This window comes from Bradyrhizobium sp. Bra78, from assembly GCF_024519855.1.
GTDB classification, from domain to species: domain Bacteria; phylum Pseudomonadota; class Alphaproteobacteria; order Rhizobiales; family Xanthobacteraceae; genus Bradyrhizobium; species Bradyrhizobium japonicum_G.
In genome coordinates, this window is the sequence record NZ_JALJRE010000006.1 from 1 (window position 1) to 410461 (window position 410461).

Annotated in this window: 380 protein-coding genes, 1 tRNA gene, 2 other RNA genes and 2 pseudogenes; 207 read left to right on the plus strand and 178 right to left on the minus strand. The window is 64.8% G+C overall.

What is annotated here, in order from left to right:
* The 4 genes from OC450_RS15105 to OC450_RS15120 all read left to right on the plus strand — a co-directional run.
* A partial coding sequence (locus OC450_RS15105) for a UDP-glucose dehydrogenase family protein (RefSeq protein WP_262048207.1) occupies positions 1-818 on the plus strand: 818 nt, incomplete at its 5' end.
* A 142-nt stretch (positions 819-960) separates the two neighbouring features.
* Positions 961-3435 (plus strand): ATP-dependent helicase HrpB, encoded by a 2475-nt coding sequence (hrpB, locus tag OC450_RS15110; protein WP_262048307.1) that lies wholly within the window; start codon positions 961-963, stop codon positions 3433-3435.
* 128 nt (positions 3436-3563) lie between these two features.
* Positions 3564-4076: a TIGR02281 family clan AA aspartic protease gene (locus OC450_RS15115; protein ID WP_211381881.1), complete on the plus strand. Its 513-nt coding sequence runs from the start codon at positions 3564-3566 to the stop codon at positions 4074-4076.
* Between the two features lie 188 nt (positions 4077-4264).
* A complete protein-coding gene (locus OC450_RS15120; protein WP_211381882.1) occupies positions 4265-5764 on the plus strand; it encodes a phosphomannomutase/phosphoglucomutase in 1500 nt (499 codons plus the stop codon).
* A 14-nt stretch (positions 5765-5778) separates the two neighbouring features.
* On the opposite strand, the gene OC450_RS15125 is transcribed toward OC450_RS15120, so the two are convergent.
* The 3 genes from OC450_RS15125 to OC450_RS15135 all read right to left on the minus strand — a co-directional run bounded on the left by OC450_RS15125 (position 5779) and on the right by OC450_RS15135 (position 7249).
* On the minus strand, positions 5779-6618 hold the full coding sequence (locus OC450_RS15125; RefSeq protein WP_262048208.1) for a sterol desaturase family protein: 840 nt from the start codon (positions 6616-6618) through the stop codon (positions 5779-5781).
* A 9-nt stretch (positions 6619-6627) separates the two neighbouring features.
* Positions 6628-6951: a cysteine rich repeat-containing protein gene (locus tag OC450_RS15130; RefSeq protein WP_211381884.1), complete on the minus strand. Its 324-nt coding sequence runs from the start codon at positions 6949-6951 to the stop codon at positions 6628-6630.
* A gap of 76 nt (positions 6952-7027) precedes the next feature.
* The gene (locus OC450_RS15135) at positions 7028-7249 is read right to left on the minus strand and encodes a hypothetical protein (RefSeq protein WP_211381885.1); all 222 of its coding nucleotides are present in this window, start codon (positions 7247-7249) and stop codon (positions 7028-7030) included.
* Positions 7250-7436: 187 nt separating this feature from the next.
* Here OC450_RS15135 and OC450_RS15140 point away from each other — a divergent pair, with 187 nt between their 5' ends.
* Positions 7437-8159 (plus strand): response regulator, encoded by a 723-nt coding sequence (locus OC450_RS15140; RefSeq protein ID WP_256805557.1) that lies wholly within the window; start codon positions 7437-7439, stop codon positions 8157-8159.
* On the plus strand, positions 8159-9508 hold the full coding sequence (locus OC450_RS15145; protein ID WP_256805558.1) for a sensor histidine kinase: 1350 nt from the start codon (positions 8159-8161) through the stop codon (positions 9506-9508). Before OC450_RS15140 ends, OC450_RS15145 begins: the two co-directional genes overlap by 1 nt.
* Positions 9509-9511: 3 nt before the next feature.
* Here OC450_RS15145 and OC450_RS15150 read toward each other — a convergent pair whose 3' ends face one another.
* The 9 genes from OC450_RS15150 to OC450_RS15190 all read right to left on the minus strand — a co-directional run bounded on the left by OC450_RS15150 (position 9512) and on the right by OC450_RS15190 (position 16933).
* A complete protein-coding gene (locus tag OC450_RS15150) occupies positions 9512-10021 on the minus strand; it encodes an Lrp/AsnC family transcriptional regulator (RefSeq protein WP_166068044.1) in 510 nt (169 codons plus the stop codon).
* 70 nt (positions 10022-10091) lie between these two features.
* Positions 10092-11042, minus strand: coding sequence for a sugar kinase (locus OC450_RS15155; RefSeq protein WP_262048209.1), 951 nt, complete (start codon positions 11040-11042; stop codon positions 10092-10094).
* Between the two features lie 8 nt (positions 11043-11050).
* Entirely contained in the window at positions 11051-11989 is a 939-nt protein-coding gene (nudC, locus tag OC450_RS15160; RefSeq protein WP_256805560.1) for an NAD(+) diphosphatase, read from the minus strand.
* Positions 11990-11999: 10 nt separating this feature from the next.
* Positions 12000-12419, minus strand: a complete 420-nt coding sequence (locus tag OC450_RS15165) for an HIT domain-containing protein (protein ID WP_211381890.1) — start codon at positions 12417-12419, stop codon at positions 12000-12002.
* Positions 12420-12571: 152 nt separating this feature from the next.
* Positions 12572-13699, minus strand: a complete 1128-nt coding sequence (locus OC450_RS15170) for a muconate cycloisomerase family protein (RefSeq protein ID WP_262048210.1) — start codon at positions 13697-13699, stop codon at positions 12572-12574.
* A complete protein-coding gene (locus tag OC450_RS15175) occupies positions 13696-14451 on the minus strand; it encodes an SDR family NAD(P)-dependent oxidoreductase (RefSeq protein WP_262048211.1) in 756 nt (251 codons plus the stop codon). The genes OC450_RS15170 and OC450_RS15175 overlap by 4 nt, the downstream gene beginning before the upstream one ends.
* Positions 14451-15245, minus strand: a complete 795-nt coding sequence (locus tag OC450_RS15180; RefSeq protein ID WP_262048212.1) for an amino acid ABC transporter ATP-binding protein — start codon at positions 15243-15245, stop codon at positions 14451-14453. Before OC450_RS15180 ends, OC450_RS15175 begins: the two co-directional genes overlap by 1 nt.
* A complete protein-coding gene (locus OC450_RS15185) occupies positions 15242-15904 on the minus strand; it encodes an amino acid ABC transporter permease (protein WP_211381894.1) in 663 nt (220 codons plus the stop codon). Before OC450_RS15185 ends, OC450_RS15180 begins: the two co-directional genes overlap by 4 nt.
* Before the next feature lie 174 nt (positions 15905-16078).
* Entirely contained in the window at positions 16079-16933 is an 855-nt protein-coding gene (locus tag OC450_RS15190) for a transporter substrate-binding domain-containing protein (protein WP_211381895.1), read from the minus strand.
* A gap of 182 nt (positions 16934-17115) precedes the next feature.
* Here OC450_RS15190 and ffs point away from each other — a divergent pair.
* The 5 genes from ffs (at position 17116) to OC450_RS15215 (ending at position 20535) form a co-directional block, all read left to right on the plus strand.
* An RNA gene (gene ffs, locus OC450_RS15195) (signal recognition particle sRNA small type) lies at positions 17116-17212 on the plus strand.
* Between the two features lie 94 nt (positions 17213-17306).
* Positions 17307-19121: a DNA polymerase III subunit gamma/tau gene (locus tag OC450_RS15200; protein WP_262048213.1), complete on the plus strand. Its 1815-nt coding sequence runs from the start codon at positions 17307-17309 to the stop codon at positions 19119-19121.
* 24 nt (positions 19122-19145) lie between these two features.
* Complete coding sequence (locus OC450_RS15205; protein ID WP_211381897.1) at positions 19146-19466, plus strand: YbaB/EbfC family nucleoid-associated protein; 321 nt, start codon at positions 19146-19148, stop codon at positions 19464-19466.
* Position 19467: 1 nt separating this feature from the next.
* Positions 19468-20070, plus strand: a complete 603-nt coding sequence (gene recR / locus OC450_RS15210; protein WP_211381898.1) for a recombination mediator RecR — start codon at positions 19468-19470, stop codon at positions 20068-20070.
* 27 nt (positions 20071-20097) lie between these two features.
* Positions 20098-20535 (plus strand): hypothetical protein, encoded by a 438-nt coding sequence (locus OC450_RS15215; RefSeq protein ID WP_211381899.1) that lies wholly within the window; start codon positions 20098-20100, stop codon positions 20533-20535.
* A 65-nt stretch (positions 20536-20600) separates the two neighbouring features.
* Here the strand turns inward: OC450_RS15215 and OC450_RS15220 are convergent, their stop codons facing one another.
* Positions 20601-21965 carry an AmpG family muropeptide MFS transporter gene (locus tag OC450_RS15220; RefSeq protein ID WP_262048214.1) on the minus strand — a complete coding sequence of 455 codons (1365 nt, stop codon included), beginning with the start codon at positions 21963-21965 and terminating at the stop codon, positions 20601-20603.
* 74 nt (positions 21966-22039) lie between these two features.
* Positions 22040-23239, minus strand: a complete 1200-nt coding sequence (locus OC450_RS15225; protein ID WP_262048215.1) for a DNA recombination protein RmuC — start codon at positions 23237-23239, stop codon at positions 22040-22042.
* A 171-nt stretch (positions 23240-23410) separates the two neighbouring features.
* Here OC450_RS15225 and def point away from each other — a divergent pair, with 171 nt between their 5' ends.
* From def to truA, 3 genes are all read left to right on the plus strand, one after another.
* On the plus strand, positions 23411-23935 hold the full coding sequence (def, locus tag OC450_RS15230) for a peptide deformylase (RefSeq protein ID WP_211381902.1): 525 nt from the start codon (positions 23411-23413) through the stop codon (positions 23933-23935).
* A gap of 204 nt (positions 23936-24139) precedes the next feature.
* Positions 24140-25075, plus strand: a complete 936-nt coding sequence (gene fmt, locus OC450_RS15235; RefSeq protein ID WP_211381903.1) for a methionyl-tRNA formyltransferase — start codon at positions 24140-24142, stop codon at positions 25073-25075.
* Positions 25075-25812: a tRNA pseudouridine(38-40) synthase TruA gene (gene truA, locus OC450_RS15240; protein WP_211381904.1), complete on the plus strand. Its 738-nt coding sequence runs from the start codon at positions 25075-25077 to the stop codon at positions 25810-25812. Before fmt ends, truA begins: the two co-directional genes overlap by 1 nt.
* Positions 25813-25855: 43 nt before the next feature.
* Here the strand turns inward: truA and OC450_RS15245 are convergent, their stop codons facing one another.
* The 4 genes from OC450_RS15245 to OC450_RS15260 all read right to left on the minus strand — a co-directional run bounded on the left by OC450_RS15245 (position 25856) and on the right by OC450_RS15260 (position 30685).
* Positions 25856-26917: an MBL fold metallo-hydrolase gene (locus tag OC450_RS15245; protein WP_262048216.1), complete on the minus strand. Its 1062-nt coding sequence runs from the start codon at positions 26915-26917 to the stop codon at positions 25856-25858.
* Positions 26918-27099: 182 nt separating this feature from the next.
* A complete protein-coding gene (locus tag OC450_RS15250; protein ID WP_262048217.1) occupies positions 27100-29253 on the minus strand; it encodes a methyl-accepting chemotaxis protein in 2154 nt (717 codons plus the stop codon).
* A gap of 162 nt (positions 29254-29415) precedes the next feature.
* Positions 29416-30141 carry an outer membrane protein gene (locus OC450_RS15255; protein ID WP_211381907.1) on the minus strand — a complete coding sequence of 242 codons (726 nt, stop codon included), beginning with the start codon at positions 30139-30141 and terminating at the stop codon, positions 29416-29418.
* Between the two features lie 223 nt (positions 30142-30364).
* Positions 30365-30685 carry a hypothetical protein gene (locus tag OC450_RS15260; RefSeq protein ID WP_211381908.1) on the minus strand — a complete coding sequence of 107 codons (321 nt, stop codon included), beginning with the start codon at positions 30683-30685 and terminating at the stop codon, positions 30365-30367.
* Between the two features lie 122 nt (positions 30686-30807).
* Here OC450_RS15260 and OC450_RS15265 point away from each other — a divergent pair, with 122 nt between their 5' ends.
* Together OC450_RS15265 and OC450_RS15270 are read left to right on the plus strand one after the other, a co-directional pair.
* Positions 30808-31149, plus strand: coding sequence for a hypothetical protein (locus OC450_RS15265; RefSeq protein WP_262048218.1), 342 nt, complete (start codon positions 30808-30810; stop codon positions 31147-31149).
* Positions 31150-31271: 122 nt separating this feature from the next.
* Positions 31272-31556, plus strand: coding sequence for a hypothetical protein (locus OC450_RS15270; protein ID WP_262048219.1), 285 nt, complete (start codon positions 31272-31274; stop codon positions 31554-31556).
* 29 nt (positions 31557-31585) lie between these two features.
* On the opposite strand, the gene OC450_RS15275 is transcribed toward OC450_RS15270, so the two are convergent.
* From OC450_RS15275 to OC450_RS15305, 7 genes are all read right to left on the minus strand, one after another.
* The gene (locus OC450_RS15275; protein WP_262048220.1) at positions 31586-32527 is read right to left on the minus strand and encodes an AEC family transporter; all 942 of its coding nucleotides are present in this window, start codon (positions 32525-32527) and stop codon (positions 31586-31588) included.
* Positions 32528-32616: 89 nt separating this feature from the next.
* Complete coding sequence (locus OC450_RS15280) at positions 32617-32826, minus strand: hypothetical protein (protein WP_211381912.1); 210 nt, start codon at positions 32824-32826, stop codon at positions 32617-32619.
* On the minus strand, positions 32823-32987 hold the full coding sequence (locus OC450_RS15285) for a hypothetical protein (RefSeq protein WP_262048221.1): 165 nt from the start codon (positions 32985-32987) through the stop codon (positions 32823-32825). Before OC450_RS15285 ends, OC450_RS15280 begins: the two co-directional genes overlap by 4 nt.
* 175 nt (positions 32988-33162) lie before the next feature.
* On the minus strand, positions 33163-34782 hold the full coding sequence (locus tag OC450_RS15290) for an ABC transporter ATP-binding protein (RefSeq protein ID WP_262048222.1): 1620 nt from the start codon (positions 34780-34782) through the stop codon (positions 33163-33165).
* Between the two features lie 2 nt (positions 34783-34784).
* On the minus strand, positions 34785-35624 hold the full coding sequence (locus tag OC450_RS15295; protein ID WP_262048223.1) for an ABC transporter permease: 840 nt from the start codon (positions 35622-35624) through the stop codon (positions 34785-34787).
* Positions 35621-36592 (minus strand): ABC transporter permease, encoded by a 972-nt coding sequence (locus OC450_RS15300; protein WP_211381916.1) that lies wholly within the window; start codon positions 36590-36592, stop codon positions 35621-35623. Before OC450_RS15300 ends, OC450_RS15295 begins: the two co-directional genes overlap by 4 nt.
* A gap of 202 nt (positions 36593-36794) precedes the next feature.
* Positions 36795-38345, minus strand: coding sequence for an ABC transporter substrate-binding protein (locus OC450_RS15305; RefSeq protein WP_211381917.1), 1551 nt, complete (start codon positions 38343-38345; stop codon positions 36795-36797).
* 215 nt (positions 38346-38560) lie between these two features.
* Here OC450_RS15305 and OC450_RS15310 point away from each other — a divergent pair, with 215 nt between their 5' ends.
* The 3 genes from OC450_RS15310 (at position 38561) to OC450_RS15320 (ending at position 40718) form a co-directional block, all read left to right on the plus strand.
* Positions 38561-39199, plus strand: a complete 639-nt coding sequence (locus OC450_RS15310) for a TetR/AcrR family transcriptional regulator (RefSeq protein ID WP_211381918.1) — start codon at positions 38561-38563, stop codon at positions 39197-39199.
* Positions 39200-39453: 254 nt separating this feature from the next.
* Positions 39454-40116: a DUF3313 domain-containing protein gene (locus OC450_RS15315; protein WP_211381919.1), complete on the plus strand. Its 663-nt coding sequence runs from the start codon at positions 39454-39456 to the stop codon at positions 40114-40116.
* A gap of 32 nt (positions 40117-40148) precedes the next feature.
* Positions 40149-40718 carry a DUF2147 domain-containing protein gene (locus tag OC450_RS15320; protein ID WP_211381920.1) on the plus strand — a complete coding sequence of 190 codons (570 nt, stop codon included), beginning with the start codon at positions 40149-40151 and terminating at the stop codon, positions 40716-40718.
* Positions 40719-40721: 3 nt separating this feature from the next.
* Here the strand turns inward: OC450_RS15320 and OC450_RS15325 are convergent, their stop codons facing one another.
* The gene (locus OC450_RS15325) at positions 40722-41033 is read right to left on the minus strand and encodes a hypothetical protein (RefSeq protein WP_256805567.1); all 312 of its coding nucleotides are present in this window, start codon (positions 41031-41033) and stop codon (positions 40722-40724) included.
* A 181-nt stretch (positions 41034-41214) separates the two neighbouring features.
* Here OC450_RS15325 and irr point away from each other — a divergent pair, with 181 nt between their 5' ends.
* Positions 41215-41697, plus strand: coding sequence for a Fur family transcriptional regulator Irr (gene irr / locus OC450_RS15330; RefSeq protein WP_256805568.1), 483 nt, complete (start codon positions 41215-41217; stop codon positions 41695-41697).
* 18 nt (positions 41698-41715) lie between these two features.
* On the opposite strand, the gene OC450_RS15335 is transcribed toward irr, so the two are convergent.
* Positions 41716-43266: a winged helix-turn-helix domain-containing tetratricopeptide repeat protein gene (locus OC450_RS15335; protein ID WP_211381922.1), complete on the minus strand. Its 1551-nt coding sequence runs from the start codon at positions 43264-43266 to the stop codon at positions 41716-41718.
* Positions 43267-43399: 133 nt separating this feature from the next.
* Here OC450_RS15335 and mddA point away from each other — a divergent pair, with 133 nt between their 5' ends.
* Complete coding sequence (mddA, locus tag OC450_RS15340; protein WP_211381923.1) at positions 43400-44188, plus strand: methanethiol S-methyltransferase; 789 nt, start codon at positions 43400-43402, stop codon at positions 44186-44188.
* 206 nt (positions 44189-44394) lie between these two features.
* Complete coding sequence (locus OC450_RS15345) at positions 44395-44817, plus strand: GFA family protein (protein ID WP_211381924.1); 423 nt, start codon at positions 44395-44397, stop codon at positions 44815-44817.
* Positions 44818-44872: 55 nt separating this feature from the next.
* Here the strand turns inward: OC450_RS15345 and OC450_RS15350 are convergent, their stop codons facing one another.
* On the minus strand, positions 44873-46426 hold the full coding sequence (locus OC450_RS15350; protein ID WP_211381925.1) for a winged helix-turn-helix domain-containing tetratricopeptide repeat protein: 1554 nt from the start codon (positions 46424-46426) through the stop codon (positions 44873-44875).
* 404 nt (positions 46427-46830) lie between these two features.
* Between OC450_RS15350 and pcaB the strand changes: the two genes are divergently transcribed.
* Positions 46831-48192, plus strand: a complete 1362-nt coding sequence (pcaB, locus tag OC450_RS15355) for a 3-carboxy-cis,cis-muconate cycloisomerase (protein ID WP_211381926.1) — start codon at positions 46831-46833, stop codon at positions 48190-48192.
* A gap of 112 nt (positions 48193-48304) precedes the next feature.
* A complete protein-coding gene (locus tag OC450_RS15360; protein ID WP_211381927.1) occupies positions 48305-49561 on the plus strand; it encodes an aminopeptidase in 1257 nt (418 codons plus the stop codon).
* A gap of 9 nt (positions 49562-49570) precedes the next feature.
* On the opposite strand, the gene OC450_RS15365 is transcribed toward OC450_RS15360, so the two are convergent.
* Positions 49571-50125, minus strand: coding sequence for a hypothetical protein (locus OC450_RS15365; protein ID WP_211381928.1), 555 nt, complete (start codon positions 50123-50125; stop codon positions 49571-49573).
* Between the two features lie 237 nt (positions 50126-50362).
* Between OC450_RS15365 and OC450_RS15370 the strand changes: the two genes are divergently transcribed.
* Positions 50363-50818 (plus strand): cupin domain-containing protein, encoded by a 456-nt coding sequence (locus tag OC450_RS15370; protein ID WP_211381929.1) that lies wholly within the window; start codon positions 50363-50365, stop codon positions 50816-50818.
* A 70-nt stretch (positions 50819-50888) separates the two neighbouring features.
* On the opposite strand, the gene OC450_RS15375 is transcribed toward OC450_RS15370, so the two are convergent.
* The 6 genes from OC450_RS15375 to OC450_RS15400 form a co-directional block, all read right to left on the minus strand.
* Complete coding sequence (locus OC450_RS15375) at positions 50889-51941, minus strand: amidohydrolase family protein (RefSeq protein WP_211381930.1); 1053 nt, start codon at positions 51939-51941, stop codon at positions 50889-50891.
* Between the two features lie 114 nt (positions 51942-52055).
* Positions 52056-52577: a hypothetical protein gene (locus tag OC450_RS15380; protein ID WP_211381931.1), complete on the minus strand. Its 522-nt coding sequence runs from the start codon at positions 52575-52577 to the stop codon at positions 52056-52058.
* Positions 52578-52642: 65 nt separating this feature from the next.
* The gene (locus OC450_RS15385; RefSeq protein ID WP_211381932.1) at positions 52643-53455 is read right to left on the minus strand and encodes an MBL fold metallo-hydrolase; all 813 of its coding nucleotides are present in this window, start codon (positions 53453-53455) and stop codon (positions 52643-52645) included.
* A gap of 70 nt (positions 53456-53525) precedes the next feature.
* The gene (locus OC450_RS15390) at positions 53526-53885 is read right to left on the minus strand and encodes a type II toxin-antitoxin system VapC family toxin (protein ID WP_262048224.1); all 360 of its coding nucleotides are present in this window, start codon (positions 53883-53885) and stop codon (positions 53526-53528) included.
* Between the two features lie 43 nt (positions 53886-53928).
* A complete protein-coding gene (locus tag OC450_RS15395) occupies positions 53929-55455 on the minus strand; it encodes a permease (protein WP_262048225.1) in 1527 nt (508 codons plus the stop codon).
* Positions 55452-56201: an ABC transporter ATP-binding protein gene (locus OC450_RS15400; RefSeq protein ID WP_211381934.1), complete on the minus strand. Its 750-nt coding sequence runs from the start codon at positions 56199-56201 to the stop codon at positions 55452-55454. Before OC450_RS15400 ends, OC450_RS15395 begins: the two co-directional genes overlap by 4 nt.
* A gap of 263 nt (positions 56202-56464) precedes the next feature.
* Between OC450_RS15400 and OC450_RS15405 the strand changes: the two genes are divergently transcribed.
* The 6 genes from OC450_RS15405 to OC450_RS15430 all read left to right on the plus strand — a co-directional run bounded on the left by OC450_RS15405 (position 56465) and on the right by OC450_RS15430 (position 63319).
* Positions 56465-57340: a branched-chain amino acid ABC transporter permease gene (locus OC450_RS15405; RefSeq protein ID WP_211381935.1), complete on the plus strand. Its 876-nt coding sequence runs from the start codon at positions 56465-56467 to the stop codon at positions 57338-57340.
* 5 nt (positions 57341-57345) lie between these two features.
* Entirely contained in the window at positions 57346-58497 is a 1152-nt protein-coding gene (locus tag OC450_RS15410) for a branched-chain amino acid ABC transporter permease (RefSeq protein ID WP_256805577.1), read from the plus strand.
* Positions 58494-59252 (plus strand): ABC transporter ATP-binding protein, encoded by a 759-nt coding sequence (locus OC450_RS15415; RefSeq protein ID WP_262048226.1) that lies wholly within the window; start codon positions 58494-58496, stop codon positions 59250-59252. The genes OC450_RS15410 and OC450_RS15415 overlap by 4 nt, the downstream gene beginning before the upstream one ends.
* Positions 59253-59256: 4 nt before the next feature.
* Positions 59257-60045 (plus strand): ABC transporter ATP-binding protein, encoded by a 789-nt coding sequence (locus OC450_RS15420; protein ID WP_211382420.1) that lies wholly within the window; start codon positions 59257-59259, stop codon positions 60043-60045.
* 94 nt (positions 60046-60139) lie between these two features.
* Entirely contained in the window at positions 60140-61978 is a 1839-nt protein-coding gene (locus OC450_RS15425; RefSeq protein WP_211381938.1) for an AMP-dependent synthetase/ligase, read from the plus strand.
* Positions 61979-62119: 141 nt separating this feature from the next.
* Positions 62120-63319, plus strand: a complete 1200-nt coding sequence (locus OC450_RS15430) for an ABC transporter substrate-binding protein (protein ID WP_262048227.1) — start codon at positions 62120-62122, stop codon at positions 63317-63319.
* A 171-nt stretch (positions 63320-63490) separates the two neighbouring features.
* On the opposite strand, the gene OC450_RS15435 is transcribed toward OC450_RS15430, so the two are convergent.
* The gene (locus OC450_RS15435) at positions 63491-64615 is read right to left on the minus strand and encodes a hypothetical protein (protein WP_315986393.1); all 1125 of its coding nucleotides are present in this window, start codon (positions 64613-64615) and stop codon (positions 63491-63493) included.
* Between the two features lie 130 nt (positions 64616-64745).
* Complete coding sequence (locus tag OC450_RS15440) at positions 64746-65477, minus strand: transglutaminase-like cysteine peptidase (RefSeq protein ID WP_211381940.1); 732 nt, start codon at positions 65475-65477, stop codon at positions 64746-64748.
* Positions 65478-66105: 628 nt separating this feature from the next.
* Between OC450_RS15440 and OC450_RS15445 the strand changes: the two genes are divergently transcribed.
* Entirely contained in the window at positions 66106-74262 is an 8157-nt protein-coding gene (locus tag OC450_RS15445; protein ID WP_410050514.1) for a FecR domain-containing protein, read from the plus strand.
* A gap of 124 nt (positions 74263-74386) precedes the next feature.
* Positions 74387-76618: a CHASE2 domain-containing protein gene (locus OC450_RS15450; protein ID WP_262048230.1), complete on the plus strand. Its 2232-nt coding sequence runs from the start codon at positions 74387-74389 to the stop codon at positions 76616-76618.
* A gap of 177 nt (positions 76619-76795) precedes the next feature.
* Here the strand turns inward: OC450_RS15450 and OC450_RS15455 are convergent, their stop codons facing one another.
* The gene (locus OC450_RS15455) at positions 76796-78391 is read right to left on the minus strand and encodes an ABC transporter substrate-binding protein (protein WP_256805580.1); all 1596 of its coding nucleotides are present in this window, start codon (positions 78389-78391) and stop codon (positions 76796-76798) included.
* A gap of 213 nt (positions 78392-78604) precedes the next feature.
* On the opposite strand from OC450_RS15455, the gene OC450_RS15460 reads away from it, so the two are divergent.
* The 12 genes from OC450_RS15460 to OC450_RS15515 all read left to right on the plus strand — a co-directional run bounded on the left by OC450_RS15460 (position 78605) and on the right by OC450_RS15515 (position 91799).
* Entirely contained in the window at positions 78605-80260 is a 1656-nt protein-coding gene (locus tag OC450_RS15460) for an ABC transporter substrate-binding protein (RefSeq protein WP_262048231.1), read from the plus strand.
* 190 nt (positions 80261-80450) lie between these two features.
* On the plus strand, positions 80451-81404 hold the full coding sequence (locus OC450_RS15465) for an ABC transporter permease (RefSeq protein WP_211381944.1): 954 nt from the start codon (positions 80451-80453) through the stop codon (positions 81402-81404).
* 210 nt (positions 81405-81614) lie between these two features.
* Positions 81615-82517 (plus strand): ABC transporter permease, encoded by a 903-nt coding sequence (locus tag OC450_RS15470; RefSeq protein ID WP_211381945.1) that lies wholly within the window; start codon positions 81615-81617, stop codon positions 82515-82517.
* Between the two features lie 2 nt (positions 82518-82519).
* The gene (locus tag OC450_RS15475) at positions 82520-83581 is read left to right on the plus strand and encodes an ABC transporter ATP-binding protein (RefSeq protein ID WP_256805582.1); all 1062 of its coding nucleotides are present in this window, start codon (positions 82520-82522) and stop codon (positions 83579-83581) included.
* Positions 83578-83775 carry a hypothetical protein gene (locus tag OC450_RS15480; RefSeq protein ID WP_018321359.1) on the plus strand — a complete coding sequence of 66 codons (198 nt, stop codon included), beginning with the start codon at positions 83578-83580 and terminating at the stop codon, positions 83773-83775. The genes OC450_RS15475 and OC450_RS15480 overlap by 4 nt, the downstream gene beginning before the upstream one ends.
* Positions 83772-85187, plus strand: a complete 1416-nt coding sequence (locus OC450_RS15485; RefSeq protein WP_262048232.1) for an amidase — start codon at positions 83772-83774, stop codon at positions 85185-85187. Before OC450_RS15480 ends, OC450_RS15485 begins: the two co-directional genes overlap by 4 nt.
* Positions 85184-86161, plus strand: coding sequence for an ABC transporter ATP-binding protein (locus tag OC450_RS15490; protein WP_262048233.1), 978 nt, complete (start codon positions 85184-85186; stop codon positions 86159-86161). Before OC450_RS15485 ends, OC450_RS15490 begins: the two co-directional genes overlap by 4 nt.
* A gap of 94 nt (positions 86162-86255) precedes the next feature.
* Complete coding sequence (locus OC450_RS15495) at positions 86256-86525, plus strand: GlsB/YeaQ/YmgE family stress response membrane protein (RefSeq protein WP_256805584.1); 270 nt, start codon at positions 86256-86258, stop codon at positions 86523-86525.
* A 263-nt stretch (positions 86526-86788) separates the two neighbouring features.
* Entirely contained in the window at positions 86789-88534 is a 1746-nt protein-coding gene (locus tag OC450_RS15500) for a type I secretion system permease/ATPase (RefSeq protein WP_211381950.1), read from the plus strand.
* On the plus strand, positions 88531-89865 hold the full coding sequence (locus tag OC450_RS15505; RefSeq protein WP_211381951.1) for an HlyD family type I secretion periplasmic adaptor subunit: 1335 nt from the start codon (positions 88531-88533) through the stop codon (positions 89863-89865). Before OC450_RS15500 ends, OC450_RS15505 begins: the two co-directional genes overlap by 4 nt.
* Before the next feature lie 111 nt (positions 89866-89976).
* The gene (locus OC450_RS15510; protein ID WP_211381952.1) at positions 89977-91446 is read left to right on the plus strand and encodes an AMP nucleosidase; all 1470 of its coding nucleotides are present in this window, start codon (positions 89977-89979) and stop codon (positions 91444-91446) included.
* 77 nt (positions 91447-91523) lie between these two features.
* Entirely contained in the window at positions 91524-91799 is a 276-nt protein-coding gene (locus OC450_RS15515; RefSeq protein WP_211381953.1) for a DUF1488 family protein, read from the plus strand.
* 10 nt (positions 91800-91809) lie between these two features.
* Here the strand turns inward: OC450_RS15515 and OC450_RS15520 are convergent, their stop codons facing one another.
* Together OC450_RS15520 and OC450_RS15525 are read right to left on the minus strand one after the other, a co-directional pair.
* Positions 91810-92898 carry a Zn-dependent alcohol dehydrogenase gene (locus tag OC450_RS15520; RefSeq protein ID WP_262048234.1) on the minus strand — a complete coding sequence of 363 codons (1089 nt, stop codon included), beginning with the start codon at positions 92896-92898 and terminating at the stop codon, positions 91810-91812.
* Positions 92899-92943: 45 nt separating this feature from the next.
* A complete protein-coding gene (locus OC450_RS15525) occupies positions 92944-94728 on the minus strand; it encodes an acyl-CoA dehydrogenase family protein (RefSeq protein ID WP_262048235.1) in 1785 nt (594 codons plus the stop codon).
* 222 nt (positions 94729-94950) lie between these two features.
* Between OC450_RS15525 and OC450_RS15530 the strand changes: the two genes are divergently transcribed.
* Both OC450_RS15530 and OC450_RS15535 read left to right on the plus strand, forming a co-directional pair.
* A complete protein-coding gene (locus OC450_RS15530; RefSeq protein WP_262048236.1) occupies positions 94951-95652 on the plus strand; it encodes an SDR family NAD(P)-dependent oxidoreductase in 702 nt (233 codons plus the stop codon).
* 115 nt (positions 95653-95767) lie between these two features.
* Positions 95768-96598 (plus strand): enoyl-CoA hydratase, encoded by an 831-nt coding sequence (locus tag OC450_RS15535; RefSeq protein ID WP_211381957.1) that lies wholly within the window; start codon positions 95768-95770, stop codon positions 96596-96598.
* A 63-nt stretch (positions 96599-96661) separates the two neighbouring features.
* On the opposite strand, the gene OC450_RS15540 is transcribed toward OC450_RS15535, so the two are convergent.
* Both OC450_RS15540 and OC450_RS15545 read right to left on the minus strand, forming a co-directional pair.
* On the minus strand, positions 96662-97285 hold the full coding sequence (locus tag OC450_RS15540) for a GNAT family N-acetyltransferase (RefSeq protein WP_256805585.1): 624 nt from the start codon (positions 97283-97285) through the stop codon (positions 96662-96664).
* A gap of 80 nt (positions 97286-97365) precedes the next feature.
* Positions 97366-97569: a DUF1127 domain-containing protein gene (locus tag OC450_RS15545; protein WP_211381959.1), complete on the minus strand. Its 204-nt coding sequence runs from the start codon at positions 97567-97569 to the stop codon at positions 97366-97368.
* Between the two features lie 110 nt (positions 97570-97679).
* Between OC450_RS15545 and OC450_RS15550 the strand changes: the two genes are divergently transcribed.
* Both OC450_RS15550 and OC450_RS15555 read left to right on the plus strand, forming a co-directional pair.
* Complete coding sequence (locus OC450_RS15550; RefSeq protein ID WP_211381960.1) at positions 97680-98579, plus strand: transcriptional regulator GcvA; 900 nt, start codon at positions 97680-97682, stop codon at positions 98577-98579.
* Positions 98580-98722: 143 nt separating this feature from the next.
* On the plus strand, positions 98723-100048 hold the full coding sequence (locus OC450_RS15555; RefSeq protein ID WP_211381961.1) for an MFS transporter: 1326 nt from the start codon (positions 98723-98725) through the stop codon (positions 100046-100048).
* 66 nt (positions 100049-100114) lie between these two features.
* Here the strand turns inward: OC450_RS15555 and OC450_RS15560 are convergent, their stop codons facing one another.
* The 3 genes from OC450_RS15560 to OC450_RS15570 are packed head-to-tail and all read right to left on the minus strand — an operon-like array spanning position 100115 to position 102734.
* Entirely contained in the window at positions 100115-100528 is a 414-nt protein-coding gene (locus OC450_RS15560) for a Rieske (2Fe-2S) protein (protein WP_256805587.1), read from the minus strand.
* 13 nt (positions 100529-100541) lie between these two features.
* Positions 100542-101651 (minus strand): amidohydrolase family protein, encoded by a 1110-nt coding sequence (locus OC450_RS15565; protein WP_262048237.1) that lies wholly within the window; start codon positions 101649-101651, stop codon positions 100542-100544.
* 24 nt (positions 101652-101675) lie between these two features.
* A complete protein-coding gene (locus OC450_RS15570; RefSeq protein ID WP_211381964.1) occupies positions 101676-102734 on the minus strand; it encodes an amidohydrolase family protein in 1059 nt (352 codons plus the stop codon).
* 168 nt (positions 102735-102902) lie between these two features.
* On the opposite strand from OC450_RS15570, the gene OC450_RS15575 reads away from it, so the two are divergent.
* Positions 102903-103385 carry a CinA family protein gene (locus OC450_RS15575; RefSeq protein ID WP_211381965.1) on the plus strand — a complete coding sequence of 161 codons (483 nt, stop codon included), beginning with the start codon at positions 102903-102905 and terminating at the stop codon, positions 103383-103385.
* A 67-nt stretch (positions 103386-103452) separates the two neighbouring features.
* Here the strand turns inward: OC450_RS15575 and OC450_RS15580 are convergent, their stop codons facing one another.
* The 8 genes from OC450_RS15580 to OC450_RS15615 form a co-directional block, all read right to left on the minus strand.
* On the minus strand, positions 103453-104925 hold the full coding sequence (locus OC450_RS15580; protein WP_262048238.1) for an amidase: 1473 nt from the start codon (positions 104923-104925) through the stop codon (positions 103453-103455).
* Positions 104926-105015: 90 nt separating this feature from the next.
* Positions 105016-105546: a cytochrome b gene (locus OC450_RS15585; protein ID WP_211381967.1), complete on the minus strand. Its 531-nt coding sequence runs from the start codon at positions 105544-105546 to the stop codon at positions 105016-105018.
* 217 nt (positions 105547-105763) lie between these two features.
* A complete protein-coding gene (gene mbfA, locus OC450_RS15590) occupies positions 105764-106735 on the minus strand; it encodes an iron exporter MbfA (RefSeq protein ID WP_211381968.1) in 972 nt (323 codons plus the stop codon).
* Between the two features lie 67 nt (positions 106736-106802).
* Entirely contained in the window at positions 106803-107951 is a 1149-nt protein-coding gene (locus OC450_RS15595; protein ID WP_315986392.1) for an alpha/beta hydrolase, read from the minus strand.
* 134 nt (positions 107952-108085) lie between these two features.
* The gene (locus tag OC450_RS15600) at positions 108086-108955 is read right to left on the minus strand and encodes an MBL fold metallo-hydrolase (RefSeq protein ID WP_262048239.1); all 870 of its coding nucleotides are present in this window, start codon (positions 108953-108955) and stop codon (positions 108086-108088) included.
* A gap of 105 nt (positions 108956-109060) precedes the next feature.
* Entirely contained in the window at positions 109061-109672 is a 612-nt protein-coding gene (locus tag OC450_RS15605) for a glutathione S-transferase family protein (RefSeq protein WP_211381971.1), read from the minus strand.
* A gap of 143 nt (positions 109673-109815) precedes the next feature.
* On the minus strand, positions 109816-110658 hold the full coding sequence (locus OC450_RS15610) for a fumarylacetoacetate hydrolase family protein (RefSeq protein WP_211381972.1): 843 nt from the start codon (positions 110656-110658) through the stop codon (positions 109816-109818).
* A gap of 197 nt (positions 110659-110855) precedes the next feature.
* On the minus strand, positions 110856-111707 hold the full coding sequence (locus OC450_RS15615; RefSeq protein WP_262048240.1) for an MBL fold metallo-hydrolase: 852 nt from the start codon (positions 111705-111707) through the stop codon (positions 110856-110858).
* A gap of 133 nt (positions 111708-111840) precedes the next feature.
* On the opposite strand from OC450_RS15615, the gene OC450_RS15620 reads away from it, so the two are divergent.
* Positions 111841-112272, plus strand: coding sequence for a DUF3775 domain-containing protein (locus tag OC450_RS15620; protein WP_211381974.1), 432 nt, complete (start codon positions 111841-111843; stop codon positions 112270-112272).
* A gap of 3 nt (positions 112273-112275) precedes the next feature.
* Here the strand turns inward: OC450_RS15620 and OC450_RS15625 are convergent, their stop codons facing one another.
* The 3 genes from OC450_RS15625 to OC450_RS15635 all read right to left on the minus strand — a co-directional run bounded on the left by OC450_RS15625 (position 112276) and on the right by OC450_RS15635 (position 114828).
* Positions 112276-113265 carry an NADPH:quinone reductase gene (locus tag OC450_RS15625; RefSeq protein WP_262048241.1) on the minus strand — a complete coding sequence of 330 codons (990 nt, stop codon included), beginning with the start codon at positions 113263-113265 and terminating at the stop codon, positions 112276-112278.
* Between the two features lie 84 nt (positions 113266-113349).
* On the minus strand, positions 113350-114132 hold the full coding sequence (locus tag OC450_RS15630) for an SDR family oxidoreductase (protein WP_211381976.1): 783 nt from the start codon (positions 114130-114132) through the stop codon (positions 113350-113352).
* A gap of 183 nt (positions 114133-114315) precedes the next feature.
* Positions 114316-114828: a CvpA family protein gene (locus tag OC450_RS15635; RefSeq protein WP_211381977.1), complete on the minus strand. Its 513-nt coding sequence runs from the start codon at positions 114826-114828 to the stop codon at positions 114316-114318.
* Positions 114829-114946: 118 nt separating this feature from the next.
* Here OC450_RS15635 and OC450_RS15640 point away from each other — a divergent pair, with 118 nt between their 5' ends.
* The gene (locus OC450_RS15640) at positions 114947-115708 is read left to right on the plus strand and encodes an SDR family oxidoreductase (RefSeq protein ID WP_262048242.1); all 762 of its coding nucleotides are present in this window, start codon (positions 114947-114949) and stop codon (positions 115706-115708) included.
* A 159-nt stretch (positions 115709-115867) separates the two neighbouring features.
* Here OC450_RS15640 and OC450_RS15645 read toward each other — a convergent pair whose 3' ends face one another.
* A complete protein-coding gene (locus tag OC450_RS15645) occupies positions 115868-117460 on the minus strand; it encodes a GMC family oxidoreductase (protein ID WP_211381979.1) in 1593 nt (530 codons plus the stop codon).
* Positions 117461-117578: 118 nt separating this feature from the next.
* Positions 117579-119048 carry a coniferyl aldehyde dehydrogenase gene (locus OC450_RS15650; protein ID WP_211381980.1) on the minus strand — a complete coding sequence of 490 codons (1470 nt, stop codon included), beginning with the start codon at positions 119046-119048 and terminating at the stop codon, positions 117579-117581.
* A gap of 313 nt (positions 119049-119361) precedes the next feature.
* Between OC450_RS15650 and OC450_RS15655 the strand changes: the two genes are divergently transcribed.
* The 3 genes from OC450_RS15655 (at position 119362) to OC450_RS15665 (ending at position 121718) form a co-directional block, all read left to right on the plus strand.
* Positions 119362-119438: transfer RNA gene (locus OC450_RS15655), tRNA-Met, on the plus strand.
* A 225-nt stretch (positions 119439-119663) separates the two neighbouring features.
* On the plus strand, positions 119664-120632 hold the full coding sequence (locus OC450_RS15660; protein WP_211381981.1) for an FkbM family methyltransferase: 969 nt from the start codon (positions 119664-119666) through the stop codon (positions 120630-120632).
* A 225-nt stretch (positions 120633-120857) separates the two neighbouring features.
* Positions 120858-121718, plus strand: coding sequence for a L,D-transpeptidase (locus OC450_RS15665; RefSeq protein ID WP_256805596.1), 861 nt, complete (start codon positions 120858-120860; stop codon positions 121716-121718).
* 334 nt (positions 121719-122052) lie between these two features.
* On the opposite strand, the gene OC450_RS15670 is transcribed toward OC450_RS15665, so the two are convergent.
* Positions 122053-122544: a hypothetical protein gene (locus tag OC450_RS15670; RefSeq protein ID WP_211381983.1), complete on the minus strand. Its 492-nt coding sequence runs from the start codon at positions 122542-122544 to the stop codon at positions 122053-122055.
* Between the two features lie 290 nt (positions 122545-122834).
* Here OC450_RS15670 and OC450_RS15675 point away from each other — a divergent pair, with 290 nt between their 5' ends.
* The 3 genes from OC450_RS15675 (at position 122835) to OC450_RS15685 (ending at position 127924) form a co-directional block, all read left to right on the plus strand.
* Complete coding sequence (locus tag OC450_RS15675) at positions 122835-125888, plus strand: ATP-binding protein (protein ID WP_262048309.1); 3054 nt, start codon at positions 122835-122837, stop codon at positions 125886-125888.
* A 297-nt stretch (positions 125889-126185) separates the two neighbouring features.
* The gene (locus tag OC450_RS15680; protein WP_262048243.1) at positions 126186-127403 is read left to right on the plus strand and encodes an OpgC domain-containing protein; all 1218 of its coding nucleotides are present in this window, start codon (positions 126186-126188) and stop codon (positions 127401-127403) included.
* 32 nt (positions 127404-127435) lie between these two features.
* Positions 127436-127924, plus strand: a complete 489-nt coding sequence (locus OC450_RS15685) for a DUF2059 domain-containing protein (RefSeq protein WP_262048244.1) — start codon at positions 127436-127438, stop codon at positions 127922-127924.
* A 9-nt stretch (positions 127925-127933) separates the two neighbouring features.
* Here OC450_RS15685 and OC450_RS15690 read toward each other — a convergent pair whose 3' ends face one another.
* From OC450_RS15690 to OC450_RS15720, 7 genes are all read right to left on the minus strand, one after another.
* Complete coding sequence (locus OC450_RS15690) at positions 127934-129430, minus strand: sugar ABC transporter ATP-binding protein (RefSeq protein WP_211381986.1); 1497 nt, start codon at positions 129428-129430, stop codon at positions 127934-127936.
* Entirely contained in the window at positions 129427-130524 is a 1098-nt protein-coding gene (locus OC450_RS15695) for a hypothetical protein (protein ID WP_211381987.1), read from the minus strand. The genes OC450_RS15690 and OC450_RS15695 overlap by 4 nt, the downstream gene beginning before the upstream one ends.
* Positions 130521-132644 (minus strand): ABC transporter permease, encoded by a 2124-nt coding sequence (locus OC450_RS15700; RefSeq protein WP_262048245.1) that lies wholly within the window; start codon positions 132642-132644, stop codon positions 130521-130523. Before OC450_RS15700 ends, OC450_RS15695 begins: the two co-directional genes overlap by 4 nt.
* Before the next feature lie 77 nt (positions 132645-132721).
* Positions 132722-133738 carry a sugar ABC transporter substrate-binding protein gene (locus tag OC450_RS15705; RefSeq protein WP_256805599.1) on the minus strand — a complete coding sequence of 339 codons (1017 nt, stop codon included), beginning with the start codon at positions 133736-133738 and terminating at the stop codon, positions 132722-132724.
* A 40-nt stretch (positions 133739-133778) separates the two neighbouring features.
* Complete coding sequence (locus tag OC450_RS15710) at positions 133779-134750, minus strand: ABC transporter permease (RefSeq protein WP_211381990.1); 972 nt, start codon at positions 134748-134750, stop codon at positions 133779-133781.
* Between the two features lie 19 nt (positions 134751-134769).
* Positions 134770-135522: a TetR/AcrR family transcriptional regulator gene (locus tag OC450_RS15715; protein WP_211381991.1), complete on the minus strand. Its 753-nt coding sequence runs from the start codon at positions 135520-135522 to the stop codon at positions 134770-134772.
* Between the two features lie 290 nt (positions 135523-135812).
* Entirely contained in the window at positions 135813-136535 is a 723-nt protein-coding gene (locus tag OC450_RS15720) for an ABC transporter substrate-binding protein (RefSeq protein ID WP_262048310.1), read from the minus strand.
* A 151-nt stretch (positions 136536-136686) separates the two neighbouring features.
* On the opposite strand from OC450_RS15720, the gene OC450_RS15725 reads away from it, so the two are divergent.
* Both OC450_RS15725 and OC450_RS15730 read left to right on the plus strand, forming a co-directional pair.
* The gene (locus OC450_RS15725; protein ID WP_211381992.1) at positions 136687-138300 is read left to right on the plus strand and encodes an acyl-CoA synthetase; all 1614 of its coding nucleotides are present in this window, start codon (positions 136687-136689) and stop codon (positions 138298-138300) included.
* A gap of 15 nt (positions 138301-138315) precedes the next feature.
* The gene (locus tag OC450_RS15730; RefSeq protein WP_211381993.1) at positions 138316-139323 is read left to right on the plus strand and encodes a zinc-dependent alcohol dehydrogenase family protein; all 1008 of its coding nucleotides are present in this window, start codon (positions 138316-138318) and stop codon (positions 139321-139323) included.
* A gap of 17 nt (positions 139324-139340) precedes the next feature.
* Here the strand turns inward: OC450_RS15730 and OC450_RS34330 are convergent.
* A pseudogene (locus tag OC450_RS34330) lies at positions 139341-139880 on the minus strand (MFS transporter).
* Positions 139881-140023: 143 nt separating this feature from the next.
* On the opposite strand from OC450_RS34330, the gene OC450_RS15740 reads away from it, so the two are divergent.
* The 4 genes from OC450_RS15740 (at position 140024) to OC450_RS15755 (ending at position 144485) form a co-directional block, all read left to right on the plus strand.
* Positions 140024-140827 carry an MBL fold metallo-hydrolase gene (locus tag OC450_RS15740; RefSeq protein WP_262048246.1) on the plus strand — a complete coding sequence of 268 codons (804 nt, stop codon included), beginning with the start codon at positions 140024-140026 and terminating at the stop codon, positions 140825-140827.
* Positions 140828-140979: 152 nt separating this feature from the next.
* Complete coding sequence (locus tag OC450_RS15745; RefSeq protein ID WP_211381995.1) at positions 140980-141996, plus strand: alpha/beta fold hydrolase; 1017 nt, start codon at positions 140980-140982, stop codon at positions 141994-141996.
* A gap of 13 nt (positions 141997-142009) precedes the next feature.
* Positions 142010-142957 (plus strand): fatty acid desaturase, encoded by a 948-nt coding sequence (locus OC450_RS15750; RefSeq protein WP_262048247.1) that lies wholly within the window; start codon positions 142010-142012, stop codon positions 142955-142957.
* A gap of 274 nt (positions 142958-143231) precedes the next feature.
* Positions 143232-144485 (plus strand): EAL domain-containing protein, encoded by a 1254-nt coding sequence (locus OC450_RS15755; protein WP_211381997.1) that lies wholly within the window; start codon positions 143232-143234, stop codon positions 144483-144485.
* Positions 144486-144541: 56 nt separating this feature from the next.
* Here the strand turns inward: OC450_RS15755 and OC450_RS15760 are convergent, their stop codons facing one another.
* Both OC450_RS15760 and OC450_RS15765 read right to left on the minus strand, forming a co-directional pair.
* Positions 144542-144775, minus strand: coding sequence for a hypothetical protein (locus OC450_RS15760; protein WP_211381998.1), 234 nt, complete (start codon positions 144773-144775; stop codon positions 144542-144544).
* A 138-nt stretch (positions 144776-144913) separates the two neighbouring features.
* A complete protein-coding gene (locus OC450_RS15765; protein WP_256805605.1) occupies positions 144914-145894 on the minus strand; it encodes a helix-turn-helix transcriptional regulator in 981 nt (326 codons plus the stop codon).
* 99 nt (positions 145895-145993) lie between these two features.
* Between OC450_RS15765 and OC450_RS15770 the strand changes: the two genes are divergently transcribed.
* Positions 145994-146638, plus strand: coding sequence for a glutathione S-transferase family protein (locus OC450_RS15770; RefSeq protein ID WP_211382424.1), 645 nt, complete (start codon positions 145994-145996; stop codon positions 146636-146638).
* Positions 146639-146654: 16 nt separating this feature from the next.
* Positions 146655-147089, plus strand: a complete 435-nt coding sequence (locus tag OC450_RS15775) for a DUF6157 family protein (RefSeq protein ID WP_211382000.1) — start codon at positions 146655-146657, stop codon at positions 147087-147089.
* Here OC450_RS15775 and OC450_RS15780 read toward each other — a convergent pair whose 3' ends face one another.
* The 4 genes from OC450_RS15780 to OC450_RS15795 form a co-directional block, all read right to left on the minus strand.
* The gene (locus OC450_RS15780; protein WP_256805606.1) at positions 147090-147875 is read right to left on the minus strand and encodes an enoyl-CoA hydratase/isomerase family protein; all 786 of its coding nucleotides are present in this window, start codon (positions 147873-147875) and stop codon (positions 147090-147092) included.
* A gap of 12 nt (positions 147876-147887) precedes the next feature.
* The gene (locus OC450_RS15785) at positions 147888-148997 is read right to left on the minus strand and encodes a cyclic nucleotide-gated ion channel (protein WP_211382002.1); all 1110 of its coding nucleotides are present in this window, start codon (positions 148995-148997) and stop codon (positions 147888-147890) included.
* A 102-nt stretch (positions 148998-149099) separates the two neighbouring features.
* The gene (locus OC450_RS15790) at positions 149100-149318 is read right to left on the minus strand and encodes a hypothetical protein (protein ID WP_211382003.1); all 219 of its coding nucleotides are present in this window, start codon (positions 149316-149318) and stop codon (positions 149100-149102) included.
* Between the two features lie 122 nt (positions 149319-149440).
* Positions 149441-150874, minus strand: coding sequence for a TAXI family TRAP transporter solute-binding subunit (locus OC450_RS15795; RefSeq protein WP_262048248.1), 1434 nt, complete (start codon positions 150872-150874; stop codon positions 149441-149443).
* 403 nt (positions 150875-151277) lie between these two features.
* Between OC450_RS15795 and OC450_RS15800 the strand changes: the two genes are divergently transcribed.
* Positions 151278-151625, plus strand: coding sequence for a DUF3307 domain-containing protein (locus OC450_RS15800; RefSeq protein ID WP_211382425.1), 348 nt, complete (start codon positions 151278-151280; stop codon positions 151623-151625).
* A 275-nt stretch (positions 151626-151900) separates the two neighbouring features.
* Positions 151901-152299 (plus strand): hypothetical protein, encoded by a 399-nt coding sequence (locus tag OC450_RS15805; RefSeq protein WP_256805608.1) that lies wholly within the window; start codon positions 151901-151903, stop codon positions 152297-152299.
* On the opposite strand, the gene OC450_RS15810 is transcribed toward OC450_RS15805, so the two are convergent.
* Together OC450_RS15810 and OC450_RS15815 are read right to left on the minus strand one after the other, a co-directional pair.
* Positions 152296-152619, minus strand: coding sequence for a YkgJ family cysteine cluster protein (locus tag OC450_RS15810; protein WP_211382426.1), 324 nt, complete (start codon positions 152617-152619; stop codon positions 152296-152298). The genes OC450_RS15805 and OC450_RS15810 overlap by 4 nt on opposite strands.
* 5 nt (positions 152620-152624) lie before the next feature.
* Positions 152625-153323, minus strand: coding sequence for a helix-turn-helix transcriptional regulator (locus OC450_RS15815; protein WP_211382006.1), 699 nt, complete (start codon positions 153321-153323; stop codon positions 152625-152627).
* A 113-nt stretch (positions 153324-153436) separates the two neighbouring features.
* Between OC450_RS15815 and OC450_RS15820 the strand changes: the two genes are divergently transcribed.
* Together OC450_RS15820 and OC450_RS15825 are read left to right on the plus strand one after the other, a co-directional pair.
* Complete coding sequence (locus OC450_RS15820) at positions 153437-153727, plus strand: hypothetical protein (RefSeq protein WP_211382007.1); 291 nt, start codon at positions 153437-153439, stop codon at positions 153725-153727.
* 35 nt (positions 153728-153762) lie between these two features.
* Positions 153763-154491 (plus strand): glutathione S-transferase family protein, encoded by a 729-nt coding sequence (locus OC450_RS15825; RefSeq protein ID WP_262048249.1) that lies wholly within the window; start codon positions 153763-153765, stop codon positions 154489-154491.
* Positions 154492-154804: 313 nt separating this feature from the next.
* Here the strand turns inward: OC450_RS15825 and OC450_RS15830 are convergent, their stop codons facing one another.
* The 11 genes from OC450_RS15830 to OC450_RS15880 form a co-directional block, all read right to left on the minus strand.
* Positions 154805-155956, minus strand: coding sequence for an ABC transporter substrate-binding protein (locus OC450_RS15830; RefSeq protein WP_211382009.1), 1152 nt, complete (start codon positions 155954-155956; stop codon positions 154805-154807).
* Positions 155957-156046: 90 nt separating this feature from the next.
* On the minus strand, positions 156047-156466 hold the full coding sequence (locus OC450_RS15835; protein WP_211382010.1) for an acyl-CoA thioesterase: 420 nt from the start codon (positions 156464-156466) through the stop codon (positions 156047-156049).
* A gap of 10 nt (positions 156467-156476) precedes the next feature.
* On the minus strand, positions 156477-157238 hold the full coding sequence (locus OC450_RS15840) for an SDR family NAD(P)-dependent oxidoreductase (protein WP_262048250.1): 762 nt from the start codon (positions 157236-157238) through the stop codon (positions 156477-156479).
* Between the two features lie 24 nt (positions 157239-157262).
* Complete coding sequence (locus tag OC450_RS15845; RefSeq protein WP_211382012.1) at positions 157263-159146, minus strand: feruloyl-CoA synthase; 1884 nt, start codon at positions 159144-159146, stop codon at positions 157263-157265.
* On the minus strand, positions 159143-159952 hold the full coding sequence (locus OC450_RS15850) for a crotonase/enoyl-CoA hydratase family protein (RefSeq protein WP_211382013.1): 810 nt from the start codon (positions 159950-159952) through the stop codon (positions 159143-159145). The genes OC450_RS15845 and OC450_RS15850 overlap by 4 nt, the downstream gene beginning before the upstream one ends.
* A gap of 128 nt (positions 159953-160080) precedes the next feature.
* Complete coding sequence (locus OC450_RS15855) at positions 160081-160479, minus strand: type II toxin-antitoxin system HicB family antitoxin (RefSeq protein ID WP_211382014.1); 399 nt, start codon at positions 160477-160479, stop codon at positions 160081-160083.
* A 5-nt stretch (positions 160480-160484) separates the two neighbouring features.
* Positions 160485-160673: a type II toxin-antitoxin system HicA family toxin gene (locus OC450_RS15860; RefSeq protein ID WP_211382015.1), complete on the minus strand. Its 189-nt coding sequence runs from the start codon at positions 160671-160673 to the stop codon at positions 160485-160487.
* 44 nt (positions 160674-160717) lie between these two features.
* The gene (locus tag OC450_RS15865) at positions 160718-161179 is read right to left on the minus strand and encodes a DUF3237 domain-containing protein (RefSeq protein ID WP_211382016.1); all 462 of its coding nucleotides are present in this window, start codon (positions 161177-161179) and stop codon (positions 160718-160720) included.
* A 12-nt stretch (positions 161180-161191) separates the two neighbouring features.
* Positions 161192-162511, minus strand: coding sequence for a TRAP transporter large permease (locus OC450_RS15870; RefSeq protein WP_211382017.1), 1320 nt, complete (start codon positions 162509-162511; stop codon positions 161192-161194).
* A 2-nt stretch (positions 162512-162513) separates the two neighbouring features.
* Entirely contained in the window at positions 162514-163023 is a 510-nt protein-coding gene (locus OC450_RS15875) for a TRAP transporter small permease (RefSeq protein WP_211382018.1), read from the minus strand.
* Between the two features lie 210 nt (positions 163024-163233).
* Positions 163234-164250, minus strand: a complete 1017-nt coding sequence (locus tag OC450_RS15880) for a TRAP transporter substrate-binding protein (protein ID WP_211382019.1) — start codon at positions 164248-164250, stop codon at positions 163234-163236.
* A gap of 262 nt (positions 164251-164512) precedes the next feature.
* Between OC450_RS15880 and pobA the strand changes: the two genes are divergently transcribed.
* Positions 164513-165682, plus strand: a complete 1170-nt coding sequence (gene pobA / locus OC450_RS15885; protein WP_262048251.1) for a 4-hydroxybenzoate 3-monooxygenase — start codon at positions 164513-164515, stop codon at positions 165680-165682.
* Positions 165683-165926: 244 nt separating this feature from the next.
* Positions 165927-166346 carry a PaaI family thioesterase gene (locus tag OC450_RS15890; RefSeq protein ID WP_262048252.1) on the plus strand — a complete coding sequence of 140 codons (420 nt, stop codon included), beginning with the start codon at positions 165927-165929 and terminating at the stop codon, positions 166344-166346.
* Between the two features lie 2 nt (positions 166347-166348).
* Here the strand turns inward: OC450_RS15890 and OC450_RS15895 are convergent, their stop codons facing one another.
* On the minus strand, positions 166349-167233 hold the full coding sequence (locus OC450_RS15895; protein WP_256805616.1) for a LysR family transcriptional regulator: 885 nt from the start codon (positions 167231-167233) through the stop codon (positions 166349-166351).
* A 122-nt stretch (positions 167234-167355) separates the two neighbouring features.
* Here OC450_RS15895 and OC450_RS15900 point away from each other — a divergent pair, with 122 nt between their 5' ends.
* A complete protein-coding gene (locus OC450_RS15900; RefSeq protein WP_262048311.1) occupies positions 167356-167991 on the plus strand; it encodes a pyridoxamine 5'-phosphate oxidase family protein in 636 nt (211 codons plus the stop codon).
* A gap of 177 nt (positions 167992-168168) precedes the next feature.
* Here OC450_RS15900 and OC450_RS15905 read toward each other — a convergent pair whose 3' ends face one another.
* Genes OC450_RS15905 through OC450_RS15915 form a run of 3 tightly spaced genes read right to left on the minus strand, consistent with a single transcriptional unit; the run spans position 168169 to position 171714 of the window.
* Positions 168169-168900 carry an ABC transporter ATP-binding protein gene (locus tag OC450_RS15905; protein ID WP_211382024.1) on the minus strand — a complete coding sequence of 244 codons (732 nt, stop codon included), beginning with the start codon at positions 168898-168900 and terminating at the stop codon, positions 168169-168171.
* A complete protein-coding gene (locus OC450_RS15910; protein ID WP_211382025.1) occupies positions 168897-170666 on the minus strand; it encodes an ABC transporter permease subunit in 1770 nt (589 codons plus the stop codon). The genes OC450_RS15905 and OC450_RS15910 overlap by 4 nt, the downstream gene beginning before the upstream one ends.
* A gap of 7 nt (positions 170667-170673) precedes the next feature.
* The gene (locus tag OC450_RS15915) at positions 170674-171714 is read right to left on the minus strand and encodes a branched-chain amino acid ABC transporter permease (protein ID WP_211382026.1); all 1041 of its coding nucleotides are present in this window, start codon (positions 171712-171714) and stop codon (positions 170674-170676) included.
* 177 nt (positions 171715-171891) lie between these two features.
* Here OC450_RS15915 and OC450_RS15920 point away from each other — a divergent pair, with 177 nt between their 5' ends.
* Entirely contained in the window at positions 171892-172437 is a 546-nt protein-coding gene (locus OC450_RS15920; RefSeq protein WP_262048253.1) for a MarR family winged helix-turn-helix transcriptional regulator, read from the plus strand.
* Positions 172438-172532: 95 nt separating this feature from the next.
* Here the strand turns inward: OC450_RS15920 and OC450_RS15925 are convergent, their stop codons facing one another.
* The 9 genes from OC450_RS15925 to OC450_RS15965 all read right to left on the minus strand — a co-directional run bounded on the left by OC450_RS15925 (position 172533) and on the right by OC450_RS15965 (position 182444).
* Positions 172533-173816 (minus strand): glycerate kinase, encoded by a 1284-nt coding sequence (locus OC450_RS15925; protein ID WP_262048254.1) that lies wholly within the window; start codon positions 173814-173816, stop codon positions 172533-172535.
* A gap of 188 nt (positions 173817-174004) precedes the next feature.
* Positions 174005-175234 (minus strand): ABC transporter substrate-binding protein, encoded by a 1230-nt coding sequence (locus OC450_RS15930; protein ID WP_211382029.1) that lies wholly within the window; start codon positions 175232-175234, stop codon positions 174005-174007.
* 238 nt (positions 175235-175472) lie between these two features.
* Positions 175473-176705 (minus strand): ABC transporter substrate-binding protein, encoded by a 1233-nt coding sequence (locus OC450_RS15935; RefSeq protein ID WP_211382030.1) that lies wholly within the window; start codon positions 176703-176705, stop codon positions 175473-175475.
* 120 nt (positions 176706-176825) lie between these two features.
* Positions 176826-178061, minus strand: a complete 1236-nt coding sequence (locus OC450_RS15940) for an ABC transporter substrate-binding protein (protein WP_211382031.1) — start codon at positions 178059-178061, stop codon at positions 176826-176828.
* A gap of 32 nt (positions 178062-178093) precedes the next feature.
* On the minus strand, positions 178094-179110 hold the full coding sequence (locus tag OC450_RS15945) for a branched-chain amino acid ABC transporter permease (protein WP_256805619.1): 1017 nt from the start codon (positions 179108-179110) through the stop codon (positions 178094-178096).
* A gap of 2 nt (positions 179111-179112) precedes the next feature.
* Positions 179113-179991, minus strand: coding sequence for a branched-chain amino acid ABC transporter permease (locus OC450_RS15950; RefSeq protein WP_211382033.1), 879 nt, complete (start codon positions 179989-179991; stop codon positions 179113-179115).
* Positions 179992-180003: 12 nt separating this feature from the next.
* Positions 180004-180717 (minus strand): ABC transporter ATP-binding protein, encoded by a 714-nt coding sequence (locus tag OC450_RS15955; protein WP_008135694.1) that lies wholly within the window; start codon positions 180715-180717, stop codon positions 180004-180006.
* Positions 180714-181511 carry an ABC transporter ATP-binding protein gene (locus OC450_RS15960; protein ID WP_211382034.1) on the minus strand — a complete coding sequence of 266 codons (798 nt, stop codon included), beginning with the start codon at positions 181509-181511 and terminating at the stop codon, positions 180714-180716. Before OC450_RS15960 ends, OC450_RS15955 begins: the two co-directional genes overlap by 4 nt.
* A gap of 66 nt (positions 181512-181577) precedes the next feature.
* A complete protein-coding gene (locus OC450_RS15965; protein ID WP_211382427.1) occupies positions 181578-182444 on the minus strand; it encodes an IclR family transcriptional regulator in 867 nt (288 codons plus the stop codon).
* Between the two features lie 128 nt (positions 182445-182572).
* Here OC450_RS15965 and OC450_RS15970 point away from each other — a divergent pair, with 128 nt between their 5' ends.
* From OC450_RS15970 to OC450_RS16015, 10 genes are all read left to right on the plus strand, one after another.
* A complete protein-coding gene (locus tag OC450_RS15970) occupies positions 182573-184669 on the plus strand; it encodes a 3-hydroxyacyl-CoA dehydrogenase NAD-binding domain-containing protein (protein WP_211382035.1) in 2097 nt (698 codons plus the stop codon).
* A gap of 158 nt (positions 184670-184827) precedes the next feature.
* Positions 184828-186510: a dicarboxylate--CoA ligase PimA gene (pimA, locus tag OC450_RS15975; RefSeq protein ID WP_256805621.1), complete on the plus strand. Its 1683-nt coding sequence runs from the start codon at positions 184828-184830 to the stop codon at positions 186508-186510.
* A complete protein-coding gene (locus OC450_RS15980; protein WP_211382037.1) occupies positions 186507-187694 on the plus strand; it encodes an acetyl-CoA C-acyltransferase in 1188 nt (395 codons plus the stop codon). The genes pimA and OC450_RS15980 overlap by 4 nt, the downstream gene beginning before the upstream one ends.
* A gap of 16 nt (positions 187695-187710) precedes the next feature.
* Entirely contained in the window at positions 187711-188901 is a 1191-nt protein-coding gene (pimC, locus tag OC450_RS15985) for a pimeloyl-CoA dehydrogenase large subunit (protein WP_211382038.1), read from the plus strand.
* Positions 188902-189078: 177 nt separating this feature from the next.
* Complete coding sequence (pimD, locus tag OC450_RS15990; RefSeq protein WP_256805622.1) at positions 189079-190221, plus strand: pimeloyl-CoA dehydrogenase small subunit; 1143 nt, start codon at positions 189079-189081, stop codon at positions 190219-190221.
* A gap of 126 nt (positions 190222-190347) precedes the next feature.
* Entirely contained in the window at positions 190348-191121 is a 774-nt protein-coding gene (locus OC450_RS15995; protein WP_256805623.1) for an SDR family NAD(P)-dependent oxidoreductase, read from the plus strand.
* A gap of 107 nt (positions 191122-191228) precedes the next feature.
* Entirely contained in the window at positions 191229-191522 is a 294-nt protein-coding gene (locus tag OC450_RS16000) for an endonuclease domain-containing protein (RefSeq protein ID WP_256805624.1), read from the plus strand.
* Entirely contained in the window at positions 191440-191622 is a 183-nt protein-coding gene (locus tag OC450_RS16005) for a DUF559 domain-containing protein (RefSeq protein WP_256805625.1), read from the plus strand. Before OC450_RS16000 ends, OC450_RS16005 begins: the two co-directional genes overlap by 83 nt.
* Positions 191623-191916: 294 nt before the next feature.
* Positions 191917-193422 (plus strand): glycerol kinase GlpK, encoded by a 1506-nt coding sequence (gene glpK / locus OC450_RS16010; RefSeq protein WP_256805626.1) that lies wholly within the window; start codon positions 191917-191919, stop codon positions 193420-193422.
* A 177-nt stretch (positions 193423-193599) separates the two neighbouring features.
* Positions 193600-194193, plus strand: coding sequence for a GNAT family N-acetyltransferase (locus OC450_RS16015; protein WP_262048312.1), 594 nt, complete (start codon positions 193600-193602; stop codon positions 194191-194193).
* 222 nt (positions 194194-194415) lie between these two features.
* Here the strand turns inward: OC450_RS16015 and OC450_RS16020 are convergent, their stop codons facing one another.
* Positions 194416-194829 carry a DUF6636 domain-containing protein gene (locus OC450_RS16020; protein WP_256805627.1) on the minus strand — a complete coding sequence of 138 codons (414 nt, stop codon included), beginning with the start codon at positions 194827-194829 and terminating at the stop codon, positions 194416-194418.
* A gap of 163 nt (positions 194830-194992) precedes the next feature.
* Between OC450_RS16020 and OC450_RS16025 the strand changes: the two genes are divergently transcribed.
* Positions 194993-195622, plus strand: coding sequence for a glutathione S-transferase family protein (locus OC450_RS16025; protein ID WP_256805628.1), 630 nt, complete (start codon positions 194993-194995; stop codon positions 195620-195622).
* A gap of 16 nt (positions 195623-195638) precedes the next feature.
* Here OC450_RS16025 and OC450_RS16030 read toward each other — a convergent pair whose 3' ends face one another.
* The 4 genes from OC450_RS16030 to metF form a co-directional block, all read right to left on the minus strand.
* Positions 195639-196646 (minus strand): DUF3592 domain-containing protein, encoded by a 1008-nt coding sequence (locus tag OC450_RS16030; protein WP_256805629.1) that lies wholly within the window; start codon positions 196644-196646, stop codon positions 195639-195641.
* Between the two features lie 88 nt (positions 196647-196734).
* A complete protein-coding gene (locus tag OC450_RS16035; protein ID WP_256805630.1) occupies positions 196735-197502 on the minus strand; it encodes a hypothetical protein in 768 nt (255 codons plus the stop codon).
* A 474-nt stretch (positions 197503-197976) separates the two neighbouring features.
* On the minus strand, positions 197977-201828 hold the full coding sequence (gene metH / locus OC450_RS16040; protein ID WP_262048255.1) for a methionine synthase: 3852 nt from the start codon (positions 201826-201828) through the stop codon (positions 197977-197979).
* 6 nt (positions 201829-201834) lie between these two features.
* A complete protein-coding gene (metF, locus tag OC450_RS16045; protein ID WP_211382047.1) occupies positions 201835-202755 on the minus strand; it encodes a methylenetetrahydrofolate reductase [NAD(P)H] in 921 nt (306 codons plus the stop codon).
* 379 nt (positions 202756-203134) lie between these two features.
* Here metF and OC450_RS16050 point away from each other — a divergent pair, with 379 nt between their 5' ends.
* Positions 203135-204148: an LLM class flavin-dependent oxidoreductase gene (locus tag OC450_RS16050; protein WP_211382048.1), complete on the plus strand. Its 1014-nt coding sequence runs from the start codon at positions 203135-203137 to the stop codon at positions 204146-204148.
* Between the two features lie 107 nt (positions 204149-204255).
* Here the strand turns inward: OC450_RS16050 and OC450_RS16055 are convergent, their stop codons facing one another.
* Together OC450_RS16055 and OC450_RS16060 are read right to left on the minus strand one after the other, a co-directional pair.
* The gene (locus OC450_RS16055) at positions 204256-205116 is read right to left on the minus strand and encodes a prephenate dehydratase (protein WP_211382049.1); all 861 of its coding nucleotides are present in this window, start codon (positions 205114-205116) and stop codon (positions 204256-204258) included.
* Between the two features lie 21 nt (positions 205117-205137).
* Positions 205138-205878 carry a 3-deoxy-manno-octulosonate cytidylyltransferase gene (locus OC450_RS16060; protein ID WP_211382050.1) on the minus strand — a complete coding sequence of 247 codons (741 nt, stop codon included), beginning with the start codon at positions 205876-205878 and terminating at the stop codon, positions 205138-205140.
* Positions 205879-206096: 218 nt separating this feature from the next.
* Here OC450_RS16060 and OC450_RS16065 point away from each other — a divergent pair, with 218 nt between their 5' ends.
* From OC450_RS16065 to OC450_RS16090, 6 genes are all read left to right on the plus strand, one after another.
* Complete coding sequence (locus OC450_RS16065) at positions 206097-206651, plus strand: c-type cytochrome (RefSeq protein ID WP_211382051.1); 555 nt, start codon at positions 206097-206099, stop codon at positions 206649-206651.
* 210 nt (positions 206652-206861) lie between these two features.
* Entirely contained in the window at positions 206862-208751 is a 1890-nt protein-coding gene (locus tag OC450_RS16070; protein ID WP_262048256.1) for an extracellular solute-binding protein, read from the plus strand.
* A 14-nt stretch (positions 208752-208765) separates the two neighbouring features.
* Positions 208766-210652 (plus strand): extracellular solute-binding protein, encoded by a 1887-nt coding sequence (locus tag OC450_RS16075; protein WP_262048257.1) that lies wholly within the window; start codon positions 208766-208768, stop codon positions 210650-210652.
* A 2-nt stretch (positions 210653-210654) separates the two neighbouring features.
* Positions 210655-211764, plus strand: a complete 1110-nt coding sequence (locus tag OC450_RS16080; protein ID WP_256805636.1) for a microcin C ABC transporter permease YejB — start codon at positions 210655-210657, stop codon at positions 211762-211764.
* Positions 211764-212942, plus strand: a complete 1179-nt coding sequence (locus OC450_RS16085) for an ABC transporter permease (RefSeq protein ID WP_211382055.1) — start codon at positions 211764-211766, stop codon at positions 212940-212942. Before OC450_RS16080 ends, OC450_RS16085 begins: the two co-directional genes overlap by 1 nt.
* Before the next feature lie 4 nt (positions 212943-212946).
* On the plus strand, positions 212947-214584 hold the full coding sequence (locus OC450_RS16090; protein WP_211382056.1) for an ABC transporter ATP-binding protein: 1638 nt from the start codon (positions 212947-212949) through the stop codon (positions 214582-214584).
* 369 nt (positions 214585-214953) lie between these two features.
* Here the strand turns inward: OC450_RS16090 and OC450_RS16095 are convergent, their stop codons facing one another.
* Complete coding sequence (locus OC450_RS16095; RefSeq protein WP_262048258.1) at positions 214954-215808, minus strand: C40 family peptidase; 855 nt, start codon at positions 215806-215808, stop codon at positions 214954-214956.
* Positions 215801-217174 carry a leucyl aminopeptidase family protein gene (locus tag OC450_RS16100; protein WP_262048259.1) on the minus strand — a complete coding sequence of 458 codons (1374 nt, stop codon included), beginning with the start codon at positions 217172-217174 and terminating at the stop codon, positions 215801-215803. The genes OC450_RS16095 and OC450_RS16100 overlap by 8 nt, the downstream gene beginning before the upstream one ends.
* A 201-nt stretch (positions 217175-217375) precedes the next feature.
* Between OC450_RS16100 and OC450_RS16105 the strand changes: the two genes are divergently transcribed.
* Positions 217376-217579, plus strand: coding sequence for a hypothetical protein (locus tag OC450_RS16105; RefSeq protein ID WP_211382059.1), 204 nt, complete (start codon positions 217376-217378; stop codon positions 217577-217579).
* A 228-nt stretch (positions 217580-217807) separates the two neighbouring features.
* The gene (locus OC450_RS16110) at positions 217808-218620 is read left to right on the plus strand and encodes a tetratricopeptide repeat protein (RefSeq protein WP_211382060.1); all 813 of its coding nucleotides are present in this window, start codon (positions 217808-217810) and stop codon (positions 218618-218620) included.
* 63 nt (positions 218621-218683) lie between these two features.
* Here the strand turns inward: OC450_RS16110 and OC450_RS16115 are convergent, their stop codons facing one another.
* From OC450_RS16115 to OC450_RS16160, 10 genes are all read right to left on the minus strand, one after another.
* Positions 218684-219658 carry a type II secretion system F family protein gene (locus tag OC450_RS16115; protein WP_211382061.1) on the minus strand — a complete coding sequence of 325 codons (975 nt, stop codon included), beginning with the start codon at positions 219656-219658 and terminating at the stop codon, positions 218684-218686.
* A 9-nt stretch (positions 219659-219667) separates the two neighbouring features.
* Positions 219668-220645 (minus strand): type II secretion system F family protein, encoded by a 978-nt coding sequence (locus OC450_RS16120; RefSeq protein WP_211382062.1) that lies wholly within the window; start codon positions 220643-220645, stop codon positions 219668-219670.
* A 16-nt stretch (positions 220646-220661) separates the two neighbouring features.
* Positions 220662-222125 carry a CpaF family protein gene (locus OC450_RS16125; RefSeq protein WP_211382063.1) on the minus strand — a complete coding sequence of 488 codons (1464 nt, stop codon included), beginning with the start codon at positions 222123-222125 and terminating at the stop codon, positions 220662-220664.
* A 20-nt stretch (positions 222126-222145) separates the two neighbouring features.
* Complete coding sequence (locus tag OC450_RS16130; RefSeq protein ID WP_211382064.1) at positions 222146-223414, minus strand: CpaE family protein; 1269 nt, start codon at positions 223412-223414, stop codon at positions 222146-222148.
* Entirely contained in the window at positions 223411-224145 is a 735-nt protein-coding gene (locus OC450_RS16135) for a CpaD family pilus assembly protein (protein WP_211382065.1), read from the minus strand. The genes OC450_RS16130 and OC450_RS16135 overlap by 4 nt, the downstream gene beginning before the upstream one ends.
* A 20-nt stretch (positions 224146-224165) precedes the next feature.
* Positions 224166-225641 (minus strand): type II and III secretion system protein family protein, encoded by a 1476-nt coding sequence (locus OC450_RS16140; protein WP_256805641.1) that lies wholly within the window; start codon positions 225639-225641, stop codon positions 224166-224168.
* An 11-nt stretch (positions 225642-225652) separates the two neighbouring features.
* Positions 225653-226453 (minus strand): Flp pilus assembly protein CpaB, encoded by an 801-nt coding sequence (gene cpaB, locus OC450_RS16145; protein WP_262048260.1) that lies wholly within the window; start codon positions 226451-226453, stop codon positions 225653-225655.
* 128 nt (positions 226454-226581) lie between these two features.
* Positions 226582-227106: a prepilin peptidase gene (locus OC450_RS16150; protein ID WP_211382068.1), complete on the minus strand. Its 525-nt coding sequence runs from the start codon at positions 227104-227106 to the stop codon at positions 226582-226584.
* A gap of 121 nt (positions 227107-227227) precedes the next feature.
* On the minus strand, positions 227228-227374 hold the full coding sequence (locus OC450_RS16155; RefSeq protein WP_211382069.1) for a hypothetical protein: 147 nt from the start codon (positions 227372-227374) through the stop codon (positions 227228-227230).
* Between the two features lie 69 nt (positions 227375-227443).
* Positions 227444-227608, minus strand: coding sequence for a Flp family type IVb pilin (locus OC450_RS16160; protein WP_027544253.1), 165 nt, complete (start codon positions 227606-227608; stop codon positions 227444-227446).
* 263 nt (positions 227609-227871) lie between these two features.
* Here OC450_RS16160 and OC450_RS16165 point away from each other — a divergent pair, with 263 nt between their 5' ends.
* On the plus strand, positions 227872-228699 hold the full coding sequence (locus tag OC450_RS16165) for a sterol desaturase family protein (RefSeq protein WP_256805642.1): 828 nt from the start codon (positions 227872-227874) through the stop codon (positions 228697-228699).
* 154 nt (positions 228700-228853) lie between these two features.
* Positions 228854-229345: a pilus assembly protein N-terminal domain-containing protein gene (locus OC450_RS16170; protein ID WP_211382071.1), complete on the plus strand. Its 492-nt coding sequence runs from the start codon at positions 228854-228856 to the stop codon at positions 229343-229345.
* Positions 229346-229486: 141 nt separating this feature from the next.
* On the opposite strand, the gene OC450_RS16175 is transcribed toward OC450_RS16170, so the two are convergent.
* From OC450_RS16175 to OC450_RS16185, 3 genes are all read right to left on the minus strand, one after another.
* Complete coding sequence (locus OC450_RS16175) at positions 229487-229699, minus strand: cold-shock protein (protein ID WP_007599788.1); 213 nt, start codon at positions 229697-229699, stop codon at positions 229487-229489.
* 269 nt (positions 229700-229968) lie between these two features.
* Positions 229969-230256 carry a translation initiation factor IF-1 gene (gene infA, locus OC450_RS16180; RefSeq protein ID WP_008131890.1) on the minus strand — a complete coding sequence of 96 codons (288 nt, stop codon included), beginning with the start codon at positions 230254-230256 and terminating at the stop codon, positions 229969-229971.
* Between the two features lie 23 nt (positions 230257-230279).
* The gene (locus tag OC450_RS16185; protein WP_211382072.1) at positions 230280-231818 is read right to left on the minus strand and encodes a DEAD/DEAH box helicase; all 1539 of its coding nucleotides are present in this window, start codon (positions 231816-231818) and stop codon (positions 230280-230282) included.
* Positions 231819-232339: 521 nt separating this feature from the next.
* Here OC450_RS16185 and urtA point away from each other — a divergent pair.
* The 16 genes from urtA (at position 232340) to OC450_RS16265 (ending at position 246952) form a co-directional block, all read left to right on the plus strand.
* Positions 232340-233662, plus strand: coding sequence for an urea ABC transporter substrate-binding protein (gene urtA / locus OC450_RS16190; protein WP_211382073.1), 1323 nt, complete (start codon positions 232340-232342; stop codon positions 233660-233662).
* Positions 233663-233746: 84 nt separating this feature from the next.
* Positions 233747-235354, plus strand: a complete 1608-nt coding sequence (gene urtB, locus OC450_RS16195) for an urea ABC transporter permease subunit UrtB (protein WP_262048261.1) — start codon at positions 233747-233749, stop codon at positions 235352-235354.
* Positions 235351-236523 carry an urea ABC transporter permease subunit UrtC gene (gene urtC / locus OC450_RS16200; RefSeq protein WP_211382075.1) on the plus strand — a complete coding sequence of 391 codons (1173 nt, stop codon included), beginning with the start codon at positions 235351-235353 and terminating at the stop codon, positions 236521-236523. The genes urtB and urtC overlap by 4 nt, the downstream gene beginning before the upstream one ends.
* A gap of 6 nt (positions 236524-236529) precedes the next feature.
* A complete protein-coding gene (urtD, locus tag OC450_RS16205; RefSeq protein ID WP_211382076.1) occupies positions 236530-237291 on the plus strand; it encodes an urea ABC transporter ATP-binding protein UrtD in 762 nt (253 codons plus the stop codon).
* Positions 237292-237294: 3 nt separating this feature from the next.
* The gene (urtE, locus tag OC450_RS16210; protein ID WP_211382077.1) at positions 237295-237990 is read left to right on the plus strand and encodes an urea ABC transporter ATP-binding subunit UrtE; all 696 of its coding nucleotides are present in this window, start codon (positions 237295-237297) and stop codon (positions 237988-237990) included.
* 32 nt (positions 237991-238022) lie between these two features.
* The gene (locus OC450_RS16215) at positions 238023-238853 is read left to right on the plus strand and encodes an urease accessory protein UreD (protein ID WP_262048262.1); all 831 of its coding nucleotides are present in this window, start codon (positions 238023-238025) and stop codon (positions 238851-238853) included.
* A gap of 24 nt (positions 238854-238877) precedes the next feature.
* Complete coding sequence (locus OC450_RS16220) at positions 238878-239180, plus strand: urease subunit gamma (RefSeq protein WP_007605424.1); 303 nt, start codon at positions 238878-238880, stop codon at positions 239178-239180.
* A 10-nt stretch (positions 239181-239190) separates the two neighbouring features.
* Positions 239191-239496: an urease subunit beta gene (locus OC450_RS16225; protein WP_211382079.1), complete on the plus strand. Its 306-nt coding sequence runs from the start codon at positions 239191-239193 to the stop codon at positions 239494-239496.
* A 92-nt stretch (positions 239497-239588) separates the two neighbouring features.
* Positions 239589-240065, plus strand: coding sequence for an endonuclease domain-containing protein (locus OC450_RS16230; RefSeq protein ID WP_249128826.1), 477 nt, complete (start codon positions 239589-239591; stop codon positions 240063-240065).
* A gap of 196 nt (positions 240066-240261) precedes the next feature.
* On the plus strand, positions 240262-240801 hold the full coding sequence (locus OC450_RS16235; RefSeq protein ID WP_262048263.1) for an HD domain-containing protein: 540 nt from the start codon (positions 240262-240264) through the stop codon (positions 240799-240801).
* A 37-nt stretch (positions 240802-240838) separates the two neighbouring features.
* Positions 240839-242554, plus strand: coding sequence for an urease subunit alpha (gene ureC / locus OC450_RS16240; RefSeq protein ID WP_262048264.1), 1716 nt, complete (start codon positions 240839-240841; stop codon positions 242552-242554).
* A 129-nt stretch (positions 242555-242683) separates the two neighbouring features.
* Positions 242684-242983 carry a putative quinol monooxygenase gene (locus OC450_RS16245; RefSeq protein WP_211382083.1) on the plus strand — a complete coding sequence of 100 codons (300 nt, stop codon included), beginning with the start codon at positions 242684-242686 and terminating at the stop codon, positions 242981-242983.
* 14 nt (positions 242984-242997) lie between these two features.
* On the plus strand, positions 242998-243618 hold the full coding sequence (gene ureE, locus OC450_RS16250) for an urease accessory protein UreE (protein ID WP_211382084.1): 621 nt from the start codon (positions 242998-243000) through the stop codon (positions 243616-243618).
* Positions 243599-244327 (plus strand): urease accessory protein UreF, encoded by a 729-nt coding sequence (locus tag OC450_RS16255; RefSeq protein ID WP_211382429.1) that lies wholly within the window; start codon positions 243599-243601, stop codon positions 244325-244327. Before ureE ends, OC450_RS16255 begins: the two co-directional genes overlap by 20 nt.
* Positions 244328-244366: 39 nt before the next feature.
* Complete coding sequence (gene ureG, locus OC450_RS16260; protein ID WP_211382085.1) at positions 244367-244990, plus strand: urease accessory protein UreG; 624 nt, start codon at positions 244367-244369, stop codon at positions 244988-244990.
* A gap of 300 nt (positions 244991-245290) precedes the next feature.
* Entirely contained in the window at positions 245291-246952 is a 1662-nt protein-coding gene (locus tag OC450_RS16265; protein WP_211382086.1) for an HWE histidine kinase domain-containing protein, read from the plus strand.
* Here the strand turns inward: OC450_RS16265 and OC450_RS16270 are convergent.
* The 5 genes from OC450_RS16270 to OC450_RS16290 form a co-directional block, all read right to left on the minus strand.
* Positions 246949-247557, minus strand: coding sequence for a TetR/AcrR family transcriptional regulator (locus OC450_RS16270; protein WP_211382430.1), 609 nt, complete (start codon positions 247555-247557; stop codon positions 246949-246951). The two genes, OC450_RS16265 and OC450_RS16270, sit on opposite strands and share 4 nt — an antisense overlap.
* 85 nt (positions 247558-247642) lie before the next feature.
* Positions 247643-248785, minus strand: a complete 1143-nt coding sequence (locus tag OC450_RS16275; RefSeq protein ID WP_211382087.1) for an OpgC domain-containing protein — start codon at positions 248783-248785, stop codon at positions 247643-247645.
* 186 nt (positions 248786-248971) lie between these two features.
* A complete protein-coding gene (locus OC450_RS16280) occupies positions 248972-249427 on the minus strand; it encodes a hypothetical protein (protein WP_211382088.1) in 456 nt (151 codons plus the stop codon).
* Positions 249428-249518: 91 nt separating this feature from the next.
* A complete protein-coding gene (locus OC450_RS16285; protein ID WP_211382089.1) occupies positions 249519-249890 on the minus strand; it encodes a YqjD family protein in 372 nt (123 codons plus the stop codon).
* Between the two features lie 78 nt (positions 249891-249968).
* Positions 249969-251081 (minus strand): AI-2E family transporter, encoded by a 1113-nt coding sequence (locus OC450_RS16290; protein WP_262048265.1) that lies wholly within the window; start codon positions 251079-251081, stop codon positions 249969-249971.
* A gap of 207 nt (positions 251082-251288) precedes the next feature.
* On the opposite strand from OC450_RS16290, the gene OC450_RS16295 reads away from it, so the two are divergent.
* Together OC450_RS16295 and OC450_RS16300 are read left to right on the plus strand one after the other, a co-directional pair.
* Positions 251289-252110, plus strand: a complete 822-nt coding sequence (locus OC450_RS16295; protein ID WP_262048266.1) for a L,D-transpeptidase — start codon at positions 251289-251291, stop codon at positions 252108-252110.
* A 17-nt stretch (positions 252111-252127) separates the two neighbouring features.
* Positions 252128-252781: a DUF2865 domain-containing protein gene (locus OC450_RS16300; protein WP_262048267.1), complete on the plus strand. Its 654-nt coding sequence runs from the start codon at positions 252128-252130 to the stop codon at positions 252779-252781.
* A gap of 164 nt (positions 252782-252945) precedes the next feature.
* On the opposite strand, the gene OC450_RS16305 is transcribed toward OC450_RS16300, so the two are convergent.
* On the minus strand, positions 252946-255039 hold the full coding sequence (locus OC450_RS16305) for a methyl-accepting chemotaxis protein (RefSeq protein ID WP_262048268.1): 2094 nt from the start codon (positions 255037-255039) through the stop codon (positions 252946-252948).
* Positions 255040-255309: 270 nt separating this feature from the next.
* Between OC450_RS16305 and OC450_RS16310 the strand changes: the two genes are divergently transcribed.
* A complete protein-coding gene (locus tag OC450_RS16310; RefSeq protein ID WP_007599832.1) occupies positions 255310-255465 on the plus strand; it encodes a Thivi_2564 family membrane protein in 156 nt (51 codons plus the stop codon).
* A 70-nt stretch (positions 255466-255535) separates the two neighbouring features.
* Here OC450_RS16310 and OC450_RS16315 read toward each other — a convergent pair whose 3' ends face one another.
* From OC450_RS16315 to cysD, 3 genes are all read right to left on the minus strand, one after another.
* On the minus strand, positions 255536-257701 hold the full coding sequence (locus OC450_RS16315) for a malate synthase G (RefSeq protein ID WP_211382094.1): 2166 nt from the start codon (positions 257699-257701) through the stop codon (positions 255536-255538).
* Positions 257702-258214: 513 nt separating this feature from the next.
* Positions 258215-260131, minus strand: a complete 1917-nt coding sequence (cysC, locus tag OC450_RS16320; protein ID WP_211382095.1) for an adenylyl-sulfate kinase — start codon at positions 260129-260131, stop codon at positions 258215-258217.
* 19 nt (positions 260132-260150) lie between these two features.
* Positions 260151-260945, minus strand: coding sequence for a sulfate adenylyltransferase subunit CysD (gene cysD / locus OC450_RS16325; protein WP_211382096.1), 795 nt, complete (start codon positions 260943-260945; stop codon positions 260151-260153).
* 245 nt (positions 260946-261190) lie between these two features.
* Between cysD and cysG the strand changes: the two genes are divergently transcribed.
* The 9 genes and pseudogenes from cysG (at position 261191) to OC450_RS16370 (ending at position 268886) form a co-directional block, all read left to right on the plus strand.
* Positions 261191-262627: a siroheme synthase CysG gene (cysG, locus tag OC450_RS16330; RefSeq protein WP_262048269.1), complete on the plus strand. Its 1437-nt coding sequence runs from the start codon at positions 261191-261193 to the stop codon at positions 262625-262627.
* Positions 262624-262941 (plus strand): DUF2849 domain-containing protein, encoded by a 318-nt coding sequence (locus tag OC450_RS16335; RefSeq protein WP_211382098.1) that lies wholly within the window; start codon positions 262624-262626, stop codon positions 262939-262941. Before cysG ends, OC450_RS16335 begins: the two co-directional genes overlap by 4 nt.
* Before the next feature lie 11 nt (positions 262942-262952).
* The gene (locus OC450_RS16340; protein ID WP_256805652.1) at positions 262953-264608 is read left to right on the plus strand and encodes a nitrite/sulfite reductase; all 1656 of its coding nucleotides are present in this window, start codon (positions 262953-262955) and stop codon (positions 264606-264608) included.
* A complete protein-coding gene (locus OC450_RS16345; protein WP_211382100.1) occupies positions 264595-265110 on the plus strand; it encodes a DUF934 domain-containing protein in 516 nt (171 codons plus the stop codon). Before OC450_RS16340 ends, OC450_RS16345 begins: the two co-directional genes overlap by 14 nt.
* Positions 265107-265838 (plus strand): phosphoadenylyl-sulfate reductase, encoded by a 732-nt coding sequence (locus OC450_RS16350; protein ID WP_256805653.1) that lies wholly within the window; start codon positions 265107-265109, stop codon positions 265836-265838. The genes OC450_RS16345 and OC450_RS16350 overlap by 4 nt, the downstream gene beginning before the upstream one ends.
* Positions 265839-266015: 177 nt before the next feature.
* Positions 266016-266248 (plus strand): annotated as a pseudogene (locus OC450_RS34440) (hypothetical protein); the annotation flags it as partial.
* A 90-nt stretch (positions 266249-266338) separates the two neighbouring features.
* Complete coding sequence (locus tag OC450_RS16360; protein ID WP_211382102.1) at positions 266339-266842, plus strand: CAP domain-containing protein; 504 nt, start codon at positions 266339-266341, stop codon at positions 266840-266842.
* 78 nt (positions 266843-266920) lie between these two features.
* Complete coding sequence (locus OC450_RS16365; protein ID WP_211382103.1) at positions 266921-268096, plus strand: DUF3734 domain-containing protein; 1176 nt, start codon at positions 266921-266923, stop codon at positions 268094-268096.
* Between the two features lies 1 nt (position 268097).
* Positions 268098-268886 carry a 3-hydroxybutyrate dehydrogenase gene (locus OC450_RS16370; protein ID WP_211382104.1) on the plus strand — a complete coding sequence of 263 codons (789 nt, stop codon included), beginning with the start codon at positions 268098-268100 and terminating at the stop codon, positions 268884-268886.
* Positions 268887-268943: 57 nt separating this feature from the next.
* Here the strand turns inward: OC450_RS16370 and OC450_RS16375 are convergent, their stop codons facing one another.
* The 3 genes from OC450_RS16375 to OC450_RS16385 all read right to left on the minus strand — a co-directional run bounded on the left by OC450_RS16375 (position 268944) and on the right by OC450_RS16385 (position 272301).
* Positions 268944-269768 carry a sulfite exporter TauE/SafE family protein gene (locus OC450_RS16375; RefSeq protein WP_211382105.1) on the minus strand — a complete coding sequence of 275 codons (825 nt, stop codon included), beginning with the start codon at positions 269766-269768 and terminating at the stop codon, positions 268944-268946.
* A gap of 197 nt (positions 269769-269965) precedes the next feature.
* Positions 269966-271333, minus strand: coding sequence for an oligosaccharide flippase family protein (locus tag OC450_RS16380; RefSeq protein ID WP_372702953.1), 1368 nt, complete (start codon positions 271331-271333; stop codon positions 269966-269968).
* Positions 271334-271461: 128 nt separating this feature from the next.
* Positions 271462-272301, minus strand: coding sequence for a protein-disulfide reductase DsbD domain-containing protein (locus OC450_RS16385; RefSeq protein ID WP_211382107.1), 840 nt, complete (start codon positions 272299-272301; stop codon positions 271462-271464).
* A 142-nt stretch (positions 272302-272443) separates the two neighbouring features.
* Here OC450_RS16385 and OC450_RS16390 point away from each other — a divergent pair, with 142 nt between their 5' ends.
* Positions 272444-273088 (plus strand): YqgE/AlgH family protein, encoded by a 645-nt coding sequence (locus OC450_RS16390; protein ID WP_256805654.1) that lies wholly within the window; start codon positions 272444-272446, stop codon positions 273086-273088.
* Between the two features lie 189 nt (positions 273089-273277).
* Here the strand turns inward: OC450_RS16390 and OC450_RS16395 are convergent, their stop codons facing one another.
* Together OC450_RS16395 and OC450_RS16400 are read right to left on the minus strand one after the other, a co-directional pair.
* Positions 273278-274165: a TauD/TfdA dioxygenase family protein gene (locus OC450_RS16395; protein ID WP_262048270.1), complete on the minus strand. Its 888-nt coding sequence runs from the start codon at positions 274163-274165 to the stop codon at positions 273278-273280.
* A gap of 98 nt (positions 274166-274263) precedes the next feature.
* Positions 274264-275043, minus strand: coding sequence for an SDR family NAD(P)-dependent oxidoreductase (locus OC450_RS16400; RefSeq protein WP_211382112.1), 780 nt, complete (start codon positions 275041-275043; stop codon positions 274264-274266).
* 112 nt (positions 275044-275155) lie between these two features.
* Here OC450_RS16400 and OC450_RS16405 point away from each other — a divergent pair, with 112 nt between their 5' ends.
* Both OC450_RS16405 and OC450_RS16410 read left to right on the plus strand, forming a co-directional pair.
* Positions 275156-275893: an SDR family NAD(P)-dependent oxidoreductase gene (locus OC450_RS16405; protein WP_262048271.1), complete on the plus strand. Its 738-nt coding sequence runs from the start codon at positions 275156-275158 to the stop codon at positions 275891-275893.
* A gap of 100 nt (positions 275894-275993) precedes the next feature.
* Positions 275994-276368 carry a CsbD family protein gene (locus OC450_RS16410; RefSeq protein ID WP_211382115.1) on the plus strand — a complete coding sequence of 125 codons (375 nt, stop codon included), beginning with the start codon at positions 275994-275996 and terminating at the stop codon, positions 276366-276368.
* Positions 276369-276532: 164 nt separating this feature from the next.
* Here OC450_RS16410 and OC450_RS16415 read toward each other — a convergent pair whose 3' ends face one another.
* Both OC450_RS16415 and OC450_RS16420 read right to left on the minus strand, forming a co-directional pair.
* On the minus strand, positions 276533-278218 hold the full coding sequence (locus tag OC450_RS16415) for an SGNH family hydrolase (protein WP_262048272.1): 1686 nt from the start codon (positions 278216-278218) through the stop codon (positions 276533-276535).
* A 169-nt stretch (positions 278219-278387) separates the two neighbouring features.
* Positions 278388-279767, minus strand: coding sequence for a lytic murein transglycosylase (locus tag OC450_RS16420; protein ID WP_211382117.1), 1380 nt, complete (start codon positions 279765-279767; stop codon positions 278388-278390).
* Between the two features lie 195 nt (positions 279768-279962).
* Between OC450_RS16420 and OC450_RS16425 the strand changes: the two genes are divergently transcribed.
* Positions 279963-280838, plus strand: coding sequence for a UTP--glucose-1-phosphate uridylyltransferase (locus OC450_RS16425; protein ID WP_211382118.1), 876 nt, complete (start codon positions 279963-279965; stop codon positions 280836-280838).
* Between the two features lie 78 nt (positions 280839-280916).
* Here the strand turns inward: OC450_RS16425 and OC450_RS16430 are convergent, their stop codons facing one another.
* Complete coding sequence (locus tag OC450_RS16430; protein ID WP_211382119.1) at positions 280917-282413, minus strand: diguanylate cyclase; 1497 nt, start codon at positions 282411-282413, stop codon at positions 280917-280919.
* A 141-nt stretch (positions 282414-282554) separates the two neighbouring features.
* Here OC450_RS16430 and OC450_RS16435 point away from each other — a divergent pair, with 141 nt between their 5' ends.
* Positions 282555-282818 carry a hypothetical protein gene (locus OC450_RS16435; RefSeq protein ID WP_211382120.1) on the plus strand — a complete coding sequence of 88 codons (264 nt, stop codon included), beginning with the start codon at positions 282555-282557 and terminating at the stop codon, positions 282816-282818.
* 177 nt (positions 282819-282995) lie between these two features.
* On the opposite strand, the gene OC450_RS16440 is transcribed toward OC450_RS16435, so the two are convergent.
* Positions 282996-285872, minus strand: coding sequence for an EAL domain-containing protein (locus OC450_RS16440; protein ID WP_211382121.1), 2877 nt, complete (start codon positions 285870-285872; stop codon positions 282996-282998).
* Between the two features lie 152 nt (positions 285873-286024).
* Complete coding sequence (locus OC450_RS16445; protein ID WP_211382122.1) at positions 286025-287023, minus strand: NAD(P)H-quinone oxidoreductase; 999 nt, start codon at positions 287021-287023, stop codon at positions 286025-286027.
* A 111-nt stretch (positions 287024-287134) separates the two neighbouring features.
* Between OC450_RS16445 and OC450_RS16450 the strand changes: the two genes are divergently transcribed.
* Both OC450_RS16450 and OC450_RS16455 read left to right on the plus strand, forming a co-directional pair.
* Positions 287135-287326 (plus strand): DUF1192 domain-containing protein, encoded by a 192-nt coding sequence (locus OC450_RS16450; protein ID WP_211382123.1) that lies wholly within the window; start codon positions 287135-287137, stop codon positions 287324-287326.
* 566 nt (positions 287327-287892) lie between these two features.
* Positions 287893-288402, plus strand: a complete 510-nt coding sequence (locus OC450_RS16455; RefSeq protein ID WP_211382124.1) for a DUF1465 family protein — start codon at positions 287893-287895, stop codon at positions 288400-288402.
* Positions 288403-288564: 162 nt separating this feature from the next.
* Here the strand turns inward: OC450_RS16455 and rpmE are convergent, their stop codons facing one another.
* Positions 288565-288792, minus strand: coding sequence for a 50S ribosomal protein L31 (rpmE, locus tag OC450_RS16460; RefSeq protein WP_027530154.1), 228 nt, complete (start codon positions 288790-288792; stop codon positions 288565-288567).
* 206 nt (positions 288793-288998) lie between these two features.
* Between rpmE and OC450_RS16465 the strand changes: the two genes are divergently transcribed.
* Positions 288999-290825 carry an ABC transporter ATP-binding protein/permease gene (locus OC450_RS16465; protein ID WP_211382125.1) on the plus strand — a complete coding sequence of 609 codons (1827 nt, stop codon included), beginning with the start codon at positions 288999-289001 and terminating at the stop codon, positions 290823-290825.
* Positions 290826-290942: 117 nt separating this feature from the next.
* Here the strand turns inward: OC450_RS16465 and OC450_RS16470 are convergent, their stop codons facing one another.
* The 4 genes from OC450_RS16470 to OC450_RS16485 form a co-directional block, all read right to left on the minus strand.
* Positions 290943-291167, minus strand: a complete 225-nt coding sequence (locus OC450_RS16470; protein WP_262048273.1) for a hypothetical protein — start codon at positions 291165-291167, stop codon at positions 290943-290945.
* Between the two features lie 70 nt (positions 291168-291237).
* Positions 291238-291684: a GNAT family N-acetyltransferase gene (locus OC450_RS16475; protein WP_262048274.1), complete on the minus strand. Its 447-nt coding sequence runs from the start codon at positions 291682-291684 to the stop codon at positions 291238-291240.
* Positions 291684-292712 (minus strand): peptidoglycan -binding protein, encoded by a 1029-nt coding sequence (locus OC450_RS16480; RefSeq protein ID WP_262048275.1) that lies wholly within the window; start codon positions 292710-292712, stop codon positions 291684-291686. Before OC450_RS16480 ends, OC450_RS16475 begins: the two co-directional genes overlap by 1 nt.
* Before the next feature lie 4 nt (positions 292713-292716).
* On the minus strand, positions 292717-293739 hold the full coding sequence (locus tag OC450_RS16485; protein WP_211382129.1) for a flagellar motor protein MotA: 1023 nt from the start codon (positions 293737-293739) through the stop codon (positions 292717-292719).
* A gap of 210 nt (positions 293740-293949) precedes the next feature.
* Here OC450_RS16485 and OC450_RS16490 point away from each other — a divergent pair, with 210 nt between their 5' ends.
* From OC450_RS16490 to OC450_RS16505, 4 genes are all read left to right on the plus strand, one after another.
* The gene (locus tag OC450_RS16490) at positions 293950-294969 is read left to right on the plus strand and encodes an SAM-dependent methyltransferase (RefSeq protein WP_211382130.1); all 1020 of its coding nucleotides are present in this window, start codon (positions 293950-293952) and stop codon (positions 294967-294969) included.
* 229 nt (positions 294970-295198) lie between these two features.
* Positions 295199-296392 (plus strand): efflux RND transporter periplasmic adaptor subunit, encoded by a 1194-nt coding sequence (locus OC450_RS16495; RefSeq protein WP_211382131.1) that lies wholly within the window; start codon positions 295199-295201, stop codon positions 296390-296392.
* A 6-nt stretch (positions 296393-296398) separates the two neighbouring features.
* Positions 296399-299557, plus strand: coding sequence for an efflux RND transporter permease subunit (locus OC450_RS16500; protein WP_256805665.1), 3159 nt, complete (start codon positions 296399-296401; stop codon positions 299555-299557).
* Positions 299558-299753: 196 nt separating this feature from the next.
* Positions 299754-300881, plus strand: a complete 1128-nt coding sequence (locus OC450_RS16505; protein WP_256805667.1) for an AAA family ATPase — start codon at positions 299754-299756, stop codon at positions 300879-300881.
* A 32-nt stretch (positions 300882-300913) separates the two neighbouring features.
* On the opposite strand, the gene OC450_RS16510 is transcribed toward OC450_RS16505, so the two are convergent.
* From OC450_RS16510 to tkt, 8 genes are all read right to left on the minus strand, one after another.
* Positions 300914-301699 carry an inositol monophosphatase family protein gene (locus OC450_RS16510; protein ID WP_211382134.1) on the minus strand — a complete coding sequence of 262 codons (786 nt, stop codon included), beginning with the start codon at positions 301697-301699 and terminating at the stop codon, positions 300914-300916.
* 84 nt (positions 301700-301783) lie between these two features.
* Positions 301784-302860 (minus strand): tetratricopeptide repeat protein, encoded by a 1077-nt coding sequence (locus OC450_RS16515; protein ID WP_211382135.1) that lies wholly within the window; start codon positions 302858-302860, stop codon positions 301784-301786.
* 8 nt (positions 302861-302868) lie between these two features.
* Positions 302869-303558, minus strand: a complete 690-nt coding sequence (locus OC450_RS16520; RefSeq protein ID WP_211382136.1) for a thiamine phosphate synthase — start codon at positions 303556-303558, stop codon at positions 302869-302871.
* Between the two features lie 3 nt (positions 303559-303561).
* Positions 303562-304602, minus strand: a complete 1041-nt coding sequence (locus OC450_RS16525) for a class I fructose-bisphosphate aldolase (protein ID WP_262048276.1) — start codon at positions 304600-304602, stop codon at positions 303562-303564.
* Positions 304603-304897: 295 nt separating this feature from the next.
* Positions 304898-305965 carry a class II fructose-bisphosphate aldolase gene (gene fba / locus OC450_RS16530; protein ID WP_211382138.1) on the minus strand — a complete coding sequence of 356 codons (1068 nt, stop codon included), beginning with the start codon at positions 305963-305965 and terminating at the stop codon, positions 304898-304900.
* 68 nt (positions 305966-306033) lie between these two features.
* Positions 306034-307230, minus strand: a complete 1197-nt coding sequence (locus OC450_RS16535) for a phosphoglycerate kinase (protein WP_211382139.1) — start codon at positions 307228-307230, stop codon at positions 306034-306036.
* A gap of 152 nt (positions 307231-307382) precedes the next feature.
* Positions 307383-308390, minus strand: coding sequence for a type I glyceraldehyde-3-phosphate dehydrogenase (gap, locus tag OC450_RS16540; protein ID WP_211382140.1), 1008 nt, complete (start codon positions 308388-308390; stop codon positions 307383-307385).
* 156 nt (positions 308391-308546) lie between these two features.
* On the minus strand, positions 308547-310532 hold the full coding sequence (gene tkt, locus OC450_RS16545) for a transketolase (RefSeq protein WP_262048277.1): 1986 nt from the start codon (positions 310530-310532) through the stop codon (positions 308547-308549).
* A 388-nt stretch (positions 310533-310920) separates the two neighbouring features.
* On the opposite strand from tkt, the gene OC450_RS16550 reads away from it, so the two are divergent.
* The 5 genes from OC450_RS16550 (at position 310921) to OC450_RS16570 (ending at position 313606) form a co-directional block, all read left to right on the plus strand.
* Positions 310921-311241: a DUF4164 domain-containing protein gene (locus tag OC450_RS16550; protein ID WP_026232773.1), complete on the plus strand. Its 321-nt coding sequence runs from the start codon at positions 310921-310923 to the stop codon at positions 311239-311241.
* Positions 311238-311621 carry a cell division protein ZapA gene (locus OC450_RS16555; protein ID WP_211382142.1) on the plus strand — a complete coding sequence of 128 codons (384 nt, stop codon included), beginning with the start codon at positions 311238-311240 and terminating at the stop codon, positions 311619-311621. The genes OC450_RS16550 and OC450_RS16555 overlap by 4 nt, the downstream gene beginning before the upstream one ends.
* A 239-nt stretch (positions 311622-311860) precedes the next feature.
* Positions 311861-312022, plus strand: a non-coding RNA gene (gene ssrS, locus OC450_RS16560) — 6S RNA.
* Between the two features lie 188 nt (positions 312023-312210).
* Positions 312211-312804 carry a 5-formyltetrahydrofolate cyclo-ligase gene (locus OC450_RS16565; protein ID WP_211382143.1) on the plus strand — a complete coding sequence of 198 codons (594 nt, stop codon included), beginning with the start codon at positions 312211-312213 and terminating at the stop codon, positions 312802-312804.
* On the plus strand, positions 312782-313606 hold the full coding sequence (locus OC450_RS16570) for a TIGR00282 family metallophosphoesterase (protein WP_211382144.1): 825 nt from the start codon (positions 312782-312784) through the stop codon (positions 313604-313606). Before OC450_RS16565 ends, OC450_RS16570 begins: the two co-directional genes overlap by 23 nt.
* Positions 313607-313805: 199 nt before the next feature.
* Here OC450_RS16570 and OC450_RS16575 read toward each other — a convergent pair whose 3' ends face one another.
* The 5 genes from OC450_RS16575 to OC450_RS16595 all read right to left on the minus strand — a co-directional run bounded on the left by OC450_RS16575 (position 313806) and on the right by OC450_RS16595 (position 321853).
* Entirely contained in the window at positions 313806-315149 is a 1344-nt protein-coding gene (locus OC450_RS16575; RefSeq protein ID WP_211382145.1) for a c-type cytochrome, read from the minus strand.
* Positions 315146-317314 (minus strand): xanthine dehydrogenase family protein molybdopterin-binding subunit, encoded by a 2169-nt coding sequence (locus OC450_RS16580; protein WP_211382146.1) that lies wholly within the window; start codon positions 317312-317314, stop codon positions 315146-315148. The genes OC450_RS16575 and OC450_RS16580 overlap by 4 nt, the downstream gene beginning before the upstream one ends.
* Before the next feature lie 8 nt (positions 317315-317322).
* The gene (locus tag OC450_RS16585; protein ID WP_211382147.1) at positions 317323-317787 is read right to left on the minus strand and encodes a (2Fe-2S)-binding protein; all 465 of its coding nucleotides are present in this window, start codon (positions 317785-317787) and stop codon (positions 317323-317325) included.
* A gap of 702 nt (positions 317788-318489) precedes the next feature.
* On the minus strand, positions 318490-319914 hold the full coding sequence (locus tag OC450_RS16590; protein WP_211382149.1) for a methyl-accepting chemotaxis protein: 1425 nt from the start codon (positions 319912-319914) through the stop codon (positions 318490-318492).
* Between the two features lie 190 nt (positions 319915-320104).
* Entirely contained in the window at positions 320105-321853 is a 1749-nt protein-coding gene (locus OC450_RS16595) for a methyl-accepting chemotaxis protein (protein ID WP_262048278.1), read from the minus strand.
* Positions 321854-322059: 206 nt separating this feature from the next.
* Here OC450_RS16595 and OC450_RS16600 point away from each other — a divergent pair, with 206 nt between their 5' ends.
* The 7 genes from OC450_RS16600 (at position 322060) to OC450_RS16630 (ending at position 327275) form a co-directional block, all read left to right on the plus strand.
* Positions 322060-322806, plus strand: coding sequence for a YebC/PmpR family DNA-binding transcriptional regulator (locus tag OC450_RS16600; protein WP_211382151.1), 747 nt, complete (start codon positions 322060-322062; stop codon positions 322804-322806).
* A 141-nt stretch (positions 322807-322947) separates the two neighbouring features.
* Entirely contained in the window at positions 322948-323475 is a 528-nt protein-coding gene (gene ruvC / locus OC450_RS16605; RefSeq protein ID WP_211382152.1) for a crossover junction endodeoxyribonuclease RuvC, read from the plus strand.
* A complete protein-coding gene (ruvA, locus tag OC450_RS16610) occupies positions 323472-324089 on the plus strand; it encodes a Holliday junction branch migration protein RuvA (RefSeq protein ID WP_262048279.1) in 618 nt (205 codons plus the stop codon). The genes ruvC and ruvA overlap by 4 nt, the downstream gene beginning before the upstream one ends.
* A 20-nt stretch (positions 324090-324109) precedes the next feature.
* Positions 324110-325144 (plus strand): Holliday junction branch migration DNA helicase RuvB, encoded by a 1035-nt coding sequence (ruvB, locus tag OC450_RS16615; protein WP_211382431.1) that lies wholly within the window; start codon positions 324110-324112, stop codon positions 325142-325144.
* Positions 325145-325292: 148 nt separating this feature from the next.
* Positions 325293-326210 (plus strand): metallophosphoesterase, encoded by a 918-nt coding sequence (locus tag OC450_RS16620; protein ID WP_211382154.1) that lies wholly within the window; start codon positions 325293-325295, stop codon positions 326208-326210.
* A gap of 113 nt (positions 326211-326323) precedes the next feature.
* Positions 326324-326728: a tol-pal system-associated acyl-CoA thioesterase gene (ybgC, locus tag OC450_RS16625; protein WP_249128908.1), complete on the plus strand. Its 405-nt coding sequence runs from the start codon at positions 326324-326326 to the stop codon at positions 326726-326728.
* Between the two features lie 79 nt (positions 326729-326807).
* Positions 326808-327275, plus strand: a complete 468-nt coding sequence (locus OC450_RS16630; protein WP_211382156.1) for a DUF1348 family protein — start codon at positions 326808-326810, stop codon at positions 327273-327275.
* 236 nt (positions 327276-327511) lie between these two features.
* Here OC450_RS16630 and OC450_RS16635 read toward each other — a convergent pair whose 3' ends face one another.
* Together OC450_RS16635 and OC450_RS16640 are read right to left on the minus strand one after the other, a co-directional pair.
* Positions 327512-328228 carry a type 1 glutamine amidotransferase gene (locus OC450_RS16635; protein ID WP_211382157.1) on the minus strand — a complete coding sequence of 239 codons (717 nt, stop codon included), beginning with the start codon at positions 328226-328228 and terminating at the stop codon, positions 327512-327514.
* A gap of 29 nt (positions 328229-328257) precedes the next feature.
* Positions 328258-329184, minus strand: a complete 927-nt coding sequence (locus OC450_RS16640) for a LysR family transcriptional regulator (RefSeq protein WP_262048280.1) — start codon at positions 329182-329184, stop codon at positions 328258-328260.
* A gap of 151 nt (positions 329185-329335) precedes the next feature.
* Here OC450_RS16640 and OC450_RS16645 point away from each other — a divergent pair, with 151 nt between their 5' ends.
* Genes OC450_RS16645 through OC450_RS16685 form a run of 9 tightly spaced genes read left to right on the plus strand, consistent with a single transcriptional unit; the run spans position 329336 to position 338139 of the window.
* On the plus strand, positions 329336-330292 hold the full coding sequence (locus tag OC450_RS16645) for an N-carbamoyl-D-amino-acid hydrolase (protein ID WP_262048281.1): 957 nt from the start codon (positions 329336-329338) through the stop codon (positions 330290-330292).
* Positions 330293-330341: 49 nt separating this feature from the next.
* Positions 330342-331169: an ABC transporter substrate-binding protein gene (locus tag OC450_RS16650; RefSeq protein WP_211382160.1), complete on the plus strand. Its 828-nt coding sequence runs from the start codon at positions 330342-330344 to the stop codon at positions 331167-331169.
* Complete coding sequence (locus OC450_RS16655) at positions 331166-332023, plus strand: amino acid ABC transporter permease (RefSeq protein WP_211382161.1); 858 nt, start codon at positions 331166-331168, stop codon at positions 332021-332023. Before OC450_RS16650 ends, OC450_RS16655 begins: the two co-directional genes overlap by 4 nt.
* Complete coding sequence (locus tag OC450_RS16660) at positions 332020-332784, plus strand: amino acid ABC transporter ATP-binding protein (protein ID WP_211382162.1); 765 nt, start codon at positions 332020-332022, stop codon at positions 332782-332784. The genes OC450_RS16655 and OC450_RS16660 overlap by 4 nt, the downstream gene beginning before the upstream one ends.
* A gap of 16 nt (positions 332785-332800) precedes the next feature.
* Entirely contained in the window at positions 332801-333616 is an 816-nt protein-coding gene (locus tag OC450_RS16665) for an ABC transporter substrate-binding protein (protein ID WP_262048282.1), read from the plus strand.
* Positions 333603-334487 (plus strand): polysaccharide deacetylase family protein, encoded by an 885-nt coding sequence (locus OC450_RS16670; RefSeq protein WP_256805671.1) that lies wholly within the window; start codon positions 333603-333605, stop codon positions 334485-334487. Before OC450_RS16665 ends, OC450_RS16670 begins: the two co-directional genes overlap by 14 nt.
* A gap of 8 nt (positions 334488-334495) precedes the next feature.
* Entirely contained in the window at positions 334496-335152 is a 657-nt protein-coding gene (locus OC450_RS16675; RefSeq protein ID WP_262048283.1) for an aspartate/glutamate racemase family protein, read from the plus strand.
* Positions 335153-335185: 33 nt separating this feature from the next.
* Positions 335186-336769: an ABC transporter substrate-binding protein gene (locus tag OC450_RS16680; protein WP_211382166.1), complete on the plus strand. Its 1584-nt coding sequence runs from the start codon at positions 335186-335188 to the stop codon at positions 336767-336769.
* Positions 336766-338139, plus strand: a complete 1374-nt coding sequence (locus tag OC450_RS16685) for an amidohydrolase family protein (RefSeq protein ID WP_262048284.1) — start codon at positions 336766-336768, stop codon at positions 338137-338139. The genes OC450_RS16680 and OC450_RS16685 overlap by 4 nt, the downstream gene beginning before the upstream one ends.
* Here OC450_RS16685 and OC450_RS16690 read toward each other — a convergent pair.
* Positions 338129-339043: a LysR substrate-binding domain-containing protein gene (locus OC450_RS16690; RefSeq protein ID WP_211382168.1), complete on the minus strand. Its 915-nt coding sequence runs from the start codon at positions 339041-339043 to the stop codon at positions 338129-338131. The genes OC450_RS16685 and OC450_RS16690 overlap by 11 nt on opposite strands.
* 275 nt (positions 339044-339318) lie before the next feature.
* Between OC450_RS16690 and OC450_RS16695 the strand changes: the two genes are divergently transcribed.
* The 10 genes from OC450_RS16695 to OC450_RS16740 all read left to right on the plus strand — a co-directional run bounded on the left by OC450_RS16695 (position 339319) and on the right by OC450_RS16740 (position 349218).
* Positions 339319-340353, plus strand: a complete 1035-nt coding sequence (locus tag OC450_RS16695; protein WP_211382169.1) for an ABC transporter substrate-binding protein — start codon at positions 339319-339321, stop codon at positions 340351-340353.
* Positions 340354-340380: 27 nt separating this feature from the next.
* The gene (locus OC450_RS16700) at positions 340381-341421 is read left to right on the plus strand and encodes an ABC transporter ATP-binding protein (protein ID WP_211382170.1); all 1041 of its coding nucleotides are present in this window, start codon (positions 340381-340383) and stop codon (positions 341419-341421) included.
* A complete protein-coding gene (locus tag OC450_RS16705; protein WP_262048285.1) occupies positions 341418-342293 on the plus strand; it encodes an ABC transporter permease in 876 nt (291 codons plus the stop codon). The genes OC450_RS16700 and OC450_RS16705 overlap by 4 nt, the downstream gene beginning before the upstream one ends.
* Positions 342290-343096 (plus strand): ABC transporter permease, encoded by an 807-nt coding sequence (locus tag OC450_RS16710; protein WP_211382172.1) that lies wholly within the window; start codon positions 342290-342292, stop codon positions 343094-343096. The genes OC450_RS16705 and OC450_RS16710 overlap by 4 nt, the downstream gene beginning before the upstream one ends.
* 8 nt (positions 343097-343104) lie before the next feature.
* Positions 343105-344241, plus strand: coding sequence for an NAD(P)/FAD-dependent oxidoreductase (locus OC450_RS16715; RefSeq protein WP_211382173.1), 1137 nt, complete (start codon positions 343105-343107; stop codon positions 344239-344241).
* A gap of 28 nt (positions 344242-344269) precedes the next feature.
* A complete protein-coding gene (locus OC450_RS16720) occupies positions 344270-344566 on the plus strand; it encodes a (2Fe-2S)-binding protein (RefSeq protein WP_211382174.1) in 297 nt (98 codons plus the stop codon).
* Positions 344563-345981, plus strand: coding sequence for an NAD(P)/FAD-dependent oxidoreductase (locus OC450_RS16725; RefSeq protein WP_262048286.1), 1419 nt, complete (start codon positions 344563-344565; stop codon positions 345979-345981). The genes OC450_RS16720 and OC450_RS16725 overlap by 4 nt, the downstream gene beginning before the upstream one ends.
* The gene (locus tag OC450_RS16730) at positions 345978-347099 is read left to right on the plus strand and encodes an NAD(P)/FAD-dependent oxidoreductase (protein WP_256805674.1); all 1122 of its coding nucleotides are present in this window, start codon (positions 345978-345980) and stop codon (positions 347097-347099) included. The genes OC450_RS16725 and OC450_RS16730 overlap by 4 nt, the downstream gene beginning before the upstream one ends.
* A 20-nt stretch (positions 347100-347119) precedes the next feature.
* The gene (locus OC450_RS16735; RefSeq protein ID WP_262048287.1) at positions 347120-347467 is read left to right on the plus strand and encodes a RidA family protein; all 348 of its coding nucleotides are present in this window, start codon (positions 347120-347122) and stop codon (positions 347465-347467) included.
* 161 nt (positions 347468-347628) lie between these two features.
* Complete coding sequence (locus OC450_RS16740) at positions 347629-349218, plus strand: ABC-F family ATP-binding cassette domain-containing protein (protein WP_262048288.1); 1590 nt, start codon at positions 347629-347631, stop codon at positions 349216-349218.
* Between the two features lie 229 nt (positions 349219-349447).
* On the opposite strand, the gene OC450_RS16745 is transcribed toward OC450_RS16740, so the two are convergent.
* Entirely contained in the window at positions 349448-350776 is a 1329-nt protein-coding gene (locus tag OC450_RS16745) for a dicarboxylate/amino acid:cation symporter (protein WP_262048289.1), read from the minus strand.
* A gap of 124 nt (positions 350777-350900) precedes the next feature.
* Here OC450_RS16745 and OC450_RS16750 point away from each other — a divergent pair, with 124 nt between their 5' ends.
* The gene (locus OC450_RS16750; protein ID WP_211382179.1) at positions 350901-352220 is read left to right on the plus strand and encodes a solute carrier family 23 protein; all 1320 of its coding nucleotides are present in this window, start codon (positions 350901-350903) and stop codon (positions 352218-352220) included.
* A gap of 72 nt (positions 352221-352292) precedes the next feature.
* Positions 352293-353129, plus strand: coding sequence for an SDR family oxidoreductase (locus tag OC450_RS16755; RefSeq protein WP_262048290.1), 837 nt, complete (start codon positions 352293-352295; stop codon positions 353127-353129).
* Positions 353130-353136: 7 nt separating this feature from the next.
* On the opposite strand, the gene OC450_RS16760 is transcribed toward OC450_RS16755, so the two are convergent.
* A complete protein-coding gene (locus OC450_RS16760) occupies positions 353137-354069 on the minus strand; it encodes an adhesin (protein WP_262048291.1) in 933 nt (310 codons plus the stop codon).
* A 447-nt stretch (positions 354070-354516) separates the two neighbouring features.
* Here OC450_RS16760 and OC450_RS16765 point away from each other — a divergent pair, with 447 nt between their 5' ends.
* The 8 genes from OC450_RS16765 (at position 354517) to OC450_RS16800 (ending at position 364076) form a co-directional block, all read left to right on the plus strand.
* Positions 354517-355677, plus strand: a complete 1161-nt coding sequence (locus tag OC450_RS16765; protein ID WP_256805676.1) for a YadA-like family protein — start codon at positions 354517-354519, stop codon at positions 355675-355677.
* A gap of 16 nt (positions 355678-355693) precedes the next feature.
* A complete protein-coding gene (locus OC450_RS16770) occupies positions 355694-356320 on the plus strand; it encodes a hypothetical protein (RefSeq protein ID WP_211382183.1) in 627 nt (208 codons plus the stop codon).
* An 84-nt stretch (positions 356321-356404) separates the two neighbouring features.
* On the plus strand, positions 356405-357211 hold the full coding sequence (locus OC450_RS16775) for an NAD-dependent protein deacetylase (RefSeq protein ID WP_262048292.1): 807 nt from the start codon (positions 356405-356407) through the stop codon (positions 357209-357211).
* 140 nt (positions 357212-357351) lie between these two features.
* Positions 357352-359436, plus strand: a complete 2085-nt coding sequence (locus OC450_RS16780) for a hydantoinase/oxoprolinase family protein (protein ID WP_211382185.1) — start codon at positions 357352-357354, stop codon at positions 359434-359436.
* A gap of 2 nt (positions 359437-359438) precedes the next feature.
* Positions 359439-361097: a hydantoinase B/oxoprolinase family protein gene (locus OC450_RS16785; RefSeq protein WP_262048293.1), complete on the plus strand. Its 1659-nt coding sequence runs from the start codon at positions 359439-359441 to the stop codon at positions 361095-361097.
* Positions 361098-361137: 40 nt separating this feature from the next.
* Positions 361138-362136 (plus strand): TRAP transporter substrate-binding protein, encoded by a 999-nt coding sequence (locus OC450_RS16790; protein ID WP_211382187.1) that lies wholly within the window; start codon positions 361138-361140, stop codon positions 362134-362136.
* Positions 362137-362146: 10 nt separating this feature from the next.
* Positions 362147-362740, plus strand: coding sequence for a TRAP transporter small permease subunit (locus tag OC450_RS16795; RefSeq protein WP_211382188.1), 594 nt, complete (start codon positions 362147-362149; stop codon positions 362738-362740).
* 31 nt (positions 362741-362771) lie between these two features.
* Positions 362772-364076, plus strand: a complete 1305-nt coding sequence (locus OC450_RS16800) for a TRAP transporter large permease (protein WP_211382189.1) — start codon at positions 362772-362774, stop codon at positions 364074-364076.
* 47 nt (positions 364077-364123) lie between these two features.
* Here OC450_RS16800 and OC450_RS16805 read toward each other — a convergent pair whose 3' ends face one another.
* Complete coding sequence (locus tag OC450_RS16805; RefSeq protein ID WP_211382190.1) at positions 364124-364768, minus strand: glutathione binding-like protein; 645 nt, start codon at positions 364766-364768, stop codon at positions 364124-364126.
* 115 nt (positions 364769-364883) lie between these two features.
* Between OC450_RS16805 and OC450_RS16810 the strand changes: the two genes are divergently transcribed.
* A complete protein-coding gene (locus OC450_RS16810) occupies positions 364884-365528 on the plus strand; it encodes a TetR/AcrR family transcriptional regulator (RefSeq protein ID WP_262048294.1) in 645 nt (214 codons plus the stop codon).
* A 40-nt stretch (positions 365529-365568) separates the two neighbouring features.
* Here the strand turns inward: OC450_RS16810 and OC450_RS16815 are convergent, their stop codons facing one another.
* Together OC450_RS16815 and OC450_RS16820 are read right to left on the minus strand one after the other, a co-directional pair.
* Positions 365569-367536, minus strand: coding sequence for a methyl-accepting chemotaxis protein (locus OC450_RS16815; RefSeq protein ID WP_211382192.1), 1968 nt, complete (start codon positions 367534-367536; stop codon positions 365569-365571).
* Between the two features lie 133 nt (positions 367537-367669).
* Complete coding sequence (locus tag OC450_RS16820; RefSeq protein WP_211382193.1) at positions 367670-368635, minus strand: 2-hydroxyacid dehydrogenase; 966 nt, start codon at positions 368633-368635, stop codon at positions 367670-367672.
* A 144-nt stretch (positions 368636-368779) separates the two neighbouring features.
* Here OC450_RS16820 and OC450_RS16825 point away from each other — a divergent pair, with 144 nt between their 5' ends.
* From OC450_RS16825 to OC450_RS16840, 4 genes are all read left to right on the plus strand, one after another.
* Complete coding sequence (locus OC450_RS16825) at positions 368780-369148, plus strand: YciI family protein (RefSeq protein ID WP_211382194.1); 369 nt, start codon at positions 368780-368782, stop codon at positions 369146-369148.
* Positions 369145-370446 carry an RNA polymerase sigma factor gene (locus tag OC450_RS16830; protein WP_211382195.1) on the plus strand — a complete coding sequence of 434 codons (1302 nt, stop codon included), beginning with the start codon at positions 369145-369147 and terminating at the stop codon, positions 370444-370446. Before OC450_RS16825 ends, OC450_RS16830 begins: the two co-directional genes overlap by 4 nt.
* A 176-nt stretch (positions 370447-370622) precedes the next feature.
* A complete protein-coding gene (locus OC450_RS16835; RefSeq protein WP_211382196.1) occupies positions 370623-371159 on the plus strand; it encodes an SRPBCC family protein in 537 nt (178 codons plus the stop codon).
* Between the two features lie 41 nt (positions 371160-371200).
* Positions 371201-371614: a VOC family protein gene (locus tag OC450_RS16840; RefSeq protein WP_211382197.1), complete on the plus strand. Its 414-nt coding sequence runs from the start codon at positions 371201-371203 to the stop codon at positions 371612-371614.
* A 99-nt stretch (positions 371615-371713) separates the two neighbouring features.
* Here OC450_RS16840 and OC450_RS16845 read toward each other — a convergent pair whose 3' ends face one another.
* The 5 genes from OC450_RS16845 to OC450_RS16865 all read right to left on the minus strand — a co-directional run bounded on the left by OC450_RS16845 (position 371714) and on the right by OC450_RS16865 (position 376230).
* On the minus strand, positions 371714-372067 hold the full coding sequence (locus OC450_RS16845) for a hypothetical protein (protein WP_262048295.1): 354 nt from the start codon (positions 372065-372067) through the stop codon (positions 371714-371716).
* Between the two features lie 416 nt (positions 372068-372483).
* Positions 372484-372873 (minus strand): hypothetical protein, encoded by a 390-nt coding sequence (locus OC450_RS16850; RefSeq protein WP_249128830.1) that lies wholly within the window; start codon positions 372871-372873, stop codon positions 372484-372486.
* Between the two features lie 242 nt (positions 372874-373115).
* Positions 373116-373553, minus strand: a complete 438-nt coding sequence (locus OC450_RS16855; RefSeq protein WP_211382198.1) for a hypothetical protein — start codon at positions 373551-373553, stop codon at positions 373116-373118.
* A gap of 34 nt (positions 373554-373587) precedes the next feature.
* Complete coding sequence (locus OC450_RS16860; RefSeq protein ID WP_262048296.1) at positions 373588-374376, minus strand: SDR family NAD(P)-dependent oxidoreductase; 789 nt, start codon at positions 374374-374376, stop codon at positions 373588-373590.
* A gap of 189 nt (positions 374377-374565) precedes the next feature.
* The gene (locus OC450_RS16865) at positions 374566-376230 is read right to left on the minus strand and encodes a PAS domain-containing protein (protein ID WP_262048297.1); all 1665 of its coding nucleotides are present in this window, start codon (positions 376228-376230) and stop codon (positions 374566-374568) included.
* Positions 376231-376558: 328 nt separating this feature from the next.
* Here OC450_RS16865 and OC450_RS16870 point away from each other — a divergent pair, with 328 nt between their 5' ends.
* The 6 genes from OC450_RS16870 to OC450_RS16895 all read left to right on the plus strand — a co-directional run bounded on the left by OC450_RS16870 (position 376559) and on the right by OC450_RS16895 (position 379893).
* Positions 376559-376921, plus strand: a complete 363-nt coding sequence (locus tag OC450_RS16870; RefSeq protein ID WP_262048298.1) for a nuclear transport factor 2 family protein — start codon at positions 376559-376561, stop codon at positions 376919-376921.
* A gap of 167 nt (positions 376922-377088) precedes the next feature.
* Positions 377089-377493, plus strand: a complete 405-nt coding sequence (locus tag OC450_RS16875; RefSeq protein WP_262048299.1) for a YciI family protein — start codon at positions 377089-377091, stop codon at positions 377491-377493.
* Between the two features lie 58 nt (positions 377494-377551).
* On the plus strand, positions 377552-377914 hold the full coding sequence (locus OC450_RS16880) for a hypothetical protein (protein WP_211382203.1): 363 nt from the start codon (positions 377552-377554) through the stop codon (positions 377912-377914).
* A gap of 94 nt (positions 377915-378008) precedes the next feature.
* On the plus strand, positions 378009-378749 hold the full coding sequence (locus OC450_RS16885; protein WP_211382204.1) for a TetR/AcrR family transcriptional regulator: 741 nt from the start codon (positions 378009-378011) through the stop codon (positions 378747-378749).
* A 121-nt stretch (positions 378750-378870) separates the two neighbouring features.
* The gene (locus OC450_RS16890; protein WP_211382205.1) at positions 378871-379362 is read left to right on the plus strand and encodes a DUF2852 domain-containing protein; all 492 of its coding nucleotides are present in this window, start codon (positions 378871-378873) and stop codon (positions 379360-379362) included.
* Between the two features lie 273 nt (positions 379363-379635).
* Positions 379636-379893, plus strand: coding sequence for a hypothetical protein (locus OC450_RS16895; protein WP_211382206.1), 258 nt, complete (start codon positions 379636-379638; stop codon positions 379891-379893).
* A gap of 101 nt (positions 379894-379994) precedes the next feature.
* On the opposite strand, the gene OC450_RS16900 is transcribed toward OC450_RS16895, so the two are convergent.
* On the minus strand, positions 379995-381158 hold the full coding sequence (locus OC450_RS16900; RefSeq protein WP_262048300.1) for an acyl-CoA desaturase: 1164 nt from the start codon (positions 381156-381158) through the stop codon (positions 379995-379997).
* Between the two features lie 329 nt (positions 381159-381487).
* Between OC450_RS16900 and OC450_RS16905 the strand changes: the two genes are divergently transcribed.
* The 11 genes from OC450_RS16905 (at position 381488) to ftsH (ending at position 395024) form a co-directional block, all read left to right on the plus strand.
* Entirely contained in the window at positions 381488-382255 is a 768-nt protein-coding gene (locus tag OC450_RS16905) for a serine O-acetyltransferase (protein WP_262048301.1), read from the plus strand.
* Between the two features lie 301 nt (positions 382256-382556).
* Positions 382557-383273, plus strand: a complete 717-nt coding sequence (tolQ, locus tag OC450_RS16910) for a protein TolQ (RefSeq protein WP_018641591.1) — start codon at positions 382557-382559, stop codon at positions 383271-383273.
* Between the two features lie 43 nt (positions 383274-383316).
* The gene (tolR, locus tag OC450_RS16915; protein ID WP_211382209.1) at positions 383317-383766 is read left to right on the plus strand and encodes a protein TolR; all 450 of its coding nucleotides are present in this window, start codon (positions 383317-383319) and stop codon (positions 383764-383766) included.
* 3 nt (positions 383767-383769) lie between these two features.
* Complete coding sequence (locus OC450_RS16920) at positions 383770-384726, plus strand: protein TolA (RefSeq protein ID WP_211382210.1); 957 nt, start codon at positions 383770-383772, stop codon at positions 384724-384726.
* 41 nt (positions 384727-384767) lie between these two features.
* Positions 384768-386117, plus strand: a complete 1350-nt coding sequence (gene tolB, locus OC450_RS16925; protein ID WP_211382433.1) for a Tol-Pal system beta propeller repeat protein TolB — start codon at positions 384768-384770, stop codon at positions 386115-386117.
* A gap of 239 nt (positions 386118-386356) precedes the next feature.
* Entirely contained in the window at positions 386357-388687 is a 2331-nt protein-coding gene (locus tag OC450_RS16930) for a putative bifunctional diguanylate cyclase/phosphodiesterase (protein WP_211382211.1), read from the plus strand.
* Between the two features lie 191 nt (positions 388688-388878).
* Positions 388879-389616: an N-acyl amino acid synthase FeeM domain-containing protein gene (locus OC450_RS16935; protein WP_211382212.1), complete on the plus strand. Its 738-nt coding sequence runs from the start codon at positions 388879-388881 to the stop codon at positions 389614-389616.
* 293 nt (positions 389617-389909) lie between these two features.
* Positions 389910-390398, plus strand: a complete 489-nt coding sequence (pal, locus tag OC450_RS16940; protein ID WP_211382213.1) for a peptidoglycan-associated lipoprotein Pal — start codon at positions 389910-389912, stop codon at positions 390396-390398.
* 207 nt (positions 390399-390605) lie between these two features.
* Positions 390606-391655, plus strand: a complete 1050-nt coding sequence (ybgF, locus tag OC450_RS16945; protein WP_211382214.1) for a tol-pal system protein YbgF — start codon at positions 390606-390608, stop codon at positions 391653-391655.
* Between the two features lie 82 nt (positions 391656-391737).
* Entirely contained in the window at positions 391738-392811 is a 1074-nt protein-coding gene (gene tilS / locus OC450_RS16950) for a tRNA lysidine(34) synthetase TilS (RefSeq protein ID WP_256805687.1), read from the plus strand.
* A gap of 290 nt (positions 392812-393101) precedes the next feature.
* Positions 393102-395024, plus strand: coding sequence for an ATP-dependent zinc metalloprotease FtsH (ftsH, locus tag OC450_RS16955; RefSeq protein ID WP_211382216.1), 1923 nt, complete (start codon positions 393102-393104; stop codon positions 395022-395024).
* A 313-nt stretch (positions 395025-395337) separates the two neighbouring features.
* On the opposite strand, the gene OC450_RS16960 is transcribed toward ftsH, so the two are convergent.
* Positions 395338-396444 (minus strand): hypothetical protein, encoded by a 1107-nt coding sequence (locus tag OC450_RS16960; RefSeq protein ID WP_262048302.1) that lies wholly within the window; start codon positions 396442-396444, stop codon positions 395338-395340.
* A gap of 530 nt (positions 396445-396974) precedes the next feature.
* Positions 396975-398039: a transporter gene (locus tag OC450_RS16965; protein ID WP_262048303.1), complete on the minus strand. Its 1065-nt coding sequence runs from the start codon at positions 398037-398039 to the stop codon at positions 396975-396977.
* A gap of 267 nt (positions 398040-398306) precedes the next feature.
* Between OC450_RS16965 and OC450_RS16970 the strand changes: the two genes are divergently transcribed.
* Both OC450_RS16970 and OC450_RS16975 read left to right on the plus strand, forming a co-directional pair.
* Positions 398307-399332 carry a methyltransferase gene (locus OC450_RS16970; protein WP_211382219.1) on the plus strand — a complete coding sequence of 342 codons (1026 nt, stop codon included), beginning with the start codon at positions 398307-398309 and terminating at the stop codon, positions 399330-399332.
* Between the two features lie 503 nt (positions 399333-399835).
* On the plus strand, positions 399836-400129 hold the full coding sequence (locus OC450_RS16975; RefSeq protein WP_262048304.1) for a 1-deoxy-D-xylulose-5-phosphate synthase: 294 nt from the start codon (positions 399836-399838) through the stop codon (positions 400127-400129).
* A gap of 113 nt (positions 400130-400242) precedes the next feature.
* On the opposite strand, the gene OC450_RS16980 is transcribed toward OC450_RS16975, so the two are convergent.
* On the minus strand, positions 400243-401733 hold the full coding sequence (locus tag OC450_RS16980) for a hypothetical protein (protein WP_262048305.1): 1491 nt from the start codon (positions 401731-401733) through the stop codon (positions 400243-400245).
* 314 nt (positions 401734-402047) lie between these two features.
* On the opposite strand from OC450_RS16980, the gene OC450_RS16985 reads away from it, so the two are divergent.
* Positions 402048-402212, plus strand: coding sequence for a Flp family type IVb pilin (locus tag OC450_RS16985; protein ID WP_063201121.1), 165 nt, complete (start codon positions 402048-402050; stop codon positions 402210-402212).
* Positions 402213-402477: 265 nt separating this feature from the next.
* Here the strand turns inward: OC450_RS16985 and OC450_RS16990 are convergent, their stop codons facing one another.
* Positions 402478-403971, minus strand: coding sequence for a hypothetical protein (locus tag OC450_RS16990; protein WP_211382222.1), 1494 nt, complete (start codon positions 403969-403971; stop codon positions 402478-402480).
* 289 nt (positions 403972-404260) lie between these two features.
* Between OC450_RS16990 and OC450_RS16995 the strand changes: the two genes are divergently transcribed.
* Entirely contained in the window at positions 404261-404941 is a 681-nt protein-coding gene (locus tag OC450_RS16995; protein ID WP_211382223.1) for a TetR/AcrR family transcriptional regulator, read from the plus strand.
* Positions 404942-405092: 151 nt separating this feature from the next.
* Here the strand turns inward: OC450_RS16995 and pyk are convergent, their stop codons facing one another.
* Both pyk and OC450_RS17005 read right to left on the minus strand, forming a co-directional pair.
* A complete protein-coding gene (pyk, locus tag OC450_RS17000; protein ID WP_211382224.1) occupies positions 405093-406529 on the minus strand; it encodes a pyruvate kinase in 1437 nt (478 codons plus the stop codon).
* Entirely contained in the window at positions 406526-407113 is a 588-nt protein-coding gene (locus tag OC450_RS17005; RefSeq protein WP_211382225.1) for a DUF1036 domain-containing protein, read from the minus strand. The genes pyk and OC450_RS17005 overlap by 4 nt, the downstream gene beginning before the upstream one ends.
* Positions 407114-407295: 182 nt before the next feature.
* Here OC450_RS17005 and OC450_RS17010 point away from each other — a divergent pair, with 182 nt between their 5' ends.
* The 4 genes from OC450_RS17010 to OC450_RS17025 all read left to right on the plus strand — a co-directional run bounded on the left by OC450_RS17010 (position 407296) and on the right by OC450_RS17025 (position 410409).
* The gene (locus OC450_RS17010; protein ID WP_211382226.1) at positions 407296-407598 is read left to right on the plus strand and encodes a DUF1244 domain-containing protein; all 303 of its coding nucleotides are present in this window, start codon (positions 407296-407298) and stop codon (positions 407596-407598) included.
* Between the two features lie 188 nt (positions 407599-407786).
* A complete protein-coding gene (locus OC450_RS17015) occupies positions 407787-408059 on the plus strand; it encodes a DUF2312 domain-containing protein (RefSeq protein WP_200295726.1) in 273 nt (90 codons plus the stop codon).
* Between the two features lie 116 nt (positions 408060-408175).
* On the plus strand, positions 408176-409993 hold the full coding sequence (locus OC450_RS17020; RefSeq protein WP_262048306.1) for an adenylate/guanylate cyclase domain-containing protein: 1818 nt from the start codon (positions 408176-408178) through the stop codon (positions 409991-409993).
* Complete coding sequence (locus tag OC450_RS17025) at positions 409990-410409, plus strand: DUF1801 domain-containing protein (RefSeq protein WP_211382228.1); 420 nt, start codon at positions 409990-409992, stop codon at positions 410407-410409. Before OC450_RS17020 ends, OC450_RS17025 begins: the two co-directional genes overlap by 4 nt.
* Positions 410410-410461 lie beyond the last annotated feature (52 nt).

Here is a 410461-nt window from a genome sequence, read left to right on the forward strand (position 1 = left end):
GCGTCGTCGTCGGCACCTCCGACGAGCGCGGCCGCAAGGTGATGGGCGACATCTATCGCCCGCTGTCGTTGAACCAGGCACCGCTGATGTTCACGGAGCGCCGCACCGCCGAGATGATCAAATACGCCGCGAACGCGTTCCTCGCGACCAAGATCACCTTCATCAACGAGATCGCGGATCTGTCGGAAAAGGTCGGCGCCAACGTGCAGGAAGTCGCGCGCGGCATTGGCCTCGACAACCGCATCGGCACAAAATTCCTGCATGCGGGTCCCGGCTTCGGCGGCTCGTGCTTCCCGAAGGACACCAAGGCGCTGATCAAGATCGCGCAGGACTACGACGTGAGCTTGCGCATCGTCGAATCCGTGCTGGCCGTCAACGAGAACCGCAAGCGGGCGATGGCGCGGAAAGTGAGCCAGGCGCTCGGCGGTAGCTTGCGCGGCAAGACCATCGCCGTGCTCGGGCTCACCTTCAAGCCCGACACCGACGACATGCGCGACGCGCCGTCGATCCCGCTCGTGACCGGCCTGATCGACATGGGCGCGAAGGTCAGGGCGTTCGACCCCGTTGGCATGGAGCAGGCCAAGGGTGAACTTCCCGCCATCACCTATTGCGACGACGCCTATTCCTGCGCGGAAGGCGCCGATGCTGTCGTCGTCGTCACCGAATGGGTGCAGTTCCGCGGGCTCGATCTCGACCGGCTGAAGAGCGTCATGGCTCAACCCGTCGTCGTCGACCTCCGCAATATTTTCCGCCCCGAAGACATGCGTGCCGCCGGCTTCACCTACGAGAGTGTCGGCCGCCCCTCCGCGCAGGGTTGATCGCGACATATGATTGTCATACCCCGCGAAGGCGGGGTATCCAGTAATCCCGATCTTCGCAATGATTGGGACCTCAGTTTACTGGATCACCCGTCCCGGCACGCAATCGCGCGCAAGGCGGGTGATGACGGGACCCAAATACTTGCCCCGCAGCTTCGACACGCCCCTCCCGATCGATGCCGTGCTCGACGATTTGTCGCGCACCCTTGATCAGCATAATGCCGCCGTGCTGGTGGCGCCGCCGGGCGCCGGCAAGACCACGCGCGTGCCGCTGGCGCTGCTCGATGCGCCCTGGGCCAGGGGCAAGAAGATCATCGTGCTGGAGCCGCGCCGCATCGCCGCGCGCGCCAGCGCCGACCGCATGGCCAAGTCGCTCGGCGAGCGCACTGGAGAGACCGTCGGCTATCGCGTCCGCTTCGGCTCGAAAATCTCGCGCGCAACCCGCATCGAGGTGGTAACCGAAGGCATCTTCACCCGCCAGATCCTCGACGATCCCGAACTCTCCGGCATCGCCGCGATCCTGTTCGACGAATTCCATGAGCGCTCGCTCGATGCCGATATAGGTCTCGCGCTGGCGCGCGACGCGCAACTCGGCCTGCGCGAAGATCTGCGTATCCTCGTGATGTCGGCCACGCTGGACGGCGCCCGTGTCGCCAAGCTGCTGGGCGATGCACCCGTCGTCGAGAGCGAGGGCCGCGCCTTTCCGGTCGAGACGCGCTATCTCGGCCGCAAAGCGGATGCTCCGATCGAGCGGCAGATGGCGGATGCGATCGCGTCTGCACTGCGCGCCGATGGCGGCTCGGCGCTGGCGTTCCTGCCGGGCGCCGCCGAAATCCGCCGCACCCAGAATCTCCTCGCCGAGCGCGTGCAGGATGCCAGCATCGAGATCGTGCCGCTGTTCGGCGCGCTCGATGCCGCCGTGCAGGACCGCGCGATCTCGCCGGCGCCCAAGGGCACGCGCAAGGTGGTGCTGGCGACCTCGATCGCGGAGACGTCGCTGACGATCGAAGGCGTGCGCATCGTGGTCGATTCCGGCCTTGCCCGCGTGCCGCGCTATGAACCGGATATCGGACTGACGCGGCTCGAGACCGTGCGCGTCTCGCGCGCGGCGGCGGATCAACGCCGCGGCCGCGCCGGCCGTACCGAGCCTGGCGTCTGCTACCGGCTCTGGGACGAGCCGCAGACGGCGTCGCTTGCCCACTACACCCAACCGGAAATCCTCAGCGCCGACCTGTCCTCGCTGGTGCTCGATCTCGCGCAATGGGGCGTCGCCGATCCCGCGGCGCTGTCGTTCCTCGATCCGCCGCCCGCGACGGCCTGGAAGGAAGCCAAGAGCCTTTTGACTGAGCTCAACGCCCTCGATGGCGACGGCCGCATCACCGCGGAAGGCAAGAGCCTGCGCGCATTGGCCCTGCCGCCGCGGCTGGCGCGCATGATCGTGGATTCGCATCGCGCCGGCGAGGGCGAAGCCGCAGCCGAGATCGCGGCCATCATCACCGAGCGCGGGCTCGGCGGCGACAGCGTCGATCTCGAGCACCGCCGCGATCAGTTCCGCCGCGATCGTTCGCCGCGGGCAGCGAGCGCGCGCGACCTGGCGCGGCGTTGGGCCTCGCAGGTGGCGGCGTCGGAGAAGGCGGGGCAGCAGGATGATCTCTCCACCGGCCTGATGCTCGCCTACGCCTTCCCGGATCGCGTCGCGCGCAACCGCGGCAATGGCAGTTTCGTGCTCGCCAACGGCCGCGGCGCTGCCGTGGAGCAGACCTCATCGCTCGCCCGCGCGCCGTACGTCGCAATTGGCGAAATGACCGGAACGGCCGCGAGCGGACGCATCCTGCTCGCCGCGCAAATCAACCAGGACGAGATCGAGCGGCATTTCGCTGAGCATATCGAGAGCGTGGACGAAATCTCGTTCGATCGCGGCGCGATGGCACTGCGCGCGCGGCGCAAGCGCGCGCTGCACGCGATCACGCTGTCGGAGGCGACACTTGCCGTGTCGCCCTCGGAGGATACCGCGCGCATCTTCGCAGATGGGCTGATCGCCGCGGGCCTCGACCGGCTGCCCTGGTCGAAGGCAGCGAAACAATGGCGCGACCGCGTGATGTTCCTGCGCAAGGCGGAAGGCGCGAGCTGGCCCGATCTCTCCGACGACGGGTTGATCGCGCGGCAAAATGATTGGCTGGTGCCGGCGCTCTACGACAAGATCGCGCTGAAGGACATCTCCGCCGGCGATCTCTCCGACGCGCTGATGGCGCTGCTGCCTTGGGACATGCGCGCGCGGCTCGACCGCGAGGCGCCGACGCATTTCGAGGCGCCGACCGGGAGCGTGCTCGCGATCGACTACGAGGCCGAGCAGGGGCCCACCATCGCGGTCCGGCTCCAGGAGTTGTTCGGCCTCAACACCCATCCCTCGATTGCGGCGGGCAAGGTGCCGCTGGTGCTGGAATTGCTGTCGCCGGCGCAGCGCCCGGTGCAGGTGACCCGCGATCTCCCCGGCTTCTGGCGCGGCAGTTACGCGGCCGTACGCTCCGACCTGCGCGGCCGCTATCCGCGCCATCCCTGGCCGGAGGATCCCGCGAGCGCGCTGCCGACCCGGCGCGTGAAACCGCGCGGGACGTGAGGTTCGCGAAGGCGCATTAACCGTTCGCTCATCCTTTTCGTCAAAATGACACGGGCTTGGCCGTGGCTAAGCTCGCCGGCAGGCGTGTCGCGTGGTGAAATCGAGCTTTCGGGCTCGGAAGTGGTGTGATGCGTAACATAATGATCCTCGCGGCGATCATGATCGGCCTCGGCACCTTCATGGCGCAGATGGCGGACAAGATGAGCTCCGCGTCCGCCACCTCGGTGCCGCGCACGACGGTTGCGGTCGCGGCGAATGCGCCGACAGGCGGCCGCAGCCTGGCCATTTCCCGCGATGGCCGTGGCCACTTCCAGGCCGAGGGCCGGATCGAGGGCCAGCGGATCGGCTTCATGGTCGACACCGGTGCCTCCGTGGTGGCGCTGAACGAGACCTCGGCAGCGCGCTTCGGTCTGCGCCCCTCGCGCAGCGAGTACAACGCCACCGTCTCCACCGCCAACGGCACCATCAAGGCCGCCCGCACCCGCATCGCCATGCTCGACGTCGGAGGCCTCATCGTGCGTGACGTCGACGCCATGGTGTTGCCGGACGAGGCGCTGTCCGAAAACCTGCTCGGCCTCTCCTTCCTGTCCCGCCTCAAGCGCTTTGAGTACGCCAACGGCCAGATGGTGCTGGAGCAGTAACGATCTCCCAAAGGCCGCTGAGCCCGTATATTTCAAGAAACGTCTCTATTTCGACTGCTCACGGTCGGATTTTGTCCGTTACCAAACTGCCGCAATTATAAGCCATAAGCTGCCATTCCCGCCTTCCGCTGCGGCCTGGCATTCGCTAAGGCTGCATCAATTCCCGCCATTTTCGCGAGACCGTCTCAATGTTCCCCAAGCCGAAATCCGTATTGCTGCCCAACACCTACGCCTTCGAATCCGAGCCCATGGTGAAGGCGACCGGTTTTCGCGAGTACGACGCGCGCTGGCTGTTTCAAAAGGAAATCAACCTGATGGGAATCCAGGCGCTCGGCATGGGGCTGGGCGCGCTGATTGCGGAACTCGGGGTCAAACAGGAGATCGTCACCGGCCATGATTTCCGCGGCTATTCGGCATCGATCAAATACGCGCTGATCTCCGGCCTGATGGCGGCGGGCTGCAAGGTGCACGACATTGGCCTCGCGGTCACGCCGATGGCGTATTTCGCGCAGTTCGACCTCGACGTGCCCTGCTGCGCCATGGTCACGGCCTCGCACAACGACAATGGCTGGACCGGCGTGAAGATGGGCGCCAACCGTCCGCTGACGTTCGGTCCGGACGAGATGACGCGGCTCAAGGAGATCGTGCTCAATGCCGATTTCAAGAACAAGGCCGGCGGCTCCTACCAGTTCCACGAGAACTATCCGGCGCGCTACATCGCCGATCTCACAACCCGTCCGAAGCTGACGCGCAAGCTCAAGGTGGTCGCGGCCTGCGGCAACGGCACTGCCGGGGCGTTCGCGCCGCAGGTGCTGGAAGCGATCGGCTGCGAGGTGATCCCGCTCGACACCGAGCTCGACTATACCTTCCCGAAATACAACCCCAATCCCGAAGACATGGAGATGCTGCACGCGATCCGTGACGCGGTGCTGCAGCACAAGGCCGATGTCGGTCTCGGCTTCGACGGTGACGGCGACCGCTGCGGCGTCGTCGACAACACCGGCGAGGAGATCTTCGCCGACAAGGTCGGCGTGATGCTGGCGCGCGACATGTCCGCGATCCACAAGGACGCGCATTTCATCGTCGACGTGAAGTCGACCGGCCTGTTCATCACCGATCCGGTGCTGCAGAAGCAGGGCGCGAAGACCACCTATTGGAAGACCGGCCATTCCTACATGAAGCGCCGCACTCACGAGGCGGGCGCGCTCGCGGGCTTCGAGAAGTCCGGCCACTTCTTCTTCAACAAGCCGTATGGCCGCGGCTATGACGACGGCCTGGTCTCTGCGATCGCGATCTGCGACATGCTCGACCGCGCGCCCGGCAAATCGATGGCCGATCTCAAGGACGCACTGCCGAAGACCTGGTCGTCGCCGACCATGTCGCCGCATTGCGCCGACGAGGTCAAATACGGTGTCATCGACCAGGTCGTGAAGCACTTCGAGGGCTTGCAGGCCAAGGGTGCCAAGATCGGCGGCCAGGCGATCCGCGACCTCGTCACCGTCAACGGCGTCCGCGTCACGGTCGAGGACGGAAGCTGGGGCCTGGTGCGGGCCTCCTCCAACAAGCCGGAGCTCGTGGTGGTGGTCGAGAGCCCGGTCTCCGAGCAACGCATGCACGACATGTTCGAGATGGTGAACAGCGTGCTGCGTACGCATCCCGAAGTCGGCGAGTACAATCAGAAGATCTGAGCGCCTGCGAGCGCTCAGATCCCCGGTGGGCCGAACAGGGCGCGGAGCTTCGCCCCTGGTCCGCGGGCCTTCCAGGCGTCGTCCAGCATCGCGATCCATTCGCCGAGCGCGATCCGGACCGGATTGAAGGACGGCGTGCCGCCGACCAGGCCGAAGCGGAGCGGCTGGTCCGACGGCCGCTCGGCAAATGTTCCGAACAGACGGTCGAACACGATCAGGATACCCCCGTAGTTCCGGTCGAGACACGGCTCGTTGCAGGCATGATGCACGCGATGATGGCTCGGCGTGTTGAGCAGCCATTCGAGCGCGCCGAGCCTTGGCGCGAATTCGCTGTGGATGAAGAACTGGTAGAACAGGTTGATCCCCAGCATTGCGATGATCGCGAGGGGATGAAAGCCGATCAGCGCCAGCGGCAGGAAGAAGAGGAAGTTGCCGGAAATGTTGCCGGTCCAGCCGAGCCGGATCGCCGCCGTCAGGTTCAGCCGTGTCGTCGAGTGATGCACCGCATGCGTCGCCCACATCCAGCGAATGCGATGCGAGGCGCGGTGCTGCCAATAGTAGAGAAACTCGCTGCCGATGAACAATCCGGCGAGCGCGGGCGGGCCGGCTTGAGCGAAGTCGAACAGGCGGTGCTCGTAGAGGAAGGCAAACGGTACGGCGAGAATGCCGGCTTCCACGGCGCGCAGCAGGTTCTGTCCCAGCGCAACGCCAAATGACGCGACGCTTTCGCGCCAGTCGTGGGTCTCGCGATGCGCGAGCCGGCCGATGCCGTATTCAAGCAGCATCAGGCCGATCGCCGTTGCCAGGATCACGCGCCTGAGCGTTGGATCGAGCAGGAGTGAAGCGTAGCCCACGGCATCCTCCTATTTCGGCGCCACGCCGGCGCTGACGGCGCTGTCCCGGAGCGCCTGTGCGCGTGGCATCGCCTGAGCGCAGGACGCCGCGAGCTGGCCGGCATGGGATTGCAGGCAGGCGAGGATGCGTCCGCCACCCGGCGTGACGTCGCTGCACAGGCGGTCATAGTCGGCGCGGCAGGCCTGCATGACGGCCCTAGCTTCGCTGCGCATTTGCGGCGTGATCTGCGTCTGCAGCTGGCTCTGGGCGAACGCAGAAGTCGAGGCCGCGACACCGAGGGCGACGATGATCGCGGCCTGCGGGACTGCAAGGAGACGGAAAGCCGATGGCATTGTGTTCATCCTTTCTGATCTGGTGGGATTGGCCGCCGCCGCGTGGGGCGGACGCGGCGACGGCCCGGCCCGCGACTCAGCGCGAGACCGTGCCGGTGCGGGTGTAGGTGTTGCCGGCCGGGCCGGTGCGGGTGACGTTGCGCGAGCAGCTTCCGTTGGCGCAGCTTCCCGTCGCAGTGACACTCGACGTGCCGCGGGGACCGCTCGACGTCGCCGACCGCGTCCAGGCATTGGCGTCCGCCGCTGTCGCGACCGAAAGCGCGCCGATGACGAGGGTGGAGAAAATTAGTTTGGTCATGGTCGTCGTCTCCTTGACGTGTGAGGGCTGCCGTGAGCGGGAGCCATGCAAGGAGACTGAGCATGCTGCGTCAGCGCCGCGTGGCCCGGGCGAAACGTTTGTTATGGCTTTGTCCGGCGTGTGTAACGTTGTGTAACAATGGTGCCCGCAGCCTTGCGCGGGCCGCGCGGTAAGCCAGAATGCGGCGATGAACGCGCATCCGGCCACGATCCTCATGGTGGAGGACGATCCCGAGATCAGCCGCCTCGTCGCCGATTTCATGCGGCGCGAGGGGTTCGAGGTTGCTTGCGTCGGCGACAGCAAGGCCATGGACGCGATGCTTCAGCGCCTACGCCCAGATCTCGTGATCCTCGACTTGATGCTCCCCGGCGAGGACGGTCTGTCGATCTGCCGCAGGCTGCGTGCCGACGACCAGATTCCGATCCTGATGCTGACGGCCAAGAGCGAGGAGATCGACCGTGTGGTCGGCCTCGAGATGGGGGCGGACGACTATCTCGCAAAGCCGTTCGGGCCGCGCGAATTGCTGGCGCGGATTCGCGCCATCCTTCGTCGTTCCAACGGCACGGCGGCAAAACCCCTGATCCGCCGCTTTGCGTTCGACCGCTTCGTGGTCGATCTCGATGCACGCAGCGTCGAGATGATCGAGACGGACGCCGCGGCCCCGCAGCTGACCAGTGCGGAATTCGACCTGCTCGGCTGTTTCGTGCAGCGTCCGCGCCGCGTGCTCACTCGCGATCAGATCCTCGACTGGACTCGCGGACGCTCGGCGGAGCCGTTCGATCGTACCGTGGACATGCTGATCTCGCGGCTGCGCAAGAAGCTCGACGGCGCAAGTCCGGGCTCCAATCTGATCACGACGGTACGCAACGGCGGCTATCTGTTCACTGCCACCGTCAAGCAGGTGTCGTGATGCTGCGCGTGACGCTCGCCGCGCGGCTCGCCCTGATCGGACTGATCGGATTTTCGGTGGTGGTCACGGTCGTGGTGGCGATTTTCTACCGGACCACGGTCCACGAGAACGAGCTGACACGGCCCTCGCCAGCGCGACTCGATGCGCTCGCGACGCTCGTCGAGCGCGCCACCTCCGATACGCGGCAGGCCGTGCTCGACGCGGTGTCGTCTCCGCAATTCATGGTGCGGATCGTGCCGTCGGCCGTGCCGGTCAGCGGCGAGACGCCGCCACAGCAACAACAATTGCGCGAGACCTATGCGGCCGGCCTTGCGGGCCGTCCGGTCGAGATTGTGTCGCCGCCCGATCGTCGCATGAGCCGGGTGTTTCCGCGGATCGCGCGGCTGATGGCCAATGCGATCGAGTTCCGTATCGGCCTGCGCAGCGGCGAGATGCTGATCATCGATGCCTATACCCGTCTGCCGGTCACACCGCTCGGGTTGCCCGTCGGCTTCGGCGCGGGCCTGTTCGGATCGATTGTGGCACTGCTGGCGCTGCTCGTGATGCAGCGCGAGACGCGGCCGCTGGCGCAACTCGCCGCGGCGGTCGATCGCGTCGACCTGTCGACCGATCCACCGCCGCTTCCGGACGCAAAGCGCAGCGCGCCGGAGATCCGTGCCGTTATTGCCGCGTTCAACCGCTTGCAAGGTCGGCTCGCTGAAATGCTGCGCGCGCGCATGACACTGGTTGGCGGCATCGCCCACGATGTCAGGACGTTCGCAACAAGATTGCGGTTGCGGGTCGAGCATATTCCCGATGATGCCGAGCGCCAGCGGGCGGTTGCCGATATCGACGACATGATCCGCCTGCTCGACGACGCGCTGCTGTCGACGCGTGCGGGCGCCGGAGGTCTGTCACAGGAGATGATCGAGCTTGCCGCCTTGATTGCTGCGGAAGTGCACGACCGGCGTGTCCACGGCGCAGCGGTCGATCTGGTCTCGGACGAGCGCGCGCAGACGAGCGTCGTGCTCGGCGACCGGCTGGCGCTGCGGCGGATCTTTGCCAATGTCGTCAACAACGCGCTCGCCTACGGCCGTGTCGCGCACGTGCGGACGGCCTTGAAGGATGGGGCGATTGTGGTGTCGATCGACGACGAGGGGCCGGGTATCCCCGCCAGCGAGCGACAGACCGTGCTGGAGCCGTTCCATCGGCTGGAGAAGTCGCGCAACCGCGCGACCGGCGGCGCCGGGCTTGGTCTGGCCGTGGTACGCAGCCTGGTCGAGGCCCATGGCGGAACCATCGAGATCGGCGCGGCCCCGGGCGGGGGCACGCGCGTCAACGTCACGCTGCCGGTGTTTCAACCGGCGTGAGTGTCAGGCGGCGACCACTGCCGGGATCGGCAGCGCGGTGACCGACTTGATCTTTTCCATCGCAAAGCGCGAGGTGACGTTCTTCAGCGGCACGGCGCTGATCAGCTTCTTGTAGAACACGTCATAGGCCTGCATGTCCGCGACCACGACGCGCAGCATGTAGTCGACGTCGCCGGCCATGCGGTAGAACTCCATCACCTCGGGCATCGCGCTGACGGCCTCGGCGAACTTCTTGAGCCAGGCGTCGGAATGATCGGAGCTCTCGACCGAGACGAACACGGAGATGCCGAGCCCGATCTTGTTCTGGTCGACCAGCGCCACCCGCTTCAGGATGACGCCGTCGGCCTCCAGGCGCTGGATCCGCTTCCAGCAGGGGGTCGAGGACAGGCCGACGCGATCGCCGATCTCGGCGACGGACAGGGAGGCATCGTCCTGGAGCACCATCAGAATCTTGCGGTCGATGGCGTCGAGGCGGCGGCTGGTCTCGGGGAGCTGGACAGCAAGATCAGTCATTTGAAGAACTTTGTTCCATTTTGACGGCTGCTTTTCCTCATATAGAGAAAATTCTTCTATATCAAGTCTATTATCTCGGTGGTCCCAGGGGCTTGCGTTCGGAAAGCGGTTGCAAAAGTCCTTCAACTTCAGTGCGTTGCGGGGCGGCCAGACCGCCGCCATGGCGGGTGCATTTCAGCGCCGCCGCTGCCGCGGCGAATCGCAGCGCCTCCCGCGTGTCGCCGCCTTCGGCAAGGCGAAGCGTGAAGGCGCCATGGAAGACGTCGCCAGCGCCGAGCGTGTCGATGGCCTCGACCGGAAAGGCCGTCGTCTCTTCGAACTCACCCGCCTCGTTCAGCCAGATCGTGCCGCGCGGGCCGCGCGTGGCGGCCAGGAAGGCCGGCGTCAGCCCGGCCAGGCGCTTCAAGGCCTTGCCGTCGTCGGCGACGCCGGCAGTCTCCCGCACCTGTTCGCTGGCGAACAGCAGATGCGAGGCCGCCCTGAGCAGGTCGTCAGTCCGTGTCATCGCTCGGTCGACGCCGACGATGACCGGAATGCCGCGCCGTCGCGCCTCGTTGCAGAGGGAGGTCGCGAACGCGGCGCAGCGGCTTTCGACCAGAACCGCCGTGCAGTCGGTCAGCAGTACGTCGGCGTCAGGCAGCTTCACGCTCCACAGACCGGGATCGCGAAAGATGGTGAGCGTTCGCTCGCCGGAAGGGTCAATCAAGATTGCCGAGACCGGCGTCGTCAACCGCGGCATGCGCACGATATGCGCGGTTTCGATACCTTCGGCGGCCATCCTTTCGAGAATGAAGCTGCTCGACGTCTCGCCGGGATCGCCCATCGGCCCGGTGAACGTGACACGTCCACCAAGCCGGGCGATTGCGATCGCGGCATTGAGGGCATTGCCGCCGCAGATCTCCGCGAGATGGGTCGCATTCGCCTTGCTGCCACGCGCGGGCACGGCTTCGACACGAAAGGTGAGGTCGCGCACGGGAATGCCGATGCAGAGGATGCGCGGCGCGGTCTCAGGTGGCGCCATCGGCGGTCTCAGCTCTTGTCGTGCACCCATCGGCCAAGCAAATGATGGGCGATGGCGAACGGATGCGGGCCGGCGAGTCCGTCAGGATGCGTCCGTTTCAGCATCAGGGCGGCCTCCTCGCGCGTGAACCAGCGCGCATCCTCCAGTTCGGAATGATCGACGATGACATCCTCGTTCAGCGCCCGCGCGCTGCAACCGATCATCAGCGACGACGGATAGGGCCAGGGCTGGGTCATGTAATACTGCACGTCGGTGCAGCGGATCCCGGATTCCTCGAGGATTTCCCGGCGCACCGCGTCCTCGATGGTCTCGGCGGCTTCGACGAAGCCGGCAAGGCAGGAATACATGCCGGGCGGAAACTGCTTCTGACGGCCGAGCAGGCATTTGTCGCCGGAGGAAACGTGCATGATCACGACCGGATCGGTGCGTGGAAAATGCTCGGCCTTGCAGCTCGGACATTCGCGCTTCCAGCCGCCTTCCTTCATCGCGCTGCGGGTGCCGCAATTGGCGCAATAGCCGTGGCGCTGGTGCCAGCTCACCATCGACTTCGCCATTGCGATCGCCGAGAGCTCATCGGGCGGAATCGCGCCCTGCATCGCCATGCCGCGCAGCTCGGTGACGGTGTAATCGTCGCGGCCGATCAGCTTCTCGGCGGCGGCCTGCGACAGGCCCATCCCGAACATCGCGGCGCCGTCGCGCAGCCCCAGGAAGACCGTGCCGGGATTGGCGCCGCATTTCAGCGCCTCGTCGATCGACAGCAGCGCGCGCGCGCCTTCGCCCTCGCGCTTCACCAGCAGCGAGTCTCGGTAGACGACGTAGGCGCGCGAGGAGGGCTTCTGCTCCATCGCGAACAGCTTTTCATCGTCGCGGCGCAGATGCGCGGCGCGGTCGAGGATGTTGGTGACGAAGGCCGGCTGTCCCAGCGGAAACGAGTCGAATGCTGACATTCTTGTTCTTTCAACCCAACCAGATCTTGCGGCGAAGCGCGCTGATGAAATTCTGCACCTCGGTGGCGTCATGCGCCAAGGGCTGCATTACACCCCAGACCGGTCGCGGCCAGGCGGCGTCACTGGTGCGGCGCGCGATGATGTGGACGTGAAGCTGCGGCACGAGGTTGCCGAGCGCTGCGATGTTGAGCTTGTCGCATTTGGTGATCTCCTTCAGCGCGCGCGAGACGCGGGAGATCTCCGTCATCAACTGCGCCTGCTGCACCTCGTCGAGATCGATGATCTCGACAGCGTCCGCGCGCCGCGGCACCAGCAGCAGCCAGGGATAATGCGCGTCCTTGATGACCAGCACCTTCGACAGCGGCAAGTCGCCGATGTCGATGGTGTCCTCTTTCAGGCGGGAGTGGAGCGACCAGGCGGGATCGGACATATGGGTTTCCAGCTTGCCCGACGCGATCGGGCTTGTTTGGCCCGACCATACGATACCGAGTTTGATTGGGGAAGGATGAGGCTCCGCAGGGGCCGCATGCACCGTTGTCGTCCTGGCCTTCGACGGGACGACAGCGAATTCGTGGCGGCCTTTTACGCCTCCGCCAGCACCCGTGCATTGGCACGGATCGAGGCCTCGCTGACGCGGATGCCGAGGCCGGGGCCGTCGGGCACCACGACGTGGCCGCCGCGATTGGCGACGCGCTCTTCCAGCACGTCCTCCGTGAGCACGTGATGCGGCATGTAGAATTCGCAGCCCAGCGAGATGCCGGGCGTTGCCGCAATCAGCTGCGTGCCGGCGGCGAGCCCAATGCCGCCCTCCCACAGCGTGCCGCCATAGCCGGGCAGGCCGGCAATGTCCGCGATGGCCATGATCGCCTGCGCCTCGAACAGGCCGCCGGCCTTCATCAGCTTGATCGAGACGGCATCGGCCGCCTCCCGGCGCACCACCTCCATCATGTCGCGGCGATCAAAACAGCTTTCGTCGGCAAGCACGGGTGTTTCCAGCGCGGCGGCGAGCTGTGCCATGACATCGAGATATTTGCGCGGCACCGGCTGCTCGATGAAGGTCGGCGCGAATTCTTCGACATCTCGCAAAATCCTGATGGCACCGAACGGCGCGAGCGCCTGGTTGTAGTCGACGCGAAGATCGACCTTGTCGCCGAACTCCGTTCGGATCGCCTCGAGATGGTCGAGATCCTCGCGATGCGGCTTCACGCCGGTCTTGACCTTGTAGATGACATTGCCATCCGGAACCATTTTTCTCATCCGCTCCAGATCGGCAGCGAAATCGGGATCGGCGATCGAGAACGACAGCGGGATCGTGTCACGCACGCGGCCGCCGAGCAGGTCGGCAACTGAAAGTCCGGACGACTTGCCGACGATGTCGAGCAGCGCCATCTCGATCGCGACCTTGGCCTCGGCATGCCCGACCAGCGCGCGGTCGAGTTCGGCCAGCAGCGCGCGGATACGGCGCACGGGTTTGCCGAGCACGATCGGGCGCAAATAAATGTCGAGCGCGGAGAACGCGGCTTCCGGTGTTCCCGTGAACACCTCCCACGGCGCCGCTTCGCCCCAGCCGATCACGCCGTCGCTGGCCGTGAGCTCGATCAGCACGCGCTTTACCGTGCCCTTGACGTTGCCGACGCCCTGGAGGCGCGCCATCTTGATCGGGCTCTCGATCAGGAACAGCCTGAGACGTGCGACGGTTACTTCTGTCATGTCAGGCCTCCATTGACGTGCCAGACTTGGCCGGTGACGTAGGATGCTTTTGGCGATGCGAGGAAGGCGATGATTTCGGCCACCTCGTCCGGCCGCCCGCGGCGGCGCATCGGGATCAGCGCCTCGGTCGCTGCGATCTGTTCGGGCGACAGCCGGCTCTCGCTCGGCTTGTCCTTGACGATGAGACCCGGCGCGACCGCGTTGACGGAGATACCCTCACTCGCGAGCTCGACCGCGGTCAAGCGCACCAGAGCTTCAAGCGCGGAGCGGCTCGCGGCCGTCGCCGCGAAAGGCGCGAATTCGGGGCGGATCGCATGTGCCACGAAGGATGACACCGCCACGATCCGCGCGTCACGCCCTGCACGCAGCAACGGCAGCGCGGCGTCGACCAACCGCGTGAATGCCAGTGCGGATTCGTCCATCGCCTGGCGGAACTGATCCGCGGACGTGCCGATCGCACTGCCGCGACGGGCGTGGCCGCCGACCAGAATCAATCCATCAAGCCGGCCGAAGGCCGTTTGCGCGGCGGCGATGGCATCAGTCGCCGCGGCCTCTTCGGCGAGATCGCCGAGGCATTTTGCCACCACAGCGCCTAGCGCTTCGGCCTCCGCCGCAGTGGCGTCGAGTCCCTCTGCGTTCGAGCGCGTGTGCAGCAGCAGCGCGGTGCCGGGTGCCGCCAGCAGCTTTGCGGTGGCGCGGCCGATGCCGCTGGCGGCACCGGTGACGAGATAGGCGCGATCGATGTTGGGCATCACGGTGTTGCGTTCGCCGGCGGCAATGCGCCGGTGCGGTGGAAATGGCTGAGGAACGCCCGCGTTGCGGCTTCCTGCGGATTGTCGATCACCTGCCGCGCCGGGCCTTCCTCGACCACGACGCCGTCGCGCATGAAGATGAGGCGGTCGGCGACCTCGCGGGCGAAGGCGATCTCGTGGGTCACGATCACCATGGTCATGCCCTCCGACGCCAGCTGCTGGATGACAGCGAGCACTTCGCCGACGAGCTCAGGGTCGAGTGCCGAGGTGGCTTCGTCGAACAGCATCACGTCCGGCTCCATCGCCAGCGCCCGCGCGATCGCGACGCGCTGCTTCTGGCCGCCGGAGAGCGTCGCCGGATACTGGTCGGCCTTTTCCGCAAGCCCGACCTTGGCGAGCTGCGCACGTGCGAGCCTATCGGCATCCGCCCTGGTCATGCGCCGCACCGTGACCGGCCCTTCCATCACGTTCTGGAGCGTCGTCATGTGCGGGAACAGGTTGAAATGCTGGAACACCATGCCGGTGGTGGCGCGGAATTTTGCCAGCGTCTTCACGTCGGGCAGCTTCGTGCCGTCACCGAATGCAAAGAGCTTGTCGCCGACGCGGACGCTGCCGCCGTCGGGCGCGACCAGCAGATTGATGCAGCGGAGCAGCGTCGATTTGCCCGAGCCGGAGGGGCCGATCAGCGCCACGACGCCGCCCTTGGCGACGTCGAGATTGATGTTCTTCAAGACCTCGTTGCTGCCGAAGCTCTTGCGCAAGCCGCGGATCTCGATCTTTGACGTCTCGCTCATTCGCTGACCGCCAGTCGCTTCTCGCCTCGCCGGACGAGGATGGTCAGGGGAATCAGGATCGCCGCATAGGCGACGGCGACCGCGGTGTAGGTTTCCAGAGGCCGGTAGCTGTCATGGGCGGCGACTTGGCTCTGGTAGACGAGGTCAGGCACCGCCAGCACCGAAACCAGCGAGGTGTTCTTGAACTGGATGATCGACTGGTTCATCAGGGCCGGAATCATCCGCTTGATCGCCTGCGGCAGCACGATGCGCCGCATGCTTTGGCCAGGGGTCATGCCGAGCGCGGCGCCGGCCTCCGACTGGCCGCGGTCGATCGAGATGATGCCGCCGCGGATGATCTCCGAATAGAACGAACCGCCATAGAGCGAGAGCGCCAGCGCCGAAGCCGTGATCGGCGTCATCTCGACGCCGGCGAGGATCGGCAGCGCGTAGTAGAACCAGATCAGCTGCACCAGGATGGGCGTGCAGCGGAATGCCTCGATGAAGGTGAGCGCGAGCATGCGCACCGCCTTGAAGCGCGACAGGCTGCCGAACGCCCCGAACAGGCCGAAGACGACCCCGAGTATGACGATGACCACGGTGAAGCCGACGGTGACGCCGAGCCCGTTGAGAAAGAGCCAGCGATAGCTCCAGAGGATGCCGAAGTCCCACTGATACATGTGTTCTTTCTTGCTTCACCTCTCCCGCTTGCGGGAGAGGTCGCATCGCATCGAAGATGCGGTGCGGGTGAGGGCTCTCTTCCCACAGGGGTTCTCGATTGCGGAGACACCCTCACCCCGCCCCTCTCCCGCAAGCGGGAGAGGGGCGGAACGAGCAAGCCCTGATCTCATCACTTACAATGAAACGCCTGGCGGAATGTCCGCCTCGGTCACGCCCACGAGCTCCATGTTGGTGATGATCGCATTGCGAATGAAGCCGAGGCCCTTGTTGAAGTCGATCCAGGTATTGACGTAATCGCGCCAGGTCTTGTCGGTCTCGCGGCGGAAGCCGGCGTTCGACGTGGTGGCGAAGATCGGCGTCGGCAGCACGAACTGGCCGAGCGAGGGGTTCTTCTTCAGCACGGTCAGCGACAGCATGGTGATCAGGCACTGCGCGTCGACGCGCCCGGTCTGCAGAGCTGCGGTGGCGTCGTCCGCGGTCTTCAGCCGCGAGATCTGCGCTTTCGGCGTCAGGCGGCTGACGACCTGGTCGTGCGAGGAGCCCTGGTCGACGGCGATCTTGACGTCGGGCGAGTTCAGCTCGGCCCAGCTCTTCGGCTTGAAGTCCTTCTTGCAGAGGATGCCGAAGGCGTTGTTGAAGACCGGCACCGAGAAGTCGATCACCAGCGCGCGTTTCGGGGTCGGGTTCAGGCCGAAGAAGATGTCGATCTTGTTGGACTGCAGGTCCAGCACCGAATTGCCCCAAGTGGTCTCGGTGATCTCGAGCTCGGCCTCCATGTCGTCGGCGAGCCCCTTGGCGATGTCGATGTAGAAACCCTTCCACTGGCCGCTGGCGAGATCCTTCATGTAATAGGGCGCGCCGCCGCCGACGGCGCCGATTCGCATCTTCTTGGTGCGGCGGATGCGGGCGAAGGTCGATTCGTTGGGATCGGCCGCCTGGGCAACGGCAGGCGACGCCAGCGCGCCCGCGGTCACCGCGCCAATGGCGCCAAGCCCGACAATCGATGCAACATCACGACGTGTAACCATTGGGATCAATCGCTTTTCTGGTTGGATGGGGTTCCGGCTGCGTTCATACCAAGGCAGCCTTGGCAGCGAAAGCACAGCCTGTCGGCTGGGCAGATCATGAATTGCCCGGATGCTGGGCAGGCCCCGGCCATGCGGGCGATACCCGCTTGCTTTCCAGCTCTTTTGGCCCCAAATAGGCACCGGGAGATTGGCGGTGGACGAGCCACTCGCCAACCGGGTCAGGTCCGGAAGGAAGCAGCCCTAACGAGGTCCGGATCGGGTCGCTCGTCAGTCTCCTACCTGTTTTTCCGAGCGAATTGCGCCGGCGGGTTTCCCGCCAGCGTGCTCCTTTCCGCAAACGCCGGCCGAAAGACATTTCATTGCGGATCGACCGATGACCGACGCTGGCGCCCCTCCCAATTCCGATAGCGCCGGCCAGGCTGGAACGCCCTACCGGGTCCTGGCGCGCAAATACCGCCCTTCGAGCTTTGACGATCTGATCGGCCAGGAGGCCGTGGTCCGGACGGTCTCGAATGCATTCGAGACCGGCCGCATTCCGCAGGCCTGGATTCTCACCGGCGTCCGCGGCGTCGGCAAGACCACCACTGCGCGCATCCTGGCCCGTGCACTCAACTACGAGATGCCGGATGGTTCGGTGAAGGGCCCGACCATCCACATGCCGACGCTAGGGGTGCATTGCCAGGCAATCATGGAAAGCCGGCACATGGACGTGCTGGAGATGGACGCGGCCTCGCACACCGGTGTCGACGACGTCCGCCAGATCAATGACAGCGTGCGCTACGCGCCGGCCAGCGCCCGCTACAAGGTCTACATCATCGACGAAGTCCACATGCTGTCGACGGCGGCGTTCAACGCCTTCCTGAAGACGCTGGAGGAACCGCCGGAGCATGCCAAGTTCGTGTTCGCCACGACCGAGATCCGCAAGGTTCCGGTCACCGTGCTGTCGCGCTGCCAGCGCTTTGATCTCCGCCGTGTCGAGGCCGACGTGCTGATGAAGCACCTCGCCAGCATTGCCGCGAAGGAAAACGTCGAGATCGAACCCGAGGCGCTCGGCATCATCGCGCGTGCGGCTGAAGGGTCGGTGCGCGATTCGCTGTCGCTGCTCGACCAGGCGATTGCGCATGCGGCCGGCGCCGTGAAGGCCGATGCGGTCAGGCAGATGCTGGGGCTTGCCGACCGCACCCGCGTCATCGACCTCTTCGATTCGCTGGCGCGCGGCGACATCGCGAGCGCCTTCAAGGAGTTCCGCGACCAGTACGACGTCGGGGCCGATCCCATCGTCGTGCTTTCGGACCTCGCCGAATTCGTCAACTTCGTCACCCGCGTGAAGATCGTGCCTGCGACTGCCGACAACGTCGCCTATGGCGAGACCGAGCGCGTGCGTGCGCGGGATTTCGCGTCGAAGATCTCGATGCGCGTGCTGTCGCGGATGTGGCAGATGCTGCTCAAGGGAATCACCGAGGTGCAGGCCGCGACGCGCCCCGCCGCGGCTGCCGAGATGGTGCTGGTGCGCATCGCCTATGTCGCCGACCTGCCGACGCCGGACGAAGCGATCAGGATGCTGGAGCAGAACGATGGCGGCTCGCCAGTCGTAAGCGGCGGCAGCGCCGCGCGCAGCGCGCCCGCCGCGCCGGTGGCCTCTGCGCCGCCTGTTCGCATGCCGACATCGTCGCCGTCCTCGTTCGGCGGTGGCGCCCGCCCACAGATGGCCGCGCCCGCGGCCGACCCGCAGGCCGCGGCACCGGCGCTGCGCATTGCGAGCTTCACCCAGCTCGTCGCGCTCGCCGGGCAGAAGCGTGACCTCATGACCAAGGGCGCGCTCGAAGGCGACATGCGTCTCGTCCGTTTCGAGGAGGGCCGGCTGGAAGTCGCGCTCGAGCCCAACGCCTCCAAGACCATGATCTCCGAGCTCGCGCGAAAATTCGAGCTGTGGACCGGCCGCCGCTGGACTGTGATCGTCTCCAACGAGCAGGGCCAGCCGACGCTGCGCTCGGTGAACCAGGCTGCGAAGCAGGAACATGCGCGCACCGCCGAGGCCGATCCGCGCGTACGGGAGGTGCTGTCGCGTTTCCCCGGAGCCAAGGTCGTCGAGGTCCGAAAGCTTGCGCCCGAGACCCCGGAATCCAATATAAACGCCGACTATGGCAGCGACGATCCGCCGGACGGTTCCGACGGCGACGATCTCTAGAGCCAGTTTCGAGGACAATCACCCATGGCTGATTTTCTAGGCATGATGAAGCAGGCGGCGCAGCTGCAATCCAAGATGCAGGAGATGCAGGACCAGCTTGCCAACGTCGAGGTCGAGGGCATCTCCGGCGGCGGTCTCGTCGCAGTGCGCATGACCGCGAAGATGGACGTCAAAGGCGTCAAGATCGATCCCTCGCTGATGAAGCCGGAAGAGAGCGAGGTTCTGGAAGACCTGCTCGTTACCGCCCTTGGCGATGCGCGCCGGAAGGCCGAGACTGCGATGCAGGAGAAGATGCAGTCGCTGACCGGCGGGCTCGGCCTGCCGCCGGGGCTGTTCGGCCAGTAATATGGGCGCGGTTGCAGGTCCTGAAATCGAGCGGCTGGTCCAGCTCCTGGCACGGCTGCCTGGCCTCGGTCCGCGCTCTGCGCGGCGCGCGGCGCTGCATCTGATCAAGAAGCGCGAGGCGCTGATGATGCCGCTGTCCTCGGCCATGCAGGTCGCGCTGGACAAGGTTCAAGTCTGCAAGACCTGCGGCAACATCGACACGCAAAATCCCTGCACCGTCTGCACCGACCCGAAGCGCGATCCTGCAATCATCGTCGTCGTCGCCGACGTGGCCGATCTCTGGGCGCTGGAGCGGGCAAATGCGACTCAAGGGCGCTACCATGTGCTGGGCGCGACATTGTCGCCGCTCGACGGGGTCGGTCCGCAAGACCTCACCATCGACGCGCTGGTCGCGCGCGCACATGACGCGCAGGTGCATGAGGTCATTCTCGCCCTCAATGCCACCGTCGACGGCCAGACCACGGCGCATTACATCACCGACCTGCTTCAGGACGCCAACGTGAAGGTGACGCGGCTCGCCCATGGCGTGCCGGTCGGCGGCGAGCTTGATTATCTCGATGAAGGTACGCTATCGGCTGCGATGCGGCAGCGCACCCTGTTCTAGCCATCCAGCCTTGACGGAACGGACGACATGACGAAACTTTTCGCCACACGATTGGCTTTGGTCGCGATGATGACGATGCTGGTGACGCCGGCCGTCTCCGCGCAGCAGGGCGACGAGGCGCCGCCGCCGTCCAAGCCCGGCAAGCCGATCAACACCGGCGATGTGCTGTCGGGCGAGTTGAATGCGATGAAAGTGCGCGACGTCAAGAACGCCGGCAAGCGGATTGCGATGTACCAGATCACCTCCGAGCCACGCCGCCTTCCAGCGCCGAACGGGCTTTGCAATCTCGAGACCGGGCCCGAGACCTTCCAGCTCGTTCCCAGCGGTAACGCGCAGGCCGCGCAGCTGAAGACGTTCGCCGGCAAGGAGATCTCGGTCAAGGTCGACGAGGTCGCCTGCGCCAACGATCCCGGCCAGATGAGCGAGGCCGTGATCACGAAGTGGAGCCTGATCAAGAAGCAGTAGGAGCGCGCGCTCCGCTCTCTGGATTGCTTCGCTTCGCTCGCAATGACGAAGGTGGAAGCGTCGACCTACACCCGCACCGGCCCCAGCGCCTCGAAATGCCCGCGTTTCTGCAGCCAGGCGAGCAGCACCAGGCTCGGGATCGCCACCAGCACGCAGATCATGAAGAACAGCGGCCAGCCCGTCGTGTCCGCCACGAAGCCGGCGCCTGATGAAAGATAGGTCCGCCCGACCGCCGCAAGCGCGGTGAGCAGCGCGTATTGTGTCGCAGTGTGCAGCGGGTTCTGGCACAGCGCCGAAAGGTAGGCGACGAAGATCACGGTGCCGATGGCGCTGGTGAAATTTTCGCAGGTGATGGCGAAAGCGAGCGCCCATTGACTGGTGCCGACGAATGCGAGCCAGGAGAACGAGAGGTTGGCGAGCGCCTGCACCACGCCGCCGATCCAGAGGCTGGTCGAAAGCGAATAGCGCCGCGCAACGAAGCCGCCGGCAAAGCCGCCGATCAGTGTTGCGGCGAGGCCAACGCCCTTCACGATCGCCGCATAGTCGTTTCGGGAGAAGCCGAGGTCGATCACGAACGGCGCCGTCATGGTGCCGGAGAAGGCGTCGGTAAATTTGAACAGCACGACGAAGGCGAGCGCGGCGAGTGCGTCCTTGCGCGTCAGGAATTCCGAGAAGGCGCCGGTCGCGGCGTGCAGCACGCGCACGAAGGCGGTCTCGGCCTTTGTCGCAGCTTCCGCCCGCACCGATTGCCCGGGCTCGTTTGCGACGAGCGCTGTGATCGTCCCGATCAGCACCATCGTCGCCATCACCACATAGCCCCACATCCAGGCCGACGTGCGGGCAATGCCGGTGCTCTCGAAGCCCGAGACGATAAACAGCGCGCCCGCGGTCGAGACCAGCATGCCGATGCGATAGGCCGCGACATATGATGCCATGCCGGCGGCCTGCTCGCTCTCCGGGAGGCTTTCGACGCGGAAGGCGTCGACCACGATGTCCTGCGTTGACGACATCGTCGCGACCAGCAGCGCGCCCAGCGCGACGTAGAACGGCGAGCTTGCGGGGTCGGTGAGCGCCAGCAGCAGGATCGCGATGATCAGCAGCAGTTGCGAGAACACCAGCCAGCCGCGCCGCCGCCCGAAAGCGCGGGTGAACAGCGGCACGTGCACCGCATCCACCAGCGGCGCCCACAGGAATTTCAGCGTGTAGGGCGTGCCGACCAGCGCAAATAGCCCGATGGTCTTGAGATCGACCCCGGCCTCCCGCATCCACACCAGGAGCGTCGATCCTGACAGCGCCAGCGGCAGCCCGGAGGAGAAGCCGAGGAACAGCACGATCAGCACCCGCGGTTGCAGGTAAACGGCAAGGCTGTCGCGCCAGGAGGTGGCGGGGGCGTCGGTGCCGGCGGGCGAGGTCGCGTCGGGTGCGGTCATGGGGTGGTGTTAGCAGATTCTGGGGGCGCTGCCTCTTTCCCTCGCCCCGTTCTTGCGGGGGAGAGGGAAGTGCCTCACTCCCCCGCCTGGAGCTTCCTCGGGAACAGCTCCGGAGCACCTGTCGCCACCAGGTGCGGGCCTTCGGGCGCATCGGTCTTGCTGAAATCGAGCTCCTCGATTCTTCCTGCGCGCTTCTCGATCTTGTCGGCGGAGATCAGCACCTGGCGGACGTCCTCGTTGGCGTCGGCAAAGTGCTTCTGCAGTTTCAGCACGCGGTCGCGCAGGCGGCCGAGGTCGTCGCCGAGCTTGATCACTTCGGTGCGGATCTGGTCGGCCGCGTCGCGCATGCGCGCGTCCTTCATGATCTGCTGCATCACCTGGATCGCCAGCATCAGCAGCGAGGGCGACACCAGCACCACGCGGGCGCGGTAGGCCTTCTGGATCACGTCGTCGAAACCGTCGTGGATCTCGGCATAGACCGATTCCGACGGCACGAACATCAGCGCCATCTCCTGGGTCTCGCCGGTGACGAGGTATTTTTCCGCGATGTCGCTGACATGCTTCATCACGTCGCTGCGCAGCCGCTGCGTCGCGATCCGCTTCTCCTCGTCGGTGCGGGCGTCGTGCAGCGCGGTCATCGCTTCCAGCGGGAATTTCGCATCGATGCAGAGCGGGCGCTGGTCGGGCAGGAACACAACGCAGTCGGGCCGCTTGCCGGTCGAAAGTGTGAACTGGAATTCGTAGGCACCCTTCGGCAGACCGTCCTGGACGATCGCCTCCATCCGCGCTTGTCCGAAGGCGCCGCGCGACTGCTTGTTGGCGAGCACATCGCGCAAGGTCGTCACCTGCGTGGTGAGGTCGGTGAGGTTCTTGTGGGCGCTGTCGATGATGCCGAGCCGCTCGTGCAGCGCGCGCAGGCTCTCCATGGTGTTGCGGGTAGAGTGCTCCATGGACTGGCCGACGCGGTGGGTCACCGAATCCAGCCGCTCGTTGACCGCGCGCGCCATCTCGGCCTGGCGGCCGGCCAGCGCCTGGGTCATGGCATCGACCCGGCCCGAGGACTCGCTCTGGGCGTGCAGCATCTGGCTGATGCGCTCCTCGAGCTCGTCGGCCCGGATGGCATTCGCCATCGCGAGTTCCGCGCCGCGCCGCCCTGACCTCGCGATCACGACCGCAATCATCACCAGCAGGATGAGGACCAGGACGCCGAAGCCGATCAGCGCATCGATGGTGCGCACCGGCCAGTCGCCGAGCATGAAAATGGTCTCGTTCATGCCTGTCCTTCTAGCCGATTCGCCTGACGACACGAACGAATAGCGAACATTTATGGTTAACTACTCCCTAATTTTCATGGTTAACGAAACCTGAAGTTTTATGGTTAGCGGATCGTTAACGGAGTTCCCGGCCGGATTGACCGCATCCGGTGCGCAGCTTAAATCGCGGCCATGGCCCTCAGAGAAATCATCATCCTGCCCGACAAGCAGCTGCGTCTGGTCTCCAAGCCGATCGAGAAGGTCACGCCGGAGATCCGCAAGCTTGCCGACGACATGTTCGAAACCATGTACGACGCGCCCGGCATCGGCCTGGCGGCGATCCAGATCGCGCGGCCGCTGCGGCTCATCACCATGGATCTGGCCAAGCCGGACCAGGACGGCGAGACCAAGCCGGAGCCGCGCGTCTTCATCAATCCCGAGATCATCGCCTCCTCCGAGGATCTGTCGGTCTACGAGGAAGGCTGCCTATCGATCCCCGAATATTACGAGGAGGTCGAGCGGCCTGCCAAGGTGCGCGTGCGCTTCACCGATCTCGACGGCAAGGTGCACGAAGAGGACGCCGAAGGCCTCTACGCCACCTGCATCCAGCACGAGATCGACCATCTCAACGGCGTGCTGTTCGTCGACTATCTGTCGAAGCTCAAGCGCGACCGCGTGATCAAGAAGTTCGAGAAGGCCGCCAAGCGGGCGGAGTGAGCGATTAGTAGCCAGGCACTCCACTCTGCTCCCTCCCCCCTTGCGGGGGAGGGCAGGGGAGGGGGTAGACCAGCAAAAGGTGCTCCCGATCTGCGGAGTGCAAACAACAAGGCGCCCGCGCTCAAACCGAGAGAGCGCGTCGTGTGGCACCCCCCTCCCTAGCCCTCCCCCGCAAGGGGGGAGGGAACGTATCGAGTTCTTGTCATGCCCCTCCGTCTGATCTTCATGGGCACGCCCGATTTCTCCGTGCCGACGCTGCTCGAGCTCGTCGCGCATGGTCACGAGATTGCGGCGGTCTATACGCGCGCGCCGAAGCCGGGCGGACGGCGCGGCCTGCAATTGCAGCCGACCCCCGTCGAGGAAGCCGCGCGAAAACTCGGCGTTCCCGTGCTGACGCCGAAGACGTTGAAGACGCCCGAAGCGCTGGAACAGTTCCGCGCCTTTGACGCCGACGCGGCCGTCGTCGTCGCCTACGGCATGATCCTGCCGCAGGTCATCCTCGATGCGCCAAAGCTCGGCTGCTACAATCTGCACGCCTCGCTGCTGCCGCGCTGGCGTGGCGCAGCTCCCATCAACCGCGCGATCATGGCGGGCGATGCCGAGAGCGGTGTCATGGTGATGAAGATGGATGTCGGCCTCGACACCGGCGACGTCGCCATGGCCGAACGGCTGGCGATCACCGACACCATGACCGCAGCCGATTTGCACGACCGTCTGTCCCGGCTTGGCGCCGATCTGATGGTGCGCGCGATGGCTGCGCTCGCCCGCGGCGGACTTCAGCTCCGGAAGCAGAGCGAGGACGGCGTGACCTATGCCGCCAAGATCGACAAGGCCGAGGCGCGGATCGACTGGACGAAGCCGGCGCGCGAGGTGCTGCGCCACATCCACGGCCTGTCGCCGTTCCCCGGCGCCTGGGCCGAGCTGGCCGGGCTGAGCGAAAATGTGCGCGTAAAAATCCTGCGGTGTGAACTCGCGAAGGGTTTTGGCGCGCCGGGAGCGGTGCTCGACGACCAACTGACGATCGCCTGCGGCGAGGGCGCCATACGCGTCCTCGAGCTCCAGCGCGAAGGCAAGGCGCGCATGCAGGCCGTGGACTTCTTGCGCGGTGTGCCTCTGAAGCCGCCGATGCGGCTGGCTTGATGCCCCGCTACAAGCTCACCATCGAATATGACGGCGCGCCGTTTTTCGGCTGGCAGGTGCAGGAGACGCTGCCGTCGGTGCAAGGCGCGCTGGAGGCCGCCGTGAAGGCGATGACCGGCGCGGATCTGCGCGTCCACGGTGCGGGCCGCACCGATGCCGGCGTGCATGCGCGCGGCCAGGTTGCCCATGTCGACATCGAGAAGCAGTTTCCGCCGGGCCGTTTTCGCGACGGGCTGAACGCGCATCTGCGGCCGCATCCGATCGCGGTGCTAGAGGCCGAGATCGTGCCTGATACATTCGAGGCCCGCTTCTCGGCGGTGAAGCGCCACTACCGCTACCGCATCGTTAACACCCGCGCCAATCTCGCGCTCGATATCGGCCACGCCTGGCGCGTGCCGCGCCGGCTCGACGCCGACGCGATGCACGCAGCGGCACAACACCTGCTTGGCAAGCACGATTTCACGACGTTCCGCGACACCGAGTGTCAGGCGAAGTCGCCGGAGAAGACGCTCGACCAGCTCGACGTGATGCGCGACGGCCGCGAGGTCACCGTCGTCACCTCGGCGCGCTCTTTCCTGCACAGCCAGGTGCGCTCGATGGTCGGCTCGCTGATGTGGGTCGGCGAAGGCCGCTGGACCGCGGACGATCTCTCGGCCGCGCTTGCCGCCCGCAACCGCGCCGCCTGCGGCATCGTCGCCCCTCCGGAGGGGCTGTATCTGATGAAGGTGGACTACTGACGCCTGGTCCCTCCCTGCAGGGAGGGAGAAACGAAGCCAGAGCTCAAGTCGTCCTGAACTGGAGCACGCCGTCCTTGGTTTCGGCCGTCAACCGGCCTTCGACGATCATGTAGTTGACGTGGGCGACGAGCTCGCCGGCGGCAAAACCCATCTGGTGCTCGTCCAGCACGTGCTTGTTGAATACGACTGGCACCAGGGCCCGCGAGGTCTGCGGCACCTCGCGGCAGGCTTCCGCGATCAGGCGGCAACGCTCCTCGTGGTGATCGGCGAGCTGCTTGATGCGGGTCTTCAGTCCGTAGAACGGCACGCCGTGGCCCGGCAGCACCAGCACGTCATAGGGCAGCGTCGTGGTGAGGCTGGCGAGCGAGGCCAGATATTCGCCGAGCGAGTTCTGGTCGGGCTCGACCGCCCACACGCTGACGTTCGGCGAGATCTTGCTCAGCACCTGGTCTGCCGAGAGGAACAGCTTGTCGTCGGCGCAATACAGCATCACCTGGTCGAGCGCGTGACCGCCGCCGGTGATCACCTTGAAGCGGCGCGTGCCAATCACGACGTCGTCGCCATGCGAGATGCGGCGATAGGACGGCGGCAGCACCGAGACGCGCTTGAGATAATCCTGGCCCCGGCCGAGCAGTTTTTCGGTGAGCGACTCGTCCATGCCGTGGCGGCGGAAGAACAAGCGCTGCGCCTCCTGCCGTTCCTCTGTGCCGCGGTTCTGGTGATAGACCGATTGCAGATACTCGACCTGCGACATCACCAGCGGGCAGCTGAACCGCTCGACGATCCACCCCGCCAGCCCGACATGATCGGGATGGGAATGGGTCACGATCAGGCGCGTGATGTTGACGCCCTTCAGCGGTCCGTCGAACAGCCTGGTCCAGGCCTCGATTGTCTCTTCATTGCCGAAGCCGGTATCGACGATGGCATAGCCGTCGCCGTCGGCGAGCAGGTAGATGTTCACATGGTTGAGGCGGAACGGCAGCTTCAGCCGCGCCCACAACACGCCCGGCTTCACCTCGACGACCCGCTCCGGGCCGGGATGTTGTTCCCAGGGGTAGCGCAGGGCCTCGGCGAAGGACTGCACAATGTCGCTCTTTGAGTTCATGCTACCGACTTAAACCCACTGGCTGCGGCGCGCCAGCCGAAAAAGGACGCGAGCTGGCCGCCGCATGGCGGTCATGCCGGACGGGTTTTTCCGCAGCCCGGATGGAGCGCAGCGCAACCCGGGCCTTTCTCGCCTGCGGCACTATCTCGGACTGCGCTCCGTCCGGGCCAGGGGACGGCTGCTTACGCGGCCCGCATATTGTTGAGGAACGCGTCGATCTCTCCGCGCAGCATGTCGGCTTCGCGGCGGAGCGCGTCGGAGGCGCCAAGCACTTCGCTCGCCGCTGCGCCGGCTTCCGCCGAGGCGGTGGAGACGCCGACGATGTTGCTGGAAACCTCGCTGGTGCCGCCGGCCGCATGCTGGATGTTGCGGGCGATCTCGCGGGTCGCCGCGCCCTGTTCCTCGACCGCGGCCGCGATCGTGGTGGTGACGTTGTTGATCTCGCCGATGATCCGGCCGATGCCCTGGATGGCACCGACTGCCGAGGTGGTGACCTGCTGCATGCTGGCGATCTGGGCGCGGATTTCCTCCGTTGCCTTGGCGGTCTGGCTCGCCAGGCTCTTCACCTCGGAGGCGACCACCGCGAAGCCACGGCCGGCCTCGCCCGCGCGCGCCGCCTCGATGGTGGCGTTGAGCGCCAGCAGATTGGTCTGCGAGGCGATGGTCTGGATCAGGTCGACCACGACGCTGATGCGGCTGGCGCTGTCAGCGAGGCTCTGCACCGTGGCGTCGGTGGCGCCTGCCTCGTCGACCGCCTTTCTGGCGATCGCGGACGAGGTGACGACCTGCTTGCTGATCTCCTCGATCGAGGACGAGAGCTGCTCGGTGCCGGATGACACGGTCTGCACGTTGACCGACGTTTCCTCCGCGGCGGAAGCGACCGCGTTCACCAGCGCATTGGACTGGTCGGCGGTGTTCGACATGCTCTGTGCGGTCGTCTGCATCGAGTTGGCCGACTGCGCGAGATTGTCCAGCGCGGAGCGCACCGTGCCTTCGAATTCGGCGATCTTCGCCTCCATGCGTGCGGCACGCTCGGCCTTGGCGACGCGGTCCTTGTCCTGCTCGCTCGCGAGCGCGCGGGCCTCGATCATGCTGTCGCGGAACACGGTCAGCGTGTCGGTCATCGCGCCGATCTCGTCATTGTGCCTGGCGCGCGCGATCTCGGTGTCGAGATCGCCGGCCGAGAGTGACTGCATGGCGCGCTGCAGGCCGGTGATCCGGCGCAGGATGTTGCGTCCGACATAGAGCCAGACGAACAGGGCCGAGCCGACCAGCATGAGTGCGCCGAGGGCCAGCATCGCGGTCGTCGCCAGCGCGATCTCCTGCCGCGCCTGGAAGGTCGAAGCGTTGGTCTCCTTCTGCACGCCGTCGACGAGCTGCTGCACGCTGATGCCGAGGCCGACATTGAGCTTGCGGGTCTCGTCCAGGATGGTCTGGCCGTAGTCGATGGCGTCGAGCTCCTTCTGGCGGATCTTGAACACGCCCGTCTTGCCCTCGCCGAATCCGAACAGCTTTTGCACGGCGTCGCGCACCGCCTGCATCGAGGTCATGTTCGGCAGGTCCTCGAGGTTCGACTTGACGCGGTCGCGCGTCGCCTTGAACTCCTTCTCGATCGCCTCCAGCGTGTCGCTGTTGTTTGCCGAAAGCGCCGCCATCATGTCGGCGGCCATCAGATTGCCGTTGGTGGAGATCGTCGCGACCTGAGCGACGGTGCGGGCGGCCTCGGTGGCGTCATCGGCGGAAACTTCGGCTGCGCCGAGGATCGCGTTCAGGCGCGTCTGTGCGTCCAGCATCGCAGGACCGGCCGCGCCGACGAAGGTGAGCTGTGCCTTACGCAGCGCTTCATATTGCTTGTCATGCTGCGCGCCGGTATCGAGCCGCTCGCGCGCGGCCGACACCAGGCTCTGGGTCGCTTCGTCGATGCTCTTTGCGGTGTCGCGCAGCGCGGTCGCGATCTGCTTGTCGGCGCCGAGCTCGATGATCTCGCCGAGCTTAGCCATGGCGAGCTGCTGGATATTCTTTACGCTCTTGGTGCGCTCGTTCAGCGCCTCGTCCGAGGGCGATGCCAGCAGGCCCGGCCCCTGCGCCGCGAGCGTTGCGCTTTGCGATGCGAGTTGAAGGCTCGCGGAGAGGCGCGGAATGTCGCGCCCGCTCAGATCCATCATGGTGCTGCCGAGATGGTTGAACACGAAGCCGGCGCCGGCCGCGATCACGAGGCCCATGCCTGCGATCACCGCGAAGGCCGTGAACAGGCTGCCGCGCACGCCCCATTTCGGCATCTTGAAGCGAGGCCGGAAGCGGCTCACGAAACGGCCAGCACTGATACGGATCGCCATCGAAATTCCCCCACGCTCTTGCTTCTGTGTGGCCGGCAGTATCGGCAGCGCCGGTTAAAAAATCGCAATTGGGGCAATTGCTTGGGTTCGTTCCGCACAGCGAAAAAAGAAGGGCCGGCAAACGCTGCCGGCCCCTCATCACGATAAGGTCTTGATAACCGTTCAGTAGCGCGCGGCGACCGGGCCGGCCCAATTGAAGCGGTAGTTGACGCCCGCCTTGATGGTGTGGTCGTCGGTGGTGAAGTTGCCGGTGCCCGCCAGCGGGCCTGCGGTGAAGTGCGCGTCGCCGAAATTATAGTACTGGTACTCGGCCTTGGCCGACCAGTTCGGGGCGAACATGTACTCGAGGCCGGCACCGACGGTGTAACCGTTGCGGTGATCGCCATCGATGATGAAGCCGGTCGGCACGCCGCCGACCGTCACCTTCTCGTTGTTGTCCGAATAGGCGTAGCCGCCCTTCACGTAGAGCAGGCCAGGACCCCAGGTGTAGCCGACCCGGCCGGTGATCGAGCCGAGGCCGCGCTGGTCGTTGGTGTAGGCGACGCCGCCCGGAAACACCGCGCCGACGCTGCCGGAGAGCCAGGAATACTGGCCTTCGACGCCGACCACGAAGTTCGGGTTGAACTGCCAGTCCGCACCGGCCTGCAGGCCGCCGAGGAAACGGCCATTGCCGTTGTTGCCGGTGGAGAGGCCGCTGAAATTGTTGTCGCTGGAGAACGCGCCACCGACATGCGCACCGAGGTAGAAACCGGTCCAGTTGTAGATCGGCGCGGCATAAGCCGGCGCGGGCGCCTTGTAGTAATTGCGGTTACCGAGATCGGCGCCGACGGCCGGCGCGGCAGCGCCCACCACGAGCAGCGCAACGGTCGCAAACAGAATCTTCTTCATAGTCCAAACTCCAACACTTAGGTCCCCGGCAGGCGCGCTTTCCGCGCCGTCGTTGGTTTTGCAGATAGCTCGCTTTTGACGAAAATGCTGTCACATGCATGGCACAGCGACAGCCAACCTAACTTATTGGGCTGTAAATGATTTTTGTGCTTAATGTCGGCTTAAGAAATGCTGAAGGAAGGCTTAACTTCGTGCCCCGCAGGTAACTTGTGCGCGCCTCTTGTTAACCAAGGCGCCGACGCGCCTCATCGCGCATCTGTTCGCGAAAAGCCGCGCGCTTTGCGGGCCGGTCTTCCTCGCGTACGTCGTGACGATCGAAGATGTCGAACTTCTCCAGGATCGGATAGCGCTCGCTCGCCATCGCGAGCACGCGCAGCACCTTGGTCGCCGACGGCGTCGGGCCGCTCACCTCCCAGCGCCTGATGGTGTCGGCGCCGCCCTTCTCCGGCAATCCGCACAGCCTGGCCATGTCGACCGCGGTGAGCTTGCGCTCGAGGGCGTCGGAGAGGTCGGCGCGGAGTTGCTTCAGTTCGGGGCCGGTCATGCTGCTTGCGTCCAGGGAAGTCACTGAAGGCAATGCACTAGCGCTGATTCGGGTCGATCCGAAGACAGGCGTGATCATGATAGTGTGTCCCCGCCGGTCGAGCGTCAGCGAGGGGAAATGGCATGCCTGTTTTCAAGCTGCCCCTGTCGGGGGATGTCGTCCAGTCGATCTATCCATCGTTTTTCAGTCCTGCCGGCGGCCAGTTCGGCCTCGTCAACATCACGGTCGGGCAATCCTCGGCGCCCGATGTCGAGAAGGACGTGCTGTCGGACGTCGCCGGCTACGGCAAGCAGATCGGGCAAATCGCCGATGCGCTGCTGGCCGTGATCGAGCACCTGGAGGCGAGGCCAGATCAAGCGTTCGCTGACGACAAGGCGATCGCCGCATTCAAGGAACTCATGCATTCGGTCGCGACCGTGAAGGAGCGGCATGGCCGCCATGCCTGCCGGCCGAAGCGGCGGTAAACGCGGTGCGACCATGCTCCGGCACATTTGCGTTCGCACGGAGTTATGATCCTGTGCCCATGGAAATTGCCCGAGGAATGAGCACATGGCACGGGGGGCCGCTAGCAACCGAGGGATCAACCATGACAAGCCTCAAATTCGCCATTGCCGCGCTCATGACGGCCGGGCTGCTCGCCGCGCCGTTTGCGGCTGAAGCGAAGAAGGCCCGATCGAGCCGACATCACAGCACGAGCGTCGTGGCTCCGACCTATCGCGGCGCCGGCGCGCCGGCGGTGCGGCCGGGGGCGTCCTACGGGGCGTCCGGACAGACGGTCGGCACGGTCACAGCGCCGTCGGTCGGAACGTACAATTGGCCGTCGGTCGGCGTGACCAATTCGGTCCCGACCTGGAGCAACACCACGAGATAGAGAACACCTCTGGTGCGAGCCGATGCCGGTCAGCGCGGGCCGGTCGCGAGACCGGAGAGCAAATAGAGCGCGACCAGCAATGTCGCGACCGACAGCATCGTCGTGACCGAGACCGTAGCCGCAACCAGTTTCTCCTCGACCTTGTGCTCGTGTGCGAGCACGTAGACGGTCTTGGCCGTAGGCACCGCCGCGCACACGACCGCGGCGACCGTGTAGAGAGGGCTGAGGGCCAGGACCACACAGAGGCCGTAGACGATCGTTGGCATGATCACCAGTTTCACCGCCGCGAGCGCGAACGATGCCTTCAGGCTCGACCGCAGGCCCTCCAGGGACAGGCCTAGTCCGATCGCAAACAGCGCGCAGGGCGTGAGCGCCGCGGCAATCATGTTCAGGTAGGCCGCGACCGGTGCCGGAATCGCCAAGCCCGTGATCGCCCAAGCGAGACCAATCAGCGTCGACAGGACCATCGGATTGAGCAGGATCTGCTTCACCAGTCCGGCGGAGGACGCGGATGTCCCCCGCGCATCGCGCCTTTCCATCAGGATGACTGTGATCGGAAACATCACTGCCGCCACGAACACCGTCGCGACCGCCGCAGGCAGGACCGCAGGCTGGCCGTAGATCGCATGCAGGATCGGCAGTGCGACGAACCCGGTATTGGTCATTGCCGCCGCCATGCCATGGATGGTGCTGCTGGCGAGATCGTGGTTGCCGCCGGCGCGGACGGTCACGAAGACGAGCGCGAAGCAGATCAGGGAGCCGCCGCCGAAGGCGAGCAGGAAACGCCATTCCAGCAGATGGCGTGCCGGCTCCTGCGCGATCGTGACGATCAGCAGCGCCGGCATCGCCACGTTGTAGGCAAAATGCACCAGGGCATCGGCAAGCGAGCGGGAGAGATAGCCGAGCTCGCCGGCGAGCCACCCGGTGACGATGATCGCGAACACGGGAAGAACGAGGCTGGCGACCTCCATCCGGCATCCCCCTTAGCCAGTCAGCTCGATGCCATCCTAGCTGGGAGATGCGCCGTCGTCACGGTTCAACCGGATCGCAGCCTATGACTTCAGGCGCCCCTGCGGGCCTGTTGGCCGATCACGCAGCGCCATCCGGCGAGGCGCTCGGCCGGATGCTGGTTCATCCATTCGGCGAGCTGCGGCGCACCCATCAGGCACGATTGCATCGAAACGTCGGCGAAGTCGGACGTGGTGACGGTTAGCTCATGACAGTTCGCCGGAGAGGCGAGATTGCAGAGCACGGCGATGATCTTGATCACGCGAGGTTGCCTCCGTCGCCGCGACGCGCGGTAGCTCCGCCCGACTGCTCGCTCGCCGGATCAGCAGGCGGGAAGATGCTGTCGTAGATCGCGCGCGCTTCTCGAATGAGGCGCTCTCGCTCGCGCTCGGATTTCGAGACAAACAGAATGACTTCGCCCATATTCGCTCCAAACGTTGAACGGCACCATTAGATGATGAATGTCATGCCAAGCATGTAGGATGCCGCTCGCGGCTTTGAAGCCGGAGCAGCGCTGTTGAAGCAATAACAAGCGCGTGACCGCCCCGTTCCTGCGGAAAATCGGCCGAATATCGGGTGCCCGGTAGAACCGGTTACCTCACGCTGCCGGCGCCCGTTCCTTCCGCCCGGGCACGGCCGCCAGCAATTCGCGGGTGTAGGGGTGCTCCGGAGATGCGAACAGCTGTGCGGTCGGCTTCAGCTCGACGATGGCGCCGCGCTGCATCACCGCGATGCGGTCGCAGATCTGGGCGGCGACACGCAGATCGTGGGTGATGAAGAGCATCGAGAGTCCGAGGCGCGCCTTGAGGTCTTCGAGCAGTTTCAGCACTTGCGCCTGCACGGATACGTCGAGCGCGGAGACGGCTTCGTCCGCGACGATGATCTCGGGCTCGAGTGCAAGTGCGCGCGCAATGCCGATACGCTGGCGCTGGCCGCCGGAGAATTCATGCGGATAGCGCTCGAGCGCGCCCGCGTCCAGGCCGACCATCTTCAGGAGATCGCGTGCGCGGTCGAACGCCACCTTCTGACCGGTGCCGGCGGCGATCGGGCCGTCGGCAATGATGTGGCCAACCTTGCGGCGCGGATTGAGCGAGGCAAACGGGTCCTGAAAGATCATCTGGATACGATGGCGCTCCGCACGCAGCGCCTTGCCCGAGAGCGAGGTAAGATCGGTCTCGCCGATCCGCACCGTGCCGCGATCGGCCTCGATCAGCCGCATCACCAGGCGCGCTACCGACGATTTGCCCGAGCCGGATTCGCCGACGAGGCCAAGCGTCTCGCCCTTGAGGATGTTGAAGTTGACCTGGCGCGCCGCATCGACGCGGCGGTCCTCGCGAAACCAGCCGCCCGAGGTGACGTAGGTCTTGTCCAGCCCGATCACCTCGACGGCCCTGGCTTGATCGTCGAGCGGCTGGCGTGCCGGCGGATCCATCGTCGGCACGGCGGCGAGCAACGCCTTGGTGTAGTCGTGCTGCGGCTCGTTGAAGACGGTCGCGGCGGGGCCTTCTTCCACGACCTTGCCATGCCTGAGCACCACGACCTGGTCGGCGATGTCGGCGACCACGCCGAAATCATGGGTGATGAACATCACCGCCATGTTGCGGTTGCGCTGGAGGTTGCGGATCAATTTGAGGATCTGCGCCTGCGTGGTGACGTCGAGCGCGGTCGTCGGCTCGTCCGCGACCAGCACCGCCGGTTCGAGCGCCAGCGCCATGGCGATCATGGCGCGCTGGCGCTGGCCGCCGGAGAGCTGATGCGGATAGGCGCGCACGATGCGCTCGGGGTCGGGAAGGCCGACCTCGCGCGCCAGCGAGAGCGCTCTTGCGCGCCGCTCCGCAGGCGTCAGCAGGCCGTGGGCCTCGAACATCTCCGCCATCTGGTCGCCGATCCGCATCAGGGGATTGAGCGCGGTCATCGGCTCCTGAAAGATCATGGCGAGCCTGCGGCCCCGCAGATCGCGCCAGCCGTCGTCATTGAGCTTGAGCAGGTCGCGGCCTTCGAACTGGATCTCGCCGGAGGCGACGTCGACCGTGTCCGGCAGGAGACCCATCAGCGCATGCGCACACATGGATTTGCCGGAGCCGGATTCGCCGACGACGCAGACGATCTTGCCGGGCCGCAAATCGAGCGAGATGCCGTCGACGGCGAAGTCTCGCTCGGCGCCCTTGGGCAGCGCGATGCGCAGGTTCTTGATGGAGACGGCGGGCGGGGCGGTCATCGTCAGCGTCCCTCCCGCGACAGGCGCGGGTTGAGCGCGTCGTTGAGGCCTTCGCCGATCAAATTGAGGCCGAGCACCGAGATCAGGATGGCGATGCCCGGAAACACCGTGATCCACCAGGCCTGGCGGATTACGGTGCGGCCGGCACCGACCATGTAGCCCCAGGAGATCAGATTGGGATCGCCGAGGCCGAGGAACGACAGCGAGGATTCCAGCAGGATCGCGGTCGCCACCATCAGCGACGCCAGCACGATTACCGGCGACAGCGCGTTGGGCAGGATCTCGCGCAGGATGATCCAGGCGTTGCTCTGGCCGGTGACCACGGCGGCCTGGACGTATTCGCGCGTGCGCAGCGACAGCACCTCGCCGCGCACGAGGCGGGCAACCGGCGGCCAGCTCACCACGGCGATCGAGGCCACGATCGAATAGATCGAGGGCTGCAGGATGGCGACCAGCACGATCGCGAGCGCGAAACTCGGAATGGTCTGGAAAAACTCGGTGAAGCGCATCAGGGCGTCGTCGACCTTGCCGCCGAAATAGCCGGCCATGGCGCCGATCGGCACGCCCACGACCAGCGCCACCAGGGTGGAGACCAGGCCCACCAGCAGTGAAACGCGTGCGCCAAAGATCACGCCGGCGAACACGTCGCGGCCGAGCGCATCGGTACCGAGCGGTACGGTCGAGAGCGTGAACGGCGGCAGGAACGGCCGCTGCACCATGCGCCAGGGCGAGTTCGGGAACAGCATCGGTCCGAACACCGCGACTCCGATCGCGAGCAGCAGGATGACGAGCCCGATGACGCCGCTCGGGCTCTTCAGCATCGATTTCCAGAACTGTTTCATGAGGTGAATTCGATGCGCGGGTCGACCAGGCGATAGACCAGGTCGGTGATGAGGTTGAAGGTCAGGACCATGGCGGAGCAGATCACGAACACACCGAGCAGCAGATTGTAGTCCCGCTGCAGCAGTGCGTCGTACATCAGGCGTCCGATGCCGGGCCAGGCGAACACGGTCTCCGTAATGACGGCGCCGCCGATCAGCGTGCCGGAATGGACGCCGGCGAGCGTCACGACCGGCAGCAGCGCGTTGCGCAGCACATGGCGGCGCTGGATCACGGCATCGGAAAGGCCCTTCGCGCGCGCGGTCTTGACGAAGTCGAGCCGTTTCACCTCCAGCATCGAGGCTCGCGTCATGCGGGTGTAGGTCGCCATGAAGAACAGGCCGAGCGTCATCGCCGGCATGATCAGATGTTTGGCGACGTCGACCACATGGCCAAGGCCGGAGAAATTGGCGCCGACCGTCTCGTAGCCGAAGCTGGGCAGCCAATCCATGGTGACCGAGAACAGCAGGATGCCCATCAGCGCCACCCAGAAGATAGGCATGGCGTAGAAGACCAGCGCGAAGATCGTGATCGCGGTGTCGAGCCAGGTCCCGGCAAAGCGCGCCGCGAAGGTGCCGAACAGGATGCCGAGCACCAGCGAGATCGCGAAGGCCGTCAGCGTGAGCAGGAGCGTCGCCGGCAACCGCTCCAGGATCAGCTTCGACACCGGCGCCTGCTGGCGGAAGGAGAAGCCGAGGTCGAGTGTCACGATGCCCTTGACGTAGATGAAGAGCTGCTCGGGTACAGGCTTGTCGAGGCCGAACTTCTCCCTGAGCTGCTGGACGAAGATCTGGTCGCTGGCCCCGGCCTCGCCCGCCATCACGACGGCGGGGTCGCCGGGCGCAAGCCGGATCAGGAAGAAATTGAGAACGACGATCGCGAGCAGGACGATCACGCCCTTCACGACACGCTGAGCGACGAAGGAGAGCATAATTAGATGGCGATCAGATCAGGTTGAACGCAGCCGCAATCGCGGTGCGCTCCCTCCCCCGCTGGCGGGAGAGGGCAGGGGAGAGGGTATTTCCGCAGAGAGGACGCCGAGTGGAGAGAGCTCTCTCCCGCCGCGCTCTGCGAGCGCGTCGACCTCCCCCGCATGCGAGGGAGGTGAAGCAAGCGTGCGGCGCGAATCATCGCTACTTGTCGAGCCATGCGTCCTTGAAACCGTCATTGACGCCGATGCCGGTGGTGATCAGGTTCTTGACCTTGCAGCGCATGATGGTTGGGAATTGCAATTCGAGCATCCAGGCCACCGGCACGTCCTCGACCAGGATCTTCTGCGCCTTCTCGTAGATCTCCTCGCGCTTGGAATCCGAGGTCGCGACGGCGCCATCGGCGAACAGCTTGTCGATCTCCGGGTTGGAGTAGCCCTCGACATTGTTGAACACCTGGCCCTTGGCGATGGCGCTGGAGACGTAGTTGCGCCCGACACCGAGGGCTGGATCGCCGTACTGGTAGAGATATGTGAAGGCGATGTCGTAGTCCCAGTCGCCGATCTTCTGGTTGCCGCCGGCAACGTCGGTGGCGATCGTCTCGATGTTCATGCCGACGTCCTGGAGGTTCTGCTTCACGGCTTCACCCCAGCGCTGCCAGGTCTCGCCATAGGCGAGCGGCAGCAGGCGGATCTTCTCGCCCTTGTAGCCGGCCTCCTTCAGCAGCGCCTTGGCCTTGGCCGGATCGTACGGATATTTCGGCACGTCGGCGGTGTAGTACTTGATGCTCGAGGCGGACGGGCCGGTCGCGACCTTGCCGAGCCCGTTCCAGATCACGTCCTTGGCGAAATCCCGGTCGATCGCATACATGATCGCCTGCCGCACCCGCTTGTCGGCGAGCGGGCCCTGGCGGTTGTTGAGCCACAGCCAGGCCAGCGGCGAGAAGAACTCCCAGCCGGCGCCGGTGACGCAAGTGTCCTTCAGCTTGGACAGCCGCGGCACGTCGAAGTTCTCGACCGAGCCGCCGGGCAGCACGTCGACCTTGCCGGTCTCGTAGGCCACCGAGCGCGCCGCAGCGTCGGGGATGATCTGCCAGTAGATCTCGTCGATATAGGGCTTGCCCTTTTCGTAATAGTTCGGGTTCTTGACCAGGCGAATGAACGAGCCCTTCTGCCATTCCTTGAACATGAAGGGACCGGTGCCCACCGGCGCGTTGTTGTAAGGGTTGGTCTTCCAGTCGGTGCCTTCATACAGATGCTTGGGCACCATCGGCATCGAGCCGACCTCGAAGATGCCGAGGAACGGGCCGAACGGCTGCTTCAGTGTGAACACCACCGTGTAATCGTCGGGCGCTTCGATCTTGTCGACCTGCGCGAGGTTGTTGCGGGCACGCGCATGCGTTTGCTTCAGCATCTCGACCGAGAACAGCACGTCGGCGGCGGTGAAGGGCTTGCCGTCATGCCAGGTCACGCCCTTCCTGAGCTTGAATGTGTAGGTTTTCGCGTCCTCGCTGACGCTCCAGCTCTCGGCGAGCTCCGGCTGCGGTTCGAGCTTCGGGCTGTAGCGAAGCAGGCCTTCGAAGATGTTGCCCGCCACCATCTGCACCGGGCCGTTCTGGACCATCGCCAGCATCAGGCCGGGCGGCTCGGGCTGGATCACGGCGTTGATCACACCCCCCGTTTTTGGCTCTTGCGCCAGCGCCGAGGCCGTGAGGCCGCAAGCCAGGAGAAGACCAAGCAACACTCGTTTTGGCATGTCGTATCTTTCTCAAACGAGGCCGGCCGCAAGCGCTTCGCACGTTGTGGCGCGCAAAGCTACGGCCGGCCCATCCCAGTCCCCATCCGAGATCGAGGCTCACATAGTCCCGTTCGGCGCCGCAAGATGAAAGTCTCGACAGTGTTCGCACAAAAAATGTACAGCGCGTCCTGTTTTCACTTGATTCATTCTCCTGTCACGGAGACAAGTCCGCCATGGACAATGCCACGCGCTCCGAACGGTCCCGCAACGCTGCGCTCGATGCGGCGACCAGGATCATTGCGCGCGACGGGCCCGGCCGGCTGACGCTCGATGCCATCGCGCGCGAGAGCGGTCTGAGCAAGGGCGGCGTCATGCACCAGTTCCGCACCAAGGAGGCCGTGCTCAAGGCGCTCCTGGAGCGGCAGATGGATCATTTCGAGGAGTTCTCGCTCCGTTATATGGCGAAGGTCAGTGGGACCTCGGCCAATCCCCACCTGGCGACGCAGCTTGCCACCGTACGCGAAGCGGCCACGTCGCCGAATTCCGCAGCGCTGGCGCTTGTTGCGGCCATGGTCGAAAATCCCGGTCTGATGGTGCTGCCGCGCGAGCGTGAGTTGAAGCGGGTGGAGGCGATCAAGGCGGAGGCCGCCGATCCCGAGCTCGCGCTGTTGCGCTGGGCCGCGGCGCGGGGACTGTTGTTGAGCTCGCTGTTCGGCATGTCGCCGCTTGGCAAGGACGAGCACCAGCGGCTGTTCGCGCGCCTGCTCGATGACGATCAGTGGCGTCCTCTCGAAAAGGCGGCGAAGGTCCGCACGGCCAAGTCCGGCGCAGCGCCGGCGGCAAAGGCCGCAACCCCGCGCAAGCGCGCCTGATACATCGTTAACGAATTCCGACCGGCGCCTGCCCAAAACCGCGCCTGCGGCCAAAGGTGCCAGACCGTCATTTTCGCACTTTACAAACCAACTGGTCGGTTTTATAAGCGGAAACACTGAGACGGCCCAAGGCTTCTGAAATGGCCCCGGACGATGCCTTGGGCCGGCAATGGTGAGCGCCGCAGCCGCGTCTGGTCCCAAAACGCGGCTGCGGTCCCCATAGCCCTTGCTGAAAGCCGCTAGAGGAGTCTGGAATGGATCGCTCGATCGCCCTGCGCGGTCCGGGAATGCTGGTGCTTTGCGCGGCCGCGGCCGGCTGCGCCTCGGTCGCGCCCGTGCCCTATTCGGAGATGGCGTCCTCGGCCTACATGGCCCCGGACAAATCGGACGCCTCCGGCCGCGTGCCCTACCGCTATTCCACCCAGGTGGACTGGCGCGCGTACCATAAGGTGATCCTCGATCCCGTCGTGGTCTACCGCGGCAAGGATCACCAGTTCGGCGACATGTCCGACAAGGACAAGGCGACGCTCGCCGCCTACATGCAGAATTCATTCGCCGAGCGGCTGCGCGGCCGTTTCGCGTTGGTGCGCGAGCGCGGACCGAACACGCTGCGGATCAGGCTGACGCTCACCGGCGCCGTCACCAACACGCCGGTGCTCGGCACGCTCTCACGCTTCGACCTCGCCGGCGCCGTCTACAACGGCGTGCAGGCCGCGCGCGACGGTGAGGGGACGATGACCGGCTCGGTCGTCTACGGCGTCGAGATCTTCGACGCCACGACCTCGCGCCTGCTCTCGGCCTACGTCACCAAGCAATACCCGGGCGCCTACGACATCAAGGCTACGGCCGGCTCGCTCGCCGCCGCCACCGCCGGCCTCGACAAGGGCGCCGACGCGCTGATGGCGCAACTCAACTGACGCCGCAATCCACCCAACGAAAGGTGCTGCCGATGAACTTCTTGCTTCGCTTCGTGCTGCGCGTCGCGATCACCGTCGTGATGATGATCATCGGCGGCCGCGCCGGCGCTGCCGCGCCCACTGATCCAAGCGGCACCTGGCTGGTCGAGGACGGCCGCGCCCGCATTCGGCTCGAACGCTGCGGTCCGTCGCGCGAGCGCATCTGCGGCTTCATCGTCTGGATGAAGGAGCCGGCCGACAAGCGCGGCCAGCCTTATCGCGACAAGGAAAACCCTGATGCAGACAAGCGCGCCCGCGCGCTGCTCGGCCACCAGCTCATCATGGGCCTGCAGGCGACGGCAGAGGGGCGGTTTGCCGGCGACATCTACAATGCCGAGGACGGCAAGTTCTACTCGGTCTCGCTGTGGCGCGAATCCCCCGACCGCCTCAAGCTCAAGGGATGCCTGATCAAGTTCCTGTGCCAGACCCAGACCTGGCAGCAGACTCTCGACGTCCAGCCCGGCCAGCTGGTCGGCCTGACCGGCGATCTCAACGGCCCCCGCGCCGACAAGGAATGGGCGCAAGTGCCGGCACCGAAGCCGGTACAGGCGAAGGGGAAGTAGTCTTCACGACGATCGCAGCGCCCGCCGCAACTCATCGAGGGCGTCTGCGAGTTGCTCGCGGTGCGCGATGTCATCCTTGGGGAGGGCAGCGACGCTGCCTGCGAGCTCGCGCAGGATGCTGGCGAGCAGGCCGAAGTTGATGTGCAGATGCACCGACTTGCGTTCGTCGGCCGCGCCCGGATGTTGCAGCACCAGCGCGACGCCGCTCCCGTCGAGCCGTGCCTCGAACCGCGATGAGTGCTCGAAGGTGCCGACATAGAACTTGTCGGGATATTCGAGCGCGATCTCTGCCTTGTCGGGAACCGGACGGGACATGTGAACCTCATCGATGCCTCTCATTTTGGCCGGGAATAAACCGGGCCGCCTTGCGATAGGTCAGAGGCGTCCGCTTCCGGATTTGATCCGGATCAAAGCCAAGTCGCCGTTTCTGCGATCGAGTGGCAACTGGCCGGACGCCGCGTTGCGTGCCCTGGTTCTTTCAGCCGTGAGACGATCGATGGATATGCAGGCCACGACTATCCCTGCGGGCGACGACAGCGGCCCGGACGTCGTCGCGCCGGAGCCGGATGAGGGCGTGCAGCGCTGCCTGCAATTGCTGGGCGATGCCGGTCTGCGCCCGACGCGCCAGCGCCTGGCGCTCGGCCAATTGCTGTTCCTGCGCGGCCACCGGCACGTCACCGCCGAGGGACTCCATGAAGAGGCGATGGCGGCGAACGCGTACCTGTCGCTCGCGACCGTCTACAACACGCTGAACCAGTTCACCGAAGCCGGCCTGTTGCGCCGGATCGCCGCCGACGGCATCAAGTCGTTCTTCGACACCGATACGTCCGTGCACCCGCACTTCTACCTCGAAGGCGAGGATCTGCTGGTCGACGTCGCCGACGGTCTGACCTTCACCAAGCTGCCCGAGGCGCTTCCCGGCCACGAGATCGCGCGGCTCGACGTCATCGTCCATCTGCGCCGGAAGCGCGCGACGTAGGGGCGGCAGGACGATGTTCTAGCGTAATCCGGCCCGCCGGAATCCCTCCAGATAGTGCTCCCGATCGGCCTCATTGGCCCACGGCAATTGCGTCGCGATCCAATGCAGCGAAATGCCCGGCTGGGTACGGCGGAGCTCGTCCAGCGCCGTCTCCGCAAGCATCCCGTCGCCGGTCATGCCGGCTGAAACCGCGAGCACGCGGTAAGCGCCGGTGAGATCGCCGCGGTGGCGGATCGCCTCGCGCGCGAGCGTGATGGCTTCGTCATAGCGCCGCTCGGTGAAGCGCGCGTAGCCGGCAATGCCGTAGTAGATCGCCAGCGACGGATCGCGCGGTGAGAGCCGGATCGCTCTTTGTGCTGCGTCGAACGATTCGCTTGATCGCCCGGCGTAGGACAGCGCCAGGGCGTAATAGCCCTGCGCCAGCGAGAAATTCGGGTTGAGCGCGAGCGCCTGCTCGAACTCGGATAACGCGTCGGAAAGCCTGCGCGTCGAGAAAAAGACGCTGCCGAGCGCGGCATGCGCCCAGGCATCCTCGTGGTCGCAGCGCACCGCGGCGAGCGCGGCAGCCTCTGCGATCGGCACCGTCGTGGCAAGCTCCGCCCAGCCGAGATGTACGCCGAACATGTGGCTTGCCGCGAGCACCGAGAGCGCCTGGCCGTAGTTCGAGTCGATGGCAATGGCGCGTTCGAGCAAGGTCTGTGCGGCCGCGTGATCCTGTCGCGTCACCCGCCAGTAATGCGACAGGGCGCGCATCAACAGGTCCCAGGCGTCAAGGCTTGCGGGAGGCTTACGGTCGGCGCGAAAATTCTCCGCCGCATGGATCTGCGGCTCGATCGCCGCGACGATCGCGTTGGTGATGTCGTCCTGCACGGCGAAGACGTCGCCGAGCTCGCGGTCGTAGCGTTCGGCCCAGAGATGACTGCCGGTGGTGGCGTCGTTGAGCTGTGCGGTGATGCGCACGCGATTGTCCGCCTTGCGCACGCTGCCTTCGACGATGTAACGGACGCCGAGCTCCTCGGCGATCTGCCTGATATGGACCGAGCGTCCCTTGTAGGTGAAGGACGAGTTGCGGGCGATCACCATGAACCAGCGTTGCTTCGATAGCGCCGTGAGAATGTCCTCGCTGATCCCGTCGCCGAAATATTCCTGCGCGGGATCGCCGCTCATGTTCTCGAAAGCGAGCACCGCGATCGCCGGCCGGTCGGTCACGACCCGTGAGGGAGCAGGGCCGGGTTCCTCTGGCGCAAGAGTTGTTGCCCCATCTTCCCGGGCTTCGCCGACGAAACGGAAGCCCTTGCGCGGAATGGTCTTGATCAGCCGCTGCGTTGCGCCGTCGTCGCCAAGCGCCTTGCGCGCGGCGTTGATCCGGCTGTTCAGCGCGGAGTCCGAGACGATGCGGTCGCTCCAGATCTCGCTGATCAGGTCATCCTTGCTGACCACACGGGCACGCTGCGCGACGAGGTAGAGCAGGAGATCGAACACCTGCGGCTGGAGGGGCACGGGGGTGCCGCCGCAGGTCAGCTCCCGCAGATCGCCGTCGAGCACGTTGTTTTCAAAGAGAAATCGCACGTTTCTGTCGTCTCAAGCAAAAATCAAAGTCGTCTCAGGCGAAAATCAACCATCCGCGAAAGCATGGGGACCTCCGAACCGGCATGGTGAGAAGACCAAATAGTGCCGATGCCTCGGCACAACGGAGCGTTCTATGACCCAATTTGAACATCAGGTTTATTCCATCGGCCCGGAGGTTGCGGGCTCACGCATTTTCAAGTTCATCGCCTTTCTATACGGAATTGCGGCATATCTCGTGTTTTTCGTCACTATTCTCTACGCCATCGGCTTCGTCATGGGGCTGGTGGTGCCGAAGACCATCGACACCGGAACCGACACGCCGACGGCCGAGGCCGTCATCATCAACCTGCTGCTGATGGCATTGTTTGCCGTTCAGCACAGCGTGATGGCGCGCCGGCAGTTCAAGGCGTGGTGGACGCAATTCGTCCCCAAGCCGGTCGAGCGCAGCACTTATGTGCTGTTTGCGAGCCTGTCATTGCTGCTCCTGTTCTGGCAATGGCGTCCGCTGCCATCGGTCATATGGGATGTCGGAAATCCGGATCTTGCCGTGACGGTGGTCACGCTGTCCTTCGCGGGCTGGATCCTGGTGTTCACCTCGACGTTCATCATCAATCACTTCGAGCTGTTCGGATTGCACCAGGTCACCAATCATCTCGTCGGCAAGGAGGAGACGCCGCCACGCTTCAAGACGCCGCTGCTCTACAAGTTCGTCCGCCATCCGATTTATCTCGGTTTCATCGTCGCGTTCTGGGCGGCGCCGGTCATGACCGCAGGCCATCTGCTGTTCGCGGCCGTGACCACGCTCTACATCTTCGTCGGCATCGCGCTGGAGGAGCATGACCTCGTCGATCTCTTCGGCGACGAGTACCGGCAGTACAAACAACGGGTGTCGATGCTTATTCCCTGGCGCAGATCGATATAGCGCTCGCGTCGTTCCGTCGCGTCCGCCGAAAGGAGGATGCGCGGCGGAACGATGACGCGTAACGGACCTTGCCGGACTGCAGTCTTCACGTCCATCGGGGTGATTCCCCCCTCATCCCGACGCCTCTCCCCGCATCCGCTTTGCCGAGTTATCGGCGGACAGGAGCGGGGAGAGGAATTCAACCCTTCATCAACGGAGACGACCCAATGAAACATGTCGGAAATTGCTTCTGTGGCGCGGTCACGATCGAGGTCACGGGTGCGCCGGAGGCGATGGGCTATTGCCATTGCCGTTCCTGCCGCTCGTGGTCGGGCGGCCCGGTTAACGCATTCAGCCTTTGGAAGCCCGAGGCCGTGCGCATCACCGAAGGCGCTCAGAACGTCGAGACGTTTGCCAAGACGCCGCTCAGCCAGCGCAAATATTGCCGGAAGTGCGGCGGCCATCTCATGACGAACCACCCGCCACTCGGCCTGGTCGACGTCTTCACCGCCACGATCCCCACGCTCGCATTCGCGCCCGGCGTCCACGTCAACTACGCCGAGACGGTTCTGCCGATGCGCGACGGCCTGCCCAAGCTGAAGGATTTTCCGGCCGAGTTCGGCGGCAGCGGCGAGATGATGCAGGAATAGACTTTCTTCGCCTCTCCCCGCAAGCGCACTGCAAGCGGGGAGAGGGAGAAGTCGTTCACATCCCCGCGCGCCGAAACCCTTCCAGATAATGCGCGCGATCCTCGTCCCGCAGCATGGGCAGCTCGCGCGTGATCCAGGCGAGCGAAATGCCGGGTTGGGCGCGGCGCAGGCCTTCCAGCGCCGCAGCCGAGAGCGCGGTGTCCCCCGACATGCCGGCGGCGGCCGTCAGCACGCGATGTGCGCCGACGAAATCGGCGCGTTGTCGCATCGATTCCCGCGCCATCTGCACGGCTCCTTCGTAGTCGCGGCCTATGAATCGAGCATAGGCGGAAACGCCGCAATAGATCGCCGCGAGCGGGTCGCGAGGGCTCAGCCGCAGCGCGCGGCGCGCGGCGGCATCGCCGTCCTGCCACCGCCCCGCGTAGCACAACGTCACGCCATAGAAGGCGTGCGCCATCGCAAAATTCGGGTTGAGCTGCAGCGCCAGTTCGAACTCCGCCAGCGCGTCATCGAAGCGGCGGCGGAAAAGATAAGCATAGGCGAGGCCGTGATGGGCCCAGGCATCCTCGCGATCAGCCTCCACCGCGGCGAGCGCCGCGCGTTCGGCGAGCGGCACGGTCGCAGCCATGTCGGCCCAGCCCATATGCGCGCCGAAGATATGGCTGGTCGCGAGCAGGCCGAGCGCCTTGCCATAGGCGGGGTCGATCGCGACCGCCTTTTCGAGCAGGTCCTGCGCGGCGGCATTGTCCTCGCGGGTGATGCGCCAGTAACGCGACAACGCGCGCATCACGAGGTCCCAGGCATCCAGGCTGCCCGGTGGCTTCTGCTGGGCGCGAAAACTCTCGGCCGTATAGAGCTGCGGCTCGATCGCGGCGACGATCGCCTCGGTGATTTCGTCCTGCACGGCGAAGACGTCGGCAAGCTCGCGATCGTAGCGTTCGGCCCAGAGATGGCTGCCGGTCGAGACGTCGTTGAGCTGGGCCGAGATACGCAGGCGCTCGCCGCTCCGCCTCACGCTGCCTTCGACCACGTACCGCACCCCGAGCTCGCGCGCGACGTCGTGCATGTGCACGGCGCGGCCCTTGTAGACGAAGGAGGAATTGCGCGCGACGACGAAGAACCAGCGAAGTTTCGACAGCGCGGTGATGATGTCCTCGCTGATGCCGTCGGAAAAGTAATCCTGCTCGCGGTCGCCGCTCATGTTGGTGAAGGGCAGGACCGCGATTGCGGGCCGGTCGGGCAACGCGAGCATGGACTGAGTCTGCGCGACGCGGCCAAGATCCGAGGCGACCGCCCCAAGCTGCGTCTGGACATTGCCGACGAAACGAAAGCCTTTGCGGGCGATGGTGCGGATCAGCGCCTGGCTTGCGCCGCTGTCGCCGATCGCCTTGCGTGCCGCATTGATGCGGCTGGTCAGCGTGGATTCGGAGACACTGCGCCCATGCCAGATCTTGTCGATCAGCTCGTCCTTGCTCACCACCCGGTCGCGGTTTTCCATGAGATGGACGACGAGATCGAAGACCTGTGGCTCCACGGCAATGGGAACCTGCTCGCGGCTCAGCTCGCGCAGGTCGGTGTCGAGGAGATGATCCCGGAACAGAAACTGCACGTCGAAAACTCAGACCTCACAATAGGTTCGGCAATGATGAAATCAAAATGGATTTCGACACGAAGTCTGTGAGTCTAACGAGAGGTCTGCCCGGTTCACCACGATCGCGTGATGGCAGCCATGCGGTTTTCGGAGGGAAATACAACCGCGACGAGAATGCGACGATTTGAGCCGGATGGCCGCGGGCTACGTACCGGATCGGATCTTCCTGTTCTTGCCGCCGTCACCCTGAGGTGGCCGCTTTCTTCAGCGGCCACCCCGGGATGACGGAGCTGACAACTCGACACGCGCCTGCGAGAGCATCGCACACCACTGAGTGTGCGCCGAACACTGAATGTCCTTTGCCGAACAGGGTGGCCTGCGTAAGCTACCCTTCATACAACACCAACCACGAAGAAACGCCCATGCCCGCTTTTTCCGCCGCGACCACCGTGATCGATTCCATGCTGTTCCGCGATGCCTTCGGCACGCCGCAGATGCGGGAGATATTTTCCGATGTCGCGACGCTCGCGCGCTATGCCGAGGTCGAGGTGGCGCTGGCGAAGGCGGAGGCGAAGTGCGGCGTGATTCCGCAGGAAGCCGCCGATCAGATCGCGGCGCGGACCGACGTTGCCGCGCTCGATTTCGATCTGCTGCGCCAGGAGACCGACGTGGTCGGCTACCCCATCCTTCCGCTCGTGCATCAGATGGTGAAGCAATGCGGCGATGCCGGCCGCTATGTGCATTGGGGCGCGACCACGCAGGACATCATGGACACCGCCGTGGTGCTGCAATTGCGCGCCGGGCTGGATATCGTCGCGCACGACATCGCCGAGCTGCGCAGGATCCTCGCCGAGCTCTCGAAGCGCTACCGCGACACGCCGATGGCGGGCCGCACCCATCTCCAGCAGGCGCTGCCGGTCACCTTCGGCTACAAGACCGCGATCTGGCTCGCGATGTTCGATCGCCATGCCGAGCGTCTGGCGCAATTGAAGCCGCGCGTCCTGGTCGGCCAGTTCGCCGGCGCTGCCGGAACGCTGGCCTCGCTCGGCGACAAGGGCTTCGAGGTGCAGGAGGCGCTCTGCGCCGAGCTGAAGCTCGGCGTTCCCGCCTCGACCTGGCATGTCGCTCGCGACGGCTTTGCCGAGGCCGTGAACTTCCTCGCGCTCGTCACTGGCTCGCTCGGCAAGATCGCGCTCGACGTCATGATCATGGCTTCGACTGAATTCGCAGAGGTCTACGAGCCCTTCGTCAAGGGGCGCGGCGCCTCCTCGACCATGCCGCAGAAACGCAACCCGATCTCCTCGGAACTGATGCTCGCCGCGTCCAAGGCGGTGCGCCAGCACGCCGGACTCATGCTGGATGCCATGGTGCAGGATTTCGAGCGCGCCACCGGCCCCTGGCACGCCGAATGGATGGCGATCCCCGAAAGCTTCGTGCTGACCGCCGGCGCCCTGCACCAGGCGAAGTTCGCGCTCGCAGGCCTCGTCGTGGACGAAACAAAGATGAACGACAATCTCGCCATCAGTCGCGGCCTGATCGTGGCCGAAGCTGTCATGATGGGGCTCGCGCCGCAGATCGGGCGGCAGGAAGCGCATGACGTGGTCTATGACGCTTGCAGGCTCGCCAACGAGAAGGGTCTGACGCTGGCGGACGCGCTCTCGTCCGACGCCCGCGTCTCTGTCAGGATCGACCGTGCCGGGATCGAGGCGCTTACTTCACCGAAAAATTACCTCGGCCTTGCTCCCGCCATGGTCGACCGGGTGCTGAAATCGGCAACGCGTTGAAAACCAAAATGCGTGAAACTGCGTATCTCTCCGTGCCGCAAGGTGCTCGCGCACTTGCGCCTTGCGATGCTAGACTTAAATTGGACGAGAGAGCTTCGGCAGAGGACCCCGCATGACTGATCACCGCAATTCCACCACTCCCATCGATCCTGCGAAGCTCGACCGGCTGGCCGAGGTGGCGGTGAAGGTGGGCCTGGGCTTGCGGCCGGGCCAGGATCTGCTCTTGACGGCGCCCGCGATCGCGTTGCCGCTGGTGCGACGGATCGCCGTGCATGCCTACAAGGCCGGCGCCGGCATCGTGACGCCGATTCTCTCCGACGAGGAGATGACGCTGGCGCGCTATCGCCACGGCCACGACAACAGCTTCGATCGCGCCGCCAACTGGCTCTACGAGGGCATGGCCAAGGCGTTCTCGGACAACACCGCGCGGCTCGCCATCGTCGGCGACAATCCGATGCTGCTGTCGGGCGAGGATCCGTCCAAGGTGGCGCGAGCCAGCAAGGCCAATTCGATGGCCTATCAGCCGGCGCTGGAAAAAATCGTCAATTTCGACACCAACTGGAACATCATCGCCTATCCGAGCCCGTCCTGGGCCAGGCAGGTATTTCCCAACGATCCCGAAGACGTCGCGATCGGCAAGCTCGCCGATGCGATCTTCGCGGCTTCGCGCGTCGATCGCGAGGACGCGATGGGCAACTGGGCGAGCCACAATGCGGTGCTGCGCGAGCGCACCAACTGGCTCAACGGCCAGCGTTTTCGCGCGCTCCAATACGCAGGTCCCGGCATCGACCTCACCATCGGGCTTGCCGACGGGCACGAGTGGGAGGGCGGCGCCTCGCTGTCCAAGAACGGCATCAGCTGCAACGCCAACATCCCGACCGAAGAGGTTTTCACCACGCCGCATTGCCGTCGCGTCTACGGCCATGTCGTGAGCTCGAAGCCGTTGTCCTACCAGGGCACGCTGATCGACAACATCGCGGTGCGCTTCGAGGACGGCAGGATCGTCGATGCCAAGGCCTCGCGCGGTGCGGAGGTGCTGAACAAGGTGCTCGACACCGACGAGGGCGCGCGGCGTCTCGGGGAAGTGGCGCTGGTGCCGCATTCCTCGCCGATCTCGCAGAGCGGGCTGCTGTTCTACAACACGCTGTTCGACGAGAACGCGGCATCTCACATCGCGCTCGGCCAGTGCTATTCGAAGTGCTTCGTCAACGGCGCCCAGCTCACGCCGCAGCAGATCGCGGCGCAAGGCGGCAACCAGAGCCTCATCCATATCGACTGGATGATCGGCTCGGCCGAGACCGACATCGACGGCATTCTTGCCGACGGCAGCAAGGTGCCGGTATTCCGCAAGGGCGAGTGGGCGAAGTAGGATTTTTCCTCAGGCCGCCGCGTTGCGCCGCATCGGGCTGTTGTCGATGCTGAAGCGGTTGAATAGCGTCGTGAATGGGCTGCCGTCGGTGGCCCGCACGATGGCGTCGGAGGCAGCCACTGCGTCGTAGAGCGCGCCGACCGGATCGTTCACCTCCGGCAGGTCGAGCGCGCTGCGGATTTCCTCGCGCGCCTCGTTGACGTCGTCCTCGTCGTCGAGTGTCGCTTCCAGCGCATCCGCCGCGCGCCGCATCTCGGCGAGATCGCCGCCGGTGGAGAATTTCAGGATGTCGAGCCAATAGGGTCGGGCGACGACGAGCTGGACCCACGCCTCGAAATCCTCCGCGATAATTCCCGCGCGGCCTTCCGACGAGACGTAGAGCACGTTCTGCGACGGGAGCAGCACGAACGCGCCGCCGGAGCCGTCACTGCCGATGTGCAGGGGGCTTTCGATGCCGTCGACGGTGAACCAGGTCTCCTCTTCGGCTGCGAAGGAGACATCGAGGCTGCCGAGCCAGGCGACGGCCTCGCTGTTGGCTGCGAGGACCTCGGGAGTGAGGGGCATCGGCATGGCTCCTTTCAGATCGTTCCGCGCATTTTGTCGCACCCCGGAAAAGACGGGTTCATCTGCGCGAAATTGCAGGGAAATCGCGACGTTAACCGCTTCGCATCTGCAACTTGCGGCTGATTGTCGGGGCCCGCGTAAGAAAGAATTAAAAGCCGGCTACTAGCGTTCCAAACATCTTTCGAAACAATCCGGGCCGAGACCCGGCCGGTCATATTATATCCCTTGGGGAGACAGATGTCGCGCGCATTGATTGAAATCAGTAGTTGCAACGTTGAGCTCGAGCTGCGGCCGATCGAGCCGTCCTGGATCATCGAGGGCAATCCGGTATCGCGCTCGCACATCCTGTCCACCAGCGCCGACGGCACCGCTTCGACCATCATCTGGGCCTGCACCGAAGGGCGCTTCAACTGGTATTACGACATCGACGAGACGATCATGATCATGGAAGGGTCGATCGTGCTCGAAAGCGACGGCATGCCGCCGAAGCGCTACGGTCCGGGCGACGTCATTTTCTTCCGCGATGGCGCGCATGCCAAATGGCATGTCGAGGGACACGTCAAGAAGATCGCCTTCTGCCGCAAGACCAATCCCGTGATGATCGGCTTCCTGATCCGCGTCGTCAACAGGCTCAAGCGGATGTTCGTCTCCGCCGGCGAACGCCGCCCCGCCTCGCTGATGGGGGCCGGCTAGTTTTTAAGGACGCTTCCCAGCGGCCACGACGGAAGAGGGGTCGGGATCAATATCCCGGCCCTTTTTCTCGTCATGACGGCCGTTCGAGCCGGTAGACATCGGTCGCGGTCTGTGAGAACAGCGCCGTCTTCTCGGCCTCACTCAAGGGCGCCGCGATGCGCTTGAAGGCGTTGAAGATCACCTGATAGCTGCACTGGCCCTTGTCCGGCGGGAAATTGCTCTCGAACATCGCCCGCGTGGGTCCAAACGCGTCGATGCAGGTCTCGACATAGGGTCGCCAGGCCGCAGCAAGCTCTTCGGATGACGGCGGCCTCTCGCGCAGATGGAAGTCGTAGCCGAGCAGGCACATCGCGAGCCCGCCGAGCTTCACCACCACGTTCTCACACTTCGCGATCTCCTGGATCGACGCGCGCCACTGCGGAAACACCTCCTCGCGCCGCCCCGCAAAGCGGCCGACGCCTGCCGGGCCGCCGCAATGGTCGAGCACGATCCTGGTGCCCGGAAAGGCGCGCGCGAGCCCGGTCAGCTCGTCGATCTGCGGATGGAACAGCCAGGCATCGAAGCTCAGATTCAGCGGTGCGAGGCAGGCAAAACCCTTGCGGAAGGTCGGGTCCTGCAACAGTCTCTTCGGCCGGTTCGCATACATGCCGGCGACGGCGGGATCCTTGTCCCAGGCCGAGGAATGCCGGATGCCGCGGAAACGGCCGTTGCCTGCCGCGATCTCGGCTTCCAGCACCGGCTTCGCTGCATCGCCCAGCAGCAAATTCACGTGGCTGACGATGCCGGCGCAGATCGCGGCCTTGCCGTAACCGCCGCTCGCGCTCATCGCGGCGACGCCATTGGCGAACTCGACCTCGCCGACGGGCTGGAATGCTTCGGGCCCGTGTGCGCGATACATCGAGCGGCAGTCGACGTAGACGGTGGCGACGATGTTGTGGCCCGAGGCGATGTCCGCCGCCATCTCCTCGATCAGATAGCGGTGCCCGCGATTCCAGAGGTGGTGATGGGGATCGACGATCGGCCGAGCCGAATCGATGATCTCCTCCTGATATTGCGCGAGCCAGTCCTCGCGCGGCTCGACGAACAGCCCGCTCGTATTGGCGGGCAGACCGCTTGCAGCCATCGGCGTTCGCTCCTTTTATTCTCTTGTGGTGGGAGCCTAGCACCTCATCTCTTTGCGCAGCAGCGCACGTTGCGCAACCGCGCTCCTCATCGCGAGCACAGCGGGGCGCCGTCGTCAGATACTCCGCCGCTTCGCCCTTACATCGACCACGAGCCGCCAATTGGCTGCGGCGGCCGGCTTGACCTCGCCGAGCCAATGGAAGGAATCGCCGGTGATCTCGGTAAACCTCCAGCGCGTCAGGTCTCCGGCTTCGGTGACGCCTTCCTGCACGATGTCCTCGCCCTGCGGGCGCCCGACCTGCTGGCGGAACACGCTGCGGCCGGGATCGAACCAGGAGATCCTCCACGCATCGATGGTCGGATCGTAGACCCGCAGCGTCGTGCCGTACCAGTTGCCGGCGATCGGCAACGCCGGGCTGCCCGCGAGGCGGGGGATGATCCAGACGTCCTGGACGGCGCGGCCCTCCAGCACCCAGCCAAAATGGATTTCGCCGGCCGCGGTGTGTTTCGTCCCGTCCGGACCGTGGGCGGTGATCTCGGCGTCCCAATCGCCGACGAAGCGGCCGTAAAGCTGCAGCGCCGCCGCGTGCTCTGGGTTCGGTCCGTCCGCGTGCAACAATCTCGCAAAGTCGGTCATGTCGATCTCCTGTCGTGGGGAGAGCAGCACGACCGGCCGGCAGCCGACTTGGAGAAAATTGCGCGTCAGGCCCCGTCGAGGATGATCACAGTCGGCTTCGACGGCAGCGCATCCCGGGACATGCGGAAGGAGCGCTCGGTGCGGTGGTCGATCTCGAACTGCTGGCCGATGCGGCGCATGAAGTCGTCGAGCGGGGTGGCGAAGCGATGCATCGGCAGCACCACCGAGGCGCGCAGCCGCCTGGTGATATCGGAGACGCCGTCGAGCGACATGGTGTAGGTGCCGTCGATCGGCACCATCACGATGTCGAGCCGCCCGATCTGGGCGAAATGGCTGTCGTCGAGCTTGTGGTGGAGATGACCGAGATGGCCGATGCAGAGGCCCGCGACCTCGAAGATGAAGATCGAATTGCCGTCGCGGATCATGTCGGCGCCGGCATCGTCGCCGACATAGCGGCGGATGTCGGTGGTGACGTTGCGGATGAAGGTGTCGCCGATACGTTCCGACACGATGGCCGGCTTGCCGTCCTCGCCCCAGCCATGCAGCACATGGGGAATGCGCTTGTCGGGATATAAGGAGTAGTGCGTGCTGTGCGCGCGGTTCATGGTGACGACATCGGGCAGCCGTCCGACCTGGTAGGCGCCGCTGTAGTCGGTGGCGATGCGCAAGCCGCCAGGCGTGTCGATGAAATAGGTGGAGTGGCCGGCATAGGTGATCTCGACCTCGGCCGAGCTGGCGGCCTGCCGGAACGCGACCGGCATGGCGCGCGGCGCCGCATTCGCCATCGCCAGACACTCGCTGCGCTGTGGCTGCTGGGCGAGGGCAGGTGCGGCGACCCAGCCAAGAAACGCGAAGACCGCCAAGATTAGTCGATACATAGCAGACCGTCCGTCACTCAAGCAGCGATCCAGACAGTGTATCGTCGAATCCGGCCGCGGTCATGTCGCGCTAGGGCAGCCGCGCCAATCCGCCGCTTGCCTCGATCAATTTCACGGCCTTCTTGTCGAAAGACACGAACGTGTCGGCCCCAAGCCAGTTTCCTTCGTGGGCAATGACGCCATCGGCAAAATCGCCTCCGGCTTCGAGAAAGGCCAATCCAGCTTCGGCCAACGGGCGATTGACGGCCGCATTGGCGGCATTGAGAAAGTGCCGGATGGAAGCTGCGATATCGTCAGCGGAAATCCTGTAGCCTCGTGGGAGAACCCAGCTCAGCTCACAGAGTGCTGAGATCGAGATGGCCACCACGTCGGCCTTCTTGAGAATGGCTTCGGCTGCCTTACTCTGCTCGGCATCATCTTCGTAAGGCAAAATGGCCTTACATTCAAGAGAAGGCAGATCTTCTGAAAGGCCCTCACTCCCGCCGCGGGCTGAATTTCCACGTGATGGCGACGAGCCCTGCGGTGATCAGGCCGCTGATGATGCCGGCAAGCGGCAGCGCGAGCAGAAGCGCGGCGCTGGCAGCCCAGCCGATGGAGGAGAAGGCTTCGGCAAACGTCGCAAGCCGCGACGAGGTCTGGCGGCGGCGGAATTGGCTGCGCCGGGCCTGGACCCGGAACCAGAGCTGGATCGCGGTGGCTGAGGCCGCGCTGATGACAACGGCACCGGCACTGACCGCGGCCTGGAGCGGCGAGGCAAAGGCGAGCGCCGTGACCAGCGGGCAGAAGATGACGGCGATCGCGATCAGCACCACCTCGATCTTGGCGCGGGTGACGCCGGATGGTGTCAACGGTGCGGTCGCGACCAGATCGGGCGCGTCCTCGCCCGAGATCGTCAGCCAGGCGAGCCCTCCTGCGAGCTGTCCCGCCGCCATGACGATAACCGGCGTAATCAACGTCAGCGCCGCGGAACTGTCGGCAAAGCTGCGCCAGAGCAGCAGCGCCGGCGGCACCAGATAGAGCAGCTGCATCAGGGTCTGCGAGACCAGCCAGGGATCACGCCAGAGCAGCGAAAATTCCTTGCGCCGCAGCGCCTGCTGCCGCGATCCGCCGCGGAACGGGCGTTCCTTCGCACCTTGGCGACCGGACTTGCCGTAAGCGGCGGCATCGATCGCAGTATCGGCGAAGCGGCCCGAGAAGATCGCCATGACGCTCCCGAGCAGCACGAGGCCGAGCGCCAGAAGCAGCAGCAGCGGCCCACCGTCGCCCATCGCCGCCCGCGCGGGCCACCACCAGAAGCTGTCGACGTCGGGGGCATGGTCAGCCACGCTACCCGAGGTCAGGATGGTGAAGCGCGACAGGGTGCCGTAGGACATGATTGCCGCGACCTGGAGCGCGATCACAAAGCCGGCGCCGATGATCGCGGCCAGGATCTGGGCTATGAGCCGCGTGCGCGCCGGGCCGATCAGCCGGAACAGCAGGATGGTGACCGCAATCGCGACCGCCGCGGCCGACAGGCCCATGGCGACGACGAGGCCGAACGCCGCAAGCCAGCGCGCGCCGCCCCCGAACACCAGCACGTCGATGAAGGGCATCGAGAACAGCAGCGCCATCACCGTGACGGAGAGCGCGATCGCGGCGATGCGCACCGAGAACAGATTGGCCAGCGTCGCGGGCGAGGACATGATGAGGTCGAGATCGGCACGGGCGTAAAACACCCGCGTCACCGATTCGATCGCCTGCGACACCATCAAGGTCCAGGCCAGAAAGATCGTCGCGGAGATCACGATCAGCGCGGATTTGTCGAGCGGCAAATACAGGTCGGCGAACCGGCCGATCACGGCCCAGGCGGGCACGTGCAGCAGCGCTGCGAAGAACAGCAGGCCGATCACCGCGGCACGCGTTCGCTTGCGCCGCCCCCCGGTCATCATGGCGAACCATTCGCGCCAGGCGAGCCGGAGCTCGTGGCGGGCAAACCAGGAGAGCGCGGTCGCCGAGCTCATGCGGCTTCCTGGAGCGTCACCAAGGCGATGAAGAGATCTTCCAGGCTGGTGTCGCCGTGACCGTTCTGCTGGCGCAGCTCGGTAAGCGTGCCCTCCGCAACCAGGCGGCCGGAGGCGATCACGCCGATGCGGTCGGCCATGCGTTCGGCAACCTCGAGGATATGCGTGGTCATGATGATGGTGCAGCCGGCCTTGACGCGCTCGCTCAGGAGACCCTTCACATGGCGCGCGGAGACGGCGTCGAGGCCGGTCAGGGGTTCGTCGAGAATGATGAGGCGGGGATCGTGCACGAGCGCGCCGGCGAGAGCGACCTTCTGGCGCATGCCCTTGGAAAAGCCCTCGCAGCGTTCGTGCCGGTGCGGCTCGAGCCCGAGCGAGCTCAAGAGCTCCTGCGCGACCGGTTCCGAGACCGATGGCGCGATGCCCCAGAGGCCGGCGACGAATTCGAGATATTCGAGCGGGGTGAGCTTGTCATAGATCATGGGCTCGTCGGACACCCACGCCATCACCTGCTTGGCGGCGACGGGATTCTGGAGCGCGTCGATGCCGAAGATCGAGACCGCGCCGGCATCGGGCCTGAGCAGGCCTGCAACCATGCGCAAAGTGGTGGTCTTGCCGGCGCCATTGGGGCCGACCAGCGCGTAGAATTCGCCGGCATGGATGGTGAGATCGAGGCTATCGACCGCCAGGCGGTCAAAACGCTTCGTTAACCCCAGGACTTCCAGCGCCGATCTGTCGGGCTTCATGACGGGCCACACCATCCGGTTTTGCATTGCTCGCGACCATGACCTGAAGATGTTTCGGCACGGTGAATCGCGTTGCCGCAAATTCCGTCATCCGGATTGGACTAAAGGCAAGTCACCGTTTGTTGACAGCGCTTGGCGGTTCAGGCTGAATTGGCGAAGGGACGAATGGCGCTAACGCAGCAAACGACTGCGTAGCGACTGGACACAAGATGCGGCAAGGCGGTCAGGAAGAACCGCCGGTTGTATCGGGAGGATGCGCGGCGATGCTGGATTTCGTTCAGCAGCTGGTCAGCGGTGTTGCGCTCGGCTGCGTCTACGGCCTGATCGCGCTCGGCTTCGTGCTCGTCTACAAGGCCACCGAGGTCGTCAATTTCGCCCAGGGCGATCTGATGATGCTGGGCGGCTTCTTCGCCTTCACCTTCATCGGCATGATGGGGCTGAACTACTGGGTCGGCTTTGCCGGTGCGGTGGCCGCGATGGCGCTGTTCGGCATGGTGGCGGAACGCGTGGTGGTGCGGCCGATCCTTGGCTATCCGCAATTCTCCATCATCATGGCCACGATCGGCCTCGGCTACTTCCTGCGCTCGATCGCCGGCATGATCTGGGGTACCGACGATCTCAAGATCGAGACCCCGTTCAGCCAGGGCGTGCTGCGCGTCGGTTCGCTGGTGCTCGCCCACGACAAGCTTTCGGTGATCGCGGCGACGGTCATCCTCTGCACGTTGCTGTGGCTGTTCTTCAACAAGACCACGCTCGGCACCGCGATGCGCGCCAGCTCCGAGAACATGCTGGCGGCCTATTACATGGGCATTCCGGTCAAGCGCGTGGTGTCGATCGTCTGGGCGATCAGCGCGGCGGTCGCGACCTGCGCCGGCGTGCTGCTGGCGCCGATCACCTTCATCCACTCCAATGTCGGTCTGGCGCTTGGCCTGAAGGCGTTCCCGGCGGCCGTGCTCGGCGGCTTCGGCTCGATCCCCGGCGCCGTCGTCGGCGGCGTGCTGATCGGGGTGATCGAGAGCATGGCCGGCTTCTATCTGGCGGAGGGCTGGAAGGACGTCGCGCCCTACATCGTGCTGCTCGCCGTGCTCTTGCTCAAGCCCGAAGGCCTGTTCGGCCTTCACGTCCGCAAGAAGGTCTGAACGCCATGCGCTTCCTGTTCAAGACCGACTATGAGGACGACATCAGGCTGTTTCCGCATTCGGGCTATTTCGTCTCCTATGGCCTGTTGCTGGCCGTGCTGCTGATAGCGCCCTACGTGCTCTCCAGCTATGTGATGAGCCAGCTCGTCTTCGTCTGCATCTATGCGACCGTCGGCGTGGCGCTGCTGATCTTGACGGGCTTTACCGGGCAGGCCTCGCTCGGGCATGCCGCGTTTCTGGCGATCGGCGCCTACACGGCGGCCTATTTGCAGAAATACAATGTGCCGTTCCCAATCTATTTCCTTGCCGCAGGTGTCCTGACCGGGTTGATCGGCGCGATGGTCGGCTTCCCGGCGCTGCGCTTGACCGGCATCTACCTCGTCATCGCTACCATCTCCTTTGCCCTGATCGTCGAAGAAATCCTGGCGCGCTGGGAAAGCGTCACCAACGGCAATGAGGGTATGCGGGTCAAGGCGGTGTCGTTGCTGGGGGTTACAGTCTCGCGCGACAGTCCGACCTTCTATTTCCTTTGCCTCGCCGTGCTGGTGCTGACCATCGTCGGCACGCTCAATCTGCTGCGCTCGCCCACGGGACGCGCCTTCGTCGCCATCCGCGACAGCGAGACGGCGGCGCGCAGCATGGGCGTCAATGTCGCGCTCTACAAGGTAAAGTCGTTTGCGATCTCGGCGGCGATCACCGGCTTTGCCGGCGTGCTGTTCGCGCACAAGCTCTCCTTCATCTCGCCGGAGATGTTCACGCTGCAGCTTTCGATCGAGTTCATCATCGTGATCCTGATCGGCGGCACCTTCAGCCTGCACGGCGCGGTGCTCGGCGCGATCTTCATCGTGATGATCGATCCGTTCCTGACCTATCTGAAGGACGACATGCCCGGCATCATCGCCGGCGTCGCCGCGACGTTCGGCGCCGGCACACAGAGTGCCGCGAACGTGCAGTCCAAGGTCGCGGCCTTCGCCTCGCTCAACGGACTGAAGGGCGCGATCTACGGCATCATCATCGTGCTGTTCGTGCTGTTCGAGCCGCTCGGGCTCTACGGCCGCTGGCTCAAGATCAAGCTCTTCTTCCAGCTATTCCCGCTCTACAAGCGCGCCACCTTCAAGCGGCAGAAGATCTACGTGAAATCGGAGCGGAACCGATGAGCTATTTCCGCGCCGAGAATTTGTCGCTGCATTTCGGCGGCCTGAAGGCCGTCGATGCGGTATCCTTCGCGGTCGAGAAGGGCGAGATCCTCTCGATCATCGGTCCCAACGGCGCGGGCAAGAGCTCGATCTTCAACCTGATCTCGCGGATCTACCGGCCGACCTCGGGCCGCATCTTCTTCGAGGACCAGGACATCACCGAAGAGCCGCCCTACGACATCGCCAGGCTCGGCATCGCGCGCACCTTCCAGAACATCGAGCTGTTCGAGAATGCCACCGTGCTCTCCAACCTCCTGGTCGGGCGCCACCGCCATTCGACCACGCAGCTCTGGCAGGAGCTGCTGTTCCTGCCGAGCGTGCGCGCCAATGAGAAGGTGCATCGCCATCGTGTCGAGCAGGTCATCGAGTTCCTCGATCTCGAGCCCTATCGCGACAAGCTGATTTCGGGTCTGCCCTACGGCGTGCGCAAGGTGATCGAGCTCGCGCGCGCGCTCTGCTCGGAGCCGAAGCTGATCCTGCTCGACGAGCCGTCCTCCGGGCTCAACGTCGAGGAGACCGACGACATGTCGTTCTGGATCCGCGACCTGAAGAACGAGCTCGGCGTCACCGTGCTCATGGTCGAGCATGACATGTCGCTGGTCAACCGCGTCTCCGATCGCGTCATCGCGCTGAACTACGGCCGGGTGCTGACCATGGGGTCGCCTGCCGAGGTGCAGCACCATCCCGACGTTGTCGCCGCGTATCTGGGAGCTTGAGGTGATGGATGCCGCGGTGACACCGGATATCATCCTGAAGCTCTCCAACATCGAGAGCTATTACGGGCCGATCATGGCGATCCGCGGCATCTCGCTGGAGGTGCCGCGCGGCCGGATCGTGACGCTGCTCGGAGCCAACGGCGCCGGCAAGACCACGGTGCTGAAGACCATCTCCGGCATTCTCGATCCGCAGAAGGGCGCGATCGAGTTCATGGGCAGGCCGATCCAGCGCATGGAGGCTGACCGCATCGTGCGGCTCGGCCTCAGCCACGTACCGGAAGGTCGCGAGGTGTTCCCGTTCCTCTCCGTGCGCGAGAACCTGATGATGGGGGCCTATCCGCGTAGGGATCGCGACGGCGTTGCGGAAGACATCGAGCGCGTCTATGGCTACTTCCCACGGCTGAAGGAGCGGATCAACCAGCCGGCCGGACAGCTCTCCGGCGGCGAGCAGCAGATGCTCGCGATCGGGCGCGCGCTGATGAACCGGCCGACGCTGCTGCTGCTCGACGAGCCCTCGCTCGGGCTGTCGCCGATCCTGGTGAAGGAGATATTCACCATCATCCGCCGCGTCAACGAGGAGCAGGGCATGTCGATCCTGCTGGTCGAGCAGAATGCCAAGGTGGCGCTGGAGACCGCGCATTACGGCTATGTGCTGGAGATCGGCCGCATCGTGATGAACGATAGCTGCGACCGCTTGATGCATTCCCAGGACATTCAGGAGTTCTACCTTGGCGCCAAGGAAGCGGGCGCGCGAGGCGAGCGGCGCTGGAAAAAGAAGAAGACGTGGCGTTGAGGAAGAACTGGCGCTAAACGGGATTGCCCGTCCGCAACAATAGACCGCCGGCAAGGCAGGCAGTGGAGAGGGAAGCGACGAGGAGGGAACGCGGATGGATCGACCGGCGGTGCTGACGGTCGCTGACACGATCGCGAAGAGCTTTTTGCGCGCCGCTGAAACGCGGGGCGACAGGCCCGCGATCCGCGAGAAGAAATTCGGCATCTGGCAACCGACGAGCTGGCGCGAATGGCTGGAGATCTCGAAGGAGATCGCCTACGCGCTTCACGCCTGCGGCTTTGTGCCCGGCGACGTTGCCTCGATCATCGCCAACGCCGTGCCCGAATGGGTCCACGTCGACATGGGCATCCTGTGCGCCGGCGGCGTCTCGACGGGCATCTATCCGACCGATGCATCGACCCAGGTCGAATATCTCGTCAACGACTCCCGGACGAAAGTGATCTTTGCCGAGGACGAGGAGCAGCTGGACAAGATCCTGGCGTGCCGCGCGCGCTGTCCCTCCCTGCAAAGGATAATCGTGTTCGACATGGAGGGCCTCAGCGGCTTCTCCGACCACATGGTGATGTCGCTCGACGAGTTTCGCGCGCTCGGCCGCAATCACATGGTCGACCGCGAGGCGCTGTGGCAGGAGATGATCGACAGTCGCAGCGCCGGCGATCTCGCTGTGCTCGTCTACACCTCTGGCACCACGGGTCCGCCCAAGGGCGCGATGCACGCCAACCTCAGCGTCACCCATCAGATGCGGCACGCCAACGACTTCATCCCGGCGCGAGAGAACGATGACCGGCTGATCTTCCTGCCGCTCTGCCACGTCGCCGAGCGCATCGGCGGCTACTACATTTCGGTCGCGCTCGGCTCGGTGATGAATTTTGCCGAAAGCCCGGAGACCGTGCCGGACAATCTTCGCGAGGTGCAGCCGACCGTCTTCCTCGCGGTGCCGCGCATCTGGGAAAAATTCTATTCCGCCATCACCATCGCGCTGAAGGATGCAACGCCGTTCCAGCAATGGGTCTACCGCCGCGCCATCGAAATCGGCAATCGCATGGTCGATTGCAAGATCGAGGGTAAAGCGCCGCCGCTGTCGCTCCGCATCGCTAACGGCCTGGCTTATCAGGTCGCATTCCGCAACATCCGCCGCATGATCGGACTCGATCGCTGCCGCATTGCCTTCACCGGCGCAGCGCCGATCGCACCGGAGCTGATTCGCTGGTACCTCGCGCTCGGCATCGACATCCACGAGCTCTATGGCCAGACCGAGAATTGCGGTGTCGCGACCATGATGCCGTCGAAGCGGATCAAGCTCGGTTCGGTCGGCACGGCGGTGCCCTGGGGCGAGGTCGCGCTGTCGCCCGAGGGCGAGATCCTGATCAAGGGCGACTTCCTGTTCATGGGCTATCTGAACCAGCCCGAGAAGACCGCGGAGGCCATCGATCAGCGCGGCTGGCTGCATACCGGCGACGTCGGCACCATCGACAATGAAGGGTTCGTCCGCATCACGGACCGGATGAAGGACATCATCATCACCTCCGGCGGCAAGAACATCACGCCGTCCGAGATCGAGAACCAGTTGAAATTCTCGCCCTACATCTCGGACGCCGTGGTGGTCGGCGACAAGCGGCCGTACCTCACCTGCCTCGTGATGATCGACCAGGAGAATGTCGAGAAGTTCGCCCAGGACCACGACATCCCCTTCACCAATTATGCCAGCCTGTGCCGCGCGTCGGAGATCCAGGACCTGATCTGGCGCGAGATCGAAGGGGTCAACACCAATTTCGCCCGCGTCGAGACCATCAAGAGGTTTTTCCTGATCGAACGCCAGCTCACCCCGGAGGACGAGGAACTGACGCCGACCATGAAGCTGAAGCGCGGCTTCGTGAACAAGCGCTATGCCGCCGAGATCGACGCGATGTATCGCGAGCGCGCGGTGGCGTGACGTGCGCATGCTCCTGGAAGAGTGGGAAGTTTTTCCGACAAGAGGCATGCGCGGAAACAAAGGGATGTTCGTCTGAAGACAGCGAAGGAGTGATGGCCCCCGCCCTTCGCATAATACGGGCCCCAAGGAGAGGAGACGTCAATGTCGAGATCGATGAGAGCGTTCGGCCTTGCGGTGGGCGCGATGGCGCTCACCAGTCTGCCGGCCGCGGCGCAAACCAAGGTCACCAACGAAGGCATCTCGGGATCCGAGATCGTCATCGGCACCCATCAGGATCTGTCGGGCCCGATCAAGGGCTGGGGCGTGCCGGTCTCCAACGGCATGAAGATGGCGGTCGAGGAGGTCAACGCGGCGGGCGGCGTCAACGGCCGCAAGATTCGGCTGGTCGTCGAGGATAGCGGCTACGATCCGAAGAAGGCCGTGCTGGCTTCGCAGAAACTGATCGAGCGCGACAAGATCTTCGCGATGGTGGGAGCAATGGGATCGCCGACCGTGCTCGCCGCGCAGGATATCCTGCTCGATGCGGGGGTGCTTCAGCTCTTCCCGCTGACGGCGGCCGAGTTCACCTTCAAGTTCGATCCGGCCAAACCGCAGGAGCGGCTGAAGTTCAATAACCTGCTGCCCTATGTCGAGAGCACACGCGCGGCGCTGAAATACATGATGGAGTGGAAGAAATTCCAGAAGCCGTGCATCATGTACCAGGATGACGAGTACGGCAAAAACGTGCTCGACGGCTTCAGCCAGCAGCTCACCGCCATGAAGGTGCAGCCGGCCTCGATCACGAGCTACAAGCGTGGCGCCTCCGACTTCAGCGCGCAGATCGCCAAGATGAAGTCCGACAGCTGCGACCTCGTCGTGCTCGGCGCGATCCTCCGTGAGCCCATCGGCGCCATGACCGAGGCCAAGAAGCTCGGCTGGGAGGTTACCTTCCTCGGCGCCACGCCCACCAATGTGATGGAGGTGCCCATGCTCGGCAAGGAAGCCGTGGAAGGCCTCTACGCCGCCGCCCTCTTCGAGATCCCCTACGAGGACACGGCCAAGGGCAAGGTCAAGGACTGGCTCGCCACCTACAAGAAGATGTTCGGCACGGACGCCAACACCCAGGCCATCATCGGCTACAACGCGGTCATGACCTTCGCTTTCTACGCGCAGAAGGCCGGCAAGGATCTGACCGGTCAGAAGATGCTCGACGCGCTGGAATCCGGGGACAAGTTCGTCGACATCTTCAACTCGCCTCCGACGAAGTTCTCCAAGATTGACCATCTCGCCAGCACCATCACCCAGGTGCAACAGGTCAAGGGCGGCCGCTGGGTGCTGGTGAAGGACAATCTGATGTTCTGATCTCTCGCCGCAACGATGGTGCACCCTCTCCCCTTGTGGAAGAGGGTGGCATCGTGTCAGCGAAGCCGGGGGAGGGTCTCTATCCCCACGAACGGTCCTGCGAGTGGAGAGGACCTCTCATCCGGCGCTTCGCGTCACCTTCTTCCACGAGGAGAGAAGGGAAGAAAACACCTACGAGCCCCCGCCCGCAGTGCCCGAGCTCACCGGGGCCAGCGCGTCCTCCCGGCATCGCCAGCCGTCGGCGGCTTTCACGAAGGCGAAGGTTCGCTGGATCCTGAGGCGGCGCGTGACGTTGAAGGCGTCTGCGGAGCGCTCCTTGTTGCCGGCTCCCGGCTGCGGACGACCCGTTCCGGCGTCCCAGCAAGTGCCCGTGCAGATGGTCGCGACCCTGCTGCAGGTGGCGAACGGCGCCAGCACCGCCATTTCGATCTCGCCCGTGACCTGCGCCTCCTGCTCGGCCACATGGCTGTCGATGGCGTAGACGCGGGTGATGCGGAGGAAATTGCCACAGGAATTGGCCGCATGGATTCGCGCGGCGCAGAAGTCGACGGCGTCTGTGTCGGGCGAGCGGGCTGCGACCTGCCGGCCAAACACCTTCTTGGGATCGCCTTTCGCCGCGCCGATTTCGTCGGTCTTGTGCTTCAGATATGCGGCGAGACAGTCCTCAGCGGATTCGAGCTCTCCGAGCGGGACGTTCTCCTTGCCGACAAGATTGCATTTGCGATCGCGCTCCCGCGTCCACCGGCCATATTCGGCAAAGGCAAAGCGCGACGCGGTCGAATCGAGTTTGCCGATCAAACCGAGCACCTGGCCGTTCAACTCGGTCTCGGCAAGCGCCAGCGACGGGTCCGCACAAATCACCGCGCCCGCGGCGGTGTTGGCCGCGAGACAGTCGAAATCCGGATCGCGCACGATCGCGGCGCGCTCCTCGGTCACCTTGAGTAGACATGCCTTCACCCGGTCGAAATCGCCGGTGCGGATCGCGGTCTGGCCGACGATGCCGCAACCGAGGTTGCGCTGGCGAACCCAGATCGCGTTTTCCTCGATCGCCGGCAGGCGATCGGGCAGGCGGCCAAGCCGCGCCTCGATTCCCGAGTTCAGCTTCTCGGCCGCAGCGGCAAGCTCGGGATCACCGCAGAACAATTGATTGCCGGGGTCGCGGATCTGCTGGCAGTTGTTCTGGGCGAATAGCGGCAGCCTGTCGGCGACGGAGCGGTCGGATGGGCCGGATTGCGCGAGGCCTGGTGCTGCCGGCAAGGCCAGCAGCGCAAGCACAGACAGCACGATGAACCGCATTCCCGTCGCCCCCAGTATGGCCGCGGCCATGCTAGCAGTTCCGGATCGCGCGGCGAAATGGGTTTGTGGTGGGTGGTCGGCACGGGCCTGCAGCCTGGATTCGCTGTGCTCCATCCAGGCACCAGATCAATCAGCGTGCCTCGTCGGCGACCAGCGATATCCGCACCGGCTCGTCGACATATTTCATCACGGCCGACTGGAAGAGCACGAACAGCGGCTGGTAGCTCCGTGCGGCGTCGTCCTCGACCATTGCCATGCGGCGGTTGTCGAGCATCAGCCAGTGGCCCTCGAGCCGTGCGGCGACAACCGCATGCTCTTCCCCGGCGCGGGTGTCACGCACCACGACGATGCGGAGGTCATCGCTGGCAACGCCCGCGAGCCGCAACGCGGCGAGCTTGGCAATGGCATAGTCCTCGCAGTCGCCGGCGCCGCGCTCGAGGGTCGCGAGCGGCGAACTCCAGACATCCTCGGCACCGTCATTGGCTGCCCGGATGGCGAGGTTGATGGCGCGATTGGTTTCGCCGAGCCGGGCGCGGCCGTCACGGCTGCGGGCCTGGTCGACGATGGCGAGCAGTTTCAGTGCGGCGGGCGAAGCACAATTGTCCCGGTCGCCGTCGCACAGTGCGAGCTGCACCATGTCGTCGTCCAGCTTGGATTTCAGCGCGAGCCATTTCTGTTGCAGGCCGCCGCCGGAGATGGCGAAGGCGAACACGCCGAACGGCTCGGCGGATTTGCGCACGAGGATGCCGGCCCCCGGCGACAGCAGCGTGCCGGCGCGAAGTTCGGCGGCCGATCCGAGCAGGATCAATCCGCACAGGACAAGGATTGCGCGCCAGGCGCGCGAGCGAGCAGCGGTCTCCATCTGACATCCCCTTCCGGCTTCGTCAGGTCCCCCTCGACCTGTGCGTGCCGGGCTTTGTTGCTTTCGCGGAGATAGTGCGAGACGGGCCGTTTTGTTCTGCTTAACGCGCCCGGCTGCGGTCCCAAAACCGGGGGACAGGCTGAAACGGGCCTGCTCGAATTGCGTAAAGTTTTACGATTCGGGGGCTATCGGGGGCTAAGAGGGCACGGCTGCCGCGAATTCGCACCAATTGCAGGCAAAAGTTGCAGGGAACTTGGTTCCGTGCCGTATGGCTAACGACCCGCTATTTCACGGGTTCTGTTAGTTGGATCACAGATCTAGCTCCGTATTTGGCGCAAGATCCTGCGGGGAACCGCGAAAAAAAGATGACAAAAGTATCTATTGTAGAATTTCTACAATAGAACACATGGGGTGACTTGAAATGAGCGAGAATAAGTCCCGCTTTACTTTTCATTATTTCAAAAATTACTTTGACTTCTCTGCGGGTGCCCTGCCGCTTGGGAGCAACGACCGCTTGGTGATGCGAAATCACACAAGCAATAGATGGTTTCGCTAAGGACTTGGTAATGATATGCAAGTTTAGGCGAACGATACTTACTTAAATTTTAACCCTTTTTTTGGTGCCCGGTTGAATTACGCTGGCAAATTTGACGCCGCGATTTCCTTGGACGGCCTGGGTTCCCGCTCGCCCGCCGATGGCCATGTCGATTCCTTCATTGCCAAGGCTCATGGGCATGTGCCGGAAGGCGCGTTCGTCGTTCCCGATCCCAACCTGATCTTTCACGGTGAGTTCAAGCGCGCCGGCGCCGATCTGGTGCTGTCGCATGAGGGTCACGAGTTCGTCGTTCACGATTATTTCAGGGGCGACAAGCGCGCGGCGATCTCATCGCCCGATGGCGCCCATCTCACCGGCGACATCGTCAACGCGCTCACCGGCCACGTCCAATATGCGCAAGCCGCGTCCGGCATCGCCGCCGCGCAGGTCATCGGCCACGTCACCAAGCTCGCCGGCAGCGCCACGGCTATCCGCAACGGCGTCTCGGTCATCCTGAACAACGGCGACAATGTCGAGAAGGGCGATGTGGTCTCGACCGGTGCGGATTCGACGCTCGGCATCACCTTCATCGACGGCACCGTGTTCGGCCTGTCCTCCAATGCGCGGATGGTGCTGAACGAGATGGTCTACGACCCCAACGGGTCGAACAACTCCTCGCTGCTCAGCCTGGTCGCAGGCACCATCACCTTCGTTGCCGGCGAGACAGCCAAGCACGGCGACATGAAGGTCGACACGCCGGTCGCCACCATGGGCATCCGCGGCACGGCCGTGCTGAGCCAGATCAATTTCGTCGTTCCCGCCGGCGGCGGCGATCCGCAGCCGCAGGCGAGCTTCCAGGTTCTGGTCGAGCCGAACGGCACCACCGGCTCCTACATCCTGTTCGACAAGGTCACGCTGCTGCCGATCGCGACGGTCAATCAGGCCGGCCAGATGATCCAGATCAGCGGCGGCAACGTCTCGATCTCCAACGCGCTGATGTCGCCGGACATTCAGAAGCTGATCACGGACGTGTTCACACTGAAGTTCACCGACAACAACAGCAATACCAAGCTGACCACGAACTTCACCGATTCGATCACCCAGACCGGCAACATCGTCGTGATCAAGACGGACACCGGTGCCACCGCGACCGCGACCTTCACGAATCTGAATCAGCCGGGATCGCAGGGCCCCGGCCATGATCCGTCGACCAGCACCCGTGTTCCCGGCCCGCCCCTTTCCCGAAGTCTCGATGCCAACGGCAATGTGACGTCGGCGTTTGCGCTGACGGAGCGCGCGGACAAGACCGGCGACACCGTGGATTCCGACACGGTCTCCGGCCGAATCACCTTCATCGATCAAAACCTGGGCGATCGGCCGACGGTGAGCGTGGATCTCGCCGGTGCGCCGAACTACGTCTACAAGAGCGCCGGCCAGCAGGATGTCACCGGCACGCTCTCTGCGCTTCAGAAGCAGGACATTGCGGCGACGCAGATCCAGATCAACGTCGCCGCCGACGGTGGCAACAGCAACAATGGTTCGGCGGTCTGGACCTACACAATTCCGGACCACGTCTTCGACTTCCTCGCGGCCGGCGAAACCCTGACGCTGACCTACAAGGTCAGCATCAACAACAATTTCTCGGTCAACCCCGAAACGTCGTTCATCGACATCACCATCACCATCACCGGCACCAACGACAAGCCGGTGATCACCACCAGCGTTCCGACCATCACCTTCGAGGGCGGCACCAGCGTGCCGGGTGGCCCGCTCAGCAGCGAGGTGCCGACGACGGGCACGCTGAGCTTCGACGACGTCGATCTCACCGACAAGCATACGGTGTCGGTGGCGCTGACCAGTGCGACCCTGCCCGATGGCACGACTGTTCCGCCGGGTCCGCTTGCAGCGTTCCAGAACGCGATGTCGGTCGCGATCGCAGCCGGTGCCGACAGCACCGGGGACGGCACCGGCACCATCAACTGGTCTCTGGCCGACCTTCCCGTCTACCTTGCCGACTTCATTCCGAGGGGCGAGGTGCTGACGCTGATCTACACCGTGACGCTGACGGATTTGCAAGGCGCCACCTCGCAGCAGACCATCACCGTCACGATCACGGGCACCGATGCGCCTGCCGTGGTGTGGATCGCAACGGAGAAACCCGAGGCTCCCTCCGGAGGCTTCTGGAAAGATGCGGCAAACTGGGCAACCGGCACCGTTCCGACCATCGACGACGACGTCATCGTCATCACCGATCAATTGCACGGCCTGACGCCGTCTTTTCCGGCCACGATCGATGCGGCAGCCTATGCCAAGTCGGTCACGATGAATGATTTTGGCGGTCCACCGCCGCAGCTGATCAACCAGAGCTCGCTGACCATCGCGGGCTCGCTCGACATGAGTGCGGACTCGATCTTCACGAACGCCGCGACTGGCACGATGTCGGTCGGCGGCCTGGCCGAGATCCTGGACACCAGCGTACTCAGCAATGCCGGATACCTGACGCTCAAAGCCGGCGGCGATTTCGCCGTCGGCACCACGATCACCAATTCGGGCACGCTCGAACTATTTGGCGGCACGCTGAAGACGTTGGCCACGATCCACAATGCCGGCGGCACGCTGAAGACCGATGCCGGCGCGACGCTGATCGTCGATGGCACGACGGTCGATGGTGGCACCGTCACCATTCTGGGCACGCTGGAGCTCGAAGGCAGCAGCCTGATCGAGAACGGCACGCTGAACAATTCCGGCACGGTCAACGTCAAGGACACGGCGGAATTCGCCCACGAGACCGTCGCCAACACGCCAAGCGGAACGATCAAGGTGTTGGCGAATGGTTGGCTGATCATCGACCAGGGCTCCGGCGTCACCAATGCCGGCAACGTCACCGTCGATGCCACCGGCAAGCTGACGGTGAACGGCGCAACGATCAGCGGTGCCGGGACTGTCACAGTCAACGGCGAGATCGACCTGACGGGCAACGCCGTGCTGAGCGGCGGTATCCTGAAGAACAACACCACGTTCAATGTCAGCGGCACCGGCAATGCGCTGGATGGCGAAACCGTCACCAATGCCGGCACCATCGAAGTGCTGGCCAACGGTGCACTGACGATCGACCAGGGCTCGACCATCGACAATTCGAGCGGCACTGTCATCGTTGACGGTAGTGCCGCGCTGATGCTGGATCATGCCACGATCAGCGGCGGCGCCGTCAACGGCAGCGGCACCATCGATGTCACCGGCGCCAGCAAGATCGACGGCGGCGCGACGCTGAGCACGAGCATCGTCACGGCGGACGCCAAGCTGACGCTGGACGGCGTCACGGTGTCGGGCTCGACGATCACCGACAATTCCAGCATCGAGCTGAACAACACCGTCAAGCTCAAGGACGGCGCCAAGATCCAGGGCGGCCCGATCAGCAACAACGGCACGCTGGAGATCGCCGGCGCGGCGACGCTGCTCAACGATGTCCTGACCAATACCGGCCACACCGTCACGGTCGACGATGGCCAGACGCTGACGCTGTCCGGAACCGAGATCACCGGCGGCACCATCAACAATTTCAGCGGCTCGGTCGGCGGTGCGATCGACGTCACCGGGAACAGCAAGATCGACGGCAATGCGACCCTGAACAAGGGCGCCGTCACGGTCGAAAACGGTGTCACGCTGACGCTCGATGATGCGACCGTTGCAGGGAGTGCGATCGCCAATCATGGTGCAGTCAAGGTCGATACGAGCAAGAAGCTGACGCTGTCGGATGTGGGCTTGACCGGCGGTGGGCTCACGATCTCCGGCACGCTGGATTCGTCCGGGGCGACCACGATCACCGATGCTGCCATCATCAACAACGGCCTGATCGAAGCGGTCGGCGGCCTGCTGACGCTTGCCACCGTCACTTCGGCCACCATCGCCAACGCCGGCACGCTTCAGGCCAATGGCGCCGAACTCGACATCGACCATGAGGCCGTCACCAACACCGGCACGCTGGCCGCGATCAATGGCGGCACGCTGAAGCTGATCTCGATGACGGTGACCAACGGCACCGGCGCGGTTTCGGTCGGGGCCGGCTCGACGCTCGATCTCGTCGGTGCAGTCATCGACGGCGGCACGTTGACGATCGCGGGCACGCTGGAATCGACCGGCACGAGCGCGATCAACGACGCCGACATCACCAACACCGGCACGATCACTGTCACCGGCGGCACGCTGACGATCGATCCGGTGACGCTGCACACCATCACAAATTACGCTCTGATCCGGGTGAGCAACGGCGAACTCGACGTCTCCGGCGACCTGATCGTGAATACGGCCGAGATCAAGGCGATCGACCACGGCGTCCTGAAGCTGACCGATGTCACGATCACCAATGGCGGCGGGACGGTCACGGTCGACGCGACGTCGAAGCTGTATCTGTCCGGTGTCACCTCGATCAATGGCGGGTCTCTGACCAACGCCGGCAATCTCTACGGGGTCTCCGGTCTCAACACGATCTCGGCCGCGGTCACCAACACCGGCGCCATCGAGGTCCAGGCCGGAACGCTCAACCTTTCCGGCGGCCTCAGCGGCGTCGGCTCGGTGACCATCGACGACGGCGCGACGCTGGAGCTCGCGGGGGCGACGGCCCAGACCATTACCTTCGCCGGCGGCACTGATACCCTCCAGCTCGACAAGGCCGCGGGCCAGAGCTTCACCGGCACCATCGCCGGCCAGTCGACGACAGCCGGCACGTTCACAATCAAGGGCGCGGCCGATATCACGACATCGAGCGGCGACGCGCTCGACTTCACCGCGTCGGGCGGCACGAATGTCGCACCGGCCGATATCATGCTCGCACTCACCGGTAAGTTGACGGGCGCGGCGAGCGGCATTGTCGTCACCCAGAACGGCGCCGGCGACATTTCGCTGACGGCAACCGGCGGCGCCATTGGCGGCGCATACGGCATCGACGCGGTCACCCAGGGTGATGGCGACATCACCATCGACGCCGGCGGCATCATCACGGGCAGCGCGATCTACGGCATTCGGGTCCGCAGCTACGGCTCGGGCAGCGAGGCGGTCACGACCGAGGCCGGCAGCGTCATCACGTCGGGCAGCTCCGGCATCGTTGCAGTCAATCGGGCGACGTCCCTCGGCGCAGCATCCGGCAGCACCATCACCATCAACGCCTACGGTACGATCAACTCCGGCAGCAGCCAGAACCAGAGCGGCAATGCGCCCGCCGGCATCCAGGCCGGCTACAACGGTGCCGCCACCGGCAGCAACGCCAACACCGGCGTGAACGGCTCGGTCGTCGTCAACAACCACGCGAACATCACCGCCGCGGCGGGTTACGGCATTCACGCATATAATTACGGGAATGGCGACGTCACGGTGAACGATGCAGCCGGCACCATGATCGTCGGTGCCGAGGAAGGCATCAGGGCGCAGGCGCTCGGCGGCGGCGCCGGCGACGTCAGCGTGACGCTCGGTGCCGGTGCGTCGGTGACGGGCACCACCAGCTACGGCATCCTCGCCTACAGCATCGATGCGGGCGACATCAGTGTCACCCTCGCAAACGGCGACAGCATCATTTCGGGCAGCTCGGGCATCGTGGCTGTCAATTATGCGACCGCGATTGCCGCCGACGTCGACAGCACGATTTCCGTCGTGGCGCATGGCACGATCCATTCCGGCCCGACCGCGAACTCCGACACCTCCATTCCGGGCGGGATCATCGCCGGCTATAAGCCGGGCGGCACCAGCGCCTTCTCCAACGCAGTCAATGGCGACGTCATCGTCACGAGTGACGCGACGATCGTCGCTGACGCCGGCTACGGCATCGAGGCGTTCACCTGGGGCGCCGGCGATATCACGGTCACGACCGGCGCGACGTCCTCGATCACCGCCGCCACGGGCACCGCGATCGGCGCCTTCGATCACGGCGGCGGCAACGTCAGCGTCACCAACGATGGCTCCGCCACCGGCGCGGTCGGTCTCGCCGCCGTTGCCACCGGTAATGGCGACGTCACCATCGTCAATCATGGCAGCATCACCAGCACGAGCCTGGCCGGCATCAGCGTCACGCAGAACGAGGCCGGCGCGGCCGGCTCGACCCACATCATCAATACCGGATCGATCGTGGCGCCGACCGCCCACGCCGCGATCTATATCCAGGAGAACACGGCCGGCGGCTCCGCGCTGATCGACAATTCCGCCACCGGAACGATCGGACCCGCCGTCGCCTCGACCGTGACCGCCATGACCTACGCCATTGTCGAGACCGGCGGCGCTATCACGATCAACAATGACGGCCACATCAACGGCAATATCTCAGTCGCCACCGCCACGTTCAACAACAAGTCGGGCGGTATCTGGACCGTCTCCGGCAGCAGCGTGTTCGGCAATCTGTCCTCGATCGGTAACGCCGGCGAGATCGATCTCCTCAATGGCGCCTCGGTTTCCGGCTCCGGCCTGAGCATCGCCAATTCCCACGACATCGACAGCTGGGGCACGGCGTCGATCTCCGGCACCATCACCAACACCGGCAGCATCGAGGTCCACACCGGAACGCTGACGCTGTTCGGTTCGCTGTCCGGCGCAGGCTCGGTCAAGATCGAGGCCAATGCGACCCTCGAGGTCAACGCCACGGTGTCGCAGACCGTGACCTTCGAAGGCGGCGGTGCCGAGCTCCAGATCGACACCACGAGTTTTGGCGGGTCGATCGCCGGCTTCGCCGCGACCGACAAGCTCGACCTGTCGACCATCACGTATGATAGCGGGACAACGGCGACCTACGACGTTTCGACCGGCGATCTCGCCGTGAGCGACACCCATGGGCATACGATCACGCTGCACCTCCTCGGCGACTACAGCGACGTCCGCTTCGTCACCAGCAGCGACGGAAGCGGCGGCACGAACGTCGAGCTGATTCCGACCGATCACTGGACCGATGCTACGGGCGGCACCTGGAATGACGCGTCGAACTGGAGCCTGGGCGTGCCTGCGGCCAATTACGACGTCAAGCTCGACGCGCCTGGGACCTATACCGTCGACAGCACGACCAGCGTCACGATCGAAGATCTCACCGTTGCCTCGGGCGTGACGCTGAAGACCGAGCCCGGCACCGTGTTCACGGTGAACGGTGACGTCGTCGACAATGGTCTGATCGAGGCCGGCCCGTTCTCCGGAAACGACGTTTCGAACATCGACATCAAGGGCGACGTCAGCGGCACCGGGGCGATCGAGATCTCCAACAAGGCCGTCGTCGAGATCGAGGGGTCTGTTTCGGGGACGCTGGTCGACGGATCGTTCTCGGGAATCGTCGTCTATTACGACAACGGTCTGGGCACGCTGATCCTGGACCACTCCAGGGATTTCCACGGGCTCATCTCGGGCTCGCCGGCCGGGGCTCCGCTCTCGTCCGGTAACGAGATCGACATGAAGGACCTCGCCTGGACGTCCTCGATGTCGGCGCAGGCACAGTACGATCAGGCCACCAACATCACGACCGTCGACTTCTACAACGGCGCGACCACCATCACCCTGTCGTTCCTCGGCAGGGACCTGAATTGGCACCTTGAGAGCGACGGTCATGGCGGCACCACCGTCTACGATCCGCTTGCCGATTCACCCATGACGATCGAGACCGGTTCGGTGCTGAACCTCAGCGAAGCTTCCGCCGAGGACGTGATCTTCGTCAACGGAACCGGAACCACCGGCACCTTCGCGATCGACCACGCCGCCGACTTCACCGGCGTCATCAACGGCTTTGCCGGTGACGGTACCCTCGCCAATTCGGATCTCCTCGACCTCAAGGACATCGGCTTCTCGAGCCTGACCGGGGTGACCTACACCGAGAACGCCGACCATCTGGGCGGCGTGCTGACGCTGAGCGACGGGACCGATACCGCGATCCTCAAGTTTGCCGGGAACTACAACATCGACAGCTTCGATTTCGCCAGCGACGGCAATGGCGGCACGCTGGTCGTCGATCCACCCACGGGACCAACCCTCGTCGGGACCGACGGGCAGGACCAGTTTACCTTCACGAATTCGACGCTTGCGGTTCAGAGCACGATCCTCGATTTCGAGCTGGGCCAGGACAAGATCGACCTGCAGAAGTTTGCCGGCATCCAGTCCTTCAGCGATCTCGGCATCACGCAACAGGGAGCCGACACTCTGGTCACGCTCGACGATCACCAGTCGATCCGCGTGAAGAATCTTGTGGCGAGCAGCCTGCACGCCAGCGATTTCATCGTCGCGAACCATGCTTGACGGCCATGCCCCCGGTTCGGCTGCGGCGCCTCGTCTGCGGCGGATTCCGGTATCAAAGACATAGCTGATTGCGTATTGTCGCCCGAACATCGGACGAAGGCGGGCTGCGGGAAATTCGGGCGATATGAAACGTCTAAAGATCCTCCGGCGGTGGTTTGCGCGGAAGCTCGGTTTTGCGCGGCTGATGTGCCTGGCGCTGCTGGTCGTGTTTGCCGGCGCTCGCCTATGGGATCCGCCGCCGATCCAGGAATTGCGGCTGCGCACCTTCGACATGTTTCAATTGATCGATCCGCGCCACAAGGCGGCGCGGCCGGTCGTCATCGTCGACATTGACGACAAGAGCCTCGCCAAGCTCGGTCAGTGGCCGTGGCCACGCACGCGGATCGCCGACCTGATCCTTAACCTCACGGCTCAAGGCGCGGTGGCGATCGGCTTCGACGTGGTATTCTCGGAGGCCGACCGGCTGAATCCGGATCTGGTCGCGGGCCAGATGCGTTATCTCGACGACGCCACCCGCGCCAAGCTGCGCGAATTGCCGAGCAACGATCAGATACTCTCCGAAGCGATCAAGCGCTCGCGCGTGGTGCTGGGCGAGACCGGGCAGCCGGCGATCTCGTCCGAGCTCGACAAGACGCTGCCGTTCACCGGTGTCGCGACGGTCGGCGAGGAGGGCGCCGAGCGCTTTCTGTTCGAATTTCCTGGCCTGCTCCGCAACGTCCCCGTCATCGAGAAGGTCGCGGCCGGCCGCGGCCTGTTCACGATCAGGACCGAGCGCGACGGCCTGATCCGCCGCGTGCCTATGGTGATGCGAGCCCAGGGCAACATCATGCCCTCACTCAGCCTCGAGATCCTGCGCGTCGTAACGGGCACGCCGACACTGCTGGTTCGCACCGACAAGACCGGCGTGCGGGCCGTGCGCCTCAAGGGCGTCGAGATTCCGACCGACAAGAACGGCCAGATCTGGGTGCATTACGCCCCCCAGGACCCCTCGATCTATGTCTCGGCGGCCGACGTGCTCGACAACACCGTGCCGCCGAACAAGATCGCCGGCAAGCTGGTGCTGATCGGCACCTCTGCCGTCGGGCTCAACGACATCAAGACCACGCCGGTGTCGCGGGCCATGCCTGGTGTCGAGATCCACGCCCAGGTGCTGGAAAGCGTGCTGAGCGGCGCGGTGATTTCGCAGCCGAACTACGCACTCGGCGTCGAGCTGCTCGCCGCCCTCGTCATCGGCCTGCTCGTCATCATTTTCACACCGAACCTTGGGCCCGTGCGGCTGGTGCTCGCGGGTGCGGCGTTTGCAGCCATCCTGGTCGGCGTGTCCTGGTTCTTCTACGCGCAGTACCGCTACCTCATCGACTTCACCTATCCGCTGCTGTCGACCACGGCGATCTATCTGACGCTGATCTTCGCGAGCTTCGTGCGCGAGCAACGCCAGCGCGTGCAGATCCGTGGCATGTTCGCACAGTACATGTCGCCGGTTCTGGTCGAGCAACTCGCGCAGTCGCCGGAAAAGCTCGTGCTCGGCGGCGAGGAACGCGAGATGACGATCATGTTCTCCGACGTGCGCGGCTTCACCACCATATCGGAAACCTACAAGCACGACCCGCAAGGGCTGATTGCGCTCATGAACCGCTTCCTGACGCCGCTGACCGACGTGATCATCGATCAGAAGGGCTATATCGACAAGTACATGGGCGACGCCATCATGGCCTTCTGGAACGCGCCACTCGACGACAAGGAGCACGAGGTCAACGCCTGCGAAGCCGCGATCCGGATGCTGGAGCGGATCGACGCGGTCAACAAGGAGCGCGAGCAGGAAGCCTCCGACGGCGGCCACGTCTACATCCCGCTCAACGTCGGCATCGGCCTCAACACCGGCATCGGCGTGGTTGGCAACATGGGCTCCGACCTGAAGAAGAACTATTCGGTGCTCGGCGACAGTGTGAACCTGGCCTCGCGCCTGGAGGGGCAGTCCAAGGAATACGGCTTTCCCATCATCGTCGGCTCCAGGACCGCGCTTGCCGCCAAGGAAAAGTTCGCGATCCTCGAACTCGACTTCATCATGGTCAAGGGCAAGACCGAGCCGGAAGTGATCTACGCCATCGCCGGCCGCGAGGACGTGATGCTTTCAGGCGCCTTCCAGCGCCTGCGCAACGTCACTATCGAGATGCTCGGCTGCTACCGCGGCCGCGACTGGCAAGGCGCGCTGGACGCCATCGAGCGCGGCCGCAAGAGCGAGGATGCCGACACGCTGGAAAAGCTGTTCAAGCTTTACGAAGTGCGCATCAAGGAGTTCCAGGTCAATCCGCCGGCGGAGGGGTGGACCGGGGCATATGCGCTGCTGACGAAGTAGGGAATATGTGGCTGGATGGTAGCCACACACCCGGTGTCGTCCTGGCGAAAGCCAGACCCATTACCACCGACCGTTGTTTTGCGAAGGCCGGTGGTCAATAGCTTGTCGCCGCAACTACTCCTTGGGGAAATAGGTCCTGGCTTTCGCCAGGACGACGGCAGAAGGTTGCGTGCCCCCTCACTCCACCCCGATCGTGGTCAGGTCCTGGAACCAGTGCTGCGCCTGGACGAACTGCTTGATCTTGGGTGACAGCGCATGCGGGTTGGTATCGTGGACGACCCACACCAGCGCGGCATCGTCCACGATCAGCGCGTGTGCCTGCGCGATCAGATCGTCCTGCTTGGCAGTGTCGAAGGTCTGCTTGGCCTCGTTGATCAGCGCGTCGACCTTCGGGTTCTTGTAGCCGCCCCAGTTGACGCCGACAGGCGCGATCTGGTCGGAGGCGAAGAAGCGGACGATGGCGTAGAGCGGGTCGGAGGTGACATAGGCGATGTTGTTGGCGGTGATGCCGGCGTTCATCTCGTCGGCCGCGCCCTTGCGCCAATGGGTATAGAGCGTCTCGAGCTCGACCACCTTGAAGTCGATGTCGATGCCGATCTCCTTGAAGCTCTGCTGCAGGAATTCGTTCATCGGCAGCGACAGCATCTGGCCGGTGCCGCCCTGCGCGATGATGAAGGTCGTCTTCAGTGGCTTGGCCTTCGAATAGCCGGCCTCCTCGACCAGCTTCTTGGCCGCAGCCAGATCATATTTCAGCTCGAAGCTCGGCTTGCCGAACCACGGGCTGGACGGATCGACCTGGCCCTTGGCGGGCTTGGCCAGACCGTTCATCAGGCCGACCACCGCCTCGCGATCGATCGCGAGGTTCAGCGCCTTGCGCAGGCGGATGTCGGTCCAGGGCGAGCCCGGCAGCACGCTGAGGTGATAGTTCCAGACATGCGGCGTGACGTTGTCGACGATCTTCATGCCGGCGGCCTTGAGCTGCGGCACGGCGTCCGGCGCCGGCGTCTCGATCAGGTCCACTTGTCCGGCGAGCAGCGCGTTGGTGCGCGTCAGCGCTTCCGGCATCGGCACCAGCACCAGCTTGTCGACCTTCGGAATGCGCTTCTTATTCCAGTAGTCCGGATTCTTGGTCAGCTCCGCAAGCTCGCGCGGCACCAGCTTGGTCAATTTGAACGGGCCGGTGCCGGAAGGCTGGCTCGCGAACTTGTCCCAGTCCTTGCCGAGCTTCTCGTATTGCGCGGGACTCGACACCAGGAACCACAGCATCTGATAGGGAAAGAAGGAATCGACCGTCTTGGTGGTGATCTCCACCGTGAAGTCGTCGATCTTGGCGTAGCTCGCGACCGAGGGCAGGCGGGTCTTCACCTGCGCGCTCTGCCGCTTGTCGAATTGCGGCGCCTTGTCGTTGAGCACCTTGTCGAGATTCCAGATCACAGCGTCGGCGTTGAATTCGCTGCCGTCGTGAAACTTCACGCCTTTACGAAGAGCGAAGCGCCATTTGGTCTTGTCGGCCTCGTCCACCTTCCATTCGGTCGCGAGTCCCGGCACCAGCTTGCCGGGCCGATCGGATACGTCCATCTCCCAGGCGACGAGCGGATCGTAGATCGTGTAGGCCGTGAACTGATAGGCGCCGGCGCCGCGATCAGGCTGGCCCGTCGTCAGCGGAATGTCCGCCATCGAGATGCCGTAGCGCACCACCGTTTCGGCGCGCGCCGAGATTGCGGAAGCCGCCAGCGCAAGCACGGCGAGACAGATCGTCAGTCGGATACGCATGGCCCAAAGCTCCGAGGGAAAATTCGAGGGAGAAGTTGGAGCCAAACTTGCAATCTTGATGCCAGAATAGGCAGCGCGGTACTTTTGCCTGCGCTTGATCACAAGGACTTGTCGTCGCAGGGGCAATTCGCAGAATAAGTTTCCCCATTGGCACAGCCATTGCATACGATTGCATCAAAATTAATCATCGTAGGCCGGAAAAGGATTGAGTCGATGCTTATCAAGAAGACCACACGCGCGGCGTTGATTGCGGCGCTGGCTCTGACGAGTGCTGCCGCATGGCCGCGCGTGGCCAATGCCGACACCGTGCTGCGCATCGGCATGACCGCTGCTGATATTCCGCGCACGCTGGGCCAACCCGATCAGGGTTTTGAGGGCAACCGCTTCACCGGCCTCACCATGTATGACGCGCTGACCGGCTGGGACCTGTCTTCTGCCGACAAGCCGAGCGTGGTGATCCCCGGGCTCGCGACCGAGTGGAAGGTCGACGATGCCGACAAGACCAAATGGACTTTCAAGCTGCGCCCCGGCGTCACCTTTCACGACGGCTCGCCGTTCAATGCCGATGCCGTGGTGTGGAACGTCGAGAAGGTGCTGAAGCAGGACGCGCCGCAATTCGACGCCAGCCAGGTCGGCGTCACGGCCTCGCGCATGCCGACGCTGGCGTCCGCGAAGAAGATCGACGACATGACCGTCGAGCTCACCACCAAGGAGCCAGACAGCTTCCTGCCAATCAACCTCACCAACCTCTTCATGGCGAGCCCGGCGAAGTGGCAGCATTTTTACGACAAGGCGGAAGGCGCCGACGCCAAGGCGAAGTCGCAGGCCGCCTGGACCGCGTTCGCAAAGGACGCCGCGGGCACCGGCCCGTGGAAGATGGCGAGCTTCACCCCGCGTGAGCGGCTCGAGCTCGTCAAGAACGCGAGCTATTGGGACAAGGCGCGCGTGCCCAAGATCGACAAGATGGTGCTCTTGCCGATGCCGGAAGCCAACGCGCGTACCGCGGCGTTGCTTTCGGGCCAGGTCGATTGGGTCGAAGCGCCCGCGCCCGACGCGCTGCCCGAGCTCAAGCAGCGCGGCTTCAAGCTCTATGCCAACGAGCAGCCGCATGTCTGGCCGTGGCAGTTCTCGCGCGTGGAAGGCTCGCCCTGGAACGACATCCGGGTCCGCAAGGCGGCCAATCTCTGCGTCGATCGCGAAGGCCTCAAGGACGGCCTGCTCGCCGGCCTGATGGTGCCCGCGACCGGCACGTTCGAGCCCGGCCATCCCTGGCGCGGCAAGCCGACCTTCGAGATCAAGTATGACAAGGCGGCCGCGCAAAAGCTGATGCAGGAGGCTGGCTTCGGTCCGAACAAGAAGCTGACGGTGAAGGTGCAGACTTCCGCCTCCGGCTCCGGCCAGATGCAGCCTCTGCCGATGAACGAGTATCTGCAGCAGGCGCTCGCCGAGTGCTATTTCGACGTGCAGCTCGACGTCATCGAGTGGAATACGCTGTTCACCAACTGGCGCCGCGGCGCCAAGGACCCCAGCGCCAACGGCTCGAACGCGACCAACGTCACCTATGCGGCGATGGACCCGTTCTTCGCGCTGGTGCGCTTCCTTCAGTCCGGCATGGCGCCGCCGGTCTCGAACAATTGGGGCTTCATCAACAACCCCAAATTCGACGAGCTGGTGAAGAAGGCGCGGCAGACCTTCGATCCCGCCGCGCGCGACGCGGCTCTCGCCGAGCTGCACGCGGCCTCCGTCGATGACGCAGCCTTCCTCTACGTCGCCCACGACGTCGGCCCCCGCGCCATCAGCCCGAAGGTCACGGGCGTGGTGCAGCCGAAGAGCTGGTTCATCGACTTCTCGCTGGTGTCGATGCAGTGAGGTGAGCACGCTGGTGGGGCTCCCCTCCCCCTCGTGGGGAGGGGTTGGGGAAGGGGGGCCACACGGGCGGTCCCCGTGTCGCCACCCCTCTCCCTAACCCTCCCCCACAAGGGGGGAGGGAACTCTCGCATCTCGCGTCCCTTACTCAAGCCCGCGCACCCAATCGTGCGACATCACGTCAGGTTAATCCGTGCTCGCCTATATCGCCAGACGCATCGTCTACGTCATACCGATCGTCATCAGCGTGGCGCTGGTGTGCTTTCTGCTCGTGCACATCACGCCGGGCGATCCGCTGGTCGCGGTGCTGCCGGCCGATGCCTCGCAGGAACTCGCGGCGCAGCTTCGCACCGCCTATGGTTTCGACCGGCCGCTGCCGGTGCAGTTCGGGCTTTGGCTGCTCCGTGCCCTTCATGGCGATCTCGGCAATTCCATCGCCACGGGCCGCCCTGTGCTCGCCGAGGTCATGCGCGCGGTCAGCAATACCGTGACGCTCGCGATTGCCGCCGCCATCATCGGCTTCACGATGGGCATCCTGCTCGGCCTGATCGCCGGCTATTTTCGCGAGACCTGGATCGACAAGCTCGCGACCTCCTTTGCGATCGCCGGCGTGTCGGTGCCGCATTACTGGCTCGGCATGGTGCTGGTCATCATCTTCTCGGTCCAGCTGAACTGGCTGCCCGCGGTCGGCGCCGGGCCCAACGGCTCAAACTCCTGGGCCTGGGACTGGGCGCACCTGAAATACCTCGTGCTCCCGGCGATCACGACCTCGGTGATCCCGATGGGCATCGTCACCCGCACGGTGCGCGCGCTGACTGGCGATATTCTCAGCCAGGATTTCGTCGAGGCGTTGCGTGCAAAAGGCTTGCACGAAACCGGCGTGTTCCGCCACGTCATCAAGAACGCCGCGCCGACGGCGCTCGCGGTGATGGGACTTCAGCTGGGCTACATGCTCGGCGGTTCGATCCTGATCGAAACCGTGTTCTCCTGGCCGGGCTCGGGCTTCCTGCTCAATTCGGCAATCTTCCAGCGCGACCTGCCACTGCTCCAGGGCACGATCCTGGTGCTGGCGCTGTTCTTCGTCTTCCTCAATCTGCTGGTCGACATCGCGCAAGCCGCGATCGATCCGCGCATCAAGCGGGGCTAGCCAATGAGCCCAGCCGTAGCCACACAAAAAGTGCGCTCCCTCCCCCGCTTGCGCGGGGAGGGTTGGGGAGAGGGTGTCTCCTCAATCGAGTATCCCCCAGAGGAGAGAACCCTCACCCGGCGCAGCGCGCCGACCTCTCCCGCAAGCGGGCGAGGTGCACTGCATCCTTGGCATGCACCTATCGAACCAACGTCCATTGGGAGCTAGCCGATGAGCGAGCTTCCGTTGTCTGCCACCAGCGATGCCGCGCTGCAGGCCGCGCCCGCGACCAAGGCGCGCGGCTATTGGGCGACCGTCGGCCGCCGCATCCGGCGCGACAAGGTCAGCATGGTTTGCGCGATGGTGCTGCTGCTGATCTTCCTGTCCGCGGTGATCGCGCCCTGGCTCGGGCTGGAGGACCCCTACAAGGGCTCGATGATCCGCCGCCTCCGCCACATCGGAACGGTCGGCTATCCGCTCGGCACCGACGAGCTCGGCCGCGACATGCTGGCGCGCCTGATCTATGGCGGACGGCTGTCGCTCCTCATCGGCATCCTGCCGGTGATCCTCGCCTTCGGCATCGGCACCTCGCTCGGACTCGTCGCAGGTTACGTCGGCGGCAAGCTCAACACCGCGATCATGCGCACGATCGATGTGTTCTACGCGTTCCCCTCGGTGCTGCTCGCGATCGCGATCTCCGGCGCGCTGGGAGCGGGTATCCTCAACTCCATCGTGTCGTTGACCGTCGTGTTCGTGCCGCAGATCACGCGCGTCGCGGAAAGTGTCACCACCGGCGTGCGCAACATGGATTTCGTCGAGGCTGCGCGGGCCTCCGGCGCGGGACCCTTCACCATCATGCGCGTGCACATCCTCGGCAACGTGCTGGGCGCGATCTTCGTCTATGCCACCAGCCTGATCTCGGTCTCGATGATCCTGGCCGCCGGTCTCTCCTTCCTCGGCCTCGGCACCAAGCCGCCGGAGCCGGAATGGGGCCTGATGCTCAACACGCTGCGGACCGCGATCTACGTCAATCCGTGGGTCGCAGCGCTTCCGGGCGCGATGATCTTTGCGGTCTCGATCTGCTTCAACCTGCTCTCGGACGGCCTGCGCAGCGCCATGGACATCAGGAACTAGCCATGAGCGATACCAACGCTTCCCTCGCCATGCTGGAGCCGATCGAAGACCTTGGCGGCGTCGCGCAGCCGCTGCTCCAGGTCAACGGCCTGACAAAACACTTCCCCGTGCGTGGCGGGCTCTTCGCCGCGAAGCGCACCGTGCGCGCCGTCGACAATGTCTCGTTTTCCGTCGCCAAGGGTGAGACGGTCGGCATCGTCGGAGAATCCGGCTGCGGCAAGTCGACCACCGCGCGGCTCCTGATGCATCTGATGCCGCGCGACACCGGCGACATCATCTATGACGGCATGGCCGTCGGTCAGTCCTTGTCGCTGCGCGAATTGCGCCGCGGCATGCAGATGGTGTTCCAGGATTCCTACGCCTCGCTCAATCCGCGCCTGACGATCGAGGAATCCATCGCCTTCGGCCCCAAGGTCCACGGCATGGCCGACGGCGCAGCACGTGCGCTGGCGCGCGAGCTGCTCGGCAAGGTCGGCCTGGTACCTGCAAACTTCGCCAATCGCTATCCGCATGAAATTTCCGGCGGCCAGCGTCAGCGCGTCAACATCGCGCGGGCGCTGGCGCTGTCGCCGCGGCTGGTGATCCTCGACGAAGCCGTCTCGGCGCTCGACAAATCCGTCGAGGCGCAGGTGCTCAACCTGCTTGCCGACCTCAAGCGCGAGTTCGGGCTGACCTATCTCTTCATCAGCCACGACCTCAACGTCGTGCGCTACATCAGCGATCGTGTGCTGGTGATGTATCTCGGCGAGGTCGTCGAGCTTGGTCCGGTCGACCAGGTCTGGGACCAGCCGGCCCATCCCTATACACGCGCACTTCTTGCCGCGATGCCGTCCTCGGACCCGGACAGGCGCACCGAGACGCCGCCGATCACGGGCGATCCGCCCAATCCGATCGATCCGCCGTCGGGCTGTCGCTTCCACACCCGTTGCCCGTTTGCGGAGCCGCTCTGCGCAAATGCGACACCAAAGCTCACAGCGCTCGATACAATGGGCCACGAGGCCGCGTGCTACATGGTAATTCCGGGTTCAGGCCATAGCCGCGCGCCCAGGGAGAAGACCGCATGACGAGACCGACACCAAAAGAGATCAAGCCGATCGCGCAAATCGCCGGCGTCCCCGTGGATGACGAGATCGCGACGCGCATCTCCAATTCCATCGGGCCGGCCTTCGAGGGCTTTGCGGCCATCGCCGGCACGCTGCCGTTCGATCTCGAGCCCGCGCTCTATCCGATCGCGCAGACGCAAAAGGTGTCGAAATGAGCACCGAGCCTGCATTGATGACGCTCACCGAGGTCGCGCGCGCGCTCGCGATGAAGCAGGTGTCCTCCCATGAGGTGACGCGCGCGCTGCTTCACCGCATCGCGCAATGGCAACCGCATCTCAACGCCTTCATGTCGATTGAATCAGAGGCAGCGTTGAAGGCCGCCGAGGTTGCCGACGCCGAGCTCGCCAAAGGCGAGGTTCGCGGGCCGCTGCATGGCGTGCCGCTCGCGCACAAGGATATGTATTATGACGCCGGCAAGGTCTCGACTTGCGGCTCGCTGATCCGCCGCGATTTTGTGCCGACCGTGACGTCCACCGCCTTGCAGCGGCTGAAGGACGCCGGTCAGGTTCGGCTCGGCACGCTGCATCTCGCCGAATTCGCCTATGGTCCGACCGGCCACAACGCCCATTACGGCCCGGTGCGCAATCCCTGGAACGTCGCGCATATCACCGGCGGCTCGTCGTCCGGCTCCGGCTCGGCGGTCGCCGCGCGGCTGACCTACGCGGCGCTCGGCTCGGATACCGGCGGCTCGATTCGCATGCCCGCGCATTTCTGCGGTGTCACCGGGCTGAAGACCACGGTCGGCCGCGTCAGCCGTGCCGGCGCGATGCCGCTGTCGCAATCGCTCGACACGGTCGGTCCGCTCGCCCGCACTGCCGAAGACTGTGCCCTGTTGCTGGCGATGATGGCCGGCCCCGATCCTGCGGACTCGACCTGTAGCCACGAACCGCTGTCGGACTATGTCGGCGCGACCAGGGGGTCGCTCAAAGGCCTGAAGATCGGCGTGCCCGCGTCCTTCTATGTCGACGATCTCGACAGCGAGGTCGCGCGCGTGCTGGACGAGACCATCGCCGTGCTCAAGCGCGAGGGCGCCGACATCGTCACGGTCGAATTGCCGGACCAGCGGCAATTGTCGGCGGCAAGCCAGCTCGTGCTCGCGGCGGAAGCTGCCGCCTTCCACAAGCGCTGGATGATCGAGCGGCCGCAGGATTACGGCCCGCAGGTCCTGATGCGGCTCCAGAACGGGCTCGCGGTTCCCGCCATCACCTATCTCGAGGCGATGCGCTGGCGCGGCCCGGCGCTCGCCGCGCACAATGCGGCCACGGCGAAGGTCGACGCGGTGATCGCGCCGGCCTCGCCGGTGCCGGCGCCGACGATCGACGAAAGCGACGTCGGTGGCGGACCGAACGCGCCGGCGCTGTTGCAGCGGCTGACGCTGTTCACCCGCCCGGTGAACTTCCTCGGCCTGCCGTCGCTCACCGTGCCCTCGGGCTTCACCAAAAGCGGCCTGCCGATCGGCATGCAGCTGATCGGCCGCTCTTTCGATGAGGCGACCTTGCTCACCATCGGCGCCGCATTCCAGCGCGTCACCGACTATCACGACAGGCTGCCGAAACTCCCGTCATGACAAAGCTCGTCGAGATTTCAGGCCTCAACATCCGCTTCACCGGCGAACGCACGGTCTATGCAGTGAACGATCTCAGCCTCTCGCTCGGCGACGGCGAGGTGCTGGGCCTACTCGGCGAGTCCGGTTCGGGCAAGAGCGTGACCTTGCGCGCGCTGATGCGGCTGCTTCCGAAGAAGCGGACGCAGATTTCGGGCAAGGTCAATGTCATGGGCCGCGACGTGCTCGCCATGAACGACGAGCAGCTCTCGTCGTTCCGCGGCCAGACCGTGTCGATGATCTTCCAGGAACCCGCGCTCGCGCTCGATCCGGTCTACACCATCGGCGCGCAGATCGCCGAAAGCGTGGTGCGTCACGAAGGCAAGTCTTATGCGGAGGGCAGGGCGAGGGCGCTCGAAATGCTCGAGGTCGTGCGCATTCCCAGCGCGAAGCGTCGCCTCGACGCCTATCCGCATGAAATGTCCGGCGGCATGCGTCAGCGCGCGATGATCGCGCTGGCGCTCGCCTGCCGACCAAAAATCCTGCTGGCGGACGAGCCGACCACGGCGCTCGATGCCACCGTGCAGATCCAGATCCTGCTGTTGCTGCGCGAGCTTCAACGCGAGTTCGGCATGTCCGTCATCTTCGTCACCCACGACATCGGTGTCGCCATCGAGATCTGTGACTGCGTCGCGGTGATGTATGCCGGCCAGATCGTGGAGCAGGGGAGCTTGCGCGACATCGTCCGCAGCCCGGTGCACCCCTACGCCAAGGGCCTGCTCGCCTCCACCATCCACGGCGCCAAGCGGGGGCAGCGCCTCGAAACCATCCCCGGTACCCCGCCCTCGCTGGCCGAGAAGCCCCACAACTGCTCCTTCGCGCCCCGCTGTTCGGTGGCTCAGCCGCGCTGCCTGGAGCAACTGCCCGAGAACGTGGAGATCGGGCCGAGCCGGGCGGCACGATGTGTGTTGGCGGAGCCGGTCCCCGCGCTCTCCTGATACCTGGACGGCAATCTGGCAGCGGGGGAACATTCACACGTCATTCATCCCCGTTCCGGTTCCATAGGACGGTTCACGGAGAGGGACCTCACTTATGTACATTTCCAATGAAGGCCTGCTTGTCATCCTGTTCGTCGGCCTGGTCGCCGGCTGGCTGGCCGGCAAGGTAGTGCGGGGCGCGGGTTTCGGCATCATCGGCGATATCGTGATCGGCATTGCCGGCGCGTTTGTGGCCAGCTTCCTGTTCCCGAAGCTCGGCATTCGCATCGGCACCGGCCTGGTGTCCGAGATCGTCTATTCCGCGATCGGCGCGGTCATCCTGCTGCTGGTGGTGCGGCTGGTACGCGGCGGCGGCCGGTTGTAGCGGCGCCCCGGGTTCAATTGATCAAGATTTCGACCTCTCCCCGCCCGGGGAGGGGTGACATGTCTGCAAGAAAAAGCCGCAAGACTGTGTGATTCCGGACTTGCGCGCGGGGCCATCAGGGGGTGATGTGCCCCCACAGGGGATCGGGTTGATTCAGCCGCGTTGGACGAGGGCCGAAAACGCGATGTTAATCCGGGTCGATTACTCCTGAAATTGCCTTTGAAATCAGGGGCTTTGGCCCCCACCCGAAAGAGATCAGACTGATGGCAGCCGTACCCGGCGTTCGTCGCTCAGAACTCGGTGACGCGCTGCGCGCTTGTCGCACGGCGTTTGTCGGCGTCGGCTTGATGAGCTGCATGATCAACCTGCTCTATCTGACCGGGTCGATCTTCATGCTGGAGGTCTACGACCGGGTGCTGCCGAGCCGCAGCATTCCGACCCTGGTCGGCCTGATCGTCCTCGCCAGCTTCCTCTACATGGCGCAGGGCGTGCTCGACATGATCCGCAACCGGATCTTGGGCCGGATCGGCACCGCGCTCGACGAGGCCCTGAACAGGCGTGTGTTCGACACCATCGTGCGCCTGCCGCTGCTTGTCGGCAACCGCAACGAGGGCCTTCAGCCGCTGCGCGATCTCGACAATGTCCGCTCCTTCCTCGGCGGCATGGGACCGAGCGCGTTCTTCGACCTGCCCTGGCTGCCGCTCTATCTCGCCATCTGCTTCGCCTTCCACGTCATGATCGGCGTCACCGCGCTGGTCGGCGCCGTCATCCTGGTCGGGTTGACGCTGGTCACCGAGTTCATGTCCCGCCAGCCGGCGCGCGACGCGATGGGGCTCGCCGCCCAGCGCAACGATCTTGCCCAGGCCAGCCGCCGCAACGCCGAAGTCATGGTGTCGATGGGCATGGCCGGCCGGATGAACCAGCGCTGGAGCGAGGCCAACGAAAAATACCTCGCCGGCAACCAGCGTGCGAGCGACGTCGCCGGCGGTCTCGGCGCGGTCGCAAAAGTGCTGCGCATGATGCTGCAATCGGCCGTGCTCGCGGTCGGCGCCTATCTCGTCATCCACCAGGAGGCGACCGCCGGCATCATCATCGCCGGCTCGATCCTTTCCGCGCGTGCGCTCGCGCCGGTCGATCTTGCGATTGCCCACTGGAAGTCCTTCGTCGCGGCCCGCCAGAGCTGGCACCGCCTGAGCCGTCTTCTGGAGCAGATGCCGGCGCAGACGATGCCGACCCAGTTGCAGGCGCCCACCAGCCGCCTCGCCGTCGAGGGCGTCGCCATGGTGCCGCCGGGCGACCAGCGCCTCATCGTGCAGGACATCACCTTTGCGCTCGAAGCCGGCAATGGACTTGGAGTGATCGGACCGAGCGGCTCCGGCAAGTCGTCCCTGATCCGCGCGCTGGTCGGCGTCTGGCAGCCGGTGCGCGGCAAGGTGCGGCTCGACGGCGCGGCGCTCGACCAGTGGTCGTCCGACATGCTCGGCCGCCACATCGGCTATCTGCCGCAGGACGTCGAATTGTTCGGCGGCACCATCGCGCAGAACATCAGCCGGTTCGACCCCGACGCCATCTCCGACGGCATCATCGCCGCGGCGAAAGAGGCCGGCGTGCACGAGATGATCATCAAGATGCGCGAGGGCTACAACACGCAGGTCGGTGAGCAGGGCACCGCACTCTCGGCAGGCCAGGCGCAGCGCGTGGCGCTGGCGCGCGCGCTCTACGGCAGCCCGTTCCTGGTCGTGCTCGACGAGCCCAATTCCAATCTCGACACCGAAGGCGACGAGGCGCTGACGCGCGCGATCCGCAGCGCGCGCGAGCGCGGCGCCATCGTCATCGTGGTGGCGCACCGCCCGATCGGCGTCGAGGCGGTCGACCAGATCCTGGTGCTGCGCGACGGCCGCATGCAGGCCTTTGGACCGAAGGAGCAGGTGCTCGCCCAGGTGCTCCAGCCGCGCGTGACCCCGCCGGCCCCGATCAAGATCGTCAGCGAAGGCGGAGCCAAGGCATGAGCACGATGGCCATCGGCGGCGCGAAGCCCGCAGCAAAGAGGACCGTGCGGGAATCCATCAGGTTTCACCTGTTTCTCGGCCTCGCGATCGTGCTGGTTCTGGCCGTCGGCCTTGGCGGCTGGTCATCGACCGTGCAGATCTCGGGCGCGCTGATCGCGCCGGGCCAGATCGTGGTCGAATCCAACGTCAAGAAGGTGCAGCATCCGACCGGCGGCGTGGTCGGCGAAGTGCGCGCCCGCGACGGCGACGTCGTCAAGGCGGGCGATGTCGTGGTGCGGCTCGACGACACCGTCACCAAGGCGAACCTCGCCATCGTCACCAAGAATCTCGATGCCGCCCTGGCGCGCACGGCGAGGCTCCAGGCCGAGCAGCGTGGCGTCGACAGGATCGAGTTCCCGCAATCGCTGCTCGATCGCGGCAACGATCCCGACGTCAAGAACCTTCTTTCCGCCGAAACCAAGCTGTTCGACGTCCGCGTCAACGGCCGCGCCGGCCAGAAGGCGCAGCTTCGGGAGCGCATCCAGCAGCTCAACGAGGAGATCGAGGGCCTCTCCGCGCAGGAGAGGGCCAAGGACAAGGAAATCTCGCTGGTGCAGCAGGAGCTCACCGGTGTCCGCGATCTCTACGACAAGCATCTGGTCCAGATCTCGCGCCTGACCACGCTCGAGCGCGACAGTGCCCGCCTCAATGGAGAACGCGCGCAATACATCGCATCGCGCGCGCAGGCCAAGGGCAAGATCACCGAGACCGAGCTTCAGATCATCCAGGTCGACAAGGACATGGTGAGCGAGGTCTCCAAGGATTTGCGCGAGACCAACGACAAGATCGGCGAGCTGATCGAGCGCAAGGTCGCGGCTGAAGACCAACTTCGCCGCGTCGACATCCGCGCGCCGCAGGACGGAATGGTGCTGCAATCGACCGTCCACACGGTCGGCGGCGTCATCACCGCGGGTGACACCCTGATGCTGATCGTGCCGCAGGCCGACGACCTCCAGGTCGAGGCCAAGGTCAATCCCGTCGATATCGACAAGCTCCAGATCGGCCAGAAGACGCTGCTGCGCCTGTCCGCCTTCAACCAGCGCACTACGCCGGAGCTCAACGGCGTCGTCAGCCGCGTCTCGCCCGACGTCACCACCGACCAGCGCACCGGCCAGAGCTACTACACCATCCGCGTCTCGCTATCCGCGGAAGAGGTCGCCAAGCTCGGCGACTCCAAGCTGATCCCGGGCATGCCGGCGGAAGCCTTCGTCCAGACCGGTGACCGCACCATGCTGTCCTATCTGCTGAAGCCGCTGCACGACCAGTTCATGCGCGCCTTCCGGGAGAAGTGACGCGCTTGCCCTCCCCGGCCCTCCTGGGGAGGATAAGAAGAGCTCGCAATGACGACGCGGGTCTATTCTTGCTATAGTTCGACTCAAAGCCCAGCAACCCGGCGTCGAACCATGCAAACCCCGCCCTCCATCGCCACCGAATCCTTCTCCGACGCGGTCGCGGCGGTCGCCCGGCTCGAAGAGATCTACGAGCGCAACACGAAATTCCTGCGCGACCGGTTCGAGGCCTATGTCAACGGCGAAGCGATCACGGCGCGCATGCGGGCCTATTATCCCCTGGTCCGCGTCACCACCGCGACGCATGCGCGGCTGGATTCGCGTCTCGCCTACGGCTTCGTGGCCCGGCCCGGCGTGCATGAGACCAGCGTGACCAGGCCGGATCTGTTCCGGACCTACCTTACCGAGCAGATCGGATTGTTGATCCAGAATCACGGTGTGCCGGTCGAGATCGGCGAGTCCAGCGAGCCGATCCCCGTTCACTTCGCCTATCGCCGCGACATCAACATTGAGGCCGCCATCACCACCAGCGAGAACTCCGCCGTCACACGGTCGCTGCGCGATGCGTTCGACGTGCCTGATTTGGCCACCATGGACGATGCCATCGCCGACGGCACCTTCGCGCTCCAGCCCGGCGCGCCCGAGCCGCTGTCGCTGTTTCGGGCGGCCCGCGTCGACTACTCGCTGCGCCGGCTCTACCACTACACCGGCACGGACCCCGAATATTTCCAGAACTTCGTGATCTTCACCAACTACCAGTTCTATGTCGACGCCTTCGCGCAGCTCTGCCAGCAGCGGCTTCAGTCCGGCGAAGCCGGCCTCGACGCCTTCGTCGCGCCCGGCAATGTGATCACGCGCAGCGGCGGCGCCACAACGGGCATCGCGCCCGCGCGGACGCCGCAGATGCCGGCGTTTCATCTGGTCGAGCCCGGCTATCGCGGCATCACTCTCATCAACATCGGCACCGGACCGTCCAACGCGCGCAACGTCACGGACCACGTCGCCGTGCTGCGGCCCCATGCCTGGCTGATGCTCGGCCATTGCGCGGGCCTGCGCAACACGCAGCGGCTCGGCGACTACGTGCTCGCCCACGGCTATGTGCGCGAGGATCACGTGCTCGACCGCGAGCTGCCGCCATGGGTGCCGATCCCGGCGCTCGCCGAAATGCAGATCGCGCTCGAGGACGCCGTCGAAGACGTCACGGGCCTCGAGGGTTTCGAGCTCAAGCGCCTGATGCGCACAGGCACGGTCGCCAGCGTCGACAACCGCAATTGGGAGATCAGCGGGCCTGAGGTGATCCGCCGCCTGTCGCAATCACGCGCAGTTGCGCTCGACATGGAATCGGCCGCGATCGCCGCCAACGGCTACCGCTTCCGCGTCCCCTACGGCACGCTGCTATGCGTCTCCGATAAGCCGCTGCACGGCGAGATCAAGCTAGCGGGGATGGCCAGCGAGTTCTATCGCCGCCGCGTCGGGCAGCATCTCGAGATCGGCCTGAAGGCGCTGGAACGGCTCAAGCAGCAGGAATCGGAGCGGCTGCATTCGCGAAAGCTCCGCAGTTTTGCCGAAGTCGCGTTCCAGTAGGGACTAGTACCTCCTTGCGGCTGACAAGCCGGGGAATCCTGGGCATTGTCGGCGCGGGGCCGACCGGACCGTTTTCCATGCCGCTGATGCGCGACAAGATCATTGGTCATGATCTCGAACGGCTGGCCTTTCGCTTCACCATGCTGAGCGAGGGCGACGTCGTACAGTGCCAGATCAGCGACGCCGCGATGGACGAGCTTGCGGGCATGCAGGGCACCGAAAGCAGCGCGCGACAGGCGCAGTTCCTGTCGCTGCGCGAGTCCATCGAGCGGATCGCGTCAGACCTCTACGACGAGGCGCCGCGGGTCAGGGGCCATGTGGTGCGGATCTTTACCCGACATCTGGGACGGTGATCGCCGCGCTTCAGCTGTCGAACATGATCACGCTGCGCAGCGTCTTGCCGGCCTTCATGTTGGCAAAACCTTCGTTGATCTCGGAGAGCTTCAGCTTGGCCGAGATCCAGTCCTCCAGATGCAGCCGGCCGCGCAGGTAGAAGTCCACCAGCCGCGGCATGTCGACGCGAAAATGGTTGGAGCCCATCGACGAGCCCTGGATCCGGCGCTCACGCAGGAAGTCGAAGCCGTGCAGCTCGATCTTCTGGCCGAACGGGATCATGCCGACGATGGTGGCCGTGCCGCCCGAGGCGAGCATGCCGAAGGCCTGCTCGGCGGTCTCCTTGCGGCCGAGCACCTCGAAGGAATGGTGTACGCCGCCATTGGTGAGGTCGCGGACCTGCTTCACGACGTCGCCGTCGGCGGGGTTGATGATGTCGGTAGCCCCCAGCTTGGTCGCGAGCTGGAGCTTGGCCGGGTTGGTGTCGATGGCGATGATGCGGCCGGCGCCCGCGATCTGTGCGCCGTTGATCGCGGCCATGCCGACGCCGCCGCAGCCGATTACCGCCACGGTCTCGCCGGCGGTCACCTTGGCCGTGTTCACGACCGCGCCGTAGCCGGTGATGACGCCGCAGCCGATCAGCGCGGCGAGATCGAGCGGCATCTCCTTCCGGATTTTGACGATGGCGTTCTCGTGCACCAGCATCTGCTCGGCAAAGGAGGAGAGATTGAGGAACTGGTGCAGCTTCTCAGGTCTGGACCATTGCATACGATTGGAGACGCCCGGCAGCAGCTTCACCGTCGTGTCGGTGCAGAGCACCGTGCGGCCCGTGGTGCAATTGTCGCAGGTGCCGCAGAACACCGACAGGCAGGTGACGACGTGATCGCCCGGCTTCACGTAAGTGACGTCGGCGCCGACCTGCTCGACGACACCGGCCGATTCATGCCCGAGCACTGCAGGCAGCGGATGCGGGTAAAGGCCTTCCATGAAGTGCAGATCGGAGTGGCATAAGCCTGCGACAGAGGTGCGGATCAGGACTTCGCGTGGGCCCGGCTTCGGCAGGCTGACATCCTCGATGACCAGCGGCTTGTTGACTTCGTGGAGGACGGCGGCCTTCATCGAGCACTCCCTGTCGCGGTTTTTGGTTAGATCGTGGAGTGCAGCCTACGCTGCCAGAACCAGTTCGCCAACCTCGCTCATGCCGGCATCGCTCTCGCCGAGCAGCAGTGCCGCGATCTTCGCTTGCACCGCATTTTCCGTCAGCCGGAACGGATCGCTCGGCGACACCCGATGATCGATCACCAGACGCGACAGCAGCAGCCGGCGCGCATCGCCGCGCATGTCGTGGATGCGATGCGCCTCCCAGGCAAGCGCGACCGCGCTTGCGACATGGTAGAGCAGGCTGGTGGCGCGCCGCGCATCGGCCTCGTTGTCGGCCTTGCCCGCCACCTCGCGCGCAAAGCCGACTGCGCGATCGACGAGACCGCGCAGACGGTCGCGCCAGGCTTGCGGCACGGAGGCACTGTCGTCGAGCCGGGCATGCAGATCGGCCGCGAGCGCGGATTCGGCGCCGTGACGGCCGACCGCGCGCCGCAGCGCATCGATCGCGACGATGTTGCCGGTGCCTTCCCAGACCGAGCCGAGATGCGCATCGCGCAGCAGCCGCGCCGTCGCGAATTCCTCGATATAGCCGATGCCGCCGCGCATCTCGAGCGCATCGCCGCAGACCTTTCGCGCATCGCGCGTGGCGCGGAATTTCAGGGTCGGCGTCAGGATGCGCAGCAGCGCCGCCGCGTCCTGGCTGCCGCCCTCGGCGCGGTCGAGCGCGTCGGCCGTGAGGAAGCTCATCGACAGCGCCTGCTCGACCGGCAGCATGATCTTCAACATCTGCCTTCGGCCGAGCGGCAGGTCGATGATGCGGTTGCCGAACACCACACGGTTCATCGCCACGGTCATCGCGTCGTGGTAGGCCCGACGCATCAGCGCGGTGGATTTGACCCCGTTGGAGAGCCGCGACGAGTTCACCATCTCGGCCATCTGCACAAAGCCGCGGTCGAGCTTGCCGACCGCATAGGCGATCGCGCCTTCGAGCTTGATCTCGCCCGAGGCCATCGAGCGCGTGCCGAGCTTGTCCTTGAGGCGCACGATCCGGTAGTGATTCTGCGAACCGTCGTCGAGGAAGCGCGGCATCAGGAACAGGCCGACGCCGCGCGTGCCGGGGCCGGCGCCTTCGGGGCGCGCCAGCAGCATCACGACCTTGGCGTCGGCGTTCGAGCAGAACCATTTCTCGCCGTGGAGGCGCCAATGGTCACCCTCCTGCACCGCGCGCGTGGTCAGGGTGCCGACGTCGGAGCCGCCTTCCTTCTCGGTCATGAACTGACCGCCCTGCGTCAGCTTGCTCATGTCGGTCTGGGTCAGGCCGTCGAGATATTTTGCCTTCAGCGCCTCGCTGCCGAAATTCGCCAGCAGCTTTGCGCAGCCGTCGGTGACGTTGATCGGGCAGCCCATGCCGAATTCGGTCTGGTTGAACAGGAAGGTGAAAGCGTGCTTGGCGACGACGGGATATTTGTCCGGCCAGCCCATGATGCCCTTGCGGATCGAGAGCGCGTGGATGCCGAACTCGCCGAACGCGGCGTTCTCCAATTCACGATAAGCGGGGTGGTATTCGATCCACTGCACGTCGCGGCCGAACTTGTCGCGCTGGTGCAGCACCGGCGTGTGATGATCGGCGAGCCGCGCACACTCGTCGAGACGGCCGCCGGCGAGCTCGCCGAGTCGATCGAGATGCGGCTCGATGTGACGGAACAGCGCCTCCGGCAGATGGATGCGCAAGAGGTCGGTGAGTGCCGGATCGGCGCGATAGAAATTCATGCCGCTGGTATCGGGCGCCAGCAGTCCGGATGGTGCGGCCGCGACGTGTTTTGGCTGCGCTGGGACCGGCTTCTGCATGATCGTCCTCTTCGTTTCCGCCCGACGGCAATTCTTAACGCTTGCCGCTTGGGATGATGTCGATCATGCTCCAGTCGCGAAAGCGGATAAAGCCGCAAATTGTCGGGGAGGCATGATCGCCGTGAGGGAGCAATTCGCTCTGCGGAATTGTGATCGCCCCGGCTGGTTGTCCGCTCGGCGGATGCATAGATCAGCGGCTTCCCGTCTCCGAGAGATCAGGCCATGGAACTCCCGAAATACAAGATCGCCCTCATCGTCGGCGCTGGCGAGGGCTTGAGCGCCTCGCTGGCGCGGCTGCTGTCCGCTCAAGGCATCCGCGTCGCACTGGCCGCGCGAAAGATCGAGAAGCTTGGTGCGCTCTGCAGCGAGACCGGCGCCAAGGCCTATGCCTGCAACGCCACCGAGCCTGAGGAGGTCGAGCGCCTGTTCGGCCTGGTCGAGCGCGAGATCGGCACGCCCGACCTCGTCGTCTACAATGCCAGTGGCCGCGCGCGCGGACCGTTCGTCGACCTCGTTCCGGCCGACGTCGCGAACGCGATCGCGGTCAGCGGCTATGGCGGCTTCCTGGTGGCGCAGCAGGCGGCAAAACGCATGCTGCCGAACAAGCACGGCGCAATCCTGTTCACCGGCGCCTCCGCCAGCGTCAAGGGTTATGCGCAGTCGGCACCGTTTGCGATGGGCAAATTCGCGCTGCGCGGCCTCGCACAGAGCATGGCGCGCGAATTGTCGCCGCAGGGCATTCATGTCGCGCATTTCGTCATCGACGGCGGCATCAAGAGCACGACGCGCACAGAGCCTGCCGACAAGCCGGACTCGATGCTCGATCCCGACGCGATCGCGGAGAGCTATTGGAACGTGCTGCAACAGCCGCGCAGCGCCTGGAGCTGGGAGCTCGAGCTGCGGCCGTGGGTTGAGAAGTTTTAAACGGGCTGCCGAGGGTGGGCGAAGGCGCAGCGCGCCGTGCCCGCCTTCGCGAACACCGGATGCGGAAATGGTGGGCACGCTTCGCTTTGCCCACCCGACAAGAGTAGGGAGCGATATGAGCACGGAAACCACCATCGACACCGGCACCAGCGAACTCCTCTGTGTCATCCGCGACCGCGTCGCGGTCATCACGCTGAATCGGCCGGAGGCGCGCAATTCGCTGTCGGACCTGCTGACGCCGGCGCTGCGCACCATGATCCGGACCTGCGGCGAGAACCCCAATGTCGGCGCGCTGCTGCTCACCGGCGCCGGCGAAGCCTTCTGCGCCGGCGGCAACGTCAAGGGCATGGGCGCGCATCGCGATCCGAAGAAGCTGGAGATGTCGCTCGAGGACCGCATCGCCGATCTCCAGGAGCGGCAGCGGCTGCTCACCGGCGCGCTGGTGTCGGTGCGCAAGCCGACCATCGCCGCGCTGCCGGGGCCGGCGGTCGGCGCGGGTCTCGCCATCGCCATGGCCTGCGACATCCGCATCGCCGCGCAATCGGCCTTCGTTGCCACCGGCTATGCCCGCATCGCGCTCAGCGGCGATTACGGCATCGCCTGGCTGTTGACGCGCCTCGTCGGCACAGCGCGGGCGCGCGAATTGATGTTCACCGGCGATCGGGTCGATGCCGCGCGTTGCGAGGCCATTGGCCTCGTCAATCGCGTCGTGCCTGATGATAAATTGCAGGCCGAGGCCTTCGCCCTGGCCAAGTCCCTCGCCGAAGGCCCGCGCCTCGCGCTGCGCTACATGAAGGACAATCTCGACGAGGCCCTCCAGTTCGACTTCGAGACCGCGCGCGACCATGAAGCCGAACGATTGATCCGCCTGACCACGACCGCCGATCACAAGGAAGCCGTGCAGGCCTTCATCGAGAAGCGCAAGGCGGTGTTCACGGGGAAGTAGGGCTTCGCGGCCTGCGTGAGCACAAAAAATGCCCGGCCCTGGAGGACCGGGCTTGCAGTGGTGTCAGACCGAGGCTGAGGGGCTTTCGGCCTGACGGGAAAGGGCGGCGAGCCGCCAGCTCGCACAGGGAATGTCCTTTGGCGCGACCGTGATGTCCTTGTCGAAACGCACCAGCTTCCAGTCGTCCGGATGGTTGACGAAAGCAAAGCCGGAATTGCGGGCGAGCGAGATCATGGCTTCATTGGAGCGCAGCGTGTCGCCGAACATCTGCTCGGCGCCAAGCGCGGCTGCGCGGCATTCAAGATTCTTCATCAGCACGGTGGCGATGCCGTGGCCCTGCCAGCGATCGTCGACCGACAGGCCGAACTCGAGCGTCGCGGTCTCCGCATGCAGCGCATAGCGCGCTTCCGCGACGATGGTCTCGAATCCGTCGACCATCATTGTCGCGACCACGGTAAACCGGTCGCGCTCGCCGATCTCGAGGAACTCGTGCAGCAGGCCCTTCGGCAGCTCGCTGATGGCGCCGAAGAAGCGGTTGTAGCGGGAGCGGGTCGTGAGCGAGCGGAAATAATGCTGAAGCTCGTCGGTATCGCGCGGCTCGACGAAACGAACGCTCACCGCCTCGCCGTGCCGGGTGCGCAGCGCGTCCGAATATTGCTTCAAATCTTCCAGGCGAAGGGTGCTCATGACACGTGCCCCAAAGAGGACCTAACGAAAGAGGGACCGCCGGCGCCCCTGTGATCAGGCGGCGCCGGCCTGGCGGCCAATCAGGCCCGCCAGAAGGGCTTGTCGGCCTCATAGGCGATGTCGGTCCAGGACAGGCCGACATCGTGCAGGTCGCGCGCCGTCCAATTGCTGAGCTCGCGACGGGTCCGGTAGCGCTCATGCCAGACGTGAATCGTCTCGCCGATCTGCTGGAGCAGACCGGCCGCATGATGATTTGTCATCGAATTCTGGGTCAAAGTAGACATTTTCAGCTCCTTGAGCTAAGTTGACCGCTAATATCTGCTTCTCAGTGCGCTGCGACAAACGACAATTTGTACCCTTTCGCATGAAATAACGTCATGCATCCTGCTGCCAGATGACTGCCAGATTGCCCTCCCTGAACGGATTGCGGGCCTTTGAGGCCGCGGCGCGCCATCTCAGCTTCACGCTGGCCGCGTCGGAGCTGAACGTGACCCAGACCGCAATCAGCCATCAGATCCGCAGGCTCGAGGAGGAGCTCGGCATCCGCCTGTTCGTCCGGCAGAACCGCGCGCTGCAGCTGACGCCGGAGGCGCGCGACTATTTGCCGGGCGTCCGTGCCGCCTTCAACGACCTTCGCCTCGCCACCGACCGCCTGCTGCGGAAGGAGGACGACAAGGTGCTGACCGTCTCGACGCTGGCCTCGCTCGCCGCAAAATGGCTGCTGCCGCGGCTGACCGATTTTCAGGAGCAGCATCCCGGCATCGACGTCCGGATCACCACCTCCACCAGTCTCGTCGACTTCCAGCGCGACAATGTCGATGCCGCGATCCGCTACGGCCGCGGCCAGTGGCCGGGCCTGCGCGCCGACTGGCTGATGGCGGACGAGCTGTTTCCGGTGTGCAGCCCATCCCTCCTGCGTGGCGACAAGCCGCTGCGCTGCCCCGAGGATCTCAAGAGCCACATGCTGCTGCACACCTCCAACGCCAACAGCGACGACTGGCGGCTATGGCTGACGGCGGCGGGCCAGCCGGTCGACATCGCCAGGCAGCCCGGCATCACCTTCGACATGATCTTCATGACGATCCAGGCCGCGATCGACGGTATCGGCGTGGCGATGGGGCGGACGTCCTACGTCCAGGACGACATTGCCAAGGGGCGACTGGTGGTCCCCTTCAAGATCGCGCTGCCCGCCGATGCCGGGTTCTACCTGGTCGCGCCGGAGGGCCGCCGCGCGGCGCCGAAGCTCGCCGCATTCCGTGACTGGATGATCGCTGCGACGCGGAATAAAGTCTGAAAAATCATCAGCTTCCGTGGCAAAATCGATTGACTCGCAGCGCCCCGCGCGAGAAGGGGTAGGACAGATTGTCGCAGCAACAATCCGTCGCCTGCCGTGAAGTCAGTTCCCGGTCCGGCCGCATCTTCAAGGGGAGTAATGTCATGGCTGGACCAGCAACCAATCCGCCCGAGATCAAGTCGCGCATCGGCGCGATCCTGCGCGCCACATCGGGCAATTTCCTCGAGCAGTTCGACTTCTTCCTGTTCGGCTTCTATGCCGCCGCCATCGGCAAGGCATTCTTCCCCTCGACCAACGAAACTGCGTCACTGCTCAACACCTTCGGCGTGTTCTGGCTCGGCGCGCTGATGCGCCCTGTCGGCGCGATCGTGCTCGGGGCCTATATCGACCGCATCGGCCGCCGCCAGGGCCTGATCGTCACGCTCGGCATCATGGCTATCGGCACCGTCGTGATCGCCTTCTGTCCGAGCTACGCCACCATCGGGATCGCGGCGCCGGTCATCGTGCTGATCGGACGCCTGCTGCAGGGCTTCTCCGCCGGCGTCGAGCTCGGCGGCGTGTCGGTGTATCTCGCGGAAATCTCCACGCCCGGCAATCGCGGCTTCTACACCTCGTTCCAGTCGTCGAGCCAGCAGGTCGCGATCTTCGTGGCCTCGATCCTCGGCTTCATCCTGTCCGAGGTGATGCCGGCCGACATGGTGGCCGCCTGGGGCTGGCGCATTCCCTTCTTCGTCGGCTGCATGATCATTCCGCTGATCTTCTTCCTGCGCCGGACGCTCGAGGAGACGCCGGCGTTCCTGGCCATGAAGAAGCATCCGACGGCGAGCGAAGTGTTCGCCTCCGCGCTCGCCAACTGGCGCATCGTCCTCCTCGGCATGATGATCGCGATCCTGACGACGACGACGTTCTACTTCGTCACCGTGTACACGCCGACCTTCGGCAAGACCGTGCTGAAACTGTCGACGCAGGACGCGCTGCTGGTGACGCTGCTCGTCGCGGTGACCAATTTCTTCTGGAATCCGGTCGGCGGCGCATTGTCCGACCGCATCGGCCGCAAGCCGGTGCTGATCACCATCGCCTGCCTGTCGCTGGTCACCGCCTATCCGGCACTGCACTGGCTGGTGGCGGCGCCGAGCTTCGGCAAGCTGCTCGCGGTCGAGATGATGTTCTCGTTCTATTTCGGCGTCTACAGCGGCACCATGCTCGGTGCGCTGGTCGAGATCGTGCCGGCGCATGTGCGCACCACCTGCTTCTCGCTGGCGTTTGCGCTCGCGGCTGCGCTATTCGGCACCTTCACGCCATTCGCCTCGACCTTGCTGATCGAGCACACCGGCGACAAGGCCTCGCCCGGCTTCTGGCTGATGTTCGCGGCATTGCTCGGCATCATCGCGGCCTCGGTCGTCTATCGCGGCGGCGGCAGGGCGGTCCCGACGTATGATGCGGTGGTCGAGCCGGTCGCGGGACATTGATGGTCGCTTCGATCATCGTCGACCTTCACCCTCCCGCTCCAGGGAGGGTGTGAAACGTGCGGCTGGCTACAACTCCACCACCACGTAATCGCTCTCGACCCGCACCGTAACAGTCTCGGCGACATACGGCCCCCTCACCACGCTCGCACCCGGCTCGACATGGGCCGGGTACGCCTTCGCGCGGAAGCGGCGGGGATCGCAATAGGACTGGCCGGTGCGGATGTCGAACTCCCAGCCGTGCCAGGGGCAGCGGATGATCTCGCCGAGCCTGGTGTATTCGATCTCACCAGGGTCGCTGGATTGCGCGAGCCCCATCAGCGGGCCCTCGCACAGCGCCGCGCCCTGATGCGGGCAGCGGTTCATCAGGCCGAAATATTCGCCCTTGATGTTGAAGACCGCGATCGGCCGCCCGTCGATCTCCAGAAATTTTCGCGTGCCCGGCGGAAGCTCGTCGACGGGAGCGATGACGTGTCTTGCCATCAGGAACTTGCCATCAGGAAATGCCGTAGAGCTTCTTCGCATTGCCGAGATAAAACGCTTCGCGATTGGCTTCACTGACGCCCGCCGGCAGCACCCGCGACGGCTCGTCATAGTCCCAATGCGGATAGTCGGTCGCGAACAGCAGGCGGTCCCAGCCGATCCAATTGATGACGTCGAACAGATCCTCGCGCCGTTCCGGATCCTCCATCGGCTGCGTCGTCCACCACACCTGCTCGCGGATATATTCGGATGGCGGCCGTTTGACGTGCGGCACCTCGCTGCGCAGCCGCCGCCAGACCTTGTCGAGTCGCCACGCCAGCGACGGCGCCCAGCCGAAGCCGGCCTCGATCATCACCATCTTCAGTTTCGGGAAGCGCTCGAACACGCCCTCTAACGCGAGGCTCGCCAGCGCGGATTGCTGGCACTGCGAATGGCCCACCATCTCCTCGATGTAATAGGAAGGCCAGCCCGACGGCGTGATCGGGTTGCCGCCGAAGCCGAAGGCGTGCACGCCGACGGGCAACCCCGCCTCTTCCGCGGCCTGATAGATCGGCCAGTAGCGGCGCTGGCCGAGCGGCTCGACGTTGCGGCTGAGCAGCAGCACCTGAACGAAATTCCTGTCACCGGCGCGCTCGCGGATTTCGGCGGCGGCGGACAAGCCGTCCTCATTGCCGACGACAATGGACGCCTTCAGCCGCTTATCCTTGCTGGTCCATTTGTCGATCTGCCAGTCGTTGACCGCGGAGCACAGCGCCGCCGAGAGCTCGTGGTTGCGGATTCCCTGCCCGGTGTTGAGCGGATTGAGCACGCCCAGCTGTACGTTGTTGGGATCGAGCAGCTGCTTCTGCATGAAGGAGAGCGATGAGCCCTGCGGCCCGCCCTCCGGCGGATAGGCGTCGCGGCGCGAGGCGTTGGGCTGGGCCTTCGGGTAGGGCGGCCCTTCCATCATGCCCTGATAGGCATGGACGCCGTAGACTTCGAGATGATGCTGCCAGCGTTTGGCGAGATAGGGATAGAGCTCGGTGCGGGTCGCGCGGGCCGGATGGATGTCGCAGTCCGCGATCGCGGTTTTGACGGTCAGTGGGGAAGCAGCTTCGGTGCTCTCGCGGAACTGGATATTCATCGCCTTGCCTCCTTTGGCAGCGGGCTAAGTCAGGCGGGGGTAGGTGGCATGCGGATTATCGATCATGATCTTGCGCACGAGATCGGGGGTGAGGCCCTCGGGCAGCGCGTCCTGGCCGTCGAACTGCCAGTGCGGATAGTCGGTGGAGAATAGGACCAATTCGTCCGACTGCATATGATCAAACAGGCGAATTAATGTCGCTTGATCCGGCGGCGCATCAAATGGCTGTAACGAGAAGCGGATGTTGCTGCGCACAATCTCGAGCGGCGCGCGATCGACCCAGGGCGTCTCCATCCGCACCCCGCGCCAGAATTTGTGCAGGCGCCAGAGATAGGGGGAGATCCAGGAGACGCCGGATTCCAGCATCACCATTTTCAGCCGCGGATATTTGGCGAAAACGCCCTCGACGATCAGGCTGGTGAGCTGGGTCTGGAACGCCTGGGCCTGACCGACATAGTCCTCGATGTGGTAGGAACCCCATCCGACCGAGGTCGGCGGATTGTGATAGGCGGAACCGGCATGAATGCCGATTGGGAGCCCCAGCCGTTCCGCGGCCTCGTAGATCGGCCACAGCGCACGCTTGCCCAGCGGCGTGTCGCCCATCACCAGCATCAGCACCTGCACGAAGCGCCTGTCCGGCGCGCAGCGCTCGATCTCGGCAACGGCCTTGTCGATGCTCTGCGTGGGAATCACGATCGAGCCGCGCAGCCGCGGGTCGCGATCGAGCCACTCCTTGGCGAGCCAGTCGTTCAGCGCGCGGCAGAAGGCGGCTTGCAGGTCTTCCGAAAACACCATCTGCACGCCGTAGAGCGGATTGCAGATGGCATGCGTGAACTGGAAGGGATCGAGCACATGGCGCTGCATGTCTTCCAGGCTTTCGCCCGGCTTGCCGCTTTCAGGGCGCCAGTCGGGCCGCGTCGTGATCGGCGAGTTCTGCGGATAGGATTGCGAGACGAGGTCGACCATGCCGCGCGTCGTCACCTGATCGCGCCAATAGTCGTTCAGATAGGGCAGCAGGCTGGTCAGATGCGGCACGGCCGGATGCAGATCGCAATCCACCCCGCCGGCGATCAGGGACGCCATGACGTCTCCTTCACGTTTCCTCGTCACGTCTTGTCGTGGGCGGCGCTCGGTCGCTCCGTCTTGTGGCGGCATTCAAGCAGGCCTGCCCGCCGCCCGCAACTCGGCCAACGGCGCTGTCATATGCTAGGAAGGCTGAGCTCGGTTGCGAGGGAATGAGAGGTCAAAGGCATGAAAGAGCTCGTCGGCATCGCGGAACAGGTCGCAGGCAGACTGATCGCGCGCAAACAGACCATTGCCGTGGCGGAATCCTCGACCGGCGGCCTGATCTCGGCCAGCCTGCTCGCGGTGCCCGGCGCCTCCGCCTATTTCCTCGGCGGCGCGGTGGTTTACACCCGCGATGCCAGACGCGTGCTGATGGATATTTCGGACGACGGCATGAAGGGCTTTCGGTCCTCATCGGAGCCCTACGCACAGCTGCTGGCCGAGCAGATGCGCAGCCGCTTCAACTGCGACTGGGGCCTGTCCGAGACCGGCGCGGCCGGTCCCACCGGCAACCGCTACGGCGATGCCGCAGGCCATAGCTGCATGGCGGTCGCCGGGCCCGCAGCGGAAGTGACGACGCTGGAGACGGGCAGCAACGACCGTTTCGCCAACATGCAGATATTTGCGGCGACAGCGCTGAAATTGCTGCTGAAGACCTTGGAGCGGTGACGTCGCGGCGCCCGCGAAGCATCAAGCCCGGATCCAGCAGATATATTGCGCCGTCATTGCCAAGGAACTAGTCATCAAACATCTTCGGCGGCACGAACCCGCCGAACTCGCGTTCGATCAGCCCGGCGAGTTTCAGCGGCGTTCGGTCCTCGAGGAACGGCCCGATGATCTGAACGCCGACCGGCAGGCCGTCCTTCGACAGGCCGAGCGGAACGGCCGTTGCCGGCAGGCCCGGAAGCGTCGCAATGCCGGGCCATGCGAGCTGGTCGGAATAGGGGTAGTCCTTGCCATCGATGTTGATGGTTCGCAAGCGCTGCTCCGGCGAATGATCATGCGGATAGGCTGGCGTCGGCATGATCGGGCAGATCACCGCGTCGAAGCTGCTGAACAGCGCGCGCCATTGTGCGCGTAGGCCGGCGCGACCGCCGGCGTCGAGCACCCAGGCACGGTGACTTGCAGTGATGCCGCGCAGCCGCTCCGCGCCAAGGCTCTGGTCCTCCGGCGACAATTGGCTCGCTCGGGATTGCGAATCCGCCAGCACGTCGGGAAGGAAGAACGCGCCGAGGAACCCGAGCAGCATGCGCATATAAAGCCGCGACGTGTCCGCAAAATCCGGCAGCAGCGCGCTCTCGCGCGCGACCGTCACGCCGGCCTTCGTGAGATCGGTTGCGAGCCTGTCGATCGCGCCGCGCACATCCCGGTGAGTCGGCAGCAATGGATGGCTTTCGATCACCAGGACGCGAAAATCCCGCAGCGACTGATGCCGTGCAACAGGCAGATCGAGTTTGTAGGCGACGCCGGCTTCGAGCGGATCGGGTCCAGCCATAACGTCGAGCAGCAAGGGCAGATCCGCTGCCGTGCGCGCCATTGGCCCGATGACGGCGAGATCGTTGTCGCGCGGAAGGGCTGGAAACGGAGGCGGCGTCTCGCCGCGTGCCGGGCAGAGATTGATGGTCGGCTTGTGAGCGAAGATGCCGCAATGAAAGGCCGGCACACGCAGGGAGCCGCCGATGTCGGAGCCGGTGGCGAGCGCACAATAGCCTGCCGCAAGGGCTGCCGAAGATCCCCCGGATGATCCTCCCGGCGTGCGGTCGAGATCATAGGGGTTGTTCGTGGTGCCGTAGATGTCGTTGTAGCTCTGCCAGTCGCCGAGGCCTACTGGGACGTTGGTCTTGCCGAGGATCACGCCGCCGGCCTGCTTGATGCGTGCCACCGGTAGCGCGTCTTCCACCGGCTTGAAATTCTTCTGCGGAACGAACCCCCAGGTCGTGGGCAGGCCGGCGACGTTGAAGGATTCCTTCACCGTGACGGGCAGGCCGAGCAGCGGCTTCCGTTCGCCGCGCGCCAATGCGGCGTCCGCTTCGCGCGCAGCACCGAGCGCTCGGTCGAAATCCCTGACGCAAATCGCGTTGACCTTGCCGTCGTGTCGTTCGATGCGTTCGATCGCATCCTGCGTGAGCTCTACCGCGGAGACCTTCTTCGCGGTCAGTGCCGCCGAAAGCTCGACCGCGCTCTTGAAACTCCATTCCGATTTGGCCACGGCATTCTCCCGCGCTTTGCTGGACAGATGATGCGCAGTTTTACCTGATGTCGCAACCGCCGTTTGACAGCCGTTGACCTGTGACGAAAGCTACCTGGGCAGCATCCGCTGCATGACACGATCGCGATAGATGAAGATGTGTGCGAGCCCGGCTGCAACGTGAATACCGATGGTTACGACGAGCGCCAGTTCCATGGCCTGGTGCAGGCCGTCGATTGTCCGCCCGGCGGCAGCGTTGTCGGACGCGAGCATCGGCAGCGGCACAAGATAGAAGAGGGAAACAGACCATCCGCGGAAGGACGCAAACAGCCAGCCCGAAATCGTCGTGGCGAACACCAGCGCATAAAGCAGCCAGTGGATCGCCTCTGAGCTCACGCGTTGCCAGGCCGGGAGCGAGCTCTCCGGTGCAACGGGATGGGTAAGACGCCAGAAGAAGCGCAGGGCGGTCAGAGCCAGAACCGTCATTCCGACCGAGACGTGAAACGTCATCCCGGCACCGGGCGTCATGCCGCGGTGCAGGTCCGGCATCAGCCAGCCGATCGGGTATTGCACGACAAGCAGTCCGACAATAAGCCAGTGGAAGATCTTGGCCGGTGTCCCATAGTGAAGTTGGCCCGTCATGAAGTCGCCCGATCCTGCGACAAGTGTCGCTCGAGGGTTGGAAGCTGCATGCAAAGGCATGCGCGAAATGCGTAGCCGTTGATCATCTTCACCACGAGACGATCGGATGCGGGCGTGACGCGCGCGGCCGGCGTGACATCCGCCTCGCCATGGCGGCCGGAGCCGACGCCCATGATCGGATTGACGATGAACTCGTATTGCGCTCCGTCATCGCCGTCTACGCCGCCCCGATCAATATCCCCACCGCCAGCACGATGGCGCCGCCGAGCACGATCTGGAACACAGCCTGGAGGAACGGCGTGTCCATGTAGCGCGCGCGGATGAAGGCGATCGCCCACAATTCGAAGAACACGACGATGCCGGCGATCGCGGTCGCGATCCAGAACGCATTGGCCCACGTGTCCGGCACCAGATAGGGCATGGTGTGGCCGAGCCCGCCGAGCGTCGTCATCGCCCCGCAGGTGAGACCGCGCAGCCATGGCGAGCCGCGACCGGTGAGCGAGCCGTCGTCGGACAGCGCCTCCGCAAATCCCATGCTGATGCCGGCGCCGATGGAGGCGGCGAGGCCGACCAGAAAGGTCTGCCAATTCTGGTGGGTGGCAAACGCGGCCGCGAACAGCGGCGCCAGAGTCGAGACCGATCCGTCCATCAGTCCGGCGAGGCCCGGCTGCACGTATTGCAGCACGAACATGCGGCGGTTGGTGCGATCTTCCTCCGCGCGCACATCAGGGCTGAGGATCTGGTCCGACAGCTTTGCGGCCATCTCTTCGTGGCCTTTCTCCGCTTCGGCGAGATCGCCGAGCAAACGGCGAACGCCGACGTCCTGAGCCTGTTCGGCGGCCTTGACGTAAAAGCGCTCGGCCTGCATTTCCATGGTCTCGACCTCCCTGCGGATGGTGTCGAGCGACAGGTTCTTTGTGAGCCAGACCGGGCGGCGTCGCAGGAAGCCCTTGACGTCCTCGCGGCGGATGGGAGGCAGGTGCGGACCGAAACGCTGCTCATAGGTTTCCAGCAGCATGTGACGATGCCCGCGCTCTTCCTCGGCCATCTGCTCAAAGATCTTGGCGGAATCCGGATAACGCTCGCGGAGATCCTCGGCGAAGGTCATGTAGATGCGGCTGTCCTCCTCCTCGGAGGAGATCGCGACCGCGAGCACCTCGCGCTCGGTCAGATCGGAAAAGTTCTTCACGGCGGCCCTGCTTCCCAAGTTTAGAATAATTCTAAACTATATAGAATGCCGGGGTTCCCCGGTCAAATCACGCCGGGCCGCTCTTCGTCAGGAAGTCGAGCAGCAGACGGCTCACCTCGGCAGGCTGCTCCTGCTGCACCCAATGGCCGGCACCGTCGACGAGGTGGCAGCCGAGCATGTTCGTGCACCCGCGGCCCAGCATCGCTTCGAACACCCCGGGGCGCTGGTAGGTGCCCCAATCCTGCTTGCCCGAGATGAAGCAGGAGGGCACGTCGATGCTGCGACCGGAGAACAGCTGCATCTCGTTATTGAGCATGCCCGACGTGCCGTAGCGGTACCATTGCAGGCCACCCTGGAATCCGGTGCGGCGATATTCGGCGCTGTAATACGCAAGCTCGCTGTCCGGCAGCCATCGATTGGCGGCGATCGCGGCGGCCGAGGGCATCTCCTTCGCAACCGTCTCGGCCATGGTCTCGCCGGCGTCCATCACGTAGTAGGTCGGCAGTTTTGCGAGCTCGCTCGCCGACCATGATGTCAGCGGGTAAGGCTTGTTGTCGGCCCAGTCCGCGCTCTTGTGATGGTAGTAGGCGCGCAGGAAATCATGCACGCCTTGCGGCGCGTGCTGCATGTCGGCATTGGCCGGACGTGTCGAATAGTACCATTGATAGTGCTTGCGCGGACGCGGCAGCGCGGCGAGCTCGCGGTGAACGGGGTCTTCGACCGCAGGCTTCGCCGGCGCGTCGACCGTGCCAAACGGCAACGGCGGCGCGCCGCCGAACGGCGCGCTCATCATCGTCACCGAGCGAAACACGTCCGGACGTATCAGCGCGCACCAGGCCGCGACCGGGCTGCCGAAATCATGTCCGGCCAGATCGACCTGCTCGTAGCCGAAGGCCGACACCAGGGCGAGCGCATCGCGCACCAGGTTGAGGAGCGAGAAGGGCGCAAGATCGCCGTCGAAATCGGCGCTCCATCCCGTGGTGCGGCCGTAGCCGCGCTGGTCCGGCGCGATCACGTGATAGCCGGCTTCGGCGAGTGCCGGCATCACCTTGCGCCAGGAGAAGGCGAGCTCGGGAAAGCCGTGCAGCAGCAGGATGCAGGGCCGGCCTCTGGTCTCGAAGCCTGCCTCCAGCACATGCATGCGCAGGCCGTTGATGCCGTCGACATAACGCGAGCGGATGCCGGCGGGCAGGGGGATGTCGGGGAGATCGGCCATCGTATCCTCCACTCGGGTGGAATCGCAGGGTGGGCAAAGGCGCGCGTTTTGCGCGCCGTGCCCACCATCTTTCTACACCGCGTTTGGCATGGTGGGCACGCTTCGCTTTGCCTACCCTATGAGCGCGGACCCCACTAAACCGCCGCGCAAACGAACCCGCCGCCCTTGCGCCGGATCTTGCCCACCGACGGCGACGGGAAATGCGCGGTGCAGCACAGCGTATCGGTGTCGCAATAGCGTTCCAGGAAACTGCGGCGCGTGGTTGCCGCCTTCGCCGGATCGACGTCGAACTTGATCGACAGTTCCGGATAAAGCGTCTGCAACGGCGAATGCATGAGGTCGCCGGAGAACACGGCGTCGTCCTTGCCGCGGCCCATCGTAACAGCGACATGGCCGGGCGTGTGGCCCGGTGTCGGCAGGATGCGGACGTGATCGCCGATCTGGTGGTCGTTGCCGACCACCTCGTGACGCTTGGCCTCGACCACCGGCAGCACGCTGTCGACGAAGGGGGCGACCTCCGCCTTCGCGTTGTGCTCGGTCCAGTAGTCGAACTCCTGCTTGGCGAACACGTAGCGCGCTTTCGGGAAGGTCGGCACCCAGCGGCCGTTCTCCATCCGCGTATTCCAGCCGACGTGATCGACGTGGAGATGCGTGCACATCACGAAGTCGATGTCGTCAGGCGAGAATCCGGCAGCGTTGAGTCCGCGCAGATAGGTGTCGTCGGTCTTCATGTTCCATTTCGGGCGCTGCGGCCGCGGCTTGTCGTTGCCGATGCAGCTGTCGACCAGAATGGTGTGGTGCGGCGTCTTGATCACATAGGACTGGAAACACAGGATCAAGACATCCTGCTCGTCCATCGCCTTCGCCTCACGCATCCATGCGCGGTTCTCGGCCAGCACCTCCGGCGTAAGACCGGGGATGAGCTCCAGCGCCGGGAGGAACGTCGTCTCCTGCTCGATGATGCGATGGATGGTGAGATCGCCGACCGAGTATTTCAGGCTCATGAGAATTCCTGCGAGTTACAAGCATGATCCGGAAAAGTGTGCGGCGGTTTTCCGAAAAGATCATGCTCGAACGGAAAGCTGAAGCGCGATGCGGATCATCGCGTTTTAGCTGGCCGGCGGCACCGAGATCTTGACGGAAGGCCGCTCCAGCATCTTCTGGTGGAAGGCGTCGAGCTTCGGATAGGCCTTGCGCCAGCCGCAATCGGCGAAGCGGAAGTCGGCATAACCGAGCACGCAGACGAGGCCGATCTGCGAGATGTCGAACGGGCCGTTCAGCACGTCGGGCATGTTCTCGAAGCGCGCCATGCCGGTCCAGGCCCGGTTCCAGTGGTCGTCCGACCATGCCTGCCATTGCAGGCCCTGCGGCCGCACCATCTTCTCGTAGCGGCACAGCAGCATGGAATCGAGCATGCCGTTGATCAGGGAATGATTGGTCTTGGCCTTCCAGCGCCGTGGGCCATAGTCGGGGATCAGGCTGCCGCCGGCCATCTCGTTGAGATATTCGACGATGACGTAGGAGTCCAAGATGACGTCGCCGTCATTGGTGATCAGCACCGGCAGCTTCTTCAGCGGTGTGATGCGCGAATAGTCCTCGTTGGCCGTGCCCGGAGCGACGGTCGCGGGCGTGAATTCGATCTTGTCGATCAGCCCGAGCTCGATCGCGGCGATGCGCACCTTGCGGGCAAAGGGCGAGGCTGGGGAGAAGGAGAGCTTCATGGCGCGTATCCAACAATGAAAGTTTTGCTTCGTCATTGCGAGGAGCGAAGCGACGAAGCAATCCAGAGTGTCGCCGCGGAGGGATTCCGGATTGCTTCGCTTCGCTCGCAATGATGTTGTGGCGGGCCGTCGTGGTCGGAGGCTTACGCCCCAATAATCTCCTGGCGCTGCTCGCCGAGGCCCTCGATGCCGAGGGTGACGACGTCGCCGACATTGAGGAAAGTCGGCGGCTTCATGCCGAGCCCGACGCCGGGCGGAGTGCCGGTGGTGATGATGTCGCCCGGCAGCAGCGTCATGAACTGCGAGACATAGGAGATGCACTTGGCCATGGAGAAGATCATGGTCTTGGTCGAGCCGGTCTGGCGGCGCTGGCCGTTGACGTCGAGCCACATCGACAGGTCCTGCACGTCCTTGATCTCGTCCTTGGTCGCAAGCCACGGTCCGACCGGGCCGAAGGTATCGTGCGACTTGCCCTTGGTCCACTGCCCCAGGCGCTCGGTCTGGAAGGCGCGCTCGGAGACGTCGTTGCAGACGCAATAGCCGGCGACATGATTCAGCGCATCGGCTTCCGAGACATACTTGGCACGGGTGCCGATGATCGCGGCGATCTCGACTTCCCAGTCGAGCTTGGTCGAGCCGCGCGGCTTCTCGACCGCGTCGTTCGGACCGGACAGCGAGGTGTTCGCCTTCATGAAGATGATCGGCTCGGTCGGGATCGCCGCACCGGTCTCCTTGGCGTGGTCGCTGTAGTTGAGGCCGATCGCCACGAATTTCGAGATGCCGGTCACGGGCGCGCCGAAGCGCGGCTTGCCCGAGACGGCGGGCAGCGAAGCGGGATCGAGGCCCGCCAGCTTCTTCAGGGTATCAGGCGAATAGGCTTCGCCGGTGAGGTCCTTCACATGCGCCGACAGGTCGCGCAACTGGCCGGATTTGTCGATCAGGCCGGGCTTTTCCGCACCCTTCTCGCCATAACGAACAAGCTTCATTCTCGTTTCTCCCTTGGGATGGACTGATCGGTTAAATAGCTTCATGGAACAGGGCGGCGGGAAATTCAACCGCTCAAAGCGGGGCGCATTGCAGCCCCCGCAATTCAGGGATCGTAGGGCGGACAAAGGTGCGAAGCGCCGTGCCCTCCAATTCTCGTGGTTGCCCCGGGAATAGTGGGCACGCTCCGCTTTGCCCCCTACGATTGCAGCGCCACGAACCTGAACGCATCCCCGTCCCGCCGGATGTGCCCGGCCGAATAGTGCCCGCCGATCACCAGCGTCGGGCTGTCGGCAAAGCGCGAGAACAATTTGTGCCGGCTGGCCGCCGATTGAGCGGGGTCGGTATCGACGACCGAGCACCAGTCAAGATGCGCCATCTGGCAGGGGTGGTGGGCGACGTCGCCGGCGAGCAGCGCCTGCTCGCCGCCGGACTCGATCAGGACGCTCATGTGCCCGGGACTGTGGCCGGGGGTCGGGATCACGCGGATTTCCTCGCAGAGCCGGTGGTCGCTTGGGATCAACTCGGCCTGGCCGGCATCGACGACCGGCTTCACGGAATCGTTGAACACCGCGACCTTGTCCGGCTCGGCCGTGTAGCCGCGCCAATATTCGTATTCGGTCTTGCCGAACAGGTAGCGGGCGTTGGGGAAGGTCGGCACCCATCGACCGCCAGACAGCTTCGTGTTCCAGCCGACGTGATCGACATGAAGATGCGTGCACAGCACCGTGTCGATGCTGTCAGGGGGAAAGCCCGCCGCGGTCATGCTCTCCAGAAACGGGGTGCTGCGGTTGTTCCAGGTCGGCACGCCGCGGCCCTGCTTGTCGTTGCCAAGGCCGGTGTCGACCACGATGCGACGTGCCGGTGTCTCCACCACCAGTGAATGGATCGACATCTTCAGCCGGCCTTCATCCGTGGCAAAATGCGGCATCAGCCAGGGCAGCTTCCGGATTTCATCATTGGTCGCGGCCGGCAGGATGAAGCGGGTCGAGCCGACCGTCTCCATTTCGACGATCTTCGTGATCCTGACCTTGCCGACCGTCCACGACATGCCCTGCGCCCCCGGATTTTCTTGCTTTCGCGAAAGATGCGGCCTTCCGCGGTCGAACGCAATGGATCATCTGTCGCGATATCGCGTTATCCGAGGAACCCGAACCAGCCAAACGACACCCCAGGGGGAGCCCATGCCAGAGCTTGCCATTTCCGCCGACAAGGTTGCCTTCATCATCGAGAAGGCCCGTGAATTCGACGTCAAGGAAGCGGCGTCCGATCCGGATTCGGGGTCGAATCCGTCCGACGATGACGAGATCGACGTGCTGGAGGACAACGCGTCCGATCCGGTCGCTGGCGAGCTTGCAGGCTTCATCCGGGCGCTGAACGAGGACGAGCAGCTTGATCTCGTCACGTTGATGTGGCTCGGCCGCGGCGACGGTGACGTCGAGGAGTGGGACGATCTGCGTACCCGCGCCGTCGAGGCGCGCGCCGAGTACAAGGCGCCCCGGCGCGAAGCGGTGCGGTATCTGCTGGGCGAGCCGATGCTGGGCGATCTGCTCGCCGACGGCATGGACGAGCTCGGTATCGACTGGTCCGACGAGCGGACCACGCCGGTCTCGTAGGACCTACTTGGCGCAATCGACGATCACGGTGCCGAGCTTGTCGCCCTTCTCGACGGCGAGATGCGCCTGCGCGGTCTCCGACAGCGCGAACTGCGCCGCGACATTATGGATGCGCGGCCCTGCCGCCAGCCATTTCGAGATATCGGCCTGCGCAGCCGCAAGCAGCGCCGGCGGCAGTGCGAACAGCACGAGCGAACGAAGGGTAACGCATTTCTCCATCAGCTCGCGCATCGGCACTGTCGGCGTGCGGTTGCCATTGGTGGCGTAGACCGCGATCGTGGAATTGACGTCCATCAGCTTCAGCGTCGTCGCGATATTGCCTCCGAAATCGACATCGACGACACGGTCGACGCCGCGTCCGCCGGAAAAGGCCATTGCCTTGGCGGCGACGTCCTCGTCCTTGTAATTGACCACGAGATCGGCCCCCGCTTGCCGGGCCTGCTCCCCCTTCATCGCCGAGCTGACGGTTGCGATCACCTGCGCGCCGCCCCATTTGGCGAGCTGCACGGCATAGTGGCCGACCGCGCCGGCACCGCCGGTGACGAGCACGGTCTTGCCGACTATCGGTCCGTCCGCAAACAGGCTGCACCACGCGGTCATCGCGGGGATGCCGAGCGTTGCGCCTTCCGCGAACGAAAGATGATCCGGCAGCGGCGTCACCAGCTGCTCGGCAAGCGCAATATATTCCGCCGCCGTGCCGAAGGCGCGGCCGTTGCGCTGGCCGTTGAACAGCCAGACACGGTCGCCGATCTTGAAACGCGTCACGCCGTCGCCGACCTGATCGACAAACCCCGCGCCGTCGCTGTTCGGGATCACGCGGGGATATTCCATGGTCCGGTAGCTGCCGCCGCGCCGGCCGACATCGGCCGGGTTGACGCCGGAGGCTTCCAGGCGAATGCGAACTTCGCCTGGGCCCGCGACCGGCGTCGCCATCTCACCATAGGTGAGAACGTCCGCCGCCGGTCCTGCCTCTTCGTACCAGACCGCTCTCATCTGGATTGCTTTCTGAGTCTTGGGCAAGCAGGTGCGGCATCGGGAATCCACCTCTCCCCGCTGGGGAGAGGTGTAGCCCTGCCCTCACAGCGTGCCGGGGAAGGCGCCGCCGTCAAGCAGGAGGTTCTGGCCGGTGATGAAGCCGGCCCTCGCGCCGCAGAGAAAGGCGCAGGCATAGCCGAATTCGTCGGGATCGCCGAAGCGGCCGGCGGGATTGAGCTTGGCGCGCTCGGCCAGAACCTGGTCCGGCGTGATTCCGCGCTTCTCGGATTCCCCCTTCGCGGTACTGCGCAGGCGGTCGGTCTCGAACGGGCCCGGCAAGAGGCCGTTGATGGTGACGTTGTTGATCACGGTCTTGCGCGACAGGCCGGCGATGAAGCCGGTGAGGCCGGCGCGCGCGCCGTTGGAGAGGCCGAGGATGTCGATCGGCGCCTTCACCGCGGCCGAGGTGATGTTGACGATGCGGCCGAACTTGCGCGCCATCATGCCGTCCACGGTCGCCTTGATCAGCTCGATCGGCGTCAGCATGTTGGCATCGATCGCCTTGATCCAGTCGTCGCGGGTCCAGTTGCGGAAATCGCCGGGCGGCGGGCCGCCGGCATTGTTGATCAGGATGTCCGGCTCTGGGCAGGCCTTCAGCACGGCCTCGCGGCCGGCCGGCGTCGTGATGTCGCCGACGATCTCGGTGACGGTCACATCGGGATAGGCCTTGCGGATTTCGTCGGCCGTCTTCTTCAAGGCTTCGGCGCCGCGCGCGGTCAGCGTGACGTGAACGCCGGCTTCGGCCAGCGAGATGGCGCAGGCGCGTCCGAGGCCCTTGCTGGATGCGCAGACGATGGCGCGGCGACCTTTGATCCCAAGATCCACTGTTTCACTCCCGTAAATGGCAGGCAGGTTTTAAGACGGCGGCACTCTAGCCAACCTCGACGCCGCTGATAAGGGACGGGCTCGCACCAAAATGCATGCGCGTCGGCGCGGCGATGCAAATGTGCGGGCATGATCCGGAAAAGTGTCCGCAGTTTTCCGAAAAGTTCATGCCCAGACAATGAGCTAGATGCGCCGTTCCTGCTTGAGGCGGTCGATCGCGGAGGCCGCCTCCGGTGGCAGCGACTTGAAGCCCATCTGGCCGGCGGCCGAGAACAGCGGCCGCAGATGCGAGCCGGCGAGGAACGGCGGCTGGCGGTTGGCCGGCACGATCTGGTCGAACACCAGCACCAGCGTGGTGGCGACGAGGCCGACCCTGATCGCGCCGAGCGCGGCGCCGCCGAGCCGGTCGCCGATGCCGGCGTCGCGTATGGTGTCGCTCAGCGCCAGGCGGCCGATATATCCAAACAGCATGCCGACCACGACGAAGATGCCGAAGAACCAGATCCAGTTCTGAAACAGCGGTGGATTCGGATTGCTTGCGACCTGCGGGACGATCAGCGGCATCAGCGCGACGGCGATGGGGGCGGCGAGGAGATAGGCGAGGATGGTCATGGCGCTGCCGAGCAGGCCGGTCCTGAAGCCAAATCCGATTGCAACTGCGAACGCCGCATAGACCGCGAGATCGAAACTGTTCATTGCGAAAGCCCTGCCATGGAACGAATGAACGCTGAACCGATCGTTCCGGTTTCAGATCGTTAAAATCGTCTGTATTGATGGGCTCCAAAAGCGCGGGAACACGTCCAGGGAAATCGTCATGTCAGACCTATTCGACGTCAGTAAAGAAACCATCCTCGTGACGGGCGCGAGCCAGGGGCTGGGGCGGCAATTTGCCCGGGTGCTGGCGGCGCATGGCGCGGCCGTCGCGCTGGCGGCGCGGCAAACGGAAAAGTTGAAGAATCTGGAACAGGACATCCGCGGCAAGGGTGGCCGCGCCGCCGCGGTCGCGCTCGACGTCACAGATATCGCTTCGATTGCGAAAGCCGTCGATGCGGCGGAAGCCGCGCTCGGTCCGATCACGGTGCTGGTCAACAATGCCGGCATCGCGATCGAGAAGCTCGCAACCGAGCAGACCGAATCCGATTGGGATGCCGTAATCGGCGCCAATCTGAAGGGCGCCTATTTCCTCGCGACGGAAGTTGCGCGGCGCATGATCGCGCGCAAGCAGCCCGGCAACATCGTCAACATTGCCTCCGTACTCGGCACCGGCGTGCTGAAGGCTGTGTCGCCTTACGCGATCTCCAAGGCGGGCATCATCCAGGCGACCAGGGCGATGGCGCTCGAGCTCGCCGGGCAGAACATCCGCATCAACGCGCTCGCGCCCGGCTACGTCGACACCGAGATGAACCACGCATTCTGGTCGACGCCGCCGGGCGAGCGCCTGGCCAAGCGTATCCCCCAGCGCCGCGTCGGCGCCGAGTCCGATCTCGACGGCGCGATCCTGCTGCTGGCCTCGCAGGCGTCGCGGTACATGACGGGGAGCGTGGTGACGGTGGACGGCGGGTTTCTGCTGAATTGAGCTCTTTCTTCACCTCGCCCCGCTTGCGGGGAGAGGTCGCACCGCATCGAAGATGCGATGCGGGTGAGGGGGAGCCTCCGCAGATTCAACTGCATCCGTCCTCGCGGAGACTTCCCCTCACCCCAACCCTCTCCCCGCAAGCGGGGAGAGGGAGAAGAGCTACCGCATCTCCGCCCGGATCATATCCGCCGCCTTCTCCCCGATCATGATGGTCGGCGCATTGGTATTGCCGCCGATCAGCGTCGGCATGATCGAGGCGTCGACAACGCGCAAAGCCTCGACGCCGTGCACCTTCAGCGACGGATCCACCACGGCCATCGCATCGGTGCCCATCTTGCAGGTGCCGACGGGGTGATAGACGGTGTCGACGCGATTGCGCAGGATGGCGCGGATGTCGTCGTCCGTTCTCACACCGGACGTGAACATGTCCTTCTTCTGCAACGCGCGCATCGCCGGTGTCTCCATCAGCCGTCGCGTGGTCTTGAAGCCCGCGACCATCGTCTCGAGATCCTCCGCCTCGCCCAGAAAGTTCGGATCGATCATGGGGGCAGCGAACGGATCGGTGCTTTTCAGCCACACGCTGCCGCGGCTCTTCGGCCTGAGCAGGCAGACATGGCACGAGAAGCCTGCCTCCTTGTGCTTCTTGCGGCCGTGGTCGTCGAGCATCGCGATGATGAAGTGGAGCTGAATGTCCGGCACGTCGAGGTGGGCCTGCGTCTTCAGGAAGCCGCCACACTCGGCGAAATTGGTGGTCATCAGGCCGCGTCGCTCGCGGCGGTACCGCTGGATGGCGCGGAGCAGGGATGGCAGCCGACCGAGCGATGAATGAACGAAGTGCGGATAGTCGGAGGCGTACACGAACACGAAGTCCGGATGGTCCTGCAGATTGCGCCCGACGCCCGGCAAATGATGCACGACGCCAATGCCGTGCGCGCGAAGCGCATCGCCATCGCCGACGCCCGACAGCATCAGCAGTTGCGGTGACTGGAAGGCGCCGGAGGCGAGGATCACCTCGCGGCGGGCGCGCAGCTGCTTGGTCTGCTTGCCCTGGACATATTCGATGCCGACCGCGCGTCCACCTTCGAACAGGATTTTCGTCGCCTGCGCCCCCGTCTCGACGCGCAGATTCGCGCGCTTGTCCATATGGGGCTGAACGTAGGCACGCGCCGCGCTCCAGCGCTCGCCATTGTGCTGCGTCACCTGGTAGCTGCCGAGCCCTTCGTGGTCCTCTTCATTGAAGTCCTCGCGGATGCGGAATTGCGCCTCCCGCGCGGCCTGATGGAAGACGTCGTGGATCGGATTGTCCGAGCGCAGTTTGTTGACATGCAGCGGGCCCCCTTTGCCGTGATACGCGCCGTCGAAATCGGTGTTGTTCTCCGAGCGCTTGAAATAGGGCAGCACGTCGGCGTACGACCAGCCGGCATTGCCGAGCGAGGCCCAGTGGTCGTAGTCCCATTTGTTGCCGCGGATGTAGACCATGGCGTTGATCGCCGAGGAGCCGCCGAGGCCCTTGCCGCGCGGTTGATAGCCGATCCGGCCGTTCAATCCCTTCTGCGGCACAGTATCGAAGGCCCAGTTGGCCGCGCTGTATGGCAAAGCGAGCCCGAATGGCGTGGTGATCCGCCAATTGTCGTTTCGCCCGCCGGCATCGAGCAGTGCCACGGATGTCCCCGCATCCTCGGACAGCCTTCCTGCCACCGCGCAGCCGCCGGAGCCCGCGCCCACGACGACGAAATCGAATGTGTCAGTCACCTGGTTTCCCCCATTTGCTTTTTTTGTCGTCAGTGCGAGCGAAGCGAAGCAATCCAGTATCCCTCCGTGGTGACGGTCTGGATTGCTTCGCTTCGCTCGTAATGACGGCGTTGAGACTTTACGACATGAACCGCATCAATTTCTCCAGCCGCGCGATCTTGCCGCCGTAGGGCGGATAGAGGTCGGCGAGGCGGTTGAACCTGGAGCGGTAGAACACCGGCTTCAGCTTGCTGAACGTACGAAATCCCCATTCGCCGTGATAGGCGCCGGTGCCGGACGCGCCGACGCCGCCCATCGGCTGGTTGATTTGCGCGAAGTGGAACAGGCAGTCGTTGACGGTGACGCCGCCGGAGATCGTGCGCGTCAGCACCGTCTCGCGCGCAATCCGGTCCTTGCCGAACCAGTACAGCGCCAGCGGCCGGTCACGGGCATTGATGAAGGCGATGGCGTCTGCCGGCTCGCGATAGCCGAGCACCGGCAGCACGGGACCAAAAATCTCCTCCTGCATCGCGGCCATCTCTCCGGTCCCTCCGACGATCAGCGTCGGAGGGAATTTGCGGTGCGCCTTCCAGTTCGGATCGTCTGCCTTCGCCGGTTGCAGGATCTTTGCGCCGCGGCTTGCCGCATCGGCGACCAGACCTTCCAGTCGCGCATAATGCCGGTCGGAAATGATGGAGGTGTAGTCCTTGTTTGCGGGGTCGGTGCCGAACATGCGCCGCATCTGCGCGCGCACTTTTTCGGCGAAGGCCTGCAATGCGTGCTCGGGCACCAGCACGTAGTCCGGCGCGATGCAGGTCTGCCCGGCATTGAGCAGCTTGCCATAGGCGATGCGCTCGGCCGCCTCTTCGAGATCGGCGGAGGCGTCGATGATGGCGGGTGACTTGCCGCCGAGCTCGAGCGTGACAGGCGTCAGATTGCGCCCCGCGGCCTCCGCGACCAGCCGCCCAACCCGCGTCGAGCCGGTGAAGACCAGATGATCGAACGGCAGGTGAGCGAAGGTTTTTGCGACCTCGTCCTCCACGCTGGTAACGAGCAACTCGGTCGCGTCGAATCTCTGCCCGACCGTCTCCTTCAGCAGCGCGGAGAAGCTGGGGGCCAGCTCGCTCGGCTTGATGATGACACGGTTGCCGGCGGCGAGCGCGCCGATCGCGGGCGCGAGCGTGAGCTGGAGCGGATAATTCCAGGGCGCGATGATGCCGACGACGCCGAGTGCTTGCGGGATCAGCCGGTTGCGCGCGGGCAGGAATTGCAGCGCGGTGGCGACGCGTTGCGGCGCCATCCAGCTCTTCAGGTGCTTTGTGGCATGCCGGATCTCGCCGTAGACCATCATGGCTTCGGCGATGGTGGTCTCGACCGCCGAGCGGTGGCCGAAATCGGCCGAGATCGCCTGGCGGAAGCGTTCCTCGTTGTCGGCGACGACGGCGCGCAGCCGCGCCAGCCGGTCGAGCCGCTCGGCGAGGTCAGACGCCGGCTCGGTCCGCGACCGCGCGACCATGGCATGGAAGGCGTCCTCGAGGGCCAGCTGCGGGGCGCTCGCTGGCGAATTGTCCAAGGATTGGTTCAAGGCGCGATCCAGGGATCGGTCCATGGGCGTTCTCCCTCTTGAAGCGGCGTTCGCCCCTTGGTTTTGTTGCCGCAAGCTGGCCCTTTGTGGAACTTCTGGCAAGGGCGCGCCAAACCGACCCGAATTTGGTCCATCCGCCTGTCATAAACTCGAAAAAAACGTTCCCGCAGCCCTTTCCAAAGGCAGCCCGGGTTGATAGATACGCCCTGCACCCGACGGGCCTTGCCCGGGGTTGCCTTCCAAGGAAGCCTTTGGGACGGAAGAGCAAGCCACGCGTACAGCGCCGGCCCTCCATCCACCGTCTCCGGCATTTTCGCGAAGGCAAGGCAACGTTTAACGCGGGGTGGAGCAGCCCGGTAGCTCGTCAGGCTCATAACCTGAAGGTCATAGGTTCAAATCCTATCCCCGCAACCAAGATAAGGAAAAGCCCTTGAGAACATTATGTTTTCAAGGGCTTTTCTTTGATCTGATACCGTCAACATTCGCTTGTCGGCGTCCGAACTCAACCAATTGCCATCACTGTTGGAGACCAATCGCATGAAGGGTCTTCGGCATGCCTCGTTTACGGGCGCCACCGAGCCGTCCGACATATCGCGATGACGGCTCGTCGATGGTGGCGGAGGTTGAGGGGAGCGACGGTTGCGGGTCCTCAAACAGCCCCACACACTCCTTGACCGATGTCTGCTTTCCGGTCTGACCTTCACTTCACACGCGTCTATCTCTGTTTTCATGGCTTCACCGCATATGACCAGCAACGAACACGACCTTCTGAATGATCTCATCCAGCCGGCGCGGCTCACCTCGGTGGTCGACGTCGGGGCCAATCCGATTGATGGTGACCCGCCCTACAAGGCGATGCTGCAACGAAGGCTTTGCACCGTCGTTGGCTTTGAACCGCAGGACGCGGCGCTCGCCGAGCTCAACGCCCGCAAGAGCGACCTGGAGAGCTACTACCACTACGTCGTCGGAAACGGGCACAAGGCAAAGCTGCGCCTCTGCCGAATACCGGGAATGACGAGCCTGCTGCTCCCGGATCAGAACGCACTCTCGCACTTTGCGAAATTCGCCGAATGGGGCACCGTGGTCAGTGAACATCCGGTCCAGACCCGCAGGCTCGACGATATTGCCGAAATCCGGGACCTGGATTTCCTGAAGATCGACGTTCAGGGCTCCGAACTCGCCGTGTTCGGAAGCGGACGGCAGAAGCTGAAGCAGGCGGTCGCCATCCAAACGGAGGTCTCGTTTCTCTGCCTCTACAAGGAGCAGCCGACGTTCGGCGATATCGATGGGGAATTGCGCAAGCAGGGGTTCATTCCTCACGCCTTTACGGCGATCAATCAGCGAATGATCGCTCCCTTGAGCGACCCGTCCAATCCCTATGCGGCGATGAACCAGTTGCTGGAGGCGGACATCGTCTACGTGCGAAACTTCATGCGGCCAGCCGACATGACGGTCGAGCAACTGAAACATCTCGCAATGATTGCTCATCATTGCTACCGCTCGTTCGACCTTGCCGCGAACTGCGTTCACCACCTGATTGCGCGCAAGGCGATCCCCGACCAGTCGATCCGCGACTACATGGCGTCCATCCAGCTTCCCAAAAGTTGAACCCGACTGCCTGTAAGTATCAGCTTTTGCACCCGGGGCTCTCGCCGTGCTGGTCATCCCCAACCGAACCTCAGGCAGGGCCCGGCATATCGAGACGATCATAGGTCGTCGGAATAAGAGTTCGGCGTTAACCACCGTTAACGGTTCCAGCCTGAGCGAGCTCGCTTCGAAGTTTCTTAAATCTTACTGGGTACCTCTTCCGGGCATAGTGATCCGGGGGAAGACATGGGCAAGCGGGCCAAACGTGGAAAGGCGGAGACGCTCGCACTGCCAATGGCCGGGAGAGTCGTTATTGGCGCCGTGGCCCTTGCCGCGTTGGGGTACGGTTTGCTGTCTCGCCCGGCGAGCGTGCAGCCGACACGGAAGCCGTCCGCGGCCCAGGCCCAGGCATCGTCAACTCCGGTCTACGTGGCAACTCCGGTTCATGCGTCGGCGCCAGCTCCGGCTCCGATTCCGGCGCCGGCCGCTCTGGTCGAACCGCCAAAAGCCGCTGACGGTCCCGGAGCATTGGTTCGGCAGGTGGTTGACTACGCCAGCCGCCAGACCCCGGGCACCGTGATCATAGATACCAAAAACACGTTCCTCTATTTCGTTCTGAACGACGCGCAAGCACTGCGCTACGGCATCGGTGTTGGCCGCGAAGGTTTCACGTGGTCCGGTGAGCAGACCGTGGCCCGTAAGGCAGAATGGCCGGATTGGCATCCGCCTGTGGAGATGGTTGTGCGTCAGCCTTATCTGCCGCGGTTCATGGCAGGCGGTCCCGGCAACCCGCTCGGCGCCCGGGCGATGTATCTGGGCGAGACCGAATATAGAATTCACGGCACCAACAAGCCCGATACGATCGGGAAGCGGGTTTCGTCCGGCTGTATCCGGCTGACCAATGAGGATGTCGTCGACCTTTATGAGCGGGTGAAAGTCGGAGCGAAAGTGATCGTGCTTCCGGCAACCGCTGCCCGCCGACCATTGCAGGGAACGCCGCCCGACGCCGCTTTCCGATCGCCGGACTCGGCATCGCCGTCGAACCGGCCCTCGGCAACTAGCGCGCAGATGCTGTCATCTGGACCGAAGATCGCCGAGGTCCAGTAACTCAGTCCTCCGTCCTCGGTCTGCAACCGGGGACAAGGAGGCAATTCAGGTCGTCGCGCCGGTCAGAACTGCTTGACCTCGATGGTGCCTTCGACCTCCAGCAGTCCAACGGGCATCGGCCGCTCCTGTCATGATTCAGGAGGCAGCGAATCGTACGACAGGCCCATGACGGAGATGGGACAGACGCGACGCGCGGCGACAGCCCTCGGCTGACGCGAAACTGACAGCGACGGTCTTGCCGTGGACCGCCTGAAACAAATGCCTCTCGCGTGCCCGTGAGCGCGCGAGAGGCGATGATGAGGATTCTCCTGATCGAGCCAAAGGCGGCCGAAGATCAGTCCCTGTGCGGACAGACCATCGTCAGATGGAGCAGCGTTGGCTTGTCCGCGCCCTTCTTGTACTCCCACTCCAGCCGGATCTCGTGCCGGTGGGCATAGGCATCGCTCGGCTCGTGGACGATGATGTTGGTCTTCATCGGGATCGGCGGCTCGGAGTTGAAGCATTTCCGGACGCAGGCATCGAGCAGATCGCATCGCGTCAGCGGAATGACGCCCGGCTCATCCCTGGACAGGGGCACTGTGTTCGGCTGGGTGCTGAGATCGAGACGAGCCCGGCCCTTCTCCTTGTGCCAGTACTTGGCGCTTCCCTGCGGCCAGGTCGATGCGGGGTTCAGAATCAGGTGGTACTGGCCGTATTCCAGGGTCGGCAGATCGATGTCGTCCGATGCCTTGAGCTTCGCCACGCTCTTCTTCATGTTCGCCAGCGGGTAGTAATTGCTGTTCATCAAATCCCTGAACGGCTTGCCGCTGTATGTCCTTCCACCCATCGCCTTGTCCTTCGATATGATCTAAGCCAATCAGGGTAACGTGCAGCCCAGCAAAGCTCGTTGGCCAGATCGAAAGCCTTCGGCGCCCCTAGAACGCGCGGCCCCATTCTCGCGCATGCAAAAGCTATCACTCGCGAATGTGCTTCGTCCAGAGAGCCACTGTTTGGTGATGCAGCCATGCTTCTGTGCAAGTTCGATTGCCATGCATTTCCCGATAGGTAATCTTGCGTCAAACTCCTCGCGTGCGCCGGTCGGCCGGGAACGACGCCGTGACCTCTGAAGGCACAGGAATGCACTGCGTCGCGTGTCAATCGACGATCGATCCGGGCGATAGCTGGTGTCCCAAATGCGGGGCGGCCGCACGACGCGCCGATCCTGAAAGCGAGCGCCGCTTCGTTACGATTCTCCGCGCCGACGTGGTCGATTCCACCGGGCTTGTTGCCGAGCTGGAGCCGGAGGAGGCCGTCTCGCGCCTGGAGCCGGCCTTGGCAGCCATGAGGGCCGCGGTACGTCAGTTTGGAGGCATCGTCAGCAAGGAGTTGGGCGATGGACTCGCAGCGGTGTTCGGCGCTCCGATCGCGGACGACAACCATGCGCCATTGGCCTGCCACGCGGCGATCGAGCTGGTCCGGCGGGTCGGAAGCCTCGGCGATCCCGGGCTGCAGGTGCGGGTCGGCCTCCATTCGGGACATGTGGTTGCCTACATGGTCGCCAGCGAGTTTTCCAAGGTCTACGAGATCGGCGGTGCCGCCCAGCATCTCGCCGCGCGGCTGGAGTCGGCGGCCGAAGCCAATCAGATCTACGTGTCGGAAGCCTGCCAGAGGCTTGCGGATGGCCATGTCCGGTTTGAATTTCTGGGCTGCAGGGCGCTGCGCGGCTTCAGCCAGCCGCTGCCGGTCTATCGGGTCGTCGGCGCCAGCGATCTCTCGAGCTGGCGCGTACGACGGGCACGCAGCATTTCAAGGTTCTTCGACCGCACGACGGAGCGGGCCCTGCTGGGCCGCGCCGCGGAATGCGTCGGTGCCGGCCGGCAGACCGTGCTGTTGCTGGGTGACGCCGGCATCGGAAAGTCGCGTCTCGCGCATGAGTTTGCCCAGCAGCTCAAGGCGGATGGCTGGCGCTTGATCGACGCCGAGTGCAGTCCGAACCTCCAGGGCGCGCCATTCAGTACGCTCAAGCGCCTGCTGCTCTCGATCCTGGATGCCGCCGGCAAGGATCCGGACGGTCCGTCTGACCCGCGAAAGGATCGGCCGCTGATCCAGCAATGCGCCCTCGATGCCGTGCTTGATCTGCCGATATCGGAGCCGCAGTGGAACGAGTTGGAGCCTCATGCGCGGGGACGCGCGATTTCCGATGCGAGTTGCGCCATCGTCGAGAGTGTGGCGGGCCGCCGCCGCACCGTGCTTCTGGTCGAGGACCTGCATTGGATCGATCGGGCCAGCGATACCGTCATCGCTGCGATTGCTTCGCTGCAAGTGCCAGGTCTTCTCGTGCTCCTCACCTCCAGGCCTAACGGCATGCCGGTATGGATTGCGCGCTGCCGCGCCGAGGTCGTCGCGATGCGACCTCTCGACGACGATTCGGGGCTGGCCATGCTGGCTGACATGCTCGGCCCCTCCGCGGCGAACGCCGATCTGAAAAGCCGGATAATTTCCCACACGGCCAATGTCCCCCTGTTCATCGAGGAGGTCTGCCGCGGATTGAGGGACAGCGGAACGCTTCGCGGCCAGTGGGGCGATCTCGCGCTGGTGCGTCCCATCGATGAGCTTGGTATCCCCACCAGCATCCAGGGCGTGATCGCGGCGCGCCTCGATCGCGTGTCGAGGCAGGAACGTTCCGTCTTGCAGATGGCGTCGGCGCTCGGGCCGCGATCGCGTGCCGCAATGCTGCGCAAGCTCGTAGAGTTGCCCGAGAACGTCCTCCAGGATTGCCTTGCGGCGCTCGATCGCGCCGAGCTGCTGGTCAGGATCGACAGCGAGTTGGACGACGCGCTCGAGTTTCGGCACGAGATGGTACGTCAGGTGACGTATGATTCGATGGTTGAAAAGGTGCGCGAAGGCATTCACGCGCGCATTCTCGAGACCCTGGAGGGCGACGGAGCTTACGCCGATGAACCCGATACGCTGTGCTATCATGCGGTGCGGGCCAAGGATTGGCGCAGGGCGTTCGGTCAGGGCAGAAGTGCAGGACGAAAATGTTTGAGCCGCTCGGCCTTTGCGGATGCGGCCAACTATTTCGAGATCGCAATGGACGCGCTCGACAAGACTCCGATGGCTCCCTTGCGGGAGGCCGACGCCATAGATCTTCGCATGGAAGCACGCGCGGCGTTCATCGCGTCCGGTCAGATTGCCGAGTGGCTCGACCTTGGAAAAGAGGCCGAGCGGCGGGCCGACGCGATCGATGATATCGGACGCAAGGTCGCCGCCATGACGGTCAGAGCCGGTGCGCAGAACTTCTATGGAGCGCCGGTCGAAGCGGTTGCGGTCAATGAAGAGGTCGTCCGTCTCGCGGAGGGCTGGGACAATCTGGGCTGGCTCAACCTCGCACGATATGGTCTCGGGCAAGCCTATTTCCTCGCTGGTTGCTACAGTGACGCCGGGCAGACATTGGCACTGGCTCACGCCCAGCTGGCCGGGCCGCAAGCCAGTGCCCCGATCGGGACGACTCCAAGATATCTGCTGCTGCTCTGCTGCATGATGAAGAGCTTCACCCATACCGTCATGGGCGAATTGGATATCGCGGAGCAGCTCCAGCAAGAGGCTGCGGCGATCGCAGCGGAGACCAATCGGCCCTACGACTGCGTCGCGGCCGCCTATAGCGGCGGCTGGCTGATGCTCGGCCGCAACGAGCCGGCGGCGGCCGCTGCCGTTCTCGAGGACGGCTACGTGCTGGCGCAGAAGCACGGCATCCGGCTGTTCGTGCCGGTGCTCGCCTGCCATCTCGGCATCGCCTATCTGGAGCAGGGGCTGTTCGACCGCGCGCGCGGCATGCTGACTGAGGCGCGCGAGGAGGCCAAGGCGGTCGGCTATACCTCCGCGGTGTTGCGCAGCTCGATCTATCTGGCGCTCGCCACCTATCGCCTCGGCGATGTCCAGGCCGCGCAGAACATGCTGCGCGAGGCGCGCAACACGGCGCGGCAGCAGGGGTTTGCCGGGCTCGAGGCCGAGGCCCTGTTCGGCGAAGCCGTGGTGACGCCGTCCACGAGCGAGGAGAGCAGGGCGGCCATTCTCGCCGCCCTGCACGGCACGATCGCAATCGCCTCCGAAAGCGGCGCGCTGCCGCTCCAGCGCAAGGCCGAGGCGATGCTGAACGGGATGCTGGCGCGGGACGACGAGCTGACCTGACCCACTCCGGGCCGGCCGATATCGGCCCGATGCGCCAAATAAATCCCGCAGGCGACGCAGAGGGTTGGCTACTGTGCATGGGGTTGTTTTCGCTGTTTTTGAAGGGTCCGCCATTGTGCAGCGCAGAGGACGGCGCGCCTACGCTGCCTGCTCCGATGACAAAGCCCCTTGCGCGCCCACTAAGGTCGGCTACCGTTGGCCCTGGCCGCACGGCCAGGTGACTTTTGATTCAGTTTTTTTAGCATTCCATTTTGCCGGCGCCGCAACGGCGCGACGCTCACCGAACGAGGCGGGGCCATGATCATACGGGACCAGTCGGCTCTGCTTGCTCCGGTCGAGCGCGATCTGCGGCTCGATCTCTTCCGCGGCATCGGACTGTGGATGATCTTTCTCGACCACATCCCGCACGACGTCGTGGCCTGGCTGACGCTGCGCAATTACGGCTTCAGCGACGCCGCCGAGTTCTTCGTCTTCATCTCCGGCTATCTGGTCGGCTGGATCTACGGGCCGATCGTCGCCGGCGGCTGGTTTCTCGCCGCGCTGAAGCGGCTGTGGCGGCGCGCGGCCGAGATGTACGTCGCCCACATCATGCTGTTCCTGCTGTTCACCGCGCAGATCGCGCGTACGGTCAGGAGGTTCGACAACCCGATGTATGCGGACGAGTTCAACGTTCACAACTTTCTCGACCATCCGGACATCCTGATCGGGCAAGCGCTCTCGCTGCGCTACAAGCCGGTCAATCTCGACGTGCTGCCGCTCTACATCACGCTGGTGTTCGCCTCGCCCTTCATCGTGTGGTGCCTGGTGCGCCGGCCGAACCTGACGCTCGCGGCGTCCGTCGTGCTCTACGCGCTGTCGCGCTGGTTCGACTGGAACCTGGCCTCCTATCCGCCCGGCACGACCTGGTACTTCAACCCGTTCTGCTGGCAACTGATGTTCGTGTTCGCGGCCTGGTGCGGCATCGGCCAGGTCGAGAAGGTCGCCAAATGGGTCTGGTCGAGGACAGTGATGGGGCTGGCCGCGGCGTGGATCGCCTTCGCCCTCCTGATCGTGATGACCTGGCACATCCACGCACTCGAGGCGATGGTCCCGAAATGGATGATCAAGGCGATCTACCCGATCGACAAGACCGACCTCGACATGCTGCGCTTCACGCATTTTCTGGCGCTGGCGATCTGGGTGACCTATTTCGTCCAGCGCCACTGGAAGGCGCTGCATTTGAAATGGCTGCGCCCGGTCATCCTCTGCGGCCAGCATTCGCTGCCGATCTTCTGCCTGGGCGTGTTCCTGTCGTTCTCGGCGCATTGGATCCTGACGCAATACACGAAGGGCGTCTGGGAGCAGCTCGTCGTGTCCTTTGTCGGCATCATGATTCAGATCGGCGCCGCGTGGCTGCTCGACCGCGCCCGCAAGGTGCCGGAGCTGTTTGTGAAGGTGACGGAGGTCGAGGAGCCTGACGAGGTCACGCCGAACAGCGCGCCGGCGACCGCCGCCATGGCGCCTGCCAGCCGTTGAAGAAACGCGTCGCCCGCATCGTGGAGAGTTTCATGTCCAAACGCTTTTTGACGATCGCCGGCCTGCTTCTGCTCCTCGCCGGCGGCGCGTCCGCCGAGCCGCCGTCGCCGGAGGCGATGACCGCGGCGCGCAAGCTCGTGGTCACGCTGAGGATCGCGGACCAGTATCGCAACGCGCTTCCGCAACTGCTGCTCAAGCTCAGGCCCGTGGTCGCGCAGGACCGGCCGGAGATCGAGCGCGACTATGACTCGATGACAGCTCCCGGCGCCCAGATTTACGCCCCGTACGTCGCCGCGATGATCGACCAGATCGCCGCCGCTTATGCCGCAACCTTCACCACGGACGAGTTGCGCCAGATCGAGGCGTTCTATGCCCTGCCTGCCGGGCAGAAATATCTGGAGAAGGCGGATGCGCTGGCGCTGGCCAGCGCGCAGATCGGCCAGGACGTCAGCCAGAAGGCCACCGACGAACTGAAGCAGCGCCTCATCGAGGCGCTACGCCAGAAGGGGCGAAAGCCCTGAACGGCCGTTTTAGTGGATGGCGGCGTACATGATCCTCTCCTCCGTCGCGTCCAGCGCGGAGAATTCCTCCACGACCTTGCCCTGGCGCGAGACCAGGATGCGGTCGGAGAGCGCCATGATCTCCGGCAAATAGGACGAGATGACGACGACCGCCTTGCCATCGTCGGCGAGCTGGTTGATCAGCTCGTGGATCTCGACGATGGCGCCGACGTCGACGCCGCGGGTGGGCTCGTCGAAGATGATCAGGTCCGGCTCCTGCACCAGCGATTTGGCGATCACGACCTTCTGCTGATTGCCGCCGGAGAGCTCGACCACCTTGCCGTGGTCGCCGATGGCGCGAACCCTGAGCTTCTCGATCCAGGTCTTGCCCACCGTCTCGGCTTCCCGCCGCGACAGCATCATGCGTCCCCCGGGAAACTTCGACAGCAGGCCGAGATAGATGTTGCGCGCGATCGAGGACGTCTCGAAGAAGCCCTCGACCTTGCGATCTTCGGTGACATAGGCGATGCCGGCCTTGACCGCCGGCGCCGGCACCCGATAGCGCACCGGCTTGTCGTGCAGCAGGATTTCGCCGCCGTGAAAGAAGTCGCGCTTGAGCACGCCTGCGACGATCTTGAACGTCTCGGTGCGGCCCGCGCCGACGAGACCGAACACGCCGGTGATCTGCCCTGCGAAGACCGACAGCGAATTGTTCTTCACCATCGGCGCCATCTTCAAATTCTGCACCGTGAGCACGCGGGCGCCGGCCGGCCGCACGGTGCTCTTCCGCGCGCCGTAGAGTGTATTGGAGAGGTCGCGCCCGACCATGGCCTGCACGATGGCGGCACGGTCGAATTTGGCGGCATCATCGGTCACGACATGCTTGCCGTCGCGCAGGACGGTGATGCGGTCGGCCAGCAACAGGGCCTCTTCGAGGGCGTGCGAGATGAAGACGATCGAGACGCCGCGCTTCTTGAGATCGCGGACGAGGTCGAAGAAGTATTTCTTTTCCTCCGGCGTCAGCGACGCGGTCGGCTCGTCGAAGATGATGACCTTGGCGCGATGCAGGACCGCGCGCGCGATCTCGACCATCTGCTTCTTGGCGGCACCGAGGCCGCCGACGGTCGCAGTCGGCGTGACGTCGAAATTGAGCGATTGCAAAAACTGCTGCGCGGCGATGTAGATGCCGCGCAGGCGGTTGTAGAACCTCTCCTGCCCGAGAAACAGATTCTGCGCCACCGTCATGGTCGGCACCAGGCTGTTCTCCTGGAACACCATGGCGATGCCGAGATTGCGCGCCTCCAGCGGCGTCCGCGGCGCGACGTCCGCGCCATCGACCGTCATGGTGCCCGAGGTCAGCGTCACCACGCCCGCCATCACCTTGGTCAGGGTCGACTTGCCTGCGCCGTTCTCGCCGACCAGCGCGTGGATCTCGCCGCGGCGGAGGTCGAAATCCACCCCGTCGATGGCGGGCACACCGGCGTAGAGTTTCGTGGCCTTGCGCAGCGAGAGTGCGATGTCGCTCATGAGCAAAACTCCTCGGCAAGGCCGGACAGGGACAGTCGCAGCACGCGGCCCGGTCCCTTGGCGATCAGGACGAGATCGCCGCCCAGTTCGACCGCCGCAACGATGCCGTGGTTGACGCCGTCGACCCGGCTGTGCAGCGAATAGAGCGGCTGGCCATCCGCGTTGAGGCGGATGACGAGGCCATAGGACCGCGGCGGCGCCCACGGCTTGATGACACCCATGGTCTTGATGTGCGCGCCCTGCATCGGTTCCTTGAACGAGAGGCCCGAGCGCAGTCGAGGCGCGACCCAGTAGGCCGGATCGATCTCGGCCATCATGCGGCGGCGGTAACCCGGCTCGCGCAGCACGAACTCGATGAGCTGGGTGCGCGCGGTAAAGGCAGTGAGCCAGTAGCCGCCGCCCGCGGCTTTTGTCAGTCGCGACGGATAGACCGGCAGGTGAGCAAGCACGACCTTTGGCGATGCGCCCGGCGTCACCAGAACCAGGCGATGGCGCCAGCTCTCGCTGACCAGCGCGCCGTTGCCATGCGCACACGCGCCGAAGGCGTGGCCGAGCCCCTGCGCGAGAGGCGTCACGACCTTGCTGCCGGGATCCAGCCTGAACACGCGGCCGCTCCGGTTGAGCTCCATCAGGTCGCGCGCCCAGTCGTCGACGCCGCATGTCGCTGAGCCGTCCGTCGCAATCAGCGTGTTGTCGCCCGCCAGCGCGAGCGCGTTGATGGCGTTGAACGCCGTATCGGCGAACGTCACGCCTGGCTGCTCGGCCGACGCGTTTGCGTAGAGATGTACCTCGCGTCCGCCGAGGGCGACGGCGAGGCCGCCGCCGGGAAGGGCACACAGGGCCGAGATCGGCTGCTCGAAGCTCCGGACTTCCGATGCCTGGCCGCCAGTCAGGGACATCAGCCGCTGACCGTCCGCGATGTAGAGGTTGCTTCCATCCGTCGCGAGGTCCTCGGGCGCCTCGCAGGTCAGCAAGGTCTCGGCCGATTCCAGCTTCTGGTTGGGCTTCAGCGCGCCGTCGAAGGACGGCACGGTGATGGTGGCGTCGCCGCGTCCAAGAAAGCGGTTTGCGAACTCCCTGACGGCTGCGATCACGACTGCTTCCCCCACCGCTTGTCGTACTGGACGAAGTTCGGATCGGCATTGTCGAGCTTGTAGCGGCCGATCCGGTTGTTGAGGATGCCGCCGAGATAGAGATAGCCGCGATGCTCGCGCATCGAGGTGATCATCGGATGGTTCTCGCCGCGCAGGTCCCAGAAAGATTCGACGATTTTGCCCTGCTCGTTGAACTTGACCACACAGCCCGTGTTGATGTTGGGAAACAACCATTCGTCGACCGGCACGCGCTTGCCCATGCGGCGGCGGAAGCCGGGCATCTTCCAGGCGAGGTCGAGAGAGGGGCTGCGCATGCCGACCAGTGCCAGCCAGTAATTGCCGTCGGAGGCAAGGTTGATGTTGTCGGGGTAGCCCGGCAGATTGTCCATGACGACCTCGACCTTGCCCTTCTTCGGTCCGGCGAACCAATAGCGCTTGATCGAGCAGCCGAAGGTTTCGGCGAACAGGATCGATTGGCCGTCGCTGGCGACGCAGATGCCGTTGGGGAATTTGAGACCGCGCAACTCGGTGCGGGTCACGCCGGTCTTGGTGTCGTAGGAGATGATGCGGCCGTTGCCGCGCGCCTCGAGGCCGTCGATCGGCCACTCGTCCATCTCGTAACGCACGGTCGCCTCGGAGAAGAAGATCAGACCGTCGTCGGTGATGTCGAGGTCGTCGGCGAGCCGCAGGCGGCTGTCGTCGTTGACCGAGCGCATGCTGCGGTTGGTCTCGTCGGTGGCCTTTTCCACCGTGCCGTCAGGCGTGATGCGATAGAGTCCCATGCCGCCGATGCAGACATAGAGATTGTCCTCGCGGTCGAAGGCCATGCCGAGCGGCTGGCCGCCGATATGGGCGAACACCTCCATCTTCTGATAGTCGGGTGCGAGGAAGCGCATGATGTCGCCGTGACGGGATCCCGCATAGAGGTTGTCGTGGCGATCGAGGATGACGTCCTCCGGCGCCTCGATCCGGCCGAGGCCGATCGACTCGACGTTACGCAGCTTGTCGTTCTGCTCGAACGGGCCGCCTTGCCCGATTTCGGTCGGCGGTGGCGGCGGCAGCGCGTGATAGGTTGGCGCGACATAGACCTTGCTGATGATACGGGTGCGGTTCTTCTGCCAGCGGATATCGACCATGGCCGCGGCGAGCAGGATGCCGGCGAGCGCCATCCGGTTGACGCCGCCGCGCGCATTCATGGTCGTCAGGCCGTTGGTGATCAGCAGCACGATCAGAACGCCGACTGCCGATTTTGCGACCGAGCCCTTGCCGCCGCCGAGCGTGATTCCGCCCAGTACCGTAGCCGTCAGCACGATCACCTCGAGCCCGACGCCGATGTCGCCGCCGACGGTGCCGAGCCGGGATGCGAAGAACAGCGCACCGATGCTGGTCAGCACGCCGCTTGCGACATAGCAGAGTGCAATCGTGCGGCGGACGGGAATGCCTGAATTGTACGCCGAACGGCGCGATCCGCCAATCGCCGTGATGTGCCAGCCCGGCCGGAGCCGGGTCATGAAGATATGGCCGACGATGGCGACGACGATATAGACCAGCGCCACGGTCGGAATGCCGAAGACGCTGCCACCGCCGATGAAATCCCAGGATGGGATATCTGGGAAGGCCGATGCGATCGCGTTGGAGTAGCGCTGGATCAGGAGATCGTAGGCCGAGCGGTAGATGATCAGCGTGATCAGCGTGGTGATGAAGGCGCGCAGCCGCAGATATCCGATCAGCACGCCGTTGACGGCGCCGAGCAGCGCACCGCAGAGCAGTGTGGCCGCCACCACCGCCGGGACCGGCCAGTCCAGCACGTCGAGCAGATAAAGCGCGCAGAAATCCGTCAGCGCGAAGATCGATCCGACGGACAGATCGATGCCGCCGACGATGACGACCAGCGCGAGCCCGAGCGCGATGAAGCCGATCTCTCCGGCCTGACGCGCGGTGTCGGCGAGGCTCGCCGGCGACAGGAAATTGTCGATGGATCGGCTGAGCGCGAGGCCGACGATCAGGAGCAGGATGACCGGGATGGCCGTCTCGGTCCATCGCTTGGACAGGATTTCACCGAGCAGATGATCGGGCCAGTAGCGGTAACGCAGGCTTGTCAGGGTGTCGCGCATCGGCATTCCAGAACCTTGCAAGTTTAGGGGCCGCGTCCCGGACGAGCGATCGTCCGGGACGCCTGGGTCTTGCGTCGCGACAGCTATTTCTTGAGGTCGCTGAGGTTCCAGCAGGCGGTCTGGCTGTCGGCGTTCTCCTTGGTGATCGGAATCAGCGTCGTGTATTCCGAGCCCTTGATCGAGCCGGGCTTGACGCCAGACGACAGCAGCCATTTGATCGTGCCCGCCATCTGCGCGGCCTGCGTCGGCACGTCGTAGCTCATGTTGAGATCGAACGCGCCTGATTTCACCAGCTCGCACGCGCCCTTGCGCTCGCCGCCGCCCGACGTCGCCACGAACACCTTGCCGGTGAGGCCGGCTTCCTTGACGGCCGCTGCGGTGCCGATGTCCATGCCGTCCCAGAAGCCGACGATGCCGCAGAGATCGGGATTCTGCTTCAGCACCGTCTGCGTGATCGCCTTGGCCTTGGCGGCGTCCCAATCGGCGGCCTGGCTCGACACCACCTTGATTTCAGGATGCTTGGCGAGCACGTTCTCGACGCCCTTGAGCGTATAGGCGCTCGCGGCCGCCGACAGCGCCCCCTGGATGATCGCGATCTTGTTCGACTTGCCCTCGCAGGCCTTGACCACGGCTTCGGTCTGGCGTTCGCCGATCTCGACCCAGTTGGCGCCAACGAAGGCGGAGCTGCGATAGGCCGAGCCCATGTTGATCTGGATGACGTAGATGCCCTCGTTCTCCGCGCGCTGCAGCAGCTTCGCATAGGTCTGCACGTCGGGATTATGGACCACCATCACCGCCGGCTTCTCCGAGATCAGCGACGTGACGGCTTGTGCGCCGGCATTGGTGTTCCAGTTGGCATCGCGGATCACGAACTTGACGCCGAACGGCTCGAGCTCCTTCTTCAATCCGGCATACCAGCCCTCGGTGAGGTCGAAGTTCATGGCGACCGGAACATAGGCGACAGTCTTGCCGGCCAGTGCCTCCTTGAACGGCTTCTGGAACGGCTCGTCCAGGCCCTGCTGGGCGAGGGCCGGTGCAGTCATGGCCGCAAGGCCCAGTGCGGCAAGGATGGCCTTGGTCGGGCTTCCGAAATGCTTCATTGCTTCCTCCTTGGTTGTGGTTGTCGTTGTTGTCGTTGGTTCAGATGTCGCCCTGTTGTGCGGTTTCTTCGTTGCGTGGATTCAGGAAGGAATCCGTGATGACGGCGAGCAGCAGGACCACGCCCTTGATCAGGTTCTGGCCGGCATAGGAGATGTCCATGATGGTCATGCCGTTGAGCATCGTGCCGATCACGAGCGTGCCGATGACGACGTTCAGCACGCCGCCGCGTCCGCCGGATAGCCCGATGCCGCCGAGCACCACGACCAGGATGACATCGTAGATCAGTGTCGAGTTGAAGACGCGGGTCGGCATCGAATTGACGGAGGCCGCCATCACGAGGCCGGCAAAGCAGCCAATCAGGGCGGTGATCACATATTGCAGGACGATGATCGGGCGGGCCGGGATGCCGGTCACGCGTGCGGCGTAGGGGTTGTCGCCGATCGCGTAGATATAGGCACCCCAGCGGGTCTTGCGCAGCAGGAACGCGACCACGATGCAGGCGATCGCGAACATCCAGATCGACGTCGGAATGCCGAGAACGGTGCCCTGTCCGAGCCGCTCGAAGCCGTCCATACCGGGACTCCACTGCACGACGTCGAGCTGGAACAGCGCAGCCTGCCCGAGACCGGCGAGGAGCAGGCCGGTTGCGAGCGTCGCAAACAGCGAGGGGACTTCGGCGTATGCGATCAGCCAGCCATTGACGAGACCGAAGGCGATCGTGAGCAGTACGGCGGTCAGCAGCGAAGCCGGCAGCGAGTGACCGTTCTGCACCATCTGCAAGACCAGCCCCGGCGGCACCGCCAGCGCTGCGATCAACGAGATGTCGATGCCGCGCCCGATCACGACGATCGCCATGGCAAGGCCGAGGATGCCCAGCACCGCGACGTTCTGGAGCAGCGTCAGCATGTTGTCTGCGGTCAGAAAGCCGCGCAGGAAGATCGAAAACACCAGAAACAGCAGCGCGAAGACGGCGAAGACGATCTCTTGCTGATTGAACCGGAAACGCTTCATCGTTTGGCCCTTCCTGGGACTATGGGTGCGCCATCTGCTTTGGCCTCGCACGTGCCCTGGCGGACGTGCGTCCGTTCGTGCGGTTGCCATTCGACAAGGCGGCGCTCAGGAGGTTGCCGACTCCATCGATGTAGCCGTCGATCGACGTGCCGCGCTTGCGATACTTGGCGCGTTTGACGTACCAGTCCTGGAGCAGCGGCTTGATCAATGACGCCGTGAGCTTGACATGGTCGATCGTGAAGGCGCCGCTGGCGACGCCCTGCCTGAGGACGTCGGCGATGATCTTCTCCGTCATGGCTTCCATGTCGATCGCACGCTGGCGTTCCGCTGGCGGAAAGGACTTCGCCTCCATGAAAGCGAAGACGAACCAGGGCTGCATCGCCTCGCTCATGCGGATGTGGGTCGCGATGATCCAGTCGAGGTGCTTGTGGGCGTCGTCCCTGACGTCGTCGGGGGGCGCTGTCAGCACCTCGGTCGTCGTTGCCGCGACTTCGTCGAGGATCATCGACAGGAGCCTGGGCTTGCTGTCGATATACGTATAGAGGCCGCCCATGCTCAGCCCGGAGGCTTCCGCGAGCTGGCGCAGCGTCGTGGCGTGAAAGCCCTGCTTGTTGGAGAGCGTGAGGGTTGCACCGATGATGCGCGCGAGATTTGCGACGGCGAGACGTGGCTTCTGGACGCGGATGGAGTCGCGATGACGCTCCAGAATGCGCGTGCACAGCGCTTCCGTCGAGAACGCGTTCGTCCAAGGTCGTCGGCGCGCGAGATTCACGCTGCCTCCCTAAATTTCTTCCCGGATCTTGTGGCGATGTTGTTGATCCAGGCGTGGGCTTTACACCCTTGTCGTCATTCCTAGCGCAGAGAGCAGCCATCGGGAAAGGGGGCGGACCAGAATTTTCTGAGAGAGCGCTCGCTCGTTTTTCCGTGCGATGCAATGTCGTGGACCCGCCCTGTCACGGAAGGCAGGTCCACAATGTGTGCAAAGCGTTACTTCACCAGTGGGCAGCCGCCGTCCTTCAGCGGCCGGACAGCCTGGTCGGCGGGGACTTCGGCGAGCAGCTTTTAATAATCCCGCGGACCCTTGGATTCCTCGGGCTTCTTGACCTGAAACAGGTACATGCTGTGCACCATCCGGCCATCATCGCGGAGTGTGCCGTTGTCGGTGAAGGCGTCCTTCACCGGCAGCTCGCGCGTCTTCGCCATCACCGTCTTGGTGTCCTTGGTGCCGGTGGCCTGCACGGCTTTCAGATAGTGCAGCGCCGCGCTGTAGGTTGCGGCCTGGTTCATCGTAGGCATGCGCTTGACGCGCTCCAGAAAGCGCTTGCCGAAGCCGCGCGTCTTGTCGTTGAGGTCCCAGTAATAGGCCTCGGTGATGATCAGCCCCTGCGCGAGCTTCAGCCCGAGGCTGTGCACGTCGGAGATGAACATCACGACGGCCGCGAGGTTCTGGCCGCCGGCGACGATACTCGCCGGCTTGCTTGATCGCATTGATGGTATCGCCGCCGTTGGCGAGCCCGATGATCTTGGCTCTGGAGGCCTGTGCCTGCAGCAGGAAGGAGGAAGGAGGAAGGAGGAGAAGTCCGCGGTATTGAGCGGATGCTTGACGCTGCCGAGCACCTTGCCGCCCGCGGCCTTCACGACATCGCTGGTGTCGCGCTCGAGCGAATGGCCGAACACGTAGTCGGCGGTAGCCCGGCCGCAAAGGCGGCGCGCGCGATCCGATACATGACATTTCCCCCAATATTTACAGTTGGCGCGCCAGCCTAAAGTTGCCGCGGCGAGGATGCAATTCTTGCGTCATGACGCCAGCGCGCAGGAATTTGACGCAGCCGACAGCGCCGACTACGCTTCGCGCAACTCGAAAAGCGATGGAAGAGCCTGGCGGACGTTAGGGCTCGGAACGTCGCGTAAATTGCAGATCTTGAGGGGAATGGAAATGTCGAACGACACCGCAGCCACCATATCCAAAGCGCGCGAGCATTCCATCGGCGATCTCTTGCGTCGATCGGCGGGCCGCGAGCCGAACAAGCTCGCGGTGAGCTGCGGCAATATCAGCTGGACCTTTGCGGAGATGGACGCGATCTGCAACCGGCTGGGCCGCGGCCTGCTCGCTCTCGGCGTCAAGAAGGGCGACCGCATGGCCGTGCTCTCGCGCAATTCGCACGCTTTCGCCGCGTTGCGCTTCGCGCTCGCGCGGATCGGCGCGGTGCTGGTGCCGATCAACTTCATGCTCAATCCGGACGAGATCAATTTCATCCTGAAAAGCTCCGGAGCCAAGCTGCTCGCGACGGGGCCGGATTTCGTCGAGCCCGCACGCGCCGCAAGCGCGAGGGATTGCGCGGTCGAGAAGATCATCTGGCTGCCGGGCGAGGATCCCGCCACGGCGCCGTCGGGCCTGACCACTTTCGATGATCTTCTTGCCGCCGACGGCTCGTTCCTGGAAGCGTCCGTCGACAGCCGCGACCTCGCGCAGATCGTCTACACCAGCGGCACGGAGTCGCTGCCCAAGGGCGCGATGCTGACCCATGAAGCCGTGATGTGGCAGTACGTCAGCTGCATCATCGACGGCGGCATGAGCGTGGACGACAAGTTTCTGCACGCGCTGCCGCTCTATCATTGCGCGCAGCTCGACGTCTTTCTGGGGCCGCAGATCTATCTCGGCGCCTCCGGCGTCATCACGGGCAAGCCGACCGCCGACAACATTTTGGCGCTGATCCAGGCCCACAAGATCACCTCCTTCTTCGCGCCGCCGACGATCTGGATCGCGATGCTGCGCTCGCCGAATTTCGACAAGACCGATCTGTCGACGCTTCAGAAGGGCTATTACGGCGCCTCGATCATGCCGGTGGAGGTGCTGCTCGAACTGCAGCGCCGGCTGCCCGACGTCAAATTCTGGAACTTCTACGGCCAGACCGAGATCGCGCCGCTCGCGACCGTGCTGCGGCCGGAGGATCAGCTGCGCAAGGCCGGCTCGGCCGGCAAGCCCGTGCTCAATGTCGAGACGCGCGTGGTCAACACGGCGATGGAGGACGTGAAGGTGGGCGAGGTCGGCGAGATCGTGCACCGCTCGCCGCATCTGCTGTCCGGCTATTATAACGATCCCGTGAAGACCGCGGCCGCGTTCACCGGCGGCTGGTTTCATTCCGGCGACCTCGCCACGGTCGATGACGAGGGCCACATCACCGTGGTCGACCGCGTCAAGGACATGATCAAGACCGGCGGCGAGAATGTCGCGAGCCGCGAGGTCGAGGAGATGGTCTATCGCATCCCCGCCGTGTCGGAGGTCGCCGTCGTCGGTCTGCCCGATCCGCGCTGGATCGAGGCGGTGACCGCGATCGTCGTGGTCAAGAGCGGCGAGAGGCTCGACGAAGAGTCCGTCATCAGGCACTGCGCCGGCCAGATGGCGCATTTCAAGGTGCCCAAGCGGGTCATCTTCGTCGACGCGCTGCCCAAGAACCCGAGCGGCAAGCTGCTCAAGCGCGAGCTGCGCCAGCGGTTCGTCGGCGGCGAGACGCTCGACAAGGCGGTCCAGAAGAGCTTCGGCACCTGAGACGGAGCATTTGCCATGAAAGCCTGGCAGGTCGCGCGCGACTGGTCGATCGAGGGGATGGAGTTGGCCGATCTGCCCGAGCCCGCGCCCGGCCCCGGCCAGGTCGCGGTGCGGATGAAGGCGGCATCACTGAACTATCGCGATCTGCTCACGGTGCAGGGCAAGGGTGGAGTCACCAGATTGCCGCTGATCCCGTTCTCGGATGGTGCCGGCGAGGTGATCGCGGTCGGCGAGGGCGTTGCTCGCGTCGCGGTCGGTGATCGCGTCTGTCCGATGTTCTTCCAGTCCTGGATCGACGGGAAGGTCTCGGCGACCAGTCGCCGCTACGCGCTCGGCGGCACGCGGCCGGGTGTGTTGCAGGCGGTCATGCTGCTCGACGCCGAAGGGGTCAGCCGCATCCCTTCGCATCTTTCGTTCCAGGAGGCTGCGACGCTGCCTTGCGCGGGGCTTACGGCATGGCGCGCGCTGTTCGAGGAAGCCAATGTGAAGCCCGGCGACATCGTGCTGGTGCAGGGCACCGGCGGCGTATCGATCTTCGCGCTGCAATTCGCAAAGCTCGCCGGCGCAAGTGTGATCGTGACCTCGTCGAGCGACGAGAAGCTCGAACGCGCCCGCGCGCTCGGGGCTGACCACACCATCAACTACCGCTCGGTTCCGGAATGGGGCAAGGCGGCCTCGGACTGGACCGGCGGCGGCGTCGACCACGTTGTCGAGGTCGGCGGCAAGGAGACCTTTGCGCAGTCGCTCGAGGCTGTCAGGGTCGGCGGGACCATTCTCGTGATCGGCGTGCTCTCCGGCTTCTCGCAGCAGATCGCGATTCCGAGCCTGTTCTCCAAGAATTTGCACGTCATCGGCCTCTCCGTCGGAAGCCGCCGCATGTTCGAGGGCATGACCGCCGCGATCGGGCGCAACGGGATGAAGCCAGTGATCGACCGCGTGTTCGGCTTCGATGCCGTGCCCGACGCACTGCGGCTGATGCAGCGGGGCGGACACTTCGGCAAGATCGTGGTGGAGTTCTCCTAGGAGCACGCAATGACGGTCTAATACTTCTTCACGTGCGTCCCGAACGCCAGCCACAGCGCCATCGACGCCAGCCCAAATCCGCCGAGCAGCAGGAAGGTCGGTCCGTATCCGATCCATTGCGCGATCCAGCCGCCGAGCGCGGACTAAGGCTCGCGCCGACGCCTTGCACAGTAACCACTGCGCCCTGGCCGAGATTGATGCGGCCGGTGCCATTGGGGGAGCGCGCGACCATGCCGGGGACGGCTACCGTCTGCAGGCCGGTGCCGATGCCGTCGAGCACCTGCATCGGCTCGACGCCCCACCATCCCGTGACGAAGAAGGCGAGCACGCCACAGCCGCTTGTTGCGGCTGGAATCGATGAAGCCGCCGATCGGCGTCGTGACCAGCATGCCCGCGACATTGCCGATCGTCATGGCGGTGCCGATCAATCCGCTCGCCCAGCCGCGCTCCTGAAGGAACACGCCGACGAACGGTCCGATGCCCGACTGCATGTCGGCCATGAAGAAGTTGACTGCGTACAGGGGCCAGAGACTGGGTGATGAAGGGCGCGATGTCATCGAGACGTTGAAAATGCTCCTGTCGATCAAATGGGTCTCGCGCCACCCGCAGACTGCCAGCCCATTGTGCCGGCGCTGATCGGAATCTAACCTGCCCTCATCGCGTTGGTTCCGACCGTATTTGCAACAGCTGGATGACGACCATGCCTCTGTGGACCTGCGAAACCTGCGGCGCGCAATTCCCGGACAGCGGAAATCCGCCCGCGTCCTGTCCGATCTGCGAGGACGAACGGCAGTTCGTCGGCTGGAACGGCCAGACCTTCATCACGCGCGAGACGCTCTCGGAACGTCACCGCGTGCTCTGGCGCGAGGATCTCGGCCTGACCGGCATCGCGCTCGAGCCCAGCTTCGCCATCGGCCAGCGGGCGCTGCTGGTGCCGCTGGGAGGCGGCTGCGTCATGTGGGACTGCGTGCCGCTGGCGACACCGGAGGCGATCGCGCAGGTCCGCTCGCTCGGCGGGCTGAAAGCGATCGCGATCTCGCATCCACATTATTATGGTGCGCTCGCCGACTGGAACGATGCCTTCGGCGGCGTGCCGGTCTACCTGCATGCGGACGACCGCGAATGGGTGACGCGTCCGCATTCATCGATCGTGCACTGGACCGGCGATCAGCATCGGATCTCGGACGATGTGCAGTTGCTGCGCACCGGCGGACACTTTCCCGGCGCGACCATGCTGCATTGGTCGCGCGGCGCGGATGGCAGGGGCGCGCTGCTCACCGGCGATATCGCGCAGGTGACGATGGACCGCCGCTTCGTCAGCTTCATGTACTCTTATCCGAACTACATGCCGCTGAACGCCGCCGCCGTGCGACGGATTGCGGCTGCCGTCGAGCCGCTGGTCTTCGATCGCATCTATGGTGCCTGGTGGGGCCGCAACGTCGCGGCCGGCGCCAAGGCGGCATTCGCGGCGTCTGTCGCACGCTATCTGGCTGCCATCGTCTGAGCCGGTGCGATCGAATTCTTCTTGCCGGCCGTTAATAAATGGACTAAAAGTACAGTTATTAAGCGTGACGCAACGACGCGTCCGCGAGATCGGCACGATCGATGCATCGTCGGTTCGGCGGCGCGCTGTGCGGCCGCGTGGGAGTTGAACGCATGACGGCGGAGCGCGACTACGAGATTTTCGAGGCCGGAGACGTCACGCTCCAGTCCGGCGTCGTCTTTCCCGCGCTGAGCCTCGCCTACAAGAGCTACGGCACGTTGAACCCGAACAAGGACAACGTCATCCTCTATCCGACCTCGTTCAGCGCGCAGCACATCGATACCGAGTGGCTGATCGGGCCCGCCGGCGTGCTCGACCCCACCCGCTACTTCATCATCATCCCGAACCTGTTCGGCAATGGCCTGTCGTCCTCGCCGTCGAATACCGCCGAACCGTTTCCGCAAGTCACCTGTCACGACGCCATCGCGGTTCAGCACATGCTGCTCACCGAGCGGTTCGGTATCTCGAAGCTCGCCCTCGTTTATGGCTGGTCGATGGGAGCAATGCAGGCGTATCACTGGGCGGCGCTGCATCCCGACATGGTCGAGCGTGCCGCGGTCGTCTGCGGCAGCGCGCGGTGCGCGCCCTATAATTACGTCTTCCTCGAAAGCGTGAAGGGCGCGCTGACCGGCGATCCGGCCTTCCGCGACGGCCGCTTCGTCGAGAAGCCCGTCGCAGGCTATCGCGCCATGGGACGCGTTTACGCAGGTTGGGCGATGTCGCACGGCTTTTACCGCGACGAGGTCTGGCGCGAGGCAGGCTTCACCTCGCTGGAGGACTATCTCGTCCGTGCCTGGGACGCGGCGTTCGCGCGGCGTGACGCCAATGATCTGCTGGCGCAGATCGGCATCTGGCAGAACGGCGATATCAGCCGCTGCACGGCATTCGGCGGCGATTTCGATCGGGCGCTGGCCGCGATCAAGGCGCACATGCTGCTGATGCCGGGCGCGACCGATCGCTATTTCGACGTCCGCGACAACGAGGACGAACTCGGACGTCTCGTCAACGCCAGGTCGGCTGTGCTCCATCCCATTCCGTCACTGCACGGCCACCGGGCCGGCAACCCTGTCAACATTCCGCGCGATCAGGCCTTCATCAAGGCCGAGGTCGCGGAGCTTCTCGGCAAATAGGCGGGCATCGATCATGACCGACGCAACCGTTTCAGAGTCCGGCCATCGCCTGAAGCCGCTGAGCCCGGCAATGCTGCGCGAATTGTCGGTACGCTCCGATCTCAGGGGCGCCGCGCAGAGCCTTGGCCATTACGGCGTGATCCTGCTGGTCGGCGGGCTGATCTGGATGGTCGCCTCACGTCATGGCGTCCTCTGGGCGTTGCCGCTGATGGCTGTGCAGGGCTATGTCGTCGCCTTCCTGTTCATGGCGGTGCACGAGACGGCGCACAAGACGGCGTTCAGGAGCCGCGGCCTCAATCTCGCGGTCGGCTATCTCTCGGCCTTCATCATCGGATTGCCCTACGAATATTACTGCCTGTTTCACTGGGACCATCACCGCTACACCCAGGATCCGGACAAGGACCCGGAGCTCATCGTCGGCGTCAGGCCGACATCCGACGCGCAGCTCGCGATTGCCTATAGCGGCCTGCTCCAGGTTGCCGGCCGCCTCCGGCTGATGCTCGGCCATGCCGTCAGCGGCAAGGTCGTCGTGCCCTGGATTCCCGAGAACCGGCGCGCCATCATCGTGACCGAGGCGCGGGTCTATGTCGCGCTCTATGCGCTGCTGCTCGTGTTGTCGCTGTGGTTCGCCTCAGCGCTGCTGCTCTGGGTCTGGATCGTGCCGCTGATCATCGGGCAGTTCTTCCTGCGGCCCTATCTGTACGCCGAGCACACCGGCTGCGAGCGGACCCGCAGCGCTTTCCAGAACACCCGTACCACCTATACCGCCGCGATCGTCAAATGGTTGGCGTGGAACATGCCCTACCATGTCGAGCATCACGCCTATCCCTCGATCCCGTTTCACGCGCTGCCGAAGCTGAACGGGATCGTCGACGGCGAGATCGTCCATCGCGGCCGCGGCTACCTCAGAACGACGCGCGAAACCTGGGCCTGGTTTCGCAGGCAGCGGCAGGCTAGCTAGCAGCGCGGCCTCTCGCCAACGCCTTTTGCCGGCTTCCGATAGGAAGCTTTACCGCGGGTTCATCGCGCCCGCAGTTCGGGCGGGTCATTCCGATACCGTCTGGTCGATGGCTCCAGAATATTCAATATAATCAGCCGTTTGTAAGCCACAGAATCGTGGCTAACGAATTCTTCCAGATCGGGAAAGTTTTAGGAGTCTTGTATTCACGAGCCCGCGAAGCCCGTCGTTCTAATGTCGAAAGCATCAACGCAGCCGATGTCTGGAGTGATGGGTCATGAGCGCAACGAGAAGCCGCCTTCTGGTGGTTGACGACGATCTGGTGCAACGGGTTCTGATCGGCAAGATCGGGGCGAAACTCGGCTACGAGACCGTCGTCGCTTCCTCTTACGAGGCCGCAACCGAGCTTCTGGCGCGCGAAGCCTTCGAAATCATGGTCCTCGACCTGTCGCTCGGCGAACGCGACGGAGTGGAGCTGCTGCGTTTCGTGGCCGAGAAGAATTTCCGCGCGATGTCGATCGTCATCATCAGTGGCTGCGATGACCGCATCATGAAGGCGACACGGCGGGTTACGAGCGCGTTGAAGCTGACGCTTGGCGGATGCCTGACCAAGCCGCTAGATCTAAGCCGCCTGCGCAGCGCGCTCGAACGGCCGCGGCGGTCGCCGCTGGCCGCGACGTCGGCCTCGCCGTCGCTCCTGGTCACACCGGAGAGAATTGCGCGAGGCCTCGCCGACCACGAGTTCTTCGTCGAATTCCAGCCGAAGATCGCGCTCCAGACCGGACGGGTCATAGGCGCCGAGGCGCTCGCGCGCTGGCGCACGGACGAGTTTGGCATCGTCTCGCCACTGGTCTTCATTCCAATCGCCGAGGGCGCCGGCCTCATGCGCGGGCTGACCGACTGCATCCTGTCCTCGGCGATGTCGCAGGGCCGTAAGCTGATCGAGCTCAATCCCGGTCTTACCATCGCCGTCAACATCTCGGGCTCGCTCATGTCGGATCTGACATTGCCTGACCGGATCGAGGGGATTCTGCGCCGCGAAAACGTCCCTCCGGCGTCGCTGATCGTGGAGATCACCGAGACCACGGCGATGGCCGACGTCGATCGCGCTAATGACATTCTGGTGCGGCTGCGGATCAAGAAGATCGGTACGGCGATCGACGATTTCGGCACCGGCTATTCGTCGCTCGCGGCCCTGGCGCGGCTGCCGTTCAGCGAGCTGAAGATCGATCAGTCCTTCATCAAGGGCTGCGAATCCGATGACGACATGATGAAGATCGTCGATGCCTCCGTCGCACTTGCAAGGGCGTTCAACATGAAGGTCGTGGCCGAGGGCGTCGAAAGCCAGGAAGCGCTCGAGGCCATACGCCGGATCGGTTGTGATGTCGCCCAGGGATTCTTCTTCGCCCCCTCGCTGCGGCGATCGCGCGCGGAACAATGGATATCGCAGCGCAATTCGCTTGCCGACGATCAGGCCGGATCGGTGACGCTGCAGCGCGGCGTGCCGGCGGCGAGAGCCCTGGCGAGCTGAGACGACGAGCCCCGGTCGCGAAGCGACCGGGGCTGCGCCAGCCGATGCAGGCGTGTTCAGTAGATCCCGTACGCGCAGACGTTCACGACGCGGACGCGCAGGCCGTGGCGGGTCTGGACGACGCGCTCCTGGTAGCAATTGTTGACGCCGGTGTTGACATAGACGCCGCCGAAGCCCCAGCCGGGACCCCAGTGATGGTGGAAGCCGTGAGCGGACGCGGCGGTGGGCGCGAGAGCGGCAACGCCGAGCGAGCCGGCAGCGATCAGACCAAGTGCAAGCTTGCGAAACATCTTCATTCTCCAGTGTGGCGCAAAGGCCGTTGTTGTGTCCCTGCTTCTCGGTCGGACCGAAGCGCGAATGCGTTCACGGCGCGGACCGAGAATCGTGTTTCAGGACTGTTTCGTCGGCTGCGGCGAAATACGCCGATATCAGGCTTTACGCGCCGCGCGATACCGCGCGGCCATGGCCTGCGTCATCTCCGCCATCTTCTCGCGGAGGTCGGCGGGCGCCAGCACGTCGGCCTCGGGCCCGAGCCGCAGCAATTCGGCCGCCGCATGCCATGACGTCTTGCCGGTCGGCACTCTGGCGATGCGCCAGCCATCCGCGTCGGCCGTCTCTTCAAGCTGCGTGCGCGCCCTGACGTAAGGCTGGCTCAGCGCATCGAGCAGCTTGACGCCGAACGGTGACAACCGGACGACCGCGACATTGGGATGCATCTCGGCCTCGAGACGCAGCGTTGCGTCGCGCCAATAAGCGGCGAGATCGAAATTGGCGGGACGGTCGAAGCGATCGTCGAGCGCGGTGCAGTCGAGCACGCGCGCGACGCGATAGGTGCGCACGCTGCCGTCGACTTGCCCTGCGAGATACCAGCTGCCGCCCTTCAGCACGAGCCCGAGCGGCGCGACGCGGCGCTGCTTCTGCGCGCGCCAGCTCTGGTAGCGGATCTTGATCAGCGTTCCGCGCAGAGCCGCGCCGGCAATCGTGCGCAGATGCTTTGGTTGCTCCGCCTCGCCGAACCATCCGGGCGCGTCCAGATGAAAACGCTCCTGCATCCGCCCGGCGTCTTCGCGCAGATTCGCGGGCAGCGCGGCCATCAGCTTGTTCTGCGCAGCGATCATTGCCGCGTCGAGCCCGAGCGCCGCCGCCGGTCCCGGCAATCCCGTGAGGAACAGCGCCTCCGCCTCGCTCTGCGACAGTCCGTTCAGCCGCACGCGATAGCCGTCGAGCAGGCGATAGCCGCCCTCTGCACCGCGGTCGGCGTAAACAGGGACACCGGATGCCGCGAGCGCATCGATGTCGCGATAGATCGTGCGCACCGAGACTTCGCAGGCCTCGGCCAATTCGGGCGCGGTGACCTGCCCCTTGGCCTGCAGGGTGGTGAGGATCGACATCATCCGGTTCGCGCGCATGATCCCTTAAACCATACCTGACACAAGATGTCAGGTATGGTCCGCTACAACCGCCATCGCCAGCCGGCCAGATGGAGACCTGCCATGACCAGACCTGCCATGACCGATCCGAACCGCATCACGCTGTATTATTCACCCCAAACCCGCGCCACCGGCACGCGGGTGCTGCTGGAGGAGCTGGGCGCGCCCTACGATCTCCAAATCCTCAACATGAAGGCCGGCGAGCAGCGCGAGGACGCCTATCTCGCCATCAATCCGCTCGGCAAGGTGCCGGCGATCCGCCACCGCGGGGCGCTGGTGACCGAGCAGGTCGCGATCACCATCTATCTCGCCGATTTGTTTCCGCAGGCCGGGCTGACGCCCGCTCTGAACGATCCGCTGCGCGGTCCTTACCTGCGCTGGATCGCCTATTACGGCGCCTCGTTCGAGCCGGCCCTGATCGACAAGTTCATGCAACGCGAGCCGGCGCCGATCACGCAGTCGCCTTATGCCGATTACGACATCATGTTGGGCGCGCTCGAAGCGCAGCTGTCGAACGGGCCGTATCTGCTCGGCGAGCGCATGACGGCGGCGGATGTCCTGTGGGGTGTCGCGTTCAGCTGGACGATGATGTTCGGGATCGTGCCGAAAAAGGACGTCTTCGTCCGCTATGCCGAGCGCATGACGTCGCGGCCGGCTTTCCAGCGGATCACTGCGGCCGACGCCGAGATGGCCGCGCGGCATGCCGCAGCGGCAGTCGGATGAACGATCTGGATTGCGGATGACGAAGCCGATGCACACGACCAACTGCTTCAACACCTTCATCCGGGTCGCTGAAGACTGTCCCGCGCGTGCCGGCGAGGAACCGCCGCTGCGCGCGGGAAAGCCGACCGTGGCCGGCCTGCAATACGAGATGATCGCCAAGGCACCCTACAAGCACACGTCCGACGACGTGATCTTCGCGACGTCCGCGCCGGGACGCGAGCTCGATGTGAGGGCGACGAAGGCGGAGAAGCGTGCGGCACGTGAAGCGTTCTTCTCCCGGGGGCAGGCGTGCATGAGAGCGTCGAGCCTGGGCAAGCGCTTCGGCTGGGGCGTTCATGCCGACAGTGAGGGCCGGATCGCGATTTACGCCGTCGACAGTAAACGCTACCAGGCGCTCGTCCGCGATCCCAAGCTCACGCAGGTGCGCGCGATGCGGTCGAAGCGGGCGTGATCAGAACTTTGGCTCCCGCTTCTCCGCGAACGCCTTGATGCCTTCCTTGATCTCGTCACCGCGCATGCTGTCGCGGTGGCGCTGGTCGGCGGCTTGCTCATCGAGCTCGCCGCGGGCGAATTCGTTGATCGCCCGCTTCATGCCGCGCATCGCCTGCGGCGCATTGCCGGCGAGGACGCCGGCGAGCCTGTCGACTTCCTCGTCGAGAATCTCCTCCGGCACCATGGCGGTGAGATAGCCGATCCGCAGCATCTCCGGCGCGGTGATCTTCTGTGCCGTGAGAAACAGCTTCTTGGCATTGTCGACGCCGAGCCGCGTCACGTAACGCTTGATGCCGCTCCTGTAGTAATGCAGCCCGAGCCGCGCCGCCGGCATGAACATTTCGGCGGTGTCGATGCCGATGCGGAAATCGCAGGCAAGCGCAAGGTCGGTCGAGCCGCCATAGACGCCGCCATTGAGCCGGCAGATCGTGGGCACGCCGAGATCCTCCAGCCGGTTGACCACGACCTCGAACGCCGAGCCCGCGCTCTGCTGCTCGCTCGCGCTGACCGCGCGCTCGGCGACGGAGTTGAGATCATAGCCCGCCGAGAAGGCACGGCCGGTTCCGGTCAGCACCAGCACGCGGAGATCGGGATCGGCCTCGACCCGGTCGAACAATATTATCAGTTCGCCGAGATCTTCAGCCTGGAGCCGGTTGAGATGTTTGGGCCTGTTGAGGCGGATGGTGGCGCGTGCGCCGATGATTTCGAACACGGGGCCGGAGGCCGCCTCGGCGGTATCAGACATTCTCGTCTCCGTTTATTTGTTTTCGAGCGTGCGGCGCCTGGCTTCCGCATCGATGGTCTCGGCGAGATCAGGATGACGCGCCATCAGCATGCGGAAATCGACCAGGTCGAGCACCAGAAGCCGCGACACCTTGGTGGTCGAGACGTTGGCACCGCGCAGATTGTTGCCGAGCAGCGCCATCTCGCCGAAGAACGCGCCGTCGCCGAGCCGTACCTTCTTGCCGGGCAGGTCGACCTCGACCTCGCCGGCGGCGATGAAATACATGCAGTCGCCCTGCGCGCCCTTGCGGATGATCATGGTGCGCGCCGGCAGCTCCATGGTGCGCAGCATGTGGGTGACGTCGGCAATGGCCGCCGGCCCAAGCGCCGCGAAGAATGGCACCTTGCTGACGGATTCCCAGGTCTTCAGGAAATTGTCGCGCCGCGTTTCTGCCGCGAACCCGGTTGCCAGGATGCCGGTCCAGAGGCCGAACACGCCGAGGCCGGAGATCATCACCAGCGCCGCCACCATGCGGCCCAGCGGCGTCACCGGCACGACGTCGCCATAGCCCGTCGTCGTCAGAGTTACGACGGCCCACCACAGCGCGGCGGGGACGCTGCCAAACGTCTGCGGCTGCACGTCCCGCTCGAGGAAATATTCGGCGACCGAGGCCAGGAAGACCACCATCAGGAAGATCACGAGCACGCTGACCAGCGGCCCCGATTCCAGAACCAGCACGCGGCGAAGCTGCCGCAGGCCCGGGATGCCCGGCACCACCTTCAGCACCCAGAGAACGCTGAGCAGCCACGCCGTCCCGGGATCGGCGCCGAGCATCAGCGCGACCGGCACGGCCAGCGCCCCGACAGTATCGACCAGTCCGGCGGAGGAGGACATGTAGAGCGCAAGGCGCCCCGTTCGCGCCATGTGCCGCAGCCGCACCAGCCATTCGAACACGAAATAGACGAGGCAGGCCCACAGCAGGGCATCCACCCAGCGGTGCGCGGTCTCGTAGGCTGGGCCAACCGTCAGCAGCACCATGCCGAGCACGCCGCCGGCGACGGCCACATAGGCCGCCTTGGTCATGTTGCGGCCGGCCGTGGCGGCCGCGAACTGGGCCAGAGCGGAGATCAGCGGCTTGGACATGCGGGAAGGCGGCTCGGTTTCGTCTGTTGGCGGTCCCGGCTGGAACCTCGGTGCCAAAGTGCCTGCCCGGGCCGGAGCCGTCAACGACGGGCGCGCGTGCCGTTACCTGAAATGCGGCGGCTCGTCATAGCCGCCACGGCTGCTGAAGAACAGCAGCACCATCAAGCCGATGCCGACAGCAATGGAAAATCCGGCTCCCAGCGCCAACGCCACATAGCCTTCCGTCGGAAGCGGCTCACCTTCGACCGCCATTGCCGAATAAGCGAAATATCCAGCTGCAACCAGCATTCCCAGAAGGATGATGATGAGGAGTGTACGCATGGCGCCTTCCCCGGTTGTATCCGGAACCAAACGGTTGCGGGCGGGGACGGTTCCGGGACCAGGCATGGTGACGTGCGGGACATGTCGGCAAGGCGCCGCCGCGAGACCTTCCTGTCGATAGGTCAGGCACTCTGAGCTGTCTTCACCACCACGAGATTGCCCTCGTCGTGCGGCGGCGGGGCCGTGTCCTGGGCGAGCTTCTCGGCCTCACCGGCATGGCGTTTGAGGTAGTCGCGGCGCATACCGATCTCGTCGCGGACGAATTCGTAGCCGAGCTTGAACGTGTCGAGCCCGTCGGTACTGATCGTGCCATCGCGCAAGCCAATGACGGCGCCGCGCAAAATGCCCTCCAGCTCGTCCTGGAGACATTCGAGCTGGTCCAGCGAGCGGGCGTGCTCGATACGCTCGCCGATGTCGAGGATCGCGGTGGCGAGCTCGCTCGCCTTCTCCGGCGCGATCCGTGTGATCTTGGCGTAGATCGCGGCGAAGATCGAGCCGATGACGCTGAGCGCGGCAGCGCCCAGATACATCAGGTCGCTGTACTTATCCATGAACGACTTGGTGTCGTCGTTGATGTAGTCGGCCGCCCCCTGATGCGCCATCACGAAGGAGTCCTTCTCGACGGAGGCAGGCTCGATGTGGGTCGCAAAGCCGTTGTCGAGGCCGAGCGCGGACTTGTTCTCGTAGATGGTACGCGCCAGCTCGCCCGCGGTGGTCGGGGACATCTTCGATTGCGTCACGAGCAGCCATTCCAGGCCGATCGTGTCGAGATCGTCGTCCGGGATTTCCGGCGAAGCCGACAGCGTGCCTGCCGTCAGCGTCTCGTCGGAAATGCCAGGGAATTTGCGCGCCAGCGCCTTGGCTTCGTCGATCGCGTTCAGCGTAAAGCCGCCGCGCCTGGCGGCCTGCGCATAGGCCTTGTCCCGCACCGCCTTCGAGGCGTGGACGACGGCGATCACCGCACCCAAGCCGCTTGCCGGCGCGAACAGCTTGTCGAGCGTTGCGCCCTGCGGTGCCATCTGGATCTTCGCCGCGTCCGGGCCGTCGGTGACGTCGAGGATGCTGCGGACGAAGGCCAGCGAGGATTCGCTTTCTGCGAGGACGGCGACCTTCTTCTTCTTCAGCTCGGCGAGCGACTTGATCTTCTTGGTACCGGGCCCGAGCAGGAGCACGAGATCGTGCTCGAGGATCGCGAGCGTGCGCGCCCGCAGCGGCACCTTGGCGTCGGTGCGCAGCACGGCGAGGTCGGCCTGCTTGCGGTCGAACTGGGCGAGCGCCTTGGCGTTGTCGGCGTTGTTGACGATCTTGATCCGGAAGCGCGAGGCGTTGTCCTTCAGGAGAGCGGCGAGCTTGGCCGCGAACAGCGCCTCGTCGCTGTTGGGGGCGCCGACGGCAAAAGTCAGCGTCTCCGAATTGTGCACCAGCGCGCGGCCGCCCCAGACGGTGGCAAGCGACAACAGCAGGGTCAGCACGACGTAGAGGAAGACCTGCTGCTGATTGGTCTTGATCACCTTGGGGCGTCGGGGCGGTGACGCGGTAGGGCCTTCAGTACTCATGGCAGCACTCTGGCCTTATTCCTTCGGTGGCGGGCGGCTCGCGGATGTGATCGCTGCGGGCGCCCCGTAATTCGTAAAGGTCTGAAAAAAGAACGATATTCTCTATCGGCAATGATAGCGCGCAGGTCACGGAATGCAAATTTCGAGCCGAAGGTAACCTTACTCGCTTCCGCCGCGGCGATTGGTCATCCTATCACCAGTTAGCCACAGTTGGCGATTTTCCGGTTCCCCCGGCTGCATTCCGTCTCGGGAGATGTCATAAATCGCGGGTCCCGGCGATTTGACCGGTCCAAGAAGAAGTTGCGCTGAACGCTCCAATTTTTCTTGTCACGTCAATGAGGGCGTCAGCTTGTCGTTTCCATCCATGTCATCGGCGATTCCGGTCGAAGCGCTCATTGGCTGGATGCTGCTGCTCACCTTCAAGCACGTCATCGCCGATTTCGTCCTCCAGACCGCCTGGATGGCGCACGGCAAGGACCAGAAGCACGGCTGGGCCTTGCCGCTTCTGGTGCACTGCCTGATTCACCTTGCGGTTGCGCTGCCGCTGATCCTGATCGTGGCGCCCAAATTCTGGTTCGTGGCCCTGATCGATTTCGTGATCCACATCACGATCGACCGTGCCAAGGGGTTTGTCTCCGCCAATTTCGGTGTCGATCTTGCGCATCCCTGGTTCTGGACCCTGATCGGCGTCGACCAGGCGCTGCACCATCTCACCGGATTCGGCCTGTCCATGTTCATGGCGGCGAACTGAGGGCGGCTTCCCGCGGAGTGGCTGCCCGGGCCCTATGGTTCGAGACGGCGCTGCGCGCCTCCTCACCATGAGGGATAGAGTCCTTCAACAGCTCCAGACCTCATCCTGAGGAGCCCGCCGAAGGCGGGCGTCTCGAAGGACTGCCGCGACCGCAGTCCCGGCCGGCGCCTCTGATTCGCGGCCAGCGCGCAAGGACCCCGGGTGACTACCGGGCAGCGTGGTTAACCTTTCATTAGAGAATTGCGCTGCATCCTCGCCGTCGAGGGAGAACTGCAATGTTTTCAAGTCGTGACGCCTTTGAAAGCGATTTTTGCCCGGTCCGCGACGAACTCCTTGGCGAGATGTATCGCGCCAGCGAGAGTGGCCTGCCGAGGCTGGTTGAGAGTGTTTCCCCAGACGCGCGCGCGAAGCTGGCGCTGTTCTGCTATCGCCGCAGCCACCTGCATTCGCTGGCGGTCGCGATCGCAGGCAGCTGCAGCGAGCGCGACCTGATCGAGAACGGCGGCCGTGTCGGCTCGACGCTCTACGCGCTGTCGCGCGAGGGCTTGGTCAAATCCACGCCGTCGCTGTCGGGCGGCCGCAAGCCGATCACGCTGTCCACCAAGCCACTCTCGGTGCTTGCGCCGATCGACGACGAGCTCGACGACGAGATCGGCGAAGCCGTCCCCGCCTAAACGGTCTCGATCACCGGCAGCCCGAATTTCCGCCGCGCCATTGCGCATTCGGCATCGCCCGGCATGCAGGTGCGGCACACCTCCGGCCGAACCGCATAGATGCCGCACGCGGTCGCTTTTCCAATTTCGCCCTGCAAGGCCGAGCAGCGATCGCCCTCGCACCGCATGCCGGACTGGCGATCGTTGACCATCGTTTCGGGAATCGCGGCAAGCTCCTCGTCGCTTTCGATCGAGAAGCGCGGCCAGTTCGCCGAATAGCCGCAGCAGGCGCCGCAACTCTGGCAACAGCTCGACAGGTCGATGGGGGAGGTCTCTTCCATCGTGCTCATGTGTCCTTTGGCGGGCCCCAGACCAGGCTCTGCCGCCATTTCGCCCGCAGCACGTCGCGACGCTCCGGATATCTCTCGTCGAGATAGCTCGCATCCACCACGCGGTCGGTGCGGAAGCTGCGGAAGTCGCCGCGCAGCTCGCACCAGGCCGCGAGCAGGCGCACCGCTTCGAGATAACCGACCGAGATCGGCCAGATCATGCGTTCGCTGGCGCGACCCTGCTCGTCGCGATAACGCAGCATGATCTTCTTGCCTTCGTGGATCTGGGTGCGCGTGCGCGCCATGTCGAGGCGGTCGGGCTCCCTGTTCCAGCTCGGCCGGGCGCGGCTCGCCGGCTCCAGCACGAAGGGACGCAGGCGCTCAGGCACGGTGTCGGCGATCTTCGCCATCAGATCTTCGGCGGCGCGCGCCAGTGTCGAGTCGGCATGGCCGGCGACCCATTGCGCGCCCAGCACCGCCGCCTCGATCTCGTCGGGTGTCAGCATCAAAGGCGGCAGGTCAAAACCCTTTTCCAGGATGTAGCCCATGCCGGCCTCGCCGCGGATCGGCACGCGCTGGCCGATCAGCGTCGCGATATCGCGATAGATCGTGCGCTTGGAGGTCTCGAGCTCGGCCGCGATCGCGTCCGCCGTCAGCGGCTTACGTGTGCGTCTCAGCACCTGGATGATTTGAAACAGCCGATCGGCGCGTCTCATGACGGATCTCTTGTCGGTGGTGTTTTCAGAAGGCGGCGCGCGGCTGCTGACAGGATGTTGGCAGCAGGGGAGTTCTATACCGGGACAACACATCGACTGAAGGGGATTTGTCCATGATCGTTCCAACACATTTTGGCCCGGCCGCTCCGTTGTGGCGGACCCAGCCTCTCCAGCTCCAGGCTTTGCAAGTCCGAGCCTGGCGTGCTTGGGCGTTCAGCCGCCTCGTCTCCCTCGATCTCATGGTCGTCGACCTCCGCCTTGCGCTCGCGACCATGGTGGCTCGCTCGTTGGTTCAGGCTGTGGACGCGCTGGCCCGCCACGTCATGGCCCGCGCCTGGCGAGGGGCCCGCTTCGCAGAAGATATCACGGCTGCTGCCACCATGGTGGCAGCAGCCCGTCATTAGGTTCCGTCAACTTTCGCAGGTTCAGGAGAGCTCGCATGATCACGCTTTACGGCTTTGGCACCGGTTTCGGCCTGCCGGAAATCAGCCCATTCGTCACCAAGACGGAGGTGCAGCTCAAGATGGCGGGACTGCCCTACCGGAAGGAGCGCGCGATGCCGCCCGCTTCGCCCAAGGGGCAGCTGCCTTTCATCGACGATAGCGGCGAGGCGGTGGCCGATTCCACCTTTATCCGCGCCCATATCGAGCGCCGCTACGGCTTCGATTTCGACGCCGGCCTGTCACTGGCCGAGCGCGCGCAGGCCTGGGCATTCGAGCGCATGATCGAGCATCACGTCTATTGGGCGCTGGTCGGCGCGCGCTGGGTCGATCCGGTCAACTTCGCCAAGGGCCCCTCGCATTTCTTCGACGGCGCACCGGAGCACAATCGCGAGAAGCTGCGCGAGGATGCGCAATTCCGCGTCGCCGAGAATTACCTGCTCTCCGGCCTCGGCCGCCACGGACCGGATGACGATGTCGATCTCGCGGTGCGCTCGCTGTTCGCGCTGTCGGTGCAGCTCGGCGACAAGTCCTATCTGATGGGCAACAAGCCCTGCGGCGTCGATGCCACCGCCTTCGGCGCGCTCGCCGGGATCCTGACGCCGTTCTTCGAATCCGGATTGCGGCAGCGGGCGGAAGGATTTGCGAACCTCACCGCCTATGTCGACCGCATGATGGACAGTTACTATCCGGAGTTCGCCTGGACCCCGCTGCGGCAGGCGGCTTGAAACTCGATGGGATGAGACCCGGCTTGCGCTCCGACAACGGTGCGTTCCCTCCCCCCTTGCGGGGGAGGGCTAGGGAGAGGGGTAGCCCAGGAAAAAGTGCCGGTTGTCGATGATGCGTCAAAGGCCGGGTGCACGACGGATGGAATCCCCGTGTGGCACCCCCCTCCCTGCCCTCCCCCGCAAGGGGGGAGGGAACGGAGAGAGCGGTGCTGTTGGCCGAACTCGATTCGATTTCACGCTGGACAATCTCAAAGCCAAAACAAAAGAGCCGGCCCATCAGGCCGGCTCTCGTCGTCTCGAAACTATGCTGCGTCTACTTCACCAGCATGTACTTGCCATTCTTCACCGTGAGCAGGATGCGCGAGCGCTGGTCGAGGCCGTAGCGGTCCTTTTCGGTGAAATTGTAGACGCCCTGGCTTGCGGCCAATTCCTTCTCGGACAGCAGCGCCTGGCGGATCGCTTCGCGGAATTCCGGCGTGCCGGGCTTGGCCGTCTTCAGCGCCACCGGGATGATGCGCTTGAGGATCTCGAACGCATCGTAAGAGTGACCGGCGAACTGGCTGCGGCTGTTCGGACCGTACTTGGCTTCATAGGCCGAGTTGAGCGCGAGGCCCGGCTTCTTGGTGGCGGCCTCGTCCGGCTGATCTTCCGGGTCCATCACCGGGCCCGAAGCCATCAGCACGCCTTCCGCGGCTTTGCCGGCGATGCGGATGAAGTCCATGCTGGCGGCGCCGTGGGTCTGGTAGATCAGGCCTTGATAGCCGCGCTCGCGCAGCTCGGTCTGCGGCAGCGCGGCCGCAGTGCCGGAAGCGCCGACCAGGATGGCGTCGGGATTGGCGGCGACGAGCTTGAGCACCTGTCCGGTCACCGACGTGTCGGGACGTGCGAAGCGCTCCTCGTCGGCCAAGGTCATGCCCATCGGCACGCCCTGGGCCTTGAAGTCGTTGAACCAGAGGTCGCCATAGCTGTCGGAATAGCCGATATAGCCGACCGTCTTCACGCCCTTCGACTTCATATGCTCGTACACAACCTTGCCCATGATCGGGATCGGCTGCGGCATCGACACCGACCATTTCGCGCGCTCCGGGGTGACCGGGAAGGGCGCAAGGCCGAAATGCGGGATGCCGGCTTCGTTGGCGACGTTCGAGACCGCAATCGTCGAAGGCGTAATCGATGAGCCCATGATGATGTCGGCCTTCGATTCGGTAACGAAGCGCCGCGCGTTGGTGGTGGCGGTGGTCGGATCGCCGCCGTCGTCGAGCACGATCACCTTCAGCGGCACGCCGCCGATCTCCTTCGGCACGAATTCCAGCGCGTTGCGTTCGGGAATGCCGAGCGCCGCGCCGGGACCCGTCGTGGTCACGCTGATGCCGATGGTAATGTCGCTGGTCTGGGCCAGTGCGGGCAGGGCCGGTAGCGCAAACGTCGCCGCAGCGATGGCGGCGGTCAGGTAAAAGCGTTTCATTTATTCCTCCCTTTACGTGTTTCTTTGAAAGCAGAATTCGGGGGGTAATTCAGCCCCCTCTTTTGGCGATGCGGCGATTTAGCTCCAGACCTAGCTCCCCGTGAATTTGGCTACCATTTCCGCCGGGAACGGTGCCGATTTCAGCTTCTCGGGGTTAACGGGATCGCGGCCGACCAGAACGCGGGTCTCGAAACCCTCGATCGCCAGCGCCTCGCCCTTGTAGACGTTGTGCTTCACCTCGAAGCTCGAGCGCTTGATGCTCTCGATCCTGGTTTCGATGGTGATCCAGTCGCCATAGGTCGAGGGGATGTAGAACTTGGCCCGCGTGTCGACCATGGGAATGCCGACCAGGCCGTATTTGCGGACCAGGTCCTGCTTGGAGAACCCGGCGACCTCGAACAGGGTCGAGGTCGAATCGTCGAACATGCCGAAATAGCGCGGGTAGTAGACGATGTTGGCGGGGTCGCAATCGCCCCACTGGATCTGTACGTCGCGCTGGTTCACGAACATGCGTCGCGTCCTATTTCGGCGCCATGCGCAGCGAGCCGTCGAGGCGCACCACTTCGCCGTTGAGGTACGAATTCTCGACCATGTGCAGCGCCAGCGCAGCGAACTCGTCGGCATGGCCGAGCCGGCGCGGGAAGGGGATCGCGGCGGCGAGCGAATCCTGCGCCTCCTGCGGCAGGTTGGCGAGCAGCGGGGTGAGGAACAGGCCGGGCGCGATGGTCAGCACGCGGACGCCGAACTGCGCCAGCTCGCGCGCGATCGGCAGCGTCATGCCGACGATGCCGCCCTTGGAGGCCGAATAGGCCGACTGCCCGATCTGGCCGTCATAGGCGGCCACGGACGCCGTGTTGATGATGACGCCGCGCTCGCCGGTCGCCTGCGGCTCGAGCTTGGACATCTCGGCCGCTGCAAGGCGCAGCATGTTGAAGGTGCCGATCAGATTGACCTTGATCACCTTGTCGAAATCGGCGAGCGCCATCGGGCCGTCGCGGCCGACCACGCGCTTGGCAACGCCAATGCCGGCGCAGTTGACCAGCACGCGGGCCGGGCCGTGGGCCTTCGTGGCCGCGGCGATCGCAGCTTCGGCGGAGGCGGCATCGGAGACGTCGCAGGCCACGGCCACGCCCTTGATCTCGGCGGCAACGGTCTCGGCGAGCTTGGCATTGAGGTCGAACACTGCGACCTTGGCGCCCTGCGCCGCCAGTTTTCGCGCGGTGGCAGCGCCGAGGCCCGATGCGCCGCCTGTGACGATGGCTGCCTGATCCTTCAACAACATGGCGTTCTCCTGGTGCGTGGTTTCTTAGCCGACCGATATCACACGGTCCGATGGATTGGCAGCGTAGAGCTCCTCGATCAATTCGGTGCGGTGCTCGAGCACGGCGCGCTGGTTGATCGAGCCCTTGTCGGTGACCTCGCCCTTGTCGATCGAGAGCGGCGAGTCCATCAAGATCGCGCGCGTGATCCGGGTCGAGGAGCCCGTGGCCTGGCCGAGGAAACGGGTCAGGCGCTCGCGAAAGGCTTCGCGGACCAGCCGGTCGCGCGTCGCGACGACGAGATCGTCGGTCGGCAGCGTCGGGTTGATCAGCCGGCAGCCGTCGAGATCGAGCACGACCAGCGCGGAGACCTCGTCGCGGTTGATGCCGGCGATGACGACGTCGCGCACCAGCGGGGCGCAGGCCGCCGTGAGACGCGCGCGCAGCGGGCCGACGCTGACCCAGGTGCCGCTGGCAAGCTTGAAGTCCTCGCCGACGCGGCCGTCGAAATCGAAGCCGGCGTTGAAATCGTCGGGGTCGGACGGCTTCAGCGCATCGCCGAGCTTGTAGAATCCCTCTTCGTCAAAGGACTTTGCGGTGATGTCGGGCTGGCGCCAGTAGCCGGGCATCACGTTCGGTCCCTTGCAGCGCACCTCGAGCTTGCCGTTGTTCGGCACCAGTTTTGCGTCATTGCCCGAGACGGGCAGGCCGACATGGCCGGAACGGCTGGTGCGCGGATTGACCGACATGAAGAACGGCGCGGTCTCGGTGGCGCCAAGGCCGGTCAGCATCGGCACGCGGTAGCCTTTTTCCTTCACCGCGAGCTCGTCGAGGCTGTTCCAGACGAACGGCGACAACGCCGCGCCCGAGAAGAACATCGCGTGCAGCCGGTCGAAGAACTTTGCGCGCAGGCCCTGGTCGTCGCGCAAATAAGGCAGCAGCGATTCATAACCCTTGGGCACGTTGAAATAGACCGTCGGCGAAATCTCCTGCAGATTGCGCACGGTCTCCTCGATGCCGCCGGGCATCGGCTTGCCGGCGTCCAGATACATCGAGCCGCCATTGTAGAGCGTCAGCCCGATATTGTGGTTGCCGCCAAAGGTGTGATTCCAGGGCAGCCAGTCGATGATGACGGGCGGCTCGTCCTTGAGGAAGGCGAGCGTCTCGCGCAGCATCACCTGGTTGGCGCAGATCATGCGCTGGGTGTTGATGACCGCCTTGGGATTGCCGGTCGAGCCCGAAGTCAGCAGGAACTTCGCGATCGTATCGGGGCCGATCCGGCCATGGACCTCGTCGAGATCGGCGCGGATCGGCGTCGCCATGAGGTCGGCGAGCGTGGTGACGTCGCGCCCGGGCACGCGGCCGTAGGACGCGGCGATCTCGGTGCCGAGCGTGACGTTGGCCGCGAGCGCGTCCGCGAACCTGTCGGCGTCCTCGGCGAAGACGAGGCCGGGCGTCAAGAGCTTCATCAGGTAGGACAGCTTGCCGTAATCCTTCGACACCAGCGAATAGGCCGGCGACACCGGGCAGAACGGGATGCCGGCATAGTAGGCGCCGAACGCGAGCAAGGCGTGGTCGATCGAATTGCCGGAGAGGATGACGACCGGCCGCTCCGCCGACAGGCCGCGCGCGATCAGCGCGGAGGCGATGTGGCGGCTCGCGGCGAGCAGCTCGGCATAGGTGATCTTGCGCCAGAAGCGGCCGCCTTCGCGCTCGGCCATGAAGATTCGGTCCGGCGTCGTGTTCGCCCAATGATGCAGGCGGTCGGTGAGGCGGACGGGAAAGTCGCCGAGCGGCTGTTTGGGCCGCAGGTAAATCGTGCCGTCGTCGCGGCGCTCGATGTCGACGACGGGATCGCCGAACGAAATGGGCCGCAGCGGGAAAGTGCTCGCGCCGCGCTCCATGCTGGAAGAGGACGGCTGCGCACTCATGATTTCGGCTTCACCTTTGCGGTCTTGTGCTCGAGGAATTCGCGAATCCTGCGCTTGGCTTCCTTGTCGCTCTGCGCGACCGTCGCCATCAGCGATTCCATGAGGAGGCCGGCCTGCGGATTGGCCTCCGCGATCATCGGCAACGCCTGGAGCACGGCGAAATTCGTCAGCGGCGCGTTGGAGGCGACCTTGGTCGCAAGCTCCAGCGCCTTGCCGAGGCCGTTGCCGGCTTCCGTCACATATTGCGCGAAGCCGTAGGAAGCGCCTTCGGTCGCGCTATAGACGCGGCCCGTCAGCATCATGTCCATCATCCTGGCGACGCCGATCAGGCGCGGCAGGCGCACCGAGCCGCCGCCGCCGACGAAGATGCCGCGCTGCCCCTCCGGCAGGGCGAAATAGGTCGAGGGCTCGGCGACACGGATATGCGCCGCGCAGGCGAGTTCCAGCCCGCCGCCGATTACCGCGCCCCTGAGCGCCGCGATGACGGGCACGCGGCTGTACTGGATGCGGTCGAACACCCGGTGCCACATCTGGGAGTGGAGAAGGCCGCCGGTGGCGTCGTGATCCTGCAGTTCGGACAGGTCGAGGCCGGAGGAGAAATGGTCGCCGATACCGTGGATCACGACCGCGCCGATATCCTCGGGCAGGGACGCAAAACATTCGCCGATTTCCAGGATGATGCCGTCGTTCAGCGCATTGCGCTTGGCCGGCCGGTTCAGACCCACGGTCAGGACCCGGTCCGCCCGCTCGATCCTCAAAAGCCCGGAGGCGCCCGCCTCGGCGGTCTCGGCGTTTCCCTGTGTCATTTGCGTCCTTGTCAGAATAGTTATGTTGTATAACGAATTCCGGGGGAGTCAAGAAGCTCCATCCTCGCAGTCGCGAGGGTGAACCGTCAGGCAATCGGTGCCACACGAGCGCAAGATGCGGAAATGCTTCAGGCGGCTTCAGTCATCAGCTTTTTTGCGGCCTGGGCAAGCAGGCCCGATCGTGTGTAGCCGTGGGCTTCAGCGTACTTATCGATCTGCTCCAGGACGTCACCGGGCAACGTGACATTGACGCGTACGATCTTGGGCTGGCCATCTTTCACCGACACGAGAATGGCGACGCCGGAGCGGTTCGTGGGATCCGACATGATGTCTTCGAGCGACGAAGGCTCGGGAATGGCCTCGCCGTCTTCTTCCAACCCTTCAAGATGAAACGCCAGCGCTTCTTCAGCCATGTCCCGCGCTTCATCCAGGGTGGTCCCTGCAGTCACAACGCCGGGCAGGTCAGGAAACGACACGCCGAAATCGCTGTCGGCATCCTTATGGATAAGACCAATATAGTGACGCATGGCGCTTACCTCAGTTTCAGTCCTGATTGCTGTTCAATGCTCTTCAACGTTCCGAGCGCGATGTCTCGCTTCGGATGAGGGACCGTCACGCGGCCCTTTTTGGTCGGATGACTGAACTGGACGTGGCTGCCCTTCTGAGCCACTTGCACCCAGCCATCGCTGTGAAGGGCCGAGATAATGTCTCGACTATTCATGGTGTGTATTTATACACACTGTAGTGGCGGCGGTCAATGGGGCCTTACATCACCTGATGCACGTCGATCACCACCCGATCAGCATGCCGCGCGGCCGAGCCGACGAAAATGCGCTCCATCAGCCAGCGATACTTCTCATGCCCGGTCTCGAATTTCGGCACGGTGCGGAAATAGATCTGCTTCGGGTCCACCGGCTCGCCGCGCTTGAGTTTTTGCAGCAGCTCGACCGGGCCGAAGCGCATGCCCTTGTTCTCGACATAGACGACGGCGCCGTCGTCGGTCTCGAAGGCGTATTTCGCCTCGAGGTCGATCAGCTCGTTGGGGCGGATGGTCTGGAAATCGGCGCCGAACGGCAGCACCTTTCCGGTGATCGATCCCGTCACCTTGCCGCCGAGGATCGGAATGATGCGGCGAACGCCGATACCGGTCTCTCCGGCAGTGACGACGTCGCCGATTTTCGCGGTGATGGTGAAGACGTATCTGGTGTCGAGCGTGGGTGTGGTCATCGCTTCACCTCCTTATTGCGCCATCATCCGGGTCGGCAGCCAGGTCGCCAGCAGCGGGAAGGCGATCAGGATCACGAGGCGCACCAGGTCCGTCGCCACGAACGGGATCACGCCCTTGAAGATGGTGGAGAAGGAGACGTCCTTCACCACGCTTTTTATGACAAAGACGTTCATGCCGACCGGCGGATGGATCAGGCCGAGCTCGACCGTCATCACGATGATGACGCCGAACCAGATCGGATCAAATCCAAGATGCGTGATCACGGGGAAGATGATCGGCACGGTGAGGATGATCATCGCCATGGCGTCCATCAGGCAGCCGAGCACGAGATACATCACCATGATCAGCGCCAGCACCCCGTAGGGGCCGAGGCCGAGGCCGGTGAGGAATTCGGTGACCTTCTGCGGTGTCTGCGTCACCGTGAGGAAGTAGCCGAAGATCAGGGCACCGATCAGCACGGTGAACACCGCTGCCGCGGTGCGCGTCGCCTGCAGCAGCGACGCCAGGATCTTCTCGCGGTCGAGCCGGCCCGTCACCACGCCGATGATGAAGGCGCCGGCGGCGCCGACGCCGCCGGCTTCCGTCGGCGTGAAGCGCGGCAGGAAGGGCAGGCCGTAGAGGCCGCCGATGACGAACACGAACAGCAGCACCGGTGCCCAGATGTCCTTCAATCCGGCGAATCGCTCGCGCCACGGCAGCACCTTGCCCTTGGGCAGGAAGTCCGGCCGGAAATAGCCGATCAGGAAGATCGTGATCATGTACATGCTCATCGCCAGCAGGCCCGGGATGATGCCTGCGATGAACAGTTTTCCGATGTCCTGCTCGGTGATGATGCCGTAGACCGCGAGCACTGTGGAGGGCGGCAGCATCGCCCCCAGCGTGCCGCCGGCGGCGATCACGCCCGTGGCGAACGACTGCGGATAGCCGAAGCGGCGCATCTCGGGATAAGCGACCGCGGAGAACGTCGCGGCGGTCGCGACCGACGAGCCGCAGATCGCGGCAAAGCCGCCGCAGGCGCCGACGGTGGCGATGCCGAGCCCGCCGCGCAAATGTCCGACGAAACCGTTGGCGGCGCGGAACAGCTCGCGGCTCATGCCGGAATTGCTGACGAACGAGCCCATCAGCAGAAACATCGGGATTACGCCGAACGTGTAGTCGGTGACCGTGCGCATCGAGGTCTGGCCGACCAGCTTCAGCGCCGGCGTGGCGCCGACCAGATAGGAGAAACCGGACACGCCGACGAGGCCCATGGCCATGCCGACGGGCACGCGCAGCAGCATCAGGACGAAGAGGGAAACGAAGCCGAGAACGGCGACGGCATCGGTGCTCATGATTACTCCGTTGCCTTCAGCTTGGGGTCGTGCATGTCTTCGGGATGGAAGATCAACCGGTAGGTGCGGATCGCGATCAGCAGCACGGCGGAGACGTCGCCGATCCAGGCGACCGCGAAGAACGGCCAGGTCGGCATGTGCATGTCGAAGGTCTGGACGTTGTCGTTGTAGGTGCCGCGTACCTTGTCGAATAGCGTCCAGGTCTGCACGGTGACCACGAACAGCAGCACCAGCGTCGCGAACACGTCGATCCAGCGCTGATGGCGCGGCCCGACATTGCCCCAGACGAGGTCGACCGTGATGTGGGTGCCGCGATAGGAGGTGGCGGCGATGCCCCAGAAGATCAGGATGCCGAGCAGCATGCGGCCGATGTCGAAGCTGTCGGGGATCGCGTAGTTCAGCGTGTTGCGCAGCAGCACCGACAGGAAAATGTCGAGCGCGACGATGCCGACGAAGCCGGCCGCGATCCATTCGATCGTGTCGATCACGCGATCCATCCAGGAGCGCTTCATGCGGGAAGAGTCCTATCTAAATTCAGCGACGTTGGGTTCAGCTGTTACCGCGCCGGAGGTGCGCTCCCTCTCCGCTCGCGGGGGGAGGGCTGGGGTGGGGTGCATCCGCAATGAACAATCCCAAAGCGGAGAGAGCCACCACCCGGCGCTTCGCGCCGACCTCACCCGCAAGCGGGAGAGGTGCGGCGAGTGTGTGGCTGCAGCCGGGCGTCACTCCGCCAGCGCGTTGTACTTCTTCAGCGAAGCCTTGAGCTCCGCGAGCGCGGCGTCGGGATCGGCGCCGGCCTTCTTGGCGCCGTCGGACCAGGTCTTGACCAGCGGCTCGGCCGCCTTCTTCCAGGCGGCGGTCTGCTCGCCCGTCAGCTTGTAGACCTCGTGGCCTGCTTCCGCCTTCACCTTGTCGACGCCGGCATCCTCGAACTTGCCCCAGTGCTCGCCGACCACGCCGGCCATTTCGGTCGAGCAGTTCTTGTCGATCGCGGCCTTCTGCTTGTCGGACATCGCATTGTATTTGTCCTTGTTCATCACGAACACGAAGGTCGTGGTGTAGAGCGGCGCGTCCATGTGGTACTTCGTCACCTTGTCGATGCCGAACAGCACCAGCGAGCCCCAGGGGAAGGTGACCGCATCGGCAACGCCGCGCTCGATGATGTCGCGCACTTCGGGTGCGGACGACTGCACATTGGTGCCGCCGAGCGAAGTGACGAAATTCGCCATGGTGGCATGGGCCGGGCGGACCTTCATGCCCTTCACGTCCTCCGGCATCACGATCTTCTTGGTCTTGGAATGGAAGGAGGAGGGCGAGTGGACGAAGGCTAGGCAGTACTTGACGTCCTTCATCTCCTTCTCGGCGTATTTGCGGTACCAGGCGTCCAGGCCCATCGAGCCGCCCTTGGCGTCGGAGATCAGGAACGGCAGCTCGCCGGCGCCGATGATCGGGAAGCGGCCGGGCTGGTAGCCGGGATTGACATAGGTGACGTCGGCGATGCCGTCGCGCGCCATGTCGTAATGGTCGAAGGCCTTGCCCATCTGCTGGGCCGGAAACACCTTGCCCTTGATCGTGCCGCCGGAATCCTTCTCGACCGCGGCCGCCCAGTCTTCCAGCGATTTCTGCAGCGGATGCGAGGCCGGCACCCAATGCGAGATCTTCAAATCGAAGGTCTTGTCCTGCGCGAACGCAGGCGTCACGCTTGCTGCCAGCAGCAAAGCCAGACAGGCTTTTCTCATCACGCGTCTCTCCCTGTTTCGACGGCGGGCTTCGATGGCCCGGTCTCTTTAATTAACATGTTATCTAATTCGCCGGCGCGTTCAAGCCGGAACTGACGCGGCGTGCCGCCGCGCTGTCTACGTCAGCCATGTTGCATGGATTTGTCGCGATGCGGCGACGCGCTCTCCCCTTTTGCCCAACCGTTATATGATATAATTATCGTGCGCGGACGATCGCGACAAGCGACCGTGACGAACCCTACAGGATCGGAAGGAGCAAGTATTGCGGACAAAAGTCGCAATCATCGGGGCCGGGCCGGCCGGATTGTTGCTTGGGCAACTTCTGCACCAATACGGCATCGATAACGTCATTCTGGAGCGGCAGAGCCCTGATTACGTGCTGGGCCGCATCCGCGCCGGGCTCCTGGAGGAAGGAACAGTCGCGCTGCTCGACCAGGTCGGCGCCGGTGCACGCGCGCATGCCGAAGGCCTGCCGCATGAGGGCATCGAGCTCGCCTTTTCCGGCCGCCGTCACCGCATCGACATGAAGGCCGCGACCGGCAAGACCGTCATGATCTACGGCCAGACCGAGGTCACGCTCGACCTGATGAATGCGCGGAAGGCGGCCGGCCTGACTACCGTCTACGAGGCCAGGGACGTGCAGCCGCATGATTTCGACGGCAGTCACCCGCGCGTAACCTACGTGAAGGATGGCGTTGCCCACGCGATCGATTGCGACTTCATCGCCGGCTGCGACGGCTTTCACGGCGTCAGCCGCGCCAGCGTGCCGGCTTCGGCGATCGAGGAGTTCGAGCGGATTTACCCGTTCGGCTGGCTCGGTATTCTCTCGGATACGCCGCCGGTCAGTCACGAGCTGATCTATTCCAACCACGCCCGCGGCTTTGCGCTCTGCACCATGCGCTCGATGAAGCGCAGCCGGCATTACGTGCAGTGCTCGCTCGACGACCACGTCGACCAGTGGCCGGACGATCGCTTCTGGGACGAATTGAAGCGCCGGCTCGACCAGGAGGCGGCCGACAGCCTGATCACGGGCCCCTCGATCGAGAAGAGCATTGCGCCGCTGCGCAGCTTCGTCGCCGAGCCGATGCGCTTCGGCAGGATGTTCCTGTGCGGGGACGCCGCCCATATCGTGCCGCCGACCGGCGCCAAGGGGCTGAACCTCGCCGCGAGCGACGCGCATTATTTGTCGAGCGCACTTCGCGAGTTCTACGACGAGAAGTCCAATGCCGGGATCGATGCCTATTCCGCCAGGGCGCTGGCACGGGTCTGGAAGGCCGTGCGTTTCTCCTGGTGGATGACCTCGATGCTGCACAAATTCCCCGACACCGGCACCATCGGCGCGCGGATCCAGCTCGCCGAGCTCGACTACGTCACGCAATCGCAGGCCGCGATGACGTCGCTGTCGGAGAATTACGTGGGGCTGCCGTTCTAGGACGATGCCGTAGCGAGGTCATAGGGTGGGTTAGCCTCGCGAATGCGTGAAGCGCAGTTCGCTGGGCGTAACCCGCCACTTCTGCTGCCGCGGACACCAAACAGGTGAGTTACGCCTTCGGCGAACCCACGCTGCGGCACAGCCCGTTTCAAACACCCGCGCAAATTCCGTTTAAAACTTTGTAGGCGGTGAAACCGTCATCCACATCGCGTTCAATGGCCGCAGCCACCAACGCGAGACAGCCATGACCTCCACCGACATCCCCGCCGGCTTCGAGCCGCATTTCCGCACGGCGCCGCTCACCGATCCGTGGGAGCCACTCTATTCCAAAAAGACCGACAAGGGCGTCACCGTGGGATTGCGGCTGGCGACGCCGCACACCAATGCGCGTGGGCTGATCCATGGCGGCCTGATTGCGGCGCTGGCCGATGCGGCCATGGGCTATAGCTGCGCGCAGGCGACGGGATGGACGACGTCGTTCGTCACGATCTCGCTGTCGGTCGACTACGTCGGTGCGGGCGAAATCGGCCAATGGCTCGCGATCGAGGGTGAGGCGATCAAGACCGGCTCTACGATCTGCTTCGCGCAGAGCCTGGCGAAGGCGGACGACACCGTGATCGCGCGCGCCAGCGGCACGTTTCGGGTGGTGCCGAAGAAGGCGTGAACCTACCCAAATCTCCACTCCGTCGTCTCCACCACGAGATCGACGAAGGCGCGCACCTTGGCCGAGAGCAGGCGCGAGGTCGGATAGACGATGTGGATCGGCAGCGCCGGCTGCTCGTATTTCGCCAGCACGATTCTGAGCCGCCCGCGCCGCAGGCCCTCGGCGGCCTGATAGGCCAGCACGCGCGTCACGCCGCCGCCGGCCTCGGCATATTGCAGGGCGGCGTCGGCGCTGTTGCTGGCGAAGCGCGGGTTCGGCGTCACCTCGATGTCGCGGCCGTCCTGCACGAAGCGCCAGTTCGCGGATGAACCGAATGCGATGGTCTGGTGCGTGAGCAACGCCTCCGGCGTCTTCGGTTCGCCATGGCGCTTCAGATAGCCCGGGGTCGCCACGACGATCCGCCGCATCTCGCCGACCTGGCGCGCCACCAGCGTGGAATCGGCGAGATGGCCGATCCGCACCGCGACGTCAACGGCGTCTTCAACCAGATTGACGAGGTTATCGGACAGCCTGAGTTCGCAGGCGACCTCGGGATAGCGCTTGAGATAGGCGGTCATCACCGGCCCGACATGGAGCCGGCCGAAGCCGACCGGCGCCGACACCACGAGCCGTCCACTCGGCCGGTTGCGCTCCTCCCGCGCCGAGCCGTCGGCCTCCTCGACGTCGGCAAGGATACGCCGGGCGCGTTCCAGATAGCGCGTGCCGACGTCGGTCAGCCTGACCTGGCGGGTGGTCCGCTGCAGCAGCCGCGCGCCGAGATGCTCCTCCAGCGCCGCGATCAGTCGCGTCACCGCCGAGGGCGACAGCCGCAACTTGCGCGCCGCCGGGGCAAAGCCGCGCAGATCGGCGACGGTGACGAAGACATGCATGGCTTCGAGACGGTCCATCCTATTATTGCATATATTGCAATTATGAAGTGTCAATCGGAATGATTGTTTTAGCCGATGGAAGGTCCATTTTTTATGGCGAAAGACGCAGCAACGCGCCGGAATTTTCAGGAGATGTTCCGATGACCGCAGCCCACACATACGCCAGCGACGTGGCCTTCACGCCGGCAGTCAAGTCGATCCAGACCCGTAAGGGCTCGCGCGAGGCCTATGCCCGCGCCGAGCAGCACGGCTGGCGCACTGAGGTCGACGATAAGCTGGCCGGCTTCCTCGCCGAGGCCAACAGCTTCTATTTCGCCACCGCGTCAGCCGACGGCCAGCCCTATATTCAGCATCGCGGCGGACCGAAAGGGTTCCTCAAGGTGCTGGACAAACAGACGCTCGCCTTTGCCGATTACGCCGGCAACCAGCAGTTCATCACGCAAGGCAATCTGACGGAGAATCCCAAGGCGTATATATTTGTCATGGACTATGCCCACCGTCGCCGGGTGAAGATCTGGGGCGAAGCGCATGTGGTCGAGGACGACGCGGCGCTGACGCAGTCCCTTATGCCGAAAGGCTACCGGGCGCGGCCCGAGCAGGTGATCCTGTTCAAGATCGCAGCGTGGGACACCAACTGCCCGCAGCACATTCCGCAGAAGTTCGATGCAACGGATGTGGCGACCGCGCTGGCGGCAAGAGATCAGCGGATCGCGGAGCTGGAAGCGGAGGTCGAGGCGCTGAAGGGGGAGGCGAGCTCACCATCCAACGAAAACTGAATCGGCGTGTACGGTGCACTCTCTCCCCTTGCGGGAGAGGGTGGATTCGATGCATTGCATCGAAGCCGGGTGAGGGGTTTCGATCCTCACGAGCGGTTTTGCGAGTTGAGAGAACCCCTCATCCGGCGCTTCGCGCCACCTTCTCCCGCAAGGGGAGAAGGGAAGTGGAGCGGGCGGTTACAACACACTCGCACCTTCGTGCTGGAAGCCGAGATAGCTTGCCGCGACCCGCTCATTCGCTGCGACGTCGCTGGCCTTGCCGCTGAGCACGAATTCGCCGAGCTCCATGACATAGGCCTGGTCGGCGATCTTCAGCGCGGCCTGCGCGTTCTGTTCGACCAGCAGCACGGAGACGCCGCTGGCGCGCAGCTCGGTGACGATGCGGAAAATGTCGGCGACGATGATCGGGGCGAGGCCGAGGCTCGGCTCGTCGAGCATCAGGAGCTTGGGCTCGCCCATCAGTGCGCGGCCCATCGCGAGCATCTGCTGCTCGCCGCCGGAGAGCGTGCCGGCGAGCTGCTTGCGCCGTTCCTTCAGCCGCGGAAACAGGCCGTAGACCCGCTCCATCGAGGCTTTCGCCTTGCTTCTTTCGATGCGGAAAGCGCCGAGCTCGAGATTGTCCTCGACATTCATGGTCACGAACAACTCGCGGTGCTCGGGGACGAGGCCGAGCCCCATCGCGACGCGATCCTCGATGTCGAGCCGTGACAGGTCCTGGCCGGCGAAGACGACGCGTCCCTTCAGCGGCAGAATGCCCATGATGGCCGACAGCAGCGTGGTCTTGCCGGCGCCGTTGGCGCCGACGATGGTGACGATCTGGTTCTGGCCGACCTCGAGCGAGACCGAACGCACCGCCTCGACCTTGCCATAGGCGACATGCGCGTCGGTGACGGACAACAGCGCGCTCATGCCGCCACTCCGAGATAGGCCTTGATCACTTCGGGATTGGTCTTGATCGTGGCGGGCGTTCCTTCGGCGATCTTGGTGCCGAAATCGAGCACCACGATGCGGTCGGCAAGGTTCATCACGAAGCCCATGTCGTGCTCGACCAGCAGCACGCTCATGCCGCCGTCGCGCAAATCGCGCAGCAGCGATGCCAGCCGCTGCTTCTCCATGTGGCGCAGGCCGGCGGCCGGCTCGTCGAGCAGCAGCAGCATCGGATCGACGCAGAGGGCGCGGGCGATCTCGACGATGCGCTGCTGGCCGAGCGAGAGCGAGCCCGCAAGCTGGTGCATCTGGTCGCCAAGTCCGACGCGCTCGATCTGGCGGGCGGCCTCCGCGAGCAGCCTGGCCTCGTCGGCCCGGTCGAGCCGCAGCATGGAGGAGATGGGGCCGGAGTGACCGCGCAGATGCGCGCCGATCGCCACGTTCTCCAGCACGGTCATGTCGGGCACCAGCTTGACGTGCTGGAAGGTGCGGGAGATGCCGAGCTTGACGATCTCCTGCGGCGGCGCCTTGTCGACCTTGCTGCCGAGCACGGAGATCGAGCCTGACGTCGCCGACAGCACGCCGGTGATCAGGTTGAACGTGGTGCTCTTGCCGGCGCCGTTCGGGCCGATCAGCGCGACGATCTCGCGGGCCTGGACGTCGAAGGAGACGTTGTTGACCGCGACCACGCCGCCGAACTGTTTGCGCGCCTTTTCGACCTGGAGCAGGACGCTGGATTGTCCGGGCGAGCGGGGGCGCTGCTCCAGTTTCAGCGAGGTGTCGGGCTTCTTGCCGCTCCTGCGCTCGGGCAGCAGCGACATCAGCCAGGGCCAGACGCCGCCTGGTGCGAGTTGCAACAGCGCCACCAGCATGATGCCGAACACGATGGTCTCGACCTGGCCGGAGCCCGGCAGGACCAGCGGCAAATAGCTCTGCAGCACTTCCTTGAGGACCACGACGAGGGCCGCGCCCAGCACCCCGCCCCAGACATAGCCGGCGCCGCCGACCACGGCGATGAAGAGATATTCGATGCCGGCCTGCGCGCCGAACGGCGTCGGGTTCACCGCGCGCTGAAGGTGCGCGTAGAGCCAGCCGGAGAGGCCGGCGAGCACCGCGGCGTGGATGAACACCAGCATTTTCGCCCGCGGCGTGTGCACGCCGAATGCCTCGGCCGCGACGTGGCCGCGCCGGAGCGCACGGATGGCGCGGCCGGTGCGGGAATCCAGCAGATTCATGGTGAGCAGCGCCGAGACGATCACGGCAACCCAGATCGCGTAGTAGATCGAGCCGGGCGAGAGCATCTTGAACGCGCCGATCGACAGCGGCGGGATCGCCGAGATGCCGTCGTTTCGTCCCAGAAATTCCAGCTTGCTGAAGAGATAGAACAGGCCGAGTCCCCAGGCCAGCGTGCCGAGCGGCAGATAGTGCCCGGAGAGGCGGACGGTGACGAGGCCGAGCAGCACCGCCAGCAGGCCGCTGACCAATAGCGACAGTGGCAGCGTCAGCCAGGGCGACAGGCCGTAGGTCGTCGACAGCACCGCGGTGGTATAGGCGCCGAAGCCGACGAAGGCCGCCTGGCCGAACGAGGTCAGGCCGCCGACGCCGGTCAGCAGCACGAGGCCCATCGCGACCAGGGCAGCGAGGCCGATATTGTCGAGCAGCACGATCCAGAACGGCGGCATGCCGGGCACGAACGGGATCGCCGCCATGAGAAGCGCGAAGACGAGGATGGGAAGCCGGCTCTGCATCTTGGCGTCAGTCCTTCTCTTCCTCGACCGCAGGCGCGGCGAGCGAGCGCAGCAGCAGCACCGGGATCAAGAGCATGAAAACGATCACCTCCTTGTAGTTGGAGGCATAGAAGGACGAGAACGCCTCGACGATGCCGACGAACAGCGCCGCGACGGCGGTGAGCGGGTAACTGACGAGCCCGCCGATGATCGCGGCGACAAAGCCCTTCAGGCCGATCAGGAAGCCGGAGTCGTAATAGAGCGTCGTGATCGGAACGATCATGATGCCAGACAGCGCGCCGATGACCGAGGCCAGCAGAAAGGCGATCTGACCGGACAGCGTGGTGCGGATGCCCGCAAGCCGCGCGCCGAGCCGGTTCACGGCGGTCGCGCGCAGCGCCTTGCCGTAGAGCGTCAGGCCGAAGAACAGCCAGAGCCCGACGATGAAGGCGATGGTGATGCCGTAGACGGTGATGCTCTGGCCGGTGAAGCGCAGCGCGCCGGCGGTGAACGAGCCGGACAGCACGGCAGGTCCGCGCTGGCCTTCGGCGCCGAAGAACAGAAGGCCCAGTCCCTGCAGCGCGAGGTGGACGCCCACCGATGCGATCAGCAGCACCAGCACGGAGGTGTGTGCCAGCGGCTGGAACGCAATCCGATAGAGAAACAGGCCGATCATCGCCACGATCACCAGCGACAGCGCGATGCAGACCGCCACCGGCGGCTTCTGGGCGGCGAAGTAGACGGTCAGCGCCAGCACGATGGCCGGCAGCACGATGTTAGCGACGATGCTGCGCAGGATCAGGCGCCCGTGCAGCGCCTTGCGCGCAGCGAACAGGTCGAAGGCGAAAGCGCCGATGCCCAGCGCCAGCGCGAGCTTTGCCGTCCCCGGCATCTGGCCCGCGGCCAGCGAGGCATAGGTCAGCGCGCCGTAGGTGACGAACTCGCCTTGGGGAATGAGGATGACGCGGGTGACGGCGAACACCAGCACCAGCGCGAGGCCGAGCAGCGCATAGATCGCGCCATTGGTGATGCCGTCCTGCAGCAGGAACAGCATGATGGTGGTATTCAAGACCGGACGCTCCCCCTCGAAGATTAAGGACCGGTCCCCTGATTGTGGTGGATGGTCCGCTCACAGCCATTGAAATACGCTGACGATATTTGATATGGTCCATAACAATTATCAAATATAACTTCAAGGGTGGCGGGCGACCCGTCCCGAATTTAGCGGGATTACGAGCACGAGGCGATGACCGTTCCCAAAACCGCTGAAAAGTCCTCTGAAAAGCCCGCCGATACGGCCAAGGGCCGCAAGGACGCGGCCGAGGCCCAAGTCCAGGTTCAGGGCCCGGGACCTGCCGAAGCCCTCCAGCTCGGGGAGCTCTCGGAGCAGCTCGGCTATGTACTGAAGCGGGCGCAGCTCAAGGTGTTCGAGAATTTCCTGCGCTGCATGGCCTCGCTCCAGCTCACGCCGGCGCAGTTCTCCGTGCTGCTGCTGGTCGACAAGAATCCGGGCCGTAACCAGACCGAGATCGCGTCCACGCTCGGCATCCTGCGCCCGAACTTCGTGGCGATGCTCGACAATCTCGAGAGCCGCGACCTTTGCGCGCGGATCCGCTCCACCAACGACCGCCGCTCGCACATCCTGGTGCTGACCGACAAGGGCAAGGCGGTGCTGGCCCGCGCCAAGAAGCTCGTCGCCACCAAGCACGAGGCCCGGCTGAACGAGCTGCTGGGGCCGTCCAATCGCGAGGCCCTGCTGGGGATGCTCTCGAAGATCGCCAACGAGTTTTGAGGCGGGGCTGTCATCGCCCGGCCTCGACCGGGCGATCCAGTACTCCGAGACGGCTGTGACTCATCGATAGGCCGCGGCGTACTGGATTCCCCGCATCAATCGACCAGGATCACCCTGATATCGTTGACGTTGGTCAGCGTCGGCCCCGGCAGCAGCAGATCGCCCGTCGCCTCGAAGAACGTGGTCGCGTCGTTGTTGTCGAGATAGGCCTGCGGCTGCAGCTCCTGCGCCTTCATCTTCGCAAACGTCGCCGCGTCGATCAGCGCGCCGGCGGGGTCGGTGGGATTGCCGGCACCGCCGTCGGCGCCGTCGGTGTCGCCGGCGAGCGCGGAGATGTTTGGTGTGTCCTTCAGCAGGCCGGCGAGCGCCAGTGCGTATTCCTGGTTGGGACCGCCGCGCCCCTGGCCGCGCACGGTCACCGTGAGCTCGCCGCCGGAGAGGATGGCGACGCGCTTGCCCTGCGCGCGGGCCTGCAGCGCCAGCCGGACGTGATCGGCTGCGACCTCGCGGGCCTCGCCCTCGAGATCGGCGCCGAGATCGATCGTCTCGTAGCCGGCCTCTTTCGCGAGCTTCACCGCCGCGTCGAGCGACTGCTTCGGACGCGCGATCAGCTCGAACTGCGCGCGGGCGAAGGCGGCGTCACCGGGCTTGCAGCTCTCGTTGCGTTCATCGTCCAGCGCGCGGCGGACCGCATCGTCGACGTCGAGCTTGTACCTGGCGACGATGGCGCGTGCGTCAGCCAGCGTGGTCGGATCGGGCACGGTGGGACCGGAGGCGATCGCGGAGGGATCGTCATGCGGCACGTCGGAGATCGCCAGCGTCACGATCCCGGCGGCATTCTTGCCGGCGCGCGCCAGCCGCCCGCCCTTGATCCGCGACAGATGCTTTCGCACGACATTCATCTCGCCGATCGGCGCGCCGGAGCGCAGCAGCGCCTTGTTGACCGCCTGCTTCTGCGCGAAGCTGATGCCCTCCACCGGCGCGATCCAGTTCGCCGAGCCGCCACCGGTGAGCAGCACCAGAAGCAGATCGTCCGGCCCGGCCTCGCCAGCGAGCGCGAGCGTGTCGGCCGCGCCCTTCAGGCCGGCCTCGTCGGGCACGGGATGACCGGCCTCGACCACGCGGATGCGGCGCGTCGGCACGCCGTAGCCGTGGCGCGTGGTGGCGATGCCGACGAGGCGCTCCGGCGCGAGCTTGAGCGTATCGAGATAATGCCGCTCGGCGGCGGCGGCCATCGCGGCCGCGCCCTTGCCGGCGGCGAGGCAGATCACGCGCCCCCGTGGCGCGGGGCGCAGATGCGGCGCCAGAATTGTGCTCGGATGAGCGGCGGCGACCGCGGCGTCGTAGAGCGCGCGGAGCAGGGGACGTCGGTCGGTCATGACGAGAGGCCTTGGGCGGACAGAAGAGATCGGCGGCAAACGTTGCTCACATGCCTACCGCATCATGCGCCAGAGCGTAAGCCGGCTTTGCCATCATTCGATTGTGCAATCGCGTGATCATAATCGCTGCGCAAGCAAAAGCCCCCTGCGATGGTTCGCAGGGGGCCTGTTGTCGTCGTGTGAAGCGGTCAGCCGCCGACGTCGGCGCTGATCACGTCGCCGAACAGCTCCCACTTCTCGCCCTTGAATTTTTCCAGCTGAAGTTGGCTGATCGGTGCGAAGTCGGTCGGGGAGGTGTTGATCTGAATACCCGGCAGCAGCAGTTCGGTGCGGAAGTTCTTCAGGCCGGCCGCGTGCTTCATGACGTTCGCGCGGGTCAGATCGTCACCGCACTGCTTGAGGACCTGAACCAGCGTCTGCGCGACGGCGTAGCCGACGATGGTGCCCTTGTCGAGCTTGTCGCCCTCGGGGAAGTACTTGTTCATGAAGGCCAGGAAGTCCTTCATGCCCGGGTCGTTCGCCCATGCCGGATCCGACGCGTCCTTCAGATAATCGGCGGAGATGATATCCTGGCCGTTCTCGAAGCCGGCGGGCTTCATCACGCTGCCGACGTTGGCGGAGACGTTGTTGAGGAAGTGCAGCGGCTTCCAGCCGATCTCGGCATTCTTCTTGATCGCCTGCGCCGCGAATTTCGGCGTCGTGATGTTCATGAAGACGTCGGCGCCGGTCGACTTCAGCTTGACGATGTGGTTGTCGATGGTCGGCTCCGACGTCTCGTAGCTCTCTTCCATGACGATCATCGACGCGGCCTTGGCGCCGAGACCGTCCTTCAGGCCCTTGAGATAATCCTTGCCGTAATCGTCGTTCTGGAACAGCACGGCGATCTTGGCGTCCGGCTTGTTCTTCAAGAGCCACCTTGCGTAGATCTGCGTCTCGCTCTGGTAGTTGGGCTGCCAGCCCATGGTCCAGGGGAAGTCCTTCGGATCGTTCCACTTGGTGGCACCGGTGGCGACGAAGAGCTGCGGCACCTTCTTCGAGTTCATGTATTTGTGGATCGCCGAGTTCGGCGGCGTCCCGAGCGAGTTGAAGATTAACAGCACCTCGTCGCTCTCGACCAGCTTGCGCGCCTGCTCCACCGTCTTCGGCGGCGAGTAGGCGTCGTCGTAGCTGATGAAGTTGATCTTGCGGCCGTTGATGCCGCCCTCGTCGTTGATCTTCTTGAAATAGGCGGCTTCGGTCCGCCCGATGATGCCGTAGGCGGAAGCTGGTCCGCTGTAGGGCATGATGTTGCCGATCTTGATTTCGGTGTCGGTCGCGCCGGTATCGTATTTCTTCTGGGCCGATGCAGTGGAGGCCGTGGCCGCAATGAGCGCAAGCGCCATTGACGCGGCCGCAAGTTTGCCGGTGACAGCGGGCATTCCTATCTCCCTATTTTCTTGGTGTGTGCGCCCCTTTTCTTGTCTTGATCGTTTTTGGCGACGCTGCCCGCAATTCAATACGATTTGGCCAAGGCGTTCAACAGAAAGCCCCAGCGCCGGCGCCGCAGGGGCTGCTTCTTTAGTAGTCAGGAGGGGCGCCCGCCCGTGTGCGACTGCGAGAAGGCGCAGCCGTCTTGAGTTGATTAACCAAACGCCGGCGATTTTGAGTTGCGCCGCTTCAATGCCCGAGCTCGCTCGAGATGATATCGCCGAACGGCTCCCATTTCTTGCCCTTGAAGCGCATCATCTGGAGCTGCTCGATCGGGGCGAAATTGTCGGCTGTGGTGTTGATCTTGATGCCGGGCAGCAGCGTGTCGGGTTCGAAATCCTTCAAGGAAGCCGCCTGCTTCATGACGTTGTCGCGGGTGAGGTCGTCGCCGCACATCTGCAGCACCTTCACCATGGTCTGCGCGGCGGCATAGCCGAACACCACGGCGGCATCGAGCTTGTTGGCCTTGGGGTCGTATTGCGCGATGAAATTGTAGAACTTCTTCATGCCGTCGTCGGCATTCCACTGCGGGTCGGAGCCGTCCTTGGTGTAGCTCGCCGACAGGATGCCCTGGGAGATCTCGAGGCCCGCCGGTTCGAGCACGCCGCTGACCGAGGTCGAGACGTTGGAGATGATGTGGACCGGATGCCAGCCGATCTCGGCCGCTTTCTTGATCGCCTGTGCTGAGAATTTCGGTGTGGTGATGCTGATGAAGACGTCGGCGCCCGCGGCCTTCAATTTCACGACGTGCTCGTCGATCGCGGGCTCCGAGGTGTCGTAACCGTCTTCCAGCACGATCATCGAGGCCTTGGGCCCAAGGCCGTCCTTCAGTCCCTTCAGATAGTCCTTGCCGAAATCGTCGTTCTGGTAGAGCACGCCGATCTTGCCGTCCGGCTTCTCCTTCATGATGTACTTGGCGTAGATGCGTGCCTCGCTCGCGTAGCTCGGCTGCCAGCCCATGGTCCATGGATATTGCTTCGGATCGTTCCACTTCGAGGCGCCGCTCGCCACGAACAGTTGCGGCACCTTCTTCTCGTTCATGTATTTGCGGATCGCGCCGTTGGTGGAGGTGCCGAGCGAGCCGAAAATCAGCAGTACCCCGTCGCTCTCGACCAGCTTGCGCGCCTGCTCCACCGTCTTCGGCGGCGAGTAGCCGTCGTCGTAGGAGATGAACTTGATCTTGCGGCCGCCGATACCGCCCTCGGCATTGATCTTGTTGAAATAGGCTTCCTCGGCCTTGCCGATCGCGGCATAGGCGGAGGCCGGCCCGCTATAGGGCATGATGTTGCCGATCTTGATCTCGGTATCGGAAGCGCCGCTGTCGTATTTCTTCTGCGCCAGTGCCGGTGCCGGGCTGCCCATCGCAGTGCACAACGCGAATGCGGCCAGAACGGCCGCAACCTGAAATCGAACGGCAGTCATCTTTCTCCACCCGGAACGGATCGGCGCCGCATTGAACAAAATTGACGGCGGACGTCAACAAAAAGCCCCCGCGATCGTTCGCGGGGGCTTCTCGATGTGTTGGATTATTGCGTCAACGCGTCACTCGGTGGCGATGTCGCCGCTGATGATCTCGCCGAACAGTTCCCACCTCTCGCCCTTGAAGCGCTGCATCTGGAGCTGCGCGATCGGGGCGAAGTCGGTGGCGCCGGTGTTGATCTTGACGCCGGGCAACAGGGTGTCCGGCGTGAAATCCTTCAAGGACGCCGCCTGCTTCATGATGTTGGCCCGGGTCAGATCGTCGCCGCACATCTCCAGGACCTTGGCCAGCGTCGATGCTGCGCCATAGCCATAGATCATGCTGGTGTCGGATTTGTCCGCGCCCGCCATGTACTTGTCGACGAACTCGTTCCACTTCTTCATGCCGGGGTCGTTGTTCCACTGCGGGTCCGTGGAGTCCTTGGCATAGGCTGCCGACAGCACGTTCTGCGCAGCCTCGAAGCCGGCCGGCTTCATCACGCTGCCGACCGAGATCGACACGTTGGTGAGGATCTGCAGCGGCTTCCAGCTCAGCTCGGCGGTCTTCTTGATGGTCTGGGCCGCGAACTTCGGCGTCGCGTAGATCAGCAGCACGTCGGGATTGGCCGCCTTGATCTTGACGATGTGGCCGTCGATCGACGGCTCCGACACCTCGTAGCTCTCTTCCATGATGATCATGGACGCTGCCTTGGCGCCGAGCCCGTCCTTGGTGCCCTTGAGGTAGTCTTTGCCGAAATCGTCGTTCTGGTAGAGGATCGCGACCTTGGCGTCGGGCTTCTCCTTCAGAAGCCATTTCGCGTAGATCTGCGCTTCGCTCTGGTAGGACGGCTGCCAGCCCATGGTCCAGGGGAAGTTCTTCGGGTCGTTCCACTTGGTGGCGCCGGTGGCGACGAAGAGCTGCGGGATCTTCTTGGCGTTCAGGTACTTCTGGATCGCGCTGTTCGAGGGCGTGCCGAGCGGGTTGAACACCACCAGCACCTCGTCGCTTTCGACCAGCTTGCGGACCTGCTCGACAGCCTTCGGCGGCGAATAACCGTCGTCATAGGTGACGAAGTTGATCTTGCGGCCGTTGATGCCGCCCTTGTCGTTGATCATCTTGAAATAGGCTTCTTCGGTCTTGCCGATGATGCCGTAGGCCGACGCCGGACCGCTGTACGGCATGATGTTGCCGATCTTGATCTCGGTATCGGAAGCGCCGGTGTCGTATTTCTTCTGGGCGAGTGCCGCGCCGGAGGTGAAGGTGATGACCGCCGTTGCCGTGACCAGCGCAGCGGTTCGCAGTGTTCTTTCAAAAAGCAATTCGGGTCTCCTTGGCTTCAATTAACGGGTCGTCAGTTCTTTCTGAGCCTGCCGACGAGCTGCTGGCCCATGATCGCGACCTGCCTTGCGCCGTGCGGCACGAGGTAGATGACGAAGAACAGGAGGACGCCGAACACCGCACCGGAGAGGCCCTTCGAGATGCCTTCCGCGATATTCGGGACGAAGATGATGAAGGCGGCGCCGACGATCGAGCCGGGCAGCCAGCCGACGCCGCCGACGACCATGCCGAGGAACAGCTGGATCGAGAGCGTGATGGTGAAGCTGTCCGGTGCCACGAATTGCACCGCGATTGCACTGAGGCCGCCGGCGACGCCGGTGATGCCCGCGGAGACGCCGAAGGCGAGCGTCTTGTAGAGCGCGACGTTGACGCCCATCGCGGAGGCCGCGATCTCGTTGTCGCGGATTGCCATGAAGGCGCGGCCCGAGCGGGAGCGCAGCAGGTTCACCGAGAAGATGTAGATCGCAAGCACGATCGCGAGCGTGAAATAATAGAGCCACATGTCTTGCGACATCGGCAGGCCGAATGGCGCGTCGGGCTTGGTCACAACGAGGCCCTGCACGCCGCCGGTCCAGTGCTCGAGAAAGTTCAGCTTCAGGAGCTGCGGCATGGCCGTGGCGAGCGCGAAAGTTGCGAGCGCGAGGTACACGCCGGACAACCGCAACGCCGGCTGGCCGAACAGGAAACCGAAGCCGAAGCAGAGCACGCCAGCGATCGGCAGGCAGAGCACGTAATTGATGTTGAACGCCTCCATCATGACCGCGGTGACATAGGCGCCAACGGCGTAGAACGCGCTCTGGCCGAGCGAGAACTGGCCGCTGCCGCCGGTCAGGATGTTCAATGCCAGTACGGCGAGCCCGAGATACAGCAACTGGGTCAGCTGGAAGATGATGAAGTTCTTGGCGAACAGCGGCACGGCCAGGAGCAGCAGCAACACCACAACCGAGGTGCCGGTGCCCAGAGTCATGGCCCGCTTCGGAACCGCCTCGATGGCCGGGGCTTCCGTGACGACGTCTTCTGCTGTGCTCATGATCAAACTCGCTTGACGATTTGCCGGCCGAACAGACCAGCGGGTTTGACGACCAGGACGGAGATGATCAGCGCGAGCGCGATCGGGAGTTTCAGCTCGTTGCCGACGCCGGGGATGTAGGTGCCGGCGAGGTTTTCGAAGATGCCGACGAGGAAGCCGCCGACCACTGCGCCGAACGGGCTGGTGAGGCCGCCGAGCACCGCCGCGGCAAAGCCGTAGATCAGCACGCCGCCCATCATGTTGGGCTCGAGGAACACGACCGGGGCGATCAGCATGCCGGCGATGGCGCCGATGGCGGACGCCATGCCCCAGCCGAGCGCGATCATCCAGCTCGTGTTGATGCCGACCAGGCGGGCCGACTCAGGCACCGAGGCGGCCGCGCGCATGGCGAGGCCGATCCGCGTGTACTGGAAGAAGAAATAGAGCGCGAGCAGCAGCAGCACGGTGACGCCGATCATGCCGGCCTGGTGGGTCGAGATCAGCTGGCTGCCGAGGAACGGCGAGGAGCCGAACGGGGTAGGATACTGCTTGATGGTGAAGTCCCAGATCAGGCCGGCCGAGGAGTTGATGATCGCATACAGCGCGATGAAGCCCGCGACGTTGGTCAGCACCGGCGCCTTGGCGAGCGGCTTGAACAGGATGCGCTCGATCGCGATGCCGCCGATGAAGGAGAACACCAGCGCGATGATGAACGCACCCCAATAGGGTATGCCCCATTGCATCAATTGCCAGGAGATGAAGGTCGAGAACATCGCCATCTCGCCCTGCGCGAAGTTGAGATGGTCGATCGCCTGGTAGATCATGACCACGGCCAGCGCCATGCAGGCGTAGATGGCGCCGGTGGATATCCCGGCCAGCACCTGGTTGGTGAAAAGCTCCATCGTGCCGGCTCCTCAGTAGCCCAGATAGGATTTGCGGATTTCTTCGTTGTTCGCGATGTCCTTGGCATTGCCCGACATCACGATGCGTCCGGTCTCGATCACATAGGCCTGGTCGGCGAGCTCGAGCGCGAGCTGGGCGTTCTGCTCGACCACCAGGATCGACACCTTGTCCTCGCGGTTGATCTTGCCGAGGATGCCGAACAGGTCGCGCACCACGAGAGGCGCGAGGCCAAAGGACGGCTCGTCCAGCAGCATCAGCCGTGGCCGCAGCATCAGGGCGCGGGCGACCGCGAGCATCTGCTGCTCGCCGCCCGACAGCGTGCCGGCCTGCTGGGTGTGCCGCTGCTTCAGCACCGGGAAATGGGCATACATGCGCTCGATGTCGGAGACGATGCCGGCGCTGTCCTTGCGGGTGATGGCGCCGAGCTGGAGGTTTTCCTCCACCGTCATGGTGGTGAAGGTGCCGCGGCCCTGCGGCACGTGGGCGATGCCGAACCGCACGATGCTCTCGGTGGAGCGGTTGTTCAGCGGCTTGCCGTCGAACTCGATCCCGCCGGTCGAGCGCACCATGTTGCAGATCGCGCGCAGCGTGGTGGTCTTGCCGGCGCCGTTGGCCCCGAGCAGCGTCGTCAGCGATCCCTCGTTGAGCGAGAAGGACAGGCCGTGGAGCGCCTGGACCTGGCCGTAATAGGCGCGCAGGTCCTTGACGTTGAGCAGCGTCGTCATTGGTCCTTGCTCCCGAGATAAGCCTTGATGACGTCGGGATCCGCCTGCACCTGGGCCGGCGTGCCTTCCGCGAGCTTCTTGCCGAAGTTCAGCGCGACGACGTGATCGGCGATCGACATCACGAGGCCCATGTGATGCTCGACCAGCAGCACCGTCATGTGGCGGTCGTCCCGGATGCGGCGAATGAGGTCGCCGAGCACATAGACTTCCTCATGGTTGAGGCCGCCGGCCGGCTCGTCGAGCAGCAGGATTTTCGGATCGGCCGCGAGCGCGCGCGCAAGCTCGACGCGCTTCTGCGTGCCGAAGGGCAGGCCGGACACGACGGTGTGGGCGACGTCCTCGAGTTTGAGATAGGCCAGGATCTCGTGCACCTTCTCGTTGACGCTGCTCTCGCTGCGCCGGACCCACGCGAGCCTCAGGGAGTCGCTGATGATGTCGCTGGAGGTCTTGGAATGGGCGCCGACGCGGACGTTGTCCATCACCGAGAGATTCGGAAACAGCGCCACGTTCTGGAAGGTGCGGCCGATCCCGATCTCGGCGATCCGGTGCGGCGGCCGCGACAGGATGCTCGCGCCTTCCATCAGGATGTCGCCGGACGACGGCTGGTACAGCCGCGAGAGGCAGTTGAAGAGCGTGGTCTTGCCGGCGCCGTTGGGGCCGATCAACCCGAGAATCTGGCCCTTGTGCATGTCGAAGGACACGCCGTTGAGCGCAATGATGCCGCCGAACACGACGCTGACGTCGTGAACCGCGAGCAGGGGCGATGTCCCCTGCGCGAGCTGTGCCTGCGTCATCTCGTCTCGCCCACACTGTTGAGTGGGCAAAGGGGCGGTGTGAACCGCTCCCGGCGACGACAAAGGCTATCTGATCCCCTCGGCCACACGCGCAACTTTCCCTCCTGATTTCAGCTTTTTGCTGACGTCTTTTTTGGAATGCGGCATCAGACCCCCAAGTGCCGCTTCGATGTTCCTTACCATCGCAAGCAGACGCGGTCCAATGTCGTTGATCAAACGCTCTTCCGTGAAACGGAATGCGGGCGCCCCACAATTGAAGGCATAGGGTCCGGTTCCGTCGTTCAGCTTCAGCGCGACTCCGGCTGCGCCGATGTCGTCATGCCAGTCGCCGACCGAGATCGCGAAACCGTATTTCGCGACGGTTTCGCCGGAACGCTCCAGCCCATCGCGCATCTTGGGCCAGCGGCTGCCGTAATGTTCGCGCAGGACACGCGACAGTTCTGCGCGATCGTTTTCGTCGAGCGCCCAGAAATAGGCCCGGCCCATCGCGCTGGTTGCAATCGGCACACGGGAGCCGACGTCAAGTTGAACGCCGACCGTTTCGCTGCCGCGGCTTTGCCCGAAATAGATCATGCTGTGACGGTCGCGGCCGCCGACGGCAACGGCGCCTCCCGTCGACCGCATCATGTCTTCGCGAAACGGTTCGGACAAATGCCGAACACCGAGATTGGCCAACGCAGCGTATCCGAGCGCCATCGCGGCCGGCGCGAGCTGATACTTCTCGAAGCGGGGAACCGGCGTCAGATAACCGAGCTTCGTCAACGTATAGGTCAGCCGCGAAACCGTCGGCTTGGGCAGATTGGTGCGGGCCGCGATTTCCTGGTTGCCGAGGAGACCGTCGCTGGGTTGAAATGCGCGCAATACGTCTAGTCCGCGGGAAAGCGCGACGACGAAATTCCGATCGGTCGCGGCCTTCTTTGCTGTACGCTTCATCCCTGATCTGCTTCTTGCGCGGAGTCGTTGACAAGTCACGTGCTTCAAAATAACCCTGCCGTCAAGATGCGGAATTAAATTCCGCAGTGCGAAATCGAACAAAAGTTACCCCACCAAGGAGGGACACCGTGAGCGAAGTGGTCAAGCTTGAGCGTCATGATGAAGTCGGGATCGTCACGGTCGACAGCCCTCCGGTGAATGCGTTGAGCGCTGCGGTCCGCGGCGGCATTTTGGAGTGCGTCAAGGCTGCGATTGCCGATCCCGCCATCAAGGGCATCGTGCTGACCTGCGCCGGCCGCACCTTCATTGCCGGCGCCGACATCACCGAATTCGGCAAGCCGCCGAAGCCGCCCGCCCTCAACGACGTGCTGTCCGAGATCGAGAACTCGCCGAAGCCGGTCGTGGCCGCGATTCACGGCACCGCGCTCGGCGGCGGGCTCGAAGTCGCGCTGGCCTGTCACTTCCGCGTGGCGGTCAAGGAGGCAAAGCTCGGCCTGCCCGAGGTGAAACTCGGCCTGTTGCCGGGCGCCGGCGGCACCCAGCGCCTGCCGCGTGCGGTCGGGCCGGAACTCGCCGTCAAGATGATCGTCGGCGGCGATCCCATCGGTGCGGCGGAAGCGCTCAAGAACGGGCTGATCGAGGAGATCGTCGAGGGGCCGGCCTCCGGCGGCGAAGCGTTCGTCCGCAAATTGCTCTCCGAGAAGCGTCCGCTGCGGCGCCTGCGCGACGACGATTCCAAGATCGCCGCCGCCAAGGCCGACCGCTCGATCTTCACCAATGCGGTCGCCGCGATGACCAAGAAGTCGCGCGGCCTGGAAGCGCCGTTCGCCGCGGCCGACGCCGTCGGCTACGCCATCGACCTGCCGTTCGACGAAGGCCTGAAGAAGGAGCGCGAGGGCTTCTTGAAGCTCGTCGCCAGCGACCAGTCCAAGGCGCAGCGCTATGCCTTCTTCGCCGAGCGCGAGGCCAGCAAGATCGCAGGCGTGCCTGAGGGCACCAAGTCGCGGCCGGTGAACCGCGTCGCCATCCTCGGTGCCGGCACCATGGGCGGCGGCATCGCGATGTCCTTTGCCAATGCCGGTGTTCCCGTCACCCTGATCGAGACCGGCGAGGAGCAGCTCAAGCGCGGCATGGGCATCATGCAGAAGAACTGGGAAGCGACCGCCGCGCGCGGCGGCATTCCCGCCGATGCGCCCGCCAAGCGCATGGCGCTGATCAACGGCGTCGTCGGCATCGAGAACGTCGGCGATGCCGACCTCGTCATCGAGGCCGTGTTCGAGACCATGGCGGTGAAGAAGGAAGTGTTCGGCAAGCTCGACCAGTACGTCAAGCCCGGCGCCGTGCTCGCCTCCAACACCTCGTATCTCAACATCGACGAGATCGCGAAGTCGACCAAGCGCCCGCAGGACGTGCTCGGCATGCATTTCTTCTCGCCGGCGAACGTCATGAAGCTGTGCGAGATCGTGCGCGCCGACAAGACCGCGCCGGATGCGCTGGTCACTGCCGTGACCATCGCGCGAAAAATCGCGAAGGTGCCGGCCGTGGTCGGCGTCTGCGACGGTTTCGTCGGCAACCGCATGCTGGCCCAGCGCGGCAAGCAGTCGGAAAAGCTGCTGTTCGAAGGCGCGCTGCCGCAGCAGGTCGACGCCGTCGTGACCAAATTCGGCATGCCGATGGGGCCGTTCGCGATGGGCGACCTCGCCGGCCTCGACATCGGCTGGCGCTCGCGCAAGGATCGCGGCATCAAGTCGGAGATCGCGGACGCGCTGTGCGAAGCCGGCCGCTTCGGCCAGAAGACCGGCAAGGGCTATTACAAGTACGAGGCGGGCTCCCGCTCGGCGCTGCCCGATCCGGAGGTCGAGAAGCTGATCGACGAGACGCTGCTCCGTCTCGGCCGCAAGAAGCGCGCCGTCAGCGACGAGGAGATCCTCGAGCGCATGATGTACCCGATGATCAACGAGGGCGCGAAGATCCTCGAAGAAGGCATCGCGGCGCGGCCCTCCGACATCGACGTGGTCTGGCTCTACGGCTATGGCTGGCCGATCTATCGCGGCGGCCCGATGTTCTGGGCCGACAGCGTCGGCCTCAAGCACATCGCCGATCGCCTCTCCTTCTACGCCAAGGAGACCAACGACAAGAGCCTCGAGCCGGCGCCGCTGCTGAAGAAGCTCGCGGCCGAAGGCAAGACGTTCGCCTCGCTCGCGGCCGCGTCGAAAGCGGCGTAATGGTCGCTTCGTCTCAACCTTCGTCATTCCGGGATGCGCCGCAAGGCGCAGGCCCGGAATCCATAACCCCATCTGGTGATTATGGATTCCGGGCTCGCGACTTCGTCGCGCCCCGGAATGACGGTCTGTGTTAGTTGCTCGCTCAAGCAATCAAGAAAATGACCCATCCCGGCGAACAGTTTTATCCCGAGGGCGTGTGCTGGGACGACACCATCGTCCAGGGCTCGCTGCCTGATCTGCTGGCGAAGGCCGCGGCCGAGTACGGCCCGCGCGCCGCGCTGGAATTCCGCGACCGGCCGATCACCTATGCCGAGCTCGCCGCCATGGCCGGGCGTGCGGCCGCCGCGTTCCTGCGCGCCGGTTGCGGCAAGAACACCTCCGTCGCGCTGTTCCTCGGCAACACGCCGGACCACCCCGTCAATTTCTTCGGCGCGCTCAAGGCCGGCGCCCGCGTCGCGCATCTTTCGCCGCTCGACGGCGAGATCGCGCTGACGCACAAGGTCTCCGATTCCGGCTCGCGCCTGCTCGTCACCTCCAATCTCGCGGCGCTGCTGCCGACGGCGTTGAAGTTTCTCGAGAAGGGCCTGATCGATCGCCTGGTCGTCTGCGAGGACGACAATTGGGGCAAGGTCGGCACGCCGCAGGCGCCGATCCCCGATGATCCCCGCATCGTCACCTTCAGGACCTTCGTCGAGGGGGCGACCGCGCCGGCAGAGTGGCCGAAAGTGACCGCCGCCGACGTCGCGCTGCTGCAATATACCGGCGGCACCACCGGCCTGCCCAAGGGCGCCATGCTCACCCACGGCAATCTGACGTCTGCGGTGTCGATCTACGACGTCTGGGGCAAGCCGTCACGCGCGGCGCGCGGCGACGCCATCGAGCGCGTGATCTGCGTGCTGCCGCTGTTCCACATCTATGCGCTCACCGTCGTGCTGTTGTCCTCGCTGAGCCGCGGCCATCTGATCTCGCTGCATCAGCGCTTCGACGTCGAAGCGGTGATGCGCGACATCGAGGTCAAGCGCGCGACTTATTTTCCGGGCGTGCCGACGATGTGGATCGCGATCGCAGCCCTCCCTGATCTGGACAAGCGCGATTTCTCCTCGCTCGCCACCATCGGCTCCGGCGGCGCGCCGCTGCCGGTGGAGATCGCCAACTTCTTCGAGCGCAAGGTCGGCAAGAAGCTGCGCAGCGGCTGGGGCATGACCGAGACCTGCTCGCCCGGCACCGGCCATCCGCCGGTTGGCCCGGACAAGCCCGGCTCGATCGGCCTGATGCTGCCCGGCATCGAGCTCGACGTCGTCGCGCTGGACGATCCGACCCGCGTATTGCCGCCGGGCGAAGTCGGCGAGATACGCATCAAGGGCCCGAACGTCACCAAGGGCTACTGGAACAAGCCGGAGGGTTCGACTGATGCCTTCGTCGACGGCCGCTTCCTCACCGGCGACATCGGCTATGTCGATACCGACGGCTATTTCTTCCTGGTCGACCGCAAGAAGGACATGATCATCTCCGGCGGTTTCAACGTCTATCCGCAGATGATCGAGCAGGCGATCTACACCATTCCCGGTGTGCACGAGGTGATCGTGCTCGGCATCCCCGACCAGTACCGCGGCGAGGCCGCCAAGGCCTTCATCAAGCTGAAGCCCGGCGCAAAGCCGTTCTCGCTCGACGAGCTGCGCGCGCAGCTCGCCGGCAAGGTCGGCAAGCACGAGCTGCCGGCCGAGGTCGTGTTCGTCGACGATCTGCCGCGCACGCCGGTCGGAAAGCTGTCGCGCCACGAGTTGCGCCAGCAGCAGAAACCGTCACAATCCACGCCACTCGCATCAGGAGGTCGTTCTTGACCGACGCCGTCATCGTTTCCACCGCCCGCACCCCGATCGGCAAGGCCTATCGCGGCGCACTCAACGCCACCGAGGGCGCAACCCTGCTCGGCCACGCCATCGGCGAGGCCGTCGCGCGCGCCAAGGTCGACCCGAAGGAGGTCGAGGACGTCGTGATGGGCGCAGCGCTCCAGCAGGGCGCCACCGGCGGCAACATCGCGCGCAAGGCGCTGCTGCGTGCCGGCCTTCCCGTCACCGTCGCCGGCACCACGATCGATCGGCAATGCGCCTCCGGCCTGCAGGCGATCGCGCTCGCCGCGCGCTCGGTGATCTTCGACGGCGTCGAGATCGCGGTCGGCGGCGGCGGCGAGTCGATCTCGCTCGTGCAAAACGACAAGATGAACGGCTTCCACGCCCAGGACCCCGCTCTGCTCAAGATCAAGGGCGAGGTCTACATGCCCATGATCGACACGGCCGAAATCGTCGCCAAGCGCTACGGCATCTCGCGCGAGAAGCAGGACGAATATTCGCTGGAGAGCCAGCGCCGCACCGCGGCCGCCCAGCAGGGCGGCAAGTTCAAGGACGAGCTCGCGCCGATCACCACGCAGATGGCGGTCACCGACAAGGCGACCGGTGCCGTCTCGTTCAAGGAGGTGACGCTGTCGCAGGACGAAGGTCCACGCCCCGAGACCACGGCCGAGGGCCTTGCCGGCCTCAAGCCCGTCCGCGGCGAAGGTTTTTCGATCACCGCCGGCAATGCCAGCCAGCTCTCCGACGGCGCCAGCGCCTCCGTGATCATGAGCGACAAGGAAGCGTCCAAGCGCGGCCTCAAGCCGCTCGGCATTTTCCGCGGCTTCGTCTCCGCCGGCTGCGAGCCGGACGAGATGGGCATCGGCCCGGTCTTCGCGGTGCCGCGGCTGCTCAAGCGCCACGGCCTCACCGTCGACGACATCGGCCTCTGGGAGCTGAACGAAGCCTTCGCGGTGCAGGTGCTGTATTGCCGCGACAAGCTCGGCATCGACCCTGAGAAGATCAACGTCGACGGCGGCGCGATCGCGGTCGGCCATCCCTACGGCATGTCGGGCGCGCGCCTGACCGGCCACGCCTTGATCGAAGGCCGCCGCCGCAAGGCCAAATACGCGGTCGTCACCATGTGCGTCGGCGGAGGCATGGGCGCGGCGGGGTTGTTCGAGGTTTTGCAGTAATTCACAGGAGGATCCGATGGATCTCGCATTCACGAAAGAAGAGCAGGCGTTTCGCGAGGAAGTGCGGTCATTCTTCCGCGACAACGTGCCGCCGGACACGCGGCGCAAGCTGGTCGAGGGCCGCCACCTCTCCAAGGACGAGATGGTGACCTGGTGGCGCATCCTCAACAAGAAGGGCTGGGGCGTCAGCCACTGGCCGAAGCAATATGGCGGCACCGGCTGGACATCGGTGCAGCACTACATCTTCAACGAGGAGCTGCAGTCCTATCCGGCGCCGCAGCCGCTCGCCTTCGGCGTCAGCATGGTCGGCCCCGTCATCTACACTTTCGGCAACGAGGAGCAGAAGAAGCAGTATCTGCCGCGCATCGCCAATGTCGACGATTGGTGGTGCCAGGGCTTCTCCGAGCCCGGCTCCGGCTCCGATCTCGCTTCGCTCAAGACCAAGGCCGAACGCAAGGGCGACAAGTGGATCATCAACGGCCAGAAGACCTGGACCACGCTGGCCCAGCACGCCGACATGATCTTCTGCCTCTGCCGCACCGACAACAATGCCAAGAAGCAGATGGGCATCTCCTTCATCGTGTTCTCGATGAAGTCGAAGGGCGTCACCGTGCGCCCGATCCAGACCATCGACGGCGGCGCCGAGGTCAACGAGGTGTTCTTCGACGACGTCGAGGTGCCTGTCGAGAACCTGATCGGCGAGGAGAACAAGGGCTGGGATTACGCGAAATTCCTGCTCGGAAATGAGCGCACCGGCATCGCCCGGGTCGGCGTCTCCAAGGAGCGGCTGCGCCGCATCCGCGATCTCGCCGGCAAGGTCGAATCCGCCGGCAAGCCGATCATCCAGGACGCCGCGTTCCGCGAGAAGCTGGCGGCCTGCGAGATCGAGCTGAAGGCGCTCGAGCTGACCCAGCTGCGCGTTGTCGCCGACGAAGGCAAGCACGGCAAGGGCAAGCCCAATCCGGCCTCGTCCGTGCTGAAGATCAAGGGCTCCGAGATCCAGCAGACCACCACCGAGCTCCTGATGGAAGTGATCGGCCCGTTCGCTGCGCCCTACGATGTGCACGGCGACGACGGCTCGAACGAAGCCATGGACTGGACCGCCCAGATCGCGCCGAGCTACTTCAACAATCGCAAGGTCTCGATCTACGGCGGCTCCAACGAGATCCAGCGCAACATCATCGCCAAGGCCGTGCTGGGGCTGTGATCTTCTCCTCTCCGCGGAGGCGGGGAGGGCAATTCTTCCACCGTCATTCCGGGGCGCGACGAAGTCGCGAGCCCGGAATCCATAACCACCAATCGGGATTATGGATTCCGGGCCTGGCCCTTCGGGCCATCCCGGAATGACGAAGCCAAATAGTCCGGGTACGAGGAACCAAAGAACATGGATTTTGATTTGAACGAGGAGCAGCGGCTTCTCAAGGACAGCATCGACGGCCTGCTGACCGATTCCTACGATTTCGAGAGCCGCAAGAAATACATGAAGGAAAAGGGCGGCTGGAGCAAAGCGGTCTGGGGCAAGCTGGCCGAGCAGGGCCTGCTGGGCCTGCCCTTCGCGGAAGCCGATGGCGGCTTCGGCGGCGGCGGCGTCGAGACCATGATCGTGATGGAAGCGCTGGGCAAGGCGCTGGTGCTCGAGCCTTATCTCGCAACCGTCGTGATCGGCGGCGGCTTCCTGCGCCATGCCGGCACCGATGCGCAGAAGGCGGCGCACGTGCCCGGCATCGTCGATGGCAGCAAGACGCTGGCGTTCGCCCAGCTCGAGAAGAACTCGCGCTACGATCTGTTCGACGTCACCACGACCGCCAAGAAGAAGGGCGAGGCTTACGTCATCGACGGCGAGAAATTCGTCGTGCTCAACGGCGAGAACGCCGACACGCTCGTCGTCACCGCGCGCACCAGGGGGGATCGTCGCGACAAGACCGGCATCGGCGTATTCCTGGTGCCCGCGAACGCCAAGGGCATCACCAAGAAGTCGTACCCGACCCAGGACGGCCTGCACGCCGCCGACATCAGCTTCACCGGTGTCGAGGTCGGCAGCGACGCCGTAATCGGCAATCCCGAGGACTCGCTCGCCCTGATCGAGCGCGTCGTCGACGAGGCCCGCATCGCGCTCTGCGCCGAGGCCGTCGGCCTGATGGACGAGTCGCTCAAGACCACGGTCGAGTACATCAAGACGCGCAAGCAATTCGGCGTCGCGATCGGCTCGTTCCAGTCGCTGCAGCACCGCGCCTCCGACATGTTCGTCGCCACCGAGCAGGCGAGATCGATGTCGATGTTCGCGACCATGGCCGGTGATTTCGAGAACGCCAAGGAGCGCGCCAACGCCATCGCCGCGGCCAAGGTGCAGATCGGCAAGTCGCTGAAGTTCGTCGGCCAGCAGGCGATCCAGCTCCACGGCGGCATCGGCATGACCATGGAGGCGAAGATCGGCCACTACTTCAAGCGCCTCACCATGATCGAGAACTCGTTCGGCGACACCGACTACCACCAGCGCCGCGTCGCCGATGGCGGCGGGTTGATCTAGGTCTCTCCACCGTCATCGCGAGGAGCACTGGCGACGAAGCAATCCAGACTTTCTCAGCGGAAAGATCCTGGATTGCTTCGCTCCGCTCGCAATGACGGAGTACGCGGCGTCAGCGAGGCAACAACAATGAAAAACACCCCGTTCGATCTCACCGGCAAGGTCGCCGTGGTCACCGGCTCCAGCCGCGGCATCGGCCGCTCCTCCGCCGAGCTGCTGGCAAAGCTCGGTGCCAAGGTCGTGGTGTCCTCGCGCAAGGCCGAGGCCTGCCAGGAGGTCGCCGACGGCATCAAGGCGGCCGGCGGCGATGCCGTCGTCATTCCCTGCAACATCGCCCGCAAGGCCGAAGTCGAGGCGCTGATCGCGGGCGCAACGAAACACTACGGCAAGATCGACATCCTCGTCTGCAACGCCGCGGTCAATCCCTACTACGGCCCACTGCTCGACATCACCGACGAGGCCTTCGACAAGATCATGGGCAGCAACGTCAAGAGCAACATCTGGCTCTCGGCGCTCGCGATCCCGCAGATGGCCGAGCGCGGCAATGGCTCCGTCGTCATCATCTCCTCGATCGGGGGCCTGCGCGGCTCCACCGTGATCGGCGCCTACGGCATCTCCAAAGCCGCCGACTTCGCGCTGTGCCGCTCGCTCGCCGGCGAATGGGGCCCGAAAGGCGTCCGCGTCAACTGCATCGCGCCCGGCCTCGTCAAGACCGACTTCGCCCGCGCGCTGTGGGAAGACGAAGCCAACCTCAAGCGCCGCACCGCCACCACGCCGCTCCGCCGCATCGGCGAACCCGACGAGATCGCCGGCGCCGTCGCCTACCTCGCCTCGGATGCGTCGAGCTTCATGACCGGCCAGACCATCGTCATCGACGGCGGCGTGACCACGGCCGCGGTGTAGCTCTCTTTCACTTGCAATTTTGCCGCGAGCGCGCTCCACTTTACTCTCCCCTGAAGGGGGAGGGTCGCTCGCGCGAAGCGTGAGCGGGGTGGGGTGAAGCCACGGCAATGGTCTCCACATCAATACGCCGCGCCGCCGCGAAGAGGTTGAGGGCAAATACGACGCCGCATGAACGGATGCTTTGGCGCGCCATCAAGGAAATGCCGATCGAAGGCTCGCACTTCCGACGACAAGCACCGATCGGTTCTTGCATTGTCGACTTCTTCTGCCCGGCAAAGCGCCTGATCATCGAACTCGACGGCGGACACCATAACGAAGATGAGACGGCCGACCGAGATCGTGCACGGCAGAGCTGGCTCGAGAACGAAGGGCTATCGCGTCATTCGCTTCTGGAATTCTGAGATCACAAGCGATCTGACCGCCGTGCTCGAACGCATCCATGTCGAACTCTACGGATCGCGTGAGGCGGAAACAGCGCCCCTGAAACATCGCCGAACATAATGTTTCGAGCCCGCTTCTCTTACCCTCCCCTGGGAGGGGGAGGGTCGCTACGCATGCAGCGCAGCGAAATGCGTAGCGGGGTGGGGTGACGGTCTCTCCGCGTCGAAAGCCGCCCGTGTGGAGAGATCACCCCACCCCGTCTCACATTTCGGTTCGCTCAATGCGAGCTTACCCTCCCCCTCCAGGGGAGGGTAAGCGCCTCTCGGCTTGACCTTCCCCTGCCAATCCCCTTTTCTTGGCGCGACACAATGATCCCTCTCGGGACAACGCCAAGAAAACGCCAGGGTAGCTACCATGTCTTTCGTCCTCGCCATCGACCAGGGCACCACCTCCTCGCGCGCCATCGTGTTCCGCAGCGACATTTCCATCGCGGCCCGCGCGCAGCAGGAATTCCCGCAGCATTTCCCGGCCTCGGGCTGGGTCGAGCACGAGCCGGAGGACATCTGGACCTCGACCGTGATGGTGTGCCGCGACGCGATCGAGCAGGCCGGCATCGGCGCAAAGGACATTGCCGCGATCGGCATCACCAACCAGCGCGAGACCACCGTGGTGTGGGACCGCGCCACGGGCCAGGCCGTGCACCGCGCCATCGTCTGGCAGGACCGCCGCACCGCCGACATCTGCGCCAAACTGAAAGCAGAAGGCCGCGAGCCGGTGATCTCGCAGAAGACCGGCCTGATCATCGATCCCTATTTTTCCGGCACCAAGGTCGCATGGATCCTCGACCACGTCCCCGGCGCGCGGGCGCGTGCCGCGCGCGGCGAGCTGATGTTCGGCACCGTCGACTGCTATCTGCTGTGGCGCCTCACCGGCGGCAAGGTGCACGCCACCGACGCCACCAACGCCTCGCGCACGCTGCTGTTCAATATCCACACCGGACAGTGGGACGACGAACTCCTGGAGATCATCGGCGTGCCGCGCTCGATGCTGCCCGAGGTGAAGGATTCCTCCGCCCGCTTCGGCGAGAGCGTGCCTGATCTCTTCGGCGGCGCCATCGCCATCTCCGGCATCGCCGGCGACCAGCAGGCCGCGACCATCGGCCAGGCCTGCTTCCGCCCGGGCATGATGAAGTCCACCTACGGCACCGGCTGCTTCGCGCTGCTCAACACCGGCACCACGCCGGTCGTCTCGAAGAACAAGCTGCTCACCACGGTCGCCTATCAGCTCGCGGGAAAACGCACCTACGCGCTCGAAGGCTCGATCTTCGTCGCGGGCTCGGCGGTGCAGTGGCTGCGCGACGGCCTCGGCATCATCAAGCACGCCGCCGAGACCGGACCTCTTGCCGATCAGTCCGACTCGATGCAGAGCGTCTATCTGGTGCCGGCCTTCGTCGGCATGGGCGCGCCCTACTGGAATCCGCGCGTCCGCGGCGCGCTGTTCGGCCTCACCCGCAACACCGGCCCCGCCGAGCTCGCGCATGCCGCACTGGAGAGCGTCTGCTACCAGACCTTCGATCTCTGGGCCGCGATGCGCGCGGATTGGCCGAGCTCGGAGACCGCCAGCGTCGTGCTCCGCGTCGACGGCGGCATGACGGCGTCCGACTGGACCATGCAGCGCCTTTCCGATCTGCTCGACGCTCCGGTCGATCGCCCCGTGATCCAGGAGACCACGGCGCTGGGGGCCGCCTATCTCGCCGGCCTCGAGGCCGGCGTCTATCCCGAGCCGACCAAATTCGCCGACAACTGGCGCCTCGAGCATCGCTTCAAGCCGAACATGAGCCAGGCGACGCGCGAGCGGAAGCTCGCGGGCTGGGCGCGTGCGGTGAAGGGCGTGCTGGCGAGTGATGAGGGGGAGGGGTAGCGGCACACGCTCTCTCTCCCTGTCATTGCGAGGAGCCCTTGCGACGAAGCAATCCAGACTGCCGCCGCGGAGACAGTCTGGATTGCTTCGCTGCGCTCGCAATGACGGCGTGTGGCGCTGCTGCCGCTCCTCAAACGGCACCGTCCTTCGACCCAATACGAAGGGAAGCAACCAACCATGATCCTTCCCGATGGCTATTCCGACGTCCCCGCCGGCAAGATCGCCGCCGTCGTCACTCATCTGGAGATGACCGCGCGCCCCTCACGCCGTGACGATCCGCCAGGCGCGTGGACGCTGCGCAGGGCCGATGCCCCCGCGCTTCATTGGTATCGCGATCTCCATCGCCGTGTCGGCGAGGAGTGGTTGTGGTTTTCACGGGCGCGCATGAACGACGCCGAGCTCGCCGCAATCATCCATGCACCGGGCGTCGAGATCTATGCACTTGTCGTGGACGGCCGCGATGAAGGCCTGTTGGAGCTGGACTTTCGCGAGGCCGGCCAATGCGAGCTGGTCTATTTCGGCGTTACCGCGCCATTGATCGGGACGGGCGCGGCCCGCTTCCTGATGAACCGCGCGCTGGAGCTCGCGTGGTCACGCGACCTCCGCCGCGTCTGGGTGCACACCTGCACCTTCGACCATCCGTCCGCCGTTGCGTTCTATCAGCGCTCCGGCTTCCGCCCGTTCCGCCGCCAGATCGAGATCGCCGACGATCCGCGGCTTGATGGCACAGTGTCGCGCAATGCGGCGAGGCATGTGCCGATTATTGAATAGTCTGCGGCCTACCCCCTCACTGTCATTGCGAGGAGCCCTTGCGACCAAGCAATCCAGACTGCGCCCGCGGAGAGGTTCTGGATTGCTTCGCTACGCTCGCAATGACGGAATGCATTGCGGCCGCGCCGCCCCTCGACCCGACGGTATCGCAGCCCGGATGAGCGAAGCGACATCCGGGGCTACCGCGCCCACATGTCGCTCCGCTCATGTGTGCTTACAAACTCAAAACACGTCCTGCTTCGCCCTTGCCAGCGAAAATCCCCGCTGCATCGCGTTGAAGCATGTCAGCCCGGTCTGCTCCGACCGGCAGGTAAATCCGCCGCGTTGCCACACCTCGCCATAGGCGAGCACCGGCAACGACGGATCCATCACCGTGTCGCCGGCGCAGATGCGTCCCGCGGCTCCCTTTGCGCTCATCTCGAAGGCGTTGCCCCATTCGAGTTCGCAATCGGCGGGCCGGCGCGGGCGGCTTTCCAGGTTCATGATGTCGCAGCGAAGAACGCCCTGGCCGTTATCGGTGAAGAACTGGCAGGCGATGTTCTTCGACGGCGTCTGGAAGCCGATCGGGCGGTCCTGCGTATGGGCGATGGTTGTTGCGATCAAAAGTCCGGAAATGCCAGGCAGCAGATATCGCATGAGATCGCGCCTCGGTCCGAAATCGTCATGCCCGGACTTGAACCGGGCATCCATCCTTATCCTATAATGACCTTGTGAAGAAGATGGATTGCCGGGCCTTCGCCGCGCCGAAGGGGCTTCGGCCCGCAGGCGGGGCAAGCCCGGCAATGACGAGAGGTGACCCATGTTCCTGATCGGCCAATACGACTCCCCCTTCGTCCGCCGCGTTGCGATCGCGCTGAGGCTCTATGGGCTCGCCTTCGAGCACAGGCCGTGGTCGACCTTCGGCGATGCCGACAAGATCGCGCCCTATAATCCGCTGCGCCGGGTGCCGACGCTGGTGCTCGACGACGGCGAGTCACTGATCGAGAGCACGATCATCCTCGACTATCTCGACGAACTGGTAGGGCCAGAGAGGGCGATGCTGCCGCGAAGCGGCGCCGAGCGGCGGAAGCATCTGCGCATCTGCGCGCTCGCCTCCGGTCTCGGCGACAAGGCGGTGAGCCTGCTGTACGAGCGCGTGCTGCGGAAGGAGCAGCTTGCGCTGTGGGTCGAGCGCTGCGAGGCGCAGATCGCGGACGTTCTGAAAGCGCTGGAGGCCGAGCGCGCCAAGGTGACGACGCCGTACTGGCTGGGGATGCGCATCGGCCACGCCGATGTCGCGGTGGCCTGCGTCGTGCGCTTCACCCGCGAGGCGCACCCGCTTCTGTTCGAGGCCTCGTGCTATCCGGCGCTGTCGGCTCACGCCGACGCCTGCGAGGCGCTGGCGCCGTTCCGGGAGATCGTGCAGCCGCTGGCACCGCCGAAGGGGTGAGCCGCATCACACGCCGCTACGCGAACCCGACCTTGATCAGGATCGTCAGGAAAAGGCCGCCGACGATCGCGCAGACCGCGGCACCGATCAGCGGACCCAGCGCGCCTTCCCGGCTCGCAGGCTCCAGCACCGCCTGTCCCGGCTGGTCCGGATCGTAATAGACGTTGACCTTCTGCCCGGGACGATATTTCGCCGCGGCCTTTTCGGCGACCTCGCGCAGCCCGGAGATCATGGTGCCGCCCCAATCGACTTCGGTGCCGATGAAGTCGCGCTTGCCGACCCTGTAGGCGTAGCGCAGATCGATCTGATAGCGGTGTACAAGCTTTGACGTCGTCGGTTTATCGTCGTGGTCGGTCTTCTCCTCGATGATCTCCTCGATCACATCGCAATGCGTGACCCTGCCCGACGCGGTCGGCCAGCGCAGGCTGGCGCTCGCCAGCCGGCGCGTCCGGACATACTCGGCGACGCAGAACATGCCGCCCACGAGCACGATGATCGGCAGCGCAAACGCGAACAGCGGAACGCCGTTGTCGGCGTAGAGAACGTGGCCGGCGAGCGAATGCGCGGTCAGGGTGGCGGCGATGACGCCGAACACCATCGTGAACGCCACCAGCGCCGCGACGTTCTGCGCGGCAGCAGGTTCGAGCAGCGCCTCGGTCGGTTGCCTCGGATCGACATGGACGTCGACATGCGCGCCGACCGGATATCGTCCGGCCAGTTTTGCGGCCAGAACCCGCGTCGTGATGACGGGGCCGCCGACAAATATCTTGTCGCTTTCCAGCTCCTGGCCGCCGGCCTGATAGCGATAGCGGATGATGGGCCTGGCGTCGTTCCGATCGTCCGAGGCGTGCGCCGAGGGCTGGTCGACCCGGGAGACCGTGATGATGCCATCCACCTTGTCCCAGCTTCGCGCGGCTTGCATCCGGCCCCGCATGCGGACCAGGTTGAACAGCGTCAATCCAAACAGCAGCACGGCGATGCCGGCGGCGATCTGTGTCCACATCAATTGTTGGGCGTTCAGCATCCGATCCCCCTGATCTTCGGCGGCGACCGCCATTGGTCGCGGCGAGCGCGCGTTGCGTTCACGGCAGGGGTGAGGTGCGGCGTCGATCCTACTTCCGCGTACAGGGCTTGATCTCGCCCGTCGCGTTCTTCAGGACGATCGGGCTCGGCGACAGCCTGATGCCGAAGAACAATTGGGAGCCGGAGACCTTGTCGTCCGAGCCTTGGTGTGCCTCCAGGTCGAGCTTCGCCGCGATCTCGGAGGTCAGCTTGGCCTTCTCCTCCATCGAGATCTTGTTGTGGTATTTGATCTCGTAGACGACGTCGGCTTCCAGCACGGACCGCGTCTGGCAGACGACGCCCCCGCTCGAAATGTTCTGGGTGACCGCGTCCTCGCATTCGGCCTTCAGCAATGCATTCCGGGTCGAGATCAGCGACTCGTCGGAAATCAGCAGGATGTTGGCATTCTCGAGCTTGAGGTGGATCGAGTCGACCTGCTGCATGCCGGCGACGGCGGACAGCTTGTCCCTGACCTGCGCGGACACGTCGAGATTCTTCTCGAGCGACTGCTTGAGGTCGCGGTCCACGGTCGGTGATTTCTGGATCTTGCCGGTCAGCAGCGCGGGATCGACCTCGCAGGTCGGATGCAGCTCCAGCCGGCCGTTGGTGAGATATTCGATCGTGTTGATCGTGCCGGGGCCCCCGAACGTGCTCGGCGGCACCACCTCGAAATATCCGGTTTCGGAGAGGATCGCCGTGATCGTCTGCTTCTTTCGCGGAAATCCGACCCAGACCGCGACCATCACGAGGGCCAGCGCGACAAAGACTCCACTACCAAGCCAAAGCCATTTGCGGCTTGCTACTTGCCTGGGCAGCACAACTGACTTCGCTCGCCGCATGGCACGTAGCCTTTCGGACAGTCCGCCGAGGCAATCGTGGGCAGCACGACAAGAACGATCGCGGCGACGAAGAGTGCAATGAACTGCTTCATATGTTCGACCCCAAGCAAACCGTCGGTTTGAAGGTAGTAGACCGACAGCGTAGCGAATCAAGGTTGAGCGGACAAGTGATCGAGTTCACAAGCTGCGGGTTCCCGCGAGCGAAGTTATGTCTGTTGCTTGTGAGCCGGAGGTCCGGATGCCGCCACTTGCTCCGTCATTGCGAGCGCAGCGAAGCAATCCAGACTGTCGCCGTGGAATGCGTAACGGCCGCAGCAGGCGATGATGGAATATTACAGGTGTTTTGCCCGACGGAGCAAGCCGTTTCGGCAAGACCGAAAATCTATCGAGCTTTTTCAACCCGATCCCTACTGTGCATGGGGTTGTTTTCCCGCTTTTTGCCCTGGAGGCGGGCTATCCCGCCCCCGCGCGCTTTTTCTGCCAGACGAGATGCACCGCGCAGGTGCAGCCGGGCGGATGCGAGGCAAGCTCCTTCGACGTCTCGTCGTTCGCCGGCGTCGCCGTAAAGGCCTTGTCGGGCGCCTGCTGCGACGGGATGTAGTTCAAGACCGGCGCGAGCCAGCGCTCGGTCTCCGCCACACTCATGCCCTTGCGCGCGGCGTAGTCCTCGACCTGGTCGCGCTCGATCTTGCCGACGCCGAAATAATAGCTCTCGGGGTTCGCGAAATAGAGCCCCGACACGGAAGAGCCCGGCCACATCGCAAAGCTCTCGGTCAGCTTTACGCCGGCGGTCGCCTCGGCGTCGAGCAGCTCGAACAGCGTCGCCTTCTCGGTGTGATCGGGCTGGGCGGGATAACCGGGCGCGGGGCGGATGCCCTGGTACTTTTCGAGGATCAGATCGTCGGGCGACAGCGCCTCGTCCGGCGCATAGGCCCAGAACTCGCGGCGCACGCGGGCATGCATGCGCTCGGCGAAGGCCTCGGCGAGGCGGTCGGCCAGCGCCTTGCACAGGATCGAGGAGTAATCGTCGTTCGCCATCTTGAAGCGGTCGGCGACCACATCCTCGCCGATCCCCGCGGTGACGACGAAGCCGCCGACATAGTCGGGCACGCCCGCAGGCGCGACGAAGTCGGCGAGCGCGGCGTTGAAGCGGCCTTCGCGCTTCTCGAGCTGCTGGCGCAGCGTGTGCAGCGTCGCGATGCTCCTGGTCCGGCTCTCGTCGGCGTAGAGCACGACGTCGTCGCCGTCGGCATTCGCCGGCCAGAAGCCGACCGTCGCGCGTGCCCGGAACCATTTCTCCTTGACGATCAGGTCGAGCATTTTGCGCGCGTCGTCGTAGAGCGAGCGCGCGACCTCGCCGACCTTGGCATCGTCGAGGATGGCCGGAAAACGCCCGGCAAGCTCCCAGGTCTGGAAGAACGGCGTCCAGTCGATATAAGGCACGAGCTCGGCGAGATCGTAGTCGTCAAAGCTCCTGGTGCCGAGGAAGGTCGGCTTCACCGGCCTGTTCGCCGCGAAATCGACCGGCACGCGGTTGGCGCGCGCCGCCGCCAGCTTCAGCCGCTTCTTGTCGGCCTGCGCGCGCAGATGCGCATCCGAGATTTTTGCGTATTCGGCCCGCACCTCGGCGGCGTAGGCGTCGCGCTTCTCGGGCGACAGCAGCGAGGAGGCGACGCCGACGGCGCGGCTGGCGTCGTTGACATGGACGACGGGACCGGCGCGGTAGCTCGGGTCGATCTTCACCGCCGTGTGCACCCGGCTCGTCGTGGCGCCGCCGATCAAGAGCGGCAGCTTGAGACCTTCGCGCTGCAATTCGCCGGCGAAGAACGCCATCTCGTCGAGCGAAGGCGTGATCAGGCCGGACAGGCCGACGATGTCGGCCTTCTCCGCCTTCACGGTCTCGACGATCTTGGCGGCCGGCACCATCACGCCGAGGTCGATGACCTCGAAATTGTTGCACTGGAGCACGATGCCGACGATGTTCTTGCCGATGTCGTGGACGTCGCCCTTCACGGTCGCGAGCACGATCTTGCCGGCGGAGCTCGATCCCTCGGTGCCGATGCCGTTGGCGAGGTTGCGCGCCTTCTCCTCCTCCATGAACGGCATCAGCCAGGCCACCGCCTGCTTCATGACGCGCGCGGATTTCACCACCTGCGGCAGGAACATCTTGCCGTCGCCGAAGAGATCGCCGACCACGTTCATGCCGGCCATCAGCGGGCCCTCGATCACGTCGAGCGGACGCTTCGACGCCTTGCGGGCTTCCTCGGTATCCGTTTCGATGAACTCGGTGATCCCGTGCACCAGCGAATGCGACAGCCGCTTCTCGACCGGCCATTCGCGCCAGGCCAGATCAGCTTCCTTGGTCTGGGTCTTGTTGCCGCGGAATTTTTCCGCCAGCGCCAGCAGGCGTTCGGACGCGCCCGGATCGCGGTTGAGGACGACGTCTTCGCAGGTCTGGCGCAGCTCGGCATCGATGTCGTCATAGACGATCATCTGCCCGGCATTGACGATGCCCATGTCCATGCCGGCCTTGATGGCATGATACAGGAACACCGAATGCATGGCTTCGCGCACCGGTTCGTTGCCGCGGAACGAGAACGACAGATTGGAGACGCCGCCCGAGATGTGCGCGCCCGGCAGGTTCTTGCGGATCCAGCGCGTCGCCTCGATGAAGTCGACGCCGTAATTGTTGTGCTCCTCGATGCCGGTTGCGATCGCGAAGATGTTCGGATCGAAGATGATGTCTTCCGGCGGAAAGCCGACGCGGTCCACCAGGATGTCGTAGGCGCGCTTGCAGATCTCGGTCTTGCGCGCGAACGTGTCGGCCTGGCCGGCCTCGTCGAACGCCATCACCACGACGGCCGCGCCGTGGCGGCGGGCGATCCCGGCTTCGTGAATGAACTTGTCCTCGCCTTCCTTCATCGAGATCGAGTTGACGACCGGCTTGCCCTGCACGCATTTCAGGCCGGCCTCGATCACCGAGAATTTCGAGGAATCGACCATCACGGGGACGCGGGCGATGTCGGGCTCGGCGGCGACGAGGTTCAGGAAGGTCACCATCGCCGCTTCGGAATCGAGCAGGCCCTCGTCCATGTTGACGTCGATGATCTGCGCGCCGTTCTCGACCTGATCGCGCGCGACCTGCAGCGCGGCCGTATAGTCGCCGTTGGTGATCAGCTTGCGGAAGCGGGCCGAGCCGGTGACGTTGGTGCGTTCGCCGACGTTCACGAACGGGATGGCGTCGGTCAGGATGAATGGCTCGAGGCCGGAGAGCCTCAAGCGCGGCTCGATCTCCGGCACGATGCGCGGCTTGTGCGGCGCGACGGCTGCCGCGATCGCCGCGATATGCTCCGGCGTGGTGCCGCAGCAGCCGCCGACGATGTTGACGAGGCCGTCGCGCGCGAACTCGCCGACCAGGCGGGCCATGTATTCCGGGGTCTCGTCATACTGGCCGAATTCGTTGGGCAGGCCGGCATTGGGATAGGCGCAGACCAGCGTGTCGGCGACGCGGCCGATGTCGGCGATATGCGCGCGCAAATCTTCGGCGCCGAGTGCGCAGTTGAAGCCGATGGTGACGGGTTTGGCGTGCCGCACCGAATTCCAGAACGCCTCCGGCATCTGGCCCGACAGCAGGCGGCCGGACTTGTCGGTGATGGTGCCCGACACCATCACGGGCACGTCGATGCCGCGAGATTCGGTGATCTCGGCGATCGCATAGAGCGCCGCCTTGGCGTTCAGCGTGTCGAAGATGGTCTCGACCAGCAGCAGGTCGACGCCGCCGTCGAGCATGCCGTTGATTTGCTCGCCATAGGATTTGCGCAAGTCGTCGAAAGTGACGGCGCGGTAGCCGGGATTGGAAACGTCGGGAGAGATAGAGGCGGTGCGGGTGGTGGGGCCAATCGCGCCGGCGACGAAGCGCGGCTTGCCGTCCTCGGCCTCGACGCGCCGTGCGGCATTGCCGGCAAGGCGGGCGCCTTCGCGCGCCATCTCGTAGACGATGCCGGTGAGATCGTAATCGGCCTGCGCGATCGAGGTCGTGGAGAAGGTGTTGGTGGCGACGATGTCGGCGCCGGCGCGCAAATACGCGGCGTGGATGTCCTCGATCGCCTGCGGCTGGGTCAGGATCAAGAGATCGTTGTTGCCGCGCAGGTCGCGATGAAAATTCTTGAAGCGCTCGCCGCGGAAGGCGGCCTCGTCGAACTGGAGGTTCTGGATCATCGTGCCCATGGCGCCGTCGAGCACGAGGATGCGCTCGCGCGCGGCATTGAGCAGGGCGGTACGCTTCGGAGAGGTGGGTACGGTCATGTTGTCTTACGCCGCCTTCTGCGCGCTCTTGGCGCGGATGCCGAGCAAATGGCTGATCGCGAACACGAGATCGGCGCGGTTCATGGTGTAGAAATGGAAGGTGTCGACGCCGTGCTTGGCGAGCTTCTGCACCTGGCCGGCTGCGACGGTGGCAGCCACCAGCTTGCGGGTCTCGGCGTCGTCATCGAGGCCCTCGAATTTCGCGGCGAACCAGTCCGGCACGGAGGTGCCGGCACGGGTGACGAAGGCTCTGGCCTGCTTGAAATTGTGCATCGGCATGATGCCCGGCACGATCGGGATGTCGATGCCGCGGGCGCGGACGCGGTCGAGATAGCGGAAGTAGAGGTCGTTGTCGAAGAAGACCTGCGTGATCGCGCGCGCAGCGCCGGCGTCGACCTTGGCCTTCAGCGTGTCGATGTCGGCGTCGAAGTCGCGCGCCTCAGGGTGCTTCTCGGGGTAGGCCGAAACCGACACCTCGATGTCCGCGTGCCGCGTCTTGATGCCGGCGACGAGGTCTGCGGAGCTCTGGTAGCCGTCGGGATGGCTCGAATAGGGCGTGCCGATGCCGCCGGCGGGATCGCCGCGCAAGGCAACGATGTGGCGGACGCCGACCTCGTGATAGCGGTCGACGATCTCGTCGATCTCGCCGCGCGAGGCGCCGACACAGGTCAGATGCGCGGCCGGCAGCAGCGCCGTTTCCTTGAGGATGCGCGAGATGGTCGAATGGGTGCGCTCGCGGGTCGAGCCGCCGGCGCCATAGGTCACCGAGACGAATTTCGGGTCGAGCGGGGCCAGCCGGTTGATGGTGTCCCAGAGATTGCGCTCCATATCTGCCGTCTTGGGCGGAAAGAACTCGAAGGAGATCGCAGGCCGCTTCAGGTACCCATCTTGCCCGTCGGCTTGGGCGGGAATCGTCGCGTTAGTCATGGCACCACTCACTCCAATTTCAGGCGACCGGCGGTCAGGTCCAGCTTCGAAGGTCCAAGATAGGGCAAAGGCGGCTTGATCGACAGCCCATCAATGATGGGAAGTGGCCCACTTCACACGTATTATGTTGAATTTTAGCTCCTATCCGCTATATCGTGGGATGGTCACCGATCCATAAATATATCAGTATTGCAATACTTTATTGGATCTTTGGATGCTTGACGAGGCAACTAAGGGTGTGGGCCACGTGAATTTCTGATGATTGAGAGTGTCGCTTGTCCCAACCATTCGCTAAGGGCGAGCCGGCCTGCCGCCCGCACGTCAGATCTGCGCAGCCTGCCCATTGCCGCCGCGCTGCCCTCCACTACGTTAACGCGCGATGATCCCGCTCTCAGTCCTCGACCTCTCCGTCGTCACCACAGGCACCAAGCCCGCCGCGGCGCTGCGCAACAGCATCGATCTGGCGCGCCATGTCGACGGGCTCGGCTATGTCCGCTACTGGCTCGCCGAGCACCACAATCTCGCTTCCGTCGCGAGCCCTGCGCCCGACGTGATGATCGGGCAGATCGCGGCGGTGACGAAGCACATCCGCGTCGGCTCGGGCGGCGTGATGCTGCCCAACCACGCCCCGTTGGTCGTGGCCGAGCGTTTCAAGATGCTGGAGGCGCTGTTTCCCGGCCGCATCGATCTTGGCCTTGGCCGCGCACCCGGCACCGATGGCGCCACGGCGTACGCGCTTCGCAGCCGGCTCGATCGCCGCGAGGGCGACGATTTCCTGGAGCGGCTGCACGAATTGATCCTGTGGCAGACCCGCGAATTCCCTGCTGGGCATCCCTACCACAACGTCGTCGCGATGCCCGACGACACGCCGTTGCCGCCGATCTGGCTGCTCGGCTCCAGCGATTATTCCTCGGAATTGGCGGCGCAAGTCGGCATGGGCTTCGCCTTCGCCCATCATTTCGCGTCCCACGACGCGATCGATGCGATGGTGCATTACCGCAATCGCTTCCAGCCCTCGGCCTGGAGTGCGAGCCCGCGCGCGATTCTCGCGGTCGCTGCTATCGTTGCCGATACCGACGAGGAGGCCGAAAAGCTAGCCACCTCGTTCGATCTCAACCGCCTGCGCCGCGACCGCGGCCAGTATCTGCCGTTGCCGAGCGTCGAGGAGGCGACGGCCTATCCCTATACGGCGTCCGAGCGCACCTCGATCCTGCGCAACCGCTCGCGCCTCTTCGTGGGCAATCCGGTGACGGTGCAGAAAAAGCTTCAGCCATTGATCGATGCCAGCAAGCCGGACGAGTTGATGGTGATCACGGCGGTCTACGACCACGACGCGCGAAAGAGGTCGTATTCGCTGCTGGCCGAGGCGTTCGGGCTCAGAGCGGCCGCGTAAACACTATCGTGCCCCGGACGCATCGCCCTTCAGCGGTGCGCTGCAGAGCCGGGGCCCATTGGAGCTTCTGGATCCCGGCTCGCGCTCCGCGCGTCCGGGACACGATTTCAATCCTGCTGCGTCTCGCTGAATGTCGCGCGGAATGGATGCCCCGGATACACGCCGACGATGCGGAATTCGCGCGAGAAGAATTTCAGTTCCTCGATGGCGAAGGCGAGGCCCTTGTCCTCGGGGTGGCCGTCGACATCGGCGTAAAACTGCGTGGCGAAGAAATTGCCGTCGACCATGTAGCTCTCGAGCTTGGTCATGTTGACGCCGTTGGTGGCAAAGCCGCCGAGCGCCTTGTAGAGCGCGGCCGGCAAATTGCGCACCCGGAACACGAAAGTCGTGACCAGCGGACCTGAGCCTTGCGCGGCCCATTTCGGTTCGCGCGCCAGCACCACGAAGCGCGTGGTGTTGTGCGCCTCGTCCTCGATATCCTCGGCGAGGATGTCGAGGCCGTAGATCTGTGCGGCGAGGCGCGAGGCGATCGCGGCGACGGTCTTGTTGTTGCGCTCGGAGATGTCGCGGGCGCTGCCTGCGGTGTCGGCGTGCACGATCGGCTTGATGCCGAGCTTGCGGATGATGCGGCGGCACTGGCCGAGCGCATGCACATGGCTCTCGACGCTCTTGATGTCCTCGAGCTTGGTCCCCTTCACCGCCATCAGCTGGTGCCGGACCGGCAAGAACCATTCGCCGATGATGAAGAGGCCGGAGGCCGGCAGTAGATGATGGATGTCGGCGACGCGGCCCGCGACCGAATTCTCGATCGGGATCATGCCGAGATCGGCCTCGCCCGAAGAGATCGCCGACAGCGCGTCTTCGAAGGTGGCGCAGGGCATCGGCTCGGCGTCGGGATAGGCTTCGACGATAGCGATGTGGGAATTGGCCCCAGGCTCACCCTGGAATGCGATTTTCATCTTGCTCATGCTCGGCTTTGTAACAGCGGCTCAGGATTTGGAAAGGATGCTGCGCGCGGTCTCAAGGTCCGCCGGCGTGTCGACCCCGCGGGGCACGGTATCGACGATGGTAAAGTCGATGCGCATTCCGGCTTCCAGGGCCCGGAGCTGCTCGAGCTTCTCCTGTAATTCCAGCGGCGAGGGCGGCAGCGAGACGTAGCGCTCCAGCGCGGCGCGGCGGTAGGCGTAGAGGCCGATATGGTGGTAACGCGGTCCGTCGCCGGTCGGCGCCGTGGCGCGGGTGAAATAAAGTGCGCGCATGCGCCTGCCACCGAGCGAGGTCCCGATCGCCTTCACGACGCTCGGTGCGAGGTCCTCCTCCTGGGTGTGGATCTGCGAGGCCAGCGTCGCGATGTCCACGGCCGGATCCTGCAGCGGCGGCAGCACCTCGCGGATGTTGTCGATCGTAATGGTCGGGAAATCGCCCTGGAGATTGACCACGATCTCGGCCTTGCCGTCCGGATCGAGCTTCTGCATGGCCTCGTGGATACGGTCGGAGCCGGAGGGGTGCTCCGGGCGTGTCATCACGGCCTCGCCGCCATGGGCAGTGACGACCGAGGCGATCTCGGCCGTGTCGGTTGCGACCGCCACCCGGCCGATTCGGGCGGCTTCGGCGCGGCGCATCACGTGCACGATCATCGGCAATCCCGCGATATCGGCGAGCGGCTTGCCGGGCAGGCGGGTGGCGGCCATGCGGGCCGGGATCAGCACCAGGATGCGGGGATCGGTCATCGGGTCAAGGGCCTGGAAACGGGGCGTTTTCCGCGCCGAGAAATGGGGTGGGGACGGGCCTGAAGCCCGCTCGCTTATACGGGTTGCCAGACCCCGGGCAAACCGATATCTCAATGGCAAAACTCGGGGAAACAATAAGGAATGTTTGATTCTCCCGAGGCTCGTCCTGGCGGCCGTTCGGCCGCTGTTCCTTCTTGCGGTGTGGGGCCTGGCCGGAAATGGACTCTTTCGAACTGAACAAGATTCTCGGTGCCGTGCTCGGCACCTGTCTGATTCTGCTGGTGACGAGCTTCACCGCGAGTGCGCTGTTCTCGCCCAAGATGCCGGAAAAGCCGGGCTTCGAGATCGCCGTGAAGGAAGACGCCGGCCACGGCAAGGAAGGCGGCGCTCCTGCCGCAGCCTCCGAGCCGATCGAGAAGCTGCTCCAGACCGCCTCGGTCGAAAAGGGCGCCTCCGCCGCCAAGAAGTGCGGCGCTTGCCATACCTTCGAGAAGGGCGGCCCGAATCGCGTTGGTCCGAACCTCTTTGGCGTCGTCGGCGACCATGTCGGCGAGGGCCGTGGCGGCTTCAACTTCTCGGCCGCGATGAAGAGCAAGGGCGGCACCTGGGATTTCGATGCGCTCAACAAGTTCATCGCAAATCCCAAGGCGGCTGTCCCTGGCACTGCGATGGGCTTTGCCGGCATCCCGAAGGATAGCGAGCGTGCCGACGTGATCGCTTACCTGAACAGTCTCTCCGACAGCCCGAAGCCGCTGCCGACCGCGGCAAAGTAGGTTTCTCGGCATTGAGTTGGACTATGCGGCCAGGCTGAAAAGCCTGGCCGTTTTCATATCCGGGCCTCGCGGTGACGTTATCGGGGCGTTTGGCCGCATTGGATGGAGCGGCCGGGCTTCCAAGATGAGGAAAAAGCAACATATTCCGTCGAAACCTCGCCTATATTGGGACCTTAAAGGAGTAGCCTCCTTCAAGACAGGAATGTTGATTTGGCCATTACCCGACGCGATCTCCTGCTCACCGGCACTGCTGCCGCAGCGCTTCCCGCCCTCGGTGTTCCCGTTGTTGGATCGGCGCAGGCGCAGCCGGCGAGCGAACTCCCATGGCGCCACGCGCTGTCGCTATTCGGAAAGGTCAAGTACCCCGCCGACTTCAAGCGCTTCGACTACGTCAATCCGGAAGCGCCCAAAGGCGGCGTCGCGCGCCAGATCGCCGTCGGCACCTTCGACAATTTCAACATCGTCGTTTCGGGTGTGAAGGGGCAGGTCGCCGGTGCCGTGGCGTTCATCTACGAAACGCTTCTGACACCCTCGCTCGACGAAGTTTCGACCGAATATGGCGCGCTGGCCGAGGCCGTCAGCCACCCCGCTGATTTCTCCTTCGTCACCTATCGTTTGCGGCCGCAGGCCAAATGGCACGACGGCCAGCCGGTCACCCCGGACGACGTGATCTTCTCGCTCGATTCCTTCAAGAAGCACCACCCGATGTACTCGGCGTACTACAGCCATGTGGTGAAGGCCGAGAAGGTCGGCGAGCGCGAGGTGAAGTTCGTGTTCGATGCGCCGGGCAATCGCGAACTGCCGCAGATCGTCGGGCAGCTCACGGTCTTGCCGAAGCATTGGTGGGAGGGGACGGACGCGCAGGGCCGCAAGCGGGATGTCTCCGCCACCACGCTTGAAGTGCCGCTGGGTTCGGGTCCCTACAGGGTCAAGGAATTCGTTGCCGGACGGTCGATCGCGCTGGAGCGCGTCAAGGATTATTGGGGGCGCGACTTCGCCGCCAATGTGGGCCGCAACAATTTCGACGAGATGCGCTACGAGTATTTCCGCGATGCCACCGTCGCGATCGAGGCTTTCAAGGCCGATCAGGTGGACTGGCGCACCGAGAACAGCGCAAAGAACTGGGCGACGGCCTACGACTTCCCGGCCGTGAGCGAAAAGCGCGTGATCCTCGAGGAGTTCGCCAATCGCAGCTCGGGCGTCATGCAGGCTTTCGTGCCCAACCTGCGCCGCGCCAAGTTCAAGGATCCTCGCGCGCGTCGTGCGCTCAACTGTGCGTTCGATTTCGAGGAAATGAACAAGCAGATCTTCTACGGCCAGTACAAGCGCATCAGCAGTTATTTCGACGGCATCGACGAGCTCATGGCGACCGGCTTGCCGCAGGGCAAGGAGCTAGAGATCCTCGAGACCGTCCGCGCCGAGGTCCCGCCCGAAGTCTTCACGACGGCCTACACCAATCCGGTCGGCGGCAGTCCGGAAGCCGTGCGCGACAATCTGCGTGAGGCGCTGCGCCTGTTCAAGGAAGCCGGCTACGAGGTGCGCGACCGCAAGCTGGTCGACGTCAAGACCGGCGCTCAGTTCTCCCTGGAGTTGCTGAACTCGGATCCGAGCTTCGAGCGGATCACGCTGTTCTACAAGCCGTCGCTGGAACGGCTCGGCATCGCTGTCAGCGTGCGGACGGTCGACCCGACTCAATACGAGAACAGGACCCGCGAGTGGGATTTCGACATCGTCACTAATTCCTGGGGCGAGTCGCAGTCGCCGGGCAATGAGCAGCGCGAATTCTGGTCGTCGAAGTCGGCCGACATCCCGGGGTCGCGCAACATTGCCGGCATCAAGAATCCGGCGATCGACAAACTGGTCGAGCGGGTGATCTACGCCACGGGGCGCGACGATCTCGTCGCGGCAACCAAGGCGCTCGACCGCGTGCTGCTGTGGAACCATTACGTCGTGCCGCAATGGACCTATTCGAAGGTCCGCACCGCCCGCTGGGATCGTTTCGGTCGGCCGGCGGAGTTGCCCAAATACGGCCAGTCCGGCTTCCCGTTCATCTGGTGGTACGACGCGGACAAGGCGGCGCGGATCGCAAAGAAGTCGTGAAGGACATCCCCCGCATGACGCAGATGTCACGCCGCCATGTGCTGTCCTTCGGTGTCGGCGGTGCCCTCGGTGCGTCCCTTGGCGCGCCGCTGTTGCGCAGCGCGGCGGCGTCGGAAGCGGAGACCGAGGCGCACGGCATCTCGGCGTTCGGCGATCTCAAGTACCCGGCCGACTTCCGCCATTTCGACTATGTCAATCTCGACGCGCCGAAGGGGGGCACGTTCTCGCTGATTCCTTCCGTGCGCGCGTATAATCAGTCCTATCAGACCTTCAACTCGCTCAACGCCTTCATCCTGAAAGGGGATGGCGCGCAAGGCATGGACATGACGTTTGCGCCGCTGATGCTGCGCGCGAATGACGAGCCGGACGCGATGTACGGGCTTGCCGCCAGATCCGTGCGGATATCGCCGGACAGGCTGGTCTATCGCTTCACGATGCGGCCCGAGGCGAAATTCCACGACGGCGCCAAGCTCACTGCGCACGATGCTGCGTTTTCGCTGACCGCACTGAAGACCAAGGGCCATCCGCTGATCATCGTGCAGCTGCGCGACATGGTCAGCGCGGAAGCGATCGACGATGCGACGCTTGTCGTGACCTTCGCCAAGGGGCGAGCACGTGACGTTCCGCTCTATGTGGCGAGCCTGCCGATCTTCTCGAAAGCGTATTATGCGTCCCGGCCGTTCGACGAAACGTCTCTGGAGATCCCGCTGGGCTCGGGTCCGTACAAGGTCGGCAAGTTCGAGGTCAATCGCTACATCGAGTTCGAGCGGGTGAAGGACTGGTGGGCCGCCGGCCTGCCGCCTTGTCGCGGCAGCTACAATTTCGACGTCGTGCGCTACGAATTCTATCGCGACCGCGATGTCGCCTTCGAGGGGTTCACCGGCAAGAATTATCTCTACCGCGAGGAGTTCACCTCCCGCATCTGGGCGACGCGCTATGACTTCCCCGCCGCGAAGGATGGTCGCGTCAAGATGGAGGTCGTGCCCGACGACACGCCGTCCGGTGCGCAAGGCTGGTTCATCAACACGCGGCGTGACAAATTCAGGGATCCTCGCGTACGCGAGGCCCTGATCGATGCCTTCGACTTCGAGTGGACCAACAAGACCATCATGTACGGTGCCTATGCCCGTACGGTGTCGCCGTTCCAGAATTCGGACCTCATGGCGAGCGACGGGCCGCCGTCACCGGAGGAGCTCAAGCTGCTGGAGCCTTTTCGCGGCCGGGTTCCCGACGAGGTGTTCGCCGCACCGTTCACGCCGCCGGTCTCGGACGGCTCCGGTCAGGACCGCAGCCTGCTGCGCAAGGCGCAGCAATTGCTGAGCGAGGCCGGCCTGCCGATCAAGGACGGCAAGAGGGTGCTGCCGAACGGCGAGATCTTCAGGATCGAATTCCTGTTGGACGAGGCTTCGTTCCAGCCGCACCATGCGCCCTACATCAAGAATCTTGCGACGCTCGGGATCGAAGCGAGCGTGCGCCTGGTCGATGCCGTGCAACACAAGGCGCGCCAGGAAGATTTCGACTTCGACATGACGATCCAGCGCTTCAGCATGTCGGCGACTCCGGGCGATGCCATGCGCGCGTTCTTTTCTTCGCAGGTCGCCGCAACCAAGGGCTCGTACAATCTCGCTGGCGTCGCCAGCCCTGCCATCGATGCCATGATCGAGAAGATCATGGCGGCCGACAACCGCGAGGAATTGACTGTCGCCTGCCGTGCCTTTGACCGACTGTTTCGCGCCGGCCGCTATTGGGTGCCGCAATGGTATAACAAGACGCACCGGCTTGCTTACTGGGATCAGTTCGGTCATCCGCAAAAGCTACCGCGCTACGCCAATGGCGTCGGCGCCCCCGATATCTGGTGGTCCGACCCCGCCAAGGTCGCCAAGCTCGAGCAGGCAAAATAGCCATGAGCGCCTATATCGCCCGCCGCATTCTCCTGATGATCCCGACCTTGCTCGGGATCCTCTTCGTCTCCTTTGTCGTTGTGCAGTTCGCGCCGGGCGGCCCGGTCGAGCGCGTGATCGCGCAACTCTCCGGTGCCGACACCGGCGGCAGCTCGCGCATTTCGGGCGGCAGCGACTTTGCGCAGCGCGCCCCGGGGCAGTTAGGGGCCGGCGGCGATGCCATCAACTCGAAATATCGCGGTGCGCAGGGACTTGACCCCGATTTCATCAAGAAGCTGGAGGTGCAGTTCGGCTTCGACAAGCCGGCACCGGAGCGCTTCGCGCTGATGGTATGGAATTTCGCCCGCTTCGACTTCGGCAAGAGCTATTTTCGCGACGTCAGCGTGCTCCAGCTCGTCAAGGAAAAGTTGCCGGTCTCGATCTCGCTCGGCATCTGGCTGACGCTGCTGACCTATCTGATCTCGATTCCGCTCGGCATCCGCAAGGCGGTCAGGGACGGCACGCGCTTCGACACCTGGACATCGAGCGTGCTCGTGCTCGGCTATGCCATACCCGGCTTCCTGTTCGCGATCCTCCTGATCATCCTGTTTGCCGGAGGCTCGTTCTTCAACTGGTTTCCGCTGCGCGGACTGACCTCCGACGGCTGGTCGCAGTTTCCCTGGTACTGGAAGATCGTCGATTACTTCTGGCATTTGGCGCTGCCGCTGATCGCCATGGGGCTCGGTGCGTTCACCACCATGACGTTCCTGACCAAGAACTCGTTCCTGGACGAAATCCGCAAGCAGTACGTGATGACGGCGCGCGCGAAGGGCTGCAGCGAGAACCGGGTGCTCTATGGCCACGTCTTCCGCAACGCGATGCTGATCGTCATCGCGGGCTTTCCCAGCACCTTCATTCACGCCTTCTTCTCGGGCTCGCTTCTGATCGAGACGATCTTCTCGCTGGACGGACTGGGGCTGCTCAGCTTCGAGAGCGTACTCAACCGCGACTACCCCGTGGTGTTCGGCACGCTCTTCATCTTTTCGCTCGTCGGCCTCGTGGTCAACCTCATCTCTGACCTGACCTACATGTGGATCGATCCGCGGATCGATTTCGAGGCACGGGAGGTCTGATGACGCTGACCGCCCCCACCCCGATCGAAACCACCGCGAAGTCGCCGCTCGGCGATGCGGTGCCGATCACGCGCAAGCCGTTCGTGCCGTCGCCGCTCAACAGGCGGCGCTGGCAGAACTTCAAGGCGAACCGGCGCGGCTTCTGGTCGCTCTGGATCTTCATGATCCTGTTCGTGGTGTCGCTGTTCGCCGAGCTGATCGCAAACGATCGGCCATTTCTGGTGAAGTATGACGGTCATCTCTACTGGCCGGCCTTCGTCACCTATTCGGAGACGACTTTCGGCGGCGATTTCGAAACCGCGGCCGACTACCGCGATCCCTATCTACAGAAGCTGATCAAGGACAAGGGCGGCAGCATCGTCTGGCCGCTGATCCGCTACTCCTACGACACCCACAACCTCGATCTGCCCACGCCGGCCCCCTCGGCGCCGACCTGGATGCTGACGGAAGCGCAGTGCAAGCCGGTCGTCGAGAAGAAGGGCCTGAAGAGCTGTCGCGACCTCGAATACAACTGGCTCGGGACCGACGACCAGGGCCGCGACGTGGTGGCGCGGCTGATCTACGGTTTCCGCATTTCGGTGCTGTTCGGCCTCTGCCTGACCATTGTCTCCTCCGTCGTCGGCATCGCAGCCGGCGCGGTGCAGGGCTATTTCGGCGGCTGGATCGACCTGCTGTTCCAGCGTTTCATCGAGATCTGGACCGCGATCCCTTCGCTCTATCTGCTGCTGATTCTGTCGTCAGTGCTCGTGCCGGGCTTCTTCGTGCTGCTCGGTATCCTGCTGTTGTTTTCCTGGGTATCGCTGGTCGGACTCGTGCGCGCGGAATTCCTGCGCGGGCGCAATTTCGAGTACATCCAGGCGGCGCGGGCACTCGGGGTTTCCAACGCCGTGATCATGTTCAAGCATCTGCTGCCGAACGCGATGGTCGCGACCATGACGTTCCTGCCGTTCATCGTCTCCTCGTCGGTCATGACGCTCACGGCCCTCGATTTCCTCGGCTTCGGATTGCCACCCGGCTCGCCGTCGCTCGGCGAGCTGCTGTCGCAGGGCAAGTCGAACGTGCAGGCGCCTTGGCTGGGTTTCTCCGGCTTTTTCTCGGTCGCGATCATGCTGTCGCTTTTGATCTTCATCGGCGAAGCCGTGCGCGACGCCTTCGATCCGCGCAAGACCTTCAGGTAAGTCGATGGACGCGATCAACCAGCCCCTGCTTGCCGTGCGCGACCTCTCGGTAGCCTTCCACCAGGGCGGCGCCACCACGCTCGCGGTCGACAAGGTTTCGTTCCAGATCAGGCGCGGCGAGTGCGTGGCGCTGGTCGGCGAATCCGGTTCCGGCAAGTCGGTCAGCGCGCTTTCGATCCTGAAACTGCTGCCCTATCCCAACGCGTCGCATCCCTCGGGCAGCATCCGCTTCAAGGGACGCGAGCTGATCGATCAGTCCGAGCGAGAGATGCGGGAGATTCGCGGCAGCGACATCTCCATCATCTTCCAGGAACCGATGACCTCGCTCAATCCGCTGCACACGATCGAGGCGCAGATCGGCGAGATCATCCAGCTGCACAATCCGACCAGCAATGCGCAGGCGCGCAAGCGGACGCTGGAACTGCTGACGCAGGTCGGCATTCCCGAGCCCGAGACGCGGCTGAGCAGCTATCCGCACCAGCTTTCCGGCGGCCAGCGCCAGCGCGTGATGATCGCGATGGCGCTCGCCAACGAGCCGGACCTGCTGATCGCGGACGAGCCGACCACCGCGCTCGACGTCACCGTGCAGGCGCAGATCCTGGCGCTACTCGCCGAGATCCGCTCACGGCTCGGCATGAGCCTGCTCTTCATCACCCACGATCTCGGCATCGTGCGCCGCATCGCCGACCAGGTCTGCGTCATGAAGGGCGGCGAGATCGTCGAGCAGGGACCGGTCGAGCAGGTCTTCAAGACCCCGAAACACCCTTATACGCGCGACCTGCTCGCGGCGGAGCCGAAGCCGGATCCGGCGCCGCCGCAGCCGGACGCGCCCGTGGTGATGTCGGCCGACGATCTGAAGGTATGGTTTCCGATCAAGCGCGGCCTGATGCGCAAGACGGTCGGCCACATCAAGGCGGTCGACGGCGTCAGCCTCGCCGTGCGCAAGGGCGAGACGCTCGGTGTCGTCGGCGAATCCGGCTCGGGCAAGACGACGCTGGGGCTCGCACTGCTGCGGCTGATCTCCTCGAACGGACGCATCGTGTTTCTGGGCAAGGACATCCAGGGCCTTCGCTTCAAGGAGATGCGGCCCTTCCGGCGCGACATGCAGATCGTGTTCCAGGACCCGTTCGGCTCGCTCAGCCCGCGCATGTCGATCGCGGACATCATCGCCGAAGGTCTTTCCGTGCACCAGCCAAAGCTGTCGCGCGAGGAGCGCGAGACGCGCGTCGTCAAGGCGCTCGAGGATGTCGGGATGAAGCCGGACACCCGCTACCGCTATCCGCACGAGTTCTCGGGCGGGCAGCGCCAGCGCATCAGCATCGCGCGGGCCGTGGTGCTGGAGCCGGATTTCGTCGTGCTGGACGAGCCGACCAGTGCGCTCGACATGTTGTTCCAGGCGCAGATGGTTGACTTGCTGCGCGAGCTCCAGCGCAAGCGCGAGCTAACCTACATGTTCATCTCGCACGATCTGCGCGTCGTTGCTTCGCTTGCGAGCCATCTCATCGTGATGCGCGGCGGCAAGGTGGTCGAGGAAGGCCAGGCGGCCGAGCTGTTCAAGAACCCGAAGACCGATTACACGCGCGCGCTGTTCGCGGCGGCGTTCCGGCTGGAGACGGCTGGGAACGGGTCGGTCGCAACCTGATCCTGCGTGATCGCAATCACGGCGGCTGAGCGATCGCTGCGACATCCTGTGCGCATGGTCGTGAGACGGTCTCGCGGCAGCGACAGGAGTGCAGAGATGACATCCAGTGCAATCGACGCGCAAGCGACGTGTGAGCTATCCGCAGGCGAGCTCGAGCAGGTTGCCGGTGGCGGCGTATGGACGACAGGCCCCGGCCGGAACTACGAACCGCCCCCGCCGCTGCGCGTCGAGAATGCACCCCAAATGGGTGGTGGCGGCAATAAGCTGAACCTGCCGCACTTGCACGCATTCTAGTCTAGGAGGCATACGGTGAGATGGGTGGAGCGGACGATGGACTTCGTTGCGCTTTACCCATCCTGCGGCATCACGCTACAGCCGCTTGATCGCGATGATTTCGCTGCCTGTCTGCTTGATCCGCGCGATCGCCGGTCCGATCGGCTCGATCGCAGTGGCCATGTGATGCGCGTTGGCGTGAACCATGGTGCTGCCATCGCGGACGATGGCGACATGGCCTTTCCAGAAGATCAGGTCACCGCGTTGCAGCTTGCTGCGCTCATGCGGTTCCAGCGCGCGGCCGAGACCAGCGTGCTGCATGTCGCTGTCGCGCGGGCAGCCGATGCCCGCCGATGTCAGCGAGATCTGGACCAGACCTGAGCAATCGATACCGAGGCTGCTCTTGCCGCCCCAGAGATAGGGGGTGCCGACAAAGCGCTCGGCGACTGCGACGAAATCCGGCTCGCGATGATCGAGCGGGGCGAGATGGGTCTTCGGCAGATATGCCCCGTCGCGCGTGACGGCGAAACTGCCGTCCTCGCGCGCGACCGCGATCTTCGATCCCAGCAGCAGCGTGCCGGCCGGTGGCAGCTTGATCGAGGGGCCGGGGAAGGCGAACGTCCGCAGCGCGCTGACCACGTGGGTCGGAGCGGCCGAGGGCTTCATGAGCGCCGCGTCCGGCAGCCAGCCGACATAGCCGTCATCGGAAAGCTGCCCCCAGGCCCAGCCTTCGCCGTTGCGATCGTAGACCGTGACCCGTTCGCCGCGCAGCGCTTCCGTCATCAGCATCGCGTTCGACGACGGCTGTTCGCGCATGGGCGCGATCGCCTCGACTATCTCGAACTCCTCGCCCGTGACGAAGCGATCGGCCGGCACCTTGCCTTCGAGATATTTCGCGGCGATGTCACCCCGCGCCGGTGTCAGCCTAGGATCGTTTCGTGGATCATGCATAGCGCTCGCTCAGCAATGTGTAGATAGCGCGCGCGGCCTGGCACTCGCCGCCCTCGGGACGCGCCGGCTTTGCCGATGGCGTCCAGCCATAAATATCCACGTGAAGCCAACTCTTGGCCTGCTCGACGAAGCGCTGCAGGAACAGCGCGCAAACGATCGAGCCGGCGAAGCCGCCCGAGGGCGCGTTGGTGATGGTGGCGGTCTTGGAGTCCAGCCACGCATCGTAAGCCGGCCACAGCGGCATGCGCCACAACGGATCGTTCTCCTTCGCCGCGCAGCGCGCGACGTCGGCGGCAAGCGTCTCATCATTGGTGTAAAAGGGCGGTAAATCAGGCCCTAGCGCGACGCGTGCGGCGCCGGTCAACGTGCCGAGATCGATCAGCAGGTCGGGGCTTTCCTCGTCGGCCAGTGCCAGCGCGTCGGCGAGCACCAGGCGCCCTTCCGCGTCGGTATTGCCGATCTCGACCGTGATGCCCTTGCGCGAGGTGAAGATGTCGAGCGGGCGGAAGGCATTGCCGGCAACCGCGTTCTCGACCGCCGGGATCAGCACGCGCAGCCGCAGCTTCAGCTTCGCATCCATCACCATCCGCGCCAGCGCCAGCACGTTGGCGGCGCCGCCCATGTCCTTCTTCATGATCAGCATGCCGCTCGACGGCTTCAGGTCGAGGCCGCCGGTATCGAAGCAGACGCCCTTGCCGACCAGCGTCACCCTGGGATGAGCCGGATCGCCCCAGCCGATGTCGATCAGCCGCGGCGCGCGGTCCGAGGCCATGCCGACGGCATGGATCAGCGGAAAATTCGCTTTCAAATCCTCGCCGATGGTGCAGTCGAAGCTTGCGCCGAATTCGGCGGCGAGATCCTGCGCGGCTGCGGCCAGCTCCTCCGGCCCCATGTCGTTGGCCGGCGTGTTGATGAGGTCGCGCGCCAGCATCGCGGCATCCGCCATGCGGTCGATCTCGGCCGCGTCGACGCCGTCGGGCGACACCAGGCGGACCTCGGGGCGATCCGCCTTGCGGTAGCGGGCGAACCGGTAGCTGCCGAGCGCGAAGGCGAGTGCGGCGAGCCGTGCATCGTGCGGTGCATTGGCGAAGCGATAGATGCCCGGCGGCAGCAGTCCGGGCAGGGCGCCCGGCCGGAACAGGTCGCGCGATCTTGCGGCCGCGTCCTCGATGCCGAACAGCACTTGCGCGATCGCGCCGTCGGGCGCGGGCAGGGCGAGATAGCCGCCCGGCTTGGCGGCAAAGGCGTTTGCTGCGGCGAACTGACGCTGCGCCGGCGGCAGCGTCTCGGCGACCTGATCCCAGCTCGACTTGGTGACGAAGGTGATCGGGGTGGCGGTGGACGACGTCTCGAAGACAGAAGGCATTGGCGGGTCCGGATCGTCAGATCAAACGGGTCATGCGAACGGACGAGACTTCGCAGAGTTTCGCGGCGGCCGCAATCGGCTTTGCTATCACCGCCCGGTGAGCCGCTACTCGCAGCAGGGGTGCCATGCTAGGTTCCGGCAACGGCCACAAGGCGCCAGATCGCCGGCGGCCGACGACGAAGCCGCCGGGGAGGGAATGCAATGGAATCTGTGTGGAGCATGGTCACATTCATCGGCCAGGCCGTCGAGGCGATTTTCGGCTATGTCGAGCACCATCATTGGATCTTCGCATTCCTTGCCGGTGGCTACGTCCTCTACCTCCACGACCGTTCCGTTCATGCGCGCTTCGATGCGCTCGACAAGCGCATCGACGAAATCCGCAAGCGGCTCGCCATCGAATATTGACTGGGCGAGAGCATCATCGGGCAGGCCAGTATCCATGTTGGGAACTGCCGTTCACGTGAGCGCGGCCACGGGACAATGTGCTCGGCCTCGATCCGGGGCTCCGCGGCGAGTCGCCGCCGCGCACGCCGCCATGACAGGCGCGGCCATCCGGCGTTAACCGGCCGTTAGGGTTAACAGTCTATTGCTGGCGCGTTCGGCTCGATCAATCGGCTCGAGAGTCAAAGCGTCATGCGTCAACGGTTCAGTCTTGCACGGCTTCTTGCGTCCACCTCGCTGGTCGCGGCGGTGGCCATGGGCCTCGGCGGCTGCACGGCGATGTCAAAACTGTCCGACGTCACGGGCTCGATCGGGCCGCATGCGGAGGCCGCTCCCGCCGATCCCGCACGCGCCGTCGACGTCTATGGCGAGCGCTACCGTGCCAATCCCAAGGACGCCGACGCGGCCCTCGCTTATGGCCAGGCCTTGCGCGCCAACGGTCAGCGCGCCCAGGCTGCCGCCGTGCTCGAGCAGGCGACCATTGCCAATCCCGGCAACAAGGCGCTGCTCGCCATGTACGGCCGTGCGCTCGCCGACAACGGCAATTTCCAACAGGCCTTCGACGTGTTGTCGAAGGCGCATTCGCCCGACAACCCGGATTGGCGCCTGCTCTCGGTGCAAGGGACCGCGCTCGATCAGATGGGCCGTCATGATGAAGCGCGTTCGTATTATGCGAGTGCGCTGAAGATCGCGCCCGGCGATCCCGGCGTGCTCTCCAATCTCGGCCTGTCCTATATGTTGTCGAGAGATCTGCCGAAGGCAGAAGACGCGCTTCGGCAGGCCTACGCCTCGCCGCGCGCAAACGCGCGGGTGCGTCAGAATCTCGGTCTGGTGGTCGGTCTCCAGGGCCGATTCGCCGAAGCCGAGACCATCGTGAAGGCGGACCTGCCGCCCGACCAGGCCGCGGCCAATGTGGCCTATCTCAAGGAAATGCTGACCCGCAGCGACGCCCCGCGTGGCGGGCCGAAGCGGACTCCGGTCGCCTCGCTCCGCCAGCCCGACTGATCACACCTGACCGTCTCGATCGTGGAGCCGCCGGCGCGAGCCGCGCGCGGCCCGCGTTCTATGTCATTGCATCTCGGAGATCTTGATGCCGGTCGGTCCGAGAATGACGACGAACAGCACGGGCAGGAAGAACAGGATCATCGGCACCGTCAGCTTCGGCGGCAGGGCTGCAGCCTTCTTCTCGGCCTCGTTCATGCGCATGTCGCGATTTTCCTGCGCCATGACGCGCAGGGAATGCCCGAGCGGGGTGCCGTAACGCTCCGCCTGCTGGAGCGCGAGACAGACCGACTTGACGCCCTCGAGCCCGGTGCGCCGTGCCAGGTTCTCATAGGCGACCTTGCGATCCTGCAGATAGGACAACTCGGCCGTGGTCAGGGTGAACTCTTCCGACAGCGCGATCGACTGGCCCACGATTTCGGTTGCGACCTTCCGGAACGCCATCTCGACCGACATGCCGGATTCGATGCAGATCAGGAGAAGGTCGAGTGCATCGGGGAAGGCGCGCTTGATCGAGAGCTGTCGCTTGGAGATCGCGTTCCTGAGGAACAGCATCGGCGCCTGAAGGCCGAGATAGGCCGCGCCGACGCAGATGCCGATCTTGATCGGTATCGACTGCTGCATATGCGCAATCAGGAACACGTAGACGACGGACCCGACGAACAGCACCATCGGGGCGACCATGCGGGCAAACAGGAAGGTGACGTAAGGCGCCTGGCCGCGATAACCCGCCATGATGAGCTTGTCCCGCGCGGCTTCCTGCGCGAGCCATTTGGTGAGGTTGAAGTCCTCGACGACCTTCGAGACGAGTTGCTTCGGCGTCTGGCGCAGCGAGACCTTTTCGCTCTTGTGGAGGCGTTCGCGCTCGCGCTGCCGGATGCGCTCACGCTCGCTCGCCACGGCCTTCATGCGCTTGGAGAGGCCCTCGCCGGCGAATAGCGGCATCACCAGCGTGTAGACGGTGGCGCTGGCGGCGATGGCCGCCAGCAGCATGGTCATGAAGCGGACGTCATGTAGCTTCGAAACGAGAAACTCAACCATACTGCACCGTCAGAAATCGAAGTTGATCATCTTCTTCATCACCATGATGCCGATACCCATCCAGACGACACAGCAGACCAGCATGAGCTGGCCGGTAGGATGGGTCCACAGCATCGAGATGTAATGTGGCGTCGTGAGATAGACGAGGAACATCACGATCGGCGGCAGCGAACCGATGATGCCGGCCGAGGCCTTGGCTTCCATCGACATCGCCTGGATCTTTTCCTTCATCTTCTTGCGGTCGCGCAGCACCTTGGAGAGGTTGCCGAGCGCTTCGGAGAGATTGCCGCCTGATTTCTGCTGGATCGAGATGACGATGCCGAAGAAATTGGCCTCCGGCAGCGGCATGCGATCGTAGAGGCGCGAGCAGGCCTCGCCGAGCGGCATGCCGATCGCCTGCGTCTCGATGATCTGGAGGAACTCGCCGCGCAGCGGCTCCGGCGCGTCGGCGGCGACGACCTTGATCGATTCGAACAGCGGCAGGCCTGCCTTGATGCCGCGGACGATCACGTCGACCGCGTCGGGCAGCGCCTTCAGGAATTTGGCTTCGCGACGCTTCTTCAGGAAGCCAAGCGCCCAGCGCGGCAGGCCGAAGCCGCCGGCAAAGGCGAGGCCGGCGGCGCCGAGCAGGCCGCCGCCGACAAACATGGCGACTGCGAACAGCGCGCCCGCCACGACGGCGGACACGATCCAGAATTTCTGCGGCGTCCAGTCGAGCCCTGCCTGCGACAGCCGGACGTTGAGCGGAACGCTCTTCTCCTGCTGGCGCCGTGCCTCGAGGTCCTTGAGCGAGCTCTCGACCTGCTCGCGGCGCGAACGCTGGCTCTTCTCGCTCTGCTTGGCAGCGGGTGCGTCGGCGCGCGCGATCGAGGCGCGGCGACCTTCCGCCTTTCGCTCTCCGGACAGGAGCGGATAGAGGAACACCCAGGCGATGCCGCCGACGGCGGCGGTGGCGAGGAAGGCGAGGGCGAGGACCTGCATGTTCATGGCTGTGCTGACCTGCTCACGTCGTCGGCGCGACTTCCGCGGCGTCGAGCGCAGCGGCAAGGCGTTTCTCGTCGCCGTAATAGCGGGCGCGCTCCCAGAACTTCGGACGGCCGATGCCGGTCGAGCGGTGCCGGCCGATGATCTTGCCGTTGGCGTCTTCGCCGACCATGTCGTAGAGGAAGATGTCCTGCGTGATGATGGTGTCGCCTTCCATGCCCATCACCTCGGTGATGTGGGTGATGCGGCGCGAGCCGTCGCGCAGACGCGCCGCCTGGACGATGACGTCGATCGAGGCGCAGATCATCTCGCGAATTGTTCGCGACGGAAGGGAGAAGCCGCCCATCGTGATCATGGATTCGCAGCGCGACAGCGCCTCGCGCGGATTGTTGGCGTGCAGCGTGCCCATCGAGCCGTCATGGCCCGTGTTCATGGCCTGAAGCAGGTCGAACGCTTCGGGTCCGCGGACCTCGCCGACGATGATGCGTTCGGGGCGCATACGCAGGCAGTTGCGCACCAGCTCGCGCATGGTGACCTGACCCTCGCCCTCGATGTTGGGCGGCCGGGTTTCCAGCCGGACCACATGCGGCTGCTGAAGCTGGAGTTCGGCGGCGTCTTCGCAGGTGATGACGCGCTCGTCGTGCTCGATGTAGTTGGTCAGGCAGTTGAGCAGCGTGGTCTTGCCCGAGCCGGTGCCGCCGGAGATCAGCACGTTGCAGCGGACGCGGCCGATGATCTGGAGGATCTCGGCGCCCTCCGGCGAGATCGCGCCGAACTTGACGAGCTGATCGAGCGTCAGCTTGTCCTTCTTGAATTTGCGGATGGTGAGCGTGGGGCCGTCGATCGACAGCGGCGGCACGATGGCGTTGACGCGGGATCCGTCGGCAAGGCGCGCGTCGCAGATCGGCGAGGATTCGTCGACGCGCCGGCCGACCTGGCTGACGATGCGCTGGCAGATGTTGAGGAGCTGCTGGTTGTCGCGGAAGCGGATACCGGTGCGCTGGATCTTGCCGGCGACCTCGATGTAGACGGTGTTGGCGCCGTTGACCATGATGTCGGCGATGTCGTCGCGTGACAACAGCGGCTCCAGCGGACCGTAGCCGAGGACGTCATTGCAGATGTCGTCGAGCAGCTCTTCCTGCTCGGCGATCGACATCACGATGTTCTTGATCGCGATGATCTCGTTGACGATGTCGCGGATTTCCTCGCGCGCGGATTCCGAATCGAGCTTGGCGAGCTGGGCAAGGTCGATGGCTTCGATCAGCGCGCCGAAGATGGTCGCCTTGACTTCGTAATAATTGTCCGAGCGGCGGGCATCCATGGTCGGCGCGGGCTTCGCCGGGGCAAGCGGCGGCGAGGCGACGGCCGGGGGCGGCGGCGCGCGCGACACCGCGGGCGCCGGAGCCTGGATAGGCTCTGGCGCCACGGCGCCGGGCTTCGGGGCCCGAGAGTCGGTGTCTGTTCCGCTACGCTTACCGAACACTTAACAGCTCCATGCGGCGGCTATTTTCCCCGCAACTTCTCAATCAGGGGTGAAAGCAGGGACGACTTTTGCTTCTTCGTCTCGCTGCGGCCGGTCAGCCGCTGGGCGATCTGAAGGAACATTTCGATCGACTTGTGGTTGGCCGAGATCTCCGCGATCATCTGGCCGTTATTGGCTGCCGAGCCGAAGATCTGCGGCTCGAACGGGATCGAGACGACCGGCTGGCTCTCGATCGCCTTGGCGAACTCCGCTGCGGCGATCTCGGGCCGTTTTGGCACGCCGACCTGGTTCAGGCAGTAGAGCGGCGGCCTGTCGTTGGGGCGCGCGGCCTTCAGGAGATCGAACAGGTTCTTGGTGTTGCGCAAATTGGCGAGATCGGGCGCCGCCACGATCAGAATGTCGTCGGCTCCGATCAGGGCGCGCTTGGTCCAGCCGGTCCATTGGTGCGGAACGTCGAGCACGATGCAGGGCATCGTGGAGCGCAGTGTGTCGAATACGGCATCGAAGGCGTCGGTGCCGAAATCATAGACCCGGTCGAGCGTGGCCGGCGCCGCCAGCAGGCTGAGGTGGTCGGTGCATTTCGACAGCAGGCGGTCGATGAAGGCGGTGTCGACGCGGTCGGGCGAGAACACGGCGTCGGCAATGCCCTGGGGCGGGTCCTGGTTGTAGTCGAGCCCGGCAGTGCCGAAGGCGAGATCGAGGTCGGCGACGACCGCGTCCATCGCGAGATCGCGCGCGATCGCCCAGGCGACGTTGTGGGAAATGGTCGAAGCGCCGACGCCGCCCTTGGCGCCGACCACCGCGATGATGCGGCCGACCGCCTTGGCTTCGGGGGCCGAGAACAGGTTGCAGATCGAGCGCACGACGTCGATCGCGCCGACCGGCGCGAGCACGTAATCGCTGACGCCGCGGCGCACCAGCTCGCGGTAGAGCGTGACGTCGTTGATGCGGCCGATCACGACGACCCTCGTGCCGGCGTCGCAGACGGTTGCGAGGTGGTCGAGCCCGCCCAAGAGGTCGTTGCGCCCGTCGCTCTCGAGCACGATCACGTTCGGCGTCGGCGCCGAGCGGTAGGCTTCGACCGCGGCGGCCATGCCGCCCATCTGGATCTTCAGGTGGGCCTTGCCGAGACGGCGATCCTCGCCGGCCGACTGGACCGCGGCAGCAGTTTCCACGGTCTCGCAGAAGGCCTGGACCGAGACGCGCGGCGCAGGCGCAATATGCTCCTCGACCGGCGTGGGAGCCGCGTCCGGCTGCTCTTCGGGTGTCTGACGAGCGTAGCTGATCATTTGCCGGTATCGCTGAGTTTGGCCCTGTCGGCTTCCGGATAGGCAACCGCCGTCGGCACGCCCTTGCGATATTTCTCGAACGCAGCGGTGCGCCGCGCCGTGTAGGACGGCGTTTCGGGACGCGGCTGCTCGAGGTCCGAGGGATTGTCGACCATGGCTGCGAGGTTGCGCTGATAGGCGCAGCCGTAATTGTAGTATTCCTTGTTCTCGAACCAGCCCTTGTTCTTCATCGAGGGGCCGATGTCATCCGGCCACAGGCCGCAGGGGCCCGCGACCGCGGCGATCTTGGAATAGGTCAGCCGGATCGGTGGCAGGAAGCGCTTGTCTTCCGGCTGATAGGGGCGGGCGATGATGCCACGTGGCGGAACCCCCGCCGCCGCCAGCATCGCCTGAATTTCATGCATCGACTCGGCGACCGGACGCGCGTTGGGCGTACCGGCCGGCACGTCGATATGGATGGCGCCGGTGCCCTCGTGCAGCCAGGACGATGCCACACCCATCACGTCGGCGCGCTGCGCCGCGGTCAACCCGCCGCGGGCGTGGCCGACGAAGACGACGATCGAGCGGTTCTGCTCCTCGATCGCGATCGGATGACGCTGCTTGTAGCTGTCGGGAATGGATGCCGTGACCGCTTCGTCGTGCTGGCAGCCGCCGAGCGCGAGCGCGATGCCGACGAGCGCGCCACCGAAGCCGATGGCGCGTCTGCGAATCTGGGGTGGTGTTGTGGTCATAACGAAGTCCCCGTTCCGCTTTAGTCGGTGATGAAGCCGTAGGTGCCGCGGTAGTTCCGGGCCGGTTCGGTCCGGCCAGGCACGCCGTAGATTCGGTTGATGTTGCCGAGCAGCTCGACTTGCGGATCGGGAGGCGCCGAGAAGCCGTCATCCGGCCGCGACAGATCCTTTTGCGCCACTGCGCGAACGATATAGGGCGTCACGATCACGACCAGCTCGGTCGCGTTGTTGACGAAGTCGCGGCTGCGGAACAGCGTGCCGAGGACCGGCAGCTGCATCAGGCCCGGCAGTCCGCTGATCGCCTGCTTGGTCTGCTGCTGGATCAGGCCGGCCATCGCCATCGCGCCGCCGGAGGGAATCTCCAGCGAGGTCTCGGCCCGGCGGGTCTTGATCGAAGGCACCGTGAGCGAGTTCACCGAGGTCGAGGTCACGGCCTGCGACAGTGTGATCGCATTCTCGTTCGACAGTTCCGAGACCTCGGTCATCACCCGCAGGCTGATCTTGCCTTCGGTCAGAACGACGGGGGTGAAGTTGAGCGAGATGCCGAACTTCTTGAAGCTGATCTGGGTGGTACAGACATGCGTCGTGGGATCGCACGCATAGCCCGCCGGCACCGGGAATTCACCGCCGGCGATGAAGGTCGCCGACTCGCCGGAGATCGCGGTCAGGTTCGGCTCGGCCAGCGTCCGGATCACGCCGGCGGTCTCCATGGCGCGCAGGGTAGCCTGCACCGACGGGGTCGCGCCGAACTTCGTGGTCAGACTGTTGCCGTCCACCAGATTCTTGCCGAGAGCGGTAAACGGGTTGGAATTCGAGAAGCTCACCACGGACGTGCCGTAGTTGAGGTTGGCGGTAAGGTCGATGCCGAGCTGCTTGACGATGTTGCGCGCGACTTCCGCGACCGTCACCTTGAGCATGACCTGGTCGCGGCCGCGGACCACGATCGAATTCACGACCTTGTCGGCGCCGCCGGCGAGGCGCGCGGCGACATCGTTTGCCTGCTGCGCTTCCAACGGGTTCGCCGCAGTGCCGGTCAGCACGATGCCTTCGCCGAGGCCGTCGATCTGGATGTCGGAATTGGGCAGGATCTGCTTCAGCGCGGCCCGCGCGCCGTTGAGGTCGCGCTTGACCGCGATGTCATAGGCCGCAATTTGCTGGCCGGCGGAATCGAAGAACACGATGTTGGTCTGCCCGACCGCGGCGCCGATGATGTAGGCGCGCTGCGCCGAGCGGACCACCGCATTGGCAATCTTGGGGTCGGCGACCAGCACGTCCTTGATGTCGCGCGGAAGGTCGATCACGATGGACTTGCCGATGCCGAGCGAGAGGAATCGCGCGTTCATCTGGCCGTCGGCCGCGACCGGCGCCGCGGGCCGGTAGTCGGCGGCGACCACGGGGGTCAACACCGGGTTGAGTGCCAGCGCGAAGGCGGCCGAAAACGACAGGGCGCGGACCATTGAGGTTCGCATCGTCGCAAGCTCAGCCCTGCATTTCATATCGCCTGTCCTCATCGTGTCTTCGCCGTCTGACTTGGAATGCCGTAGCGGATGATCGAGACGCCGTCGCGCTTCTGCGTGGATTCATCGAGCGTGATTTCGCTCATCTTGACGTCGACGATGCTGCGCAGTGCCAGCGTCAGCGTGCCGCTCTGGCGCGCGGCGGAGAGCGTCGCAGTCTGCGCGGGGTTGAGCTCGAGGGTGACGGTCTTGCCGACCACCGCATTCTGGCCGTCCTTCTCCTTCGGCGCCTGGTCGATGGCGAGGACGCGGATATTGGCCAGGATGATCTCGGACGTGACGAGATCGGGAGCGCCGCTGTTCTGGTCCGGATTCTTGAGACGGCGTGTCAGAAGCACGTCGACGCGGTCGTTGGGCAGGATGAAGCCGCCTGCACCGCTCTCGGGCGAGATCTCGGTCGAGATCGCCCGCATGCCGGTGGGAAGGATTGCCGCCATGAAGCCCGAGCCTTCGGCCTTGACCAGCTTCTGGTCGCGAATCGGCTCACCCTGGATGAAGGGCGAACGCGCGATCGAACCGGTCACCTGGGTCGCGCCCTCGGGACGCTCGTTGCGGCGGATGAAGGTGGCGCTGGCGGTCGCGGCCGGCCAGGTCTGCCATTGCACGTCGTCCGGTTTGACGGTCTGGCCGAGTCCGATGTCGTTCTTGGCCACCAACACGTCGACGGTCGGAAGCTGCGCGACCGGAACCGCCGGAGGCGGCGCAGAATTGTCCGAGCCGCTCGCCAGGTACGCGGCGACGCCGCCGGCGCAGATGGCGACCGTCAGGACGACAATGCGTGCCCTATTCATACGCTTCACTTTCCAACTAAACGCCGCGACGCTGCCGCCGCCGTAATCGGCAGTTGACCAGCTATTCGTCAAAGCATGGTTAATGAGGCGTATCTAAATCGCCTTAACGCCGGGTTTACCCGATGCGTTCAGCGCAGTGCGAGATGGGCAAGGTCGATCGCCTTCACCCATTCGGTCTCCGGGTAGACCATCAGCGCGCTCATCGCGAGCGCGATACCGTAGGGAATGCCACTCTCCTTGGCGTGCAGCCGTGCTAGCCAGGCCTGGCCCGCCAGCCCGTAAGGCAGCGGCCATTGCCGGAACTGGAGCAGGAGCAGCGTCAGCGCCCCGCCGAACAGCGAGGCATAGAGCAGGAAGTTCATCAGCTGCGCGAAACCGAACCAGAGCGCGACGGATGCCGCGACCTTGGCGTCGCCGCCGCCGACCCAGCCCATCGCAAAACAGGTGAAGGCCGCGACCAGGACGAGCGCGCCTGCGCCGACATGGCCCAGCAGCTCGTAAGGTGCCATGCCACCGGCGAGCGCGAGCGCGAAGAAGCCGGCGACCAGCGCCAGCGACACGCGGTTCGAGATCGTCATCGTGAAGAGATCGCTCGCGGCGGCAAACGCGATCAGGGCAGGGAAGAGCAGAAGGCGCGCAAGGTCGAGGATCATGAGCTGCGTCTTGAGGCCTGGGTTTGCCTGGGAGCTGGCGTCGCCGGATGCTAGCCCGCAGTGCTAAATAAACCGACAACGGCGATGCGGTCTTGCGGGGCGGATCTCGCCGGTTGCGCGCTCACCAGAGGCTGGCAATGCGCGCGGCGAGCGCGGCCGTCGCAAGCAGAAGCGCAAGGCAGACCCAATAGGCCGGCGAGCCGGTCCGAGCGTCCTGCGCCTCGTTCGCCGCGACCGCGGCATCCGTTCTGTACTCGTGCAACGCCACTGGAACTTGCCGTCTTGAAAAACAAAGGCCCCGGGAGCTCCGGGGCTTTTGCCGTCGTTCGTCGGTCGCTTACTTCAGCGAGGTGCTGATCGAGGTGAACTTGGTGTTCAGCGTGGTGCCGAGATTGTTGACGACGGTGATGATGGCCAGTGCGATACCGGCGGCGATCAGGCCGTATTCGATGGCGGTGGCGCCGGATTCATCCTTCGCGAAACGCGCAATCAGGTTCTTCATGAACAAAACTCCGTCTGGGTTGGATCGCCTCGTTCGGCGCTGGACTTGACGGGATGAACATGAGAGCGAGCTCTTTCGGTAGAGTTAATTCGATCGGGCAAACCCCCTTGCTCAGCGGTGCTTTTGGCCAGAGTGAATTTCGCCTTAAGGCGGCGGTTGCAATTCGTTCCGGTTCCCGATGTGCAACAAGCGCAGTGCCGGCTTCACCGGTCCTTAAATTTAGCGGAGTACGCGTAAACCAGCCATTTGGAAGAGAGGCGACGATGTCGAGCCTGCCCATGCAAGTCGCCCTGATGCTCGGCGAGACCATCGCCAAGGTGATCCCCGTCACCTTCGTCCTCGCGATGGTCTTCACCGTGCTCGAGCATTTCTGGGCCTGCAATCCCGGCGCGCCCTGGTGGCGCAAGCGGGAGATCGTCACGGACATCTGCTACTGGTTCTTCGTTCCGGTGTTCGCACGCACCATGCGGATAGGACTTCTGATCGTCGGCGCGAGCCTTGTCTTCAACATCCATGATGCCGACGAGCTCATCGCCTTCTACGACAACGGTCACGGCCCGCTGTCGCTGTTGCCCCTCTGGGTTCAGGCCGCGCTGTTCCTGGTCCTGTCCGATTTCATGCTGTACTGGCTGCACCGGCTGTTCCACGGCGGCGGCTTCTGGAAGTACCACGCGATCCATCACTCCTCGGAGGAGATCAGCTGGATTTCGGCCGCCCGCTTCCATCCCGTTAATCTCGTGCTCGGCTCGATCGGGGTCGACGTCGTGCTGCTGATGGCCGGCATTTCCCCGAACGTCATGATCCTGGTTGCCCCGTTCACGACCTTCCATTCGGCCTTCGTGCACGCCAACCTGAACTGGACCTTCGGGCCGTTCAAATATCTGCTGGCGACGCCGGTGTTCCACCGCTGGCACCACACCTCGCTCGAAGAGGGCGGCGACACCAATTTTGCCGGTACCTTCCCGATCTGGGACGTGCTGTTCGGCACTTTCCGCATGCCCGAGGGGCAACTGCCGCAGGATTACGGCAAGGACGAAGCCACCATGCCGAAGGAAATCGCAGGGCAGCTCGCCTATCCGTTCCGCCGCTAGGGCTTTATCGAGAGCCACAAAACGCCGGTCCGTTCAAACAATAGTCCGCGAATTTGCGGAACGTTCACGAATTGAGGGCAGGTTAACCGGGTCGGGCACCGGCTCCGCTGTATCGAATCGTTCTGCCGGTTTGTGACGTCCCGGGAGTAAGAGTATGCGTAAAGAACTGCGCCGTCATGTGCGCGTCTGCCTTCTGGTTGCGACCGCGGTGCTGGCATCGCCGGCTGCCGGCCTTGCCGAATCCACCGCCGATACCATCGCCGTCAGTGTCGACCAGGCCAAGCTGGTGCGGCTGCCCGGGAAGGTGGCGACCATCGTGGTCGGCAATCCGCTGATCGCCGACGTCACGCTCCAGCCCGGCGGCATGATCGTCGTGACCGGGAAAGGCTACGGCGGCACCAATTTCATTGCGCTCGACCGGGGCGGCGAAATCCTGGTCGACCGCCAGATCCAGGTCGAAGGTCCGAGCGACCGGCTCGTCACCGTCTATCGCGGGGTCGAGCGCGAGTCCTATAGCTGTATGCCGACCTGCCAGCGCCGGGTCACGCTCGGTGACAGCGATGCCTACTTCAACAACACGATGAGCCAGGCCGGCACGTTGAGCAACAATGCCAGCGGCGGTGCCGGGGGCGCCAAGACGAACTGACACAAGACGAGCTGACAAGACGAACGAACGGGTCGTGCTGAATTCCGCGGGCAGAAACCGCAATGAAAAAAGGCCGGGCATCGCGCCCGGCCTTTTCTTTTGACTTGTTCGCTCGAGCCGATCGGGGCCGAAAGCGGTAGCTCAGCCGGCCGAGCGGAGGTTGTCCGCTGCCGACTTGCCGGAACGGCGGTCGGCCACGATCTCGTAGGAGATCTTCTGACCTTCGCGCAGCGTGCCGAGGCCCGCACGCTCCACAGCGCTGATGTGGACGAACACGTCCTGGCCGCCGTCGTCGGGCTGGATGAAGCCGAAGCCTTTGGTCGCGTTAAACCACTTCACGGTTCCCATGCTCATGGGGGTAGTCCCTTCTCAGATAACACAATGTCAGAGCCCGCTCGCGCGGACAGGTTAGATCGAATTTTTGGAAGGGTCGTCAGCGTGTCTGAACCGGCTGTACCGGTGGATGCTAATGTCGTCCGGCCGAAAATCGATTAATTCATTTTATTGGAAACAGGCCCTCAAAACAATCCTGACGTGCACGATTTTTTGATCCGCCGTGGAGTCCACGGCGGATCAGCATACAGGTTAGAATTTTAATTCCGCGCTCGCGCGCCAAGGGGCCGTTAACGGCGGCGGAACTGGCCACCGCGCTGTCCGGGACGTGGAGGTCCGCCCACACCGCTCGGACGTTCGTCCTTGTGGCGGAAAATCAGCCGGCCCTTTTCGAGGTCATAGGGCGACATTTCCACCGTCACGCGATCGCCCGCCAGCGTCTTGATGCGGTTCTTCTTCATCTTGCCGGCGGTATAGGCGACGATCTCGTGTCCGGCATCGAGTTGCACGCGGTAGCGGGCATCGGGGAGGATTTCGGTGACCAGTCCTTCGAACTGGATCAGCTCTTCCTTAGCCATGAATTTCTCCAGGTCGTGGACGGCTAGTGCGAATGGGGTTTGCGGTTCGGTTGGCTGTTCGGCCGACTCTCGCGGCGCAAAAAGGCAACGCCTTGTATCCCATCAGGCGCCCCGGCGCTATGCGCGGAACGCTGTTCCGGACGGCCGTTTGGCGAAGAATGCGCCTTGCCGCCGGAGCGGCCGCGACGAGATGCCTTCGAGCCGTTGGGGCCACCGCCGGGGCGGCCGTCAACATGCCTGGCGTCGCCATGCCGTCCTTCGCCGGGCCTTCCGTCGCCCTGCTTGCCGGCACTGTGGTGGCGCCCGTCGGCATGCCTTTCGTCGGCGCGCCGTCCGTCACCGTGCCGAGCGCCTTGCGAACGCTGGCCGGGGCGGCCCGGCCGGCCCTGTCGTTGCTGCGCCGGGGGAGGACCTGCATCGCGGCGGCCGGCGTCGGTGCGATGATCCTCGCGCGACAGCGTCACCTTGATCAGCCGCTCGATGTCGCGGAGATAGCTGAGCTCCTCGCCGCCTGCGACCAGCGAGATGGCGGTGCCTTCGGCGCCGGCACGCGCGGTGCGGCCGATGCGGTGCACGTAGGTCTCGGGCACGTTGGGCAGGTCGAAATTGATGACGTGAGTGATGCCGTCGACATCGATGCCGCGGGCGGCGATATCGGTGGCAACCAGCGTGCGGATGTCGCCGGAGCGGAACTGGGCGAGCGTCCGTTCGCGATGGTTCTGCGACTTGTTGCCGTGGATGGCGCTGGCGGCGATGCCGGCCTTCTCAAGGGTTTTCACCACCTTGTCGGCGCCGTGCTTGGTGCGGGTGAAAACCAGTGCGCGGTTGACCGGCTCCTGTTTCAACAGCTGGGCGAGGAACGCCGGCTTCGCGGAGAAGTCGACCTGGATGATGCGCTGCTGGATGCGCTCCACGGTCGAGGACACCGGAGTCACCGCGACGCGGGCGGGATCACGCAGCATGGCGTCGGCAAGCTCGGCGATGTCCTTCGGCATGGTGGCCGAGAAGAACAGCGTCTGCCGCTTGATCGGCAGCTTGGCGACGATTTTGCGGATGTCGTTGATGAAGCCCATGTCGAGCATGCGGTCGGCCTCGTCGAGCACGAGGAATTCGACGCTTCCAAGCCTCAAGCCGTTGCTCTGCACGAGGTCGAGCAGGCGGCCGGGAGTGGCGACCAGCACCTCGACGCCCTGCATCAGTGAGCGGACCTGACGCCCCATCGGCACGCCGCCGATGGCGAGTGTCGAGGACAGGCGGACGTGGCGGCCATAGGCGTTGAAGCTGTCGAGGATCTGGCCCGACAGTTCGCGCGTGGGCGACAGCACCAGGACGCGGGCCGTCTTCGGCTGCGGCTTGATGCGGTTCTCGAGCAGGCGGTGAAGGATCGGCAGCGCGAAGGCCGCGGTCTTGCCGGTTCCGGTCTGGGCGATGCCGACGACGTCACGGCCGGTCAGCGCGGTCGGAATGGTCTGGGCCTGGATGGGGGTGGGGGTGACGTAGTTCTCGTCGGCGAGAGCACGGGAGATGGGTTCGGCGAGGCCGAAGTCCTGAAACGAAGTCAAAAGGGGGTTCTTTCCATGTCAAAAGCGGGCGCCCGGCGCATTCGGCGCGGCGCGCGCAAAAGGGTGTCGTGAAGACACCTGCGTGTTTGGGGTGTCGGATGGCTTGATGGGATGGGGCAAGCCAGACGCCCGTAAGGGCTTAAGAACACGCGGCTCGCAACGGTCTCTTGATTCGCAAGAGGCCTCGCGCTCCATATGGAACATCGAAGGGGCGCTTTCAAGGCAAGTCTGCCGCAAACCGCGATTGCGGTGCAGAAATAGTTATGCCGGAATTTTAGCCAGAGTCCGCAATTTGCTCATAAAATAATCTGCCTGCCGCTTTCGCATACATTTAAATTGCCCATCGTTTAGGCGAAGCGGTTGCGGCGAAACTTTGTTTTAGATCGATTTTATAAACAAAAACAATGGTTTGAGTGGTGTTTACTCCATGGCATGGTTCTTGCGAATCCGTTAATCGCAGGCGGCCGTGGGGCCGTTTCGCAGCGTCTTTTTCACGTCTGCGTCAGGGAGATGAGATACTCATGCTTAACAAATCCACTCACGATATAGCGGCGTCATTTAGCCGCCGCGGCGTGCTCGCCGCGACCGCCGGACTGATGCTCGGTCTGGCTTCATTGACCGGCGCCAAGGCCGCCGACGACACCATCAAGGTCGGCGTGCTTCACTCCCTCTCCGGCACCATGGCCATCAGCGAAACCACGCTGAAGGACACTATCCTCTTCCTGATCGATGAGCAGAACAAGAAGGGCGGCGTGCTGGGCAAGAAGCTCGAAGCCGTCGTCGTCGATCCCGCCTCGAACTGGCCGCTGTTCGCCGAGAAGGCGCGCGAGCTGATCACCAAGGACAAGGTCGCGGTCGTGTTCGGCTGCTGGACCTCGGTGTCGCGCAAGTCGGTGCTCCCGGTCTTCAAGGAGTTGAACAACATCCTGTTCTACCCCGTGCAGTACGAGGGCGAGGAGAGCGAGCGCAACGTGTTCTACACCGGTGCTGCGCCGAACCAGCAGGCGATCCCCGCCGTCGACTACCTGATGAAGGAAGAGAAGGTGAAGCGCTGGGTGCTCGCGGGCACCGACTACGTCTATCCGCGCACCACCAACAAGATCCTGGAAGCCTATCTGAAGTCCAAGGGTGTCGCCCAGGAAGACATCATGATCAACTACACGCCGTTCGGTCATTCCGACTGGCAGACGATCGTGGCCGACATCAAGAAGTTCGGCTCGGCCGGCAAGAAGACCGCGGTGGTCTCGACCATCAACGGCGACGCCAACGTCCCCTTCTACAAGGAGCTCGGCAACCAGGGCATCAAGGCGAAGGACATCCCGGTGGTCGCGTTCTCGGTGGGTGAGGAAGAACTCGCCGGCATCGACACCAAGCCGCTGCTCGGCCATCTCGCCGCCTGGAACTACTTCGAATCGATCAAGACCCCGGCGAACGAGAAGTTCATCAAGGACTGGCAGGCCTACACCAAGAATCCGAAGCGCGTGACCAACGACCCGATGGAAGCGCACGTGATCGGCTTCAACATGTGGGTGAAGGCCGTCGAGAAGGTGAAGTCGACCGATCCGGACAAGGTGATCGACGCGCTTCCCGGCATCGAAGCGCCGAACCTGACCGGTGGCGTGTCGAAGATGCTGCCGAACCACCACATCACCAAGCCGGTGTTCATCGGCGAGATCAAGGGCAACGGCCAGTTCGACGTGGTCTGGAAGACCCCGGGTCTCGTTGCTGGCGATGCCTGGTCGAAAGAGCTCGACGGCTCCAAGGACCTGATCGGCGACTGGGTCGGCAAGAAGTGCGGCAACTTCAACACCAAGACCAACAAGTGCCTCGGCTCGGGCTCCTGATCCGGACCTGACGCTCCGTTACACGATCGGAGAAGGCGGCGATCCCGCCGCCTTCTCCACTCCTTTCTGCCGGGGTCATTCACAGTGCCAGCCCATTTGTCCGCCCGTCTCTGCACCTTTGTCCTCTCGTTGTTCCTGATCGCGTTCGCACTGCCGGCCTTTGCCGGTCCGTTCGAGGACGCCGTCGCCAAATTCGCCAACGATGATTATTCCGAGACGGAAGAGGCGATCGGCGTGGTCGCGAGCAGCGGCAACAAGCTGGCCTTCCCCATCATCAGCGCGCTCCAGGACGGCCGCCTCATGGCCGATCCTGACAGCAAGAAGGTTTACGTCACCGGCGCCGACGGCAAGTCGATCGATGCCGCAACCGGCGATCCGGTCGCCAGCGTTCCCGACAGCGCGAGCGCGGTCCGCCTCAACAACCGCCTGCGCCGCAGCGTCGACGCCGCGGTCGGCAGCCTGACGCTGCAGTCGCCGGATCTCGGAGTGCGCCTCCAGGCCGCGCAATCCGTCTTCAAGTCGCATGAGGAGACGGCGCTCGAAGCCGTCGACGGCGCGCTCGCCAAGGAAACCAACCGATCCGTCAAGGCCGCGCTGGTCGATGCCCGCGCGGCAATCCTGTTGTTCAAGTCCGACGCCACCGAGGTCGAGAAGCTCGAGGCGGTCGCCACCCTCAAGGCGCGTGGCGACCAGGAAGCGCTGGCGCTGCTCACCGGTATGGGCGACCAGCCGGCCTCGGTGACCAAGGCGGCTGCCAGCGCGATCGGCTCGATCCAGAGCTCGCTCGCGGTCTGGTCCATGGTTCAGAATGCCTGGTACGGCCTCTCGCTCGGCTCGGTGTTGCTGCTCGCCGCGATCGGCCTCGCCATCACCTTCGGCGTGATGGGCGTGATCAACATGGCCCATGGCGAGATGGTGATGATCGGCGCCTACACCACTTTCGTGGTGCAGGAGGTGATCCGCACCAGCTATCCCGGCCTGTTCGACTATTCGCTGCTGATCGCGGTGCCGCTCGCCTTCCTCGTCGCCGGCGCGATCGGCGTGCTGATCGAACGCAGCATCATCCGCTTCCTCTATGGGCGTCCGCTGGAGACGCTGCTCGCGACCTGGGGCCTGTCGCTGGTGCTGCAGCAGGCGGTGCGCACCATGTTCGGTCCGACCAACCGCGAGGTCGGCAACCCCTCCTGGATGAGCGGCGCGTTCGAGCTCGGCCAGATCACCATCACCTATAACCGCCTCTGGATCCTGGTCTTCACGCTCGCGGTGTTTGCGATCCTGCTCGCGATGCTGCGCTATACCGCGCTTGGCCTCGAGATGCGCGCGGTGACCCAGAATCGCCGCATGGCGGCCTCGATGGGCATCGCGACCTCGCGCGTCGACGCGCTGACCTTCGGGCTCGGCTCGGGCATTGCCGGCATCGCCGGCGTGGCGCTGTCGCAGATCGACAATGTCAGTCCCAATCTCGGCCAGAGCTACATCATCGACAGCTTCATGGTCGTGGTGTTCGGCGGGGTCGGCAATCTCTGGGGCACGCTGGTCGGCGCCTTCACGCTCGGCATCGCCAACAAGTTCCTGGAGCCGGTCGCCGGTGCCGTGCTCGGCAAGATCGCCATCCTTGTTCTCATCATCCTCTTCATTCAAAAACGCCCGCGCGGCCTGTTCGCGCTCAAGGGCCGTGCGGTGGAAGCATGACCCCTCACATGCTGACGCGATCGCTGGACCGCGGCGCGACCATCTTCCTCGCCATCGTCGTGGCCTGCGGCATCCTGATCCCGCTCTCCAACCTGCTGCTGCCCGCGGGCTCGTTCCTGCAAGTGCCAACCTATCTCGTCGCGCTCTGGGGCAAGTACGTCTGCTACGCGATCCTCGCGCTCTCGATCGATCTGATCTGGGGCTATTGCGGCATCCTCTCGCTCGGTCACGGTGCCTTCTTCGCGCTCGGCGGCTACGCGATGGGCATGTACCTGATGCGGCAGATCGGCACCCGCGGCGTCTACGGCAACCCGATCCTGCCCGATTTCATGGTGTTCCTGAACTATTCGAAGCTGCCCTGGTACTGGTACGGCTTCGACATGTTCTGGTTCGCGGCGCTGATGGTGCTGGTCGTGCCCGGCCTGCTCGCCTTCTGCTTCGGCTGGCTCGCCTTCCGCTCCCGCGTCACCGGCGTGTATCTGTCGATCATCACGCAGGCGATGACCTACGCGCTCCTGCTCGCCTTCTTCCGCAACGATTTCGGCTTCGGCGGCAACAACGGCCTCACCGACTTCAAGGACATCCTGGGCTTCAACGTCCAGGCCGAAGGCACCCGCGCCGCGCTGTTCGCGCTGAGCTGCCTGGCGCTGATCGCAAGCTTCCTGATCTGCCGCTCCGTGGTGTCCTCCAAGCTCGGCAAGGTCCTGATCGCAATCCGCGACGCGGAATCGCGCAGCCGCTTCCTCGGCTACCGCGTCGAATCCTACAAGCTGTTCGTGTTCACGTTGTCGGCCTGCATGGCCGGCGTCGCCGGGGCGCTCTATGTGCCGCAGGTCGGCATCATCAACCCATCCGAATTCGCGCCGGGCAATTCGATCGAAGCGGTGATCTGGGTCGCGGTCGGCGGCCGCGGCACGCTGGTCGGCGCGGCGCTCGGTGCGGTCGTCGTCAACTACGCCAAAACGTTCTTCACCTCGGGCATGCTGGCGCCGTACTGGCTGTTCATGCTGGGCGCGATGTTCATCCTGGTGACGCTGTTGCTGCCCAAGGGCATCGTCGGCACCTTCAACGCCTGGTGGGATCAGTCGAAGGAGAAGCGCGCCGCCGCCGCGACGACCGCGAGCGCCGCGGCGGAAGACGGCATCACCGAACCCAAGATGGCGGAGTAGCCGGTCATGAACGTCATGGACACCCGCGCGACCTCCGCGATGCTCTATCTCGACGGCGTGCACGTCTCGTTCGACGGCTTCCACGCCATCAACAATCTGTCGCTGACGCTCGCGCCCGGCGAGATGCGCGCCATCATCGGCCCCAACGGCGCCGGCAAGACCACGATGATGGATATCATCACCGGCAAGACCAAGCCCGACGAAGGCACGGTGCTGTTCGACGGCGTCACCGACCTGACGCGGCTCGACGAGACCCGTATCGCCGAGCTCGGCATCGGTCGCAAATTCCAGAAGCCGACCGTGTTCGAGAGCCAGACCGTGCAGGACAATCTCCTGCTCGCGCTCAATGTCGATCACAGCGTCAAGGGCACGCTGTTCTGGCGCGGCAGCAGGCCGGAGTCCGAGCGCATCGACAAGGTGCTGGAGACGATCCGCCTCACCGAGGCGCGCAACCGCCTCGCCGGCAGCCTCAGCCACGGCCAGAAGCAGTGGCTGGAGATCGGCATGCTGCTCGCGCAGGATCCGAAGCTGCTGCTGGTGGACGAGCCCGTCGCCGGCATGACCGACGTCGAGACTCATCTGACCGCAGAGCTGCTGAAAGAGATCAACAAGACCCACACCGTGATGGTGGTCGAGCACGACATGACGTTCGTGCGCGAGCTCGGCGTCAAGGTCACCTGCCTGCACGAAGGCACGGTGCTCGCGGAGGGGACCATCGACCAGGTTTCGTCCAACGAGCGGGTCATCGAAGTGTATCTGGGGCGCTGAGCAATGCTTGAGGTCAAGGACATCAACCTGTTCTACGGCGCGGCGCAGGCGCTGCGCGGCGTCTCGATCGCCGCAGAGCCCGGCAAGGTCACCTGCGTGCTCGGCCGCAACGGCGTCGGCAAGACCTCGCTCTTGCGCGCCATGGTCGGGCAATATCCGATCTCCTCGGGTGCCATCGTGCTCGACGGCAGCGACATCACGGCCCTGAAGCCCTATGAGCGGGCGCGCAAGGGCATCGGCTTCGTGCCGCAAGGCCGCGAGATCTTTCCTCTTCTGACGGTCGAGGAAAACCTCAAGACCGGCTTCGGTCCGCTCAAGCGTGAGGACAGGCACATTCCGGACGACGTGTTCTCGCTGTTCCCGGTGCTGCAAAGCATGCTCGGCCGGCGCGGCGGCGATCTCTCCGGCGGCCAGCAGCAGCAGCTCGCGATCGGACGTGCGCTGGTGATGCGGCCAAAGCTGCTGCTGCTCGACGAGCCGACCGAGGGCATCCAGCCCTCGATCATCAAGGACATCGGCCGCGCCATCTCTTACCTACGCAACCTCGGCAACATCGCCATCGTGCTGGTCGAACAATATCTCGACTTTGCCTGCGAACTCGGCGACAGTTTCGCCGTGATGGATCGCGGCGCGGTGAAATTCGCCTGCGATCGCTCCAATCTCGACCCGGCCGAAATCAGCCGCCAGATGGCCCTGTAGGCTATTTCTGCCGCGACCGGCTGGGGAGGCGGATGCGCAGCGACGTTTCAGTCACGTCTGGGGATTTCGAGGCGAACCGTGCCCGCGGCGCGGTGCATTTCGACGTGCATGCGCGCGATGGCGTGACGCGGCGCGGGACCTTGCATGAGTCCGGATCCCTGCGTGTGCGCTTTCCCTCGCCGGAAGGCGAGGGGCTCTCCGGCGTGTTCGTCAACACGGCCGGTGGCGTTGCCGGCGGCGACACTTTCGATGTCGACATCGTGGCGGGCGAGGGCTCGCGCCTGACATTGACTACGGCGGCGGCCGAGAAGGTCTATCGTGCGCCCGGGAATGCGGCGCAGCTCAGTATCGCCCTGAAGGTCGCTGCCGGCGCGCATCTCGGCTGGCTGCCTCAGGAGACGATCCTGTTCGATCGCGCCCGGGTTCACCGCAGCTTCGACATCGAGCTCGATGATTCCGCCTCGCTCGTGCTTTGTGAAATCGTCGTATTCGGCCGCACCGCCATGGGTGAGCGGATGGAGCAGGGCGAGTTCGTCGACCGCTGGCGGCTGCGTCGTGGTGGCAGACTGGTGTTCGCAGAGACCGTCAGGCTCGACGGCCATGTCGGCGCAAAACTCGGGCGGTCCGCCGTTGCCAGGGGTGGTGCTGCGATCGGAACGGCGCTGATCGCGCCCGGTGACGAGGCCCTGGTCGAGCGCATCCGCGAGGCGTCGGAATCCTTTTCCGGCGAGGTCGGAATCTCGGCCTGGAATGGATTTGCAATGGCGCGGTTCTGTGCCCAAGATGCGGCGCGCCTGCGGGCCGACATGATGGCCGTGCTGGCGCGCACCAGTGCGGCGCTGCCCCGGCTCTGGTTGAATTGAAGTGTTGAACGGAAGAGATTTCGCATGAACCTGTCTCCCCGCGAAAAGGACAAGCTCCTGATCTCGATGGCGGCCATCGTGGCCCGCCGCCGGCTGGATCGCGGCGTCAAGCTCAACCATCCCGAGGCGATCGCGATCATCTCCGATTTCATCCTCGAAGGCGCGCGCGACGGCCGCACCGTTGCCGAACTGATGCAGTCCGGCGCCCAGGTCCTCACGCGTGATCAGGTGATGCCGGGCATCCCTGAGATGATCCACGACATCCAGGTCGAGGCGACGTTTCCGGACGGCACCAAGCTCGTCACCGTGCACGAGCCGATCAGGTAGGAGCGAGAACATGATCCCCGGCGAACTCTTCATCCAGGACGGCGAGATCGAGCTCAACGCCGGCCGCAAGACCGTGACCTTGACGGTCGCCAACACCGGCGACCGCCCGATCCAGGTCGGCTCGCACTACCATTTCTTCGAGACCAACCCGGCGCTGAAGTTCGACCGCAGGAAAGCCCGCGGCATGCGCCTCGACATCGCCGCCGGCACCGCCGTTCGCTTCGAGCCGGGCCAGACCCGCGACGTCCAGCTGGTGGCTGTGGCCGGCAAGAAGACGATCTACGGTTTTCGTGGCGACGTCATGGGGAAGCTGTAGGGCAGGTTGAGGCGAGCACAGTGATCTACAGTGAGGTGAGCACGGCTGTCTCGCTCCCTCCCCCCTTGCGGGGGAGGGTTGGGGAGAGGGGTATGCCACACGACGAGGTCTCTCCACTGCAAAGAACCCGCGCCAAACGATTGAGGCGCGAGATGACTCGCGCTGAGACGTTGCTGTGGCGTCACCTGAAGGCCGATCGTCTTGCGGGCCTGGCCTTTCGCCGTCAGACCCCCATGGGCAATTACATCGCCGATTTCGTCGCCCATTCATGCAAGCTTATCGTTGAGCTCGATGGTGAGAGCCATGTGTTCGAAGAACGTATCCGGCACGATGAGTGGCGCGACCAATGGTTCGCGTCGCGTGGCTATCGTGTGCTGCGTTTCACCAATGACGACGTGATGAAAAATCTTGAGGGCGTCGTTCTCTCCATTCTCGAGGCAGCGGAGCCCGTGGCACCCCTCTCCCTAACCCTCCCCCGCAAGGGGGGAGGGAACCCTTCCACGGATGCGTCCCTAACTAGCGACGATATTTATCCTTCTGCTTCTCCACAGACTGAGGAGAAGCCATGACTCAAGGTTGTGCGGCGTGTGCATTCGGTTGTCAGGCTTTCATTCGTGGTGAGGTGAGCACGCTATCCAGGCTCCCTCCCCCCTTGCGGGGGAGGGTTGGGGAGAGGGGTCTGCCCCGGGCGCTGACGGAAGCGACGGGGCAATTTCGTGCAGCGCGCATTTGCAGCGCGCGCGGACATGGAGTCCTGTGACCGCCATGCTGTCGCCAATCCGCCTCATCTCCGAAGCCGCCGAACTTGCCGCGCGCCGTCACAACGGAATGGCGCGCAAGGGGCGCGGCAACGAGCCCTACATCAACCATCTCGCGGAGGTCGCGAACCTGCTCGCGACCGCGACAGATGGTGCGGATGCCGAACTGGTCGCGGCCGGCTGGCTGCATGATTCGATCGAGGACACCGAAACCACGCGCGAGGAGCTCGCGCAGACATTCTCCGAACGTGTCGCCTACCTTGTCGTTGAATGCACCGACGATATGAACCTGCCAAAGCCGGAGCGGCGGCGGCATCAGGTGCTCGATGCGCCTAAGAAATCGCCCAGCGCCAAGCTGATCAAGATCGCCGACAAGATCAGCAATATCGGCGCGCGCGTCCATTCCGATCCGACGGCCGAGGAGCGTGACGACCTCGTCGACTACACTGACTGGGCCGAGCAGGTTGTCGCCGGTTGCCGCGGCGGAAACTCCAGGCTCGATACGACATTCGACGATATTGTGCTCACAGCGAGGGCTTCACTGTGAGCGCCGAACGACAATTCAAACGCAAACGGGGCTTGTGATGTCCGTCAAGATCAAACGTTCCGTGTATGCCGACATGTTCGGCCCAACCACCGGCGACAAGGTCAGGCTCGCCGACACCGATCTCATCATCGAGGTCGAGAAGGATTTCACCACTTACGGCGAGGAGGTGAAGTTCGGTGGCGGCAAGGTGATCCGCGACGGCATGGGCCAGTCGCAGGTGACGAACAAGCAGGGAGCGGCGGACACCGTCATCACCAATGCCTTGATCGTCGATCACTGGGGCATCGTGAAGGCCGACGTCGCGATCAAGGACGGCATGATCGCCGGCATCGGCAAGGCCGGCAATCCCGATATCCAGCCGGGCGTCACCATCGTCATCGGCCCCGGCACCGACGTGATTGCTGGCGAAGGCAAGATCCTCACTGCTGGCGGCTTCGACAGCCACATCCATTTCATCTGCCCGCAGCAGATCGAGCACGCGCTGATGTCCGGCGTCACCTCGATGCTCGGCGGCGGCACGGGGCCGTCACACGGCACCTTCGCCACCACCTGCACCCCGGGCCCGTGGCACATGGGCCGGATGATCCAGTCGTTCGATGCGTTTCCGGTCAATCTCGGCATTTCGGGCAAGGGCAACGCCTCGCGCCCCGCGGCGCTGGTCGAGATGATCAAGGGCGGCGCCTGCGCGCTGAAGCTGCACGAGGACTGGGGCACGACGCCGGCCGCGATCGACAACTGCCTGTCGGTCGCCGATGATTACGACATCCAGGTGATGATCCACACCGACACGCTGAACGAATCCGGCTTCGTCGAGGACACCATCAAGGCGTTCAAGGGCCGCACCATCCACGCCTTCCACACCGAAGGCGCCGGCGGCGGTCACGCACCTGACATCATCAAGGTCGCCGGGCTCAAGAATGTGCTGCCGTCCTCGACCAACCCGACGCGCCCCTTCACCCGCAACACCATCGACGAGCATCTCGACATGCTGATGGTGTGCCACCACCTCGATCCCTCGATCGCGGAGGATCTGGCGTTTGCCGAGAGCCGGATCCGCAAGGAAACCATCGCCGCCGAAGACATTTTGCACGATCTCGGCGCGCTCTCGATGATGTCGTCGGACTCCCAGGCCATGGGCCGCCTCGGCGAGGTGATCATCCGCACCTGGCAGACCGCGGACAAGATGAAGAAGCAGCGCGGGTCGTTGCCGCAGGACAAGGGCAAGGACAACGACAATTTTCGCGTCAAGCGCTACCTCGCCAAATACACGATCAACCCCGCGATCGCGCACGGCGTCTCGAAGCTGATCGGCTCGGTGGAGAAGGGCAAGCTCGCCGATCTCGTGCTGTGGTCGCCGGCCTTCTTCGGCGTCAAGCCCGACTGCATCGTCAAGGGCGGCATGATCGTCGCGGCCCCGATGGGCGATCCGAATGCCTCGATCCCGACGCCGCAGCCGGTGCACTACCAGCCGATGTTCGGCGCCTTCGGCAAGGCGCGTACGGCCTCCTCCGTCGTCTTCACCTCGAAGGCGGCGATCACGGGAGGACTCGCGCGCAAGCTCGGTATCGACAAGAAGCTCTATGCGGTCCAGAACACCCGCGGCAGGATCTCGAAGAAGAGCATGATCCACAACGACGCCACGCCCAAGATCGAGGTCGATCCGGAGACCTACGAGGTCCGCGCCGACGGCGAACTGCTCACCTGTGCCCCCGCCGAGGTGCTGCCGATGGCTCAGCGATATTTCATGTACTGAAATAGCGTCTCAACGCATGCCTCCGGAGGATGTCCCGGGGGCCGGCTTTTCCGGTTTTGCGTTCGATCCCGCATGGTCTAAGGTCCCGCCCGGTATCTTAATCCAGAAGAAAAGCCGGGAGGATTTCTCGTGATCTACGTCGTTGCCACCTTGACCATCAAGCCCGAAACGCGCGCCGAATTCATCGCAGCCGCCACCGCCTGCATCAAGGAGACGCGGAAAGAGCCCGGCAATATCGCCTATGATCTGCACGAGAGCGTCACCGATCCCGCCAGGATGGTGTTCGTCGAGCAGTGGGAAAACGCCGAGGCGCTGGTGCCCCATCGTGCCATGGAGCACATGAAGACGTTCGGCCGCGTCGCGGTGAAGTGTTTTACGGCGCCGCCGAAGATCGAAGTGATCACGCCCGAGAAGGTCGAGACACGGTAACGGGGTAAAAGCGCATGATCCGGGCAACGCAGGTCAGGGGACAGTACCGCTTCACGGAGGCGCCGGCTGATACGGTAGTGCTCGATTTCGACGATCGGCACCGCCGCCGCATGGCGATGACGGGAACGCGGGGGCTCGAATTCCTGCTCGACCTGGAGAACGCCGTCGCCTTGCGCGGCGGCGATGCGCTGGTGCTGGAGGACGGCCGGCTGGTCGAAGTGGTCGCCGCGCCCGAGCCGCTGCTCGAAATTCGTGGCCACGATCCGCACCACCTCATCCGCGTCGGCTGGCATCTCGGCAACCGCCATCTGCCGACGCAGATCATGGCCAAGGGCCTGCGCATCCGCCGCGACCACGTCATCGAGGCCATGGTGAAAGGCCTCGGTGCGCGTGTGATCGAGATCGATGCGCCGTTCGATCCCGAAGGCGGCGCCTATGCCGATGCCGGCCACGCGCATGGGCACGACGACCATGCCCATCACGACCACGATCACCACGATCACGGGCACGATCATCACCATCATGATCATGCCGCGCATGACCATGGCCACGATCATCATGCTCATGACCACGACGAGCATTGCGACCACGGCGACCATCACCACGGCCACAAGCATGCTCATGACCACAAATGAGCCGGCCGGCGCCGGTGATCTCGCAGAGCGCGAGGCGGCGGCGCTGTACCGGCTGATGACCTGGCTGTCGCCGGCGTTCCCCGTCGGCGGTTTCTCCTATTCCAGCGGCATCGAATGGGCGGTCGAGGCAGGCGACATCACCGACACCGCCACGCTGGCGGACTGGCTCGATGCGATGCTCGGCGATGGCTCGGGCTTCTGCGATGCGACGTTTCTGGTCCATGCCTATCGCGCCACTGAACTGGGCGAGGACGCCACCTTGAGCGATGTCGCCGAGCTCGCCGCCGCCTTCGTGCCGTCGCGCGAGCGGCAGCTGGAGACGACCTCGCAGGGACGCGCCTTCATCGACATCGCCCGCGCCGCGTGGGATGCGGAAGGGCTGGATGCAATGGTTGCGGCATGCCGCACGCCACTGGTCTACCCGGTGGCGGTCGGCGTCGTTGCCGCGATGCACGGCGTGCCGCTGGCGCCGACGCTGCACGCCTTCCTGCATGCGCTGGTCTCGAACTGGATTTCCGCGGCCAGCCGGCTCATTCCGCTCGGCCAGACCGACAGCCAGCGCGTGCTGGTGAGGCTGGAAGCGGCCGTCGCCGCGACCGCCAATCGGGCGCTGAATGCGGCGTTGGACGACCTCGGCAGCGCGACGTTTCGCGCCGATCTCGCCAGCCTGCGGCACGAAACGCAATATACGCGGCTGTTTCGATCATGAGCGGCATGGCCTAAAATCAATCAGGAGAGAGCGAGTTACATGTCTACTTCTCACGGCCCCTTGCGTGTCGGCGTCGGAGGCCCGGTCGGATCGGGCAAGACCGCGCTGATGGACCTGCTCTGCAAGACCATGCGCGAGCGCTACGACATCGCGGCGATCACCAACGACATCTACACCAAATGGGATGCGGAATTCCTCGTGCGCTCGGGCTCGCTGACGCCGGACCGCATTGCCGGGGTCGAGACCGGCGGCTGCCCGCACACCGCGATCCGCGAAGACGCTTCGATGAATTTGGCCGCGGTGGCGGACATGCGCGCGAAATTCCCCGGACTCGATCTCGTCCTGATCGAATCCGGCGGAGATAATCTCGCTGCCACTTTTTCCCCGGAGCTCGCCGACCTCACCATCTACGTCATCGACGTCGCGGCCGGCGACAAGATCCCGTCCAAGGGCGGCCCCGGCATCACAAGGTCGGACCTCCTTGTGATCAACAAGATCGACCTGGCGCCCCATGTCGGCGCTTCCCTGGAAAAGATGGAGACGGACGCCAGGCGCATGCGCGGCGAGCGTCCGTTCGTCATGACCAACCTGAAGAAGAGCCAGGGCCTCGACCGCATCATCGGCTTCATCGAGGCCAAAGGCGGCCTGAAAAGGGGCAGCTGACGGACGCGACGACTTAACGCAGGCGTTTCGCTTCGTTAACGCCCTGGCGGCAGTGCCGTCCACGGAACAAATTTTCGACACGGCGATTAACTACCTCCGGTGCCCGGGGAGCCAATCCGTCCCGGCCGGACCATCGGCCGGACGGATTAAGCTTCTCAGGCGACCCAAGTTGCGTACTGATGCCTCCTCCTTCATTATCTCCGCCACCGGGGGTCACCCTGTTTCGGCACCTGGCCGTTCGAACGGCGTTCATATGCTCCGTGCTTATTGCCGACCTCCTGCGTTCGCCTGAGTAGTCGCGTGGTCCGGCTGGGATTCATCATCGGCTTCATCGCTCTGCTCGGGGTCTTGCTCTCCGGGCTTGCGGCCTATCGCGTCCACGACCAGGAGCTGGCGCTGGACCGGATCGCGCTGGCGCGTGCGATCGACGTCCATGCGAGCCTGGTCCAGGACCGGCTGACCGAGCGCGAGCTGCTCGCACGGGTTGCCTCAGGCCTGTTCCGGGCGCCCTCGGTGCTCAAGCCGAACATGCTCGAGCCGCTGCGCTCGGCCATCTACGCCTTCAAGACCGATTTCGTGGTGGCCGGCTGGGTCGCTCGCCTGAAGCCGAACGAGCTTGCCGCGGCGCAGGCCGCCATCGCCAGCGCCGGTTTTCCCAATCCGCAGATCCGCAGCTATGACGACAAGCCGATCGACCCGGCGAGCGTCACCCAGCCGATTGACGTGCTGTTGGACCTCGAACCGCGCAGCAACGAGACCAAGGCGCTGCCTGGCCGCAGCTACGACCAGGATCAGGTGCGCAGCGCCATGCTGACGCGCGCCAGGGTCGAGAAGAGGTCGGTCGCCTCGGACCCGATTCCGCTGCTGCGCAGCGGCGGGCCGATCGGCGTCATCGTGGCCGCTCCCGTCATCCCCGAGGGTGCGACTGAGCCGGCAGGCTTCATCACCTTTTCCTACGAGCTCGCCTCCCTGATGCTGACCAACGACGACATGTCGCTGTTCTCGGTCGCGCTGAAGGATCCGCGCAGGGACGGCGGCGAGCTCGTCGCCAATGATCAAGGCGTTGTCTCGGACCGCATGACGGCGGCGGACGGACCGGCGCCGTCGGCGACGCGCACGGTGAGCTTCGGCGCTCGCGACTGGCAACTCGGCTATTACGCCAAGACCAACTCGGCGCGTCGCGCCGAGCAGACCGCGATCATCGTGGCGGCGATCGGCTTTGCGATCACCGCGATGGTGTGCGGCCTGTTCGGCTATGTCGCCTACAACAATCTGCGGCTCAGCCGGGAAATCCAGGTGCGGATCGGCTTCGAGCGCCGGTTGACGGCTGTGATCGACGAGCTCAACCACCGGGTCAAGAACATCCTGGCGGTGATCCAGTCGATCGTGACGCGCACGCTGCGCCACGGCTCGGACATCGACGTCGCGCGCGAGCTGCTGATCGGCCGCATCCACGCCATGTCCAACGTGGTCTCGCTGCTCAGCGAGAGCCAGTGGCAGGGCGTCAAGCTGAAGGGCCTGTTCGAGGCGCGCGCCATCCCGCATGCCGACCGCATCGCGGTCACAGGTCCCGACATCGCGGTCAGCGCGCGGGCGGCGCAGAGCCTGTCGCTGCTGTTCTTCGAGCTCGCCTCGCACTCCGATGAGGGCCTGTCGCTGGTCGGCAAGCACCCGCACATCACCGCGAACTGGACGGTGACGGGCGAGGGGACCGACGAGGTCTTCCATTTCCGATGGGAGGAGTTCAACACCAGCGAGGCGACGCGCCGCCCCGATTCCGATTTCGGCCTGATCCTGCTCGACCGCGTCGCCCCCGAGGCGCTCGGCGGCACCGCCAAGCGCTATTTCACCGACGTCTCCTACGTCTACGAGCTGACCGCGCCGATGGAGACGGTGGTCGACATGTCCGAACGCGACCGCACCGACAAGATCTCTGCACCGGTCCGGCCGGTGCGGAGCTAGCTCTTCGGCCGCAACACGAGGTCAACCAGAGCCCGCGCGTAGGCCGGCGTGATCGGCGCGATGCCGAAGACGTAGCGGTAGAACAGGCCGCCATAGATCGCGTCGTAGAGATCCTGGGGCGGTCCTTCCGCGCTGATGCTGCCGTCGCTCTGGCCCGCGGCGATCATCTCGATCAGCGCGTCGCGGCGGAATTGCAGATAGCGGGCGTAGAACAGCTCCGCCGAGCCGGTCTTGGAGATGCATTCGGAGATGACGGCGAGCTGGACCTTGCCGAACTCGCCCTGCAGTGCTTCGGCGTAGGCCGCGGCATGGCGGCGTGCCCGCGCGGCGGGGCTGCCGGAGCTCGCTGGCGGCAGCGGCAGCATCTGCGCGGCATGATGGAGGAAGGCGTCGATCAGCAGCGCCTCGCGGGACGGCCACCATTTGTAGATCGTCATCTTGGAGACGCTGGAGTGCCGCGCGACCGCGTCGATGGTGGTGGCGGCAAGGCCGGTGGCGGCCATCAGCGCATAGGCGCTTTCGAGAATGGCGTTGGTGGTCTCGATCGATCGCGGCCTCCCGCGCCGGGGCGCGCTGTCAGCCTCGTCACCCCCGCTTTTCGCCATCGCCACGTCCGGTCTCCTCACGCAGAGTCACTCGGAATAGCGCAGCCACAGCCTTCGGCCTAGCAGAATCGCACGATTATGTGAGCTATGCCTGCTGCCGCAGCGCCGCAGGCAGGTCCTGCCGTCTGGACCAGGCGATGTAATAGGCGACCGCAGTCATCGCGGCGAAGCCAGCGATGCTCACCGCGATCTGCATCACCACCAGGTTCGGGCCTGTGATCAGGATGAGATGCCCGGCGAAGGACAGGAAAACGGCGGCGCAAAAGACGGCGAGCCATTCTTCGCCGCAAGTGATCACCGCCTGAAGCGGCTTCAATTGCAGGCCGGGATGATCGGCCGGAATGAGATGGGTCGCAAGGAAGGCGAGCGCGAGGAAGTGGACGATGCGGTAGGGCGCGAGGTTTTCCTTGTCGGTCGGCGCGATGCTGTCGAGGACGACGTCCGGCAGATAAACCGACAACGTCGGCGAATGCCGCATCAAGGTGAACGCCATCGCGAATACGAGATAGCTCCCAGCGAGGATCCGCAGCCAGGACATGCCGCGCAGCGCCCGCCCGGGCGCGCCCGTCACGGCGAACCAGCCGCCCAGCACCATCAGCATCTGCCAGCACAGCGGATTGAAGGTCCATTCCTGGTCCGGATAGACCCGGAAATTCCAGTCGAACCAGCGCGCGGCAAGATACAGCGCGACCGATGCGCCGAGCGTCAGGTTCGGCCACCGCAACAGCCCCCACAGCGCAAACGGAAAGAAAGCCATCAGCGGGATCATCAGCTGCAGCAGGTCGAGGTTCAGCGGTTCTTCCTGCAACACGAGGCCGCGGACCAGGGTGCGCAGCGGGTGGTCGAGAATGCCGGAGATGTTGTATTCGTGGATGATCTCGGGCGCCATCGATTGCGAGGCGACATAGGCGATGGTGTCGATATAGATCACGAACAGCACGACATAGGCGGCGTAGAGCCGCCAGACGCGGCGGAAGATTCGCGTTGCCGCGACGACATAGCCGCGCTCCAGCGCCATCCTGCCGTGGATGATCGCGACGCCATAGCCCACCACGAACACGAACAGATCGGCTGCCCCGCTGAAGCCGAAATTGCGCAGCGTCAGCAGGTTGACGACGTTGTTCGGGATGTGATCGACGAACACCGACCAGTTGGCGATGCCGAGCGTCAAATACAGCCTGGCGTCGTGATGGAATGCGGCGAGGTTCGCCTTGACGGACGGTTTCATTGAGTAAAATAGCTTTGGGAATCAGGGTGATGCTTTTACCGACAACCACCTGCCTATCCGAGTAGCGTTTGCGTGAGCAGGGCCGGATTTGTCCCCGGTGGCGAAAAATTGCGCAGGCCCACCCCCAAACTTGCACGAACCCGCTTATTCGACGCTGCGGCGCAATTTTCAAACGCGCTCTGACCGCTACTCGGCGGGTTCAGCCGACGTCTCGTCGGGTACGCCGGCGCGGCTGGCCATGATTCCCAGGGCGACGCCGCCGATCGCCAGGATCGGCAGCAGCCGCTTGACCCCGATGGCGCGAGCGATCTGGAGTCCCGTTGCGAGCAGCATCGGGTCCGCGAGCATGCTCTGTGCCGCCGACTTCGCGGCGCGCTCGGCCGCGATGTGAGCTTGCTTGCGCAACTGACGCTTGTAAGCCCAATAACTCAGCGCCGCGGTCAGGGTCAGGAGAAAGAAGACGCCGGCACCGGCGAGGCAGGCCTGCACCGGACCATATTTTTCCAGCACCGAGATGAAGGCCGCTGCGCATAGAAAGCATGTGGTGATGAAGAGAGCGAACGCCGCGCCCGCAGCGAGCGAGGTCAGCCGCACGGTTGTGCCGGTAGATGCGCTGATCCCGTCGATGATGCGCTGAAACATGGCCTTGCTCCTCAAATCCCCACAAGCCTGGTCGTCGCAACCGAGCCCCGGCGGCGCCGCAGCGCCGCCGTCTCGAAATCGATTTGCGACCTCAGCGGCGCCAGACCGCGCCGATCAGGAATCCAATTCCGAGCGCAAGCCCGACGGTCGCGAGCGGCCGCTGCGTGATCGCGTCCTCCAGCGTCTCCTCGATCGAGCCGTAGGCCTCCTGTGCCGCGTCCATCATCGCGCTGCCGCGCTCCGACACGTCGTCGATCGCGGAATCCACGTTTTCGCGCGCCTGGCGGTAGCCGCGGCGGGCCTGCTTGCTGGAGGAGTTGGCAAAAGTATTGAGCGCGTCGGTGATCTGATCGGTGAGGGCGGCGATATCGCTTTTCACGGCTGCTACATCCTTCTCGAGGCGTTCTCTGGTGGCTTTGTCGGTCCAATCTCTCATCCCGGCTTCGGCATTGGTCGTGGACATCAGGAGCTCCGAGCTGTTGACGGCTGAGATAGCCGGAAAACGTTTCGTCGTCGGGTAAGTTCCGTTCGCGGAAACCAGTCAGTCCTGCGGAAGCTGCGGCGAATCCTGCGGCAGCAGATGCTCCTTCAGGATCAGGGCGACGATCAGCAGCGGCGACGATAGAAACGCGCCCATCGGGCCCCACAGCCAGGTCCAGAACGCCAGCGCGAGCAGCACGGCGAGCGCGTTGAGCTCCAGCCGCCGGCCGATGATGGTCGGCGTGACGAAATGTCCCTCCAGGAAGGTAAGGCCGCCGAAGGCGAGCGCCGCCATCAGGCCGCCGCTGACGGTCGGGAAGGTGACAAGTCCCACCACGACCAGAATGACGAACATTGCGACCGGTCCGATGATCGGAATGAAATTGAGGGTGGCCGCGAGGGCGCCGAGGCCGGCCGGATTGGGCATGCCGGTGAGTGCGCAGACAATGCCGGCGGCGACGCCGACGCCGACATTGATGAGGGTCACGGTCAAGAGGTAGTTGCCGAGATGGACTTCGATCTCGTTGAGGATGCGCAGGGTGCGCAGCCGTGCGTCATGATCGCCGAAGGTCATGATCATCGCCCGCCGCAGATCGCGCCAGCTGGCGATGAACAGGATCAGGGTAACGAAAAACAGCAGGAATTCGGTAAAGGTCGGTGACAGGAATTCGATCGTCGGCTGCACCCACTCGAATTTCGGCATTTGAAGGCTGGGCAAACCCTCCGAGCCGCCGAGCATCGCCTGCAGCTCCCGCCACAGCGCCAGCGGCCGGTCGAACACGTGCAGCTTGTCCTTCAACTTCGCGCCGAGTTCGGGCAGGCGCGAGCTCCATTCCATCGCAGGCGAGGCGATCAGCGCGACGACGAAGCCGACCAGGGTGGTCACCGCGATCACGATCAGCGCGGCGGCGAGCCCTCGCGGCACTTTCCGCTTCTCCAGGAAGGTCGCCGCCGGCGAGAGCATCGTGCCGGTAACGAAGGCCATCACCACCGGCAGAAAGAACGCCCTTCCGAGATAGAGCACCGTGACGATTGCGATGAGGAGCAGCCCGGCCAGCGCGAATGCGACGAATTCGGTGCGGCGTATCACCGGCGGAAGTTCGCCCGATCTCTCGGGAAGCGGAGTGCCCTCGCCATTGCCGGGAATGGGACGTTCACTGGGGAGGACGCGCACAATGCTTCTCCGGCACGGAAACTACGGTCGGCGCCCATCGACGCCTAAGGAACGTGCGAGCGCGGCTCCGGTTCCATCGCGGCTTCGTGAAGGGACGATCGCTTGACTGTGACGCGGCTGCCGCATCCCGCGGCGGAACTTGTAGCGGCTCGGCCGCGTTTGATGGAAAGCGCATCACCCTGATGCAGGCATCCTACGGGGCAGCCCATGACGAAGTTCTCTGCAGTCCGACGCCGCTTTTCGCCGCGCCGCATCTCCGCTCTCGCGTTCGCAACCGCCTTGCTGGCCGTGCCTTTCGGCGCCGCAAGCGCGCAGACCCTCGGCTATATGCCGATGCAGCCTCAAGCCTATTCGCCACAGGCCTATCCGCAGGATCAGGGCTATTCAAGCCAGGGCTATTCAAGCCAAGGTTATGCAAGCCAAGGCTATGCAAGTCAGGAATCGCAGGCGCCCGACGAGGATGCCGCGCTTCCCGATCGCCTGCGCAAGCAGATCGTCAGCTTCGACCGGAGCGAGCCCGCCGGCACCATCGTCATCGATACCAACAACACCTATCTCTACTACGTGCTCGGCCAGGGACGCGCCATTCGCTATGGCGTCGGCGTCGGCCGCGAGGGCTTCACCTGGTCGGGTGTGCAGAGCGTCAGCCGCAAGGCGGAATGGCCGGACTGGCATCCGCCGGCCGAGATGATCGCGCGCCAGCCCTATCTGCCGCGCTTCGTCGCAGGCGGCCCCGGTAATCCGCTCGGCGCGCGTGCGATGTATCTCGGTTCGAGCGAATACCGCATCCACGGCACCAACGATCCCACCACGATCGGCAAGTTCGTCTCGTCCGGCTGCATCCGCATGACCAACGAGGACGTCACCGACCTGTTCAGCCGCGTCAGTGTCGGCGCCAAGGTCGTGGTGCTCCCGAAGAACGCCCCGCTGATGGCGAAAGGCAGCGATCCCGTGCGCAAGCGCTCGCCGGTGACGACGCTGCCCTCGGGCCGGCAGGCCCTGAACATTTCGACGTCGGCCGTGAACTGAGAGTTGAGTGAGGTCACATGAAGAGACGTTCGATCGGCAGACTGGCCGGCGGCGCGGCGGCGTTCCTCGCCGTCGCCTCCTTCGGCTTCGCGCTGACGCCGCCGGCGCATGCGGAGGACTTTTTCTCGGCGCTGTTCGGCGGCTTCCGCGGGCGGCCGGCGCCGGAGATCCGCATGCCGTTCCCGACCGATGACATGCCGCGTTACGACACGCCGCGGCAGCGGACCTCCTATGGCGGCGGCACGGCCTATTGCGTGCGCGGCTGCGACGGGCGTTATTTCCCGGCGCAGGGGAATGATGCCGAGAGCAAGGCGCAGTCCTGCAAGAGCTTCTGCCCCGCTTCCGAAACCTCACTGGTCTATGGCAGCGATATCGACGACGCCACGACGGACAAGGGAAAATCCTACTCCGACCTGCCGAACGCCTTCCGGTATCGCAACGAGATCGTGGCGGGCTGCACCTGCAACGGCAAGGATCCGGCCGGGCTCGCCCAGGTCAAGATCGACGCCGATCCCACCTTGCGCAAGGGTGACATCGTCGCGGGCTCCGACGGCCTAGTGGTCGCCAGCCGCAATGCCAACGCCAGCCGCGGCGTCGCAATGAACTTCTCCCCGCTGCCGGATTCGGTGCGCGCAAGATTCCGCCAGGTGCCGGTGGTGGCGAAGGAGTAGGCCCCACCGTCGTCCGGGCGAAAGCCAGGACCAGTTACCCCCAATGCCGATGTGGCGCGACGCCGCTAACCACCAGCCTACCTCTTGCAGAGGATGGTGGTTATGGGTCCTGGCTTTCGCCAGGCGAAAGCCAGGACGACGCCGAGCGTGTCGCTGACGCAGCCCTACGCCGCGCGGATCTTGCCGAGGAAGTCGCTGACCTCATGGCCGAGCTGGCGGCTCTGGCTGTCCAGCATCTCCGAGGCGCTCTTCACGTTGTCGGCGGCAGCGGCGGCAGCGTCCGCATCGGCTTTGACGCCGGTGATGTTGTCCGAGACGTTCTTGGTGCCCTGCGCCGCAAACTGCGTGCTGCGGGTGATCTCCTGGGTCGCCGCGCCCTGCTCCTGCACGGCGGCGGCAATCGCGGTCGCGACCTCGTTGACCTCGCCGATGATGCCGCCGATGGTCTGGATCGCGTTGATGGCCTCGCCCGCGACCTTCTGGATGTCGGCGATCTGCTCTGAGATTTCCTCGGTCGCCTTCGCGGTCTGGCTCGCCAGCGACTTCACCTCGGAGGCGACCACGGCAAAGCCGCGGCCGGCTTCGCCGGCGCGCGCCGCTTCGATCGTGGCGTTGAGCGCGAGCAGATTGGTCTGCTGTGCGATGGTGTTGATCAGGCCGACCACCTCGCCGATGCGCCCGGCGGACTTCGCCAGGCCCTGCACGGTGCCGTCGGTCTCGCTTGCCTGCGTGACGGCGCGGCCGGCGATGCCCGCGGCATGCGCGGCCTGCTGGCTGATGTCGTTGATTGAAGCCGAGAGCTCTTCGGCGGCGGCGGCGACGCTGTCGACGCTCATGGAGGCGTCGTTGGAGGCCTTGCCGGCGACCTGGACGCGGTCGTTGGTCTGGCGCGATACCGCGGACAGGTCGCCCGAGGTCTTGCGCATCTCGCCGGAAGCCTCGCTCAATTCGCCCAGCGTCTTGCGCACCGCGCCCTCGAATTCGCCGACATAGGCTTCGACCGCGCGCTGGCGCGCGACGGCGTCCGCATTGCGCTCGCGCTCGTGCTCTTCGATCTTGAGCTTGTCGGTCGCCTGCTGCTTGAAGGTCTCCAGCGCGCCTGCGAGCGCGCCGATCTCGTCGTTGCGGTCGAGATAGCCGCTGTCGACGGCAAGGTCGCCGCCGGCGACCTTCAGCATGGCGTCACGGATGGTGTTGAGCGGAGTGATGACGCGGCGGCTGACCAGCATGATCGCGCCGACGGCAAGGCCGATGGCGAGCGCCAGAAGTGCGAGCTGCATGACGAGTGCGCGTTGAGCTGCGTCGCGCTGTTCCAGCGTATGGCTCTTGGCGGCGTCGAGCGCGGTTTCGGCGACGGCAACCGCGGCGGCCAGACGGCCCACCGTCACCGGTGTCCATTGGTTCGCCGTCATCTCGGCCTTCTCACCCTTGGCAAGCGTATCGGCGAGGCGATCACGGAGCGCCAGATATTGCGGATCGAAATAGGCGGTCTTGACCGTCGCCAGGGCGGACGACAGTGCGGGCGGGAGCTGCATGCCCGACGCCGACAATTCCAGCGCCTTCCACATTGCGGCGGTTCCGCCGACGAATTGGGTATAGGCGAGGCGGGCCTCCGGCGCCATACGGCCGGCGTTGAGTCCGGTCGAGATGATCAGCGACGCTTCGCCCCCGGTATTGCGCAACAGCCAGGCGCTCTGCTTGATCGACAGCAGCTGATCGATCGCCGCATCCTGGTGGTTGACGGTGGCGGCCAGGACGTTCGAGAGCTTGTCCAGTGTGTCCAGCAGGCCCTGCGTCGTCTCCATATACTCCTTCGGCAGGCCTGCGCGGCGCTGGTCCTTGGGCTTGGCGACGTCCTCCCAGAACTGCTTCTGCTCCTCGGTCAGCAATTTGAAGAGGCGCGCGAGCTCCGGCACCAGCGTGCCGGACTGCGGAAAGTCCATGGTCGGCAGCAGCTCGACCGCGCGTGCCATCGCCGGCATCTGGGCGTCCCGGATCGAGCGCAGATATTTCTCGATCTCGCCATCCATGGGCACGGTCGCGTTCAGCAGGCGGTTGGTGGTCGAGCGATCGGTGCGCAGATTGTGCATCGCCTTGAACAGATCGGCGGAGGCGTCCGCGATCCGCGAGATGCGATTGGCAGTCTGGAGGCGATCCCACGACTCATGGGCCGTCAGCGAGAGCGCGATCACCACGCAGATCGACGTAATCGCGATCACCGCCTTCAGCAGCACGGATACGGTCAGACGATTCAGCATCGAAGTCCCCCAAATTCCCATTGCAAAGTTCGTGAAGACGCCCGGCAACATCGACAAGCGGGGGCGCGGCAGATCGGCAATCGCATGCCGTTGCCCCTCGGGGGGCCAAACGGTTTCTGCATCTGAAAGGAAAAGGGTAAAGTTTTAGACAGTTGGGCTGCCGGTAGAAGTACGTATTTACCAAAAGTTGCAATGGGTTGCCCGAATGGAACCGGCGCGCGAGATAGGCGTTAGGATATCGTTAGCAATCTGCCTGAAGGGGGCCTCGCGATGCTGGTCGGCGTACTCGTCACCTTTCTCGTCGTCATTCTCGTGCTCTATCTCATCAACATGTTGCCGATGGACGGCCGCGCCAAGCAGATCGCGCGCGTTGTCGTCATCATCATCGGCATCGTGTCGCTGCTGAAATATCTCGCAGTGTTTTAGCGGGGCTTAGGGTCCCCAAACAAAAAAGCCCCGGCGTGAGCCGGGGCTTTTGGTGTTTGCGTATCCGGGCTTAACCCGCTGCCTTGGCCTCGCGGCGGCGGGCGGTCAGGATGTATTCGGTGTAGCCGTTCGGCTGCTCGCGGCCCTTGAAGATAAGGTCGCAGGCGGCCTTGAAAGCGACGCCGTCGAAGGCTGGCGCCATCGGCTTGTAGATGGCATCGCCGGCGTTCTGCTTGTCGACGACGACCGCCATGCGCTTGAGCGATTCCATCACCTGCGCTTCGGTGATGACGCCCTGGTGCAGCCAGTTGGCGAGGTGCTGGCTGGAGATGCGCAAAGTGGCACGGTCTTCCATCAGGCCGACATCGTGGATGTCGGGCACCTTGGAGCAACCGACGCCCTGGTCGATCCAGCGCACGACATAGCCCAGAATGCCCTGGCAGTTGTTGTCGATCTCCTGCTTGACGTCATCGGGCGCCCAGTTCGACTTCGACACCGGAATGGTGAGGATGTCCGACAGTTTCGCCCGCGGCCCGCCCTTGGTCAGCTCCTCTTGGCGCGCGGTGACGTTGACCTGGTGATAGTGCAGGGCGTGCAGCGTCGCCGCGGTCGGCGAGGGCACCCAGGCGGTGGTGGCGCCGGCCTGCGGATGAGCGAGCTTCTGTTGCAGCATGTCCGCCATCTTGTCGGGCGCGGCCCACATGCCCTTGCCGATCTGGGCATGGCCGGGCAGGCCACAGGTCAGGCCCATGTCGACGTTCCAGTCCTCGTAGGCCTTGATCCAGGCCTGCGCCTTCATCTCGTTCTTGCGGATCATGGGACCGGCTTCCATCGAGGTGTGGATCTCGTCGCCGGTGCGGTCGAGGAAGCCGGTGTTGATGAACATGATGCGCTTGGAGGCGCGCTGGATGCAGGCCTTGAGGTTGACGGTGGTGCGCCGCTCCTCGTCCATGATGCCGACCTTGAGCGTGTTCTCGGGCAGGCCCAGCATCTTCTCGACACGGTCGAAGATCTCGCAGGTCAGCGACACCTCGTCCGGGCCGTGCATCTTCGGCTTGACGATATAGGCCGATCCCGTGCGGCTGTTCTTGGTCTTCGAGTTGCCCTTGAGGTCGTGGATCGCAAGCAGGCCCGAGACGGCGGCATCGAGCAGGCCTTCCGGAATCTCCTCGCCGGCTTCGTCCAGCACCGCGTCGGTGAACATGTGGTGACCGCAATTGCGCATCAGCAGCAGGCTGCGGCCGTGCAGCTTGACCTCGCTTTTGCCGTCCGGCGTCTTGTAGCTGCGGTCGGCGTTGAGCGCGCGCGTCAGCGTCTTGCCGCCCTTCTCGAAATCGGCCGACAGCGTGCCGTTCATCAGGCCGAGCGTGTTGCGGTAGACCAACACCTTGTCTTCGGCATCGACGGCGGCGACCGAGTCCTCCATGTCGAGGATGGTGGAGACCGCCGATTCCATGATCATGTCGGCGACGCCGGCCGGATCGTCCTTGCCGATCGTGCTGCTGCGGTCGATCTTCACTTCGACATGCAGGCCGTTATTGGCGAGCAGCACCGCGCTCGGCGCGGCCGCTTCGCCCTGAAAGCCGGCGAATTGTGCGGCGTTCTTCAGCGCGGTGGCGTTGCCGCTCTTGAGTTTCACCGCGAGCTGGCCCGCGACGATACTGTAGGCGGTGACGTCGGTGTGGCTGCCGGTCGCGAGCGGCACGGCGGCATCGAGGAATGCCTTGGCCTTGGCGATCACCTTGTCGCCGCGCGCCTTGTTGTAACCCTTGCCGCTCTCGGAAGGATCGTGCGCGATCGCGTCGGTGCCGTAGAAGGCGTCGTAGAGCGAACCCCAGCGCGCATTCGCAGCGTTCAGTGCATAGCGCGCATTGGTGAGGGGCACGACGAGCTGCGGGCCGCAGATCTTGCCGATCTCCTCGTCCACATTGGCGGTCTCGACCTTCTGCGTCGCAGGTTCAGGGACGAGATAGCCGATCTCCTTCAGGAAGGCGGTGTAGGCGTTGAGGTCGAACGCCTTGCCCTTGTTGGCGCGGTGCCAGTCGTCGATCTTGGCCTGCAGCGTGTCGCGGAATGCGAGCAGCGACCTGTTCTTCGGCCCCAGCTCCTTGATGATGGCGGCGAGTCCGGCCCAGAACGCATCCGGCGCGATCCCCGTTTTCGGGGCCGCTTCCTTGGCGATGAAATCGAACAGGACGGGAGCGATCTTCAATCCGTGGGCGTCGACGCGTTTCATGATGGTCTTTCTTGTTTGAAATGGCTGTTTTTGGCTGCTTTTGACCCGACAGCAGCAAAATGCGCCCACTGGGAGCGGCTTTCGGCCCTATTAGCCCCAAAATCGGGGCCGTGAGAAGGCCCCCGACGCCTGTCAAAATGTCAAGAAGGGGGAGGCCGGACCCGCGCTGCCTGCAGTTTGCGCACGGTGAATGCGGCTGAGCACACTCGGCTCCCTCCCCCGCAGGGTCAGGGCTATCGCCTATGACAGCGAGAGGTTTCCGAAAGAGCTCGGCCCGCATGGTTCGAGACACCCGCTTTGGCGGGCTCCTCACCATGAGGGTCTGATACCTCACCGCAGAACGCCACCTCATCCTGAGGGCCCGCCGTAGGCGGGCGTCTCGAAGGATGGGCCGCAGGCAAGCTGCCCGCCACGCTTTTCTTCATATGCGATAGCCCTGCCCCGCAAGGGGGGAGGGAACGCAGTTGAGCGTGCGGAGAATGCGCGATGTCGATCGAGGGAGCTTGCGCCCCCTCAAATATTGGCGGCGAGGTCCACGACCTCGTCGAACAGTACGCCGGTGGTCTTCAGCATCTGTTCGATCTCGTCCGCCGCCTCGGCGACCGTCCGCGACGACGTGTCGATCACGAGTTCGGCGGCCTGCGGCGCCTCGTAGTCGTTGCCGATGCCGGTGAACGAAGCCAGCGCGCCGGCGCGGGCCTTCTTGTAGTGGCCCTTGGGATCGCGCTCCTCGCAGATTTCGGCCGGCGTTGCCACGTGGATCTCGCGGAACGCGGTGTCGGCGATGCGGCGCGCGGTGGCACGATCCTCGCGGGCCGGCGAGACGGCGGCGACGATGGCGACGTGGCCGTTGCGGGCCAGATGCGTCGCGACTTCGGCAAGACGACGGATGTTCTCGCTGCGGTCGGCGGCGGAGAAGCCGAGATCGCTGTTGAGCCCGGCGCGCAGCGTGTCGCCGTCAAGCAGGATCGGCGAGCCGCCATTGGTGAAAAGCCGGCGCTCCAGCGCCTTGGCCAGCGTCGATTTGCCGGAGGCGGGCAGGCCCGTGAGCCAGACCACGGCGCCGTTGTGCTGATAGCGCGCGGAGCGCTCATCCAGCCGCAGCGCGGATTCCACCGGCACGATGTCGACCGGCACGGCGCGCTGGCCGGCGTCGACCGACAGCACCAGGCCGCCGCCGGCGATACGGCCGGAGACCTCGATCACGAGGCGGCCGGTGCGCGGATTCTCGGTGTAGGGATCAGTTGCGATCGGATTGGACAGGGAAATGTCGATCTCGCCGACATGGTTGCGGCCGATCGCCTTGTTCTCGACGCTCGACAGCTCGCCGGGATCGACCGCCTTCTCGATCGCGACTACGGTGGCGCGACTTTCTTTCGGCCCGCAGCGAACCAGAAGCTGATCCCCCTTGGCGAGCGGCTTGTCGTGCAGCCAGAAGATCCGCGCGCGCAGCCGGCGCGTCTCGCGCGGGGCGGCGCTGGCATGGGCGATGATGTCGCCGCGCTCGACGAACAGCTCGCGGTCGAGCGTGATGCCGACCGAGCGGCCCGCACCCTGACGTCCAGCGACCGGCGTCACCGGCCAGCTCTCGACCGTCTTGATCTTGGCGATCTTGCCGGCCGGCATGATCACGATCTCGTCGCCGGCGGTGAGGCTGCCGGATTCGATGCGGCCCGCGACGATGCGGCGGTCGTCGAATTTGTAGATCGCCTGCACCGGCAGCCGCAGCGCCAGCGCTTCCAGCGGCCGCGCCGGCTCGAGCCGGTCCAGCGCCTCGACCACCGTCGGTCCGTTGTACCAGCCGATACGTTCGGTGCGCTCGGCGACACCGTCGCCGTCGCGGGCCGAGATCGGGATCACTGCCGTGGGCTTCACGCCGAGTCCCTGCAAATGCGCGGAAATCTCGTCGCTGATCTCCTTGAATCGCGCGGCGGAGAAATCGACGCGGTCCATCTTGTTGACGACGATCGCGACCTGCTTCACGCCCAGAAGATGCAGCAGATAGCCGTGCCGCCTTGTCTGGTCGCGCACGCCTTCGAGCGCGTCGATGATCAGCACCGCACCGTCGGCCTGCGAGGCGCCGGTGATCATGTTGCGCAGGAATTCGGCGTGGCCGGGCGCGTCGATCAGCACGATGTCGCGTGAATTGGTGCGGAAGCGGATCTGCGTGGTGTCGATGGTGATGCCCTGGTCGCGCTCGGTCTGGAGCGCATCGAGCAGGAACGACCATTCGAACGGCATACCGCGCCGGGCGCTGACCGCCTTGAGCATTTCGAGCTTGCCGTCGGGCAGGCTGCCGGTCTCGTGCAGGAGGCGCCCGACCAGCGTCGACTTGCCGTGGTCGACATGGCCGACGATGACGATCCGGACCTGGGGACGCGTGGTGCCGTTCGGGGTGGCAGGCGAAGCGGGGGTGACGATCATGTTCATAGCCGCATTGCGTCCTTGATCAGAGATAGCCGGCGACGCGGAGGCGCTCGAAAGCGTCCTCGGTCTCGTGGTCGAGCGCGCGGCCGGCACGCTCCGGGACCTTGGTCTGTTCGAGCTCGATCAGGATCTCGTCGATGGTCGATGCGGTTGAAGCGACCGGATTGGTGATGTCCTGATCACCCAGCGAGCGATAGCGCTTGCCGTCCTTGGCGAGATACAGCGGGATGATCGGGATATTCTCGCGCTTGGTGTAGGCCCAGATGTCGGCCTCGGTCCAATGCAGGATCGGATGGATGCGCAAATGCGCACCCTGCGGCGGCGAGGCGTTGAAATGGTCCCAGAATTCCGGCGGCTGGTCGCGTACGTCCCAATTGCCTTCGAGCCCGCGCGGCGAGAACACGCGCTCCTTGGCGCGGGTCGCTTCCTCGTCGCGGCGGATGCCGGCGATCAGGCCGTCGAAGCCGTATTTGCTGAGCGCCATCTTGAGGCCCTCGGTCTTGCGCGCGGCGGAACGGGCGGCCGGCGGCAGCGTTGGGTCGACGGCATCGATGGGCGGGCAGGGCTCGACGCGCAGGTCGAGATCCCATTCCTTCCCGTAATGGTCGCGGAAGCGATACATCTCCGGAAACTTCTTGCCGGTGTCGACATGGAGGGCCGGGAACGGCAGACGGCCGAAGAACGCCTTGCGCGCCAGCCAGATCATGACGTTGGAGTCCTTGCCGAGCGACCACAGCAGGGCGATCTTCTTCAAGCGGGCAAAAGCCTCGCGGAAGATGTAGATGCTCTGGGCCTCGAGCTGGTCGAGATGGTCCATGCTCGGGGCAAGGTCAGCAGAAAATTCTTGCGCGTGCGCGCGCTCGGCCGGGGCCGGGCTGCTCAGTCCGCGAGCAGCGGGATTGTCCTTGAGAAGATGCATCTCTGCCACTTTGCGTTTGGAGGCGAAAATTCTATAGTTGCGATGCGAGAGAGAAGAAAAAATTTTCTCTTTGCGCGCTCGAAACGACACATATATAGAAAATAATTCCAGTCAACCCCGGATGTGGGGGAAGCGAGTATCGCATGCGGTTCTTGCCGGTGTTTCTCGATCTCAAGGCCGGTCCGGTGGTCCTCATCGGCGCGGGCGAGCTTCTGCGTGCCAAGCTGCGCGTGCTCGCCGCCGCCGGTGCGCGCATCCGCGTGCATGCGATCGACGGCAATCACGATCTGGGCCTCGGTCCTGACGATGCCGCGCGCATCGACATCGCGGCCGCCGATCCGCTGACCGCCGATCTCTCGGGCGTCATCGCCGTCGTCTGCGCCGGCGCCGGCGATGTCGGCGTTGCGATGTCAGTCCGCGCCAAGGCGCTCGGCCTGCCCGTCAACGTCATGGACGATCTCGAACATTCCAGCTTCATCTTCCCGGCGATCGTCGATCGCGGCGATGTCGTGGTCGCGGTCGGCACCGGCGGCACCTCGCCGGTGGTGGCGCGGCGCGTGCGCGAAAAGATCGAGGCGCTGCTGCCGGCGCGCATCGGCGAACTCGCCGAGTTCATCGGCGGCTTTCGCAAATCCATCAACGAGCGCATTGCCGAGTTTCCGCTGCGCCGCCGCTTCTGGGAGCGCGTCATCGACGGCCCGATCGGCGCTTCCGTGCTCGCCGGCCGCAAGGGTGAGGCGGATGCCGCGCTCAAGGCGATTGCCGATCCGTCTGCGTTCGCGCGTGCCGGCAAGCCGGAAGGCGCCGTCGCGCTGGTCGGCGCCGGGCCCGGCGATCCGGATCTGCTCACCATCAAGGCGCTGCGCGCGCTCCAGGATGCCGACATCGTCTTCCACGACGAGCTGGTCTCGCCTGAGATTCTCGACCGCATCCGCCGCGACACCACGCGCGTTGCGGTCGGCCGCCGCGTCGGCAAGCCCGGCATCGGCCAGGACGCCATCAACAAGCGCATGATCGAGGCCGCGCAATCCGGCCAGCGCGTGGTGCGGCTGAAGGGCGGCGATCCCTTCGTGTTCGGGCGCGGCGGCGAAGAAGTCGAAGCGCTGCGCGCAGCGGGTGTCGCCTATTCGATCATTCCCGGCATCACCGCAGGTCTCGGCGGCGCCGCTGATTTCGAGGTGCCGCTCACCTACCGCCATGAAGCGACCCGCATCACATTCCTCACCGCGCACAAGGCGCGCGACGCCGAAGTCGTCGACTGGTCGACGCTGAACGACTCCAGAATGACCGTCGTGGTCTACATGGGCATGACGGCTGCCCCCGCCATCCGCGCCGGCCTTTTTGCCGCCGGCCGTTCGCCGGAGACGCCGGTCGGCGTGTTCGCCCGCGTCACGCGCCCCGATGCGCAAGGCGCGATCGGCACGCTTCGCGACCTGCCCGAGCTCGTGCGCCGGACCCATGGTGGTCCCGCCATTCTCATCATCGGCGACGTGGTCCGGCATGCCGGTTCGCTTCGCCGCGAAACTTCCGAGAAAACCCCGAAGCAAATCATCTCTGACCTATTGGATGCAGCCGAATGACCTCCCCACTCGAACAGAAGAAGATCAAGATCGCCGGCCCCTCGGTCGTGACCGCCAACCGCACCTGGGACGGCATCGTGGTGTACCGTACCGCCGCCAGGAGCTGGTCCGCGGAGCTCTCGGAAGCCGCGATCGTGCGCAACTCCGACGAGGCGAAAGCGTTGCTTGCCGAGTCGGTCGCCGATGACGTCGGCGCGATCGGTCCCTATATCGCACCGGTGCAGGTCGGCGCGGACGGCAAGATCGAACCCGGCAATCTGCGCGAACAGATCCGCCGCACCGGTGTGACCATCGGACAGCCGGCCCAGGTTTAAGGCATTCTCTTATGTACGCTTACGACGAAATCGACCGCACGCTCGTCAACGAGCGCGTTTCGGAGTTCCGCGACCAGGTGAAGCGCCGTCTCTCGGGCGAGCTCACCGAGGACGAGTTCAAGATCCTGCGGCTCCAGAACGGCGTCTATCTGCAACTGCACGCCTACATGTTCCGCGTCGCGATTCCCTACGGGACGCTGGCGTCGAACCAGTTGCGGGCGCTCGCCCACGTCGCGCGCAAATACGACCGCGGTTACGGCCATTTCACCACGCGGCAGAACATCCAGTTCAACTGGATCAAGCTCGCCGAACTGCCGGACGCGCTGGCCGATCTCGCCGAGGTCGGCATCCATGCGATGCAGACCTCCGGCAACAACATGCGCAACGTCACGTCGGACCAGTGGGCCGGCGTTGCGCCCGGCGAGATCGAGGATCCCCGCATCTGGTCGGAGCTGATCCGTCAGCACACCACGCTGCATCCGGAATTCTCGTTCCTGCCGCGCAAGTTCAAGATCGCGATCACTGCGTCGGACCACGACCGCGCCGCGATCAAGATCCACGACATCGGGCTGAAGCTGATCAAGAACGAGAAGGGCGAGACCGGCTTCGAAGTGCTGGTCGGCGGCGGTCTCGGCCGCACGCCGTTCATCGGCAAGACGATCAAGCATTTCGTCCATGGCCGCGATATTCTCAGCTATATCGAGGCGATCCTGCGAGTTTACAACCAGTACGGCCGCCGCGACAACATCTACAAGGCGCGCATCAAGATCCTGGTGCACGAGCTCGGCATCGAAAAATTTTCGCGCGAGGTCGAGGAGGAGTGGCAGCACATCCGCAACTCCTCGCTCCAGATCGACGACGAGGTGATCGAGGACATCCGCTCGCGCTTCACCTATCCCTCTTACGAGAAGCTGCCGCACAATCCCGACGAGCTGCGCCAGGCCGCGGCCGATCCGGATTTCGAGGCATGGCGCAAGAACTCGGTCGCCCCGCACAAGAACCCGGGATATTCCATCGTCACGATCTCCCTGAAGCCGATCGGGGCGCCTCCGGGCGATGCCACCGCCGAGCAGATGGACGCGCTCGCCGATCTCGCCGACAAATATTCCTTCGGTGAGATTCGCGTCGGCCACGAGCAGAACCTCGCACTGCCGCACGTCGCCAAGCGCGACCTGCCGGCGCTGTGGAAGGCGCTCGACAAGCTCGGGCTGGCGACGCCGAACGTCAATCTGATCACCGACATCATCGCCTGCCCGGGACTGGATTACTGCTCGCTGGCGAATGCGCGCTCGATCCCGATCGCGCAGGAGCTGACGCGGCGCTTCGCCAACCACGAGCTGGCCAATCTGATCGGCCGGCTGCACATCAACATCTCAGGCTGCATCAACGCCTGCGGCCATCACCATGTCGGCCATATCGGCATTCTCGGCGTCGAGAAGAACGGCGAGGAGGTCTACCAGATCACCATCGGAGGCCGCGCCGACGAGAGTGCCGCGCTCGGCAATCTGATCGGTCCCGGCGTCAAGTTCGACGAGGTCGCCGACGTCGTCGAGGACATCGTGGAAGCTTATCTGGCGCTGCGCGAGCGGCCCGAAGAGCTGTTCATGGACACGGTGAAGCGCCTCGGCGTCGAACCCTTCAAGGAGCGCGTCTATGCCACTCGTTAACGGCGGAAAGATCGCCGACGACAGCTTCGTCAAGCTCGCCGTCGACACGCCGCTGCCCGAGGGCGGCGACATTCTGGTGCCGGCCGAACGTTTCGTCGGCGAGGCGGATGCATTGCTCGAGCGGGCCGGCAAGGTCGGCGTGATCTGGCCGAACAATCGCGACATCGCCGAGCTGGTGCCCTATCTCGGCAAGATCGCCGTCGTCGCGCTGGTGTTCCCGACCTTCCGCGACGGGCGTGCCTACAGCCAGGCGCGGCTGCTGCGCGAGCGTTACAATTATCGCGGCGACTTGCGTGCCACCGGTCAGGTGCTGCGCGATCAGTTCGTGTTCATGCTGCGCGCCGGCTTCGATTCCTTCGAGGTCAAGAAGCAGGCCGATGCGGAAGCCTTCATGCAGACCGCCAAGCGCTATTCGGTGTTCTATCAGCCGACCGGCGACGGCCGCATCACCGCGCTGCACCGGCGCATGCAACTGCGTCACTCCGAAGGTGTCGGCACATGAACGCGATCGCACCTCCGGTTTCGTCGACATCCGTCTCTGCGCTGCCCTCGGCGGATGAGCTCGATCGTGCCCTGCGCGATGCCTCGCCCGCCGAAATCATCGCTGCTGCGCTGAAGACGGTCGGGCGCGACAAGCTGGCGCTGGTGTCGTCCTTCGGCACGGAATCGGCGACGCTGCTGAAGGTCATGGCCGACGTCGATCCTGCGATCCCGGTGATCTTCCTCGACACCGGCTGGCTGTTCGAGGAAACGCTGGCCTATCGCGATACGCTGATCGCGACGCTGGGCCTGAAGGACGTCCGCTCGATCAAGCCGGCAGAGGAGACGCTGTCGCGCGACGATCCCGACCGCGATCTCTGGTTCTCCGATCCCGACGCTTGCTGCCGCATCCGCAAGGTGGAGCCGCTGGCGCGCGCGCTGAAGCCGTTCGATGCGTGGCTCAACGGCCGCAAGCGTTTTCAAGGCAATGCGCGCGCCGACATTCCGGTCGTCGAGGACGACGGCGCGCGGTTGAAGTTCAACCCTTTCGCCAACGTCTCGCGCGAGGAACTCGAGGCTCTTTTCGTCCGCGCCAAATTGCCGCGTCATCCACTTGCGGCGTCCGGTTTTCGCTCGGTTGGGTGTATGCCTTGCACGAGCAGAACGACCGAGGGCGAAGACGAGCGCGCAGGTCGCTGGCGCGGCCGGGCCAAGACGGAATGCGGCATCCACACGATGAAGACTTCGTAGCAAAGTTGCGCTGCCGCGCCGCGAACAAGAAAATCCGGTTCCGTTGACTCGAGCGCGTTTCGACCCGAGTTATGCCTGCATGTCTTCGCTGACTCCAAGTCCTCGAAGTGAACGGAGATGGACAAGATACGTCGTATCGGTCCGCTCGCTGCAGGACTCCTCGTGACGGGTTTGCTGGCCGATGCCGACCTGCAATATTGGTATACCAAGGCAGGCCAGGAGATCGCGGCGCGCAACTTCTACCGGCCGCGCGATCCCGAGATCGCTCAAAACGCGAAAACTCCGTTGCCGAGGTCGCGCTGTCGGGCGGGGAGACCATCGAGATCGACGCCCCCCGCGGCCGGCAACTGCGCGCCGGCGACACGATCGGCCTGGAGCCCCGCCGCTACCGGATCTTTGCGGGCGCCTGAGCTGCCACGTTGGGTCGAATTTTCTTCAAAATTCACCTTTCAGCCACGGTTGGTATGCAACAACGGCCCCTCATTTGGGGGCTTCCGACCATGCGCGCTGCGGCCGCAATTCTCATCACTTTGCTGCTTGCCGGCTGCGCCGGCAATGAAGCGCCGGTCCAGCAACCCTCGATGTATGCCGACATGGCGGTTCCGGGCTCCAAGCTCGATGCGCAGGCGGCCGCGATCATGATTTCGCAATACCGCCAGAACAACGGCCTCGGCACCGTCGTCGTCGACCCCGATCTGATGCGGCTCGCCGAATCCCAATCGCAGGCCATGGCGGCGGCCAACAAGATGGACCATGACGTGCGCGCGCCGCTGGCCAAGCGACTGGCCGCCGGCAGCTATCCCGCCACCGTGGCGGTCGAGAACGTCTCGGCCGGCTATCATACGCTGGCGGAAGCGTTTTCCGGCTGGCGCGACTCGCCCCCGCACCGCGCCAACATGCTCAAGAGCGGTGTCACAAAATTGGGCATAGCGGCGGGCTATGCTCCCGGCACCAAATACAAGGTGTTCTGGACCATGATCCTGGCCTCGACTGATCCCCGATAAGCCAGACTTGATCCCGGGATGCATTGACGCCGCGGCGATCTGTCGCCACGGTCGCTCGCCATCTGCTATTGTTCCAGCATGATCGATCATAGCCCGGAAGTCGCAACAGTCCCCGCGAATGCGCAACGCGTCCTGGTTCTCCAGGGCGGCGGCGCGCTCGGCTCCTATCAGGCCGGCGCCTATCAGTCGCTGTGCCATTTCGATTTCGAGCCCGAGTGGGTGGCCGGCATCTCGATCGGCGCCGTCAACGCCGCGATCATTGCCGGCAACGAGGGCCCGACCCGCGTCAAGCGGCTAAAGGAATTCTGGGAGATGGTTTCCGCGCCGGTGCCGTGGAAACCGATCGGCAAGAGCGACCATAGCCGTGAACTGTTCAATTCGACCAGCGCGGCGCTGATCGCGACCTTCGGCGTGCCCGGCTTCTTCACGCCGCGCGTTCCGCCCGCGCCGATGTGGCCACCCGGGAGCCCGCAGGCCGAAAGCTATTACGACACTGCGCCGCTGAAGAAGACGCTGGAGCGGCTGGTCGATTTCGATCGCATCAACGATCTGAAAACGCGCCTGTCGGTCGGCGCGGTCGGCGTCACCTCGGGCAACTTCAAATATTTCGACAATTACGAGTTCAGGAAGCTCGGCAAGAAGATCGGCCCCGAGCACATCATGGCCTCGGGCGCGTTGCCGCCGGGCTTTCCGTCCGTCGTGATCGACGGCGAGCATTATTGGGACGGCGGCATCGCCTCCAATACCCCGCTCGATTACGTGCTCGATGCCGAGGTCGATCGCGACATGCTGATCTTCCAGGTCGATCTGTTCAGCGCGCGCGGCGATCTGCCGAATTCACTGCTCGAGGCCACCGAGCGCGAGAAGGACATCCGCTTCTCCAGCCGCACGCGGATGAACACCGACAAGAACAAGCAGGTGCACAACGCCCGCAGGGCGGTGCGCGACCTGATCGGCAAATTGCCGGATTATCTGAAGAACGACCCGTCCGTCGAATTCCTCGCCAAGATCTCGCGCGAAAGCACCGTCACCGTGGTGCATCTGATCTATCGCAGCAAGAACTACGAATCATCGTCCAAGGATTACGACTTCTCGCATGTCGCCATGGTCGAGCATTGGGAGGCCGGCGTGCGCGACGTGCATCTGTCGATGCGCCACAAGGATTGGCTCGAGCGGCCGCAGTCCGGCGAGACCATGGTGACCTACGATCTCACGGGGGACGTCACCGCGCCCCCGCCAAAAAGGAGCGAATAATATGGGTAGTCTGTCAGGCAAGAATGCCGTCGTGACCGGGTCGACCAGCGGCATCGGGCTCGCCTATGCGCGGGGCTTCGCCGGCGCCGGCGCCAACGTCGTCATCAACGGGTTCGGCTCGCCCGAGGACATCGAGAAGGAGCGCGCCAAGATCGAGTCCGATTTCGGCGTGAAGGCGGTCTATTCTCCTGCCGACATGACCAAGCCGGCGGAAATCGCCGGGATGATTGCCCTCGGCGAGAAGAGCTTCGGCTCGGTCGACATCCTCGTCAACAATGCGGGCATCCAGTTCGTTTCGCCGATCGAGGAATTCCCGCCGGAAAAGTGGGACCAGATCATTGCGATCAACCTGTCTTCGGCCTTCCATGCCATTCGCGCCGCCGTCCCCGGCATGAAGAAGAAGGGCTGGGGCCGCATCATCAACACGGCGTCGGCGCATTCGCTGGTCGCCTCGCCCTTCAAGTCGGCCTACGTGTCGGCCAAGCACGGCATCGCCGGTCTCACCAAGACCGTGGCTCTGGAGGTCGCGACCAACAAGATCACCTGCAACTGCATCAGCCCCGGCTATGTCTGGACGCCGCTGGTGGAGAAGCAGATCCCCGACACGATGAAGGCGCGCAATCTGACCCGCGAGCAGGTCATCAACGACGTGCTGCTCGACGCGCAGCCGACCAAGGAGTTCGTCACCTCCGAGCAGGTCGCAGCACTCGCCCTGTTCCTGTGCAGCGATGACGCCGCGCAGATCACCGGCACCAACCTCTCGATCGACGGCGGCTGGACCGCGGAGTAGGGCTTTCGGATCGGGTTACGAAAACGGCGGGAGCGCGATGCTCCCGCCGTTTTTCGTTCAATGGCTCCAGGCCAGCGCCGTCACGAACGCCGATGACAGGTTCAGCTCCGCGAAGATGATCTTGCCTGCGACCACGGCGAGCACGCAGGCAAGGGCGATGCGCAGTACCGTTTCCGGCACACGTGTCGCGCTGAAGCTGCCGACGATGATGCCGGGCAGCGAGCCCAGCAGCAGCACGCCCATGAGAGCCCAATCGACATCGCCAAGGGCCCAATGTCCGATGCCGGCGACCAGCGTCAGCGGCACCGCATGGGCGATGTCGGAGCCCACGATGGTCGCCATCGGCAGGCGCGGGTAGAGCAGCAGCAGCACGGTGACGCCGACCGCGCCGGCGCCGACGGATGAAATCGAGACCAGCACGCCGAGCACGATGCCGGTGATGACGGTCGCGATCGCGGTGGTGCGGTCATCGACCTGCTCGAGGCGCCGGCGACAGCGCTCCATGATCGACCTGCGGAAGATCAGCGAGGTCGCAGTCAGCAGCAGTGCGAAGCACAGCACGAGGTTGACGAGATTGCGCTCGGAATCGCTTTTGAGGTCGAGCTTCCACAGCACGAGCAGGGTCAGCGCGCTCGCCGGAATGCTGCCGCAGGCAAGCCGCAGCACCGCCGGCCAGTGCACGCTGCGCGACCAGCCATGCACGACGCTGCCGCCGGTCTTGGTGGCGGCGGCATAGAGCAGGTCGGTCCCGACGGCGGTGGAGGGATGCACGCCGAACAGCAGGATCAGCAGCGGCGTCATCAACGAGCCGCCACCCACGCCGGTCATCCCGACAAGCAGGCCGACGCCAAAACCGGAGGCGACATAGAGCGGATCAATCATGCCTTTTGAAACTTAGGTTTATCTCGTCGATTGGGCAATACGACGTAGAATGAACTTTCCCTGTGGCGCAACTGCTTGGGTGCAATAAGAAGAATCGTGCTGCCGCCCGTGAACAGGCAGGAGTTTTGCCGCGTTCATCGGCATGGCGCGAAACCGTTGTTCCCCAGGGCAAGCGCCGAAAGAGCAGTACGCTGGACCTATTTTCCGAACGCCAGCACGTGCAGGCCGAGCCGCTGCCGCACGATCCAGAACAGCAGCACCGTCTCGAAGCAAAGCGAGATCGAGGTCGCGGCCGCGGCGCCGTGGCCGCCGTAGCGGGGCACCAGCGCGATGCAGAGCACCAGGTTCATCACGAAGGCCAGCGCATAGGCCAGCGCGCAGATCTTCTGCTGGCCGAGCATGTTGAGCAGACGTTCCACCGGCCCGATCGCGGAGCGGACCACGAGACCAATCGCGGCGACGAACATGATGTCGTAGCCGACGGTGAATTGCGGCCCGAACAGCCAGAGCAGTGGCTTGCCGAGCGCGAGCAAAACGATCGTCGCCGCCAGCGACGGCCAGAACGTCCAGTTGATGGCGTGCGCGACATAGGCGGACAGGCGGGCCTTGTCGCCGAGCGCATTGTATTCCGCAAAGCGGTGCGCGGTCGTCGCCGACATCGCGTAGTGGATGAACGACACCAGCGCCAGCGTCTTCACCACCGCGAAATAGACGCCAACCTCGTCGGAGGGGCGGAACTGCTGCAGCACCAGCACGTCGGTGTAGGACAGCAGCAGGTAGAAGCTCTCGACCAGCAGGATCGGCAGCGAAACGGCGAGCCAGCCGCGGATGTCGTAGGCCTTGGGGCCCTGCTCGATGTGATCGGCGAGCCTGCGGTTCAGCACGACCATCTGTCCGGTCATGGCGATCCACACCGCGCCGGCGCTCGCGGCCATCGCGGCGACCGCGCCCAGATGATAGCCGAGCAGGAAGGCGCTCGCCGTGATGCCGATGATCAGGGCCTGGCGGATGATGAATTGCGGCATCAGGCCGAGCTGCATCCAGTCATGCGAGCGCGCGATGCCGTCCTGGGTGTTGGCGACGACGAAGGCGGGCAGCGTCATGCAGCCGATATAGAGCGGCAGCACCTCGGCCGGATTGATCCAGGGCGACAGCAATTTGACGATGCCGGCGAGGCCAAGCGACACCAGCGCGGAGACAGCGAAGGTCAGCCAGCGGCTGCCGGAGAGAAAGCCGCGCAGCAGCGCATGCTCGCCGCCGGTACGATACTCCGGGATGATTTTTTGCGCGGAAGCGGAGATGCCGAAGTCCATCATGCTGCCGAGCAGCAGCACCCAGGTCCAGACATAGACATAGACGCCGTAGTCGGACGTGCCCATCCAGCGCGCGAGCAGGACCTGCGAGAAATACGCAAGGCCCGCGCTGATCACGCGGATGATGAAGATGGTGCCGGCCAGACGCCGCGTCAGCGACGCCTCGCTCGAGCCGCCCGTGAGCTTGGCCCGCAGCCGCGCGATCAGCCCGGCCGGTCCGGTCGTTGCGGGGTCTGCATCCATCACGGCCAATTCGAACAGTCCCCGGGGCGCACGCGCATGCCGCGGCAGGCTTGCCGCAGCAGCCTTTGGAATTAGCAACCATTCGTTAAGATTCGGTTGGGCGGGGCAATACCCCCCGCGCTAGGCCGGGACGACAACTACTCCAGATTCATATTGAATTCGTACGATTTCTCCGGCCCGACCAGCGTGAATTTCAGCGCCGCGCCGTCGGGCTTGGCGCCCGGCGGCAGCCCATCGAGCTCGAACGAGAAACGCTTCACGCCGGGCGGGCTGGGCTCGACCGGCGCGGGAATCGGCAGCGACCAATCCGGCGTCGGACCTTCCACGTACAAATTGACGCCGCGGCTGTCAGGCACGACCACGTCGACCACCACGTTCTTGGGTCCGTCGCGCCTGATGTCGCGGATGGTGAGCGGATTGGGATCGCCGACATTCGCGGGTTTCGGCACGGTGTCGAGCGCTGCACGGAGATTGGCGTCCTCGGTCGAGGCGACGTTGTTGAAACCAAGCTCGGCGCTGGCCTCGACAGGAATGCAGAGCTTCTCGCACACCGCGTAATTGATCTCGGCGCGCAGCGTCACCGGCTTGTCGGCGGCCTTGGCGACGATGCGCAAGGGCAGCACGATCTGGTCGTGATAGCCGATCGAATGGCCGCCTGCGCCGTCGTCGAACTTCTGCGGCGCCGGCCACATCACGGTCACCGCTTCGACATTGTCTGATTTCGAGAAGTCGAACCGTGGCGGGACGCCGGAATCGCCGGGCATGCGCCAGTAGGTTTTCCACCCCGGCTGGATCTGGAACGCGATACCGCCGAGCAGGACCGCGCCGCTGCGCGATCCTGCGAGCAACCGCACCGCGGAATGTCCGTCGCGCTGCCACGGCGAGGAGTCGTCGGCACGGGCTGCGATGGCCAGCGACGACGCAAGCAGGGTTGTCACGACGCCAACCGCCGCACGCAGGGGAACTCTTGTCAGCATGGCACGTCTTTACAGGGGCGTCCCGAGGCAAGCCATTGAATTGCTTGTGATGGATGCACTTCAATCAAGTCCCGGCAAGCCTTGATTTGACAGCCGCCCGGCCCGACATCAGGATAGGAATTGAAACCGGAGTGCTTCACCGATGGCTCCCACAGGCAAGAGGACGGGCGAAAGCACCCGCAAGCCGGCCCCCGCGCTCCCGAGTACGGCGGGTTACCTCGATGGACGGTTGCTGATCGCGATGCCCGTGATGGGCGACGAGCGCTTCGAGCGCTCGGTGATCTACCTCTGCGCCCACTCCGCCGAAGGCGCCATGGGCATCATCGTGAACCACCCGGCCGGCAGCATCGACTTCCCCGAGCTCTTGCAGCAACTCGGCATCATCAGGAAGGGCGAGCACATCAAGCTGCCGGAGAATGCCGAGAGCATGAAGGTGCTGCGGGGTGGTCCGGTCGATACCGGCCGCGGCTTCGTGCTGCACTCCAGCGATTTCTACATCGAGAACGCGACGCTCCGGATCGACGACGGCGTCTGCCTCACGGCCACCGTCGACATCCTGAGGGCGATCGCCAACGGCTCCGGCCCCAAGCACGCCATCCTCGCGCTCGGCTATGCCGGCTGGGCGCCGGGCCAGCTCGAGACCGAAATCCAGAGCAATGGCTGGCTGCATTGCGATGCGGATTCGGATCTGATCTTCGGCGACGACGTCGATGAAAAATACGGCCGCGCGCTGCGCAAGATCGGCATCGATCCCGGCATGCTCTCGAACGAGGCAGGGCACGCGTAGCTCTGTGGCTAGTGACGCTCTCACGGCCGTCATTGCGAGGAGCGAAGCGACGAAGCAATCCAGAATCCTTCAGCGATGACAGTCTGGATTGCTTCGCTTCGCTCGCAATGACGGAGTTTGTTGAGGCGGTCCGCTCTCGTCGTCGGTATCCTCCGCTGTTGTCCCGGCCTTCGCCGGTGAATGCCGCCTCTACTCCGCCGCCTGCTGCTGCACCGTCGGCTCCGTCCCGGCCACCGTCGCGCGGCGCATGTCGCGGGGCTGGGACTGATCGTAGCGGCGGACGCGGTGCATGGTCTGGCGGTTGTCCCACATCACGAGATCATGCAGCTTCCATTTGTGCACGTAGACGAACTCGCCTTGCGTCGCGTGCTCGTTGAGGTCGCGCAGCAAAAGGCGGCCCTCCGGCACGCTCATGCTGACGATCTTGCCGGCATGCGATGACAGATACAGCGACTTGCGGCGATGGACCGGATGGGTGCGCACGAGACGTTGCAGCACCGGCTTGAACATCTCCTTCTCGTCGTCGGTATATTCGGTGAAGCCGAGCGAGCCCCGCGAATACATCAGCGAATGCTCGCAGACGAGGTCCTCGATCTCCGTCTTGGTCTCGTCGTCGAGCGCGTCATAGGCGGCGCGCATGTCGGCGAATTCGGTGTTGCCGCCTTTCGGGTTCACCACGCGCGCCGACAGCAGCGAGAATTTTGCCGGGATGGGCCGGAACGAGCTGTCGGAGTGCCAGAGGCAATTGCCGAGGTTGAACAGATTGGCGCGGCTGTCCTTCGGCAGCGGCTTGCCGTCCTTGCCGAGGTTTGAAACATCGTTCAAGCCCGAACTGAGGCGGTATTCGCTGGCCTTGGTAATGTTGCCGCCGCGTGCGTCCTCGCGCTGGCCGAAATTCAGCGCGAAGGCCATCTGCTGTTCGTCGGTGATGACCTGGTCGTGGAACACCAGCACCGCGTATTTGTCCATGGCGGCCTCGACTTCGCGGGCCTCGGCCTCGGTGAGAGGCTTTCGCAAGTCGAGGCCCGAAACCTCGCCGACAAAATGTTTCTGAAGCTGCCGGATGGCGATCGTCATGACGTTGTCTCCCGCGGACCGCGAGCGGTTGGTCCCGCTCTGTTGAGGAAAAAGCTACTCCGGCGGCCGGCGATGTCAACGCTCGGTGGGCATGGCTCTCACGCGTTGCGCGCCATCAGGCCGCCGTCGACCGGGATCACCGCGCCGGTGAGGAAGGACGCCGCCGGCAGGCACAGGCTCAGCGTCATATGCGCGACCTCCTCGGGATCGCCGTATCGGCCGAGTGCAGTGCGGCGCTTGGCGTAGATGGTCTTGTGCTCCTCCGAGATGCGGTCGGTGATGGCGGTGCGGATCGGCCCCGGGCAGATGCAGTTCACGGTGATGCCCTCGCGGCCGAGCTCGACCGCGAGCGAGCGGGTAAGGCTTGCGACGCCGCCCTTCGCCGCGGAATAGGGGCTGTGCAACGCGGTGGCGCCGAGCGCCTCGGTCGAGGCGATGTTGACGATCCGCGCGCACTTCGATCGGCGCAGATGCGGCAGAGCGGCGCGGATGATGCGTGGATGCGCCGTCAGCATCACCGCGATGCCCCTGGCCCAGGCATCCTCGTAGGCCTCGTCGTCGATCGCGACGCGCACGGAGATGCCGGCATTGTTGACGACGACGTCGAGACCGCCGAAATGCGCGGCGACGTCGCCGACCACGCGCTTGATCTCGCCGGCGTCGGCAACGTCGAGCTTCCACGCCTTCGCTGCTCCGCCGGTTGCCGAGATCTCCTTGGCGACCGCATATGCGCCTTGCTCGTCATGATCGGTGACGGCGACGCTGGCGCCTTCGCTTGCGAACACGCGCGCGGTCGCGCGTCCCATGCCGCTGGCCGCGCCGGTGACGAGAACGGTCAGGCCCTTTACGGATCGGCTGAGCTCCTTGAAATCGGACATGCTGTTTCCTCGCGGCGTGCTTGTTCTTGTTATGATTGACAAGGCTGGCATCGATCCGCAGACAGGTCAAACAAGCGAGACAAAAGGCGCGCAGAACAAAAGGGAGGCCGCGATGACGAACGAGCTGGATTTCTCGGGCAGGCAGATGCTGGTCGTCGGCGGTTCCAGCGGCATCGGCAACGGCATCGCGCAAGCCTTTCGTGTCAGGGGCGCAGCCGTTGCGGTCTGCGGCACACGCGCTCACGCAACGGAATATTCAGCCGAGGAAGGCTCCGATCTCACCGGTCTTTCCTACGCGCAGCTCGACGTCGCCAATGCCGGCGCGATCGAGGCGTTCAAGCCGTCCTTCGACAAGCTGGATGTCCTCGTGCTCGCGCAGGGCGCGGTGCTCTATCGCCGCGGCGAATTCGAGATGGATGGCTTCCGCAAGGTCGTCGAGGTCAATCTGATGAGCCTGATGGCCTGCGCCACGCGGTTTCATTCCATGCTGCGGGATGCGCGGGGATCGCTGATCATGGTGTCTTCGACCGCGGCCTATCATTCCACCATGGGCAATCCCGCCTACAACGCCTCGAAGACCGGCGCGGTCGGATTGACGCGGACGCTGGGCGAGGCCTGGGCCGAGGACGGCATCCGCGTCAACGGCATCGCGCCCGGCCTCGTCGACACCAAGATGACGAAGGTGACGACCGACAATCCCAAGCGGCTCGAAGGCGCGCTGGCGCGCATTCCGCTGCGGCGATTGGGCACGCCGGCCGACATGGCGGGCGCGGCCCTGTTCCTGGCGTCGCCGCTGTCGTCCTACATCATCGGCCAGACACTGGTCGTCGATGGCGGGCTCATCCTGTAGCTCATCCGGCTAGACACTCACCCGCATTACACTTTCGCAAAGACTTGGAACTGTGCTGCTCCTGATCGGTTACTTGGGCTGACCCCGGAGGAGGAGCATCATGGATAAAGATCGGATCGTCGGATCGGCCAAGGAATTCGCTGGACGCGCGGAAGGCGCTGTCGGAGATCTGGCCGGCGATGCGCAGACACAGGCGTCGGGCAAGGCGCGCGAAGCCGCCGGCACCGTGCAGAATCTCTACGGCCAGGCCAAGGACGCCGTACGCGACGCCGGCGAGACGGCGGCCGGCTACGCCAAGGACGCCTACGAGAACAGCGGCGAGACTTTCCGCGACGGCACGCAGGCAATTAGCCAGAAGGTGCAGGACAACCCGCTTGGCTCGTTGCTCATCGCCGGTGGCATCGGGTTCGCACTCGCGCTGCTGATGTCGCGGCCCGCCCGCCGCCCGCCGCCGCGCTGGCGCTACTACGGCTAAGCCGACGCTCGATAACCAAAGGGCCCCGGACGCAGGGCGGCCTGGGCGATGCGTCACATCGTCCGGAAACGCCGCATTGCTGAACCGGGGCCCATTCTTTTTGGGAATGCCGCATATGCCGGGTCCCGACTCTGCGCAGCAGCGTTGCGGCGCGTTCGGAACAATTACCTGAGCACTTCCGCCGATCGTCCGACATTGCCCGGTGGACGCGGGATCGCGGGGTTCGGATTGGGATTGCGCGGCCCCGGCGCCAGTTGACGCGGCGGGGGCGGCGGGGAGCCGAAGCCGAAGAAATCACGCATCGATGGCGCCGCCTGCGCCGGCTGCTGCGGCACCGGCGGCTTCTTCGGCGCGAGCTTTGGCGGCGCGATCGCTGCGGCCGCACCCGGCGTGCCGCCGTCGGGCGTCGTCACGGCCATCGGCGTATCGCCCTTGGCCTGCTCGCGGCCGACTTCGCGGCGCGGCCAGGCATAATCGTCGGCGCGGCCAGCGGGCGGGGCCAGCGGCTCGCCCTTCACCATCGTCCTTGCGGCGAGCGCATCGACGGCGGCGGGACGCGAGCCCGGTCCGCCCAGCAATTGATCGGTCGAGATCGAGGCCGCAACCAGCGGCACGATCGGGCCGGCCAGCGGCCGCGGCGCCGGCTTGCCGGGCTCGGCGCTGGTGTCGGGCGTTCCCGGTTCGCTCGGCAGCGCGATCGGGCCGGACCGTCCCGCGAGCAGGCGCGTGATCTCGCGCTCGACATAATGGGCGAGCTTGCGCGCGCCGGGCTTGGTGAAATAGACGCCGTCATAGCTGCGCAGCTGACGGATCTGGCCTTCGAAGTCCGGCCCCTTCTGCAGGAAGCGGCCGGCCTCGTCGACAAAACCGTCCCAGACGTCGACATAGGTGATGCCGGCCTTGGCCGCGCCTTCGCGATAGAGCGAATCCAGGAACAGCATGTCCGCCGTGCCCTTGGGACCGCGGATCGCGGGCAGGCCGACCCAGAGCACCGGCACGCCCCTGGCCTTGAGAACGTTGGCGAGCTCCTCGATCTTCTTGCCGTAGAGCTCGACCCAGCGCTCGTCGCGGAATTCGTAGAGACCGTTCGGGTTGCGCGCGGTCTTCTCCGGCGCGGTCGCAGGCGCGTCGGCGTTGTCGGCATCGTCCTGCGGCAGGTCGGTGTCGGCCGGCTTGTCGTCCGGCTTGGCGGCGGTGTCGGGCTTGGCATCGCCGGGCTTGTCCCCTGGCTTGCCTTGCGGCTTGGCGCGTGCGCCCTTGTCGTTCTTCTTGTCCTTGTCCGAGGCCTTGTCCGTTTTGTCGGGCGCAGCCTCGCGGATCGCGATGCGGTCGTTGAGGCCGAGCATGACGACGATGACATCGGGCTTCTCGGTTTCGAGAATGCCCTTGGCCGCAGCTGTCCAGTCCGAGGGCTCGCCCTTCGGCTGGTACTTGATCAGGCCTGAGGTGGTCCTGTGCTTGCGGATCACGCCCATGTCGGGCTGTTCGGTGTAGGCGTCTTCGAGTCCGTAGGCGAGCCAGTCGGCCATGGCGTCGCCGATCACGAGCACGTTCTTGTCGGGGATGGTGTCGCGCTTGGCCGGCGCCGGCGCGCGCGAAAAGTCCTGGCGCGGGGCTTGCGGCTGTTGCTGCTGGAACGGCGCGAAGAAGTCGCCGCCGAACCAGCCACCGCCACCTCCGCCGTTTCGTGGCGGCGGGGCAGAGCGCTGCGGCGGGCCGCCGAAGCCGGGGAAGTTGAAGAACTGCGCCGAGGCCGGTCCCGCGACCGACACCAGAATCGCAAGCGCCATCCCCAGCGCGATCAGCGGGCCGGTCTCGGTCAGCGCCTTGAAAAGGGACTTCTTCGACATGCGATCTCGGGCACGCGCAATGGGGATTGGAAGCAGCTCGATATAATAACGGAATCAGGCGCCAAACGGGCAGATTCTCTTTCAGATTCTCGTTGATACACCGGGGAACAGCCGTCCCCGTCAAGGCTGCCGGCCCAAATCCCCGTTCAGGGTTACTTTCGGCGCGATTTTACCGCCCGCGCAGCCGGTCCAGCACGTCGGAGGAGGCAAAACCGTCCGCGGGGACCCCGATCGAGGCCTGGAAGTTGCGCAGGGCCTCCCGGGTCTGGCCGCCGAACTGGCCGTCCGGGGTGCCCTTGTAGAAGCCGCGCTGGGCCAGCAGTTGCTGGAGTTCCAGCCGCTCGGTGCGTGCCAGCTCCCGCTCCTGGCGCGGCCAGGGCTGCACGAAGGGCTGCCCCCCGCGCAGGCGGTCGGCGAAATGCCCGATCGCCAGCGCATAGGCCTCGGCCGGATTGTACTTCATGATGACGCGGAAGTTCTGCAGCATCAGGAAGCCCGGCCCCTGCGCGCCGGCGGGCGCCAGCAGATAGGCTTTCTCCGCCGGGTGCGTGAACGGCTGGCCCGCCGGACGCTTGAGCCCGAGCTTCTCCCATTGCGCGAGCGTCATCGCCTTGGCACGGTCGGCCAGCATGTAGTTGAAGCCCTGGGGCACCACGACCTCATAGCCCCAGGTCTGACCGGACTGCCAGCCGTCCTTCTTCAGATTGTTGGCGGTCGATGCGATCAGGTCGGAGGGATTGTCGACGACGTCGCGCCGTCCATCGCCGTCGCCGTCGACGGCAAAGCGCTTGAACGCGGTCGGCATGAACTGGGTCGGGCCGAAGGCTCCGGCCCAGGAGCCGCGCATCTGTTCAGGGCGTAGATCGCCGCGATTGACGATCTCCAGCGCGGAGAGGAATTCGTCCTTGAAGTAAGCCTGGCGGCGGCCGATGCAGGCGAGCGTCGCCGTCGATTGCAGCACGCTGCGGTCGCCCATCTGCGTCGAGTAGTTGGATTCGATGCCCCAGATCGAGGCGATGATATAGCGGTCGACGCCGGTGGCCTTTTCGGTGGCGTCGAACTGCGCCTTGTACTTGGCGAGCACCTCGCGGCCCTTGGCGAGGCGGTTGTCGTTCACGAGGATGTCGAGATAGTCCCAGATCGACTTGGTGAACTCCGGCTGTGAATCCATCAGGTCCATGATGCGCAGGTCGGGGGCGAGCCCTGCGGTGAAGCGCTGGAAATTCTCCTGCGTGATGCCGCGCCGTGCGGCATCGGGCCACATCGCAGCGACGCAATTGTTGAAATTGCCGGCAGCCTCGCGGATCGCGGCGGCCGTCATCAGCGGATGGCCGGAAGCGCCGTCCTCGCCGCTCCAGGGTTGAGCGCCGCCCGGCGGAGCTTGCGCGGGAGCAGGGTTCGAGCCGGAGAAAATCCCGCCGAACAGGTTCGACAGGCCGTTCTGCGCCTGTGCCTGAGCGCAAGCCGGCAGCAGCAACGCGGCCGCGATCATCGCTCCGCTGGTCACAAATCCAGCACGTTTTGCCAGCCCTGCCATCGATTGCATCATGTCCAACCCGTCGACCTGAAAATCCGCCTTCAGGAGGCCCGGTTACGGTTGCCAATAGCTTAACAAAGGTGAAATTTTGGTGACGGGCTTTTTCTCAACCTCGCAAGGACGAGGCCCCACATCCGCCTTTGTTAGCGGCTGCAAACAAGCTAGCAAGATGTCATTGCTCCCTTCCTCAGGTATTCGATCGATCCCATGAAAATTCGCAAAGCCGTGTTCCCCGTCGCCGGCCTCGGCACCCGCGTCCTGCCCGCCACCAAGGCGATGCCGAAGGAAATGCTGACCATCGTCGACAAGCCGCTGATCCAGTACGTCTATGACGAGGCGAAGGAGGCCGGCATCGAGCATTTCATCTTCGTCACCGGCCGCAACAAGAACGTCATCGAAGATCATTTCGACAAGATGTACGAGCTCGACGCCACACTCGCCGCACGCGGCAAGAAGGCCGAGCAGGAGATCCTGGCGCAGAACCAGCCGGAGGCCGGCGCCGTCAGCTTCACCCGCCAGCAGGCGCCGCTCGGTCTTGGTCATGCGGTCTGGTGCGCGCGCGACATCGTCGGCGACGAGCCGTTCGCGGTCGTGCTGCCGGACGAACTCGTGCTCAACACGCCCGGCTGCCTGAAGCAGATGATCGAGACCGCGTCCGGGCTCGGCGAGAAATCCAACCTCATCGCGGTCGAGGCGGTGCCCGACCATCTCACCCATCAATACGGCATCTGCGGCGTCGGCAAGCGCACCGGCAAGATGTTCGAGGTCGACGGCATGGTCGAGAAGCCGGCCAAGGGCACCGCGCCCTCCAACCTCTCGATCACCGGCCGCTACATCCTGCAGCCGGAAATCTTCAAGATACTGGAGACCCAGGAGCGCGGCGCCGGCGGCGAGATCCAGCTCACCGACGCCATGATCGGGCTGGCCAGGTCGCAGAAATTCTATGGCGTCGAATTCGAGGGCGAGCGCCATGATTGCGGCTCCAAGCCCGGCTTTCTCCGCGCCAACATCGCCTACGGCCTGAAGCGGCCGGAGCTGCGCGAGGGGCTGATCGCGGAGATGAAGAAGTATCTGGGAGAGTAGTGCTCGCTACATCCTCTCGTCATTGCGAGCGAAGCGAAGCAATCCAGAATGCATCCGCGGATGTGTCCGCGGAGAACCTCACGCCACCAGCGACAGCTTCGGCAGGGTCGCGATCACCGACTGGTTGCGGCCGCCGGCTTTCGCCGCATAGAGCGCCTTGTCGGCGGCGGCGACCAGGATCGGCCAGTCCGTGCCGCTCGCGGGAACGAAGCTGGCGACGCCGCAGGAAACCGTCGAACTGGTCTGGTCGTCGGACCAGCCCTGCACCTTGACGCGGATCGTCTCGGCGACCTTGAACGCGTCGGTGGCCGAAATGTTCGGCAGCAGCACGGCGAATTCCTCGCCGCCATAGCGCGCCGCGCAGTCGCCGGCGCGGCTCACCGAATCGGAAATGCAGATGGCGATGCCGACCAGCACCTGGTCGCCGGCCTGGTGGCCGAACGTGTCGTTGTAGGCCTTGAAGTGATCGGCGTCGATCATCAGCAGCGCGACCGGCGTCTTCTGGCGCATCGCGCGGCGCCATTCGACGTCGATGACCTGGTCGAACTTGCGGCGGTTCCTCAGTCCGGTGAGCGCGTCCGTCGTCGCCATCTCCTCGAGCTTGCGCTCGGCCTCGGCGCGCCGGCCGATCTCGCGGGCGAGCACCAGCGTCGAGGCCAGCATGAACAGGATCAGCGCCAGGACCACGGCACCGATGCGAACGGCTTCCTTCTGCCAGAGCTCGAACACGGCCGCCAGCGGCTTGCCCGCCACCACGAACAGCGGGCCGGAGCCCGTGCTGCGCACGTAGAGGCGCGGCGTCGCGTCCACCGGGCCCTGGCCCTCATAGGCTCCGCCGGCCTTGAGATTGTCGGCCTTCCAACTCTGCAGCGCCGCGAGATTCTTGCCGATCACGTCGAGGTCGAACGGCCGCCGCATCATGATGGTGCGGTCGCGCTTGAGCACGGTGATGGTGTCACTGGGATCGAGGTTCAGCCGCTCGAACAATTCGTGGAAATAGCTGAAGCGGATCGAGCCGGCGACGACGCCCATGAAGCCGCCGTCGGCGTCGCCGATGCGCCGGCTCAGCACGATCGAATAGGCCCCCCGGAACAGCATGGGCCGGCTGATGAAGAGCCCGGCTTCGGGATTGTCGCGATGGACCTTGAAGTAGTCCTCCTCGCTCCGGTTCTCCGGCGAGGGATCGAGCGTGGAGGCATCGACGGTCAGCCTGCCCTCGGCGTCGAACACCTGGATCGCGCCGAAATGCCTCGCCGTCGTCGCATGGTCGAACAGGATCAGGTGGCGGATCGACTTCGAGACCGTGGCGAGCTCCGGCAACAGCATGCCGCTGGCGACGGCCTTCAGGGACAAATCGTAGATCTCGATGTTGCGGCTGATGTCGGAATCGATGGTCGTCGCCAGGTTCTCCAGCGTCTGGCGGGCAAGCGCCTCCTCGCCGCGGCGCATGTCGAGCATCACGTTGACGCAAATGGCGGAAAAGCCGATCACCGTCACCACGGACGAGATGATCAGCAGCTTCGCCGAAATCCGCCACGGCCGCCGGGCCATGGCGTCGCGCCATCCAGACAACATCGTTTGCTCCCGACATTAGTGGATGCGCCCGAAAGCTTGAGTAGTGTTTAAGGCGGGACGACGCTGCCGCAATGAGTTAAGAAACGGTTTATGAGACCCACGGTTTTAGGCAGTCTCATGCGAGCGGACGAGAGGACGATTGTGAACGACTACGACGCCTTGCGCGATTATCTGATGCGGCAGAAGCAGGCGGAATTCGTGCTGACCTATGAACAGATCGAGGAGATCATCGGCGCGGCCCTGCCGCGCGCGGCGAATCGTGCCTCCTGGTGGGACAGCCTGCGCAGCCCCGACATCCAGATGCCGCAGCGCGAAGCCTGCCTCGCCGCGGGCTTTGTGGCGATGCGGATGCCGGACGGCCAGAGCGTGCGGTTCACGAAGCGGAAGAGCGACCGGCGGCGGTGATATCGATGAGGTTCGCTCTTCCCCTCTCCTCGTGTGGGAGAGGGTGGCTCGCCGCGAACCGGCGAGACGCGTGAGGGGTCTCTCTCCGCAAGCCAGCCTCTAACCTCTGAATTTGCCGATACCCCCTCATCCGGCGCTTCGCGCCACCACAAGGGGAGAAGGGAAGAGAGAGCGAGGCTAGCTCGCTGCTTCCAGCCGCACTTCCGTCAGCAGGCGCATCGCGGCGTCCGCGTCCATCGGCTCGCCGAAGGCGAAGCCCTGCGCGTATTCGCAGCCCATCTGGTAGAGCTCGACCGCGTCGGAATCGGTCTCGGCGCCTTCGGCCACCACGTCCATGCCGAGGTCGTGCGCGAGCGCGATGATCGACTTCAGGATCACCGGACGGGTGCCGCGGTTGGTGGTGCGCACGAACGACTGGTCGATCTTGATGGTGTCGAACGGGAAGCGCTGGAGATAGGCCAGCGAGGAGTGGCCGGTGCCGAAATCGTCAAGCGACAGGCCGGTGCCGAGCTCGCGGATGCGCGTCAGCATCTGCGCTGCATGCTCCGGATTCTCCATCACCAGCGATTCGGTCAATTCGAGCTTGAGCGTGCCGCGCGCCACCGAGGAGCGCGACAGCACGGTGCGGATGTCGTGGATCAGATCGTGGCGCAGCAATTGCCGCGAGGACACGTTGACGCTAGCGAAGATCGGCTCGCGCGAGCGCATCGCGCGCTGCCAGATCGAGAGCTGCTTGGCGGTCTGGTCGAGCACGAACATGCCGAGGTCGACGATCAGGCCGGTCTCCTCCGCGATGGTGATGAATTCCGACGGTGCCATGCGCCCGAGCTTGGGATGATCCCAGCGGCACAGCGCCTCGAAACCGGCGATCGAGCGATCCTCCAGCCGCACGATCGGCTGGTACAGGATCGTGAGCTCCTGCCGCTCGATGGCGCGGCGCAGTTCGCTCTCCAGCGTCAGCCGGTCGGTCTTGCGCGCGCGCATCGCCGGCTTGTAGACGTCGATGCGGTCGCCGCCGATGCGCTTGGAATGATACATCGCCAGCTCGGCGTCCTTGATGATCTCGTCCGTGAGCTGAACCTGCGGATCGGACAAGGCCAGGCCGATCGAGGCCGTGAGAAAGATCTCGCGGTCGTTGAAGGCGATCGGCGCGCGGATGGTCTTGCGGATGGTTTCGGCGAAGGCGGTGATGCGGGCCGGGTCCTGTTCCGACAGCAGGATCAGGCCGAACTGGTCGCCGGCCATCCGCGCCAGCGTGTCCTGCGGCTTCAGGATGCGGGTGAGGCGGCGGGCCAGCGTCAGCAGGATCGAATCGCCGACCGCGATGCCGACGGAATCGTTGACCTGCTTGAAGCGGTCGAGGTCGATCACCATCAGCGTCGGCCGCAGCGTCGGCATGGTCTTGGCGAAATGCGCGACCGCACCCAGCCGGTCCATGAACAGCTTGCGGTTGGGCAGGCCGGTGAGGTTGTCATGCACGGAATCGTGCAGCAGGCGCTCCTCGGCATTGCGCAGCTCGGTGACGTCGGTGAGGGTGCCGACCACGCGCGAAACCTCGCCGTCGGAGCCGACCACCGGGCGCGCCTTCAGCGCGAACCACATGAAGTGACCGTCCGGCGTGCGCAGGCGGAAATCCTGCACCAGGCGGCCGCGGCGCTGGTCGAGCACGCTGTCGAGCGCGGCGCGGAAGCGGTCCTGGTCGAGCGGATGCAGCACTTCGAGCCATGAGGCCGCCGGGCCTTCCAGCGTGCCGCGCTTGAGGCCGAGCAGGGCCTCGGTCTCGGGACTGGTGAAAACCTTGTCGGCGGAAACGTCCCAGTCCCAGATCAGGTCGCCGGAGCCGGCCAGCGCCAGCGCCCGCCGCTCGATGTCGGAGACGACGCCCGTCGTGGCGCCGCCGCCGGCAAAGGCGTGCTGCATCACCGTGAAGCCGATCAGCATCACGATCAGCACGAGGCCACCGAGCAGGGCAGGGCCGACGATATCGTTGGTGACGGAACCGGCGACCGTCATGCCGGCCGCGATCACCCAGACCACCAGCAGGAACCAGGTCGGGATCAGCAGCACGGCGCGGTCGAAGCCGTGGGTCGACAGGTAGACGATCAGCGCGAAGCCGGCGAAGGCGATCAGCACCAGCGAGATGCGCGCGATGCCGGAGGCGACGGCCGGATCGAACAAGGCGAGCGCGACCAGGGAGCCCAGGAAGGCGAGCCAGCCCACTGTGATATGGGAATAGCGCACGTGCCATCGACTGAGGTTGAGATAGGCGAACAGGAACACCAGCAGCGTTGCCGCCAGGATCGCTTCACCTGCCGCGCGCCAGATGCGCTCGGCGTTGTTCGACATGTCGAGCACCTTGCCCCAGAAGCCGAAATCGACGCCGATATAGACCAGCACGGCCCAGGCCAGCGCCGCGGCCGCCGGGAACATGATGCTTCCCTTGACCACGAACAAGATGGTGAGCACGAGGGCGAGAAGCCCGGAGATGCCGATCACGATGCCCTGGTACAGCGTGAAGGAGTTGACCTTGTCCTTGTAGGCTTCCGGTTCCCACAGATAGAGCTGCGGCAGCTTGTCGGTGCGCAGCTCGGCGACGAAGGTGATGACGGCGCCGGGATCGAGCGTGACGCGGAACACGTCGGCGGTCGGGCTCTCCTGCCGCTCCGGCCGGTCGCCGGTCGAGGGCGTGATGGTAGCGATGCGCGACAGCCCGAGATCCGGCCACAGCAGGCCCGAGGACACGATGCGGTAATGCGGGGCGACGATCAGGCGGTCGAGCTGGTCGTCGGTGTTGTTGGCGAGCGCGAACACCACCCAGTTCTGGCCGCCCTCGCGGGCGCGCACCTCGATGCGGCGGACGATGCCGTCGGTGCCGGGCGCGGTGGAGACCTGGATGCGGTCGGCATCGCTGCGCTGGTGCTCGAGCACGCCGGTGAGGTCGATCGCGGGCGCGTCACCGCGGACGCTGACAGCGTCGAGCGCGCGCGCCGGGGACGCGGCGACGAGAATCATGAGGCCCAGCGCGATGGGCGCGAGGCACCTGATCAGACGCAAGGTCAGTTCTCCGCGTTCGACGCAAACTTTGAATGCAAGGCTGGCACGTAAAGACGATTCAGACCGGACGGAATGGGTTCGGTGCGTCGCGATAGATGCCACGAAAGCGAGGAAAATCAAAGGGTTTCCGCCTGCGCCTGTGGGCCAGCGGCCTAGACCTCCAACACAATTTTGCCAATATGTGCGCTCGTCTCCATGCGGCGGTGCGCATCGGATGCCTTTTCAAGCGGGAAAGCGCTGTCCATCAACGGTTTGACGCGGCCTTCGCGCAAAAGCGGCATCACTTTCGCCTCGATCGCGGCCACCATTGCCGCCTTGTCCGCATTAGTACGGGGGCGCAGCGTCGAGCCGGTATGGGTCAGGCGCTTGACCATCACCTTGGCGATGTTGACGCTGACCTTGGGCCCGTTGAGGGTTGCGATCTGCACGATGCGGCCGTCGACCGCGGCGGCGTCATAATTGCGGTCGACATACTCGCCGGCGACCATGTCGAGGATCAGATTGACGCCGGTGTTGTTCGTCTCCGCCTTCACCACGGCGACGAAGTCCTCGGTCTTGTAGTTGATGGCGCGATCGGCCCCGAGCTTGAGGCAGGCATCGATCTTGTCCTGCGATCCCACCGTGACGAACACCTTCGCGCCGAATGCCTTGGCGAGCTGGATTGCCATGGTGCCGATGCCCGAGGAGCCGCCATGGATCAGCAGCGTCTCGCCGGCCTTCAGGCCACCGCGCTCGAACACATTGTGCCAGACCGTCATCAGGGTTTCCGGCAGCGCACCGGCTTCCTTGATCGACAGCGACGGCGGCACGCTCATCGCCTGGCCGTCCTGCGCGATGCAGTACTGCGCATAACCGCCGCCGGCGACGAGCGACATCACCTTGTCGCCGATCTTGTGCCGCTTGGCGTTGCTGCCGACCGCGACCACTTCACCGGCGATCTCGAGGCCCGGCAGATCGCTGGCGCCGGGCGGCGGCGGATAGGCGCCGGAGCGCTGCGCGACGTCGGGCCGGTTGACGCCGGCGGCCTGCACCTTGACCAGGATCTCGTCCGGGCCGGGCTGCGGCACGGCGCGTTGTTCCGGCACCAGCACCTCCGGTCCGCCGGGCTTGGAGATGGCGACCACGGTCATTTGCGCGGGCAGCTTGTCCATGATGTGTCCTTGAGCAAAGGTGCAGAATGCAACGAGGCCATTGCTTAGCCAGCGCGGCGCAGGCTGGCAACCGCCTCAACAAGGTCCCGCGCGAACGCAGGAGGAACGAGGATGGCGACGGAAGACGACGACCGCCCGCGCAAGAAGATCAGCCACGAGATCGGACAGGATCTCTCACTGTTGTCGGTCGAGGAACTGACCGAGCGCGTCGGGTTGCTCAAGACCGAGATTGCAAGGCTGGAAGAAGCCGCCGCCAAGAAGCGCGCCTCGCGCGATGCGGCCAACAGCGTGTTCAAGTCGTAGGACTCGCGTGTCCCGGACGAGCAGCGTCGCACTCCCTCCACGTCATTCCGGGGCGGCGCGGTAGCGCCGAGGCCGGAATCCATAACCACACGCCGTTGAAACGGGCAGGCTGACAGAGGCGGGCCATTCCATTCGCTTGTGGTTATGGATTCCGGGCTCGCGACTTCGTCGCGCCCCGGAATGACGGCCGAGAGGAAACACCATCGCAAGCCACTCGGCCATTGACCGACATGGCTAACGAACTCTCAAAAAATTAGCGCGTTTACTTCACATTAAGCTTTCGGGTTTATGACTGGAACTGTCCTCGTTTGGACACCGAGTGGCTCCTGTCCACTCTGTTTGACGCCTCCCTGTTATCAACTTTAAAAGCCGCCGGTATTCCGGCGGCTCTTTTTTTGCGCCCACTCCGCTTTTTGCGTCTCGCCACGGTTGAACTCCGAGGAAAGACCCGCGGAAACCATATCCGCGCTTGTCGCTGGACTCGGCGTCCCGCCCGCGCAATGATTTGTTCATCATAAGCCGGCGCCAAGCCGGGCAGTTAGACAGTTGCGTAAGGGGCGTTAACCATGGAACGTTTGCAAGCCGACGGCGCTCTCGTTCAACTCAGCGAGCGGTTCACCAATTCTGCGGCGTTCGGCGTCCTGTTCCGCGAGGGCATGGACCTGGTCGAAGAGACCGCCGCCTATCTCGACGGCGCCGGCCGCAACGAAGCCAAGGCGCTCGACCGTGCCGTCAGCCTCACCTATGCGACCGAGAGCATGCGTCTCACCACCCGCCTGATGCAGCTCGCCTCGTGGCTGCTGCTGCACCGTGCGGTGAAGGAAGGCGAGATGACGCTGAGCCAGGCCAACCGCGAGAAGACCAAGGTCAAGCTCTCCGCCGCCGATCCCGGCCCCACGGATACCATCGAGAAGCTGCCCTTGCAGCTCCAGGAATTGATCAACCGCTCGATGAGCCTCCAGACCCGCGTGCGCCGTCTCGACACCACCATCCACACCCCGCCGGCGGATCACCTCGCGATCGGCAATCCGCTGGTGCCGCACCTCAACGCGCTGAAGGCCGCGTTCGAGCGGTAAGCCTCCCGTCATTGCGAGCGAAGCGAAGCAATCCAGAAATCCCTCCGCGGAGGGAGTCTGGATTGCTTCGTCGCAAGAGCTCCTCGCAATGACGAGACCTCCCAAAAACAAAAACGCCCCCGGTTCTCCGGGGGCGGTTTCGTCTCCGGCCTTGCGGCCGGATCAATCCTTTTTGAGGAAGCCCGAAAACTTCTTCTGGAAGCGCGAGACGCGGCCGCCGCGATCCATCAGCTGGGCGTTGCCGCCGGTCCAGGCCGGATGCGACTTCGGGTCGATGTCGAGGTTCAGCGTGTCGCCTTCCTTGCCCCAGGTCGAGCGGGTCAGGTACTCGGTTCCGTCGGTCATCACGACCTTAATCGTATGATAATCCGGGTGAATTTCGGCTTTCATGGCAATTCCTCGGCGCCCGGCGCCTCGCTTGAGTGGCTATCGAATGACGGATTTGGCGGCTCTATACCCCACGGGCCCCTGTAAAACAAGCCGTTGTGGGGACTTGAGAACCGGGCCGGCCCCTAAGGGACATCCCGGATTTGCCACTGCCGCTCGCCCGGCCTATCTGGAGCGGGCTTCTTCTTTTTCCTTTTGGTCGGGATCTCATGAGCGCAGTCGAACGGCTTGAAACCGGGCCCGCGGAAGCCCCGTCGATCGAAGCCGAACTGATCGAGGCGCCGGCGAAGAGCCGCGCGAAGCTGCGGCCGCTGCTGGCGCTCGCGCCCTATGTCGCGCGCTATCGCGGCCGGGCGGCGCTTGCTTTCGTGGCGCTGACGATCGCTGCGCTGACGACGCTGCTGGTGCCGGTCGCGGTGCGCAGGATGATCGATTTCGGCCTGACGCCTGAAGGCATCGAGCTGATCAACAGCTACTTCTCGGTCATGATCGCGGTCGTCGCCGTGCTCGCGCTGGCGAGCGCCGCGCGCTACTACCTCGTGATGACGATCGGCGAGCGGATCGTCGCCGACCTCAGGCGCGATGTCTTCGCCCATCTGCTGTCGCTCTCGCCGGCGTTCTTCGATTCCGCGCGCAGCGGCGAGCTGATCTCCCGCCTCACGGCCGACACCACCCAGCTCAAATCCGCCGTCGGCGCCTCCGTGTCGATCGCGCTGCGCAACCTGATGATGTTCTTCGGCGCGGCGGCGATGATGGTGATCACCAGCCCGAAGCTGTCGGGCTTCGTGCTGCTGGCCATTCCCCTGATCGTCCTGCCGCTGGTCGCCTTCGGGCGCTGGGTGCGGCGTCTGTCGCGCAATGCGCAGGACACGCTCGCCGAGGCCTCCGCCTATGCCGGCGAACTGGTCGGCGCGATCCGCACCGTGCAGGCCTATACCAGCGAAGGGCTGGCTGCGAAGCGCTTCGGCGGCGAGGTCGAGCAGGCCTATGAGGCCGCGCGCACCTCGACCCAGGCGCGCGCGGTGCTGACCGCCATCATCATCTTCATCGTGTTCGCGAGCGTGGTCGCGATCCTCTGGATCGGTTCGCATGACGTGCTGAGCGGCGCGATCTCGCCGGGCCGGCTAGGCCAGTTCGTGCTCTATGCGGCCTTTGCCGCCGCCGGCCTCGGCCAGCTCAGCGAAGTCTGGGGCGAGGTCTCGGCGGCGTCCGGCGCTGCGGAGCGCCTGTTCGAGATCCTGCATGTGCAACCCGACATCAAGGCGCCCGCGTCGCCGCGCGCGCTGCCGGTGCCGGCGCGCGGCGAGGTCGGCTTCGACCAGGTCAGCTTCGCCTATCCGGCGCGGGGCGATGTCAAAGTGCTCGACGCCGTGTCGTTCACCGTGCGCCCCGGCGAGAAGGTCGCGATCGTCGGCCCGTCCGGCGCCGGCAAGAGCACGATCTTTCATCTGCTGCTGCGCTTCTACGATCCGCGCAGCGGCGCGATCTCGCTCGACGGCGTGCCGGTCAAATCCGCCGATCCCCGTGATTTCCGGTCCCGCATCGCGCTGGTGCCGCAGGAATCGAACGTGTTCGCCGCGAGCGCGCGCGATAACATCCGCTTCGGCCGGCCCGATGCGACCGATGCCGAGGTCGAGCGCGCCGCCGAGCTCGCGCACGCTGCCGAGTTCATCCGCCGCCTGCCCGAAGGTTTCGACACCCCGCTCGGCGAGCGCGGCGTGACGCTGTCCGGCGGCCAGCGCCAGCGCATCGCGATCGCGCGCGCGATCCTGCGCGATGCGCCGCTGCTGCTGCTGGACGAAGCCACCTCCGCGCTCGATGCCGAAAGCGAGACGCTGGTGCAGACCGCGCTGGAAGAGCTGATGCGCCACCGCACCACGCTGGTGATCGCGCATCGCCTCGCCACCGTGCTGTCCTGCGACCGCATCCTGGTGATGGATCAGGGCAGGATCGTCGAGCAGGGCACGCATGCCGAGCTCGTCGCCGCGAACGGGCTCTATGCCAGGCTGGCGAGGCTGCAGTTCGAGGGGGCGTGAGGCGGCGCCTCATCCACGGATCCTAAACCGCGTCGCCGTCCGCGCAAGCCGTTGATCTCGTGGTCATCGGCTACTGTGCATGGGGTTGTTTTCGCAAATTCTGTTTTGGCCGTCCGATTATCGGCACTTCGGCGAAAGCGTCGGCACGTTCGGCCACGGCCAGTTCTTCCAGCTCCCGTCCTCACTGACGCAGGCCGTTGCGGCAGGGCTGCCCGGCGCCGGCTGGCTTGTCGTCTTGGCCGGCGGAGCGAGGCGCTGGTCGACATAGCTCGTCGACACATATCCGGCGACGATGACGCCGAGCAGGACCCAAGACCCCTTGGCCAGATCGCTCAGTTTCATCGCTCATCTCCATCCGCCTGCAATCGGCACAACGAATAGCGGGCGTGTTGGGATCCCGGCGTGACGGGAATCACGCCCGCCAGATCATCTTCAGCACCGGCCGGCCCGAGGTCGGGTTCACATCGTCGCCGGCCTGCGCAAAGCCGTTGCGCTCGTAGAAGCGGATGGCGCGGCTGTTGTCCTTGTTGACGAGCAGCGTGATGCCCGATGGCGACAGGCGTTTTGCCTCATCCACCAGCTGCCTTGCTGCGTCCGAGCCCCAGTGATCCGGATCGACCACGAGCTGGTCGAGATAGCCGTCGCCGTCGATGGTGACGAAGCCGGTCAGCGTGCCGTCCGCTTCCGCGACCACGATCGAGGCCTTCGGCACCAGATCCTTGCGCCAGCGCTCGCGCCACCAGTCCAGCCGCGCGGCGAAGTCGATCTGCGGATAGGCCTGCTGCCAGGTGCGATGCCAGAGATCGATCGAGGCGGCTTCGTCCTCGGGACGGTAAGGGCGGAGGTGAAGCGCACTCACTACCGCTCCGTCAGCTTCAGCTCGATGCGGCGATTGCGCTTGTAGGCTTCCTCGGTGTTGGCGGTGTCGAGCGGCTGGAATTCGCCGAAGCCGGCGGCGACGAGGCGCTGGGCCGGCACGCCGAGCGAGATCAGGTACTGCACCACCGAGATCGAGCGGGCGGCGGACAGGTCCCAGTTGGACTTGAAGTTGGGGCCGTTGACCGGGCGCACGTCGGTGTGGCCGTCGACGCGCAGCACCCAGGGGATCTCGTTCGGGATCTTCTTGTCGAGCTCGATCAGCGCGGTCGCCAAGGTGTCGAGCTCGGCGCGGCCTTCGGGCAGCAGCACCGCCTGTCCGGTGTCGAAGAACACCTCGGACTGGAACACGAAGCGGTCGCCGACGACGCGGATGTCGGGGCGGTTGCCGAGGATGGTGCGCAGGCGGCCGAAGAATTCCGAGCGGTAGCGCGACAATTCCTGCACGCGCTGCGCCAGCGCCACGTTCAGGCGGGAGCCGAGATCGGCAATGCGGTTCTGCGATTCCTTGTCGCGCTTCTCGGATGCATCGAGCGCCTCCTCCAGCGCCGCTAATTGCCGCCGCAGCGCGCTGATCTGCTGGTTCAGCACCTCGATCTGCGCCAGCGCCCGGGCCGAAACCGCCTTCTCCGAATCCAGCGCCTTGCCGAGCTCGCTGGTCTTGCCCTGCGCGTCGTTGCCGGCGGCGGCGAGCCCGTCATAGAGGCCCTTGATGCGGTCGCGCTCGCTCTCGGCCGAAGCCAGTCCCGCCTTCAATTGCGAGACCTGGTCGTCGAGCGTGAGCTTGCCGAGCTTCTCCAGCGACAGCAGCTCGTTGAGCTGCGCGATCTTGGCGTTGAGCTGCTCCAGCGCCTTGTCCTTGCCGGTGACCTCCTGCGACAGGAAGAACTGCACGACCAGGAAGACCGACAGCAGGAACACGATCGACAGCACCAGCGTCGACAGCGCGTCGACGAAGCCGGGCCAGTAATTGAAGGAGGTATCGCCGCGGCGGCCGCGCGCCAGAGCCATGTCGCTAACCCTTCTCGGGCTGGCGCGCGATCCGCTCCAGGAGGCGCCGGATCTCGCGGTTCTGCTCGCCCTGGCCGTCGGCCCATTCGCGGATCATCTGCTGCTCGGTGCGCATGTGCGAGACCAGCGCCTGGATCGCTTCGGCGAGGCTCGCCATCGCCGCCGTGGTGCCGCGGCTGGCACTGCCTTCCTCGAGCACGGAGCGAAGCCGTTCGACGGCGGCCTGAAGCTCGCCGCTCGCAACTCCTCCGCCGCCACCGGCGGCGACGGCCACGTCGCCGCTGCCATATTCGCGCACGGTGGTGGCGAGCCAGTCTTCCAGGTCGGTGTAGAAGCGGTTCTGCGCCTGGCTCGATTGCAGGTCGAGGAAGCCGAGGATCAGCGAGCCGGCGAGACCGAACAGCGAGCTCGAGAACGAGATGCCCATGCCGCCGAGCGGGGCGGCGAGGCCCTCCTTCAGCGTGTCGAACAGGGCGCCGGAATCGCCCCCGACCTTGAGCCCGTCGATCACCTTGCCGACCGAGCCGACCGTCTCGATCAGGCCCCAGAAGGTGCCGAGCAGACCGAGGAAGACCAACAGGCCGGTCATGTAGCGGGAGATGTCGCGGGCTTCGTCCAGGCGGGTCGCGATCGAATCGAGCAGGTGCCGCATGGTGGTCTGGGTGATGGTCATCCGCCCGGTGCGCTCGCCGCCGAGAATCATCGCCATCGGGGCCAGCAGCTTGGGGTGGCGGGCGGGGGCGAGGCCGGGATCGGCGATGCGGAAATTGTTGACCCAGGAGACCTCGGGATAGAGCCGGATCACCTGGCGGAAGGCCAGGATGATGCCGATGAACAGGACGCCGCCGATCAGGGCATTGAGCCCGGGATTGGCGAAGAAGGCCTGGATGATCTGCTTGTAGAGCACCACGCCCACCAGGGTGCACAGCACCAGGAAGACCAGCATCCGCACCAGGAAAACGCTGGGTGAGGAGAGCTTGGTGTATTCGATGTCCATGGGGGAGCGGGGCGAGGCGCCTGACGGCATGGGCGGTATCATCCGTTACGAACTTGCTTGCGGGCGCACTATGGCACAGCGCCGGGCCAAAAAAAGCGCCGGATGTGCGGATTTCAGGGGGAGGCGCGGAACCCAATGCTGAAACCGCGCTTTGATACCTGCGTATTCTGCAGAACTTCGTCATTCCACCGGCTAGGCTCGGATTTTTGGACCCCTGCCGCCCAGAGACAGGTTGGTTGCATGAGCGTCGTTTCCGCGATCATGGGGACTGCCGAACGCGTGCCGCTGCCGGATGTGGTGATCCGCGCCGCGATCCAGCGCCTGTGCTCGCGCACGGCCACGCGCCTGTCCGCGCTGGGCGCGGCCGACGATGCCGCCTTTGCCGGGCGGCTGATGCTGCGGCCGATCGCCGAGGACGCGGATGCCGGGCCTGACGATGTCCCCGCCGCGTTCTTTGCAAAGGTGCTCGGTCCCAACCGCAAATACTCCTCCTGCTTCTACAAGACCAACGCGACCACCTTGCGGGAGGCGGAGGAGGAGGCGTTGCGCCAGACCGTCGAGCATGCCGCACTCGCCGACGGTCAGACCATCCTCGAGCTCGGCTGCGGCTGGGGCTCGCTGTCGCTCTGGACCGCGCGCCGGTTTCCGCACGCGAAGGTGACGGCGGTAACGAACTCGCAGGCGCAGCGCGCCTATGTCGAGGAGGAGGCACGGCTGCGCGGTCTCATCAACCTGCGCGTGGTCACCGCGGACATGAACGTGTTCGCGCCCGAGGGCCAGTTCGACCGCATCGTCTCGGTCGAGACGTTCGAGCACATGTTGAACTGGCGCAAGCTGATGACGCGCGTGCGGTCATGGCTCGCGCCCGAGGGGCGCTTCTTGATGCACATCGTCGCCCATCGCTCCGGCTCCCATCTGTTCGACCGCGCCAATCGCGACGACTGGATCGCGCAGCATGTCTTCACGAGCGGGTTGATGCCGAGCCATCATCTCGTCAGGCAATTCGAGGACATCTTCACGGTCGAGAAGGAATGGTGCTGGAGCGGTACGCATTATCAGCGCACCGCCAACCACTGGCTTGCCAATTTCGACGCGCATCGCGATACCATCGAGGCGGCCTTGCGGAACGTCCACGGCGAGGAGACCGGCCTGTGGATGCGGCGCTGGCGCTGGCTCTTCCTCGCGACCGCGGGCCTGTTCGGCTACGCCGATGGAACCGAGTGGGGCGTCAGCCAGTACCGGATGAAAGCCGCCGGGTAATTGCGATCTTCTGTCGCAGCACGCGCCGATGGAATCGGACTCACAATCGGGTGAGACATAAAAAATGCTCTGACTTCAACACGATAGGCCGTGTGACATTGAGCCGCCCGCAACATCCGTTGCGTTGCAGCAAGTCCCTTCTATTTTGACGGCATCAGCCGCGTGCGATTGCCCAGAACGGGCCTCGCGGAGTGAGTTCAGTTTCAACAACATCGGGGCACCCCATTTCATGTCAGGACTTCGCGCGCGATCGGCATGCGTTGCAATGATGCTCGCGGCCCTTTCGCCGCTGCTCGCGGGCTGCGATGAATCGAGCTCGGCCATCTCGGCCTATCAGCCGGCTCATCCCGACGTCAGCATTGTCATCGTCAAGCCGCAGCCGCGCGCCGTGGTGCGCGAGCTGCCGGGCCGCATCGCACCGACACGGGTCTCCGATGTGCGGCCGCGTATCTCCGGCATCGTGGTCGAGCGTCTGTTCCGCCAGGGCAGCGAGGTGAAGGCCGGCGATCCACTGTATCGCATCGATCCGCGTCCGTTCGAGGTCGAGGTGATGGCCAACGAGGCCGCGCTCGCCAAGGCCGAGGCCGCATTGATGCAGGCCAAGCAGCAGGCGCACCGTATCGCGACGCTCACCAGCCAGCGCGCCGCGCCCGAGGCCGAGAACGAGAAGGCGGTCGCGGCGGAGCGCCAGGCTCATGCCGAGGTCGAGGGACGCAAGGCGGACCTCGCGCGCGCCAAGCTCAATCTCGACTACGCCACCGTGCGTGCGCCGATCGACGGTGTCGTCGGTGCGGCTCTGGTCAGCGAGGGCGCGCTCGCGGTCCAGAACGAGACCAATCTTGCCACCATCCAGCAGCTCGATCCGATCTATGCCGACTTCACCCAGTCGGTGAACGAGCTCAACCAGCTCCGCCGCGCCTTCGAGAGCGGCGACCTCGAACGCATCGCCGCCGATGCTGCCAAGGTGCGCCTCGTGCTCGACGACAACACCATTTACTCGCTCGACGGCAAGCTGTTGTTCTCCGAGGCCAAGGTCGACGCCCACACCGGCCAGGTGACGCTGCGCGGCGAATTCCCCAATCCCAAGCGCGAGCTGCTGCCGGGCATGTATGTCCGCGTCCGCATCGACCAGGGTCTTGATTCGGACGCCATCGCGGTGCCGCAGCAGGCGATCCAGCGCAATGGCGGCGGCGGCAGCGAGGTGTTCGTCGTCAAGGACGACAGCCACATCGCGGTGCAGCCGGTGCGCACCGGCTCGGTGCAGGACGGCGTTTGGTTCGTCACCGAGGGTCTGAAGGCCGGCGACAAGGTCGTGGTAGAAGGTTTCCAGAAATTTGCCGCCGGCGACAAGGTCAAGCCGCAATCCTGGTCGGAGGCGGATGCGACCGCGGACAACCGGCACGCCCAGAAGCTCACGCGGTAATACGTCATGGCGAGCTTCTTCATCGACAGGCCGATCTTCGCCTGGGTGGTCGCGCTGTTCATCTGTCTGGTCGGCGCAATCGCGATTCCGCTGCTGCCGATCGCGCAGTATCCGATCATCGCGCCGCCCTCGATCTCGATCTCGACCAGCTATCCCGGCGCCTCGCCTGAAAACCTCTACAACAGCGTCACCCGGCTGATCGAGGAGGAGCTCAACGGCGCCTCCGGCATCCTCAATTTCGAATCGACCAGCGACTCGCTGGGCCAGGTCGAGATCATTGCCAATTTCCAGCCGGGCACCGATACCAGCGCAGCCTCGGTCGAGGTGCAGAACCGCATCAAGCGCGTCGAGGCGCGGCTGCCGCGCGCGGTGATCCAGCAGGGCATCCTGATCGAGGAAGCCTCCAGCGCGGTGCTCCAGATCATCACGCTGAACTCGACCGACGGCAGCCTCGACGAGGTCGGCCTCGGCGACTTCATGATCCGCAACGTGCTCGGCGAAATCCGCCGCATCCCGGGCGTCGGCCGCGCCACGCTCTATTCGACCGAGCGCAGCTTGCGCGTCTGGGTCGATCCGGCCAAGCTCGTCGGCTATGGGCTGACCGCCGACGACGTCAACAAGGCCATCGCCGCACAGAACGCGCAGGTCGCCTCGGGCAGCATCGGCGCCGAACCGTCGACGTCGAGACAGCGCACCTCCGCGCTGGTGCTGGTCAAGGGCCAGCTCTCGTCCCCGGACGAATTCGGCTCCATCATCCTGCGCGCCAATGCAGATGGCTCGACCGTGCGCCTGCGCGACGTCGCGCGCATCGAGGTCGGCGGCCTCAGCTACCAGTTCAACACCCGCCTCGACGGCAAGCCGACCGCGGGCCTCTCCGTGCTGATGTCGCCGACCGGCAATGCGCTGGCGACCGCAAGCGCGGTCGAGGAGAAGATGAAGGAGCTGTCGCGCTTCTTCCCGGCCAACATCTCCTACGAGATCCCCTACAACATCACGCCGGTGGTCGAGGCCTCGATCAAGAAGGTGCTGTCGACGCTGGTCGAAGCCATCGTGCTGGTGTTCGTGGTGATGTTCTTGTTCCTGCAGAACATTCGCTACACCATCATCCCGACCATCGTGGTGCCGGTGGCGCTCCTGGGCGCCTGTACCACTCTGCTGCTCGCCGGCTACTCCATCAACATGCTCTCGATGTTCGGCATGGTGCTCGCGGTGGGTATCCTCGTCGACGACGCCATCGTCGTGGTCGAGAACGTCGAGCGCATCATGGCCGAGGAAGGCTTGCCGCCGAAGGAGGCGACGCGGAAAGCGATGTCGCAGATCACAGGCGCCATCATCGGCATCACGCTGGTGCTGATGGCGGTGTTCGTGCCGATGGCGTTCTTCCCCGGATCGGTCGGCATCATCTATCGGCAGTTCTCGGTGACCATGGTCGCCGCGATCGGCTTCTCCGCCTTCCTGGCGCTATCGCTGACCCCGGCGCTGTGCGCCACGCTGCTCAAGCCCGTCGAAGCCGGTCATGGCCATGCCAAGAGGGGCGTGTTCGGCTGGTTCAACCGCATGCTCGAAGGCGGCAAGGAAGGCTATTCCCGCACCGTCGGCTTCTCGCTGAAGCGCACCGGCCGCTTGATGCTGGTCTATGTCGCGCTGCTCGCCGGCCTGTCCTGGGCCTTCGTCAATCTGCCCGGCGGCTTCCTGCCCGTCGACGACCAGGGCTTCGTCACCACCGACGTGCAGACGCCGTCGGATTCGTCCTACGGCCGCACCGAGGCCGTGATCGAGAAGGTGGAGAAATATCTGGCGCAGCGGCCCGGCGTCGACAACGTCACCTTCCTGACCGGCTTCAGCTTCTCCGGCCAGGGCATGAACACGGCGCAGGCCTTCATCACGCTGAAGGACTGGTCGGAGCGGGGCCCGAAGGAATCTGCCGCCGCGATCGTCGCCGACATCAACCGCGATCTGTCCTCGTCGATCCGCGATGCAAAAATCTCCGCACTGCAGCCGCCGCCGATCGACAATCTCGGCAACTCCTCTGGCTTCTCGTTCCGTCTCCAGGATCGCGGTCAGAAGGGCTATCCGGCCCTGATGCGCGCCGCGGACCAGTTGATCGCGGAGGCCAATGCGAGCCCGGTGCTGCAGAAGGTCTATGTCGAAGGCCTGCCCGAGGCCGGCGTGGTCAATCTCGTGATCGACCGCGAGAAGGCCGGCGCCTTCGGCGTCACCTTCGAGGACATCAACAACACGATCTCGACCAATCTCGGCTCGAACTACATCAACGACTTCCCGAACCGCGGCCGCATGCAGCGCGTCGTGGTGCAGGCCGATGCGCGCGACCGCATGCGGACCGAGGACATCCTCAACTACAACGTCAAGAACAGCCGCGGGCAGCTCGTGCCGTTCTCGTCCTTTGCCACTGTCGAATGGGCGCGCGGCCCGACGCAGATCGCCGGCTTCAACTATTATCCGGCGGTGCGCATCTCCGGCGAAGCCAAGCCCGGCTTCACATCGGGCGATGCCATCGCCGAGATGGAGCGGCTCGCCGGCAAGCTGCCGCGGGGCTTCGGCTATGAATGGACCGGCCAGTCGCTGCAGGAGAAGCTGTCGGGCTCGCAGGCGCCGTTCCTGCTGGCCCTCTCGATTTTCGTGGTGTTCCTGTGTCTGGCCGCTCTCTACGAGAGCTGGACCATTCCGCTCGCGGTGCTGCTCACGGTGCCGCTCGGCATCGTCGGCGCCGTGATCGCGGCGATGCTGCGGGGCTTGCCCAACGACGTCTATTTCACCGTCGGCCTGATCACCATCATCGGCCTTGCCGCCAAGGACGCGATCCTGATCATCGAGTTCGCCAAGGACCTGCGCAAGGAGGGCAAGCCGCTGGTCGACGCCACCATCGAGGCCTGCCGCCTGCGCTTCCGCCCGATCCTGATGACCGGCCTTGCCTTCATCTGCGGCGTGCTGCCGATGGCGATTGCGCATGGCGCCGGCGGCGCCAGCCAGCAGGCGCTCGGCTCCATCGTGATGGGAGGCATGATCGCCGTGGTGATTTTGGCGTTGCTGATGGTGCCGGTGTTCTTCGTCTCGGTGCAGCGCGTGCTGGCGGGGGATCGGGAGCCGAAGGCGGCTAAGGAAGGCGAAGCGTATGGGCCGCCGGCGCCAGCGCGGCCGGGTTAACCTCCGTCGTCATTCCTGGCGCGCCTCTTGGGCACGAGCCCGGAATCCATCGCCCCACCCTGTATGCCGATCAATGGTTTTCGGGCTCGGCTTGCTTTCTCGGGGTCGTCAATCCAGACTGCATCTCTGGATTGAAGGGGCGTGTCGCCGCACCGCGCGGCAAATGCACAGACAGCCCGCCAATTGAGAGCATGTGATGCGTCTGACCGACATTGCGATCACCAATTATCGCTCCATCCGGCGGCTCTCCATTCCCATCCATCCCCTGTCCGTGTTTGTCGGTGAGAATGGTGTCGGCAAATCCAATCTCTACAAGTCCCTGTCGCTGTTGCGCGACGCGGCAATCGGGCAGATCACGCGGACGATCGCCGACGAGGGCGGCTTGAATTCGGTCTGCTGGTCGGGCATCCGCAAACGCGGCGAGGATGGGCGACTGCAATTATCGGCGAGATTCGATCGGCTGAGATATTCCATCGAGATCGGATTTCCCAGTCCGGCATCGGCGGCGTTTGCCGGGGAGCCGATGATCAAGGAAGAAAGCATCGAGGCGACGCAGGGCAAGCGAACGGTTCGCTTGATGGAGCGGAGGAATTCGCTCGTCAGCATCCGCGACGACAGCGGCGCATGGGTCAACCACAAGGATGCGGTGCTGCCGTCCGAGCCGGCGCTGGCGGGCTTTTACAACGGCAAGGAATGCCCCGAGATCGATCTGATCAGAAACGCGATGCTGGGCTGGCGCTTCTATCACGATTTCCGCACCGATCCGGCATCGCTGATCCGAAAGCCCTGCCTGGCGATCACGACGCCCTCGCTTAGCGCTGATGGAAGCGACCTGGCTGCGGCCCTGGCGACGCTTTACACCATTCGCGGAGACGCCACCGATTTGCAGGACGCAATCCAGGATGCCTTCCCGGGCGCCGAGCTCCGCGCATGGGAAGAGGGCGGCCGGTGCGAATTCGCTCTTCAACTGGCGGACATGCCGCGGCCGTTCAGGGCCCACGAACTCTCCGACGGGACGCTGAAATACATCTGCCTGCTCGCGGTGTTCATGGGCTACCGGCTGCCGCCGTTCATCGCCCTGAACGAACCCGAGACCAGCCTGCATCCGTCGCTGCTGTCGCCTTTGGCCCGTCTGATCGCCAAGGCATCAAGCCGTGCCGACATCTGGATCGTCACCCATTCGGAACAGTTGATGGAAGCCTTGCGAAGCGAGAGCGCGGTCCCGCTCCGCCGCGTGATCAAGTCAAACGGCGCCACGAATATCGAGGGCCTGACTCTCGGCGGCGAATATCGCGAGGAGGAGCCGGAGGATGACGACTCTTAGCCGTTGCGCATCGAGCCGTCGCGCGACCGCGCCTACTTCCGCAAAATCTTCACAAGCTCCCCGTGCACGAACTCGTTCCCGCACACGACATGCCCGGTCACGACCGGATCACCTGGCGTGTCGATATCCGTCACCGTGCCACCCGCTTCGCGGACCATGATCAGGCCGGCTGCGACGTCCCAGGATTGCAGATTGCGTTCCCAGTAGCCGTCGAGGCGGCCGGCGGCGACGAAGGCCAAATCGAGCGAGGCGGCGCCGAAACGGCGCAGGCCGGCGACGCGGTCCTGGATCGCGGTCATCTCGCGGCGGAATTCCTCGTGGTCGCCGCGGCCGATATGAGGCAGGCCGCAGGCCACCACGCATTCGTTGAGCTGGCGGCGGCCGGCGACGCGCAGGCGCTGGTCGTTGAGGAAGGCGCCCTTGCCGCGTTCGGCGATGTAGAGCTCGTCATTGGCGGGGTTGTAGATCACGCCCGCGATGATCGTGCCTTCGCGCGAAAGACCGATCGAGATCGCGAATTGCGGGATGCCGTGCAGGAAGTTGGTGGTGCCGTCGAGCGGATCGACGATCCAGGTGTGGCTCTTGTCGCTGCCCTCGCGCATTCCCCCTTCCTCGCCGATGAAGCCGTAGCCGGGCCGGGCCTTGGCGAGGTCCTGGTAGAGGATCTCCTCGGCGCGCTTGTCGGCGAGCGAGACGAAATTCGCCGGCCCCTTCAGCGAGACCTGGAGATGCTCGATCTCGCCGAGATCGCGCTTGAGGCTGCGGCCGGCGCGGCGCGCGGCCTTGACCATGACGTTGATAGTGGCGGAATACAGCATGTGCTCTGGTCTTGATCGGGGGAAATGGCGCGAAATCGCGCCTGTTTGAGGGATGGGGTGCCCTGCGAGGGGCCCAACGTCAAGTCATTTGGTCCCGAGCCATTTCCTGGCGGCAGCCTCCGCCTTGGCCCGGTCCTCGGCCGGCAGATCGGACAATTGCTTGTCGAGCTCCGGATCGCCCTTGCCGCCGGTCTTGGCCACCAGATGCCATTTAAAGCCCTCGACCTTGTCCACGGGCGTGCCCATGCCATTGATCAGCACCCAGGCCAGCCGGTTCTGCGCGATCGCGCTGCCCTGGCGGGACGCCTTGCGGAGCAGTGCTACGGCTGCCGGCTCGTTCTTCGGCGTGCCGGTGCCGTTGAACATGGCGATGGCATATTCGACCTCGGCATCGACATTGTCGGCCAGCGAGGCGGCCTGGAGCAGCCGCACCGACCGTTCCGGGTCCTTCGGCACGCCGGTGCCTTCCTTGTAGAAGGTCGCGAGCGCATATTGGGCCTCGGGCAGGCCCGCATCGGCGGCCTGGCGCAGCAGTTCGGCGGACCGCTTGACGTCCTGCGGCAGGGTCTGGCCGTCGAGGTAGAGCAAAGCGAGGTTATAGGCCGCCTTGGGCTCGCCGAGCTTGGCGGCGGAGGCCATCAGCTTCACCGCCTCGCCCTTGTCGACCGGGCCGCCACGGCCGGCGATGCGCATCATGGCGAGCGCGAACATCGCCTCGCGGTCGCCGGCGTCGGACGCACGTTTGTACCATTCGAGCGCCTTGGCGTAGTTGCGGCGGATGCCCATGGCGTTGGAATAGAGCTCGCCCAGCATGGTCATCGCCTTGGGATCGCCTGCTTGAGCGCGGGCAGTGGCGAGCTCGAACGCGGTCTTGTACTGGCCGCGCTGGTAGGCGCCGAACACCAGATCGACGTTGGAATTGTCGGTCGGAGGCGCCGGGATCACGGTCGGGGCCGGGGACGGCTGGGGGGAGGCCGAAGGTTTTGGTGCCGGCGCCGCTTCCTTCTTCTTGGTGATCGTATGAGGCGTGGCCTTTGGCTTGTCCTTGGCCTTTTCGGCCGAGGGACTCGGCGTTGCCGCGGGCGGCGTGATCTGGAGCTGCGCGGCCGCGGGCGCCGTCAGCAGCAGCGTGGCCAGCATGGTGATGCGCGGGAGCTTCATGTTGGGCGCTAGCCGTGCTCCTGGCCCGCAGGATTTTTGCCCGCAAGCGCGGTCGCATGGGCCTTCTTGATCACAGCGTCCACCTCGACCAGCGCGGTCCCGGGGCCGCGCGGATCGGCCCAGATGAACTCGCCGACCAGCACGAAATCGGCGCCGCTGACCGCGAAGTCATGGGCTTCGTCGATCGAATTGGCGAAGCCGACGCAGGGCGGCTCGAACAGCTCCGCCCACCAGTCCAGCCGCTCGGCAATCGCCTGGGACGACGGGCGCTGGCCTTTCCCGTCGGGTTCGCCGAACAGCACGTAGTCGGCACCCATCTCGCCCGCATCCATGGAGTGGTGCCGCGTCGTCAGCCCGCCGACGCCGGCGATGCGATCGGGCTTGAGCGATGGCAGAGCCTCCTTCAGCGCGGCGATGCCGGGCAGGTGCGCGCCGTCGGCGCCGCCGCGTGCGACGAGCTCGGCATGGCCGTCGACGAGCAGGGCTGCACCCGCTTTCTGCACGACCGGCGCCAGCGCCTTGATGCGCGAGATCATGGTGCGCTGGTCGGTCTCCTTCAGCCGCAGCAGCACGGCCGCGACGTCGGCGGAGCCGAGCAGGCCGGGCAGCTCGGCCAGAAGCGAAGCGGGATCGTCAACGATGGGCGTCGCGAGATAGAGGCGCGGCGCCGGGCGCGGCGGAGGCGATTTGTTCGACAAGATCTAGGCTGCCTTCTGTTCCAGGCTGCTTTGCCAGTCGCCCCTGGAGGCGAGGCCATTCATGCGGGCGCGATGACTGAATGCGTGCTGTCCGGCTGTGACATTCTCGGCCTTGCCGGACCAGGCCTTCTGCGGCGCGGCCTGCAGTGCCCGGCCGTAGGAGAAGGTCAGGCCCCAGGGCAGCGGGCCAAGCTTGTGCATGGCGTTGAGATGCGCCGTTGCCTCTTCGTCCGACTGACCGCCGGAGAGGAAGGCGATGCCGGGCACCGCCGCGGGCACGCAGGCCTTGAGCAGCCGCATCGTCTTCTCCGCGACCTCCCCGACGGAAGCCTGCTTCGCGCATTTCTTGCCAGAGATCGCCATGTTCGGCTTGAGCACCATGCCTTCGAGCGCGACGCGCTGCACGCGCAATTCCTGAAACGTCTTGTTGAGCACGCGGCTCGTCACCTCATAGCAGCGATCGATGTCGTGGTCGCCGTCCATCAGCACTTCCGGCTCGACGATCGGAACGATCTGGGCGGCCTGGCACAGCGCCGCGTAGCGCGCCAGCGCATGGGCGTTGACGCCGATCGCGGTCATCGAGGGAATGCCCCGGCCGTCAGAGCCGCTCGCGATATCGATCACCGCGCGCCATTTGGCGAAGCGCGCGCCGCGCTCGTAATATTTCTGCAGGCGCTCGGCGAGCTTGTCGAGCCCGACGGTGACTGTTTCACCCGGACACATCGGCAAGGCTTGCGTGCCCTCGTCGACCTTGATGCCGGGAATGGCGCCGTTCTGCTCGATCAGCTTGACCAGAGGCGTGCCGTCCTTCGCGTTCTGCCAGATCGTCTCGTCATAGAGGATCACGCCGGAAATGTACCGGCTCATGGCTTCCTTCGAGCGGAACAGCATCTCGCGATAGTCGCGGCGGTTCTCCTCAGTCGATTCCACGCCGATCGCGTCAAAGCGCTTCTTGATGGTGCCGGAGGATTCGTCGGCGGCGAGGATGCCCTTGCCGGGCGCGACCATGGCGGTCGCGATCCTGTTGAGCTCAGTCAGATTCATCGAGAGGTCCTCCCAAAACGATTCTGCCCTTGCCCGTGAAAATAGACCGTTCTCGGGCAAATGCCGAGTTAACGTTCGTCGCAGGGTAAAGGGGGGAGGTCGGGTGGGGTAGTGTTAGGCCGGTCGGGCGGCTCTTCGCCCCGCTTGCGGGGAGAGGTCGGATTTTACGCGCCGCGTAAAATCCGGGTGAGGGGGTACAGGTCTATCGATAGGGCGCAACTCGCGGAGAGAGCCCCTCACCCCGACCCTCTCCCCGTAAGAACGGGGCGAGGGAGGGATAGAGCGTGCGCCTTGCTTAAGCCACCTTCGGGGCGAGCTCGCCCTTGGCGTAGCGCTTGGCCATCTCGGCGGTGGTCAGGACCTTCTTGATCTTGGAGGCCTGGCCGGCCGTGTTGAATTCCTGGAGCCGCTGCTTGCACAGCTTGGTCATCGCCTCCATCGCGGGCTTCAGGTATTTGCGCGGGTCGAACTCTTCCGGATTGTCCTTGAGCACCTTCCGGATCTGGCCGGTCATCGCCATGCGGTTGTCGGTGTCGATGTTGATCTTGCGCACGCCGTGCTTGATGCCGCGCTGGATCTCGGCCACCGGCACACCCCAGGTCGGCTTCATCTTGCCGCCATAGGCGTTGATGATGTCCTGAAGATCCTGCGGCACCGACGAGGAGCCGTGCATGACGAGGTGCGTGTTCGGCAGCTTGCGGTGGATCTCCTCGATCACGTTCATGGCGAGGATGTCGCCGTCCGGCTTGCGGGTGAATTTGTAAGCACCGTGAGACGTCCCCATCGCGATCGCGAGCGCGTCGACCTGGGTCTCCTGGACGAACTTCACGGCCTCGTCCGGATTGGTCAGGAGCTGGTCGTGGCTCAGCTTGCCTTCGGCGCCGTGGCCGTCTTCCTTGTCGCCCATGCCGGTCTCGAGCGAGCCGAGCACGCCGAGCTCGCCTTCGACCGAGATGCCGCCGAGATGGGCCATGTCTGTCACCGTCTTGGTGACGCCGACATTGTAGCTCCAGTCGCCGGGGGTCTTGCCGTCGGCCTTGAGCGAGCCGTCCATCATCACCGAGGTGAAACCGGCCTGGATCGCGGTCATGCAGGTCGCGGCCTCGTTGCCGTGGTCGAGATGCACGCAGACCGGAATGTGCGGATAGATCTCGGTCACCGCGTCCATCATGTGCTTGAGCATGATGTCGTTGGCGTAGGAGCGCGCACCGCGCGAGGCCTGGATGATGACGGGCGCGTCGACCTGGTTGGCGGCGTCCATGATCGCCAGCGCCTGCTCCATGTTATTGATGTTGAAGGCCGGTACGCCGTAATCGTTCTCCGCCGCATGGTCGAGCAATTGACGCAACGTGATCCGAGCCATCTGTCTTTTTCTCCCGTTTGGGCCTGCAAGGCTGACTTGAAAGGCCGACTGATTACTTGATGCGCAGCTTACTTGACGCGCAACACCTCGACGCCGGGCAGGGGCTTGCCTTCCATCCATTCAAGAAATGCGCCACCGGCGGTCGAGACATAGGTGAAGTCACCGGCCACATGGGCCTGGTTGAGGGCCGCGACGGTGTCGCCGCCGCCCGCGATCGAGATCAGCTTCCTGGCCTTGGTGCGCTCGGCGGCATGCTTTGCGGCCGCGACCGTGCCGCGGTCGAACGGCTGCATCTCGAAGGCGCCGAGCGGTCCGTTCCAGACCAGCGTCGCCGCATCGTCGATCGCGGCATGGACCCGCACGATCGATTGCGGGCCGACGTCGAGGATCATGCCATCGGCCGGGATCGCATCGAGCCCATAGGCGTGCGACGGCGCATTGGCCGCGAAATGATAGGCGACGGTGGCGTCGACCGGCAGGATGATGGCGCAGTTGGCGGCTTCCGCCTTCTCCATGATGCGGAGCGCGGTGGCGGCGAGATCCTTCTCGGCCAGCGACTTGCCGATGCCGACGCCCTGGGCGTGCAGGAAGGTGTTGGCCATGCCGCCGCCGATCACGAGCGCGTCGACCTTGGTCACGAGGTTTTCGAGCAGGTCGATCTTGGTCGAGACTTTCGCGCCGCCGATGATCGCGATGACCGGCTTGCTCGGCGAACCCAGCGCCTTCTCCAGTGCGACGAGCTCGGCCTGCATGGTGCGGCCGGCATAGGCCGGCAGCTTGTGGCCGAGGCCTTCGGTCGTGGCGTGGGCGCGGTGCGCGGCCGAGAACGCGTCGTTGACCCAGATGTCGCCGAGCTTGGCCAGTTCCGCGACGAAGGCCGGATCGTTCTTTTCCTCTTCCTTGTGGAAGCGGGTGTTTTCCAGGCACAGGATGTCGCCGTCCTTCAGCGCCGCCACGGCCGTGGCCGCGGGCCCGCCGATGCAGTCATCGGCGAAAGCGACGGGCTTGTTGACGACCTTCGCCAGCGCCTCGGCGACGGGCTTGAGCGAGTCCTTGGCATCGCGCCCCTTCGGCCGGCCGAAATGCGCGAGCAGGATGACCTTGCCGCCCTTGTCCGAGATTTCGGTGATGGTCGGCGCGACGCGCTCGAGCCGGGTCGCGTCGGTGACGCGCCCGTTGTCCATGGGCACGTTGAGATCGACGCGCAGCAGCACGCGCTTGCCCTTCACGTCGACGTCGTCGAGGGTGCGGAATTTGTTGGTCATCGGACGCTTCCTTGTCCCGGGCGCTACTAGCGGCGCAAAGCGCCGCTGTGCAGAACCGGGACCCACGTTGCAGCGAGTCCCGCGGTCGAATGGATCCCGGCTCTGCGTCGCAGCGTTTCACGCCGCGACGCGTCCGGGACACGAGAGCGGAGTTAGATCACCTTCGCCAGCGCGACGGCGGTATCGGCCATGCGGTTCGAGAAACCCCACTCGTTGTCGTACCAGGACATCACGCGCACCAGCGTGCCGTTCTGCACCTTGGTCTGGTCCTCGTGGAAGGTCGAGGAGTGCGGGTCGTGGTTGAAGTCGATCGAGACGTTCGGCGCATTGGTGTAGCCGAGGATGCCCTTGAGCTGCTGCTCGGAAGCGCGCTTCATCGCCGCGTTGATTTCCTTCACGTCGGTGGCGCGCTTGGCGATGATCTTGAGGTCGACGACCGAGACGTTCGGGGTCGGCACGCGGATCGCGACGCCGTCGAGCTTGCCCTTCAGCTCGGGCAGAACGAGGCCGATCGCCTTGGCGGCGCCGGTCGAGGTCGGGATCATCGACATCGCAGCCGCACGGCCGCGGTAGAGATCCTTGTGCATCGTGTCGAGCGTCGGCTGGTCGCCGGTATAGGCGTGGATGGTGGTCATGAAGCCGGTCTCGATGCCGACGAGGTCGTTCAGCACCTTGGCCACCGGCGCGAGGCAGTTGGTGGTGCAGGAGCCGTTGGAGACGACCAGATGATCCCTGGTCAGCGTCTCGTGGTTGACGCCGTAGACGATGGTGGCGTCGGCGCCGTCGGCGGGCGCGGAGACCAGCACGCGCTTGGCGCCGGCGGTCAGGTGCGCGGAGGCCTTGTCCTTCGAGGTGAAGATGCCGGTGCATTCCATCGCGATGTCGATGCCGAGATCCTTCCAGGGCAGCTTCGAGGGATCGCGCTCGGCGGTCACCTTGATCTTGCCGCCTCCGACGCTGATCGTGTCGCCATCGACGGTGACGGTGCCGGGAAAGCGGCCATGGACGCTGTCGAAACGGAGCAGGTGGGCGTTGGTCTCGACCGGGCCGAGGTCGTTGATGCCGACGACCTCGATGTCCTTGCGGCCGGACTCGGCGATAGCCCGCAGGATGTTGCGGCCGATGCGGCCAAAACCGTTAATTCCAACGCGGACTGCCATGTTTCGTCTCCTTATGACCGTTCAATGACGTTCGTCATGCCGCACAACGCGTTTAGCGCGCCTGCGAGGGTTTTTTAGGGCGGACGCCCGGTTCGGCCGGGCGGTGCTTGATCATATGAGACGTTACCTAGTCCTTTTTTTTGGCAAGCTCAACTCTCAGGAAACGCGCTTCAGCACGGCGTTGACCGCAGCCTCGGCGGTGATGCCGAAATGCTTGTAAAGCTCCTTCGCCGGACCGCTTTCGCCGAAGGAATGCATCCCGATGAATTCGCCGTCCTGGCCGATCACGGCATCCCAGCCCCAGCGCACCGCTGCCTCGATCGCGACCTTCACCGGCGCGTTGCCGATGATTGCGGCGCGCTTGGCCTCTGGTTGCGCTAACAACAGCTCGAGCGAGGGCACCGAGACCACCCGTGACGCGATGCCGCGCTCGGCGAGCTGCTTCTGGGCGGCGACCGCGATCTCGACCTCGGAGCCGGAGGCGAACAGCGTCGCCTTGGCTTCGCCCTGGGCGGCCACCAGCTCGTAGGCGCCCTGCGCGCAAGGCGTATCGTTCGGCGCATTGGTGCGAAGCTGCGGCAGGTTCTGCCGCGTCAGTGCCAGCACGGTCGGGCCGTCGACGCGGTTCAGCGCGAGCTCCCAGCACTCGGCGACCTCGATGGAATCGCAGGGGCGGAACACGCGCATGTTCGGGATGGCGCGAAGCGCGGCGAGATGCTCGACCGGCTGATGGGTCGGGCCGTCTTCACCGAGGCCGATGGAGTCATGCGTCATCACGTAGACGACGCCCGTGCCCATCAACGCGGCAAGCCGCATCGCGGGCCGCGCATAGTCGGTGAACACCAGGAACGTCGCGCCGTTCGGTGCGAAGCCGCCATGCAGGAAGATGCCGTTCATCGCCGCGCACATGCCGTGCTCGCGGATGCCGTAATGGATGAAGCGGCCCTTCGGCGTCTTGGCCGAGAAGGCGGTCGCCGACTTCGCCTTGTTGTTGTTGGAGCCGGTGAGGTCGGCCGAGCCCGCCAGGAATTCCATCGGCATGGCGCCGGCGATGACTTCGATCACGGCTTCCGAGGATTTGCGGGTCGCCGCAATCATCGGCTTCTCCAGCAGCTCCTTCTTGTAGGCGCGCACCGCCTTGGTCAGCGAGGCCGGACGCTCGTGGCGCAGGCGGCGCTCGAACTCGGCGCGCTTGCGGCTGCCGAGCTCGCCGAGCCGTCCTTCCCATTCCTGGCGAGCCGCCACGCCGCGGCTGCCGGCTGCGCGCCAGGCCTTGAGCACGTCATCGGGCACCGAGAACGGCTCGAGCGAGATGCCGAGATTTTCCTTGGCGGCCTTGAGCTCGTCGGCGCCGAGCGCCTCGCCGTGCACCTTCGACGTGCCGGCCTTGTGTGGCGCGCCGAAGCCGATGGTGGTGCGGCAGGCGATCAGCGTCGGCTTGCCGGATTTTTTGGCGCGGGTGATGGCGTCGGCGATCGCGGCCTGGTCGTGGCCGTCGATTTTCTCCGCGGCCCAGCCCGCGGACTTGAAGCGCTTCACCTGGTCGACGGAATCGGAGATCGAGGTTGGGCCGTCGATCGAGATGCCGTTGTCGTCGTAGAGAACGATCATCTTGTTGAGCTTCCAGTGCCCGGCCATCGCGATCGCTTCCTGCGACACGCCTTCCATCAGGTCGCCGTCGGAGGCGAGCACATAGGTGTGGTGGTCGACGATCTTCTTGCCGAACTCGGCGGCGAGCATCTTCTCGGCGAGCGCCATGCCGACCGCGGTCGAGATGCCTTGCCCGAGCGGGCCGGTGGTGGTCTCGATGCCCTTGGTGCGGAAATTCTCGGGATGCCCCGGGGTCAGCGAGTCGACCTGGCGGAACTGCTTGATCTGGTCCAGCGTCATTTCGGAATTGCCGGTCAGGTACAGCAGCGCATACAGCAGCATCGAGCCGTGCCCGGCCGAGAGCACGAAGCGGTCGCGATCCGGCCAGCTGGGTGCGGCGGCATCGAATTTCAGGAACTGCGTGAACAGCACCGTGGCGATGTCGGCGGCGCCCATCGGCAGGCCCGGATGGCCCGATTTCGCCTTCTCGACGGCGTCCATCGCAAGGCCGCGGATCGCGTTGGCCATACGGGAATGATCGACCTTCGTCATGTCTGAAATCCGTCTGATATGAGGCGCTTGTGGCGGTATTCGCCGCGCCGGAAGGAGCCTTTCGGCCGCTGGGGTCGCGGCTGGGGATAGCATCTCGGTTCCGGGAGTCCAAGGCAATCAAACGCCGGTTTGGCCGCAAAAGTTGCTTACGGCATGATCCGGAAAAGTGGCGGGCCGGTTTTCCGACGAGATCATGCCCGAGAGGAACTGCTGGATCGGGATGAATCTCATCCCGATCTAGCAGTGCATAGTTTCGCGGCGGCGTTGCGCTTGGCTAGCTTGCCACGTAAATTTCTGCTTCTAACCGCTTGCCGAACCGAGTCTTTTGCCGGACGGCAAGCCCCAGGGTAAAGGCCACCCATAGGCCACAGGTTCCGCCGCTGACTGCATGAACGATCGCGTTTCCAACAGCTCTGCCATGACGGAGTCCTCGGCCGTCGAGATCGAGATCGCGACGCGCAGGCTCATGGCGGCGCTCGACTCGCTCGAAAGCGCTGTGGAGCGTCGGCGCGATGCCGATCGCGACGAGAACGAGCTCGCGGCGCGGATCCAGGCGCTGGGCGCGGACCGTTCACGGCTTGCCGATGAGCTCGACGGTGCGCTGGTCAAGGCGCGCAAGCTCGAGCGCTCCAGTCGCGAGATCTCCGATCGGCTGGATTCCGCCATCGTCACGATACGCTCGGTGCTCGATACCGGAGAGGACGGATGAGCCACATCAACGTCACCATCAACGGCCGGCAATACCGCATGGCCTGCGAGGAGGGCCAGGAGGTGCGGCTGCTCAAGCTCGCCGAAAGCCTGGAGACGCGGATCCAGTCCCTGCGCGGAAAATTCGGCGAGATCGGCGATGCCAGGCTCACCGTGATGGCGGCGCTGACCGTTTGCGACGAGCTGGTCGACTCGGGCAATCGCATCCGCACCATGGAGCAGGAGCTGACTGAACTGCGGGATTTCCGCAATGCCGCCGTGGAGCGCGCCAGGATGACGCAGACCGCGGTGGTGAATGCACTGAATGCCGCCGCAGAACGCATCGAGAAGTCGACCCAGGTCCTGAACCGGACCGTCGGCAACGGCATCGCCATCGGGTAGCGGCTGCTGCCACGCGGCCAGTGCGCTCCCTCCCCCGCTTGCGGGGGAGGGCTGGGGAGAGGGTGTCTCCACGATCGAGGACCCCCAAGAGGAAAGAGCCCTCACCCGCGCCTTCGGCGCGACCTCTCCCGCAAGCGGGAGAGGTTAAGCGAGCCAGCGGCGCGAGCAACCAACCCAAATATCATCGCGCCCTATGCGCCGGGCTGGCGATTCGTCAGTATCGTTGTTACATTGCCAAAGCGAGGCTGCGACGCGCGTCCGGAGCCATAATATCCCCGGGGCCTTATCGATCCTTTAGGGAACTGTCCCTGGCCGAGCCCGTGGGCTCGGACATATGGTGCCCACCTACTTTCGTAGGGAACTCCGGGATCGAGTGCTTCAACGGCGTTCGCGGCTTCGCACTGTTGCTTCCTTCCGGTTCGTGCCTGTCGAAATGACTGCGGCCAGTTCAGTAGGTGTCATGCCCCGGCCCGCTCGGGGCATCCAGCACGCCGCGGCCCTTGTGTGAATCACCACCGCCTCTGGAATGCTGGATCACCCAGTGCGCAAGGGCGCACAAGACGGGTGATGACGTGGGGGACCAAAGCACATGACCACCAAATCCGAGCTCCGTGCCAAGGCCCTCGCGGCGCGCGACGCGCTGAGCGAGAAGAAGCGCGCCACGGCCGCAACAAAACTCGCCAGGCGCGGGCTGCCGTTCAAGCTCTTGCCGGGCAGCATCGTGTCCGGCTATTCGCCGATCCGCAGCGAGATCGATCCGATGCCGCTGATGAAGATGCTCGCCGAGGAGGGCGCCAGGCTCGCGCTGCCTTGCGTCACCGCGCGCGGCCAGTCGCTGGTCTTCCGCATCTTTCATCCGAACGACCGCTTGATGATGGGCCCGCTCGGCATCCCCGAGCCGTCGCCGGCCGCGGCGGAAGTCGTCCCCGACATCATGCTGACGCCGCTCGCGGCCTTCGACCGTCTCGGCCATCGCATCGGCTATGGCGCCGGGCACTACGACCACACCTTCGCGCATCTGCGCAAGGCCAAGACCATCGTCGGCATCGGGCTCGCTTTTGCAGCGCAAGAGATCAAGGCGGTTCCGGCACTAGCTCACGACGTGGCGCTGGATTATGTGTTAACGGAATCGGACGTGTTCGATTTCCGGAGTTCTGAAGTTGCGCATTCTCTTCGTGGGTGATGTCGTCGGTCGTAGCGGCCGCAACGCCATCGCCGAATATCTGCCCGGCATGGTCAAGGACTGGTCGCTCGATTTCGTCGTCGTCAACGGCGAGAATTCGGCCGGAGGCTTCGGCATCACGGAAGCGATCTATCAGGAGTTCCTCGATGCCGGCGCCGACGCGGTGACGCTCGGCAATCACTCCTGGGACCAGCGCGAAGCCCTCGTGTTCATCGAGCGCGCCGAGCGCCTGGTGCGGCCCGCGAACTATCCGCGCGGCACCCCCGGCCGCGGCGCCGCCCTGGTCGAGACCAAGAACGGCAAGCATGCGCTGGTCGTCAACGCATTGGGCCGCGTCTTCATGACCCCGTTCGACGATCCCTTTGCAGCATTGGAGCGCGAGTTAGGGGCCTGTCCGCTCGGCATTGCGGCAGATGCCATCGTCGTCGACTTCCATTGCGAGGCGAGCAGCGAGAAGCAGGGCATCGGCTTCTTCTGCGACGGCCGCGCCAGCCTTGTCGTCGGCACGCACACCCATGTGCCGACCGCGGACCACCAGATCCTGTCCGGCGGCACCGCCTACATGACCGATGCCGGCATGACCGGCGATTACGATTCCATCATCGGCATGCAGAAGGAAGAGCCGCTGCGGAGGTTCACGTCGGGAATTCCGTCGGGCCGGTTCGAGCCGGCCGCGGGGGCGGCGACGCTCAGCGGCGTTGCGGTCGAGACGGATGATGCGACGGGACTCGCGTTGCGGGTCGCGCCAGTGCGCGTCGGCGGCAGGCTGGAGCCGACGACGCCGAAATTCTGGTTGAGCTGAATTCCTTTGCGGCACTGACGGTGCACCCTCGCCCCTTGTGGGAGAGGGTGGCTCGCCGCGTGGCGGCGAGACGGGTGAGGGGTTCTCTCCGCACGCGAGTCTCTCACATTTGAATTCGCGGACAGAACCCCTCATCCGGCGCTTCGCGCCACCTTCTCCCACAAGGGGAGAAGGTGCGGTGGTGTTCGCGGCGAAAGATTTACTCCGCCGTCTGCTCCCGCAACTCCGCGACATCCTTCGCCGTCAGCTTCGAGCCCTTGGTGCCGAACCTTCCCGTCACGTAATTCGCCACCGCGGCGATCTCGTCGTCGGTGTACGCGTTGCCAAACGCCGGCATCGACAGCGCGCCGTCGGGCGTATGCCGCTTCGTCCCCGAGATCACGATCTGCGCGACGTTGGTGGCGGCGGGGTCGTTGACGGCCCAGGTGCCGGTGAGCGTCGCCATCGGCGACACCGGGCTCTCGCCGCTCCAGCCGTGGCAGCTGGCACAGGCGCTGGCGAACACCTTCTTGCCGCGCGCATCCGCCGTGACGCCGTCCTTGTGCGAGGCGGGCGCGACGGGAGCCGTGGTGGCGGGCAGATCGGGCGAGGGCTGTGGCGGCACGCTGCGCAAGTAAGCAACGATGCTGCTGATGTCTTCGGGGGCGAACTGGCTAAAACTGTGGTCGACGGCTTCGCCCATCGGACCCGAGGCCGAGCCGTGGCCAGGTGCGTGGCCGAGCGACAGATACGAGACCAGATCCGCGTCGCTCCAATTGCCGAGGCCGGTGGCCCTTTCGGAGGAGACGTTGAAGGCACGCCAACCGGCGGTAATGGCGCCGCCGAACTTCCTGCGGTTGTCCAGCGCGAAGCCGAGATTGCGCGGTGTGTGGCACTCGCCGCAATGCGCCAGCGCTTCGGCCAGATACGCCCCGCGATTCCACTCCGGGCTCTTCGAGGTGTCAGGCGCAAAGCGCGTGTCCGGATTGAACACGGCCGACCAGACAATCATCGCCCAGCGCTGGTTGAACGGGAACGACAGCGTATTCTCGGGCGCCTCGGCGCGCACGGCCGGCAGGCTGAACAGATACGCCTTCACCGCCAGCACGTCCTCGTCCGTCATGAAGGTGTAGGACGTGTATGGCATCGCCGGATACAGCCGCGCGCCGTCGCGGCGCTTGCCGTGCTGGACCGCGCCCAGGAAATCCTGGTCGCTGTAATTGCCGATGCCGGTGTCCTTGTCCGGCGTGATGTTGGTCGAATAAAGCGTGCCGAACGGCAGCTTGAAGGCGAGACCGCCAGCATAGTCCTTCTCGCCGGGCTTGGTGTGGCAGACCATGCAGTCGGCCGCCTTGGCGAGATATTCACCGCGCTCGACAAGGCTTGCCTTTTCGAGTTTGGCCGGCACGCCCGTGGGCTTGCCGGCGCGATAGTCCGCCAGCGCCACTTTCGTGCCGCCGGCGAAGTCGAGCGGACCGGGTCCGCGGATGATCCAGACGCCGAGCGCTGCCACGACGAGGGCGATCACGATGAGGCTTGTGAGAATACGCATCTTGCCGCTCATGCCTTCTTCCCCGCAGCCAGCAATTTCCGATCGATCGGCAGGCGCCGCAGCGCCACGCCGGTTGCGGCGTAGATCGCATTGCGCAGCGCCGGCGGTCCCGCCGTCGTGCCGGTCTCGCCGATCCCGCCGGGTGCCTCGCCGCTCTTGACGACGTGAACCTCGATCTTGGGTGTCTGGTTGATCCGCAACATCCGGTAGTCATTGAAGTTGGATTGCTGGACGCGACCCTTTTCGATCGTGATCTCGCCGTAGAGCGCGGCGGTGAGGCCGAAGATCAATCCGCCCTCGACCTGGGCCACGATCGTATCGGGATTGACGGCGATGCCGGTGTCCACCACCGAGGTCGCACGGCGCAGATTGACCTCGCCTTGCTCGTCGACCTCCGCTTCCACCACCGTGGCGATGAAACTCCCGAAAGACGGCTGCAGGCACACGCCGCGCCCGACGCGCGCCGGCAAGGGCTGCCCCCAATTGGCTTTCTCTGCAGCAAGATTGAGGACGGACAGGAAGCGCGGCTGATTGGCCAGCATGCCACGGCGAAACTCGACCGGGTCCTTGCCCGCCTTGCGCGCCAGTTCGTCGATGAAGCACTCGACCGCAAACACGTTGTTGTTGGGGCCGACCCCGCGCCAGAATCCGGTTGGTATCGCCGGCGGCTCTGCCCGCACATATTCGACGTGGACATTCGGGATCTCGTAGGGCACGTCCGTGGCGCTGTCGACCGCGTCGATGTCGATGCCCTTCTGGAACGCCGGAGGCAGCCAGCGTGCGATGATCGCAGCGCCGGCGATCTTGTATTTCCAGCTGGCGATCTTGCCGCCCGACAAGGTCGCTGCGATCGTGTCGCGATAGACCGGTCGATAGACGTCGTGCTGAATGTCTTCCTCGCGGGTCCACACCACCTTGACCGGACCCTCGACCTGCTTGGCGATGCGGACGGCCGCGACCACCATGTCGGGCTCGAGCTTGCGGCCGAAGCCGCCGCCGAGCAGGTGCTGGTTGACGGTCACCTTCTCGATCGGGAGCCCGGCGGCCTTGGCCGCCTCCGACTGCACGCGCGCCATGATCTGCGTTCCGGTCCAGATTTCGCAGGAGTCGGGCTTGCAATGCACCGTGGCGTTCAACGGCTCCATCGTTGCGTGCGCGAGGAACGGCAGCTCGAACGAAGCCTCGATCTTTTCGCCGGAGGCGAGGCCCTTGGCGATGTCGCCGGTGGATTTGGCGACCACGCCGTCCTTTGCGCTGGCGGCGCGCAAGTCTTCCCAGATCGCTTTCGAATCGATCTTCGCGTTCGGTCCCTCGTTCCACGCGATGTCGAGCGCATCCAGGCCTTTCTTCGCCGCCCACATGTGATCGCCGACGACTGCAACGAGATCGTCGAGCACGACGATCTGCCGCACGCCCGGAATCTTCCTGGCGGCATGGTCATCGACCTTGCCGACCTTGCCGCCGAAAACCGGGCACTGCGCCAGCGTTGCGAACTTCATGTTCGGCACGATGGCGTCGATGCCGTAGACCGCCTTGCCGTTGACCTTCTCGGGCGTGTCGAGCCGCTTGAACGGCTGGCCGATATAGACGAAATCCTTGGGGTCCTTGAGTGGGACGTCCTTGGGCGGCGTCTGGCCGCTTGCGGCAGCCGCAAGCGCACCATAGCCAAGCGTCCGGCCGCTCGCCTTGTGGGTCACCTCACCCTTCGACGTCGTGCAACTGGCGGGATCGACGCCCCATTGCGCGGCCGCGGCCTGCACCAGCATGGCGCGCGCGCTGGCGCCGGCATCGCGCAGCGGCTTCCAGAACGCCCGGACCGACGTGGAGCCTCCGGTCGCCTGAATGATGAAAATGGGATTGCCGTAAAGCTTCTCGTTGGCGGGTGCGTGCAGCAGCTGGACCTTCGCCCAGTCGGCGTCGAGTTCCTCTGCCAGGATCATCGAGACCGCGGTGTAGATTCCCTGTCCCATCTCGACTTGCGGCATCACCAGCGTCGTCAGACCTTCCGGGTCGATGCGGATGAAGGCATTCGGCGCGAACTTGTCATCGGTCTTGTCCTCCGGCTGCACCGGTTCGTTGACGGCGGCGCGGAGCGGCAGATGGAAGGCGAGCAGGAAGCCGGTGGCGAGGCTGCCGGTCAGAAGCGTGCGGCGGGAGACGCTGTTGTGCGCATTCATGGCGGACCTCACGACTGACGGCCGTTGGCGGCCTGCTTGATGGCCTCGCGGATCCGCACATAGGTGCCGCAGCGACAGATGTTGCCGGCCATGGCGGCGTCGATGTCGGAATCATCGGGGTTCGGCGTTGCCGCCAGCAGCGCGGCCGCCGACATGATCTGGCCGGACTGGCAATAGCCGCACTGGACCACTTCGGCCTCCAACCAGGCCTTCTGCACCTTCGCGCCCGCCGGCGTGGTGCCGACATGCTCGATGGTGGTGATGACGCGGTTCGCGACGGCGCTGACCGGCAGCACGCACGAGCGCACCGCCTTGCCGTCGACATGCACCGTGCAGGCGCCGCACTGCGCAATGCCGCAGCCGAACTTGGTGCCCGTCATCCCGAGGATGTCGCGCAGCACCCACAGCAGCGGCATGTCCGGTGGCGCGTCGAACGATTTCGTTTCGCCGTTGATGGTGAGAGTAGTTGCCATGTGCATCCCCTTGCTCGGCGATCGCTTGCGGCGATCATCTCGGCGAATTTTTCCGCGCGACCATAATCATAACGACGCGAAGCGATGAAGCGTCGAAATTCCCGGCAATGCATATTTGCGCGGGTAGCGCGTCAGGCCATGACGTTCACGAATTTGTGCGGCGATCGCAGCAACGGTTTTGGGCTAATTGATATGATAATCGTCATGTTTTGACGCTTTTTCGTCGTGCATGCCGTTGGTCATCGCACTCGATCGTGCGAACGCGCAAAATCATGCGAAGTCGAAACTCGTGCGATTCGAAAAGTCGGGCACGACACATCCTCGCTTGCGGCCATCCTTCGAGACGCCCGCCGACGGCGGGCCCTCGGGATGAGGATCGAGTGTGCGGACGCAATTTGAAGAGCACCAATGCCAATCAGCCTCATCCTGAGGAGACCGCGAAGCGGTCGTCTCGAAGGACGAGGCGCTTGCTCAGGCCTCGCCAAGCGCGAATGCGATAGACCCACCTTGCGGGCGAGGGCCTGTGGCGGCGCATGTTAAACTTCGGAATACTAGCAATATGCGCCTGTGTTGCCCGACGAGTCAAGCTGCGTCATGGGCTGCCGGCGCAAGTCGTTGATCTCCCACGCTGCGGCTACTGTGCATGGGGTTGTTTTCGAGCTTTTTGCTTCAGGGACGTCGGAGCGCCATCGCCAGCAACCGTCAGCTCTGCCGGAAGCCCATCCGGAAAGCGCCCCAGTGCTTGCCGCGGATCATGATCGGTGAGGACAGATCCTTCATCAGCACGAACTGCCCGCCGCCCATGTCGCGGCGATAGGTCTGGAGCAGGAACGGCTTGGTGTTGGCCGCGACCTTCTTCACCGCGCGGTCGGTGAACAGGCGGCGATTGCGGCAATTGGCGTTATTCCAGACCGGGTCCTTGCCCTGCGGCAGGCGGTAGTTCGGATTGTGCGTCGGCAGATAGCCGCCCTTGGCCCAGGCGACGCAGAACACGATGCGGGAATCGGATTTCTGGATCGGGTCCTGGATCGCGGGAAGCACGCGGTCGGTGAAGTCGACGTAGCTGGTATTGTACTGCTTGGGATCGGTGCCGGCGATTTCCCGGTAGTTCTCGTCCATGAGCTGGTCGAGCGAGATCTCGCCGCGGTCGATCGCGGCCTCGAACTCGTCCGAGATCCGCTTTGCGGTCTCGACGACGACGCGAATCAGCGGCGCATCCGACGTCTCGACGCCGCTGTCGGCGATCAGCGCGATCAGCGCTTCGGACGTGTCGAGCAATTTTGTCACGCGCTGATCGGCGTTCTTGAGATCGCGCGAGGAGAGGTCGACGCCCTTGGCGAGCTCGTTGAGCTCACCGATGACGATGTCGCAGTGTCCGAGATTGGAGGTCGCCGCGCGCGTGACGCTGCCGATCTCCGCTTCCACGGAGGCGAAGCCCTGCTGGACCCGCGAGATGATGCCGGAGATCTGCTGGGCGCCTTCGCCGGCGGTCTTGGCGCGCTGTGAGGCGTCGCTGCTCTCGCCGATCAGGCCTTCGATCTGGCCGTCGAGATCGCGCACGGTGTCGGAGATCTGATGCGTGGCCTGGCGGGTGGCTTCCGCGAGGTTCTTCACCTCGCTTGCGACCACCGCGAAGCCGCGGCCGGCATTGCCGGCGCGTGCCGCTTCGATGGTGGCGTTGAGCGCGAGCAGATTGGTCTGCTTTGCGATCGCCTCGATCGAGCCGGATACCTTCGCCACCTGCGCTAGCGCCGAGCCGACGGCGCTCAAGCGCGCCTCGATCCGCTCCACCGCCGCGACGAGTTCGGCGATGTGGCTGACGGCGGTGTCGACGGCGCCGCGCGACTGCGCGATCTCGCCGACCGCCGCTGACGTGGTCGATTGCACCGCCTGCGATGCATTGGCGATGTCGTGGTTGGCCGAGACCATCGTCTCGGCGGTCTTCTGGAGGTGATGGAACCGTTCCGACTGGTTCGAGACGCGGTTCGCGACTTCCTGGACGTTGCCGGCAATGTCGGCGAGTTCCACGCCGAGGCCGCCGATGCGGTCGGCGAGCTGATCGATCAGCCGCTCGGCGAGTGTCCGGTTGGAGCCGGTGTCCAGTACTGCAAGTTGTACGACGGACATGTCTTGAGAGTCCTCCAGTCAGAGCCGTTCGCCGGCTCACCGCGGCATTCCCATTCCAATCCCAACCCTAAAGGATGATTCGCGACCGGCGTCTTGCCTGAGCGTGCACTCGGGCACAATTCGCGCCCTGTTTCTTAGGATTGAGCATGAACTTGTCGAAAAAACGCTGCATGGTTTTTCGGGTCGTGCTCTAGAGCTTGTAGGCCGTGCGAAATCCACCCCAGTGCCGGCCCTGCACGCGGATCGGGACGTCGATCTCGCGCATCATCACCGTGTTCCCGTTGCCCATGTCGCGCGCATAGCTCTGGATCAGATACGAGCGCAGGTTGCGCGCGGCAGCCAACCCAGCCGGATCGTTGAACATCCGCCGGTTGCGGCTGTTGGCCGTGTTCCAGGCGACGTCACCCGGCCGCTGCGGATGCGAATAGATCCTGTTGTGCACCGGCAGGAAGCCGTTGCGATCGACCATGGCGCAGAACGCCATGCGCGGGTCCTTGGCCAGGAAGGCTTCCTGGAACGAGGGCAGCGCGCGATCGGCCCAGTCCAGATATCTGGTGCGGTATTGCTGCGGATTGGTTGCGGCGATCTCGGCGTAATCGGTGTCGAAGAGGTCGTCGATCCTGACGTCGCCGCGCGCGACCGCCTGCTCGAAGATACCGGTCAGCGCGCTGCCCGCCTCCATGGCGCGGGTGACGAACTCGGTGTTTTCTTCGTGGATCGACCAGAGCCTGTCCTCGATCTTCTCGTTGAGCTCGGCATTGGGACCGACGAATTGCGCGCGGGCGCCGGCCTTGGATTGCTCGACCACGCGCAGGCGGCAGGCGCCGACGTCTTCGAGCGTGCCTTCGATCATTGCTTGCGGTGCAAGGCGGCCCGCCTCCGCGCCGCCGATCAGCACGCCGTCCATCGCGATCTCGTAAACCGGCCATACGCCGCGCGCGGTTTCGAGCTTGAGATGGCAGGGCAGTCGCTCGGTCTTGCGGCGATCCTCGTTCTCGCTCTGGCGGAGCAGCACGGCGCAGCGCGATTTCAGTTTCTGCGCGAATGCGGTGACGGCCTTGCCGGCGCTGGCGACGTTCTCGCCGTGGGTCTCGGCCGCCTTGGTCGCAGCATCGATCTCGGCCGCGCTTTCGCCGACCGAGATGATGAACTCCGACGCGCTTGTCGCGTTGCCGGAGACCTCGCTGGTGGTGGCGTTCTGTTCGGCGACCGCGCCGTTGACGGTCTCGAACACCGGGCGGATTGCCTCGATGGCCTGCGAGATGCGGTGGACGGCATCGGCTGAGCCGGCCGCGTCGCGCTGCAGCGCGTCGATCTTTTTGGTGATCTCTTCCGTCGCGCCCTGGGTCTGCACCGCGAGTGCCTTGACCTCGGTGGCGACGACCGCAAAGCCTTTGCCCGCAGCCCCCGCACGCGCGGCCTCGATGGTCGAGTTGAGCGCAAGCAGCGTCGTCTGCCGCGCGATCTGCGCGATCAGATTGACGACGTTGCCGATGGCGGCCGAGGACTCGCGCAGCCGATCGACATTGGCGCGGGCTTCCTGGGCTGCGGCGCTGGCCTCGTCGGCCAGCTTGCCGGCCTCGCGAACCTGCGCCCCGATCCCCAGCGCCGACTGGGTGAACTTGTCGGCGGCATGGGCAAAGGTGGAGGCGGTCGACTGCGCAGCGTTGGTCCGGCCGGTCAGGGCATCGGTGCGGTCGCGAATGGCGGCGAGCGTCGTGGCCGTCGCCTCGGCGCCGCCAGCCACCGAATTGGCGGCACGCTCGAGCTGGCGAATCATCGCTCCAAGCTCGAGTTCCAGCAGTTCCAGGATTTCCTTGGCAGAATCCGCGTCGACGGCCGCAGCGGGTTCGGAATTGGCCGCAGGCTGCGCAGCCTGCGGGGCTGCCGCGGGCGCAGTCATGTCCGGCAGACGCTTCCGAAATAGTCCGAACGCCATCAGGTCTCTCTTGTCGGGGGACAGTCCGACGCTATTTTCGCAGGCTGGAATGAAATCAGGGTTAACGAAGCCTGACATCTAGGCACAAGACAGTAAGGTGTTACCTTAAAGTCGTAGAGCCTCTTTCTTTCCGGTGGGGGCGCGGCTTATAACGCCGCGCTTCCCACGCTCATCTTTTGGCGCACGATTCCCTAGAGAAGACACGCATGGCCGGACATTCCCAATTCAAGAACATCATGCACCGCAAGGGGCGGCAGGATGCCCAGAAGTCGAAGCTGTTCGGCAAGCTGGCGCGGGAAATCACCGTCGCGGCCAAGCTGGGGACACCCGACCCCAACATGAACCCGCGCCTGCGCGCGGCGATCATCGCGGCGCGTCAGGAGAACATGCCGAAGGACAATATCGAGCGCGCGGTCAAGAAGGCGCTCGGCAGCGAGGGCGAGAACTACGACGAGATCCGCTACGAGGGCTACGGTCCCGGCGGCGTCGCCGTCATCGTCGAGGCGCTGACCGACAACCGCAACCGTGCCGCTTCCGACATCCGCTCCTTCTTCACCAAATCCGGCGGCAATCTCGGTGAAACCGGCTCGGTCTCCTTCATGTTCGACCGTACCGGCATCGTCGAGTACGACCGCGGCGTCGCCTCCGACGACGCGGTGCTGGATGCCGCGATCGAGGCCGGCGCCGACGACGTGATCTCGGGCGAGAACGGCCACGAGATCTATGCCTCGACCGAAGGCTATCGCGACGTCGCCAAGGCGCTGGAAGCCAGGTTTGGCGAGCCGCGCAAGGCCGCGCTGATCTGGAAGCCTCAGAACACGGTCGCGGTGGACGACGAGACCGGCGAGAAGCTGCTCAAACTGATGGACCTGCTCAACGAGCACGACGACGTCCAGAACGTCTATGCCAATTTCGAGGTGTCGGACGCGCTGATGGCGAAGATGGGCGGGTAGGGCGATCAGGGCGATCGCGTGGACGGTGCGCTCCCTCGCCCCGCTCTTGCGGGAAGAGGCGAAGAGCAGCCCCCCGCTTTCCCCTGTTACTTCCGTTCTGTTTCTGTTTCGCTCCAAGCAGCCAGCCGCTATCACTGGCCCATGACTGCGCTCCCGATTCGTGGCCCCATTCGCATCATCGGCATCGACCCCGGCCTGCGCCGTACCGGCTGGGGCGTGATCGAGGCCGAGGGCAATCGTTTGATCTATGTCGCCTGCGGTTCGGTGGAACCGCCGGACGATCTGCCGCTGTCGAACCGGCTGCTCGCCATCCACGAAGGGCTTGCGGCGGTGCTGTCCGATCACAAGCCGATGGAAGCCGCCGTCGAGCAGACCTTTGTGAACAAGGACGGCGTCGCGACGCTGAAACTCGGCCAGGCGCGTGGCGTCGCCATGCTGGCGCCCGCGATGTTCGGCATCAGTGTTGCCGAATACGCGCCCAACCGGGTGAAGAAGACGGTGGTCGGCGCCGGCCATGCCGACAAGCAACAGATCGCGATGATGCTCAAGATCTTGCTGCCCAAGGCCGATCCGCCGTCCGCGGACGCCGCCGACGCGCTCGCCATCGCCATCACCCACGCCCATCACCGCCAGAGCACGGCGCTCAGGTTGAAGGTGGTGGGGTTATGATCGGCAAGCTCAAGGGCCTGATCGATTCCTACGGCGAGGATTATGTCGTCCTCGACGTCGGCGGCGTCGGTTACCAGGTGCATTGCTCGGCGCGCACGCTCCAGCATCTGCCGGCGCCCGGCGAGGCCGCAGTGCTGTCGATCGAGACTTATGTCCGCGAGGACCAGATCAAGCTGTTCGGCTTCCGCACCGACCAGGAGCGCGAATGGTTTCGCCTGCTCCAGACCGTGCAGGGCGTCGGGGCCAAGGTCGCGCTGGCCGTGCTCGGCACGCTCGCGCCTTCCGATCTCGCCAACGCCATCGCGTTGCGCGACAAGGCCGCGGTGGCGCGCACGCCGGGCGTCGGTCCCAAGGTGGCCGAGCGCATCGTCACGGAGTTGAAAGACAAGGCGCCGGCCTTCGCCAACGTCGACCCGGCCGTCGTGCACCTCGCCGGTGCCATCGACGACCAGCGCGCGCCGCGACCGGTGGCGGATGCGATCTCCGCGCTGGTCAATCTCGGCTACGGCCAGCCGCAGGCCGCCGCCGCCATCGCATCGGCGTCGCGTAGCGCCGGTGAGGGGGCGGTGACGGCGCAGCTGATCCGGCTCGGGTTGAAGGAGCTGGCGAAGTGAGCGATCCCAAGGCAAACCGCATGGTCACGCCGGAGCGCCGCAGCGACGATGTCGGCGACACCGCGTTGCGGCCGCAGTCGCTGTCCGACTTCGTCGGCCAGCAGCAGGCGCGCAAGAATCTCTCGATCTTCATCGAGGCGGCGCGCAAGCGCGGCGAGGCGCTGGATCACGTGCTGTTCGTCGGTCCGCCCGGCCTCGGCAAGACCACGCTGGCGCAGATCGTCGCGAAGGAACTCGGCGTCGGCTTTCGCGCCACGTCAGGCCCCGTGATCGCCAAGGCCGGCGATCTCGCCGCGCTGCTCACCAACCTCGAGGAGCGCGACGTGCTCTTCATCGACGAGATCCATCGCCTCAGCCCCGCGGTCGAAGAGGTGCTCTATCCCGCGATGGAGGATTTTCAGCTCGACCTCATCATCGGCGAAGGGCCGGCGGCGCGCTCGGTCAAGATCGAGCTGTCGAAATTCACCCTCGTCGGCGCCACCACGCGCGCCGGGCTGCTCACCAATCCTTTGCGCGATCGCTTCGGCATTCCGGTCCGGCTCAACTTCTACACCATCGAGGAGCTGGAAAGCATCGTTACCCGCGGCGCGCGCGTGCTCAATGTCGGCATGAGTGCTGACGGCGCCAACGAGATCGCGCGCCGCGCCCGCGGCACGCCGCGCATCGCCGGCCGCCTGCTGCGCCGCGTGCGCGATTTCGCCTCGGCGGCCGATGCCGACGAGATCGACCGCAAGATCGCCGACCACGCGCTGAGTGCGCTCGAGGTCGACGCCGCGGGCCTGGACGCCATGGACCGTCGCTATCTCACGACCATCGCGACGAACTATGGCGGCGGCCCGGTTGGCGTCGAGACGATGGCTGCCGCGCTCTCCGAGCCGCGCGATGCCATCGAGGACATCATCGAGCCCTATCTCATCCAGTGCGGCTATCTCCAGCGCACCCCGCGCGGCCGGCTGCTCACCTCGCACGCGTTCCGCCATCTCGGCATTGCCGAACCGTCGCGCGATGCCGCGGCGCAATTCGGCTTGTTCGGCACCGACGAGGCCGACGACTGATGCGCACGTCGCGGGCGCCGGATGTCATGAACTTCCGGTAATCTTTTGTGCAGACAGCCTGCACGGAGATGCTATCCGTCTGCACGAGCGCACCCCAATTCCGCTCCAATCGGACCGCATCACCAAAGCGTATCATCACCGGGCCGCCATGATCACGCGCCGTCATTTCTTCCGTTCCATCGGCGGCCTGTCGGCCCTCGGCGTCTCGACCGGGGCCTATGGCGTCGGCGTCGAGCCGCTGCTGCGGCTCGACGTCACGCGCTATCATCCGGCGCCGCGGCAGTGGCCGGCGGATTTTCCGTTGAAGATTGCGGTGATCGCCGACATCCATGCCTGCGATCCCTGGATGTCGCTGGAGCGGATCGAAGCCATCGTCGATCGAACCAACGCGCTCAACGCGGACATCATCGTCTTGCTCGGCGACTACGTCGCCGGTCTGCACCAGGTCACGCGCATCATTCCGGCGAGTGAATGGGCGAGAGTGCTGGCCGGCCTGAAAGCGCCGCTCGGCGTTCATGCCGTCATGGGCAATCATGACTATTGGGTGGACAGGGCCGTGCAGCAGGCAGGGCACGGACCGACCATCGCCCACCGCGCGCTGGAAGCGGCCGGCATTCCCGTCTACGAGAACGACGTCGTGCGCCTGATCAAGGACGGCCGCCCGTTCTGGCTCGCGGGCCTCGGCGATCAGCTCGCCTTCCTGCCGGCGCGGCGCTTCCGGAGCATAGGGCGCTTCGGCGCCGACGATCTCAACGCGACGCTCGCCAAGGTCACCGACGACGCGCCGGTCATCCTGCTTGCGCACGAGCCCAACATCGCGCCGCGCGTGCCGGCGCGCGTCGCGCTGCAACTGTCCGGCCATACCCATGGCGGCCAGGTCCGCCTGCTCGGCTGGTCGCCGGCGGTTCCGCCGCAGCACGGCGTCCGGCTCGCCTATGGTCATGTCCGGTTGAAATGCGACGTCATCATCTCCGGCGGCCTCGGCTGCAGCATCATGCCCGTCCGATTCGGCGTGCCGCCGGAAATCGTCGAGGTGACGCTGGGGCGGGGGCCGGCGATGGCGTAGCCCCGCTTGCGCGGCCGGCCGTTTTTGCGCAAAACGGACCGGTAGCGAAATGCGAAGAGGCTCGCGACGTGACAGCTCATCTCGACGGCGAGATCCGCGACGGCCGCCACCACATGCAGGTCCGTGTCTACTACGAGGATACGGATTTTTCCGGCATCGTCTATCACGCCAACTATCTGCGCTTCATGGAGCGCGGGCGCACCAATCATCTGCGCCTGATGGGCGCCGAGCAGCAGGCCCTGTTCGAGCAGCCTGCGACGGAAGATTCCGGCTTTGCCTTCGTGGTGCGCTCGATGCGCCTCGATTTCATGAGGCCGGCGCGCATGGACGACGTGCTCGACGTCGTGACCTGGCCGGTCGCGGTGAAGGGCGCCTCCATCATGCTGGCGCAGGAGGTGCGCCGCGGCGAGGAGGTCCTCGTGAAGGCCGAGGTGCGCGTCGCCTTCATCAGCGGCGGCCGCGCCCAGCCGATCCCGAAATCGATCCGCGCCTTGATGAAGGCTGATCTGATTTCGTGATTGCCCGATAGGTGATCGTCTATCGACTCCGGCGCCCGTGGCGATAGATTTGCGGTCCCGACCAATCGATGAGGCTATCATGTCGCGCCCGCCGCTGCCGCCCTTCACGAAAGAGACCGCCGCGCAGAAGGCGCGCATGGCCGAGGACGCCTGGAATTCGCGCGATCCGGTGCGCGTCTCGCTCGCCTATACCGAGGACAGTTGCTGGCGCAATCGCTCGGAGGTGTTCCAGGGCCGCGAGGCCATCGTCGCCTTCCTCACCCGCAAATGGGAGAAGGAGCACGACTACCGCTTGATCAAGGATCTCTGGGCCTTCGACGGCAACCGCATCGCGGTGCGCTTCCAGTACGAATGGCACGACGCGTCCGGCCAGTGGTATCGCTCCTATGGCAACGAGCAGTGGGAGTTCGACGAGCACGGCCTGATGCGGCGCCGCGAAGCCTCGATCAACGACATCGCGATTGCGGAGAAGGATCGCCGGTTTCACTGGGCCGCGCCAGGGCCAAGGCCGGCGGATGTAGCGGGGTTGGGGACGGATCCGTTCTGACTACCCACCACCCCAATTGCTCTTGCCTTTTGCTTTTGGGAAGTCCTCCCAGAACCACATAATGCCTAACGCCGCCACGAAGCCGGCGGCCATTACCATCCAGCCTTTCCATCGAAGTGCGAAGAATAGGAGATAGACTAGAGCTCCCAGCCCTACGACAATTAGGGCGAGTGCAACGATCAGGCTTATCGTTCGACGAATTGGGCTCATTCCTATCCAGCCTCAAGCGTAGTCCGCTACTTAGGCGATGTGCGCCTCGCCAGAAACCTCGTGATCGCCCCGCCAAGCTTCGCGCTATCCAGCGGCTCGGCAAGCGACGCCCTCGCCGTTGCGACAACATGCTCCGGCGCCTTGCCGTCGCGCAGCGCGCAACAGACTTCCGCGAACTCCACGTCGAACTCCGGATGCGGCTGCACCGACAGGGTCGTACCGTTGGCGTAAAGCAGGCCGGCGTGCGGCGTGAAGTCGGACGAGAGGATCGTCAGCGCGTCGTTCGGCGGCTCGATCACCTGGTCCTGATGCGATGCGGCGATTGCGACCGCCTCCCCCTCGACGACGCCGTTCTCGGGCAGCACCTGATAGACGTGCCGGCCGATGCCCCAGCCCTTCTCCGACTTGCGCACGGTGCCGCCGAGCGCCTGCGCGATCAGCTGATGGCCGAAGCAGACGCCGACCATCGGTGTCTTGCTGGCATAGGCGGTGCGCACAAAATCTTCCAGCGGCGCGATCCAGTCGAGCCCGTCATAGACGCCGGCGGCCGCGCCCGTGATCAGTACGGCCTCGAGCTTGCCCGGATCGGGCAGCGCATCGCCATTCGGGATGCTGACGATTTCGACCGTGGCGGTCGGGTCCTCGGCGCGGACCATGCGTTCGAACATGTCGGGAAACGAGCCGTGCTGCTCGCGATATTTTGGCGGGACCTGTCCGGTCTCGATGATGGTGATGCGTGCCATGTGCCCTCAGGTAAAGACGTTGCGCAAGCTCAGTCGCTTTCTGCCCCATGTTGCTGGTGCGGCGCTGCGGGCTCCAGCAATACGCTTTCCCTGCGGACCTCGCCGAGAAAGGCCTTTGCCAGGCGCGACAGCGGCTCGGCTTCCGACCATAGCATATAGGCCACCGTGCGCGTCGTCGGCGTGAACGGCCGGACCACGAGGCCGCTGCCGCCGTTCTGCCGCGGCGAGAAGGGATCGACCACCGCGGCGCCGACGCCTGCGGCGGCGAGCACGCAGGCCGTGTTGCAGTAACGCACCTCGACGGTCGGCCGGAACGGCGCGCCGGCGCGGGCAAAGCCGTCGCGCACGGCCTCGCCGAGCCGCGTGCCGCGCTCCAGCCCGATGAAGGGCAGTCCGGAAAGATCGGCGGCCGAGATCACGGGCCTATCGGCAAGCGGATGCTGCGGCGGCAATACGCAGACCATCTCGCCGGTGTGCACCACCTCATGCGCGATGCCGGGATGATGCGTCAGGCCAAGCGCGAAGCCGAGCTCGGCGACGCGGCTCAGCACGCCCTCGATGATGCCCTCATAACGCCGCACGTCGAAGAACACGCGCGTCTCCGGGCGACGGCGCAGGAAGCCCGACAGCGCGGAAGGGATGATGCTGTAGGCGAGCGGCGGCGTCGCCACGATCGAAAGATGCCCCGAGCGGTTCTCGCGCAGATCGCGGACGCGGTTCTCGAGCTTGGCGTGCAGCGCGAAGATTGCCTCGCTCTCCTTGTAGAGTGCCATGGCTTCCGCGGTCGGAAACAGCCGGTTGTTGACGCGCTCGAACAGCGCAAAACCCGCCTGCGCTTCCATCGTCTTCAGCGCATTGCTGACGGCAGGCTGCGACAGCGCCAGTTCGTCGGCCGCGGCAACCGTTGTGCGGTGGCGGATGACGGCACGCAGGATCTCGAGCTGGCGCAGGTTCATATCACTGCCGATTATACTCAGGGCCAAAAGATCATAGCAGAACGAATTGATTTTGTAGCCCCGCTTCCGCGTAATGACCGCGGATTTGCACGTTGCATCAAAGGGTTCATTCGCCCATTGAGGCAGCACTGCGCACAGATTGGAGGCAATCTTGGTTCGTGTCCTTCGCGCCGCCGCAGCACAGATGGGGCCGACGCAAAAAGCCGATACGCGCGAGCATACGCTTGCGCGCATGATCGGCCTGCTGGAGGAGGCGGCCGGCCGCGGCGCCAGCCTCGTGGTGTTTCCCGAGCTCGCCTTCACCACCTTCTTCCCGCGCTGGCTGCTCGAAGGCGACGAACTCGATCGCTATTTCGAGCGCGGCATGCCGAACCCGGCCGTGGCAAAACTGTTCGACCGCGCACGCGCGCTGCGCGTCGGCTTCTATGTCGGCTATGCCGAGCTGACGCCCGACGGTCGCCGCTACAATTGCGCCATTCTGGTCGATCGCGACGGCGAGCTGCTCGGCCGCTATCGCAAGGTGCACCTGCCGGGCTCGGTCGAGCCGCGGCAAGGTGCGCGCTACCAGCAGCTGGAGAAGCGCTATTTCGAGTATGGCGACCTCGGCTTTCCCGCCTTCCGCGCCGGCTCGACGTGGGCCCACGCCATCATGGGCATGATGATCTGCAACGACCGCCGCTGGCCGGAATCCTGGCGCGTGCTCGGCCTGCAGGGCGTCGAGCTCGTCTGCATCGGCTACAATTCGGCGGCGTACGATCCCAATGGCGGCACGACGGAAGACGGAACGCTCCGTACCTTCCATTCGACGCTGGTGACGCAGGCCAACGCCTACATGAATGCGACCTGGGCGATCTCGGTGGCGAAAGCCGGCGAGGAGGACGGCTCCGGGCTGATCGGAGGCTCCTGCATCGTCGATCCCAACGGCCGTATCGTCGCGCAGGCCGCGACGCTCTCAGATGAGGTGATCGTCGCCGACGTCGATCTCGACCTCTGCCGCCAGGGCAAGGACAAGATGTTCAACTTCGCCGCCCATCGGCGGCCCGAGCAATACAGGGTGATCACCGAGCGTGCCGGCGTCATCGAGCCGGCCGTCCTCGACGCGGACTGACCAAATGGCACGGCGCTGGCAACGGAAGAAGATTGGCAAAGGAGTTGATATGACACGCCTCTCGCTTTCTCTCGGTCTTGCAGCGTTCGCTGCCGTCGCCTCCGCGCAGGCGGCCGAGCTTCCCGCGGAAATCAAGCAGGCGGGCACGCTGCGGCTGACCGTCAATTCAACCTACGCGCCGATGGAGTATCGCGATCCCGCGACCAACGAATTGGTCGGGCTCGACATCGATCTGGCCAACGAGCTCGCCAAGCGGCTCGGAGGCCTCAAGATCGTCTGGAGCGAGACGCCGTTCGCCGAGCTGATCCCCTCGCTCCAGACCAAACGGGCCGACTTCATCATCTCCGGCATTTCCGACCGTGCCTCGCGGCGCGAGACTGCCGATTTCGTCGATTACCTCGCGACCGGCCCGCAGTTCTTCGTGATGGCGGAGAGCGATTCCAAGGCCGCGACCGATCTCTGCGGCAAGAAGGTCGGCACCACGCGCAGCACCAGCTTCCCGGTCGAGATCGAGAAGTGGAGCAAGCAGAACTGCGAGCCGGCCGGAAAGCCGGCGATCCAGTACGTGCCCGGCGAGAACTCGATCGACGTCCGCAACCAGCTCAAGCAGGGTCGCATCGACGCCGCCGTGCAGGGCAGCGAGACGCTGCCTTATGCGCAGACGCAGGAGACCGGCAAATACCGAATTGTCGGTGAGGCCTTCGCCAAGGGCTATCAGGGCATCATGTTCCGCAAGGACGATGCGGCCCTGCGCGAGGTCGTGACGGAGAAGCTCGCCGCCATGATCGCCGACGGTTCCTACAAGGCGATTCTCGACAAATGGGGCCTTGGCGCGAACGCGGTCGCCCAGCCCATGCTGAACGCGGCGCCGCAATGAAGCCAGCGCCGGCACTCGCGGAGGGTTTCCCCGACTTGTCGGGGATGCAGATCGCGCGCGAGCCGCACTGGTTTCGCTGGGTCAGCGCGGCGCTGATCGTTCTCGTGCTAGCCGCGATCGCGCGCGCGTTCGCCAACGGCCAGATCGAATGGTCCTATGTCAGCCGCTTCCTGACCGCAAAGGTCATCCTCGAAGGCATCGTCAACACCATGGTGATGGCGGTGCTGGCGATGGCGCTCGGCATTTTCCTCGGCATCGTCGTGGCGGTCATGCGGCTGTCGCCCAATCCGGTGCTGAAGACGGTCGCGGCCGGCTACACCTGGCTGTTCCGCGGCACGCCGCTGATTTTGCAATTGCTGCTGTGGTTCAATCTCGCGCTGGTGTTTCCGACCATCGGCATTCCCGGCCTGTGGTCCGCACGCGCCGTCGACGTCATGACGCCGTTCCTCGCCGCGTTGCTCGGGCTCGGCATCAACCAGGGTGCCTACACGTCCGAGGTGATGCGCGCCGGCATGCTGTCGGTCGATATTGGGCAATACGAGGCGGCACAGGCGATCGGCATGGGACGGCTGCGCGCACTGCGGCGGATCGTCCTGCCGCAGGCGATGCGGGTGGTGATCCCGCCGCTCGGCAACGAGTTCATCGGCATGGTGAAGGCGACCTCGCTTGCGAGCGTCATCCAGTATCCGGAGCTGCTGCACAACGCCGAAAACATCTACTACGCCAATTCGCGCGTGATCGAGCTCCTGATCGTCGCCGGGCTCTGGTACCTGCTCGTCGTCTCGATCCTGACGCCGCTCCAGATGCTGCTCGAACGTCGCTTTGCCCGCGGCACATTGCAGTTTGCGCGATGACAAAACCCCTCGTCGCGATCCGCTCCGTAGCCAAGAACTTTGGCGAGTTTCAGGCTCTCAGAAGCGTCTCGCTCGACGTCTGGCCCGGCGAGGTGATGTGTCTGATCGGCGCCTCCGGCTCGGGCAAGACCACGCTGCTTCGCTGCATCAACCAGCTCGCGGCGATCGATGCCGGCGGCATCTGGCTCGACGGCGAATTGCTTGGCGTGCGCGAGCAGGGCGGGCGGCTCCATCGCCTCACCGAACGGGAGATCGGGCGGCAGCGGCTGAAGACCGGCATGGTGTTCCAGCGCTTCAACCTGTTCCCGCACAAGACCGCGCTGGAGAACATCACCGAAGGTCCGCTCCAGGTGCAGGGGCGCAAATCCGACGAAGTGCGTGCCGAAGCGCTCGAACTGCTGAGGCGGGTCGGATTGTCGGCCAAGGCGGACTCGTATCCCGCCCAGCTTTCCGGCGGCCAGCAGCAGCGTGTGGCGATCGCGCGGGCGCTGGCGATGAAGCCGATGCTGATGCTGTTCGACGAGCCGACCAGCGCGCTCGATCCCGAGCTCGTCGGCGAGGTGCTCGCCGTCATGAAGGAGCTGGCGAAGAGCGGCATGACCATGATGGTGGTGACGCACGAGCTGGGCTTCGCCCGCGAGGTCGCCGACCGCGTCGTATACATGGACCAGGGCGCGATCGTCGAGCAGGGGCGCGCCTCGGATGTATTGGGTGCGCCGCGCGAGGAGCGTACCAGGGCATTTCTTTCGGCAGTGATCTAGCAATGGGGACATGTTGATGAAGAGACTTTTCGTTGCGGCGGCGCTTTTCGGCGCCATGAGTGTTCAGGCTTTGGCGGTCGAGCTTCCGGCGGAAATCGTCAAGCGCGGCAGCATCAAGGTTGGCATCGTGCCGAACTATCCGCCGATGGAGTTCCGCGATCCCGCGACCAACGCGCTGTCCGGGTTCGATGTCGAGCTTGGCGAGGCGATCGGCCGCAAGCTCGGCGTCAAGATCGAGTGGCAGGAGACCAGCTTTGCCGAGTTCATGCCGTCGATCGCGACAGGCCGGGTGGATGCAATCCTGTCGGGCTTCACCGACTATGCGAGCCGGCATGAGACCGCGACCTTCGTCGATTATCTGCGCAGCGGTCCGCGCTTCTTCGTTCAGCAGTCTCGCGCGGCCGAATTCAAGGATGCCGCCGCGCTCTGCGGCAAGAAAGCCGGCGCCAGCCGCCGCACCATGTTCCCGGCGCAGATCGCGGCCTGGAGCGAGAAGAACTGCGGCGGCAATGCGATCGTGTTCGTCGGCACCGACGGCTCGGCCGATGCCCGCACCCAGCTCAAGCAGGGACGCATCGATGCCGCCGTCCAGGGCGACGAGACGCTGCCCTACATCATGGATCAGGAGCCCGGCGCCTATGTGCCGATCGGCCGGACGCTTGCGCAGCAGTTCACCGGCATTGCCCTGCCGGTCAAGGAAAAGGCGCTTCACCAGGCGATGCTGGAGGCCGTCGATGCGCTGATCGCCGACGGCACCTATCGTACGCTGCTCGCGAAGTGGAAACTGAGCGATAACGCAATAGAGAAGGCGACCATCAATGCTGGACAGTAAGGCACTCCAGAGCATCCCGCTCGTTCCGGCCAACACGGCGGATCCCGCGCCGGACTATCCCTGGCCGACGCCGTACAAGTCCGCGATGTTCCTGTCGTTCGACGTGGACGCGGAGAGCGCCTGGACCAGCAAGGACGCCGTGCACGCCCAGCGGCTCATTACCATGAGCTATGGCGGCTACGAGGCGCGCGTCGGCACGCCGAAACTTCTGGAGCTGCTCGACCAGCTCGATCTCAAGGCGACGTTCTTCGTCACGGGATGGTCGGTCGATGCGCATCCGGCGATGGCTGAATCGATTCTCAAGGCCGGCCACGAGATCGGCCATCATGGCTATCACCATCTCCTGCCCGATCCCGGCGATCCCTGGATCGAGGAGGAGCTGGAGCGCGGTTTCGAGGCGCTGAAGCGCCGGCTCGGTGTCAAGCCGACCGGTTATCGCGCGCCTTATGGCGAGTTCACCGAGGAGCTGCGGGTGGCGCTGGTGCGCCACGGCATCGTCTACACCTCCTCGTTCCGCGACGACGTGCGGCCCTACCGGCATCGCCTTGCCGACGGCAAGCCCGGCACGATCGAGCTGCCGGTGACCGCGAGCTATGACGACTGGATGCACGGCCTGTCTGCGCGCTTCAGCCCGCGCTCGATCTTCCCGAAAGAGCATGTGCTGTCGATCTGGAAGGACGAGCTCGACGAAACCAGGGACTGGGGCGCGATGGTGACCACCGTGCTGCATCCGCAATGCAGCGGCCGTCCGATGCGGCTGCGCCTGCTGCGCGAGTTCCTGGCCTACGCAAAATCCTGCCCCGACGTCTGGATCACGACCGGCGAGAAGATCGCGGAAAACTTTCTGCGCCACGAGGCCGGTAACCGCTAGGCAGCCCCATGACCCGCCGTCGCATCCTCGTCATCAACCCCAACTCGTCCGCATCGGTGATGGCGGCGATCGACGACGCGGTCGGGCCGCTGCGCATTGCAGGTGGGCCTGACATCGAGGTGGTTGGCCTTGCCGAGGGCCCGCCCGGCATCAGCTCGCAACGCGACGCCGACAGCGTCGTGATGCCGCTGGTCAACCGTGTGTCGCGCGACGATGCGGATGCCTTCGTGCTCGCCTGCTTCAGCGATCCCGGCCTGCATGCGGTGCGCGAGGCGGCCGGTGGCCGCGCGGTGCTGGGCATTGCCGAATGCGGCATCTTTCGCGCGCTGATGCTGGGCGAACGCTTCGGGGTCATCGCGCTGTCGCCGTCGAGCATCCGCCGCCAGCAGCGCATGGCGCGGGTGATGGGCGTTGACGGCCGCTACGCCGGAAGCTGGTCGGTTGGTGCGAGCGCGGCGGAGACCGCCGGCGCCGACATCCGGGGACGCCTCATAGAAGCCGGCCGCGCGCTGGTCACCCAATGCCGCGCCGATGTCGTCGTGATGGGCTGCGCCGGCATGGCCTCGCACCGCGCGGCGATTGCGGAGGCGATCGGCGTGCCTGTGGTCGAGCCGGCGCAGCAGGCGGTCGCGGCCGCGATCGGCGCGGTCTTGCTCAACACGTAAAACGCCATTGATGCAGTCCAGGAGCCCCTTGTAATGCCGATCTCCCGCCGTTCGCTCCTCGGAGCCGCCGCAGCAATGCCGGCGCTGTCGCTGCCGAGCATCGTCCGCGCCGAATCCCAGACCACTCTGCGCTTCATCCCTGTCATCGACCTTGCCTTCGTCGATCCCATCTATTCGACCGCGCAGGTGTCGCGAAACCATGGCTTCATGGTCTACGACACGCTCTACGGCATGAGCGCCTCGCTCCAGGTCTCGCCGCAGATGCTGTCGGGCCACGCCATCTCCGGCGATCAATTGCAATGGGACCTCAGCTTGCGCGATGGCCTGTTCTGGCACGACGGCGAGCGCGTGCTGGCCCGCGACTGCGTCGCCAGCATCCGCCGCTGGGCCGCGCGCGATGGCTTTGGCGGCGAGCTGATGGAGGCAACCGCCGAGCTGATCGCAGCCGACGACCGCAGCATCCGCTTCCGCCTCAAACGCCCGTTTCCGCTGCTGCCGCAGGCGCTCGGCAAGGCCGCGATCAACGCCTGCTTCATGATGCCGGAGCGGCTGGCGAGCCAGGACCCGTTCAAGCCGCTCACCGAAGTCATCGGCAGCGGTCCGTTCCGCTATCTCGCCGACGAGCGCGTGCAGGGCGCACGCAACGCCTATGCCAGGTTCGAACGTTATCAGCCGCGCGCCGACGGCAAGCCGGATTGGACCGCGGGCCCGAAGATCGTGCATTACGACCGCGTGGTCTGGACCACCACGCCCGATGCCGGCACCGGCGTCGCCGCGCTCCAGACCGGCGAGCAGGATTGGCAGGAGACCACGCCGCACGATCTGCTTCCGATCATCAAGGCCGCCGGCGATATCGAGACGCGCATCCTCGATCCCAGAGGCTATGCCTGCATGCTCCGCCTCAATCACCTCCAGCCGCCGTTCGACAATCCCGCGATCCGCCGCGCGCTACTCGGCGCGATCGATCAGTCCGCGTTCATGACCGCTGTCGCCGGCACCGATCCCGCCTACCAGGTATCGCCGATCGGCTACTTCGCGCCGGGAACGCCGATGGCCAGCGAGGTCGGTCTCGACGTGTTCCGCGGCCCGCGCGACTACGCCAAGGTCAAGGCCGATCTGAAAGCCGCCGGCTACAACGGCGAGAAGATCGTGCTGCTCGTGCCCACCAATTCGCTGGCGCAAAAACCGCTCGGCGAGATCGCGGTCGATAGCTTGCGCAAGGCCGGCATGAACGTCGAATATGCCGGGCTCGATTTTGCCGTCGTCCTCCAGCGTCAGCTCAAGAAGGACCCGATCGGGCAGGGCGGCTGGAGCGCCGCGGTCGGCAACTGGCAGGGTATCGATTGGCTCAACCCCGCCGGCAACACCAACATCCGCGGCGAGGGCAAGGTCGCCGGCTGGTACGCCAGTGAAAAGATGGGGCCCTTGCGCAGCCGGTGGCTGGCAGCCTCCGAGCTTGCCGAGCAGCAGCGCATCTGCCGCGAGATCCAGGCAGTGGCGTTCGAGGAAATCCCCTATATTCCGATCGGCCTGTACAAGCAGCCGACTGCCTATCGCAAGGCCATCACCGGCATTCTCGACGGCACCGCCGTCTTCTGGAACGTACGCCCCGCATGAGCACGGTCGCAATTTTCGGCAGCTATGTGCTGTCACGGAAAGACGGCGCGCAGGACGTTCTGCGCGACCATTGGGTCCTCGTTGAAGGCAGGAAGATCGCCGCAGTCACGCGCGATAAGCCGCAGGCGGACCAAGTCTACGATCGTCCTGGCCGCTTCGTGCTGCCGGGCCTGCTCAACCTGCACAATCACTGCTTCAGCGAGGCGGTGGCGCGCAGCCACAGCGAGGACGGAAATGGCCGCAAGAACAACCAGAGCATCGTCTACACGGTGCTGCTGCCGCTGACCAAGCGCGGTGCCGAGCTGCTGTCCGCGGAAGAGCGCATGGCGGTAGCGCGGCTCGGTATCCTCCAGCTTCTGAAGGGCGGCGCCACCACGGTGATGGAACCGTTCCGCAACTCGATCCCTGAAATGTTCGATGCTGCCGAGGAGATGGGGATCCGCTTCTACGGCGCGCCATATCTCTTCTCCACCTCCGATGCCAAAGCAGGTCCGGATGGCGTGGTCCACTATGCCGGCGATGACGGCACCGCCGACATGGCGACGTGGGACGCGCTTTACCAGCGCTGGAACAATCGCGGCGACGGCCGCATCGGCCTTGCGATGAGCCCGCACGCCACCGACACCTGCGGCCCGGATCTGCTGAAGGCTTGCGCGACGCGTGCGCGCGAGCTCGGCGTGCCCATCACCACCCACATGGCGCAGAGCCGCGCCGAGGTCGAAACGATCGGCCAGCGCTATGGCGGCCGTACGCCGGCGCAATATCTCGACTGGCTCGGCTTGCTGGCGCCCGATCTCATGGCGGCGCACTGCATGTTTAGCAGCGATGACGATCTCAAGCTGATGGCCGCGCGCGGCATGACTGTCTTGAATTGCCCGCGCGTGTTCGCGCGCGCCGGCGTCACCGCCGCCTTCAGCCGGTTCGCGGAGCACGGCGTGCGCACCGTGGTCGGCACCGACGGCTACAACATGGACTTGCTCGGCGAGCTCAACGCCGCCTCGCTGATCTCCAAGATCACGTCGCAGCGCGCTGATGTCGCCAACTCGCCCGAGCTGATCGAGGCAAACACGGCCGTGGCCGCCGATGTCATCAAGCGGCCTGATCTCGGCAGAATCGAACCCGGCGCGACCGCCGATCTCACCGTGGTCGATCTCACTCACCCGCATCTCCAGCCGCTGTTCGATCCGCGCCGCGCGCTGATCGCGCTCGCCAACCGCGCGAATATCGACCAGGTCATGGTCGACGGCCGCGTCCTGGTCGATTCCGGACGTTATCTTGGCGCCGATGAAGCGGCGATCACGGCAGCTGGCACCGCGGCGATCGGCAAGATCTGGGACCTGCCGGAGGCGCAGGCCGCATTCAACGGCTGACGGCTGGCTCATCGAATTCGGCGAGAGCCTTGCGCATGGTCTCGACCAGATCCAGCGCCACCGGCGAGGGGCTGCGCTGCGCCGGAAAGACCGCCGAGAACTCGAAGTCTATGCGCGGCAGGAAGCGGCGCACGACGACGCCGCGGGTGGAGAATTCCTGCGCGGTGAAGGGATCGCAGATCGCAACGCCAAGCCCCGACGACACCATGCCGCACATGATCTCCGACAGCGCGGTCTCCACCCGCAGCACGCGGCGGACGTCGTGACGGTGGAAGATCTGGTCGACGAGGTGCCGGCTCGACGATCCCGCCGACAGCGAGATGAACGTCTCGCCCTCGAAATCGCGCGGCTCCAGAACTTGTTTCTCGGCGAGGCGATGACCCGTCGGCAGCACCGCGACGCGCGCCGGCGCCGGCAATCTCTGGCTCGGCAAGCCGGAATGCGCGATCGGCACCTCGGCAAAACCGACGTCACACTGGTTGTTCAGCACCCAATCGACCACGATCGGCGAGATCACGCCGAAGAAGGCGAGGTTGAGGTTGGGTCGCTCTTTCAAAAAATGCCCTGTGAGCCGTGGCAGATAGCCGTTCGACAACGCCGGAAGTGCGGCGATCCGCAGCGAGCCGGTGCGGCGGCCACGGATTTCTTCGGCCGCCGCCGTGATGCGTTCGAGGCCGACAAAGGAGCGCTCGACTTCGGTATAGAGCGCCATCGCTGCGGCGGTCGGCACCAGGCCAGTGCCACGCCGCTCGAACAGCTCCATCTTCAGCAGCGCCTGCAGGTCGCGCAGCAACCGGCTGACCGCCGGCTGTGTCACGGTCATTAGCGCCGCCGCCTCGGTGACGCTGCCGGTCAGCATGGTCGCGCGGAAGGCCTCCACCTGCCGCGAATTGATCCGGGCCATCTCAACTTCCATTCATAACATTTAGGCATGCAGATGGTGCCATTATTCATTGGACGATGGAAGCCAGGGTTTGCGATCTTTTTCATCAGAGCTGGAGACAGCCCGCTTTTTCGGCAGGTTGGAGGGGTTCAAACCTCCGGATCGGGCGAAAACCGTCGAGCAGGGGCCGGAGCCCTGATCGGAGTGGGGTTTGCGCGGAAGGAAATGCGGAAGGCGCTTCGGCTCATGAGACTTGTCGGCACGTCACCTCATCCCGGTATTGGAGATCGGTCCCTATGAAGACTTTTCGCCTTTTGACAGCGGTCAGCATCGCGGCGCTCGTCGCCGCTCCGTCGGTCGTCTCGGCCCAGCAGAAAACGCTCTATGTCGCCGGCTATGGCGGCTCGTTCGAGAAGACCATTCGCGACGAGGTGATCCCGACCTTCGAGAAGGAGAACGGCGTCAAGGTCGAGTATGTCGCCGGCAACTCCACCGATACGCTGGCCAAGCTGCAGGCGCAGAAGGGCAACCAGCAGATCGACGTCGCCATCGTCGACGACGGCCCGATGTACCAGGCGATCCAGCTCGGCTTCTGCGGCAAGCTCGAGGGCCTGCCGGCCGATCTCTACGACACCGCGCGGTTCAAGGACGATCGCGCCGTCGCAATCGGCATCGTCGCCACCGGCCTGATGTACAACACCAAGGTGTTCGCCGAGAAAGGCTGGGCGCCGCCGACTTCCTGGAACGATCTGAAGGATACGAAATACGCCAAGCAGCTGGTCATTCCGCCGATCAACAACACCTATGGTCTCGAAGCGCTGGTGATGCTCTCGAAGATGAACGGTGGCGGCGAGTCCAACGTCGATTCCGGCTTCAAGATCTTCAAGGAGCAGATCAATCCGAACGTGCTCGCTTACGAGCCGTCGCCGGGCAAGATGACCGAGTTGTTCCAGTCCGGCCAGGCCGTGATCGCGGTGTGGGGCACGGGCCGCGTGCAGAGCTTTGCCAACACCGGCTTCCCGGTCGACTTCGTCTATCCGAAGGAAGGCGCGGCGACGCTGCTGACGACGGCGTGTCCGATCACCAAGCCCAATGCCTCGCCGCTCGCGTCCAGCTTCGTCAAGATGCTGCTCGACCCGAAGATCCAGCTCGTGATGCTGAAGGAGTATGGCTACGGCCCGGTGCTGAAATCGGTGGTGATCCCGCCCGAGTTCGGCAAGATGGCGCCGATCGGCGAGCGCGCGGCAAAACTCTATAATCCGGACTGGACTGTCATCAACGAGAAGCGCGAGGAGTGGACCAAGCGCTGGAATCGCGAGGTCGAGCGTTGATCTGAGCGTTCGCAGCGGAGACAGCGCATGGCCTATCTCGAGCTCGATCGGGTCGCAAAACAGTTCGGGGCGCAGACTGTGGTCGACGACTTCAGTCTGTCGGTCGGGAAGGGAGAGTTCATCTCCTTTCTCGGCCCCTCCGGCTGCGGCAAGACCACGACCCTGCAAATGATCGCGGGCTTCCTCGATCCGACGCGCGGCGCGATCCGCCTCGAGGACAAGGATCTGACCGCGATCCATCCGGCCAAGCGCGGGCTCGGCATCGTGTTCCAGAGCTACGCGCTGTTTCCGCACATGACGGCGGCGGAGAACGTCGCGTTCGGCCTCGAGATGCGCAACGTGCCGCGCGCCGAAACGGCCGAGCGTGTCCGTGCCGCGCTCGCGATGGTGGGCCTCGCCGGTTACGAGGACCGTCATCCGCGCCGCATGTCCGGCGGCCAGCAGCAGCGCGTCGCACTGGCGCGTGCGCTGGTGATCAAGCCGAGCGTGCTCTTGCTCGACGAGCCGCTGTCAAACCTCGACGCAAAACTGCGCGAGGAGATGCAGATCGAGCTGCGCCAGATCCAGCGCACCATCGGCACCACCACGATCCTGGTCACCCATGACCAGAACGAGGCGATGTCGCTGTCCGACCGCATCGTGGTGATGAGCCAGGGCCATATCGAGCAGATCGGCACGCCGCAGGAGACCTATGAGCGGCCCGCCTCGGCGTTCGTCTCGCAATTCCTCGGCAAGACCAACGACTTTGCCGCGACGATCGATCGGACCGCAACGCCGGCGCGGCTGGTGGCGGGCTCCTGGAGCGCGCCGGCTCCGGCCGGGCTCAACGGTCCCGCCACTGTCAGCATTCGTCCTGAAAGAATCGGCTTTGGCGACGCCGGCCTCAGTGCGAAAATCGTCACCCGCATCTTCCAGGGCAATCACTGGCTGTTTCAGTGCGAGAGCGAATGCGGCCCGGCGATCGTGATCCGCCAGAATGATGGCCAGGAACAGCCAATCGAAGGCGACACGGTTCGTCTCGCCTGGCGGCCCGAGGACATGAGTGTGCGTGCGAGGGTTGTCGCATGAGCACGGCCGCCGAAGATCGCAGCGTGCGTGCGCCCTGGGTGCTGACCGCGCCCGCCTTGATGCTGTTCGTCGGCGTGCTCCTGATCCCGCTGGCGATGACCGTGATGCTGTCGTTCCACGATTGGGGCCAGTACAAGGGCATCGAGCCGGTCTTCATCCTCAAGAACTGGCGCGAGATCGCGACCGATCCCTATTACGCCGAGATGTTCTGGCGGACGTTTCGGATCGCGATCCTGACCACGCTGCTCACGGCCGTGCTCGGTGCGCCCGAGGCCTACATCCTCAACCGCATGAGCGGTCGCTGGAAGAGCATCTTCCTGCTGGTGATCCTCGGGCCGCTGCTGATTTCCGTGGTGGCGCGCACGCTCGGCTGGGCGCTGCTGTTCGGCGGCAACAACGGCCTCGTCAACAAGCTCTTGATGTCGGCCGGGCTGATCCGCTTCCCCATTCCCTTCATGTTTACCGAGACCGGCATGGTGATCGCGCTCGCGCATGTCATGATGCCGTTCATGGTGCTGTCGGTGTGGGCAGCGCTGCAGCGGCTCGATCCGCAGATCGAAAATGCCGCGCTCTCGCTCGGCGCGGGCCCGATCACCATTATTCGTCGCATCATCATGCCGCAGATCATGCCGGGCGTGCTGTCCGGCGCGATCATCGTGTTCTCGCTCTCGGCCAGCGCCTTTGCGACGCCCGCCATCATCGGCGGCCGCCGGCTCAAGGTCGCCGCGACGCTTGCCTATGACGAATTTCTCAACACACTGAACTGGCCGCTCGGTGCGGCGGTCGCGACGCTGCTGCTGGTCGCGCTGGTGTTGATCGTCGTCGGCAGCAATGCGCTGATCGAACGCCGCTACGCCGAGGTGTTCCGATGAGACGGAACGGCCCGCTCGCGCTGATCTTCCACACCATCTTCGTCATCGTCATGGTGGCGCCGATCCTCGTGGTCTGCCTGGTCGCCTTCACACCCGAGGGCTTCCTGTCGCTGCCGACCAACGGCTTTTCACTGCGCTGGTTCAGGGCGATCGCCAATTATCCTGAATTCATCCATGCCTTCTGGGTCAGCCTCGGGCTCGGTGCCCTGTCTTCCTTCGTGGCTCTGCTGTTCGCGGTGCCCGCGGCGCTCGCGATCGCCCGCTATCGCTTCCGCGGCCGTGACGCGCTGGCGGCGCTGTTCCTATCGCCGCTGATGATCCCGCATGTCGTGCTCGGCATCGCCTTCCTGCGCTTCTTCACCTCCGCCGGGATGGGCGGCAGCTTCGCCGCGTTGATCATCGCGCATGTCATCATCGTATTTCCGTTCGCGCTGCGGCTGACCCTCGCGGCCGCAACCGGCATGGACCTCTCGGTCGAGATGGCCGCGATCTCGCTCGGTGCCGGCGGCTGGACGCTGTTCCGCCGCGTCAGCTTGCCGCTGATCCTGCCCGGCGTCATCAGCGGCTGGGCGCTCGCCTTCATCCAGTCCTTTGACGACCTCACCATGACCGTCTTCCTCGCCGCACCGGGCACCGAGACGCTGCCGGTGCGGATGTTCCTCTACATCCAGGACAACATCGATCCGCTGGTGACGTCGGTCTCGGCCTGCGTGATCGCGATCACCATGACCGCCCTCATTCTGCTCGACAGCTTCTACGGGCTCGACCGTGTGCTCGCCGGCAAGGGCGATACGGGACGATAGGAGAACTCATGTCAGGGGAATACGACGTCGCCGTGGTCGGCGGCGGATTGCTCGGCTCCGCCATCGCCTGGGGCCTCGGCCGGCTCGGCAAGCGCGTCGCCGTGCTCGACGAAGGCGATATCACCAAGCGCGCCTCGCGGGCCAATTTTGCGCTGGTCTGGGTCCAGAGCAAGGGCCTCGGCATGCCAGCCTACACGATCTGGACTGTGCAGGCCTCACAAGCGTGGGGAAGGCTTGCATCCGAACTGAAGCAGCAGACCGGGCTCGACGTCTCTCTTCAGCAGAACGGCGGTTTCCATCTGACGCTCGGCGAGGACGAATTCGGCCAGCGCACCGAGCTGGTCAAGCGCATGCACAACCAGACCGGCGCGGCCGACTACAAGATGGAGATGCTCTCCGCATCCGACGTGAAGAAGTCGTTGCCGCTGATCGGGCCGGAGGTCTCCGGCGGCAGCTATTGCCCGCTCGACGGCCACGTCAATTCGCTGCGCACGTTCCGTGCGTTCCACACTGGTTTCAAGACATTCGGCATCGACTATTTCCCGGAGCGCCCGGTCTCGGCGATCAGCAAGAGCGGCGGTGAATTCCGCCTGACGACGCCGAAGGGCGAGCTTCGTGCCGCAAAAATCGTGCTCGCCGCCGGCAATGCCAATCAGACGCTGGCGCCGATGGTCGGCCTCTACGCGCCGATGGGCCCGACCCGCGGCCAGATCGTCGTGACCGAGCGTACCATGCCGTTCCTGCCGCACCCACTGACGACGATCCGCCAGACCGACGAGGGCACGGTGATGATCGGCGATAGCAAGGAGGACGAGCTCGACGATCGTACGCTGAAGCATTCGATCAGCGCCGTGATGACCGATCGTGCCCAGCGCATGTTCCCGCATTTGTCGCGGCTCAACGTGGTGAGGAGCTGGGCCGGCATCCGCGTCATGCCGCAGGACGGATTCCCGATCTACGACCAGTCTGAAACGCATCCCGGCGCCTTCGTCGCCTGCTGCCATTCCGGCGTGACGCTCGCCTCCAACCACGCCTTCGAGATCGCACGGATGGTGGCGCAGGGTGCGCTCGAGCCGGAGCTGGTCGGCGCGTTCTCGGCCAGCCGCTTTGGCGGTGCGGGCGCTGCGAACAATAGCGGCTACTAGAGATACTGAAGGAGCCATGAGGCATCCCATGTTTAGACGATCCGAACAGGACAAACGCCCGCAAGTGCAGATCTTCGTCGATGGCATCGCCGTCGCGGCGCGCCAGGGCGACACCGTCTCCGCCGCGCTCTTGGCGTCCGGCCAGGACGCGCGACGTTCCACGGCAGTGAGCGGCGCACCGCGTCTGCCTTATTGCATGATGGGCGTGTGCTTCGACTGCCTCGTCACCATCGACGGCGTCGGCAATCGCCAGGGCTGCCTCGTGCCCGTCGCCGAGGGCATGCAGATCGAGATCCAGAAGGGCAAGCGGGAGATCGGAAAATGACTGTGGCTCCCAAGCGCGAAGCCTACGACGTCGTGGTGATCGGTGCCGGGCCCGCCGGCCTCGCCGCGGCTGCGACCTCCGCCGAAGCCGGGCTGTCGACGCTGCTGCTCGACGAGAATGTCGGCCCGGGCGGCCAGGTGTTTCGCGCCATCGCTTCCACGCCGGTGACCGAGCGCAATCAGCTCGGTGCCGACTATTGGGTCGGGGCTGATCTCGTGCAGGCGCTGCGCGCGAGCAGTGCCGAAATCATTCATCGCGCCACGGTCTGGAGCCTCGACCGCAACCTCGAAATCGCCGTCTCCGTCGGTGGGGCCTCGGCCTTCGTCAAGGCAAAGCGCGTGATCCTTGCGACCGGCGCGCTGGAGCGGCCGTTTCCGATTCCCGGCTGGACGCTGCCGGGCGTGATGACCGCGGGCGCGGCGCAGACGATGCTGAAATCATCGGCGCTGGTGCCCGATGGCCGCACGGTGATCGCGGGGCAGGGGCCGCTGCTCTGGCTGCTCGCCGCGCAGATCCTGCGCCTCGGGGGCCGGATCGACCGCATCCTCGACACCACCGAGCGCGGCAATTATTTCGCGGCGCTGCCGCACGCCTTCGCTTTCCTGACCTCGCCCTATTTCGCCAAGGGCCTGTCGATGATGCGCGAAGTGAAAGCGAAGGTGCAGGTCGTGTCAGGCGTGACTGAGCTGTCGGCAGCCGGCGACGGCCAGCTCGCGAGTGTGAGCTATGTCGCCGGCGGCAAGCGCGAGACCATCCCCGCGGATTTGCTGCTGCTGCATCAGGGCGTGGTGCCGAACGTCAATCTGGCGATGGCGGCCGGCATCGAGCATGGCTGGGACGAGCTGCAATTGTGCTGGTCGCCGGTGCTCGATGCGAGCGGCAATTCATCGGTCGCCGGCATTGCGATTGCCGGTGACGGCGCCGGCATCGGCGGCGCGAATGCCGCCGTGGTGCGCGGGCGCATCGCTGCGCGGGCGGCGGTAGAAGCCTTGGCCCCCGCGGCTGGCGCGAAGCTTCCCGCGATGGCGACGCTGCGTGCCGATCTCGCCAAGGCCGAGCGCGGACGTATCTTCCTCGACACGCTGTTCCGCCCGTCACCGCAGTTCCGCATTCCCTCGGGCGACACCATCGTCTGCCGTTGCGAAGAGGTAACCGCGAAAAACATTCTCGATGCCGTCGCGATCGGCGCCACCGGGCCGAACCAACTCAAGGCCTATCGCCGCACCGGGATGGGCCCGTGCCAGGGTCGGCTCTGCGGCCTCACCGTCACCGAGCTGATGGCGCAGGCGCGGGGCAAGACCCCGCAGGAGATCGGCTATTACCGGCTGCGCGCGCCGGTCAAGCCGATCACGCTGGCCGAGCTTGCCGCCGTCCCGAAGAGCGAAGACGATATCAAGGCGGTGGTGCGCGGATGACCCAGAACGTGGATGCGATCGTCGTCGGCGGCGGCATCCACGGATGCTCCACCGCGCTGCATCTGTGCCTCGCCGGCCTGAAGCCGGTGCTGATCGAGAAGGACTATGCCGGCCGGCATGCGTCCGGCGTCAACGCCGGTGGCGTCCGCCAGCTCGCGCGGCACATCCCGGAGATCCCGCTCTCGATCCGCTCGATGGGAATCTGGGAGAAGATCTCCAATCTCCTCGACGACGATTGCAGCTTCGAGAGTCACGGCCAGGTGCTCGTCGCGGAAAACGAGGACGAGCTCGCGGTCTGCCGCGCGCGTGTGGCCGAACTCAACGCGCTCGGCTTCACCCATGAAGAGCTGATCGACGCGACTGAACTCCGGCGTCTCGTGCCTGCGGTCGCCGAGACCTGTCCCGGCGGCGTGGTCTCGCGCCGCGACGGCGCGGCCAATCCGGCGCAGACGACGACGGCGTTCCGCCGCAAGGCCGAGCAGCTTGGCGCCACCGTGCGCGAGGGCGTGGCGGCCAGCAACATCCGGCACAGCGACGGCCTATGGCATGTCGATGTCGGTGCCGAGAGCTTTGCCGCGCCGGTGCTGGTCAATGCCGCCGGCGCCTGGGCCGGCAAGATCGCTGCTGATCTCGGCGAGCCGGTGCCGGTCGAGACCGTGGCGCCGATGCTGATGATCACCTCGCGCGTGCCGCATTTCATCGATCCCGTCGTGATCCTGCGCGGACGAAAACTCTCCTTCAAGCAATTCTCCAACGGCACCGTGCTGATCGGCGGCGGACATCTGGCGAGGCCCTTCCAGGATCGCAACGAGACGGTGCTGGACTGGAAGAGCCTTGCAACCAGCGCCCGCACCGTGTTCGAGCTGTTTCCGGTGATGCGCGATGCGACCATCATGCGCGCCTGGGCCGGCATCGAGGCGAAGATGAAGGACGACATCCCCGTGTTCGGGCCGAGCGTGCGGCACAAGGGCCTTTTTCACCAGTTCGGCTTCTCGCTGCACGGTTTTCAGCTCGGCCCCGGCGCCGGCGCCGTGATGGCGGAGCTGATCGTCAATGGCGGCACCCAGACCAGGATCGGCGATCTCGGCATCGACCGCTTCCATCCTTCCACGCTCTAGCAACAAGACAAGAGGACATCATGAGCATCACCCGCAGCATCCGCACGCCCATCATGCACCGCGCCGTCGAGGCCAACGGCTTCGTCTTCCTCGGCGGCACCATCGCCGACGACACGTCCGTGTCCATGGGGGACCAGACTCGCAACATCCTCGGCAAGATCGCCGGCTATCTGAAGGAAGCGGGAACCGACAAGAGCCGCATCGTCAGCGCCTCGATCTTCGTCACCGATCTGTCCAAGAAGAAGGAAATGGACGCGGCCTGGACCGAGTTCTTCGGCGACAATCTGCCGACCCGCGCCACCGTGGGCGTCGCCGATCTCGGCGGCAGCGTGCTGATCGAGGTGGTGGTCACCGCGCTCAAGGGTTGATCGCGATCGGCCGGCGAGGGACGACAGCGCGCGCTGCCGTCCCCCCGCGACTTGATCTCGTTCTTCGAAGCGGCTAGTTAGAGAACTCTCAACCAGGAGTTTCGCATCCATGGATTTCATCCCGACGGCAAAGCCCATCCGCCTTGCTCACGGGGAATTCCATGCCTGCTTCAATCGTCCTGTCGAACCTGTCGCTGTCCACGCCTGACGGCCGTTCTCTTCTCTCCAACATCGATCTGACACTCGCAGCCGAGCGGACCGGTCTCGTCGGCCGCAACGGCGCCGGGAAGACGACGCTGCTTGCGTCGATGTCAGGGGAACACGCTCCCCAGTCCGGTCGTGTTCTGGTCAATGGCACCATCGGCCTGCTGCGACAGGACGTTCAGATCCTTCCTGGTGCGATTGTGGCCGATCTGTTCGGTGTGCGGCAGGCGCTGGAGCTGCATCGCCGCGCCGAGCAGGGCGATGCCTCGGCCGACGACATCGCCGCAATGGACTGGACGCTCGAAGCGCGGCTGGAGGCCGCGCTGGGGCGCCTGGGGTTCGATCCGTCTCCCGATACGGAGCTGTCCTGCCTGTCCGGCGGCCAGATCACGCGGGTTCGTCTCGCCGCATTGGTGTTCTCCGAGCCTGACTTCCTGCTGCTGGACGAGCCCACCAACAATCTCGACCGGGACGGACGCAAGGCGGTGACCGATCTCCTCGCCGGCTGGCGCGGCGGCGCGATTGTCGTCAGCCACGACCGCGGGCTGCTCGAGACGATGGACGCGATCGTCGAGCTGACATCGCTCGGGGCCACACGATACGGCGGGAATTGGAGCAGTTTTCGCGCGCAGAAGGCCGTAGAGCTCGCCGCCGTCAGGCACGACCTCGCGCATGCCGAGAAGCATCTTTCGGAGATCGACGGCAAGGCACAGGAGGCTGCGGAAAAGAAAGCGCGCAAGGACAGTGGCGGCAGGAAGAAGAGTGCCAGGGGCGACATGCCGCGGATCCTCGCCGGCGCGCGCAGGGATCGCAGCGAGGACAGCGGCGGCAAGACTGCGCAGATCGCCGAGCGGCGGCGCGCGGAGGCGCTTGAGGCTGTCGACACGGCACGCCGGCGCATCGAGATTCTTCAGCCGCTGTCCGTCAGGCTGCCCGCGACGAATCTACCCGCGGGCAGGGACGTGCTTTCGCTCGACAAGGTCAGCGCGGGCTATCAGCCGGAGCGGCCGGTGTTTCGCGATCTGTCGCTGACAATCGTCGGGCCGGAGCGCGTCGCGCTGGTCGGGCCCAACGGCTCCGGCAAGACGACGCTGCTGAAACTCATCGCCGGTGAGCTGCGGCCTTTCTCGGGCACCGTGCGGGTCAGGCCGGACTTCGCGCTGTTCGACCAGAAGGTCAGCCTGCTCGACCCTGAGATCTCGATCCTGGACAATTTTGGCCGGCTCAATCCGAAGGCAGGCGCAAATGAATGCCGTGCCGCGCTGGCGCGCTTCATGTTTCGGTCCGATGCGGCCTTGCAGATCGCGGGACAGCTGAGTGGCGGGCAGATGTTCCGCGCGGGGCTTGCCTGCGTGCTCGGCGGATCGGTGCCGCCGTCCCTGCTGATCCTGGACGAGCCGACCAACCATCTCGACATCGACTCCATCGAGGCGGTCGAAGCAGGCTTGAGAGCCTATGACGGCGCGCTGCTCGTCGTCAGTCATGATGAAGCGTTCTTGCAGGCGATCGGGATCGCGCGATGGCTCGATCTCGCCGACAAGGCGTAACACGAGCATGGCGGGATTATCTGATCCCGACTCGCAGCCTAGACGTGTCAGCACGTCGTCGAATTGATTTTCAAAAACCCGACGCTCTGCCCCCAGCGCGTCGGGTGGAAAAATTGAGTATCAATCGGTGATCCCAATGCGGCTGTTGTGACTCGCGCCGCACCAATTTACCACTCCGGGAAACTACCGCGTCGGAACCTGGCTCGACGTGGCGCGGATCCGAGCGGCCTTACGCACCGCCACCCGGTTCCAGCGCTTCGCCGATCTCCAGTGGATGCGCCATGGTCTCGTGCAGCGCATCGCGGTCGAGCTCGCCTTCGGAGATGCTGATGACGACGCAGGCGACGCCGTTGCCGATCAGATTGGTCAGCGCGCGGCATTCGCTCATGAACTTGTCGATACCGACCAGGATCGCGATCGACTGGATCGGAATATCAGGCACGATCGAGAGCGTGGCCGCGAGCGTGATGAAGCCGGCGCCGGTGACGCCCGAGGCGCCTTTCGAGGTGATCATGGCAATACCCAGAATGCCGAGCTCCTGCCAGATCGTCAGATGGGTGTTGGTCGCCTGCGCCAGGAACAGCGTCGCCAGCGTCATGTAGATGTTGGTGCCGTCGAGGTTGAAGCTGTAGCCGGTCGGGATCACGAGGCCGACCACCGAACGCGAGGCGCCGAGATGCTCCATTTTCTGGATCATCTGCGGCAGCACCGTCTCCGACGACGAGGTGCCGAGCACGATCAGCAATTCGTCCTTGATGTAGGCGATGAAGCGCAGGATCGAGAAGCCGGCGAGGCGCGCGATCGCGCCGAGCACGACCAGCACGAACAGGATGCTGGTCAGATAGAACGTGCCGATCAGGGCCGCGAGGTTGAGCAAGGAGCCGAGGCCGTAGGCGCCGACGGTGAACGCCATCGCGCCGAAGGCACCGATCGGGGCCGCGCGCACGATGATGCGGATGATGCCGAAGAACATCTTTGCGGCCTTGTCGATCGCTTCCGCGATCGGCTCGCCGGCCTTGCCGAGGAAGGCGATGGCGAAGCCCGACAGGATCGAGATCAGCAGCACCTGCAACAGATCGCCGCGCGCGATGGCGCCCAGATAGCTGTCGGGGATGATCGCCATCAGATGGGCGACGATGCCTTCCTCCTTGGCCTTGGTGACGTAGGTCGCCACCGACTTCGGGTCGATCGTGGCAGGATCGATGTTGAAGCCGTGCCCGGGCTGGAGCACCTCGCCGACCAAAAGGCCGACGGCGAGTGCGACGGTCGAGACCGATTCGAAATAGATCAGCGACTTCAACCCGACCCGCCCGACGCGCTTGAGATCGCCCATCGAGGAGATCCCGTGCACCACGGTGCAGAAGATCACCGGCGCGATCATCATCTTGATCAGCGCAATGAAACCGTCGCCGAGCGGCTTCAAGGCCTTGCCGAGATCGGGATAGAAATAGCCGATGAGCACCCCGAGCGCGATCGCGATCAGTACCTGCACGTAGAGGATCTTGTACCAGGGCTGATGCCGGCGATGGATGGCTGGCTGGATTGCGAGTTGTGTCATATTGTATGCCCCGGAACGTATTGATCTTGCATGATTTGCATCATGTGATGGCCGTCGCAGAAGCGACAATCACATTTTTGTCTGTTCGCACGAAGATCGATCGCTGCACCGCAACTGGGGGAAGATGTCGATCGCCACCGGCTCGGACGAGCAATCACAGGGCTATTTCCCGCGTTGGAAGCTGAAGACCTCCGGCGTGATCATGCCCGAAGAGCGGCTGCCATGGGGCCAGACCGTCGTCTCCGGTCTCCAGCATTGTGTCGCAATGTCGGGCTCAACGATCATCGCGCCGCTGCTGATGGGGTTCGATCCCAATGTCGCGGTGCTGTTCTCCGGCATCGGCACGCTGATCTTCTTTGTCATCGTTGCGGGGCGCGTGCCGAGCTATCTCGGCTCGAGCTTCGCGTTCATCGCCGTCGTCATCGCCGCCACCGGCTATGCCGGGCAGGGGCCGAATCCGAATCTCTCCGTCGCGCTCGGCGGCATCATTGGCGCCGGCGTGCTCTACGGTGTGATCGCGCTGATCGTGATGTGGTCGGGCGTCGGCTGGGTCGAGCGCCTGATGCCGCCGGCCGTCACCGGGGCCGTGGTCGCCGCGATCGGCCTCAACCTCGCGCCGGTCGCGGTCAAGGCGGTGAGCGCCAATGCGTTCGATACCTGGATCGGGCTCGCGACCGTTTTGATGATCGGCGTGGTTGCAGTTGCCGCTCCCGGCTTGTGGCGCCGCCTGCCGATCATCCTCGGCGCGATCGGCGGATATGTCTTGTACCTGCTGTTCGCGAACGGCCTGGGCTTCGGCAAGCCGGTCGACTTCGCGCAGCTCTCGGCCGCGCCGTGGCTCGGCCTGCCGAATTTCACGGCGCCGAGTTTCCATGCCGATGCGATCTTCCTGATCGCGCCGGTCGCGGTCATTCTGGTCGCCGAGAACCTCGGTCACATCAAGGCCGTCGGCGCCATGACGGGCCGGAGCCTCGATGACTATCTCGGTCGCGCGCTGCTCGCCGACAGCCTCGCGACCATCGTGGCGGCCTGCGGCGGCGGCACCGGCGTCACCACCTATGCCGAGAACATCGGCGTCATGGCAGCGACGAAGGTCTATTCGACCTTGCTGTTTGGCTTCGCGGCCACGGTGTCCATCCTGCTCGGCTTCTCGCCGAAATTCGGCGCGCTGATCCTGTCGATCCCGGGTCCCGTTATCGGTGGGCTCTCGATCGTGCTGTTCGGATTGATCGCGGCGATGGCGGGCCGGATCTGGGTCGAGAACAAGGTCGACTTCGCCAATCCGGCGAACCTGATCACGATTGCCGTGGCATTGACGGCGGGCGCGGGCGATCTCACGCTCAAATTCGGCGCGTTCACGATCGGCGGAATCGGCACCGCAACCTTTGGCGCCATCATCCTGTACCAAATCCTGACCTCGCCGCTCGCCCGGCGCGCCGAATGAATCGCAGCGATGCGCTGAGGGATGGAACAAAAAGCCGGTTCCGTCGATGATCAGGCATCCCGGAGAGAACTCATGCCACAAACCGATCGATCGACCTCGTTTCATTCGCGCCTCGTCGGCCAATACGCGCTGGTGACCGGCGCCTCACAAGGCATCGGCCGCGCCGTCGCCATCCGGCTCGCCCAGGAGGGCGCGACCGTCGCCATCAACTATGTCGATCATCCCGAAAAGGGGGAAGAGACGCTCGCGCTGGCACGCACGGCATCGAGCGATCGCGGTCACGGCAGGCTTGATCATGTCGTCGTCAGGGCGGACGTCAGCAACGAGCAGGACGTCGCGGCAATGTTCGAGACCATCCTGGCGCGCTGGAGGCGCCTCGACTGCTTGGTCAACAATGCCGGCTTCCAGCGGGAATCGCCGAGCGAGGCGCTCGACATCGAGACCTACCGCCGCATCATCGACGTCAATCTCAACGGCGCCGTGCTTTGCGCGCAGAAGGCGCTCGCCCATTTCGTCGCGCGCGGCGGTGGCGGCAGCATCATCAACTGCACCAGCGTGCACCAGATCATCCCGAAGCCCGGCTATCTCGCCTATTCGATCAGCAAGGGCGGCATGGCCAATCTGACGCGAACGCTGGCGCTCGAATTCGCCGGCCGCGGCATCCGCGTCAACGCGGTCGGGCCCGGCGCGATCGACACGCCGATCAACGCGGCCTGGACCGGCGATCCGGAGAAGCGCGGCGTCGTCACCAGCCACATTCCGCTCGGCCGCGTCGGCACGCCGGAGGAGATCGCCGCCGTGTTTGCCTTCCTCGCCTCGGATGAAGCAAGCTACATCACCGGGCAGACCATCTACGCCTGCGGAGGCCTGACGCTGTTTCCCGAGTTTCGCGACAATTGGGCGAGCTGAAGCGTCGCTAGAACTCGCCGCCGATCCCGACATAGGCGGTGTGTTCGGTGCCGCCGCCATTGCCGTAGCCGCCGACCACGCTCAGCGGCATCGCGGTGTTGAGGCGATGGGCGAAGCCGAAGCCGAAGCCGCCTTCGCCGTGATAGACCGAGCCACGCATCTGCCAGGTGGTCTTGCCGGGGGCCGAAGGCATCGGCGCGCTTGCGGTTGCGACCGCCGCCGCGATGCCGCGCCGCGCCTCGGTACGATTGTCCCAGATCTGGGACTGCAGCCCGGAGAGCTGCGACTGGAAGCCTGACGACATGCTGCTCAGCTGGCTCATGTTGACGGCGTCGGTCGGATTGATGCCCGCGGCGACGTTGGTCAGCCGCCGCTCGTTGCCGGCCGTGCCGAACGACACGGTGTTGGGAGCGCTTGCCACCGACCCTGCGCCGATCGCGACCGAGTTTGCCCCCAGCGCCTCTGCTCCGGTTCCAAAGGCACTCGCAGTCGCGCCGTTGGCAATGCTATTTGCGCCCACAGCCGTTGCGTTGATTCCGATCGCCTGACTGGAAGAGCCCGTTGCGGTTGCGTTGTCGCCGGTCGCTTTGCTAAGGGATCCCGTCGCGGTTGCATTCAGGCCGGTCGCATTGCTGAAAAAGCCGGTTGCTGTCGTGCTGTCGCCGATCGCGGTGGCCTGGCTGCCGAGCGCGGTCGCGGCGCCGCCAGTGGCTATCGTGTTGCCGCCGATTGCCGTGGCAAGGAAGCCGGTTGCGTGACTGAATTGACCAACCGCCGTGGCAGCCGAGCCGTCCGCATTGGCCTGTTCGCCGAAGGCTGCTGCACTGGGGCCGTTCGTCGTGGCAAGGCTTCCCACCGCCGTCGCTTCACCCGCGGGGCCGTTGTTCACGCCGCCACCCGCCGCGTAGTCGGCGGCCGCTGCCGCATCGGCCGCCAGCAACGGGACCGCCGCGGCCGCGAGGACGAAACTTGCTGATACAAGGCGACGGACGACGTTCGCGCGACGTACCGTGGACCCCACGCTCGCGCGTTTCCGCTGGCCTGCATGGCTCAGTCGGCGAAGCAACCTGAATGACATTCCTTGACGCCCCATTCATCGTTCGCTCCACGGTGCGGAAGGAGCGCCGGGAGCGCATCAACCGTTGGGTTGAAGGCGGCTCGATAGCGGCATACGGCGGCTGGTTTTCTGTCTTGTGTTGCAGAATTGCCTGCGTCACCCGGGATGCATTTCGGCAACAGCCCCGTCCAAAAGCGGCAACCAGAAACCGGCAGTGCTTCGACTTCAACCGAACGGTTGATGTCCGGCCTGTCGCCTTGGCCCACATTCGCGGCGGCCGTATCCGGCCACCGATCGGGACAGACCCGACCTCTGGACCTGAGAGCGCAAATGCCTTCTGCGATCATTAAAGCGATGCTTTGTTTGACCAAAGCCCTGGCTGCAGCCGTGGTGCTCGCCATGTTCGTCTTGACGCTTGATCTTGCGCCCGCCGCTGCGCAAGGGGTCTGCGGCGCGGCGGTAACAGGCACCGCGCTCGGTTCTGCGCCTGGCGTCGGCGCCGTCGCTTGCGGCGGCCAAGCGAGCGGTAACGGCAGCGTGGCGATCGGCCAAAGCGAGGCAACGGGTAACGCAAGCACGGCAGTCGGTGGGGCCAGCAAGGCGGACGGAACGGGCGGGACGGCAAGCGGGTTCCTCAGCACAGCGTCCGGAGTCTACAGCACGGCGACCGGCATCGGTACCCTAGCAAGCGCTGACTACAGCACGGCCACCGGCGGCTATAGCACCGCGGCGGGCGTTGGCAGTACCGCGATGGGCGGCGGCGACGGAGCCGGAGTCGGCAACGCGGCCACCGCTTCTGGCATTTACAGTATCGCGATCGGAGGCGGTGGTGACGGAGCCGCTGGCTTGGGCGCGCAATCGTCCGGTGACAGGGCGATCGCGATCGGTCTTGCCAGTGTCGCGTCCGGGGCGTCCTCGACAGCCGTCGGAAATGGAGCCAGCGCTGCCTCGAGCAGCGCGACCGCGATCGGCACTGGCGCCTCGGCCGGTTTCACGAACTCCACCGCCATCGGCTCCGGCGCGACGGCGACGGCCGCCAACCAGGTCGCGATCGGTACGGCAAGCAATACCTATCGCCTGGCCGGCGTCGCATCCACCGCGAGCCTTGCGGCGCAGAGCGGGCCGGTCTCCTTCGTTACCACCGACGCCGCCGGCAACCTCGCGACGTCGAGCTTCAACCCGGCGAGCATCACTTCACTGCAATCGCAGGTGACTTCGCTGCAGTCGCAAGTGATGGACAACCGGCTCGAAGCGCGCAGCGGCACCGCCGTTGCGCTCGCGGCCGGTTCGATGCCGGCCCTGCAAGCGGGCCGCAAATTCGCACTCTCGGCGGGCTACGGCAATTTCGAGGGCGCCAATGCGTTCGCCCTCGGCGCCACGGCGCTGCTCTATGACGGCAAGAGCTATGCGATCATCGCCAATGCCGGCGGCGGCATCGGGCTCGAGCGCGACGTTGCAGGCGGGCGTGGTGCTGTCTCGATCCAGTGGTAGGAAGAACGCATTCGCCATGACGCTGCGTCGGTTGAGTGCGGGCCTCGGGCTTGTGATGCTCGGGCTCCTGATTCTGGGGGCGGTGACGACATCTGCGCAGCAGACGCCGCCGCCGTCGCAGTCGCAGTCGCATCAGGCGTCATCCCAGCAGCAACAGGCAGCCAAGCCCGCCAACATCGACCGTAACGGCGTGCTGATGCTGATCCGCTCGACGCTGCTTGCGCTCGATCACGCCAACAAGACCGGGAACTACACCGTGCTGCGCGATCTCGGCGCACCGGGTTTCCAGGTCAACACCGCGGCGCGGCTCGCGGAGATCTTTGCCAAGCAGCGCGGCGACAAGCTCGATCTCTCCGGCGTTGCCGTCATCGATCCGCAATTGTCGCTGCTGCCGCAGATCGAGCCGAACGGTCTGCTGCACATGGCAGGATTTTTTCCGTCAGTGCCGTCGCAGGTGAATTTTGAGCTGCTGTTCGCGCCGGTCGACGGACAGTGGCGCGTGTTCGGCGTGTCGTTGTCAGTCGGTCAATCCGCACCGGTGGCGCCTGCCACGCCCGAAGCTGCGCCCGGCAAGGCCGTCGTCTCGCACAAGCAATCCGCGCCGGCGAAACCGAACCTGTCCTCGAAGCCGCCAACGCAATGATCGGAACGCAAGGGTGATGCGGGTTGCTCAAAGAGGCATCCCGGTGATCTGGCAAAAGCGGGTTGCGCAGACTACATCTTCGCCATGACAAATGCGCCGCTTCAGGATTTCGTCGCCCGCCACGAACGTCTGTTCGTGCTGACCGGCGCCGGCTGCAGCACGAACTCTGGCATTCCCGACTACCGCGACAGCCACGGCAACTGGAAGCGCACCCAGCCGGTCAATTTCCAGGCTTTCATGTCCGAAGAGCGCACGCGCCAGCGCTATTGGGCGCGCAGCCTGATCGGCTGGCGGCGGTTCGGCCAGGCGAGGCCGAACGATGCGCATCACGCGCTGGCCCGGCTCGAGGCGAGCGGGCGCTGCGGGATGCTGTTGACCCAGAACGTCGATCGGCTGCATCAGTCCGCCGGCCACCGGCAGGTGATCGACCTGCATGGCCGGCTCGACCTGGTTCGCTGCATGGGTTGCGGAGCGAAGACGCCGCGGAGCGAATTCCAGGAGACGCTGGGCCGCGCGAATGCGGAATGGCTCGCGCTCGACGCCGCGGATGCGCCCGATGGAGATGCCGATCTGGAGCACGCGGATTTTTCGTCGTTCGAGGTGCCGGCCTGCGAGGCCTGCGGCGGCATCCTCAAGCCCGACGTCGTGTTCTTCGGCGAGAACGTCCCCCGCGAAATCGTCGCCACCGCGCAGGATCATCTGTCGCAGGCCGATGCGATGCTGATCGTCGGCTCATCGCTGATGGTCTATTCCGGCTTCCGCTTCGTGCAGGCTGCCGCGCAGCGGCAGATCCCGATCGCTGCGGTCAATCTCGGGCGCACCCGCGCCGACGATCTGCTCACGCTCAAGGTCGAGGAGCGCTGCGAAGCGGCGCTTGCATTCCTGCTCTGAACGCGCCCAAGGCGAACATGCCTTGCCTATTGCATAGGTGCCAAGCAGAATAGCCGGACGCGGCATGTTCTCGTCATCCATGGCACGGAAATTGCTGCGCTTTCGACCCCAGTCTTGACGATCAGCACGGAGAATTTGGAATGCTTGAGGGAGCCGAGGTGCGGCTTGCCGTCGATATCGGTGGCACGTTCACCGACATCGTGCTGGATTTGGGTCGGGACCGAAGAACGCGCAAGGTATTGACGACGCCGCAGCGCCCCGAAGAGGCGGTCCTGGACGGGATGCGGCTCATTCTGGCTGACGCGCGCGCGCATATCAGCGACATCGACGTCTTCATTCACGGCACGACGCTGGCGACCAACGCGATCATCGAGCGCCGCGGCGCCAAGACGGCGCTGGTTGCGACCGAAGGCTTTCGCGACGTGCTCGATATCGGCACCGAGAGCCGCTACGACCAGTACGATCTCACCATCGACAAGCCGAGGCCGCTGGCGCCGCGTTCCCTGCGCTTCACCGTGCCCGAGCGCATCGACGCCCACGGTGCCGTCCGCCTCCCGCTCGACGAAGCAGCGGTGCGCGCGCTCGCGCCAAGATTGCGCGCGCTGAACGTCGAGAGCGTCGCCATCGCCTTCCTGCACTCCTACGCCAATCCCGAGCACGAGCGCCGAGCGGCCGCGATCCTCGCCGAGGAGATGCCCGGCACCTCCGTGACGGTGTCATCGGCGGTGTGCCCCGAGATCCGCGAATACGAGCGCACTTCCACAGCGGTCGCCAATGCCTACGTGCAGCCGCTGATCGACGGCTATCTCGCCCGCATGGCCGAGGCGTTGCTGGTCGAGCAGTTCCGCGGCGCGATCTATCTCGTTACCTCCGGCGGCGGCGTCACCTCGATCGAGACGGCGCGGCGCTTTCCGGTGCGCCTGGTCGAGTCCGGCCCGGCCGGCGGCGCCATCTTCGCGGCGCAGATCGCAGCAAGGCTCGGCGAGAGCAAGGTGCTCTCCTTCGACATGGGCGGCACCACCGCAAAGATCTGCCTGATCGAGAAGTACCAGCCAGAGACCTCGCGCGTGTTCGAGGTCGATCGTGCCGCGCGCTTCCTCAAGGGCTCCGGCCTGCCGGTGCGCATTCCCGTGATCGAGATGGTCGAGATCGGCGCCGGCGGCGGCTCGATCGCGCATGTCGATGCGATGAAGCGCGTCACCGTTGGGCCTGAGAGCGCGTCGTCGGAGCCGGGGCCGGCCTGCTATGGCCGCGGCGGCCAGCGTCCGGCCGTGACGGATGCGGACGTTGCGCTGGGCATGATCGATCCCGACGCCTTTGCGGGTGGCACGATCAAGCTCGACCCGGAGCTGTCGAAACAGGCGCTGCTGCGCGCCGTCGGCGAGCCGCTCGGCCTGTCGGCGGAAACCGCAGCCTATGCCGTGCACGAGGTCGTCTGCGAGAACATGGCGAGCGCGGCGCGCGTGCACGCGGTCGAACGCGGCGAGATCGTCGGCCAGCACACGCTGATCGCCTTCGGCGGCGCCGCGCCGCTGCATGCGGCGCGTGTCGCCGAGAAGATCGGCGTCTCGCGGGTGATCGTGCCGTCGAATGCCGGCGTCGGCTCGGCGGTCGGGTTCCTGGCCGCGCCCATCGCCTATGAGCTGGTGCGTAGCCGCCACGTCCGCCTCGACGATTTCGACACCGAGGCGGTCTCCGACCTCTTGCAGGAAATGGCGACCGAGGCACGCGCCCTCGTCGAGCCGGGTGCGGCGGGCGCGCCGGTGCGCGAGCGCCGTGCCGCCTTCATGCGCTATGTCGGTCAGGGTCATGAGATCACGATCGAGCTGCCGAACCGGCGGCTGAATTCGGCCGATCTCGCCGGCCTGCGCCAGAAGTTCGAGGCGGATTATTCCGCAATGTTCGAGCGGTCGATCCCGGGCGCCGCGATCGAGGTGTTGAGCTGGTCGGTGCTCGCGACCACCGATGCGCGCAATCCGGTGCGCGTTGCCGACGTGATGCGCAAGCCTGCCGGCAAGGCGTCAGGCAGCCGAAAGTTCTTCGACGGCCGGGCCGGGGAAGTGATCGAAATCCCGCTCTATCGCCGCGAGGACATGGCGCCGGGTGCGACCATTGCGGGCCCCGCGGTGATCGCCGAGGACGAAACCTCCACCTTCGTCTCCAACAGTTTCGACGCCCATATCGATGGTGCCGGCAGCATCGTCATGGAACGGAAGGCGGCCTGATCATGAGCAAGCCAAGCGGAACGAGCCTGATCGATCTCCAGATCATGTGGCACCGGCTGATCGCCGTGGTCGAGGAGCAGGCACAGGTCTTGCTGCGCACCGCATTCAGCCCGATCGTCCGCGAATGCGGCGACCTCTCGGCCGGCGTGTTCGACCTCAAGGGGCGGATGCTGGCGCAGGCGGTGACCGGTACGCCCGGCCACGTCAACTCGATGGCGGAATCGGTCAAGCATTTCATTGCCCGCTTCCCGATCGAGACGATGAAGGAGGGCGACGCCTACATCACCAACGATCCCTGGATGGGCACCGGCCATCTCAACGATTTCGTCGTCACCACGCCCTGCTTCAAGGACGGCAAGCCGGTGGCGCTGTTCTCCTGCACCAGCCATCTCATGGACATCGGCGGCATCGGCTTCGGGCCCGACGCCACCGACGTGTTCATGGAAGGGCTCTACATCCCCATGCTGAAGCTGATCGACCAGGGCGTCGTCAACGAGACGCTGATGGCGATGATCCGCACCAACACGCGGCTGCCGATCGACACCGAAGGCGACACCTATTCGCTCGCCGGCTGCAACGACGTCGGCTGCGAGCGCCTGGTCGAGATGATGAGCGAGTTCGGCATCGACACGCTCGACGAACTCGGCGACTACATCTGCGACCGCTCGCGCGAGGCCGTGCTCGCCGAGATCGCAAAATTGCCGAAGGGAAGCTGGCACAACACCATGGTCGTCGACGGCTACGACACGCCGGTCACGCTGGCCGCGACGCTGACGATCTCGGATACGGGCATCCATGTCGACTTCGACGGCACCACGGGCGCCTCGAAGTTCGGCATCAACGTGCCCCTGTCCTACACCACGGCCTACACCGTGTTCGGCCTCGGTTGCGTCGTCGCCTCGCAGATCCCGAACAATGCCGGCTCGCTCTCGCCGCTGACGGTGTCGGCGCCGGCTGGTGCCATCCTCAATGCGCCGAAGCCGGCGCCGGTGGCCTCGCGCCACATCATCGGGCAGATGCTGCCCGACGTCGTGTTCGGCTGCCTGCGCCAGATCATTCCCGAACGAGTGCCGGCGGAAGGCACCTCGTGCCTGTGGAATCTCAACGTGCGCGGCCAGACCCGTTCAGGCGCCGGCGGCAATTACGGATTCTCGATGGCGGTGACCTCCAATGGCGGCACCGGCGCGCGCTTTGCGAAGGACGGGCTGTCGGCGACCGCCTATCCCAGCGGGGTGCGCGGCACCCCGGTCGAGATCGCGGAAACGCAGACGCCGCTGATCTTCTGGCGCAAGGAGCTGCGCCCGGATTCCGGCGGGGCAGGGCGCACCCGCGGCGGCCTCGGCCAGATCATCGAGGTCGGCAGCGGCGTCGATGCGCCGTTCGACATCCTGGCGGCATTCGACCGTATTGATCATCCGCCGCGCGGTCGCGACGGCGGCCTTGACGGCGAGGCTGGTTATGTCGGCCTGAAGTCCGGAAAGAAGCTGCGCGGAAAAGGCTTTCAGCAGGTGCCGCCGGACGATCGCCTGGTGGTGCTGACGCCGGGCGGTGCCGGGATCGGCGATCCCCGGGAGCGCGCGCCGACAGCCGTCAACGACGATGTCGAGAGCGGCCTCGTATCTTCAGACAATGCAGTTGCAGTTTATGGGTCCGCGCGGTGACGAGCCGGGAAGCTTGCGCGCTAGCGAACGGAGAGAAGAGATGATCACGCGACGGAATTTCACCGCGGGCGCAGCGACCCTGCTTGCCGCGACCCAGATCCCCACCCGCGTACGGGCAGCGACGGTGAGTTGGGACATGTCGACGGTCTGGCCTGACGGCAATTTCCACACCCAGAATGCGTTCGCCTTTGCGGCAGAGGTCAAGAAGCAGACCGAAGGCGCGGTCGCGATCACCGTGAAGGCCGGCGGCCAGCTCGGCTTCAAGGGCCCCGAGCATCTGCGCGCCGTGCGCGACGGTCTGGTGCCGCTCGCCGACGTCCTCAACATCCAGCAGGTCGGCGACGAGCCCTTCATGGGCGTCGAGAGCATTCCGTTCCTGTGCGGCTCGATGGACGAATTGAAGGTGCTGCACAAATATGTGCGGCCCGAATACGAGAAGGTCGCCGCGCGCAACAACCAGAAGATCCTCTACATCGTGCCGTGGCCGACGCAGTACCTGCATCTCAAGGTCAAGGTCGCCGACGTCGAGGGTCTGAAGAACATCAAGATCCGCGTGCCCGACAAGGGGGCCGTCGACATGCTGGCCGCCATTGGCATGGCGCCCGTGATGATTCCCTGGGGCGAGACCATTCCCGCGCTGGCCTCGGGCGCCGTGTCAGGCGTCTCCACATCTGCGGTGTCGGGCGTCGACGGCAAGTTCTGGGAATTCCTGAAATACGTCTACCCGACCAACCACGTCTGGTCTTCGCAGATGCTCACGGTCAATCTCGACTCCTGGAAGGCGCTCAGTGCGGATCAGCAGAAGCTCGTCGCGGACATCGCGGCGAAAATGGAGCCGGGTTTCTGGGCGAACTCGCTCAAGGCCGACGTTGACAGCCTCAACCGCCTGAAGGAAGGCGGCATGGAGGTGGTGCCGGTCTCGGAGGCGATGATCACGGACATCCGAGCGAAGACCGCGCCGCAGCTCGACGCCTTCCTCAAGCGCGTGCCGGCGGCCGACAAGCCGGTGCGGGCCTATCTCGCCGAAATGAAGCGCTGAGGGCATCACCTTGGTGAGTATCTCGCCCGAAGCTCCGCAAAGCCTCAACGCAGCGGCGCCGGCGCCGCTGCGCATCCTGCTCGACGGCATCGACCGTCTCGGCCGGCTCGACGGCTGGATCGGCGGCGGCTGCCTGCTGTTGCTGACGCTGTTGATGCTGTGCGAGGTCGCCACCCGCTTCCTCTCGAACTTCCTCTCCTTCTTCCCGCCGACCATCTCGATCGCGTGGGAATATTCCTCCTACCTGATGGCAGCGTCCTTCACCTTCGGCGCCGCCATGACGCTGCGCGTCGGCGGCCACATCCGCGTTGTCCTGCTCCTGAAGAACGTTCCCGCGCCGTTTCAGCGCGTGATCGAGATCCTCTCGGCCGCTGCCGGCTTCGCTTTCATGGCGTTCCTGACCTCGGCCATGGCAAAATTCGCCTGGGGTGCCTTCATCCGCGGCCAAGTCTCGACCTCGAGCGATACTCCGCTGTGGTTTCCGCAAGCCGTCGTCGCCTTCGGCATGCTGCTGCTCACGCTGCAGTTCCTGGCGCGCGCGATCCAGGCCACGCTCGGCCTGCCGCTGGAGGATCACCGCATGAAGGCCTCGCCCGTCGAATGATCGTTTTGCCCGCTACCGGATTCAAGATCGCATGACCATCGAAGTCGTCGCCCTGTTCGCGATCCTGTTTGCGCTGCTGGCATGCGGCGTGTGGATCGGCCTCACGCTCGCGCTGACCGCCACGCTGCTGCTGGCGATGTTCCGCTCGATCCCGCTCGACAAGCTGCTGCCGCAATATGCCTGGAACATCCTGACCACGCAGGAGCTGCTGGCGCTGCCGCTGTTCATCCTGATGGGCGAGCTGCTGTTTCGCACCCGCCTGTCGCGCTCGCTGTTCCAGGGCCTCGCGCCCTGGGCCGGGCTGCTGCCGGGCCGCCTGCTGCATGTGAACGTGATCGGCTGCACCATCTTCGCGGCGATCTCCGGCTCGTCGGCCGCGACGACGCAGGTGATCGGCCGCATGTCGCTCAACGAGCTGACACGCCGCGGCTATTCGCGAGATATCGCGATCGGCTCGCTCGCCGGCGCCGGCACGCTCGGCTTTCTGATCCCGCCGTCCAACATCATGATCATCTACGGCGTGCTCGGCGACGTCTCGATCTTGAAGCTTTTCACCGCCGGCGTCTTGCCCGGCCTCTTGCTGGCCGCCACCTTCATGGGCTGGGTGATGCTGCACACGACCTTTAACCGCACGCTGGTGCCTGAGTCGGAAGCAAAGCTCTCGCAGGTGTCGTGGGGCGAGCGTTTCGCGGCGCTGAAGGATCTCGCACCGGCGCTGTTCCTGATCGCCTGCGTGCTCGGCTCGATGTATGGCGGGCTGGCGACGCCGTCGGAGGCTGCCGCCGTCGGTGTGCTCGGCGCGGCGCTGGTCGCCTGGGCGCAGGGCTCGATGTCGCAACAGGTGGTGCGCGACGTGCTGATCGGATCCGTCGTCACCTGTTCGATGATCGCGCTGATCGTGCTCGGCGCCTCGATCCTCGGCAACGCGGCCGCCTTCCTCGGCATTCCGCAGGCGGTCGCGGCCTTCGTCAAGGGCCTGGGGCTGTCGCCCTTCATGCTGATCGTGGCGCTGATCGTCTTCTATCTTGTCCTCGGCTGCTTCCTCGACGGCTTCTCGATGATCGTGATGACGCTGCCAATCGTGCTGCCGATCGTGAAGGGCGCGGGCTTCGACGAAATCTGGTTCGGCATCTTCATCGTGCTCGCGGTCGAGATGGCGCAGATCACCCCGCCGGTCGGCTTCAACCTGTTCGTCATCCAGGGCCTGACCGACGATGGCCTCGGCTACATCGCGCGCGTCACCATGCCCTACCTCATCATCATGGTCGGCTTCGTGCTGCTGCTGACGCTGTGGCCCGGCATCGTCACGATCCTGCCAAGAGTGCTGTACGGATAGCGCCGCCCCGGCCGTGAGGCCGGGACAGCGTCTCGATCGTTCAGTCCTTACGCCGCGGCCTTCTTCCGCGCCTGTTCGGCCTTGTACAGCTCGAATTCCTCTGCGATCGCCTTCGCAACCGACGGCCGCTGGCGCAGGCGCTCGTAATAGGCCTTCACGTTCGGCCATTTGGCGAGCTCGATCGGCGGCGTCGCCATGGTCCAGTTGATGACCGTGACGAGATAGGCATCGGCGACGCTGAAATGGTCGAGCAGGAAGTCGCGCCCCTTCAGGTAGTTGTCGAGATAGTCGAGCCGCGACAGGTTCTTCTCCAGCGCATACGCCTTGGTTTCCTGCGGCGCCTTGCGGTCGAGCACGGGGATGAACAGGCCCTTGTGCAGCTCGGTGCCGATGAAGCAGAGCCATTGATGCAGCCGGGTGCGATCGATGCCCGCTGCCGCGCCGAGCCCGGATTGCGGGAAGCGGTCTGCGACATATTGCAGGATGGCGGCGTTCTCGGTCAGCACCACGCCCTCGTCGGTGCGCAGCGTCGGCACCAGGCCGATCGGGTTCACGGTGCGGAAATCGGTGCCGTCGTTCAGCACTTTCTTGGTCGGCGGATCGACTTCGAGATAGTTCGCCTCGGCACCGGCTTCGTACAGCGCGACGCGGGTCGCCATCGAACAGGCGAGCGGCGAGAAATAGAGATCCATCTGTAGCCTCCTTGGGCAATTCCTCGATGTGACTTTTGGATGTCGCTCAACCTGGCCAGATTGATTTTTGTACTGTCTTGCATAATATAAGGCGGGTCAAGGATTATTTTGCGAAATGGTACAAAAATCGAAACCGCCAACTGCTGCCGGCGAACCCAAGCGCCGTGGGCGTCCGCGCACTTACGAGCCCGAGATCGCGCTCGGCAAGGCGCTCGACCTGTTTCGCAGGCAGGGGTTCGCCGCGACCTCGCTCGACGATCTCAGCGAAGCCACCGGCATGAATCGCCCAAGCCTCTACGGCGCCTTCGGCGACAAGCGTGAGCTCTACATCAAAAGCTACCAGCGCTACCGCGAGGAAGCGCGTGCCTCGATGGTGGAGATTTTTCGCCAGGAGATGCCGGTGCGCCAGCGGCTGGAGCGCATCTTTGCCTCCGCGCTGAACATTTATCTCTCAGGCGAAACCGGCCCGCGCGGTTGCTTCACGGTGGTGACGGCGGCATCCGAAGCCGTCGGCGATCCCGAGATCCGCGCGATGGTGCTCGATGGCCTGTCGGAGCTCGACAAGGCGTTTGCGAGCTGCTTCCGCCGCGCAAAAGAGAAAGGCGAGCTGCCGGAGAGCGCCGATCCGGCCGTGCTGGCGCAAGTCGCGTCCGCAACCGTGCACTCGATCGCCATTCGTTCGCGGGCGCGGGTGTCGCGGAAGGATCTGGAAGCGATCGTCAAGGGCGCGATCGACGTGATGGTGGGCGCTAAATGCTGAGCCGGGATGACGGCGAGTATGCGGCGCGATCCCGCGCCTGCTACGCCGCGCGGATATGCGCCAGGAAACGATCCACCTCGTCGCGCAGCCGCTGCGACTGTTTTGACAGCTCGATCGCCGAGCCCAGCACTTCCTGCGCCGCCGTACCGGTCGCGGCGATGCCGGCGGTGACGCCCGCGATGTTCTGCGAGACCTCGCCGGTGCGGGCGGCTGCCTGCTGGACGTTCTGCGCGATCTCCTGTGTCGCCGTGCCCTGCTGGCCGACGGCCGCCGCAATGGCCGCCGAAATCTCGTCGACCTGCTGGATCGTCGCGCAGATCGACTGGATACCGTCCACCGCGCCGGTCGTCTCGCCCTGCACGGCCGTCACCTGCGCGCCGATCTCCTCGGTCGCTTTCGCGGTCTGGGTCGCCAGCGCCTTCACCTCGGAGGCGACCACGGCAAAGCCGCGGCCGGCTTCGCCCGCGCGCGCCGCCTCGATGGTCGCGTTGAGCGCGAGCAAATTGGTCTGCCCCGCAATGCCGTTGATGAAGGAGACGACGTCGCCGATCTTCTGCGCGGCATCTGCCAGGCTCTGCACCCGTGCGTTGGACCTTTGTCCATCGCTGGCGGCCCTGCCGACGACTTCGGTCGCATGCGCAAGGCGGCGGCTGATCTCGGTCATCGACGACGACAGCTCTTCGGCAGCGGCTGCGACCGTCTGAACGTTTTCCGATGCGAGGGCCGAGGCCGACGATACCGTGCCGGTCTGCTGCCGCGACTGCTCGACGATGGCCGACATCGAGCGCGCCGTGTGCTCCATCTCGACCGCGGCCGAGGAAACCGTGGTGACGACGTCCCGGATGCTGGCTTCGAAATTGTCGGCGAGCGCGGCGAAGGCGCGCCGCTTCTCCGATTCGGACCGGGCCTTGGCCTCGAGCTGATCGGCCTGGAGCCGATTGAAGTTGACGGCGTTGTCGCGGAAGACCGCGACCGCCTTCACCATCTCACCGACCTCGTCATTGGCCTTGCTGGTGGGGACGGCGACGTCGAGGTGTCCGTCCGCGAGCTCGCGCATCACGCGTGTGATGGAGAGGATCGGGCGCGAAATGCTGCGGGCGATGAGATAGCCGACGATCGCGGCGAGCACGAGCCCGAGCGCGGCGATGCCGAATGCCAGCAGCCAGGCACGGTCGGCGGAGGCCACATAGTCGGCATTGTCCATCACCAGCTCGACCGCGCCGAGCGGCTTGCCGGAAAAATCCTTGATCGGTCCGAGCAGCGCGGCCACCGGCGTGGTGTCGAGCCTGGCCTGCCGGACCGTGAAGTCGCCGCCGGTGGCGCGGCCGTAGTCGGCAGCGTCGAAGAAGCTCTTGCCCTTCAGCGTGCCGCCGAACAGCTTGAAGCCCGCGCCGTCGGCGAGATGGAAGGCGACGTCGACATGGCGGTTGGTCTTGAAGTCGTCGAGGAAGGACTGGCCGAAGGTCAGGCCGAACTCCACCGAGCCGAGATGCTTAGCCCCTTGCGCGATCGGGACCACGCCGCGGATACCGAGCCCGGCCACGCCGCCTTCGAGGCCGACCACGACCCTGTGCTCCTGGTTGGCGACGACGACGGTCTTGCGGAAGCCGGACAAGTCGTCGCCGAATTTGGCGGGCTGATGCACGCGCAGGAACGAGGTCGCCGGCGCCACGTGGAACTGGAACTGATCGACGCCGTACTCCGACTTGGTTGCGGCAAAGACCGGCCCGAACAGGCCGATCAGGGCGTTGCGATCCTGTTTGGCCATTGCGTCCTGCGTCGCCGGCATCGCGGCGACGATGGCGCTCATGGCGGCGGCGCGGTGGGACTCTTCCGCGATCCGCGATTGCAGCGCGTCGTAATGGCTGCGCAGCTCGCGCTGGTCGGCGCGGTCGATGATCCCTGAGATGATCCACATTGCCCCGAGCACGGCAAACAGGGCGGTCGCCGCCGCCGTCACCGCCAGCGCAACCGTAATCCGCATCCTGAGGCCGAGGCTCGTCCGCATGTCCGACTCGTTCTTTGACCGTTGGTAAAGAACGACTATCAACTTCTCGCTAAGAGAGGATGAACGGGATACCGGCGGAGCGGTGTGCTTGTGGGGTGCCGGCTATCGGCCAAGGCCGCATCGCCGGCGAGCCCTAATACCCCCGCGTCCGGTCCACGACGTTCTCCAGCGTCCCGCCCGCCTCGAACCGGGCGATCTGCTCGGCGACATAGGCCGAGATTGCGTCCGCATCAGTGTCGGCGGCGTTGTGCGGGGTCAGCAGCACCTTCGGATGGGTCCAGAACCGGCTTTCCTTTGGCTGCGGCTCCTGCACGAAGACGTCGAGTGAGGCGGCGCCCAGCGTACCGTCGTCGAGGCAGGCCAGGATGTCGGCCTCGTTCTGCAGGCCCCCGCGGCCGGCATTGATCAGCACGGGCGCGCCGAGCGGGCTCTTGCGGTTGAGCTTGGTGAAGACGTCGCGGTTGAGGATGCTGTGCGTATCGGGCGTCAGCGGCAGCAGGCTGACGAGGATGTCGGTCTTGCGCAGGAACGCATCCATTCCGGCCGTGCCATGAAAGCACTCGACGCCTTCGATCGTCCGCGGGCTGCGGCTCCAGCCGGCGACGCGGAAGCCGAGCCGGCGCAGCACGTCGGCCGCATCGGCGCCCAGCGTGCCCAGTCCCATCACACCGACCGTCACAGCGCTCGCCGGCCACTGATATTGCGGCTCCCAGCGCTTCGCGCGCTGCGAGTCACGCAGATAAAGCTCCTGGCGGTGGTGCATCAGCACGTGCAGCACGACGTATTCTGTCATGCGGTTGGTCAGATCGGGGACGGCGACGCGCACCAGCGGCACACCGGGAAGGCTCATGTCCGCCATCAGCGCATCGACGCCGGCGCCAAGATTGAAGATCGCGCGCAGATTGGGGAATGCGCCGAGGTCGCCCGGCACCGGTTTCCACACCGCGGCGTAGTGCACCTCGGCCGGATCGAGCCCGGCATCCGGCAGCAGCACCACGCGGCGGCCGCCGCAGACGGCATCGAACCGGGCCTTCCAGCGCTCGGGCAGCCAGTTCTGCTGCGTGCTGTTGATCAGGACGGCCAGTGTGCCTTTGGTCATTCGAAGTGCCTCGCCGGGTTCCGCTCAAGAAGGCCCTCCTTGGCACGATCTGCCGGATTTTTCTTGCAAATTTTTTCCGCAGCCCTGTCGGGGCGGGGCATATTGGATCGTCTTCAAAACAAGAGTTCGGGGAAGGTACTGCCCATGCTTTACGCGATCCTTTGCTATCACGATGAAGACTTCGTCGGCTCCTGGAGCAAGGACCAGGATGAAGCCGTGATGAAGAAGCTCGCCGTGGTGCAGGAAGGTCTGGCCAAGCAGGGCAGGCTCGGTCCGGTGGCGCGGCTGCTGCCGACCACGGCCGCGGCGACGCTGCGCAAGGAGGACCCGCCGCTGGTGCTCGACGGGCCCTATGCGGAGACCAAGGAGCAGTTGCTCGGCTTCTACATCGTCGACTGCAAGAGCCTCGACGAGGCGCTCGACGTTGCGCGCGACCTCGGCTCGGCCAATCCCGGCGGCGCCTATGAGGTGCGCCCCGTCGGCGTGTTCAGGCCCGGAGGAAATCTCACGTGAGCGAGGCCGACACCGCCTGGATCGAGACCGCGCTGACCTCGGCGCGACCGCAGGCGGTAGGCGCGCTGCTCCGTTATTTCCGCGATCTCGACACCGCCGAAGAGGCCTTCCAGAACGCCTGCCTGCGCGCGCTGAAGACCTGGCCGCAGAACGGGCCACCGCGCGATCCCGCGGCCTGGCTGATCCTTGTCGGCCGCAACGTCGCGATCGACGAGGTGCGCCGCGCCCGCAAGCAGACGCCGTTGCCGGAGGACGACCAGGCCATCTCCGACCTCGACGATGCCGAAGGTGCGCTCGCCGAAAGGCTCGACGGCTCGCATTACCGCGACGACATCCTGCGGCTGATGTTCATCTGCTGCCATCCAGGTCTGCCGGCGACGCAGCAGATCGCGCTGGCGCTGCGCATCGTCTCCGGTCTCACCGTGAAGCAGATCGCGCGCGCCTTCCTGGTTTCGGACGCGGCGATGGAGCAGCGCATCACGCGCGCCAAGGCGAAGGTCGCGGAGGCCGGGACGCCGTTCGAGACGCCGGGCGCGGTCGAGCGCTCCGAGCGGCTCGCCGGTGTCGCCGCGATGATCTACCTGATCTTCAACGAGGGTTATTCGGCCAGCGGCGACACCGCAGAAATCAGAAAGCCGCTCTGCGAGGAGGCGATCCGGCTGGCGCGGCTGCTGCTGCGGCTGTTCCAGAGCGAGCCGGAGATCATGGGGCTCACCGCGCTCATCCTGCTGCAGCATGCCCGCAGCGCCGCGCGCTTTGCCGCGGACGGCACGCTGATCCTGCTGGACGACCAGGACCGTTCGCTGTGGAACGGCACCATGATCGCGGAAGGCCTCGCGCTGATCGACAAGGCGATGCGCCACCGCCGCAGCGGGCCCTACCAGATCCAGGCTGCGATCGCCGCGCTGCATGCGCGCGCAGCAACGCCGGAGGAAACCGACTGGGCCCAGATCGACCTGCTCTATGGTGCGCTGGAGGTGGTGCAGCCCTCGCCGGTGGTGACGCTCAACCGCGCGGTCGCGGTCTCCAAGGTGCGCGGACCGCAAGCCGCGCTCGACCTGATCGAGCCGCTGGCGCCGAAACTCGCCAGCTACTTCCATTTCTACGGCGTGCGCGGCGCCTTTCTGATGCAGCTCGGCCGCAGCGACGAAGCCCGCGTCGCCTTCGACCGCGCCATCGCTCTCGCCAACACGTCCGCGGAAGCTGCCCACATCCGCATGCATCTCGATCGCCTGATCCGGGACAGCCAGCCGAAGGGCGCCAATGGCGGCGCCAGGCAGGGCGCGAAGGCGAAGTAGGCATACCGTCTCCGCCGTCATGCCCGGCTTGTCCCGCGCATCCATGCCCTCCGCCGGCACCGGGAACGTTGATGGCCGGGACAAGCCCGGCCATGACGGTCTTCAAAATTATTCATTTCGTCTTGTCGGGCGCAACCGGCTCTCTTCGTCCTAAGCCCGTATCCAGGGAGCCATTCATGCTGAAAGCCATTGCCATCATCGCCATCCTGCTCGCGGCCGGAATCGTGAGCGTACTCGTCTTTGCCTTGACGAAGCCCGACACATTCCGCGTCGAGCGCAGCCTCGCCGTGAAGGCGCCGGCCAATGCGATCTATCCCCTGGTTGCCGATTTCCATCGCTGGACGGCCTGGTCACCCTATGAGGGCCGCGATCCCGCGATGAAGCGCAGCTTCGGCGGAACTGCGGAAGGAAAGGGCGCGACCTATGCGTGGGACGGCAACAACAACGTCGGCTCCGGTCATATGGAGATCCTCGAGGCCAGTGCGTCGTCAAGGCTTCGGATCAAGCTCGATTTCGAGCGTCCCTTCGAAGGCCACAACACCGCGGAGTTCACCTTTGTGCCGCAAGGCGATGCCACATTGGTCACGTGGGCGATGTCCGGCCCGGCCCCGATCCTGTCCAAGGTCATGCAGGTGTTCATCAATATGGACACCATGATCGGCAAGGATTTCGAGGCGGGCTTGGCCAGCCTGAAGAAGCTCACCGAGAAGTAGCACCCTCACGGCCCAAGGAAGCGAAGAAGAGGAGAGAAACGATGCTCAATCCCTATCTTTTCTATCAGGACACCTGCGAAGCGGCGTTCAATTATTACGCCAAGGCTCTCGGCGGCAAGATCGAAGCGATGATGCGTTCGTCGGAGGCGCCGCCGGACATGGCGGCCGCGCCCGGCCGCGAGAAGACGATCATGCATGCGCGTATGTCGCTGCCCGGCGGCAGCGTGCTGATGGCCTCGGACGCGCCGCCCGAGCATTTTAAGAAAGCCCAGGGCTTTTCGGTCTCGCTGACGGTCGCGGACCCCGCGGAAGGCGAGCGCAAGTTCAACGCGCTCGCCGATGGCGGTAGCGTCACCATGCCCTTCAGCAAGACGTTCTGGGCCAAGGGCTTCGGCATGTGCGTCGACAAGTTCGGCATTCCCTGGATGGTGAACTGCCCCGCCGAGGGAATGTGACGGACGCGATCGCCTGACGCGCGAACAGGTCATCCCTCTCTTTGCCGTTGCGGGAGAGGGAGACTTGTAACGTGCGGCGGATCCGGCCCGCGTGCTCGCTCAGCGGACCGACCCGGTTACGTCGATTCCCGGTGACGGGGCTGACGGAACGCAGCGAGGGCAGATCACGAGCTTGGTGCCGAGCTGCCTGTCGTTTTCCGCTTCGATCTCGTCATGGACCACCCACCACGCCTCGGAGTACGGGCGCAAGGTGCCGAGCACTCTTTCCCGCTCCTGGTTTGAATCACGCTCCGCAGGAGCTTGGCTCGCCACACGACGCTTTGTGACGGAGGGTCGATTCGGATCCTGACCGAGGCCGTCCCATGCAATCGGACGGCGCTCCTGCGCAGGCGCGACTGCGCATCCCATCAGCGTTGCGCAAAAAGTAAGCAAGATGAAGCCGTGTCGCATCATGGCGGACCCCTGGTGCGGTACGCGACACACAAACTCCGCATGCGGATACTTGCATCGTGACCGTTAAATGGAACCTAAGGGAAACGCGTGGCCGGAATGGCTGAATATGATTCTTGCTCTGACATCACATTGCGAGAGCAGTGCGGCCGCTTCGTGAAATGATGTGGACCGCATCGCACAACAACTGGCGCAATATTGGGCTGTGAACCCCGAGACAGAATCGCTAATAATTTCTTCATAAATTCTACAAACTGGGGTGGGCGTAACTTGGAAGGGAGCGACCGATGGCGGCGGCGCTACAAATCAATTTTGCACTTTGGGGCATGCTCATCTGCGCGAGTCTGGAATTGGCGCAGGCGATCCAGAGGCTCTATTAGGGCCTGACCATGCGCGAGACCGGCGCAATCGCTTGCGTGCTAGCTCACGAGCAGTGCGATGAGCGTGAAGCTGACACTTGCGATCACGATCATCGAGACGATGTAGTTGCGCGGCTGAGCCGTACGCGCGGGCGGTCGCTGCCGTCGCGGTGGCTCGCTGATTTGCCGGACCGGCTCCGTCGGTGCGCCCCCGGCCTCTGCGCCCGAGCCGATATATTTCACATAAAGCTCGAGCAGTCGCAGCTCGGACGCCAAATCCATCAGGCCCTCGCGGTCGCGCCGCGACAGCAATTCGAATTCGACGGTTTCTTCGGAGCTCAGTTGGCCAAGGACGATGCGTCCCCGGTCCGAGAGGCGGTAGTGGAAATCGAGGGGCTGCATAGCCTGCGACCCGTTTGAAAATGAGTAATCCCGAAAATGCGGAGCCATCGTAGTCTGCGACCACTGCTGGGATTGTGACGGCCCCGTGGCCATCGCGATCCGGCAGCGGCCTCAATCTGGACGGCACCATCATAGAGATTCAGGAAAGGCCGGAAACCGCATAAATTTGGCAGGCATTGCGAAGCGCTTGAGCGAATTTGGCACCCGCAGAGCCGGAATATCGCGAGATTGCCTAATCGTCGGACAGCGGCGGATGCAACATGGTCAGGCTGCGCGGACTCGCCTGATCCTCACCGGCAGCGCGGATAGATTGCGGCGAGGTCGCGCCCCTTCAACAAAAGCAGCCGCGACGAGAGGCCACCGCGGCGGCTGATCCAGTCGCGCACCGGACCGGGATAGGCTTCCAGCACCGCGTCGGATGCTTCCGGCTCGGCATAGAAGCGTCCATGCCGGTCGACCGAGCGCGCTGCATGGAAGCCGAGCACGGCCCGCTTCGTGACGCAGATGCGCTCACCCGGCACGATGCTCAGCACCAGCGTGCAGGCGGAGAGGCAGGGACCGTCGATCACCACGCGCTCGCCGCTCTCGCGCACCTTCTCGAACAAATCGAGGAATGGTCCGACCCGTCCGCCCGGCGACTGGATGATGCGGATTTCGGCTGACGCCGGTGCCGAGGCGAGGATGGTCGCTGCGAGCGTCAGGGCTTTGAGCAGGAACACGCGTCGCATGGAGCACTCCACAAGCTCGATCCCTGCAAATAATCTATCCGTTCCGGCGCTGCCCGCGCAACGTCGGCAGGCCGATGCCCGCCGCATCGAAGCCGCCATCGACGGCCAAAATCTGGCCGGTGATGTAGCTCGATCGGTCCGAGCACAGGAAAAAGATCGCTTCGGCGAGTTCCTCTTCCAGGCCGTAGCGGTTGAGCGGAACGGCGTCGTGATAGTCGGCGCGGATCTCGGGGGTGTGTACCTGCTTCGCCATCGCGGTGTCGACCGGCCCCGGCGCGACCGCATTGACGCGGATGTTGAGGGCGGCGAGCTCGACCGCGAGCTGCTTGGTGAGATGCGCGAGACCCGCCTTGCTGGTGCCGTAGGCCGAACGCAGTGTCGAGGCGCGCACCGCCGAGATCGAGGTGATGTTGACGATGGCGCCGCCATTGCCGTCGCGCATCAGCGGCACCGCCGCCTTGGTGCAGAGGAACGGGCCGGTGAGGTTGACCGCCATGATCCTGTTCCAATCGGCGTCGCTGGTCTCCAGCACCGGCGCGAACACGGCGACGCCGGCGTTGTTGACGAGGGCATCGAGCCGGCCGAAGCGGCTCATGACCGCGGCCATCGCAGCTCCCACGGCCGCTGCGTCGGAGACGTCGCAGGTGATCGCCAGAGTCGCCTCGGCCTGGCCGATCCCGGCGACCGCGCGGCCGAGCAGCTCGCCCTCGATGTCGAGCAGCGCCACGCGCCAGCCTTCGGCCAGGAACTTCTTCGCGGTCGCAAGCCCGATGCCGCGCGCGGCTCCGGTGACGAGGGCAATTTTTTGCGGGGCTTGCGGCATCGGCTGATCTGTCCTGTGTCGAAAAGGCTGGTCGCGCGTGAGCACGCCTTCCTTTTACTTCGCTTTCATGCCGGCGAGGAAGACCAGATCATACCCCTCGAACGAATGCGTCTGCGCGGACGATCCACGTCCGTCACCCTGCGAGGCTCACCGTGCTGCGCACGGCGAGTGCGGGTGCACAGTTCTTGCCTATGACAGCTCCGCCGAGGCGCGCTGCATGTTGGCCGACATGTCCGAGGTCACGATGCTCTGCTCCTCGACCGCGGCGGCGGTGGAGGCGATGAACTCGTTGACGCCGGCGATCGCAACCTTGATCGCGGTGAGCGAGCTTGCCACGTCGCCGGAGATGGTGTTCAGCGCGTCGATCTCGGAGGTGATGGTGTCGGTTGCCTGCTTGGCCTGGTTGGCGAGGCTCTTCACCTCGGAGGCGACCACCGCGAAGCCGCGGCCGGCCTCGCCCGCGCGCGCCGATTCGATCGTGGCGTTGAGCGCGAGCAGGTTGATCTGGCCGGTGATGCCGGAAATCATCTCGACGATGCCGCTCATCGCCTGCGCCGCCGTGTTCAGCCGCTGCGCCTGGCCGTCCGCGGCCTCGACGCGGGTGGTCGCGACCTTGGAGGTCTCGCGCGACTTCGCCATGGTTTCGGAGATCTCGCGGATCGAGGCGCTCATCTGCTCGCTGCCGGCCGCGACCGCCTCTATCAGTCCGCGCGCATTGTCGGCCTTCTTGCGGCCGATCGCCTGCGCGGTGATGTCGGTGGCGTATTTCACCACCTTGTACGGCCTGCCGTTGAGGTCGAGGATCGGATTGTAGGAGGCCTGGATCCAGATCTCGCGGCCGCCCTTGGCGATGCGCTTGTATTCGGCGGCCTGGTATTCGCCGCGGTTGAGCGTCTCCCAGAACTGGCGGTAGGACGCCGCGTTCTTCTCATCCGGCTCGACGAACATGGAGTGGTGCCGCCCCTTGATCTCCTCCAGCGAATAGCCCATCGCCTTGAGGAAGTTCTCGTTGGCGGTGCGGATCGTCCCGTCCATGTTGAACTCGATCACCGCCTGCGATTTCTGGATCGCGGCGAGCTGACCGTCATTGTCGGCCGCCTTCATCTTCTGCGCTGTGACGTCGGTTGCGAACTTGACCACCTTGAACGGCTTGCCGGTCTCGTCGAGGATCGGGTTGTAGGTCGCCAGGATCCAGATCTCCTTGCCGCCCTTGCCGAGCCGCTTGTATTCGGCAGCCTCGAACTCGCCGCGGTTCAGCTTGGCCCAGAACGCGGCATAGGCCGCGCTGGCGCGGTCCTCGGGCGTCACGAACATGCTGTGGTGCTTGCCCTGGATCTCGTCGAGCGAATAGCCCATCGCGCCCAGGAAGTTCTCGTTGGCGGTGAGGATGGTGCCGTCCATCTTGAATTCGATCACGGCCTGCGCACGGTTGACCGCGGCGATCTTGCCGGCATCCTCCATGGTCTTGACCTTGTACGCCGTGATGTCGGTGGCGAACTTGATGAAGCTGATCACCTTGCCGCTCGGGTCGCGCAGCGGCGCGTAGGAGGCGTGGACCCAGACCTCCTTGCCGCCCTTGCCGAAGCGCTTGTATTGCGTGGTCTGGAATTCGCCCCGGTTCAGGCTGGCCCAGAAGTCGCGATAGCGGGCGCTCTCGCGTTCGGCCGGGCTGACGAAGATGCTGTGATGCTTGCCCTTGATCTCCGAGAGCGTATAGCCGCTCATCCTGAGGAGATTTTCATTGGCATCGAGAATGGTGCCGTCGAGGCCGAATTCGATCACGGCCTGCGAGCGATCGAGCGCTTCGACTTCCGCGATCGCGTGTCGGGTCTTGCTGCTTTGGAAATTGAACACGTGATGCTCCGCGCAATGTTCTTCGGAGCGAAGCGGCGGGTCGCCGCGCCGTCGCGCCTGCTTAGAAAAGTTGCACGAGCGTGTTGAGCAATTGTAAACCCTTGCAGCAGTTTGCGCCTGTTCCGTAGTTCCACGTGCGCGGCCATGTCGCTCTGGTTGCAGGCATTCCGGATTCATGTGCACGGCGGAGTTCATAGGCCGGGCAGTATTTGTACGGAGCGCAGATCGCAATATTTTTCGCGTCGTGGTGCCCGGAATACTCGTGCGCGATGTCGGCTCGGCCGCGCCTCGATCGTCTTCAGGACGATGCTGCTCACGGAACAAATCGATGACCGACCCCGAGCGCCTGATTCGAGACCTCTTCGCCGCCTATCTCGGCAACGACCGGCAACGGGTCGCCGACGCACTGGCGGACGATTTTCGCTTCACCAGCCCGTTCGACGACGACCTCGACAAGACGGCCTATTTCGGGCGCTGCTGGAAGGACACCGGCTGGATCGCGCGGCACGACATCGAGCGGATTTTCGTCCGGGGCGACGAGGCCTTCGTCACCTATCTCTGTCTGGCGACGGATGGCAGGAGCTTTCGCAACACGGAGTTCTTCACCTTCGCCGGCGGCAAGGTTCGCCGCATCGAAGTCTATTTCGGCGCTGCCCGGCAGGATGGGCGCTTCCTGCCGCAGTCGCGCTAGCGGCCGGCGCAAAATAATTCCCGACAGCCTGTCGGTTCCGTCAGGGTTGGTTCGTCTTGCAAGTGAGGGCTGGAGGTGAGGGCAGGCGGCTCGGGCCGTCGCTCCCCGTCCTTCCGGAGTGGCGCCTCGCCGTGCAACCCGGACGACAAAGCAAGCAAGGAATGCTCATGCGATTCATGATGCTGATGATCCCGCTCGGCTACGAGACCGCGCCGCCCGACGTTCAACTCGATCCCGAGCGGGTCGCGGCGATGATGCGCTACAACGAGGTGCTGAAGGACGCGGGCGTGTTGATCACGCTCGACGGCCTGCATCCGCCGTCGATGGGCGCGCGCGTCTCGTTTGCGGCCGGCGAGCCGCTCGTGACCGATGGTCCCTTCACTGAAGCCAAGGAAGTTTTGGGCGGCTATTGGATGATCGAGGTTGCCTCGCGCGCCGAGGCGATTGCCTGGGCCAGGAAGTGCCCGGCCTCGCCGAACGAAATCATCGAGATCCGCCAGGTGCAGGAGATGAGCGACTTTCCCCCCGACGTGCAGGAGGCCGCCGCCGGTTTCGGCGATCTGAAGAGGTAACCACAGCGGTCGCGAAGAAATCGCGGCTTCGTCAATCCATCAACAAAGGAGAGAACCGATGAGCACCGACACCTATCTCGCCGTTTTCCTCGGCAGCAAGACCAGCCCCAAATGGGCTGCGTGGAACGCGATGCCCGAGGCCGAGCGCAAGGCGAAGGAGCAGGCGGGCATTGCGGGCTGGAAGGGCTGGGTCGAAAAGCACCAGGGCGCGATCCAGGCCATGGGAGGTCCGCTCGGCAAGACCAAGCAGGTCGATGGCAAGGGCATCGCCGACATCGCCAACGAGATGGGCGCCTTCACGGTGGTGCGCGCCGCGTCCCATGAAGCCGCGGCGAAGATGTTCGAGAACCATCCGCACTTCGCGATCTTCCCCGGCGAACGCGTCGAGATCATGCCGGTCCTGCCGATCCCGGGCGGCTAGGACTTCGGCCGTCGCCCCGGACCGGGAGAATACGGTTAACCATCCCGGTCGCCGCTAGTGACCTTCGCGCCCGGCTCATGTAAAGCTCGTTCACATGAGCTGGCGCAAGGAGCAGCGCCGCGCCGAGCGCGGCTATCACCACGGCAATCTGAAGGAAGCCCTGTTGCAGGCCGCCCTCGGGCTGATTGCCGAGAAGGGCGCAGCCGGCTTCACATTTGCCGATGCCGCGCGGATGGCCGGCGTCAGCGCGGCAGCCCCGTACCGGCATTTCCGCGACCGCGACGAGCTGCTGTCCTCGATCGCGCAACGCGGTTTCGAGCAGTTCGAGGCGCGCCTGACCGCGGCCTGGGATGACGGGCGGCCCGATACCGTCACGGCGTTCGAGCGTGTCGGCCGGGCCTATCTCGCCTTCGCACGCGAGGAGCCCGCGTTCTACAATGCGATGTTCGAATCCGGCCTTCCGGTCGATGCCAATCCGGCGCTTCAGGCCGCCAGCGAGCGGGCTTTCAACATCATTCGCGCCGCGGCCGAGCGCCTGGCGGCGCTGGCGCCGCCGGGCACGCCGCGGCCGCCGGCGATGATGATGGCGCTGCACATCTGGTCGATGGCGCACGGCGTTGCCTCGCTGTTCTCGCGCGGCGATGCCGCGCGGCGCAAGCTGCCGATGTCGCCGGATGAGCTGCTCGAAGCCGAGGTGCTGATCTATCTGCGCGGTCTCGGTTTCCCGACCGACCGCCGTCCGCCGGCCAAGAGCGCCGAGCCGCCCCCGGTGCCGCCGGAGGCATCCTCCGGTTCCGGCGTGCCGCCCGGCGGTCCCTGGGGCAAGCCGAAATAAAGTTGCGCAAATAATTCCGAGACCCTGTCGGGCGGCCGGCTTGACAAAATCGCGGGATGATTTAGCTATGTAAATGTTATTTACATTCACAACGGCACTGTTGCCGTCATGGAGATGGGAAATGGCCTACACCGCTGATGTCAATCGCTGGCGCGGCCCTTCGGACCAAAACCAATACTACGAGCGTCCCCGCATGCTCGACACGCCATGGCATCCCGGCTGGATCGCCGTGACCATCCTCGGCTTCATCATCTGGTGGCCGATCGGACTCGCCCTTCTCTTTTTCACACTCGGGAGCAGAAAAATGGGTTGCTGGAGCCACCAGGATCGCTGGCAGAACAAGATGGAGCGGATGCAGTACAAGATGGACCGCATGCGCGGCCGCATGGAGCGCCACGGCTTCGGCTTTGGTTTCGGCCCGCCCTCGAGCGGCAACCGCGCCTTCGACGAGTACCGCACCGAGACGCTGCAGCGGCTCGAGGAAGAGCAGGTCGAGTTCAAGAACTTCCTCGACCGCCTGCGTCACGCCAAGGACAAGGAAGAGTTCGACCAGTTCATGGCGCAGCACAAGACGCGTCCGACCCCGCCGCCGACCGATCAGCAGCAAGGCTGATCCGGGGACCTCTCAAAGCCTTCAGGCACATGCCCCCAAAGTCCTGATGGCCCCGAGCCGCCCGCCTGCGCATCCCGCAGGCGGGCGGTTTGGTTTTTCACCTCGCTCCGCGTGCGGGGAGAGGTCGGATTGCATCGCAGATGCAATCCGGGTGAGGAAGTACAGGTCTCGCGACGATCTCATACGGGGAGTGGGAGCCGATAGAACCGGATCAGCTCGAGCCCCGACTAAGCCCTGAGCGCGCGCTTTGCTCGCGCATCCACGGGTAATGCCATGACGAACGCCGGACGCAAGCCGATCGGGCAGCGGATCGCTCTTCTCGAACGCGCGTCTGCGCTGTTCGACCGGTACGGTGCATCGGTGCCGCTCGCGATCGCGTTCCTCAACGGATGGCCGACGGAGATCAAATTCTATCCGGAGCTTGTGGTCGGCAACGCGTGGAAGGTTTTTCTCAGCCTCGCCCTCTACCAGCTCGCTGCGTTCGCGCTCAGGCGCGCCATCTCGTTCGCGGCACCGGACCTTGCCCCATGATCCTGCTCCGCGATTTCGCGCTCTTCGTCCTTCCCGTCCTCGTCGCGGCAGGCGGCTGGCTCTATGCGCTCAGCCTGCGCCGGCAGACCCGGCCGTGAGGTTCAGCGCGCCGTGGCGAGCTGCGCGCGAACCGATGTCAAAAAGTGTTCGTAGGCATGGTCCACGATCTCGTTGAGTGACCGCGTCCGCGCGAACATCGCCCTGGCCTCGGCGAGAAACTCGTCGCGGGTCGGGATCGCCGGCAGATGCAGATGCGTCAGCGCGTCGACGCCTTCATGCGCGCGATTGAGGATGTCGTGCAGCGTCGGCAATTGCATTTGGGCGAGGTCGGCCCGGCGCCGCGCCGACGAAATCGCGTGCGCGAGTTTCTGAGCATCGAACCGGGCGGCAAGCTCGCGCGCCGCCCGGTTGATGACGCGTGCGCCGAGCGGCTGCTCGTTGCGCAGCACCTGTTCGGGCGGCGCCTTCATGTTCCAGACGACGCCACACCAGGACAGGACCTTCAGGATGTAATAGGTCACGTCGATTTCCCACCAGCGAAAACCTTGTCGCACGCTGCTCTGGTAGGCGTGGTGATTGTTGTGCCAGCCCTCGCCCAGGGTGAACAACGCCAGCAGCCAGTTGTTGCGGGAATCGTCGCCGGTCACGTAGCGCTTGCGTCCATGCACGTGGGCGAGGGAATTGATGCAGAAAGTCGCGTGATAGAGCAGCACCGTGCTCCACAGGAAGCCCACGACCAGGCCCGACCAGCCCGCAACCAGGAAGCAGAGCACTGCGAGCACGATCGCCGGCAGCAGTTCGAGCCGATGCAGCGACATCAGCTCCGGGTAACGCGCGAGGTCGCCGACCTTCACGAGGTCGGTCCCGTCGTGCTCCCGATAAAAGATCCAGCCGAGATGGCTGTACAGGAAGCCGCGGTGTCGTGGGGAATGCACGTCGATTTCGGTATCGGAATGCAGATGATGGTGTCGATGCTTGGCCGCCCACCACAATACGCTCTTCTGCGCGGTGCTTTGCGCAAGGCAGGCCAGGATGAACTGAAACACCCGGCTGGTCGCAAAAGCCCGATGGGAGAAATAGCGGTGGTAGCCTGCTCCGATCGCAAACATGCGCACGCCATACAGTGACACGCAGATCGCGACGGCCTGCCACGTGATGCCCGTCCAGACGGCCGCCACGCAGCCGAGATGGACCAGCACGAACGGTATTGCGGAGGGGTACATGACGTCGTCGTGCTGGTCGTCGGCGGGCGCGTTGGGCGACATGTCTTGGCGTAACCTTTCTTGGCATGACCTTGGCTGAGGGATCCGGAATTCGTTGCGGCAGCGCCGAAGGCCGCCGGGTACGAAAAACCCGCGGATGGCGGACCATCGCGGGGGCTTGAACGAGATGTTTTGCCTGGACATCCCCGGCCGAAGCAGAGCTGGCCTGAAGTTCGCCGGACTATATGGTCCCGGCTGCCTGGCATGCAAGCTCGTAGCCTCACGGAGGGGCTGCGGCATGTTGCTCGGGGGTACCAATCGTGCCGCCGGCGCGGCGTGGCGCGCGGACGGCCCCCGGCCTATATTCGAGACGCGAGAAGAAAGAGGCGGCGATGACGGCGGTTGCGACCTCGGCGAACGAGAGTTTCTGGCAGGAGATTCGCGGTGAGGCACAACGTGCGATCGCGGCCGATCCTGTCTTTGGCAGATCCCTCGCCGATACAGTCCTCGTCCATGACGATTTTGCTGCCGCACTGGCCGATCTGATCGGGCGCAGACTAGGCGGCTCTGCAGCGGAGCGAGCGCGCTTCACGGCCTTCGCCCTCGATGCCTTCAGCGACTCGCCGGACCTGATCGAGACAGCCGGCCGCGATTTGCAGGCGATCGCGATCCACGATCCCGCCATCGCCGAGCTGTTGCCGCCACTGCTGCATTTCAAGGGTTATGTCGCGCTGCAAGCCTGGCGCGTCTCGAACTGGCTCTGGCACCGCGGCCATGTCGATGCCGCCCTGCTGTTTCAGAACGAGTCTTCAAATTTGCTGCAGGTCAGCATTCATCCCGCCGCCAGCATCGGCGCGTCGGTCTATCTCGACCATGCCACGGGTATCGTGATCGGCGCGAACGTGGTCATCGGCGAGGGGACCACCGTCCTCCAGAATGTCAGCATCGGCCGCAGCAGCGAAATGCCGGCGCGCTCGCCCCGCATCGGCCGCGGCGTCTATATCGGCGCCGGTGCGGCCATTCTCGGCGATATCAGCATCGGCGATTTCGCCAAGATCGGTGCCGGCACGGTCGTGGCATCGGACGTGCCGGCCGGCTGCACCGCGGTCGGTATTCCCGCGCGGCTAACCAATTGCCCCGAGCCCGCCCCGGCGCAGTGACCCAACTCCCTGCGTTGCCTACCTTTCCGCCAGCCAAATTCGTCCGCGGTAACCCCGCATTAACTATCGCCGGGCTCTGGTAATTGCGGACAATCGCGCCCAAAGCTGCGGTCAAGGCCCATAGTTTTGACATCTTGGCAGGGAATGCAGGCGGCCGGCTTTGGACGAGCCCTGCACCCCAGAAAGACAAGGCTTTGAGCGGGCTTGCCGGCCACGCCGGTTTGTAGCGCGGCTGTTGGGGAACCGGCGGCCATTTGCTGGCCGGGACATGAGGTACGATCGCCTTGAGAGGATACCGCTTATGAATCCGGCCGACGTGGCTCAGTCAGCCCTTCCGGTTGCCGCTTCCGCGGACGTGTCGCTGATCGCGCTGTTCTGGCAGGCTCACTGGATCGTGAAAGCGGTGATGCTGGGACTTCTGTCCTGCTCGGTCTGGGTCTGGGCGATCGCCATCGACAAGATCTTTCTGTTCGCCCGCACCCGGCGTTCGATGGACCGCTTCGAGCAGGCGTTTTGGTCCGGCGAGTCGATCGAGGAACTCTATCGTACGCTCTCGGCCAAGCCGACGCATTCGATGGCGGCCTGCTTCGTCGCGGCGATGCGCGAGTGGAAGCGTTCGTTCGAGAGCCATGCGCGCTCGGTCGCAGGCCTTCAGATGCGCATCGACAAGGTGATGAACGTCTCGATCGCGCGGGAGGTCGAGCGGCTGGAGCGGCGTCTGCTGGTGCTCGCCACTGTCGGCTCCGCCGGCCCCTTCGTCGGCCTGTTCGGCACGGTCTGGGGCATCATGTCGAGCTTCCAGTCGATCGCAGCGTCGAAAAATACCTCTCTGGCGGTGGTGGCCCCCGGTATCGCCGAGGCGCTGTTTGCGACCGCCGTCGGCCTTATCGCCGCCATTCCTGCCACTATTTTCTACAATAAGTTCACGTCCGAGGTGAACCGGCAGGCCCAGCGGCTCGAAGGTTTCGCCGATGAATTTTCAGCCATCCTGTCGCGCCAGATCGACGAGCGGGGCTGACGGACGGCATGTATAGTGTGAAGGGCAATTTGGGCACCAGACCATGGGCATGAACGTCGCGAGTTCGTCCGGAGGCGGCGGGCGCCGTGGCCGGCGCAAGCCGGTCGTGGCCGAGATCAACGTCACGCCGATGGTCGACGTGATGCTGGTGCTGCTCATCATCTTCATGGTGTCGGCGCCGATGTTGACGGTCGGAGTGCCGCTCGACCTGCCGCAGACCCAGGCCAAGAGCCTCGAAAACAACGACCAGAAGCCGATCCAGATGTCGGTCGATATCAAGGGCAAGGTGTTCATCAACGATGCCGAGATCGCGATCAACGAGCTGATCCCGAAGCTGAAGGCGATCACCGACGCGCGCGGCGGGCTCGAGGAGCGCATTTATCTGCGTGCCGACAAGAAGGCGGATTACGGCACGGTGGCCAAGGTCATGGGCCTGTTGTCCGGCGCGGGATTCAAGAAGCTCGCCCTCGTTACGGAAGCGGATCAGGGGTAAGCGGTGAAGGTGAAGGTCGACAAGACACTCGTTGCGTCGATTGCCCTCCACGTCCTCGTGCTGGGATGGGGGCTCGTCACCTTTAGCAGCAGGGCATTCGTGCCGGCGGAAGAGTCGCTGCCGATCGACATCATCTCCACCGACCAGCTCGCGCAGATGATGTCGGGGCAGAAGACCGGCGACAAGAAAGAGCCGAAGCCCAAGGTCGAGAAGATCGCGGAGGCCAAGCCCGAGGAAGACGCCGTCGGCAAGGTCACCGAGAAGAAAGAGCTGATCAAGACCAACTCGACGCCCGAGCCGCCGCCAAAACCGGTCGAGAAGCCGGTCGAGAAGAAGCCCGAGCCGCCCAAGCCCGTGGCGGAAGCCAAGCCGAAGGAAGAGCCGAAGCCGCCGGAAAAGAAGCCTGATCCGGCCAAGGAAGATCCGATCGCCGAACTGCAGAAAAAGCTCGAAACCAAGAAGCCGCCGCCCAAGCCGGAGCAGAAGGTCGCGGCGGTGCAGCCGCAGCAGCAGCCGAAGCCCAAGGAGCGCAGCTTCGATCCCGCGCAGATCCAGCGTGACCTCGACAAGCGCGCCGCGACCCGGCACGAGCTCGCCGGCTCGACGCTGAATGCGTCGGCCTCGCTGGGATCGACGATCGGAACGGCCGCCAACAACGTCGCGACCTGGCGGGGTGCGTTCCAGGGCGCGGTGAAGCGCTGCTTCACGCCGACCTATAACGGCCAGGACGCCGATCAGTACGAGGCCGACATCGACATTCCCATGAAGATCGACGGATCGCTCGCGTCCGAGCCGGTCGTCGTCGCGGTGAGAGGGCCGTCGCGCTCGATCGCCCAGGCTGTGGCCGAGAGCGCCAAGCGCGCCATCGTGCAGTGTCAGGTCTATTCGTTCCTGCCGAAGCAGCAATACGAGAGCTGGAAGCTCATTCCGATGACTTTCGGCCTGAAAGACATGTTGTGACATCCGAACAAAAGAATTTTGCGATGAATGACGTTCGATCGATGAACCGCCGCCGCTTCATGACCCTGACCGGATCGACGCTCGCGATGCTGGGGGGCGGACAGGCCTTCGCCCAGCAGCCGCAGGGGCGGCTCCGCATCGATCCCACGGAGTTTCGGCCGATTCCGATCGCGATCACCAACTTCGTGCCGGGCTCACCCGCCGACGGCGACGTCGGCAACGGCGTCACGCAGGTCATCACCAACAATCTGAAGCGCTCGGGTTTGTTTGCCCCCGTCGACCAGGCCGCCTTCATCGAGCGCATCAGCAACATCGACGTCGCGCCGCAATTCGAGAACTGGAAGACCCTCAACGCGCAGGCCCTGGTCACCGGCCGCATGACGCGGCAGCCGGACGGCCGCCTCAAGGCCGAATTCCGCCTGTGGGACGTGGTCACCGGCCAGCAGCTCGCCGGCCAGCAATATTTCACCTCGCCGGAATATTGGCGCCGCATCGCCCACATCATCTCCGATCAGATCTATGAGAAGCTGACCGGCGAGAAGGGCTATTTCGACAGCCGCGTGGTGTTCGTCGACGAGTCCGGGCCGAAGGAGCGCCGCGTCAAGCGGCTCGCGATGATGGACCAGGACGGCGCCAATGTGCGCTATCTGACTCGCGGCGCCGACCTCGTGCTGACGCCGCGCTTCTCGCCGAACTCGCAAGAGATCACCTACATGGAGTTCGGCCAGGGCGATCCGAAGGTGTATCTCTTCAACATCGAGACCGGCCAGCGCGAGATCGTCGGCAATTTCCCGGGCATGACCTTTGCGCCGCGCTTCTCGCCGGACGGCCAGCGCGTCATCATGAGTTTGCAGCAGGGCGGCAATTCCAATTTGTTCGTGATGGATTTGCGCTCGCGCTCGACCACGCGCCTCACCGATACGCCGGCGATCGACACATCTCCGTCCTACTCGCCGGACGGCACCCGCATCTGCTTCGAGTCCGATCGCGGCGGCAGGTCGCAGATCTATGTGATGGCGGCGGGCGGCGGAGCTGCGCAGCGCATTTCCTTCTCCAAGGACGACACCAACGCCACCTATTCGACGCCGGTATGGTCGCCGCGCGGCGACTACATCGCCTTCACCAGGCAGGGCGGCGGACAGTTCTCGATCGGCGTCATGAAGCCGGACGGCTCCGGCGAACGGCTGCTCACCTCCGGCTTTCACAACGAAGGCCCGACGTTTTCGCCGAACGGCCGCGTGCTGATGTTCTTCCGCGATCCCGGCGGCAGCGGCGGGCCGTCGCTGTTCTCCGTCGACATCTCGGGCCGCAACGAGCTGAAGGTGCCGACGCCGGGCTTCGCCTCCGACCCGGCATGGTCGCCGCTGTTGTCCTCGACACAGGGCGGCTAAGACATCGCGTCTCCAGACACGCGATGTTTCCGAAAAAACGCGCCGATTTTTTCGCGTTCGGCGGAGAATGCAAGGTTTCCTTCACCTTGTGCCCGGCAAGGCTTGCCTAGCTGCTTGATATATCAGCAGAAATGGGTTCGCTATTGCCGAAAAACAACCCGACCTTAACGATGTTCCCTCAGAAAGGCTTCATCTGGCTTGGGTAAAAGTACGCGCTAAACAGGACGCGTAGCAAGCCGATGCAGCTGGCCGACCAGAAGCAGAGCGATCGAGACGAGCTGGAGCCGATACTCTACGCCGCTCTCGTCAACTCCATGGTGCAGAATTTCTGGGCGATCTTCCTCGGATCGGCCTGCACCGCCGTGGCTGCGGTCATGACTGCCTTGAAGACCGGCGACGTCCTGCTGTGGCCGATCGCGTTTCTCATCATCGCCATCGGCACTGCGCGCGCGTTTCAGATGCGGCGCTACGAAAACCGGATCCCGGCCCTGACGTTTGCAGAGGCCAAGCATCTGGAGCCGCGCTATTGGTTCGGCGCGCTCGTCTATGCCGGCATCATCGGCCTGTGGTGTTTCGTCGTCATCTTCAACAACGACGACGCGGTCGCGAACATGCTCTGCGTCTCCGTCACGGTCGGCTACACCGCCGGCGGCGCCGCCCGCAATTACGGCCAGCCCCGGGTGATCCAGTGGCACGTCGCGCTGGCCTGCGGTCCGATGTCGCTCGCCTTGATGCTGCATGGCGGGTTCTACTATATCGGGCTCGCGATCCTGCTCGGGCTGTTCTTCATCGCGCTGAAGAACATCAACCTCGGCCTGCATGCGATCTTCGTCAAGGCGCTGACCTCGAGCTTCCGGGAATCCGCGCTGGCGAGCCAGTTCGACACCGCGCTCAACAACATGCCTCATGGCCTGTGCATGTTTCGCGCCGACAGCCGCCTTGCGGTGATGAACCATCGCTTCGGCGAGCTGATGGCCTTGCCTGAAGATCTGGTCAAGCGCGGCGCCACCGCCGCCGACATCGTGTCGGCCTGCGTCGCCGCGCGGTCGATCTCGGCGGACAGCGGCAACCAGATCATGGCCGAGATCGAACACGCGCGGATCTGCGAGATCGTCACCGCCGACCCGGACCCCTCGCGCGGCCGCACGCTGGCCTGGACGTTCCAGCCGATGGCCGGCGGCGGCACCGTGCTGCTGCTGGAAGACATCACCGAACGCACCAACGCGGAAGCCCGCATCAGCCATCTTGCCCGTTACGACGAGCTGACGGCGCTGCCCAACCGCGTCAGCTTCCGCGACGAGATCGAACGGCTGCTGGCGATTTCGCACAATTCGGAACGCCTCTCGGCGCTGCTGTTCATCGACCTCGACCAGTTCAAGCAGGTCAACGACACGCTCGGCCATCCCTGCGGCGACCAGCTCCTGTGTGCGGTCGCCAACCGGCTGCGCGAGATGCTGCGTCCCGAGGATTTCGTCGCGCGCTTCGGCGGCGACGAATTCGTCGTGTTCCAGCAGAACATCGCGTCGCCCGAGGACGCCGCCGCGCTGGCGCGCCGCATCGTCGAGCGGCTCAGCGAGCGCTACCGCATCGACAATCACCTGGTCGAGATCGGCGCCAGCGTCGGCATCGCGCTGACCGCGCCGGACGGCGTCAGCGCCGATACGCTGCTCAAGAACGCCGACATGGCGCTGTACCGCGCCAAGGCCGACGGCCGCGGCACCTTCTGCTTCTTCCGCGACGAGATGGCGGCGACCGTCGAGGCGCGCCGCATTCTCGAGCTCGATCTGCGCAAGGCGCTGGCCAACGAGGAGTTCGAGCTGTTCTACCAGCCGCTGGTCAATCTGAAGTCCGGCAAGATCACCACTTGCGAGGCACTGCTGCGCTGGAATCATCCGGTGCGCGGCACGGTCTCGCCGGTCGACATCATCCCGGTCGCCGAGGACATGGGCCTGATCGTCGATCTCGGCCGCTGGATCCTGCGCCGCGCCTGCATGGAATGCATGAAATGGCCGGACGGCGTCAGCGTCGCCGTCAACTTCTCGCCGCAGCAATTCCACCAGCGCGACGTCCTGAGCGAAATCCGCTACGCGCTGGAGGTCTCGGGGCTTCCGGCGCACCGGCTCGAGATCGAGATCACCGAATCCTCGCTGCTGCGCAACACCCAGCTCACGCACGACATCCTGTCGCAACTGCATGCGCTCGGCGTGCGCATTTCGCTCGACGATTTCGGCACCGGCTATTCGAGCCTCAGCTATCTGCACAATTTCCCGATGCAGAAGGTGAAGATCGACCGCTCCTTCCTCGAAGGCATCGACACCGACCGGCCGCTGACGCTGCTGCGCGGCGTGGCGCGGCTGTCCGCCGATCTCGGCATGTCGGTCGTGGTCGAGGGCATCGAGACCAACGAGCAGCTCGAGCTGATCAGCGCCGACGGCACCGTCTCCGAGGCGCAAGGCTATCTGTTCAGCCGTCCGGTGCCCGCCGTGCGGATGCGCCAGCTCCTCAACGCCTCCTATGGACGGCGCGGCGACGGCCTGCTCCAGGTCGTCGGCACGCGCTCCTTCGCCTGACGCCGCTTCGCTGAATTTCCTGTCGTTTCAGTCTGTTGCCGGGCACCGTAGTCCTACGGGTGATTAACCCTAACCCTTCGATTGCTTTGCATACTTGTTAAGGAGCTGTTAATAAATGATCACGCGCGCGCAGGTTGTCCCGCAGGAGTTGCCTTGGGCAGCGCGTCGTGAACGGTGAGTAAGGAGTTGGAATGCAGTCCTCAGCCAGAGCGGTCATTTCGGCTGTTGGACGAGGGGCGGAACTCCTCACCGACGTCGACTATCATCTCGCAGAGACGTTTGCCGAGAAGGAGGAGATCTACAATCTCCGCTACCGCGCCTATCTGCGCGAAGGCGCCGTCAGGGAGTCGGCGGACGCACGGGTCACCGACCGCTATGACGAGCTGCCGAACGCGTGGACCTTCGGTGTCTATCTCCACGGCGAGCTCTGCAGCTCGGTGCGCATCAGCGTGCTGACCTCGGAATGGCGCGAGTCCACCTCGGCCGACGTCTTTCCCGATATTCTGCTGCCACGGCTCGACCGCGGCGAGGTCATGATCGATCCGACGCGCTTCGTCGCCGATCCCGACCAGGTCAAGCGGGTTCCGGAACTGCCCTATTTGACGACGCGCCTCGCCTACATGGCCTGCGAGCATTTCAATGCCGATCTGGGCCTTGCGATCGTGCGTCCCGAGCATCAGGCCTTCTACCGGCGGGTGTTCCTGCACGAGACCATCGCCGAGCCCCGGCTGGTTCCGGGACTGACCAAGCCGTTCGGGCTGATGGCGGCGGACTTCCCGACCTTCCGCAAGAAAGTGTTCGAGCGCTATCCGATCATGCGGTCCACCGCCTTCGAGCGGCGGATGCTGTTCGGGCGCGGCGGCCAGCGCGAGGTCCCGCAGCGGCCCGTCCCGCAGCCGGTGCTGGTGGCGGACGCCGCTCACGCCTGAGGGCGGGCTGGGCATGTTCCGAGGCCGCCGCCTTTCGGCGGGGGGCCCCGGTCGCCTGACATATCCTCGGGGCCCAAAATTCCGGCAGGATCCAGCGTTTTTGCCGGCCGGCGCGGCTTGCCTTCACCCTCGCGCCACATTTACAACCCATTAACCATGACGGTTGCTTTTCGCTGGTTGGGGGCATTTGACCGGCTGAGGCAAGGTTCCGTCAAGGTTGACGGAACGTTCGCTTAACCAACCCCCTGTAGACCGGACAGCAGTGGACTGAACGTGAGCGTGGAGGCTCCGGAATGAAACATCCTATGCGTATCCTCCAGGGATTGAAGCTGGTCGCGGTGCTTGCCGTCGCGCTGTCGATGGGCGCCTGCGCCAACAAGAACTCTGCCACGGATGCGATGGCCAATGCGGCGACGCCCGGAAGCCAGCAGGATTTCGTCGTCAACGTGGGTGACCGCGTATTCTTCGAAAGCGACCAGACCGATCTGACCCCGCAGGCGATCGTGACCCTGGAGAAGCAGGCCCAATGGCTGCAGAGCTACCCGCGCTACAGCTTCACCATCGAAGGCCATGCCGACGAACGCGGCACCCGCGAATACAACATCGCGCTCGGCGCCCGCAGAGCCCAGTCGGTGCGCTCGTTCCTCGCCTCGCGCGGCATCGACCCGAACCGCATGCGCACGATCTCCTACGGCAAGGAGCGACCGGTGGCCGTCTGTAACGACATCTCCTGCTGGTCGCAGAACCGCCGTGCCGTCACCGTGCTGAACGCGAGCTCCTGACGCTCAGTCAGGTCCCTGGCGATTGGTCAGGCGCCGTTCATCTTCAGAAACCGAATATGCCGGCGCCCCTCTCGGGCGCCGGTTTCGTTTCAGCGATCTGTGACAGAAACCCCTTGGTTCCAGTCACATTTTTGGCGTACTCCACTTCAATGTGTGGCGCGTCGAATGATCCGTCGCAGGCCATTTCGCTTTCGTCGTCAGGGCAAGATGTCATCCAGATTCAAGGCAATTACCGGCACCGTGGCGATCGCCGCGCTGCTCTCTTTCGGCTCGCCCGTCTTCGCGCAATCGGATGATGCCGACCCCGAGATGCGGATCGAGCGGCTGGAGAACCAGCTGCGCCAGCTCACCGGCCAGAACGAGGAGCTGCAATACCGCAACCGCCAGCTCGAGGAGCGGCTGCGGGCGCTCGAGGGCGGCGCGCAGGCTGCGCCCGGACAGGGCCAGCCCAACGTCGCGGCCATGCCGCCCGCGCAGGCCGCGCCGGCCTATCGCCAGCAGCCGCCGCAACAGCAACCGGCCCAGCCGAATTACGAGCAGCCGCAGATCGCCTCGCCCGCGCCGATCGTTCAGGAGCCGCCTGCGCCCGGCGCGCCCGGCAGTCGTCGCCGCGGCGATGCGTTTGACCCGAACCAGAATCCCGGTGCCCCGGGTGCGCCGCGCGCGCTCGGCGGCGGGCAGCAGCCGATCGCGGCGGGTGGTGGTCAGGCAGCCGCGCCCGGCGGGCGCGGCTACGGCGAGCCGCTCGATCTCTCCAACAATGGCGGCCGCTATCCGCAGGCAGCGGCCCCCGCGCAGCCCGCTTATCCGCCGGCCCAACAGGGCAATCCCGCGCCATCAGGCGGCACGGGCCTTGCGACCCTGCCGCCCTCGGCCACGCCGCGCGACGAGTTCGACCTCGGCATCGGCTACATGCAGCGCAAGGACTACGCGCTCGCCGAGCAGACCATGAAGAACTTTTCGCAGAAATTTCCGAACGATCCGCTGCTCGGCGACGCGCAATACTGGCTCGGCGAGAGCTATTTCCAGCGCCAGCAATACCGCGACTCCGCGGAAGCCTTCCTCGCCGTCACCACCAAATACGACAAGTCCGCCAAGGCCCCGGATGCCCTGCTGCGGCTCGGCCAGTCGCTGGCCGCGCTGAAGGAGAAGGAGGCCGCCTGCGCCGCCTTCGGCGAAATCGGCCGCAAATATCCGCGCGCCTCCGCCGGCGTCAAAGCGGCCGTGGACCGCGAGCAGAAGCGGGTGAAGTGCTGACGCGTAGCGTTTAAGTCCTGACAATGCTGACGGCGCTGCGCTAAACATTGCGGCATCCGCTTGCGACCGTCAGGGCCGCGTCATGTCAGACGACGACAATTCACCGATCTCGGCGCGCGCGGCGAAGCAGCTCTTCGCCGAGCTCAAAGGCGCGCCGGCACTGGTGCTCGCGGTCTCCGGCGGGCCTGACTCCGTTGCCCTGATGTGGCTCGCGGCGCGCTGGCGGCGCGGCCTTGCGCGCGGTCCGCATCTCACCGTCGTCACCGTCGATCACGGCCTGCGGCCGGAAGCGGCGCGCGAGGCGCGCGAGGTCAAGCATCTGGCGACCGGGCTCGGCCTGACCCACCGGACCCTGCGCTGGCGTGGCGCAAAGCCGGAGACGGGATTGCCTGCGGCCGCGCGCGAGGCCCGCTACCGCCTGCTCGCGCAGGCTGCGCGCAAGGCCGGCGCGAGCCATGTGCTGACCGCCCATACCCGCGACGACCAGGCCGAGACCCTGTTGATGCGTCTTGTCCGCGGCAGCGGACTTGCCGGACTGTCGGCGATGGCCCGCCTCACCGAGCGCGACGGCGTCGTCCTTGCGCGTCCGCTGCTCGATGTCCCGAAGTCGCAGCTGGTCGCGACCCTGCAGCGGGCCAAGATCGGGTTTGCCGATGATCCCACCAACCGCGACACCGCCTTCACCCGGCCGCGGCTGCGCGCGCTGCTGCCGCAGCTTGCGGCGGAGGGCGGCGACGCCCGCACGCTGGCCCGGCTCGCAGGCAGGCTGGCGCGCGCCAATGCGGCGGTCGAACTGATGGTCGATGGCGCCGAGCGCTTCCTTCAACTCCGGGCGCGCGGCGATGCGCCGCAGGCGGGCGTTCGAAGCTTCGAGGCCCAAATCTTTTTCGAAGCCCAAGCGTTTGCCGCCCTGCCGGAGGAGGTCCGGCTGCGGCTCCTGCTGCGGGCGGTCAATGCGCTCGGCCATGAAGGGCCGGCGGAACTGGGCAAGGTCGAAACCCTGATGACAGCGCTCGACCAGGCCATGGCTGCGGGGCCCGCGGCCGCAAATGGCCGGCCGGTGCTGCGACAGACCCTCGCGGGAGCCTTGATCAGCCTTGCCGGGGGGCGTATCCACGTCGCGCCGGCGCCGGCCCGGCGGCCCAAGGGGCGCTGAGCGCGGATCACGGGAGCCGAGCGCGGATCATGGCACCGGCCGTTTCGGTGGCGCTCCGTCAGGCCACCTTAACCAGGCAGGAAAAACCCCTGTCAGGCCGCCATTATTTCAGCGGGAATCGCTCTAAGATGGGATAAATAGTCCCATCTCGTTCCCTTGGCAGCGACCGGGGCGGCACCTAAATTGTATGCGTCCAACCGAGAGGATTCCTTGGGATTTCCTCGTACTGCCCCAACTAGCTAACCGCCCAAGGATCAGGCCGCGATCCGCGCGACCACGAAGGAAGATCGATGAACGCCAATCTGCGCAATTTCGCCCTCTGGGTCATCATTGTCTTGCTGCTGTTGGCGTTGTTCACGCTCTTCCAGAATCCGGGTCAGCGCGCCTCCTCGCAGGACATCGCCTTCTCCCAGCTCCTGAGCGAAGTTGACCGCGGCAACGTGCGCGACGTCGTGATCCAGGGGCCGGACATCCACGGCACCTTCACCAACGGCTCGAGCTTCCAGACCTATGCGCCGAGCGATCCGACGCTGGTGAAGCGCCTCTATGACAGCAAGGTGCAGATCACCGCGAAGCCGCCCGGCGACAACGTGCCGTGGTTCGTCTCGCTGCTGGTCTCCTGGCTGCCCTTCATCGCGCTGATCGGCGTCTGGATATTCCTGTCGCGGCAGATGCAGGGCGGCGCCGGCAAGGCGATGGGCTTCGGCAAGTCGCGCGCCAAGATGCTCACCGAAGCGCATGGCCGCGTCACCTTCGAGGACGTCGCCGGCGTCGACGAGGCCAAGCAGGACCTGCAGGAGATCGTCGAATTCCTCCGCGACCCCGGCAAATTCCAGCGCCTCGGCGGCCGCATTCCGCGCGGCGTGCTGCTGGTCGGCCCTCCCGGCACGGGCAAGACCCTGATCGCGCGTGCGGTCGCGGGCGAAGCCAACGTGCCGTTCTTCACCATTTCCGGTTCGGACTTCGTCGAGATGTTTGTCGGCGTCGGCGCCTCTCGTGTGCGCGATATGTTCGAGCAGGCCAAGAAGAACGCGCCCTGCATCATCTTCATCGACGAAATCGATGCCGTCGGTCGTCACCGTGGCGCCGGTCTCGGCGGCGGCAATGACGAGCGCGAGCAGACGCTGAACCAGCTGCTGGTCGAGATGGACGGCTTCGAAGCGAACGAGGGCGTGATCCTGATCGCCGCGACCAACCGTCCCGACGTGCTCGATCCCGCGCTGCTGCGTCCCGGCCGCTTCGACCGCCAGGTCGTGGTGCCCAACCCGGACGTCGTCGGCCGCGAGCAGATCCTCAAGGTTCACGTCCGCAAGGTGCCGCTGGCCCCCGATATCAACCTCAAGACCATCGCGCGCGGCACCCCGGGCTTCTCCGGCGCCGACCTGATGAATCTGGTCAACGAGGCCGCGCTGACCGCCGCCCGCCGCAACAAGCGGATGGTGACGCAGGCCGAGTTCGAAGAGGCCAAGGACAAGGTGATGATGGGCGCCGAGCGCAAGTCGCTCGTCATGACCGAGGAAGAGAAGCTGCTGACGGCCTATCACGAGGGCGGCCACGCCATCGTCGGCCTCAACGTCGTCGCGACCGACCCGATCCACAAGGCGACCATCATTCCGCGCGGCCGCGCGCTGGGCATGGTCATGCAGCTGCCTGAGCGCGACAAGCTGTCGATGTCGCTGGAGCAGATGACCTCGCGGCTCGCCATCATGATGGGCGGCCGTGTCGCCGAAGAGCTGATCTTCGGCCGCGAGAAGGTGACCTCCGGTGCGTCCTCCGACATCGAGCAGGCGACGCGCCTGGCCCGCATGATGGTGACGCGCTGGGGCCTGTCCGAGGCGCTCGGCACCGTCTCCTATGGCGAAAACCAGGACGAGGTTTTCCTCGGCATGTCGGTGTCGCGCACCCAGAACGCGTCGGAAGCGACGGTTCAGAAGATCGACACCGAGATCCGGCGCTTCGTCGAAGAAGGCTACAACGAAGCGACGCGCATTCTCACCGAGAAGCGCGCCGACCTCGAAGCGCTCGCCAAGGGCCTGCTCGAGTTCGAGACGCTGTCCGGCGACGAGATCGTCGATCTGCTCAAGGGCAAGAAGCCGAACCGCGAATCCGTGCTCGAGCCGACCACGCCGCGCGCCTCCGCCGTGCCCCCGGCCGGCAAGTCGCGCCCGCGGCCCGATCCGGATCCCGGCCTGGAGCCGCAGCCGCAGGCGTAATCGCAAGCGGCAGATGAAATTGGAAAACGCGGCGGAAACGCCGCGTTTTTTTATTGTCGATGACGAGTTACGAGTGTGGACACTTTCGGCGCCTCGTCATTGCGAGCGTAGCGATGCAATCCAGACTGTCACCGCGGCGGGATTCTGGATTGCTTCGCTACGCTCGCAATGACGGAAGATAAAGCAGCGTGGGCAAAGGCGCCCAGGCGCCGTCCCCGCCATTCCGCGTCCGCTGTTCCGACGATAGCAGGCAATATAACGGGCTCAACGTGGTCCAGCTAAGGGCCAATAGGCGACCTAGGTGTCGTGCTCCTCATTTAGCTGGCAACCTCACGCTGGCGAGATCGGTGCCCACGATGATGTTGCCGGTGTAGCCGCCGTCCTCGGCGGCTTTCCGGTAGTCCTGCTCCGTCAACGGGCCACCGGGGACCTTCACGGTCCCCTGAGTAGGAGCACCAAGTGACGGCGCGAGATGGGTGAGCATGAGGTACTTCACCCCGTCGCGTTGAGCCATGGCACCGAGATCGGTCGCATTGCTCTGGCGATAGTAGACCGGAGGCGGCGCTCCACTGCCTCTTTCCGGCGAAAGCACGGGGTGGATGGTCGTATGCACGATGATATCGGCACCCTTGGCCAGCTTCTCGACCTGATCCGACGTCGAGGTCTTGCGCGGCGGAGCCTGCACGTCGTTGGATGCGTCCCCGCCAATCACCACGCTGCCGGCCGGCGTGTCGACGCGATAGGCTGCAGAACCCGGGATGTGCGTCGTCCGGATCGCGCTGACCTTCACGTCACCTGACGTCCAAACGACTTGTGCGTCGTCCTTTGGATCGAAGGTGACAACCTTCATCCCCGCAACCGGACCGGCTGCGTCGACGAGGCCCTTCATTTCGGCGGCCCGGTAGGCGGTCTCACCTGACTGCTCATAGGCGTCGTCGATATGGGCGACAAATTTGCTGCAACTCACGGTGAATCCAAGCTGCGATTTCTCGTCGGTGCTGCAGACGACGTCGAGCTTCGGGCCTTGAGGGACGCCGAAGAACCAGCGCATCTGCACGATATCGGAGAATCCCTCCGTATGGTCCGAGTGGATGTGTGTGAAGAAGACGCCGTTGAGCTGCGCGGCCTGGACGCCGATTTGCGCCAGTCTCATGAGCGTTCCGCGGCCGGCGTCGAACTGCATCAGCGCGGACCTGCAGTCGTTTGTGTCGTCACCGTACCGCACGAACGTCCCGGGCCCGGCGAGGTCGTTGTAGGGCGGCGGACCGCTGGTGCCGGTCAATGTGACGACCATGCAGGGCGCGGCCTGCGCACCTGTCGTGGCGACGGCCGTTGCCATGAACAGGAATGCCATCGCGGATAACAGCTTGCGCATTATGATCCTCTCTCTGCCCGACACCAATGTCAGCGGCAATGTCATTGGCTTGCAGGCATGCGCTGCAAAGGAATGAGACGCCCCATGGTCCGGAGCTGATCCAACGATTTGCCGTAGCAATCGAGCACAGTCGCGCGATCCTTGGGTGGCTCCAACACGTGATCTGCATTCAAGGTCGCCGTGTGCAGGCCCGATAGGTCGCGGTACCATTTCCGTTGATCGTATTTAGGTACCCCACCGTCCAGGTCTGGGACTTTTGGCTGTAGCAAACGATTCCGAGAGGAATATCGGCAGGCAATGTTTGGGCGGCAGATTCCGTCGCCAGCGTAGCCAACAAACTGAATGCCACAACAGATAAGGAAAATTTGGGCACGATCTCTTCTCGTAAGTCCGGACGCGGCGCGAGCCGTCCGCTTGGACCATCTATAAGAGGACTGCCTCGGGCTAATGTTGAGATAACTCAAGGAAATCGATGCGTTTGAATCGCAGCCAGATGCTGCAAGCGGCAGCACGCGCCCCATGAACTCAACGTCGCTGCTTCCTACCCGGCGTCGTCGAACAAGGTAGATCGATCCTTATTTCGTCACCATGTGGCGAGTCGGCGTGACCGTGCTCGTCGGCGGCGCAGGTGAGATGGAGAACGTCAGCCAGGTATTCCAGCCCGACGGCCGGTTCGCCGCGTCAAATTCCCCATAGGCTTTCACGTTCAGATAGCCCTGCATGTCTCCGACCGGAAACAGGTAGCCGAATTGCGGACCTACGCCCAACACGCGCGAGCGGAATGACCCGAGAATAGGGTGCTGACCGGAATCGTCGGTGACCTGCTGATAGGCATATCCGACGAAGCCCACGAACGCGTGCTTGGAAAGAAACTTCGATACGCCCCAGTCGAAATGGAAATCGACGCCGCTCTGGTACTGCGTGTCTGGGTTGTTGAAATTGTAGGTGAACCCGGCGACGCCCGAGAATTCCTGCCCGGTAGCGGGATCGAGATACGTGTAGCCGCCGCCGCCATCGATGGCGCCGTGACCGATGCCGGTGTTGGCCAGACGGGTCGGTTGGTAGTCTCCGACGGGAATGTCGCCGGTCGCATAGGTCATCCAGTTGTGAACGCCGTTGTGCCACTTCAGCGACATCACTGGATAGAGATCGCCGACCGACACAAGTGTGTCCGAAAGACTGCCGGTCCGCGTCGTGCCGAACGGGCCGACGTTGGTGGTCAGTGTTCCATCGATGCCGACTGCGCTTCGCGCGAATGTGCCGGTGAGACCCACGGCCAATTGTCCACCCAGCACTGGCGTGGCGAACGTATAGGTCGGCGCCAGGATCAGAATGTCGGCTTGCGCATTGAGGCTTGCGTTCAGGTTGACATTGACCGTCGCCGGAAGTTTGCCGACCGTGATTTCCCGCGATGCAGCGACACCACCCGAGCCTGCGACGGAGGTGTGGTAATAAACCGTGCCTAGCGACCAACCCGGTGTCATCGGCAAGGCCGCGAGGCTGCCAAACTGACCCGGAAGCCAGAACGAAATGCCGTTTTCATCGGCCCTGGCGCTTTCAACGGAGGCGGCAAGAAGGCCAGCGCTAACGAGACAGGCTGTCAGCCATGCACCTTGTGATCTAGAACCGGCGCGTTGCATTCGTCCTCCAAGTCTTCGTCCCTATTGCCGGTTATTCCCGCATGATTTGGCGTCGCAAGGCAATGCCGGCGGTCCGATAGGTCCAAAGGACATCCGCTGTGGCGCATTAATGTCACAAGTCTCCGCTGTAAGAGGCGCAATCGCGCACCTCATTACCTGCGCCAAGAGAGCTTCACCTCTGATGAGCACATCGGAGATGGGGCCATTGGCTGAAGTAGCCCGCTCCTGGATTGTCTTGTATGTTGCTCGTCTTTGAGGGGAGTTGTTATGGCAGTTACCGGGCCGGACGAACCTCCGCCGCACATTCAATTAATTCAAATGGGTCGTGCCCACGTCGTCGCGAGAACCGTCTACGCGGCGGCCAAGTTGGGGGTGGCAGATCAACTCGCCTCCGGACCGAAGACCGCTGCACAACTTGCCGGACTGTTGCACGTACATGCGCCTTCATTGCACAGGCTGATGCGTGCCCTGGCGAGCCTGGGCATTCTGACCGAGCGCACAGGACAACGCTTTGCCCTCACCGCATTGGGTGAGGCGCTGAAAACCGGCGCGCCCGGCTCGGCACGAGCATCCGTAATTTTTTCCGGCAACCCGTCGTCTCAAAGTGGTTGGGACCACGTTGTCTATTCCATTGAAACGGGACGGCCCGGGTTTGAAAAGGCGCAGGGCGTCGCGTTTTTCGACTACCTTGCTCATCATCCCGAGGAAGCATCGCTATTCAGCGAGATGATGGTCGGCATCCATCATCAGGAGCCTGCTGCGGTTGCCACGGCTTATGACTTCTCGGTCTTCAGGACCATTGTCGACGTCGGCGGCGCGACCGGCAACATGCTGGCGGCTGTCCTCTCTCAACATGCCGGGCCGCGCGGCATTTTGTTCGACCGGCCGCACGTTGTGACCGATGCACCAAATTTGCTCAAAGCCAGAGGCGTGAGCGACAGAGTGATGATTGAGCCTGGCGATTTCTTCAAGGGCGTCCCCGCGGGCGCCGACGCCTACGTCCTTTCGCACATCATCCACGACTGGAATGAGGATCAGTGTCTGACTATCCTCGGCAATGTCCGCAAGGCAATGAATTCGGTCGGGCGTCTGCTCCTCGTTGAAATGGTACTGCCCATCGGCGACATCCCGCATCCAGGGAAGATGCTCGACATGACCATGCTCGTCAGTATGGGAGGTCAGGAGCGAACCGAAGTCGAATACGCGTCACTCTTGAGCAAGGGAGGTTTCCGACTAACCCGGGTCGTGCCGACCAATTCGGCTGCGAGCATCGTGGAGGCCGTGATCGCTTAGGCGCGAGCGATATTGGCTGCTGGGGCCGCTTCGGGTCAAAATGCGAAGAACTCAACCTGAGCAAATCTTGTCCGCCATGCCTCAACAAGCGGACCTCGTGGAGCGATGCTGCCACTTCGCCGAAGGGCCAACAGCGGAAGTGCGACTCCAAAATGCGGCCAGCAACAATCCATTAATCGTGACCACTCGCCTCACGTTTCCTTTTGTGGGATTATCGTTTACGTTGTGATTGGCGTAGCGTGGCAGGACGCTTCTCGTAGAATGAAGAGGCCGCATATGGAGGGCTTGAACGTGCCGCACTGGCTCCTCGCTCTCATCTGTTTTGCTGTGCTCGCGGCGTTCATCGGTTATGCGTTCCGTCAAGGGATGAAGGTATCTCCAGATCGGAACAATACCAATACCGGGCCAAGCCAGAACGATTACCCACCCGGTCCTTTTTGAAATTCAGTCTCACCCGCACGAACAGCAGGACGGAGTGCAGGTCGGTGCCGAAAACGCGCATCATGTACATCGAGAATAAATCCGTATCGATGAATGGACCGGCGCGGATCGGCCGCGTCACCTTCTCAAAAACAGGCAAATCCATCAGCTATGGAGGGCGCACTTTCCAAAGCCTGAAAGGTAGTGGGTTCAAGGCAAACTTCTTCGACGTCGACACTAGAGAGAGGTTTTGGATTTCAGGTCCGCGAAAAGATGGCAAAGACCGCCTCTACGCTGAAAGCTCCGCACCTATCGAAATTGACCCTGACGTCGCGGAGGGATACTGGCGTGTCATTAGGGGAAAGCGCTCCGAGTGATTTCCTCGAACATCGCCTTTACTTCTGCTGTGGGTCAACTGGCGAAATGCCCGGCGTGCCTGCTCAAGTCCGCCTCACATTTGAAAGCGGACATCTGCCCGGAGCTTTCGTCCTCACTTCGGGGTCGTCGCCACCGCGCCGTCCGTATTCTCCCGCACATGGATCACTGCGATGTCGTCGGCATAGATCCGCTTCCAGCCCTTGAGCTGGTCGAGGATCTGCGGGCCCGGCGCGCCGGCGACCAATAGCGTCGCATCGATCTTGTATTCGTCGAGCAGGCGCGGAAGCAGCTCGGGCTGCTTGCCCTCCGTCGCCTTGAAGAAGTCCATGACGAATTTCTCGCCGTAGAGCTCGGCGCGGCCGTCGACGTAGACCGGGATGCCGCGCGAGATCAGATAGCCGCCGAACTGGTAGGCGTTGAAGACGCGCTGGACCTTGCGTTGTTCGAGCAGGTCGACCGCCGCGGCCGGCGTCTGCGCCATCGTGAAGGCGAAGCGGTGGTGCCTCATGTAGAGCGAGGTCGAGGTCCAGCTTGCGGCCACGATCATCAGCGCGCCGAGCGCGGTGACATAGCGGGCCGGCCAGCGGTCGGCACCGGTTGCGTCCGGCTGCGGGCGCGAGGCCAGTTGGCCGAGCGGTTTTGCCAGAACCAGCGGCACCAGGAAGGCGAAGGCCTCGATGCTCCTGACATGGGTCAGTGCGCTCCAGGTCAGGAACAGGATCAGGAAGATCCTGGGCGCCGAGAGCACGAGGCCGCGATAATAGCCGAATGCGATCAGGCCGAGCAGGGCGCCTTCGAACGAGCTGAAGGTGGCGAAGTTGGCCGGCATCCATTCGAAGATCAGCGAGAGCAGCTCGCCGAGGCTGAGGATGTTGGTCGCGCCCAGCAGCGTCCTCCAGCCGTACGGCGTGCAGCAGCTCGCGGCCAGTGCGCCGATGCCGAACAGAACCCAGCGCAGGAACAGCGAAAACCGCCGACCCTTCTCGGCATGCTCGACCGCTTCGAGCGAGATCGGGCCGATCAGCGCGAGCCCGAGCACGAAGCCGCCGTGCAAATTCGCCCACAGCGCCATCAGCGGCAGCCAGGTCCAGGACGGCGCGCGCCTGCGATCGGCGGCCGCCATCAGCAGGCCGACCCACGCCACCATGACCGGCAGCGCCAGGATGTGCGGACGCGCCAGGACGTGATGCTGCGACAGCAGCAGCGCCAGCATCGCAAACAGCACGGCGCGCGGCGCCTCGATCTGCGCGTCGAGCAGATAGACGAAGATCGCGGCCGTGAGCGCGACGCCCATCGCGGTGAGAATGACGGGACCCGCCCAGTCCCATTGCGCGTAGGAAAACGCGAACATGGCCTGCGACAGCCACGACGTCGAAATCCACGGCGCGCCCGGCCGCGTGAAGGAATAGATGTCCGTGTACGGCATGGCGCCGTGATCGAGGATCCATTGCCCGATCTTGATCTGCCAGAACGAATCGGAGTCCTGCAGCAGCGTGTCGCCGACATAAAGGAAGAACAGATAGGTGCCCGCTCCGACGCATAGAGGCACCAGGGCTCTCGCGCGGCTTTGCATCGCGATGCTGTTGGCAAAGGAAAGGGACATGCCGCCTCGTCGTTCCGTTATTCTTGCCGTTGTTCTTGCCGTAGTTCTTGCCGGGTTCGTCGGCAGTGGAGCACGGCGGACATAACTTCGGGTAAATCCGTCTGGCGGGCCGGCTTCATGTCCGGATCATTTAACCGGTTGTTTTAGATTTCGGTTTACCATCGGCGAATACGTGCAATCCGCTCTGTGTTTACGCAGTCGAATTAACTGCGGCGCAATTCTTTGTCACTACGTTCGGTTCCATGGTCGGGCGGCGCTGGGAAGCCGGAATGACCAGACCAGTTGTAGCCTCGTGTACTCTTTGGGAGCAGTCTATGAAGAACCTCGTTTCGCGTTTCATGAAGGACGAATCCGGCGCCACCGCCATTGAATACGGCCTGATCGCCGCCGGCATCGCGCTGGCGATCATCACCGTCGTCAACAACCTCGGCACCACGCTGAACACCAAGTTCACCTCGATCTCGACCAGCCTCAAGTAAGGCCGGACGAACCGGGAATTGAGAGAGCCCCGTCCTGGACGGGGCTCTCTTCTTTTGTGCGGAGAGTTTGCGAGCCGGACGACCGCGCGAGCTTCCCGCAATGTGACCTCGACCGTGTGAGCGCTCGTCGTCGCCGCGTGGCCATGGTCCGCTACGCCGCATGGGTCTCGGCAAATCTCCGTCCTGAACCGATTTGGCCTGGAGGACGCGGCGAAGCCCTCGCGCCCGCGCAAGGGCCGCGCGAGTTAACGCCTGATTTCGTGCCTCATCGCGATGTGGAGGAGGGCTTCGCCGCTGCGTCGTCGCGCACGTGGACCACGGCAATGTCATCCGTGTAGATCCGCTTCCAGCCCGGCAGATGGTCCATGATCCTTGCGGCGGGGATCCAGCCGTTCAGCAGCGTCGCGTCGATCTGGTAGGTGTCGAGCAGGCGCAGCAGGGTCTCCGCATTCTTGCCCTCGACGGCGTCGAAATAGTCGAGCACGAACTGCTCGCCGTACAGCTCGGCGCGGCCGTCGATGAAGGTCTTGACGTTGCGCGAGACCAGATAACCCCCGATCGGAGCGGTGCTGAAGATGCGCTGTGCGTGGCGCCGCTCGAGCAGGTCGACCGCGGCCACGGGAGACTGGTTGCCGATAAAGGCATACCGGGTCGGCGTGGCATAGGACCGCGTGATGCTCCAGGCGGCCGCGACGATCGCGAGCGCCGCGATCGCGGTCACCGCAAAGGAGGACCGCGCTTCGGTCCGCGCGAGCGCGGCCGCTCTCGTCACGCCCAATTGCTCGGCGAACGGCTTTGCCAGCACGAGCGGTGTCAGCAGCGCAAAGGCCTCGATGTTTCTGACGTGGTTGAGTGCCGCCCAGACCAGGCCGAGCAGCAGGAGAATACGGGTCCATGGCAGCACCAAGCCGCTGTAAAAGCCGATGGCGATCAATCCGAGCAGGCTGGCGCCAAACAAATCGAACGAGCTGAAATCGGCCGGCATCCACTCCCAGATCAGCGAGAGCAGCTTGCCCAGGCTGAGGATTTTCGCCGATGCGAGCGGCGTGTTCCAGCCATAGGGCGTACAGCAGCTTGCGGCGAGCGCAACGACGCCGAACAAGGCCCAGCGCGAGGCCAGTGCAAACCGGTCCTTGCGATCGGCGGATACGATCGCATCGAGGCCAATCGGTCCGATCAGGACCAGTCCCATGACGAAGCCGCCGTGAAGGTTGGCCCACAGCGCCATCAAGGGCAGCAGCAGCCAGGAGGGCGCGGTGCGCCGGTCGGCGGCCGCCAGCAGCCCGCCGACAAAGGCCACCATGACAGGTAGCGCCAGCATGTGCGGGCGGGCGAGAAAGTGGCCGATCGACATGAAGAGAAGCGGGGTGACGAGCAGGAAGGCGCGCGCGGGCTCCAGATAGGGCTCAAGCAGATAGACGAAGATCGCCGCGGTCACGCCGATCGCGAGCGAGGTCAGGATCACCGCGCCCGACCAGTTCGACGGCTCGTAAGCCAGCGCGAACAGGACTTGCGACAGCCAGGAGCTCGAGATCCAGGGCTCGCCGGCTCGCGTGAACGAATAGATGTCGGTATAGGGCAGTGCGCGGTGCTCGAGGATCCATTGCCCGATCGTGATCTGCCACAGCGTATCGGAATCCCGCAGCATGATGTCGCCGATGCCCAGGAAGAAGAGGTAGACGCCGGCGCCGATGCAGAGCGGCAAAAGCCAGCGCGCAACGCCGCGGACAGGCAGGCTGCTTGTGATCGAAATCGACATGGCACTCTCGGGGCTGAACGACAACGCGCAACAGCGCGCGAGCATCGGCACCTGAGCATGATCGCTTTTAAGTTGGGGTAAACCGGAGCGTCGCGCGGCCGCCGCGCCGTGCAAGGATGCGTTTACCTGCGCACCTGCGCCTCGAAGCTGCGTGGCGCACATATGCTGATTTGCATCTTGTCATGCGCCGTGAATAGTTGTTCAGTTCTTGAGGGCGATTTGGGCGAAAGTGAAGAAGCATCCGGCCGGGCTTTGCACGGGACCGGGAGCTGGGGACAGGTAGCGCGCCATGGTTTATCGGCGGACGCATCAAGTTGTTAAGCGCCTCGCGGCCCGACGGAGCGCCATTCTGGCGGCCGCGCGTGAGGCGGCGTCGGAAGGGGGCATGGCCGCCGTGCAGATCGCGCCGGTGGCGGTCCGGGCCAATGTCGCGGCGGGCACGGTCTACCGCTACTTTCCCTCGAAGGCCGAGCTGATCTCCGAATTGATCGCCGAAGTTTCCCGCGACGAGCTCGCGGCGATCCGCCGGGCGGCCGATGCCGCGCCGGGGCCATCCTCGGCGCTGGCGGCGGCGGTGACCACCGTGGCGGTCCATACCCTGTCGCAGCGCAGGCTGGCGTGGGGCATCGTGGCCGAGCCTGTCGACGTCGATGTCAGCGCCTCGCGCCTGGCCAGCCGCCGCGAGATCGCCGGCGAGATCGCCTCGCGGATCGACGCCGCCGTGCGTGCCGGTCACCTGCCCGCGCAGGACACCGCGCTCGCCGCCACCGCGCTGCTCGGTGCGCTGCAGGAGGCCCTGGTGGGTCCGCTCGCGCCCGATAATCTCGAAGATCCAGCCCGGATGCGCGATGCCGTGCAGACCGTGACGCTGCTGGCGCTGCGTGCCGTCGGCGTCATGGACGCCCGCGCCCGTGGTCTTGTCGTGCAGCAGACGTTGCTGCCGGCGGCGAAAGCGCTGGTCGGGGCGTAGAGCCCGGGCAGGCCGGGGCTGGAGGCCTGATCGCGCTCAGGCCATTGGCTGAGCGCGTCTTTTCGTGAAACCCAGGCAACTTCGCCGGACCAGCCGGCTACTGTGCATGGGGTTGTTTTCGACGTTTTTGTCTTGCCGCGTGCCGGCGGACCTAAATATCGGCGCCGCCATCGGGGCCGACCGAGGCAATGCGCACCATGTTGGTCGTGCCGGGAATGCCGAGCGGCACGCCGGCGACGATCAGCACGCGCTGGCCGGCGCGGACGAAGCCGTCGCGGAACGCGATCTGGCCGGCGCGGCTCACCATGTCGTCCTGGTCGCGCGCATCCTCCGCCACCACGCAATGCACGCCCCAGACCACCGCAAGCCGACGGCCGGCGGTGATGTTGGGCGTGATCGCCACGATCGGCGGCTTCGGCCGCTCGCGCGCCACGCGCACGGCGGTGGAGCCCGAGCTGGTCCAGCAGATCAGGGCAGGCAGATCCAATGTCTCGGCGATCTGCCGCGCGGCGTCGGCGATGGCGTCGCCGGCGGTGGCTTCCGGCGCCGGGCGCTGAGCTGTAATGACGGAGCGGTAGATCGGGTCGCGCTCGACCTCCTCGCCGATGCGGTTCATGGTCGAGACCGCCTCGACCGGGAATTTTCCGGCCGCCGATTCCGCCGACAGCATGATGGCGTCGGCGCCCTCATAGACGGCGGTGGCGACGTCGGAGACCTCGGCGCGGGTCGGCACCGGCGACTGGATCATCGATTCCAGCATCTGGGTCGCGATCACCACCGGCTTGCCGGCGCGGCGCGCCATCCGCGTCATCTGCTTCTGCAGGCTCGGCACGCGCTCCAGCGGCAGTTCGACGCCGAGGTCGCCGCGCGCCACCATCAGGGCGTCGGAGACCTCGAGGATGTCGGCGAGGCGGTCGATCGCCTGCGGTTTCTCGATCTTGGCCATCACAGCAGCGCGGCCGCGGATCATCTTCTTGGCTTCGATGACGTCGTCGGCGCGCTGCACGAAGGACAGCGCGATCCAGTCGACGCCGGTGACCAGCGCCGCCTCGAGGTCGGCGCGGTCCTTCGGTGTCATCGCCGAGACCGGCAGGTCGGTGTCGGGCAGGCTGACGCCCTTGCGGTCGGACATCCGGCCGCCGACCACGACGCGCGTCACCGCGTGTTCCTTCGAGGTCTCCTCGGCGATCAGGCGCACCTTGCCGTCGTCGAGCAGCAGCGAATGGCCCGGCCGCAGCGCGGCCAGGATCTCCGGATGCGGGAGCTGGACGCGGGTGGTGTCGCCCGGCGTCTTGTCGGAATCCAGCGTGAAGGTCTGGCCGTTCTGGAGCTGGACCGCGCCCTCGGCGAAGGCGCCGAGCCGCAGCTTCGGCCCCTGCAGGTCGACCAGGATGCCGATCGGCCGGCCATAGCTGCTCTCGACGTTGCGGATCGTCGCCACCAGCTCCCGCATCTTGTCATGCGGGGTGTGGCTCATGTTGATGCGGAACAGGTCGGCGCCGGCCTCGAACAGGCGGCGGATCATCGCGAGGTCTGAAGAGGCAGGTCCCAGGGTCGCGAGAATCTTGATACGGCGAAGACGCCTCATGGCTTATTTCCAGGCGGGGGGGGCAGGCCGGGCGAGCCCGGGGGGGTAGCACCGGGCGGGCCATTGGGCAAACCCGGAACGCCGCCACCCGGACCGACGGGGCCGGGCATGCCGGGCAAGCGCTGCTGTTGTGACGGCTGCTCATTGGCGTCGGTGAGCTGCACCGTCCAGGCCCGCTGCTCGCCGGTATCGACCTCGAAATAGCCGGTCCGGTCGTAGCCGCGCGCCAGGCAATCCTCGGTGCCGCGGATGGTGAATTCCTTGTCGCGCGAGCACATGAAGGCCTGGCCCGACCATTCGCCGCCGCGGTCGTAGTCGATGGCGTAGATGTAATAGAAGCGGGCGACCAGCGTTCCCCGCAGCAGGGTCTCGCAGGAGCGGGAGGAGATGTTCCACCAGCCCTCGGTGGTCCAGCCCTCGGCATCCTTGTAGCCCAGCGCGATGCCGACCCGGCTCGATGTGTTGTTGCAAAGCCGGAAATCGGCGGAGGCCGGGCTGGCCCAGAGGCACAGCAGGCCAACCACCAGCACCGGGACCAACCGGGCGAGCAGGCGAAGGGGGGAGCGGGGAGATTCGGCGATCATTGTCGCGGAAGCTATATCAGATCATTGACGATTTGGCGTAGGGCCCAGGGAACGGCCCCAAAGCCGGGTTCGAGCTCCGTTTGACCCGCGATATGGCAAAATCTGTGACAAGGCCCCACCTGATCCCGTAATGGTGACCACCATCCGGGTCAGTGCCAATTCGCAAGCCGAGGGATCCAGCCATGGCAATCGACGACAAAACCAGAACGGAGCTCGAGGCCGCCGCTTTCCGGCGCCTGGTCGATCATCTGAAGACGCGGACGGACGTCCAGAACATCGACCTGATGAATCTGGCGGGCTTCTGCCGCAATTGCCTGTCCAACTGGCTCAAGGATGCTGCGGACGCGCAAGGCGTGCCCTTAAGCAAGGACGAGAGCCGCGAGGCCGTCTACGGCATGCCCTACGAGACCTGGAAGTCGAAATACCAGGGCACGGCCACGGCCGAGCAGATCGAGGCCATGAAGAAGGTCCATCCCGGGCACTGAATTCGCGCGGCCTGAGTCGCACCACACAACAGCTTTCTTCGCCTTGCCGAAGGAAGGTGTGGGCGCGCTGTGGACGAGCGCGATGCTTGCTTGAACGCAGGGGACACCAACCCTAAGGGTCTACCCAGCACGCGCGGTGACGGATGCCGGCGTCACCTCGTTTTGCCAGTTCCATTGGGAGTACCAAGATGGCCACCTCCGCCGCCGTCCGCGACGACGAGCCCGCGACGAAATTTGCCAAGGACCAGCTCAAATCCATCATCGAGCGCATCGAGCGGCTGGAGGAAGAGAAGAAGGCGATCTCCGACGACATCCGCGACGTCTATGCCGAGAGCAAGGGCAACGGCTACGACGTCAAGGCGCTGCGCGCCATCGTGCGGATGCGCAAGCAGGATCCCAACGAGCGCGCCGAGGCCGAGACGATTCTCGAAACCTATATGCAGGCGCTGGGGATGATCTGAGGCGATGAGGCCGCTGCGTCAGCGGTAGGAGGACCTCGTCCCGCCGCAATTTGCAGCGCACCCGGCTTGGGCAAAATCCGCACGTCTGCTAGAGTGCTCGGTGAAGGGACCGAGCAATGGACGTGCCTGGACCAGAGCGCAGGCTCGCAGCCGTCCTCGCGGCTGACATGGTCGGCTTTAGTCGGCTCATGGAGGTGGACGAGGCTGGTACGCTCGCACGCCTCAAGACCCACCGGATCGAGCTCATCGATCCGGCCATTGCCAAAAATCACGGCCGCATCATCAAGACGACGGGTGACGGCATGCTCGTCGAATTCCATAGCGTCGTCGACGCCGTGCTGTGTGCCGCTGAAATTCAGGGCCGGATGGGGCGACGCAATGCCGACGTCACGCCGCCGCGATGGATGCAATTCCGCATTGGCATCAATCTGGGCGACGTGATCGTCGACCAGAACGATATTTTCGGCGACGGCGTCAACGTCGCGGCACGGTTGGAGGCACTGGCCGAGCCTGGAGGTATCTGCATCTCGAGCGCGGTGCGCGACCAACTCGGCCAGCGCCTTGATGGCGTTGCATTCGAGGATATCGGCGAGCAGAACGTCAAGAACATCGCCCGTCCAATCCGCGTCTACCGGATACGGCTGGAGGAGGGTCCGGCAAGCACGCCAGTCGGCACGAAGGGCACTGCAAAGACGACAGGCAAGTCGAAGAAGCCGTCCATCGCGGTGCTGCCCTTCGCCAACATGAGCGGCGACCCGGAGCAGGAGTTCTTTGCGGACGGCCTGACCGAAGACATCATCACCGAGCTTTCACGCTTCCACGACCTGTTGGTGATCTCCCGCAACTCGACCTTCGTGTACAAGGGCAAGGCGGTCAAGGTGCAGGACGTCGGCCGCGAATTCGGCGTCGATTATGTCATCGAGGGCAGTGTGCGAAAGGCCGGAGATCGCGTTCGCGTCACCGTACAGCTGATCGATGCGGAAACCGACCGGCACATTTGGGCCGAACGCTACGACGGCGAGCTCAGAGACATCTTCGCCATCCAGGACGAGATGACACGGGCGATTGTCGCCACGTTGCCCGGCCGCGTCGAGGCGGCGACGCACGATCGGGCGAACCGCAAGCCCACGGACAACATGGCGGCCTATGAATGCGTGTTGGCCGCCAAGGTCTTGCATCATCGTTCCAATCGCGAAGACAATGCGCGGGCGCAACTTCTGCTCGACCGGGCGCTCGAACTCGATGCGAACTATGCTCACGCACACGCGTGGAAGGCGTGCGTCCTGGGCCAGACCTGGGTCTATAGCGGGTGCGCGGATCGCGAAGCCACCTTCCAGCAGGTCGCTTCAGAGCTGGAGACCGCGCTGGTCCTCGACGACAATGACAGCGACGTCCACCGCATCCTCGCGGCGCTCAATCTGAACCGCGACGACCATGAGAAGGCCACCTACCATCAGGAGCGGGCGCTTGCGCTCAACCCGAACTACGACTTGGTCGTGGTGCAACAGGGCGAACTCCTGACCTGGTTGGGCCGACCTGAAGAGGGCGTCGACTGGATCAAGAAGGCGATGCGGCTCAACCCGTATCACCCGGAACGCTTCTGGAGCCATCTCGGGCGCGCCTATTATTGTGCCGAGAAATACGCCGAAGCCGCCGAGGCCCTCTCACGGATCACACGCCCCGATCACACCCATCACGCGTTCCTTGCGGGCATCTTCGCGCAAATGGGCAACGCAATTGCCGCTGGCGCGCACGCAGCCGAAGTTCTCAAGCGTGAACCGGCATTTTCGGTGGCCAATCATCTCTCTACCCAGCATTATAAGCGCGACGTAGATCGTCAGCGCTACGAGGCGGGCCTTCTCAGGGCAGGCCTGCCGGCTCGATCCGGCGCGCAGCGGAGACCGATTGGCGATCGATCGAGAGTGAGAACGTGACTGAGCCGCTGTTGCCGCGCGAGGTGAGCCGGGCCTTCGACGACTTTCCATTGCCGATCCGCCGGCGCCTTCTCGACGTGCGCAAGCTCATCTTTGCGACAGCAAAGGCGCATGGCGACGTCGGTCCGCTGACCGAGACGTTGAAATGGGGCGAACCGGCCTATCTTACCGAGCAGTCCGGAAGCGGCAGCACCATCCGGCTCGGCCGCGTAAAGGATTCCGAGCACGCCGCCATTCTGTTCAATTGCAGGACGACGCTGGTCGATACGTTCCGCGAGCGCTTTCCCGATCAGTTCGAATATCGGCAGACCAGGGCGTTGTTGTTGCCGATGTCGGGCAAGCTGTCCACGCAGCCGCTATCGGTCTGTCTATCGCTAGCGCTCACGTATCATCTGGATCGGCGGCGGAAGCGCTAGAGCATGATCCGGAAAAGTGCGAAGCGGTTTTCCGAAAAGATCATGCTCAAAC

What these genes read in the sequence shown, in the direction of transcription:
- OC450_RS15115 (WP_211381881.1), top strand. Translation starts at nt 3,564, where the DNA reads ATGCGTAACATAATGATCCTCGCGGCGATCATGATCGGCCTCGGCACC.
- OC450_RS15120 (WP_211381882.1), top strand. Translation starts at nt 4,265, where the DNA reads ATGTTCCCCAAGCCGAAATCCGTATTGCTGCCCAACACCTACGCCTTC.
- OC450_RS15130 (WP_211381884.1), bottom strand. Translation starts at nt 6,951, where the DNA reads ATGCCATCGGCTTTCCGTCTCCTTGCAGTCCCGCAGGCCGCGATCATC.
- OC450_RS15135 (WP_211381885.1), bottom strand. Translation starts at nt 7,249, where the DNA reads ATGACCAAACTAATTTTCTCCACCCTCGTCATCGGCGCGCTTTCGGTC.
- OC450_RS15140 (WP_256805557.1), top strand. Translation starts at nt 7,437, where the DNA reads ATGAACGCGCATCCGGCCACGATCCTCATGGTGGAGGACGATCCCGAG.
- OC450_RS15145 (WP_256805558.1), top strand. Translation starts at nt 8,159, where the DNA reads ATGCTGCGCGTGACGCTCGCCGCGCGGCTCGCCCTGATCGGACTGATC.
- OC450_RS15150 (WP_166068044.1), bottom strand. Translation starts at nt 10,021, where the DNA reads ATGACTGATCTTGCTGTCCAGCTCCCCGAGACCAGCCGCCGCCTCGAC.
- OC450_RS15155 (WP_262048209.1), bottom strand. Translation starts at nt 11,042, where the DNA reads ATGGCGCCACCTGAGACCGCGCCGCGCATCCTCTGCATCGGCATTCCC.
- nudC (WP_256805560.1), bottom strand. Translation starts at nt 11,989, where the DNA reads ATGTCAGCATTCGACTCGTTTCCGCTGGGACAGCCGGCCTTCGTCACC.
- OC450_RS15165 (WP_211381890.1), bottom strand. Translation starts at nt 12,419, where the DNA reads ATGTCCGATCCCGCCTGGTCGCTCCACTCCCGCCTGAAAGAGGACACC.
- OC450_RS15170 (WP_262048210.1), bottom strand. Translation starts at nt 13,699, where the DNA reads ATGACAGAAGTAACCGTCGCACGTCTCAGGCTGTTCCTGATCGAGAGC.
- OC450_RS15175 (WP_262048211.1), bottom strand. Translation starts at nt 14,451, where the DNA reads ATGCCCAACATCGATCGCGCCTATCTCGTCACCGGTGCCGCCAGCGGC.
- OC450_RS15180 (WP_262048212.1), bottom strand. Translation starts at nt 15,245, where the DNA reads ATGAGCGAGACGTCAAAGATCGAGATCCGCGGCTTGCGCAAGAGCTTC.
- OC450_RS15185 (WP_211381894.1), bottom strand. Translation starts at nt 15,904, where the DNA reads ATGTATCAGTGGGACTTCGGCATCCTCTGGAGCTATCGCTGGCTCTTT.
- OC450_RS15190 (WP_211381895.1), bottom strand. Translation starts at nt 16,933, where the DNA reads ATGGTTACACGTCGTGATGTTGCATCGATTGTCGGGCTTGGCGCCATT.
- OC450_RS15200 (WP_262048213.1), top strand. Translation starts at nt 17,307, where the DNA reads ATGACCGACGCTGGCGCCCCTCCCAATTCCGATAGCGCCGGCCAGGCT.
- OC450_RS15205 (WP_211381897.1), top strand. Translation starts at nt 19,146, where the DNA reads ATGGCTGATTTTCTAGGCATGATGAAGCAGGCGGCGCAGCTGCAATCC.
- recR (WP_211381898.1), top strand. Translation starts at nt 19,468, where the DNA reads ATGGGCGCGGTTGCAGGTCCTGAAATCGAGCGGCTGGTCCAGCTCCTG.
- OC450_RS15215 (WP_211381899.1), top strand. Translation starts at nt 20,098, where the DNA reads ATGACGAAACTTTTCGCCACACGATTGGCTTTGGTCGCGATGATGACG.
- OC450_RS15220 (WP_262048214.1), bottom strand. Translation starts at nt 21,965, where the DNA reads ATGACCGCACCCGACGCGACCTCGCCCGCCGGCACCGACGCCCCCGCC.
- OC450_RS15225 (WP_262048215.1), bottom strand. Translation starts at nt 23,239, where the DNA reads ATGAACGAGACCATTTTCATGCTCGGCGACTGGCCGGTGCGCACCATC.
- def (WP_211381902.1), top strand. Translation starts at nt 23,411, where the DNA reads ATGGCCCTCAGAGAAATCATCATCCTGCCCGACAAGCAGCTGCGTCTG.
- fmt (WP_211381903.1), top strand. Translation starts at nt 24,140, where the DNA reads ATGCCCCTCCGTCTGATCTTCATGGGCACGCCCGATTTCTCCGTGCCG.
- truA (WP_211381904.1), top strand. Translation starts at nt 25,075, where the DNA reads ATGCCCCGCTACAAGCTCACCATCGAATATGACGGCGCGCCGTTTTTC.
- OC450_RS15245 (WP_262048216.1), bottom strand. Translation starts at nt 26,917, where the DNA reads ATGAACTCAAAGAGCGACATTGTGCAGTCCTTCGCCGAGGCCCTGCGC.
- OC450_RS15250 (WP_262048217.1), bottom strand. Translation starts at nt 29,253, where the DNA reads ATGGCGATCCGTATCAGTGCTGGCCGTTTCGTGAGCCGCTTCCGGCCT.
- OC450_RS15255 (WP_211381907.1), bottom strand. Translation starts at nt 30,141, where the DNA reads ATGAAGAAGATTCTGTTTGCGACCGTTGCGCTGCTCGTGGTGGGCGCT.
- OC450_RS15260 (WP_211381908.1), bottom strand. Translation starts at nt 30,685, where the DNA reads ATGACCGGCCCCGAACTGAAGCAACTCCGCGCCGACCTCTCCGACGCC.
- OC450_RS15265 (WP_262048218.1), top strand. Translation starts at nt 30,808, where the DNA reads ATGCCTGTTTTCAAGCTGCCCCTGTCGGGGGATGTCGTCCAGTCGATC.
- OC450_RS15270 (WP_262048219.1), top strand. Translation starts at nt 31,272, where the DNA reads ATGACAAGCCTCAAATTCGCCATTGCCGCGCTCATGACGGCCGGGCTG.
- OC450_RS15275 (WP_262048220.1), bottom strand. Translation starts at nt 32,527, where the DNA reads ATGGAGGTCGCCAGCCTCGTTCTTCCCGTGTTCGCGATCATCGTCACC.
- OC450_RS15285 (WP_262048221.1), bottom strand. Translation starts at nt 32,987, where the DNA reads ATGGGCGAAGTCATTCTGTTTGTCTCGAAATCCGAGCGCGAGCGAGAG.
- OC450_RS15290 (WP_262048222.1), bottom strand. Translation starts at nt 34,782, where the DNA reads ATGACCGCCCCGCCCGCCGTCTCCATCAAGAACCTGCGCATCGCGCTG.
- OC450_RS15295 (WP_262048223.1), bottom strand. Translation starts at nt 35,624, where the DNA reads ATGAAACAGTTCTGGAAATCGATGCTGAAGAGCCCGAGCGGCGTCATC.
- OC450_RS15300 (WP_211381916.1), bottom strand. Translation starts at nt 36,592, where the DNA reads ATGCTCTCCTTCGTCGCTCAGCGTGTCGTGAAGGGCGTGATCGTCCTG.
- OC450_RS15305 (WP_211381917.1), bottom strand. Translation starts at nt 38,345, where the DNA reads ATGCCAAAACGAGTGTTGCTTGGTCTTCTCCTGGCTTGCGGCCTCACG.
- OC450_RS15310 (WP_211381918.1), top strand. Translation starts at nt 38,561, where the DNA reads ATGGACAATGCCACGCGCTCCGAACGGTCCCGCAACGCTGCGCTCGAT.
- OC450_RS15315 (WP_211381919.1), top strand. Translation starts at nt 39,454, where the DNA reads ATGGATCGCTCGATCGCCCTGCGCGGTCCGGGAATGCTGGTGCTTTGC.
- OC450_RS15320 (WP_211381920.1), top strand. Translation starts at nt 40,149, where the DNA reads ATGAACTTCTTGCTTCGCTTCGTGCTGCGCGTCGCGATCACCGTCGTG.
- OC450_RS15325 (WP_256805567.1), bottom strand. Translation starts at nt 41,033, where the DNA reads ATGTCCCGTCCGGTTCCCGACAAGGCAGAGATCGCGCTCGAATATCCC.
- irr (WP_256805568.1), top strand. Translation starts at nt 41,215, where the DNA reads ATGGATATGCAGGCCACGACTATCCCTGCGGGCGACGACAGCGGCCCG.
- mddA (WP_211381923.1), top strand. Translation starts at nt 43,400, where the DNA reads ATGACCCAATTTGAACATCAGGTTTATTCCATCGGCCCGGAGGTTGCG.
- OC450_RS15345 (WP_211381924.1), top strand. Translation starts at nt 44,395, where the DNA reads ATGAAACATGTCGGAAATTGCTTCTGTGGCGCGGTCACGATCGAGGTC.
- pcaB (WP_211381926.1), top strand. Translation starts at nt 46,831, where the DNA reads ATGCCCGCTTTTTCCGCCGCGACCACCGTGATCGATTCCATGCTGTTC.
- OC450_RS15360 (WP_211381927.1), top strand. Translation starts at nt 48,305, where the DNA reads ATGACTGATCACCGCAATTCCACCACTCCCATCGATCCTGCGAAGCTC.
- OC450_RS15365 (WP_211381928.1), bottom strand. Translation starts at nt 50,125, where the DNA reads ATGCCCCTCACTCCCGAGGTCCTCGCAGCCAACAGCGAGGCCGTCGCC.
- OC450_RS15370 (WP_211381929.1), top strand. Translation starts at nt 50,363, where the DNA reads ATGTCGCGCGCATTGATTGAAATCAGTAGTTGCAACGTTGAGCTCGAG.
- OC450_RS15375 (WP_211381930.1), bottom strand. Translation starts at nt 51,941, where the DNA reads ATGGCTGCAAGCGGTCTGCCCGCCAATACGAGCGGGCTGTTCGTCGAG.
- OC450_RS15380 (WP_211381931.1), bottom strand. Translation starts at nt 52,577, where the DNA reads ATGACCGACTTTGCGAGATTGTTGCACGCGGACGGACCGAACCCAGAG.
- OC450_RS15385 (WP_211381932.1), bottom strand. Translation starts at nt 53,455, where the DNA reads ATGTATCGACTAATCTTGGCGGTCTTCGCGTTTCTTGGCTGGGTCGCC.
- OC450_RS15395 (WP_262048225.1), bottom strand. Translation starts at nt 55,455, where the DNA reads ATGAGCTCGGCGACCGCGCTCTCCTGGTTTGCCCGCCACGAGCTCCGG.
- OC450_RS15400 (WP_211381934.1), bottom strand. Translation starts at nt 56,201, where the DNA reads ATGAAGCCCGACAGATCGGCGCTGGAAGTCCTGGGGTTAACGAAGCGT.
- OC450_RS15405 (WP_211381935.1), top strand. Translation starts at nt 56,465, where the DNA reads ATGCTGGATTTCGTTCAGCAGCTGGTCAGCGGTGTTGCGCTCGGCTGC.
- OC450_RS15410 (WP_256805577.1), top strand. Translation starts at nt 57,346, where the DNA reads ATGCGCTTCCTGTTCAAGACCGACTATGAGGACGACATCAGGCTGTTT.
- OC450_RS15415 (WP_262048226.1), top strand. Translation starts at nt 58,494, where the DNA reads ATGAGCTATTTCCGCGCCGAGAATTTGTCGCTGCATTTCGGCGGCCTG.
- OC450_RS15420 (WP_211382420.1), top strand. Translation starts at nt 59,257, where the DNA reads ATGGATGCCGCGGTGACACCGGATATCATCCTGAAGCTCTCCAACATC.
- OC450_RS15425 (WP_211381938.1), top strand. Translation starts at nt 60,140, where the DNA reads ATGGATCGACCGGCGGTGCTGACGGTCGCTGACACGATCGCGAAGAGC.
- OC450_RS15430 (WP_262048227.1), top strand. Translation starts at nt 62,120, where the DNA reads ATGTCGAGATCGATGAGAGCGTTCGGCCTTGCGGTGGGCGCGATGGCG.
- OC450_RS15435 (WP_315986393.1), bottom strand. Translation starts at nt 64,615, where the DNA reads ATGCGGTTCATCGTGCTGTCTGTGCTTGCGCTGCTGGCCTTGCCGGCA.
- OC450_RS15440 (WP_211381940.1), bottom strand. Translation starts at nt 65,477, where the DNA reads ATGGAGACCGCTGCTCGCTCGCGCGCCTGGCGCGCAATCCTTGTCCTG.
- OC450_RS15450 (WP_262048230.1), top strand. Translation starts at nt 74,387, where the DNA reads ATGAAACGTCTAAAGATCCTCCGGCGGTGGTTTGCGCGGAAGCTCGGT.
- OC450_RS15455 (WP_256805580.1), bottom strand. Translation starts at nt 78,391, where the DNA reads ATGCGTATCCGACTGACGATCTGTCTCGCCGTGCTTGCGCTGGCGGCT.
- OC450_RS15460 (WP_262048231.1), top strand. Translation starts at nt 78,605, where the DNA reads ATGCTTATCAAGAAGACCACACGCGCGGCGTTGATTGCGGCGCTGGCT.
- OC450_RS15470 (WP_211381945.1), top strand. Translation starts at nt 81,615, where the DNA reads ATGAGCGAGCTTCCGTTGTCTGCCACCAGCGATGCCGCGCTGCAGGCC.
- OC450_RS15475 (WP_256805582.1), top strand. Translation starts at nt 82,520, where the DNA reads ATGAGCGATACCAACGCTTCCCTCGCCATGCTGGAGCCGATCGAAGAC.
- OC450_RS15480 (WP_018321359.1), top strand. Translation starts at nt 83,578, where the DNA reads ATGACGAGACCGACACCAAAAGAGATCAAGCCGATCGCGCAAATCGCC.
- OC450_RS15485 (WP_262048232.1), top strand. Translation starts at nt 83,772, where the DNA reads ATGAGCACCGAGCCTGCATTGATGACGCTCACCGAGGTCGCGCGCGCG.
- OC450_RS15490 (WP_262048233.1), top strand. Translation starts at nt 85,184, where the DNA reads ATGACAAAGCTCGTCGAGATTTCAGGCCTCAACATCCGCTTCACCGGC.
- OC450_RS15495 (WP_256805584.1), top strand. Translation starts at nt 86,256, where the DNA reads ATGTACATTTCCAATGAAGGCCTGCTTGTCATCCTGTTCGTCGGCCTG.
- OC450_RS15500 (WP_211381950.1), top strand. Translation starts at nt 86,789, where the DNA reads ATGGCAGCCGTACCCGGCGTTCGTCGCTCAGAACTCGGTGACGCGCTG.
- OC450_RS15505 (WP_211381951.1), top strand. Translation starts at nt 88,531, where the DNA reads ATGAGCACGATGGCCATCGGCGGCGCGAAGCCCGCAGCAAAGAGGACC.
- OC450_RS15510 (WP_211381952.1), top strand. Translation starts at nt 89,977, where the DNA reads ATGCAAACCCCGCCCTCCATCGCCACCGAATCCTTCTCCGACGCGGTC.
- OC450_RS15515 (WP_211381953.1), top strand. Translation starts at nt 91,524, where the DNA reads ATGCCGCTGATGCGCGACAAGATCATTGGTCATGATCTCGAACGGCTG.
- OC450_RS15520 (WP_262048234.1), bottom strand. Translation starts at nt 92,898, where the DNA reads ATGAAGGCCGCCGTCCTCCACGAAGTCAACAAGCCGCTGGTCATCGAG.
- OC450_RS15525 (WP_262048235.1), bottom strand. Translation starts at nt 94,728, where the DNA reads ATGCAGAAGCCGGTCCCAGCGCAGCCAAAACACGTCGCGGCCGCACCA.
- OC450_RS15530 (WP_262048236.1), top strand. Translation starts at nt 94,951, where the DNA reads ATGGAACTCCCGAAATACAAGATCGCCCTCATCGTCGGCGCTGGCGAG.
- OC450_RS15535 (WP_211381957.1), top strand. Translation starts at nt 95,768, where the DNA reads ATGAGCACGGAAACCACCATCGACACCGGCACCAGCGAACTCCTCTGT.
- OC450_RS15540 (WP_256805585.1), bottom strand. Translation starts at nt 97,285, where the DNA reads ATGAGCACCCTTCGCCTGGAAGATTTGAAGCAATATTCGGACGCGCTG.
- OC450_RS15545 (WP_211381959.1), bottom strand. Translation starts at nt 97,569, where the DNA reads ATGTCTACTTTGACCCAGAATTCGATGACAAATCATCATGCGGCCGGT.
- OC450_RS15550 (WP_211381960.1), top strand. Translation starts at nt 97,680, where the DNA reads ATGACTGCCAGATTGCCCTCCCTGAACGGATTGCGGGCCTTTGAGGCC.
- OC450_RS15555 (WP_211381961.1), top strand. Translation starts at nt 98,723, where the DNA reads ATGGCTGGACCAGCAACCAATCCGCCCGAGATCAAGTCGCGCATCGGC.
- OC450_RS15560 (WP_256805587.1), bottom strand. Translation starts at nt 100,528, where the DNA reads ATGGCAAGACACGTCATCGCTCCCGTCGACGAGCTTCCGCCGGGCACG.
- OC450_RS15565 (WP_262048237.1), bottom strand. Translation starts at nt 101,651, where the DNA reads ATGAATATCCAGTTCCGCGAGAGCACCGAAGCTGCTTCCCCACTGACC.
- OC450_RS15570 (WP_211381964.1), bottom strand. Translation starts at nt 102,734, where the DNA reads ATGGCGTCCCTGATCGCCGGCGGGGTGGATTGCGATCTGCATCCGGCC.
- OC450_RS15575 (WP_211381965.1), top strand. Translation starts at nt 102,903, where the DNA reads ATGAAAGAGCTCGTCGGCATCGCGGAACAGGTCGCAGGCAGACTGATC.
- OC450_RS15585 (WP_211381967.1), bottom strand. Translation starts at nt 105,546, where the DNA reads ATGACGGGCCAACTTCACTATGGGACACCGGCCAAGATCTTCCACTGG.
- OC450_RS15595 (WP_315986392.1), bottom strand. Translation starts at nt 107,951, where the DNA reads ATGGCCGATCTCCCCGACATCCCCCTGCCCGCCGGCATCCGCTCGCGT.
- OC450_RS15600 (WP_262048239.1), bottom strand. Translation starts at nt 108,955, where the DNA reads ATGAGCCTGAAATACTCGGTCGGCGATCTCACCATCCATCGCATCATC.
- OC450_RS15605 (WP_211381971.1), bottom strand. Translation starts at nt 109,672, where the DNA reads ATGAAGCTCTCCTTCTCCCCAGCCTCGCCCTTTGCCCGCAAGGTGCGC.
- OC450_RS15610 (WP_211381972.1), bottom strand. Translation starts at nt 110,658, where the DNA reads ATGAAGCTTGTTCGTTATGGCGAGAAGGGTGCGGAAAAGCCCGGCCTG.
- OC450_RS15615 (WP_262048240.1), bottom strand. Translation starts at nt 111,707, where the DNA reads ATGTCGTGGACGGTCGGCAAGGTCAGGATCACGAAGATCGTCGAAATG.
- OC450_RS15620 (WP_211381974.1), top strand. Translation starts at nt 111,841, where the DNA reads ATGCCAGAGCTTGCCATTTCCGCCGACAAGGTTGCCTTCATCATCGAG.
- OC450_RS15625 (WP_262048241.1), bottom strand. Translation starts at nt 113,265, where the DNA reads ATGAGAGCGGTCTGGTACGAAGAGGCAGGACCGGCGGCGGACGTTCTC.
- OC450_RS15635 (WP_211381977.1), bottom strand. Translation starts at nt 114,828, where the DNA reads ATGAACAGTTTCGATCTCGCGGTCTATGCGGCGTTCGCAGTTGCAATC.
- OC450_RS15640 (WP_262048242.1), top strand. Translation starts at nt 114,947, where the DNA reads ATGTCAGACCTATTCGACGTCAGTAAAGAAACCATCCTCGTGACGGGC.
- OC450_RS15650 (WP_211381980.1), bottom strand. Translation starts at nt 119,048, where the DNA reads ATGGACCGATCCCTGGATCGCGCCTTGAACCAATCCTTGGACAATTCG.
- OC450_RS15665 (WP_256805596.1), top strand. Translation starts at nt 120,858, where the DNA reads ATGGGCAAGCGGGCCAAACGTGGAAAGGCGGAGACGCTCGCACTGCCA.
- OC450_RS15670 (WP_211381983.1), bottom strand. Translation starts at nt 122,544, where the DNA reads ATGGGTGGAAGGACATACAGCGGCAAGCCGTTCAGGGATTTGATGAAC.
- OC450_RS15675 (WP_262048309.1), top strand. Translation starts at nt 122,835, where the DNA reads ATGCACTGCGTCGCGTGTCAATCGACGATCGATCCGGGCGATAGCTGG.
- OC450_RS15680 (WP_262048243.1), top strand. Translation starts at nt 126,186, where the DNA reads ATGATCATACGGGACCAGTCGGCTCTGCTTGCTCCGGTCGAGCGCGAT.
- OC450_RS15685 (WP_262048244.1), top strand. Translation starts at nt 127,436, where the DNA reads ATGTCCAAACGCTTTTTGACGATCGCCGGCCTGCTTCTGCTCCTCGCC.
- OC450_RS15690 (WP_211381986.1), bottom strand. Translation starts at nt 129,430, where the DNA reads ATGAGCGACATCGCACTCTCGCTGCGCAAGGCCACGAAACTCTACGCC.
- OC450_RS15700 (WP_262048245.1), bottom strand. Translation starts at nt 132,644, where the DNA reads ATGCCGATGCGCGACACCCTGACAAGCCTGCGTTACCGCTACTGGCCC.
- OC450_RS15705 (WP_256805599.1), bottom strand. Translation starts at nt 133,738, where the DNA reads ATGAAGCATTTCGGAAGCCCGACCAAGGCCATCCTTGCCGCACTGGGC.
- OC450_RS15710 (WP_211381990.1), bottom strand. Translation starts at nt 134,750, where the DNA reads ATGAAGCGTTTCCGGTTCAATCAGCAAGAGATCGTCTTCGCCGTCTTC.
- OC450_RS15725 (WP_211381992.1), top strand. Translation starts at nt 136,687, where the DNA reads ATGTCGAACGACACCGCAGCCACCATATCCAAAGCGCGCGAGCATTCC.
- OC450_RS15730 (WP_211381993.1), top strand. Translation starts at nt 138,316, where the DNA reads ATGAAAGCCTGGCAGGTCGCGCGCGACTGGTCGATCGAGGGGATGGAG.
- OC450_RS15740 (WP_262048246.1), top strand. Translation starts at nt 140,024, where the DNA reads ATGCCTCTGTGGACCTGCGAAACCTGCGGCGCGCAATTCCCGGACAGC.
- OC450_RS15745 (WP_211381995.1), top strand. Translation starts at nt 140,980, where the DNA reads ATGACGGCGGAGCGCGACTACGAGATTTTCGAGGCCGGAGACGTCACG.
- OC450_RS15750 (WP_262048247.1), top strand. Translation starts at nt 142,010, where the DNA reads ATGACCGACGCAACCGTTTCAGAGTCCGGCCATCGCCTGAAGCCGCTG.
- OC450_RS15755 (WP_211381997.1), top strand. Translation starts at nt 143,232, where the DNA reads ATGAGCGCAACGAGAAGCCGCCTTCTGGTGGTTGACGACGATCTGGTG.
- OC450_RS15760 (WP_211381998.1), bottom strand. Translation starts at nt 144,775, where the DNA reads ATGTTTCGCAAGCTTGCACTTGGTCTGATCGCTGCCGGCTCGCTCGGC.
- OC450_RS15765 (WP_256805605.1), bottom strand. Translation starts at nt 145,894, where the DNA reads ATGCGCGCGAACCGGATGATGTCGATCCTCACCACCCTGCAGGCCAAG.
- OC450_RS15770 (WP_211382424.1), top strand. Translation starts at nt 145,994, where the DNA reads ATGACCGATCCGAACCGCATCACGCTGTATTATTCACCCCAAACCCGC.
- OC450_RS15775 (WP_211382000.1), top strand. Translation starts at nt 146,655, where the DNA reads ATGACGAAGCCGATGCACACGACCAACTGCTTCAACACCTTCATCCGG.
- OC450_RS15780 (WP_256805606.1), bottom strand. Translation starts at nt 147,875, where the DNA reads ATGTCTGATACCGCCGAGGCGGCCTCCGGCCCCGTGTTCGAAATCATC.
- OC450_RS15785 (WP_211382002.1), bottom strand. Translation starts at nt 148,997, where the DNA reads ATGTCCAAGCCGCTGATCTCCGCTCTGGCCCAGTTCGCGGCCGCCACG.
- OC450_RS15790 (WP_211382003.1), bottom strand. Translation starts at nt 149,318, where the DNA reads ATGCGTACACTCCTCATCATCATCCTTCTGGGAATGCTGGTTGCAGCT.
- OC450_RS15795 (WP_262048248.1), bottom strand. Translation starts at nt 150,874, where the DNA reads ATGAGTACTGAAGGCCCTACCGCGTCACCGCCCCGACGCCCCAAGGTG.
- OC450_RS15800 (WP_211382425.1), top strand. Translation starts at nt 151,278, where the DNA reads ATGCTGCTGCTCACCTTCAAGCACGTCATCGCCGATTTCGTCCTCCAG.
- OC450_RS15805 (WP_256805608.1), top strand. Translation starts at nt 151,901, where the DNA reads ATGTTTTCAAGTCGTGACGCCTTTGAAAGCGATTTTTGCCCGGTCCGC.
- OC450_RS15810 (WP_211382426.1), bottom strand. Translation starts at nt 152,619, where the DNA reads ATGGAAGAGACCTCCCCCATCGACCTGTCGAGCTGTTGCCAGAGTTGC.
- OC450_RS15815 (WP_211382006.1), bottom strand. Translation starts at nt 153,323, where the DNA reads ATGAGACGCGCCGATCGGCTGTTTCAAATCATCCAGGTGCTGAGACGC.
- OC450_RS15820 (WP_211382007.1), top strand. Translation starts at nt 153,437, where the DNA reads ATGATCGTTCCAACACATTTTGGCCCGGCCGCTCCGTTGTGGCGGACC.
- OC450_RS15825 (WP_262048249.1), top strand. Translation starts at nt 153,763, where the DNA reads ATGATCACGCTTTACGGCTTTGGCACCGGTTTCGGCCTGCCGGAAATC.
- OC450_RS15830 (WP_211382009.1), bottom strand. Translation starts at nt 155,956, where the DNA reads ATGAAACGCTTTTACCTGACCGCCGCCATCGCTGCGGCGACGTTTGCG.
- OC450_RS15835 (WP_211382010.1), bottom strand. Translation starts at nt 156,466, where the DNA reads ATGTTCGTGAACCAGCGCGACGTACAGATCCAGTGGGGCGATTGCGAC.
- OC450_RS15840 (WP_262048250.1), bottom strand. Translation starts at nt 157,238, where the DNA reads ATGTTGTTGAAGGATCAGGCAGCCATCGTCACAGGCGGCGCATCGGGC.
- OC450_RS15845 (WP_211382012.1), bottom strand. Translation starts at nt 159,146, where the DNA reads ATGAGTGCGCAGCCGTCCTCTTCCAGCATGGAGCGCGGCGCGAGCACT.
- OC450_RS15850 (WP_211382013.1), bottom strand. Translation starts at nt 159,952, where the DNA reads ATGACACAGGGAAACGCCGAGACCGCCGAGGCGGGCGCCTCCGGGCTT.
- OC450_RS15855 (WP_211382014.1), bottom strand. Translation starts at nt 160,479, where the DNA reads ATGCGTCACTATATTGGTCTTATCCATAAGGATGCCGACAGCGATTTC.
- OC450_RS15860 (WP_211382015.1), bottom strand. Translation starts at nt 160,673, where the DNA reads ATGAATAGTCGAGACATTATCTCGGCCCTTCACAGCGATGGCTGGGTG.
- OC450_RS15865 (WP_211382016.1), bottom strand. Translation starts at nt 161,179, where the DNA reads ATGACCACACCCACGCTCGACACCAGATACGTCTTCACCATCACCGCG.
- OC450_RS15870 (WP_211382017.1), bottom strand. Translation starts at nt 162,511, where the DNA reads ATGAGCACCGATGCCGTCGCCGTTCTCGGCTTCGTTTCCCTCTTCGTC.
- OC450_RS15875 (WP_211382018.1), bottom strand. Translation starts at nt 163,023, where the DNA reads ATGAAGCGCTCCTGGATGGATCGCGTGATCGACACGATCGAATGGATC.
- OC450_RS15880 (WP_211382019.1), bottom strand. Translation starts at nt 164,250, where the DNA reads ATGAGAAAAGCCTGTCTGGCTTTGCTGCTGGCAGCAAGCGTGACGCCT.
- OC450_RS15890 (WP_262048252.1), top strand. Translation starts at nt 165,927, where the DNA reads ATGACCTCCACCGACATCCCCGCCGGCTTCGAGCCGCATTTCCGCACG.
- OC450_RS15895 (WP_256805616.1), bottom strand. Translation starts at nt 167,233, where the DNA reads ATGGACCGTCTCGAAGCCATGCATGTCTTCGTCACCGTCGCCGATCTG.
- OC450_RS15900 (WP_262048311.1), top strand. Translation starts at nt 167,356, where the DNA reads ATGACCGCAGCCCACACATACGCCAGCGACGTGGCCTTCACGCCGGCA.
- OC450_RS15905 (WP_211382024.1), bottom strand. Translation starts at nt 168,900, where the DNA reads ATGAGCGCGCTGTTGTCCGTCACCGACGCGCATGTCGCCTATGGCAAG.
- OC450_RS15910 (WP_211382025.1), bottom strand. Translation starts at nt 170,666, where the DNA reads ATGCAGAGCCGGCTTCCCATCCTCGTCTTCGCGCTTCTCATGGCGGCG.
- OC450_RS15920 (WP_262048253.1), top strand. Translation starts at nt 171,892, where the DNA reads ATGACCGTTCCCAAAACCGCTGAAAAGTCCTCTGAAAAGCCCGCCGAT.
- OC450_RS15925 (WP_262048254.1), bottom strand. Translation starts at nt 173,816, where the DNA reads ATGACCGACCGACGTCCCCTGCTCCGCGCGCTCTACGACGCCGCGGTC.
- OC450_RS15930 (WP_211382029.1), bottom strand. Translation starts at nt 175,234, where the DNA reads ATGCCCGCTGTCACCGGCAAACTTGCGGCCGCGTCAATGGCGCTTGCG.
- OC450_RS15935 (WP_211382030.1), bottom strand. Translation starts at nt 176,705, where the DNA reads ATGACTGCCGTTCGATTTCAGGTTGCGGCCGTTCTGGCCGCATTCGCG.
- OC450_RS15945 (WP_256805619.1), bottom strand. Translation starts at nt 179,110, where the DNA reads ATGAGCACAGCAGAAGACGTCGTCACGGAAGCCCCGGCCATCGAGGCG.
- OC450_RS15950 (WP_211382033.1), bottom strand. Translation starts at nt 179,991, where the DNA reads ATGGAGCTTTTCACCAACCAGGTGCTGGCCGGGATATCCACCGGCGCC.
- OC450_RS15955 (WP_008135694.1), bottom strand. Translation starts at nt 180,717, where the DNA reads ATGACGACGCTGCTCAACGTCAAGGACCTGCGCGCCTATTACGGCCAG.
- OC450_RS15960 (WP_211382034.1), bottom strand. Translation starts at nt 181,511, where the DNA reads ATGACGCAGGCACAGCTCGCGCAGGGGACATCGCCCCTGCTCGCGGTT.
- OC450_RS15965 (WP_211382427.1), bottom strand. Translation starts at nt 182,444, where the DNA reads ATGAAGCGTACAGCAAAGAAGGCCGCGACCGATCGGAATTTCGTCGTC.
- pimA (WP_256805621.1), top strand. Translation starts at nt 184,828, where the DNA reads ATGACCCATCCCGGCGAACAGTTTTATCCCGAGGGCGTGTGCTGGGAC.
- pimC (WP_211382038.1), top strand. Translation starts at nt 187,711, where the DNA reads ATGGATCTCGCATTCACGAAAGAAGAGCAGGCGTTTCGCGAGGAAGTG.
- pimD (WP_256805622.1), top strand. Translation starts at nt 189,079, where the DNA reads ATGGATTTTGATTTGAACGAGGAGCAGCGGCTTCTCAAGGACAGCATC.
- OC450_RS15995 (WP_256805623.1), top strand. Translation starts at nt 190,348, where the DNA reads ATGAAAAACACCCCGTTCGATCTCACCGGCAAGGTCGCCGTGGTCACC.
- OC450_RS16000 (WP_256805624.1), top strand. Translation starts at nt 191,229, where the DNA reads ATGGTCTCCACATCAATACGCCGCGCCGCCGCGAAGAGGTTGAGGGCA.
- OC450_RS16005 (WP_256805625.1), top strand. Translation starts at nt 191,440, where the DNA reads ATGAGACGGCCGACCGAGATCGTGCACGGCAGAGCTGGCTCGAGAACG.
- glpK (WP_256805626.1), top strand. Translation starts at nt 191,917, where the DNA reads ATGTCTTTCGTCCTCGCCATCGACCAGGGCACCACCTCCTCGCGCGCC.
- OC450_RS16015 (WP_262048312.1), top strand. Translation starts at nt 193,600, where the DNA reads ATGATCCTTCCCGATGGCTATTCCGACGTCCCCGCCGGCAAGATCGCC.
- OC450_RS16020 (WP_256805627.1), bottom strand. Translation starts at nt 194,829, where the DNA reads ATGCGATATCTGCTGCCTGGCATTTCCGGACTTTTGATCGCAACAACC.
- OC450_RS16025 (WP_256805628.1), top strand. Translation starts at nt 194,993, where the DNA reads ATGTTCCTGATCGGCCAATACGACTCCCCCTTCGTCCGCCGCGTTGCG.
- OC450_RS16030 (WP_256805629.1), bottom strand. Translation starts at nt 196,646, where the DNA reads ATGCTGAACGCCCAACAATTGATGTGGACACAGATCGCCGCCGGCATC.
- metH (WP_262048255.1), bottom strand. Translation starts at nt 201,828, where the DNA reads ATGACCGTACCCACCTCTCCGAAGCGTACCGCCCTGCTCAATGCCGCG.
- metF (WP_211382047.1), bottom strand. Translation starts at nt 202,755, where the DNA reads ATGACTAACGCGACGATTCCCGCCCAAGCCGACGGGCAAGATGGGTAC.
- OC450_RS16050 (WP_211382048.1), top strand. Translation starts at nt 203,135, where the DNA reads ATGATCCCGCTCTCAGTCCTCGACCTCTCCGTCGTCACCACAGGCACC.
- OC450_RS16055 (WP_211382049.1), bottom strand. Translation starts at nt 205,116, where the DNA reads ATGAGCAAGATGAAAATCGCATTCCAGGGTGAGCCTGGGGCCAATTCC.
- OC450_RS16060 (WP_211382050.1), bottom strand. Translation starts at nt 205,878, where the DNA reads ATGACCGATCCCCGCATCCTGGTGCTGATCCCGGCCCGCATGGCCGCC.
- OC450_RS16065 (WP_211382051.1), top strand. Translation starts at nt 206,097, where the DNA reads ATGGACTCTTTCGAACTGAACAAGATTCTCGGTGCCGTGCTCGGCACC.
- OC450_RS16075 (WP_262048257.1), top strand. Translation starts at nt 208,766, where the DNA reads ATGACGCAGATGTCACGCCGCCATGTGCTGTCCTTCGGTGTCGGCGGT.
- OC450_RS16080 (WP_256805636.1), top strand. Translation starts at nt 210,655, where the DNA reads ATGAGCGCCTATATCGCCCGCCGCATTCTCCTGATGATCCCGACCTTG.
- OC450_RS16085 (WP_211382055.1), top strand. Translation starts at nt 211,764, where the DNA reads ATGACGCTGACCGCCCCCACCCCGATCGAAACCACCGCGAAGTCGCCG.
- OC450_RS16090 (WP_211382056.1), top strand. Translation starts at nt 212,947, where the DNA reads ATGGACGCGATCAACCAGCCCCTGCTTGCCGTGCGCGACCTCTCGGTA.
- OC450_RS16095 (WP_262048258.1), bottom strand. Translation starts at nt 215,808, where the DNA reads ATGCATGATCCACGAAACGATCCTAGGCTGACACCGGCGCGGGGTGAC.
- OC450_RS16100 (WP_262048259.1), bottom strand. Translation starts at nt 217,174, where the DNA reads ATGCCTTCTGTCTTCGAGACGTCGTCCACCGCCACCCCGATCACCTTC.
- OC450_RS16105 (WP_211382059.1), top strand. Translation starts at nt 217,376, where the DNA reads ATGGAATCTGTGTGGAGCATGGTCACATTCATCGGCCAGGCCGTCGAG.
- OC450_RS16110 (WP_211382060.1), top strand. Translation starts at nt 217,808, where the DNA reads ATGCGTCAACGGTTCAGTCTTGCACGGCTTCTTGCGTCCACCTCGCTG.
- OC450_RS16115 (WP_211382061.1), bottom strand. Translation starts at nt 219,658, where the DNA reads ATGGTTGAGTTTCTCGTTTCGAAGCTACATGACGTCCGCTTCATGACC.
- OC450_RS16120 (WP_211382062.1), bottom strand. Translation starts at nt 220,645, where the DNA reads ATGAACATGCAGGTCCTCGCCCTCGCCTTCCTCGCCACCGCCGCCGTC.
- OC450_RS16130 (WP_211382064.1), bottom strand. Translation starts at nt 223,414, where the DNA reads ATGATCAGCTACGCTCGTCAGACACCCGAAGAGCAGCCGGACGCGGCT.
- OC450_RS16135 (WP_211382065.1), bottom strand. Translation starts at nt 224,145, where the DNA reads ATGACCACAACACCACCCCAGATTCGCAGACGCGCCATCGGCTTCGGT.
- OC450_RS16140 (WP_256805641.1), bottom strand. Translation starts at nt 225,641, where the DNA reads ATGAAATGCAGGGCTGAGCTTGCGACGATGCGAACCTCAATGGTCCGC.
- cpaB (WP_262048260.1), bottom strand. Translation starts at nt 226,453, where the DNA reads ATGAATAGGGCACGCATTGTCGTCCTGACGGTCGCCATCTGCGCCGGC.
- OC450_RS16150 (WP_211382068.1), bottom strand. Translation starts at nt 227,106, where the DNA reads ATGATCCTCGACCTTGCGCGCCTTCTGCTCTTCCCTGCCCTGATCGCG.
- OC450_RS16160 (WP_027544253.1), bottom strand. Translation starts at nt 227,608, where the DNA reads ATGAAGAACCTGATTGCGCGTTTCGCGAAGGATGAATCCGGCGCCACC.
- OC450_RS16165 (WP_256805642.1), top strand. Translation starts at nt 227,872, where the DNA reads ATGTCGAGCCTGCCCATGCAAGTCGCCCTGATGCTCGGCGAGACCATC.
- OC450_RS16170 (WP_211382071.1), top strand. Translation starts at nt 228,854, where the DNA reads ATGCGTAAAGAACTGCGCCGTCATGTGCGCGTCTGCCTTCTGGTTGCG.
- OC450_RS16175 (WP_007599788.1), bottom strand. Translation starts at nt 229,699, where the DNA reads ATGAGCATGGGAACCGTGAAGTGGTTTAACGCGACCAAAGGCTTCGGC.
- infA (WP_008131890.1), bottom strand. Translation starts at nt 230,256, where the DNA reads ATGGCTAAGGAAGAGCTGATCCAGTTCGAAGGACTGGTCACCGAAATC.
- urtA (WP_211382073.1), top strand. Translation starts at nt 232,340, where the DNA reads ATGCTTAACAAATCCACTCACGATATAGCGGCGTCATTTAGCCGCCGC.
- urtC (WP_211382075.1), top strand. Translation starts at nt 235,351, where the DNA reads ATGACCCCTCACATGCTGACGCGATCGCTGGACCGCGGCGCGACCATC.
- urtD (WP_211382076.1), top strand. Translation starts at nt 236,530, where the DNA reads ATGAACGTCATGGACACCCGCGCGACCTCCGCGATGCTCTATCTCGAC.
- urtE (WP_211382077.1), top strand. Translation starts at nt 237,295, where the DNA reads ATGCTTGAGGTCAAGGACATCAACCTGTTCTACGGCGCGGCGCAGGCG.
- OC450_RS16215 (WP_262048262.1), top strand. Translation starts at nt 238,023, where the DNA reads ATGCGCAGCGACGTTTCAGTCACGTCTGGGGATTTCGAGGCGAACCGT.
- OC450_RS16220 (WP_007605424.1), top strand. Translation starts at nt 238,878, where the DNA reads ATGAACCTGTCTCCCCGCGAAAAGGACAAGCTCCTGATCTCGATGGCG.
- OC450_RS16225 (WP_211382079.1), top strand. Translation starts at nt 239,191, where the DNA reads ATGATCCCCGGCGAACTCTTCATCCAGGACGGCGAGATCGAGCTCAAC.
- OC450_RS16230 (WP_249128826.1), top strand. Translation starts at nt 239,589, where the DNA reads ATGCCACACGACGAGGTCTCTCCACTGCAAAGAACCCGCGCCAAACGA.
- OC450_RS16235 (WP_262048263.1), top strand. Translation starts at nt 240,262, where the DNA reads ATGCTGTCGCCAATCCGCCTCATCTCCGAAGCCGCCGAACTTGCCGCG.
- ureC (WP_262048264.1), top strand. Translation starts at nt 240,839, where the DNA reads ATGTCCGTCAAGATCAAACGTTCCGTGTATGCCGACATGTTCGGCCCA.
- ureE (WP_211382084.1), top strand. Translation starts at nt 242,998, where the DNA reads ATGATCCGGGCAACGCAGGTCAGGGGACAGTACCGCTTCACGGAGGCG.
- OC450_RS16255 (WP_211382429.1), top strand. Translation starts at nt 243,599, where the DNA reads ATGCTCATGACCACAAATGAGCCGGCCGGCGCCGGTGATCTCGCAGAG.
- ureG (WP_211382085.1), top strand. Translation starts at nt 244,367, where the DNA reads ATGTCTACTTCTCACGGCCCCTTGCGTGTCGGCGTCGGAGGCCCGGTC.
- OC450_RS16270 (WP_211382430.1), bottom strand. Translation starts at nt 247,557, where the DNA reads ATGGCGAAAAGCGGGGGTGACGAGGCTGACAGCGCGCCCCGGCGCGGG.
- OC450_RS16275 (WP_211382087.1), bottom strand. Translation starts at nt 248,785, where the DNA reads ATGAAACCGTCCGTCAAGGCGAACCTCGCCGCATTCCATCACGACGCC.
- OC450_RS16280 (WP_211382088.1), bottom strand. Translation starts at nt 249,427, where the DNA reads ATGTTTCAGCGCATCATCGACGGGATCAGCGCATCTACCGGCACAACC.
- OC450_RS16285 (WP_211382089.1), bottom strand. Translation starts at nt 249,890, where the DNA reads ATGTCCACGACCAATGCCGAAGCCGGGATGAGAGATTGGACCGACAAA.
- OC450_RS16295 (WP_262048266.1), top strand. Translation starts at nt 251,289, where the DNA reads ATGACGAAGTTCTCTGCAGTCCGACGCCGCTTTTCGCCGCGCCGCATC.
- OC450_RS16300 (WP_262048267.1), top strand. Translation starts at nt 252,128, where the DNA reads ATGAAGAGACGTTCGATCGGCAGACTGGCCGGCGGCGCGGCGGCGTTC.
- OC450_RS16305 (WP_262048268.1), bottom strand. Translation starts at nt 255,039, where the DNA reads ATGCTGAATCGTCTGACCGTATCCGTGCTGCTGAAGGCGGTGATCGCG.
- OC450_RS16310 (WP_007599832.1), top strand. Translation starts at nt 255,310, where the DNA reads ATGCTGGTCGGCGTACTCGTCACCTTTCTCGTCGTCATTCTCGTGCTC.
- OC450_RS16315 (WP_211382094.1), bottom strand. Translation starts at nt 257,701, where the DNA reads ATGAAACGCGTCGACGCCCACGGATTGAAGATCGCTCCCGTCCTGTTC.
- cysC (WP_211382095.1), bottom strand. Translation starts at nt 260,131, where the DNA reads ATGAACATGATCGTCACCCCCGCTTCGCCTGCCACCCCGAACGGCACC.
- cysD (WP_211382096.1), bottom strand. Translation starts at nt 260,945, where the DNA reads ATGGACCATCTCGACCAGCTCGAGGCCCAGAGCATCTACATCTTCCGC.
- cysG (WP_262048269.1), top strand. Translation starts at nt 261,191, where the DNA reads ATGCGGTTCTTGCCGGTGTTTCTCGATCTCAAGGCCGGTCCGGTGGTC.
- OC450_RS16335 (WP_211382098.1), top strand. Translation starts at nt 262,624, where the DNA reads ATGACCTCCCCACTCGAACAGAAGAAGATCAAGATCGCCGGCCCCTCG.
- OC450_RS16340 (WP_256805652.1), top strand. Translation starts at nt 262,953, where the DNA reads ATGTACGCTTACGACGAAATCGACCGCACGCTCGTCAACGAGCGCGTT.
- OC450_RS16345 (WP_211382100.1), top strand. Translation starts at nt 264,595, where the DNA reads ATGCCACTCGTTAACGGCGGAAAGATCGCCGACGACAGCTTCGTCAAG.
- OC450_RS16350 (WP_256805653.1), top strand. Translation starts at nt 265,107, where the DNA reads ATGAACGCGATCGCACCTCCGGTTTCGTCGACATCCGTCTCTGCGCTG.
- OC450_RS16360 (WP_211382102.1), top strand. Translation starts at nt 266,339, where the DNA reads ATGCGCGCTGCGGCCGCAATTCTCATCACTTTGCTGCTTGCCGGCTGC.
- OC450_RS16365 (WP_211382103.1), top strand. Translation starts at nt 266,921, where the DNA reads ATGATCGATCATAGCCCGGAAGTCGCAACAGTCCCCGCGAATGCGCAA.
- OC450_RS16370 (WP_211382104.1), top strand. Translation starts at nt 268,098, where the DNA reads ATGGGTAGTCTGTCAGGCAAGAATGCCGTCGTGACCGGGTCGACCAGC.
- OC450_RS16375 (WP_211382105.1), bottom strand. Translation starts at nt 269,768, where the DNA reads ATGATTGATCCGCTCTATGTCGCCTCCGGTTTTGGCGTCGGCCTGCTT.
- OC450_RS16385 (WP_211382107.1), bottom strand. Translation starts at nt 272,301, where the DNA reads ATGCTGACAAGAGTTCCCCTGCGTGCGGCGGTTGGCGTCGTGACAACC.
- OC450_RS16390 (WP_256805654.1), top strand. Translation starts at nt 272,444, where the DNA reads ATGGCTCCCACAGGCAAGAGGACGGGCGAAAGCACCCGCAAGCCGGCC.
- OC450_RS16395 (WP_262048270.1), bottom strand. Translation starts at nt 274,165, where the DNA reads ATGACGATCGCCATCCGGCAGCTTCAGAAACATTTTGTCGGCGAGGTT.
- OC450_RS16400 (WP_211382112.1), bottom strand. Translation starts at nt 275,043, where the DNA reads ATGTCCGATTTCAAGGAGCTCAGCCGATCCGTAAAGGGCCTGACCGTT.
- OC450_RS16405 (WP_262048271.1), top strand. Translation starts at nt 275,156, where the DNA reads ATGACGAACGAGCTGGATTTCTCGGGCAGGCAGATGCTGGTCGTCGGC.
- OC450_RS16410 (WP_211382115.1), top strand. Translation starts at nt 275,994, where the DNA reads ATGGATAAAGATCGGATCGTCGGATCGGCCAAGGAATTCGCTGGACGC.
- OC450_RS16415 (WP_262048272.1), bottom strand. Translation starts at nt 278,218, where the DNA reads ATGTCGAAGAAGTCCCTTTTCAAGGCGCTGACCGAGACCGGCCCGCTG.
- OC450_RS16420 (WP_211382117.1), bottom strand. Translation starts at nt 279,767, where the DNA reads ATGATGCAATCGATGGCAGGGCTGGCAAAACGTGCTGGATTTGTGACC.
- OC450_RS16425 (WP_211382118.1), top strand. Translation starts at nt 279,963, where the DNA reads ATGAAAATTCGCAAAGCCGTGTTCCCCGTCGCCGGCCTCGGCACCCGC.
- OC450_RS16430 (WP_211382119.1), bottom strand. Translation starts at nt 282,413, where the DNA reads ATGTTGTCTGGATGGCGCGACGCCATGGCCCGGCGGCCGTGGCGGATT.
- OC450_RS16445 (WP_211382122.1), bottom strand. Translation starts at nt 287,023, where the DNA reads ATGGACAAGCTGCCCGCGCAAATGACCGTGGTCGCCATCTCCAAGCCC.
- OC450_RS16450 (WP_211382123.1), top strand. Translation starts at nt 287,135, where the DNA reads ATGGCGACGGAAGACGACGACCGCCCGCGCAAGAAGATCAGCCACGAG.
- OC450_RS16455 (WP_211382124.1), top strand. Translation starts at nt 287,893, where the DNA reads ATGGAACGTTTGCAAGCCGACGGCGCTCTCGTTCAACTCAGCGAGCGG.
- rpmE (WP_027530154.1), bottom strand. Translation starts at nt 288,792, where the DNA reads ATGAAAGCCGAAATTCACCCGGATTATCATACGATTAAGGTCGTGATG.
- OC450_RS16465 (WP_211382125.1), top strand. Translation starts at nt 288,999, where the DNA reads ATGAGCGCAGTCGAACGGCTTGAAACCGGGCCCGCGGAAGCCCCGTCG.
- OC450_RS16470 (WP_262048273.1), bottom strand. Translation starts at nt 291,167, where the DNA reads ATGAAACTGAGCGATCTGGCCAAGGGGTCTTGGGTCCTGCTCGGCGTC.
- OC450_RS16480 (WP_262048275.1), bottom strand. Translation starts at nt 292,712, where the DNA reads ATGGCTCTGGCGCGCGGCCGCCGCGGCGATACCTCCTTCAATTACTGG.
- OC450_RS16485 (WP_211382129.1), bottom strand. Translation starts at nt 293,739, where the DNA reads ATGCCGTCAGGCGCCTCGCCCCGCTCCCCCATGGACATCGAATACACC.
- OC450_RS16490 (WP_211382130.1), top strand. Translation starts at nt 293,950, where the DNA reads ATGAGCGTCGTTTCCGCGATCATGGGGACTGCCGAACGCGTGCCGCTG.
- OC450_RS16495 (WP_211382131.1), top strand. Translation starts at nt 295,199, where the DNA reads ATGTCAGGACTTCGCGCGCGATCGGCATGCGTTGCAATGATGCTCGCG.
- OC450_RS16500 (WP_256805665.1), top strand. Translation starts at nt 296,399, where the DNA reads ATGGCGAGCTTCTTCATCGACAGGCCGATCTTCGCCTGGGTGGTCGCG.
- OC450_RS16505 (WP_256805667.1), top strand. Translation starts at nt 299,754, where the DNA reads ATGCGTCTGACCGACATTGCGATCACCAATTATCGCTCCATCCGGCGG.
- OC450_RS16510 (WP_211382134.1), bottom strand. Translation starts at nt 301,699, where the DNA reads ATGCTGTATTCCGCCACTATCAACGTCATGGTCAAGGCCGCGCGCCGC.
- OC450_RS16515 (WP_211382135.1), bottom strand. Translation starts at nt 302,860, where the DNA reads ATGAAGCTCCCGCGCATCACCATGCTGGCCACGCTGCTGCTGACGGCG.
- OC450_RS16525 (WP_262048276.1), bottom strand. Translation starts at nt 304,602, where the DNA reads ATGAATCTGACTGAGCTCAACAGGATCGCGACCGCCATGGTCGCGCCC.
- fba (WP_211382138.1), bottom strand. Translation starts at nt 305,965, where the DNA reads ATGGCTCGGATCACGTTGCGTCAATTGCTCGACCATGCGGCGGAGAAC.
- OC450_RS16535 (WP_211382139.1), bottom strand. Translation starts at nt 307,230, where the DNA reads ATGACCAACAAATTCCGCACCCTCGACGACGTCGACGTGAAGGGCAAG.
- gap (WP_211382140.1), bottom strand. Translation starts at nt 308,390, where the DNA reads ATGGCAGTCCGCGTTGGAATTAACGGTTTTGGCCGCATCGGCCGCAAC.
- tkt (WP_262048277.1), bottom strand. Translation starts at nt 310,532, where the DNA reads ATGACGAAGGTCGATCATTCCCGTATGGCCAACGCGATCCGCGGCCTT.
- OC450_RS16550 (WP_026232773.1), top strand. Translation starts at nt 310,921, where the DNA reads ATGAACGATCGCGTTTCCAACAGCTCTGCCATGACGGAGTCCTCGGCC.
- OC450_RS16555 (WP_211382142.1), top strand. Translation starts at nt 311,238, where the DNA reads ATGAGCCACATCAACGTCACCATCAACGGCCGGCAATACCGCATGGCC.
- OC450_RS16565 (WP_211382143.1), top strand. Translation starts at nt 312,211, where the DNA reads ATGACCACCAAATCCGAGCTCCGTGCCAAGGCCCTCGCGGCGCGCGAC.
- OC450_RS16575 (WP_211382145.1), bottom strand. Translation starts at nt 315,149, where the DNA reads ATGAGCGGCAAGATGCGTATTCTCACAAGCCTCATCGTGATCGCCCTC.
- OC450_RS16580 (WP_211382146.1), bottom strand. Translation starts at nt 317,314, where the DNA reads ATGAATGCGCACAACAGCGTCTCCCGCCGCACGCTTCTGACCGGCAGC.
- OC450_RS16585 (WP_211382147.1), bottom strand. Translation starts at nt 317,787, where the DNA reads ATGGCAACTACTCTCACCATCAACGGCGAAACGAAATCGTTCGACGCG.
- OC450_RS16590 (WP_211382149.1), bottom strand. Translation starts at nt 319,914, where the DNA reads ATGTCCGTCGTACAACTTGCAGTACTGGACACCGGCTCCAACCGGACA.
- OC450_RS16595 (WP_262048278.1), bottom strand. Translation starts at nt 321,853, where the DNA reads ATGGCGTTCGGACTATTTCGGAAGCGTCTGCCGGACATGACTGCGCCC.
- OC450_RS16600 (WP_211382151.1), top strand. Translation starts at nt 322,060, where the DNA reads ATGGCCGGACATTCCCAATTCAAGAACATCATGCACCGCAAGGGGCGG.
- ruvC (WP_211382152.1), top strand. Translation starts at nt 322,948, where the DNA reads ATGACTGCGCTCCCGATTCGTGGCCCCATTCGCATCATCGGCATCGAC.
- ruvA (WP_262048279.1), top strand. Translation starts at nt 323,472, where the DNA reads ATGATCGGCAAGCTCAAGGGCCTGATCGATTCCTACGGCGAGGATTAT.
- ruvB (WP_211382431.1), top strand. Translation starts at nt 324,110, where the DNA reads ATGGTCACGCCGGAGCGCCGCAGCGACGATGTCGGCGACACCGCGTTG.
- OC450_RS16620 (WP_211382154.1), top strand. Translation starts at nt 325,293, where the DNA reads ATGATCACGCGCCGTCATTTCTTCCGTTCCATCGGCGGCCTGTCGGCC.
- ybgC (WP_249128908.1), top strand. Translation starts at nt 326,324, where the DNA reads ATGCAGGTCCGTGTCTACTACGAGGATACGGATTTTTCCGGCATCGTC.
- OC450_RS16630 (WP_211382156.1), top strand. Translation starts at nt 326,808, where the DNA reads ATGTCGCGCCCGCCGCTGCCGCCCTTCACGAAAGAGACCGCCGCGCAG.
- OC450_RS16635 (WP_211382157.1), bottom strand. Translation starts at nt 328,228, where the DNA reads ATGGCACGCATCACCATCATCGAGACCGGACAGGTCCCGCCAAAATAT.
- OC450_RS16640 (WP_262048280.1), bottom strand. Translation starts at nt 329,184, where the DNA reads ATGAACCTGCGCCAGCTCGAGATCCTGCGTGCCGTCATCCGCCACCGC.
- OC450_RS16650 (WP_211382160.1), top strand. Translation starts at nt 330,342, where the DNA reads ATGACACGCCTCTCGCTTTCTCTCGGTCTTGCAGCGTTCGCTGCCGTC.
- OC450_RS16655 (WP_211382161.1), top strand. Translation starts at nt 331,166, where the DNA reads ATGAAGCCAGCGCCGGCACTCGCGGAGGGTTTCCCCGACTTGTCGGGG.
- OC450_RS16660 (WP_211382162.1), top strand. Translation starts at nt 332,020, where the DNA reads ATGACAAAACCCCTCGTCGCGATCCGCTCCGTAGCCAAGAACTTTGGC.
- OC450_RS16665 (WP_262048282.1), top strand. Translation starts at nt 332,801, where the DNA reads ATGAAGAGACTTTTCGTTGCGGCGGCGCTTTTCGGCGCCATGAGTGTT.
- OC450_RS16670 (WP_256805671.1), top strand. Translation starts at nt 333,603, where the DNA reads ATGCTGGACAGTAAGGCACTCCAGAGCATCCCGCTCGTTCCGGCCAAC.
- OC450_RS16675 (WP_262048283.1), top strand. Translation starts at nt 334,496, where the DNA reads ATGACCCGCCGTCGCATCCTCGTCATCAACCCCAACTCGTCCGCATCG.
- OC450_RS16680 (WP_211382166.1), top strand. Translation starts at nt 335,186, where the DNA reads ATGCCGATCTCCCGCCGTTCGCTCCTCGGAGCCGCCGCAGCAATGCCG.
- OC450_RS16685 (WP_262048284.1), top strand. Translation starts at nt 336,766, where the DNA reads ATGAGCACGGTCGCAATTTTCGGCAGCTATGTGCTGTCACGGAAAGAC.
- OC450_RS16690 (WP_211382168.1), bottom strand. Translation starts at nt 339,043, where the DNA reads ATGGCCCGGATCAATTCGCGGCAGGTGGAGGCCTTCCGCGCGACCATG.
- OC450_RS16695 (WP_211382169.1), top strand. Translation starts at nt 339,319, where the DNA reads ATGAAGACTTTTCGCCTTTTGACAGCGGTCAGCATCGCGGCGCTCGTC.
- OC450_RS16700 (WP_211382170.1), top strand. Translation starts at nt 340,381, where the DNA reads ATGGCCTATCTCGAGCTCGATCGGGTCGCAAAACAGTTCGGGGCGCAG.
- OC450_RS16705 (WP_262048285.1), top strand. Translation starts at nt 341,418, where the DNA reads ATGAGCACGGCCGCCGAAGATCGCAGCGTGCGTGCGCCCTGGGTGCTG.
- OC450_RS16710 (WP_211382172.1), top strand. Translation starts at nt 342,290, where the DNA reads ATGAGACGGAACGGCCCGCTCGCGCTGATCTTCCACACCATCTTCGTC.
- OC450_RS16715 (WP_211382173.1), top strand. Translation starts at nt 343,105, where the DNA reads ATGTCAGGGGAATACGACGTCGCCGTGGTCGGCGGCGGATTGCTCGGC.
- OC450_RS16720 (WP_211382174.1), top strand. Translation starts at nt 344,270, where the DNA reads ATGTTTAGACGATCCGAACAGGACAAACGCCCGCAAGTGCAGATCTTC.
- OC450_RS16725 (WP_262048286.1), top strand. Translation starts at nt 344,563, where the DNA reads ATGACTGTGGCTCCCAAGCGCGAAGCCTACGACGTCGTGGTGATCGGT.
- OC450_RS16730 (WP_256805674.1), top strand. Translation starts at nt 345,978, where the DNA reads ATGACCCAGAACGTGGATGCGATCGTCGTCGGCGGCGGCATCCACGGA.
- OC450_RS16735 (WP_262048287.1), top strand. Translation starts at nt 347,120, where the DNA reads ATGAGCATCACCCGCAGCATCCGCACGCCCATCATGCACCGCGCCGTC.
- OC450_RS16740 (WP_262048288.1), top strand. Translation starts at nt 347,629, where the DNA reads ATGCCTGCTTCAATCGTCCTGTCGAACCTGTCGCTGTCCACGCCTGAC.
- OC450_RS16745 (WP_262048289.1), bottom strand. Translation starts at nt 350,776, where the DNA reads ATGACACAACTCGCAATCCAGCCAGCCATCCATCGCCGGCATCAGCCC.
- OC450_RS16750 (WP_211382179.1), top strand. Translation starts at nt 350,901, where the DNA reads ATGTCGATCGCCACCGGCTCGGACGAGCAATCACAGGGCTATTTCCCG.
- OC450_RS16755 (WP_262048290.1), top strand. Translation starts at nt 352,293, where the DNA reads ATGCCACAAACCGATCGATCGACCTCGTTTCATTCGCGCCTCGTCGGC.
- OC450_RS16765 (WP_256805676.1), top strand. Translation starts at nt 354,517, where the DNA reads ATGCCTTCTGCGATCATTAAAGCGATGCTTTGTTTGACCAAAGCCCTG.
- OC450_RS16770 (WP_211382183.1), top strand. Translation starts at nt 355,694, where the DNA reads ATGACGCTGCGTCGGTTGAGTGCGGGCCTCGGGCTTGTGATGCTCGGG.
- OC450_RS16775 (WP_262048292.1), top strand. Translation starts at nt 356,405, where the DNA reads ATGACAAATGCGCCGCTTCAGGATTTCGTCGCCCGCCACGAACGTCTG.
- OC450_RS16780 (WP_211382185.1), top strand. Translation starts at nt 357,352, where the DNA reads ATGCTTGAGGGAGCCGAGGTGCGGCTTGCCGTCGATATCGGTGGCACG.
- OC450_RS16785 (WP_262048293.1), top strand. Translation starts at nt 359,439, where the DNA reads ATGAGCAAGCCAAGCGGAACGAGCCTGATCGATCTCCAGATCATGTGG.
- OC450_RS16790 (WP_211382187.1), top strand. Translation starts at nt 361,138, where the DNA reads ATGATCACGCGACGGAATTTCACCGCGGGCGCAGCGACCCTGCTTGCC.
- OC450_RS16800 (WP_211382189.1), top strand. Translation starts at nt 362,772, where the DNA reads ATGACCATCGAAGTCGTCGCCCTGTTCGCGATCCTGTTTGCGCTGCTG.
- OC450_RS16805 (WP_211382190.1), bottom strand. Translation starts at nt 364,768, where the DNA reads ATGGATCTCTATTTCTCGCCGCTCGCCTGTTCGATGGCGACCCGCGTC.
- OC450_RS16810 (WP_262048294.1), top strand. Translation starts at nt 364,884, where the DNA reads ATGGTACAAAAATCGAAACCGCCAACTGCTGCCGGCGAACCCAAGCGC.
- OC450_RS16815 (WP_211382192.1), bottom strand. Translation starts at nt 367,536, where the DNA reads ATGCGGACGAGCCTCGGCCTCAGGATGCGGATTACGGTTGCGCTGGCG.
- OC450_RS16820 (WP_211382193.1), bottom strand. Translation starts at nt 368,635, where the DNA reads ATGACCAAAGGCACACTGGCCGTCCTGATCAACAGCACGCAGCAGAAC.
- OC450_RS16825 (WP_211382194.1), top strand. Translation starts at nt 368,780, where the DNA reads ATGCTTTACGCGATCCTTTGCTATCACGATGAAGACTTCGTCGGCTCC.
- OC450_RS16835 (WP_211382196.1), top strand. Translation starts at nt 370,623, where the DNA reads ATGCTGAAAGCCATTGCCATCATCGCCATCCTGCTCGCGGCCGGAATC.
- OC450_RS16840 (WP_211382197.1), top strand. Translation starts at nt 371,201, where the DNA reads ATGCTCAATCCCTATCTTTTCTATCAGGACACCTGCGAAGCGGCGTTC.
- OC450_RS16845 (WP_262048295.1), bottom strand. Translation starts at nt 372,067, where the DNA reads ATGATGCGACACGGCTTCATCTTGCTTACTTTTTGCGCAACGCTGATG.
- OC450_RS16850 (WP_249128830.1), bottom strand. Translation starts at nt 372,873, where the DNA reads ATGGCTCCGCATTTTCGGGATTACTCATTTTCAAACGGGTCGCAGGCT.
- OC450_RS16855 (WP_211382198.1), bottom strand. Translation starts at nt 373,553, where the DNA reads ATGCGACGCGTGTTCCTGCTCAAAGCCCTGACGCTCGCAGCGACCATC.
- OC450_RS16860 (WP_262048296.1), bottom strand. Translation starts at nt 374,376, where the DNA reads ATGCCGCAAGCCCCGCAAAAAATTGCCCTCGTCACCGGAGCCGCGCGC.
- OC450_RS16870 (WP_262048298.1), top strand. Translation starts at nt 376,559, where the DNA reads ATGACCGACCCCGAGCGCCTGATTCGAGACCTCTTCGCCGCCTATCTC.
- OC450_RS16875 (WP_262048299.1), top strand. Translation starts at nt 377,089, where the DNA reads ATGCGATTCATGATGCTGATGATCCCGCTCGGCTACGAGACCGCGCCG.
- OC450_RS16880 (WP_211382203.1), top strand. Translation starts at nt 377,552, where the DNA reads ATGAGCACCGACACCTATCTCGCCGTTTTCCTCGGCAGCAAGACCAGC.
- OC450_RS16885 (WP_211382204.1), top strand. Translation starts at nt 378,009, where the DNA reads ATGAGCTGGCGCAAGGAGCAGCGCCGCGCCGAGCGCGGCTATCACCAC.
- OC450_RS16890 (WP_211382205.1), top strand. Translation starts at nt 378,871, where the DNA reads ATGGCCTACACCGCTGATGTCAATCGCTGGCGCGGCCCTTCGGACCAA.
- OC450_RS16895 (WP_211382206.1), top strand. Translation starts at nt 379,636, where the DNA reads ATGACGAACGCCGGACGCAAGCCGATCGGGCAGCGGATCGCTCTTCTC.
- OC450_RS16900 (WP_262048300.1), bottom strand. Translation starts at nt 381,158, where the DNA reads ATGTCGCCCAACGCGCCCGCCGACGACCAGCACGACGACGTCATGTAC.
- OC450_RS16905 (WP_262048301.1), top strand. Translation starts at nt 381,488, where the DNA reads ATGACGGCGGTTGCGACCTCGGCGAACGAGAGTTTCTGGCAGGAGATT.
- tolQ (WP_018641591.1), top strand. Translation starts at nt 382,557, where the DNA reads ATGAATCCGGCCGACGTGGCTCAGTCAGCCCTTCCGGTTGCCGCTTCC.
- tolR (WP_211382209.1), top strand. Translation starts at nt 383,317, where the DNA reads ATGGGCATGAACGTCGCGAGTTCGTCCGGAGGCGGCGGGCGCCGTGGC.
- tolB (WP_211382433.1), top strand. Translation starts at nt 384,768, where the DNA reads ATGAACCGCCGCCGCTTCATGACCCTGACCGGATCGACGCTCGCGATG.
- OC450_RS16930 (WP_211382211.1), top strand. Translation starts at nt 386,357, where the DNA reads ATGCAGCTGGCCGACCAGAAGCAGAGCGATCGAGACGAGCTGGAGCCG.
- OC450_RS16935 (WP_211382212.1), top strand. Translation starts at nt 388,879, where the DNA reads ATGCAGTCCTCAGCCAGAGCGGTCATTTCGGCTGTTGGACGAGGGGCG.
- pal (WP_211382213.1), top strand. Translation starts at nt 389,910, where the DNA reads ATGAAACATCCTATGCGTATCCTCCAGGGATTGAAGCTGGTCGCGGTG.
- ybgF (WP_211382214.1), top strand. Translation starts at nt 390,606, where the DNA reads ATGTCATCCAGATTCAAGGCAATTACCGGCACCGTGGCGATCGCCGCG.
- tilS (WP_256805687.1), top strand. Translation starts at nt 391,738, where the DNA reads ATGTCAGACGACGACAATTCACCGATCTCGGCGCGCGCGGCGAAGCAG.
- ftsH (WP_211382216.1), top strand. Translation starts at nt 393,102, where the DNA reads ATGAACGCCAATCTGCGCAATTTCGCCCTCTGGGTCATCATTGTCTTG.
- OC450_RS16960 (WP_262048302.1), bottom strand. Translation starts at nt 396,444, where the DNA reads ATGACATTGCCGCTGACATTGGTGTCGGGCAGAGAGAGGATCATAATG.
- OC450_RS16965 (WP_262048303.1), bottom strand. Translation starts at nt 398,039, where the DNA reads ATGCAACGCGCCGGTTCTAGATCACAAGGTGCATGGCTGACAGCCTGT.
- OC450_RS16970 (WP_211382219.1), top strand. Translation starts at nt 398,307, where the DNA reads ATGGCAGTTACCGGGCCGGACGAACCTCCGCCGCACATTCAATTAATT.
- OC450_RS16975 (WP_262048304.1), top strand. Translation starts at nt 399,836, where the DNA reads ATGTACATCGAGAATAAATCCGTATCGATGAATGGACCGGCGCGGATC.
- OC450_RS16980 (WP_262048305.1), bottom strand. Translation starts at nt 401,733, where the DNA reads ATGTCCCTTTCCTTTGCCAACAGCATCGCGATGCAAAGCCGCGCGAGA.
- OC450_RS16985 (WP_063201121.1), top strand. Translation starts at nt 402,048, where the DNA reads ATGAAGAACCTCGTTTCGCGTTTCATGAAGGACGAATCCGGCGCCACC.
- OC450_RS16990 (WP_211382222.1), bottom strand. Translation starts at nt 403,971, where the DNA reads ATGTCGATTTCGATCACAAGCAGCCTGCCTGTCCGCGGCGTTGCGCGC.
- OC450_RS16995 (WP_211382223.1), top strand. Translation starts at nt 404,261, where the DNA reads ATGGTTTATCGGCGGACGCATCAAGTTGTTAAGCGCCTCGCGGCCCGA.
- pyk (WP_211382224.1), bottom strand. Translation starts at nt 406,529, where the DNA reads ATGAGGCGTCTTCGCCGTATCAAGATTCTCGCGACCCTGGGACCTGCC.
- OC450_RS17005 (WP_211382225.1), bottom strand. Translation starts at nt 407,113, where the DNA reads ATGATCGCCGAATCTCCCCGCTCCCCCCTTCGCCTGCTCGCCCGGTTG.
- OC450_RS17010 (WP_211382226.1), top strand. Translation starts at nt 407,296, where the DNA reads ATGGCAATCGACGACAAAACCAGAACGGAGCTCGAGGCCGCCGCTTTC.
- OC450_RS17015 (WP_200295726.1), top strand. Translation starts at nt 407,787, where the DNA reads ATGGCCACCTCCGCCGCCGTCCGCGACGACGAGCCCGCGACGAAATTT.
- OC450_RS17020 (WP_262048306.1), top strand. Translation starts at nt 408,176, where the DNA reads ATGGACGTGCCTGGACCAGAGCGCAGGCTCGCAGCCGTCCTCGCGGCT.